The 451,032-nt window shown below is 70.2% G+C and carries 422 protein-coding genes, 1 tRNA gene, 11 pseudogenes, 1 CRISPR repeat array, 2 riboswitches and 1 other annotated feature (2 of these 438 cut by a window edge); of the genes and pseudogenes, 226 read left to right on the top strand and 208 right to left on the bottom strand.

Annotation, left to right across the window (positions count from 1 at the left end; genetic code table 11):
* A protein-coding gene (locus HNR07_RS22590; RefSeq protein ID WP_184366688.1) for an acyl-CoA dehydrogenase family protein crosses the window boundary here: on the top strand, nt 1-1,048 show its 3' portion. It extends 152 nt beyond the left edge of the window; the window shows 1,048 of its 1,200 coding nt (coding positions 153-1,200); the start codon falls outside the window, past its left edge; it ends in the stop codon at nt 1,046-1,048.
* 146 nt (nt 1,049-1,194) lie between these two features.
* Here HNR07_RS22590 and HNR07_RS22585 read toward each other — a convergent pair whose 3' ends face one another.
* Genes HNR07_RS22585 through HNR07_RS22565 form a run of 5 tightly spaced genes read right to left on the bottom strand, consistent with a single transcriptional unit; the run spans nt 1,195 to nt 4,934 of the window.
* Nucleotides 1,195-1,800 carry a GAF domain-containing protein gene (locus HNR07_RS22585; RefSeq protein ID WP_184366687.1) on the bottom strand — a complete coding sequence of 202 codons (606 nt, stop codon included), beginning with the start codon at nt 1,798-1,800 and terminating at the stop codon, nt 1,195-1,197.
* A 32-nt stretch (nt 1,801-1,832) separates the two neighbouring features.
* Nucleotides 1,833-2,417 (bottom strand): GTP-binding protein, encoded by a 585-nt coding sequence (locus tag HNR07_RS22580; RefSeq protein WP_184366686.1) that lies wholly within the window; start codon nt 2,415-2,417, stop codon nt 1,833-1,835.
* The gene (locus tag HNR07_RS22575; protein ID WP_221318903.1) at nt 2,395-2,766 is read right to left on the bottom strand and encodes a DUF742 domain-containing protein; all 372 of its coding nucleotides are present in this window, start codon (nt 2,764-2,766) and stop codon (nt 2,395-2,397) included. The genes HNR07_RS22580 and HNR07_RS22575 overlap by 23 nt, the downstream gene beginning before the upstream one ends.
* A 2-nt stretch (nt 2,767-2,768) precedes the next feature.
* A complete protein-coding gene (locus HNR07_RS22570; RefSeq protein ID WP_184366684.1) occupies nt 2,769-3,191 on the bottom strand; it encodes a roadblock/LC7 domain-containing protein in 423 nt (140 codons plus the stop codon).
* A 36-nt stretch (nt 3,192-3,227) separates the two neighbouring features.
* Nucleotides 3,228-4,934, bottom strand: a complete 1,707-nt coding sequence (locus HNR07_RS22565; protein WP_184366683.1) for a sensor histidine kinase — start codon at nt 4,932-4,934, stop codon at nt 3,228-3,230.
* A gap of 867 nt (nt 4,935-5,801) precedes the next feature.
* On the opposite strand from HNR07_RS22565, the gene HNR07_RS22560 reads away from it, so the two are divergent.
* Nucleotides 5,802-6,452, top strand: a complete 651-nt coding sequence (locus HNR07_RS22560; protein WP_184366682.1) for a class I SAM-dependent methyltransferase — start codon at nt 5,802-5,804, stop codon at nt 6,450-6,452.
* 132 nt (nt 6,453-6,584) lie between these two features.
* Here HNR07_RS22560 and HNR07_RS22555 read toward each other — a convergent pair whose 3' ends face one another.
* Entirely contained in the window at nt 6,585-6,965 is a 381-nt protein-coding gene (locus tag HNR07_RS22555; RefSeq protein ID WP_184366681.1) for a RidA family protein, read from the bottom strand.
* Nucleotides 6,966-7,168: 203 nt separating this feature from the next.
* Between HNR07_RS22555 and HNR07_RS22550 the strand changes: the two genes are divergently transcribed.
* A complete protein-coding gene (locus HNR07_RS22550) occupies nt 7,169-8,767 on the top strand; it encodes an N-acyl-D-amino-acid deacylase family protein (RefSeq protein WP_184366680.1) in 1,599 nt (532 codons plus the stop codon).
* Between the two features lie 34 nt (nt 8,768-8,801).
* Complete coding sequence (locus tag HNR07_RS22545; protein WP_184366679.1) at nt 8,802-9,737, top strand: sugar kinase; 936 nt, start codon at nt 8,802-8,804, stop codon at nt 9,735-9,737.
* On the opposite strand, the gene HNR07_RS22540 is transcribed toward HNR07_RS22545, so the two are convergent.
* On the bottom strand, nt 9,734-10,042 hold the full coding sequence (locus HNR07_RS22540; protein WP_017581450.1) for a hypothetical protein: 309 nt from the start codon (nt 10,040-10,042) through the stop codon (nt 9,734-9,736). The genes HNR07_RS22545 and HNR07_RS22540 overlap by 4 nt on opposite strands.
* A gap of 261 nt (nt 10,043-10,303) precedes the next feature.
* On the opposite strand from HNR07_RS22540, the gene HNR07_RS22535 reads away from it, so the two are divergent.
* The gene (locus tag HNR07_RS22535; RefSeq protein ID WP_184366678.1) at nt 10,304-10,603 is read left to right on the top strand and encodes a DUF6412 domain-containing protein; all 300 of its coding nucleotides are present in this window, start codon (nt 10,304-10,306) and stop codon (nt 10,601-10,603) included.
* 142 nt (nt 10,604-10,745) lie between these two features.
* Nucleotides 10,746-11,453: a YidC/Oxa1 family membrane protein insertase gene (locus HNR07_RS22530; protein WP_184366677.1), complete on the top strand. Its 708-nt coding sequence runs from the start codon at nt 10,746-10,748 to the stop codon at nt 11,451-11,453.
* A 17-nt stretch (nt 11,454-11,470) separates the two neighbouring features.
* Here HNR07_RS22530 and HNR07_RS22525 read toward each other — a convergent pair whose 3' ends face one another.
* The 3 genes from HNR07_RS22525 to HNR07_RS22515 all read right to left on the bottom strand — a co-directional run bounded on the left by HNR07_RS22525 (nt 11,471) and on the right by HNR07_RS22515 (nt 13,383).
* Nucleotides 11,471-12,088: a superoxide dismutase family protein gene (locus HNR07_RS22525; protein WP_184366676.1), complete on the bottom strand. Its 618-nt coding sequence runs from the start codon at nt 12,086-12,088 to the stop codon at nt 11,471-11,473.
* A gap of 66 nt (nt 12,089-12,154) precedes the next feature.
* On the bottom strand, nt 12,155-12,661 hold the full coding sequence (locus tag HNR07_RS22520; RefSeq protein ID WP_184366675.1) for a DUF3291 domain-containing protein: 507 nt from the start codon (nt 12,659-12,661) through the stop codon (nt 12,155-12,157).
* A 32-nt stretch (nt 12,662-12,693) separates the two neighbouring features.
* Nucleotides 12,694-13,383 (bottom strand): helix-turn-helix transcriptional regulator, encoded by a 690-nt coding sequence (locus HNR07_RS22515; protein ID WP_184366674.1) that lies wholly within the window; start codon nt 13,381-13,383, stop codon nt 12,694-12,696.
* 85 nt (nt 13,384-13,468) lie between these two features.
* Here HNR07_RS22515 and HNR07_RS22510 point away from each other — a divergent pair, with 85 nt between their 5' ends.
* From HNR07_RS22510 to HNR07_RS22500, 3 genes are all read left to right on the top strand, one after another.
* Complete coding sequence (locus HNR07_RS22510; RefSeq protein WP_184366673.1) at nt 13,469-14,101, top strand: YigZ family protein; 633 nt, start codon at nt 13,469-13,471, stop codon at nt 14,099-14,101.
* Between the two features lie 119 nt (nt 14,102-14,220).
* The gene (locus tag HNR07_RS22505) at nt 14,221-15,747 is read left to right on the top strand and encodes a PQQ-binding-like beta-propeller repeat protein (protein WP_184366672.1); all 1,527 of its coding nucleotides are present in this window, start codon (nt 14,221-14,223) and stop codon (nt 15,745-15,747) included.
* Nucleotides 15,748-15,760: 13 nt separating this feature from the next.
* A complete protein-coding gene (locus HNR07_RS22500; RefSeq protein ID WP_184366671.1) occupies nt 15,761-16,435 on the top strand; it encodes a hypothetical protein in 675 nt (224 codons plus the stop codon).
* On the opposite strand, the gene HNR07_RS22495 is transcribed toward HNR07_RS22500, so the two are convergent.
* Entirely contained in the window at nt 16,432-17,094 is a 663-nt protein-coding gene (locus HNR07_RS22495; RefSeq protein WP_184366670.1) for a hypothetical protein, read from the bottom strand. The genes HNR07_RS22500 and HNR07_RS22495 overlap by 4 nt on opposite strands.
* A 210-nt stretch (nt 17,095-17,304) precedes the next feature.
* Between HNR07_RS22495 and HNR07_RS22490 the strand changes: the two genes are divergently transcribed.
* Nucleotides 17,305-18,960 carry a serine/threonine-protein kinase gene (locus HNR07_RS22490; RefSeq protein ID WP_184366669.1) on the top strand — a complete coding sequence of 552 codons (1,656 nt, stop codon included), beginning with the start codon at nt 17,305-17,307 and terminating at the stop codon, nt 18,958-18,960.
* An 11-nt stretch (nt 18,961-18,971) separates the two neighbouring features.
* A complete protein-coding gene (locus HNR07_RS22485; RefSeq protein WP_184366668.1) occupies nt 18,972-19,373 on the top strand; it encodes a spore-associated protein A in 402 nt (133 codons plus the stop codon).
* A gap of 374 nt (nt 19,374-19,747) precedes the next feature.
* Here HNR07_RS22485 and HNR07_RS22480 read toward each other — a convergent pair whose 3' ends face one another.
* Nucleotides 19,748-20,416 carry a hypothetical protein gene (locus tag HNR07_RS22480; RefSeq protein ID WP_184366667.1) on the bottom strand — a complete coding sequence of 223 codons (669 nt, stop codon included), beginning with the start codon at nt 20,414-20,416 and terminating at the stop codon, nt 19,748-19,750.
* 212 nt (nt 20,417-20,628) lie between these two features.
* On the opposite strand from HNR07_RS22480, the gene HNR07_RS22475 reads away from it, so the two are divergent.
* The 7 genes from HNR07_RS22475 to HNR07_RS22445 all read left to right on the top strand — a co-directional run bounded on the left by HNR07_RS22475 (nt 20,629) and on the right by HNR07_RS22445 (nt 30,880).
* A complete protein-coding gene (locus HNR07_RS22475; RefSeq protein ID WP_184366666.1) occupies nt 20,629-22,599 on the top strand; it encodes a methylmalonyl-CoA mutase family protein in 1,971 nt (656 codons plus the stop codon).
* Nucleotides 22,596-24,839: a methylmalonyl-CoA mutase gene (scpA, locus tag HNR07_RS22470; RefSeq protein WP_184366665.1), complete on the top strand. Its 2,244-nt coding sequence runs from the start codon at nt 22,596-22,598 to the stop codon at nt 24,837-24,839. The genes HNR07_RS22475 and scpA overlap by 4 nt, the downstream gene beginning before the upstream one ends.
* A gap of 107 nt (nt 24,840-24,946) precedes the next feature.
* A complete protein-coding gene (gene meaB / locus HNR07_RS22465) occupies nt 24,947-26,011 on the top strand; it encodes a methylmalonyl Co-A mutase-associated GTPase MeaB (protein ID WP_184366664.1) in 1,065 nt (354 codons plus the stop codon).
* Between the two features lie 309 nt (nt 26,012-26,320).
* Nucleotides 26,321-26,692, top strand: coding sequence for an STAS domain-containing protein (locus tag HNR07_RS22460; protein ID WP_026116664.1), 372 nt, complete (start codon nt 26,321-26,323; stop codon nt 26,690-26,692).
* A gap of 78 nt (nt 26,693-26,770) precedes the next feature.
* Complete coding sequence (locus HNR07_RS22455; RefSeq protein ID WP_184366663.1) at nt 26,771-27,577, top strand: hypothetical protein; 807 nt, start codon at nt 26,771-26,773, stop codon at nt 27,575-27,577.
* A gap of 226 nt (nt 27,578-27,803) precedes the next feature.
* A complete protein-coding gene (locus tag HNR07_RS22450) occupies nt 27,804-28,787 on the top strand; it encodes a LacI family DNA-binding transcriptional regulator (protein ID WP_184372493.1) in 984 nt (327 codons plus the stop codon).
* Nucleotides 28,788-28,912: 125 nt separating this feature from the next.
* Nucleotides 28,913-30,880, top strand: coding sequence for a glycoside hydrolase family 31 protein (locus HNR07_RS22445; protein WP_184366662.1), 1,968 nt, complete (start codon nt 28,913-28,915; stop codon nt 30,878-30,880).
* On the opposite strand, the gene HNR07_RS22440 is transcribed toward HNR07_RS22445, so the two are convergent.
* Nucleotides 30,870-32,939 (bottom strand): beta-galactosidase, encoded by a 2,070-nt coding sequence (locus tag HNR07_RS22440; protein ID WP_184366661.1) that lies wholly within the window; start codon nt 32,937-32,939, stop codon nt 30,870-30,872. The two genes, HNR07_RS22445 and HNR07_RS22440, sit on opposite strands and share 11 nt — an antisense overlap.
* Here HNR07_RS22440 and HNR07_RS22435 point away from each other — a divergent pair.
* Nucleotides 32,910-33,707, top strand: a pseudogene (locus tag HNR07_RS22435) (glycoside hydrolase N-terminal domain-containing protein); the annotation flags it as partial. The gene HNR07_RS22440 and the pseudogene HNR07_RS22435 overlap by 30 nt on opposite strands.
* 133 nt (nt 33,708-33,840) lie before the next feature.
* Here the strand turns inward: HNR07_RS22435 and HNR07_RS22430 are convergent.
* The 3 genes from HNR07_RS22430 to HNR07_RS22420 form a co-directional block, all read right to left on the bottom strand.
* Complete coding sequence (locus HNR07_RS22430) at nt 33,841-35,787, bottom strand: recombinase family protein (protein WP_246420453.1); 1,947 nt, start codon at nt 35,785-35,787, stop codon at nt 33,841-33,843.
* Nucleotides 35,788-36,131: 344 nt separating this feature from the next.
* On the bottom strand, nt 36,132-37,250 hold the full coding sequence (locus tag HNR07_RS22425; protein WP_017567510.1) for a DNA cytosine methyltransferase: 1,119 nt from the start codon (nt 37,248-37,250) through the stop codon (nt 36,132-36,134).
* Nucleotides 37,247-38,128 (bottom strand): hypothetical protein, encoded by an 882-nt coding sequence (locus HNR07_RS22420; protein WP_017567511.1) that lies wholly within the window; start codon nt 38,126-38,128, stop codon nt 37,247-37,249. The genes HNR07_RS22425 and HNR07_RS22420 overlap by 4 nt, the downstream gene beginning before the upstream one ends.
* A gap of 186 nt (nt 38,129-38,314) precedes the next feature.
* On the opposite strand from HNR07_RS22420, the gene HNR07_RS22415 reads away from it, so the two are divergent.
* The 10 genes and pseudogenes from HNR07_RS22415 to ltrA all read left to right on the top strand — a co-directional run bounded on the left by HNR07_RS22415 (nt 38,315) and on the right by ltrA (nt 50,099).
* Nucleotides 38,315-39,037 (top strand): hypothetical protein, encoded by a 723-nt coding sequence (locus tag HNR07_RS22415; protein ID WP_184366659.1) that lies wholly within the window; start codon nt 38,315-38,317, stop codon nt 39,035-39,037.
* 153 nt (nt 39,038-39,190) lie between these two features.
* Nucleotides 39,191-39,550 (top strand): pilin, encoded by a 360-nt coding sequence (locus HNR07_RS22410; RefSeq protein WP_184366658.1) that lies wholly within the window; start codon nt 39,191-39,193, stop codon nt 39,548-39,550.
* Nucleotides 39,547-40,974 (top strand): hypothetical protein, encoded by a 1,428-nt coding sequence (locus HNR07_RS22405; RefSeq protein WP_026115253.1) that lies wholly within the window; start codon nt 39,547-39,549, stop codon nt 40,972-40,974. Before HNR07_RS22410 ends, HNR07_RS22405 begins: the two co-directional genes overlap by 4 nt.
* Complete coding sequence (locus HNR07_RS22400) at nt 40,974-41,903, top strand: PrgI family protein (protein ID WP_017567514.1); 930 nt, start codon at nt 40,974-40,976, stop codon at nt 41,901-41,903. Before HNR07_RS22405 ends, HNR07_RS22400 begins: the two co-directional genes overlap by 1 nt.
* Entirely contained in the window at nt 41,903-43,711 is a 1,809-nt protein-coding gene (locus HNR07_RS22395; RefSeq protein ID WP_184366657.1) for a VirB4 family type IV secretion system protein, read from the top strand. Before HNR07_RS22400 ends, HNR07_RS22395 begins: the two co-directional genes overlap by 1 nt.
* Nucleotides 43,708-46,014: a type IV secretory system conjugative DNA transfer family protein gene (locus HNR07_RS22390; protein ID WP_184366656.1), complete on the top strand. Its 2,307-nt coding sequence runs from the start codon at nt 43,708-43,710 to the stop codon at nt 46,012-46,014. Before HNR07_RS22395 ends, HNR07_RS22390 begins: the two co-directional genes overlap by 4 nt.
* 133 nt (nt 46,015-46,147) lie before the next feature.
* Nucleotides 46,148-46,462: pseudogene (locus HNR07_RS36170) on the top strand (replication-relaxation family protein); the annotation flags it as partial.
* A 79-nt stretch (nt 46,463-46,541) separates the two neighbouring features.
* A complete protein-coding gene (locus HNR07_RS36165; protein WP_376769937.1) occupies nt 46,542-46,922 on the top strand; it encodes a replication-relaxation family protein in 381 nt (126 codons plus the stop codon).
* Nucleotides 46,915-48,000: a C40 family peptidase gene (locus HNR07_RS22380; protein WP_017567518.1), complete on the top strand. Its 1,086-nt coding sequence runs from the start codon at nt 46,915-46,917 to the stop codon at nt 47,998-48,000. Before HNR07_RS36165 ends, HNR07_RS22380 begins: the two co-directional genes overlap by 8 nt.
* Before the next feature lie 851 nt (nt 48,001-48,851).
* Entirely contained in the window at nt 48,852-50,099 is a 1,248-nt protein-coding gene (ltrA, locus tag HNR07_RS22375; RefSeq protein WP_184361336.1) for a group II intron reverse transcriptase/maturase, read from the top strand.
* Between the two features lie 123 nt (nt 50,100-50,222).
* Here the strand turns inward: ltrA and HNR07_RS22370 are convergent, their stop codons facing one another.
* The 25 genes from HNR07_RS22370 to HNR07_RS22250 all read right to left on the bottom strand — a co-directional run bounded on the left by HNR07_RS22370 (nt 50,223) and on the right by HNR07_RS22250 (nt 68,380).
* Complete coding sequence (locus HNR07_RS22370; RefSeq protein WP_017567520.1) at nt 50,223-50,774, bottom strand: hypothetical protein; 552 nt, start codon at nt 50,772-50,774, stop codon at nt 50,223-50,225.
* Complete coding sequence (locus tag HNR07_RS22365; RefSeq protein WP_017567521.1) at nt 50,771-51,298, bottom strand: hypothetical protein; 528 nt, start codon at nt 51,296-51,298, stop codon at nt 50,771-50,773. Before HNR07_RS22365 ends, HNR07_RS22370 begins: the two co-directional genes overlap by 4 nt.
* The gene (locus tag HNR07_RS22360) at nt 51,298-52,161 is read right to left on the bottom strand and encodes an N-6 DNA methylase (protein ID WP_017567522.1); all 864 of its coding nucleotides are present in this window, start codon (nt 52,159-52,161) and stop codon (nt 51,298-51,300) included. The genes HNR07_RS22365 and HNR07_RS22360 overlap by 1 nt, the downstream gene beginning before the upstream one ends.
* Nucleotides 52,162-52,228: 67 nt before the next feature.
* The gene (locus HNR07_RS22355) at nt 52,229-52,786 is read right to left on the bottom strand and encodes a hypothetical protein (RefSeq protein ID WP_017567523.1); all 558 of its coding nucleotides are present in this window, start codon (nt 52,784-52,786) and stop codon (nt 52,229-52,231) included.
* A complete protein-coding gene (locus HNR07_RS22350; RefSeq protein WP_184366655.1) occupies nt 52,783-52,980 on the bottom strand; it encodes a hypothetical protein in 198 nt (65 codons plus the stop codon). Before HNR07_RS22350 ends, HNR07_RS22355 begins: the two co-directional genes overlap by 4 nt.
* 127 nt (nt 52,981-53,107) lie before the next feature.
* Complete coding sequence (locus HNR07_RS22345; protein WP_017567525.1) at nt 53,108-53,656, bottom strand: hypothetical protein; 549 nt, start codon at nt 53,654-53,656, stop codon at nt 53,108-53,110.
* Nucleotides 53,657-53,865: 209 nt separating this feature from the next.
* A complete protein-coding gene (locus tag HNR07_RS22340) occupies nt 53,866-54,405 on the bottom strand; it encodes a hypothetical protein (RefSeq protein WP_017567526.1) in 540 nt (179 codons plus the stop codon).
* A 134-nt stretch (nt 54,406-54,539) separates the two neighbouring features.
* Nucleotides 54,540-55,742: a DNA polymerase III subunit beta gene (locus HNR07_RS22335; protein ID WP_017567527.1), complete on the bottom strand. Its 1,203-nt coding sequence runs from the start codon at nt 55,740-55,742 to the stop codon at nt 54,540-54,542.
* Between the two features lie 21 nt (nt 55,743-55,763).
* A complete protein-coding gene (locus HNR07_RS35665) occupies nt 55,764-56,063 on the bottom strand; it encodes a hypothetical protein (protein ID WP_017567528.1) in 300 nt (99 codons plus the stop codon).
* A 60-nt stretch (nt 56,064-56,123) separates the two neighbouring features.
* A complete protein-coding gene (locus tag HNR07_RS22325; protein ID WP_246420452.1) occupies nt 56,124-57,017 on the bottom strand; it encodes an ArdC-like ssDNA-binding domain-containing protein in 894 nt (297 codons plus the stop codon).
* Nucleotides 57,018-57,135: 118 nt separating this feature from the next.
* Entirely contained in the window at nt 57,136-57,441 is a 306-nt protein-coding gene (locus tag HNR07_RS22320) for a hypothetical protein (RefSeq protein ID WP_312893938.1), read from the bottom strand.
* Between the two features lie 52 nt (nt 57,442-57,493).
* Nucleotides 57,494-57,850: a hypothetical protein gene (locus tag HNR07_RS22315; protein WP_017567531.1), complete on the bottom strand. Its 357-nt coding sequence runs from the start codon at nt 57,848-57,850 to the stop codon at nt 57,494-57,496.
* A gap of 71 nt (nt 57,851-57,921) precedes the next feature.
* A complete protein-coding gene (locus HNR07_RS22310; protein ID WP_017567532.1) occupies nt 57,922-58,179 on the bottom strand; it encodes a hypothetical protein in 258 nt (85 codons plus the stop codon).
* 541 nt (nt 58,180-58,720) lie between these two features.
* Nucleotides 58,721-61,195: an OmpA family protein gene (locus HNR07_RS22305; RefSeq protein ID WP_026115254.1), complete on the bottom strand. Its 2,475-nt coding sequence runs from the start codon at nt 61,193-61,195 to the stop codon at nt 58,721-58,723.
* A gap of 9 nt (nt 61,196-61,204) precedes the next feature.
* A complete protein-coding gene (locus HNR07_RS22300; RefSeq protein ID WP_017567533.1) occupies nt 61,205-61,624 on the bottom strand; it encodes a pilus assembly protein TadG-related protein in 420 nt (139 codons plus the stop codon).
* The gene (locus HNR07_RS35660) at nt 61,621-62,037 is read right to left on the bottom strand and encodes a TadE/TadG family type IV pilus assembly protein (protein WP_017567534.1); all 417 of its coding nucleotides are present in this window, start codon (nt 62,035-62,037) and stop codon (nt 61,621-61,623) included. The genes HNR07_RS22300 and HNR07_RS35660 overlap by 4 nt, the downstream gene beginning before the upstream one ends.
* On the bottom strand, nt 62,034-62,414 hold the full coding sequence (locus tag HNR07_RS22290; protein ID WP_017567535.1) for a TadE/TadG family type IV pilus assembly protein: 381 nt from the start codon (nt 62,412-62,414) through the stop codon (nt 62,034-62,036). Before HNR07_RS22290 ends, HNR07_RS35660 begins: the two co-directional genes overlap by 4 nt.
* On the bottom strand, nt 62,411-62,641 hold the full coding sequence (locus tag HNR07_RS22285) for a hypothetical protein (protein ID WP_017567536.1): 231 nt from the start codon (nt 62,639-62,641) through the stop codon (nt 62,411-62,413). The genes HNR07_RS22290 and HNR07_RS22285 overlap by 4 nt, the downstream gene beginning before the upstream one ends.
* An 18-nt stretch (nt 62,642-62,659) precedes the next feature.
* On the bottom strand, nt 62,660-63,532 hold the full coding sequence (locus HNR07_RS22280; protein WP_017567537.1) for a type II secretion system F family protein: 873 nt from the start codon (nt 63,530-63,532) through the stop codon (nt 62,660-62,662).
* Nucleotides 63,529-64,398, bottom strand: a complete 870-nt coding sequence (locus HNR07_RS22275) for a type II secretion system F family protein (protein ID WP_017567538.1) — start codon at nt 64,396-64,398, stop codon at nt 63,529-63,531. The genes HNR07_RS22280 and HNR07_RS22275 overlap by 4 nt, the downstream gene beginning before the upstream one ends.
* The gene (locus HNR07_RS22270; protein ID WP_017567539.1) at nt 64,395-65,699 is read right to left on the bottom strand and encodes a CpaF family protein; all 1,305 of its coding nucleotides are present in this window, start codon (nt 65,697-65,699) and stop codon (nt 64,395-64,397) included. Before HNR07_RS22270 ends, HNR07_RS22275 begins: the two co-directional genes overlap by 4 nt.
* Nucleotides 65,696-66,463, bottom strand: a complete 768-nt coding sequence (locus HNR07_RS22265) for a P-loop NTPase family protein (RefSeq protein WP_017567540.1) — start codon at nt 66,461-66,463, stop codon at nt 65,696-65,698. The genes HNR07_RS22270 and HNR07_RS22265 overlap by 4 nt, the downstream gene beginning before the upstream one ends.
* Nucleotides 66,460-67,092, bottom strand: coding sequence for an SAF domain-containing protein (locus HNR07_RS22260; protein WP_026115255.1), 633 nt, complete (start codon nt 67,090-67,092; stop codon nt 66,460-66,462). Before HNR07_RS22260 ends, HNR07_RS22265 begins: the two co-directional genes overlap by 4 nt.
* Nucleotides 67,089-67,610 carry a hypothetical protein gene (locus HNR07_RS22255; RefSeq protein ID WP_017567542.1) on the bottom strand — a complete coding sequence of 174 codons (522 nt, stop codon included), beginning with the start codon at nt 67,608-67,610 and terminating at the stop codon, nt 67,089-67,091. The genes HNR07_RS22260 and HNR07_RS22255 overlap by 4 nt, the downstream gene beginning before the upstream one ends.
* A gap of 248 nt (nt 67,611-67,858) precedes the next feature.
* Nucleotides 67,859-68,380: a hypothetical protein gene (locus tag HNR07_RS22250; RefSeq protein ID WP_184366654.1), complete on the bottom strand. Its 522-nt coding sequence runs from the start codon at nt 68,378-68,380 to the stop codon at nt 67,859-67,861.
* A 420-nt stretch (nt 68,381-68,800) separates the two neighbouring features.
* On the opposite strand from HNR07_RS22250, the gene HNR07_RS22245 reads away from it, so the two are divergent.
* Together HNR07_RS22245 and HNR07_RS22240 are read left to right on the top strand one after the other, a co-directional pair.
* Entirely contained in the window at nt 68,801-69,748 is a 948-nt protein-coding gene (locus HNR07_RS22245; RefSeq protein WP_184366653.1) for a hypothetical protein, read from the top strand.
* Between the two features lie 37 nt (nt 69,749-69,785).
* A pseudogene (locus tag HNR07_RS22240) lies at nt 69,786-70,174 on the top strand (transposase); the annotation flags it as partial.
* 28 nt (nt 70,175-70,202) lie between these two features.
* Here HNR07_RS22240 and cofE read toward each other — a convergent pair.
* The 8 genes from cofE to HNR07_RS22200 form a co-directional block, all read right to left on the bottom strand.
* A complete protein-coding gene (cofE, locus tag HNR07_RS22235) occupies nt 70,203-71,006 on the bottom strand; it encodes a coenzyme F420-0:L-glutamate ligase (RefSeq protein ID WP_184366652.1) in 804 nt (267 codons plus the stop codon).
* Nucleotides 71,007-71,014: 8 nt separating this feature from the next.
* Nucleotides 71,015-71,785, bottom strand: a complete 771-nt coding sequence (locus tag HNR07_RS22230) for an SDR family NAD(P)-dependent oxidoreductase (RefSeq protein WP_184366651.1) — start codon at nt 71,783-71,785, stop codon at nt 71,015-71,017.
* Nucleotides 71,782-72,507, bottom strand: a complete 726-nt coding sequence (locus tag HNR07_RS22225; RefSeq protein ID WP_221318899.1) for a class I SAM-dependent methyltransferase — start codon at nt 72,505-72,507, stop codon at nt 71,782-71,784. Before HNR07_RS22225 ends, HNR07_RS22230 begins: the two co-directional genes overlap by 4 nt.
* Nucleotides 72,504-73,865: a hypothetical protein gene (locus HNR07_RS22220; protein WP_017567549.1), complete on the bottom strand. Its 1,362-nt coding sequence runs from the start codon at nt 73,863-73,865 to the stop codon at nt 72,504-72,506. The genes HNR07_RS22225 and HNR07_RS22220 overlap by 4 nt, the downstream gene beginning before the upstream one ends.
* Nucleotides 73,865-74,998 (bottom strand): cupin domain-containing protein, encoded by a 1,134-nt coding sequence (locus HNR07_RS22215; RefSeq protein ID WP_184366650.1) that lies wholly within the window; start codon nt 74,996-74,998, stop codon nt 73,865-73,867. The genes HNR07_RS22220 and HNR07_RS22215 overlap by 1 nt, the downstream gene beginning before the upstream one ends.
* The gene (locus tag HNR07_RS22210; RefSeq protein ID WP_017567551.1) at nt 74,995-77,337 is read right to left on the bottom strand and encodes a glycosyltransferase family 4 protein; all 2,343 of its coding nucleotides are present in this window, start codon (nt 77,335-77,337) and stop codon (nt 74,995-74,997) included. Before HNR07_RS22210 ends, HNR07_RS22215 begins: the two co-directional genes overlap by 4 nt.
* A 228-nt stretch (nt 77,338-77,565) precedes the next feature.
* Nucleotides 77,566-77,931 (bottom strand): ATP-binding protein, encoded by a 366-nt coding sequence (locus HNR07_RS22205; RefSeq protein WP_184366649.1) that lies wholly within the window; start codon nt 77,929-77,931, stop codon nt 77,566-77,568.
* 47 nt (nt 77,932-77,978) lie between these two features.
* On the bottom strand, nt 77,979-78,266 hold the full coding sequence (locus tag HNR07_RS22200) for a hypothetical protein (RefSeq protein WP_017567553.1): 288 nt from the start codon (nt 78,264-78,266) through the stop codon (nt 77,979-77,981).
* A 163-nt stretch (nt 78,267-78,429) separates the two neighbouring features.
* On the opposite strand from HNR07_RS22200, the gene HNR07_RS22195 reads away from it, so the two are divergent.
* Entirely contained in the window at nt 78,430-79,305 is an 876-nt protein-coding gene (locus HNR07_RS22195; RefSeq protein ID WP_026115261.1) for a helix-turn-helix domain-containing protein, read from the top strand.
* Nucleotides 79,306-79,319: 14 nt separating this feature from the next.
* Nucleotides 79,320-79,532 (top strand): DUF397 domain-containing protein, encoded by a 213-nt coding sequence (locus HNR07_RS22190; RefSeq protein ID WP_017567555.1) that lies wholly within the window; start codon nt 79,320-79,322, stop codon nt 79,530-79,532.
* Nucleotides 79,533-79,851: 319 nt separating this feature from the next.
* Here HNR07_RS22190 and HNR07_RS22185 read toward each other — a convergent pair whose 3' ends face one another.
* Nucleotides 79,852-80,562 (bottom strand): HAD family hydrolase, encoded by a 711-nt coding sequence (locus tag HNR07_RS22185; RefSeq protein ID WP_017567556.1) that lies wholly within the window; start codon nt 80,560-80,562, stop codon nt 79,852-79,854.
* 92 nt (nt 80,563-80,654) lie between these two features.
* Here HNR07_RS22185 and HNR07_RS22180 point away from each other — a divergent pair, with 92 nt between their 5' ends.
* Complete coding sequence (locus HNR07_RS22180) at nt 80,655-81,851, top strand: helix-turn-helix domain-containing protein (RefSeq protein WP_083934852.1); 1,197 nt, start codon at nt 80,655-80,657, stop codon at nt 81,849-81,851.
* 422 nt (nt 81,852-82,273) lie between these two features.
* On the opposite strand, the gene HNR07_RS22175 is transcribed toward HNR07_RS22180, so the two are convergent.
* The 4 genes from HNR07_RS22175 to HNR07_RS22160 all read right to left on the bottom strand — a co-directional run bounded on the left by HNR07_RS22175 (nt 82,274) and on the right by HNR07_RS22160 (nt 88,734).
* A complete protein-coding gene (locus tag HNR07_RS22175; protein WP_017567559.1) occupies nt 82,274-83,719 on the bottom strand; it encodes an NADP-dependent isocitrate dehydrogenase in 1,446 nt (481 codons plus the stop codon).
* A 96-nt stretch (nt 83,720-83,815) separates the two neighbouring features.
* A complete protein-coding gene (locus tag HNR07_RS22170; protein ID WP_184366648.1) occupies nt 83,816-84,340 on the bottom strand; it encodes a hypothetical protein in 525 nt (174 codons plus the stop codon).
* Between the two features lie 49 nt (nt 84,341-84,389).
* Nucleotides 84,390-87,011 (bottom strand): DUF2309 domain-containing protein, encoded by a 2,622-nt coding sequence (locus HNR07_RS22165; protein WP_184366647.1) that lies wholly within the window; start codon nt 87,009-87,011, stop codon nt 84,390-84,392.
* 148 nt (nt 87,012-87,159) lie between these two features.
* Nucleotides 87,160-88,734: a proton-conducting transporter transmembrane domain-containing protein gene (locus HNR07_RS22160; RefSeq protein ID WP_017567562.1), complete on the bottom strand. Its 1,575-nt coding sequence runs from the start codon at nt 88,732-88,734 to the stop codon at nt 87,160-87,162.
* A gap of 449 nt (nt 88,735-89,183) precedes the next feature.
* On the opposite strand from HNR07_RS22160, the gene HNR07_RS22155 reads away from it, so the two are divergent.
* The 3 genes from HNR07_RS22155 (at nt 89,184) to HNR07_RS22145 (ending at nt 91,486) form a co-directional block, all read left to right on the top strand.
* On the top strand, nt 89,184-89,492 hold the full coding sequence (locus HNR07_RS22155) for a winged helix-turn-helix domain-containing protein (RefSeq protein ID WP_245929184.1): 309 nt from the start codon (nt 89,184-89,186) through the stop codon (nt 89,490-89,492).
* On the top strand, nt 89,489-90,361 hold the full coding sequence (locus HNR07_RS22150; protein ID WP_017568685.1) for a DUF6671 family protein: 873 nt from the start codon (nt 89,489-89,491) through the stop codon (nt 90,359-90,361). The genes HNR07_RS22155 and HNR07_RS22150 overlap by 4 nt, the downstream gene beginning before the upstream one ends.
* Nucleotides 90,362-90,550: 189 nt before the next feature.
* Nucleotides 90,551-91,486, top strand: coding sequence for a TerC/Alx family metal homeostasis membrane protein (locus HNR07_RS22145; RefSeq protein ID WP_246421150.1), 936 nt, complete (start codon nt 90,551-90,553; stop codon nt 91,484-91,486).
* A gap of 63 nt (nt 91,487-91,549) precedes the next feature.
* Here HNR07_RS22145 and HNR07_RS22140 read toward each other — a convergent pair whose 3' ends face one another.
* Nucleotides 91,550-92,434, bottom strand: coding sequence for a universal stress protein (locus HNR07_RS22140; RefSeq protein ID WP_017568683.1), 885 nt, complete (start codon nt 92,432-92,434; stop codon nt 91,550-91,552).
* 161 nt (nt 92,435-92,595) lie between these two features.
* Here HNR07_RS22140 and HNR07_RS22135 point away from each other — a divergent pair, with 161 nt between their 5' ends.
* Genes HNR07_RS22135 through HNR07_RS22125 form a run of 3 tightly spaced genes read left to right on the top strand, consistent with a single transcriptional unit; the run spans nt 92,596 to nt 94,423 of the window.
* Nucleotides 92,596-92,895: a winged helix-turn-helix domain-containing protein gene (locus HNR07_RS22135; protein ID WP_106586558.1), complete on the top strand. Its 300-nt coding sequence runs from the start codon at nt 92,596-92,598 to the stop codon at nt 92,893-92,895.
* Nucleotides 92,892-93,038 (top strand): hypothetical protein, encoded by a 147-nt coding sequence (locus HNR07_RS22130; RefSeq protein ID WP_017568420.1) that lies wholly within the window; start codon nt 92,892-92,894, stop codon nt 93,036-93,038. The genes HNR07_RS22135 and HNR07_RS22130 overlap by 4 nt, the downstream gene beginning before the upstream one ends.
* A complete protein-coding gene (locus HNR07_RS22125) occupies nt 93,035-94,423 on the top strand; it encodes a UDP-N-acetylmuramoyl-tripeptide--D-alanyl-D-alanine ligase (RefSeq protein ID WP_017568419.1) in 1,389 nt (462 codons plus the stop codon). The genes HNR07_RS22130 and HNR07_RS22125 overlap by 4 nt, the downstream gene beginning before the upstream one ends.
* Here HNR07_RS22125 and HNR07_RS22120 read toward each other — a convergent pair.
* Together HNR07_RS22120 and HNR07_RS22115 are read right to left on the bottom strand one after the other, a co-directional pair.
* The gene (locus HNR07_RS22120; RefSeq protein ID WP_106586557.1) at nt 94,410-95,435 is read right to left on the bottom strand and encodes an L-threonylcarbamoyladenylate synthase; all 1,026 of its coding nucleotides are present in this window, start codon (nt 95,433-95,435) and stop codon (nt 94,410-94,412) included. The genes HNR07_RS22125 and HNR07_RS22120 overlap by 14 nt on opposite strands.
* 221 nt (nt 95,436-95,656) lie before the next feature.
* Nucleotides 95,657-96,124: direct repeats of the CRISPR family, unit length 37 nt; unit sequence GTTGCGATCCTCGGTCGCCCCGGAGGGCGACCGCCAC.
* Nucleotides 96,125-96,545: 421 nt separating this feature from the next.
* Entirely contained in the window at nt 96,546-97,319 is a 774-nt protein-coding gene (locus tag HNR07_RS22115) for a DUF2637 domain-containing protein (RefSeq protein ID WP_083934888.1), read from the bottom strand.
* Between the two features lie 91 nt (nt 97,320-97,410).
* Here HNR07_RS22115 and HNR07_RS22110 point away from each other — a divergent pair, with 91 nt between their 5' ends.
* The 4 genes from HNR07_RS22110 (at nt 97,411) to HNR07_RS22095 (ending at nt 102,433) form a co-directional block, all read left to right on the top strand.
* Entirely contained in the window at nt 97,411-98,670 is a 1,260-nt protein-coding gene (locus HNR07_RS22110; protein WP_376769980.1) for a glycosyl hydrolase family 95 catalytic domain-containing protein, read from the top strand.
* Nucleotides 98,671-98,817: 147 nt separating this feature from the next.
* Entirely contained in the window at nt 98,818-101,580 is a 2,763-nt protein-coding gene (locus HNR07_RS22105; RefSeq protein ID WP_246420448.1) for a cellulose binding domain-containing protein, read from the top strand.
* Between the two features lie 275 nt (nt 101,581-101,855).
* Nucleotides 101,856-102,137 (top strand): type II toxin-antitoxin system Phd/YefM family antitoxin, encoded by a 282-nt coding sequence (locus HNR07_RS22100; RefSeq protein WP_246420446.1) that lies wholly within the window; start codon nt 101,856-101,858, stop codon nt 102,135-102,137.
* Complete coding sequence (locus HNR07_RS22095) at nt 102,134-102,433, top strand: type II toxin-antitoxin system RelE family toxin (protein ID WP_184366645.1); 300 nt, start codon at nt 102,134-102,136, stop codon at nt 102,431-102,433. The genes HNR07_RS22100 and HNR07_RS22095 overlap by 4 nt, the downstream gene beginning before the upstream one ends.
* Before the next feature lie 15 nt (nt 102,434-102,448).
* Here the strand turns inward: HNR07_RS22095 and HNR07_RS22090 are convergent, their stop codons facing one another.
* The 3 genes from HNR07_RS22090 to HNR07_RS22080 are packed head-to-tail and all read right to left on the bottom strand — an operon-like array spanning nt 102,449 to nt 106,033.
* The gene (locus tag HNR07_RS22090) at nt 102,449-103,360 is read right to left on the bottom strand and encodes a carbohydrate ABC transporter permease (RefSeq protein WP_184366644.1); all 912 of its coding nucleotides are present in this window, start codon (nt 103,358-103,360) and stop codon (nt 102,449-102,451) included.
* Nucleotides 103,357-104,379 (bottom strand): ABC transporter permease, encoded by a 1,023-nt coding sequence (locus HNR07_RS22085; RefSeq protein WP_184366643.1) that lies wholly within the window; start codon nt 104,377-104,379, stop codon nt 103,357-103,359. Before HNR07_RS22085 ends, HNR07_RS22090 begins: the two co-directional genes overlap by 4 nt.
* Nucleotides 104,372-106,033: an extracellular solute-binding protein gene (locus HNR07_RS22080; protein ID WP_184366642.1), complete on the bottom strand. Its 1,662-nt coding sequence runs from the start codon at nt 106,031-106,033 to the stop codon at nt 104,372-104,374. The genes HNR07_RS22085 and HNR07_RS22080 overlap by 8 nt, the downstream gene beginning before the upstream one ends.
* 200 nt (nt 106,034-106,233) lie before the next feature.
* On the opposite strand from HNR07_RS22080, the pseudogene HNR07_RS22075 reads away from it, so the two are divergent.
* Nucleotides 106,234-109,075: pseudogene (locus tag HNR07_RS22075) on the top strand (glycoside hydrolase family 3 C-terminal domain-containing protein).
* Nucleotides 109,076-109,194: 119 nt separating this feature from the next.
* A complete protein-coding gene (locus tag HNR07_RS22070; RefSeq protein ID WP_184366641.1) occupies nt 109,195-111,693 on the top strand; it encodes a PEP/pyruvate-binding domain-containing protein in 2,499 nt (832 codons plus the stop codon).
* 218 nt (nt 111,694-111,911) lie between these two features.
* Here the strand turns inward: HNR07_RS22070 and xylA are convergent, their stop codons facing one another.
* The 3 genes from xylA to HNR07_RS22055 form a co-directional block, all read right to left on the bottom strand.
* A complete protein-coding gene (xylA, locus tag HNR07_RS22065) occupies nt 111,912-113,069 on the bottom strand; it encodes a xylose isomerase (RefSeq protein WP_184366640.1) in 1,158 nt (385 codons plus the stop codon).
* Between the two features lie 157 nt (nt 113,070-113,226).
* On the bottom strand, nt 113,227-113,409 hold the full coding sequence (locus tag HNR07_RS22060; RefSeq protein ID WP_184366639.1) for a DUF397 domain-containing protein: 183 nt from the start codon (nt 113,407-113,409) through the stop codon (nt 113,227-113,229).
* A gap of 216 nt (nt 113,410-113,625) precedes the next feature.
* The gene (locus HNR07_RS22055) at nt 113,626-113,814 is read right to left on the bottom strand and encodes a DUF397 domain-containing protein (RefSeq protein WP_184366638.1); all 189 of its coding nucleotides are present in this window, start codon (nt 113,812-113,814) and stop codon (nt 113,626-113,628) included.
* A 42-nt stretch (nt 113,815-113,856) separates the two neighbouring features.
* Here HNR07_RS22055 and HNR07_RS22050 point away from each other — a divergent pair, with 42 nt between their 5' ends.
* Nucleotides 113,857-114,009: an ATP-binding protein gene (locus HNR07_RS22050; protein WP_246420444.1), complete on the top strand. Its 153-nt coding sequence runs from the start codon at nt 113,857-113,859 to the stop codon at nt 114,007-114,009.
* 189 nt (nt 114,010-114,198) lie between these two features.
* Here the strand turns inward: HNR07_RS22050 and HNR07_RS22045 are convergent, their stop codons facing one another.
* Together HNR07_RS22045 and HNR07_RS22040 are read right to left on the bottom strand one after the other, a co-directional pair.
* Entirely contained in the window at nt 114,199-114,795 is a 597-nt protein-coding gene (locus HNR07_RS22045; protein ID WP_184366637.1) for a Uma2 family endonuclease, read from the bottom strand.
* A 449-nt stretch (nt 114,796-115,244) separates the two neighbouring features.
* A complete protein-coding gene (locus HNR07_RS22040) occupies nt 115,245-116,495 on the bottom strand; it encodes an ROK family transcriptional regulator (RefSeq protein ID WP_184366636.1) in 1,251 nt (416 codons plus the stop codon).
* Nucleotides 116,496-116,571: 76 nt separating this feature from the next.
* On the opposite strand from HNR07_RS22040, the gene HNR07_RS22035 reads away from it, so the two are divergent.
* The 3 genes from HNR07_RS22035 to thrS all read left to right on the top strand — a co-directional run bounded on the left by HNR07_RS22035 (nt 116,572) and on the right by thrS (nt 119,108).
* Entirely contained in the window at nt 116,572-117,150 is a 579-nt protein-coding gene (locus tag HNR07_RS22035) for a GNAT family N-acetyltransferase (RefSeq protein WP_184366635.1), read from the top strand.
* 39 nt (nt 117,151-117,189) lie between these two features.
* Nucleotides 117,190-117,660: an NUDIX hydrolase gene (locus tag HNR07_RS22030; RefSeq protein WP_184366634.1), complete on the top strand. Its 471-nt coding sequence runs from the start codon at nt 117,190-117,192 to the stop codon at nt 117,658-117,660.
* 203 nt (nt 117,661-117,863) lie between these two features.
* Entirely contained in the window at nt 117,864-119,108 is a 1,245-nt protein-coding gene (thrS, locus tag HNR07_RS22025) for a threonine--tRNA ligase (RefSeq protein ID WP_246420441.1), read from the top strand.
* An 84-nt stretch (nt 119,109-119,192) separates the two neighbouring features.
* Here thrS and HNR07_RS22020 read toward each other — a convergent pair whose 3' ends face one another.
* Entirely contained in the window at nt 119,193-119,453 is a 261-nt protein-coding gene (locus tag HNR07_RS22020) for a DUF6504 family protein (RefSeq protein ID WP_184366633.1), read from the bottom strand.
* Nucleotides 119,454-119,486: 33 nt separating this feature from the next.
* Nucleotides 119,487-119,699: a winged helix-turn-helix transcriptional regulator gene (locus tag HNR07_RS22015; protein WP_246421144.1), complete on the bottom strand. Its 213-nt coding sequence runs from the start codon at nt 119,697-119,699 to the stop codon at nt 119,487-119,489.
* Between HNR07_RS22015 and HNR07_RS36160 the strand changes: the two genes are divergently transcribed.
* Nucleotides 119,619-119,867 (top strand): hypothetical protein, encoded by a 249-nt coding sequence (locus HNR07_RS36160; protein ID WP_376769936.1) that lies wholly within the window; start codon nt 119,619-119,621, stop codon nt 119,865-119,867. The genes HNR07_RS22015 and HNR07_RS36160 overlap by 81 nt on opposite strands.
* A 20-nt stretch (nt 119,868-119,887) precedes the next feature.
* Here HNR07_RS36160 and HNR07_RS22005 read toward each other — a convergent pair whose 3' ends face one another.
* From HNR07_RS22005 to HNR07_RS35655, 3 genes are all read right to left on the bottom strand, one after another.
* Nucleotides 119,888-120,832 carry a M48 family metallopeptidase gene (locus HNR07_RS22005; protein ID WP_246420438.1) on the bottom strand — a complete coding sequence of 315 codons (945 nt, stop codon included), beginning with the start codon at nt 120,830-120,832 and terminating at the stop codon, nt 119,888-119,890.
* A 106-nt stretch (nt 120,833-120,938) separates the two neighbouring features.
* On the bottom strand, nt 120,939-121,649 hold the full coding sequence (locus HNR07_RS22000; protein ID WP_184366632.1) for a DivIVA domain-containing protein: 711 nt from the start codon (nt 121,647-121,649) through the stop codon (nt 120,939-120,941).
* 31 nt (nt 121,650-121,680) lie between these two features.
* A complete protein-coding gene (locus HNR07_RS35655; RefSeq protein WP_281387131.1) occupies nt 121,681-121,812 on the bottom strand; it encodes a hypothetical protein in 132 nt (43 codons plus the stop codon).
* Between the two features lie 689 nt (nt 121,813-122,501).
* Here HNR07_RS35655 and HNR07_RS21995 point away from each other — a divergent pair.
* A complete protein-coding gene (locus HNR07_RS21995) occupies nt 122,502-123,797 on the top strand; it encodes an ISAs1 family transposase (protein WP_221318720.1) in 1,296 nt (431 codons plus the stop codon).
* A 143-nt stretch (nt 123,798-123,940) separates the two neighbouring features.
* Here HNR07_RS21995 and HNR07_RS35650 read toward each other — a convergent pair whose 3' ends face one another.
* Entirely contained in the window at nt 123,941-124,075 is a 135-nt protein-coding gene (locus tag HNR07_RS35650; RefSeq protein WP_281387130.1) for a hypothetical protein, read from the bottom strand.
* Between HNR07_RS35650 and HNR07_RS21990 the strand changes: the two genes are divergently transcribed.
* Entirely contained in the window at nt 124,068-125,048 is a 981-nt protein-coding gene (locus tag HNR07_RS21990; RefSeq protein ID WP_246420435.1) for an LPXTG cell wall anchor domain-containing protein, read from the top strand. The genes HNR07_RS35650 and HNR07_RS21990 overlap by 8 nt on opposite strands.
* 108 nt (nt 125,049-125,156) lie before the next feature.
* Here the strand turns inward: HNR07_RS21990 and HNR07_RS21985 are convergent, their stop codons facing one another.
* Nucleotides 125,157-126,047 carry an N-acetylmuramoyl-L-alanine amidase gene (locus HNR07_RS21985; protein WP_184366631.1) on the bottom strand — a complete coding sequence of 297 codons (891 nt, stop codon included), beginning with the start codon at nt 126,045-126,047 and terminating at the stop codon, nt 125,157-125,159.
* Nucleotides 126,048-126,614: 567 nt separating this feature from the next.
* Here HNR07_RS21985 and HNR07_RS21980 point away from each other — a divergent pair.
* The 3 genes from HNR07_RS21980 to HNR07_RS21970 all read left to right on the top strand — a co-directional run bounded on the left by HNR07_RS21980 (nt 126,615) and on the right by HNR07_RS21970 (nt 131,015).
* On the top strand, nt 126,615-127,958 hold the full coding sequence (locus HNR07_RS21980) for an LPXTG cell wall anchor domain-containing protein (RefSeq protein WP_184366630.1): 1,344 nt from the start codon (nt 126,615-126,617) through the stop codon (nt 127,956-127,958).
* 318 nt (nt 127,959-128,276) lie between these two features.
* Nucleotides 128,277-129,452 (top strand): IS30 family transposase, encoded by a 1,176-nt coding sequence (locus HNR07_RS21975; protein ID WP_184372460.1) that lies wholly within the window; start codon nt 128,277-128,279, stop codon nt 129,450-129,452.
* 333 nt (nt 129,453-129,785) lie between these two features.
* Nucleotides 129,786-131,015 (top strand): hypothetical protein, encoded by a 1,230-nt coding sequence (locus tag HNR07_RS21970; protein WP_184366629.1) that lies wholly within the window; start codon nt 129,786-129,788, stop codon nt 131,013-131,015.
* 291 nt (nt 131,016-131,306) lie between these two features.
* On the opposite strand, the gene bldC is transcribed toward HNR07_RS21970, so the two are convergent.
* Together bldC and HNR07_RS21960 are read right to left on the bottom strand one after the other, a co-directional pair.
* Entirely contained in the window at nt 131,307-131,510 is a 204-nt protein-coding gene (gene bldC, locus HNR07_RS21965) for a developmental transcriptional regulator BldC (RefSeq protein ID WP_013155387.1), read from the bottom strand.
* Between the two features lie 707 nt (nt 131,511-132,217).
* Nucleotides 132,218-133,051 (bottom strand): hypothetical protein, encoded by an 834-nt coding sequence (locus HNR07_RS21960; protein WP_184366628.1) that lies wholly within the window; start codon nt 133,049-133,051, stop codon nt 132,218-132,220.
* Between the two features lie 253 nt (nt 133,052-133,304).
* On the opposite strand from HNR07_RS21960, the gene HNR07_RS21955 reads away from it, so the two are divergent.
* Nucleotides 133,305-133,532, top strand: coding sequence for a DUF3073 domain-containing protein (locus HNR07_RS21955; protein WP_017581391.1), 228 nt, complete (start codon nt 133,305-133,307; stop codon nt 133,530-133,532).
* A gap of 174 nt (nt 133,533-133,706) precedes the next feature.
* Here the strand turns inward: HNR07_RS21955 and purM are convergent, their stop codons facing one another.
* From purM to HNR07_RS21940, 3 genes are all read right to left on the bottom strand, one after another.
* Nucleotides 133,707-134,771 carry a phosphoribosylformylglycinamidine cyclo-ligase gene (gene purM / locus HNR07_RS21950; RefSeq protein ID WP_184366627.1) on the bottom strand — a complete coding sequence of 355 codons (1,065 nt, stop codon included), beginning with the start codon at nt 134,769-134,771 and terminating at the stop codon, nt 133,707-133,709.
* 149 nt (nt 134,772-134,920) lie between these two features.
* The gene (gene purF, locus HNR07_RS21945) at nt 134,921-136,417 is read right to left on the bottom strand and encodes an amidophosphoribosyltransferase (protein ID WP_184366626.1); all 1,497 of its coding nucleotides are present in this window, start codon (nt 136,415-136,417) and stop codon (nt 134,921-134,923) included.
* A 92-nt stretch (nt 136,418-136,509) separates the two neighbouring features.
* Nucleotides 136,510-136,962, bottom strand: coding sequence for a sterol carrier family protein (locus tag HNR07_RS21940; protein WP_184366625.1), 453 nt, complete (start codon nt 136,960-136,962; stop codon nt 136,510-136,512).
* A gap of 459 nt (nt 136,963-137,421) precedes the next feature.
* On the opposite strand from HNR07_RS21940, the gene HNR07_RS21935 reads away from it, so the two are divergent.
* On the top strand, nt 137,422-138,039 hold the full coding sequence (locus HNR07_RS21935) for a DUF47 domain-containing protein (protein WP_184366624.1): 618 nt from the start codon (nt 137,422-137,424) through the stop codon (nt 138,037-138,039).
* 9 nt (nt 138,040-138,048) lie between these two features.
* Here the strand turns inward: HNR07_RS21935 and HNR07_RS21930 are convergent, their stop codons facing one another.
* Nucleotides 138,049-139,599 carry a PucR family transcriptional regulator gene (locus HNR07_RS21930; protein WP_184366623.1) on the bottom strand — a complete coding sequence of 517 codons (1,551 nt, stop codon included), beginning with the start codon at nt 139,597-139,599 and terminating at the stop codon, nt 138,049-138,051.
* Nucleotides 139,600-139,791: 192 nt separating this feature from the next.
* On the opposite strand from HNR07_RS21930, the gene HNR07_RS21925 reads away from it, so the two are divergent.
* Both HNR07_RS21925 and HNR07_RS21920 read left to right on the top strand, forming a co-directional pair.
* On the top strand, nt 139,792-141,048 hold the full coding sequence (locus HNR07_RS21925) for an NAD(P)/FAD-dependent oxidoreductase (protein WP_184366622.1): 1,257 nt from the start codon (nt 139,792-139,794) through the stop codon (nt 141,046-141,048).
* 72 nt (nt 141,049-141,120) lie between these two features.
* Entirely contained in the window at nt 141,121-141,582 is a 462-nt protein-coding gene (locus tag HNR07_RS21920; RefSeq protein ID WP_184366621.1) for a GreA/GreB family elongation factor, read from the top strand.
* 84 nt (nt 141,583-141,666) lie between these two features.
* On the opposite strand, the gene HNR07_RS21915 is transcribed toward HNR07_RS21920, so the two are convergent.
* Nucleotides 141,667-142,407 (bottom strand): hypothetical protein, encoded by a 741-nt coding sequence (locus HNR07_RS21915; protein WP_184366620.1) that lies wholly within the window; start codon nt 142,405-142,407, stop codon nt 141,667-141,669.
* On the opposite strand from HNR07_RS21915, the gene HNR07_RS21910 reads away from it, so the two are divergent.
* The gene (locus HNR07_RS21910; RefSeq protein WP_184366619.1) at nt 142,381-142,659 is read left to right on the top strand and encodes a hypothetical protein; all 279 of its coding nucleotides are present in this window, start codon (nt 142,381-142,383) and stop codon (nt 142,657-142,659) included. The two genes, HNR07_RS21915 and HNR07_RS21910, sit on opposite strands and share 27 nt — an antisense overlap.
* Nucleotides 142,660-142,940: 281 nt before the next feature.
* On the top strand, nt 142,941-143,357 hold the full coding sequence (locus HNR07_RS21905; RefSeq protein ID WP_184366618.1) for a PaaI family thioesterase: 417 nt from the start codon (nt 142,941-142,943) through the stop codon (nt 143,355-143,357).
* Nucleotides 143,358-143,372: 15 nt separating this feature from the next.
* Here the strand turns inward: HNR07_RS21905 and HNR07_RS21900 are convergent, their stop codons facing one another.
* From HNR07_RS21900 to HNR07_RS21860, 9 genes are all read right to left on the bottom strand, one after another.
* Nucleotides 143,373-144,338, bottom strand: coding sequence for a nucleoside hydrolase (locus HNR07_RS21900; protein ID WP_184366617.1), 966 nt, complete (start codon nt 144,336-144,338; stop codon nt 143,373-143,375).
* A gap of 141 nt (nt 144,339-144,479) precedes the next feature.
* Complete coding sequence (locus tag HNR07_RS21895; protein ID WP_184366616.1) at nt 144,480-144,785, bottom strand: helix-turn-helix domain-containing protein; 306 nt, start codon at nt 144,783-144,785, stop codon at nt 144,480-144,482.
* The gene (locus HNR07_RS21890) at nt 144,782-145,132 is read right to left on the bottom strand and encodes a type II toxin-antitoxin system RelE/ParE family toxin (protein ID WP_184366615.1); all 351 of its coding nucleotides are present in this window, start codon (nt 145,130-145,132) and stop codon (nt 144,782-144,784) included. Before HNR07_RS21890 ends, HNR07_RS21895 begins: the two co-directional genes overlap by 4 nt.
* Nucleotides 145,133-145,326: 194 nt before the next feature.
* Nucleotides 145,327-146,106 carry a phosphate ABC transporter ATP-binding protein PstB gene (gene pstB, locus HNR07_RS21885; RefSeq protein ID WP_017581378.1) on the bottom strand — a complete coding sequence of 260 codons (780 nt, stop codon included), beginning with the start codon at nt 146,104-146,106 and terminating at the stop codon, nt 145,327-145,329.
* Nucleotides 146,107-146,121: 15 nt separating this feature from the next.
* Entirely contained in the window at nt 146,122-147,207 is a 1,086-nt protein-coding gene (pstA, locus tag HNR07_RS21880) for a phosphate ABC transporter permease PstA (protein WP_184366614.1), read from the bottom strand.
* The gene (pstC, locus tag HNR07_RS21875; RefSeq protein ID WP_184366613.1) at nt 147,204-148,169 is read right to left on the bottom strand and encodes a phosphate ABC transporter permease subunit PstC; all 966 of its coding nucleotides are present in this window, start codon (nt 148,167-148,169) and stop codon (nt 147,204-147,206) included. The genes pstA and pstC overlap by 4 nt, the downstream gene beginning before the upstream one ends.
* 349 nt (nt 148,170-148,518) lie before the next feature.
* Complete coding sequence (mshD, locus tag HNR07_RS21870; protein ID WP_184366612.1) at nt 148,519-149,496, bottom strand: mycothiol synthase; 978 nt, start codon at nt 149,494-149,496, stop codon at nt 148,519-148,521.
* A gap of 195 nt (nt 149,497-149,691) precedes the next feature.
* Nucleotides 149,692-150,762: a hypothetical protein gene (locus HNR07_RS21865; protein ID WP_184366611.1), complete on the bottom strand. Its 1,071-nt coding sequence runs from the start codon at nt 150,760-150,762 to the stop codon at nt 149,692-149,694.
* A 270-nt stretch (nt 150,763-151,032) separates the two neighbouring features.
* Complete coding sequence (locus HNR07_RS21860; RefSeq protein WP_184366610.1) at nt 151,033-151,809, bottom strand: response regulator transcription factor; 777 nt, start codon at nt 151,807-151,809, stop codon at nt 151,033-151,035.
* Nucleotides 151,810-151,918: 109 nt separating this feature from the next.
* On the opposite strand from HNR07_RS21860, the gene HNR07_RS21855 reads away from it, so the two are divergent.
* The 8 genes from HNR07_RS21855 (at nt 151,919) to HNR07_RS21820 (ending at nt 159,912) form a co-directional block, all read left to right on the top strand.
* Nucleotides 151,919-152,176, top strand: a complete 258-nt coding sequence (locus HNR07_RS21855; RefSeq protein WP_184366609.1) for a MoaD/ThiS family protein — start codon at nt 151,919-151,921, stop codon at nt 152,174-152,176.
* A gap of 34 nt (nt 152,177-152,210) precedes the next feature.
* Nucleotides 152,211-152,474 (top strand): glutaredoxin family protein, encoded by a 264-nt coding sequence (locus HNR07_RS21850; protein WP_184366608.1) that lies wholly within the window; start codon nt 152,211-152,213, stop codon nt 152,472-152,474.
* 399 nt (nt 152,475-152,873) lie between these two features.
* Nucleotides 152,874-153,566: a redox-sensing transcriptional repressor Rex gene (locus HNR07_RS21845; protein WP_184366607.1), complete on the top strand. Its 693-nt coding sequence runs from the start codon at nt 152,874-152,876 to the stop codon at nt 153,564-153,566.
* Nucleotides 153,567-153,711: 145 nt separating this feature from the next.
* On the top strand, nt 153,712-155,304 hold the full coding sequence (locus HNR07_RS21840; RefSeq protein WP_184366606.1) for a glutamyl-tRNA reductase: 1,593 nt from the start codon (nt 153,712-153,714) through the stop codon (nt 155,302-155,304).
* Nucleotides 155,301-156,287 (top strand): hydroxymethylbilane synthase, encoded by a 987-nt coding sequence (gene hemC / locus HNR07_RS21835; protein WP_184366605.1) that lies wholly within the window; start codon nt 155,301-155,303, stop codon nt 156,285-156,287. The genes HNR07_RS21840 and hemC overlap by 4 nt, the downstream gene beginning before the upstream one ends.
* Before the next feature lie 131 nt (nt 156,288-156,418).
* Entirely contained in the window at nt 156,419-158,110 is a 1,692-nt protein-coding gene (locus HNR07_RS21830) for a bifunctional uroporphyrinogen-III C-methyltransferase/uroporphyrinogen-III synthase (RefSeq protein WP_184366604.1), read from the top strand.
* A gap of 53 nt (nt 158,111-158,163) precedes the next feature.
* Nucleotides 158,164-159,162: a porphobilinogen synthase gene (hemB, locus tag HNR07_RS21825; RefSeq protein WP_184366603.1), complete on the top strand. Its 999-nt coding sequence runs from the start codon at nt 158,164-158,166 to the stop codon at nt 159,160-159,162.
* Nucleotides 159,163-159,252: 90 nt separating this feature from the next.
* Nucleotides 159,253-159,912 (top strand): bifunctional DNA primase/polymerase, encoded by a 660-nt coding sequence (locus HNR07_RS21820; protein ID WP_246420433.1) that lies wholly within the window; start codon nt 159,253-159,255, stop codon nt 159,910-159,912.
* A gap of 202 nt (nt 159,913-160,114) precedes the next feature.
* Here HNR07_RS21820 and HNR07_RS21815 read toward each other — a convergent pair whose 3' ends face one another.
* Nucleotides 160,115-161,272 carry a calcium/sodium antiporter gene (locus HNR07_RS21815; protein WP_184366602.1) on the bottom strand — a complete coding sequence of 386 codons (1,158 nt, stop codon included), beginning with the start codon at nt 161,270-161,272 and terminating at the stop codon, nt 160,115-160,117.
* A 316-nt stretch (nt 161,273-161,588) separates the two neighbouring features.
* Between HNR07_RS21815 and HNR07_RS35100 the strand changes: the two are divergent.
* A pseudogene (locus tag HNR07_RS35100) lies at nt 161,589-161,747 on the top strand (bifunctional DNA primase/polymerase); the annotation flags it as partial.
* Nucleotides 161,748-162,055: 308 nt separating this feature from the next.
* On the opposite strand, the gene rraA reads toward HNR07_RS35100, so the two are convergent.
* The gene (rraA, locus tag HNR07_RS21810) at nt 162,056-162,538 is read right to left on the bottom strand and encodes a ribonuclease E activity regulator RraA (RefSeq protein WP_184366601.1); all 483 of its coding nucleotides are present in this window, start codon (nt 162,536-162,538) and stop codon (nt 162,056-162,058) included.
* A 270-nt stretch (nt 162,539-162,808) separates the two neighbouring features.
* Between rraA and HNR07_RS21805 the strand changes: the two genes are divergently transcribed.
* From HNR07_RS21805 to HNR07_RS21780, 6 genes are all read left to right on the top strand, one after another.
* A complete protein-coding gene (locus tag HNR07_RS21805) occupies nt 162,809-163,471 on the top strand; it encodes a phosphatase PAP2 family protein (RefSeq protein WP_184366600.1) in 663 nt (220 codons plus the stop codon).
* Between the two features lie 211 nt (nt 163,472-163,682).
* Complete coding sequence (locus HNR07_RS35095; RefSeq protein WP_312893929.1) at nt 163,683-164,177, top strand: AAA family ATPase; 495 nt, start codon at nt 163,683-163,685, stop codon at nt 164,175-164,177.
* 78 nt (nt 164,178-164,255) lie between these two features.
* Nucleotides 164,256-165,551 carry a glutamate-1-semialdehyde 2,1-aminomutase gene (gene hemL, locus HNR07_RS21795; RefSeq protein WP_184366599.1) on the top strand — a complete coding sequence of 432 codons (1,296 nt, stop codon included), beginning with the start codon at nt 164,256-164,258 and terminating at the stop codon, nt 165,549-165,551.
* Between the two features lie 54 nt (nt 165,552-165,605).
* Nucleotides 165,606-166,241 carry a histidine phosphatase family protein gene (locus HNR07_RS21790; RefSeq protein WP_184366598.1) on the top strand — a complete coding sequence of 212 codons (636 nt, stop codon included), beginning with the start codon at nt 165,606-165,608 and terminating at the stop codon, nt 166,239-166,241.
* A gap of 219 nt (nt 166,242-166,460) precedes the next feature.
* On the top strand, nt 166,461-166,559 hold the full coding sequence (locus HNR07_RS21785) for a 30S ribosomal protein bS22 (protein ID WP_013155353.1): 99 nt from the start codon (nt 166,461-166,463) through the stop codon (nt 166,557-166,559).
* Between the two features lie 228 nt (nt 166,560-166,787).
* Nucleotides 166,788-167,729 carry an NAD-dependent epimerase/dehydratase family protein gene (locus HNR07_RS21780; protein WP_184366597.1) on the top strand — a complete coding sequence of 314 codons (942 nt, stop codon included), beginning with the start codon at nt 166,788-166,790 and terminating at the stop codon, nt 167,727-167,729.
* Nucleotides 167,730-168,117: 388 nt separating this feature from the next.
* Here the strand turns inward: HNR07_RS21780 and HNR07_RS21775 are convergent, their stop codons facing one another.
* Nucleotides 168,118-168,603 (bottom strand): MarR family winged helix-turn-helix transcriptional regulator, encoded by a 486-nt coding sequence (locus HNR07_RS21775; protein WP_246420431.1) that lies wholly within the window; start codon nt 168,601-168,603, stop codon nt 168,118-168,120.
* Nucleotides 168,604-168,717: 114 nt separating this feature from the next.
* On the opposite strand from HNR07_RS21775, the gene HNR07_RS21770 reads away from it, so the two are divergent.
* A complete protein-coding gene (locus HNR07_RS21770; protein ID WP_184366595.1) occupies nt 168,718-169,413 on the top strand; it encodes a hypothetical protein in 696 nt (231 codons plus the stop codon).
* A 37-nt stretch (nt 169,414-169,450) separates the two neighbouring features.
* Here the strand turns inward: HNR07_RS21770 and HNR07_RS21765 are convergent, their stop codons facing one another.
* Nucleotides 169,451-170,257: an HAD family hydrolase gene (locus tag HNR07_RS21765; RefSeq protein ID WP_184366594.1), complete on the bottom strand. Its 807-nt coding sequence runs from the start codon at nt 170,255-170,257 to the stop codon at nt 169,451-169,453.
* 249 nt (nt 170,258-170,506) lie between these two features.
* On the opposite strand from HNR07_RS21765, the gene HNR07_RS21760 reads away from it, so the two are divergent.
* The 6 genes from HNR07_RS21760 to HNR07_RS21740 all read left to right on the top strand — a co-directional run bounded on the left by HNR07_RS21760 (nt 170,507) and on the right by HNR07_RS21740 (nt 174,618).
* On the top strand, nt 170,507-171,649 hold the full coding sequence (locus HNR07_RS21760) for a putative quinol monooxygenase (RefSeq protein WP_184366593.1): 1,143 nt from the start codon (nt 170,507-170,509) through the stop codon (nt 171,647-171,649).
* 243 nt (nt 171,650-171,892) lie between these two features.
* Nucleotides 171,893-172,591: an LmeA family phospholipid-binding protein gene (locus HNR07_RS21755; protein ID WP_184366592.1), complete on the top strand. Its 699-nt coding sequence runs from the start codon at nt 171,893-171,895 to the stop codon at nt 172,589-172,591.
* Complete coding sequence (locus tag HNR07_RS21750; protein ID WP_184366591.1) at nt 172,591-172,914, top strand: TlpA family protein disulfide reductase; 324 nt, start codon at nt 172,591-172,593, stop codon at nt 172,912-172,914. The genes HNR07_RS21755 and HNR07_RS21750 overlap by 1 nt, the downstream gene beginning before the upstream one ends.
* Before the next feature lie 100 nt (nt 172,915-173,014).
* Entirely contained in the window at nt 173,015-173,101 is an 87-nt protein-coding gene (locus HNR07_RS36155; RefSeq protein ID WP_355267795.1) for a putative leader peptide, read from the top strand.
* A 369-nt stretch (nt 173,102-173,470) separates the two neighbouring features.
* Entirely contained in the window at nt 173,471-174,316 is an 846-nt protein-coding gene (locus HNR07_RS21745) for a sulfurtransferase (protein WP_184366590.1), read from the top strand.
* Nucleotides 174,313-174,618 carry a DUF1416 domain-containing protein gene (locus HNR07_RS21740; RefSeq protein WP_184366589.1) on the top strand — a complete coding sequence of 102 codons (306 nt, stop codon included), beginning with the start codon at nt 174,313-174,315 and terminating at the stop codon, nt 174,616-174,618. Before HNR07_RS21745 ends, HNR07_RS21740 begins: the two co-directional genes overlap by 4 nt.
* An 81-nt stretch (nt 174,619-174,699) precedes the next feature.
* On the opposite strand, the gene HNR07_RS21735 is transcribed toward HNR07_RS21740, so the two are convergent.
* The 4 genes from HNR07_RS21735 to HNR07_RS21720 form a co-directional block, all read right to left on the bottom strand.
* On the bottom strand, nt 174,700-175,212 hold the full coding sequence (locus HNR07_RS21735; RefSeq protein WP_184366588.1) for a hypothetical protein: 513 nt from the start codon (nt 175,210-175,212) through the stop codon (nt 174,700-174,702).
* Entirely contained in the window at nt 175,188-175,733 is a 546-nt protein-coding gene (locus HNR07_RS21730) for an ABC transporter permease (RefSeq protein WP_184366587.1), read from the bottom strand. Before HNR07_RS21730 ends, HNR07_RS21735 begins: the two co-directional genes overlap by 25 nt.
* Nucleotides 175,730-176,272, bottom strand: coding sequence for a hypothetical protein (locus HNR07_RS21725; RefSeq protein ID WP_184366586.1), 543 nt, complete (start codon nt 176,270-176,272; stop codon nt 175,730-175,732). Before HNR07_RS21725 ends, HNR07_RS21730 begins: the two co-directional genes overlap by 4 nt.
* A gap of 78 nt (nt 176,273-176,350) precedes the next feature.
* A complete protein-coding gene (locus HNR07_RS21720; RefSeq protein WP_246420429.1) occupies nt 176,351-176,857 on the bottom strand; it encodes a hypothetical protein in 507 nt (168 codons plus the stop codon).
* 416 nt (nt 176,858-177,273) lie between these two features.
* Here HNR07_RS21720 and HNR07_RS21715 point away from each other — a divergent pair, with 416 nt between their 5' ends.
* The 4 genes from HNR07_RS21715 to HNR07_RS21700 all read left to right on the top strand — a co-directional run bounded on the left by HNR07_RS21715 (nt 177,274) and on the right by HNR07_RS21700 (nt 182,444).
* Nucleotides 177,274-179,481: a hypothetical protein gene (locus HNR07_RS21715; protein ID WP_184366585.1), complete on the top strand. Its 2,208-nt coding sequence runs from the start codon at nt 177,274-177,276 to the stop codon at nt 179,479-179,481.
* Between the two features lie 86 nt (nt 179,482-179,567).
* Nucleotides 179,568-180,824 carry a Mur ligase family protein gene (locus HNR07_RS21710; protein ID WP_184366584.1) on the top strand — a complete coding sequence of 419 codons (1,257 nt, stop codon included), beginning with the start codon at nt 179,568-179,570 and terminating at the stop codon, nt 180,822-180,824.
* A 10-nt stretch (nt 180,825-180,834) separates the two neighbouring features.
* Nucleotides 180,835-181,548: a type 1 glutamine amidotransferase gene (locus HNR07_RS21705; protein ID WP_184366583.1), complete on the top strand. Its 714-nt coding sequence runs from the start codon at nt 180,835-180,837 to the stop codon at nt 181,546-181,548.
* A gap of 104 nt (nt 181,549-181,652) precedes the next feature.
* Complete coding sequence (locus tag HNR07_RS21700) at nt 181,653-182,444, top strand: DUF4352 domain-containing protein (RefSeq protein WP_221318897.1); 792 nt, start codon at nt 181,653-181,655, stop codon at nt 182,442-182,444.
* A gap of 31 nt (nt 182,445-182,475) precedes the next feature.
* On the opposite strand, the gene ygfZ is transcribed toward HNR07_RS21700, so the two are convergent.
* Nucleotides 182,476-183,495: a CAF17-like 4Fe-4S cluster assembly/insertion protein YgfZ gene (gene ygfZ / locus HNR07_RS21695; protein ID WP_184366582.1), complete on the bottom strand. Its 1,020-nt coding sequence runs from the start codon at nt 183,493-183,495 to the stop codon at nt 182,476-182,478.
* Between the two features lie 314 nt (nt 183,496-183,809).
* A complete protein-coding gene (locus HNR07_RS21690; protein WP_184366581.1) occupies nt 183,810-184,376 on the bottom strand; it encodes a nitrobindin family protein in 567 nt (188 codons plus the stop codon).
* 216 nt (nt 184,377-184,592) lie between these two features.
* Between HNR07_RS21690 and HNR07_RS21685 the strand changes: the two genes are divergently transcribed.
* Together HNR07_RS21685 and HNR07_RS21680 are read left to right on the top strand one after the other, a co-directional pair.
* The gene (locus tag HNR07_RS21685; protein ID WP_184372451.1) at nt 184,593-185,369 is read left to right on the top strand and encodes a hypothetical protein; all 777 of its coding nucleotides are present in this window, start codon (nt 184,593-184,595) and stop codon (nt 185,367-185,369) included.
* 4 nt (nt 185,370-185,373) lie between these two features.
* Complete coding sequence (locus HNR07_RS21680) at nt 185,374-185,736, top strand: DsrE family protein (protein ID WP_184366580.1); 363 nt, start codon at nt 185,374-185,376, stop codon at nt 185,734-185,736.
* A gap of 135 nt (nt 185,737-185,871) precedes the next feature.
* On the opposite strand, the gene HNR07_RS21675 is transcribed toward HNR07_RS21680, so the two are convergent.
* From HNR07_RS21675 to HNR07_RS21655, 5 genes are all read right to left on the bottom strand, one after another.
* Entirely contained in the window at nt 185,872-186,618 is a 747-nt protein-coding gene (locus tag HNR07_RS21675; RefSeq protein ID WP_184366579.1) for a phosphoglyceromutase, read from the bottom strand.
* Between the two features lie 58 nt (nt 186,619-186,676).
* Nucleotides 186,677-187,237, bottom strand: coding sequence for a type III secretion system chaperone family protein (locus tag HNR07_RS21670; RefSeq protein WP_184366578.1), 561 nt, complete (start codon nt 187,235-187,237; stop codon nt 186,677-186,679).
* A 72-nt stretch (nt 187,238-187,309) separates the two neighbouring features.
* Entirely contained in the window at nt 187,310-188,617 is a 1,308-nt protein-coding gene (gene mshA / locus HNR07_RS21665) for a D-inositol-3-phosphate glycosyltransferase (protein ID WP_184366577.1), read from the bottom strand.
* A 120-nt stretch (nt 188,618-188,737) separates the two neighbouring features.
* Nucleotides 188,738-189,733 (bottom strand): alpha/beta hydrolase, encoded by a 996-nt coding sequence (locus HNR07_RS21660; RefSeq protein ID WP_184366576.1) that lies wholly within the window; start codon nt 189,731-189,733, stop codon nt 188,738-188,740.
* Nucleotides 189,734-189,889: 156 nt separating this feature from the next.
* Nucleotides 189,890-190,921, bottom strand: coding sequence for a YbgA family protein (locus HNR07_RS21655; protein ID WP_184366575.1), 1,032 nt, complete (start codon nt 190,919-190,921; stop codon nt 189,890-189,892).
* Nucleotides 190,922-191,005: 84 nt separating this feature from the next.
* Here HNR07_RS21655 and HNR07_RS21650 point away from each other — a divergent pair, with 84 nt between their 5' ends.
* The gene (locus HNR07_RS21650) at nt 191,006-192,319 is read left to right on the top strand and encodes a cryptochrome/photolyase family protein (protein WP_184366574.1); all 1,314 of its coding nucleotides are present in this window, start codon (nt 191,006-191,008) and stop codon (nt 192,317-192,319) included.
* 238 nt (nt 192,320-192,557) lie between these two features.
* Here the strand turns inward: HNR07_RS21650 and HNR07_RS21645 are convergent, their stop codons facing one another.
* Together HNR07_RS21645 and HNR07_RS21640 are read right to left on the bottom strand one after the other, a co-directional pair.
* Nucleotides 192,558-192,995, bottom strand: a complete 438-nt coding sequence (locus HNR07_RS21645) for a hypothetical protein (RefSeq protein WP_184366573.1) — start codon at nt 192,993-192,995, stop codon at nt 192,558-192,560.
* Nucleotides 192,996-193,071: 76 nt separating this feature from the next.
* Nucleotides 193,072-193,596, bottom strand: coding sequence for an O-acetyl-ADP-ribose deacetylase (locus tag HNR07_RS21640; protein ID WP_184366572.1), 525 nt, complete (start codon nt 193,594-193,596; stop codon nt 193,072-193,074).
* Between the two features lie 233 nt (nt 193,597-193,829).
* On the opposite strand from HNR07_RS21640, the gene HNR07_RS21635 reads away from it, so the two are divergent.
* The 3 genes from HNR07_RS21635 to HNR07_RS21625 all read left to right on the top strand — a co-directional run bounded on the left by HNR07_RS21635 (nt 193,830) and on the right by HNR07_RS21625 (nt 195,553).
* Nucleotides 193,830-194,192, top strand: a complete 363-nt coding sequence (locus HNR07_RS21635; RefSeq protein ID WP_083926756.1) for a BlaI/MecI/CopY family transcriptional regulator — start codon at nt 193,830-193,832, stop codon at nt 194,190-194,192.
* A 5-nt stretch (nt 194,193-194,197) separates the two neighbouring features.
* Nucleotides 194,198-195,142, top strand: coding sequence for a M56 family metallopeptidase (locus HNR07_RS21630; RefSeq protein WP_184366571.1), 945 nt, complete (start codon nt 194,198-194,200; stop codon nt 195,140-195,142).
* 108 nt (nt 195,143-195,250) lie between these two features.
* The gene (locus HNR07_RS21625; protein WP_017581320.1) at nt 195,251-195,553 is read left to right on the top strand and encodes a DUF2516 family protein; all 303 of its coding nucleotides are present in this window, start codon (nt 195,251-195,253) and stop codon (nt 195,551-195,553) included.
* A gap of 128 nt (nt 195,554-195,681) precedes the next feature.
* Here the strand turns inward: HNR07_RS21625 and HNR07_RS21620 are convergent, their stop codons facing one another.
* The 3 genes from HNR07_RS21620 to HNR07_RS21610 all read right to left on the bottom strand — a co-directional run bounded on the left by HNR07_RS21620 (nt 195,682) and on the right by HNR07_RS21610 (nt 200,172).
* The gene (locus HNR07_RS21620) at nt 195,682-198,168 is read right to left on the bottom strand and encodes a hypothetical protein (RefSeq protein WP_246420427.1); all 2,487 of its coding nucleotides are present in this window, start codon (nt 198,166-198,168) and stop codon (nt 195,682-195,684) included.
* A gap of 100 nt (nt 198,169-198,268) precedes the next feature.
* Nucleotides 198,269-199,288, bottom strand: a complete 1,020-nt coding sequence (locus HNR07_RS21615; protein ID WP_184366570.1) for a neutral zinc metallopeptidase — start codon at nt 199,286-199,288, stop codon at nt 198,269-198,271.
* Nucleotides 199,285-200,172: a neutral zinc metallopeptidase gene (locus HNR07_RS21610; protein ID WP_221318896.1), complete on the bottom strand. Its 888-nt coding sequence runs from the start codon at nt 200,170-200,172 to the stop codon at nt 199,285-199,287. The genes HNR07_RS21615 and HNR07_RS21610 overlap by 4 nt, the downstream gene beginning before the upstream one ends.
* Before the next feature lie 255 nt (nt 200,173-200,427).
* Here HNR07_RS21610 and HNR07_RS21605 point away from each other — a divergent pair, with 255 nt between their 5' ends.
* Together HNR07_RS21605 and dtd are read left to right on the top strand one after the other, a co-directional pair.
* On the top strand, nt 200,428-202,278 hold the full coding sequence (locus HNR07_RS21605; protein WP_184366568.1) for a DUF2207 domain-containing protein: 1,851 nt from the start codon (nt 200,428-200,430) through the stop codon (nt 202,276-202,278).
* Nucleotides 202,279-202,339: 61 nt separating this feature from the next.
* Entirely contained in the window at nt 202,340-202,765 is a 426-nt protein-coding gene (dtd, locus tag HNR07_RS21600) for a D-aminoacyl-tRNA deacylase (protein ID WP_184366567.1), read from the top strand.
* Nucleotides 202,766-202,783: 18 nt separating this feature from the next.
* Here the strand turns inward: dtd and HNR07_RS21595 are convergent, their stop codons facing one another.
* On the bottom strand, nt 202,784-203,431 hold the full coding sequence (locus tag HNR07_RS21595; RefSeq protein ID WP_184366566.1) for a pyridoxamine 5'-phosphate oxidase family protein: 648 nt from the start codon (nt 203,429-203,431) through the stop codon (nt 202,784-202,786).
* 67 nt (nt 203,432-203,498) lie between these two features.
* On the opposite strand from HNR07_RS21595, the gene pdxR reads away from it, so the two are divergent.
* The gene (gene pdxR, locus HNR07_RS21590) at nt 203,499-204,908 is read left to right on the top strand and encodes a MocR-like pyridoxine biosynthesis transcription factor PdxR (RefSeq protein WP_184366565.1); all 1,410 of its coding nucleotides are present in this window, start codon (nt 203,499-203,501) and stop codon (nt 204,906-204,908) included.
* 240 nt (nt 204,909-205,148) lie between these two features.
* Here pdxR and HNR07_RS21585 read toward each other — a convergent pair whose 3' ends face one another.
* A complete protein-coding gene (locus tag HNR07_RS21585) occupies nt 205,149-205,847 on the bottom strand; it encodes a response regulator transcription factor (RefSeq protein ID WP_017581312.1) in 699 nt (232 codons plus the stop codon).
* The gene (locus HNR07_RS21580) at nt 205,844-207,037 is read right to left on the bottom strand and encodes a sensor histidine kinase (RefSeq protein WP_184366564.1); all 1,194 of its coding nucleotides are present in this window, start codon (nt 207,035-207,037) and stop codon (nt 205,844-205,846) included. The genes HNR07_RS21585 and HNR07_RS21580 overlap by 4 nt, the downstream gene beginning before the upstream one ends.
* Before the next feature lie 124 nt (nt 207,038-207,161).
* Between HNR07_RS21580 and phoU the strand changes: the two genes are divergently transcribed.
* From phoU to ispF, 3 genes are all read left to right on the top strand, one after another.
* Nucleotides 207,162-207,824 (top strand): phosphate signaling complex protein PhoU, encoded by a 663-nt coding sequence (gene phoU / locus HNR07_RS21575; protein ID WP_184366563.1) that lies wholly within the window; start codon nt 207,162-207,164, stop codon nt 207,822-207,824.
* 382 nt (nt 207,825-208,206) lie between these two features.
* Nucleotides 208,207-208,689, top strand: a complete 483-nt coding sequence (locus HNR07_RS21570) for a CarD family transcriptional regulator (protein WP_026116638.1) — start codon at nt 208,207-208,209, stop codon at nt 208,687-208,689.
* Between the two features lie 31 nt (nt 208,690-208,720).
* Complete coding sequence (ispF, locus tag HNR07_RS21565; RefSeq protein ID WP_184372445.1) at nt 208,721-209,191, top strand: 2-C-methyl-D-erythritol 2,4-cyclodiphosphate synthase; 471 nt, start codon at nt 208,721-208,723, stop codon at nt 209,189-209,191.
* A gap of 714 nt (nt 209,192-209,905) precedes the next feature.
* Here the strand turns inward: ispF and HNR07_RS21560 are convergent.
* The gene (locus HNR07_RS21560; RefSeq protein ID WP_312893927.1) at nt 209,906-212,074 is read right to left on the bottom strand and encodes a DUF2637 domain-containing protein; all 2,169 of its coding nucleotides are present in this window, start codon (nt 212,072-212,074) and stop codon (nt 209,906-209,908) included.
* A 439-nt stretch (nt 212,075-212,513) separates the two neighbouring features.
* Between HNR07_RS21560 and cysS the strand changes: the two genes are divergently transcribed.
* The 4 genes from cysS (at nt 212,514) to HNR07_RS21540 (ending at nt 215,992) form a co-directional block, all read left to right on the top strand.
* On the top strand, nt 212,514-213,917 hold the full coding sequence (gene cysS / locus HNR07_RS21555) for a cysteine--tRNA ligase (RefSeq protein WP_184366562.1): 1,404 nt from the start codon (nt 212,514-212,516) through the stop codon (nt 213,915-213,917).
* 238 nt (nt 213,918-214,155) lie between these two features.
* Complete coding sequence (rlmB, locus tag HNR07_RS21550; protein ID WP_184366561.1) at nt 214,156-215,133, top strand: 23S rRNA (guanosine(2251)-2'-O)-methyltransferase RlmB; 978 nt, start codon at nt 214,156-214,158, stop codon at nt 215,131-215,133.
* Between the two features lie 88 nt (nt 215,134-215,221).
* Nucleotides 215,222-215,294 (top strand) — tRNA-Thr (locus HNR07_RS21545).
* Nucleotides 215,295-215,659: 365 nt separating this feature from the next.
* The gene (locus HNR07_RS21540; RefSeq protein ID WP_184366560.1) at nt 215,660-215,992 is read left to right on the top strand and encodes a hypothetical protein; all 333 of its coding nucleotides are present in this window, start codon (nt 215,660-215,662) and stop codon (nt 215,990-215,992) included.
* A gap of 112 nt (nt 215,993-216,104) precedes the next feature.
* Here the strand turns inward: HNR07_RS21540 and HNR07_RS35645 are convergent, their stop codons facing one another.
* Complete coding sequence (locus HNR07_RS35645) at nt 216,105-216,539, bottom strand: peptidoglycan-binding domain-containing protein (RefSeq protein ID WP_281387286.1); 435 nt, start codon at nt 216,537-216,539, stop codon at nt 216,105-216,107.
* A gap of 437 nt (nt 216,540-216,976) precedes the next feature.
* Here HNR07_RS35645 and HNR07_RS21525 point away from each other — a divergent pair, with 437 nt between their 5' ends.
* Nucleotides 216,977-217,507: a hypothetical protein gene (locus tag HNR07_RS21525; RefSeq protein ID WP_184366557.1), complete on the top strand. Its 531-nt coding sequence runs from the start codon at nt 216,977-216,979 to the stop codon at nt 217,505-217,507.
* A 349-nt stretch (nt 217,508-217,856) separates the two neighbouring features.
* Here HNR07_RS21525 and HNR07_RS36150 read toward each other — a convergent pair.
* A pseudogene (locus tag HNR07_RS36150) lies at nt 217,857-218,011 on the bottom strand (IS5-like element ISMra2 family transposase); the annotation flags it as partial.
* A 355-nt stretch (nt 218,012-218,366) separates the two neighbouring features.
* Entirely contained in the window at nt 218,367-219,101 is a 735-nt protein-coding gene (locus HNR07_RS21515; protein WP_184366556.1) for a MerR family transcriptional regulator, read from the bottom strand.
* 136 nt (nt 219,102-219,237) lie between these two features.
* Here HNR07_RS21515 and HNR07_RS21510 point away from each other — a divergent pair, with 136 nt between their 5' ends.
* Complete coding sequence (locus HNR07_RS21510; protein ID WP_184366555.1) at nt 219,238-219,705, top strand: MarR family winged helix-turn-helix transcriptional regulator; 468 nt, start codon at nt 219,238-219,240, stop codon at nt 219,703-219,705.
* A gap of 62 nt (nt 219,706-219,767) precedes the next feature.
* Here the strand turns inward: HNR07_RS21510 and HNR07_RS21505 are convergent, their stop codons facing one another.
* Together HNR07_RS21505 and HNR07_RS21500 are read right to left on the bottom strand one after the other, a co-directional pair.
* Nucleotides 219,768-220,493, bottom strand: coding sequence for a flavodoxin family protein (locus HNR07_RS21505; protein ID WP_184366554.1), 726 nt, complete (start codon nt 220,491-220,493; stop codon nt 219,768-219,770).
* A 33-nt stretch (nt 220,494-220,526) separates the two neighbouring features.
* The gene (locus HNR07_RS21500) at nt 220,527-221,576 is read right to left on the bottom strand and encodes a methyltransferase (protein WP_184366553.1); all 1,050 of its coding nucleotides are present in this window, start codon (nt 221,574-221,576) and stop codon (nt 220,527-220,529) included.
* Between the two features lie 122 nt (nt 221,577-221,698).
* Between HNR07_RS21500 and HNR07_RS21495 the strand changes: the two genes are divergently transcribed.
* The 8 genes from HNR07_RS21495 (at nt 221,699) to HNR07_RS21460 (ending at nt 228,488) form a co-directional block, all read left to right on the top strand.
* On the top strand, nt 221,699-222,346 hold the full coding sequence (locus HNR07_RS21495) for a TetR/AcrR family transcriptional regulator (protein ID WP_184366552.1): 648 nt from the start codon (nt 221,699-221,701) through the stop codon (nt 222,344-222,346).
* Between the two features lie 318 nt (nt 222,347-222,664).
* The gene (locus tag HNR07_RS21490) at nt 222,665-222,889 is read left to right on the top strand and encodes a (4Fe-4S)-binding protein (RefSeq protein WP_184366551.1); all 225 of its coding nucleotides are present in this window, start codon (nt 222,665-222,667) and stop codon (nt 222,887-222,889) included.
* 13 nt (nt 222,890-222,902) lie between these two features.
* A complete protein-coding gene (locus HNR07_RS21485) occupies nt 222,903-223,214 on the top strand; it encodes a MoaF-related domain-containing protein (protein WP_184366550.1) in 312 nt (103 codons plus the stop codon).
* Between the two features lie 2 nt (nt 223,215-223,216).
* Nucleotides 223,217-223,612, top strand: coding sequence for a nuclear transport factor 2 family protein (locus HNR07_RS21480; RefSeq protein ID WP_246420425.1), 396 nt, complete (start codon nt 223,217-223,219; stop codon nt 223,610-223,612).
* A gap of 218 nt (nt 223,613-223,830) precedes the next feature.
* Nucleotides 223,831-224,670, top strand: a complete 840-nt coding sequence (locus HNR07_RS21475; protein WP_184366548.1) for an alpha/beta fold hydrolase — start codon at nt 223,831-223,833, stop codon at nt 224,668-224,670.
* Between the two features lie 124 nt (nt 224,671-224,794).
* The gene (locus HNR07_RS21470) at nt 224,795-225,952 is read left to right on the top strand and encodes an MFS transporter (RefSeq protein WP_221318895.1); all 1,158 of its coding nucleotides are present in this window, start codon (nt 224,795-224,797) and stop codon (nt 225,950-225,952) included.
* A gap of 112 nt (nt 225,953-226,064) precedes the next feature.
* The gene (locus HNR07_RS21465) at nt 226,065-226,373 is read left to right on the top strand and encodes a GNAT family N-acetyltransferase (protein WP_184366546.1); all 309 of its coding nucleotides are present in this window, start codon (nt 226,065-226,067) and stop codon (nt 226,371-226,373) included.
* 330 nt (nt 226,374-226,703) lie between these two features.
* Nucleotides 226,704-228,488 carry a carboxylesterase family protein gene (locus HNR07_RS21460; RefSeq protein ID WP_184366545.1) on the top strand — a complete coding sequence of 595 codons (1,785 nt, stop codon included), beginning with the start codon at nt 226,704-226,706 and terminating at the stop codon, nt 228,486-228,488.
* Nucleotides 228,489-228,516: 28 nt separating this feature from the next.
* On the opposite strand, the gene HNR07_RS21455 is transcribed toward HNR07_RS21460, so the two are convergent.
* The 6 genes from HNR07_RS21455 to HNR07_RS21430 all read right to left on the bottom strand — a co-directional run bounded on the left by HNR07_RS21455 (nt 228,517) and on the right by HNR07_RS21430 (nt 233,841).
* Nucleotides 228,517-229,485, bottom strand: a complete 969-nt coding sequence (locus HNR07_RS21455; protein WP_184366544.1) for an MsnO8 family LLM class oxidoreductase — start codon at nt 229,483-229,485, stop codon at nt 228,517-228,519.
* Between the two features lie 117 nt (nt 229,486-229,602).
* Entirely contained in the window at nt 229,603-230,058 is a 456-nt protein-coding gene (locus HNR07_RS21450; protein ID WP_184366543.1) for a carboxymuconolactone decarboxylase family protein, read from the bottom strand.
* Nucleotides 230,055-230,450 carry an N-acetyltransferase gene (locus tag HNR07_RS21445; protein WP_184366542.1) on the bottom strand — a complete coding sequence of 132 codons (396 nt, stop codon included), beginning with the start codon at nt 230,448-230,450 and terminating at the stop codon, nt 230,055-230,057. Before HNR07_RS21445 ends, HNR07_RS21450 begins: the two co-directional genes overlap by 4 nt.
* 49 nt (nt 230,451-230,499) lie before the next feature.
* Complete coding sequence (locus HNR07_RS21440; RefSeq protein ID WP_184366541.1) at nt 230,500-231,552, bottom strand: pirin family protein; 1,053 nt, start codon at nt 231,550-231,552, stop codon at nt 230,500-230,502.
* The gene (locus HNR07_RS21435) at nt 231,549-232,700 is read right to left on the bottom strand and encodes an LLM class flavin-dependent oxidoreductase (protein ID WP_184366540.1); all 1,152 of its coding nucleotides are present in this window, start codon (nt 232,698-232,700) and stop codon (nt 231,549-231,551) included. The genes HNR07_RS21440 and HNR07_RS21435 overlap by 4 nt, the downstream gene beginning before the upstream one ends.
* Nucleotides 232,701-232,881: 181 nt before the next feature.
* Nucleotides 232,882-233,841, bottom strand: coding sequence for a DUF5996 family protein (locus HNR07_RS21430; RefSeq protein WP_184366539.1), 960 nt, complete (start codon nt 233,839-233,841; stop codon nt 232,882-232,884).
* A gap of 308 nt (nt 233,842-234,149) precedes the next feature.
* Between HNR07_RS21430 and HNR07_RS21425 the strand changes: the two genes are divergently transcribed.
* From HNR07_RS21425 to HNR07_RS21410, 4 genes and pseudogenes are all read left to right on the top strand, one after another.
* Nucleotides 234,150-234,794 (top strand): hydrolase, encoded by a 645-nt coding sequence (locus tag HNR07_RS21425; RefSeq protein WP_184366538.1) that lies wholly within the window; start codon nt 234,150-234,152, stop codon nt 234,792-234,794.
* A gap of 245 nt (nt 234,795-235,039) precedes the next feature.
* Nucleotides 235,040-236,017, top strand: a complete 978-nt coding sequence (locus tag HNR07_RS21420) for a CPBP family intramembrane glutamic endopeptidase (RefSeq protein WP_184366537.1) — start codon at nt 235,040-235,042, stop codon at nt 236,015-236,017.
* Nucleotides 236,018-236,738: 721 nt separating this feature from the next.
* Nucleotides 236,739-237,596, top strand: a pseudogene (locus HNR07_RS35090) (alpha/beta hydrolase); the annotation flags it as partial.
* Nucleotides 237,509-237,961 (top strand): tetratricopeptide repeat protein, encoded by a 453-nt coding sequence (locus HNR07_RS21410; RefSeq protein ID WP_184366536.1) that lies wholly within the window; start codon nt 237,509-237,511, stop codon nt 237,959-237,961. The pseudogene HNR07_RS35090 and the gene HNR07_RS21410, both read left to right, overlap by 88 nt.
* A gap of 9 nt (nt 237,962-237,970) precedes the next feature.
* Here the strand turns inward: HNR07_RS21410 and HNR07_RS21405 are convergent, their stop codons facing one another.
* From HNR07_RS21405 to HNR07_RS21395, 3 genes are all read right to left on the bottom strand, one after another.
* Nucleotides 237,971-238,408 carry a CoA-binding protein gene (locus HNR07_RS21405; RefSeq protein ID WP_184372440.1) on the bottom strand — a complete coding sequence of 146 codons (438 nt, stop codon included), beginning with the start codon at nt 238,406-238,408 and terminating at the stop codon, nt 237,971-237,973.
* 162 nt (nt 238,409-238,570) lie between these two features.
* Nucleotides 238,571-238,981, bottom strand: a complete 411-nt coding sequence (locus HNR07_RS21400) for an arsenate reductase ArsC (protein ID WP_184366535.1) — start codon at nt 238,979-238,981, stop codon at nt 238,571-238,573.
* A 13-nt stretch (nt 238,982-238,994) separates the two neighbouring features.
* Nucleotides 238,995-239,660: an arsenate reductase ArsC gene (locus HNR07_RS21395; RefSeq protein WP_184366534.1), complete on the bottom strand. Its 666-nt coding sequence runs from the start codon at nt 239,658-239,660 to the stop codon at nt 238,995-238,997.
* A 98-nt stretch (nt 239,661-239,758) separates the two neighbouring features.
* Here HNR07_RS21395 and HNR07_RS21390 point away from each other — a divergent pair, with 98 nt between their 5' ends.
* The 3 genes from HNR07_RS21390 (at nt 239,759) to HNR07_RS21380 (ending at nt 242,325) form a co-directional block, all read left to right on the top strand.
* Nucleotides 239,759-240,043 (top strand): ArsR/SmtB family transcription factor, encoded by a 285-nt coding sequence (locus tag HNR07_RS21390; protein ID WP_221319723.1) that lies wholly within the window; start codon nt 239,759-239,761, stop codon nt 240,041-240,043.
* Nucleotides 240,043-241,125 (top strand): ACR3 family arsenite efflux transporter, encoded by a 1,083-nt coding sequence (gene arsB / locus HNR07_RS21385; protein WP_221318894.1) that lies wholly within the window; start codon nt 240,043-240,045, stop codon nt 241,123-241,125. The genes HNR07_RS21390 and arsB overlap by 1 nt, the downstream gene beginning before the upstream one ends.
* Nucleotides 241,126-241,242: 117 nt before the next feature.
* Nucleotides 241,243-242,325: an ArsO family NAD(P)H-dependent flavin-containing monooxygenase gene (locus HNR07_RS21380; protein ID WP_184366532.1), complete on the top strand. Its 1,083-nt coding sequence runs from the start codon at nt 241,243-241,245 to the stop codon at nt 242,323-242,325.
* An 81-nt stretch (nt 242,326-242,406) separates the two neighbouring features.
* On the opposite strand, the gene HNR07_RS21375 is transcribed toward HNR07_RS21380, so the two are convergent.
* The 3 genes from HNR07_RS21375 to HNR07_RS21365 all read right to left on the bottom strand — a co-directional run bounded on the left by HNR07_RS21375 (nt 242,407) and on the right by HNR07_RS21365 (nt 246,108).
* The gene (locus tag HNR07_RS21375; protein WP_184366531.1) at nt 242,407-243,450 is read right to left on the bottom strand and encodes a flavin-containing monooxygenase; all 1,044 of its coding nucleotides are present in this window, start codon (nt 243,448-243,450) and stop codon (nt 242,407-242,409) included.
* A 61-nt stretch (nt 243,451-243,511) separates the two neighbouring features.
* A complete protein-coding gene (locus tag HNR07_RS21370) occupies nt 243,512-244,753 on the bottom strand; it encodes an MFS transporter (RefSeq protein WP_184366530.1) in 1,242 nt (413 codons plus the stop codon).
* Entirely contained in the window at nt 244,750-246,108 is a 1,359-nt protein-coding gene (locus HNR07_RS21365; protein ID WP_184366529.1) for an NAD(P)-binding domain-containing protein, read from the bottom strand. Before HNR07_RS21365 ends, HNR07_RS21370 begins: the two co-directional genes overlap by 4 nt.
* Nucleotides 246,109-246,203: 95 nt before the next feature.
* On the opposite strand from HNR07_RS21365, the gene HNR07_RS21360 reads away from it, so the two are divergent.
* Nucleotides 246,204-247,103 (top strand): helix-turn-helix domain-containing GNAT family N-acetyltransferase, encoded by a 900-nt coding sequence (locus HNR07_RS21360; protein ID WP_184366528.1) that lies wholly within the window; start codon nt 246,204-246,206, stop codon nt 247,101-247,103.
* Nucleotides 247,104-247,444: 341 nt separating this feature from the next.
* On the opposite strand, the gene HNR07_RS21355 is transcribed toward HNR07_RS21360, so the two are convergent.
* Together HNR07_RS21355 and HNR07_RS21350 are read right to left on the bottom strand one after the other, a co-directional pair.
* Entirely contained in the window at nt 247,445-247,648 is a 204-nt protein-coding gene (locus HNR07_RS21355) for a DUF397 domain-containing protein (RefSeq protein ID WP_184366527.1), read from the bottom strand.
* Nucleotides 247,649-247,861: 213 nt separating this feature from the next.
* Complete coding sequence (locus HNR07_RS21350; RefSeq protein ID WP_184366526.1) at nt 247,862-248,728, bottom strand: helix-turn-helix domain-containing protein; 867 nt, start codon at nt 248,726-248,728, stop codon at nt 247,862-247,864.
* 458 nt (nt 248,729-249,186) lie between these two features.
* Between HNR07_RS21350 and HNR07_RS21345 the strand changes: the two genes are divergently transcribed.
* Nucleotides 249,187-249,411, top strand: coding sequence for a hypothetical protein (locus tag HNR07_RS21345; protein ID WP_184366525.1), 225 nt, complete (start codon nt 249,187-249,189; stop codon nt 249,409-249,411).
* Nucleotides 249,412-250,333: 922 nt separating this feature from the next.
* Here the strand turns inward: HNR07_RS21345 and HNR07_RS21340 are convergent.
* Nucleotides 250,334-251,092 carry a cupin domain-containing protein gene (locus tag HNR07_RS21340; protein WP_184366524.1) on the bottom strand — a complete coding sequence of 253 codons (759 nt, stop codon included), beginning with the start codon at nt 251,090-251,092 and terminating at the stop codon, nt 250,334-250,336.
* Between the two features lie 125 nt (nt 251,093-251,217).
* Nucleotides 251,218-251,412 (bottom strand): DUF1918 domain-containing protein, encoded by a 195-nt coding sequence (locus HNR07_RS21335; protein WP_184366523.1) that lies wholly within the window; start codon nt 251,410-251,412, stop codon nt 251,218-251,220.
* 149 nt (nt 251,413-251,561) lie between these two features.
* Here HNR07_RS21335 and HNR07_RS21330 point away from each other — a divergent pair, with 149 nt between their 5' ends.
* Complete coding sequence (locus HNR07_RS21330) at nt 251,562-251,768, top strand: hypothetical protein (protein WP_184366522.1); 207 nt, start codon at nt 251,562-251,564, stop codon at nt 251,766-251,768.
* Nucleotides 251,769-251,872: 104 nt separating this feature from the next.
* Here the strand turns inward: HNR07_RS21330 and fdhA are convergent, their stop codons facing one another.
* Nucleotides 251,873-253,093 carry a formaldehyde dehydrogenase, glutathione-independent gene (fdhA, locus tag HNR07_RS21325; protein ID WP_184366521.1) on the bottom strand — a complete coding sequence of 407 codons (1,221 nt, stop codon included), beginning with the start codon at nt 253,091-253,093 and terminating at the stop codon, nt 251,873-251,875.
* A 220-nt stretch (nt 253,094-253,313) separates the two neighbouring features.
* Here fdhA and HNR07_RS21320 point away from each other — a divergent pair, with 220 nt between their 5' ends.
* The 6 genes from HNR07_RS21320 (at nt 253,314) to HNR07_RS21295 (ending at nt 258,289) form a co-directional block, all read left to right on the top strand.
* Nucleotides 253,314-254,141, top strand: a complete 828-nt coding sequence (locus HNR07_RS21320) for a DsbA family protein (protein ID WP_246420423.1) — start codon at nt 253,314-253,316, stop codon at nt 254,139-254,141.
* A 199-nt stretch (nt 254,142-254,340) separates the two neighbouring features.
* Nucleotides 254,341-255,072 carry a DsbA family protein gene (locus HNR07_RS21315; RefSeq protein ID WP_184366520.1) on the top strand — a complete coding sequence of 244 codons (732 nt, stop codon included), beginning with the start codon at nt 254,341-254,343 and terminating at the stop codon, nt 255,070-255,072.
* Between the two features lie 4 nt (nt 255,073-255,076).
* Nucleotides 255,077-255,952: a cytochrome c biogenesis CcdA family protein gene (locus HNR07_RS21310; protein ID WP_184366519.1), complete on the top strand. Its 876-nt coding sequence runs from the start codon at nt 255,077-255,079 to the stop codon at nt 255,950-255,952.
* Nucleotides 255,953-256,105: 153 nt separating this feature from the next.
* Nucleotides 256,106-256,483 carry a BlaI/MecI/CopY family transcriptional regulator gene (locus HNR07_RS21305; protein ID WP_184366518.1) on the top strand — a complete coding sequence of 126 codons (378 nt, stop codon included), beginning with the start codon at nt 256,106-256,108 and terminating at the stop codon, nt 256,481-256,483.
* Nucleotides 256,480-257,433, top strand: coding sequence for a M56 family metallopeptidase (locus HNR07_RS21300; protein ID WP_184366517.1), 954 nt, complete (start codon nt 256,480-256,482; stop codon nt 257,431-257,433). Before HNR07_RS21305 ends, HNR07_RS21300 begins: the two co-directional genes overlap by 4 nt.
* A gap of 73 nt (nt 257,434-257,506) precedes the next feature.
* Complete coding sequence (locus HNR07_RS21295) at nt 257,507-258,289, top strand: hypothetical protein (protein WP_184366516.1); 783 nt, start codon at nt 257,507-257,509, stop codon at nt 258,287-258,289.
* Between the two features lie 36 nt (nt 258,290-258,325).
* On the opposite strand, the pseudogene HNR07_RS21290 reads toward HNR07_RS21295, so the two are convergent.
* Nucleotides 258,326-258,618: pseudogene (locus HNR07_RS21290) on the bottom strand (GTP-binding protein); the annotation flags it as partial.
* Between the two features lie 321 nt (nt 258,619-258,939).
* On the opposite strand from HNR07_RS21290, the gene leuE reads away from it, so the two are divergent.
* Entirely contained in the window at nt 258,940-259,644 is a 705-nt protein-coding gene (gene leuE, locus HNR07_RS21285; protein WP_184366515.1) for a leucine efflux protein LeuE, read from the top strand.
* A 361-nt stretch (nt 259,645-260,005) separates the two neighbouring features.
* Here the strand turns inward: leuE and HNR07_RS21280 are convergent, their stop codons facing one another.
* Both HNR07_RS21280 and HNR07_RS21275 read right to left on the bottom strand, forming a co-directional pair.
* Entirely contained in the window at nt 260,006-261,634 is a 1,629-nt protein-coding gene (locus tag HNR07_RS21280; RefSeq protein ID WP_184366514.1) for a nucleotidyl transferase AbiEii/AbiGii toxin family protein, read from the bottom strand.
* A 56-nt stretch (nt 261,635-261,690) separates the two neighbouring features.
* Nucleotides 261,691-262,287, bottom strand: a complete 597-nt coding sequence (locus tag HNR07_RS21275; protein WP_184366513.1) for a TetR/AcrR family transcriptional regulator — start codon at nt 262,285-262,287, stop codon at nt 261,691-261,693.
* An 80-nt stretch (nt 262,288-262,367) separates the two neighbouring features.
* Here HNR07_RS21275 and HNR07_RS21270 point away from each other — a divergent pair, with 80 nt between their 5' ends.
* A complete protein-coding gene (locus tag HNR07_RS21270) occupies nt 262,368-263,240 on the top strand; it encodes an oxidoreductase (protein ID WP_184366512.1) in 873 nt (290 codons plus the stop codon).
* 172 nt (nt 263,241-263,412) lie between these two features.
* On the opposite strand, the gene HNR07_RS21265 is transcribed toward HNR07_RS21270, so the two are convergent.
* The 4 genes from HNR07_RS21265 to HNR07_RS21250 all read right to left on the bottom strand — a co-directional run bounded on the left by HNR07_RS21265 (nt 263,413) and on the right by HNR07_RS21250 (nt 270,147).
* The gene (locus HNR07_RS21265) at nt 263,413-265,941 is read right to left on the bottom strand and encodes a penicillin acylase family protein (RefSeq protein ID WP_246420422.1); all 2,529 of its coding nucleotides are present in this window, start codon (nt 265,939-265,941) and stop codon (nt 263,413-263,415) included.
* A 160-nt stretch (nt 265,942-266,101) separates the two neighbouring features.
* Nucleotides 266,102-267,127 (bottom strand): phosphoenolpyruvate carboxykinase (ATP), encoded by a 1,026-nt coding sequence (locus tag HNR07_RS21260; protein WP_184366510.1) that lies wholly within the window; start codon nt 267,125-267,127, stop codon nt 266,102-266,104.
* A 548-nt stretch (nt 267,128-267,675) separates the two neighbouring features.
* Nucleotides 267,676-268,713, bottom strand: a complete 1,038-nt coding sequence (locus HNR07_RS21255) for a nitronate monooxygenase (RefSeq protein ID WP_184366509.1) — start codon at nt 268,711-268,713, stop codon at nt 267,676-267,678.
* A 102-nt stretch (nt 268,714-268,815) separates the two neighbouring features.
* On the bottom strand, nt 268,816-270,147 hold the full coding sequence (locus HNR07_RS21250; RefSeq protein ID WP_184366508.1) for an MFS transporter: 1,332 nt from the start codon (nt 270,145-270,147) through the stop codon (nt 268,816-268,818).
* 379 nt (nt 270,148-270,526) lie between these two features.
* On the opposite strand from HNR07_RS21250, the gene HNR07_RS21245 reads away from it, so the two are divergent.
* The 3 genes from HNR07_RS21245 to HNR07_RS21235 all read left to right on the top strand — a co-directional run bounded on the left by HNR07_RS21245 (nt 270,527) and on the right by HNR07_RS21235 (nt 273,259).
* Nucleotides 270,527-271,729, top strand: coding sequence for a restriction endonuclease (locus HNR07_RS21245; RefSeq protein WP_184366507.1), 1,203 nt, complete (start codon nt 270,527-270,529; stop codon nt 271,727-271,729).
* A 94-nt stretch (nt 271,730-271,823) separates the two neighbouring features.
* A complete protein-coding gene (locus HNR07_RS21240; RefSeq protein WP_184366506.1) occupies nt 271,824-272,768 on the top strand; it encodes a NaeI family type II restriction endonuclease in 945 nt (314 codons plus the stop codon).
* 23 nt (nt 272,769-272,791) lie between these two features.
* The gene (locus HNR07_RS21235) at nt 272,792-273,259 is read left to right on the top strand and encodes a very short patch repair endonuclease (RefSeq protein ID WP_376769935.1); all 468 of its coding nucleotides are present in this window, start codon (nt 272,792-272,794) and stop codon (nt 273,257-273,259) included.
* On the opposite strand, the gene HNR07_RS21230 is transcribed toward HNR07_RS21235, so the two are convergent.
* Nucleotides 273,215-274,336, bottom strand: a complete 1,122-nt coding sequence (locus HNR07_RS21230; RefSeq protein WP_184366504.1) for a DNA cytosine methyltransferase — start codon at nt 274,334-274,336, stop codon at nt 273,215-273,217. The two genes, HNR07_RS21235 and HNR07_RS21230, sit on opposite strands and share 45 nt — an antisense overlap.
* Nucleotides 274,337-274,675: 339 nt before the next feature.
* Between HNR07_RS21230 and HNR07_RS21225 the strand changes: the two genes are divergently transcribed.
* On the top strand, nt 274,676-275,401 hold the full coding sequence (locus tag HNR07_RS21225) for an HNH endonuclease (protein WP_184366503.1): 726 nt from the start codon (nt 274,676-274,678) through the stop codon (nt 275,399-275,401).
* Nucleotides 275,402-275,768: 367 nt separating this feature from the next.
* Here HNR07_RS21225 and HNR07_RS21220 read toward each other — a convergent pair whose 3' ends face one another.
* Genes HNR07_RS21220 through HNR07_RS21210 form a run of 3 tightly spaced genes read right to left on the bottom strand, consistent with a single transcriptional unit; the run spans nt 275,769 to nt 280,496 of the window.
* Nucleotides 275,769-276,410 carry a TetR/AcrR family transcriptional regulator gene (locus tag HNR07_RS21220; protein WP_184366502.1) on the bottom strand — a complete coding sequence of 214 codons (642 nt, stop codon included), beginning with the start codon at nt 276,408-276,410 and terminating at the stop codon, nt 275,769-275,771.
* A 10-nt stretch (nt 276,411-276,420) separates the two neighbouring features.
* The gene (locus HNR07_RS21215) at nt 276,421-279,009 is read right to left on the bottom strand and encodes a PEP/pyruvate-binding domain-containing protein (protein WP_184366501.1); all 2,589 of its coding nucleotides are present in this window, start codon (nt 279,007-279,009) and stop codon (nt 276,421-276,423) included.
* Nucleotides 279,006-280,496, bottom strand: coding sequence for an MFS transporter (locus HNR07_RS21210; RefSeq protein WP_312893925.1), 1,491 nt, complete (start codon nt 280,494-280,496; stop codon nt 279,006-279,008). The genes HNR07_RS21215 and HNR07_RS21210 overlap by 4 nt, the downstream gene beginning before the upstream one ends.
* 229 nt (nt 280,497-280,725) lie before the next feature.
* Here HNR07_RS21210 and HNR07_RS21205 point away from each other — a divergent pair, with 229 nt between their 5' ends.
* On the top strand, nt 280,726-281,481 hold the full coding sequence (locus HNR07_RS21205; RefSeq protein WP_184366500.1) for an SDR family oxidoreductase: 756 nt from the start codon (nt 280,726-280,728) through the stop codon (nt 281,479-281,481).
* 208 nt (nt 281,482-281,689) lie between these two features.
* Here HNR07_RS21205 and HNR07_RS21200 read toward each other — a convergent pair whose 3' ends face one another.
* Nucleotides 281,690-282,379 carry a TetR/AcrR family transcriptional regulator gene (locus HNR07_RS21200; protein WP_184366499.1) on the bottom strand — a complete coding sequence of 230 codons (690 nt, stop codon included), beginning with the start codon at nt 282,377-282,379 and terminating at the stop codon, nt 281,690-281,692.
* A 96-nt stretch (nt 282,380-282,475) separates the two neighbouring features.
* Between HNR07_RS21200 and HNR07_RS21195 the strand changes: the two genes are divergently transcribed.
* Together HNR07_RS21195 and speB are read left to right on the top strand one after the other, a co-directional pair.
* Entirely contained in the window at nt 282,476-283,930 is a 1,455-nt protein-coding gene (locus tag HNR07_RS21195) for a purine-cytosine permease family protein (protein WP_184366498.1), read from the top strand.
* Nucleotides 283,927-284,934 carry an agmatinase gene (gene speB, locus HNR07_RS21190; protein ID WP_184366497.1) on the top strand — a complete coding sequence of 336 codons (1,008 nt, stop codon included), beginning with the start codon at nt 283,927-283,929 and terminating at the stop codon, nt 284,932-284,934. Before HNR07_RS21195 ends, speB begins: the two co-directional genes overlap by 4 nt.
* 77 nt (nt 284,935-285,011) lie before the next feature.
* Here speB and HNR07_RS21185 read toward each other — a convergent pair whose 3' ends face one another.
* Together HNR07_RS21185 and pfkB are read right to left on the bottom strand one after the other, a co-directional pair.
* Nucleotides 285,012-285,281 (bottom strand): HPr family phosphocarrier protein, encoded by a 270-nt coding sequence (locus HNR07_RS21185; RefSeq protein WP_184366496.1) that lies wholly within the window; start codon nt 285,279-285,281, stop codon nt 285,012-285,014.
* A 90-nt stretch (nt 285,282-285,371) separates the two neighbouring features.
* Entirely contained in the window at nt 285,372-286,313 is a 942-nt protein-coding gene (pfkB, locus tag HNR07_RS21180) for a 1-phosphofructokinase (protein ID WP_184366495.1), read from the bottom strand.
* 360 nt (nt 286,314-286,673) lie between these two features.
* Here pfkB and HNR07_RS21175 point away from each other — a divergent pair, with 360 nt between their 5' ends.
* The 6 genes from HNR07_RS21175 to ptsP all read left to right on the top strand — a co-directional run bounded on the left by HNR07_RS21175 (nt 286,674) and on the right by ptsP (nt 292,564).
* Complete coding sequence (locus HNR07_RS21175) at nt 286,674-287,435, top strand: DeoR/GlpR family DNA-binding transcription regulator (protein WP_184366494.1); 762 nt, start codon at nt 286,674-286,676, stop codon at nt 287,433-287,435.
* A gap of 78 nt (nt 287,436-287,513) precedes the next feature.
* Nucleotides 287,514-288,602, top strand: a complete 1,089-nt coding sequence (gene mtlA, locus HNR07_RS21170) for a PTS mannitol transporter subunit IICB (RefSeq protein WP_184366493.1) — start codon at nt 287,514-287,516, stop codon at nt 288,600-288,602.
* Nucleotides 288,603-288,730: 128 nt separating this feature from the next.
* Nucleotides 288,731-289,039, top strand: a complete 309-nt coding sequence (locus tag HNR07_RS21165; RefSeq protein WP_017581241.1) for a PTS lactose transporter subunit IIB — start codon at nt 288,731-288,733, stop codon at nt 289,037-289,039.
* On the top strand, nt 289,029-289,469 hold the full coding sequence (locus HNR07_RS21160; RefSeq protein ID WP_184366492.1) for a PTS sugar transporter subunit IIA: 441 nt from the start codon (nt 289,029-289,031) through the stop codon (nt 289,467-289,469). The genes HNR07_RS21165 and HNR07_RS21160 overlap by 11 nt, the downstream gene beginning before the upstream one ends.
* A gap of 99 nt (nt 289,470-289,568) precedes the next feature.
* On the top strand, nt 289,569-290,609 hold the full coding sequence (locus HNR07_RS21155) for a zinc-dependent dehydrogenase (protein ID WP_184366491.1): 1,041 nt from the start codon (nt 289,569-289,571) through the stop codon (nt 290,607-290,609).
* A gap of 239 nt (nt 290,610-290,848) precedes the next feature.
* On the top strand, nt 290,849-292,564 hold the full coding sequence (gene ptsP, locus HNR07_RS21150; RefSeq protein ID WP_184366490.1) for a phosphoenolpyruvate--protein phosphotransferase: 1,716 nt from the start codon (nt 290,849-290,851) through the stop codon (nt 292,562-292,564).
* Nucleotides 292,565-292,686: 122 nt separating this feature from the next.
* Here ptsP and HNR07_RS21145 read toward each other — a convergent pair whose 3' ends face one another.
* The gene (locus HNR07_RS21145) at nt 292,687-292,878 is read right to left on the bottom strand and encodes a DUF397 domain-containing protein (protein ID WP_184366489.1); all 192 of its coding nucleotides are present in this window, start codon (nt 292,876-292,878) and stop codon (nt 292,687-292,689) included.
* A 10-nt stretch (nt 292,879-292,888) separates the two neighbouring features.
* Nucleotides 292,889-293,743: a helix-turn-helix domain-containing protein gene (locus HNR07_RS21140; protein ID WP_246420417.1), complete on the bottom strand. Its 855-nt coding sequence runs from the start codon at nt 293,741-293,743 to the stop codon at nt 292,889-292,891.
* Between the two features lie 225 nt (nt 293,744-293,968).
* Here HNR07_RS21140 and HNR07_RS21135 point away from each other — a divergent pair, with 225 nt between their 5' ends.
* The 7 genes from HNR07_RS21135 to HNR07_RS21110 all read left to right on the top strand — a co-directional run bounded on the left by HNR07_RS21135 (nt 293,969) and on the right by HNR07_RS21110 (nt 299,402).
* Nucleotides 293,969-294,226: a hypothetical protein gene (locus HNR07_RS21135; RefSeq protein WP_184366487.1), complete on the top strand. Its 258-nt coding sequence runs from the start codon at nt 293,969-293,971 to the stop codon at nt 294,224-294,226.
* A complete protein-coding gene (locus HNR07_RS21130) occupies nt 294,226-294,741 on the top strand; it encodes a hypothetical protein (RefSeq protein WP_184366486.1) in 516 nt (171 codons plus the stop codon). Before HNR07_RS21135 ends, HNR07_RS21130 begins: the two co-directional genes overlap by 1 nt.
* Nucleotides 294,742-294,835: 94 nt before the next feature.
* The gene (locus tag HNR07_RS35640) at nt 294,836-294,967 is read left to right on the top strand and encodes a hypothetical protein (RefSeq protein ID WP_281387072.1); all 132 of its coding nucleotides are present in this window, start codon (nt 294,836-294,838) and stop codon (nt 294,965-294,967) included.
* A 104-nt stretch (nt 294,968-295,071) separates the two neighbouring features.
* Nucleotides 295,072-295,602, top strand: a complete 531-nt coding sequence (locus tag HNR07_RS21125) for an ATP-binding protein (protein WP_184366485.1) — start codon at nt 295,072-295,074, stop codon at nt 295,600-295,602.
* Between the two features lie 38 nt (nt 295,603-295,640).
* A complete protein-coding gene (locus tag HNR07_RS34435) occupies nt 295,641-296,084 on the top strand; it encodes a hypothetical protein (protein ID WP_246420414.1) in 444 nt (147 codons plus the stop codon).
* A gap of 422 nt (nt 296,085-296,506) precedes the next feature.
* Nucleotides 296,507-297,079: a hypothetical protein gene (locus HNR07_RS21115; RefSeq protein WP_184366483.1), complete on the top strand. Its 573-nt coding sequence runs from the start codon at nt 296,507-296,509 to the stop codon at nt 297,077-297,079.
* Nucleotides 297,080-297,734: 655 nt separating this feature from the next.
* Nucleotides 297,735-299,402: an IS4 family transposase gene (locus HNR07_RS21110; protein ID WP_184360216.1), complete on the top strand. Its 1,668-nt coding sequence runs from the start codon at nt 297,735-297,737 to the stop codon at nt 299,400-299,402.
* 259 nt (nt 299,403-299,661) lie between these two features.
* On the opposite strand, the gene HNR07_RS21105 is transcribed toward HNR07_RS21110, so the two are convergent.
* The gene (locus tag HNR07_RS21105; RefSeq protein WP_184366482.1) at nt 299,662-300,003 is read right to left on the bottom strand and encodes a glyoxalase superfamily protein; all 342 of its coding nucleotides are present in this window, start codon (nt 300,001-300,003) and stop codon (nt 299,662-299,664) included.
* A gap of 13 nt (nt 300,004-300,016) precedes the next feature.
* Nucleotides 300,017-300,670 (bottom strand): TetR/AcrR family transcriptional regulator, encoded by a 654-nt coding sequence (locus tag HNR07_RS21100; RefSeq protein ID WP_184366481.1) that lies wholly within the window; start codon nt 300,668-300,670, stop codon nt 300,017-300,019.
* 192 nt (nt 300,671-300,862) lie between these two features.
* Between HNR07_RS21100 and HNR07_RS21095 the strand changes: the two genes are divergently transcribed.
* On the top strand, nt 300,863-302,440 hold the full coding sequence (locus HNR07_RS21095) for a DHA2 family efflux MFS transporter permease subunit (protein WP_184366480.1): 1,578 nt from the start codon (nt 300,863-300,865) through the stop codon (nt 302,438-302,440).
* 70 nt (nt 302,441-302,510) lie between these two features.
* Here HNR07_RS21095 and argJ read toward each other — a convergent pair whose 3' ends face one another.
* A complete protein-coding gene (gene argJ / locus HNR07_RS21090) occupies nt 302,511-303,671 on the bottom strand; it encodes a bifunctional glutamate N-acetyltransferase/amino-acid acetyltransferase ArgJ (protein WP_184366479.1) in 1,161 nt (386 codons plus the stop codon).
* Between the two features lie 172 nt (nt 303,672-303,843).
* Between argJ and HNR07_RS21085 the strand changes: the two genes are divergently transcribed.
* Nucleotides 303,844-304,881, top strand: a complete 1,038-nt coding sequence (locus HNR07_RS21085) for a serine hydrolase domain-containing protein (protein ID WP_184366478.1) — start codon at nt 303,844-303,846, stop codon at nt 304,879-304,881.
* Here HNR07_RS21085 and otsB read toward each other — a convergent pair.
* Nucleotides 304,844-305,695 carry a trehalose-phosphatase gene (gene otsB / locus HNR07_RS21080; protein WP_184366477.1) on the bottom strand — a complete coding sequence of 284 codons (852 nt, stop codon included), beginning with the start codon at nt 305,693-305,695 and terminating at the stop codon, nt 304,844-304,846. The genes HNR07_RS21085 and otsB overlap by 38 nt on opposite strands.
* 246 nt (nt 305,696-305,941) lie before the next feature.
* Nucleotides 305,942-306,226 (bottom strand): DUF3263 domain-containing protein, encoded by a 285-nt coding sequence (locus HNR07_RS21075; RefSeq protein ID WP_184366476.1) that lies wholly within the window; start codon nt 306,224-306,226, stop codon nt 305,942-305,944.
* A gap of 273 nt (nt 306,227-306,499) precedes the next feature.
* Here HNR07_RS21075 and HNR07_RS21070 point away from each other — a divergent pair, with 273 nt between their 5' ends.
* Both HNR07_RS21070 and HNR07_RS21065 read left to right on the top strand, forming a co-directional pair.
* Nucleotides 306,500-307,624, top strand: coding sequence for a S8 family serine peptidase (locus tag HNR07_RS21070; RefSeq protein ID WP_312893922.1), 1,125 nt, complete (start codon nt 306,500-306,502; stop codon nt 307,622-307,624).
* A 185-nt stretch (nt 307,625-307,809) separates the two neighbouring features.
* On the top strand, nt 307,810-308,415 hold the full coding sequence (locus HNR07_RS21065; RefSeq protein WP_184366474.1) for a GrpB family protein: 606 nt from the start codon (nt 307,810-307,812) through the stop codon (nt 308,413-308,415).
* Nucleotides 308,416-308,542: 127 nt separating this feature from the next.
* Here HNR07_RS21065 and HNR07_RS21060 read toward each other — a convergent pair whose 3' ends face one another.
* The gene (locus HNR07_RS21060) at nt 308,543-309,979 is read right to left on the bottom strand and encodes an alpha,alpha-trehalose-phosphate synthase (UDP-forming) (RefSeq protein ID WP_184366473.1); all 1,437 of its coding nucleotides are present in this window, start codon (nt 309,977-309,979) and stop codon (nt 308,543-308,545) included.
* 283 nt (nt 309,980-310,262) lie between these two features.
* Nucleotides 310,263-310,404: riboswitch (SAM riboswitch) on the top strand.
* Nucleotides 310,405-310,417: 13 nt separating this feature from the next.
* Between HNR07_RS21060 and thrC the strand changes: the two genes are divergently transcribed.
* The 6 genes from thrC (at nt 310,418) to groL (ending at nt 316,570) form a co-directional block, all read left to right on the top strand.
* A complete protein-coding gene (gene thrC, locus HNR07_RS21055; RefSeq protein ID WP_184366472.1) occupies nt 310,418-311,677 on the top strand; it encodes a threonine synthase in 1,260 nt (419 codons plus the stop codon).
* Between the two features lie 61 nt (nt 311,678-311,738).
* Nucleotides 311,739-312,017, top strand: a complete 279-nt coding sequence (locus HNR07_RS21050; protein WP_184366471.1) for a ubiquitin-like small modifier protein 1 — start codon at nt 311,739-311,741, stop codon at nt 312,015-312,017.
* Between the two features lie 110 nt (nt 312,018-312,127).
* Nucleotides 312,128-312,712: a PadR family transcriptional regulator gene (locus HNR07_RS21045; protein WP_184366470.1), complete on the top strand. Its 585-nt coding sequence runs from the start codon at nt 312,128-312,130 to the stop codon at nt 312,710-312,712.
* Nucleotides 312,713-312,809: 97 nt separating this feature from the next.
* Nucleotides 312,810-313,781, top strand: coding sequence for an ATP-binding cassette domain-containing protein (locus HNR07_RS21040; protein WP_184366469.1), 972 nt, complete (start codon nt 312,810-312,812; stop codon nt 313,779-313,781).
* Complete coding sequence (locus HNR07_RS21035; RefSeq protein ID WP_184366468.1) at nt 313,778-314,593, top strand: ABC transporter permease; 816 nt, start codon at nt 313,778-313,780, stop codon at nt 314,591-314,593. Before HNR07_RS21040 ends, HNR07_RS21035 begins: the two co-directional genes overlap by 4 nt.
* A 345-nt stretch (nt 314,594-314,938) precedes the next feature.
* Nucleotides 314,939-316,570, top strand: a complete 1,632-nt coding sequence (gene groL / locus HNR07_RS21030) for a chaperonin GroEL (protein ID WP_184366467.1) — start codon at nt 314,939-314,941, stop codon at nt 316,568-316,570.
* A 121-nt stretch (nt 316,571-316,691) separates the two neighbouring features.
* On the opposite strand, the gene zwf is transcribed toward groL, so the two are convergent.
* From zwf to HNR07_RS21015, 3 genes are all read right to left on the bottom strand, one after another.
* Nucleotides 316,692-318,119 (bottom strand): glucose-6-phosphate dehydrogenase, encoded by a 1,428-nt coding sequence (zwf, locus tag HNR07_RS21025; protein WP_184366466.1) that lies wholly within the window; start codon nt 318,117-318,119, stop codon nt 316,692-316,694.
* 166 nt (nt 318,120-318,285) lie between these two features.
* Entirely contained in the window at nt 318,286-318,759 is a 474-nt protein-coding gene (locus HNR07_RS21020; protein WP_184366465.1) for an NUDIX hydrolase, read from the bottom strand.
* A gap of 89 nt (nt 318,760-318,848) precedes the next feature.
* Entirely contained in the window at nt 318,849-319,229 is a 381-nt protein-coding gene (locus HNR07_RS21015; RefSeq protein WP_184366464.1) for a hypothetical protein, read from the bottom strand.
* A 470-nt stretch (nt 319,230-319,699) separates the two neighbouring features.
* Here HNR07_RS21015 and HNR07_RS21010 point away from each other — a divergent pair, with 470 nt between their 5' ends.
* Nucleotides 319,700-319,987, top strand: a complete 288-nt coding sequence (locus HNR07_RS21010) for a ribbon-helix-helix domain-containing protein (protein WP_184366463.1) — start codon at nt 319,700-319,702, stop codon at nt 319,985-319,987.
* A gap of 195 nt (nt 319,988-320,182) precedes the next feature.
* Here the strand turns inward: HNR07_RS21010 and HNR07_RS21005 are convergent, their stop codons facing one another.
* The 4 genes from HNR07_RS21005 to HNR07_RS20990 form a co-directional block, all read right to left on the bottom strand.
* A complete protein-coding gene (locus tag HNR07_RS21005) occupies nt 320,183-320,938 on the bottom strand; it encodes an SAM-dependent methyltransferase (protein WP_184366462.1) in 756 nt (251 codons plus the stop codon).
* Nucleotides 320,939-321,526: 588 nt separating this feature from the next.
* On the bottom strand, nt 321,527-323,368 hold the full coding sequence (locus tag HNR07_RS21000) for an ABC transporter ATP-binding protein (protein ID WP_184366461.1): 1,842 nt from the start codon (nt 323,366-323,368) through the stop codon (nt 321,527-321,529).
* Complete coding sequence (locus HNR07_RS20995; RefSeq protein ID WP_184366460.1) at nt 323,365-325,092, bottom strand: ABC transporter transmembrane domain-containing protein; 1,728 nt, start codon at nt 325,090-325,092, stop codon at nt 323,365-323,367. Before HNR07_RS20995 ends, HNR07_RS21000 begins: the two co-directional genes overlap by 4 nt.
* A 270-nt stretch (nt 325,093-325,362) precedes the next feature.
* Nucleotides 325,363-325,800: an NUDIX hydrolase gene (locus HNR07_RS20990; RefSeq protein WP_184366459.1), complete on the bottom strand. Its 438-nt coding sequence runs from the start codon at nt 325,798-325,800 to the stop codon at nt 325,363-325,365.
* 135 nt (nt 325,801-325,935) lie between these two features.
* Here HNR07_RS20990 and HNR07_RS20985 point away from each other — a divergent pair, with 135 nt between their 5' ends.
* A complete protein-coding gene (locus HNR07_RS20985; protein ID WP_184366458.1) occupies nt 325,936-327,030 on the top strand; it encodes a zeta toxin family protein in 1,095 nt (364 codons plus the stop codon).
* 8 nt (nt 327,031-327,038) lie between these two features.
* Here HNR07_RS20985 and HNR07_RS20980 read toward each other — a convergent pair whose 3' ends face one another.
* Nucleotides 327,039-328,472 (bottom strand): NF041680 family putative transposase, encoded by a 1,434-nt coding sequence (locus HNR07_RS20980; protein WP_184360963.1) that lies wholly within the window; start codon nt 328,470-328,472, stop codon nt 327,039-327,041.
* Between the two features lie 152 nt (nt 328,473-328,624).
* Between HNR07_RS20980 and HNR07_RS20975 the strand changes: the two genes are divergently transcribed.
* Nucleotides 328,625-329,212 carry an LURP-one-related/scramblase family protein gene (locus tag HNR07_RS20975; RefSeq protein ID WP_184366457.1) on the top strand — a complete coding sequence of 196 codons (588 nt, stop codon included), beginning with the start codon at nt 328,625-328,627 and terminating at the stop codon, nt 329,210-329,212.
* A 120-nt stretch (nt 329,213-329,332) separates the two neighbouring features.
* Nucleotides 329,333-330,454: a baeRF11 domain-containing protein gene (locus HNR07_RS20970; protein ID WP_184366456.1), complete on the top strand. Its 1,122-nt coding sequence runs from the start codon at nt 329,333-329,335 to the stop codon at nt 330,452-330,454.
* A gap of 122 nt (nt 330,455-330,576) precedes the next feature.
* Here the strand turns inward: HNR07_RS20970 and HNR07_RS20965 are convergent, their stop codons facing one another.
* The gene (locus HNR07_RS20965) at nt 330,577-331,551 is read right to left on the bottom strand and encodes a R2-like ligand-binding oxidase (protein ID WP_184366455.1); all 975 of its coding nucleotides are present in this window, start codon (nt 331,549-331,551) and stop codon (nt 330,577-330,579) included.
* A gap of 224 nt (nt 331,552-331,775) precedes the next feature.
* On the opposite strand from HNR07_RS20965, the gene HNR07_RS20960 reads away from it, so the two are divergent.
* A complete protein-coding gene (locus tag HNR07_RS20960; protein ID WP_017582762.1) occupies nt 331,776-332,012 on the top strand; it encodes a hypothetical protein in 237 nt (78 codons plus the stop codon).
* A 72-nt stretch (nt 332,013-332,084) separates the two neighbouring features.
* Here the strand turns inward: HNR07_RS20960 and HNR07_RS20955 are convergent, their stop codons facing one another.
* From HNR07_RS20955 to HNR07_RS20940, 4 genes are all read right to left on the bottom strand, one after another.
* Nucleotides 332,085-333,731 (bottom strand): DNA repair helicase XPB, encoded by a 1,647-nt coding sequence (locus tag HNR07_RS20955; RefSeq protein ID WP_184366454.1) that lies wholly within the window; start codon nt 333,729-333,731, stop codon nt 332,085-332,087.
* Between the two features lie 188 nt (nt 333,732-333,919).
* Nucleotides 333,920-334,195 carry a hypothetical protein gene (locus HNR07_RS20950; RefSeq protein WP_184372428.1) on the bottom strand — a complete coding sequence of 92 codons (276 nt, stop codon included), beginning with the start codon at nt 334,193-334,195 and terminating at the stop codon, nt 333,920-333,922.
* A gap of 416 nt (nt 334,196-334,611) precedes the next feature.
* Nucleotides 334,612-335,040, bottom strand: a complete 429-nt coding sequence (locus HNR07_RS20945) for a hypothetical protein (RefSeq protein ID WP_184366453.1) — start codon at nt 335,038-335,040, stop codon at nt 334,612-334,614.
* Nucleotides 335,041-335,182: 142 nt separating this feature from the next.
* Nucleotides 335,183-337,642 (bottom strand): helicase-associated domain-containing protein, encoded by a 2,460-nt coding sequence (locus HNR07_RS20940; protein ID WP_184366452.1) that lies wholly within the window; start codon nt 337,640-337,642, stop codon nt 335,183-335,185.
* Nucleotides 337,643-337,807: 165 nt separating this feature from the next.
* Between HNR07_RS20940 and HNR07_RS20935 the strand changes: the two genes are divergently transcribed.
* The 4 genes from HNR07_RS20935 to HNR07_RS20920 all read left to right on the top strand — a co-directional run bounded on the left by HNR07_RS20935 (nt 337,808) and on the right by HNR07_RS20920 (nt 344,069).
* A complete protein-coding gene (locus tag HNR07_RS20935) occupies nt 337,808-338,569 on the top strand; it encodes a hypothetical protein (RefSeq protein ID WP_184366451.1) in 762 nt (253 codons plus the stop codon).
* 554 nt (nt 338,570-339,123) lie between these two features.
* Nucleotides 339,124-339,507: a cold-shock protein gene (locus HNR07_RS20930; RefSeq protein ID WP_184366450.1), complete on the top strand. Its 384-nt coding sequence runs from the start codon at nt 339,124-339,126 to the stop codon at nt 339,505-339,507.
* Between the two features lie 370 nt (nt 339,508-339,877).
* Nucleotides 339,878-340,633 carry a DUF3027 domain-containing protein gene (locus tag HNR07_RS20925; RefSeq protein ID WP_184372425.1) on the top strand — a complete coding sequence of 252 codons (756 nt, stop codon included), beginning with the start codon at nt 339,878-339,880 and terminating at the stop codon, nt 340,631-340,633.
* A gap of 259 nt (nt 340,634-340,892) precedes the next feature.
* The gene (locus tag HNR07_RS20920; RefSeq protein WP_184366449.1) at nt 340,893-344,069 is read left to right on the top strand and encodes a sacsin N-terminal ATP-binding-like domain-containing protein; all 3,177 of its coding nucleotides are present in this window, start codon (nt 340,893-340,895) and stop codon (nt 344,067-344,069) included.
* 117 nt (nt 344,070-344,186) lie between these two features.
* Here the strand turns inward: HNR07_RS20920 and HNR07_RS20915 are convergent, their stop codons facing one another.
* Nucleotides 344,187-345,062 (bottom strand): MOSC domain-containing protein, encoded by an 876-nt coding sequence (locus HNR07_RS20915; RefSeq protein ID WP_184366448.1) that lies wholly within the window; start codon nt 345,060-345,062, stop codon nt 344,187-344,189.
* Between the two features lie 95 nt (nt 345,063-345,157).
* Here HNR07_RS20915 and HNR07_RS20910 point away from each other — a divergent pair, with 95 nt between their 5' ends.
* The 3 genes from HNR07_RS20910 (at nt 345,158) to HNR07_RS20900 (ending at nt 347,831) form a co-directional block, all read left to right on the top strand.
* A complete protein-coding gene (locus HNR07_RS20910) occupies nt 345,158-345,658 on the top strand; it encodes a hypothetical protein (protein ID WP_184366447.1) in 501 nt (166 codons plus the stop codon).
* A gap of 86 nt (nt 345,659-345,744) precedes the next feature.
* Entirely contained in the window at nt 345,745-346,314 is a 570-nt protein-coding gene (locus HNR07_RS20905) for a TetR/AcrR family transcriptional regulator (protein WP_184366446.1), read from the top strand.
* A complete protein-coding gene (locus HNR07_RS20900; protein ID WP_184366445.1) occupies nt 346,311-347,831 on the top strand; it encodes an MFS transporter in 1,521 nt (506 codons plus the stop codon). Before HNR07_RS20905 ends, HNR07_RS20900 begins: the two co-directional genes overlap by 4 nt.
* 12 nt (nt 347,832-347,843) lie before the next feature.
* On the opposite strand, the gene HNR07_RS20895 is transcribed toward HNR07_RS20900, so the two are convergent.
* Together HNR07_RS20895 and HNR07_RS20890 are read right to left on the bottom strand one after the other, a co-directional pair.
* Complete coding sequence (locus tag HNR07_RS20895; protein WP_184366444.1) at nt 347,844-349,340, bottom strand: DUF7059 domain-containing protein; 1,497 nt, start codon at nt 349,338-349,340, stop codon at nt 347,844-347,846.
* Between the two features lie 52 nt (nt 349,341-349,392).
* Complete coding sequence (locus tag HNR07_RS20890) at nt 349,393-349,680, bottom strand: DUF2530 domain-containing protein (protein WP_184366443.1); 288 nt, start codon at nt 349,678-349,680, stop codon at nt 349,393-349,395.
* 221 nt (nt 349,681-349,901) lie between these two features.
* On the opposite strand from HNR07_RS20890, the gene HNR07_RS20885 reads away from it, so the two are divergent.
* The 3 genes from HNR07_RS20885 to thpR all read left to right on the top strand — a co-directional run bounded on the left by HNR07_RS20885 (nt 349,902) and on the right by thpR (nt 353,638).
* On the top strand, nt 349,902-351,350 hold the full coding sequence (locus HNR07_RS20885) for an NCS2 family permease (protein ID WP_376769934.1): 1,449 nt from the start codon (nt 349,902-349,904) through the stop codon (nt 351,348-351,350).
* Between the two features lie 178 nt (nt 351,351-351,528).
* Nucleotides 351,529-352,965 (top strand): MFS transporter, encoded by a 1,437-nt coding sequence (locus HNR07_RS20880; protein WP_184366442.1) that lies wholly within the window; start codon nt 351,529-351,531, stop codon nt 352,963-352,965.
* Nucleotides 352,966-353,020: 55 nt separating this feature from the next.
* The gene (gene thpR / locus HNR07_RS20875; protein WP_184366441.1) at nt 353,021-353,638 is read left to right on the top strand and encodes an RNA 2',3'-cyclic phosphodiesterase; all 618 of its coding nucleotides are present in this window, start codon (nt 353,021-353,023) and stop codon (nt 353,636-353,638) included.
* A 226-nt stretch (nt 353,639-353,864) separates the two neighbouring features.
* On the opposite strand, the gene HNR07_RS20870 is transcribed toward thpR, so the two are convergent.
* The gene (locus HNR07_RS20870) at nt 353,865-355,223 is read right to left on the bottom strand and encodes an IS4 family transposase (RefSeq protein ID WP_184361008.1); all 1,359 of its coding nucleotides are present in this window, start codon (nt 355,221-355,223) and stop codon (nt 353,865-353,867) included.
* A gap of 111 nt (nt 355,224-355,334) precedes the next feature.
* Nucleotides 355,335-355,793, bottom strand: a complete 459-nt coding sequence (locus HNR07_RS20865; protein WP_184366440.1) for a hypothetical protein — start codon at nt 355,791-355,793, stop codon at nt 355,335-355,337.
* 669 nt (nt 355,794-356,462) lie between these two features.
* Between HNR07_RS20865 and HNR07_RS20860 the strand changes: the two genes are divergently transcribed.
* The 6 genes from HNR07_RS20860 to HNR07_RS20835 all read left to right on the top strand — a co-directional run bounded on the left by HNR07_RS20860 (nt 356,463) and on the right by HNR07_RS20835 (nt 363,214).
* On the top strand, nt 356,463-356,825 hold the full coding sequence (locus HNR07_RS20860) for a hypothetical protein (RefSeq protein WP_184366439.1): 363 nt from the start codon (nt 356,463-356,465) through the stop codon (nt 356,823-356,825).
* 208 nt (nt 356,826-357,033) lie between these two features.
* Nucleotides 357,034-358,167: an ISAs1 family transposase gene (locus HNR07_RS20855; RefSeq protein WP_221318711.1), complete on the top strand. Its 1,134-nt coding sequence runs from the start codon at nt 357,034-357,036 to the stop codon at nt 358,165-358,167.
* 359 nt (nt 358,168-358,526) lie between these two features.
* Complete coding sequence (locus HNR07_RS20850; protein WP_184366438.1) at nt 358,527-358,802, top strand: hypothetical protein; 276 nt, start codon at nt 358,527-358,529, stop codon at nt 358,800-358,802.
* Between the two features lie 530 nt (nt 358,803-359,332).
* A complete protein-coding gene (locus HNR07_RS20845; protein ID WP_184366437.1) occupies nt 359,333-359,689 on the top strand; it encodes a hypothetical protein in 357 nt (118 codons plus the stop codon).
* Complete coding sequence (locus HNR07_RS20840) at nt 359,689-360,570, top strand: hypothetical protein (protein ID WP_184366436.1); 882 nt, start codon at nt 359,689-359,691, stop codon at nt 360,568-360,570. The genes HNR07_RS20845 and HNR07_RS20840 overlap by 1 nt, the downstream gene beginning before the upstream one ends.
* 1,412 nt (nt 360,571-361,982) lie before the next feature.
* Nucleotides 361,983-363,214, top strand: a protein-coding gene (locus tag HNR07_RS20835) for an IS3 family transposase (RefSeq protein ID WP_246420228.1) whose coding sequence is annotated in 2 segments (ribosomal slippage) — nt 361,983-362,268 and nt 362,268-363,214 — 1,233 coding nt in all. Because the reading frame shifts where the segments join, the coding sequence is not laid out codon by codon here.
* Nucleotides 362,261-362,374 (top strand) — a sequence feature (AL1L pseudoknot). Its footprint overlaps the gene before it by 114 nt.
* A 110-nt stretch (nt 363,215-363,324) precedes the next feature.
* On the opposite strand, the gene HNR07_RS20830 is transcribed toward HNR07_RS20835, so the two are convergent.
* From HNR07_RS20830 to HNR07_RS20820, 3 genes are all read right to left on the bottom strand, one after another.
* Nucleotides 363,325-363,495: a DUF397 domain-containing protein gene (locus HNR07_RS20830; RefSeq protein WP_184366435.1), complete on the bottom strand. Its 171-nt coding sequence runs from the start codon at nt 363,493-363,495 to the stop codon at nt 363,325-363,327.
* Nucleotides 363,492-364,247, bottom strand: a complete 756-nt coding sequence (locus HNR07_RS20825; protein ID WP_312893919.1) for a Scr1 family TA system antitoxin-like transcriptional regulator — start codon at nt 364,245-364,247, stop codon at nt 363,492-363,494. Before HNR07_RS20825 ends, HNR07_RS20830 begins: the two co-directional genes overlap by 4 nt.
* Before the next feature lie 665 nt (nt 364,248-364,912).
* Nucleotides 364,913-365,176, bottom strand: a complete 264-nt coding sequence (locus tag HNR07_RS20820) for a GntR family transcriptional regulator (RefSeq protein WP_184366434.1) — start codon at nt 365,174-365,176, stop codon at nt 364,913-364,915.
* A 541-nt stretch (nt 365,177-365,717) separates the two neighbouring features.
* On the opposite strand from HNR07_RS20820, the gene HNR07_RS20815 reads away from it, so the two are divergent.
* Nucleotides 365,718-366,020, top strand: coding sequence for a hypothetical protein (locus tag HNR07_RS20815; RefSeq protein WP_184366433.1), 303 nt, complete (start codon nt 365,718-365,720; stop codon nt 366,018-366,020).
* An 87-nt stretch (nt 366,021-366,107) separates the two neighbouring features.
* On the opposite strand, the gene HNR07_RS20810 is transcribed toward HNR07_RS20815, so the two are convergent.
* The gene (locus tag HNR07_RS20810; RefSeq protein WP_184366432.1) at nt 366,108-366,995 is read right to left on the bottom strand and encodes a tyrosine-type recombinase/integrase; all 888 of its coding nucleotides are present in this window, start codon (nt 366,993-366,995) and stop codon (nt 366,108-366,110) included.
* Nucleotides 366,996-367,351: 356 nt separating this feature from the next.
* Between HNR07_RS20810 and HNR07_RS20805 the strand changes: the two genes are divergently transcribed.
* Together HNR07_RS20805 and HNR07_RS20800 are read left to right on the top strand one after the other, a co-directional pair.
* The gene (locus tag HNR07_RS20805; RefSeq protein WP_184366431.1) at nt 367,352-368,566 is read left to right on the top strand and encodes an MFS transporter; all 1,215 of its coding nucleotides are present in this window, start codon (nt 367,352-367,354) and stop codon (nt 368,564-368,566) included.
* Nucleotides 368,567-368,619: 53 nt separating this feature from the next.
* Complete coding sequence (locus HNR07_RS20800) at nt 368,620-368,988, top strand: MerR family transcriptional regulator (RefSeq protein ID WP_184372416.1); 369 nt, start codon at nt 368,620-368,622, stop codon at nt 368,986-368,988.
* Nucleotides 368,989-369,098: 110 nt separating this feature from the next.
* Here the strand turns inward: HNR07_RS20800 and HNR07_RS20795 are convergent, their stop codons facing one another.
* Complete coding sequence (locus tag HNR07_RS20795) at nt 369,099-369,824, bottom strand: 3-keto-5-aminohexanoate cleavage protein (RefSeq protein ID WP_184366430.1); 726 nt, start codon at nt 369,822-369,824, stop codon at nt 369,099-369,101.
* 92 nt (nt 369,825-369,916) lie between these two features.
* Between HNR07_RS20795 and HNR07_RS20790 the strand changes: the two genes are divergently transcribed.
* From HNR07_RS20790 to HNR07_RS20765, 6 genes and pseudogenes are all read left to right on the top strand, one after another.
* Nucleotides 369,917-370,993, top strand: a complete 1,077-nt coding sequence (locus HNR07_RS20790) for a hypothetical protein (protein WP_184366429.1) — start codon at nt 369,917-369,919, stop codon at nt 370,991-370,993.
* Nucleotides 370,994-371,227: 234 nt separating this feature from the next.
* Nucleotides 371,228-371,722 (top strand): annotated as a pseudogene (locus HNR07_RS36145) (transposase family protein); the annotation flags it as partial.
* Entirely contained in the window at nt 371,622-372,020 is a 399-nt protein-coding gene (locus tag HNR07_RS20780; protein ID WP_184373107.1) for a hypothetical protein, read from the top strand. The pseudogene HNR07_RS36145 and the gene HNR07_RS20780, both read left to right, overlap by 101 nt.
* Nucleotides 372,021-372,523: 503 nt before the next feature.
* On the top strand, nt 372,524-373,054 hold the full coding sequence (locus HNR07_RS20775) for a hypothetical protein (protein ID WP_184366427.1): 531 nt from the start codon (nt 372,524-372,526) through the stop codon (nt 373,052-373,054).
* Between the two features lie 133 nt (nt 373,055-373,187).
* Nucleotides 373,188-373,997: a transposase family protein gene (locus tag HNR07_RS20770; RefSeq protein WP_184371353.1), complete on the top strand. Its 810-nt coding sequence runs from the start codon at nt 373,188-373,190 to the stop codon at nt 373,995-373,997.
* Nucleotides 373,998-374,360: 363 nt separating this feature from the next.
* A complete protein-coding gene (locus HNR07_RS20765; RefSeq protein ID WP_184366426.1) occupies nt 374,361-374,879 on the top strand; it encodes a hypothetical protein in 519 nt (172 codons plus the stop codon).
* A 105-nt stretch (nt 374,880-374,984) separates the two neighbouring features.
* Here the strand turns inward: HNR07_RS20765 and HNR07_RS20760 are convergent, their stop codons facing one another.
* Nucleotides 374,985-375,992, bottom strand: coding sequence for a glycerophosphodiester phosphodiesterase family protein (locus HNR07_RS20760; protein ID WP_184366425.1), 1,008 nt, complete (start codon nt 375,990-375,992; stop codon nt 374,985-374,987).
* 124 nt (nt 375,993-376,116) lie between these two features.
* Nucleotides 376,117-377,262, bottom strand: a complete 1,146-nt coding sequence (gene serC / locus HNR07_RS20755; protein WP_184366424.1) for a phosphoserine transaminase — start codon at nt 377,260-377,262, stop codon at nt 376,117-376,119.
* 199 nt (nt 377,263-377,461) lie between these two features.
* Between serC and HNR07_RS20750 the strand changes: the two genes are divergently transcribed.
* The 4 genes from HNR07_RS20750 to HNR07_RS20735 all read left to right on the top strand — a co-directional run bounded on the left by HNR07_RS20750 (nt 377,462) and on the right by HNR07_RS20735 (nt 385,382).
* Nucleotides 377,462-381,109 (top strand): ABC transporter substrate-binding protein, encoded by a 3,648-nt coding sequence (locus HNR07_RS20750; RefSeq protein ID WP_184366423.1) that lies wholly within the window; start codon nt 377,462-377,464, stop codon nt 381,107-381,109.
* A gap of 25 nt (nt 381,110-381,134) precedes the next feature.
* Nucleotides 381,135-381,791, top strand: coding sequence for a pyridoxamine 5'-phosphate oxidase (gene pdxH, locus HNR07_RS20745; protein WP_184366422.1), 657 nt, complete (start codon nt 381,135-381,137; stop codon nt 381,789-381,791).
* A 442-nt stretch (nt 381,792-382,233) separates the two neighbouring features.
* The gene (locus HNR07_RS20740) at nt 382,234-382,932 is read left to right on the top strand and encodes a metal-dependent transcriptional regulator (protein ID WP_184366421.1); all 699 of its coding nucleotides are present in this window, start codon (nt 382,234-382,236) and stop codon (nt 382,930-382,932) included.
* Nucleotides 382,933-383,084: 152 nt separating this feature from the next.
* Nucleotides 383,085-385,382 carry a SpoIIE family protein phosphatase gene (locus HNR07_RS20735; RefSeq protein ID WP_184366420.1) on the top strand — a complete coding sequence of 766 codons (2,298 nt, stop codon included), beginning with the start codon at nt 383,085-383,087 and terminating at the stop codon, nt 385,380-385,382.
* 841 nt (nt 385,383-386,223) lie between these two features.
* On the opposite strand, the gene HNR07_RS20730 is transcribed toward HNR07_RS20735, so the two are convergent.
* A complete protein-coding gene (locus HNR07_RS20730; protein ID WP_184366419.1) occupies nt 386,224-386,391 on the bottom strand; it encodes a hypothetical protein in 168 nt (55 codons plus the stop codon).
* A gap of 37 nt (nt 386,392-386,428) precedes the next feature.
* Nucleotides 386,429-387,571 carry an acyl-CoA dehydrogenase family protein gene (locus tag HNR07_RS20725; protein WP_184366418.1) on the bottom strand — a complete coding sequence of 381 codons (1,143 nt, stop codon included), beginning with the start codon at nt 387,569-387,571 and terminating at the stop codon, nt 386,429-386,431.
* 231 nt (nt 387,572-387,802) lie between these two features.
* On the opposite strand from HNR07_RS20725, the gene HNR07_RS20720 reads away from it, so the two are divergent.
* From HNR07_RS20720 to HNR07_RS20700, 5 genes are all read left to right on the top strand, one after another.
* Nucleotides 387,803-389,920 (top strand): MDR family MFS transporter, encoded by a 2,118-nt coding sequence (locus tag HNR07_RS20720; RefSeq protein ID WP_184366417.1) that lies wholly within the window; start codon nt 387,803-387,805, stop codon nt 389,918-389,920.
* Nucleotides 389,921-390,009: 89 nt separating this feature from the next.
* A complete protein-coding gene (locus tag HNR07_RS20715; RefSeq protein WP_184366416.1) occupies nt 390,010-391,152 on the top strand; it encodes an acetyl-CoA C-acetyltransferase in 1,143 nt (380 codons plus the stop codon).
* Between the two features lie 132 nt (nt 391,153-391,284).
* Nucleotides 391,285-391,437 carry a hypothetical protein gene (locus HNR07_RS20710; protein WP_184366415.1) on the top strand — a complete coding sequence of 51 codons (153 nt, stop codon included), beginning with the start codon at nt 391,285-391,287 and terminating at the stop codon, nt 391,435-391,437.
* A 76-nt stretch (nt 391,438-391,513) separates the two neighbouring features.
* Nucleotides 391,514-391,753, top strand: a complete 240-nt coding sequence (locus tag HNR07_RS20705) for an AbrB/MazE/SpoVT family DNA-binding domain-containing protein (protein ID WP_184366414.1) — start codon at nt 391,514-391,516, stop codon at nt 391,751-391,753.
* The gene (locus tag HNR07_RS20700) at nt 391,740-392,195 is read left to right on the top strand and encodes a type II toxin-antitoxin system VapC family toxin (protein ID WP_221318888.1); all 456 of its coding nucleotides are present in this window, start codon (nt 391,740-391,742) and stop codon (nt 392,193-392,195) included. The genes HNR07_RS20705 and HNR07_RS20700 overlap by 14 nt, the downstream gene beginning before the upstream one ends.
* Here HNR07_RS20700 and HNR07_RS20695 read toward each other — a convergent pair.
* Entirely contained in the window at nt 392,192-393,415 is a 1,224-nt protein-coding gene (locus HNR07_RS20695) for a winged helix-turn-helix domain-containing protein (RefSeq protein ID WP_184366413.1), read from the bottom strand. The genes HNR07_RS20700 and HNR07_RS20695 overlap by 4 nt on opposite strands.
* 59 nt (nt 393,416-393,474) lie before the next feature.
* Nucleotides 393,475-395,454 (bottom strand): acyl-CoA dehydrogenase family protein, encoded by a 1,980-nt coding sequence (locus tag HNR07_RS20690; protein ID WP_184366412.1) that lies wholly within the window; start codon nt 395,452-395,454, stop codon nt 393,475-393,477.
* Nucleotides 395,455-395,904: 450 nt separating this feature from the next.
* Here HNR07_RS20690 and HNR07_RS20685 point away from each other — a divergent pair, with 450 nt between their 5' ends.
* Nucleotides 395,905-396,735: an exodeoxyribonuclease III gene (locus HNR07_RS20685; RefSeq protein ID WP_184366411.1), complete on the top strand. Its 831-nt coding sequence runs from the start codon at nt 395,905-395,907 to the stop codon at nt 396,733-396,735.
* Nucleotides 396,736-396,856: 121 nt separating this feature from the next.
* On the top strand, nt 396,857-397,759 hold the full coding sequence (locus HNR07_RS20680; RefSeq protein ID WP_184366410.1) for a ribokinase: 903 nt from the start codon (nt 396,857-396,859) through the stop codon (nt 397,757-397,759).
* Nucleotides 397,760-397,880: 121 nt separating this feature from the next.
* Here HNR07_RS20680 and HNR07_RS20675 read toward each other — a convergent pair whose 3' ends face one another.
* Both HNR07_RS20675 and argS read right to left on the bottom strand, forming a co-directional pair.
* Nucleotides 397,881-398,486 (bottom strand): YceI family protein, encoded by a 606-nt coding sequence (locus tag HNR07_RS20675; protein ID WP_184366409.1) that lies wholly within the window; start codon nt 398,484-398,486, stop codon nt 397,881-397,883.
* Between the two features lie 333 nt (nt 398,487-398,819).
* A complete protein-coding gene (argS, locus tag HNR07_RS20670) occupies nt 398,820-400,565 on the bottom strand; it encodes an arginine--tRNA ligase (RefSeq protein WP_184366408.1) in 1,746 nt (581 codons plus the stop codon).
* Between the two features lie 98 nt (nt 400,566-400,663).
* On the opposite strand from argS, the gene HNR07_RS20665 reads away from it, so the two are divergent.
* Entirely contained in the window at nt 400,664-401,140 is a 477-nt protein-coding gene (locus HNR07_RS20665) for a protein-tyrosine phosphatase family protein (protein WP_184366407.1), read from the top strand.
* Nucleotides 401,141-401,160: 20 nt separating this feature from the next.
* On the opposite strand, the gene plsX is transcribed toward HNR07_RS20665, so the two are convergent.
* Nucleotides 401,161-402,243 carry a phosphate acyltransferase PlsX gene (plsX, locus tag HNR07_RS20660; RefSeq protein WP_184366406.1) on the bottom strand — a complete coding sequence of 361 codons (1,083 nt, stop codon included), beginning with the start codon at nt 402,241-402,243 and terminating at the stop codon, nt 401,161-401,163.
* A gap of 455 nt (nt 402,244-402,698) precedes the next feature.
* Between plsX and HNR07_RS20655 the strand changes: the two genes are divergently transcribed.
* Nucleotides 402,699-404,042, top strand: a complete 1,344-nt coding sequence (locus tag HNR07_RS20655) for a KamA family radical SAM protein (protein ID WP_184372410.1) — start codon at nt 402,699-402,701, stop codon at nt 404,040-404,042.
* A gap of 293 nt (nt 404,043-404,335) precedes the next feature.
* Here the strand turns inward: HNR07_RS20655 and HNR07_RS20650 are convergent, their stop codons facing one another.
* Both HNR07_RS20650 and HNR07_RS20645 read right to left on the bottom strand, forming a co-directional pair.
* Complete coding sequence (locus HNR07_RS20650) at nt 404,336-404,569, bottom strand: DUF397 domain-containing protein (protein ID WP_017582685.1); 234 nt, start codon at nt 404,567-404,569, stop codon at nt 404,336-404,338.
* 439 nt (nt 404,570-405,008) lie between these two features.
* Nucleotides 405,009-405,911, bottom strand: a complete 903-nt coding sequence (locus tag HNR07_RS20645) for a helix-turn-helix domain-containing protein (RefSeq protein ID WP_184372407.1) — start codon at nt 405,909-405,911, stop codon at nt 405,009-405,011.
* A gap of 315 nt (nt 405,912-406,226) precedes the next feature.
* On the opposite strand from HNR07_RS20645, the gene HNR07_RS20640 reads away from it, so the two are divergent.
* Nucleotides 406,227-406,778 carry an ATP-binding protein gene (locus HNR07_RS20640; protein ID WP_184366405.1) on the top strand — a complete coding sequence of 184 codons (552 nt, stop codon included), beginning with the start codon at nt 406,227-406,229 and terminating at the stop codon, nt 406,776-406,778.
* Between the two features lie 145 nt (nt 406,779-406,923).
* Nucleotides 406,924-407,283, top strand: coding sequence for an STAS domain-containing protein (locus HNR07_RS20635; RefSeq protein WP_184366404.1), 360 nt, complete (start codon nt 406,924-406,926; stop codon nt 407,281-407,283).
* 118 nt (nt 407,284-407,401) lie between these two features.
* Here HNR07_RS20635 and glmS read toward each other — a convergent pair whose 3' ends face one another.
* The gene (gene glmS, locus HNR07_RS20630) at nt 407,402-409,255 is read right to left on the bottom strand and encodes a glutamine--fructose-6-phosphate transaminase (isomerizing) (protein WP_184366403.1); all 1,854 of its coding nucleotides are present in this window, start codon (nt 409,253-409,255) and stop codon (nt 407,402-407,404) included.
* A gap of 332 nt (nt 409,256-409,587) precedes the next feature.
* On the opposite strand from glmS, the gene coaA reads away from it, so the two are divergent.
* On the top strand, nt 409,588-410,493 hold the full coding sequence (coaA, locus tag HNR07_RS20625) for a type I pantothenate kinase (RefSeq protein WP_312894073.1): 906 nt from the start codon (nt 409,588-409,590) through the stop codon (nt 410,491-410,493).
* Nucleotides 410,494-411,045: 552 nt separating this feature from the next.
* Here the strand turns inward: coaA and HNR07_RS20620 are convergent.
* Together HNR07_RS20620 and HNR07_RS20615 are read right to left on the bottom strand one after the other, a co-directional pair.
* Complete coding sequence (locus HNR07_RS20620; protein ID WP_184360216.1) at nt 411,046-412,713, bottom strand: IS4 family transposase; 1,668 nt, start codon at nt 412,711-412,713, stop codon at nt 411,046-411,048.
* Between the two features lie 1,117 nt (nt 412,714-413,830).
* On the bottom strand, nt 413,831-414,523 hold the full coding sequence (locus tag HNR07_RS20615) for a TetR/AcrR family transcriptional regulator (protein ID WP_312893918.1): 693 nt from the start codon (nt 414,521-414,523) through the stop codon (nt 413,831-413,833).
* An 88-nt stretch (nt 414,524-414,611) separates the two neighbouring features.
* Here HNR07_RS20615 and HNR07_RS20610 point away from each other — a divergent pair, with 88 nt between their 5' ends.
* The 4 genes from HNR07_RS20610 to HNR07_RS20595 all read left to right on the top strand — a co-directional run bounded on the left by HNR07_RS20610 (nt 414,612) and on the right by HNR07_RS20595 (nt 421,066).
* Nucleotides 414,612-415,367 carry an NAD(P)-dependent oxidoreductase gene (locus HNR07_RS20610; RefSeq protein ID WP_184366401.1) on the top strand — a complete coding sequence of 252 codons (756 nt, stop codon included), beginning with the start codon at nt 414,612-414,614 and terminating at the stop codon, nt 415,365-415,367.
* Nucleotides 415,364-416,656 (top strand): DUF418 domain-containing protein, encoded by a 1,293-nt coding sequence (locus HNR07_RS20605; protein WP_184366400.1) that lies wholly within the window; start codon nt 415,364-415,366, stop codon nt 416,654-416,656. Before HNR07_RS20610 ends, HNR07_RS20605 begins: the two co-directional genes overlap by 4 nt.
* A gap of 212 nt (nt 416,657-416,868) precedes the next feature.
* On the top strand, nt 416,869-419,022 hold the full coding sequence (locus HNR07_RS20600; RefSeq protein WP_184366399.1) for a HelD family protein: 2,154 nt from the start codon (nt 416,869-416,871) through the stop codon (nt 419,020-419,022).
* Nucleotides 419,023-419,473: 451 nt separating this feature from the next.
* A complete protein-coding gene (locus tag HNR07_RS20595) occupies nt 419,474-421,066 on the top strand; it encodes a tetratricopeptide repeat protein (protein ID WP_184366398.1) in 1,593 nt (530 codons plus the stop codon).
* A gap of 143 nt (nt 421,067-421,209) precedes the next feature.
* On the opposite strand, the gene HNR07_RS20590 is transcribed toward HNR07_RS20595, so the two are convergent.
* Nucleotides 421,210-421,938, bottom strand: coding sequence for a DUF998 domain-containing protein (locus tag HNR07_RS20590; protein WP_184366397.1), 729 nt, complete (start codon nt 421,936-421,938; stop codon nt 421,210-421,212).
* Between the two features lie 267 nt (nt 421,939-422,205).
* Between HNR07_RS20590 and HNR07_RS20585 the strand changes: the two genes are divergently transcribed.
* Nucleotides 422,206-423,108 carry a universal stress protein gene (locus HNR07_RS20585; RefSeq protein ID WP_184366396.1) on the top strand — a complete coding sequence of 301 codons (903 nt, stop codon included), beginning with the start codon at nt 422,206-422,208 and terminating at the stop codon, nt 423,106-423,108.
* 101 nt (nt 423,109-423,209) lie between these two features.
* Nucleotides 423,210-423,818: pseudogene (locus HNR07_RS20580) on the top strand (MFS transporter); the annotation flags it as partial.
* A gap of 4 nt (nt 423,819-423,822) precedes the next feature.
* Here the strand turns inward: HNR07_RS20580 and HNR07_RS20575 are convergent.
* A complete protein-coding gene (locus tag HNR07_RS20575; RefSeq protein WP_184366395.1) occupies nt 423,823-425,292 on the bottom strand; it encodes an NADH-quinone oxidoreductase subunit NuoF family protein in 1,470 nt (489 codons plus the stop codon).
* A 2-nt stretch (nt 425,293-425,294) separates the two neighbouring features.
* On the bottom strand, nt 425,295-426,149 hold the full coding sequence (locus HNR07_RS20570) for a hypothetical protein (protein ID WP_184366394.1): 855 nt from the start codon (nt 426,147-426,149) through the stop codon (nt 425,295-425,297).
* 324 nt (nt 426,150-426,473) lie between these two features.
* On the opposite strand from HNR07_RS20570, the gene HNR07_RS20565 reads away from it, so the two are divergent.
* From HNR07_RS20565 to HNR07_RS20540, 6 genes are all read left to right on the top strand, one after another.
* On the top strand, nt 426,474-427,163 hold the full coding sequence (locus HNR07_RS20565) for a COG4315 family predicted lipoprotein (protein WP_246420408.1): 690 nt from the start codon (nt 426,474-426,476) through the stop codon (nt 427,161-427,163).
* Nucleotides 427,164-427,166: 3 nt separating this feature from the next.
* Nucleotides 427,167-427,841, top strand: a complete 675-nt coding sequence (locus HNR07_RS20560) for a DUF4142 domain-containing protein (protein ID WP_184366392.1) — start codon at nt 427,167-427,169, stop codon at nt 427,839-427,841.
* 184 nt (nt 427,842-428,025) lie between these two features.
* Nucleotides 428,026-429,231, top strand: coding sequence for a DUF1996 domain-containing protein (locus HNR07_RS20555; protein ID WP_184366391.1), 1,206 nt, complete (start codon nt 428,026-428,028; stop codon nt 429,229-429,231).
* A 392-nt stretch (nt 429,232-429,623) separates the two neighbouring features.
* Entirely contained in the window at nt 429,624-431,432 is a 1,809-nt protein-coding gene (locus HNR07_RS20550) for a phosphoenolpyruvate carboxykinase (GTP) (RefSeq protein WP_184372398.1), read from the top strand.
* A gap of 276 nt (nt 431,433-431,708) precedes the next feature.
* Nucleotides 431,709-434,552 (top strand): pullulanase-type alpha-1,6-glucosidase, encoded by a 2,844-nt coding sequence (pulA, locus tag HNR07_RS20545; protein WP_184366390.1) that lies wholly within the window; start codon nt 431,709-431,711, stop codon nt 434,550-434,552.
* Between the two features lie 269 nt (nt 434,553-434,821).
* Nucleotides 434,822-435,595, top strand: coding sequence for a bestrophin-like domain (locus tag HNR07_RS20540; protein ID WP_184366389.1), 774 nt, complete (start codon nt 434,822-434,824; stop codon nt 435,593-435,595).
* A gap of 62 nt (nt 435,596-435,657) precedes the next feature.
* Here HNR07_RS20540 and HNR07_RS20535 read toward each other — a convergent pair whose 3' ends face one another.
* Nucleotides 435,658-436,365: a hypothetical protein gene (locus HNR07_RS20535; protein WP_184366388.1), complete on the bottom strand. Its 708-nt coding sequence runs from the start codon at nt 436,363-436,365 to the stop codon at nt 435,658-435,660.
* A 515-nt stretch (nt 436,366-436,880) separates the two neighbouring features.
* Between HNR07_RS20535 and HNR07_RS36140 the strand changes: the two genes are divergently transcribed.
* Entirely contained in the window at nt 436,881-437,030 is a 150-nt protein-coding gene (locus HNR07_RS36140; protein ID WP_376769932.1) for a toxin-antitoxin system HicB family antitoxin, read from the top strand.
* Between the two features lie 89 nt (nt 437,031-437,119).
* On the opposite strand, the gene HNR07_RS20525 is transcribed toward HNR07_RS36140, so the two are convergent.
* From HNR07_RS20525 to fdhD, 8 genes are all read right to left on the bottom strand, one after another.
* A complete protein-coding gene (locus HNR07_RS20525; RefSeq protein ID WP_184366387.1) occupies nt 437,120-437,665 on the bottom strand; it encodes a hypothetical protein in 546 nt (181 codons plus the stop codon).
* Between the two features lie 156 nt (nt 437,666-437,821).
* A complete protein-coding gene (locus HNR07_RS20520; protein ID WP_184366386.1) occupies nt 437,822-439,477 on the bottom strand; it encodes a sodium/solute symporter in 1,656 nt (551 codons plus the stop codon).
* The gene (locus HNR07_RS20515) at nt 439,474-439,899 is read right to left on the bottom strand and encodes a hypothetical protein (protein ID WP_184366385.1); all 426 of its coding nucleotides are present in this window, start codon (nt 439,897-439,899) and stop codon (nt 439,474-439,476) included. The genes HNR07_RS20520 and HNR07_RS20515 overlap by 4 nt, the downstream gene beginning before the upstream one ends.
* Nucleotides 439,900-439,918: 19 nt before the next feature.
* Complete coding sequence (locus HNR07_RS20510) at nt 439,919-440,707, bottom strand: LytR/AlgR family response regulator transcription factor (protein WP_184366384.1); 789 nt, start codon at nt 440,705-440,707, stop codon at nt 439,919-439,921.
* Entirely contained in the window at nt 440,704-441,720 is a 1,017-nt protein-coding gene (locus HNR07_RS20505) for a sensor histidine kinase (RefSeq protein ID WP_184366383.1), read from the bottom strand. The genes HNR07_RS20510 and HNR07_RS20505 overlap by 4 nt, the downstream gene beginning before the upstream one ends.
* 320 nt (nt 441,721-442,040) lie before the next feature.
* A complete protein-coding gene (locus tag HNR07_RS20500; RefSeq protein WP_184366382.1) occupies nt 442,041-443,735 on the bottom strand; it encodes a solute symporter family protein in 1,695 nt (564 codons plus the stop codon).
* Nucleotides 443,732-444,133: a DUF485 domain-containing protein gene (locus tag HNR07_RS20495; protein WP_184366381.1), complete on the bottom strand. Its 402-nt coding sequence runs from the start codon at nt 444,131-444,133 to the stop codon at nt 443,732-443,734. The genes HNR07_RS20500 and HNR07_RS20495 overlap by 4 nt, the downstream gene beginning before the upstream one ends.
* 356 nt (nt 444,134-444,489) lie before the next feature.
* Nucleotides 444,490-445,371, bottom strand: coding sequence for a formate dehydrogenase accessory sulfurtransferase FdhD (fdhD, locus tag HNR07_RS20490; protein WP_184366380.1), 882 nt, complete (start codon nt 445,369-445,371; stop codon nt 444,490-444,492).
* A 131-nt stretch (nt 445,372-445,502) separates the two neighbouring features.
* Nucleotides 445,503-445,569: riboswitch (guanidine-III (ykkC-III) riboswitch) on the top strand.
* A gap of 30 nt (nt 445,570-445,599) precedes the next feature.
* On the opposite strand from fdhD, the gene HNR07_RS20485 reads away from it, so the two are divergent.
* The 3 genes from HNR07_RS20485 (at nt 445,600) to HNR07_RS20475 (ending at nt 447,970) form a co-directional block, all read left to right on the top strand.
* On the top strand, nt 445,600-445,914 hold the full coding sequence (locus HNR07_RS20485) for a DMT family transporter (protein WP_184366379.1): 315 nt from the start codon (nt 445,600-445,602) through the stop codon (nt 445,912-445,914).
* Nucleotides 445,915-446,360: 446 nt separating this feature from the next.
* Nucleotides 446,361-447,512: a S1 family peptidase gene (locus HNR07_RS20480; RefSeq protein ID WP_184366378.1), complete on the top strand. Its 1,152-nt coding sequence runs from the start codon at nt 446,361-446,363 to the stop codon at nt 447,510-447,512.
* A gap of 101 nt (nt 447,513-447,613) precedes the next feature.
* Nucleotides 447,614-447,970, top strand: coding sequence for a VOC family protein (locus HNR07_RS20475; protein WP_184366377.1), 357 nt, complete (start codon nt 447,614-447,616; stop codon nt 447,968-447,970).
* Between the two features lie 10 nt (nt 447,971-447,980).
* On the opposite strand, the gene HNR07_RS20470 is transcribed toward HNR07_RS20475, so the two are convergent.
* From HNR07_RS20470 to HNR07_RS35085, 3 genes and pseudogenes are all read right to left on the bottom strand, one after another.
* Nucleotides 447,981-448,478, bottom strand: coding sequence for a DUF2087 domain-containing protein (locus HNR07_RS20470; RefSeq protein ID WP_184366376.1), 498 nt, complete (start codon nt 448,476-448,478; stop codon nt 447,981-447,983).
* An 84-nt stretch (nt 448,479-448,562) separates the two neighbouring features.
* Complete coding sequence (locus HNR07_RS20465; protein WP_184366375.1) at nt 448,563-449,375, bottom strand: HAD family hydrolase; 813 nt, start codon at nt 449,373-449,375, stop codon at nt 448,563-448,565.
* 8 nt (nt 449,376-449,383) lie between these two features.
* Nucleotides 449,384-449,554 (bottom strand): annotated as a pseudogene (locus HNR07_RS35085) (STM4011 family radical SAM protein); the annotation flags it as partial.
* A gap of 202 nt (nt 449,555-449,756) precedes the next feature.
* Here HNR07_RS35085 and HNR07_RS20460 point away from each other — a divergent pair.
* Complete coding sequence (locus tag HNR07_RS20460) at nt 449,757-450,548, top strand: class I SAM-dependent methyltransferase (protein WP_184366374.1); 792 nt, start codon at nt 449,757-449,759, stop codon at nt 450,546-450,548.
* A gap of 144 nt (nt 450,549-450,692) precedes the next feature.
* Nucleotides 450,693-451,032: the 5' end (the start) of a phospholipase D-like domain-containing protein gene (locus HNR07_RS20455; RefSeq protein ID WP_184366373.1), read on the top strand. Its footprint extends 899 nt past the window's final position; the window shows 340 of its 1,239 coding nt (coding positions 1-340); the start codon lies at nt 450,693-450,695; the stop codon falls past the right edge of the window.

Here is a 451,032-nt window from a genome sequence, read left to right as displayed (position 1 = left end):
GCTCGGTGTCACCATCGGCCCCGAGTACGGAGGCATGGGGCTGGGCCACCTCGCGAAGACCATCATCATCGAGGAGCTGTCCCTGGTCAGCGGTGCCATGGGGGCCATGGTGCAGGCCTCCCAGCTGGGCGTGGCCAAGATCCTCCACTTCGGCAACGAAACGCAGAAGAAGACGTGGCTGCCGGCCGTGGCCGCCGGAGAGTGCCTTCCGACGATCGCCGTCACCGAGCCCGAGTCCGGGGGGCACGTCCTCGGTATGCAGACCAGCGCGGTGCGCGACGGGGACGATTACGTTCTCAACGGCAGGAAGGTGTTCGTCGGCAACAGCCACGTCGGCGACGTCCACGGGGTCGTCGTCCGTACCGGTCCCGGGTCCAAGGGCTTGTCGGCCTTCTTGGTCGAGGCGGATCGGCCGGGTTTTTCGCTTGGTCCGCACCGCCCTGCCATGGGACTGCACGGATTCAGCTTCGGAGAGCTCGTCTTCGAGGACTGCCGGGTCCCCGCCGCCAACAGGCTGGGAGAGGAGGGCGAGGGACTGCCTGTCGCCTACTCCTCCAGCGTCCTTTACGGAAGAGCCAACCTGACCGCTGTCTCCCTCGGTATCCACCAGGCCCTGATGGACGAGACCGTGGACTTCGTCTCGCGGCAACACCGTTACGGGGAGCCGCTGTCGGCGCTCCCCACGATCAAGTTGAAGCTGGGGCAGATGCAATCGCGGCTGATGACGGCCCGGCTGGCCGCCTACCACGCAGTGGACCGGCTGGACCGGGGCCTGCCCTGCGACGCGGAGCTGATGAACGCCAAACTCGTGAATGTCGAAGGGGCGCTGGACTCGGCGCGGGCCGCGATGGAGATCCACGCCGCCTGCGGCCTGTTCACCGATCGGCCGATCGAGCGGCACCTGCGGGACGCGCACCACATCTTCGCTCCCGCGGGCACGTCCGACATCCAGTTGCTACGGCTCAGTGAGATGGCGCTGGGCACGAACAAGGGGCAGTGGTCGGAGAAGTTCGCGGTTTCCGAGGGGGAAATGGCAGGTACCCCCTAGTATCGCGTGGCCGGGCCTGGATGACTTGCAGGCGCAGGCGGCCGAGAACATCAGACAGCGCGGACAGAGCGGTACTGTCCCGCGGAGCACCCGCTCCCCCGGCCTCGTCTGGGACCGGGGGAGCGGTGCCGGAGCGGTCCCCCGGATCAGCTCGGCTGCCGCCCGGTCTCGGCGGAACCGAGGGCCGCCTGTGCGGCACGGTCCTCGCGTCGGTGGATGAGATCCGTCAGTTCCGCGGCCTTCGCCTTGATGAACTCCAGTCCCGGACGCCCCCAGGGGCGCTGTTCGCGATCGACGATGCAGATCGTGCCGAGGGTCGTACCCGTGCGGTCGATGATCGGAGCGCCGATGTAGGAGCGGATACCGATTTCGTCGACGACCGGGTTGCCGGCGAACCGGGGGTAATCGCAGACGTCGTCGAGCACCAGGGGCAGGCGTCGGGCCACCACGTGCGGGCAGTATCCGTGGTCGCGGTCCATGACCCGGTCGGGTTCGGGGGACTGCGCGTGCTTCGCGCCCGAACCCGGATCGCTCTCGGAGGACACGTACAGGCCGGCGAAGTACTGGCGGTCCTCGTCGATGAAGTTGACCATCGCGAACGGTGCGCCGGCCGTCTCGGCCAGATCACGGGCGAAATCGTCGAACTCCTGGTCGGGCCCGTCACCGAGTCGGAGCTCGCGTAGCCGTGCCATGCGCTCGGGCACTTCGCTGTCCACTGGAGTGAGCAGGTGGTCTTTGCTGTTGTCTGTCATTGTTGGCTCCAACTCAGGGGTCGTCGAGCAGACTAGGTGGCGGGTGAGTGGGCGGCTGCGGCGAGCAGGGACTGCACGAGGGACACGAGTACGGACGTCGCGGAGCGGCTGCTGCGCGCGTCGCAGAGAACGACCGGTGTCCGAAGATCGAGTTTGAGCGCGGCCCGAACCTCCTCGGGCTCGTAACGGAACGCCCCGTCGAACTCGTTGACCGCGACGAGAAAGTGGATTCCTCGGCGTTCGAAGAAGTCCACGGCCGCGAAGGAGGCCTCCAAACGGCGCGGATCCGCCAGCACGACAGCGCCCAGCGCGCCCTCGCAGAGTTCGTCCCACATGAACCAGAAGCGTTCCTGCCCGGGTGTTCCGAACAGGTAGAGCACGTGCTGCGAGGGGAAGGTCACCCGGCCGAAGTCGAAGGCCACCGTCGTGGTGGTCTTGCCCTCCACGCCCCCCAGGTCGTCGGTGCCGATACTGGCCGAGGTGATGATCTCCTCGGTGCTCAGCGGCTCGATCTCGCTCACCGAACCGATGAGGGTCGTCTTGCCGACGCCGAAGCCACCCGCGATCAGAACCTTGACCGCTGTGGGAAACGAATCAGAGTCGTTGTTGTAGGCCATGCAGCAGCGCTTCCAATACGGATCGGTCGGTCGGGTCAGCGGCAGGGTGGGAGACGTGGGTGGTGGCCGCCCCGCAGTCGATCAGGTCGGAAAGCAGGATCTTGGCTACCGCCGCGGGCAACCCGAGGTGGGCGGCGACCTCCACCACCGGGGTCGGATCAGGGCACAGGCACAGGACCTGAGCGTGGTCCGGGCCCAGTTGGTTCTGGGAGACCTGCCCGGTCGCCCTCACCATGGACAGCAGGTCCAGTTTGTTGGTGGGGTTGGTGCGACCGTTGATCACCGTGTACGGGCGTACGAGGCGTCCTGCCTTCTCATCGATCCAGATGTCGTCTTCGGACGAGGCCATGCTCATCGGCTCCGCTGGTCGGTTGACCGGGTCGGGGTCGTGAGGAAGGGTCGCACGCTGTTGATGAGCTGGGACATCTCGTATCCGAGAACACCGGCGTCGGCCTCGCGTCCGGCGAGGACGGCGAGGACGGAACCGGAACCGGCGGAGGCGACGAACAGGAGTGTGTTGTCCAGTTCCACGATCACCTGACGGACCGTCTCATTGCCGCCGAACTTCAGCCCGGCGCCGCGGGAGAGGGAGAACAGGCCGGAGGCGATGGCGGCCAGCTGTTCCGCGCTCTCGACGTCGAGGCCGGACACGGCCTTCATCAGGCCGTCGGAGGACAGCAGGACGACGCTTCGGGTGTGCGGAACCCTGTCGACGAGGTTGCTGAGAAGCCAGCTGAGGTCAGACTCCTGGCCCGGGTGTACAGCGCTCACCATGATGAATGGACTCTCTTTCGCAAGGGTGCTGCCTGATCAGCTGGTGCTGTCGTCGCGATCCAGCCGGTCTTGGTCATTCTCCGCTTCGGCGCGTCTGAAGCCGGATTGGAAGACGGACATGAGGTCGGGTGTGTGGTCGCCGCCTCTGTCGTGGCGCCCGTCCGAGCGGTCGCTGCGTAGTTCGGGCGCGAGATGCGTCTGCGCCTGGCGCTCCGGCAGCGGAGGGCGCTCGCCGGACGGCGGCCGCCTCTGGGAAGCGGGGCCGGCCTCGGATGCGAGCGCGGGGGCGGGCGGCGGCTCCTGAAATCCGCGGCCGCCGCTCTGTGTCTGCGCCGACCGCACGGGCAGTGGTTGGGGTGCGGGTCCGGTGCGGGGATCGGCCGTGCGTCTGGTGGGCAGCCGCGTTTCCTGCCCGTTGTTCCCGTGGTCCGAGGGAACGGAGACGGGCGCCGGTGCCGAGGGGGGACGCGGGGTCGGGTGTGCCGTCGGTGCGGCAGCGGTTTCTGCGGAGGAGCGCGCCAGGGACCTGGAGCCGCGTCCCTCGTTCTCCGAGCCGACCAGGCCGATCGGCAACAGGACGACGGCCTGCGTGCCGCCGTAGATGTTCCTCTGGAGCTGAACCCGGACGCTGTGCTTGCGTGCGAGCACGGAGACGACGTACAGGCCGATGCGGCCGTCATGGAGCAGTTCCCCGATATCGATCTGTTCGGGGTCGGCGAGCAGGCTGTTCATCCTGTGGACGTCGGTGGGCTGCATGCCTAGTCCGCGGTCTTCGATATCGATGGCCACGCCCGCGGGGACGTGCTCGGCGCGGAGCATGACCTGGGCCTGTGGCGGCGAGAACTTGGTGGCGTTCTCGATCAGCTCGGCGACCAGATGGATGACGTCGACGACCGCGCCGCCGTTCAGGGTGCCGGTCACCGGGGGGACCACCTTGACCCGCGAGTAGTGCTCGACCTCGGCCACCGCTGATCTGAGCACCTCATAGAGCGAGACCGGCTTGCTCCACTTGCGTCGTGACGCCGCTCCGCCCAGGACCGCGAGGCTCTCGGACTGACGCCGCATCCGGGTGGCCAGATGATCGATGGTGAACAGGCCTTTGAGCAGGTCCGGGTCTTCGACCTGGGCTTCCAACTCGTCGAGCAGCGTGATCTCCCGGTGGACGAGGGACTGCATGCGTCGGGCGACGTTGACGAACACCTCGACCTGCTGAGCCGACGGACGGTCCGGCCGCGAGGAGGTGGCCTCGACCACGGCCGTCTCCGAGGCGTGCTGTGCGACGGACAGCTCGTGTGCGAGGTGCTCGAACGCGTCACCGCCCTTCGGTGGACCGGCGGGAGGTTCGGGTGGCTCGGGTCGCTCACCTCGCTTCACCTCGTCGGTGAGCTCGCGCAGGCGGTCCTGGCCGCGGGTGAGCCAGGTGCGCAGACCGTTGACGCGCTCGTTCACGCGGCTGGCTGTCTGCCCCGCGCCGTAGACCGCCAGGAACAGGATGAGCAGGGCCCCCACGGCGGCCGTGGTGAGCGCGAAGGCGAGGACCGTGTTCCGGTCGGCGGTACCGGACAGGTCGATGGCGAGGACGAACAGGATCGTCACGGTGCCCAGAGCGGCCATGAGGAGCGAAGGCAGGGCCGAGGCGGCCAGGACCAGGGTGCGTGTGCTCCAGCGGCTGTGCGAGTTCGGGGTAGAGGTCTGCCGGTTGTTTTGATGCGCGGCGGCCTCGGAGGGAGGGGAGTCAGACATGGGTTCCTCGGGACGGGAAGGCCTGTTGACAACAGGAAACACGATAGCGACTTCAACGCACTGTTGAGGACAAAGTACGCCGTTTGAACGAAGGCAAATGATCACTACTGGACGGTAAGTTGGGAGGGGGAGGATGGGTTGCCGGGGTCTGCGCCCCGAGCGGGCTCGGGTTCCGCTTTAGGGTCGGACGTCCTGAGCGGGTTGGGCGCCCCCGGTCGAGCTCCCCTGAGGTCGTTGGTGAAGGGCTCCCCGTGGCAGGTGGAAGCGGTTTTTAGTTCGCTGATGTGGGTGATGGCGACGGCGAACTGAAAAGTTTGCTTCATATTTGTGAAACTCAAAGACCACTGGTGGGACTCGGGCCCTAGTGGTATTCGTGTGTCGTCAGTGCCGAAACTTTGGTGCACGGGTGCATGATCGCCGTGCGGTTCCCGGTGGGCCTGCCCGGAGACTCCTGGGGAGTATGCGGGCCGGTCACCGGCTTCGGGTGCTCTGGCGATGGCCGCAAGCGGGTTTGAGGGTACCAGTGAAGTCACTGAGGGCAACGCCGGTTCTTCGGTCTGAAATCGGGGTGCTCTCCGGGGATGGGTTGCACTGTGACCCGGAGTGATCGATCGCACACGCGGCGCTACTGAAAAGGTGCCGGGACACACATCTGCCGGAGGCCGGAAACGGCTACCGGGGGCTCGCGTCTCCCCGGGGAGGAGGAACTGGCGGCCGTGGCGATGAGGCCGCGGCGGCCACGGCCCCGCGGCAGCGGCGTTTCCTTGGGCTTTCTCCGCAAGGGCCCCCACGCCTTTGCCGTTCCGGCAAGGGAACTCGCTTCGGCCCTCGCCGCTGAGCAGAGTGGGAGTCGGAGGTGGTCGACACATGACCGATGGACACGGATCCCTGCCCGAGGAGATGGGCGAGGAGTTCTGGAACGAGCGGTACCGCTCCAGCGAGCGGATCTGGAGCGGGCGGCCCAACCGGCACCTGGTCGCGGAGACGGAGGACCTGGTGCCCGGCCGGGCGCTGGACGTCGGCAGCGGTGAGGGGGCGGACGCCCTGTGGCTGGCCGCACGGGGCTGGCAGGTGACCGCGGTCGACATCTCGTCCGTGGCGCTGGACCGCGCCGCGGCGCACGCGGCGGAGGCGGGCGAGGGGGTCGCGGGCCGGATCACCTGGCTGCGCGCGGATGTGACCCGGTGGGCCCCGCCGACACCCGGGTTCGACCTGGTCACAGCGCAGTTCATGCACCTGTACCCGAATCCCCGGGCGAGGCTGTTCGCGGGCCTCGCCGCCGCGGTGGCCCCGGGCGGTGAGTTCCTGGTGGTCGCGCACCACCCCAAGGACCTGGAGACGGGTGTGCCGCGCTCACCGGTCCCGGAGCTGTTCTACGAGGGCGACGCGGTGACCGGAGCGCTCGCCGAGGGGGAGTGGGACGTGCTCGTCGACGACGTGCGCACCGCGGAGCAGACCGTGGACGAGACCACCCACACCGTGCACGACCTGGTGGTCCGGGCCCGCCGTCGCGCCTAGCGGCTCCCCGGGTCTGTTCGCAAAAGCCAGCCGGAAAGAGAACCGGCCGCCCCCGGGGAGCCGATTTCGGGGACGGCCGGTCGATTCACCGTCAAGCTGGGAATGATGTCCAGTGAGGGCTGGTACGGGGTGTCAGTCGCGGAGCTTGGCGACGACGTCGATCTCGACGAGGATGTTCGCCAGGTCCGAGCCCACGGTGGTCCGCACCGGATAGGGGGCGGTGAAGTGCTGTTCGTAGACGGCGTTGAACTCCGGGAAGTCCGCCTTGAGGTTCTCCAGGTGGACGGTGGACTTGACGATGTCGTCCAGGGTCAGGTCGTGCTCGGCGAGCACGGCGGCGATGTTGGCGAGCACCTGGGTGGTCTGCTCGCCCACGGTCGGCGCGACTCGCCCGGTCTCGGGGTCCTGCGGACCGAACCCGGCCGTGTAGAGGAAACCGCCGGCCACGACGCCCTGGCTGTAGGCGCCGGCGGGAGCGGGGGCCTTGTCGGTCTGGACCGCCTTCTTGGACATGTGACTCCTTGGATCGGGTGTCGCGTGCACATGCGCGCGCCGGTTCTCGTGCCGAGGTACGGGCGACCGCACAGGCGGCCCACGGGCACATTTATTGGCAACAAAGTTACCAATTATCTTTGGCTCAGCGTATCTTTGGCCACACCGACACTCCGACGGCGGAGTCGCCGAACCGGGTGTCGGGGACCCCGAACGGAGGAACAGTGCAGCCCGAGACCGTACTCGCCGGAGGACGGGTGATCGACGGCAGCGGCGGACCCTCCCGCCTTGCCGACCTCGTCCTGCGCGGCGGCCGCATCAGTCACATCGTCCCACTCGGGAGCGCCAGGAACACCGGAAACGTCATCGACGTGACCGGGCTCGCCGTCTCCCCCGGGTTCATCGACATGCACGCCCACTCCGACCTCGCCCTGCTCGCCGACCCCGCCCACGAGGCCAAGGTCTGCCAGGGCGTCACCCTGGAGGTCCTCGGCCAGGACGGGCTCGGCTACGCGCCGGTCACCGACGAGACCGCCGAGCCCGTCCGCGAGCAGATCGCCGCGTGGAACGGGACCCCCGAACTCGACCACTCCTGGCGGAGCGTGGGAGAGTACCTGGACCTGATCGACCGGGGCGCGCCCGCCAACGCCGCCTATCTCGTCCCCCAGGGCAACGTCCGCATGGCGGTCGTGGGCAACGACGACCGCCCCGCCACGGAAGCCGAGATCGAACGCATGCGCGCGATGGTCGCCCGGGGCATGGCCGACGGCGCGCACGGGCTCTCCGCCGGGCTCACCTACACGCCCGGCATGTACGCCAGTGACGACGAGATCGTCGCCCTCCTCGAACCGGTCCGCGCGGCGGGCGGCTACTACTGCCCCCACCACCGCAACTACGGCTCCCGGGTCGTGGAGTCCTACCAGGAGTGCCTGGACGTGGCCCGCCGCGCCCACGTGCCCCTCCACCTGGCGCACTGCCACGTGAACTTCCCGCAGAACCGGGGCCGCGCGCCCGAGGTGCTCGACGCCATCGACGAGGCCACCGTCCGCTACGGGCTCGACGTCACCCTGGACAGCTACCCCTACCGGGCCAGCGCCACCTACCTCGGCGCCCCGCTGCCCTCCTGGGCCCAGGAGGGCGGGACCGCCGCCACCCTCGCCCGGCTGCGCGGCCCCGACACCCGCGCCCGCGTCCTGCACGAGATCGAGACCGAGGGAACCGACGGCAACCACGGCATCCCCATGGACTGGACCACCCTGGTCGTCACCGGGACCGCCGACCCCGCGCTCTCCTGGGCGGTGGGCTCCTCCATCGCCGACCTCGCCAAGAAGCGCGGCGAGGACCCCGGGCAGACCTACGCCGACCTGCTGGTCGCCGACGAGCTCCGCAGCGGCTGCCTCCTCCAGGTCGGCAACGAGGAGAACATCCGCGCCATCATGCGGCACAGCGCGCACACCGCGGGCAGCGACGGCATCCTGGTCGGCGACCGGCCGCACCCGCGCGGCTGGGGCACCTTCCCCCGCTACCTCGGCCACTACGTGCGCGAACTCGGGCTGCTCAGCCTGGAGGAGTGCGTCCGCCACCTCACCTCCCGGCCCGCCCGACGGCTCGGCCTCACCGACCGGGGCATCATCCAGATCGGAGCCGTCGCCGACCTCGTGGTGTTCGACCCCGACACCGTCGACGCCCGCGCCACCTACGAGGAGCCGCGCCGCACCCCGGTGGGGATCGAGCACGTCATGATCAACGGTGAGTTCACCGTCCGGGACGGGCAGCGCACCGACCGCCTGCCCGGCCGATCCGTCCGCAGGGACGGCCGATGACCCGGAGGAACAACCGGATCGGGAGGAACGGCCGATGAGCCGGATCGACGCGGTCTGCGTCGGCGAGACCATGGCCGTGCTGACCTCGCCCGAGGCTCTGACCGAGGGAACCCGGCTGGGCGTGGGCACCGGCGGCGCGGAATCGAACGTGGCCGTGGCGCTCGCCCGCCTGGGCCACCGGACCGCATGGGTGAGCCGGGTGGGCGACGACCCCTTCGGCCGGATCGTCACCGCCGCCGTCGCCCGCAGCGGGGTGGACGTGCGCGGGGTGGAGGTGGACCCCGAACGCCCCACCGGCCTGTACGTGAAGGACACGGCGCCCGGCGGGGCGGGGGTCCTGTACTACCGGCGGGGTTCGGCGGCCTCGGTGATGTCGGCCGCGGACGGGGAGAAGGTCTGGTCCCGCGGCCCCCGGCTGGCGCACCTGTCCGGGATCACCCCGGCGCTGTCCGCCCGGGCGGCCGCGCTGGTGGAGTGCCTGCTGGACCGGCGCTCCGGCAACGGTGCCCTGCGCTCCTTCGACGTCAACCACCGGCCCGCCCTGTGGACGGCTCGCGAGGCCGCACCGGTGCTGCTGGACCTGGCCCGCCGCGCGGACGTGGTGTTCGTCGGCCGCGACGAGGCCGAACGGCTCTGGGGTACCCCCGCCGCCGAGGACGTTCGCGCGGCCCTGCCGGAGGTGCCGACCCTGGTGGTCAAGGACGCAGGGTACGGGGCGACCTGTTTCGAGGGGGCGGACACGGTGTTCGTGCCCGCCCCGCCGGTGGACCTGGTGGAGGAGGTCGGCGCCGGAGACGCCTTCGCGGCCGGGTTCCTGTCGGGCCTGCTCGACGGCCTGCCCGCGGACCTGCGCCTGAGCCTCGGCCACGCGACCGCGGGCGAGGTCCTGCGTTCCCGCGGGGACACCCTGGACCGGGTCCCGGACGAGGTCCGCCGCATCCGTGCCGCGAGCTCCTCCGGTCGCGGCTAGCCGATGACGATGGCTCCGGCCAGGACCGGGGTGCCGAAGCGGACCGAGCCGTTGCCGGAGGCCAGGGTGCGGCTGCCCTGGCAACTGGTGCCCGCGAACAGCGCGAAGCGGGACTCGCCGTCGATCTCGACCACCCCGCCCTGGCCGGTCTCCAGGACACGGCAGCCGCCGTTCTCCACGGTCTGCTCGTGACCGGACTCGAAGGTGATGCGGACCGGCGCGGTCTCCTCCTTGCTGGACATCCCCGAGATGGCACCGGCGATGGTCGCGGACATGGTGGCAAGGTTCGCAGGGCGGATCGGCACGGGATTCCCCTCTTCACCGGGCTCACGCGAGCCCGCAAGACACAGGTACTTCAAGACGCGGCCGGGCACCGAAGGGCGCTGCCGAGTGCGGAGTTGGTTACTCTGTGTCATTTAGCTACAGGATCACGCGAATGGAGGGGAGCGGCGGCGGAGTGTCGGCGGATTTCTCAGCAGCGTGATGAGTGGGATGAACAGAGCTTTTGTCGGCCTTGTGGCGGCTGAGTAGGATAGCTGCAGGACCACGGGGGAGGGAGGACGCGCGTGCAGTACCTGCTGCCCCTCCTCGAATTCCTCGCCCTCGGTTTCCTCCCCGTCGACCTCCCGCTGCCCGGCGCGGACAGCGGCGCGCTGGCCCTCCTGGTCGTCGCGGTCGGCGTGGCCCTGGCCTGGCTGGCCCTGCGCGGCACGGCCCTGTGGCCGGCCGGCGACACCGCCACCGGCGCGGCGCACGCGATGCGCCGCAGATCGAAGAGGCTCCCGGTCCTGGCCCTGTGCGACCCCGACGCGGCGGGCAGACCGCGTCCCCGAGCGCCCGGAGCGGCCCTCCCGGCCGCTCGCTGACCCGCGCCCAGGGCACCCCTTTCGCTGGACACGCCTTCGGTGGCTCCCCTAGCCCCTGGGCACATCAGGGCACACCCTTGCCGCGCCGCGGCTCCGAGCGGCCTGCCGTCTGCATACTCCACCCGGACGAAGGGCCACATCCTTGTACACCCTCGGGCCGATCGCGGCCGCCATCAACCTGCTCTCGGCGATCCTCGCCGTCCTCACCGCAATGCTCACCCCGCTCGCCGGAGCCCTGGCCGCCGGGCTGGCGGTCGTCGGCCTGACCGTGGCTGTCCGCCTCCTGCTCCTGCCGCTGGGGGTGGCCCAGGTGCGCGCGGAGAAGCAGCGCGCCCGGATCGCGCCCCAGCTCGCTGAGATCAGCAAGCGGTACGGCAGGAATCCGGAACGGATGGTCGCCGAACAGCGCAAGGTCTACGCCGAGGCGGGCACCTCGCCGCTGGCCGGATGCCTGCCCGGCCTGGTGCAGATCCCGCTGGTCATCGCCCTGTACGGGCTCTTCATCGGGGCCGGTCCGGGCGAGGAGCCGCTGCTCGCGCACACCTTCGCCGGGGTCGAGCTGGGTGCCACCCTGGCCGCGAGCGCCGAAGGGCTCCTGGTCTCCCCGGTCTTCGCCGCGCTGCTCCTGCTCCTGGCCCTGGTGGCCTGGGCCAACCGCCGCTATGTGGTCCTGCCGATGATGAAGGACGGCCCGGGGCAGCCCCCGATGCTCGGAGCGCTCTCCTACCTGCAGTTCGTCACGGTCGTCGTCGCCGCGTTCGTACCGTTGGCCGCCGGGATCTACCTGTTCGCCTCGACGGCCTGGGCGCTCGCCGAGAAGGTGGTCCTGCGCCGGGTCGTCCCGGACTGAGGACCGGGCCGAAAAGCCTAGAACTCAACGGTCACGCAGGCCAGGCGGTCGCCCGCCGTGCCCGCGTGGCCCTCGTGGGTGGCGGTGTGCTCGTCGTGCAGCACCAGCGAGTGCGCCTCCCCCTCGCGGAACTCCCAGTCGACGGTGGACGTGATGTAGGCGTTGCCGCTGCCGTCGGTGGTCATGTCCAGCCAGACCTCGTTCTCGGGGTTGGCGTACTCGGGGTCGGTGGAGGGCTCGTCATCCGTCGCCTCGGGGTCGACCTCGTCCTGGTAGTGCGGACCCGCGTCGCCCGGGTCGTCACCGCACGGGCGCGTGTGCACGTGGGCGCCGAAGTCCCGGTCCTCCTCCAGGCCGGTCCCGGTGAACTGCACGAACGTGGAACCGTCCTGGACGCGGACCTGGACGTCCGCGGTCGCGCCCTCGGGCACCGCGGTCTCGTCGTAGGTGACCGCCCCGGCGCTCTCCCCCGGCGGGAGGAAGGTCGACGCGGTCACGCTCGGCTCGGCGGTGGGCTGGGCCGCGGGGCTGTCCGTGGCGGCCGAGCCACCGCTGGTCGAGGGGGCGCCCTGGGTGCAACCGGTGGCCAGAAGGGCGGTCAAGGCCAGACCGACGACGGGTGGCGTGGTGCGCATGTCGGGACTCCCGGGTGTTCGGTGCTGTGGATGTCCGCAACGTTACCCAAGGCGCATGCCAGATAACTAGGAGTGCGGGAATCCTGGTGTGGCCGGAGGGCCGAACTGGTCCCTGAGGGTGAACGCCTCGGCACTGGGCCCCTTGGCGCGCAGGGTTTCCAGGCGCCGCTCGCCCTCCTCCGGTGTGGGGACCGTACCAGCTGGAATCCACCACAGCGCCAGGTGGGCGCCGGAAAACCGTTCGAACCAGCTCCGCCGCCTGCGCAGGAGCTCCAGGTGCTCCGTCCGGTAGGTGAAATCCCACAGGGACTCCACGCTCTCCCACACCGACAAGTTGATCAGGAGATCGTCCCCGAACGGCCGCATCCGGGTCGCGTCCGGTTCACCCTCTCCGACCAACCGCCACACGAAACCGGGGGAGCGGTCCGCCATGGCGTTGATCGGGTCGAGGAGTTCGACGAACTCCGCCATCGAGGCGTGGTCCAGGGGTGCCTTGAGGAGTCCGACGTTGATCTGCGCGAGGTGGTGCGACGGTGAGGGCGGGGGCGCGGGGGTGCGCGGAGGCTGGCTCATGGCGTCAGAACACCATGGGCCGCGCTTCTATGTCAATGAGTGTTATTTTTAGAAATTAGCACGCAGCAGCCATCGGACTCCGGGCACAGCCGGGCCTCCGGCGCCTCCTCGCCCCGGCCCTCGGCGTGCGCGGCGAGCATGCCCTCGATCAGCGCCAGATTCAGGCCGCAGGCCAGCGGCGGGAACTCCCGGGCCAACCGGTGGAACGGGCAGTTGCGCAACCGGACGCCGGTCGCGCCCGCGTCGCTGTCGGTGCTCTCGTTCGGGCCGGGCTCGGGCTCATAGCCCCGGGAGCGCAGCAGCTCCAGTACCGACTCCGCCCCGGCGTCCGCACCGATCCGCCGCCCCTCCTCGCGGGCGGCCGCGTGCAGGCTCTCCTCCGCACCGTGCCGCTCCACCGCCTGGGCCAGGACCCGGGCGGCCAGCTCGTAGTCGCGCGGCGGTAGCTGGAGGGAGACCTCGCGCTCCGAACGCCGGTACAGCTTGGCCGGGCGTCCCGACCCCGGCCCCTGGCGACCGCTCACCTTGCGCCGGACCACGTCCAGCAGACCCGCCTCGACCAACCGGTCCAGGTGGTGCGCGGCCAGGGTGCGCTGAATGCCGAGCGCCTCGGCCGCCGCACCCCGGCCCACCTCGCCCCCCGAGTCCGCGACGTACTCGTAGAGCCTGCGCCGCAGGGGGTCGCCGAGGACCCGGGCGGCGTCGATCGAGGAGTCGTCCATGCTCCCATTGTGCTCCCGGAAAGGTCCGGCCCCTCCGGGATGGCAGACTGGTGCGGCCCACCACGACCCCTGCTGAACAGGCGACATGCGAACGATCAGACGCGGCGGCGAACACGAGACCGAGATCAGGAAGTCCCGCTTCATCTGCGCCATGGCCAGGGTGGACAGCGAGGAAGCCGCCCGAGCGTTCATCGCCGAGCGGCGCAAGGAACACTGGAGCGCCAACCACAACTGCACCGCCTACGTGCTGGGCGAGGACGGCGGGGTACAGCGCTCCAGCGACGACGGCGAACCCGCCGGGACCGCCGGGGTGCCCATGTTGGAGGTGCTGCGCCACCGGCGGATCACCGACGCCGTCGCCGTGGTCACCCGCTACTTCGGCGGGACCAAGCTCGGCGCCGGCGGCCTCATCCGCGCCTACGGCAACTCCGTGTCCGCCGCGATCGAGGAGTTCGGGCTGCTTGAACGTCGCCGATTGCTCGTGGTGGACGTGTTCGCCGACTACGTCCTGGGCGGGCGCCTGGAGAGCGACCTGCGCGACTCTGCGCTGACCGTCCGGGAGGTCGCCTACGAGGACCGGGTCCGCATCGAGGTGGCGCTGCCCGAGGCCGAGCTGCCCGACTTCGGGATCCGGCTCGCCGAACTGACCGGCGGGAAGGCGGAGTTCGAGGTGAGAGGCGCCACGGTGATCGAGGTGGAACCCGGTCCCGGGCCCTGAGGACTCCGGCGGATGCGTTCACAGGCCCGTAACGAGTGGTCGGCCCTGTGTATCCACTTGACCATCCACCGGCTTAGGATTTGCCGTAAACGTCATCGTTTCGTGGGGAGAGACCGTCAATGGGCAGCTCACGTGTGCCTCAGGCCCTGACCTGTGGCCTGGTGGTGCTGCTGGTGGCGGGGTGCACCGGCGATCCGGAACCGCCCGTTCCCGTGCCGGAACAGGAGCCCCCGCCGATCCCCACCGAGTTCGAGGGCGAGGCGCCCCCCGGCATCGAGGGCGAGGTTCTGCGCCACCTCCACGGTGATGACGCGGACGTCCACGACATCCTCGACGACCCCCTGGGTGTGCGGATCAGCCCTGTGGGCGGTGCCTTCCTGATCAGCTCCGGCGGCGAGGACCGCCACCTGCTGCACGACGCCGCCACCGGTACGGCCCTCTGGGAGGGCGAGGCGCGCTTCCGCGGCTTCGACACCGATTCCGAGGGCGCTCCGGTCCTGCTCATGACGGATGAGGACGACACCCCCTTCGTGCTCGGCGCCGACGGTGAGACCGTGTGGGAGCCGGCCCGGGAGGGCGACCTCTACCTCGACGGGACGGCGGTGCGCCGTCCGGCCGAATGGACCCCCGAGGAGCCCCACGGCGACTTCTCCGTGCTGGACACCGACGGCGACGAGCTGTGGTCCTACACCTTCGAACCGGAGCCCGAGCCCGGAGAAGAGGGCGAGGGGGACACCGAGGAGGAGCCGGCGGACGGCGACGAAGGCGACGGGACCGACGAGGACGCGGAAGTCGAAGAAGAGACCGGTGACGACCCCGAGCACTTCGGTGTTCCCGTGGCGGTCTGGGGCGAGACCGTCCTGCTGGACTCGGGCGACTCGGTCCTGCGCGCTCATTCCCTTGACCCCGAGGAGGCGGGTGAGCACCTGTGGTCGGTGGCCGCCGCCGGCGAGGAACTGGGCCTGAACGGAACCGCGCCGGTACCGGTCCCGCAGGTCCTCGGCGTCTTCACGACCCCGCTGCCCGAGGACGACGGGGCTGAGGACGAGACCGAGGACGGGGGGAACGGCGCGGACGACGCAGCGGACGAGGACGCCTCGCAGGCGGTCCTGCTGCGCTGGGCCCGGCCCGAGGCCCCCTCGGTCCTGTCCGCACACGCTGCCGCCGACGGCGAGCTGCTGTGGACCCTGCCGGAGGCGGGCACCAACCCGGTCTCCCGGCACTTCGACGAGGCCGGTGCCCCTGGTCTGCTCTACGACGGCGACACCGGAACCCTCCTGCTCCCGCAGGCCAGCGGTCAGGCCACCATGGTCGCCGTGGATCTGAGGGAGGGCGAGATCCGCTGGGGCCTGGAGGAGGACGACGGCTCGATCTCCCCGGCCTTCGCCCACGCCGGTCTGGTCTACGGCGACTCGCGCTCCAACGAGGACGGCGACCACCAGCTCGTCCTGGACGCCGAGACCATGGACGTGGTCGGTGACGACCTCTCCGCCTACGTGGAGGCGGTCACCGACACCGGTCACGCCATCCTCGTCCAGGAGCGCCAGCGCTTCGTCTACGGCCCCGCCCCCGAGGACGAGGACCCGGCGGACGGGGACACCGAGGACCCGGAGAGCACCGAGTCCCCCGAGGCCGACGAGAGCTAGAAGGTCGAATCCGTTGCTCGCAGCTTTCCCCCGTGCCGTTTTCCCCCGTGCGTCCCTGCCGATCCTGCTGCTCCTGTCCTTTCTGCTCGTGACCGCGTCCCCGGCGGCGACGGCGGTGGTGACGACCGAGGAGGGCAGGGAGAACCTACGGCTGATCGCCGAGGAGCTGAGGGAGGATCCCGTCCATGTCCAAGAGGACATGCCGGGGGCCGTGGACGAGGAGCTGATCGACCGGATCCGTGCGCACGCCTTGGCCGGGCCCCACGACGTCTACGTGGTGGTGGGGGATGTCCCGGGGGCTCCCACGGTCGTCCGGCACATGGCGGACGCCGGCGAGCTGGCGGGTGTGCACTTCCATCTGAGCTCCGACCTCACCGTCACCGGCTCTGAGGGGGAGGCTACGCGCGCGATCCTCCTTGCCTCGGAGGAGGCCCCCGGCCTGCCTGAGGAGGAGTTCCTCGCCCGGGTGGTGGAGCTCGTCCAGCAGGAGGACTTCGAGGAGACGTATGCGGCCATGCGCGATTTTCGGCCGACTCCCAGTTGGGAGGGGCCCGGCAGGCTGGAGACCCTGGGCGGGGCCGTCCAGGTCCTGTGGTTCGGCGCCGCACTCATGGTGGTTGCCTTCTTCACGGGCGCGTACAGGAAGGTGCGGGAGCGTCTGGAGCACGGCCGGGTGCGACTGCGTTAGCGCCTGAGCCACAGCTGGAATTCGTGCAGGAAGTCCGGTTCCTCCCGGCCGGTCTCACGGTTGTCGACGAAGCGGTGCACTTCCAGAGCGAGCTTCTCCGCCGCATACAGCTCCCGGGTGATGTCCCACCGGTATGAGGCTGCCTTGACCAGCCAGTTGTGGGGCCGAGGCATCTGATTGATCTTCAGGAGGCGTTCCCGGGCCCGGTCCGCGTTCTTCTCCGCTTGGGAGGCCAGTTCACGGATCTGTGCGAGCCGTCCGCGCCGGGCTTCGCTGTCCGCCCACCTCTCTGCACGGTCGGCGAGCTCCGCCACGAGTTCCAGGGTCCGGCTCAGGTGCCGGAAGTCCCGTGCACCCCGGGACAACGATCGCGGGTACTGGGTCAGTGTGACGGGAGCGGTGAACACGGTGACCAGGAGAAAGAGAGCAGCCGCACCCGCGTAGACCAGGATCGCGCTCTGGTCGCTGGTGATCGGGTACTGCCTGGGCCAGTAGTAGGCGGCGCCGGGTGCCAGCCCGATGGAGCAGAGAAACAGGGTGACGGTCCCGACCCACAGCGGCCAGAGCAGCCAGGGCTGGTCGCGGAACCACAGGTACACCCGGGCGCGCGGACTGCGCTCCTTGCGTCCGGGGAGGTCGATCGGGTTCGGGCGTGGCATGGTCGTCCGTTCTCCTGGGGACAGGCATGGCCGGTTCTGGCCAGGTAAGCGTGGTATCGGCGTAGACGTCAGAGTCTGTCATGAGGCTGTGGGGCCTGGCGGGCTAAGATGCAGTGCCCGGTTCGCTTTGGCACAAGGCTCTTCCTCTTGGCGAAAGGCGTCCCGGTTCCCCGGAGCCCCTCCGCCCTCGCCCTCGCATCTGTGAGATCCATGAGTCCTGCCCCCCACGCGCTCCTTCTGCCCGCCACGGCCACTGACCTACTGTCCGTCGATCCCGCCGAGATCGGCCCCCACCGGCTGCTCAAGCGCCTGGGCGCGGGCGGCATGGGTGTCGTGTACGCGGCCCAGGCCCAGGACGGGCCCCTGGTTGCGGTCAAGGTGATCCACCCCGAATTCGCGGCCGATCCCGAGTTCCGCGGCCGGTTCGCCCGTGAGGTCGACATGTTGGCCCGGGTCGGCGGTGCCTGCGCGGTCCCGCTGCTGGCCGCCGACACCGAGGGCGCCCAGCCCTGGCTGGCCACGCCCTTGGTCCGCGGGCTTACCCTCAACGCCTATCTGCGTGAGAACAAGGGTCCGTTGCCCTCAATGCTGCTGCACGGTCTCGCGGTGGGCATCGCCGAGGCCCTCGCACAGATCCACGCCTCCGGGGTGGTCCACCGCGACCTCAAGCCCGCCAACATCGTGGTGTCCCCGGAAGGGCCCCGGGTGCTGGATTTCGGTATCGCGCGCGCCCTCGACCAGACCGCGCTTACCCGGACCGGCTCCGTGCTCGGTTCCTCGGGCTGGATCAGCCCGGCGCACTACCGCGGTGAGCCCATCAGCACCGCCGACGACATCTTCGCGTGGGGTGCCCTGGTCACCTACGCGGCCACCGGCCGTCCTCCGTTCGGCGGTGGTGACCCCGCAGCCGTCGCGCACCGCGTGATGAGCGGCGAACCCGACATGGAGGGATTCGACGGACCCCTCGCTGACCTCGCCCGCCGGGCGCTGTCCAAGGACGCCGACCAGCGGCCCACGGCCATGGCTCTGGTGATCGGCGTGATGCAGCTGATTAACATGGGTCGCTCGATCTCCCCCATCGAGGGGCCCACTGCGGCCGGGACCGCCGTCGCCCAGACCCTCGAGGCCACCTGGCACGGGGTGCGTACTCCGGAGGAGCAGGAGGTCGCGGTGCCCGAGCGGTGCCGCGGGGGCAAGCAGGGCAAGGGCCGCCGGAAGGGGCTCGCGCTCGCCGCGGCCGCCCTGGTGCTGCTCGCCGGAATGGGCGTCGGCGGGGTGGCGGTCGCCAACAACTGGGGCTCCCTGCCGATCACCGCCTGGTTCGGCGCCGACGAGGACGGCGGCGGGGGTGTGGCGGACGGCGAAGTCGCGGCTGGCCCTGACCAGTCCGCCGTCGCGGCCTCCGAGGATCCTTCGGAGGAGCCCTCCGGCGACCCGTCCGAGGAGGACGAGGCCGACGGTGAAGGTTCCGAGGACGGCGACGACGAGGACGGTGCGGACGGCGGTGACAGCGGGCCCACCAGCACGATGGCCACGGTCGGCGCCGGGGTGAGCGCCTCCGGTTCGCGTCCCTCGGGCAACCACGTCGTGGCCTTCCAGCCCGCGAACGGCTCCGGTCGGTACGCCGTGCTCGACGGTGCCACGGTGGTGTGCGCCTGGAGCTTCTGCCAGGGGGAGGGCGGCAGCGTCGGCAACGGCGACGCCGGTTCGGTGTCCTCCAGCCCGGCGGCCCTGGCCGGTTACGTCAACAGCGGCAGCCGCACCATCTCGGCCGAGGTCACCTATACCGAGAGCGGCGGCACCATCACCATCACCCGGATCGTGGAGCACCACAAGACCAGCGGCAGCGGAACCCCGCCCTGGTAGGAGGAGGAGAAGTGTCGAAGTCCCTCACCCGTTGGGTCTCCTGCGGGCTCGCCCTCACCCTGACCGCGCTCCTGGTCAACCCCGCGCCGGCGGCGGCCGCGCCCTACAACGGAGTCTGCGGTGACGGTTACAACGTGGTCAACAGCGCCTCCATCACCGGGGGCACCGTCTACCTCACCTACAACAACTCCAACGGGAGAAACTGTGTGGTGGTCGTCCGCTCCAACGCCGGGGCCGCGATGAACATGGACGCGGTGCTCAAGCGGAGCAGCTCCACTTCCTGGACGCGGGACCCGGGCGACTGGACCATGTACGCCGGTCCGGTCCACCTGGAGGCCGCGGGTCAGTGTGTGGACTGGGGCGGGGTGATCGGCGACGAGTGGGTCGTGCGCAACGGCACCAACTGCGGCTGAGAGGCGTAGAGGCGCAGGTGGCACTCCGTGCTGGAGTGACCACCCAGGCCGGTAGTTCTTCCTGGTTTTCCCACTAATACAAGGAAATCGTCTCTCGCGACGGCAAGTACGTCACCGCGCGCACCAAGCACGCGGACGAGGTCATCCAGGCCTTCCTGGACGGGGGCACGCCCCCGACACCCGCCGGATCCCGTCTCCCATGGGGCGGTCAAGTACAGGCACCTGGACAAGATCGAGCACGAGGAACGCGCCTGACATCCGGTGCCCGAGCCGGGTTAACCGGGCTGCCCGACCTCCGGGGACCGAGACGCCCGCACCCATGGGGCTGTCCCGGGGGAACCGGTTCCCCAGTCCACCTCCCAGGGGCAGTCAGGTCAGACCTGGTAGACGCTGAGCGTGCCCACGTCGCCGATGCTCACGCTGTAGTCGCGGGTGGTGTCGTCGACCAGGGCCTCGCAGCTCGCCACGTCGTCATCGCCCGGCGCGACCAGGATGACCTCGTCCATGTCGCAGCGGACCTGCTCGGTCTCGGCGCGCACGCGCAGGGTGTCCTCCACGATGTCCCGCTGAAGCGGGGCTCCCGAGAGCTCCCAGGTGTAGTTGAGCATGAATCCGCCGCTCTGGACGTTGATCGAGTACTCGAGCTCCTCACCCAGGTAGGTGATGGTGCAGGTGGCGGACTCGCCCTCCTCGCCCTCGATCTCGGGGCAGTCGGCGGTGGCGTCGGGGTCGGCGACCTTGGCGAAGGAGGACACCCGCTCGATGCCGTCCCAACCGAGGATCTCTCCCAGCGGGGCGTCGCTCGCGGGCTCGGGCGGCAGGTCGGCCTCGTCGGCCTCCGGGGCCTGGTCCGGAACGGGCCCCTCCCTGAAGTCCCCGTTGTCGGGCTCCGCCGACTCTTCCTCCTCCTCGACATCCTCGGCCGCGGCGATTTCCTGCTCGGCGGGATTCGGGTCGTCGGTACCGCAGGCGGCGAGGGCGAGGGCTGCTCCGGTGGCGGCCACCCCGAGGGCGAGGCGGTGGCGGCGGGCGGAGATGAGCATAGGGGAACTCCTCGATATCTACTGTGAGGCGATCACCACAGGTATTCGGTTCTTGAAACGGGGATTTTGTGCAGGACCTCACATTCCGGGGCCGGAGTGGTGCGCGGGTAGGAGATGTATCGCCTCTGGTAGGAGCGGTGCCCGGGGGTGATGTGCCCGGCACCACACCCCGGCTGGCCGGGGTCGAACGCCGTTCTCTACCATCTCGGAGTATGGACGTCCCTGAGAGCGGGGCCGCCGGTACCGCGGCCCCCGACCTGGCCGAAGGCTTCCCTGCGGCCACACGTGAGCGGTGGCGCGAACTCGTCGCCGGGGTGCTGCGCAAGAGCGGTGTCGCCGAGGACCGCCTCGCCCACGCCCCCGAGTCCGTGCTGGCCACCCGCGCCTACGACGGCTTCGACATCGAACCCCTCTACACCGGCGAGCCGCCCGCCGCCGACCCCGGCTACCCGGGTCTGGCACCCTTCACCCGCGGCTACCGCCCGGGCGGGGGAGTGGCCGGGGGCTGGGACATCAGGGCCCGGCACACCGACGCCGACCCCGCCCGGCTCCGACGCCGCGTGCACAACGACCTCATGAACGGCGTGAGCTCGCTGTGGGTCGCCGTGGGGGAGACGGGGGTGGCGGTCGACCGGCTCGGTGAAGCCCTGGCCGACGTCTACCTCGACCTGGCCCCCGTGGTGCTCGCCGCACCCGGACCACAGGCCCTGGACGCCGCCACCGCACTGCTCCAGGCGCACGCCGACGCCGACGTCCCCGACGTCCGGGTCATCTCCCACCTGGGCCTGGACCCCCTCAGCACGGCCGCCCTGGCCGGTCAGCGCCCCGACGTGGACGGCACCGCCGGCTTCGCCGCCGAACACGCCGCCCGTTACCCCCGGCTGGGCCTGTTCATCGCCGACGGCACCCTCGTGCACAACGCGGGCGGCTCCGAGGCCCAGGAGATCGGCTCCGCGATCGCCGCCGGAACCGCCTACCTGCGCGCCCTGACCGACGCCGGACTGGACCTGGCCGACGCCGCCCGCCGGATCGAGTTCCGGTTGGCCGCCAACGCCGACCAGTTCTCCGTCATCGCCAAACTCCGCGCCGTCCGCGCCATGTGGAACCAGGTGCTCCAGGCCTGCGGCCTGCCCGCCGAACAGCGCGGCATGAGCCTGCACGCCACCACCTCCGACGCCATGCTCACCCGCCGCGACGCGCACGTGAACATGCTCCGCACCACCGTGGCCTGCTTCGCCGCCGGGGCGGGCGGCGCCGACGCGGTCACCGTCGCACCCTTCGACTCCGCCGTGGGCCTGCCCGACGACTTCGCCCGCCGGATCGCCCGCAACACCCAGTCGCTGCTCATCGAGGAGGCCCACCTGGCCCAGGTCATCGACCCGGCCGGGGGCTCCTTCTACGTCGAGGCCCTCACCCGCGACCTCTACACCGCCGGATGGGCCTTCTTCCAGGAACTGGAACGCGCCGGAGGCATCGCCGCCGCCATCGAGCACGGTGAACTCCGCACCGCCGTGGACCGGCTCTGGGAGCGGCGCCGCCACGACCTGGCCCGCCGCAGCGCCCCGCTCACCGGCATCAGCGAGTTCCCGGACCCGCACGAAGAACCTCTGGTCCGCGAAGCGGACCCGGCCCGCCCGGTCCGGGTACCGGGCGGTTTCCCGGTCCGCCGCTACGCCCAGGACTACGAGGTGCTGCGCGACCGCTCCGATGCCCACACCGCCGGCACCGGACGGCGTCCTACCGCCTTCCTGGCCACCCTCGGCCCGGTCGCCGCACACACCGCCCGCGCCTCCTTCGCCACGAACCTCCTCGCCGCGGGCGGGATCGCGGTCGAGGGCCCGGGCCCGCTGGAGGACGCCCGGGCCGCGGCGGCCGCCTTCACCGCCTCCGGCAGCCGCATCGCGGTGATCTGCTCCTCGGACCAGGTCTACGCCGAACACGCCGAGGCGGTGGCCCGCGCGCTCAGGGGGGTCGGCGCCCGCCGCGTCCTGCTGGCCGGGTCGCCGCGCGACGCCTACCGGGAGGCCGGGGTGGACGCCTTCGCCCACAAGGGCTGCGACGCCGTCGCCCTGCTCACCGATCTGGTCGACGTGATCCTCACCGACCCCCCGACCGCCACTCCCCCGACCGCCACGACGACCGATTCCACCGAGCCCGACTCCACCCAGGGGGAGAGAGCATGATCCCCGACTTCTCCGACGTCGCGCCCCGACCGCCCGCCTTCAGCGGGGACCAGCAGGGCGGTCAGGGCGAGACCGACTGGCAGCGAGCCCTGGAGGAGGCCACCGGCAAGGCCGCCGACGCCCTGGAGTGGGAGACCCCCGAGGGCATCGGGGTCAAGCCGCTCTACACGCCCGCCGACCGCGCGGGGCTGGACTTCGTGGACGGGCTGCCGGGCATCCCGCCCTACCTGCGCGGGCCCTACCCGACCATGTACGTCAACCAGCCCTGGACCATCCGCCAGTACGCGGGCTTCTCCACCGCCCAGGAGTCCAACGCCTTCTACCGCCGCAACCTCGCCGCGGGTCAGAAGGGCCTCTCGGTCGCCTTCGACCTGGCCACCCACCGCGGCTACGACTCCGACCACCCCCGGGTGGCGGGCGACGTGGGCATGGCGGGCGTGGCCATCGACTCCATCTACGACATGCGCCAGCTCTTCGACGGCATCCCGCTGGACAAGATGAGCGTGTCCATGACCATGAACGGCGCGGTACTGCCCGTTCTGGCGCTGTACATCGTCGCCGCCGAGGAACAGGGTGTGTCCCCCGAGAAGCTGTCGGGGACCATCCAGAACGACATCCTCAAGGAGTTCATGGTCCGCAACACCTACATCTATCCGCCGCAGCCGTCGATGCGGATCATCTCCGACATCTTCGCCTACACCTCGCAGCGGATGCCGCGGTTCAACTCCATCTCCATCTCCGGCTACCACATGCAGGAGGCCGGGGCCACGGCCGACCTGGAGCTGGCCTACACCCTGGCCGACGGTGTGGAGTACATCCGCGCAGGTCAAAAGTCCGGACTGGACGTGGACGCGTTCGCGCCCCGGCTGTCGTTCTTCTGGGCGATCGGGATGAACTTCTTCATGGAGGTCGCCAAGCTGCGCGCCGCCCGCCTGCTGTGGGCGCGCCTGGTCAAGGATCTGGGAGCGGCCAAGGACAAGTCGCTGAGCCTGCGCACCCACTCCCAGACCTCCGGCTGGTCGCTGACCGCCCAAGACGTGTTCAACAACGTCGGGCGCACCTGTGTGGAGGCCATGGCCGCGACCCAGGGGCACACCCAGTCGCTGCACACCAACGCCCTGGACGAGGCGCTGGCCCTGCCCACGGACTTCTCCGCGCGCATCGCCCGCAACACCCAGCTGCTGCTGCAGCAGGAGTCCGGCACCACCCGCGTGGTCGACCCCTGGGGCGGCAGCTACTACGTGGAGAGCCTCACCCAGCAGCTGGCCGCCAAGGCGTGGGCGCACATCCAGGAGGTGGAGAAGGCCGGGGGCATGGCCGCCGCGATCGACGCCGGACTGCCCAAGATGCGCATCGAGGAGGCGGCCGCCCGTACCCAGGCGCGCATCGACTCGGGCCGTCAGCCGGTGATCGGCGTCAACAAGTACCGGCCGGACACCCCCGACGAGATCGACGTGCTCAAGGTCGACAACTCCAGGGTCCGCGCCGAGCAGCTGGACAAGCTCCGCCGCCTGCGCGCCGAGCGCGACGGCGACGAGGTGCGCGCCGCCCTGGACGCCCTGACCGAGGCGGCCGGGCGCGAGTCGAAGGCAGACGAGGGCCTGACCGACAACCTGCTGGCCGCCGCCGTGAACGCGGCCCGGGCCAAGGCGACGGTCGGGGAGATCTCCGACGCCATGGAGAAGGTCTTCAACCGCCACTCCGGTCAGATCCGTACGATTGCGGGTGTGTACAAGGACGAGGCGGCCGGGAACGCTGACGCGGCCCACCTGATGGACCGGGTGAGTGCCCGGGTCGACGATTTCGTCGAGGCCGAGGGGCGCCGTCCCCGTGTCCTCGTGGCGAAGATGGGCCAGGACGGTCACGACCGCGGCCAGAAGGTCATCGCCACGGCCTTCGCCGACCTCGGTTTCGACGTGGACGTGGGCCCGCTGTTCCAGACCCCGGCCGAGGTCGCCGCCCAGGCGGTGGAGGCCGACGTGCACGTGGTCGGGGTGTCCTCGCTGGCCGCCGGACACCTGACCCTGGTGCCCGCGTTGCGCGAGGAGCTGGCCGAGCTCGACCGCGAGGACATCATGATCGTGGTGGGCGGGGTCATCCCGCCGGGCGACTTCGAGGAGCTGCGGGAGGCCGGGGCGGCCGCGATCTTCCCGCCCGGCACGGTGATCGCCGAGGCCGCGATCGACCTGCTCGACCAACTGGAGGACCGGCTGGACCCGTCGGCGCCGGAGCAGGGGTAGCAGGGGCGGTACGGGTAGTACGGACAACAGGAGCAGCCGACTCAGCAGGTGTGGTCGGACCAGCAGGTGCGGTCGGAACCGGCAGCCGGTTCCGGCCTGGAAGGGGAGTGACCGTGGCGGTGCGCGGGAGGCGTCCGGTGGACGTGGACGCCCTGACCGAAGGGGTCCTGTCCGGCCACCGGCCGACCCTGGCCAGGGCGATCACCCTGGTGGAGTCGCGCCGCCCGGACCATGCGCGGGCCGCCCAGGAACTCCTGGTGCGCCTGCTCCCGCACACCGGAAAGGCGCAGCGGGTCGGGATCACCGGGGTGCCCGGCGTGGGCAAGTCCACCTTCATCGACGCGCTCGGCACCCGTCTGACCTCCCGGGGGCACCGGGTCGCCGTGCTCGCGGTGGACCCGTCCTCGACCCGCACCGGCGGCAGCATCCTCGGCGACAAGACGCGGATGGCCGACCTCGCGGTGGACCCGAACGCGTTCATCCGGCCCTCGCCCACGGCGGGCACCCTGGGCGGGGTGGCCCGGGCGACCCGGGAGACCATGCTGCTCATGGAGGCGGCCGGGTTCGACGTGGTCCTGGTGGAGACGGTGGGGGTCGGCCAGTCCGAGGTCACCGTCGCCGCGATGGTCGACTGCTTCCTGTTCCTCACGCTGGCCCGCACCGGCGACCAGCTCCAGGGCATCAAGAAGGGTGTACTGGAGTTGGTGGACGTGGTCGCGGTGAACAAGGCCGACGGTCCGCACGCCGACGACGCCCGTAAAGCCGCCCGGGAGCTTTCGCGCGCCCTGCGGCTGCTCCAGCCGGTGCACCCCGAGTGGCGGCCTCCGGTACTGACGTGCAGCGGCCTGACCGGTGACGGGCTGGACGAGGTGTGGGAGACCGTGCTCGAGCACCGCCGGGTGCTGGAAGGCGACGGCGCCCTCGCCGGGCGGCGCAGTTCCCAGGGGGTGAGCTGGATGTGGGACCAGGTCCGTGACCAGCTCATGGACACGTTCCTGCGGGACCGCGGTGTGGCCGGACTCATTCCGAGGATGGAGTCGCAGGTGCGTTCGGGTGAGACCACGGCCACTCTGGCGGCGCGTACCCTGTTGGAGTCCTTCACCCAGAGTGATGGAGTTCAGAACGGGCGGACACCACGTGACCGGGCGGAAGACGACGGTGCGGACACCTGAGGCACAACGGACCGCACCGGGGTTCATGTCGTGAAATAATCTACGGTAAACGGGTGATTCCGACCTGGCCAGAGGGGGTTCTCGCCCATGAGGCGAAAATTTCTTGCCTGATGGCATTCCCGTGGGGGCGGTTCGCTTATACCGTGTGTGTCCAACGACTTACCAGACCGCTCGGGCGCGCAAGTGTCGCCCCTCACCGGACCGGCTCTGTGGGAGTGGAACCGGGCCCGGTAGTCGTTCCCGGTCGGGCTGCGTATGGTTAAGCGAGGGACCCCTCACCATCTGAACGTGGGGCCGGGAGGAGTGAACGTGCACAGGCTTGGGCTGAGCACGCGGTTCGAGAGCCGCAGCGTCATCGTCGCGATCGAGGGAGAACTCGACATCGCGACCGCCGCCGACCTCCAGGAACACATCAGGGCCGCGATCGACGACCACGGTCCGTGGCTGATCCTGGACCTGTCCGCCCTGGAGTTCATGGACTCCAGCGGGTTGAACGTCATCATCAGCGCCTATCGGACCATCCGTGAACGGAATGGTTCGCTGTCACTGGCGCACCTGAACGAGCGCGTTACCAAGATCGTCCGTATGGTCGGTCTGCACCGTCAGGTTCCGGTCCACCAGACCGTCGCCACCGCCGTCGCGGCGATGGAGGCTCTGGAGGCAAAACGCCAGGCTGGCTGACCGCCATCCGAAGCGTCCCCTCCCGGGTCCGGCGAGCCCTCTCCCGGGACCACGACAGCCACGGACGTCCCTGACCCCGTGCCCGTCCCAGGCGCGGTCCGAACTCTGCCCGGGGCGCGGCCCGCCGGGGCGGGCCGTCCGAAGGGGTCCACACCGCAGATCTTCCTGTGGACAACCGGATACGGAACGCCCGTTTCGGTAATAATCGGGGGCATCAACACACAGAGTTCCACCCCCGGGCCCTCCCACCGCCTCGCCGATGCCCTGATCCGCATCCAGATCCGCTTCCAGAACGATCCCCGTCACGCGGCCCGCGTGGCGGGGGCGGCCTTCGGCCTGCTCTTCCTTCTGGCGCTCGTCCTCGGCTTCTTCTTCTCCTTCGACGACCAGCCCCCGTACCTGCTGGTCGCCCTCGCGTTCCTCGGTGCCGCCCTGGGAGCACCGCTCTTCGCGGTCACTCTCCTCGCCTTCCTGAACCGTTCGGTGGGCGGGCGCGTGATCCCCGCCGAGACCGATCCCGCCGACGTGCGCGCCGCCAGGAGAGCACTCCGCGCGGGCGAGCCCTCCGGCAGGCCCGAGGTGGACCGGATCGCCAGAGTCCTGGCCTCCCAGGCCCGCAGACACGAGATGCCGCTGTGGATGTTCGGGGCTCTCTTCACCCTCGTCGCTCTGTCGAACCTGGTCAACGCCGGGGCCCAGTACGGGGTGCACGGCGGCTGGCACTGGACGGCTGTCTTCGGACTGGTGGCGGGGGTGTTGATGCTGGTGGGTGTGGCTGTGGGCCTCCCCCTGGAGGCCCGGCGCCGACGCCGGACCCGCGCCTTCGCGGCGGCCTTCACCGCCAGAGGCGAGGAAGGCAGAGCGAAGGGCCCCGAGAGACCCTGAGCGCCGTGCTCGCGGCCGTCCGCCGCGGGGCACGCTCGAAGGGGACGTCCGTCCCAGTACACGGGGTCCCCGTGCGGGCGGATCACGGTCCCGGGACGCCCTCCGCCGGGGGCGGTACGCTCGGCAGAGCAGTTCACCCGGGTATCCCGCCGACGGGGCATTGCGCCCGGGTAGGCGGGTGCGTAACATTCCATCGAATCGATTCGACGACGGACGGGGCAGTGCGGTGCGGATCTCCGATGTGGCCCGGCACGCCGGGGTCTCACCGAGCACGGTCTCCTACGTTCTGAGCGGGAAGCGGTCGATCTCGGAGTCGACCACGCGCCGGGTCCGGGAGAGCATCGAAGCCCTCGGGTACCAGCCCCACGCCGGAGCGCGTTCCCTCGCCAGCCGCCGGACCAACGTCATCGCCCTGGTCGTCCCCCTGCGCGACGACGTCCACGTCCCCGTCGCCATGCGCTTCGCGGTCTCCGTCGTCACCGCCGCCCGCACCCATGACCACGACGTCCTCCTGCTCACCCAGGGCGAGGGCCCCGACGGCCTGCGCAGGGTCGCGGGCAGCGCCATGGTGGACGGCGTCATCGTGATGGACGTGGAGGCCGACGACGCGCGAGTGCCGGTCCTGCGCTCCCTCGACCTGCCTTCCGTGCTCATCGGGGTTCCCGAGGACACCGCTGGCCTGACCTGTATAGACCTCGATTTCGCCGCCGCGGGCGCGCTGTGCGTGGACCACCTGGCCGACCGGGGCCACACCGACATCGCCTTCGTCGGCCAGCCGCCGTCGGTCTACCAGCGGCGCACCGGCTTCGCCGAGCGGACCCTCACCGGGTTCGAGTCGGCAGCCGCCCGCCGGGGCGTCCGCGCCACCCCGCACCCCTGCTCGCCCGACACCGCCGACGAGGTCGCCGGTGCCCTGCTGCGCGATCGGCCCGGTCTCACCGGGCTCATCGTGCACAACGAACCCTCCGTGGGTCCGCTGCTGGAGGCCTTCACCGAACACGGCCGCACCGCGCCGGACCTGTCGACCGTCGTCATCGGCCCGGCCCCGGCCGGGCTGCCGAAACTGACCTCCGTGGACCTGCCGGCCGAGGAGCTCGGCGGCCGAGCCGTCGGCCTGCTCATGGACAAGATCGACGGCCTCGGAGAACCGGGGACCACCCTGCTGGAGCCCGGGCTCACCGACCGGGGCAGTACCGCGCGCCGGGCCTGAGAGGCCCGGCGGCTCCGCCCCGCCCCCCTGCCACCCACCCCCGTCATCCGCACCTTCCCAGCCCGCACCAGGTTCATTGTCGAAGCGCTTCGACACCTCTGTAACCCCGTACAGGAAGGATCCACGTGTTCAACGAGATCGAGGACGGATTCGAGTGGCGCGGCAGCCACCAGGTACTGCGCGCCCAGGCCTGGGGGACCGACGGCATCCGTGTTCGCGCCGCCCTGTCCAACCTCCGCGAGGACCTGCCCGGGGCGCTGGGCGAACGCCCCCCGGGGTCGGCCCGGGTCAGCCTCGGCGACACCGCCGTCCTGGTCAGCGGCTCCCTCACCCTGGAGGTGAGCGCGGACGGCATGCTCCGCTTCACCCGGGCAGGCGAGGAGCTGCTGGCCGAGGAGCGCGCCCACTTCTGGTGGCCCGGTCCCCGCGTCTACACCTCCACCGGCAACGGCTACTACCGGATCGAACAGCGCTTCAGAGCCTACGAGGGCGAGCGGATCCACGGCCTGGGCCAGCACACCCACGGACTCTTCGACCAGAAGGGCGCGGTCATCGACCTCGTCCAGCGCAACGCCGAGGTCACCATCCCCTTCCTGGTCTCCTCGCGCGGCTACGGCATGCTCTGGAACAGCCCCGCCACGGGCAGGGTCGAACTGGCCGACAACGGGACACGCTGGGTGAGCGACAGCTCCCGGCAGATCGACTACTGGGTCACCACGGGTGAGGGCCCCGCCGACATCATGGCCCGTTACGCGGAGGCCACCGGGCATCCGCCGATGCTGCCGGAGTTCGCTTCCGGCTTCTGGCAGTCCAAGCTTCGCTACCGCACCCAGGACGAGCTCATGGCGGTGGCCCGCGAGTACCGGCGTCGCGGGCTTCCGCTGTCGGTGATCGTCAGCGACTTCTTCCACTGGACCCACCTGGGCGACTGGAAGTTCGACCCGCAGGAGTGGCCCGACCCCGAGGCCATGGTGGACGAGCTCCGCGAGATGGGGGTGGAACTGATGGTCTCCGTGTGGCCCTCGGTGAGCCCGCTGAGCGAGAACCACGCCGAAATGCTGGCCGGCGGCTATCTCGTGGCCACCGAACAGGGTCCGCCCGTGCACGCCGACTGGGCCGACAAGGGGGTGGACTCCCAGGTGCAGGTGTCGTTCTACGACCCCACCAACCCCGCCGCCCGGGAGTACCTGTGGGAGCGGATCCGCCGCAACTACCACTCCCTGGGGATCCGGGTCTGGTGGCTCGACGCCTGCGAACCCGAGCTGAAGCCCGGCCATCCGGAGAACCTGCGCTACCACGCGGGCCCCGGTACCGAGGTGGGCAACATCTACCCGCTCGAACACGCGCGCGCCTTCCACGAGGGCATGACGGCGGTGGGCGAGGAACAGGTGATCACCCTGTGCCGCTCGGCCTGGGCGGGCAGCCAGCGCCACGGCGCGGCCCTGTGGTCGGGCGACATCGCCCCCACCTTCGACTCCCTGCGGACCCAGGTCCGAGCCGGACTCAACGTCGCCATGTCCGGCATCCCCTGGTGGACGACGGACATCGGCGGCTTCCACGGCGGCGACCAGGAGTCGCCCGAGTACCGGGAACTGCTGGTCCGCTGGTTCCAGTACGGGGTCTTCTGCCCGCTGTTCCGTCTGCACGGGTACCGGGAGCCGTTCTCGCACGACCTCTACCCGGAGATGTCCGGCGGCCCCAACGAGGTGTGGTCCTACGGGGAGGAGGTCTACGAACTCGTGAGCGGGCTGCTCTTCCTGCGCGAGAGGCTCCGCCCCTACGTGATGGAGCAGATGCGCCTCGCCCACGAAAGGGGGCTACCGCCGATGCGCCCGGTGTTCGTCGACTTCCCCGAGGACCCGAGGGCCTGGCAGGAGGGCGACCAGTTCCTGTTCGGCCCGGACGTGCTGGTCGCCCCGGTGACCGAATACGGGGCGCGGACCAGGGACGTCTACCTTCCGGCGGGCGAGTCCTGGACCGACCCGTGGACGGGGAGCGTCCACCCGGGCGGCACGGTGGTCACGATCGACGCCCCGCTGGACCGGGTCCCCGTGCTGCTGCGGGAGGGGGCCGACCTCCCGATCACGGGCTGAGCCGACCGTGCAGGACCGCGACCCCGCCGCCGCGAACGGTCATGCCCTCGGCCGCCGTGTCCGTCAACAGGTCCACGGCGCCGGGGGCGAGCCCCAGCGAGGCGGGGTCGGCCCGGTAGGGGGTTTCGGTGTGGTTGAGCACGAAGACCCAGACGAGGTTGCCTTCGGTGCGCCGCACCACCTCGACCCCCGCGCCTGGCTCCCCCGCGTCCGGTCCCCCCGCGGGACCGGGCGCGGGCCGCAGGTCACCGGCGGTGGCCTGCGGCCCGGAGCCCTGCGGCCCGACCCCGGCGAGCAGGGCGCCCAGCGCCGCGTCGTCCAACCGGACGGACAGGTACCAGGCGGTCCCCGAGCCCCGGCGGTTGCGGGTCAGGACGGGTTCCCCCGAGAAGGGACCGGACCGGTGGACGGCCACCGCCTCCGCCCCGGTCAGCCGGACCGCCCCGGTCAGCCGGACCGCCTCGGTCCAGCCGCGGACCGGGCCGAGGCCGGTGTCGAACTGCTCCGTGTCCGGGGCGGGGCGCAGCTCCTCCACCCGGACGCCGAGCAGCTCGCGCAGCGCACCCGGGTAGCCGCCGGTCCGCACGGTGCCCCGGGGGTCGGCGATGCCGCTGAACGGGGTCACCACGAGGGTGCCGCCACCCTCCACGTATTCCGTCAGGTGCTCGCTCGCCTGGTCGGACATCAGGTAGAGCGAGGGCACGACCAGCAGCGGCACCCGGGGCAGCGGCCGGTCGGGGCGGACGAAGTCCGCGGTGCGGCCCGCCCGCCACAGCACCCGGTGGACCTGCCGTACCGCTTCCAGGTAGTCGAGGCCCGAGTCGGGCAGGGAGGCGGCCCCCATCGCCCACCAGGACTCCGGGTCCCAGGTGATCGCCGCGTCGGCCCGGACCGGGGCGTCGGCGACCCCGCGGATCCGAGGCAGCGCGGCGCCGAGTTCGCACACCTCTCGGAAGACCCGCGAGTCGGGCCCGGCGTGCGGCACCATCCCCGAGTACCACTGCTCGGACCCGCCCCGGGAGGCCCGCCACTGGAAGAACATGGCGCCCCGGGAGCCCCGCGCCACGTGGGACAGGCTGTGCCGCATGATTTCCCCGGGTGCCTTGGCGACGGTCCGCCCGGGTGTGTACACGACCCCCGCGGCCTGCTCCGCCAGCAGCCAGGGGCGGCCGCCGCCGGGCACGCGCGCGGCGTAGGAACGGGCGAGGTCGGCGGCGAAGGCGGTCTGGGCCGCTGCCCCGGCACCCGGTGCGGACGGGTAGTCGTCCACGGCCACCAGATCCACGTGTTCGGCCCACTTCCACGGGTCGACGGGGACCCAGTCGCCGAAGGCCCAGTTGGTGGTGACCGGCACGGCCGGGCTCGCCGCCTTGAGCACCGAGCGCTGCGCCAGGTAGTGGTCGAGCATCGCGTCGGACAGGAACCGCCGGAAGTCCAGGACGTGGGCCGGGTTGGCCAGGTACTGGGTCGCGCGCGGGGTCTGGACGTGTTCCCAGTCGGAGTAGTGCTGGCTCCAGAACGCGGTCGTCCAGGCCTCGTTCAGGGCCGCCAGGTCCCCGTGCCGCCTGCGGAGCCACTGCCGGAACGCACGGTCGGCGTGGGCGGAGTGCGACCAGGTGCCGTACTCGTTGTGCACGTGCCACAGCCGCAGCGCCGGATGCGCGGAGTACCTCTCGGCGAGGGCGCGGACGATCCGCTCACAGGCCGCCCGGTAGGCGGGCGCGGTCACGTCGTAGGTGTCCCGGCTGCCGTGGGTGAGGCGTACGCCTTGGTCGGTGACCGGCACGGCGTCGGGGTGGGCCGCCCCGAACCACGGCGGCGGGGACGCTGTCGGAGTGGCCAGGCAGACACCCACTCCGGCCTCGTCGAGCCGGTCCAGTTCGCGGTCCAGCCAACCGAAGTCGAACTCCCCCTCGCGGGGCTCCAGCAGCGCCCAGGAGAAGACCCCGACCGTCACCAGGTTCACCCCGGCCCGGCGCATCAGCTCGGTGTCCTGGACGCGCACGTCCTCGGGCCACTGCTCGGGGTTGTGGTCTCCGCCGAACCACAGGACGGACATGGCACACGCTCCCTCGAATCCACCGACACGACTCGCCAAGGATGCCCCTTGAAACCAGCAGGCGACAGCCCCCCGAACCGAACCGTCCGCACCCGTCATCCCGTCCAGGACTGGGAGGACGCGCTGATCAGCGGAAACGGGCGCCAAGGGGTGCTCGTGCACTCGGATCCGGAGCAGATCCGGCTCACCCTCTCCCACGAACGCCTCTTCCTGCCGGCCCGGGATCCGCTGCCCGCACCGCGCACGGCCCCGATCCTGCCCGAACTGCGGGCGCTCCTGAGCGGAGGGCGGGCCCGGGACGCGGCCGAGCGGATCACCGCGCTGGCGGAGGGAGAGGGGTATGAGGGCACCCACTGGATCGACCCCCTGGTCGGGGCCGCACGGGTCGCCTTCACCCCTTCCCGCCCGGTGGCAGGTCCGGTCACGAGGTCCTGTGACCTGAACACGGGGGTGGTTACCGAGGAGCTGCCGGACGGCACCTCCCATCGGGTGTTCGTCTCCCGCGCCGACGACGCCGTGGTCTGCGAACTCATCCGGTCGTCAGGGCTGGAGGGGACGCTCTCCCTGGGGGTGCTTCCCGGGAGCCCGCCCGTGCCGCTGCTGGTCCGGACGGGTACCGGGCCCGGCCGATTGTCGCTCACCGTGGCCTTTCCGGGCCGTCCGGAGGGCGCGACGGCCGGATACTCGGTGGCCTGCGGGGTCACCCCGGAAGGCGGGACGGTCCGCGTCGACGGGGACCGGCTCCGCCTTCGCGGGGTCCGGCGGCTCGCCCTGCTGTTCCGGACACGGGTGGCGGAGCCGGGTGCCGAACGGCCGCCCGCGCCCGGGCCCCTCCCCGAAGCGGGCACGGGTGCGCTGTGGGAACGGCACCGGCCCGTGCACACCGGACTCATGGACCGGTTCAGGATGCGCTTGGGCGGCGGCTCCGGTCCCGAGCGTGTCGCCCGCCTGGTGGACGCCGGTCGGTACGCCGTCGTCTCCGCCACCGGTGACCTCCCGCCCACCCTCCAGGGGGCACTTCGCAGATGGGAACACTCTTCGAGGGTTCCCATCTCTTCATTTCTGATCCTTCTCCGGGGTCGGCGACCCGTTGGGCCGCTCGGACCGACTCGTCCAGGCTCTCCGCCGCGAGGGTGACCCTGATGTGCACGTGGTTGGCCCACTTGTCATAGGTCAGTTCCAGGCGGAAGGCTTCGAACAGCCGTCTCAGTACCTCTTCCGGCACCTTGTCCAACTCCACTGCTTGGACGGGGATCGCGTCCAACATCTCGGGGGCCACTCGGACCGGGGGTCGCTCGCGGAGTTCCCTGAGTTGTCGGTCGATCTCCTCCTTCTCAGTGTAGAGACGCTCTGCCCGTTCTCTGATGTCCCCTGCCAACCGTGATGCCGGGTCGTCCACGAACTCCAACTGCCCGAGAAGCCTGTCCCGGCGCTCGTTCAGTTCCTCTTGCCGACGCTCCAGAGACGAGACGGCCTGTTCGTGCTCGCGGAGGGCGGCGGTATCCGCGTCCGGTATCGCCGCGAACAGGGCTCGGCTGCGTGCGGGACTGAACACGCGGTCTGTGAAGAAGCCCAGAACCGCTTCCATGAGGTAGGCCTCGCGCACCCACACACTCTTGGGGTGGGATGCTTCACACTTTCCCTTCGGGGGTTGACAAGCGAAGTATCCGACTTCCCTCCGAGTCTTGCCGAACATGCGACGCCCGCATAGAGCACATCGAACATAGGAGCGAAGTCGGTAGGAGCGCGCCGCTTGGGGGTGAGCTTGGTTGATGCCGCTCCTCTGCCGGGACCGGACACGATGGCCCGCGATCTTCTGCGCCGCAATAAAGGTGTCGACGGACACCAGGGGCTCATGGGTCGGCTGGCTGGACCACACCCACTCCTCCGGCGGCTTGAGACGGCCACCGGCCTTGGTCCCCCGGCGGTTCCAGACCATGAAGCCGCAGTACTTCGGATTGGTGAGCACACCGCGGACCGAGCCGCCCGTCCACTTCCCCACCGCACGACGGGGATCCACAGGCCTCGGGGGAGGAAAGCGATCCGGTTGGAGGTTGAGCACATCGGCGATGGCCTCATACCCCAGCCTCCTGTGCACCCGGAGCTCGAAGATCCAGGTGACGGTCGGTCCTCGGAGCGGGTCGGGGGTGAGCCGGTGCTTGGTGGCCCCTTCGGCGCGTTTGGCGGGAACCGGATGAGGAACTTTTAGAGGCATGTAGCCATACGGGGGCGAGCCGACATTGAAGCCCTGTTCTGTGTGGGTTTCGAACCCGCCCCAGGACTTCTCCAGGAGTTCGAGGACATACCACTCGGCCACCCCCTGCTTGACTCTGCGCGTCAGGATCTGGGTGGCCTTCTTCCCGTTCTCCATGATGGGCTCATCTGAAGCGAGCAGGAGGACGCCGAGTTGTTCCAAGCGGTGTTCGATCTGGCTGCTGATGTAGGAGCGCCGGGCAAGGCGCTCTATGGATTCACAGATCACCGCATCGAATCGTCGATCTTCTCGGGCCGCTTCTTCGAGCAGGTCTTGAATTCCCCCGTCTCGGGGGACCGGGATGGACATGGCCTCGTGTGCCTTGCCACGGCCCCGGTCCTTCAGGTCCATGCGGCCCGACTCGACGTCGTAGAAGTGGGCGACGATCATGCCGCGCGGGGGCAGGCTGGCGCGGGAGTTGGCCAGCTGGCGAGGGATCGACAGGGTGGCGTCCTGCTTGTCATCGGTGGAGGTGCGACCGGCGAAAGCCACCCTGAGCGCACCTCCCTTCAGCCCCGCGCGGAATCGTCTGGTGGTGCTGGTGAAGACTTCCGGGGGGATCGGGGGGACCGCCCCCTGTTGTGCAGTACCCATTCCAAGACTTCCTTGATGGACAATGCCTGCTCCCTCAGCAGCCCGCTGTCTTCGAGGGGTGAGAACTCAAAGGTCACGGACAAGCCGGGACCCCGTGAGGCGCTGAAGGGTTGGTCCGCTTCAGGATATTTCACGTTGCCTTCGCCCACACCATTCGCGACTCCGCTTTCCTTGCCAGTCGGCGTTTCGGTCTGATCATCGAATCCGCTCGAATCAGCCGACACAGCCCCACCTCCCATCGGTACCACCGGCAACCTTCTTCGTTGCCGCGGCAAAGGGGGAATATTTCCGGCATGCCGATTGATGAGGAGAAGCATCTGTCCGTTGCCGCACCAGAAGCGATTTCATCCACTTCCTCCGAAATCGGCATTGGTCTCGGCAATGAGGTGCCGCATGGCAACGGCCGCCTGCTGCGGCACCACGCCGTTACCGAGGATGTGGAGCTGGGCGGTGCGCGGCAATCCGAGGTCGGGGTCGGTGACCCACCCGGCGGGGAGGCCCATCATCCACTCGACCAGGGCGGCACTGAGCCGAGGTTGCCCGCGGGTGCCGCGTTCGGTGGGCGGCGGTGCCGTCCTGCCGAGCACTTCCTCCCACCGGTGGATCGCCGGTGCGTACTCGCCCCATGCGTACGCGAAAGGCGGAGTCAGCCCTGGGGATCGGTGCGGTGAGTGGCGAGAGCTGCGGAGGGCAGTGTGGGGTGCCCTGACGAACTCCGTTGCCGGGGGCTGCCCTTGGTGGCGTCGCTGGCCAGCGGGGTGGGCAGGAGCCTGTCGGTGAGTCTGGTGTGCGCAGTGCGGGTGCGTACGCACGCGGGGGTGTGCGGCGGGTGGCAGAGCACATCGCCCACCCGCACCTGCCGCCCCCGCCGCTTGCGGGTGTGCGGGTCGGCGGGCCCCCGGTGCCCGTCGCTGGCGCACGGGGTGGGCAGCAAGGAACAGCCGCTCACGCCGGTGGCACGCACCGAGGTCGCTGGCGCGTACGCAACACCATCGCGCGTCGTACCCCGTGCGGGCCAGGTCCGCGAGAACCCGGTCGAGCCCTCGGCCTTTCCAGCGGAGCGCGGCCACGTTCTCCAGCACGAGGAGGTTCGGTCGTAGATGGCGAACGGCGTCCATGACGAACGTCCAGACACTGGAACGGGTCCCTTTCTCGATGCCGGCTCCGCGTCCTGCGGCGCTGATGTCCTGGCAGGGGAATCCTGCGTTGAGCACGTTGGGGCGCTCCACATCGCTCCAGCGCACCGACGAGAGGTCGCCGAGGTTGCGTACGCCGGGGAACCGGTGCGTGAGCAGTCGGGTGACGTGGGGGTCGTTGTCGGCGACCCAGGCCAGGCGGGCATTGCCGCCCAGTGCCGCGGCAACGCCCATGTCGAGCTCGGCGTAGCCGGTGCACAACGAACCGATCGTGAGCGGTTCGGTGAGAGCAGCGGTGGTGGTGTGCGGCAACGATCCCGGGGTCACTGGGTTTCGCTCCCTTCTGCCGCTGCCGCTGCCGGGGCGGCATCGGCTCGGCACGACCACGGCGAGCACCCTTCGGGTTCGGGGCCCGAGGGGGCGGTCAGGTCGACCTGGTCCAAGGGTTTGCGGGAGACGTGCAGGTAGTAGGTGCCGTGCAGCGGCATGCCGCTGCGGGTGGCGGCGGGGTGGCCGTGCCGGATGGCGGCATCGAACGCCACGGCGTCCTCGAACGCCGCCGGTTCTGTTGCCGCCATCTCGGCCCAGGAGGCGGTGGAGCGGTAGGGGCATCCGATGCAGGCGGAGCGGGGGGTGTCGCCGAGGCCATGGGCGGTGAGGTGTGAGCGGCAGTCCCGGCGGGTCCACCCCAGATCCAGCAGCGGGAACTCGTTGCGGAGGTTCTTCACGTCGGCGTCTTTGGCGCGGTGGACCTCATCGAGGCTGATGCCGATGGCCTGGGTGGCGTAGACCCCCGTGGGGACGCGGGCCGGGTGCGGGTAGCCCAGCAGGCGGCGGGCCTCCTTCTTCAAGGGTTTGATCTTGTATTCGCTGGTGCACTGCCTGCGGGCCATCCCGCGCTGGCCCTGGGGGCCCAGGACGAACAGGGGCATTGATGCGAACCGGTGCCGTTCGTCCAGGGCGTCGCGACGGATGTTGCCGGTGCTCACCCGCAGCAGCGAGATGCCGGCGTCGGCGGCGATGTGTTCCAAGCGCTCCAGGTGCCGGTAGACACGCGCGGGTTCCCATCCGGTGTCGGCGAACAGGGCGTAGTCGAAGCGCGGGATGGCGCCCTGGGCGGCGAGCAGGAGCAGGGTGCTGGACTGCACCCCGGCGCCCAGGGAGAGCAGCCTCAAGGTCGGCGGCGGGTCGTGGGGGTCGCGCATCAGGGGTGTCGGCGTGTGGTCGGTGCCTCACCCTCTTTTTGCGAACCGGGGGCGGGATCGGGCGCGGGGGGTGCGTACTCACCGGGTCCGCACGACGCGCACCGCGGGCGGAGTGCTCATTTTGTGCTGATGGGGCGTGTGGTCATGGGTGGCGGTGACCGTGACGACACGAAAGGGACCCCGTCCATGCGCCCCTCTGTTTCCGCCCCCGTCTTTCCGCTGGCACGTGTCCGCCGAGCCTTCACCGCCCTGGTCGGACCGCCCGACCCGTGGCGGGTGGAGTTCGCCACCCCGGAGGGTCCTCGGGAGGTGGATCTGCTGCGGGTGGCGGCCCTGGTGCCGCACCTGCCCCGGGAGATCTCGGATGCGCTGTGGCGGGAGGTGATCGACCGCGCGCGTGGCAAGGGAGATGACTGGGCCGTGGTCGCCGTCGGGTTGGGGTTCAAACCGCTGAGGTCGGTGGTCGACCGGCTCTCGCGCAGGCGCCGGTTCGGTGCCCGCCGTGAAGAGTTGGAGGCCGAGGTGATCGCGGCGTGGATCCAGGAGGTGGACCGGGTCGATGTGGCGCAGCCGGGTGTGCTGGGTCGCCTGTGGGCGGGTGCCTACCGGGCGGGGCAGCGGTGGCGGTACGCCGCCGACCGTGATCTGGCCCAGCTCACCGGCCTGCCGTCCGATGCCGAGGCCCCGTTGGTGGGCCATCCGGAGGAAGCGCTGATCCGCGCCGTGCAGTTGGGTGTGATCACGGGGACGGATGCCTGGCTGGTTGGTGCGACCCGGTTGGAGCGGCATTCCCTGAAGACCGCGGCGGCGCACCTCGGCATGCCCTACCCCACGGCGAAGCGGAGGCGGCAACGCGCCGAGGCCGGGTTGACCGTGTGGCTGCGCGAGGAGATCCGCACCGGCGGGTGATCCCGAACGCGGGCGTAGGGCGCAACCAGTAGATGACAGCGGCCCTATGCGTTGTCCGGGCGGCGGGGTGGTCGGTTCGCCTCACCCTCACCGATCCACCTGTGGAAAGGAGAAGGCCCCGCCGCCCGCCACCCCTTTTTGGGAGGTGCTCTGGTGCCGACACGTCCTCGAACCCCCGCCCGTGCGCTGGCCCGTGCAGCGGCCACGCCCCTGCTCGCCGCCGCTCTGCTCATCGCCCTGGCGTCGGCGGGGTGGGCGCAGGAGACCGACCCCGGTGTCACCGATCTGGACACCGTCATCACCAACATCCGCAACTGGATCGTCGGCCTTCTGGTGGCGTTCGCGACCCTGCTGCTCACCGTCGGCGGGTTGCGTTACCTGCTGGCCGGCGGCGACCCCGGCGAGGTCAACAAGGCCAAGGACACCCTGAAGTACAGCGCGCTGGGCTACTTGGTCGCGGTCCTGGCCCCGATCCTGGTGGAGATCCTGCGGGGATTCGTGGGGCTGTCGTGACCCCGCTCCGGGCCGGTGTGCCCGTCCTCGTGGTCCTGGTGGTGCTGGCGAGCACTGCCGTCCCGGCGCACGCCGCCGTGGTGCCGGTGGAGGTGGCGCCCCCTTCTGATCCTCCGCCCACCGATCCCGAGGAGTGCGGGCTGGTCGACTACTCCTGCCGGATCACCGTCGGGGTGTACCTGTGGGTGGTCGGGCTGATCGCCGACCTGATCAACACCGCCCTGACCCTGGCGGTGCTGCCCGCCCTGTTCACTCCCCCGCCCACCGACGGGATCCGGCAGGCGTGGGAGACCTCCCAGACGGTGGCGAACGCGCTGTACGTGCTCGCGGTGGTCGCCGCCGGGGTGCTGGTGATGAGCTACCAGACCGTCCAGACCTCCACCGCCCTGAAAGAGATCCTTCCCCGCCTGGTGTTGGGGTTCGTCGGCGCCAACGCCTCCTACCTGCTCACCGACCTGATGCGGGAGCTGGGCAACGGCATCTCGGTGAACATGATGGACGGGGCCGCGACCGTGGAGAACCTCTCGTCCAGTGTGGGACGGATCCTGGGCGACCCCGTCGGCGAGCTGCTGACCATCGTGCTGCTGATGCTCGTCGCGTCGCTGTTGTGGTTCTTCTTCGTGCTCGCGCTGCTGCTGCGGATCCTGCTGTGGTGGCTGCTGACCGCGGTGGCCCCGCTCGCGCTGGCCTGCCACGCCCTGCCCCAGACCGACGGTCTCGCCCGCATGTGGTGGCGGTCCATGGCCGCGCTGCTGGCGATCCAGGTCGGCCAGGCGCTGGTGCTGCGGATCATGGTCACCGTGTTCCTGGGGCGCGAGAGCGCCCTGGGCGACCTGGCCCAAGCGGTCGGGAACATCCTCGATGTCCTGCTGCTCATCGTGTGCCTGTACGTCCTGGTACGCATCCCGTTCTGGGCGTTCAAGCAGGTGTTCAACCTGCAATCCTCCCCCGTGGTCCGCGCGGTCAAGACCGTGGCCGCCCTGCTGATCTTCCGCAACATCGGCAAGGCCCTCGCCACGGCACGGGCGGCGAAGGCCACCCGGGCCGCCTCGGCCTCGGGGCGTGCGGCGACCGTCCCCGCGCCCCCGGCACCAGCCCCGCGACGTGCCCGGGTGTGGGTGCAGCCGGAGCTACCGAACTTCGACGGCAACCTCCCCTACCGACAAGATCCGCTACCGGGGATTGACCGGCAGATCGACCGCCGCGCTCAGGCCCGTTTACGGGAGCGGCGCCGCTACTTCCAGCCCCCGCTGTCCCCGCCCCGACCCACGCACTGGCGGCAGGACGCGTTGCCGCAGTGGCGTGAGCCGGTGCCGCGGCAAGAGCCGCTGCCGCAGGCCCGCCGCCTGCCGCCGCCCCGCAGGCGCCCGGTCCAGCCTGCCCTGTTCGATCCCCCGTCCCCGAACCGCCCGAGGAGGTCGTAATGGCGCGTGTGCGCATGCCCGCCGACATAGAACGCGAAGACAAGATCCTGGCCGGGCTCACCGCCCGACAGCTGGTCATCATCGGCGCCCCGGGCATCCTGCTGTGGGCCCTCTACCAGGGCCTCGGCCATCTGGTGCATCCGCTGGCGATCGCCGTGGCCGCCGTCCCGGTGATGGGCGCGGCGACCGCCGCCGCTCTGGTGCAAAGGGACGGGCTGAGCCTGGACCGGCTGCTGCTCGCCGCAGTGCGCTTCGCCCGTTCCCCTAAACGCCGGGCCAGCGGCATCGCAGGGGCGTTGCCTGTGCCGTCGTGGGTTCGTGCCGACACGCCGCGGCTCCCGTCCCCGTGGGATCTGCCGGTCCACGCGATCGGTGATGACGGTGTGGTGGACCTGGGCGAACATGGCTGCGCCGCCGTGGTGGCCTGCACGACGGTGAGTTTCTCCCTGCGCACCCCCGCCGAGCAGGCCGGGCTCGTGTCCGGGTTCGCCTCCTTCCTCAACTCCCTCACCGCCCCGGTGCAGATCGTGATCCGCGCCGAGTCCATTCGCCTGGACCCTTTGGTGGACTCGCTTGATCAGGCGGCGCCGGGGTTGCCGCATCCGGCGCTGGAGGCTGCCGCGCGGGACCACGCCGACCACTTGGCCGCGCTCGCCCGTTCGCAGTCCCTGCTGCGGCGGCAGGTGCTGGTGGTGGTGCGCGATGCCGGTGACATCTCTCGGGCGGCGGCGACCGTGCGGCGGCGTGCCGAGGACGCGGTGCGGGTGCTGGCCGCCGCCGGGACCCTGGCACGTCTGCTCACCGGACCGGAGGTGCACGCGGTGTTGGTCTCGGCCGCCGACCCCGCTGGCCGCCACGGCCCGCCCGAAGCGCTGGCGCCTACGGATGCGGTGATCACCGGACCCACAGGAGGAGGTGAAGAGGGCTGATGTTCGCGTGGAAGAAGAAGGATGAGAGCACTGCCGCCACCCGCTCAAAGCGCGGCCCTGGCCCGGTGGACGCCGAAGTCGAGGTCGGAGTACGCCATATCCGTGTCGGTTCCGGGGTCAGCGCGGCATGGGCGGTGACCGGGTACCCGGCCGAAGTCGGCGAGGCATGGCTGGAGCCGCTGCTCACCTACCCGGGACGGCTGGACGTGTCGCTGCACATCGAACCGATCCCCGCCCAGACCGCCGCCGACCGGCTGCGCCGACAGATGTCCCGCCTGGAGGCCTCCTCCCGAACCATGGCGGAGAAGGGCAAGCTGGAGGATTTCGAGGCGGAGGTCGCCGCCGAGGACGCCCGGGAGATGGCCGCTTCCCTGGCCAGGGGCGAAGGAAAGCTCTTCCGGGTCGGGCTCTACCTGGTGGTGCACGCCCGTACCGAGGAGGAGCTGGCCGAGGAGACCGACCACATCAGGACTTTGTGTTCCTCGATGCTGGTGGACCTTCGCCCCGCTTCCTACCGCCAGCTCCAGGGCTGGGTGTCCTCGCTGCCGGTGGGGGTGGATCTGCTGGAGCAGCGGCGTGCCATGGACACCCCCGCCCTGGCCGCCGCCTACCCGTTCGCGTCCCCGGATCTGGCGGTGCAGACCAGCGAGCGGGCGATCCTCTACGGCCTCAACGCCTCCTCCTCAGGGGTGGTGGTGTGGGACCGGTGGAGCCAGGACAACTACAACTCGGTCGTCCTGGCCCGTAGCGGTGCGGGCAAGTCCTACTTCTGCAAGGTGGACCTGCTGCGGTCCCTGTATGCGGGGGTCACCGCCGCCGTCATCGACCCGGAGGACGAGTACACCCGCCTCACGAAGGCCGTGGGCGGTACCGTCATCCGTCTCGGCTCACCGGGTGTCCATCTCAACCCGCTCGACCTCGCCGTGGACAGCGGTGCACGGCGCGATGCCGTCAGCAGGCGGGCGCTGTTCCTGCACACCCTGCTCGGGGTGATGCTCGGCGGGGCCCTGCCCGCACGGCAGAGGGCGGCGCTGGATCGGGCGGTGGTGGCCACCTACCGGGCCGCCGGGATCACCGCCGATGAGACCACTTGGTCCCGTCCCGCGCCGCTGCTGAAGGACCTGGCAGCCACCCTGGCCGAGGTCCCCGACGAGCACGCCCAGGATCTGGCTGTTCAGCTCGCGCCGTTCGTCACCGGGTCCTATGCGGAGCTGTTCAGCGCGCCGACCACCCGCCGCCCGGAGGGACACCTGGTGTCGTGGAGCCTGCGCCGGCTTCCCGACGAGCTGAAAGCTGTGGGCACCGTGCTGGCGCTGGATTCGATCTGGCGGACCGTGGCCGAGGCCACCCCCACCCACCCGCGGCTGATCCTGGTGGACGAGGCCTGGACCCTCATGCAGGAGCCCGAAGGGGCGAGGTTCCTCTTCCGGCTGGCCAAGGCCGCTCGGAAAAGGTGGGCCGGGTTGACCGTCGCCACTCAGGACGCCGCCGATGTGCTCGGCAGCGACCTGGGGCAGGCGATCATCGCCAACGCCGGCACCCAGATTCTGATGCGGCAGGCTCCCCAGGCCATCGACCGGGTCGCCGAAGCGTTCTCCCTGTCCGACGGGGAGAAGCAGTACCTGCTCACCGCCTCCCCCGGGGATGCGCTGCTGTGCAGCGGTTCGGATCTGCGGGTGGCCTACCGGGTGGTGGCCAGCGACACCGAACACGCCCTGGTCACCACCAACCCCGCCGAACTCTCCGCCGAGCACACGCCCGCGCCCACGGGCCCGGGCTTGGAGGAGGACGAGGAGGAGTGGCTGTGAGCGTGCTCTCCGACCTGGACGGGGTGCTCGGTGTGTTCACCACCCTGGCCGGGATCGTCGGCGCCGCGGTGCTGCCCTGGTGGTGGGTGCCGGTGGTGTGGGCGGGCCTGATCGCCAGCAAGCGGTGTCTGGTGTGGGTGCGCCACCGCCACTGGGCGCACGGGGCGCAGGTGGTGGAGATCCTGCCCCCGCCGACTGCGGAGATCCACCACGCAGAAGCGTTCTGGACGCAGATGCTCGGCCTGCTGCGCCCCGCCTGGAAACGGGCGCTGTTCGGGCAGCCACAGGTGGCGTGGGAGTACGTCATCGACCAGGCCGGGCTGCGCATCCGGGTGTGGGTGCCCGGCGGTCTGCCGCCCCGGATGGTGAGCCGGGCGGTGGAGGCCACCTGGCCCGGCGCGTCGACCACCACCTCCCCCGCCGATGCCGCGTCCTTCACGGGTGTGGGGCGGGGTGGGATGCTGCGGCTGGCCCGCCCCGACCACTACCCCCTGGCCACCTCCCACGAAGAGGATCCTCTGCGGGGGCTGATCGGCGCCGCGGCCTCCCCCGCCGAGGGGGAGACGATCCTGGTGCAGGTCATCGCCCGCCCGGTCACCGGGGTGCGCCTGCATCGGGCCAATCAGGCGGCCGCAAACCTGCGGTCCTCCCACAGCGTGACCTCGCGGGTGTTCGACACCCTCACCCCCGGTGGCGGACGCGGCGCGGCCGGGTGGGCGGCGCTGCGCCCGGAGGTGTCCGGGGAGATCCGCGCCATTTTGGCCAAGAGCGTGCGCCCTCGCCTGGAAACGGTGGTCCGCCACCTGGTCACCACCCCGGGCAGCAGTCCGAGCGAACATCAGCGGCGCAGGGGCCGCATCCACGCGATCACCGGGGCGTTCAGTGCGTTCAGCGCCTACAACCACTACCGGCGCCGCCGCACCCCCCTGGTGGCCGACCGCCTCGCCGAACTCAGGTTCCTGCGCCGCGGGGACCTGCTCTCGGTCGCCGAGCTGGCCGCCGTGGCACACCTGCCGCTGGACGAGGCCGTTCCGGGGCTGGAGCGCGCACCCGCCAAACCGGTTCCCCCACCGCCCGGTTTGGCGGGCGATGACCCCGATGCGCGGGTGCTGGGCACCTCCGATGCCGGACCCGGCCGGGTGATCGGCCAGCGCGCCGCCGACGCCCGCCACCACACCCACATCATCGGCGGCACCGGTACCGGTAAGACCTCGCTGCTGCTGAACATGGCCCTGGACGACATCGCCAAGGGGCGCGGGGTGGTGTTCATCGAACCCAAGGGCGAGTCCACCCTGCTGCTGTCGCGGATGCCCGAGGAGGCGATCGAGCGGGTCGTGCTCATCGACCCCGACGACAACGCTCCCCCACCGGCGTTGAACCCGCTCGCCGTCAACGACCAGGGGCGCAGTGCGGACACCATCACGGGGATCTTCAAGCGGATCTTCGCCGACTCCTGGGGGCCAAGGACCGAGGACATCCTGCGCTCGGCCTGCCTGACCCTGGCCGGGACCCCCGACGCCGGGCTCGCCAACATCCCCCGCCTGCTGGAGAACGCCTCGTTCCGGGCACGTACCGTCGCCCAGGTCACCGACCCGGTCCTCCAGGGTTTCTGGCAGTGGTTCGATGAGCAGTCCGGTCCGGCCCGGTCGCACGCCATCGCCCCCCTGATGAACAAACTCCGCTCGGTGTTGCTGCGGGGGTTCGCGCGGGATCTGCTGGCGGCCACCGACCGCGGCTTGGACCTGCGCGCCCACCTGGACAACAGCGGGGTGGTCATCGCCCGCCTGCCCAAAGGCGTCCTGGGCGAGGACACCTCCTCGCTGCTGGGGTCGCTGCTGCTCTCGCAGGTGTGGAACGCGGTCCTGGCCAGGGCCCGGCAGGCCGAATCCGACCGCGCCGACCTGGCGATCTACCTGGACGAATGCCAGAACTTCCTGACCCTGCCCTACGGGATCGGGGACATGCTCGCCGAGGCGCGCGCTTATGGGGCCGGGATGGTGCTCGCTCACCAGGATCTGGCCCAGCTGCCCCGGGACCTGCGGGAGGCCATCTCTGCCAACGCCCGCAACAAGGTCTTCTTCGATGTCTCCCCCGAGGACGCCCGGGTGCTGGCCCGCCACGTGCGGCCCCATCTGGGCGAGCACGACCTGTCGCACCTGGCCGCGTTCCAGGCCGGGGCCCGGCTGGTCCACCACGGTGCCCTCACCCCCGCGTTCACCCTGCGCACCCGCCCCCTCCCGCCCCCGATCAAAGGGCGGGCCACCGCCGTGCGCAAAACAGCCCGCGTCCACGTCCACCAGTGAAAACCGTCCGAAGGAGCACGCTGTGCGCACCACCCGTCCCCGCCCCGACCACCGTCCGCTCCCCCGCCCCCGCTCCTCCCCCGACGTCCTGCGGCACCTCATCCGCAGGGTCACCCCGCGGGACGTGGAGATCATGCGCCTGGTCTGGGAGCACCGCACCTTCACCACCCACCAGCTCGCCGCGCTGTTCTTCGACTCCTACAGCACCGCCAAACAGCGCCTGGCGTCCCTGTACCGGCTGCGGGCACTGGACCGGTTCCGGCCCTGGACCCCCACCGGTTCCGCGCCCTGGCACTACGTGCTCGACGCCCCCGGCGCCGAACTCCTCGCCGCCCGCCAGGGGACCACGGTGCGGGAGCTGGGATACCGGCGCGACCGCGCTCTCGCGTTGGCCTACCGGGCCAGCCTCAACCACACCGTCGGCACCAATGACGTGTTCGTGGCCTTGGCCGCCCACACCCGCCGCCACACCACCCGGCTGCGGTGGCAGACCGCCGCCGAGTGCGAGGCCCGGTGGGGGGGACATCGTGCGCCCCGACGCCGCCGGAACCTGGACCGAGGACGGCCGCACCACCTCCTTCTACCTGGAGTACGACACTGGCGCCGAACCCCTGCGCCGTCTGGCCGAGAAGCTGGATGCGTACGCCGAGCTGCGGCGAGTGACCAGTCACCGCGGCGTGGTCCTTTTGTGGGTGCCCACCACCGCCAGGGAGCGGAACCTGCGCACCCGCATCCCCCGCGCGCCCGTGGCCGCCGCGACGGCGGTCCACGGGTCCCATCCCGCCGATGCCGTGTGGGCGCTGTTCAACGACCCCAGCGGGCAGCGATTCCGGCTCTCGGAGCTGACCCCCGGGGAGGCGGTGGTGCAGCCGCCCCTCCCGGGGTGGGAGGAGGACGGTGATGGGTAACCCGCTCGGCTGCGGGTGCGCGCTCATCGCTGTCCCACTCACGATCGGCCTGGCCGTGTCCCTGCTCGGCGCCCTGGTGGAGGACCCCCACCGAGGGGCCGCACCCGATCAGGTGGACGGCATCCATCCGGTACTGCTGGACGCCTATCTCGCAGGGGCCCGCGCTCTGGACGCCGAGTACCCGCAGTGCACCGGGATGCGCTGGCAGATCCTCGCCGGCATCGGCGCGGTCGAATCCGACCACGCGGCCGGGAGCACGATCTCCCCCACCGGGGACACCGACCCGCCCGTGGTCGGACCCGTCCTGGACGGCAGCGGTGTGGGCGGCAACCTCACCCCCCACTACGACACCGATGGCGGTGTGTGGGACGGGGATACCGTCTATGACGCCGCGGTCGGGGTGACCCAACACCTCCCGGCGAACTGGGACGACTACGGTGTCGACGGCAACGGCGACGGGCGAGCGGACCCGCACAACGTGTTCGACTCGGTGGCGGCGACGGCGGTGGAGCTGTGCGCCAGCCACCCCGACCAGCAGGTGGACTTCACCGACCGCGAGGACCTCGAAGACGCCCTGTTCCGCTACAACCACGCGGATTGGTATGTGGACGACGTCCTGGCCGAGATCGACGCCTACACCGCCGCCCACCCCGGCACCGGCATCGGCGGCGGTCCGGGCAGCGAGGCCGGACGCACCGCGGCTCAGTGGGCGCTGGACCAGGTCGGCAAACCGTATGTGTGGGGCGGGACGGGGCCGGACGGGTTCGACTGCTCCGGGCTGACCATGCGCGCGTGGGAGGCCGCCGGGGTGGCCATCCCGAGGGTGACCACCGACCAGTTCAACGCCGGAACCCGCGTACCCCTGGACCGGCTCCAGCCCGGGGACCTGCTGTTCTACGACACCCGCCCCTACGCCCCCGGGGACCCGCCCACCCACGTGACCATGTACGTCGGCGACGGCCAGATGGCCAACGCCCCCTCCAGCGGACAGACCGTCCGTGTGGAACCCGTGGACGGCCCGTTCTACACCCCCCGGTTCATGGGCGCCGTCCGCCCCTCATCCACGGGAGACCTGTGATGACGCTGCCCTCGAAGTTCTCCTGCTGGTTGCATGGTCCTGGAGGTGGGAGATCGACCTCCGCTCGCTGGTGTGGCTCGCCGCCCTGGTCTGGGGTTGCGTGAGCACGATCGCCCTGGCCCGGTTCCTGGGTCGCTACATCGCCTATCGGTGGGGGTGACCCGAGTACGCCATCGGGTTATTCTCGACGTAGCGGTTTTGGCTTTGCTTGGTCGCAGGTCACACCGCGAGGGCCGGGGGTCACCCCCGGCCCTTCTTCATGGTGTGCCCAGCATGGGCAGTTGCTTGGAGGTGGAAGTCCTCTAGAGGAAGCGGCAGTGCTAACTCTGAGCCGGAGGCAACGGCGTCACCGCGAGGTGGGGTCGGGAGGAAGCCCGAGGCGAAACCCTGCACTGAGGAACACGAACCGCATACAAGGCAGTCCGGTCGGGGTGAGCCAGCCATGGATGGCGAAGCCCGTCACTGCCAAGACGGCCGGGGTGTAGATGCGGCAGGCGTAGGGGGAAAGTAGCTGTTCTTACCTGGGGAGGTCTGTCCGGGTGTCGGTTGTGCTGAGTATGTCGCCGCGCCGACGGCCGCGACCGCAAGGGAGCGGCTGACCGGGCAGAAGTCAGCAGAGGTCGTAGTACCAGCCGGGATCGCTCGTGGGCTGGGAAGGGCCGAACGTCAAATGGGACAGAGGAACCGGTGCCGCTCGTGCTGGTCACACAGATCGCAGCCACCCCGCCGAAGGCGGGCCTGCGGTGGGAGGGGACGGTGCATTTCCGTTGAGTACCGCCGTAGAGCGTAGTGACCTGTCGGCGCGGCCTGGAGACGATGTCCACCACGGCCAGGGGGATCTGTGGCAGCGAATGCTGTCCAGCGCGAACCTGGCCGCGGCGCTCGAACGGGTCGAGACCAACCGGGGTGCCCCGGGTGTGGATGGAGTCACTACCGCTGATCTGCGGGGATGGCTGCGCGAGCACTGGGAGGGCGTTCGGGAAGAACTCGACGCGGGGAGATACCGGCCCTCGCCGGTCCGCCGGGTGATGATCCCCAAGCCCGGGGGCGGCGAGCGGATGCTGGGTGTTCCCACGGTGCTGGACCGTTTGATCCAGCAGGCCATCGCGCAGGTCCTCACCCCGATCTTCGACCCGGAGTTCTCCGGGTCTTCGTTCGGGTTCCGTCCCGGCCGGTCCGCCCATCAGGCGGTGCGGGTCGCGCGGCGGGCTATTGAGGACGGCCACCGATGGGTCGTGGACATCGACCTGGACCGGTTCTTCGACCGGGTCCAGCACGATGTGTTGATGGCCCGGGTGGCGCGCAGGGTTGACGACCGCAGGGTGCTGCGACTGATCCGGTCCTTTCTGGAAGCCGGGATCATGGCGGACGGGGTCAAGATGCCGAGCGCGCAGGGGACCCCGCAGGGGTCTCCGCTTTCGCCGGTCCTGTCCAACATCATGCTCGACGACCTGGATCGGGAGCTGTGGCGTCGCGGTCACCGGTTCGTGCGCTACGCCGATGACATCCGTGTCTTCACGCGTAGCAGGCGGGCCGCTCACAGGGTGCTCGACTCGATCACGGTCGTGGTCGAGCAGCGGTTGAAGCTGAAGGTGAACCGGGAGAAGTCGAAGGTGGTTCCGGCATCCGTCGCGACGTTGCTGGGGTTCGGTTTCTACTTCACCCGGGCCGGGGTGCGTATCCGGGTCGATCCCAAGGCGCTCAGGCGCTGGAAGGTGCGGATCCGGGAGCTGACCTCGCGCCGGTGGTCGGTTGCGATGGAGTATCGCATCGGCCGGTTGAACCGGTTCATCGTCGGGTGGATGGGTTACTTCCGGCTCGCGGACACCCCCAGGGTGTTCCAGGGGTTGGATGAATGGCTCCGCCGCAGGATGCGGCAGGTCCGTTGGAAGGAATGGAAGCGGGCCAGGACCCGCCGCCGGATGTTGCGCTCGCTCGGTATCTCGGATCGTGTGGCCCGGGACTGGGTGATCAGCAGCAAGGGGTACTGGCGGATCGGTGGCTCGGTCGTCCTTCAGCAGGCGCTGCCCAACTCCTACTGGGAGGGCTTTGGTCTGCGGATGCTCAAGCCGACCTGGCAGCGGTTGAGATCAGTTTGACGAACCGCCGGATGCGGGCCCGCATGTCCGGTGGTGTGGGGGGAGGGCCGGGCGACCCGGCCCTCCTACCCGATCGCACGATCCGGGCTGGGGAGGCTCCCCGGCCCCGTTCGGTCGTAGCGCTTAATGAACGCCCGGTTCGGGGCGGATCCGCACCCACCCCCGGGCCTGGCCCATCCACAGCTCGGCACGGAACACCCGAGGTGGAAGCTCCACCCGCAGGGCCGCCTCATAAGCGCTCCGGTAGTCGGGGAACACCCCGTCGGGCACGGTGAGCGGGAGCATCATCGGGCCGTCGTACATCTCGAACCCCAGCGGTGCGGCCCGGATGAGGTAGTGGCCCCTGCGGTGGGCGGCGGCAACGGCATCGGCTTGGTCGTGTTCGGTCTTGAGCAGGTCGTGGACGAACTCCGCCAACGGCTCGGTGTTCTCCTGGTCCCACGGCAGGCGGCATCCGGCGGTGAACTCGGCCATGGTCCGGCGCGCGGACGGATCCTCGGGCTCGAACACCGTGGCTCCTGAGCCGTCTTGCAGGAGGTATCCGAGCAGGGTGGGCCCGTCGTGGAGGCGGGCGCGCCAGGCGGGGCCGTCGACCAAGGTGGTGAGGTCCTCCACCTGGGTGATGCGCACACCGGCACGGGGGACGCCCATGCCGGTGTGCGGCAGGCCGATCATCCGCCCTCCCTGGTGGTGGGCCGGTCGTGGACGACCTCCCACATGGTGCCGGTCCACAGCTCCATCCGCACCGCCCCTTCGGGAAGCGGCTGCGTACGCAAAACCCGGGCCGCCGCCTCGAAGTCGGGGTAGGGAACGGCGAGGTCGACCAGCTCGGCGCTCTGCGGGAGCCGGTCACTGTTCAGGATCCGCACCAGGTAGCACCGCTTGGTGTGGGCCTCGCGCGCCGCCCGGGACCAGTCGTGTTCGGCAATGAGGTGGTCGAGCACGTCGGCGTCGCTCAACGCCGGGTCGGTGAAGATCTTCGTCTGCTCGATGAACGACCACACCATGAACGCGCCCCGGCGGTCGACGGCGACGAACCGGGTGTCCCCACCGGTGTTGACGGCGTAGCCGAGCAGGGTGCGGCCTTCGTGGACGGGGGCGATCTGGAGGGCATCGCAGCCCTGCCCGGTCTGGTGGACGGCCAGGACGTGCACGGTGGTGGTGGGGACGCGGATACCGGTGTGCGGCAAGGCGATCATCAGGTGTCCTTCTTTCGGGTGGGGTGGGTGAGGGTGTCCAGGGCGGCGAACAGGCGGCGGGCCTTACGGACCTCGCGGGCCAGGTGCAACGCCTCGTCGCGTTGGGCGTGGGCGCGGGTGATGACGTCGTCGGTGAGGGTGTCGCCGACGGTGAGCAGCACCCGCGGGCCGAGCCCCCACAACACGCTGTTGACGGCGGCGCAGGCGATCGCCAGCGGGTCGATGTCGGCGCCCACCCACAGCACGCGGGTCGGGTCGTGGCCGTGGTCGCGCAGGGCCTGTGCGGCGGCGCGCCACAGCCCGCCGGTGCCGATCGCGGGTTCGTGGACGCTCGGCACCGGACCGGGCTCGGCCAGGGTCAGGTGGGCGAGCAGGTCGGCGATGTGGGTGGGGGTGTAGAACGCCCCGTGTGCGGCCTTGGCGGTGCGGCTCTTCATGACGGTGAGCAGCACCCCGAACACGTCCACGTCGTAGCGGCGATCGGCCTCGCCGGTCAGGTCGAACAGCCCCGCGGTGAGGGCGGCCCGCACCGCCTCGTGGGCGCCCTGCTGGGCCTGTTCGGGAACGGGGGTGTCGCCGTGCCAGACGTTCATCAGCGGGAACACCGGTGTGGCGAGGTCGGGGCGGGCGTTGACGAACAACCGCCACTGCTCGGCCACGATCCCGAGCACGGTTTCCCGGTCGGCGCGGGTCAAGGCGCGGACCAGTATGAGGCGGTCGGGTGCGGGCACGGTGAGCAGGGACAGGGCGGCGACGGTTGAGAGGGGGATGTCCAGGTGGCCGGTGCCGTGGGCACGATGCCAGGCGGCATCGACAGCGTCGGCGATGCGGTGGGCCAGGACATTGGGGTCATGGGTGGCCATGGGAGGTGACCTCCGAAAAGACGGGGGCCGCCCCTGCTCGGGGGCGGCCCCCGGGGGTGTGGGTGGATCAGAGGGTGAGGTCCTCGGGGATCTCGCCGGTGATGGCGCGGACCTCCGCGGCCTGCCAGTCGGGGGCGTTATCGCGCTGCCAGGGCACGAGGGCGATGAGCCGATGCACCCCGAAGGGCCGGGAGGAGAACACCCGCAGAGCCTGCGGGGTGATCACGTAGGCCCACTCGATGAACTCCGGGCCGCAGTCGGTGTCGGGGTCCGGGCAGCGGCAGGTGAGCGTCTGCTCGGCCTCGTCGGTGGCCTCGTTGTGCTGGCCGTGGCAGTAGCACTCTGGGAAGCGGCCCCAGACGTCCGACATCACGCCCTCGTATCCGACCCGGGCGAACTCCTCCTGATCGACCGGCCAGGGAAAGTAGAGGGCGATGAGGTTGGCCCACCCGGCCGGGTGGTCATCGATCAGCACCCGGGCCATGGCCTCGTGGTCACCGTCGAACGTGCGGTGGTAGAGGTGCAACAGTTCGTGACCGAGCTGGGCGGGGCGGGAATCGAAGTGGTGGTAGCGCCCCCGCCATCCGGTGTCGGTGGGGACGGCGATGGCTCCGCGCGTGCTCACTTCTCCCCCTCCCCCCGGGACAGCCGCTCGGCGAGGTCGGCCGCGGCGTTGAGCTGGGCCGCCAACTCACGGGCGGTACCGGGCGGCAGCGGGATCAAGTGCGCGAGCTGGCCCACGGGGTACAGCCACACCATCACCTGGTGGGTGCCGGGCTGCACGGATGCGCCCGCGATGGGCGCGGGTGCGCTGGACATGCCGTGTCTCTCCTTGTCTGCGATGCGATTGTGTGGGGGTGGGGGTCGGGTGCTGACCTGCGCCTACAGGTCAGCCCCGCCCCCGCGGTGGGAGATCTCCCACCGCGGGACCCAGGGGTGCGGGCGGTCAGAGGGTCAGGTCCTCGGGGATCTCACCGGTGACGGCCCGACTTTCGGCTTCCTGCCAGTCGGGGGCGCTGTCGCGTTCCCACGGCACGACGGCGATGAGCCCGTGCGCCCCGAAGGGCCGGGCAGAGAACACCTGCAAGGCGTCCGGGGTGATCACGTAGGCCCACTCGATGGACTCCGGGCCGCATCCGGTGGTGTCATCGGGGCAGCGGCAGGTGAGCGTCCGCTCGTCCTCGTCGCGCTCGCCGTGGCAGTAGCACGCCGGGTACAGGCCCTGCTCGTCCGACATCACGCCCCGGTATCCGGCCCGGGTGAACGCCTCCCGGTCGAACGGCCAGGGGAAGTAGGTGGCGATGACGGTGGACCACCCGGCCGGGTGGTCGCCGATCAACACCGTGGTCATGGCCTCGTGGTCACCGTCGAAGGTGTCGTGGTAGAGCTGGAACAGCTCCCGGCCGAGTCGGGTGGGGTAGGAGTCGCCGTGGTGGTAGCGCCCCCGCCAGTTGCCGTTGGTGGTGGGTCGGGCGATGGCTCCGCGCGTGCTCACGACTCCTCCCCCCACGTCAGCCGGTCGGCGGTGTCGGACCGGACGGGCGCGCCCACGGTGGGCGCGGTTACGCTGGACATGCCGTATCTCTCCGTTTCTGCGATGCGATTGCATGGGTGTGGGTGGTGCGGTAGGGGGCTGACCTGCGCCTACAGGTCAGCCCCGCCCCTGTGTCGCGGGAGATCTCCCACGGTGGAGCCGCACCGGCGCTACTCGTTGGTGGTGTCGGCGGGCCTGCGGATTTCGACCCACCCCAGTTCGGGACCCATCCACAGGTCGGCGCGCACCGCCCCTTCGGGCAGCTTCAGGCGGACGGTGGCCTTCAGCGCGGGGGCGTAGTCGGGCGGCGTGATGCCGCGGGACAGCGAGAACTCGTAGTGGCCGGGCATGCCGTGCTCGTCGGCGTAGCGGACCACGTAGCGGCCCTTCTTCTCGGCCTTGGCGATGTCGCGCGCCCACTCGTACTCTTCGGTCAGGGTCTCCATGACGTTCTCGGTGTCCATGGGCGCACCGTCGCGGTCGCGGCAGGCGGCCACGAACGCGGCCGTCCGGCGCTGCGCGGCGTCGGTGGTGGCGTTGAAGTCGGTGGGCCCGCCGCGGCCGCTGTTGGAGACGGTGCCGAGCTTGGTCTTCCCGGCTCGCACCACCGCCGACCAGGCGATCCCGGTCCCGAGGTCGACTTCCTTCAGGCTGGTAACCCGGATGCGGGTGTCGGGCACCTGCATCCCGGTGTGAGGCAGCGTGAACATGTGGTTTTCCTTTCTCCTCTTCCTTTTTCTGGTGGTGGCCCTGCCGTGTCCGGCCGTGGTCACCGGGCGGCGAACGGTGAACCGTTCACGTGTTCGCCGCCCGGATCGCACAGTCGGGGATGGGGCCGGTGGGGTCAGGTCCGGGGCCGGATCGGCATGATCAGGTGCCGGTAACCGGCGGTGTCCGGGGTGGCACCGCCGTCCGTGACGACCACCGGCTTGGTCGGTGCGGTCAGGTGCACGGTGGCGGTGCGACCGGTGAAGGACGCCAACGCGTCGGACAGGTAGCGGGGGTGGAACCGCAGCCGCACCGGCTCACCGGCGAGGCCGGTGGTGGTGGCGTCCAGGTCCGGGGCTACCGCGCCGGACAGGTCCGGACCGATGGACACCGCACCGTCGGCGATGGTGACCGCGATGGGGGTGGCCGTCTCCTTCTTGGCGGTGAGGATCGCCCGAGCCCGGTCGGTGGCACGGGCCAGGGACCCCCGATCGACGGTGACGGTCACCGGGGCGCGGTCGGGCACCAGGTCCGCCATGTTCTTGGGGTATTCGCTCTCGCTGTAGCCGCGGGTGAGCACCCGCACCGGCCCGCAGGTCAGCCCGCACAGGTCGTCCCCGAGAGCGAGGGTGAGGGTGTCGCCGGTCAGGTATCGGCGGAGCCTGTCCAAGAGGCGAGCGTTGACCAACACCGCCTCGTCGCTGTAGGCGTCCACGCCGGGGGCGGGGGTGGCGGTCAGGGTCGCCCATGCGATCCGGTAGCGGTCGGTGGCGATCATGTCGATCCGCTTGCCCCGGTCGCAGGTGATGCGGACGTTCTCCAGGGTCGGGAAGCACCATTCGGGGCTGGCCGCGGCGGGGGTGACCCTGGACAGTTCGGCGACGAACCCGGTGGTGCCCAGGGTGGCGGTGTCGGGGGGCGGGGCGGGCAGCGTCGGGAAGTCGTCAGGGTCGTGGGCTTCGATGGGCAGCGTGTACCCGTCCACTTCCAACGTGGCGTCACCGGTGCTGGTGACGGTGACCGGCGACAGGCCAGCGCGCTTCTTGGGGGTGCCCTTGGCGGTGGCGGCCAGCACTCCGGACAGGTCGGCGTGGGTGAGCAGCGCCCGACCGGGGGTGGTGACCACGTCGGGCACGGTGACGGTGATCGCGGTGCTGTAGTCGAACCCGGTCGCGGTGAGGGTGCCGTCGGTGTCGCCGGTGAGCAGGACGCCGGACAGGGCGGGCACCCGCGGGCGGGCGGGCACCGCGACGGCGACCGTGGACAGGGCGTCGGCCAGCGTCGCGCGGGTGGTGGTGAACGCCAGCCCGGTACGGGTGGCGAGGGTTTCGGCGGTCATGGAAAGGGGCTCCGTTCCAGTTCAGTTGTCGGTGTGGTGGACGGTGGTGTGTCCGGCGTGCATCTGCCAGCCGGACGCGAACTCGGGCGCAAGCGCGACGACCAGCCAGCTGGCGACGGTGTCGGTCGCTCTGGCGGCGTCGGCGGTCAGGCAGGTCACGATGACCAACAGCGGGTCGGCGGCCACCACGTCGAAATCCAGCACCTGTAGCGCGTCGGAGGGTTCGGCATGGGCGAGCCGCAGGGTGAACAGGTCCGCGGCCACGTCGAGGGATGCATGCTCGGGTGGGGTGGCGAAGATTTCGAAGCTGAGTAACGCCATGGCAGGCGCCTCCCGGGGGCGAGGTGGGGCCGGACACGGATCCGGCCCCACCCGGGGCGGTCAGGCGGGGGCGGTGTCCGGGGCGGGCATCGCGACGGTGGCGGACAGGGCGTCGGCGATGGCGTCGGCGACGGTGAGCACCCTTTCCGCGGTGGTGCGGGCGGTGTCGGCGTCCTTGGCCCATCCGGCGACGTAGGGCACCGAATAGGGCAGGCTGTCCAGCCCAACCAGCGAACACACCAGGCAGGCCACCGATTCGGCTTCGATCTCGCCGACCTTCCGAGGGACGTCCCGGGTGTCGTGCTCGCACCAGATGTGCGCCAGTTCGTGAATCAGGGTCTTGACCGCGTGCGCGTCCGGGAGGGTGTCCGACACCCGCACGGTGCGGGTGTCGAACCGCACCCACCCGTTCGCGGGGGCGGTGGTGTCGCGTTCGATCGTGTAGCCGCGGCCGGTGATCTGGTCGGCGATGGCATCCCACAGCCGCGCCGGGGCCGCACCGTCCAACAGGCGGGGCCCGTGGGTGTCCTCGGGCAGCGGAGGCCCGTCGGTCTGGGAGATGTCGAACACCGACACGACCGTGAAACCGCGCACCCGGTAGCGGGGGGCGCCGCCCGGGTTCGTGAGCGGGGTGTCGTCCTCGTCGCGCTCCCGGTAGCGCAACGGGGCGAGGATCCTGATTCCCCGCTCACCCTTGCGGACGTGGCGTCCGGCCGCACGCCAGTCGTTGTAGGACCGCACGTCGGTGGCGTCCTCGCGCTGGGCAAGGATCATGAGCAGGTTCCCGAGCGAGTAGCGGCGCAGCCACGCGCGGCGGGTGATCATCTGCTGCCACCCGTCGGCGGTGGTGAGCTTTTCGACGGCGTCGGACAGGGTGTCATACGCCGCTTGCAGGCGTTCCTGTCGCTGTTCGGGGGTGAGCTGTCGGCGTCGGTTTTTCTTTCTAGGAGCCATCACGGGTCCAATCGGAGAAACAGAATCGGGAATCCGGTCGGTGGACACAACCCGCAGTGGTTACGGGCTCTGTTCACCCCCGGGGGTGGGGCGCCGCCGGTGGCGGCGCCCCGGGGTTTCAATCGGCGCGGTAGGCGGACAGGTCCGCGATTTCCTCGCCGTCCTCTCCGTACAGAACCGAAGCCAGGTATTCGGCGTTCTTCTCGCACCACAACCGCTGTTCAGGCGTGTAGTCGGCAAAGTATTCGTCGTCGGTGTCACCGGGGCGCAGGGTCAGAAATCCCATGAGGTGGCGCGCTGCCTCGTTTTCGGTCGCGTAGGCAGGTCCGCGGATGTCGTCACCGGAGAAGATCAGTGTTTCTCCGCAGTACAGCGCGTATCGCCAGCGCTGGCCGTCCCACGGGGTGTATTCCAGCTGTTCCACGGTCAGGGTGTGGGGGGTGTCGGTGAACCCCTCGAAACGGAACGCCACCATTTCAGGTCTCCGGGGTGTCGGGGGTGTCGTCTTGGTAGATTGCGAGGATGTCCACGTGGTCGACACCGTGGACAGCACGGGTGTACCGGGTGAGGGTTTCGTGCATGAGCGCGACCAACCGCACGTGCCCCTCGCGCACGTTCGCGATGTGGGTGTGGTCGAATTCCCAGACGACGCCCAAACCCACGTGGATCATCTGTTCGGTCCGGACGATTTCGAGCGGGATTCCGGTGGTGTGGCGGACGTCCCGAGTCGCGAGAACCGCGGCGCGTTCGACGTCGGACACGAACCGCGCGAATTCCATCGACGTCATCATGTGCGGGATCTCGCGCACGACGAACGAAACATAGCAGCGCATGAAAAGTCACCTATTCCGGTGGTGTGAGGCGCCGGGGCACATTGCGCGCACCCCGGCGCGAACCTTGGGGGTCAGCAGCGTTCGATGTGGACGCCACCGCGCGGACCGAAGTACACGCGCCGGTCCGGGTAGGCGCCCCCGTCGGGGGTGGCGAACAGCAGAATTTCGCTGTTCTCGCTCACCGCCGGAGTGAAGACGCTTTCCGGGGCGCGGTTCACGAAGTCGAATTCCTGGCGCCAGAACGCGCCGTCACGGAATCGCTCGCGCAACGCGTCGCGCGCGGCGTTCAGGTTCGGGAACTTCTCGACGTCTTCGAACGGGTCGGACACGGCATATCCGTATCCGCCGTACCAGAGTCCATACCACACGGGAGTCTCCTCGGGGGGATTGGCTTTGCTTGGTCAATGGATATATACCCGAATTCTCTCGCACAAACACAATCGCCCGGCATTTATCGGCGCGCCGCCGGCAGCGAATTCACGCCCATAGAGAACAACGGAACCCCGAGAAAGGCAAAGGCAAAGGCAAAGGCAAAGGCAAAGGCATTGCATCATGCAATGCCATTGAATGGCGACAATTCGTGGTGAACAATAGGTCGATGGTGGCGCCATTTGACGAACAGGGAACGCGGGGGCAGCGACTCGGGTCCGCGTTGATTTTGAGGGAGGCTGCCTGCGGCACCTGTCGGGCATCCCACCGACCACCCCAGAGAACGCCCTGAGCTGGGGTTTTGTGTGCGCATGGGGGTGCCTGTCATACAGGCGCCGCGGGTGGCGCACCGATGGGCCGGACGGGCGGCACAGGGCGGGTGCTCACGCAGACCCGAGAAATCCCCTCCGCCCCACAGGGGGCGGAGGGGCCGGAGGTTTTTCACCCGAGTCGATCGGCGGCGTTTTCCGAACCCGAAGAAATAGCGTTCCGTACGCGTTCGGCGGATTTCTGGTCGCCTTTTTCAGCGTACCGTCGCTCTAATTCCAGGGCGGCTTCTGAGGCGTTCGAGTCGATCCTGAGGGCCCGGTTGAGCATGGAGATCGCCTGCCGGGGATCGACCTCTTTGGAATGGGTGGTCAAGGACCGGACCATTTCGGACCGGATACGTGTCCGGACTCCTTCGGCCCACAGATAGTCGGTGTCCTCGGCGAAATCGCCGTCGGCCATGGCGGCGGCGCTGGTGACCAGGACCGCGGCATCGGCGGTGTCCGCGGTGGTCGCCTCGGCCAGCAGGCCCTCGACACGCCACAGGTCGCAGACCACCAGATCCGGGTTGAGCCGGTAGAGGTCGCCGCCGTCGTGCACGATGACCGAGGTCGCCGCCTCTCCCAGGTCGGGGCGCAGGGCGGTGCGCACCGCGGTGCAGGCGTCGTGCCAGCGGCGGATGGCGCGGTGCGGGGCCTCCGCAGGCCACATGGCGTCCACGGCGGCCTCCATGCGCACCCCGGCCGGGTGGGCGGCCAGGTAGGCCAGTACCTCGGAGGCGGTGCGGCGGTGGGGGCGGACCTGGCGGCCGCGGACGGCCAGGGTGATGCGGCCCAGCACGGTCACCGACACCGCCCCGGCGGGCGTGGCGTCTGCCGGTGGAGGCCCTGATACGGGGTCCTCCTGCACCGGTTCGGGTGCGGGGTCCGGGTCCGTCGTGTCGGCGGTGTAGGGCGGGGTCTCGTGTGCGGGTGCGTGGTGGGTCGCCAGAGCCTGGTGCAGGGCGGTGCTGGTGGTGGTCGGCCAGCGGTGGCCCACCACGTGGTCAAGGGGCGGGTCGGCCGCGGTGATGGTGCCCGCGCTGTTCAGGGTCAGGGTCGGGCCGTCGGGGTGGGGCCAGGGTCCGAGCAGGACCGCGCTGAGCGGGGCTCCGCCGGTGTGGGTGAGCAGAGAAGTCACCTCGGAGGCCACAGTGGGATCGGTGTCGGCGACCAGGACGAACTGCGGACCTTCGGCGAGCGCGCTCTCCTGTTCTTCGGCGGTGTCGTGTTCGTCGGCGGCCCGGTGGCGGGCCAGCACCTGGAGGTGCAGCAGCGTCAACGCGTCTTCAACGTCCTCGGTGACCATCACCGGAGTGTCCTCGCCCAACTGTGGGAGGCGCCCAGTGCCGCCGAGCAGGCTGCGCAGATCGGCCTCGGGGACGACCACAGTCAGCGCGTCCTCAGCGTGGTCCAGGGCGCGGGCCAAGAGGCTGCGGGCGGCGCCGATGGCACCGGGGCCGGTGATGCCGACGCCCGGGACCCCGGCCAGGTCGATCATGGCCAACTCGGGGCCATCGCCACCGTCCGGAGGAGTCGCATCCTCGCCGGGGACCGCGGCTTCCTCCACAGGTTCCCGTCCTGCGGGTGCGCTCTGGTGGTGGTCGTCGGCCTCCGGCTCCCCCGGCTCCTCCAGCTCTCCGGCAGGGGCGGGTGGGCGGTGTCGGTGGCGTTCGACCACCATCCCGCCCACCATGCCCGCGGTGCCGGCGGCCAGGGCCAGTACCAGCCCGCCCGGCAACGCCAGCCCCACCCCCGGGGCCACTTCCTCCGCAGTGCTCTCGTCCCCTGTTGGAGGTTCGGCGGCGGGCGGGGGTTCGGGGCGAGGCGGAGTGACGACGACGTTGTAGGTGATCTCCACCCGGCGTTGCTCGGCATCGTCGTCGGTGTCGAGCAGATGTCGGGCCCCTTCGCCGTGGACCTCGATCACCGCATCCTCGCCCAAGTGCGTACGCAGCACGTCCGCAACCGCACTCGCGCGACGCTCGGACAGGTGGAGGTTGTAGTCGGGGTCGCCTGCGGCGTCGGTGTGCCCGGTCACCACAACGGGCAACTCGGGGGCGCCGTGCTCGTCGATAAGGACCGCGGTGTCGGCGAGATCCTGTTCCATCGCCTCGGTCAGGGTCGCCGAGTCGTACCCGAACGCGTCGACCACCCGGGAGCGTTCCACCACGAACGGCTCCGCAACCGCCTGTTCTGAAGTCTCGTCCTCCTGCTCATCGACCTCCTCCTTCGGCAGCTCGGCGGCGACCGCTGCGGCAGGGGCGACGGCGTTCGCGGCGGGCGGCGAGAGCGCGAGACCGCCCAGGGTGGTGGCCGCGAGCAGTTGGAGGGGGCGCAACGGTCCCAGCTGAAGGGAGGAGCGGTGGCCAAGGCGGGTCAGGAGTTCGGCGGCCACCACCAGCAGATAGAGCGCCCACACCGTCCACAGCACGAGGATGAGTACCGCGGTGCCGACCCCGGGAGGGAGACGTGCGCTGCGCAGGTGGACCTCCCAAGTGAGCGGGGAGAGATCGATCACCGGCCAGGTGAGGGTGGTGGCGAGCCAGGGCAACCCGGCCAGCAGGACCAGGGTGGTGGCCAGGGCGGCGAACCTGCGAACGGTGTCCATGGCGGGTCCTCACGGGGAGGGGAGGTCGTCGTCGGTCAGGGGTGTGGCTGTAGCGGTGGCGCCCACCGGGTGGGTGCCGATGGGGAAGAGCACGAACGTGAAGTCGGTCGTGGTGGTGACGGTGACGGTGTCGCCGTCCACGGTGACCGCGCCCTCGGTACCGGTATCGGCGAGGTAGGCCCGGGCGGCCGCGGCCGCCGCCTCAGGATCCAGGGAGATGCTCCCGTCGGCCCGGTAGGTGGCCAGGTCGACCTCCTGAGCACCCACCCGGGCCGCCTCCTGGGCCAGATGGAACGACCTGTTCTTCTGAGCCAGGGCCAAGCCGGTGTCGATGGCCAACGCCAGGAAGAGCAGCAGCGCCAGGGCACCGATCAGGAGAAACGCGGTGGCCGTCCCGCGATCCTCTGCTGCCTTGGGGTGAAGGTTCATGGTGCGCCCCGGTAGCGGTCGACGACGGCGGTACCACTGCCGGTCACCGGCAGAGTAAGGCCGAAGATCACGGTGAGGTCGACCTGGCAGGTGACCGTGGCCTCCACCACGGCCCCGGGTCCCAAGCCGTGCAGGTCGGCGGCCATCTCGTGGGTGGAACAGGTGGTGGTGTTCTGGGTGGCCACGTCGGCGGCAGCGATAGAGGCGGCCGCCTGGGCGTCGGGCACGGTGCGCTCCAGGGTGGCGGCGCGGGCGGCAGCGTGGGCGGCCGAGTCGGCGACCATGGCGGCGGAGATGAGATGGTGGGCCGCCAACCCCGCCAGAGCCAGGAACACCAGAAGTGGGGTGGCCAGGGTGACCTCGACCGCGGCCGAACCCTCGTCGCGCCGGGAGATACGGGTGCGGGTGTTCATGGCGCGGGGCGTTCCACGGGGGCGGACACGGTGTGCTCCACCGGCCACTCCAGGCCGGGGAGGAACGTGGGCACAGCAGCGGTGATCTGCACGGTGGCGGTGGCCTCGGTGCGTTCCACGCTGATGTCCAGGTCCTGGAGCAGGTCGCCCTGGAGCTGGGCGGCGGCCTGCTCCGCACCGGCGCGCCCATCGTCCTCGGTGGCTTCCCAGGCGCGGGCGGCGGCCAGCCCGTGGTGGGCGATGGACTGGGCGACGTGGGAGGCGTAGGCGTACAGCGCGACCTGCACCACCGCCCCCAGCAGCACAAGCATGAGCGGGGTGGCCAGAGCCACCTCGGCATAGCCGTCGTCACGATCGCGCCGGGTCCGGGTGCTCATTGCGACCCCGGCAGCATGGCCACGATGGCGTTGGCGGTGTTCTCCAGGCCGTTGGCGATGATCCCCAAAACGATGATCAGGGCCGCCACGACCAAGGCGACGCCCACCGGGTACTCGGTGAGGAACGATCCCCGGTCCTCGCGCGGGTCGGCGTGGGTGGGGGTGAGGAGGCGGTGCAGGGCCTGGCGGAGACGGCGGCGGACGAGGAGTTCCTTGTGGGTGTGCATGGGCGCCTCGGTGGGGGTCTACAAGGTGGTCATGATCAACGACACGGCCGGGTAGCCGATCAGCAGCAGGAATCCGCCGAACAGCACCGCCACCGGCAGGCTCATGCGTTCGGTGGCGGCGTGGGCGTCGGCTTCCAGCTCGGCCAGGTGGTGCGTACGCAAGGACGCGGCTTTGGCGGACAGGCTGGTCCGGACCCGGGCACCGTCGGTCCCGGCCAGGCGCAGGGACGCGGCCAGCTCGGCGGCGGCGGGGACGTCGTAGCGGTCCCCGAGCTGGTCCAGGGCGGTCCACGGGGGGTCGTGGCGGATGGCGGCGGCGGTCAGTTCGGCGCGCAGACGGCGCATGGCCCAGGAGTCGCTGGCGTGGGTGGCGTCTGTGAGCGCCCCGGTGACCCCGGCCCCGCCGGCCAGACTGATGACGACCAGGTCGCAGACGGTGGTGATGGCGTGGCGCATCTGCTCGGAGCGCTGTCTCGCGTGGCGGTGCAACTCCGTGTCGGGGGCCGTCCACAACACCAGAGCGAACAGCAGCCAACCCAGCAGGGGCAGGGTGAGGGGGATGCCGATCAAAGCCAGTACCGGGCCCAGCACCACCGGCCCGGCGAGGGCCAGCATGGCCATGGTGGCTTTCTGGGCGAGGTAGTCCGGGGTGGTGCGGTCGCACATCCGCAGACGGTGGCGGGTGCGCGCCCCCGGCAGGCCGAGGGCGGCCAGCACCGGGACCCCGAGAGCACCGATCCCCGCCGGGGCGGGCACGAGTCCAGTAGGGGCGGGGGGCGGGTCGGCGAGGAGTTCGGCCAGGGAGGGACGGGCCAGACGGGGGGCGAGCACCCACCACAACGATGCGGCCACGGTGGCTCCGCCGATCCCGGCCAGCACGAAGGGGTTCATCTCGTCACCACTTCCTCGTCAGCAGCCACGTCGGGGGCCAGGAGGCGCGGCCCCAGATCCACGCGGGACATCCGCACCAGCCACACCAGCCCCGCCGCCCACAGCCCGCCGATCACGGCCAGGACGAGCTGGCCTGTGGGGGTGTCGTAGGGGGCGAAGAACTCCCGGTTCAACAGCAGGAGCACCGCGGCGAGGGCGAGGGTGGTGGCGGTGATGATGCGGGCGGAGGTGCGGGTGCGGGCCCGGGTGGCGGCCACCCGCACCAGCATTCCGGCCTGGTCGCGGGCCGCGGTGGCCAGGCTCGCCAGCAGCGGTCCCAGGTCGGCGGCCTGGCGGGTGGCGGCACTGGACAATGCGGCGACGGCCAGGTCCGCAGTGGGTACGTCCACCCGGTGGGCGAACTCGCGCAGTGCCTCCTCCGGCGGTGCCCCGTTCTGGAGTTGTTCGGCGAGGTGGGCGACGTCGGCGCGTACCGGGGCGGGGGCGGTGGGCACCGTGTGGATGATGGCCTGGTGCAGCCCGGACGCCCCTGCCATCAAATCCCGGATCTGCTCCACCCACCCGGCGACGGCGTCGATGCGCTCCACCTGCGCGGTGTGTGCCCGGTCCGGTCCCAGCGCGGCGGGCAGCCACCACACGGCCGCGGCCACCAGCACAATGGCGACCGGCCACCCGGTCACTCCCCACACCACCAGGCCCCCGGCCATCGCGCCGAGCAGCCGCAGCGCGTGTTCCCGGGTCACCACGACCCGCACTTCCCCCGGCCGGGGGCGCTCGGCCAGCCGACGGGCGGCCTCCAACACGAGCAGCCCGGCCCCGGCGCCCAGCAGGAGCCCGCCGACCGCGCCCCACACCAGCGGGTTCATCGGGCGGCCCTCCGGGAGCCGTTGACCGCACCCGCGACGACCAACCGCGCCACATCGAACCCCGCCTGCTGCAAAGCCGCAGCAGTGGTCGGACCCGGCGGCGCGCACCGGCCACCGAGGCTGTAGATCTCGTTGGAAACCACCTGGCGCCCGTCGGCGCCGACCACCTCACGGACGCTGGTGACCCTCCGTTCCCCCGCCGGGGTCGCCGACACGTGCACCACCAGATGCACCGCAGCCGCGACCAGCAACGACGTGGCCTCCAAGGGCAGGCCGTCAGCGAGCGCTGCGTACGCACCGAACTTGGTGAACGCGCCCTGGGAATCGGGAGCGTGCAACGTGGTCAGGGAGCCGTCGTTGCCCTGGGACATCGCGGTCAACAACGGTACGGTCTCACTGCCGCGGGTCTCGCCGACGATCACCCGGTCCGGGGACATCCGCAACGCCGCCCGCACCAGGTCGGCGACGGTGACCTCGCCCTGACCCTCGGTGTTGGCAGGGCGGGCGTGCAGAGCCACCGCATCCGGATGTGCGTCCACATCCCGCTCCAGTCCCAACTCGGGGACATCCTCGATGGTGACGATGCGCTCCTCGGGAGGAATCTCCGCCGCCAGCGCCCGGAGCAACGTCGTTTTGCCAGCACCGGTGCCTCCGGTAATCACGATGTTGCGCCGTGCGCGCACCGCCGCCCGCAGCAGATCCACCGACACCGGGTCCAGGGTTCCCAGGCGGCGGAGTTGGCCCAGGCCGGTGGTGCGGTACCGGTGGCGGCGAATCGACACCACCGGCAGGTGCGACACGTCCAGGATCGCGTTCAGCCGGGACCCGTCCGGCAGCACCATGTCCAGGATCGGGGCGGCCGGGTCGAAACGGCGTTCCCCTGCTGGGGAGTCGGCGGCGATCCGGCGCACCAGAGTCACCAGCTCCTCGGCGGTGTCGACGATCGGGGGGCGTTGTTCGCGGCGGCCGTCGGCGTAGCGCACCCACACATTCCGACCGGTGAGGTTGATGTTCTCGATGTCCTCCTCGGCCAGCAGCTCCTCCAGCGGGCCGAGCCCGCCCACCCGGGCCAGCACCTGCCGGGCGATCGTCTCCTCCACCACCCGGTCGGGCACCCGCTGCCCGGCGACCAGCGCCCGACTGGCCCGCTCATCGAGCACCTGCCGGATCACCCGCCGAGCCAACGCCCGGTACTCCTCCCCCGCAGCCGGTCCGCGATCGGTGTCGGAGGCCGCCGTGCTCAACCGCTTGGTGACCTCGGCAGCGACCTCGTGCACCTGCCGGGCAGTGTCCTCGGTCACGGTGTCTCCCCGAGGAACGTCGTCACCGCCGGATCCGGTGCGGATGCAGAAGCGGAGTGCACCTGTTCCGCGAGCAGGTGTCCCAGGTATCGGGCCTGGCGGATCAGCGGGCGCCGACGCAGGCGGCGACCCTGCTCACGGCGGCCGGTGAGCACCTCCGCCGCCACCACATCGCGCGGGAGCATCGCCCACACGGGCAGACCGACCGCTTCGGAAACCTCCCCGGCGGACCGGGACGGACCGACGACCACCGCACCGACCCGCGCGCACCGCTCCCTCAAGTCGTGGGAGGCGTCCTTGAGGCGTTTGAGATGCCCGACATCTCCCGAGGTCACCACAACGACGGCGTCGGCCCCTGCGAGCAGCTCCTGTGCCGAGGTCTCGGGGTACAACCGCCCCAGGTCCACCACCGTCACCCCCTCCCCTGCCAGGGCTTTGGGGTTGCGGGCCAGCAGATCCAGAGCAGCGCCCACCCGATCAGCGGTGGACGGGGCCACACACACCGGCAGCCCACCGGGCAGCACCTGGAAGAACCGGGAGAACTCCTCCGGCGGGGTGTCGTGGTCCTGGCCGCTGCGACTGGCCGCGGCCAGATCCACCACCCCCGGCCACAACGGCAGGTTCCACCAGGCGGCGATGTCACCTCCGGAGGCGTCGGCCTCCACCACCCGTACCGGGCTCTGGGTCGGCCACGTCCCGGCCAGCGCCAAGGCGAGCGTCGTTGTCCCGGGTGCGCCGGAAAGCGAGCACAGGGCGATGATCATCCCTCGCTCCCGGAGGGAGTGTGGACGAGGGCGATCTGCTCCTCAGCCGCCGCCCTGGCCAAAATCGTGGCGTGGGAGGCGTCGACCACCAGGTCGACCAGGGTCCCGTTACCGGTTTCAGCAGCGGTGAGCGTTTGCACTACGGCGGGATAGGAGATGTCCCCTTCGTCATCGCCGGTGATGACCACGACCACCTGCGACCCGGTGCGCACCGAGGACGGCACCCGCCCCGGACCGAGCTGCGCGCTGATGGCGACCTCGTTCGCCGCCAACTGCGAGCCATCGGCCCCCACGATCTCCTGCGACAGCAGCCCGCCCTCGGCTACCGGCAGGGCGAGCACGGAGCCCACCACCTGGGCCGGATCGGAGACCGTGGACAGCCCTTCGGCCCCGGCCAGCTCCACCACCCGCACGTCCTCCGGGGTGAGCACATGGCCTGCCGACAGATCCGAGGCCGCCACCAGTACCGGGGAACGCTGATCGACCTGGGCCAGCGCCACCACCCCTGTGGTGGCCCCGGCCGCCATCAACGCCAGCACCACCAGGGCGGACCGCCACCGGCGCGGGCGACCGGGAAGACGTAGAGGAGCTTCGGTATCACGGGGCCGAGTGTCGGTCGCGGTCTTCATGTGACCACCCCGGAGGACTCGACCACCCGCACCGAAACGGAGGAAGTGGTCACCAGATCCGGCAGGCTTCCGCCTTCACCGGAGGTACTGGACCACTCGATGGACCACGCCATGCTCGCGGCCACCTCACGGTCACCGCGGGAGGTGTAAGTGTGCCCGCAGTCAGGGGATTCCTCCGCAGGGTCGTGAACACGGGAGGTGTAGGCGGTTCCGGGGCCCTCGCACTCCACGGTGGTGCCGTCCCCCATATCCCAGGACAACGCACTCGGCGTGGCGGTGACCGTCACCGACCCGCCCGGGACCGACGCTGTGGCCGACTGCGCGTCCCAGTCGTCCACCCACAGCCACACCGGCACCCGCACCAGAATCGGAGCATCGGCACTGGGGGACATCGAGATTCCAGGGGTACCCAAACTCAGGGACGCCCGCGCCTCGTAGGCGAGGGCCTCGTAGTCGACCTGGGGTACGGCCTCTCCACCGACGGGACCGCCGCCCACGGTGGCACTGCACCAGGCCACGAGCCCATCAAGGCCACAGGCGGGTTCAGCCGATGCCTCACCGCCGGCCGAGGTACCGCCACCGGTACCCGACTCACCATTCGATCCGCCGCCACCTCCAGAACCGCCGCCTACACCGGACTCGGCGGACACATCGCAGCCCGGACCACCAGCACTTCCGCATTCTGCGCGGCCGATGAAGTCATCTGCCCAGGCAGGAGCAGAAGCGGCAATGAACAGGAGAAAAGCAAGAACGGGAGCGGATCGCCTCAGCATGATCCGATCTCCCATATGCGCAGGTCGACTACTTTCCAGACGAGCCCATCATGGGCGACTTGGGCATCCACTTTTCTCAATCCTCCGGAAGGCGAAGCCTCCTGCTCGCCGCCTTCATCGGACTCGATCCAGTCGGAACTGTCCATACAGTCGAGAAGGGTCACTTCATCATCCGAGGCATCGACCACTTGAGGCGAAAGCACCGGCTCCCCGGTGACCACGGCCTGGTCTTCGGCCGCACCCTCCAAGGTGCTTAGCATCAGGGCCAAAGCCTCACCTGAGGAGTACAGCTTCAGCTCCGGAGGGTCCGCGTCACCTTCATGAGAGGCTTCGATCACCACGCCCCACATGGCCTCATAAGCCTCAAGCGCGGCAGCTTCAGGCTCTTCTGAGGCAAAAGTCGGGGAAGGTGTCGGGGTCTCAGGTTCCGGCGGATCCCCACCGCCAGAGGCAGAACAGGCCGCTACCAAACAAGCGAACAGAACCCCCGCACCACCCACGACGTGCGTCTTCATGTCCACCTACAACCCCACTAGAACCTCACGTGGAGTGACGATGTTAATACCGGACTGCGCCCACTCCAAGACCCAAGGCACCCTCCAACCCCACAAGGCAAGGAAGATCTCACCACCAAGCCAGGGTCGAAAGTCCAAATTCGGTCACGGCAAAAGCGCTGGCACCAAGTACACAGGCAGATCGATGCACAGAATCGGCCTTCATCAACATGGCGAGGCCCAACTTTTCGCGAGTCCTAGAAGGTGTCTGAAAAGGGTCAGGGCGGCGCAGAATGGCAGGGGAGTCCTCCATTCCGGAGAAGCTGCGATGGCCGATCGACCCACCTATCCCACCGACCTGTCCGATGCCGATCTGAAGACGTCGTACCCCGTCTTGTCCAACCTTCGCGATCATGCCCTGCGCGACGGGAGAATGAGGCCATGGAACGACGGGTCGACTTCTCACGCGAGCGGTGGATGTTCTGTGGGCACTGCGATCATCGGTGGCGCGTCGATCCGGACTGGATCGACCGGTGGGAGCAGGCGGAGGAGACCTGCCCCGGCTGCGGCATGACCTGCGAGCACGAGGACCCGCCCCGGGTGACTGTCGACCCTGAAGACCCAGCGCTCGACGACTCCAATATCGCGCAGTTCTCCTGGTACCACACCAGCACGCAGCCGGACTGGCCGACGAGGGACTTCGACCCGGCAGCCGTTCTCACGCCCGAGACCCGCATGATGATGGGCGGCGACCAGCGGCCGAAGGCACTCCACGTCGGCACGTACGAGGCCGCGGTCCACAACATGCTGAGGCGGATGCGCGACCAAGCCGACCACGGCAGCCAGTTCCACCTCTACCGGGTGTACCTCAAGCCATCAGTTGTGGTGCGGGAGGATTGGCTCATCGACCCCAGCAACTTCGTCGGCGACGTCGTCCTCGACGAGGTCTGCCCTCCAGGCGTGGACATCGCCCGCTACCTCAATTACCACGAGGACCCCGGCGGGCTCTCCCTCGCCCTGGGGCGTGAAGCGATCGCTGGCGTCCAGCAGGTCGCGGTCCCGTTGCCCGATGCCTGGGACGGCAACTGGGTGTGTGAGGTCGTCGCGCCCCTCAAGAGTGCCTCTGACGCCCTCACCCCCGCAACCGGCAGGCTGAGGCGATCTATGCGGCCTACTTCGCCGCGAGCCGCGCTGGGCCGCAAGCTCGGCGCGGTTCTGGCTGACCGCCTGCCGGTCAACCTCCGGAACCAGTTCGCGTCGGCCGCAGCGTTCTCCGAGGGAGAGGATCCCGAGCGATGGGCGCGCCGGACGAGCGGCCTGTTCAGGCTAATCGAGAATCCGGCGCGGGTGCTTGCTGCTCTCAACCAGCAAGAGCATCGACAGGCGTAAGAGCCCATCTCATTTAGGTTCTCGGTAGCCTGCTCCTGTGTCGATGGTGGAACGGCTGGTGCCCGACGAGCTGTGGAAACTGTTCCAGCGGGTGGTGCCCCAGGCACCCACCCGACCTCAAGGTGGTGGGCGGCGCAGACACTGCGACCACCAGGTGCCAGCCGCGATCATCTTCGTGACCACGTCCGGTTGCACCTGGGCCCGGCTCCTGCCGGTGTTCGGCCTCTCCGGGCCCACCGCGCATCGGCGCTTCACCGAGTGGACCCGGACCCGGGTCTGGGCCAAGTTCCACCGGCTCGTGTTGGACGAGCTCTGTTCCCGCGGTGAGCTGGACTGGTCGCGGTGCGCGATCGACTGGGTGAAGATGCGGGCTCTCAAAGAAGGGACCTGACAGGCCCGAATCTTGTCGATCGGGGCAAGAATGGGTAACCGCCCGGCTGTCACTGCATTCCGGTCAGCCTTTCGGCGGCCGGGTGAGCTCGATGTCGGCGTCCACTTCAGGCAGCGGCACCTCCACCAAAAGGTCGTGCATGCTGGCGAACTCGTCCATGGTGTACGGGGCACCACGTATCAGCACCACGGGGATCGCTTCGTTGGTCTGGCCCATGAGGGCGTGTGCGGCTCCGGCCAGTTCGTCTACGCGGTTGAGGTCTCCCCAGCTCGGGTTGCCGTACAGGTCCATGGCATCGGGCGCCGCTTTCTCGACGGCCGCGATCCCGGCCAGGCCGATCGCCTGGCCCTCGGAGCCTTCCCGCCATCGGTTGCCGAGGCTGTCGGAGATGATGACCGCCACGGTGGTGCCGGTGAGGTCGCGGATGCGGTCGCGGATGGTCCGTGCCGAGGCGTCGGGGTCGACGGGGAGCAGGCAGGCCCACCCCTCCTCGTACACCCCGCTGTTGGACAGGTCGACTCCAGCGGCGGTGTCGTACATGCCACGGTTGTCGACGGTGACGACGTGGCGTCCGATGATCTCCACGACCGCCTTCGACTCGTCCAGGTACAGCTGGCACAACCGGGCGTCGCGCCCGGTCAGCTCCGCCAGGCGTTCGGCGCGGGGGGTCGGGGTGACGGTGTTCAGCCGCACGACCCGGTCCTCGACCTTGGAAACGATCTTCTGGGCGACGACGATGACGTCGCCCTCGTGGAGACGGTGTCCATCGGCGTTGACGGCGTCGACGATGATCTGCCCGAGGTCGTCTCCCACGGTGATGCGGGGGATGCCGGGAAGGGCGCGCAGGGTCATGTCCCAGTTGCTCATGGTGTTCACTATTCCGAGTTAGCAGCCGATGGTGCAGGAGTTTTGGCAGACCGGTCGGGTGGGCGTTCGATGGCGGCGGGGCGCAGTTGACTGCTCAGGCCGCCGTCGAGGGTGAGTGTGTGCCCGCAGGCGCCGTCGAAGGCTGGGGAGGCGAAGGCATCCAGCGCTTCCACCAGTTCGGCGAGGTGCATGTAGGTGCCGCGGGGAACCAGGGCGATGAGGTCGTCGGCTCGTTCTCCGTCGGCTGCGGTGCTCGCCGATTCGGCCAAGGGACCGACGGCGACGGCACGAGGACAGAGCCGCGCACCGTGTTCGAGAGTGAAGGAGCGGACGAGCGACTCCACTCCGGCCTTGGCGGCGTCGTAAGCCGGTTGGTAGCGGTGGGCCCGGGTCGCACCGACGGAGGACAGGACCACCGCAGAGGCCTTCAGGTCTCGCTCCTCCAGCACCATCACCAGGGCACGTAAAGCGACGTACGCGGCGGTGAGGTTGTCGTGGACCAGAGCAGAGAACGCCGCTGGTGAGGTGTGGGCGATGGGGATGCGCGGGCCCAGGTGGGCGGCGGTGTGGAACAGCTCCACCCGGCCGGTCATCGGGGTGAGGCGTTCACGGAGCAGCATGGCGAACTCCTCCGAGGCCACGTCCACCTCGACGACGCCGGGAGCTGGACGGCGGTCCACCGCCAGCACCGGACCGCGGGCGCGCAGGTGCGTGGTCAGGGAGCCGCCGATCTGCCCCGCGGCTCCGGTGACCACCCGCAGCACGGTCCGCCGATTCACCACGCCTCCCGGGTGAGCTCTGCGGCGTACCAGGCAGGACCGAAGGTCTGGGTGCGGGTAACGGTGAGCCGGGCCTCGGCGGCGAGGGTGCGCAGGGTGTCCGGGTCGATCCAGGTCCAGTCGAACCAGTCCCCCACCGTGTTCTTGTAGCGCAGGCGCAGGCGCACATCGCCGGGGTAGCGTCCCTGGGCCAGGGCGTTGTCCACCCAGGCGCGGTGGGCGTGGGCGGTGGTCTTCCAGTTCACGCTGGAGGTGATGATCGTGCCACCGGGCGCGAGCCAGGAGGCCAGCCGTTCCAGGAACAGGGGAACGTCGTCCTTGGTCTCGGCGATGCCGAGCCCGCCGCCGAGGGCGATGACGGAGTCCACCGGGTGGATCGGCGTGTAGGTGTGGGCGTCGGCGAGCTGTGCCTCGACTCCACGCTCGTAGGCCAGCTCGACGGCCGGAGGGCAGGTGTCGATGCCGCGGGCACCGATCCCGCGTTCGGTGAGGATGGCCAGGTGGCGCCCGGTGGAGCAGCCGATGTCCAGGGCGGTGCCAGGCCGGACCCAGGCCAGCGCGGCCAGGTCTCCCGGAGGGCGAGCGCCGGGCTGGTCCATCCACCACGCCAGGTCCGTGGTGCTGGTGTGCCCGTCGGTGCGTTCCACCAGCAGCGGGGCCGAGAACAGGTCCCGGTCGGTGAAGGCCAGGGCCATCGGATCTTCGGTCAGGGCCTCGGTCATGAGTGCGTTTCCCTTCGCGTGGTCGCCCAGTGGGCGGGGACCTGGAGGTAGGTGTCATCGGCGCTGGCGTGGCCGGTGACGGTGAGGGTGCGGGAGGGCGGGGACATCGGGGTCAGGGCTCGCAGGTCGGCGGCGTTGGCGGCTTTGAGTGCGAGGGTGCTCTGGGGGCGCTGGGTGCAGGCCAGGCCCATCACCGCGAGGTGCAGGGCGTCGAACGCGGTGAGGTGGCCGCGGACGCGATGGGAGCGGGGGCCGACAGCTCGGTGCAGGTCGACCAGGGTCAGGGTCTCCAAGGCGTGGTTCAGGAGTTCGGGTAGCCGGTCCAGGTCGCTGAGGAACACGGTGTCGCCGCCGTGTTCGTGTGCGGTGGCGGTGTAGAGGTCGCGGACGGCGGCAGGATCGTGTCCGGTGTAGACCAGGGGCGGGGTGAGGTCGTCGATGACCAGGGTGATGGGCCCGGCCAGGGCCGCGCAGGTGATGAGGGTGCGGGTCTGCTGCGACAGCGCGGGGGCTCCGAAGAGGGGCACCGTCACGGGGTCGCCCAGGGCGTGAGTGCGGCTGTGCAGGCGGGTCGGTTCCTGCTGGGGCGGGGCGGTGCGCTGGCCGACCAGTCCGGTCGTAAGGAGCCGGTGCCACAGTGGCCCCAACCTCGTGCCGATCGACTCGGTGTGCACGCCCCCGTCGCAGGTGTCGGTCAACTCCAGGGTGAGGGCGCTCGCCCATAGGGCGTCAGTGCCCGCCGGAGGTCGCTTGGCGCCGGGCGGTGGTGGTGCGAAGGGATTGCGGGGGTCGTGCAGACGGGCCCAAGGCGCGTGCAGACGCAGGGAACGGAGCTGTTCTCCGGCGGCCAGCCCGTCGCTCAGAACGACGTGGGTGGTGTGGGCGGTGTCGGCTGCCGCGGTGACCAGGAGGCCGGGTTGATCGATGGTGCGGCGGTTCATGGGTGATCCGCACGTTCTACCCACCAGGTCGGCGGGGTGTGTGGTAGTGGCGTCTCCGCCGGCGCGCACATCGAACCCGTGGTCGGCGAAAGCCGCAGCGATCAGCTTGACCCGCTCGGCGGCCTGCGCAGAGGGGCCTCGCCGGGCGGCCGGTACCGACACCAGCAGCACGTGGGTGCCCAAGCGTGCGGCCTCGCAAGCGGAGTCCACGAGCTGGTGGAACGCAGTCGGGTTGAGCTGGGGCTTGGCCGTGTACAGCAGGGGGAAGAGCAGGGGTTCCCGCACCGCGGCCGAGCGTTCGTCCCAGGTGGGATCCCACCTGCGGCGGGTGGTGGTGCGCAGATCGGCCAACGGTGTGTGCGCGGGTGCGGTGGGGTCGAGCCAGGCGAACACCTGCGTCAGGTGGTCGGGGAGCATCACAGGTACCCCTTCCAGCGAGGGGAGATCTGGAACTCGCCCAGCGCCTGCTCCGTGCATTCGAGTAGCGTCTGGGATTGCTCCAACAGGCGACGGCACCAGACCGGATCAGTGACCCTGTCCAGGGCATTGCGCATCCGGTGTTCGGCTTCGGCCAATCGCGACTTCTGGTCGGCCTCCCACCAGGTGCGATCCGGGTCGGCGGGGTCGGTGGAGATCGCCGAGTAGAACCCCGGTAGACCGAGCCAGCCGATGTGGATCACACCGACCGAGACCTCCGCGTCCAAGTGGCGCAGGGCCTGGACGAGCACCGGCGCGAAGAGACGCGCGGAGTCGAGTTCCTCAGCGGACTGCACCGCCACCAGCACGTCCACGTCCGAGGCCGCGCAGGGCGGCTTGACGGACAGCGGAGACTGGCTGCCTTCTACGAACACTCGCAATCCCGTTGCAGCCGAGGCGGTGTGGAGCAGGTCCGCCTCGCGGACCCCAACCACCCGGGGCGCCGGGGCGACCCGGGTCGGGTAGAGGAAGGGACCCACCTGGCGGACCCGGTAGGTGCTCGGGTCGGACAGCAGTGTGGCGTCGAAGGCCGTGAAGTCTGCCGGCACCATGCGTTCCGGGGTGGTAGTGAAGCCGGTCTCCGCCGCTCGTGCGAGCGCCACCCGCAGCTCCTCCTCCCTGCTGGAGCGGGTGGAGAGCGGTGGGAAGTGGGGGGCGACGAGATCGGCGTGCTCCACCGCCGTGTCCCCGACCCGTTCCCGGTCGGGAAGGAAGGCGTTCACGCAGACGTAGGTGACGCCGCTCAGGGAGTCGGCCGCCAGGGTGTGCTGCCACCCGGTGGGCACGAACAGGGTGTCCCCGGGGCGGCAGGTGTACCGCGCGCGGCGGGTGCCGTGGGTGAGGGTGGCGGTGCCGACACCGGACAGGAACACGAAGGTCTGTTCCATGTCGGTGTGCACGTGTTCGGGCACGGCGCCGCCGCCCGGAACGCGAACGGTGAACACCTCCGTCGCCCCCGCCTGTTCACGGCGGACGAGGAAGTCGTTGGCGTGGGTGCCGAAATCGTAGGTGGCGCCGCCGGTTGCAGGGGTGTGGATGGGGGCGGTGAAGATCATGGTGAGCCTCGCTCTCATGCGGCACCCAGGCGGGCCGGGGGGCGCGTGGTGGTCGGAGCGGTGGTGAGCAGATGCGTGTAGAAGCCGGTCAGTGCGGTCGCGGCCTGCTCCCAGGAGGGCAGGCGGAGCCGATCGGGTCCGGTGGTCACGGCGGGGGCGGTCTCCGCCCAGCGCGTCAGTGCGGTGCGGTGGTCGAAGGGGTCGGTGGTGATCCACCACGGCGGCGCGGGTTCGGCGGTGTACAAGGCGGTTCCGCCGACAGGGGTGGAACTGAGGATGCGACGCCCCGCCTGGAGTGCGGAGACGAGGACCCCCGAGGAGTACAGGTGTGTGTAGGGCAACGCGACCCAGTCCACCTCGCCCAGCAATTCCCAGAACCGTGCGTCGGTGACGAATCCCGGCCGGTAGTCCAACCGGGGGTCGTCTCCCGCCAGGTCGGCCAGGGCGCAATCCGCGGTAGCCGAGTCGGGGTGCCCGGCCACGAGCAGGCTTGCGCCCGGCGGGGCGGCGGCCAGGAACACCTTCGCGAAGTCGAGGGTGCGCTTGTAGCCACGGACTCTTCCGAAGCAGCCCATCCGCAAGCCGCCGGAACGCGTCGGGGGCACCGGGCGAGGGTCGGGAAACAGGGGGTGGGGCAGGTGCACGGTCCCGCTGGGCAACCAGGGGCGCGCGGCGCGGACGGCGCGTTCGTGGTCAGGTGAGAAGAAGTGGGCGCCGTGGGTGAGGCGGTCCACCTCGCACAGGTATCCCCAAAGTTCTGGATCGGGTTCGTGCGGCGTGGTGTTGTGCACCGTCTGCACGAGTACCGCCCCGGAGGTGACCATGCGGTGCAGGAGGTCCAGTGCGGCGCGCGTACCGTGCTGCCGGGCGAGTTTCTCAGGCCAGTGCAGGTGCACCACGTCGGCCTCTCCGGTCACCGATCCGCCGATACGGAACAGCGGTGCCGCAGGGGAATCCACGCACAGGCCCGGGTGAATGACGTGCAGTCCGGCCTCACACAGCGCCGTCTCGGCCGCTTGCACGTAGGGATTCCAGCCGCAGAGTTCGGGAACCTGGAGTACCCGCACCCCGCTTCGGGTCTCCCCGATGTCGACGACGGTTCTGCCCTGGGACAGTGCCCACGGGGCCAGTCCCTGGACCATACGGGACAGGGTCTTCCGGTAGTCGTGAGCCCTGAGGATGCCCCGTCCGGCAGTGCGCATCCGCTCGCGCTCGGGTTCGCTCAACAGCAGGGACCGGCGTAGGGCGTCGGCCAGGGAGCGGGGGTTCGAAGGGGGGCAGGTGAACCCGGAGACGCCGTTGGTCACCAGGTCCGCGAGTCCTCCAGCGGTGGTGGCGACAACCGGAGCCGCTCCTGCGGCGTAGGCCTCCAGCGGAATTCGCCCGAAGGGCTCCACACGGGAGGGCACGACCAGCGCGCGGACCCCGGGGTGGGCCATCAGGGAACGAGCCCGGGCGGAAAAGCGCGTGATCAGGCTGGCGTCGAGGGCTCGATCGCGGATGAGCGCAGCCAACTCGCGTTGGTGGGCGGTCATCGGGGCTTCGGAGACCGCGGCGAGCACCAGGTGGGGCAGGTTCGCTCCGGCGCAGGTCAGCAACGACCATGCTTCCAGCAGGTCCTCGAAGCCCTTGCGGGGGACCGCTCGCCCCAGCGCCAGGACGAACCCCTCCTCTCCCACCCCTTCGGGAAGCAGTTCCGCGCCTCGGGACGGATGGAAGAGGTGGTCGGCAGAGGTGAGACCGTTGGTCACCTCCACGACGCACGCATCCGGAACCCCGAGGTCCGTGGTCAGGTGACGGCGCATGAACGGGGCGATCGCGCCGATGCGCACTCCGGCGGCGGCCGCCGCACGGAGGCTGCTGGCCTCCCAGGCGGTGCGTCCCAGGTTCCCGGGGCAGTGCAGGGCCGCGCTGGAACGCGGCAGCACCAAGCTCTCCCACCCCGAACGTCTCGGGGCTCGGGCCGCCGTTTCGAGAAAGGGCACGTCCAGGAGCAGGAGCAATCCGCGCTGGTAGGAGCCCATCACCTGCTCAAGCGCCAACAGGGTGTCCCGAGTCAGAGCGGCGAACGCGGGCATTCCACCGAACCGGCTCCGGCCCCCGGTGCCGTTGGCCAGCGGGTGAACGCGCACGGTCCTCGACGTACCGAGGCTGTCGGTGAGAGCTCGGTGCCAGTCCCGGTCATGGTGTCGGCTTCCGGCGGACACCTCCACCGGAAGCACCACAAGGTCCACGGCCGGATCGGGGATGCCGTCGAGGATCTCGATCAGGCGCCGGTTGCTGTGCCCGGCGCCGGTGCCGCATCCGTACCAGCCGTCGTGGACGGCGACGACGACCGCACTCGTGTGTCTGCGCATCTATGACCTCCTCGCGCGCCCGGTACGGGCGGAGGGTTGTTCGTTCGTGGTCCGGGTGGGGGCATCGCGTTGCGGATGACCCCACCCGGTGCCCCGGGGGACGGTCCCGGGGAGGGGCCGCCGTCGCTCCTGTCCGCCCTCTTCGGGGAACCGGGGTTCCCACGGCAGGCGGCGGCCGTTCGGCCCGCGCATGGGGTCGGGGATCGCCCCGGATGCGCAGGGCGCTTGTTATCGGGAGATCTCCACGAACACGCCGGAGCCGGTGTTGATCGGCCCCCAGGCCAGGCTCAGGGCCTCGACCAGGAGGAGGCCGCGGCCGTGTGTGTCCTCCGGAGACGGATCGCCGCGCCGGACGCGGCGCCCGGGTCTGGGGCCAGCGTCCTTGACCACGAGCCGGATCCGATCTCCATAGATGTCGAGTCGGAGGGTGACCCGGCCATCGGGCAGACCGCTGCGGGTGTGCTTGATCGCGTTCGTCACGAGTTCCGAGACGAGCATGGGGAGTTCCTCGGGCGGCTCCACCTCCCAGCGGAGGAGGGTCCCCGTCACCCAGGAACGGGCCTTCGAGACCGACCCGAGGTCTTCTCCCGGCAAGGTGCGCCTCCCTTGGCGCAAGGGCGCCTGCGTCGCGCTCAAGGTGATCACCACTCCCGGCCTTCCTGGCTGTGAGGGGAAGCGGTGGCGACGAGGGTCTGCCTTCCCCGATCGGCGCCCGCCTTCTCCCAGGGCAGTTGCGGACGGTCGGGGAGCCGGGGCGCGGGACGACCCGTGGTCGCGCTCGGCAGCACGAGGCGGACGGGGGTGGCGTGGACCGGCGAAGGCTCGGGCACTGCGTGGTGGCGGGTCCGGTCGACCGCCCGGGTGGCCTTGAAAGCCACGGCTCGGACGAGCAGCCACACCCCCGAAACGATGAAGAGCAGGTGGCGCACAGCGACCTCCTGTACGGATACCGGGTTGAACTCCCGGCTGGGGTGAACGAGACTCCATCATGAACTCAGACAGTCTAAAAAGCAATGCCTTATTTAGACTGTCTGATTTTTGCTTCTTGGAGTTCGTCCGGACCGTAGGATGCAGATCAGGCGAGGAGGCCCCATGACGACCGGTTCCAGCGATTCCAGCCCCACGGCGCGCCGCCGCCGACTCAGCGCAGAGCTGCGGGCACTGCGAGAGGGACACGTGCAGCCGGACGGCCGCAGGACCACATCCGTCGATGTGGCCGAGACCCTCGGATGGGCGCGCTCCAAGCTGAGCCGGATCGAGAACAACCAGTGGAAACGCCCGTCGCCACGGGACGTCAAGGACCTGCTGGACTACTACGGCGTCGAAGACGAGGACCGCCGGGCGTACATCCTCACCCTGGTCACCGAGGGCCGTAGCAAGGCGTGGTGGAGCGAGACCGAGGACCTCTACGGTGGCTCCCCCAACTACATCGGTCTCGAAGCCGCCGCCCGCCGCATCCGCTCGTGGGGGTATCTGGTGCCCGGGCTGTACCAGACTCCCGGCTACGCCACGGCGGTCGTGCGCGGAGGCGGGATCCGCGACGAGGACGAGATCAAGCGGCGAGTTGAAGCCCGCATGAAGCGCCAGTCGATCCTGAGCGGCCCGGAGCCGCCCCAGGTGTGGGCCGTCGTCGACGAGGCGGCGATCCGCAAACCCGTTGGTAGTTCCGAGGTACATGCCGAGCAGATCCGACACCTGATCGAGCTGACCAAAGCGGAGCACCTCACGCTCCAGGTGATGTTGGACAGCACCGGCGCCCACCCCGGTATGGGCTCGCCGTTCGCCATCTTGAACTTCGAACCCACCGAACGCCCGGTGGTGCACCTGGAGACCCTGACCGAGAGCCTCCTGCTGGAGGAGACCTCCAAGACCGACCGATATGACTTGGTGTTCCATCACATATCGGCCAGGGCCGCCTCTCCCGACGAGACCGTGGCCCATCTGGAAGAAGTACTGAACAACCTGTGAAAAGGACGTCCGCCGTGACTCACCCTCTCCGCCGGACCGCGGACCGGGACTTCGTGTTCCGCAAGGCCAGCTACTCCACGTCCCACGGCCAGGACTGCGTGGAGGTCGGGGATCTTCCCGGAGTGTCGGCCGTGCGCGACACCCGGCATCGGGAACTGGGCGCTCTGCTGTTCCCGTCGGGTGAGTGGTCGGGCCTCGTGGCCGCCGCGAAACGGGTGCGTTCTTAGCGTCCGCTCTACCTGACCAGGAAGAAGGGTCCCACCGGTTGGTGGGACCCTTCCGTTCTTCCTTATCGAAATACAGCCGCACCGGGTCGCCCATCTTCGTCACGCGATGAACGAACGACGCTACGACTGTGGCCGGTCGATGGTTCTGGCCCCGAGCAAGGGTGAGCGCAGAGCTAGGAAAACGTCCGACATGGATCGACACCGGCCCCGCAGCAGATGAGCTGGGTGTTCGCGTGCTCCCGGCGGACGGGCCCGGTCGGTAGCATGCGGGGGGCCAGGACCCCGCACACCCGGCAAGACTGAGATGGCGAAGGAATGGTCACTTCTCGACGAGTTCGGAGAGCAGCTCCACGATGTCCGTATCGGCGAGGGACGCGAGCACCCGGTCAGCACCCGCCCGGCGGAGTTCCTCGACCGAACTCGCCCCGGAGGCCACTCCGAGGACACGAGCTCCGGACGTCAGCGCGGCCTCCACGTCCTTAGGGGTGTCGCCGATCAGGACGATCTGAGAGATGCTGATCGGTTTCCCCAGCTTCTCCGCAGTGCGTCGGTGTGCGACTTCGACCAGGGCTGGGCGGTTGTCGTCATCGTCGCCGTAGGCCCCCAGATCGAAGTCCAGCCATCGGTCCAGGCCGAAGGCAGCGAGCTTGATCTCCGCCGCCGCCCGTGTGTTCCCCGTGAGCACGCTCTGGACGATGTGCTGTCGTCGGCTCAAGGTCTGGAGTGCCTCGGTGACTCCGGGCAGGGCTCGGCCCTGCGTCCGCAGCCGGTCCTGGCGTCGCCGGTATCCGTCGGCCTGTTCCCGCAGGAACCGCTCGAACACCTCCGGTCCCGGATCAGTGATCCCGTTCAGGTGGAGGGTCTTACGCAGCAGGACCGGTTCGGTGTGCCCGGCGGCTTTGGCCATCCCCGCGGACAGGGGACGCCCGGTGGCGGCTTCGAAGGCTTCGGCGAACACTTCGCCACCCACGCCTCGGGTCTCGATCAGGGTGTGGTCCACGTCCCAGAGGACGAGCAGGGTGTCGGGCATCGTGCCTCCGATGGGGAAAAGGCGGCCGGTGGTCGAAAGCGCCGTTCTACGATGGGCTTCTGGCCCGCGCCCCTCACGTTGAAAGGCCGGACATGTCGCTGGGGAAGTCGTTCGCGCAGAGACTACGGTGGCATCGTCGGCGTCAGGGCAAGTCCCAGGCGGTCATTGCGGGGCTGGCCGGGTTGAATCCGGAGTATCTGGGGCAGATCGAGCGCGGGCAGCGCACCCCTACCCTCGACACCGTCGAGGCCATCTCCCGTGCCCTCGAAGTACCCGTCGGAGAACTGTTCGGTGAGGTGAAGGACATCCCGGCCGAGCCTACCGATGGGCATATCGCGACGCAGTTGCACAGCGCACTCCACTCGGGCACCACCGCCGGTGACGCGACCGATCTTCACCTTCCCGAACTGCGCGAGCGCGTCGACCGGGCATGGGAGATCTGGCAGGGAACGCCCGACCGCTACAGCAGGCTCTTCCCGTTGATCGTCCCGTTGACCAGGGACGTGGTCCGGTACTGCGCTGCCGAACCATCCCCCGCGGACAGGGCCCTGGCTGCGGACACCTACGGGCTTCTGCGCACGGTGGCACGCCGGATCAACCTCACGGACCTGGCTCTGCTGGCGGCCGAACGCGGACTCCGGGCGGCCGAGCGATCCGAGGATCCCGTGCGAGTGGCGACCGCGCGGTGGAACCTCGCGCACGCGCTCCTGGGTCTCGGTGAACACGCTTCGGCCCTGGAGGTCGCCCGCGAGGCGGCCTCCCGCATCGGGCCCGCCTCCGGCCGCGAGGTCGCCGCGATCACCGGGGCGCTGTGGCTGACCGCCGCGGTCGCCCGCGCCCGATCAGGTGACGCCTTCGGTGCCCTGCGGTGGATCGAGGAACACGCCGCTCCTCTGGCGGACCGTACCGGCGAGACCAACGTGGGGCGCACCTGCTTCGGCCCGGTCAACGTGGGCATGCACATGATGAACATCGAGCTGGAACAAGGTCAGGCCGCCTCGGCGCTGGCGATGGCCGACCGCGTCGACGCCTCCGCCCTGGCCTCGCGCGAACGGCACACCACCTGGGCCCTGGACCTGGCGCGCGGCCACGTCCTCCAGCACGACCCGGGCGCGGCGATGCTGTACCTGCTCCAGGCCGAGATCACCGGCGCCGAGGACCTGCGCTTCAACCCCGACGCCCACACGATCCTCAACCGCGTGGTACACCGCGCCCGACCCGCGCTGCGCACCCAGGCCATCTCGCTGACCAGGCGCCTGAACCTGGAAGGGACCATCCTGTCCAGTTGAGCTGTTCCCTAGACCCCACCACTGTCAGCACGCTGTACTCACCTCCGCATCTGCGGGGAGCACTACTGCCATGGCTCTGTGGACGCCGCCCCCGCAGACTCACCCCCGACGACCAGCCCCGCGCGTGCGGAGACGAGCGCCTGAACAGGAAGCGCAGGGCCAACTTGGGGAGACCGCCCCCGTGAATCTCCCCGGCCTTCCAATGGTTGGTGGTCCGGGTCCCCGCCCTCACGGGCCGCAGACTACCGCCATGCATCTCCGTGTCGATCCGGCCGCGGCAGCTCACACCGAGTCACGAGGATCCTCGAACAGTCCGCTGTACCGCCCACCGGCAGGTGGTACGGCACGGGAACACGCTCGGCCGGGGCCCGCGCACCGCGACCTCCCGCCGCCGGCCGGGCGACCGTCCCGGCCCGCGGCGGCTACTGGCCCTGGCCACGGGTGAAGGCGGGCTCGCCGTCGAACGCGTAGAGACCTTCGGTCTTGATGGGTTCGATGCCGTGCTCCACCATCCGGGACTGGAGGGCGACGATCTCGGCGGCGGTGGTGGAACCGTCCGGGTCGAGGAAGCGGCATCGCCAGTGATCGGTGAGCAGGGTCTCGGCCGCGCCGCCCGGCCACACCTTCTGACCCCGGTTGGAGATCATGTCAAGCCGCAACGGTCCGGCGAGCGGGACGAGCCTGTCGGCGAGCTCGGCCGGGGTGGTCCCGTTCTCGTGGACGAACACGTCGACGCCGAGCCGGGTCTTGGCGGCAGGGGGCCGGTCCTTCAGCTGCACCGTGATCGGCCCGCGCTGCGTGTAGTGAGCCGCCGGAAGCCGTTCGGGGCCCTGGCCGAGACGCTCGATGACCGCGGTCGCGAACGCCCGGGTGCCGACCTCGGCGGTGCTGGTGTCGGGGTGGTGGACGTCATAGGTGTGGACGCCGTCCTCGATGGTCCGCAGCCATGCGTTGTGCACCCTGCTCGCGACGTCGGTCTGTCCGATGTGGACGAGCATCTGCACCGCGGCCAGCAGCAGCCCCGAGGGATTCGCGACGTCCTGGCCGGCCCGCCGGGGGGCGGATCCGTGGATGGCCTCGAACATGGCGATCCGCTCACCGATGTTGGCGCTTCCGGCGAGGCCGACCGATCCGGCGATCTGGGCGGCGACATCGGAGAGGATGTCGCCGTAGAGGTTGGGCAGGACGACGACGTCGAACGCCTCGGGGGTGTCGGCGAGCTTGGCCGCACCGATGTCGACGATCCAATGCTCGGCTCGGATCTCGGGATAGTCGGTGGCGACCTCGTCGAACACCTTGTGGAACAGGCCGTCGGTCATCTTCATGATGTTGTCCTTGGTGAACGCGGTCACCTTGGTCCGCCCATGGGTGGTGGCGTACTCGAAGGCGTAACGGATCACCCGCTCGCACCCCTGCCGGGAGATGAGCTTGAGGCACTGGACGACCTCGTCGGTCTGGCGGTGTTCGATGCCCGCGTAGAGATCCTCCTCGTTCTCCCGGATGATGACGACGTCCATACCGGGATGCCTGGTGGCGACGAACGGTGCGTAGGCGACGCACGGCCGGACGTTGGCAAAGAGGCCGAACGTTTTGCGCACGGTGACGTTGAGGCTCTTGAATCCACCGCCCTGCGGGGTCGTGATGGGGGCCTTGAGGAACACGCCCGTGCGGCGGATGGATTCGAGCGCCTCGGGAGTGACGCCGGCGGGGTTACCGGCCCGGTAGACCGACTCTCCGATGGTGATCGTGTCGATATCGAGGGCCGCTCCGGCTGCGTCGAGCACGGATAGCGCGGCCTCCATGATCTCCGGACCGATTCCGTCACCGTGGGCAACGGTGATCGGTACGGGTGTCGGGTACGACGTCATGATCTCTCCTCGACTCGTGATCGACGGCCGGGACGGGTTCCCCGGTCGGTCGGCTGGTCTGATGCGATGGGTGACGTGGTGGCAGGAGAGAAGCGCTCACTCTTCCGTGGGCTTCAGCGGCCCGACGATGCCGTGTTCTCGGTCATGGACGTACCAGTGTTCGGTGATCAGGTGCGGCTGCCGGGCCCGCAGCGCCGTCATGCTCGTCTCCACGGCGTCACCCTCGGCGAAGACGGGCACGAACACCTCCGGAGAGCCCGGTTCGGGCACTGGGCCCGCCACCAGGGAGTCAAGAATCCGGTTCTGCCACTCGAACGGATCCGGTGTTTCCCGCAGGGCGGGTCCGTCCATCCAGCACAGGGTCCAGATGCCCGCCAGTGAGAACGACCTCTCGATCCACACCGCCTTCACGGTGTGTGATTGTGAGGGGGCGGCGTCGGTGTCTTCCGCATACGACACGGGCAGTCCGGCTTCGAGTTCGGGGCGGATCCACACCCCGAGCAGCCGGTTCGATCCCGATTCATCTCCGAACTGCCGTCGATAGTTGACCAGGTAGTCGCTCACGTTCTCGACCGCGGACCTGACGTCGTCCACGCTTCGGACCAACAGGAGCGTATTCATCGGATACTTCCCTTCTCTGGAGTGAAGTGGCGCTGCACGTGCCCGGTCGTCATGTGCGCAGCGGTGCGGGAGGACGGCCGTCCTCCGGAGCGGCTGCGGCCGGGCACCAGGGCCGCCAACCTGTAGGGGTGTAGCGGAGCCAGGGTTGATCGGGGTGCTCACGTGCGGCGAGACCGACCCAGTCGTGATCGAACATGTGCCGCAGCACGGTGTGGCGCCCGATGAGGGTGTCCAACCGGTGCAAGGGTGCCTGCACGATGGTGAGCAGGCGTTGCGGTTCGTGCCGGGCGCGGTGGCCGTCGGTGAGGGACTGCCAGGGCAGGCCGGACCGGAGGTCGCCGGTGGGACCGGTCATGACGCCGAGGCCGCCGCCGACGGCGTTGTGGAGGGCCTTGCTGCCGGCGCCGAAGGCCTGGGGGTCGGTGGCGGCGAAGTAGTACTGGCTGTTGATCCAGTGCGCGACGACGAGCGGTGCCGTGAGGATGGTCTCCAGGACGGTGCCGGCCGGGTCGAGGTCGGGGTCGTAGTCGTGGAGGAACAGACGGCCGTGCAGGTCGATGCCGCGGGTGAGGGCGCGGGGCGCGATGAGGAAGGCCGCGTTGTCGGCCAGACCCCATTCGGGGAAGGCCTGGGCCCAGTCGCGGGCGCGCGTGCGGGTGTGGCGCGCCGCGCGCCGTGGGCTGGGGTGGGAGGGTGCGCCCGGTAGGGTGGCGCAGCGCTCGGCGGCCAGGTGTGCGCCGGCCGTGCGGAGGTCGGCGGTGAGCCGGTCGACGTCCTGGCCGTGGGTGTCGGGCAGGAGGTGGGTGTCCAACAGGCGCACGGTGTCGGTGGTGGTGTCGTGTTCGGCCGGAACGAACCGGGTGTCGTCGGGAATGCCGATGCCGCGTTCGGAGAGGTGTCGGCGGACCTGCGGATCGTTGAGCAGTGCGGCGGCGGTGCGGGCGTTGGGGCCGCCGGGGTGCCCCCCGCATGCACCGCAGTCCAGCGCGGCCTGGTAGGGGTTGTTGTCGGTGTGGGCGCGGTGCCCGCAGAGCACGACCAGGCGTGCGAACCCCCGGGTCAAGCCCATCAGCGTGAGGATGCCCTCGGCGGTCGCGGTGCGTTCCTCGGGGGTGAGGGCGTCCTCCAGGGAGATCTCGGTCGCAGGGTCGGCGGTGATGCGGCGCGTCCACCACGCGCGGGCGGCGCCGACGGCACCGGGGGCGAAGGTCCTGGCCGCGGCCAACGGGCCCAGGAGCCAACCGGCCGATTCGGCGAGCACGAACGGTGCCACCAGGTCGTCCTTGGCGGCGTGGAGGGAGTGGTCGGCCGCGGCGAGTACCCGGCGACCGGTCAGCGACCGTTCGGCCGCGCGCTGTCGGCCCTCGCTGGGGCGTTCCGTGACGGTGTGCCGGGGCGTGATCGGGCCCGGGCACTGGGCGCGAGCGGCCCCTCCGGCGAGGTCGCGGTAGCGCATGGCGACGGCGAAGAATCCGGCGAATCCCAGGGTCTGGTAGTCGCCGAGCGCTTCCAGGTGGCGACGCAGTCCCTCGGAACGGGGATCGATGCAGCACACCACCTGTGCCCGCGGCGGGGCGTCGGTCCACTCGGGCGCCGAGCGGCTCAGGGTGCGCAGCAGTCGGCTCCGGTAGTGGTCCTCGTAGGCGTCCAGCCAGACGAGGGTCCGTTGTTCCACCGGGAGTCGGTCGAGCAACCGCGCCAACTCGGTCCGCTGTGCCGCGTCGGTGCCGGTGATCTTCAGGGCCTCCAGTAGGTGGCGGGCCCGATCTTCGGGTCCGGTGGTGGCCTGCCGGGTGTCGAGCAGGTCGGCGGAGGCCGAGTTCCACGCCGTACCGTGGGTGTGGGTCCCGGTGAGCGCGGCGGCTTCGGTGGTCAACCGCAGGGCGAGGTAGGCGACCAGGTCGATACCGCTGTCCTGTCGTTCACCCCGCCACCGGATGTGGGCGGCGAAGCCGGGAAGGCACGCCAGATGGGCCTGGAGATAGCGGGTGCGCTGGTCCTCCGGGACACCCAGGGCGGCCAGAGCCTCCGCGACGGCCTGCTCGTCCCGTTCGGGCAGGTCCCCAAGACGTGTGCGCAGACGCCGCGGCAGGGTCACGTCGTGTGCGGCCAGAGCCCGCCACGCGTGGTAAAAGCCTCGGTCGCGGCCGGGCATCCGCCAGGTGGACTGGCCCTCGTCCAAGTAGGCCGAACACCACTGGATCGTGTGGGTGTCGAGGAGGGCGGCCATGTCCGGGGCCAGCACTTCGGTCGCTGTGCGTGCCCGGCGGATCGGCGGGGGGTTCGTGATGCCCTGGTGCAGATCGGCCGACAGGAGGTCGACCGGCTCGTAGGTCCGGCCGCCGAGGGTGAGCGGTGGGCACCGCAGCGCCTCGGGGTGGCGGCGGATCAGCGCGGCACGCACGTCGTCGTCGGTGATCCGCCCGTGCCGCCACGCCGCCCGCAGCCAGGCCTCTTCCGGGGTGACCCGCGCTCCGAACAGGTCCGCGGCGGCGATGGCCGCGTCCGCGAACGGCCGGTCCACCAGGCCGGACAGCGGGTTGACAGCGATGAAGTCGGCGAGCGGCCAGGTCGGCGCCAAGAACGCTGCGGCGTCGGCGACCACGGCACGCACCTCGGCCGCCGAGGTGGCGGTGTCGGGAGCGGCCTTGGTGATGGGTCCGGTGGTCATGGGTTGCGACTCCTCCTGCTGTGATGACGGTGGCGGAACGCGCGACCGGGTGAATCCCCGGGGACCGCGCTTCCGGGAGGCTCCAGCGGCTCCCCTCAGAGCGCCGGAAGCCGTCCGGGCGTGCCGTCGAGGGCTCGGGGCCGTCCGATCACGCCCCGACTTCCTCCGGTAGGGGCACCGGCCGCGGGTGCGGTGCGGGCACCGGCCGTGGCGGGAGACCCGGGGCGGTGGTGTGCGTACGCTGCTGCCCGGCGGACAACGCCAATACGTAGAGACGGTCGCGCCAGCGGCCGAGACCGCGTGCGGGCGCCCGGTGGACCAAAAGCGCTCCGACCACCGACACCGCCACCACGATCGCCGGCAACCAGGCCGAAACTGCGGCAGGGGCGGCGGCGGGCACGCTCGGGGCCAGAAACTCCGTGACCGCCCCCACCACGGCCAGGTAGCCGATCACCGCGCCCGGCAGCACGACCACCACGGTGGCCAGCGCCCCCACGGTCGGGTGGCGCCGCAGCCATCCCCACGCCAGCCGCGCTGCGGTGGCCGCGGCGAAGACCAGCAGCGCCGCGCCTGCGGCGTGCGGAGGCAGCCACCAGACCGCCACGGCCACGGCCACGACGGCGACGACCACGGCGAGGACGGCCACCTGTGCCGAACGCGCGGGGGTCAGCCGGGGGACGGGAGGAGCCAGGACGCGCTGGGTGTGGCGCTGCACCGCCGACCCCGAGCCCAGGAACAAGGCGGCCTTGAACAGCCCGTGCGCCACCAGGTGCACCACCGCCGCCGCGTAGAGGCCGAGCGCGCAGGTCATGAGCATGAAACCCATCTGCCCGATCGTGGAGTGCACCAGCGCGCCCTTGACGTCGGGACGGGCCAGCATGACCGCCGTGGCGGCCACGGCACTGACGGCGCCAACGGCGAACGCCAGGTGTGTCGCCACCGGTGCCGCACCGAAGATCGGCGACAGCTTCACCAGCAGCACCCCGCCCGCGTTGACCACACCGGCGTGCAGCAGCGCCGAGACCGGGGTCGGAGCCGCCAGGGTCGCCGACAGCCACCGGTGCCAGGGCAACTGCGCGCACCGTGCGGCCGCGGCGATCACCAGCAAGCAGGCCACCGCCGTGCCGACCGCGCCGCCGACGGCCGCGTCGCTCTGGTCGCGCAGGTCGAGATCGCCCCAGACGGCGACCGCGAGAACCACCCCGGACCACAGCGCGACGTCTCCGATGATGACCACACGTGCGGTGCGGCGGGAGGCCTCGACGGCCGAAGGGGCCGGCCGGTACATCCCCACGAGTCGCCACAGGGCGACACCGGTCAGCGACCACGCCACCGCCAGGGTGACCAGCGTGACCGCGGCCACCATCGCCGCGGTCGCGGCGGTCAGCGCCCCGGCCGTGATGGCGAACCCGGCCGCGGCCGGGTCGCCGCGCAGGTAGCGCAGGGCGAACACCTGGACCACAGCGCTGACCGCGCACACCAGCAACAGCACGATCGCCCCGAGGTGGTCGGCTGCCAACCCGGTCCAGACACGTCCGTCCGGAGCGGCCAGCACCATCGCCACCGGCCCGCCGAGGGCCACCGAAACGGCCAGGACCCCGGCCAGTGCGGTCGCCGACAGTGCGGCGCCCGCGCCCAGCACGGGAGCCAGGGGACGCAGGTTCCGGATCGATCCGGCCGCCGCAGCGACGGCGGGAAGGGCTACCAGGGCCAGCAGCAGCATCCCCGTCACGCGGCCGCACCTTCCGTCTCAGCGCCCTTCGCGGCGCGACCCGAGGCCGGGGCCGCGGTGACGTCGGTGGCGAGGGCTTCCGGGGGATGTGCGGGCAAAGCGCACCCGTGGAAACCGCTGCTCCGCACCCGTTCGGGCTCACCGCTGGTCACGCGGCGCAGTGGCCGTCCTCGTTCCGGCCCGAGGGCGCCCGGCAAGCCGGTGCCGATCGCCGTGTCCGGTGACGGGGGCCACCGGTGCACCCGACCCCGCGAAGCCTCGTCGGCCGTCGGCTCACCCCGGGTCGGCACACACGTCATCCCGACGCCGCCCATGACACCCATGACACCCACCTCCCAAGCACGACACTGATGACGCGTGTTACGATACACGACATGGATCGTACGACACCAATAGCGCGTATTGAAAATCGTGATACGGGTTACCTGGGACGGGGTGCCATGGCGGATATGCAGGAGTGGACCTTCCTCACCAACCACGCCCACGTACTGCTGTGCGTGGTGCGGGATCCCCAGGCCCGGCTGCGGGACATCGCCGAGCAGGTGGGCATCACCGAACGGGCCGCACAGCGCATCATGGCGGACCTCGTCGAAGCCGGATACCTGGAACGAGAGCGCGAAGGGCGCCGCAACCGCTACCGGCTCCACGCCGAGTTGTCACTACGGCATCCGATGGACCGCGACACCGCCATAGGAGAACTGATGGCCATGCTCATCAGTCCCCGCAACGGCCCTGACCAGGCCCTGTGACCACCACCGCCCACCCCTACTCGGACGCACGCGTCGCACTGGCCACCCGACACGCCAAAGAGCGGGCCCTGGGCCCGGCCCTGGCCCGCATCCCGGGTCTGCGCCTGGTCCTCGCCGACGACGTCGACACCGACGAGCTGGGGACTTTCACCGGTGAGGTCCCGCGCGCGGCATCGCCGTCCGTGACCGCCGTGCGCAAGGCGCGCCTCGCCCTGCGGTCGACCGGCCTCGGTCTCGCCGTGGCCAGCGAAGGTTCCTTCGGTCCCCATCCCATGGCTCCGATGCTCAGTGCCGGCGACGAGATCCTCGCCTTCCTCGACACCGCCCGAAACCTGTGCATCGTGGAGCGCCGCCTGGGCCCCACCAACTTCGCCCACACCACCGCCCGTCACATCGATGAGACCACCGAGGCGTTTTTGGACCGGACCGGTTTCGGCGACCACGCGATGATCGTGCGCCCCCATGCCCCGATCGACCCGCAGGACCCCGGCCCCATCCGCAAGGGCATCCGGACCCGCGTCGAACTGGCCGCCGCGATCGACGAGTGCGCGGTGCGCTCCGCGGACGGCCTGGCCCGTCTGGAGACCGACATGCGCGCCCACCTCAATCCCACGCGCATGCGCGAGATCGGCCTGCTCGCCGACCGGCTCACCCACCGCCTCGCCACGTTGTGCCCCGCCTGCGGAACCCCCGGATACGGCCAGGTGGACCGAGAGCCCGGGCTTCCGTGCGACAGTTGCTCCGAACCCACGTCCCTGACCCTCGCCGTCATCCACGGATGCCCGCGGTGTCCTCACCGCAGCCGCCACCCCCGAGACGACGGGCGGGTCAGCACCGACCCCACGTTCTGCGACGGGTGCAATCCATGATCGAAACCCGCGGTCCGGCGTCGCCGACTCGACCGTCGACAGGACCCGCCGGCGGACACCGGATTCCCGGTACGGTGCCCCACCGGCCGTCGCGAGAGGACTGACATGCTCGACATCGGCATCACCACGTGGATCGTCACGATCGCCGTGATCGTGACCCTGCTCGCCGCCGACCTGACCATCGCCTGACTGAAACCGCACCACGTCGGGTTCAGGGAGGCGACCGCGTGGTCGGTCTTCTACATCGCGGTGGCCCTGATCTTCGGTGTGTGGTTCACCCTGCGCTACGGCGGCGAGTTCGGCACCGAGTACTTCGTCGGCTACCTGGTGGAGAAGAGCCTGTCCGTCGACAACCTCTTCGTCTTCGTCATCATCATCACCACCTTCGCGGTGCCGACCGAGCATCAGCACAAGGTGTTGACCTTCGGCATCGTGCTCGCCCTGGCCATGCGGGCGGTGTTCATCGCACTCGGAGCCGCACTGCTGGCGCTGTTCTCCTTCATGTTCCTCGTGTTCGGCCTGTTGTTGATCTACACGGCGATCCAGTTGTACCGACACCGCGACGAGGACCCCGAGATCGAGGACAACGCCGTGGTGCGTCTGGCCCGGCGGGTCCTGCCGGTCACCGACGGGTTCGTCGGCGGCAAGCTCTTCACCAGGGTCGACGGCCGCCGCATGGTCACGCCGATGCTCATCGTGCTGATCGCGATCGGCACCGCCGACCTGCTGTTCGCCGTGGACTCGATCCCCGCGGTCTTCGGGATCACCCAGGAGCCCTACATCGTGTTCACCGCGAACGCGTTCGCCCTGCTCGGGCTTCGCGCACTGTTCTTCCTGGTGAAGGGCTTGCTCGACCGGCTGGTGTACCTCTCGACCGGGCTGGCGCTGATCCTGATGTTCATCGGCGCGAAGTTGCTCCTGCACTGGGCCCACGTAGACCTGGACGAACGGGTCCCGGAGATCCCGACGCTGGCGAGCCTGGCGGTGATCGTCGTGATCCTGGTCGTGGTCACCGTGGCGAGCCTGGCCAAGACCCGCCGCGACCCGACGGCCAAAGCCCACGCGGGCTCACTTCGCGCGCACGACGCCGAGGCCGGGCCCGACGACACCACCGAAGAGCCGTGAGCCGGGCCGAGCGCCGCAGAACGTCGATGCACGGCCACAGTCCGCCGCCCGCCGGCGGCGTGGTCACGAGGCCGAGTCGGCTCGGACGACCGCCACCGGACGGGTGGCGCGGCGGAGCACTCCTTGACCATCCGACCTCAGCAGCAGGTTGTGGAGCGGACCGCGCCCTCGGCAACCCACCACGAGGAGCTCCGCTCCGCGCGACGCAGCGATCATCACGTCGGCGGGGCGGCCGACCGCTGCGCGCGCGACGACGGGCACGACCAGCCCCGTCACGGCCAGAGCCCGCTCGACGGCCTCCTGGGCCAGATCCTCAGCGCACCGGTGTTCCCGCTCAGCGGCCTTCCTGTAGGCGTACGGGTTGTCGATCGCTCCCGGCAACGTGACGTGGTAGGCGCGGACGGCCACCACCCCGGCCGACCGGTGAACGGCTTCGGCAAGGGCGAACCGCAACGCGGCGTCGCCGTGTGCCGACCCGTCCACTCCCACCACGATCGAGCCGTGGTCCGGCGACACCCAACCGGCAGGCACCACCACCACGGGGCAGCAGGCGCGGGCCGCCAATCTGCCACCGACCGAGCCGAAAGCACGCCCGCCCAGCACGCCGAACCGGTGCGTGCCAACCACCACGAGCTCGGCATCGTGGGACGCGAGCGCTAAAGCGTCCAATGCCGGACGCAACGCCACCGACGTCTCGACCTGCACCCTGGGTGCCTGGAAGGCGAGCCGATGACGAGCCTCCACCAGTGCGCACTCCGCACGCTCCCGAAGGGCGGCCGTAGGTTGCACGGCATCCGATTCACCGAAGGAGCGAACGGTGAGCGGCACCTGCAAGGCGTACATCAGGCGCAGATTCGAGCGACGGAAGCGGGCCTCCGCGGCAGCCCAACCGAGAGCGGCCACAGAGCCGGGCGAACCGTCGACACCGACGACGATGGTGGCGGTCATGGCGATCCGATCCTTCGTTGAGGTCGTCGCCTACACGCACACCCGATGACCTCCCTCGCCATCGGCGACGTGTGAGGCACACAACACGAATTGTACGACATGAAATACGCGTGTCAGAAAGCGCGATACTCACTACGGGGAGGTGGGGTAAGGTACTGAGCATGCAGGAGTGGACGTTTCTCACCAATCACGCCCACGTACTGCTGTGCGTGGTACGGGATCCCCAGGCCCGGCTGCGGGACATCGCCGAGCAGGTGGGCATCACCGAACGGGCCGCACAGCGCATCGTGGCGGACCTCGTCGAAGCCGGATACCTGGAACGGGAGCGCGAAGGGCGCCGCAACCGCTACCGGCTCCACGCCGAGTTGCCGCTGCGGCATCCGATGGACCGCGACACCGCCATCGGGGAACTCGTGGCCGTGCTCATCGGCACCCGCATCGACCCTGACCAGGTCGCGTGATCGCCACCGCCCAGCCCTGCTCGGACACACACGCCGCACTGGCCACCCGACACGCCGAACAGCGGGCCCCGGTCCCGGCCCTCGCCGACGACGTCGACACCGACGAGCCGAGAGCCTTCGCGCGCAGGAGCCCGACCACGTGATACCTCTGACCGCAACCGCCATCGCCGCGGCCACCGGAGGCCACCTGACCGCTGGCACCGACCCCCTGCTGCCGGTCACGGCACCCGCGAGCATCGACTCACGCCGGGTCCACCCCGGGGGCCTGTTCGCCGCGGTCCCCGGTCGGCACACCGATGGGCACGACCATGCCCCGGCCGCCATCGCCGCAGGCGCGGCGCTGGTACTCGCCTCACGGCCGGTGGCCGCCCCGGCCGTCCAGGTCGCCGATGTCACCGTCGCGCTCGGCGCGCTGGCCCGCCACGTGGCAGGCCAGCTGTCGGCGACCGTCATCGGCATCACCGGATCGAACGGAAAGACCAGCACCAAGGATCTCGCCGCCCAGGTGCTGGCGCACCACGGTCCCGTCACCGCCACCGACGGTTCGTACAACAACGAACTCGGATTCCCCCTCACGGTCCTGCGCGCCACCCCCGACACGCGCTACCTCGTCCTGGAGATGGGCGCCCGGGGCCGCGGGCACCTCGGCTACCTGTGCGACCTGGTCACGCCCCATGTAGGCGTGGTGCTCAACGTCGGCACCGCCCACATCGGCCAGTACCCCGACGGGCAGGCCGGGATCGCCGCGGCCAAGAGCGAACTGGTCGCCGGACTCCCCGATGCCGACCACGGCGGCCTCGCCGTCCTCAACGCCGACGATCCGCTCGTCTCAGCCATGGCGGACCGAACCCGTGCCCGTCCCCTGTGGTGGAGCCACCATCCCGGCCCGACACGCGTGCACGCCCGCGACGTGCGCCTCACCCCGGACGGTCGCGCGGAATTCACCCTGCGCACCCCCGAGGGCGCCGCGCCCGTCACACTCTCGCTCACCGGCCGACACCACATCGGCAACGCGCTCGCCGTCGCGGCGACCGCTCATGGCCTGGGCCTGGACACCGCGATGATCGCCCAAGCTCTGACCGACGCGCGACCCAGATCCGCCGGACGCATGCAGACCATCGTCCGCGATGACGGCGTCACCCTCATCCACGACGCGTACAACGCGAACCCGGACTCAATGGCGGCCGCACTCACCGCGCTGGCCTCGGTGACCGCGCGTCGCCGCATCGCGGTCCTGGGAGAGATGGCCGAACTCGGAGAGCACGCCGCTCACGCCCATCGCCACCTGGGCGTGCTCGCCGCACAGGCCGCTCTCGACCTCCTGGTCGTGGTCGGCGATGACCACGCAGCCCTGATCGCCGACGCCGCCCGCGCCGCACGCGACGACCTCGACATCGTCTCCGTCCGTGACGCACGGCAGGCCCACGACGCCCTCCACCGCGGCCTTCACCCCGGCGATCTCGTTTTGATCAAGGCCTCCCGGGCCGCCCGCCTCGAAGACCTCGTCGCCGCCCTCAACGACCGTTGAATCGGTCGGAGTCGCGACTCGCCTGATCACGGGGCCCGGCCGCCCGGCCGAGCCGATCCGCGATCGCCGATCCGATCCCCTCCGGGGAGGGAAGCGATGCCACGATGACCTCACATTCGTGCCGGTCGAAGTCGTGGAGGAACTCATAGAGCCGCTGCGCGTACTGTGCGGCCGAGTCCGGTACCGCGATGACGTGTCGCGCGGAACACGAAGCGGCGTCACCCGCGAACTCGGGGGGAAGAAGGACACCGACCCGGCGCCCTCGCCCCACCAGGAGTTCGGCGTTGTCGAGCACCCGGTCCGGCTCGACCAGGAGAACCCGGGCCCGCGGCGCGTAGTGCGACGGGAACTGGCCCGGAACCCGAACAGCGCTCTTGGCCCGCACCGACACGGCACGGCCCAGTACGTGTTCGAGATCCTCTCGGCTCACACCGCCGGGGCGCAGGATCGCCGGCTCACCCGTGAGATCGACGATGGTGGACTCGACGCCGACCGAGCACGGGCCACCGTCCAGCACATAGTCGACGTCCGCGCCCAACCCCTCACGGACATGACGGGCCGTCGTGGGGCTGACCTCGCCGAAGCGGTTGGCCGACGGAGCCGCCACCCCGCCGCCGAAAGCCGTCAGCGTCTCCAAGGCGACCGGATGGTTCGGCACCCGCAGCGCGACGGTGTCGAGGCCACCGGTGACTGCGCGGGGAACACGGTCCGCTCGCCGAAGCACCAGCGTCAGCGGACCCGGCCAGAAGCGTTCGGCGATGAGGTGCGCCGTGTCGGGCACGTCGGCCGCCCACTCGGCGAGCTGATGCGCGCCGCCCAGGTGCACGATCAGCGGATGCGTCGTGGGCCGCCCCTTCACCGCGAAGACACGCTCCACAGCGCCGACGTTCTCGGCATCGGCGCCGAGCCCGTACACGGTCTCGGTGGGGAACGCGACCAGACCACCCGCACCCAGGGTGCGAGCGGCGCACTCGATGCGGTCGAGCGCGAGTTCTGGTTGATCCGATATCACCGTTCACCCCTCGTAACAACAATCTGACGCACCGGCGTTCAGTGTGGTCAGGTGCCGCGCCGTATGCCGTCGGCCCTCCTGGGAGCAGCGATCCCAGCCTATCGTCGACGGGCGCTACGGCGTTCAGCCGGTCGACGCCGCCCCCACCGCTGGGACTAAGGTCTCCACCGCCATCCGCACCAGGTCCGCCTGGGCACCACAGTCATCTGGTAGGCGGTGGTGCCGAGATCCTCGGTCGCCCCGGAGGGTGACCGCCACACGTGCCCGCACTGGTGGCGCGCGTCCGGGAACTGGTTGCGATCCTCGGTCGCCCCGGAGGGCGACCGCCACGGGACCCTCCGGGCTTTCTACCGTGTACACGGTAGTTGCGATCCTCGGTCGCCCCGGAGGGCGACCGCCACCCGCCGCACCCGCCCCGGTACCGCCGACCGAGGCGGTTGCGATCCTCGGTCGCCCCGGAGGGCGACCGCCACCCGGAACCCCGCGCGCCGCGCCACCAGGCAGGAGGGTTGCGATCCTCGGTCGCCCCGGAGGGCGACCGCCACCAGCGTAGATGCCCCGCCCAGCCGTAGAGGTCCTGGTTGCGATCCTCGGTCGCCCCGGAGGGCGACCGCCACGGCGGATGCGCGTCAACGACGCGGTCACCGTGGACGTTGCGATCCTCGGTCGCCCCGGAGGGCGACCGCCACAGGGTGACCGCCACGGCCCGCGAAGTGGGAAAACGACCTCTCCATATCAACAAACACAGAGCAGCAATCCGGACATTCGGGAGGGAGACCCCCATAGTCCGTTCGGTACCGCCCCGGGTTTCTCTGACCACTTCCGGTTCCCAACCAAGCGGACAAGCTTCAATCGAGTCTGTTGCACAGGACCGTTGCCGACCCCTGCCTGCCAAGCAAAGCACTAGCAGAGGACACAGACTTTTCAGATGCAAGGCTCGCAGCGACAACTGCACTCGAGAACCTTGGTGGTTGCATCCTCCCTCAGATCCAAGACAGAGGAAAGAACTGTAAAGACGCACCATGCGCGTAGCGTACGCACCTCGCCACAGAGAAAGCTCAAACCGCTCCGCAGACCCCGCGTCGGCCCGTCTTCGCTGGTACACCTGGCCTACCTTGACACGGTGGTGCTCACAGCTTCTCGATCGTCAACGCTGAGCTCGGATTCGCCTCTTCGGTCTCCGAGGCTCAGCAGAGCGTCATCGAACCGCCCCTGGCGTCCCCACTGGCTGACCAGCCTCCCCCACCTCGGCCTTCGACCGAAAGCGGACGCGATCTGCTCGCCCGTGGGCAACGAGCCGTGCTCGCCCTGATGTTCCAGAGCCCACTGCCAGGCACGCACCTGGAGTTCAGCGGGCATAGCGCGAGTCGATGAAGTTCCGTTCGCTGCGTCCGTGTGCTGCTCGCGGACGACGTACAGCCCCGGATCGTCCGCCTGTTCGCCCTCGGGGAGAGGAGCCGGATGTTCGTGTGTACGCTCTGCGTCAGCAGTGCGTACGCTCCTGGCCGCCGTGCGGAACTCGCGCATGAGCAGTTCGTACGCACCGATCAGCGCGAAGCTCGGCCATGCGTGGATGATCCGCGACCACATCGTGGGGTCGGCCACGGCAACGTTCGCCGCCAACGACGCGGCCGACCCGATGATCAGCAGGGTCCAGGGCAGGAGACCGCCCTTGCGGCCGTGGCGGGCATCGCTCAGCAGCGTCATGGACGCGCCGACGATCATGCCGTCCACCGACAGCGGGAACAGAGCGGCACGCCACTCCGGCTCGCCGTGGCGCAAGGCGAGTTCGTACATGTGCGAGTACGACACCACCGCCGCGATACCCGCGAGCATCAGCACGGCGGCGATGGTGATCCACCGCGACCAACGGGGCTCCGTCATCACCGCTCACCGCCCTGTCCGTTGACACGGACACCCCGCCCGTACTCGGGCAGTTCAACGGTCTGCTCGATGACCAGCCGCGCGTTCCCATCTGCCGTGTGCCCCGCAGGGGGTGTGGAGCGGAACCTACGACCCGCCCTGGCGTTCGGGGTACACCTTCGACGGCAACCTGCCCTCGGCCCTGGCCGGTCTGCACCCCACCGGCACCCCGGAGCTCATGACCCCCCTGTTCGACCTGATGGACGCGTTCGCCGACGACCTGCGGGAGAACGCCAGGCGCCTGTACGGGTGCGAGGGGATCCTCGTGCCCGCGCACGCCTCCACCCGGGGCCGCCACAACCACTTCGGCCCCGAGTGGTGCCTGACCTGCTGGACCGCGGGGGGCGCCTGGATGGCGCGCCTGTACTGGGACCACTACTCCTACACCCTGGACCGCGGTTTCCTGCGCGATCGGGCCCTGCCCTTCCTCACCGAAGCGGCCGAGTTCTACGAGGGCTTCCTCTGCGAGGAGGGTTTCTCCCCGTCCTACTCGCCGGAGAACACCCCGGCGGACGGGGACGGGCAGGCCTGCGTCAACGCGACGATGGACGTCGCCGCCGTCCGCGACCTGGCGCGCAACCTCGTGCGCGCGCACCGGGAGCTGGGGGTGCCCGGCGCCCGCAGGTGGGTCCGGCTGGCCGCCCGGCTCCCCGGCTACCGGGTCAACGCGGCCGGGGAGCTGGCCGAGTGGGCCACGGCGGCGGGCCCGGTGGCCCAGACCGACCGGCACGCACACCGGCACGCCTCCCACCTGTACCCGCTCTGGTACGAGCGGGACCCCGCCTTCGCGGACCCGCGGCTGGCCGGGGCCGCCGCCCGGACGGTACGCGCCCGGTTGGCCTGGTGGCGCGGCCAGGAGGCGGACGAGATGGCCTTCGGGCTGGTGCAGCTGGGCCTGGCCGCGGCGTCGCTGGGGTTGGCCGAGGAGGCCCACGAGGCGGTATCGCTGCTGGCCGAGCGGTACTGGCGGCCGACCATGGTGCCCACGCACAACCGGGGGCGGATCCTCAACGTGGACATCGGCGGGGGCTTCCCCGCCCTGGTGGCGGCGATGCTGCTCGGATCGGCGCAGGGGAGGCTGGAGGTGCTGCCCGCGCTGCCCCGGGCGTGGCCGTCGGGCGTCGTCGAAGGACTGCGCGCACGCGGCGGCGTGGTGGTGGAGCGGCTGGAGTGGGGCCGGGGGAGGGTGGCGGTGCGGCTGCGCTCGGCGCGGGGCGGTCCGCTGCTCGTCCGTATGCCGGACGGAAACCGGCGGGTGCGGTTGGAACAGGGGGTCACCACATGTTTGCGCGGGAAATTGCCAGCGCCCTGAGGTCAGGTATCGAAGCGATTCGAAATTACTCGAATAACCCCCGTTGACGTTCTGTCACCGTGAATACACACTGGCGGCAGGATTCTCGGCGGGTCGGGTTTTCCGCACCGTCCCCCGAGATGAACCCCCTACCCGAGGAGCCCGCTCATGCCTGGATCCAGGACATCCCACGAACGACCATGGAAGCGCTCCCATGCAGCTGGGGCAGCGGTGGCGGGCACGGCGGCCGCGGCAGCCCTGGCCCTCACCGCGTCCCTCACCGCGAGCGTGACGGCCGTGCAGGCGCACACCGCCTCCACCGCTGAAGCCCCCTACAACTGGGACAACGTCCAGATCGCCGGCGGCGGCTTCGTCCCCGGCATCGTCTTCAACGAGACCGAGCCGGATCTGGCCTACGCCCGCACCGACATCGGCGGCGCCTACCGCTGGGACCCCGCCACCGAGCGCTGGCAGCCCATGCTCGACTGGATCGGCTGGGACGACTGGGGCTGGACCGGCATCGTCAGCCTGGCCACCGACCCGGTCGACCCCGACCGCGTCTACGTCGCGGCGGGCACCTACACCAACGACTGGGACCCCGGCAACGGGGCGATCCTGCGCTCGGAGGACCGGGGCCAGACCTGGGAGGCCACCGAGCTCCCCTTCAAACTCGGCGGCAACATGCCCGGCCGGGGCCTGGGCGAGCGCCTCATGGTCGACCCCAACGACAACAGCGTCGTGTACTTCGGTGCGCGCGGCGGCCACGGCCTGTGGCGCAGTACCGACCACGGCGCCACCTGGGCCGAGGTCGAGGAGTTCCCCAACCCCGGCGACTACGTCGAGGACCCCGACGACGAGTGGGGCATGCACGACGACATCACCGGGGTGACCTGGGTGGAGTTCGACCCGCGCACCGGCTCCGAGGGCTCGCTCACGCAGGACGTCTACGTGGGCGTCGCCGACCTGGAGAACACCGTCTACCGCAGCCGCGACGGCGGTCAGAGCTGGGAGCCGGTCCCGGGCGCCCCCACGGGGCACCTGCCCGCGCACGGCGTGCTCGACCACGAGGGCGGCCAGCTCTACGTGGCCACCACCTCCACGCCCGGACCCTACGACGGTGATTCCGGCGACGTGTGGCGCTACGACACCGCCGAGGAGGAGTGGAACAGGATCAGCCCGGTCCCCTCCGATTCGGAGGACAACTACTTCGGCTACGGCGGGCTGACCGTGGACCGGCAGAACCCGGACACCCTCATGGTCGCCACCCAGATCTCCTGGTGGCCGGACATCCAGATCTTCCGCAGCACCGACCGCGGACAGACCTGGACCCAGGCGTGGGAGTACGGCTCCTACCCCGAGCGGGTCAAGCGCTACGAGATGGACATCTCCACCGCGCCCTGGCTGGACTTCGGAGGCAGCGGCGAACCGCCCGAGACCCGGCCCAAGCTCGGCTGGATGACGCAGGCCATGGCGATCGACCCGTTCGACTCCGACCGGTTCATGTACGGGACCGGGGCCACCATCTACGGCAGCGACAACCTCACCAACTGGGATTCCGACACCACGTTCGACATCGACGTGAAGGTGCACGGGCTGGAGGAGACCTCCATCCACGACCTGGCGGTCCCGCCCGGCGGCCCCCTGGTGTCGGTGATGGCCGACATCGGCGGCTTCACCCACCACGACCTCGACGAGGTGCCCGACCGGATGCACCAGCAGCCCTACTGGGGCAACGGGACCAGCGTGGACTTCGCCGAACTCGCCCCCTCGCTGTTGGCGCGCACCGGCGACGCCGAGGACGACGCCACCTCACACATCGGTATCTCCGACGACGGCGGGGACAGCTGGTGGCAGGGACAGGAGCCCGGCGGGGTCACCGGCGGCGGAACGGTCGCCGTCGCCGCCGACGGCTCGGCGGTGGTCTGGAGCCCCGAGGGCACCGGTGTGCACGTCTCCACCACCCGCGGCTCCTCCTGGACCGCCTCGACGGGGGTCCCCGAGGGCGCCCGGGTGGAGGCCGACCGGGCCGACCCGGACGTGTTCTACGCGGTCGCCGACGGGGTCTTCCACACCAGCACCGACGGCGGGGCCACCTTCACCGCCTCCGCCTTCGACGGCCTGCCCGCCGAGGGCAACATCCGCTTCGGAGCGGTACCGGGACACCCCGGCGACGTGTGGGTCGCGGGCGGGGAAGCGGACGGCGCCTACGGGATGTGGCGCACCACGGACGCGGGGGACAGCTTCGAGCGGATCGACGCCGTGGACGAGGGCGACGCGGTCGGCTTCGGGGCCCCGGCGCCGGGTGAGGACTACCCGGCCGTCTACACCAGCTCCCGGATCGACGGGGTGCGCGGCATCTTCCGCTCCGACGACGCGGGCGCCACGTGGGTGCGGATCAACGACGACCAGCACCAGTGGGGCTGGACCGGGTCCGTGATCGCAGGCGACCCGGACGTCCACGGGCGGGTCTACGTCGGCACGAACGGTCGCGGCATCGTCTACGGCGACCCGGCGGAGGGGAACGGCGGTACGGACCCCGAACCCACCCCCTCGCCCTCACCCACCGCGGATCCGGACCCCTCGCCCAGCCCTTCGCAGGAGCCCACCACGGCTCCGGGCGCGTGCGAGGTCGATTACGACGTCAGCGCCACCTGGCCCGGCGGTTTCCGGGCCGACGTGGCGGTGACCAACACCGGCTCGGAGACCGTCGAGGGCTGGGAGCTGGCCTGGGACTTCACCGCCGGTGAGGAGGTGACGAGCCTGTGGAACGGCTCCCACACCCAGGCGGGATCCGCCGTAACGGTGACCGGCTCCGACTGGAACGGCCGGATCGACCCGGGCGAGGCGGTGTCGGTGGGCTTCAACGGGTCCGCCGACGGCGAGCCCGCCGCGCCCGAGGGGTTCACGCTGAACGGCCGGGCGTGCGACTGACCCGCTGACCCGGAGCGTCCAGCACACGGGGCCGGGAACCGAACACGCGGTTCCCGGCCCCACACGGCCTCGGTCCTGTTCCTCAGCCCTTGACTGCGCCGATGATGACGCCCTTGGTGAAGTGCTTCTGCACCAGCGGGTAGACGAACGTCACCGGCGATCCGGACATGTGCGATCGCGTCTGCGTCGGCACCAACGGGCGCGGCGTCGTCTACGGCGGCCCGGCCGACTGAAAACTCCACCTGCAACAGGTGTACATCCAGTACATTTGAGCTATGAATGAGCCTCTGACGGAGACCATGTCCGAAGTGCGACGCCACCTCGCGGACACCATCGAACGCGCACGCCACGATCACACCCCGACCTTCATCACCCAGAGGGGCAAGACCACGGCGGTGCTCATCGACGCCGATGAGTACCGCCGTCTCCTGGCGATTGAGCAGGCCGCCGAGGACGCATGGCTCAACCGCCTCGCCGATGAGTCGGAGCAGGAAGGGCGTGAGGACTCCGTCTCCCTGGAGGAGATGGCCCGTGAACTCACGCAGGGGCAGGAGTGAACCGGCACATCACACGGTTCACTCCTGCCGCCCAGCGCAGGATGCGCCGGATACCGCGTGGCGAAGCGGTCAGGATTCTGCGCCGGTTGTCCGAACTCCAGAGCGCTCTCGACGACGGTGACACCAGCACCTTCGACATCAAGCCCCTGACCGGCTACCACGGTCGGTGGCGTCTACGGGTCGGCGACTACCGAGCCGTTTACACACTCGACAAGGATGACGAGGGGCAACCTGTCGTGTTGGTCTGGATCATCGCTGTAGGGAACCGGGGTGACATCTACGAACAGGGTCTTTGACTTTCGGTAATGGCCTCAGCCCTTGACGGCACCGATGATGACGCCCTTGGTGAAGTGCTTCTGCACCAGCGGGTAGATGAACGTCACCGGCACCAGGGCCACCACCACGATCGCCATCTGGATGGCCAGGTTCGGCGCCGACGCGGTGCCCTGGACCGCGTCGCCCACCACTGAGCTGGAGCTGATCTGCTGCCCCTGCTGAACGTACTGGCGCAGCACCAGCTGCAGGGGCCACTTGGAGTTGTCGTTGATGTACAGGACCGCGTTGAAGAAGGCGTTCCAGTAGCCCACCGCGTAGAACAGGCCGATCACCGCGGTGACCCCCTTGGACATGGGCAGCACCAGGCGGGTGAGGATGGTCCACTCGTTGGCCCCGTCCACGCGGGCGCTGTCGCCGATCTCCTGGGGCAGGTTCATGAAGAAGGCCCGCATCACCACGAGGTTGAAGGCGTTGACCGCGGTGGGCAGGATCAGCGACCAGTAGCTGTCGATCAGGCCGAGGTCGCTGACCAGCAGGTACAGCGGGATCATCCCGGGGGCGAAGAGGAAGGTCAACAGCACCGCGAACAGCAGCGGGCGGTGCCAGAGCGAACCCGTGCGGGAGAGGCCGTAGGCGGCCAGGATGGTCGCGCCCAGGCTCACCGCGGTCCCCACGAGGGTGACCCCCAGACTCACGAGGACGGCGCGGGTGACCACGCCGCCGCCGAACAGGTCGGCGTAGGCCTGGAGCGACAGCCCGTCCGGCACCACCACCAGGCCGCCCGCCGCGTTGACCGCCGAAGCCGGTGAGAGGCTGGTCAGCACCACCACGTACAGGGGGAAGAGCACGACTACGGCGATTCCCACCAGGACGGTGTTCTTCGCCAGCCGTGACGGGAGGGCCGGTCGTTCCGCCCACACGGGGCGGTCCTGGAAGAGTGTGCTCATGAGCGCCTGTAGATCCCGTTCTCGCCCATCTTGTGGGCCACCTTGTTGGCCACCAGGATCAGCACGAGCCCGACCAGGCCCTTGACCAGGCCCGCCACCGCCCCCGCGCTGAAGTTACCGGTGACCAGGGTCTGGTGGTAGATGTAGGTGTCGAGCACCTCGGACACACGGGAGCCGAAGGCGTCCCGCTGCAGGAAGAACTGTTCGAAGCCGACGTTGAGGATGTCACCGAGCTTGAGGATGAGCAGCAGGATGATCACCGGGCGCAGGCCGGGCAGCGTGATGTGCCACATCCTGCGCCAGCGGCCCGCGCCGTCGACGGCGGCCGACTCGTAGAGGTTCGGGTTGATCGCGGCCAGGGCCGCCAGGAAGATGATCGTCCCCCATCCGGCGTCCTTCCAGATCATCTGGGAGGTGACCACGAACAGGAACGCGTCCGGGTCCGTCATGATCTCCAGGGGCGCGTACCCGTTCTGCCGCAGCCACTGGGAGAACAGTCCGGCCCCGCCCAGGATCTGCTGGAACAGCGTCACCACCAGCACCCAGGAGAAGAAGTGCGGCATGTACACGATGCTCTGCAGCAGCAGCCGCAGCCGGGGGCTGAGCACGCTGTCCAGCAGGATCGCCAGTGCGATCGGGATGGGGAAGAAGAACAGCAGCTGCACACCGGCGATCACGAGTGTGTTGCCCACAGCCCGCCAGAACCGGGGGTCGCCGAAGAGCCGTTCGAACTGCGCGAACCCCACCCACGGGCTGCCGGTGACGCCGTCCCAGGGGTTGTAGTTCTGGAAGGCGATGATGTTGCCCAGGGTCGGTGCGTAGTGGAAGACCGCCAGCAGGCCGATGGCCGGGACGGTCATCAGCAGCAGTTGCCAGTCGCGGTGCAACCGGGCCCGGAGGGAGGGGCGCCGGGCCCGGTTTCGCTGTTCGGGACGGCGCGCGGGCCGACCGCCCTCCGAGCCGCCCCGAGGGGGCGGGGCGGCGACGGTCGTGCCGGTGCCGTCCGTGCGCTCAGTCACGGCCGTGTTCCTGGAGGACCTCCATGTAGAACTCCCGGCCCTCCTCGCCGCCGTCGCGCCGCCAGTCGTCGATGGCGGTGTCCAGTTCGGAGAGGTCCTCGCGGCCGCGGATGATGTTCTCCACCCGGTCGGTCAACGGCAGCTCGGCGGCCGAGAAGCGCTCCGGTCGCTGGATGCGGATCCCGGCGAAGGGGTCCTCCTCGGCGTGGGCGATCGCGTCGTTGTACCAGGCGGTCTTCCAGTCGACGAAGTCCGGGTACTGGCTCTCGGTGATCGCCGGCGGGCGCCCGCTGATGAAGTAGTAGCCGTCGCTGACCTCGGAGTTGCCCAGGTCGGTGAGTTCGGGTGCGCCGTGCTCGTTGCGTTCGTGGTGGACCCCCTCCTCCCCGTACCGGTAGTCCATGTACTCCTGGGTGCCGAAGGGGGCCGCGCAGAAGTTGACGACGGCGAGGATCTCCTCGACCTGCTCGGGGTCCATGTCCTTGCGGACGAAGACCGACTGGCTGGAGGGGTCGTTGCGGTGCAGCACCGGGGCGCCGCCGTCGTGGCCGAAGACCGGCAGCAGGTCGAGGCGGAAGTCGGGGTTGTCCCCGAGGATCTGTGCGTAGGCTTCGTGCCATCCGCCCAGGCCGTCCTGGGCGAAGAGCAACTGCCCCGAGTTGAGCAGTTCCTTGGAGTTGTCGCCCTGGGCCACCATGTCGGGGTGGACGAGACCGGCGTCGAAGACCCGGCGCATGAACTCCACGCTGGCGCGCCACTCCTCGGTCTCGAACAGGTGGACCAGCTCGCCGTTCTCGTACCGCCACTGCCGGGGCGCGCCGAAGATCTGGCGGGCGGTCAGGGTGAAGTCGTCGAACGCCCAGCGGTTGTTGTCGGGGTCGTTGAGCTCTTGGCCGAGTTCGAACAGCTCCTCGGCGCTGGTGGGGGCGGCCAGGCCGTACTCGCCCTCCAGGAGGTCGCGCCGGTAGAGCACCCAGTTGCTGAAGGGCTCGGCGGGCCACGGGATGCCCTGGAGCCGTTCGTTGAAGACGTTCGCGCGCCAGGCGTCGCTGTCCAGGTTGGCCAGCATCGGGTAGGCCAGCCCCGCGTCCCCGGCCAGGTAGGGGGTCAGGTCCTCGAACAGTTCACCGACGGCCCGGTTGAACTGGGGGATCAGGTTGATCACCCAGTCCGGGAACATCGTGATGTCGGCGACGTCCCGACCGGCGACGACGGCGTTCATCTTGTCGATGATCGTGTTGCCGTCCTGGAAGTTGAACTCGACCGTGGTGCCGATCCGACCGTTGACGTGGTCGTAGAAGGAGTTGTTCCCCAAGCCGGGGGGAATCGGCCCCCACATGGGGGTCATCGCCGTGTAGTGGCCGCCCGAGCCCCGCACTCCCTCCGCGGCCCGGACGAAGGTGTCGGGGTAGGAGGTGAAGCCGTCGGGGGCTCCGCCGGTCCCGGGGATGTCGGGGCTGACCCCGTCGAACGGTTGGTAGGTGGGGATCAGGTCGTCCAGGTCGGTCGATGCGGAGGCCGATCCGCCGCCGCCGGTGTCCGCGCTGCCGGAGCAGCCGGAGAGCAGAGCGGGGGAGAGCGCGGCGGCGCCCGAGGCGCCCATCAGACCGAGGAAGCGACGGCGGTTCGGTGCCGGAGTCGGGGGGAGGGACATCACGGTCGTTCCTTTGGTCGGCCCGGACCGTCAATGCCCGGGGGTAGGAAACGCTAGACCATTTTGATATGAATTTAGTTGTTCTATCGGAGAGTCAAATTACTCCAACGTGATCTAGCACACAAGGCCTCTGCGGCTCAGAGTCGAAGCGATTCGATTTTGATACGGAGCGGCCCGGTCCGAGCTGGGAGAAAGCCCTGATGAGCACCCCCCGCCATACCCCTGAGAGCATCGAGGACCGGGTCGAGGACCTGCTCCGGAGCATGACCCCCCAGGAACGCCTGGGCCTGCTGCACCAGTACCAGGCACCGATCGAACGGCTGGGCCTCACCGGGTTCCGGACCGGTACCGAGGCGCTCCACGGACTGGCCTGGCTCGGCGAGGCCACGGTCTTCCCCCCAGGCCCTCGGGCTGGCCGCCAGCTGGGACCCGGCCCTGCTCCGCCGGGTCGGCGAGGCCACCGCCACCGAGCTGCTGGCCGTCCGGCGCAGGGACCCCGCGGCCGGGCCCAACGTGTGGGCCCCGGTGGTCAACCCGCTGAGGGACCCCCGGTGGGGGCGCAACGAGGAGGGCTACTCCGAGGACCCGTGGCTCACCGGGCTCCTCGCCGCCGCCTACGCCAGGGGACTGTCCGGGGACGGCCCGCGTCCGCGTACGGCGCCCACGATCAAGCACTTCCTCGGCTACAACAACGAGACCGACCGCTGCACCACCTCCAGCGACCTGCCGCCCCGCGTCCTGCGCGAGTACGAGCTGCCCGCCCACCTGCCCGCGCTCAGGGAGGGCGCCGCAGTCGCGGTCATGCCCTCCTACAACCTGGTCAACGGCAGGCCCGCGCACCTGAGCCCGCTCATCAACCGGGTGCTGCGCCCCGCGGCGCCCGGACGGATCCTCGTGGTCAGCGACGCCCACGCCCCGGCCAACCTCTTCGGGCTCCAGGGGTTCCATCCCGACGGTCCCACCGCCTACGCACACGCCCTGCGCGCCGGGCTGGACAGCTTCACCCAGGACGACGACCGGCCCGAGGCCACTCTCGCCCACCTGCGGGAGGCCCTCGACCGGGGGCTGATCGGGCAGGAGGACGTGGACGAGGCGGCGCGCAACGTGCTCTCCGTCCGGGTCCGCCTGGGCGAGTTCGACCCCGAACCTGCCCACGGCGAGGTCCCCGAGGAAGCCGTGAACTGCCCCGAGCACCGGGCCCTGGCGCGGGAGGCCGCGACCCGGTCGGTCACCCTGCTCCGCAACGACGGGCTCCTGCCGCTGCGGGCGGCGTCGCGGGTCGCCGTGATCGGCCAGCTCGGTGACACCGTCCTGGAGGACTGGTACAGCGGCACCCTCCCCTACGCGGTCACCGCGCGGGAGGGGCTGGCCGAGCACTGCGAGGTCGAGTTCGAGGAGGGGGTCGACCGCATCACCCTGGAGACCGACACGGGGCGGGTGGCGCTGGACGCCGACGGACTGCTCCGGGTGGCCGACGCCTCCGACGGAGAGGGGACCGGGAAGCCGGGGAACGGCACCGGCCCGGCCGGACTCTTCGACCTCCTCGACTGGGGCGGCGGCGCGTACGCCCTGCGCTCGGCGGCCAACGGACTCCACGTGGACGAGGCCCCGGGGGACGACCTGGCCTGCACCGCTCCCGGGCCGGGTACTTGGGAGGTCCGGCAGACCTTCCGGCTGAGCTGGTCCGCGCCCGACCGGGTCCGGCTCACCCAGGTGCACACGGGCCGCCGCGTCGAGGTCGCGGAGGACGGCGCCCTCCGGCTCGGTGCCGGGGACGCGGAGGGAACCGTCTTCCGGGTCGGCGGCCTGGGAACGGGTGTCCGCGCGGCCGCCGAGGCGGCGGCCCGGGCCGACGTCGCGGTGGTGGTCGCGGGCGACCACCCCATGGTCAACGGCCGGGAGACGGAGGACCGGGCAGACCTGGACCTGCCCTCGGGCCAGGAGCGGGTGCTGCGGGCCGTGCATGAGGCCAACCCGGACACCGTCCTGGTCCTGAGCAGCGGATACCCGTACGCCGTGACCTGGGCGGACGAGCACGTCCGGGCGATCGTGTGGTCGGCGCACGGCGGCCAGGAGTACGGGCGGGCGCTCGCCGACGTCCTCCTGGGCCGCGCGGAGCCCGGGGGACGCCTCACCCAGACCTGGTACCGGGGCACGGACGACCTCCCGGACCTGCTGGACTACGACGTCATCACCTCGGGCGGGACCTACCTTTACTTCGGCGGGAACCCGCTCTACCCCTTCGGGCACGGCCTGGGGTACGCGTCGGTCGAGTACGGGACGGCCGAAGTGGAGGTCCGCGACGGCAGGGTCACCGTCGAGGTGCCCGTCACCAACACCGGGGACCGGACGGCCGAGGAGGTCGTGCAGGTCTACACGAGGCAGACGGCGTCCAGGGTGCGCCAGCCCTCCCGGTCCCTTCGCGGTTACGCCCGCCTGCGGATCGGGCCGGGCCGGACCGAGACCGCCTCGGTCTCCTTCGACGTGGAACAGCTGGCGGTCTGGGACACCATCGGGGACCGCTTCGTGGTGGAGGAGGCGCCCAGGGAGGTCCTGGTGGGGCGATCGGCCCTGGACGTGGTCGCCACCGCTCCCCTGAACGTGCCCGGGGAGCCGATCCCGCCCCGCGACGCCTTCACCGCGTGGTCGGCGGACCGCTACGACGACGCCTCCGGTGTGCGGCTGTGCCCGGTCAGCCCCGAACCCGCGCCCGACGGCGCGGCGGACACGGTGCCCGGGGACGCGGTGCGCGCCCGGGCCTGCGGGGCGTGGGCGGCCTACCGGGACGTGGACCTCGGCGGCGGCGCGACCGAACTCCGGTTGAGGGCCAACGCGCCCCGGGCGGCCACCGTCCGGCTGCGCCTGGACGACCCGGTCAGGGGCGAGGTCGCCGCGGAGGCCGCGATCCCCGCGAGCGCCGGTGTCCACGACTTCACCGAGATCCGTACCCAGGTCCGCGGTGCCTCGGGGATGCGCGACCTGTACGTGGTCCTCGAAGACGCCGGTACCGCCGTGTCGGAGCTGGTCCTGGGAGCCTCCTGAGCTCCGTTCCGCGCACCGTTCCCGATCGCGCGCCCCCCTGTCCGTATCCGGTTCCGGGATGCAGGATGGATCCCGGACGAGGCAGCGGGACCAGGGAGACGAGTGAGGGGCGGCAAACCGTGCGCGTGCTGGCACTGGACCGGATCGATACCGGCTTGAGCGACCTGACCGGCCTGGTCGGCGGCAAGGCCGCCGGACTGGCGGAGGCGATCCGGGCGGGTGAGCGCGTCCCGGCCGGGTTCTGCGTCACCACCGAGGCCCACCGGTCGGGCGAGGTGCCCCGGGAGGAGGTGGCGGCGGCCTACGAGGCGCTGGGCGGCGGCCGGGTCGCGGTGCGCTCCAGCGCCACCGCCGAGGACCTTCCGGACGCCTCCTTCGCCGGGCAGCAGGACACCTACCTGAACGTGGAGGGCGTGGACGAACTGGTCGCGGCGGTACGCCGCTGTTGGGACTCCCTCGGGAGCGACCGTGCCCGCGCCTACCGCCGGGACCGGGGGATCGACGACGCGTCCGTGCACATGGCGGTGGTCGTGCAGCGCATGGTCGACCCCCGGGCGGCGGGCGTGCTCTTCACCGCCAACCCGGTGACCGGCACCCGCGGGGAGACCGTCCTGGACGCGGTGCCCGGCCTGGGAACCGCGGTCGTCGACGGCACGGCCGACCCCGACCACTACGTGGTGCGGCCGGACGGAGGCACCGAGGGGCCCGGCGGCGGCTGCCTGGCACCGGACGAGGTGGCGGCGCTCCGTGCCCTGGGAGAGCGGTTGCAGGCCCGCTTCGGCTCGCCCCAGGACGTCGAGTGGGCCGTCGACCGGGACGGGACCCTGTGGGTCCTGCAGTCCCGGGCGATCACCACGCTCTTCCCGCTGCCGCCGAGCCGCGCCGACGGCCCCGGTCTCTACCTGGAGGGCGGCCACATGCAGGGCATGCTCAGGCCGTTCACCCCGTTGGGCTTCGCCGCCCTCACGGAGGCGTCCCGGGACTGGTTCTCCTCGCTGTCAGGAAAGGGGGCGTCGGGGCTGGACGCCTGGTTGGTGAACGCGGGCGGGCGACTCTACCTGGACCTGACCGCCCTGGTCCGGAACCCCAGGACGCGCGCTATGGTGCCCGGGGCGCTCGGCATCTACGGTCCCGGGGCGGTCCGTGCGCTCCAGCACCTGCTGGACGATCCGCGGTTCGCGCCCAGGCCCGGGCGTTCCGTCCGGGCCGAGGTCGTGCTGCGCGGTGCGCGGGCGCTCGCGCCGGTGCTGGCGAAGGTCGCGGCGGGCGCGGCCCTCGCGCTGTGGGACCCGGCTCGGACCAGGGAAAGGATGTTCGCTCTCGGGGAGCGGGCACGGGCCGGTACGCGGCGGACCCCGGAGCGGGTGGTGGCGGCCCGGGACCGGGTGGAGCACGCCCGGCACCTGCAGGCCCCGGTGCTGTCGGAGCTGATGCTGCCCATGCTCGGCCCCCTGTACGCGGGCCTGACCGCCGCGAAGCTGCCCGAGTACCTGCTCAGCGGGGTCGCGGAGCCGTCGGAGGTCGCGGCGGTCCTCGGCGGGATGCCGCACAACGTCACGACCACCATGGACCTGGAGCTGTGGCGGGTGGCGGAGCGGGCCGGGGAGCACCGGGAACTGCTGACGCGCACGCCGCCGCGGGAGTTGGCCGAACGCTACCTGTCAGGGGACCTGCCGGACATCGGGCTCACCGGTTTCCTCACCCGGTACGGGCACCGCGGTGCCGCCGAGATCGACGCGGGTGTGCCGAGATGGGCCGAGGACCCGGCGCCGGTGTTCTCCGCTATCGCGAACTATCTCCGGGTGAGCGGTCCGGAGCAGTCACCGGAGCGCAGGTTCGCCGCCGCGGCCGAGCGGGCCGTCCGGACGCGCGACGAGCTCGTGCGCAGGCTCGCCGCGACCAGCCCGGTCCGCGCGCGGCTGACCGCCTTCCTGCTCGACCGGGCGCGCGAGCTGTCGGGGCTGCGGGAGTACCCCAAGTTCGTGTGGCTGTACGCGCTGGCCCAGGTGCGCCGCCAGATGCTGCTGGTGGGCGCGGAACTGGCCGGACAGGGGCGGATCGACCGGGCCGACGACGTGGTGTTCCTGGACTTCGACGAGGTCCACGACCTGCTGGACGGGGCCGACCTGCGCGGGCTGGTGGCGGAGCGCAGGGCCGAGTACCGGCGTGAGCTCGGCCGCCGCCGGGTGCCGCAGCTCCTGCTCTCGGACGGGACCGACCTGACGGCGGCGCTGCCTCCCCTCTCCGGGGGAGAGGGACCGGAGGGGGCACTGACAGGGGTGGCGGCCTCCCCCGGGACCGCGACCGGGGTGGCCAGGGTGGTGCGCGACCCCGCGGGAGCGGTGCTGGCCCCCGGGGAGATCCTGGTCGCGCCCACCACCGACCCCGGGTGGACGCCGCTGTTCATGACCGCCGGGGGGCTGGTCGTGGAGACCGGGTCGATTGTGGCGCACGGGCCGACCGTCGCCCGTGAGTACGGCATCCCCTGCGTGATCTGCGTTCCCGGGGTCACCGATCTGGTCCGTGACGGCCAGACCATCACCATCGACGGGTCCTCCGGCACGATTCGGGTGGAGGAGCCGGGGGAGTCGGAGGGGCCCGGCACGGCGGAGGGCTGAGCTCGGCCCGCTTCACTGTTCGCGGTGTCGCCGGGCGGGAGCGCGGCACTGCGGCAAAGCGGAGCGCTACCTCTCCGGTAGCCGGTAGACCCCGACAGCTCAGCTCGCCTGAGCCCCCAGCGCCCCGGGGCGGCGGTACACCGTCCCGGGGCGCTCCCAGCCCGCTCCGGGCGCACCGGCATGCGGCCCGGGGCGAGGGGTCGGGGAGGGCTCCGCGCTCAGCGGGTACCGAACAGGTGCTCCAGGGCGAGCTGGTCCAGCCGCTCGAAGTGGTAGCCCCGCCGGCCGACGGCCTCCAGGTCGATTTCCTCCTTGAGCAGGTCCGCGACGCTCTCACCCGCGGACAGCGTGGGCTCGGCCAGCTCGGGGACCCGGGCGGCGGCCAGGGCGGCGGCCACCTCGGGGTCGGCCCGGAAGGCCGCGGCCTTCTCCTTGAGGATGAGGTAGTTGCGCATGCAGCCCGCCGCTGACTCCCAGACCCCGGACATGTCCTCGGTGCGGGGCGGCTTGAAGTCGAAGTGGCGGGGGCCCTCGTAACCGGAGCGCTCCAGCAGGTCCACCAGGAAGAAGGCTTCCTTGACGTCGCCCGCGCCGAAGCGCAGGTCCTGGTCGTACTTGACGCCGCGCTGGCCGTTGAGGTCGATGTGGAAGAGCTTGCCCGCCCACAGGGCCTGGGCGACGCCGTGTGCGAAGTTCAGCCCGGCCATCTGCTCGTGGCCGACCTCCGGGTTCACCCCGACCATCTCGGGGTGCTGGAGCTCGTTGATGAAGGCCAGAGCGTGGCCGACCGTGGGCAGGAGGACGTCGCCGCGCGGCTCGTTGGGCTTGGGCTCGATCGCAAAACGCAGGTCGTAGCCCTGCTCCCGGACGTAGGAGCACAGCAGGTCGAAGGCCTCGCGCAGCCGGTCCAGGGCGGCGTGGTCGTCCTTGCCCGCCTCGGTCTCGGCGCCGTCCTGGCCGCCCCAGCACACGTAGGTCTTCGCGCCCATCGACGCGGCGAGGTCGATGTTGCGGATGACCTTGCGCAGGGCGTACCGGCGCACGTCCCGGCTGTTGGAGGTGAAGCCGCCGTCGCGGAAGGCCGGGTGGGTGAACAGGTTGGTGGTGACCATGGGGACGGCCAGCCCGGTCTCGTCCAGGGCGCCCCGGAACCGCTGGAGGATCGCGTCGCGCTCGGCGGGCGTGCTGCCGGGCGGGATGAGGTCGTCGTCGTGGAAGGTGACGCCGTAGGCGCCGAGTTCGGCGAGGCGGCGGACCGCCTCGACCGGGTCGAGCGGGGGCCGGACGGGGTCGCCGAAGGTGTTGACGCCCCTCCAGCCCACGGTCCACAGGCCGAAGGTGAAGCGGTCCTCGGGGGTGGGCCGGTAGTCGGTCATGCGCGCTCCCTGGGGGTCGGTCCGTGGCGGATGCCGGACGGCAACAGTTTGTCTAGAGGCACAACTAATTGTCAACGGACACGGCGCAGCGGGAGGGAATCCAGGTGGGTATACGGAAGGCCCCGATCCGCGGACCAGGGCCTTCTCGGATGCTGGGTTACCTGCGGACGGTGTCCAGGAGCGCCGACCACTCGGAGGAGGGGAACACCAGGTGCCCGAGGTTCCTGTTCCGGGTGTCGCGGACAGCGGCCCCGGCGGGCAGATCGGCGACCTCGACGCAGTCGCTCCGGTCGCTGTACGAGGACTTGCGGAAGGTGAGGTCTTCGCTGGGGGTGTGCATGTCCGAGTCCTTCGCTGGAAGTAGGGGAGTTCGGTTGCTCATGCACAGCCCTGCCCAAGGTTGCGCCCCGCTCTCAGGGGAGAACGTCCCGAATCCCTGACCGCCTACGGCCAGCAGGACCTACTTCCCGCTCCCATCGGCTCGGGGTGCAGTGTCGCCTGGAACGAGTACCCGTAGGCCCCCAGGTTTTCCCTGGGGCCTACGTTCTGCCCTGACTCAGCCCTGCGTTCGTACCCCTTCGACGAACGCACGCCACCCGGGTGACTCGAAAGCCAGGTGCCCGTGCCCACGGTTCTTCGTGTCGCGGACAGCGGACAGCCCCGGCGCGTCGGCGACCTCCACGCAGTTCTGCTGCTGGGTGTACGACGACGTGCGCCAGGAGGCCTCAGTAGGGAACGAGAACATCGGCTCTTCCTATCGGGTGATCAACTTCTTCAGGCCGGGTGGGTGCGCGCGGACCTGGCCGCCGACCTGCACCGCCTGGCCGGACTGCCCGCCGAGACGGCCGAGAACCTGGTGTTCTGCGTCAGCGAGATGTTCTCGAACGCGGTCGGGGCCTGCTGTTCATCGGCCATCTTCCAGACCGGGCTCCCGCTCTGACCACCAATACCCGCAAACCCCGCGCGCCCGCTGACACCCCGGCCCGGTGGATTCGGCGGGCGCGGGACACTACTCGCTCATCCCGCACCGCACTGCACAGCCGGTCCGGTGACTTCGGCGTCACCGCCATCGCCTCAGCACGAAAGGCCGCCGACAGTGCTCGCTGTCGGCGGCCCTCATTCTGGTGTTCTAGCGCCCGTAGCGCTTGAGCCCGTCGGTGTTCAGGGTGACCCCGACCCCGGGGATCTCTACGGTGTGGCCGTAGCCGAGCTTGGCGATGTTGCGGTACCGGCCGCCCCCGGGCTCGCTGTGGACCGTCACGCTGTCGTCGTCGCGGTCCACCAGCAGGTAGACACCGACGTCACAGGCGGCGTAGGCGCGGGCCTTGCCGACCCGGTCCCGGGCGTTGGTGTCGGAGTCCCACGAGGTGACCTCGACGACTGCCAGAACCCCGGTGGGATCGGCCCACTCCCCCTGCCCGGCGAAGTGGTCCACCGGTGCGAGGATGCCGTCCGGGCGCGCCCGGCCCTTGCGGTAGGAGTCGACCTTCAGGCCCTGGCCGGTGACGTTCAGGTCCAGATCCGGCCGCTGGGTCATGAACTGGCGCATCAACCACATGAGAATCGCATTGTGGTCGCTGTCGGGCACGGGTCGGGTCTCCATCTGACCGTTGAGGTACTCGAGGGTGACGTCCTCACGGGCGGCAGCCCGGGCGATGACCTCGAACTGTTCGACACTCAGCTTCTCTGTGGGAGGTCTGGGCGAGGCATGCTCGATCACGGTCATGGTGTGCGGCCCTTTCGTTCGGACTCCTGCGCCCAGGCTACAAGGGGGACCCCTTGAGGAACGGGAAAGGCCGCCGACCGTGCTCGCTGTCGGCGGCCTCTGGGTCAGCTACGGGGACCGGGGGCGGTCAGCAGTCGACCGGGATCTCCTCGAACTCGCCGAAGGGGCCCGCGCGCAGGGTCAGTTCCTTGACGTCCACGGGCGGGGCCGGGAACACCGCGACCAGCTCGTGCGAGTTGCCGGGCCAGCCCGCGGCTCCGGGGTCGCAGCGGATGCGGACTCCACGGGTGTCGGCCTCGGGCCTGCGGGGCTGGAGGGGAGAGGGGCATCGCGGCCCGAAACCCTCAAACCCCGGCGGGCGATATCGCCGCGGTCCGGCACGAACGCGACGAACTCAGGCAGCTGGTGCTGGCTGAGCAGGAACGATTCCGGATGGCCCGTTCGCCTTCCTACGGCAGCGGCAGCGGCGGGGGCAGCGGCAGGTCTCCCGCGTCCAAGCCGTGGATCATCACGGCGGCGCCGCCCCGGGAGGCCGCGCTCATCCCCAGGTCCGAGGGCTCCACCTGGCAGCCGCCCGCCTCCTCGGCGAAGGAGTGGGCACGGGCGGCCTCGCGGCACCGGGGGAGCAGCCACGGCGCCATCGGCACGAAGTAGCCGCCCAGCACCACGGCGCCCGGATTGACTACGTTGACCAGGGTCGCCACCCCGCGACCCAGCCAGGTTCCGGCCCGTTCCAGTGCCGCCACGGCTGTGCTCTGACCCGACAAGGCGCGCTCCACCGCGACCTCCACCAGGTCGGCGACGTCCTTTCCGGACAGCGGCCGGTCCGCGACCAGGTCCGGCAGGGCCGTGCGCAGGATCGCCCCGATCCCGGCCAGCGCCTCCAGGCAGCCCCGGCGCCCGCAGGAGCACTCCGGGCCGTTCGGGTCCAGCTCCAAGTGCCCGATCTCCCCGGCGAAACCGCCCGCCCCGCGCAGCAGTTCGCCGCTGGTCAGCACCCCCGCGCCGATGCCCACCTCACCGGTCACGTACACCAGGTCCGGCAGCCCGGCCAGGGGACCGAACCGGTACTCGGCCATGGCCCCGAGGTTGGCGTCGTTGTCCACCAGCACCGTTGCCCCGGACAGCACCGAGTCGGCCAGGCGGGCGCGCAGCAGCTCCCGGAGCGGGACGTCCCGCCAGCCCAGGTTGGGGGCGCGCGTCACCGTGCCGGAGGGGGCGTCGATCAGCCCGGGAACCGCCACGCTCACCCCCACCACCGAGCGCCCCCGCAGCTCGGACATCTCGGTGACCTCCCGCAGGGTGTCCGCGATCCGGTGCGCGCAGTCCAGAGCCCCGGCCGACCGGGCGTCCAGAGGCACGTGCCGGTGCACCAGTTCCCGGTGCAGCAGGTCCACGGCCACCACCGACAGGTAGTCGACGTTGACCTCCAGGCCGATCGCGGCCACCGACCGGTCGTCCAGGGCCAGCAGGACCCCCGGGCGGCCCACCCGGCGCTGCGAGGTCTCGCCGGTCTCCCGGACCAGACCGCGCGCCATGAGCTCGGTGACCAGGCTGGATACCGTGGTCTTGTTCAACCCGGTGGCGACGGCGACGGCGGCGCGCGAGCACGGGGCGAGTTCGCGCACGGTGCGCAGGACGGTGCGCAGGTTGGTCTCCCGGACGGTCTGGAAACTCACCGTGCCCGTACCGGTCGCCACTCGTGCCCCCTGTCACCCGCCGCCCGCCGACGAAAACCCGTTGCCCGCGTGTGGGGGCGCTGGTTGGATTCCCATCATGGTGCCTGCAGACGTCTTCCGCGACCAGCCCGTCCTCGTCGGGGAACGTGTGCGCCTGGAACCGCTCGGCCCCGCCAACGGCAAGGAACTCATCCCCGCGCTGCTGGACATGGACCCGCAGGTGCGCAGGTTCACCGGCACCCACCAGGAGTTCACCGCCGAGCAGCTGCTCCGGGTGTTCACCGACTGGGAGCAGCGGCACGACCGGGCCGACTGGCTGATCCGCGCCGAGGACGGCACCGCCGTCGGGGACTGCGCGCTCATCGACCTGGACCCGGACAACGCCGAGGCGCACTACCGGATCGCGCTCAACTCCATGGCGCAGGCCGGAAAGGGCTACGGCACCGAGGCCACCGACCTGGTCCTGGAGTACGCCTTCGGGACCGCCGGACTGCACCGGGTGGCCCTGGAGGTCTTCGACTTCAACACCGGCGCCCAGCGGTCCTACGCCAAGTCCGGTTTCGTCCGCGAGGGCGTGTGGCGCGAGCACCTGCGCTGGGACGGTGAGTGGCACGACGCGGTCCTGATGTCCGTCCTCGACCACGAGTACGCCGCACTCCGCGCACGGCGCGGCTGACCAGCGGTACCCGCCCGCTCCGGCGTTAGGGTCGGTGCCATGCCCGTTCCCGACTTCCTCACGAAGCTGCGCAAGCACGTCGGCCACGACCTCCTCCCCCTGGTGGGGGTGACCGCCGTGGTGCTCGACGACGAAGGCCGGGTGCTGCTGCACCAGCGCTCCGACGACGGCCGCTGGGCCACCCCCGGCGGCATCCTCGAACCGGGGGAGCAGCCCGCCCAGGCGGTGGTCCGCGAGGTGCGGGAGGAGACCGGGGTGGAGATCGAGGTGGAGCGCCTGGCCACCGTCATCGGCCAGGAACCGCACACCTACCCCAACGGCGACCAGGTGCAGTTCCTCGATCTGGCCTTCCGCTGCCGCCCGGTCGGCGGCCGGATCCGGATCGACGAAGACGAGAGCCTGGACGTGGCCTGGTTCGCCCCGGACGAGCTGCCCCGGATGGCCGAGCGCATCCTCGAACGCATCCGCTGGGCCCGCGAACCCGGGGGCGTGCCCTACTTCGAGCGCTGACCCCGCCGGGGCGCAAAACCCTGGATCGGCGGCCCGACCGCTGCTACCGTGGCCCCCATGCAGCGCGCCGCAGTCGCAGTCACGACGACGCCGGAGAACCCCCCGGCGCGCTGAACCGTGTTTTCGACCAGGCCCCGGGGCGAGTGCCCCGGGGCCTTCGTCTTGCGGTCACTCGCCCTTCGCCGCATCCGTGGAGGAATGAGATGACCGCGATGACCGCCAGACACGACCACCGGGCGCTCGGCCGCGAGCTGGAGCTGTTTGACACCGACCCGCTGATCGGCTCCGGGCTGCCCTACTGGCTTCCCGCTGGGGCCGCCGTACGCCACGCCCTGGAGGAGTACGTTCGCACCGTCGAGCGCCGTGCGGGGTACCGGCACGTGTACTCGCCGGTGCTGGGCAAACGGGAGCTGTACGAGCTCTCGGGGCACTGGTCCCACTACCGGGACGACATGTACCCGCCGATGGACCCGGGCGGCGAGGACGAGGGTGAGGAGCTAGTCCTGCGGCCGAGCTTGTGCCCGCACCACGCGTTGATCTTCCGCTCCCGCGCGCACAGTCACCGCGAACTCCCGCTGCGCATGGCCGAACTGGGTGGCATGTACCGCTCTGAGCGGTCCGGCTCCCTGGGCGGGCTGGGCCGGGTCCGTGCGATCCAGCTCAACGACGCCCACGTCTTCTGCACCCCCGACCAGGTCGCCGACGAGGCGGGTGCGGCCCTGGACCTGATCCGGCGGGCGCACGCCGCGATGGGCATCGTCGCAACCCGGTACCGGCTGTCCCTGCCCGGCCCCGGTGGCAAGTACGTGGACGCGCCGGAGGCCTGGCGGCGCGCCACCGCACTGCTCACCGAGGCCCTGGACCGCTCGGGGCTGCCCTACGAGCGGGCCGAGGACGAGGCGGCCTTCTACGGGCCCAAGGTCGACGTGCAGTTCACCGACGCTGGCGGACGGGAGTTCACCCTTTCCACCGTCCAGGTGGACTTCCACCAGCCCGAGCGGTTCGACCTCACCTACGTGGGGGCCGACAGCGCCAAACACCGGCCGGTGATGGTGCACCGGAGTGTGATCGGCAGCGTGGAACGGGCGATGGCCCACCTGATCGAGGTGCACGGCGGCGCGTTCCCCGCCTGGCTGGCACCTGTACAGGTCGCGGTGCTCCCGGTCTCCGCCGATCAGTTCTCCGACGCGGCTGCGCTGGTGGAGCGGTGCGAGGGACTGGGGCTGCGCGCCGAACTGAGCGATCCGGACCGGGGCAGTCTCGGCGCCCGGATCCGGTCCGCGCGCCTGGTGCCGTACCAGGCGGTCATCGGTGCGAAGGAGGCCGTCGGGGAAGCGGCGGCCGTGCGCCTGCGGGATGGCCGCCGCCTGGACCCGATTCCCGCGCGCACCTTCGCGGAGCGGGTTCTGGGTCTGGTTCGCGCGCACTCCACCGAGCTCTGGGCCTGACGAAAGGAGTGCCCGCCGGGTCCTGCCCGGCGGGCACCCACTGTGGTTCGGCTCGGTCAGCCCCGCTGCGCCGACTTCACAGCGTCAGCTCCACTGGCGCCGCATGGTCCAGCGGTCCGAGGCGGTGTCGCGCGAGATGTCGATGATGCTGGGCTGACCCGACTCGGACTCGGCCGAGACGCGGAGCAGGTGGATCTGCGTGGCCGGGACGCCCGGAGCCTCGGGGCGGGCGGGCCAGTCACCGATGATCCTGCGGACCCGGAAGGTATGGCCTCGCCAGGTGAACTGGGCGGGGTTTCCACGGTCGGTGGAACGGACCTCGATCTGTTCGTTCAGAAGACTCACTCCCACAGTTTATCGAACACGTGTTCGAATCAGTCAAGTCTTCCGGGGAGTGGCGCGGGTCGCGGTCCCAAACTCCTGGCCGGTCCGGGCGTCGTGGGCCGAGCGGTTGGCCAGGACCTGGTCCATGTGCTCTTCGGCCCAGCCTTTCAGGCCGCCCATCAACTGGTGGAGCGACAGGCCGAGATCGGTGAGTTCGTGGGAGACCGTGGCGGTCGCGGTGCGGGTGAGGAGACCGTCCCGCTCCAGGGACCGCAGATGTCGGTCGCCCTCGCGTGGCTGCTGCGCCGGTCCCCGAACATCCTGCTGATCCCCGGGGCCTCATCGGTCGCGCACCTGCGCGAGAACGCCGTGGGCGCAGGACTCCCACTGCCCGGCGGGGACCTCGACGGACTGGAGAAGATCGGGCGGGGATGAGCCGGTCCGGGGCCGGGTGATCAGAGGAACACCCGGCCCCGGCGGGTGCGGTCGCGCAGGGCGGCCATCCTCCGGGTGCTGCTCGGACGCCGCGAGAGCAGGTGGTACAGGAGCAGGGAGCCCCCCCGGTCGGTACGCGCCCGGGCGGCCATCTCGCCCATGTTCACCCGCGTGTACAGGTTCGGCCCCCCGGCGAACAGCCGGACCGCGTGGGCTCCCTCGGGCAGGTGGGCGTGGGCGTGGTTGTCGGCGGTGTACTCGGCGGCGCGCGAGAGCGCCGCGCCCAGCCCCGGGACCAGTTCGGCGCCGATGGTGGCCACCCGGCGCCAGTAGCCGGTGTGCCCGGCGGCGACGTGGCCGATCTGGTGGGCGATGAGGAAGGCCAGGGCGTTCGGGTCGCGCAGTCGGCCGCCGCCGTCGAACAGCGCGTCGGGCAGCACCAGGTAGCGCCGCAACCCGTGCGCGGCCGCGTCGGCGCGCGCCGAGACCGGGCCCAGCCGCACGTACGCCTCCGGGGCCCGGGCCAGGCCCATCTCCGCCGAGAGCGACACCACCATCCGGTAGGCCTCGGGGAACTGGGTGGGGGAGATCCGGACCGACTCCGCACGCTCGCGGGCGTACCGCAGACCGCGCACCGTCCAGCAGGTCAGAGGCGCCGTGAACAGTGCCAGCGCGGTCCACGGCACCGACCCCGACACCGACCCCGACACCGACCACACGAGCCTCAGCGCCATCGCGAGCAACCCCACTGACACCGCCACGCACAGCGCGAGCAGCGGTTTCTCCCAGGGGTGCGCGGCCGCCGGGACGACCTCCTCGTCGGTGTCCACCGAGCACAGTTCACGCGCGTGTCCGTGTAGTGAGGGCTGCGGGGTGGACCACCGCTCGGGCGCCGAGTCGCAGCCGGGAACTCCGTAGACCGCGCAGGCCGGAGAGTGCTCTCCTTGCGGCGTCACGTGTGGCATGCTGCTCCCCTCAGGCCGCCCGCGGCTCGGGATGACTACTCCCTGTGCCCAAATATTACTTTCCGCTTTCCTTGGTGCGGGGCGGCGGAGGCGGCGTGTTTCGGGGTCACCGGCGTTCGTGGTGGCGGAACTCCTCGGCGAGCTCGTCCAGGAACTGGTCGACCTGGGCCGGGTCGTACCCCGGGCGGGCCCGGGTGGTGGCGAACTGGACCCGCTCCACGTCCTCGGAGGAGAGGGTGGCCCGGTCCGGTCGGCCCTGGAGGAGCACCTCCAGCGTGTGCTCGGCGCGGTCCAGGAACTCGTCGACCTCCTGCTCGTTGTAGCCGGTGGTCAGCCTGGTGGTGGCGAAGCGCTTATCCCTGATGTCCTGCGGGGCCATCCGCGGCCCGGGCGAGGACATCGGCGCGGAGGGCGCGTTCGGCGGCAGGTCCGGTCCGCGCTGCCCTGGGCGGGCCGGACCCTGGCCGGGGTGGGCCTGCTGGGGGCCGCTCCGGCCAGGGTGCGGAGGCAGGGGAGGCGGCGGCGCGGGCTGGCCCAGGCCGCGTCCGGCGAGGTCGGCGACGACGAGGTCGAGGAAGTCGTCCACTTCGTCCTCGCGGTACCCGGGGCTCATCCGGGTGGTGCGGAACCGGGAGTTGCGGACCTCGTCCGCGGTGAGCAGCGGTCCCTTGCGCGGCCCGCCCTCCAGCGCCACCAGGGTCGCCTCGATGCGGTCGAGGAGCGCGTCGACGTCCTCCTCGTTGTAGCCCGGGCGCAGGCGCACCGTGTGGAACTTCTTGTTGCGGATGTCCGCCGGTGTCAGAGGCATAGTCCCCATTGTGCAGTTCACGAGGTTCGTAGGGGCGGGATCACGAGCCCGTGTGCGGCACGGCGGCGATTCGGGCGGTTGCGGCGCCGGTGAGAGCGGCGGTACGGCGGCGGTCGCGGCTGTGCGGGAGGGTGCCGAACCCGGGGGCAGGGAGACAGACGGGGGAACTCATGGTTCGCATTATGCCGATGCTGAGTGGCGTACGCCATGCCGGCCGGTAGTTTTGGCCGGGTGTGGACGTGGACCGGCGTAGTCCAGTGGCCCCTCCAGGCGAAGGAGTTCCTTGTAGGACGCCTCAGTCCAAGATTGGTTTACCGGAATCAAAAAGAATTACCGGAATTGTCGGGAGTCGTTACTCAGGGCATTCAAGAGTCCATCGTGATGTTTTTGATATCCGAATTTGGTGGGTATTGGTTCCGGGTTGTCTGTATTCTCCAGTCAGAGAACGGAAAGCAACTCGGCCGGTTCTTCCGGCCCTTGCCCCCTGCGGGCCGAAACCATGCAGGCTCTCTGTTTTTGCAGGTCAGTGGCTTCTGAGTGCCCTGACCCTCCCCCATTCGACCCTGGTACGCGACTCCGTGCTCCGGCACTGGAAGCCGCGGCCGGACCTGGCCCAGAGCATACGTGGGCCCGGACGATCCATACGAGGATTGAGCTTGAAGAACTCTCCCCGAATCTCGGCGCGTCGCGTGTTCCAGGGCCAGGGCCCCGGAGTTCTCGCGGTTTGTCGGGGAAGTAACGAACGCCGGATCTACACCGCCTGTGAGGACATAACCGGGTTCTGACATGCAAAAACGGGCACGGGCCTGAAGGATCATGGAGTTGTCGAGACACCACTATCCGCAAGGCTCCGCACCCGCTGTGTCATCATCTCGCTCCCAAGGCGTTCTCACAACCGATCCCGCCGAACCGCTCACCCCGGACCTGATGGACCACCTGGCCACCATCGACGACCCCCGCCACCCACGCGGCCGCCGCTACCCCCTGACCGCCTTGCTCGCCCTGAGCGTGTGCGCTCTGACCACCACCGGCCACAACACCACCACAGCCATCACCGAATGGGCTCACAACGCACCCCCACCCATCCTCCTGCGCCTGGGGCTTCCCGTCTGCCCTTTCACAGGGCGGATTCACATCCCCGACGAGCGCACCCTGCGCGAGGTGCTCGCCCGCCTGGACCCCGCCCAACTCGCCCGGGCCGGCCTGGCCACCCTGGACACCCGCACCGGCCCACCACCCACACCCCACAGTGCGGCCCGCACCCCCGGCGGGGCACCCGAACGCGAACACCGCCGGTCCCACCGCACCCGCCAATGCCAGATGCCACCCCCACGGCTACGCCACACCGCCTACGCCGTGGACGGCAAGACCCAGCGCGGCGCCCGACCGCGCAAGGGCCGCGCTTCGATCTCGATGTCCTTGCACGCCGCCCGCCACCACGACGCCGCCGTGGCCGCCTGCACCCAGCTGGGCAACAAGAAGGGTGAGACCAGCGCCTTCACCGCCCTGCTCGACCAACTCCACGACACCGAGCTCCTGGGCGCGATCATCACCGCCGATGCCCTGCACACCGTGGCCGACCACGCCACCTACCTCCTTGAGCGCGGCGCCCACTACCTGATCTATGTCAAGGGCAACCGGCCCAGGCTGCACTCCCAGCTGTCCACTCTGCCCTGGTCACAGATACCGGTGGCCCACAGTCAGGGCCCCACCCACGCCCACGGACGCGAAGAACACCGGTCGGTGAAGGTCACCGCCGTGACGGGCCTGGCCTTTCCCGGGGCCCGACAGGTGGTGCGCATCGAGCGCCACCGCCGCGAGCACGGCAAGGCCCAGGGCAGCCGCGAGGTGGTCTTCGCCGTCACCGACCTGGACGCCCACCAGGTCTCGCCCGCGGAACTGGCGGCCCACGCTCGCGGTCATTGGACGGTGGAGAACCGGGTGCACTACGTGCGGGACGTGACCTTCAACGAAGACGCCCGGCGCACCCGCACCGGGGCGGCCCCGGTCGTGTTGGGTTGCTTGACCGACATCGTCCGCCAGGCGCTGAGCGCCGCGGGGTGGAAGAACACACAGTCCGGGCGCAGAGCCCACACAGGCAAGGACAAAGTCCTCGACCTACACGGCATCAGACGAACTCGGCCTGTATGGATCTAAACCGCGAGAACTCCGGGGCCCTGGTTCCAGGGCGGTGCCGCCTTCGCCGCCTTCGGCGCCCTCACTCTGGCCGCCGCCTCGCCCGCGCACGCCGACACCTACGGCTGGGCCTACGCCAACGCTCTGGGTGGTGGTGACGGCGCCTACACCTTCATCACACAGGAGCAGTCGGAGTCCGCTCCGTTCTCCGGCAGCATCGGCAACTGGCTGACCGTCGAGGGCACCACCACCGCCACCGTGGACTCCAGCGGCGCCACCGGTACCGCCGTCGTGGACACCGCCCGCATCGTCATCACCGAGGCCGACCTCCCCGGCATCCTCAACCCCGAAGAGGAGGAGGACGAGGAGGAGATCGAGGAAGAGGACGACGACACCGCTGAGGACGGTGACGACGACACCGAGGAAGAGGGCGTCACCGAGGAAGAGGACGACGTCACCGGGGACGGTGACGACGACGGCGCGGGCAGCGACCAGGGCGTGCCCGGTAGCGACGACGCGGGCAACGGAGACTCCAGCGGCCCGTCCGACGCTCCCACGGACGCACCCACGGACGCACCGACGCAGGCCCCGGCCGAGGAGCCCACCGGGGCTCCCTCCGACTCAGCTGAGGACGCCGGGGGCGAGGTCGACGCGACCACCTCCGCCGAGGTCATCGAGCTCGACGAGGAGAACTCCGAGCTGGCCGACAACGGCAGCGACGTCCTCCTGGAGGCCACTGTCCACGGTGCCAGTGTCTCCACCAGCCAAACTTGGGGTGGTGCGGTCAGCCACAACTTCAACGGCGGAACGCGTGGACAGTCCGTCCTCAGCGCCGATGTCGACGGTGAAGAGATCGTGCTGGAGGTCGACCTTCAGCCTGCCTCGGCTGTCTACGAGTCCAAGGACTCCGGGTTCGTGTGGAACGACGCGGCCACCGACCTGTACATCACCTTCAGCGTCGCGGACGAGATCGTCGCTGGTCACCTGATCGCTGAGAGCCGCGCGGGCATCACCACCGGTGTGATCGACGACGGTGGTGACAACGGTGGTGACGGCGGCGACAGCAAGAACCCGCCGCAGAAGGAGCGCGACAAGGACCCGAGCCCCAAGACCGAGGCCAAGGACGCCGAGCCGCTCGCACAGACCGGTTCGCCGCTGGTCGGTCTGATCGCCGCGGGTGCCGCGATCACCGCTGGCGGTGGCGCCGCCGCCTACCTGGCGCGTCGCAAGAAGAACAACAGCGAAGAGGCCGCTGAGACCAACGAGAACTAGTCGTTCGGTCGCACGGGGCGCTGTGAGGCGCTGACCGCCGTGCAGGCGAGCGGGCCCGGGGCGAGTTCCCCGGGCCCGCTTCCGTGTGTTCGACGTCTGGGAGACGCCCTAGTTGCGCAGGAGGTAGGTGGCCACCCCGCGGGCGATGGAGTCCGCGGCCCGCTCACGCCACTCGGGGTCCTCCATGAGCTCGGCGTCCTCGGGGTTGCGCATGTTCCCGGCCTCCAGGAACACCTTCGGCACCGTGGACAGGTTCAACCCGCCCAGGTCCGTGCGCTCGTCCAGGCCGTCCTCGGCGAGATAGTCGGCGTAGGGGATGTCGCTGCCCTCGAGGTACTCGCGGCGGATGTCCTCGGCCAGCAGCGCGGAGGGCTCCACGATCTCCTCGGTGAGATCGGGGACCTCCCCGGGGGTGATGACGTGGAAACCGCGGCCGGACTCGGGGCCGCCGTCGGCGTGGATGGACAGGGCGGCGTCCGCCTCGTTCTCGTTGCCGATCTCGGCGCGCTCGTCGATGCAGGGCCCCACGCCTTCGTTGTCCTCCCGGGTGAGGATCACCGTTGCGCCGTCGGCCTCCAGCCGTTCCTGGACGAGCAGGGACAGCTCCCAGTTGAACTCGTGCTCGGCGTAGCCGTTGGCGCTCTCGGCGCCGACGGTGTCGCAGGCCTTCTCACCGTGTCCGGCGGGAACCAGGGAGTTGATCTCGCTCGGGGCGGCGGCGTTGCCGCCGTTGTGGCCGGGGTCGATGACCACGACCCGGTCGCCGAGCGGGCCGTCGCCGGGCGGGGCGGCCTCGTCGTCGCCGGAGGTCTCACCGTCCTCCCCTGACGTGTTGGAGCCGTCCTCGGGCCCGGGCAGCGGCGGCGCCGCCGTGGGATCGGTGCCGGGGCCGTCGCCGACCGGTGACGAACAGGCCGCTGTCCACAGGACGGCGAGTGAGAGCAGGGCCAGGGCGCGGGTGTTGCGGCTCCGGAGCCCTGCCGTTGCGGAGTCGGGCATGCCCCACAACTTAGCCGCTGACTGCGACTCGGACTTACCGCTCCGGATCCGTGTGAAGGGTGCACGGGCGATGTCCGGAAGCGGACAAGGGGTTCTGTTGTCTTCAGGAGAAGGGCTCAGAAGGTGGTGGCGCCAATCACAGGAACCTTTGCGGGGGAAAGGCATCTATCAAAGACGCATGATCATGATCGAGGTTTACTTGCAAAGAGAAAAAAGACTTCCGTTGCCCTCTTGGTGGAATGCGCAGTCATGGGGTGTGTCGTGATCTCTTTGTGATCCCGATTCGGTGATTTGATCTTTGTTGGGATGTAGTCTCCCAACTGGGAATGAGAAGCAACCCCAACGGTTTGTCGGCCCCTTGTCCCCGGCTGGTCCAGGCTGTACATCTTCCCCTTTTTGCAGGTAGAGGGCTTCTCTGTGTCCTCTATATCGCAACCCCCATCCGACCCTGGTTCGTGACTCCGTGTTCCGAGATCTCCGTCCGTCTTTGTGTTCGGCGGTGGATCGCGTGACCAGGCCCGGTGCCCACATGTGTGGAACCGGGACCATCCGAATGAGGATTTGACCTTGAAGAACACCCCCAGATTCACGGCGCGCCGGGTTTTCCAGGGCAGCGCCGCCTTCGCTGCCTTCGGCGCGCTCAGCCTGGCCGCCGCGCTGCCTGCCTACGCCGACGGTGAGACCTACGGTTGGGCGGCCGCCTCGGCCGCGGGCGGACAGGACGCCCTGGAGTCCCACATCACCCAGGAACAGTCGGAGAGCGGCACCTTCGACGCCAGCATCGGATCCTGGCTGAACGTTTCCGGTACCACCAGCATTCAGGTGGACGAGAACGGTGCGCAGGCCAGCGCGGCCATCGAGAACGGCCGGATCGTTCTCACCGAGGGCGACCTCGAGGATGTCCTCAGTGTCGAGGTCGGCGAGGGTGATGACGGCGACGACACCGACGACACCGACGACGATGATGACGAGTCCGGTGACGAGTCCGGGGACGATGAGTCCGGTGACGACGGTGAGGGTGACGGCACCGGCGGCGGGGACGATGAGTCCGGTGACGACGGTGAGGGTGACGGCACCGGCGGCGGGGACGATGAGTCCGGTGACGACGGTGAGGGTGACGGCACCGGCGGCGGGGACGATGAGTCCGGTGACGACGGTGAGGGTGACGGCACCGGCGGCGGGGACGATGAGTCCGGTGACGACGGCGAGGGTGACGGCACCGACGGCGGGGACGACGAGTCCGGTGACGACACCGACGGTGAAGGCGGTGCTGACGAAGAGGATCTCCAGGAGAGCGCTTCCAGCGTCATCGAGCTGGACGAGAGCAACACCGTTCTCACCGACGGCGGGGACACCGTCGTCTTCGACGACACCTTCACCGGCAGTGTGACCACCACCCAGTCCTGGGACGGCGATGTCACGCACGAGTCCACCCCCGAGATCGGTAACTCGGCGCACCTGGGCCGGTTCAAGACCGACGTCGACGGTGAGGACGTGACCGTCGACGTCGTCCTGGCCGCCTTCGGCGGTGAAGAGCAGAACGTCGACTCCGGTTACGAGTGGGACGACGCCTACACGTTCCTGACACTCAACTTCGCAGTCGACGGCGAGTATGTCTCCGGCTTCCCGGTCGCGGAGAGCATGGCCGGTATCACCACGGGCGTGCACGACGATGGCCAGGGCGGCGACGGTGGCGGTGGCGGGGATGACAGGACCCCGCCGAAGCGCGACGAGAACAACGTCCCGAAGCCGGACCCGAAGGAGGCCGACCTGGCGCAGACCGGTACTCCCGTGCTCGGTCTGATCGCCGCCGGTACCGCGATCGCCGCCGGCGGTGGCGCTGCTGCCTACCTGGCGCGTCGGAAGAAGAACAGCAACAACGAGGAGTTCAACGAGACCGACCAGAGCTAGTCGGTAGCCGGTAGACACCGGCCGGCGTTCAGCCGCTCGTTCGCGGGGCCCCGGGGAACTCTTGGGTTCTAGCGGTGGTCGCAACACCCTGACTTTCAGGAGGTTGCGACCACCGTGTCGTTTTCGAAGCAGGAACTGGCCCGCCTGCGGGCGAGGTTCCTGGAACTGATGGCAGAGGTCGGTAACGTCACAGAGGCCGCACGCCGTCTCGGAGTGAACAGGAACACCGCGTTCTCCTGGGCCAGGAAGGCCGGGCTGGGCTCCAAACGGCTCCCGCACCCAGGGAAGGCACAGTTCCACCGGCTGCGCTCACAGGGACTGTCCCGGCGAGAGGCCGCGCAGCAGGTAGGGGTGAACGAGCGCACCGCCCGGGACTGGGACCACGGGGTCTGCAAGTCCGGCAACTCCAGGCTCTACCCCGACGGCCGCCGTGTGGACTACTCCACCGGACAGACCACCATGGAGTCCATGGCCAGTCCCGCACCCACCGTAGCCGTGCTCGAAAAGCAGATCGATCCGCGTTTTTTGACCCTCGCGGACCGGGAGAAGATCGCTGACCTGGACCGGGCAGGGTGGAGCTTGCGGGCGATCGGCCGCGACCTGGGGCGCCCCGCCTCGACGATCAAGCGCGAGCTCGATCACCACCGGAACACGGACGGCTCCTACGGCGCTTATGCGGCCCAACGCGAGGCAACCGCCCGCAGGGCGCGTCCCAAACCCGCCAAGCTCGCCGCTCCAGGCCGGTTGCGCGACTACGTCGCCCAGGGGTTGGAGGAACAATGGTCACCGGAGCAGATCAGTCAACGGATTCGCACCGACCACCCCGACGACGAGGACATGCGCGTGAGCCACGAGACGATCTACCAGGCGCTCTACGTCCAAGCCCGCGGCGGACTCAAGCGCGAGGTCGCCGCCGCGCTGCGCACCGGCCGCATCCGACGCAAGCCCCGCCGCTCACCTGAACGACGGCAGAGCCGGTTCACCGATCCGATGGTGATGATCAGCGAGCGCCCCGCCGAGATCGAAGACCGTGCCGTCCCGGGGCACTGGGAAGGCGATTTGATCACGGGTGCGTACAACAAGTCCGCGATCATCACCCTGGTCGAGCGCTCCACCCGGTACGTGCTGCTGGGGCACCTGCCCGGGGAGCACACCGCCGAAGCCGTCGGGGGTGTGCTGAGCGAGCTGATCGGGTCGCTGCCCGAGCATCTGCGCGGATCGTTGACCTGGGACCAGGGCAGCGAGATGGCCTCGCACAAGGCGTTCAGCGTCGCTACGGGGGTGCCGGTGTTCTTCTGCGATCCGGCCTCCCCCTGGCAGCGCGGATCGAACGAGAACACGAACGGTCTGCTGCGCCAGTACTTCCCCAAGGGCACGGACTTGTCCGCTCATGGTCCGCTGGATCTGGAGCATGTCGCGCACAAACTCAACGGTCGGCCACGCAAGACGCTCGGCTGGGAAACCCCAGCCGAGCGTCTGGCTATGATCGTCTGATCAACGAGGTGTTGCGACGACCAGTTGAATCCGCCACTTCCCCGGGGCCCCGCTCGTGCTTCAGACGGGCCGCCTTACGGCTGCCACTCCGTCGTGGCAGGAACGGTTTCCGTTTTGTGACCAAGCGACTAGGCTCACCGTGTGGAACGCCCCATACACGGCACTCCACACCGAACCAGTGCCTCGCCCGGGTGGGGAGGGCCACGAGCCCCACCCGCTCCGGAACACCGCTTCCGGCCAGCCAGGTCGGCCAGAACACCCCGCTCCGCCGTGTCAGTGACGGGACGGGACCAGCCCCAGAGCCGGGCATCCCCCAGATACAACAGGAGTGTTGTGGTGACTCCCGCCGAACTGTCCGCACGCCGCATCCTGGCGGGCGGCGCCCTCTTCGTTGCGCTCGGTGCGCTCGGTGTCGCGTCCGCGCTCCCCGCCTCGGCCGACCAGCTGGTCTGGTCCAACGCCCAGGCATGGGTCAGTGACGGGGACCTCGTCACGGGTTACTCCACCGCGGTCAGCTTCGGCGGGGATACCGAGGACGAGGCCGTGGCGGACCCGGTTTTCGGCCCCCTGGCCGAGTACGCCCGGGTCAAAGGTGAGAGCCGCACCCTGGTCAACAGCAAGGGGGCGCTCTCAGAAGCGGTGGTCGAACGAGCATCGGTCCGGATCGGCGTCGACGACCTGATCGGTCTGGGCATGATCGACGCCGCCAGCGAGGCCGCCGAGGGGGCTGAGGACCCGCCCACGGAGGAGCCCGAGGAACCCGAGGAGCCCGAAGAGAGCGACGGACCGGACGAGGCGAACGAGCCGAACCGGACCGAGGGGGAACAGGAGGGACCGCCTGAGGACGATGCTGGGGAACGGGAGTCCCAGTGGGCGGAGGAGCCCACTCCTAGCCCTCCTTTCCAGGATCCCTCGGAAAGCCCCAGCGCCTCGCCCGGTGACGAGGACGTCGTCATCCTGGGGGAGGGTGACTCCGAAACCGTCTCTACCGACGGCAACGCGGTCGAGTTCACCCTCACGGACGTGCGGACCAGCGCGGCCGCAGCCTATGACGGCTCGACCGAGGCGTCCTTCGAGTACGGGGAACTGACCGCCTTCGGCGAGCCCGTGGTGGGGTTCGACGGCGACCACCTGGCCGAGGACACTCTGGAGGTCCTCGATGATCAGGGCGATACGACGGTCGAGGTGCCGGTCAGCATCCGCTTCCTGGTCAACGAACACGACTTCGACGACGAGAACGAGGACTGGGAGGGCGAGGGGATCCGTTCCTCGCTCACCGTGTGGGTCCAGGTCGGCGATCCCGAACTCGGCTACGGTTTCTCCGTGGACTTCGCGGATTCCTGGGCGCTCGGCTCCACGCACGCCGCGGCGACCGCGCCGGGCAAGGGCGAGCGCGGGGAGGGCCAGCGGGAGACCGCGGCCCCGAGTACGCGCCTGGCCACCACGGGCAGCTCTGTCGTCGCGCTGGTCACGGCCGCCGTGGTCGCGGTCGGCGGCGGCGCCGCGGCGACCTTCCTGGCTCGCAAGCGCACCACCGCCATGGACGACCAGATCGAGGATTGACCAGCCCTGAAGAGCTGACCAGTCCTGGCGATGGAAAGGAAGACTGCGTGCGGAGCGCGTCGGTTGAGGGCGGTGGAGGGCGACGGAAAGGAAGACTGCGTGCGGAGCGCGTCGGTTGAGGGCGGTGGAGGGCGACGGAAAGGAAGACTGCGTGCGGAGCGCGTCGGTTGAGGGCGGTGGAGGGCGACGGGAGGGCGGGCCGCCCCGGTCTGGGTGGCCCGCCCTGGAAATCTCGTCAGTAGCCGGAGCTTGTCCGGCCGTTCCCCCCGGAATCGGCACAGACCGGGGAGATCACTCCGTACGCTGGCTGGGGATTCCGGCCAGCAGGGCGCGGACCTCAGTCTCGCGGTAGCGGCGATGGCCGCCCAAGGTGCGGATCGAGGTCAGCTTGCCCGCCTTGGCCCAGCGTGTCACGGTCTTGGGGTCCACACGGAACATGGTGGCAACCTCGGCGGGGGTCAACAGGGGCTCCGCCTCGGGCGTGCGAGTTGACATGTGTACGGCCTCTCCTCCTGGATCTGTGTGCCGATCCTTGAGCCTTATTCCTGGCACTTGGCCCGGATGTCCAATAGTCCCACTAGGTCCATATTGGCATCACCCGAGGTGATTACGCGACCACTCCAAGCAACTTTGCACGTGGGAGGCCATTGAAAGCCGCCCGTGGCCGCGTCACGCTAAGTGATTCTAGCGACACGTTTAGTGGCATGTGGCGTATTCGGTCAAAACTTCGTTCTCGGGCCTCGTTTTTCTCGATCCGGAGGGCCCGAAGTGCTACGGCGGGACTGGCCGAAACCCGGAGTGCGGGTCTGGGGGAGGAGGGCGCAAGCCCTGGTCAGTCGCCATGTGGAGAGAGGTGGGACGTGGTGGCGCGCTGGGTGCGGGTCCGTTGCGACGGGTGGCTCGGGCCACGCGCATCCTCGGCGTGGCAGGGGTTTCCTGGTTACTCAGAGTGCAATCGGTGACCGGCTCGCTACAGTGTACGACGATCCGTATCGGGCGTTATGCCCAGTTTCACGATGCTTGATGTCGCACCCCGGATCGGTGGGGGCGTGCACCGTCGTCACGTGCGAAAAGACGGTTTCGTGTAGACGAGAAACCTGGTGTACCAGGTTCGCCCGCGGCGTGGCGCGGCCCTGTTTCGACCGTTGGATGACAACACCTGGTGGGTGTGTGTCCATGAAACCCTGGGTGTCTCGTGGCTGTCAGTTGGCGTGCTCAAGGGCGCGCACAGACCTCCACCGGCGGACGAGCCTCTTGCGGAGCTCCGTCATGCGGGTGCTGTCGCCCTCGGCGAGCGCCTCCACCGCCTCGGCCACCTCGGCCACCGAGTGGTCCTCACTCAGATGGTCGTCGCTCAGCAGGTGCGGCAGGCCCCCGTAGTCCAGTTCGAGGAGGGAGTCGGGATGCGCGGCCGTGTCCAGCCAGTCCACGAGCCGCTCGGTCGAGGCCGACACCGCGTGCTCCCCGATGCGCTCGCGCAGCACCGCCACGGTGTGTTCGAGGCGTCGCTGGGCCTGCGCGGTCCTGGTCAGGTACAGCAGGGTCCTAGTGGAGCCGGTCGACAGGACAAGGCAGCGCTCCTGGGGTTCGAACGGGATGAACCACGGGACGGGGATCGTCCAGTTGCTCGACAGGATGCCCGGCTCCGTCCGGGCTCCGGATCCGCGCCACTGCCGGTAGCCGGTCTCGGCCCGCTCGGCCTCCCTCGCGGGGACGAACGCCTCCACCAGCGACTGCGGCGTGGCGGCCGAGAACTCGTCGAAGGCGCGCCAGGAGCGCAGGCGGGTCTCCCACGGGCAGACGTACAGCTGTTCGTTCACCCGGCGCAGGTAGGCGTCCCCGCTCTCCTCTGCGGGGGCGATCACCGGCGGGGTGCTGATCGCTCTGCCCAGGCTCTGGGCGTGCTCGGCGGCCAGGGCGTTCACCCGTTTGGGGCGATCCTCGGACTCCGCGTACCCATTCCAGTACCTAAGGTCACGAGGCGAGAACGCCGTGATCGGCTGGTAGACGCGGAGATAGGCGGTGTAGGGCAGCACGATCGCATCGTGGCACAGATCGTTCCGTCAGGCACTCACCGTGAGAAGTCCCAGGCAGGAAGGGGTTCCACGGGCGCGCCGCATCCGTCACACCCGGGTGGCGTAGGCACGGTGGGGTCCGACCAGGTACGGTTGTATGTGTACGTAAGCTGGCGCCTGTCGTCAGTCGCGTTTGACGGCCGTCAGCCTGGTAGTGCGGGTTAGTAAGTGATCTGGGGTTCGTCGGAACCCAATCGTTGAGGGGGTCGAGCCAATGGGGCGCGGCCGAGCCAAGGCCAAGCAGCAGAAGGTCGCCCGGAAGCTCAAGTACAGCTCCGGTGGGACCGACCTTGAGCGGCTGCGGTCGGAGCTGGGTGTCGCTGAGGACGAGGGGTCTCCCTCCGGGCCGTCGGGTCCGGACGATTCCTACACGGAACCTCAGGATGACCTGGTCGACCGCTACGCGGATCTTGCCGACAAGTACTCGGAGTCCGACAAGTAGTCGTCGGACCCGGCCGAGTCTTTCGGGTCGCTCGGACAACAACCGCTGACCTGTAGCGGTTACGGCTCCCCACCGGGGGTCGTCGCGGACAGGTGGATATAGCCGGTGCGAACCACTCAGGTGGTTCGCACCGGCTATGTTCGCGTCCCTTCCGGACACGGATCCACCGCCGCCTCACGCGTTGCGGTACTCGCCGTCCAACACGGCCTGACCGGAACCGTCCTTCACCACGCCCAGGCACCATGCCTGGAGCCCGCGGTCGGCGAGCACGCCCAGCGCGCGCTCGGCGTCGTCCGCGGCCACGATCGCCACCATGCCCACGCCCATGTTGAACGTGGCCTCCATGTCCTCGCGGCTGATCCCGCCCTTCTCGGCCAGGTAGCCGAAGACCGGCAGCGGAGCCCAGGTGGAGCGGTCCAGCTCGGCGTCCAGCCCCTCCGGCAGCGACCGGGACAGGTTCGCGGCCAGCCCGCCTCCGGTGATGTGCGAGTAGGCGTGTACCTCGACCTCGGCGGTGAGCGCCACACAGTCCTTGGCGTACACCCGGGTGGGTGTGAGCAGCACCTCGCCCAGCACCCCGCCCAGCTCCGGGACCTCCGCGAACAGGTCCAGGTCAGCCCGGTCCACGATGTGCCGGACCAGAGAGTAGCCGTTGGAGTGCGGACCGGAGGCCTCCATCGCGATGACGACGTCACCCGCGCGTACCCGGTCCGGGCCCAGGATGGCGTCACCCTCGACCACGCCCGTGCCGGCCCCGGCCAGGTCGTACTCCTCGGGGGCCATCGCGCCCGGGTGCTCGGCGGTCTCGCCGCCGATGAGCGCGCAGCCTGCCTGGTGGCAGCCCTCGGCGATGCCGCCGACGATCTCCGCCACCCGTTCGGGCACCACGGCGCCGGTCGCGATGTAGTCGGTCATGAAGAGGGGCTCGGCACCGCTGACCACCAGGTCGTCGACGACCATTCCGACCAGGTCGATCCCGATGGTGTCGTGCTTGTCCATCTGCTGGGCGAGCATGACCTTGGTGCCCACGCCGTCCGTGGAGGTGGCCAGTACCGGGTCCTTGTACTTGGCGGTGTCCAGGCGGAACAGACCGGCGAAGCCGCTGGCGTCGGTGACCTGCTCCGGGCGGCGGGTCCGCGCGACGTGACGCTTCATCAGGTCGACGGCGCGCTCACCGGCGGCGATGTCGACGCCCGCGGCCGCGTACGCGCCCGTCGCCCCTGTGCTGTCGGCTGCCACGCGAGTTCTCCTCGTGTTAGATGTGCTGTGAGAGTCCGCGGATGCGGAAACCGGCGGCCCTGCTCCAGGGCACACCGGGGATCCGACAGGGAAGGGTCCGGGAAGGGGCCTGCCGGACGCGGCGGACGGAAGGCCGCCCGCCGCGACGGTTACTTGTGGCTGGTTGCCAGCGTGGAACCCTCAGGGGTGCCGCAGGCCTTCTCCAGCAGGTACTTGCCCTGGGAGTCGGCGTCGACCTCCAACGGATACACCCCGTCGAAGCAGGCGCGGCACAGCTCGTTCTTGGGCTGCTCGGAGGCGGCGATGAGCTCCTCCAGGTCCACGTACGCCAGCGAGTCCGCGTTGACCGACTCGGCGATCTCGTCCGTCGACAGGTTCGCGGCGATGAGCTCGGCGCGGGTCGCGAAGTCGATGCCGTAGTAGCAGGGCCACAGCACGGGCGGGCTGGAGATGCGGACGTGCACCTCGGCGGCGCCCGCGTCGCGGAGCATGCGCACCAGCGCGCGTTGGGTGTTGCCGCGCACGATCGAGTCGTCCACGACCACCAGGCGACGGCCCTCGATGACCTCGCGCAGCGGGTTCAGCTTGAGCCGGATGCCCAGCTGGCGCAGGGTCTGGCTGGGCTGGATGAAGGTGCGCCCCACGTAGGAGTTCTTCACCAGGCCCTGGGCGAACGGGATACCGCTGGCCTCGGCGTAACCCACCGCGGCGGGTGTGCCGGACTCGGGCACCGGGATCACCAGGTCGGCCTCGACCGGGTGTTCCCTGGCCAGACGGCGGCCGACCTCCACGCGGGTGGAGTTCACGTTGCGCCCGTTGATGGTGGTGTCCGGGCGCGCCAGGTAGACGTACTCGAACAGGCAGCCTTTGCGGGTGGTCGGCGCGAACCGGCGGGAGCGGACCCCGTCACCGTCGATCACCAGGAGTTCACCCGGCTCGATCTCGCGGACGCCCTTGGCCCCCACGATGTCCAGGGCGGCGGTCTCACTGGCGACCACCCAGCCCCCGGAACCGGAGGTCTCGCCCAGACGGCCGAGCACGAACGGGCGGATGCCCTGGGGGTCGCGTGCGGCGTAGAGGGTGTTCTCGTCCATGAAGACCAGGGAGAACGCACCGCGGACCTTGGGGAGGAGCTCCACTGCCGCGTCCTCGAGGGACTGGCCCTGGTGGGCCCGGTCCGCGAGGAGGTTGGTGAGGACCTCGGTGTCCGTGGTGGCACCGCGGCGCTGGTCGGGCAGCATCGCGGCCAGTTCGGGCGTGTTGATCAGGTTGCCGTTGTGGCCGAGGGCCAGACCCCCCTCACGCGCGGTGTAGAAGGTCGGCTGGGCGTTCTCCCACACCGGTGAGCCGGTGGTGGAGTAACGGCAATGACCGATCGCGAGGTGGCCTCCCAGGGAGTCGAGCGTCGCCTCGTTGAAGACCTGGGATACGAGTCCCATGTCCTTGTAGACGACGATCCGCTCCCCATCGCTTGTGGCGATGCCCGCGGATTCCTGACCGCGGTGCTGGAGCGCGTAGAGACCGAAGTAGGTGAGCTTGCTGACTTCTTCGCCGGGTGCCCAGACCCCGAAAACGCCGCAGGCGTCCTGCGGGCCGCGTTCGAGCGGATCGAGGTCCATGGAGAGCCGGCCGTCGGAGTACGACACAGTCACAGCTTAGCCGCTGGCCGATAGCGGGGTGCCACTCGGGGTCGAAGAGGCCCCTGCTCCGGTTGCCGGCCGGGCCGCTCGCCGGGCGGTCAGCCGCGCTCCACGCCCGGCCACAGGGGCAGGTGCCCGGACAGGTCGGAGCGCACCCCGCTCGCCCGCACGCTGTGCTCCCCGACCGCGCCCTCCCAGTCGCGCTGGCCTGCGGCCAACCGCAGCCAGGTGAGGGGGTCGGTCTCCACGACCCCGGGCGGGGTACCGCGGGTGTGCGTGGTCCCCTCGATCACCTGGACCGCGCCGTAGGGCGGCACCCGGACCTCCAGACTGCGCCCGGGCGCCCGGGCGGCCAGGACCGCCAGGCTGCACCGCACGGCGGCCTTCAGAGCGGGGCGCAGGGGCTCGTCCGCGCGCAGGACCGCGTGTACGGAGGCGGCCACGGCCTCCTCGTCGGTACCGGTGAAGGCGGGTTCGCCCAGGGCGGAGAGCTGTTCGTCCAGAGCGGTGCGCAGCCGCCGCACGGCGCTCGGGGTCAGAGCTGAAGGCATGCAGGAGATCCTAGGGGCGGGGTCTGCGCTGGAGGCGTCGTTTGAGGGTGGTGGAGGGTGACGGTTGGGCGTGTGGGAGGGCAGGTGAACTGCGGGGATACTTGCCATTGCAGAAAGATGGCCCGAAGGTGGACATCGGAGGATGCGGATGGAACTGTCCACCGCTCTCCGATCGATTGGGTGATTCCTGTCTCAGCGCTCCGCTGGCCAGGGAGAGCGGGAGACGGTAGCGTCCCGAACCGTCCCGGTGTCGTCCGAGATTGGGAGGATTGCGAAGGGACCCGTGCACATGGCGTTCCACGCGTCGACACAGACAGATGAACGAGGGGTGACCGCACCCGGATCCGCCTCCCCCGCACGGGGCCGGGGCGTGGACGCCCCGCACTGTCGCGCTGAAGTAGCTGATCAGCGCCCTTAACATCCACCAAGGAAGACCACCGCACCATCGGGAGATACGACGTGCGCCTGCGCTTGCGCCCGCGTGATGACAGCTACTACGAGATGTTCACCGATTCGGCGAACAACCTGGTCATCGGGGCCCGCCTGCTGGTGGAGCTGATGAGTGACGGGGCCGACCGGGAAGCCATCACCGAGAAGATGCGTGCCTGCGAGCACGCCGGTGACGACGCTACCCACGCGATCATGCGCCGACTCAACAAGAGCTCGGCTCCCCCGCTGCACCGCGAGGACATCTACCGCCTCGCCTCCAACCTCGACGACGTCATGGACTCCATGGAGGCCGCCGTCGACCTGATCAACCTGTACGGGCTGGAGCGGCTGCCCAAGGGCATCATCGACCAGATCGAGGTGCTCGAAAGAGCGGCCGAGCTGACCGCCGAAGCCATGCCGCGGCTGCGGTCCATGAAGTACCTCACCCGCTACTGGATCGAGATCAACCAACTGGAGAACCAGGCCGACCGCATTTACCGCAAGCTGCTCGCGAAGCTGTTCAGCGGCGAGTACGACGCGCTGACCGTGCTCAAGCTCAAGGACGTCATCGAGGAGCTGGAAACCGCCGCCGACGCCTTCGAGCACGTCGCCAACACGGTGGAGACCATCGTCGTCAAGAACAGCTGAGAGCTCCGCTCACTCTCCCCGGTCGTACGTTTCGAGGGCGATGGCCAGGGCCAGCCGCATACTCGGCTGGTCCAGGCCGAGCGGAGCCACCTCGGCCATCCTGCGCATCCGGTGCCGGACGGTGTTCGGGTGCACCTCCAGCTCCGCCGCTGCCGCGTTCGGGTCGCCCTGGGCCCGCAGCCACGCGCGCAGGGTCGACGTGTAGCGGGTGCCGTGTTCGGCGTCGTGCCGGGAGAGGACGGCGACCGGGCCGTCGGCGGGACGGCGGCCGGAGGCCGAGGCCATCCGCAGGCGGTGGATGAGCACGTCGTCCCAGGACTCGTCGTAGGCCACCGCGGCCGCCTCCGGGCGGGCGGCGTGCAGGGTGAGGCTCTCGTCGGCTTCCCGGCGGCTGGCCGAGAGCCCGGCCAGGTCCGCGGGCGCGCCGATCCCCGCGTTGACCACCACGTGCCCCGGCAGCGTCCGTGTGGTCTCCGCCACCCACTCCCGGGCGGGGGAGGGGTCGGCACCGCAGGGCAGGACCGTGTAGACGGTACTGCCGAACACCGTGCTCCGTCCCGGGCGCGACCAGCCGAAACCGGTGGTGGCCCGTTCGAAGGCCATGAGCGTGGCCGCGTGGCGTTCGTCGGGGGTGTGCGCCTGGAGGGCGATCACCCGGTGCGGGGTCGCGGCCAGGCCCAGGCGCCCGGCGGCCTCGGTGGGGTCCATCGCCCCTTCCAGCAGTCGGCTCACCAGGTCGGACTCCACCTGGCGTTCCAGGTCCGCGCTGACCCTGGTGCGCAGCAGGTGCAGGGCGACCGTGCGGGCGCCCTCGGCCAGCAGCGCCGAGCGTTCGGCGTCCAGGGGCCCGTCGCAGACCGCCCAGAGCGAGCCCAGGAACTCCCGGCCGACCCGTACCGCCACCGCCGTGCGCCCGCCCATGCCGAGCTCCGGCTCCGGCGGCAGGAACACCGGTTCGGCGGAGGAGGCCAGGTGCCCGATGACCCCGGTGGCCTCCAGGCGGTGCTGGAGCGCTTCGGGGACCCCGCGCCCCAGGATGGTGTCCCAGCGGGCCCGGTCGGCCTCGGTCTGACGGCCTGAGTAGGCCAGCAAGCGCAGTCGCGGATCCTCGATGGTCACCGGACCGCCGACCCGGGCGGCGATCGTGTCCGCCAGGGCGGGCAGGTCCGCCGGGCCCCGTCCCGCCTCGGTCTCGCCGCCCTCCAGCACCAGCCCGTAGACCACCCCGGCCACCTGGCCCCAGGACACCGACGGGTCCACCGCCAGCAGCGAGACACCCGCCCGCCGTGCACGCGCCGCGGCCTCCCCGCGGGGGTCCACACCGCCCTCCCGCGCGGTCCGCACCACCACGGCCAGGGCTCGGGAGCGCTCGGCCAGTTCCACCGCCGTCAGCGGGTCCTGCACGCCCACGGCGAGGAGGACGTCCGCCTCCTCCGGCCCGGGGTCGGCGGGATCGTGCACGGCCACCCCGCGCAACACCGTGTCCGGGGCGGGCCGGGGGCCCACCAGCCGGGTTCCGTACGTGCCCAGGATGGTGACCAGCCGGTCCAGCAACACCATCGGGACCACACCCCTCAGCCGCGTGGTCGGCCCGTTCACCTAGTCGGGTCGGCCTGCTCGCATTGTCACTACCGGGCAACAGCGTATGCCGAGATTGTTCGCTCGGGACAAAGGGCGGCGCACTCTTCCGGGAGAGACTCTGGTCGGGTGCGGCACCGCACCCGTCGTCGAGCACGCACGGGAGAACTCGCCATGTCCGGGAAGGGCGCGGGCGCACCGCGTACCGTCATCGTCGTGGGGGCCGGGATCGTCGGCCTCTCGACCGCCTGGTTCCTCCAGAAGTACGGGGTCGGCGTCACCGTGGTCGAACGCGACACGGTGGCCTCGGGCTCGTCCTGGGGCAACGCGGGCTGGATCTCACCCGGTCTGGCCATCCCGCTGAACGAGCCCGGGGTGCTCGGCAACGGCATCCGGGCGATGCTCGACCCGTTGGCCCCGCTGTCCGTATCGCCGACCACGGACACCGGGCTCCTGCACTTCCTGGCGTCGTTCGCCCTGAACAGCCGCCAGTCCGCCTGGGAGCGGGCGCTGCGCGGCAACGTCCCGCTCAGCTCGGCCTGCCTGGACGCCTTCCAGGAGCTCACCGAGGGCGGTGTGTCCGCCAAGGTCGAGTCCTCCCCGATCACGGCGCTCTTCACCGCGGAGAAGCACGCGGCCCGGCTGCTCATGGAGCTGGACACCGCCCGTGAGGCGGGGCTGCCGCTGACCTACGCCGCGCTGGAGGGCGACGCGGCCAGGGCCGGAGTTCCGCTCGCCTCGCAGGCGGTACGGGCGGGGGTGCGGATCGACGGCCAGAGCCACGTCAACCCAGGCCTGTTCACGCACGCCCTCGCGGACGCCGTGCGCGAGCGCGGCGGGAGCGTGGTGGAGAAGTTCCGGGTGACCGGGGTGGAGGCCCGCGACGGCGGGTTCCGGCTGCGCTCGTCCCACGGCGAGACGGAGTCCGCGGACGCGGTCGTGGCCGCCACGGGGGCCTGGCTCGGCCGCCAGGCCCGACCCTGGGGCGTCAACGTCCCGCTGCGGGCCGGCCGCGGCTACAGCTTCATGGTTCCCACCGAACGGCCCGTGCCTGGGCCGGTCTACCTGCCCGAGGTACGGGTGGCCTGCACACCGCACGGCGAGGGGGTGCGGGTCGCCGGAACCATGGAGTTCCGCGACATCGACGCTCCCCCGCGCGGTGAGCGGATCCGGGCGATCACCGACTCGGCCTCGCCCTACCTGGACGGCGTGGACCTGAACCGGCGCACCGACGAGTGGGTGGGATCCAGACCCGTCACCTCGGACGGCCTGCCCCTGGTCGGAGCCACCCGGATCCCGGGACTGTACGTGGCGGGCGGGCACGGCATGTGGGGCCTGACCCACGGCCCGATCACCGGCCGTCTGCTCGCCCGGGCGGTCGCCACCGGCTCCCTGCCTCCGGCCCTGCGCCCCATGGACCCCACCCGCTGACGCCCGTCCCCACAGGTACCGTCCGCGCCCCGCCGAATCCCGGCGGGGCGCACTTTCGTACAAGGAGAGAGCATGACCAACCGCACCTGGCTGACCCCGGGGACCCACGAGCGGCTCACCGCCGAACTGGCCGTCCTCACCGGCACGGCCGACGCCGAGACCCGGGAGGCGCACGCCTTCCCCGTCATCGAGGACAAGGACGCCCGCGAGGCCCGGGTCAACCGCATCCAGGAGATCCTCAAGGACGCGGTGATCGGCGAGGCCCCGCCGGACGACGGCGTCGCCGAGCCCGGCATGGTCGTCACGGTCCGCTACGGCGCCGACCCCGATCCCGAGACCTTCCTGCTGGGCGTGCGCGACCGCGCCGACGCCGACGAGATCCCGGTCTGCTCACCCGAGTCCCCGTTGGGGCAGGCACTGATCGGGGCGGCCCAGGGGGAGGAGCGCACCTACAAGGCACCGAGCGGACGGATCCTGACGGTCCGCCTGGTGCGCGCCGTCCCTTACGGATCGGAGGCCGCGGAAGTCCCCTGACCAAACCTGAACCCGGGGGCGGGGCCGCGCGCGTCGGGGGCGGCCCCGCCGGGTTCGGGGGCCCGTGTGTTCGGGCTGCGCGGGTCAGGGCGCCCGCCCCTCGAAGACGAGGACCGGGTAGAGGCGCTCGCCCTGCTCGTCCACGAACTCCAGAGTCCACTGGAGGGCGGGGTCGCCGTCCTCGGCGGCCCAGCAGTCAGCGTCCCAGGAGCCCTCCTCGTCGGGGGCCAGGGCCATCGGCGGGTTGAGCGCCTCGCCCAGCAACGGGGCGGAGGACAGTGTCAGGGGCGTGCCGACGGAGCACTCGGTGAAGATGGAACCGGTGTGGACCTCCGCGTCACTGCCGTTGGAGAGTTCGACGGTCCACGCGTAGTAGTCGTCGCCCTCGTCTTCGGGCTCGTCCTCCTCCTCGTCCTCGTCCTCGGGCTCCTCTTCGGCGGGCCCTTCGTCCACCGGGTCGTCCACGGGCTCGTCCTCGACCGGCTCGTCCTCGACCGGCTCGTCCTCGACCGGCTCGTCCTCGGCGGGGTCGTCACCCTCGTCCTCCACCACGGGCTCGTCCTCTTCGGGAGCGGGCTCGTCCTCCTCCGGCTCCTCGACGGGTTCCTCCTCCAGGGCCTCGTCCTCCCCGAGGTCCTCACCGTCGATGCCCTCGTCCCCGTCGTCTTCGAGCTCGTCGGCGGGGTCGGTGCCCTCCCCGGCTCCGTCCTCGGCGTCGGTGGCGGACTCGTCGGTCAGGGGCGGATCGGTGCGGCGCTCCACGGGACCCATGGTCACGGTGAAGCCGTCCTCGAACCGGTGGCTCTCGCCCAGCCCCAACAGCACGGGTTCATCCGTAGGCTCACCCTCGTCAGCACCGTCCGTGCCGTCCTGCCCGTCAGCCCCGTCCTGCCCGTCGGCGCCGTCCGCCGCCGGTGGGGCCGGGCCGTCCTGAACCGGCCCCTCCGTGCCGCCGTCCGTCCCCGAACCGCCGTCGCCGCCGGTACCTCCACCACCGCCGGACCCGCCGGACCCTCCACCGCCTCCGGAGCCACCACCGCCCCCGGAGCCACCACCGCCCCCGGAACCTCCTCCTGAACCGGAGCCGTCACCGGAGGGCCCGGGGTCCTCGGTGGTCTGTTGTCCGTCGCCGCTCGGCGAGATGAACGTCGGCCCACAGGCGCACCCGGGAACGACGAGCAGGATCGCGGCCGCTGAGGCCGCCGTGGTGCTACGCACGATCTTCCCCCTCCACTAAGAGGGACGTTAGGTGACAAAACACCACATTTGGGTCAAGTGGCCGGAGCTGGACGAACCTGGCCCGGGAAGCAACCGGAGCAGGTTTTAGGGTGGCGGTACCGACCGGAGGAGGAACCCCCGTGGCCCAAGAGATCACCCCCGAGCTCGCCAACCTCGTCCTGGACGCCCAGCCGTTCAGCAAGCTGGTTCAGGCCAGGGTCACCGTCTTCGAGCCCCGCAGAGCCGTCCTGGAGGTCGACGTGCGCGACGACCTCCTCCAGCAGAACGGATTCCTGCACGGCGGGGTGCTCTCCTACGCGGCGGACAACGCGCTCACCTTCGCGGGCGGCAGCGTCCTGGGCGCCTCAGTACTCACCAGCGGCTTCTCCATCGAGTACCTGCGCCCCGGCAAGGGCGTCCTGCTCAGCGCCCGCGCCCACGTCCTGGAGTCCACCCGCCGCCGGGCCGTCTGCCGCTGCGACCTCGTCATGATCGACTCCGAGGGCACCGAAAGACTCGTGGCCGCGGCCCAGGGCACCATCACCCTGGTCGGGTAACCGGGCTCCCGTGCTTCACAGGCCGGTGACGGCCCTCGGCGGCTCGGTCGCGCGGGACAGCAGTCCCAGGACGTACTCGAAGAAACCCTCGGCGTCGATCTCCTCGACCACGCGGGCGTTGGGCTCCAGACCGTGGACGCCCCAGGACATCGCGGAGTAGCCGCGGGTCAGCTCCCCGGCGGTCTCCACGTCCACGTGGTAGGGCGAGGCCGCACGCACCAGCTCGGGGTGGAGCAGTACCGCGGCGGTGAGCGAGTCGGGGTGGGTGGTGCCGTCGATGCCGACGCTGCGGTCGAACTCCAGCGTCGGGCCGCAGATCCTCGTGAAGAACCGGGCCAGCGGGGTGTCCAGCGCGGCGATCCGGTCCAGCTTCTCCTGGCCGAACACGGCCTGCCGCAGCGTGAGCGGGTCCCAGGGCACCACCGTGATGTCGAACCCGGCGGCGAACACCGCCTTGGCCGCCTCGGGGTCGACGTAGAAGTTGAACTCCGCCGCGGCCGTGATGTTGCCGCGCCCGTTGTTCGAGCCGCCCATGACGTACAGCGACTTCACGTTGCCCGCGAAAGCGGGGTCCTTGACCACGGCGGCCGCGATGTTGGTGAGCGGACCGATGGCCACGACCGACAGCTCGCCGGGGCTCTGGGCGGCCATCCGCACCAGGGCGTCCACCGCGTGCTCACCGCTCGGATCCAGACCGTCCTGGTCCATCCGGAGCCCGCCGGAGCCGTCCCCGTGCACGTTCTCGGCGCTCACCCACTCGCGGACGAGCGGCCGGCGGCAGCCGAGGTACACGGGCACGTCGGAGCGCCCGCCCGCGACGTTAAGCGTCATGAAGGCGTTGCGCACCTGCTGGTCGAACCCCACGTTCCCGGCGACCATCGTGATCGCCCGCAGGTCGGCCGCGGGATCCAGGAGCCCCACCAGCAGCGCCACGCAGTCGTCCTGCGCGGTGTCGGTGTCGATCACCAGGGGAACGGCCATGGGTGAGTCCTTCCACGGGTCGGGCCAAGAGCCCGGATCCCGGGCACCGTGTGTCTACCAGCCCTGGTCCCGGCTGTCTAACCTGCGCTGCACGCAGGGGCGAGGCCGAGTAGACCGCAGGCCTTCTGACCAACGGTTCGCTCAGGCCGCGTTCGGGGACTCCAGCCGCACGTTCAGCACCAGCCCCAACGCATCGGCCAGTCGTTCCAGCGTCGTCAGCGTCGGCTGCGTCCCACCGTGCTCGAACCTGGCGATGCTGGACTGCGGCATGCCGCACCGGCGCCCCAGCTCCGCCTGCGACCAGCCCAGCTCCTCGCGACGCAGCCTGACCGCCTCCCCCAACTCGAACCGCAGCCGCGTCTGCTCGTAGGCCTCCTGGACCTCAGGTCGGCTGAAGCGTTCCGAGGCTCTGAGTCCGGCAATCGTTACACGGTCTGAGGTGCTCATGGTCCCTCCTCGTCAGCAGTGTGGCCCGCTTCCACACACGTTTCCATTGCACGCTTTGCCAGCCGTACCTCGGCGGATTCGCGGCGACTGGTCTTGTAGAACACGGTCAACATGATGATGCGCCGCGCACCTGTGATGAAGTAGGAGATACGCACCTGTCGACCACCGCAGTAGAACCGTAGCTCCCGGAGCTTGCCGTCTAGTTGGCTCGTGTACGGGAAACCGAGGTTCACACTCCGGGACTCAAGGAGATCCAGGTGGAAAAGCGCCTGGGCCCACTCTTCTTCGGAGAGTCCTGCCAGCCATTCGTCTACTTCCGTCTCTAACTCGACCTTACCCCAGGGCATAGCATCGATGCTATAAGTCGAGGTGTGGCCATGTGAGCTGTTTCAGGAAACCGGAGCAAGTGTCACTACGGCCCGGTATCGGTCGACGCCCAGACCGTCGGGTGGACTCTGAGCCGACTCATGCCCTCCAACGCAGAAGGGGGCCCTCGACGGGACCCCCTCGGGGAAGCGTGGAACTGCGACGGAGGTTCGGGTTACCCGAAGCGTCCGGTGATGTAGTTCTCCGTCTCCTTCTTCTCCGGGCGGGTGAAGATCTGGTTGGTGTCGCCCATCTCGATCAGCTTGCCGGGCTTGCCCGGGGCCGAGAGGTTGAAGAAGGCGGTCCGGTCGGAGACGCGGGCGGCCTGCTGCATGTTGTGGGTGACGATCACGATCGTGTAGTCCTCCTTCAGCTTGTGAATGAGGTCCTCGATCGCCAGGGTCGAGATGGGGTCCAGCGCGGAGCAGGGCTCGTCCATCAGCAGGACGGACGGTTTGACCGCCGTGGCGCGGGCGATGCACAGGCGCTGCTGCTGGCCGCCGGACAGGCCCGAGCCGGGCTTGTTCAGGCGGTCCTTGACCTCTTCCCAGAGGTTGGCGCCGCGCAGCGACTCCTCGACCAGCTCGTCCGCCTCGGACTTGCTCATCCGCTTGTTGTTGAGCCTGGCCCCGGCGATCACGTTGTCGTAGATGGACATCGTGGGGAACGGGTTGGCCTTCTGGAAGACCATGCCGATCTCGCTGCGGACCATCACCGGGTCGACCTCGCGGCCGTAGATGTCGAGGTCGTCGAGGAGGACCTTGCCCTCGGCGCGGGCGCCGGGGGTGACCTCGTGCATCCGGTTGAGGGTGCGCAGGAAGGTCGACTTGCCGCAGCCGGAGGAGCCGATGAACGCCGTCACCGAGCGGGGTTCGATGGTCATGGACACGTCCTCGACCGCGAGGAAGTCGCTGTAGTAGACGTGCAGTCCGGAGACGTCGATTCGTTTCGCCACAGGGTGTTCCTCGTGTTAGCGGGACTTGGGTGCGAAGAGGCGGCCGATCACGCGGGCCAGGATGAACAGCAGCATGACCGTCAGGACCAGTGTCAGCGCGGCTGCCCAGGCCCTCTCGTAGTTGACGGTCCCACCCATGCGGAACTGCGAGTAGATGAACACCGGAAGGCTCATCATCTGACCGTCGAACAGGTTCCAGTTGATGGACACGGCCGACGATCCCGCGGTCAGGACCAGCGGCGCCGTCTCTCCGATAACGCGCGCGATGGCGAGCATGATTCCGGTGGTCAGCCCGGCGGCGGAGGTGGGAAGCACCACCTTGGTGATCGTGCGCCACTTGGGCACGCCAAGGGCGTAGGAGGCCTCGCGCAGATCGCGGGGGACCAGGCGCAGCATCTCCTCGCTGGAGCGGACCACGACCGGGATCATCAGTACGGCCAGGGAGATCGCGCCCGCCGCGCCGTTGGTGTTGCCCGGGCCGAACAGCATCATCCACAGCGCCACCACGAACAGACCGGCGACGATGGAGGGGATGCCCGTCATGACGTCCACGAAGAACGTGATGACCTTCTTCAGCCGCCCCTGGGCGTACTCGACCAGGTAGACGGCGGTGAGCACGCCGATCGGCACCGAGATGAGCGTGGCCATGCCGGTGATCGCCAGGGTGCCGACGATCGCGTGGTAGACGCCGCCCGCGTCCATGCTCGGCAGGACGCCGTTCATCGACACGGTCAGGAAGTACCAGTCGAAGCGGTCGATGCCGTAGCCGGCCACCGTGTACAGCAGCGACACCAGCGGGGCCATCGCCAGCAGGAACGCCGAGTAGACCAGCGCGGTGACCAGACGGTCCGTGGCCTTGCGGCGGCCCTCGACCCGCACCGAGGCGGTCACGACGATCACCGTGTAGGCGACGCCGGTCAGCAGGGCCCACAGGACCACGCCGAAGGAGGAGAAGGCGGCCAGCACACCCGCGACCACCATGCCGCTGGCGACCAGCAGGGCCAGCGGGAAGCGGTTGGGCAGGGCACCGGAGGTCAGGTTGTTCTCGGCCGAACCCGTCTCGGGGCCGGGGACGGGAGGCTGCGTGGTCGTCATGCTCATGCGGACTCCTTGTTGCCCCGTGCCACGACGTAGCGGGCGCCCATGTTGACGGCGAGGGTGATCGCGAACAGCACCAGACCGGCGGCGATCAGCGCGGAGACGCCGTAGCCGGTGGCCTCGGGGTACTGGAGCGCGATGTGCGCGGCGATGGTCTGGTTACCGCTCTGCAGCAGGTTGAAGGAGATCGCCAGGGAGGGGGAGAGGATCATGGCGACCGCCATGGTCTCGCCCAGCGCGCGGCCCATGCCGAGCATGGCGCCGCCGACGATCCCGGACTTGCCGAAGGGCAGGACGGCGAGCCGGATCATCTCCCAGCGGGTGGCGCCCATGGCGAGTGCGGCCTCGCGGTGGCCCTGCGGGACCTGGTGGAACACGTCGCGGGACATCGCGGTGATGATCGGCAGGATCATGACGGCCAGGACGATCCCCGCGGTGAGCAGGGTCCGGGCGGAGGTGGAGGCGGGGCCCGAGAAGAGCGGGATCCAGCCGAGGTAGTCCGTCATGCCCTCGTAGACCGGGACCAGCTGCGGGGCCAGGACCATCATGCCCCAGAGGCCGTAGACCACGCTGGGGATGGCGGCGAGCAGGTCGACCAGGTAGCCGAGGGTCGTGGCGAGCCGTCGGGGCGCGTAGTAGACGATGAACAGCGCGATACCGATCGCCACCGGGGTGGCGAGCAGCAGCGCGATCCCCGCGGCCAGGACCGTTCCGAAGGCCAGCGCGGCCACACCGAACGACGGGTTCTCCCGCACGTTGGCGTTCCATGACTGGTCGGTCAGGAAGTTCGCGTCGTTGGCCAGCAGTGATGGCCAGGCCTGAACCAGAAGGAACGCCGCCACGCCGGCGAGGATGATCAGGATCAGGATGCCCGAGCCTCGGGCGAGCCCGGCGAAAACGACATCGCCGATCCGGCGCTTGCCCGCGGGCGGTGGTGCCGCCTTGGGCGCGTCCGTGGTCGTCATGGATTCTCCGGTTCGGAAAAAGGTTGCGGGGCTGGTCGATCGGTCCGCGTCCGGCGCGGGACGGCGGTGGACCGCACGATGGATGACCGCCGTGTCACGGTCTACGCGCGGACAACAGCCAAACCGCGCCGAATGCGAAGGTAGGCGCAGGAGGTGACCAGTTGTCCCAGGGAAGGTGAACGGGAGGTGAACGTGATGTCGCACCACCGTGGCGCAAAGGGGTTCGGGCGGTGAATGTGACAAGCCGCACGTCAGGGGAGCGTCAGGCCAGCGCCCGGAGGGGCCCTTCGGCGAGGGTGACGACTCGCCGGGAGCGACGGGAGCGGAGCGCGGTGGCTCGCCGCGGGGGTCAGCCCCGGCCGTCGCCCGGAGCGAACATCACGTCCGTGTCCCACATGGAGAAGCCGAGGGACTCGTAGAGGCGCACCGCCGCCTCGTTGTCGCCGTCCACGTACAGGTGGACCCAGGGCAGCCCGGCGTCACGTAGATGGATCAGCCCGGCCAGGGTCAGGGCGCGGCCCAGCCCGGTGCCCTGCCAGGCGGGGTTCACACCCACCACGTAGACCTCGCCCACGGGCTCGTCGTCGCTGAGCCCCGCGCCGTCGGCGTGCGTCTTGGTCCAGTGGTAGGCGGCGATCGAACCGCTGTTGGTGGCCGCCACGAAGAAGCCCCGAGGGTCGAACCAGTCCTCGACCTCCCGCTGGAGCAGGTCGTCCAGGGTCAACGCGCCCTGCTCGGGGTGGTCGGCGAAGGCGCGCGCGTTCGCCTCCAGCCACGCCTGCTCGTCCTGGCCCACCACGAACGGGCGGATGCGGACCTTCTCGGCGACCTCGGGTCGCAGCGCGGGTTCGGGGAGCTCGGGCGCGGTCCACGGGCCACCGGGCACCTCAGGGCCCAGGTCGCGCAGGGGCAGCCGCATCTTGTGCAGCTCGCGGGCGGGGACCCACCCGTCGGCCGTCGCCACCGAGACCGCTTCGGGCGTGCGCCCGTGCGCCCAGACCCGCACCCCGTCGGGCCCGGCGTCGTCGCGGACCGAACGCAGCAGCGCGGAGCCGTGCCCGCTGCGCCGGTGCGCGGGGTCGACCACGACCTCACCCGAGTCGGGCTCGCCCGCGATCCGTTCCACGAAAGCGAAGCCCACGACCCGGCCGCCTTCGGAGACCACGTGGAAGCGGCTGCTGCCGGAGGGCGCTCCGTGCCGGATCCTCAACAGGGTGTGCTCGGACAGGGCGGCGACTCCGTCGGCGGCGCGCGCGGCTTCGGCCATCGCGAGGACGGGCTCGGCCAGTTCCGGTGCGAGGTTGTCGGTGACTAGCGGGGTACTCATGAGTCTGGATCCTAGATCCTGTCGGTCCGATCGCAGGATTCGACGCTCGTATGGGCCCGCATGGTGACCAACGACCCAGGTCGGCCGGGTGCGGTGGCGCGACGGGTCGTGGAACGGCTTCGGGGCCCAGAAGCCGCTCCGGGCCCCGGAAACGCGTGGATCGCGTGGAGCGGGTTGAGGTGGTGCGGTGACCGGTCAGCCCTTGCGGCGCCTGCCCTGGTAGCCGTTGCCGATCCGCACTCGGCGGGTGGGGGCCAGCGGAGTGGCCAGCAGCAGGGCGAGCAGGAACGCGGCGAGCAGGACGGCCGGGGCGACCGAGGGCCCCATGTCCGAGTGGTCGGCGGCGATCTCGGTCTCGTTGTCGGCGTCCTCGTCCGAGGTCGGAGTGACCAGCGGGAGTTCGGCCAGGTCCTCGGCGGCCCCCGGGGAGAGGTCGGGCAGGTCCGCCTCGTTGCGGGGAAGCGTGGGGATGTCGGCGCTGCTGGTGGGCACGCTGCTCACACTCGAACGCGGCGGTGTCCGGTCGGGCGTGCTGGACGGGGACCGGTTGTTGTTGCCGGATCCGCTGTTTCCGGATCCATTGTTGCCGGACCCGCCGCTGTTCCCCTCGGTGGCTGTGGGCCTCGGAGAAGAGGGTGGTGTGGCCCCCTCGGTGGGCGGGGGCGTACCGTCCGTCTCGGTGGGGTCCGGTTCCCTGGTGGGCCCCTCGGTCGGAGAGGGCGACGGCGAAGGTTCCCGGGTCGGCTCTTCGGTCGGTTCCTCCGTGGGCTCCTCGGTCGGAGTGGGGGAGGGCTCGGGATCGACGATCTGAATCGACCATGTGGCGCTGGCGGACTGCTCCGTCCCACCGGAGCAGCCGGTCTCGGAGTCGGCGAACGCGTAGGACAGGGTCGCCATCACGTTGACGTCTTGGCGGGCCCGGCCCGTCACCGTGCCGAGCGGAAGGCCTTCATTCGGTCCGACCTCCTGCGGCCCGGGAAAACCGTGGTGATCGAAATCGGAGGCTGGGACCTCCAGACTGATGACGCAGAGCGTCAGATCGCTGCTGTTGTTGCGTACCGAGAGCGCGTTGGGCACGAGCACCGCGCCCGGCTCGACGGAGTCGGCGGACCGGGCGAAGACGAGCGTCGCCGGGACCGGCTCGGCGTGGGCCGGGGTCATCACTGCGATCAGTGTGCAACCGACGAAGGCCGCACCGATGACACTGCTCAGGCGGGGTCTGTACTGGGCGTGGGTAGCGGGGGTCGTCGCGGCGGGGGTCGGCATCGGTGCGATCTCACTCCTCCGGGGGCGCGCCATGGCGGCTCTGGCCGCACCCGGCCGCGGGGCTCCGCCACGCCTGCCATGCCTCGCCCGTCGGGTGCCCCACCGATCTTAGGGCGTGTGCCCGCTGAGTACGAGTGCGCACGCTGTGCTTTCGGGACCGACCTTGCGAAGAGGGCCCAAAAGAGCCCAAGGGGTCCCAAAAAGGCTCCGGGGCGCCTGCGCGTGAACGCGGGCGCCCCGGGGCGGTCATGGCCGCTGGGGTCCTGGTCCCTACTTGGCCCTGGCCTCCGCGGGCCGGGCGGCGGGCAGCTGCTCGGCCGCCTCGGCGGAGGCGTGCGGCGCGGCCGCCGCCTTGCTCACGGGGTCCGGCACGAAGCGGTAGCCCACGTTGCGGACGGTGCCGATGAGGGACTCGTACTCCGAGCCCAGCTTGGCGCGCAGGCGGCGGACGTGGACGTCGATGGTCCGGGTGCCGCCGAAGTAGTCGTAACCCCAGACCTCCTGGAGCAGTTGCGCCCGGGTGAAGACCCGGCCGGGGTGCTGCGCCAGGAACTTGAGCAGTTCGAACTCCTTGAAGGTGAGGTCGAGGATCCGCCCGCGCAGGCGGGCGATGTAGGTGGCCTCGTCGATCACGAGGTCGCCGCGGCGGATCTCGTCCGGGTCGTCGGACCCGGCGTCGGCGGAACCGACGGCCAGGCGGAGGCGGGCCTCGACCTCGGCGGGTCCGGCGGTGGCCAGGAGGAAGTCGTCGACCTGCCAGTCCGGGGTCAGCGCCGCGACGCCGCCCTCGGTCAGGATGACCAGCAGCGGGCAGTCCAGCCCGGTGGTGTCGAGCAGGCGGCAGAAGTTACGGGCCGCCGCCAGGTCCGTGCGCGCGTCGACCAGAATGGCGTTGACCGGGGCTCCCGAGTTCCCGCCGGCGCCGGAGGCCAGCAGTGCTCCGGCCTCCGCGGGCGCCACCCGCACCGAGTGCAGGAGGAGTCCGAGGGCGGGAAGAACGTGGTCGGACGGTTCGTTCGAGTTCGTGAGTAGCAGCAGATGGCTCATGCGTCTCTTCTCGTCGGCCCGCTTGTGACGGGCGATCGAAGGCGCCATTGCCCCCGGTGAAGATTTGTTTAATACGTCGCCTCCGAGCAACACCAAGGATAATCAACAGATGGCGAAGTGCACTATCCGGTACTGGGCATCCGCGAAAGAAGCGGCTGGAACGGCCGAGGAGACGGTCGAGGCCGACACTCTCGCGGCAGCCCTCGAAGCGGCGTGTCACCTGCACCCCGACGACCGTTTCCGGCGCGTGCTGGGGGCTTCCTCGCTCCTGGTGGACGAGAATCCGGTCGGTCGGCGGGCGCACGGTGAGGTCGCTGTCACGGACGGGACTGTGATCGAGGTCCTACCGCCTTTCGCGGGCGGGTGAGGGGTCGGAAAACATGGCGGAATCGGAGCGAAATATGCCGGAAACCTCGGAGTGGTCGGGGAAGTCGCGGGTGGTCATGCTCGGCAAGTCCGGGTGCCATCTGTGCGAGGACGCGTGGTCGGTCATCGAGCGGGTGACGGACGAGCTCGGGGTGGGCCGTGCCGAACAGGATCTGGCGCAGGTACCGGAGGCGGACCGCGAGGAGTACTGGGACAAGATCCCGGTGACCTTCGTGGACGGCCGCCGCCACGACTTCTGGCGGGTGTCCGAGGAGCGGTTGCGTTCCGCGCTGTCCTGATGATCCGCCTTCCGGGCCTGGTCCTCTCTCCTTCTCCCCCCGGTCCCTCATCTCGCGCGTTCGCGCGCGAAACGGCGCCGCGTGTCCACGGCAGTGCGTCTGCTCATGGCACCGGCGCCTTTTTGGTGCCCGATTGTCCTGAGGTTGCGGTCTGTCGGTCTGTCCGGAATGGGGTTGCTGTGATCTTCCGTTTCGGATCCCGCCGTCAGGGCCCAAATTGTGTGAACTCGGACCGCCCGCATCACACCGGACCCCACTTTGTGCGTGCTTTCACAAGCACGTAATCTGGGGTTCCCACAACCAGCAGGGCGGGGGAGGTGCGCGGTCGCGGCGGTTGGCGCCGGATCCGCGCGTGCTCCGCACGCCGCCCGAACCGACCGCCCCCAGGAGCGCCACCCTGTGACAAGTCGCCCGCCCAGGCCCCGGGAGAGGGGAATCCCGGAGGCCACCGTCGCCCGACTTCCGGTCTACCTCCGCGCTCTGCAGGCCCTTCAGGATCGGGGCACTGCCACGGTCTCCTCCGAGGGGCTGGCCGGCGCCGCCGGTGTGAACTCGGCGAAGCTCCGCAAGGACCTGTCCCACCTGGGTTCCTACGGGACGAGAGGGGTGGGCTACGAGGTCGAGTACCTCATCTACCAGATCTCGCGTGAGCTTGGTCTCACCCAGGACTGGTCCGTGGCCATCGTCGGGATCGGCAACCTGGGACGCGCTCTGGCCAACTACGGGGGCTTCGGGACCCGTGGCTTCCGGATCGCGGCCCTGCTCGACGCCGACCCCGAGGTGGTCGGCCGGACCGTAGCGTCGCTGGACGTGAGGCATATTGACAGCCTGGAGGAGGTTGTGCGTTCCAGAGGTGTTTCCATCGGTGTGATAGCCACGTCGGCCGGATCCGCCCAGGGTGTGGCCAGCCGCTTCGTGGAGGCAGGGGTGACCAGCATTCTCAACTTCGCCCCCGTCGTGCTGAATGTGCCGGACGGGGTCGATGTGCGTAAGGTCGACTTGTCCATCGAACTCCAGATCCTCGCCTTCCACGCGCAGCGCAGGGCCGACGGCGACGGCCGGGCGAACCGGGCGGGACTGGAAGTGACATAAGACGAACCGGGTCCTGGGACAGGGGTCCCAAGGCGCGTGTGGCGGTGGCGAGGAGCGAGCGTTCGCCGCGTTTCGGGGGGGTGACGACGGGGGTCTTCGGCCGTCCCCGAACATGGAGAGACCTAGTGCCTGCATAGGAGTGCGGATGAGTGTCCTGGCCGTGGGGTTGAGTCATCGGAGTTCGCCGGTGGCGCTACTCGAACGTGTCGCGTTGAACGGACAGACGCGCACCAAGGCGGTCGGTGAGATGGTCGGCTCCGACGCCGTCAACGAGGTCATGGTGGTCTCCACCTGCAACCGCACCGAGATCTACGCCGACGTGGAGGGGTACCACGGCGGGGTCGCCGCCATCACCGAACTCCTCGCCTGGCACACGGGCGTGACCCTCGGCGAGCTCTCCGAGCACCTCTACGTGCACTACGAGGACAGCGCCGTCCAGCACCTGTTCTCCGTCACCTGCGGCCTTGACTCCATGGTCGTCGGCGAGGGCCAGATCCTCGGCCAGGTGCGCAACTCCCTCAAGGAGGGCCAGGAGACCGGTTCGGTCGGCCGGGTCCTCAACGACCTCGGCCAGCGCGCCCTGCGTGTGGGAAAGCGCGCCCACACCGAGACCCACCTGGACCACGCCGGGGCCGACATGGTGAGCTTCGGCCTCACCGTCGCCGCCCGCGACCTCGCGGTGACTCCGAACCCCTCCTTGCCCGCCGTGGACGTCACCCCGCCCGTCGGCTGCCCCATGTCCGGGATGTCTGCCGAGCAGATCTCCGCCGCGGTGTCCGGGGCCGACCGGCCCGCGGCCGACGCGCCTTCTGCCGACGTGCCCACCGCCGACAGCCCCGCCTCGGACCAGCCCGCGCCCCGCACGCTCAGCGCCGAGCTCCCCTCCGGCCCGCTCACCGGCACCCGGGTGCTGGTCCTCGGCGCCGGTTCCATGAGCGCGCTGTCCGCCAACACCGTCGCCCGCCAGGGCGCCGGAACGGTGATCGTCGCCAACCGCACCCAGGAGCGCGCCGCCCGCCTCGCCGAGTGCCTCAACGAGGCCTACGACACCGTGCGGGCCAGCTCCGTTCCCTTCGCCGACGCGGCCGAGGCCCTTGCCGACGTCGACCTGGTCATCTCCTGCACCGGAGCCCAGGGCCTGGTGCTCACCGCCGACACCGTGGCCGCCGCCACCGAGGGCCGCGTGCGCCCCCTCGTCTTCCTCGACCTCGCGCTGCCCCGCGACATCGACCCCGGGGTACGCGAGCTGCCCGGGGCCCGCCTGGTGGACATCGAGGACCTGCGCCAGGCCGTCGCCGCCGGGGCCGACCACGGCACCGGCCGCTCCAGCGCCCTGCCCCTCGTGCGCGAGATCGTCGACGAGGAGGTCAACGACTTCCGCGCGATCCGCCGCGCCAACGAGGTCGCGCCCACCGTCGTCGCCCTGCGCGCCCAGGCCCGCGACGTCGTGGAGTCCGAACTCTCCCGTCTGCACGGCCGCCTCCCCGACGACCTCGACGAGCGCACCCGCGAGGAGATCGGCCGCGCCATGCGCAGAGTCGCCGACAAGCTCCTGCACAGACCGACCGTGCGCGTGAAGGAGCTGGCCGCGGCCCCCGACGGGGAAGCCTACGAGGCCGCCCTGCGCCAGCTGTTCGATCTCGACATCCAGACCCAGCAGACCACGAAGGCCGCCGAGCCGGTGGCCGACCCCGTCCGCCCGGCCACGGCCGCGCGGACCGCACAGGAGAAGGCATGACCGCTGAAGGCACCTCGGCTGAGGGCACGACCGCCGCACCCGCCAAGCTCGGCACCCGCCGCAGCACCATGGCCACCACGCAGTCCCAGGGCGTGGCCGACACCATCACCGAGCGCACCGGCCGGGCCATCGAGCTGGAGCTGATCACCAGCTTCGGCGACGTCACCAAGGCCCACCTGACCCAGCTCGGCGGTACCGGGGTGTTCGTCAACGCCCTGCGCGACGAACTGGTCGCGGGCGCCATCGACTTCGCCGTGCACTCGCTCAAGGACCTGCCGACCACGCCCGCCGAGGGCCTGGTCCTGGCCGCGATCCCCGAGCGCGACGACCCCCGCGACGCCCTGTGCGCCCGGGACGGCCTCAAGTTCGCGGACCTGCCCGCCGGGTCCAAGGTCGGCACCGGCTCCCCGCGCCGCGTCGCCCAGCTGTCCGCCCTGCGCCCCGACCTCGTCTACGTGCCCATCCGCGGCAACGCCGAGACCCGCCTGGGCAAGGTCGCCTCCGGCGAACTCGACGCCGTCGTCCTCGCCTACGCCGGACTGGGCCGTGTGGGCCGCCGCGACGACGTCACCGACGTCTTCGAGCCCGAGCAGATGCTGCCCGCCCCCGGCCAGGGCGCCCTGGCCGTGGAGTGCCGCACCGAGCGCGCCGACGCCGACCTCGCCTACCTGTCCTCCGTGGACCACCCGGCCACCCGCGCCGAGGTCGTCGCCGAGCGCACCGTCCTGTCCGAACTCGAAGCCGGGTGCGCCGCCCCGGTCGGCGCCTACGCCGAGTGCACCGGGGGCCGCCTGCGCCTGCGCGCCGCCGTGGTCGCCACCGACGGTGCCACCGCCGTGCGCCGCGAGCGGACCGTCGACATCGCCTCGCCCGAGGACCTCGACACCGCCGTCGGGCTCGGCCGCGACCTGGCCCGGGAGATGATCGCCGAGGGCGCCGACCGCATCGTTGCCGAGGCCTTCGCCGAAAGGGACACTCCCTAGACGCCAGCAGAACAACCCGGGCAGCGCCTGGCGCCGCACGGGAGAACACCAGCGCGGGTCGCCCCCGCACCGTCACCGCCCCGGAGTCCGCGCCCCGGGGCACAGGCGACCCACACACGAGGAGCCAGTACGTGAACGCCAACGCCAGCCCCCAGCCGGAGGAACCGCGTCACCGAGCACGCGTTCCCGGTCATGTCGCCCTGGTCGGTTCCGGACCGGGCGGCGCCGACCTGCTGACCCTGCGCGGCGCCGAGCTGCTGCGCCGCGCCGACGTGGTCATCACCCTCCGCGAGCCCGCCGCCGACGAGCTCTCCGTCTTCCGCGACGAACTCCTCGCGCACTGCTCCGAGGACGTCTCCGTGATCGAGGCCGCAGAGTGCGGCGGTGACATCAACACCCTCGCCGTCACCCGCGCCCGGGAGGGCCAGCGGGTCGTGCGCCTGTACTCGGGCGACCCCTTCTTCGGCTGCCGCGGCGCTGAGCTGGTCGCCGCATGCAAGGAGGCCGGGGTCGAGGTCGAGGTCGCGCCCGGCGTCTCCTCGATCACCTCCGTCCCGACTTTCGGCGGCGTCTCCCTGCTCGCCGACGGCCAGCCCGAGCTGCGCGTCCTGCACGCGCGCCCGCACGGCGGCAAGGAGGTCGACTGGCAGGAGGCGGCCGCCAGCGACGCCCCGCTGGTCGTCCTGGGCGCGGACGCCCCCGCGGGCGAGGCGCCCGAGCACCAGGGGCCCGGATTCGACGTGGTGTGCAAGACCCTCATCGCCGGCGGCCGCTCCGCCACCACGCCCGTCGCGGTCGTGCGCGCCGGCGGGACCACCCGCCAGACCACCGTCACCTCGACGCTGGCCCGCCTGGTCGCCGATCTCAAGTCCACCGACGCCAAGAACCACCACGTCACCGCACCCGCGCTGATGATCGTCGGTGCACCGGTGGCCCGCCAGCCCGAGCTCTCCTGGTACGAGACCCGGCCGCTGTTCGGCTGGCGCGTCCTGGTGCCCCGCACCAAGGAGCAGGCCGCTGCCCTGTCCGACCAGCTGCGCGGCTACGGCGCGGTGCCCGAGGAGGTGCCCACCATCTCGGTGGAGCCTCCGCGTACCCCGCAGCAGATGGAGCGCGCCGTCCGCGGTCTGGTGACCGGCCGCTACCAGTGGGTCGCCTTCACCTCCGTGAACGCCGTGAAGGCCATCCGCGAGCGCCTGGAGTCCTACGGCCTGGACGCCCGCGCATTCGCCGGGGTCAAGGTCGCCGTGGTCGGCGATGCCACCGCGCAGGCGGTCCGGGAGTTCGGCATCCAGCCGGACCTGGAGCCGCCGGAGGACGCCCAGTCCAGCAAGGGCCTGGTGGAGGTCTGGCCGCCCTACGACGCCGAGATCGACCCCATCGAGCGGGTCCTGCTGCCGCGCGCGGACATCGCCACCGAGACGCTGGCCGCCGGTCTCACCGACCTCGGGTGGGAGATCGACGACGTCACGGCCTATCGCACCGTGCGCGCCGCGCCCCCGCCCCAGCCGGTCCGCGAGGCGATCAAGGGCGGCGGCTTCGACGCCGTGCTCTTCACGTCCTCGTCCACGGTGCGCAACCTGGTGGGGATCGCGGGCAAGCCGCACAACACCACCGCCATCGCCGTGATCGGTCCGGAGACCGAGAAGACCGCGATCGAGTTCGGGCTGCGCGTGGACGTCCTGGCACCGAAAGCCTCGGTTTCCGCCCTCGCGGAGGCACTTTCGGAGTACGGTGCGGCCAAGCGCCAGGAAGCGATCGATGCGGGCAAACCCGTCCTGAAGCCGAGCCAGAAGCGCCGCGGCCGCCGCCGCAAGCTCTGAAGCGAGCCTCGGCTCCGAAACCACCACCCAGCCGCACCACCCGGGAGCACCCCATGACCTCCGCCAGCTTCGACGCCGAGTTCCCCGTCGCCCGGCCCCGCCGTCTGCGCCGAGGCCCGGCGCTGCGTCGCCTGGTCGCGGAGACCCGGGTGCTCCCGGAGAACCTCATCCTGCCCATGTTCGTCAAGGAGGGGCTCACCTCTCCGGTGCCGATCTCCTCGATGCCCGGCCAGGTGCAGCACACCCGGGACAGCCTGCGCAAGGCCGCCCGTGACGCGGTCGAGGCGGGGGTCGGCGGGCTGATGCTGTTCGGCATCCCCGAGCACAAGGACAGCGTGGGCTCGCAGGCCGACGACCCGAACGGCGTCGTCCAGGCGGCGCTGCGCGACCTGGCCGCCGAGGTCGGCGACGACATCGTGGTGATGGCCGACCTGTGCCTGTGCGAGTACACCGACCACGGCCACTGCGGTCCGCTGGAGGAGGACGGGCACGTCAACAACGACCTCACCCTGGAACGGTACGCGTCCATCGCCGCCGCCCAGGCCGAGGCCGGTGCCGCCGTGGTCGCGCCCAGCGGCATGATGGACGGCCAGGTCGGGGCGATCCGCGCCGGGCTGGACCGGGCCGGTTTCCCGCAGGTGCCGATCCTGGCCTACGCGGCCAAGTACGCCTCCGTGTTCTACGGCCCCTTCCGCGAGGCCGCCGAGGGCGCACCCCGGTTCGGCGACCGCTCCGGCTACCAGCAGGACCCGGCCAACGTCCGCGAGTCCCTGCGCGAGGTGGCCCTGGACGTGGCCGAGGGCGCCGACATGGTCATGGTCAAACCGGGCCTGGCCTACCTCGACGTGGTCGCCAAGGTCGCGCAGTCCTCTCCGGTACCCGTGTCGGCCTATCAGGTCAGCGGTGAATACGCGATGATCGAGGCGGCGGCCGAGAAGGGCTGGCTCGACCGGGAACGGGCGATCCTGGAGACCCTGACCTCCTACCGGCGCGCGGGGGCCGAGCAGATCCTCACGTACTGGGCGACCGAGGCGGCCCGCCTGCTCCGGTAGCGCGACCAGACCCTCGCCCCGGTCGCGGCCGCCGGGCGCCGGGCTCTTCCACCCGGCCGCGCCCGCACCGATGACGACCGGGGAGCCTGGATGGCCGACGTGTTGTACCGACGGAAACGACGCCACGCTACGGACAGCATGCTGGAGTCGGCGCTGCGCTACGCCGAACTCGGCTGGCCGGTGGTCCGGGGCGCGACCCCGGGCGAGGACCGAGCGTGTACGTGCGACCGGATGGGCTGCCCGGACCCGGCGGCGCACCCGGTCACCGCGGCCTGGGGGGTGGAGGCCAGCACCGACACCGACACGATCCGCCGCTGGTGGACGGCGAGCCCGCAGGCCAACATCGTGCTCCCCACCGGCCGGGTCTTCGACGTCCTGGACGTGCCCCGCGAGGCCGGGGTGATGGCCCTGGCCCGGATGGGCCGCGCGGGCGTGCCGGCGGGCCCGGTCGCCGCCCTGGACGCGCGTTACCTGTTCTTCGTCGCCACCCGTTCTCCGATGGACGAGGACGAGTGGTGGTCCTGCCATCTGGACTGCGTCCCCGAGGCCGTCGAGGCGATGCCGGGCCTGCGCTGGCACTGCCGGGACAGCTTCGTCCTCGGCGCACCCTCCAACCTGCCCTCCGGCGGGCGCGTCACCTGGATCCGCACCCCGCGCGACGTCGAGGGTTCGGTGGTCCTTCCCGACCCCATCGCGGTCCTGGACATCCTCAACGACGCCAGCGAGGAGTTCGCGGTCCCGGGCGCCTGACCGCGAAGAGTGCCGGAACGCTCAGACCCCCGCCCGCTGACCCACAGCGCCAGGGCGGTGCGGTCGCGCGGGCCCGGCTCGCGCAGGATGTCGGTGACGTGGTTCTTGGCCGGGCAGGCGGCTCGTCGTCCTGGCGGGCGGGCCGGCTGCCGGATCCGCGTGGGCCGGGTGAGCGCCCCGGTACGCGGGGCGCCCTCAGGGGTCAGGAAGAACCGTCGCCGGAGGACACGGCGGTCTCGGGTTTGCCTTCGCGGCGGCGGGTGCTCAGTTCGTAGATCATCACCGCCACCAGCCACACCGCGGTGATCGGGATGACGAACCACAGCATCGCGGCGCTGAAGGGCTCCAGGAACGCGTGGTCGGTGGCCTGCACGACGAGGTAGGTGATGTAGGCCGCGTAGAAGCCGACGAGCAGCGCGCCCTCCCAGCGGGCCACGCCCAGCTTGGTCACGGCTATGGGCAGCAGCACGAGCGCCACCGCCACCATGATCGGCAGGTCGAAGCGCAGGGCCGCCGGGGCGACGGCGATCCCCCCGGGGGACACCATGGCGGTGATCCCCAGGACCGCGCCGATGTTGAACACGTTGCTGCCCACGATGTTGCCCACCGCCATGTCGCGTTCGCCCCGCCTGACCGCGACAACGCAGGTCACCAGTTCGGGCAGGGACGTACCGATCGCCACCACGGTCAGCCCGATCAGCAGGTCGCTCACCCCCAACGCCGTGGCGATCGCGCTGGCCCCGTAGACCAGCAGTCGTGCCCCCGCCACCAGCAGGCCCGCGCCCAGGACCACGAGCACCAGGTCGCGCAGGACCGACTTGGTCTTCGGGGTGGCCCGGAACGGCCCGCCCGTACCCGGGCCGGAGCTGTCGGTGCCCACCTGGACGGAGACCGGAGCGAGCGCTGACCGCCGTCGGGAGACGAACACCGTCACGGTGACGTAGACCAGCAGGATCGCGAACAGCAGAGCACCCTCGAAGCGGCCCAGGTTCCCGTCCAGGGCCATCAGGAGCGCCGCCACCGACAGTGCCGCCATCACCGGGATGTCGGCGCGGACGACCTGGGAGTTGACCGCCAGGGGGGCGAACACCGCCGACGCCCCGAGCACCAGCAGGATGTTGGCGATGTTGCTGCCCACGACGTTGCCCACGGCCAGCCCCGGATACCCCGAGAGCGCGGCGTCGGTGCTGACCGCCAGCTCCGGGGCCGAGGTCGTGAATGACACCACGGTCAGACCCACGACCAGCGAGGACATCCCCAGGGTCCGCGCCAGCGAACCCGCGCCGCGGACGAGTGACTCCCCTCCGGCCACCAACAGAACGAATCCCGCCACCAGAGCGAGGATCACCAGTACGTTCACGCGAACCCTTCGATCGTGTCGCTGTGCGGCTGCGCCGCGTTCGGCGTGTACGTCGGCTGCGGGGCCCGCCCCTGTCGGTTGGTTGCCGCCGGAGCGAAACCGTTCCGAAGGGCGGGGCGTTCCTGTCCGTCTCGGCCGGGGGAGCCTGGCACGGTCCCGTGGGCCCTGCGCATACGCGCGTACCGATGGCACTCGTGCCGCGGTGTTCTCCGCTGTCCGGTCCGGTGGGCGCAGGCCCGGCGGGCAGGGAGTTCTTCTCACCTCTTCGTCGGTTCCAACGTAATGGACGGGGCGCCGGGTGGTGGTGAGTACGGGCCAGGACGACGACCTCCTCGGGACACCCTCCGCCCTGCCGTCCGGCGGGCGCCTCACCTGGAACCGTACCACGCGCGACGTCGAGGGCCCGGTGGTCCTTCCCGACCCGATCGCGGTGCTGGACATCCTCGACGACGCCAGCGAGGAGTTCGCGGTCCCGGGCGCGCTGGCCGGTGGGCGTCGGCGTCATGTTGGTCGGTGTCGTCACCGGCCTGGTCGGGATTCTGGTTCCGGGGACCCTCTGGGCGACGCTCATGGGGATGCTGATGATGCCCGCGATCTTGCTCGGTTGCGCTTTCCCGTTCATGGGAGACCAGGGCTGGAGGAACGAGTCCATGCGCGGCACGTGGATACCGGAAAAACGATGGTGAACAGGAGATCCGGTGCTTCCGAAGTCCTGTTCACCACCGGATAACACAACCGTTCCGGAGCGGGGAGCCTCCGTCGCGCGCCCCCTCGGAGTCCGCGTCAGAGCTCCGTGGCGTTGACGACGATCCCGTCGTGGTCGCTGTAGAGCCACTCACCCGGGACGAACGTGACGTCGCCGAAGGTGACCGGGACGTCCTGGCGCCCGGCGGCGTCCTTGAGGGACTTGCGGGGGTTGGAGCCGAGCGCCTTCACGCCGAGCTCCAGCTGACCGAGGGCGACGGTGTCGCGGACCGCGCCGTTGACGACCACCCCGGCCCAGCCGTTGCGCACGGCGGCCCCGGCGATCAGGTCGCCCATCAGGGCGCTGCGCGGGGACCCGTTGCCGTCCACGACCAGGACGGCGCCCTCTCCGGGGGAGTTGAGGACCTGTTTGACCAGCCCGTTGTCCTCGTGGCAGCGGACGGTGCGGATCGGCCCGGAGAACACCTCGTGCCCGCCGTACTGACGGAACTGCGTGGAGCAGCTGCGCAGGGTGTCGCCGTGGTCGTCGATCAGGTCCGCCGTGGTGAAGTTCGTGGTCATGACAGCTCCGGTCTGTGAGAGAGCGGGTGGACCAGTCCAAAGTTACTTTCCGGTACAGCGAGCGGCCGCGGCCGGGGCGCGCGTCCGCTCCACCGACGGGGTCCACATCTTTCGCGGGGATCGCGCTTTCACGGCCTTAGGAGGGTCCGGCAGATGACAGGATAAGGACCTTCCCGTCATCCACTCGTGGGAGTCCCGTCACCGGGACGTCGCCCAGCCTTCCCCCTGCTGTAAGAGCGGCTCTTCTCCCCGTACGACCCCTGGAGAGAGATGGTTTCCGAGATCTTCGCCATCAGTACCGCCTGGTCGCGATCCCTGATCGAGTTCGCCGACGGACTCGCCCCCTGGGCCCAGACGGCAGCGGTGTGGGGCACCGACCTGTTCCTCGGTGTCTTCGCGATCCTTTTCCTCATGGCCTGGTGGCGATCCCGATCCGTCAACTCGCGCCTGGTCGGCCTGGCTCTCTTCGCCCCGGTCGCCACCGTCATCGCCTACGGCGCCAGCCTGACCCTCAAGTCGTTCTTCGAACAGCTGCGCCCCTGCCAGGCCATGACCGACCTGAACACCATTGCCACGTGCGATCCGATCGGTGACTGGTCCTTCCCGAGCAACCACGCCGCCATCGCCGGCGCCGCGGCCGCCGCCGTCATCGTCGCCTGGCGCCGCTTCGCCGTCGCGGCGATCCTCTTCGCGGTCCTGGAAGCCTTCTCCCGGGTCCTCGTCGGCGCGCACTTCCCGCACGACGTCACCGTCGGCCTCCTCGTCGGCGCCGCCGTCGCCACCCTGGTCTCGCTCCTGGCGGCCCGCCCGATGACCGCCCTGGTCGACAAACTCGCCGAGGTCGACCTCCTGCGGCCCCTCCTGCGAGCCGAACCCGCCGTCCGAGGCCCCGAGATCGAACAGATCCGCGAGGACTCCCACAGCAGGGTGTAGGCCCCGCTCCTGAACAGCACGTGTGCCCCGCCCCACCCCCGGGAGGCGGGGCACACGTGTATGCCACGGGTTTCAGAACGTAGGCCATGGGGCCGTGGCATCCCCTGGGGTGGGGTGGTTTTTCCGCGCGAAGAGCGGCTAGACCACCTTCGGGGAGGGGGGAAGTTCGCCATGTTGCTGAGTTTCCGCGCAGAGAACCACAAGTCCATCCGTGAGGAGCAGCAGCTCCTCCTCACCCCCCCCCGCCTACGACGACGCCCGTCCCGAATCCGCTGACTGGGAGGCCGTCACCGTCGCGGGCGTCTTCGGCACCAACGCTTCGGGGAAGTCGAACCTGCTCGACGCGCTCTCCTTCATGCGGGACACCGTCCGTTGGTCCATGAACCACGGAGAACCCGGAAGCGGTATCCACAGGGAGCCCTTCGCGCTTGACGCCGAAGCGGCCACGGACCCCTCCATCTTCGTCATCGACCTGATGCTCTCCGGGGTCCGCCACACCTACGGCTTCGCCATCGACGACGGACAGGTGACGGAGGAGTGGCTGTACACCTATCCGAAGCGTCGCAAGCGTGTCGTCTTCGAGCGCGACGGCGAGGACTTCGCGTTCGGGCTCCAGCACGCCCGCGAACGGGCCGAACGCCTTCCACCCGGATCGGACCCCAGCACGGAGGTCCACAGGCTCGTGCGGGCGATCCTGCGCGACTGAGGTGCCATCGGACACCGTGGAACGCGTTGCGGGGCGGGTCACGGTCGCGGGAGAGAGGACAGCTGACACACTGGTGAGGTGGGTACTCAACAGACTTCAGCAGAGCTCTTCCAGCGGGCGGCCGCCGTCGTCCCCGGCGGCGTGAACTCGCCCGTGCGCGCCTTCGGTGCCGTCGGCGGCACCCCGCCGTTCTTCGTCAAGGGCGAAGGCCCCTACCTCACGGACTCCGACGGTCGCCAGTACGTCGACCTCGTCTGCTCATGGGGGCCGCTCATCCTCGGGCACGCGAACCCGGCGGTCGTGGAGGCCCTCCACGGCCAGGTCGCGGCCGGGACCTCCTACGGCGCTCCGACCCCCGGCGAGGTCGAGCTCGCCGAGCTGATCGTCGAGCGCACCCCCGTGGAGAAGGTCCGCCTGGTCAACTCCGGGACCGAGGCCACCATGTCCGCGATCCGGCTCGCGCGCGGGTTCACCGGCCGCAGCAAGATCATCAAGTTCGCCGGCAACTACCACGGCCACGTCGACGCCCTGCTCGCCGCCGCCGGTTCCGGGCTGGCCACGTTCGCCCTCCCCGACTCCCCGGGCGTCACCGGGGCCAGCGCCGCCGACACCCTGGTGCTGCCCTACAACGACGTCGAGGCCGTCGAGCGCGCCTTCGCCGAGTACGGCGACGACATCGCCTGCGTCATCGCCGAGGCCTGCCCCGCCAACATGGGCGTCGTCCCGCCCAAGGCCGGGTTCAACGCCCGCCTCAAGGAGATCGCGCACGCCAACGGCGCCCTGCTGATCCTCGACGAGGTCCTCACCGGCTTCCGGGTCAGCGCCTCCGGCTGGTTCGGTCTGGAGGGAGTGGCCCCCGACCTCATGACCTTCGGCAAGGTCATGGGCGGCGGCCTGCCCGCCGCGGCCTTCGGCGGCCGCGCCGAGATCATGGACCGGCTGGCGCCCGACGGCCCCGTCTACCAGGCCGGCACCCTGTCCGGTAACCCGCTGGCGACCGCGGCCGGTCTGGCGACCCTGCGCGGCGCGACCCCCGAGGTCTACGCGCACATCGACAGCGTCTCCGCGCAGGTCGAGGCCGAGATCTCCAAGGCGCTCAGCGCCGAGGGCGTGACCCACCGGGTCCAGAGCGGCGGCAACCTGTTCACGGTGTTCTTCACCGACCAGGAGGTCACCGACTTCGACAGCGCCCGCACCACGGACACCAAGGTGTTCGCCGCGTTCTTCCACGCCATGCTCGAACAGGGCGTCTACCTGCCGCCCGCCGCCTTCGAGGCGTGGTTCTTCTCCGCCGCCCACGACGAGGCCGCCATCGACAGGGTCGTCGCGGCGCTGCCCGAGGCCGCCCGGGCCGCGGCCCGGGCCCAGGGCTGAGCCGATGCCCGCACCACGGACAGTGCCCGCACCCCGGACAGAAAGACTGCCACGATGACCACGACCACCGTCGTCCACCTGCTTCGGCACGGTGAGGTGTACAACCCCGAGAAGGTCCTCTACGGTCGGCTGCCCGACTACCACCTGAGCGACCGGGGCCAGCGGATGGCGGAGATGGCCGCCGACTGGTTCGAGGGCCACGACATCGCGGCCCTGTTCTCGTCGCCGCTGGACCGCACCCAGGAGACCGCGGAGCCGCTGCAGAAGGCGTTCGACCTTCCGGTCACCCTGGACGACCGGATGATCGAGGCGGCCAACAAGTTCGAGGGCATGTCGCTGTCCAGCAAGTCCGCGCGCGATCCCCAGGTGCTGAAGCGGCTCTACAACCCCTTCAAGCCCTCCTGGGGCGAACCGTACCAGCAGATCGTCGACCGGATGGTCGAGGTCATCAAGGTCGCCCGGCGGGCCGCCTGGGGCCGTGAGGCCGTGTGCGTCAGCCACCAGCTGCCGATCTGGATGGCCCGCCGCGCGGCCGAGGGCAAGCGCCTGTGGCGCCGACCCGACCTGCGGGAATGTAACCTCGCCAGTGTCACGTCGCTGACCTTCGCGGATCAGCGGCTGGCCAGCGTCAGCTACGCCGAACCGGCCGCCGTGCTCTACGGTGACGGTCCGTCGCTTCCCGGGGCCTGACCCGTCAGGGTTGCCCGTAGCGGTAAGCTGGGGCCACGGGTGCGGTAGACGTGCGTCTAGTGAGCGTCGTCCTCCCCGGGGCCCGCCCCGGTCGCACCGGCCACCCGCGCCGTGCGCGCGTGTGCCCGGGCGAGCCCAGCAACCGCATCCGAGCCAGCCGGTGTTCGTCACCAGTGGTTCGGCATGTCCGTACTCACTCGTCAGCGAGAAGGTGATCCCATGGGTTCCGTCATCAAGAAGCGCCGTAAGCGGATGGCGAAGAAGAAGCACCGCAAGCTGCTCAAGCGCACGCGTGTGGCTCGTCGCAACAAGAAGTAGGACCGTTCGCGGCGTACGTCGTCTCTCCGCGGGCGCGGGCGGGCCCAGGCACGCCCCGGACGCGGAGACACTTCACTTTCCCTGCCCGGCTCTTTGCCGGGCAATGGAATTTTCTGGGTGAACCACTGTTGTGTTTCACGGGTCGCGGTCGCCGGTTCACCCCAGAGCGGGTGAACGGTCCGCGGGCCATCCGGACCACTACCGTCTCCTTTCAAGGAACGTGTCGCCATGGCTCGTGTCGTACTCGTCACCGGGGTTTCCAGCCCCCTCGCCGCCGGGGTCGCACAGACCCTGAGCAAGGAGCCCGGCGTGCACCGGGTGATCGGCGCGGACTCCTCACCGCCACCGAGCGGAACCACGGGGGTCGAGTACCAGCACGTCGACCTGCACGACGGCAGCCTGGACCGCATCGTCGCCGAGTCCGGCGCGGAGCTGGTCCTGCATCTGGGCCTGGACACCGAGAAGGGCCCGAACCGGGAGGACAACCTCCTGGGCACCATGCGGGTGCTGGGCGCGGCCCAGCGCTCCGCCACCGTCCGCCGGCTCGTGGTGCGCTCCAGCGCCACCCTGGACGCCGACGACGCCGCCGAGGTCGAGCGGCACACCCGCGGCCTCCAGCGCCGCCGCCCCGACCTGTCCGTGGCCGTCCTCAGGTTCGCGAACCTCATCGGTCCGTCCGTGGACACCCCCCTCACCCGTTACATGGACTCCCGCGTCGTGCCCACCGTCATGGGCCGCGACCCGCGCGTGCAGTTCCTGCACGAGGACGACGGCGCCGAGGCGCTGGTGCGCATGGCGCTCAGCGACCGGACCGGTTTCTTCGACGTCTCCGCGGCGGACGCCGTCCCGCTCTCCCACTGCCTGCGCCGTATCGGCGGCCAGCGCTTCCCGGTCCCCGCACGCGGGCTCAGGGTGCTGCGCGGCGTGGCCAAGCACGGTCGGATCGACTACGCCAGCTCCAGCGCGGCTCGCGCGGTGGGAGCGGGCCTGACCGCCTCCCGGCTGGACCCCGCTCCGCTGAGCCGGGCCCTGGACTGGGCACCCTCCTACAGCTCCGCCGAGGCCTTCGAGTCCTACGCGCACAGCCGCGGCGGCTCCCCCCGCAACCGAGGCGCCGGTCTGCGCCCGGTCCACGTCCTCGCCCTGGCCCGCGCGACCCTGGGCCGTTAGGGGCCCGCCAGCCGAGCCAGCCCCCGGGTTCGATTTCGGCCCCTTCTTTCGCCGTGATCTTGCTACCAGAGGCAAGGTTGGCGCCGATTTCGCTTCTGGTAGCAAGATCACGGCGAAGAGACGGGTTGCGGAAGCAGCGGACACACACCCGCCCGGGTTAAGGACATCACGCCCGCTCATGCGCCCGTCCCTCCGCCGGTTTTCCCGCTGGACCCCGGAGTCGGCCTGCGGAGCCCCAGCACCCTCGCCGCCGTCTTTGCGTCACGAGGAAGGAACGGCCGCGAGGGCCAGGCGTTGAGCGCGGACGGGTGGAGGGCCCCGGGCAGTTGGTCGGCGAAACCCCGGACACCCCCTCCGAACTGCTCCGGGCCGCGCTACGCGGGGCGTCCTACCAGTCGCGCATCTCCTCGGCCCAGGCCCGCAGGCCCGCCGCGAACCCCTTCCTGTCCCGCTCCGGCAGACGCTCCATCGCGCGCTGGAGCGGTGCGGCCTGTGCCGCCACCAAGGACTCCACCGAGGGCCGGTAGTCCTCGGCCAGGCTGAGGAGGGTGCGTCGCCGGTTGTCGGGGTCTCCCTCCGCCACCACGAGCCCAGCGCGTCGCAGGTCCCCGGCCAGCTCGCTCGCGGTCGGTACCGACACCGCCATCCGCCTGGCGAGTTCGGACACCCCGATCGACGGGACCACTGCCAACTGGCCGAGCACTCCACCGTGCCGCGCGGTCAGCCCGTGTTCGGCGAACACTGAGGCGACCTTGGCGGGCATGTCCACCCGGATCCGCCGGAAGTAGACCTCCAGCTGGGGTATGACGCCCAGCTCCGCCACGAGTGCGCGGTCCGGTCCGTCAGAGGGCTCTGGGGGCCTGTCGTCTGTCATACACACGAGCATATAATTTGTATTCCCAAACTATTTGGAAATGCAAAGTGTTGGGCTAGGCTCAGGTGTCGGAGAGCGAGCCGAGGGGCCCGTGCCCCGAGTGAGGAGGAACCGATGCCCAGCAACCGCCCTGGCCAGCACCGAACCGACTTCCTCGAGCCCCGCCCCTACGGCTACGTGTATGTCGGCGCGAGCATCGCCCCGCCCGGGCGCGCGCCGCTGGTCCGGCGCAGCCGGGAGCTGGACGACGCCCTGGTGGAGTTCCGCGGGATCGCGGAGGAGCTGGAGCGGCTCCCCGCCGTCGTCGCCACTACGGTCTACGAGGCGGTGTTCATGCCTCCGCTACCGGGCGGCCCGCGCTTCGACGTGGTCCTGCTCGTCACCACCACCGCACCCGAAGCCGTGCCGGACGTGTTGGACTCCGACCCCTACCGCCGCCTGGACGGCGAACTCGTGATGACGGCCGAGAACACCAGCCGGATCGGGGAGACCGGAGACGATCCCTCCGCCACGTTTCTGCTCAACCACTTCACCGCGCCGGACCCCGAACGGGCCCAGGCGGTCTGGGAGGGGCTGACCCGCTGGTACACCGACGTGGTCGGGGTGGACAACTCGACCCTGCTCCGGCCGTTGACAGAGGCGCCCTACGCGCTCGTCAACCACGTGCGGATCCCGGGCGGGCCGGGGCGCTTCCTGTTCGCCCAGTTCCGTCGACCGAGCTTCTACCGACACGTGCGCGGCGCCCTGAAGGCCGAAGGCATGCTGGCCCGGCCCGTGTTCTACCGGCGTGCGTTCCACCGGCGCGCGTGAGGCCCGCGCTCGCCTGGGCCCGGGCCCGGCACCGACCTCAGCGGGCGGTGGGGGATCTGCGGTGTCTGACGGCGCGTACCGCCACGGCTCCGGCGACGGCGCCCGCCACGGCGGCGGGAACTGCCACCTTCAGCGCCGCCCGGTGCCTGCGGAAGTCGTGTACCGGCCACTCGTGGGTGCGCGCGTACCGGCGCAGGTCCCCGTCCGGGTTGACCGCGTGCGGGTCGCCGACCAGGGAGAGCAGCGGCAGGTCGTTGGAGGAGTCGCTGTAGGCCGAACAGGCCGACAGGTCCCACCCTTCCTTGTGGGCGAGCGCCCGCACCGCCACGGCCTTGGCCGGACCGTGCAGCAGGTCGCCGTTGAGCCGTCCCGTGTACACCCCGTCGATGCTCTCGGCCTCGGTGCCCAGCGCGCCCGTCAGCCCCAGGCGGCGGCGGATGATCTGGGCCAGTTCCACCGGGGTCGCGGTGACCAGCCACACCGGCCGCCCGGCGTCCAGGTGGCCCTGCACGAGCGCGCGGGTGCCCTCCCAGATGCGGTCGGCCATGGTGTCGTCGTAGATCTCCTCGCACAGGGAGACCAGGTCCTGTACGTCGTGCCCGGCGACGAAGGCCAGGGCGGCCTCGCGGGCGGCGTTGATGTGCTCGGGCTGCTCGCTTCCGGTCACCCGGAACACCGTCTGCCCCCACGCGAACCGCATCAGGTCCCGGGTGGTGAACAGGTCGCGGGAGGCCAGGCCGCGGGCGAAGTGGTAGATCGACGCGCCGCGCATCAGCGTGTTGTCCACGTCGAAGAAGGCGGCTCCGGTGCCGACCGGATTCGGGGAAACGGCGTCGTGTGACACGGTTCTCTCCTGGCTTGGGTGGGGGAGGCGACCCTCCGGATCTCCGGGGTGGCGCTCCCCGCGTACTGCGAGCTTATGACCACCTACGGGCCGAGTGCGGCGACTGCGCGACGCCGTCAAACCTGGTGATGAAGATCACAGTGTCGAACCCGGTTTCGGCCTCCACTCTGCGGGATCTTCCCGGAGACTGTCCCACCGAAAGTGCACGGGGTGCACATCCACCCGTTGTCGTGCAGCATCATTGTCGAGATGGTCACGGTAGGACTGACATTCATAAGCGCGTTGGTGGGCTGGAGCGCCACCGCCGCGCTGACCGCTTATGCCCAACGCCGTCCCAGTGTGGCAGCGATCGCCTGGCTGGTCGCCGCCTTCGGTGTGACGCTCGGTCTCAGCGCCGCGGTGATCGGTGTGCTCTTCGACTTCGGGGAGCTCACCTTCCGGCTGCTGCACATCGGTGTCAGCCTCATAGGTCCGCTCTTCATGGCCTGGGGCGCACTGGAATACGCGGTCCGTTCGCCGAACGCCCGCTTCACCGCGCGCCTGTTCGTCACCGCCCTGACCGTCGTTCCCCTCGTGGTGCTGAGCGTCGACCGCATCAGCGGCCGGTTCGGCACCGCTTTCCCTCCGCTGGGCGACCACTACGACCTGATCCCCCGCTCGCTGGTCAACGGTGTGCAGGGCTTCGTCGCCATCATCCTCGTCCTCGCGGTCATCGCCGTCGCCCGACGCGGATCCCGTGGTTCCGGCATGACCGACCTCTCGGTGCTGGGGCTGGTCGTCCTCGCGGTGCTCCTCTGCGTCGTGGTCGGCCGCATGGGGCTCGGCTCCCTCGGCCCGCTGCTGATGCTCGGCGCGATCTCGTCCCTCTGGGGCGCCGCGGCGCTGGTCGCCAAGCCGCGCCGTGACCTCTACGACGATGACGACTACTACGACGACGAGTACGACGACGAAGACGACGAACTCGACGACGAGCCCCAGGAGGAGCCCGTGCGCCGCAAGCGCCGCAACGCCGACACCTACGACGACCTCTACGCGGACGCCCCCGCCCCGCCGCCCAGCAAGCTGCGCGGCGTCATCACGATCTACACGCTCGCCGAAGGCCAGGGCGGCGGGTTCGACCAGCTCGCCAACGCCGTCGTCGCCGAGGTCGCCAAACGCGAGCCGGACACCCTTCTGTTCGCCGCGCACATCGTGCCCAGCGCGCCCCTGCAGCGCATCGTCTACGCGATCTACCGGGACGAACTCGCCCAGGAGGAGCACGAGCAGCAGCCGCACGTCGTGGAGTTCACCCGGCGCCTGACCGCGCACGTGGTGGCCACCAACGTGATCGAACTCTCCCTCTCCGGCGCAGCCGCCAACGACGGCCTCGCCGCCATGCTGATGCCCCGCTGAACAGGCAAGACCCGGGTTGGCGCGGCCCTCCGGCGAAGGCCGGAGCGCTGTCTGGCGCCCACGGGCGCGTCCGGTGGGCGCAACCGACCCCGGGCGCCGTGCGTCTCAACCAGGGTGAAGTACCCTTCCCTACAGGTTTTTCATGACCGGCACCCGTCGGGTGCCGATGGCGTGTGACCGAGACCGGCCGGATGACCCAGCCGAGAGCCGCGCCGGAGCCAAAGAAAGTGTGCTGGGAGTCCGATGCGTAAGTTCCTTGTCGTCTTCCTGATCCTTCTCGCCGCGCTCGTCGTGGCGGCGGATATCGGAGCGCGTTCGTTCGCGCAGAACACCCTGGCCGAGCGGCTGGCGCAGCAGATGGAGATGTCCGAGGAACCCGACGTCTCGATCGAGGGCTGGGCCTTCCTTCCCCAGGTGGTCAGCGGTACCTACACCGAGGTCAACATCGAGGCGGCCAGCGCCACCATGGGCGGGGTGACGGTCGAGAAGGTCGAGGCGACCGCCTCCGAGGTCGAGGCCCCGCTGAGCGACCTGATGAACGAGCCCACGGTGACCGCGGGCCGGGTGGACGGCTCCTTCGTGGTCCCCTACACCTACTTCAACCCGTACCTGCCCGAGGGCATGACCATCAGCACCGAGAACGGCGAGCCCCGCATCAGCGGTGAGCTGGCCTTCCCCGAGCTGGGCCTGAGCACCTCGGTCTCCACCGGCGGCGAGTTCACCGTCGAGGACGACACCCTGTACGTGACCCCGATCGACATCGAGGTGGGCGACGTGCCCTTCGACGTCGACGGCGTGGTCACGAACATGCTGACCTTCAGCGCCCAGGTGCCCGAGCTGCCCTTCGGCCTGACCGCTACGGACATGGAGGCCACCTCAAGCGGCCTCAAGATCACCGGCACCGGCGAGGACGTCCCGCTGACGGGCTCCGAGGCCGTCTGATGGCCCCGGCGACGGAGAAGCTCGGCGCCGACCTCCTCGGCGCCGAGCTGGGCGCGAGAGCCACGCTCGTGCAGTTCTCCAGCGCCTTCTGCCAGCCCTGCCGCGCCACCCGCCGCGTCCTGGAGGACGTGGCGGGCATGGTCGAGGGGGTGGCCCACGTGGAGGTCGACGCGGAGTCCCGGCTCGACCTCGTGCGTGCGTGGGAGATTCAGGAAACCCCCACGGTGTTCGTGCTCGCCGCGGACGGTCGGGTGGTCCGCCGGGCCGGGGGCCAGCCCCGCAAGGCGGACGTGATCGCCGCGCTCGGCGAGGTCGTGCTCTGAACCCGGTCGGTCCGCCTCCCTGTCTCACAGCGTGGAATGCTCATCTTGTGATCCAGGACACCAGTGACAAGAGCGCGGTCCGGCCTGTAGCGTCTAGGACGTGACTTCCTTGACGAGCGCGTATCTGACGAAGCGACGTGCGGTGGACTTCTGCCGCGTCGCTGCCGCGCTCTGTCCGTGTCCCTAGGGCGGACGGGCACCTCGAGCCCCCGCTCGCTCCCCGCGACCGGCCCTTCCCGTGCACACGACGGGGACGACCCCTCCTCCCGGAGACGGTCCTCCACAGGCCCCGGCGGACGACGACGGACGTTCACCAGCTCCGTCTCCACGCTGACGGCCTGTCTCCGTCACACCCTCCTGTGCCCCGGGACGGCTCGCCACCGCCGCGACCGCCCTACCCCACGCGTAGAGCTCCCCCTTCTCCTGTTCTGTTCCCACGGAGCAGCGATCAGGGCTGGGGAAGCCGCCTGAGACCCCTGTTCCGGGCACCGCGCCCCCGGAACGCGACGCACCGACCGCACACGCGACACCGCACTTCAAACACAGGAGGTTCCCCATGAGCCGCTCCGACGTCCTTGTGGACGCCGACTGGGTGGAGGCTCACCTGGACGACGCCAACGTCGTTCTCGTCGAGGTGGACGAGGACACGTCCGCCTACGACAAGGGCCACATCCCCGGCGCCGTCAAGATCGATTGGAAGACGGACCTCCAGGACCCCGTCCGCCGCGACTTCGTGGACCAGACCGGTTTCGAGAAGCTGCTGTCCGCCAAGGGCATCGGCAACGACGACCAGGTCATTCTGTACGGCGGCAACAACAACTGGTTCGCGGCCTACGCCTACTGGTACTTCAAGCTCTACGGCCACGACAACGTCCGTCTGCTCGACGGCGGCCGCAAGAAGTGGGAACTCGACTCCCGCGAGCTCGTCGAGGAGGTCCCGGAGCGGGCCGCCACCGAGTACAAGGCCAAGGAGCAGGACTCCTCGATCCGCGCCTTCCGCGACGAGGTCGTCGAGGCCATCGGAACCAAGGACCTGGTCGACGTCCGCTCGCCCGACGAGTTCACCGGCAAGCTGCTGGCCCCCGCGCACCTGCCGCAGGAGACCTCGCAGCGCCCGGGCCACATCCCGACCGCGCGCAACATCCCGTGGGCCAAGACGGCCAACGAGGACGGCACCTTCAAGACCGCCGAGGAACTGCGCGAGCTCTACACCGAGGCCGGGGTGGACCTCGACAAGGAGATCATCGCCTACTGCAGGATCGGTGAGCGCTCCTCGCACACCTGGTTCGCCCTGCACGAGATCGTCGGCCTGGAGAACGTCAAGAACTACGACGGCTCGTGGACCGAGTACGGCTCCCTGGTGGGCGTGCCGGTCGAGCTCGGAGAGGCGGAGGCCAAGTGAGCGACACCTGCGGAGCACCCGAGGGCGGCGTGGCACTGGCCGACGTCGACGCTGGCAACCAGGCGGTCATCCAGGGTACGGTGACCCGTGACGGTCAGCCCCTGCGCGGCGCCTACGCCCGGCTGCTGAACGAGTCCGACGACTTCGTCGGCGAGGTCGCCACCGGCGACGAGGGCACCTTCCGCTTCTTCGCCGCCGACGGCGACTGGAAGGTGCGGGTGCTGGCCTCCCAGGGCTTCACCGGCGAGTACGCGGTGAAGGCCGAGGTCGGCAAGGTCATCGACGTCCAGGTCCAGGCCTGACCTAACGGACACGGCGCGAACGGCGCCGGTGCCGACGGAGCGATCCGTCCGGTACCGGCGCCGTTCCCCGTGCCCGGGGTTTCAGCGCTCCCGGGGCGGCGGAGGCGTCTCCTCCGGCACCTCGTACCGCTCGGCCAGCCCCTGGTTGGCCGCCAGCGCCCGGTCCGCCCGGCCGAGCGTCACTCGGCGGTAGAAGGCGGTGTGGAAGACGAGGACGACCACCGCGAACCCGAACCACATCAGGCCGGGGACGCCCCAGTCCTGTGCGTTGATGATCAGGCTCAGGGCGCTGCCGAACACGAACAGGCCGATCCCCGTGTGGTACCAGGGGTTCTCCAGCCGACGGCGCAGGTCCTCGGCCACCCTGACGGTCAGATGGGCCAGCTCGGGGTCCGGCGCCGTAGCACCGTGGCGCAGGTACGGGCTGACCCGCGTGCGCTCCGCACTGGTCGGAGCCTGACGGGCCAGAGCCCGATCGCTCCACTCGCTGCGCTGGCCGCGCCGGTTCCAGAGGAATGCCAGCAGCATGCAGACGAAGGCGGCGGTGAGGAAGACCAGGGGGATCAGCTTCAGCGCGAGGATGTGTCCGGGCACGGGAACTCCTTCGCCAGGTCGCGGTTGGTCTCGACCGCCCAGGCGCTCCGCCGCAGCACGTGTATTCGGTAGACCGGCAGGGCCAACGCCACAACGAGGAGCGCCGCGGCCGTGACCAGTGCGGGAAGCGGGGCGAGTCGGTCGGTGATGGCGAGGAACCCGCCGAACAGCGGCGCCAGGAACACGGCGTTCCAGGCAGCCCAGGGGTTCTCCCAGTCATCGTAGCTCTGCGCGGCCCAGTGGCAGACGAGCAGTGCGAGCCTGGGGCTCTCCGCGCGCTCTCCCCGCCGGATGAGGCGTTCGGCTCGCCGGTGCCGCTCGGCGATGTGCGGACCGTTCCCCTCCCGCCGGCGCCCGGCGAGGTGCTGACGGTGCCCGAAACCGCGCGCCGGCCCCATGACCTGGAACGGCGTGAACCCGCGGCGCCGGTTCCAGATCGCACCCGCCACCGTGCACACGAGCACCCCCGCCACCGAGAGCACCATCAGTACGCCCAGAACCGTCTCGGACATCGAACTCATTCCGGTACCTCCTCCCGGCGGGACCGCGCCCGGTCGAACTGGGCGGCCAGAGCCCGGTTGAGTTCCAGCGCGAGTTCGGCGTTCGCGCGCCGCCTGCGCGCGTGCCGCTCCGCCAGGACACCGAAGACGACCGTCAGGCCCAGGACGGCGGTCAAGAACCCCAGGGAGAACACGGCACTGTCAGCCGTGGTGAGGCTTTGGTGGATGACCATCGGCGTCTGGGCCATCGGCAGGAGCACGTAGCCACGGGACCGCCAGGGGTTCTCGCGCAGCGGTAGTTCCCGCTCGGCGAGCCGGTGTGCCACGTAGGCCGTGGCCGGATCGTCCGCTGCCCGCCCGTCCCGGACGAGCTGGGCCGCCCTGGTCCGGATCCCGGAGAAAGGGGTGCCGAAGCGGGTCAGCTCGGGGTCGACGAGCGGGGGTTCCTCCGGTTCACCGTGCTCCCTGACCCATCTGCGTGACAGCACGACCGTCACCAGGAAGGCCGCGAAGAAGCCGAGAGCGAGGACGATGACCAGTACCTGCGCCAGCAGATCCACCGTGTCGGGTCACCTCTCTCCGTTCGGATCGGTTTCGACCACGGGCGTGAGGAGGATCTGCGGGAGTGACATGTGCGCTCACCTGCCAGTGGTGTCTGTGGTCAGTGGGGCTTGCGGAGCTGTTCCCAGACGTCCCTGCCGTCGTCGGGTGGGCCCGGCGCCCGCGCGGCGAGTTCCTCGTTGGCCTCCATCGCCCGGCGGGCGCGCGGCACGGCGCCGCGTCAGGGGGTGGTACACGGCCAGTGCCGCGATCACGGGCAGGAACACGTACAGGACACCCGCGGAGGCGTTCCCGGCCACGGTCATTTTGGTGATGTTGAACAGCAGCGCCGCGATGAACAGGAAGTAACCGAACCGCTGCCAGGGGTTCTCCCACGGGCGGAGGTCCTCCCGGGCGGTGGCGACCGTCAGGCGGGCCAGTTCGGGGTCTGGGGCGGTCTCGCCGGAGCGCAGGTACGGCCTGGCTCTGCGGCGGTCCGCGCGCGGGGGAGCCCGGGCGGCCAGTTCCCGCTGCTTTCGCTTCGAGCGGCCGCGCAGGCGGTCCCAGCGGGCCTCCAGACCCATACAGATGACCGCTGCGGTCAACAGCAGGACCGCGGTTACCAGGGCCGGGCTGGTCAGGGTCGGTTCCTGGATGGGGGTTCACTTCCTCGGAGTGAAGGGTTCGGGGGTTTCTCCTTCCCCCGTTCCCATGCCCGGGCCGCGCCGGATCAACACCGGACGCGCCGGGCGTGTCCGACGTGCGAGGTGGGGGCGGGTTTTCCACAGGTGGGGGCTCGGGGCTGGAAAGCGGTGGTCCGCCCTGATTCACTGATCATCAAGGTCACGTCGTCCGACAGCGGCCGGACACCCCCCGTGTCCGTTCCGGCGGGCGGACGCGGCCCGTGGCAAGCACGCCGGGCGCTGGCTTCCCAGCCCCGTCTCCGACCCCCCGGCCGGAGCCCCGCGTGAAGGAATCCCCGGCGGCCCCTCTCCGCCGCCGGTCAGGAGGTGTTCGGACGGTGCCCACACCACGGTCCTCGGCGGCCGCGGCCAGCACGCCACGAGGTGAGACGGGACGCACCTACCTCGGCTGGCGGCACAAGGTCGTGCTGCCGCCGCCGGGACCCGCCCCGCGCCGCCCCGCGCCAGCGGACGCGGAGACACTCAGCGAGGAGTGGATCGCCGGGCAGCTCGACAGCGAGAAGCAGACCAACCGGCCGCTCTACTTCGCCTTGGGCGGGCTCGGGCTGTTCGCCCTGCTCTGCCCGCTGCTGTGGACGCTGCGCATCCTCCCGGGCAGCCTGGCCCTGGGCGGGGTGTTCGCCTGCATGGCGATCGCCGCGCCGGTGGTCTTCGCGCTCGTGCAGAGCAGACAGGTCGTGGCGACCAGACTCGAACGCGCCAAGGAGCGGCTGGAGCAGGAGCGGGCCGAACGGGAGCGGGCCCTGCACGACCAGCAGCGCGAACACGCACGCCGGTACACCGAGTGGCGGGCCGCCGCGCGCGCCTACGAGGCCCAGCCACGTTGGTACGGGATGACCGTGCCGCCCGGGACCTCGGCGGTGATCGTGGTCGGCGGCACCGACGCGGGATGGTCGGCGCTGCTCACCACCATCGGGGTCTCACGGCTCCGTGAGGGCGGCGACCTCACCGTCGTGGACCTCACCGGCCACGCGGTCGCCCGCGAACTCGTCCGCCTGGCCCGGCGCTGCGCCGTGCAGCCCAGACAGTGGGTGCTCCCCGCCGACCTGCCCCGAATGACCCTGGGCACCAACCTGGACGCCGGGCAGCGCGCCAGAATCCTGTCCGCGGTCGCCGCCGCCTCCGGTCAGCTGGAGGAGGTGGACGCGGACGAAACCCTGCTGCTGCGGCTGCTGGAGGTGCTCGGGGCGGACGTGGGCATCGCCCGGCTCATCGGCGGCCTGCGCGCCCTGGTGACCCCGGAGGAGGACGCCGCCGAGGACGACCCGGCCCTGGCCCTGCTCACCCAGCGCGAGCGCGCCCGGGTGCGGGAGCGCTGCGCCGACGACCCCGGGGTGCGTGAACGCGCCTGGGCGCTGGAGAACCGGCTCAGCCCTTTCGAGGCGGTCGGCACCAGAGCCGACGACGGCGCCTACGCGCAGGTCAAGATCATTTCCACGGACCGCGCCTCGGGGGCGACCGCGGCCCGGGTCTACGGGACCTACGCCGTGGCCGCGCTCAGCGAACTGCTGGAGGCCCGGGCTCCCGAACCGGTCTCCGTCGGCGGTCGGACACCCCGGGTGCGGCCCGACCGCACCCGAAGCGTGGTGGTCTGCGGGGCCGAGACGCTCCCGGCCGAGGAGGTGGACCAGGTGTTGGCCGCCGCGGCGGAGGGCGGGGTCGAGGTGGTCCTGATGTTCCGCACGGCCGTCCCCGCGGCCCTGGAACGCTTCTCCGACCCCGGGTGCCTGCCGGTCGTGATGGCCCAGCACAGCGGTGCGGCGGAGGTCGCCGACGCGGTCGCGGCGGTGCCCCGGCCCGCCGAGGGCGACCCGCAGCGACTGGAGGTGCACCGGCTCACCGAGGTCATCGGTGCCGCGGTGGGCGGGGCGGTCGCCGAACCGGACGGAGCCGAAGCCGGGGAGGGCGCCGACGAAGACCTCCTCTTCCCCTCCCCGCACACCGAGTCCGGTGCGGTGATCCGCAACGCCGCCGCCGCGATCGCCCCGCTCGACCTGGTCCGCCATGTGAGATCCGCCACGGCCTGGGGGCGGGCGACAGTCCAGGCCGCGGAGCTCGACACCCCCGTCAGCGCCGACGCGGAGGCGGGGCCGAGTGTCCGCGGTACCGGCCTGGACGCCGAGGCGCTGCGCGAGCTGCCGTCCACGGCCGCCCTCGTCCTTGCCCCGGACGGGCCGGTCGTCACGGACACCAATCCGGGTATCCTCGCCCTGTCCACGGCCACGTTGGCCACGGTGGAGGACTCCCGGAACACCGGTACCGGCGGGGACGCCGGGCACAGTGGTGCCTCCGGCCCGGACGCTGAGGGCCCGGGCCGCCGGGGGAGCCCCGAGCCGGGCTCCGAGGCCGGCAGACCCCGGATCACCGCTCCGGACGGCAGACCCCTGACCGACGCACCGGGGGGCTCCGGCAAGGCCGACGGCTCCGCGGCCCCGAAGCCGGTCGGGGCGGCCGACCGGGTCGACCCGGAGCGGGTCCCGCCCAACCTCGGGCCGCCACCCCAGCGTTTGGACTGGCGGGTCTGAGGGCCGGTGGACAATAGGCTTGGCCCGACACATCGCCCGCCGCCGAAGCGCGTCCGTGCGGGTGATCTAGCGATCGTGGAGAAATGATGAGCGAGCTTCCCTTGCGCGCCCAACTGGCCTCGGTACTGGGCAGGAGCGCAGCGAGCCTGTCCAGGGCCACCGGACGCGGAGACGGCTCCGTCATCGGGGGGCGCGTCGCCCTCAAGGTGGAACCGGACCTGCTCGCCAAGCTCGCCCAGGGCCGACGCCTGGCCCTGGTCAGCGCCACCAACGGCAAGACGACCACGACCCGGCTCATCGCGCAGGCCCTGCGCGAGTTCGGTGACGTGGCCACCAACGAGTACGGCGCGAACATGCCCACCGGGCACATCACGGCGCTGTCCGACAACAAGTCGGCGGTCAACGGCGTGCTGGAGGTGGACGAGAAGTACCTCCCGCAGGTCCTCAAGGCCACCAACCCCTCCTTCGTGGTCCTGATGAACCTGAGCCGCGACCAGATGGACCGCGCCTCGGAGATCAACCTGCTCGCGAAGAAGTGGCGCACCGCTCTGGCGCAGACCGACACCCACGTCATCGCCAACGCCGACGACCCGCTCGTGGCCTGGGCGGGGCTGGGTGCCCCGAACGCCACCTGGGTGTCGGCCGGGCAGCGCTGGAAGGAGGACTCCTGGTGCTGCCCCGAGTGCGGGGGTCACCTCAAGCGCGACGTCGACCCGCACTGGGAGTGCCCCGAGTGCGGTCTGGCCCGGCCCCGGGCCACGTGGGCGGTGGACAACGCCAACGACACCCTGGTCGCCCCCGACGGCCAGGAGCTCAAGCTCCGGATGAACCTGCCCGGGGACGCGAACCGCGCCAACGCCGCGATCGCGGCGGCCACCGCCGCCGGGTACGGCATGCACCCCGAGCGCACCCTCGAACGGTTGCGCGAGGTCACCTCGGTGGCCGGTCGCTACACCTCGGTGGTCACCATGGGCGTCGAGGTCCGACTGCTGCTCGCCAAGAACCCGGCCGGGTGGCTGGAGTCCTTCGCCGTCCTGGATCCGCCCCGCGTCCCCGTGATCCTCGGCGTCAACGCGCAGATCCCCGACGGCAAGGACACCTCCTGGCTCTGGGACGTGGACTACACGGTGCTGCGCGACCGCAGGGTGTTCGTCATGGGCGAGCGCCGCACGGACCTCGCGCTGCGCCTGGAGACCGACGGGGTCCCCTTCGAGGTCGCCGACCGCGTGGACGAGGTGCTCGGCAAGCTCAAGGCCGAGCGCCCCGACATCACCAAGGTCGACGTCATCGCCAACTACACAGCCTTCCAGCAGATCCGCACGGCGTACGGCCGCGTCCAGTAGGAGGACTCCCATGTCGAACACCAGCAGCGCCCTGCGGATCGTGTGGATCTACCCCGACCTGCTCAGCACCTACGGGGACCAGGGCAACGTCCTGATCCTCAAGCGCCGCGCCGAACTGCGCGGCATCCCCACCGAGATCGTGCACGTCCACTCCAGCGACCCGGTGCCCGAGCAGGGCGACGTCTACCTGCTCGGCGGCGGCGAGGACCGGCCGCAGATCCTGGCCGCCGAGCGGCTGCGCGCCGACGGCGGGCTGGCCCGGGCCGCCGCGCGCGGCGCGTGCGTCTTCGCGGTCTGCGCGGGCTACCAGATCATCGGTGAGAGCTACGGCGACGACGAGGCCAACCCGCTCCCGGGAGTGGGCATCCTCGACATCCGCAGCAACCGCGGTCAGACCCGTGCCGTGGGCGAGATCGTCGCCGATGTCGACCCCTCCTTGGGGGTCGGGCGGATCACCGGTTTCGAGAACCACCAGGGCCGCACCGAGATCGGCCCGCAGGCCCGCCCGCTGTCCACCACGGTGAAGGGCATCGGCAACGACGACCGCACCGAGGGCGCCTATCAGGGCCAGGTCCTGGGCACCTACCTGCACGGCCCGGCCCTGCCGCGCAACCCGCAGCTGGCCGACCTGCTGCTGCGCTGGCGCGTGGGTCAGCTGAACCCGCTGCCCCCGTCCTGGGGTGAGCGTCTGCACGAGGAGCGCCTGGCCGCCGCCCTGCGGTAGGTCTCGAACACCTCGGAGCCCGGTGGAGCCCTCCACCGGGCTCCGTCGTGTGTAAAGAGGGTACAGGTCCGGAATGTCATGCCGGTGATCCGTGTCACACGGGTATGGGTTTCAACGATCCCCGAACCCCGCAGCGGGGGCGGGCCGCCGCGGCGGTGCGCACCCTCGCCATCCCTGTCGCGGTCCTGCTCGCCGGGGCGGTGTGCGCGGTCACCCTGGTCGCGCTGAGCGTGGTGACCGTGCCGGACGCGCGGGTGGTGCTCGGCGAGGACGAACCGGCCGCGGCGCCCGCGCCGGACGAGGGACCCGAACCCGCGGAGGAATTCACCGAGGAGCCCGCGCCCCCGCCTGCGGAGGAGCCCGCTCCCGAGCCCTCAGATGAGCCTGGGGCGGCTGAGGGCGCCGAGGGGGCGGAGGAGCCCGCGCCGGAGCCCGCGCCCGAGCCGAGCCCCGCTCCGGAGCCCGAGGAGCCCGGGGGGCCGGCGGCGGCCGAGCCGGAGTCCGTACCGCCCTCCGCCTACGACGGGTCCACCACGTCGGTGGGCGTCTTCCGGGTGGTGGTCGAGACGGCCTACACCGACGCGACCATCACCAACGGCACGGGATCCTACGCCGAGGCGCCCGCGGGCTGGGAGTACCACATCTACCGGCTCAACGTCACCAACGAGGGTTCGTCCCCGGTGATCTTCGACAGCTCCGGCACCGTGGGCACCACCACCGACGGCCGACGGTTCGTCAACGACATCGACGCCGAGCACACCGTGGCCTACGACTACTTCTGGTTCGAGATCGACCCGGGCGAGACGGTCACCACGCACATCATGTTCCTGGCGCCGGTCGGCACCGAGTTCGCGCACGTCCTGGTGGCGGGCCAGAGCGACCTGCGCCCCGGCTGACGCCTGGGGCGCTGCTCCGGCCCGGCCCCGGCTACCGGGGCTTGCGGCGGAAGTCGTCGAGGTCGGCGTTGGCGCCGGTGTCCGGGTCCACCACGACCTCCTGGCCCGCGGCGATGCCGTCGACCACCAGGTCCGCGTCCACCGGGGCGGTGCGCTTGACCAGGCCGAGGGCGATCGGGCCCAGCTCGTGGTGCCGGGCGGAGGTGCCCACCCGGCCGACCTTGCGCCCGCCCAGCTCGATGTCGCCGCCCAGCACGGGCAGCCGCTCGACGGTCCCGTCCAGGTGCAGCATCACCAGGCGGCGCGGCGGGCGGCCCAGGTTGTGCACCCGCGCCACCGTCTCCTGACCCGGGTAACAGCCCTTCTCCAGGTGCACCGCGGAGCCGATCCAGTTCATCTCGTGCGGGATGGAGCGCTCGTCCGAGTCCAGTCCGGGCCTGGCGCGGTGCGCGGCGATCCGGTGGGCCTCGTAGGGCCACATGCCCGCCGGACGGGCTCCGGCCGCGGTGAGCTTCTCCGCCGCCGCCACCAGGCCCTCGGAGGGCACGAACAGGTCGATCTCCTCTCCGGCCGGCCGGCTCGGCACGTCCTCGACCGCACCCGCCACCCGTGAGCGCTCCGGGCCCAGCACCGTGAGCACGGAGTAGGAGTCGGAGAGGTCCTCGACCTCCACCCGCAGCATGAACACCATGGAGTCCAGGAACTCGGCCAGCCCGGGGCCGCCGCCGGGCTCGGTGTGCACCCACGTCGCCTCGCCGTCGTCCACCAGGGACAGGTGGTGGCGCAGGTGCCCGCGGGCGTCCAGGACCAGCGCCTCGGTGGCCGTACCGGGGGCCAGGTCCCGGGTCAGCTGGCTGGTGATGTCGTCGAGCCAGCCCAGGCGGTCGGGCCCGCTCACCCGGACCACGCCCCGGTTGCTCCGGTCGACCCAGGCGCTGGAGCGCTCCATGGCGCGGGCTTCGTGCGAGGGGTCGCCGTAGTGCGCGGCGACGTCGGAGTCGGGGCTGTCGGCGCTCACGGCACCGGGTGTGGTCAGCAGCGGCGAAGTCATACCAGCGAGGTTATCCGGCCCGCGGAAGGTTCGGAGAGCACCCCTTTGACCTGGGGATACAGATCACGAAAAAACATTTGCCCCACCCCCGCCACGGGACGTACCTTCGGAAGCACGCAGGAAAGGAGGTGGTCCGAGAAATGATTGACTCTAGGACTGGCGAGGTGGCCGTCCGCTAGGGCGACGCTGAGCATTCGCTCGACGTCGCTCGTGCGAATCCCTGACGGACACCCGAACCCCGGGCTGCCGGACCTTGTCCGACCGGCTCCGCACGATGCGGAAGACAGCCCGGGGTTCGTCTCTGCCCTGGACGACTACTCGCCGTCAGGTCCTGACTTCTTGCCGTTGGCCTTCTTCAGCTGCGCCGACATGTACGAGCGCAGGTCGTGGCCGCGCGCGGCCAGGTCCCAGGCGTAGCCCAGGGTGTCGCGGTTGTCACCGAACAGCCCGTAGAGGCGGTGCGAGGCCTGGACCTCCAGGCCGGTGATGGTGTGCATCACCGCGTTGGTGGCCATCTCCACCCGGTTCGCGAACACGTTGCCCAGGTAGGACTCGATGAAGCCCTCGTTGTGGGCGATCAGGACTTCCAGGTGGATGATGTTCTTGTCGTCGTCCTTGGCGTAGGTGGCGCTGTCCTCCGCGGACAGGGCGCGCCAGTAGCCGGACTCCTCCGTGATGAGCTCACCGAGCGTTCCGTCGGCCTTCATCCGCCAGGCCCTGCTCCGGTAGTCCAGATAGGGCGCACCGTCCCTGACGGTGAACTCGACCTCCTGTCCGAACTGGAGCTCTTCCTCGTCGGCGTAACCGGCGACGCCGACGCCCTCCCAGCGCCCGAACAGGAACGACAGTTTCTCCAGATCGGGGTGTACCTCAGCGTCCATAACCTCTGAGCCTAGCGGCGCCGCGGACATGACGGCGACGGCCTGCCTGAGAGCGCCTTCCGTGCTACCGGGGAGCCTTGGACTGGACATGCCCAATTGGCCCCACTTTCCCGGAGAACTGGTAAAGATTGTCAGCAGACGCGGCGCGGCCACGGGGCTCACCGCCCGCCGTCGTCCTCGACCTCCGACGCGCTTACAAAGGGGCTGCCTGTGCTAATGGTGATCGGTGTGGCGCTGCTCGTCGTCGCGGTGGTCCTCCTGCCGCTGACCGTGGTCGGAACGCGCCGCTGGCTGCGTCAGCGCGGGCTCGCCCAACTCCTCCCCAGCGCCCTGGCCGCCCGGCAGGGCCAGCGTGTGACGCTCACCGGTGTGGCCGCCCCCGGCCCAGCCGGGCCCATCGAGTCCGGTCTGGCCGGATCGGAGTGCGTTTGGCACGGCCACGAGGTGCTCCGCCACTACCGCCCGCTCGCCCGTGACCAGGCCGAGGGCTCGGTCAGTGAACGCGCCTGCGACTCCATCGCCGACTACGGTTCCGGCGACCTGTTCGGCCTGGTCGCCGAGGGTCGCCCCGGTGACGCCCAGCGCATCTACGTGGACCCCGAGGGCGCCGAACCCCGCGATCCCGAGCTCTGCCTCAAGCGCCTGGTCGGCCGCCCCCAGCCGGGTGTGGCCGCGGCCGCCGACGACCTCCTGCCGCGCGTGCGCGGCCGGATATCGGGCGTCTTCCGGGGCGAGACCATCGAGTTCGAGTACCGCGAGTGGATCATCCGCCCGGGCGCGCGCCTGCGCGTGTCCGGTGAGCTCAGCGTCCGGGACGGCCGGGTGGTGCTGGTCGCTCCGGAGGGCGGCTCGCTCGGCGTCGAGCACGGTGTGGCGGAACGCCCGGCCCGGGTATCGCCCCGCCGCCGGGAGGCTCTGCTGCTCCTGGCCGCCTTCGCCGTCTGCGCGATCGCGGGGGCGGTCCTGACCGCCGTCGCGCTCTCAGTAGGCTGACCCCATGACTCGTTCCCTGGTGATCAAGGTCACCGCCGGTGAGGACTCCCCGGAGCGGTGCAACCAGGCCTTCACCGTCGCGGCGGCCGCGGTCGCCAGCGGTGTGGCCGTGTCCCTCTGGCTGACCGGGGAGTCCGCGTGGTTCGCGGTACCCGGCCGGGCCGAGGAGTTCGAACTCCCGCACGCGGCCCCGCTCCAGGACCTGCTGGCCGCCGTGCTCGCCGCGGGTCGGGTGACGGTCTGCACCCAGTGCGCCGCCCGCCGGGACCTCGCCCAGGGGGACCTGATCGGGGGCGTGCGCATCGCGGGCGCGGCCACCTTCGTGGAGGAGACCCTCCAGGACGGCGCCCAGGCCCTGGTCTACTGACCCGCCCCGCGCTTTCCGGCCCTTCGCCGACCCGGGCTGCCTTCGCCGCCTCCGGACATGGCCGTTCCGCCCCCGGATACGACTGTGCCCGCGCCGACCAGGGCACGGGCACAGGGTTGCGGATGCGGGTCCGGGCTACTTCTTGCCCTGGTTGGCGACGGCCTCGATGGCGGCCTCGGCGGCCTCCGGGTCGAGGTAGGCGCCGCCCGGCTTGGTTGGCTTGAACTCGTCGTCCAGCTCGTACAACAGCGGGATGCCGGTGGGGATGTTCAGTCCGGCGATGTCGGCGTCGCTGATCCCGTCCAGGTGCTTGACCAGGGCGCGCAGCGAGTTGCCGTGCGCGGCGACCAGGACGGTCTTGCCCGCGGCCAGGTCCGGCACGATGTTGTCGTACCAGTACGGCAGGGCGCGGTCGAGGACGTCCTTGAGGCACTCGGTGCGCGGCAGCAGCTCCGGCGGGAGCAGGTCGTAGCGCGCCTCCCCGGACTGGGAGTAGGGGTCGTCGTCGGCGATGGGCGGCGGAGGCGTGTCGTAGGAGCGGCGCCAGGTCATGAACTGGTCGTCGCCGTACTCCTCCCGGGTCTGAGCCTTGTCCTTGCCCTGGAGGGCGCCGTAGTGGCGCTCGTTGAGGCGCCAGGAGCGCTCGACCGGCAGCCAGTGCAGGTCGGCGGCGTCCAGCGCGAGGTTGGCGGTGCGGATCGCGCGCTTGAGCAGCGAGGTGTGCAGGATGTCCGGGCTCACCCCGGCGGCCTTCAGAAGCTCGCCGCCGCGGCGCGCCTCCTCCTCGCCCCGCGCGGACAGGTCCACGTCCACCCAGCCGGTGAAGAGGCCCTTCGCGTTCCAGACACTCTCACCGTGTCGAAGCAGTACCAGAGTTCCCATGGGGACCAGCCTAGCCAGCCCGCCCCGGTGGTCGTTCCCCGGCGGGCCCCTACTCGCCCTACTGCTCGGTAGCGGGGTCGATCATGTCCTCGGTCACGTTCTCCCTGGCGCGCTCGGCCGGTGGGTCGGCCAGGTGGGCGAAGGCGCGCAGGTTGCGGGTGTCGTGGCCGCGGGAGGTCCGCCACTCCCACTCCTTGCGGATCGCCGTGGCGAACCCCAGTTCCAGCGCGGTGTTGAAGCCCTCGTCGGTGTAGGTGAGCACACAGCCCAGCAGCCGGTCCACCTCCGCCGGGGTCACCCCGCCCAGCGGCAGCCGGCCGCGGATGTACACGTCGCCGACGTCGTCGGAGACGAACGCCATCCCGTACATGTCCGAGCTGCGCCGGGTCAGCCACTGGTAGAAACCGGCGTGGTTCTCGTCCGGCTGTCGGCAGAAGAACGAGGTCAGCGTGAGGCTGTGCGGGCCTGCCTCCAGCCACACCATGGTCTTGAGCTTGGCGGTGCCGGGGAGCGTCACCAGGAACGACCCCTCACGCGGGCACTCGACCTCCAGTCCGGCCTCCGCCACGGCCTCGGTGATCGCCCTGACGGCGCTCTCGCGCTCGGTTTCCGTTCCCAAGTCCTCGCCTCTCGTCGCTTCGGTTCGGTCGGCTGCTTCGGCTCCGCTCACCGTGTTCGCTCCTGTTCGAGGTCACCTGCAGGCTGCGAGGCCGAGCTCGCGCGGGGTGAGAGCGTCCCGGTACAGGTCCAGCAGTTCGTCCACGGTCCGCGACCACCCCAGGGTGGCGGCGTGCCGGGGCGCCGCCTCGGCCAGCCTGGCACGCCAGGCCGGTTCGGCGATCATCCGGTGCAGTTCGGCGGCGTAGTGCCGGGGGTCGTGCCCGTCCACCAGGACCCCGGAGACCCCTGCCGAGACCGCCGTGCTCAGCCCGCCCACCCGGGCGGCCAGCACCGGGGTGCCACAGGCCTGCGACTCCACGGCCACCAGTCCGAAGGACTCGGAGTAGGAGGGGACCACGGTCGCGGTCGCGGCCCGGTAGTAGTCGGCCAGGCGCTGGCGGTTCTGCGGCGGCTCCATCCGCACCACGTCGGCCACGCCCAGCGAACGCGCCAGGTCGGTGAGCAGCTGGGGTTCGCGCTTGCCGCCCCCGGACAGCCCGCCGACGATCCCGACCACCAGGCGCGAGCGCAGTGAGGGGTCGCGTTCGAGGAGTTCGGCCGCGGCGCGGATGAGCACGTCCGGGGCCTTGAGCCGCTGGACCCGGCCCACGAACAGCAGGAGTTCGGCGTCGCGGGGCAGCCCGATCCGGTCCAGGGCCGCGGCGCGCGGACCCGGGGTGAAGGTCTCCAGGTCCACGCCGGGCGGGATCGTGCTGATCTGCTCGTTGCGGGCGCCGTAGAAACCGGTGAGCTGGCGCGCCTCGTCGTCGGTGTTGGCGATGAGCCGGTCGGCCTGGCGGACCAGCTGGTCCTCACCGCGCACCCGCGCCTCGGGTTCGGGGGCGTCGCCCGCGGCCAGGGCGGCGTTCTTGACCCGCGCCATCGTGTGCATGGACTGCACCATGGGCACCCCCCAGCGGCGGGCGGCCACGACGCCCGCCTTGCCGGACAGCCAGTAGTGGCCGTGCACGAGGTCGTAGTGGCCCGGCTCTCCCTGGGCCTCGGCGCGCAGCATCCCGAAGATGAACGGGCACAGGTGGTCGGCGAGGGTGTTCTTGTCCAGGTGGCCGTAGGGCCCGGCGGGCACGTGCCGCACGTTCACCCCCGGCGCGAGCTCGACCACCGGGGGGAGGTCGGGGCTGGTCGCCCGGGTGAACACGTCCACGGCCACGTTGCGCTCGGCCATCCGGCGCGCCACCTCGACCACGTACACGTTGAGCCCGCCGGCGTCACCGGTGCCGGGCTGGTCCAGCGGGGAGGTGTGCAGACTGACGGTCGCGACCCTCGAGGGGATCGAGGGGGCCGTCGTCTGTTCTCCCATCGGTACGGGTCCGGCCACCGGTGGATCCTCCAGGTCGTGTGCGCAACATGTGTGCGAGCCGTAGTCGTCAACAGCGACGAAGGTACACACTGTTCCCCACCGGACCGTCCGAGGGGGCCGGGGTTGACCCGGCCGGGATCACGGTGTAGACGCCCAACCGGCGACCAGGAAGTCCACGGTCTCGGGGAAGGTGCGCTTCCAGGTGGCCAGGTCGTGCCCGCCGCGCGGCCGGATCGTGGCGACCGTCATACCGTGCTCGGTGAGCAGCCCGGAGAAGCGCTCGGCCTCGCCGTGGATGCTCCCGTCCTGGAGCGGGGTGTGGTCCTCGCGCCCCTCCACCAGCATGAACCGCAGGTCACGCACGTCCTCCGAGTCCAGGAGGCGGTCGGGGGAGTGCGGGTCGGCGTCCTCACCGAAGGTTCCGTGGGGGTCGTCCACCCGGAAGTACCCGCCCCAGCTGGCCACCTGGGAGTAGAGGTCGGGGTTGCGCAGGGCCAGGGCGGCGGCGCCGTAGCCGCCCATGGAGAAACCGCCGATCGCGCGCAGCGACCGCGGCCGCGGGTACTCGCCTTCGACCGCGGCCACGGTGGCGCCGGTGACGAAGCTCTCCAGTGCGAACCGGCCGTCGTGGGCGTCGCCCCATTCCGTGGTGGCCCCGCCGCTCTCCTGCCCGTACGGGGCGGCGATGACGAACTCGACCCCCGTACGGCACATCTGCTGGTCCAGGCGGGCACCCACGTCGGCGTCCATGAGGGTGCGGTGGCTGGAGGCGGAACCGTGCAGCAGATAGAGGACGGGCAGGTCGGCGCTGTCCGGGCCGGGCGGGCGGCGGATCCACAGGGCGCGCCCCTCCTCCTCGGGCGCACCGGGGTCCGGCAGCGTGACGACCTCGTCGCGGCCGGGCTCCGCGCAGACCGCGACCTGCCCGGGGTGGGGGATGGGCGCTGGGGTGGAGCCCGCTTCGGGCGGAAGGGCCAGGTGGCCGTGGGCCAGCTCCGGCGCGGGCGCGGTCAGGTGGTGCCCGAACCGCTCCGCCAGACCCTCCTGCGGCGCGCTGGCCAGGGTCGCTGCGACCAGGGCGACGGCACAGGAGGAGACGAGCACGGCGGCGCGTCGGGGGAACGAGACGAACACGTCGAAGACCTCGGTGTCGGGGGCAACCGGGAACCGCGCACCACGCGGCCACGTACAGTGACCCACTGTAGTCGAGTGTGCTCTTTGCGTGTGGAATTTACGACATACCCTCGACGGCCCCCGACCTTCGGGGGTCTCTTCTCCCCGGCCCCTCCGTCAGACCGCCACCGGGTGCCGCAGCCGCAGCGGGTCCGGGTAGGGGCGCAGGTAGGTCTGGTTGCTGGCCCAGGCCACGTCCTCCGCTGAGCAGTGGTGCCGCAGCAGGGCCACCGGCAGGCTGAGCGGGGCCTGGCCCTCCCGGTACTCCTCGATCCCGGCCAGCAGGTCGTGCCTGCGTGTGTCGTCCAGCATCGGACTGATCATGCCGAAGACGTGCTGGAGCACGTTGGCGTGCTTGCCCCGGCTGGTCTTGACCGCCAGCGCCCGGTGGAAGGCCTCCGCGTACACGGAAGCGATCTCCTCGGGGGCGTCGCTGCCAGCCCGCGCCACGATCCGCCCGGTCTCCCGGTAACCGTCCGGGGAGTGGGCCATCAGCTGGAGCTTGTGCCGGGCGTGGAACTCCACCAGGTCGCGCGGGCGCCACTCCGACTCCAGCAGGGCACGCAGCCGGGAGTGCGCGAACACCCGCTCCACGAAGTGCTCGCGCAGCACCGCGTCGGACAGGCGCCCCTGCTCTTCCACCGGAAGGTGTGGCAGCAGGGCGGTGAGCCGGGCGGCGAAGGCGCCCCGGCCCGTCCCGCGCAACCGGTCGCCGTTGTCGTTGAACACCGGCAGCGCGTAGAGCCCGCAGCTCGGCGACTTGTTCTTGAGCACGTAGCCGTCCAGACGGCGCAGCTCCCGCAGGTGCCGGTCGGCGACCGCGGCCAGGTCGTCCGTATGGTCGGTGCCGTCCTTGCTGGAGATCACCCGGTCCGCGCGCCCGGTCTCCGCGCCTCCTGCCTCCGAACCCTCGGCCTCCGCGCCTCCTGCCTCCGCTCGGTCCTGGAGGCGCAGGGTCGGGCGAGGCGCGCCCAGCCCGATCTCCGCCTCCGGGCAGACCGGTAGCCAGTCCACGTGCCGGTCCAGCTCGTCGGTGAGGAACTTGTACCGTGAGTGCCCGCCGTTGTAGCGCACGGGCGCGCCGATCAGGCAGCTGGAGACCCCGACGACGGGGCGCGGGGGCGGGGGCGGGTTCTGAGCCGGGTTCATGCTGGGCCCTTACCCGGTCTGGCATCGGGCAATCGTCAGCGCACAGGCAGTAGTGTGATGGTCCCGCAAAGTGAAGGAGTTCTGTTGGGCACCCCCGTTCTCGTCCTCCTCACCCAGGACCTGCGCCTGCACGACCACCCCGCGCTGACGGCGGCCCTCCGCGGACCCGGGCCGGTGGTCCCGCTCTTCGTCCTCGAGCCCGCACTCCTGCGCCGCGCCGCGCGCAACCGCCGCGCCTACCTGGGCGAGGCCCTGGCCGACCTGCGCTCGGCCCTGCGCGCACGCGGCGGCGACCTCGTCCTGCGCCGGGGCGACACGGCCGCCGAGGTCCTCGCCCTGGCTCGGGAGACCGGGGCCCGCACCGTCCACCTGAGTTCGGGCGTGAGCTGGTTCGCCGCCCGTCGGGAGGAGGCACTGCGCGCCACCGGCCTGGAGGTGCGCGCCCACCCCGGGCTGACCGTGGTCCCGCCGGGCGGGGCCACCCCGGCCAGCGGCGACCACTACAAGGTGTTCACCCCCTACTGGCGGGCCTGGGAGTCGGCCGCCTGGCGCGCGGTACTGCCCGCGCCCGAACGCCTGGACCTGCCCGACGGCCTCGACCCGGGGGAGCTCCCCGACCTGGAAGACAGCGGGGAAGGAGTGGGTGTCCTCGCTCCGGACCGCGTCCGCGGCGGCCAGGCCCTGGCCCGCGAACGCCTGCGCTCCTGGCTCGACCTCGGCCTGGCCGACTACGGGGACCGGCACGACGACCTCCCCGGAGCCGCCACCTCCGGGCTCTCCGCGGACCTGCGTTTCGGCTGCCTGTCCCCGCTGGAGGTCGCCACCGCCGCCCGTGACCTGCCCGGCGGTTCCGAGTACGTGCGCCAGCTCGCCTGGCGCGACTTCCACCACCAGGTCACCGCCGCCTTCCCGGCCATCAACATCCGCGACTACCGGCCCCGGGACCGCGAGTGGCGCACCGATCCCGAGGCCCTGGCCGCCTGGAAGGAGGGCCGCACCGGGGTGCCGATCGTGGACGCCGGCATGCGGCAGCTGCTCCGGGAGGGCTTCATGCACAACCGCACCCGCATGATCACCGCCGCCTTCCTCACCAAGACACTGCTCGTGCACTGGCGGGAGGGGGCCGCGCACTTCGACGCGCACCTGACCGACGGCGACGTCGCCAACGAGTACGGAAACTGGCAGTGGACCGCCGGGACCGGCAACGACACCCGGCCCAACCGCGCGTTCAACCCCTCCCGGCAGGCCAAGCGCTTCGATCCCGACGGTGTGTACGTGCGGCGCCACGTCCCCGAACTCGCGGGGCTGTCCGGTGCGCTCGCCCACACTCCGTGGCTGGAGGGCTTCGGAGAGGGGGTGGAGGGCTACCCGAAGCCGATCGCCGACCCCGGCAAATAGCGCGGGGCCGGTCGGAGCGGCTCGGACCCCTGGCCGTGCGGCCGTGCGGTGCGGGAGCCCCGGGCGGGTCAGCCGTTGTAGTGACCGCAGTTCGGGCAGGTGCGCACCCCGGCGTTGAGGTACTCGCCGCATCTCTCGCACTGGCCCACGATGGGCTTGTCGTGCTTGGGGGACATGGCGGGAATCGGCGCGGGAAACGGGGAACGGAACCGGGTGAGGTGGGTAACGGGCGTCAAGGTCAACCTTCCGTTTCGGCGAGCCCGTCGATGATGTCGTCCAGGACCAGGGTGCGGTCCTCGGTCGACATCAGACGCAGTTCCCGGAGTGCGGGGACGGTGTCCACCCCGTTGCCCCCGGAGCCCGTCACCGTGCACACACGCATGCAGTGCTGGGTCGGGGGCCGCCAGAAATCCCGTTCGTGGATGGGGGCGATGCGGTACACCGTGGCCGGGTACTGGGAGGGCCGACTCGGCGAGTGCCACTGCTGGACGCGGGACAGGACGAAACCCGTGATCAGGGAGTCGAAGACACCGCCCGACGCGAGGTCGGACAGGGCGTCCTGATCGCCCTCGGCGCGGCAGGCGTCGCACCCGGCGAGCTCCGCGCGCAGCAGCCAGCGGGCGCGCGCGTGACTCACCTCGGGGTTCTTGAGCTTGCTCGGATGCCGGTGTCCCATGGGACGGAGCGTACGACGGACCGCGGCGCCGCGGTAGGCGGGGCGGCCAACCGCGCGCCTTCGGCGGGCCGGCGGATCAGGTGGTGCCGAAAGCCCGCCGGAACGCGGCCAGCGCGGCCTCGTCGAACAGCACCAGGTCCACCCGGGCCACCCTGGCCTCGGCGGTGCGCAGCGCCCGCGCGGCGATCCGCGCCGCGTCCTCCAGCGGCCACCGGTAGACCCCGGTGGAGATCGCCGGGAAGGCGACCGACTCCGCGCCCAACCCGTCCGCGACCCGCAGCGACTCGGTGAAGCACGAGGCCAGCACCGCCGACCGGTCCTCGGCCTCGCTGTACACCGGGCCGACGGTGTGGATCACCCAACGGGCGGGCAGTTTCCCCGCGGTGGTCGCCACCGCCTGCCCGGCGGGCAGGCCGCCCCCGTAGTGGGAGGCGCGCAGCTCGCGGCACTCCTCCAGAATCGCCTCGCCGCCCTTGCGGTGAATGGCGCCGTCGACCCCGCCGCCGCCCAGCAGGGAGCTGTTGGCGGCGTTGACGATCGCGTCCGCGCGGTGCCCGGTGATGTCCCCCCGGAACAGCTGGATCCGCATCCGGTCGGCCATGCCCACCCCTTCGGTCTGCTCGTGCTGCTCGTGTGTCTCCCCGCGAACGCGGCGCCCCACCCCCAACCGCGGCGGGGAGCGGGGAGAAGGGTCACTCCGGGTCGACGCGCCCGCCCGGAACCGCGGCCCTTCGGCACCTGTCCGAAGGGTCTCAAACCCCTTCCCCGTAAGTCATCCCGAATTAACGCGGGGGTGCCACGGCCAGTAGTACTACCCGTCGTAGACTTGAGTTCATGAATCGGCTTGGCGAACTTGAACGAGCGGTGATGGATGTACTGTGGGCACGCAACGAACCAATGACGGTTCGCGAGGTCGGCAAAGCACTCGCCGAGCGCGACCTGGCACACACGACCGTCATGACCGTGCTCGACCGACTGGCCAAGAAGAAGGTCGTCGACCGGGCACGCGAGGGTCGTGCGTGGCGGTACCGTCCAGCAGCCAGCCGTGAGAACTACGTGTCGGAGCTGATGTTCGACGCACTGGGTCAGACGGTGGACCGTGACGCGGCCCTGGCCGCCTTCGTCCAATCCATGGACGGCCAGGAGGCTGAAGCGCTCCGGCGCGCACTCGCGGAAATCGAGCAGCCAAGGAACTAGTCCGTATGGTCAGTGCCGCCCTCCTCACCATCGTCGCGATCAGCTGCCTCGTCGCCATGGAAGCACTCCATCGGGCGAAGTGGCCCTCCCGCGGCCCCTACACGGCGGTCATCGCCTGGCAGGCGCTTGGCCTGGCCTGGGGCGTGTCCACCATCGGAGCGCTGCTGGCCTACGGCCTGTCCTCCTACGAACTCGGCGCCGCCGGCGGCCTGATGGCCGCGGCGTCGGACCTGATCACCGGTGAGTTCATCCTCGCCGAGTTCTCCCAGGGGATCGAGGGGATCAGCCACCTCGCCGCCGTCGCGCTGGCGATCATCCTGACCCTCGTGCTCTTCTCCGGGCTCGTCGCCTCCTTCGTGCAGGTGGTCCGGGTCCGCAGGCGCCACCACGACCTGCTCGAACTGGTGGCCAGCGAACACCCCGACGTCCCTGGTGCCCGCGTCGTCGACCACCCGGCCGCCGCGGCCTACTGCCTGCCCGGCGTACTGCGCTCGCAGGTGGTGATCAGCTCCGGTGCGCTCGAAGTGCTGGACCACCGCGAACTCGCCGCGGTGCTCGCCCACGAGCACGCCCACCTGCGTCAGCGCCACGACCTCGTGCTGCTGCCCTTCTCCTCGCTCAAGCGGGCCTTCCCCCGCGTGCGGCTGGTGCGGACCTACTACGAGAGCGTCGCCCTGCTCATCGAGATGTGCGCCGACGACCAGGCCCGCCGCAAGAGCTCCTCGCGCGAGCTGGCCATGGCCCTGCTCCGCTTCGGCGCCGCCGGTCCCGCCCCGGTGCCCGCCGGCGCGATGGCCGCGGTGCCCACCGCCGAGCCCGGCGTCATGCGCAGGGTCAACCGGCTCCTGCGCCCGGACGACGAACTCCCCTACCACGCGGGCGCCGTCATCATGGGTGCCTCGGCCTTCCTGCTGGCCACCGTGACGTGTCTGTGGCACATTCCCATCTGAGCCCGTTGTGATCTCACCCTCCACGGGGCACGATCTTCACGTGTCGTCCGTTTAACGTGGAGAGCGGGCGGAACCCCGTTCGGACGCGTGTGGCGACTGGAGTGAGTCTTGTTCTACTGGATCTGGCAGCTGATCTACCTCGTGACCTTCGTGGCCAGCCTGTACGCGTTCATCGAGGCGCTGAGGACACCGGAGCAGGCCTTCGTGGTCATGGACAAGCAGACCAAGAAGCTGTGGGTGATCCTCACAGGTGTGGCGACGGGCCTCTCGCTGCTCGCGGTGCTGAGCGGCACCGGCATGTTCGTCATCCTGGGCCTGGTCGCCACCCTCATCTTCCTGCTGGACGTGCGCCCCGCCGTGAAGGGTGTGGGCGGTAGCAACCAGAACAACGGCCCCTACGGCCCCTGGTAGAACCGGGCCCGGCCTGATCCCCGGTCCCGTCTGATCGGTTCCGCCTGACCGGCCCCGCCTGACCCCGGGCCGACGCCGCCCCGGTCCCTCGGGGCTGCGCCGACCGCCGTACACGGCCCGGCCCGCGCTCAGTTGCTCTGGGGGTGGGGCTGCGGCGGCAGGGAGGAATGCCCGGCCGGTCCGGGCCCCGTCGGCCCCGCGTCCTCCGGCGGTTCCGGAGGCAGCACCTCCGACAGCGCCTGCGCGTAGGCCGGGTCGCTCGTGTAGTAGGAGTGCCCGAGGATCTCCGGGCGCCTGGCCTCCCCGGGCGGGGCGTCGTACGAACGCGGATCGGGCAGCGGCCCGGCCTCCGCTACGGCCTCCTCGCCCCGATCCCGTCCCTCGTCCGCACCGCCCGCACCGGAACCCCGTCTGCGGACCGGGCCAGCGATGGCGTCGGTGACCCGCCACAGGTTGCGCCAGGCCGACACCCGCCCGTTCAGGTCACCGAACGCGGCCGGACCGAAGTAGGCCGGGAAGTACCGCGCGTACAGCCGGTCCAGCGGCGAACCGTGCGTGATCAGTGAGATCCGGCCCCGGCAGTCCCGGGGTAGCTGCCACACGGTCGCGGCGGCCAGCACCGACCCCTGCGAGTGGCCGGACAGCACCACGTCGGTGCCCTCGCGGGCCATCCGCGCCACTCGCGCGGTCAGCTGTGGCACCGCGCGCTCCGCGTACGACGGCGGGGCCAGCGGGTGCGCGACCCGCGGCCAGAAGGTGCCCACGTCCCAGACAGCGCCCACCGCCTGCCGGGTCGGCCGGTCCCGGTAGGCGCTCCGGCCGATCCACACCAGGGCCACCAGGCCCGCCCCGCTGATGATCGATCCCACGCCCACCAGTGCGTCCAGCGCACCCTGCGCCACGCCCTGGAACTCCCCGGCCATGAGCGCCGGGGCGTCCACCGGACCGGCGACCAGGTTGCCGGTGAGGATCGAGTACAGCGCCAGCCCCACCAGGGGGATCACCGGCAGCAGCAGCGCCGCCAGCACCTTGGGCAGGACCTCGGTCAGCTGCCCCACGGCCCTGGCCCTGGCGATGTCCCAGGTCCTGCGGTCCCGCACGCTCCGCGAGTACAGCGAGGTCACCTGGGGCAGCTGCGCCCGCACCGCCCCGCGCAGCCGCAGGGCCAGCACCGCCACCACGCCCAGCACGATCACCGCCTCGAAGGCGAACGCCAGCTGCAGCCACGAGTAGGCGGTGGGCGGCGACAGGGCCAGGCAGTCCGCCTCGGGCGCGTTCACCGAACCGCAGCCGCTCAGCCACAGCGCCCCCTGGTAGACCAGCGCCGCCGAGAACCCGCCGCCCAGCAGTGTGCCCAGCGCGGCCGTGGCCGGTCCGGCCAGTCCGCGCATCGCGGTGCGCTCGTGCGGCCGGTCCACCGCGAACAGCACCAGCGCCGCCAGCAGCAGCATCAGCACCAGCGCGCCCTGCACGGCGAAGAGCGTGTTCAGCAGGGTCCCGCTGCCGGGCAGCCGCCCCTGGGCCACCCATCCGGGCCGCGGCCACACCGTGTACGCGGCCACGACCACCACCACGAAGAGCATGGTGTCCCGCAGGATGCGGCAGAACCGGTCGGCCCGCGCGTTCCATCGGGGATCCCTCCCCGGTACCAGCACGCTCGCGGTGCTCGCCGCCGCCACGGTCGCCAACACGGCCGCCAGCCCCGCCCCGAACCACCAGGCCGCGGGCCCGGTCGGCGTCGCCCCGCCTCGCACCGACAGGTCGTGCAGGAACGCGGGGAGCAGCAGCAGCGCCGCGACGGTGCCCACCGCCATCGCGATGTGCGCCGACCTCAGCCGCGCCATGATCTCGCTGTTGCGCCAGAAGTCCGGATGGCTCAACGGGGCGTCCTCGGTGTACTCCGGCGGCACCGGACCGGTCACCACCTCGTAGTCGGCCGCCGTTCTCCGGGACAGCCGCCACAGCACCAGGACCACGGCCGCGGGCAGCACCGCCCCGATCAGCAGCCCCCACCCCGGAACGGACAGCGGCGAGGACGCCGAGGCCAGGAAGGCCAGCCACGGGCGCGCCTGGACGCACTCCTGGCCCATCCCGCCGCACTGCCAGCCCACCAGGTCCATCCCCACCCCGGCTGCGGCCAGGGTGATGAGCACGGTCAGGGACAGCGCCAGCAGCCGCACCCCGGCCCCGTAAGCGATGCTGGCCCCCCGGCGCAGGCCGGTCTGCCCCCGGTCCATCCGCCCCGGCCGCATCCAGTACGCCACGTTGATCAGCATGAACGGCAGCAACAGGAGCCAGAACGCCCGTGAGGCGCTGCCCGAGGTCAGGTTGCCCCAGGCGAAGATCTCCCGCCGCACCCCGGGCACGCTCTGGGTGTCAGGCTCGCGCCGCCACCGGAAGAAACCGGCGAGCCGGTCGCCGCCCACGCGCATGGCGGGCTCGACGTCCAGGAGCTCCTCGGCCTGACCGCCGCTGACCCCGTGCACGCGCAGCTCCACGCAGTTGCGGGCAGGGGCGGCGGAGGGCTTCTCAGCGGGGCCGAGGGAGGGGGCCCCAGGGGCGGGGGGCTGGTGCTCCGGCTCGCGAGAGCCGGGGGAATCGGGGGTATCCGGCATGTCAGCATCCTGCCACGCGCAGTGGCGATGAAACACGGCTCAGCCGCCCCCGTGGACAACTCGGTGAACCCGAACGCTTCCCGACCGCGGCCCGGACCCGTTACTTCACCAGGTCCCCGTCGTCCACGTCCCACGTGTTGCAGGCGCCCGCCGACTGCTCCTCCCAGCCGGCCCGCGTCCACCACACGCTGTTGTCCGCGGAACCGTGCGTGCGCTCCTCGTCGGGGCCGTCGGCGCGGTCCGCGGTGGCCGAGGCGTCCTCCAGCAGCGCCTCCAGGTCCCCCGAATCCAAGGGGTAGCTCACCCGGACCGACCCCAGGAAAGCGCCCGCCAGGCAGTTGGCCTGGAGCTCGCTGCGGCGCGTCCACGCGTTGCGGCCCGCGTCGTCCTCCTCCAGCTGGCGCTGCTCGTGGTAGTACTCCAGGAGCCCGGACTCGCCCTGCACGTGGTGGCCGTACTCGTGGGCGAGCAGGGACGCGTAGACCACGCTGTCCTCGGAGCCGTTCCACTTCTCCACCACGTCCGAGGTGCCGATGTAGATGGCGCTGCTCGCCCGGCAGTAGAACGCCCCGGCGGGGGAGGGGTAAGCACGGCAGGGGCTCACGCCGGGCTCGCTCCAGAACACCCGGTTCGGTGGCGCGAAGGGAATGCCCGCCCGGTCGAACTGGGTCGTCCAGGCGTCGTCCAGGCAGTCCGCGACCAGGTGCAGGAACCGCTCCATGGAGTCGGGGTCCTCGACGTCCAGCTCCGGTACCGGGCACGGCAGCGGACTCAGCCGACCGGTGTCGTACAGCGGGTTGGAGACCAGCGCGGTGTGCCCGGTGGGCCGCTCGGGCAGGGCACGGCCGGGGAGCCCCAGCTGTCCGGAGGGCGTGTCCTCGACGGGGTGCTCCTGACCGGGTTTCTCGTCCCCCGTGCCGTCGGCCCGTCCGGACACCGTGTCCGTGTCCGGGCCGCCCTCTTGGACGGTGGTGGTCCAGGAGAGCAGGGACAGCGCCAGCAGGACCACCAGGAGGCCGCACACCACGCCGAAGACCCGTCGGTTGGTCCGGTGCGCCCTGCGGGAGTGGGCCAGCCGTGAGGCCGCGTCCGCCCCGCCGAAGCCGAGGTCACCGCTCACCGCACCAGCTCCTCGCGGGCTTCCCAGGTGTTGCAGGCGGCCGGGTCCGCACGGTCCATGCCGTGCGCGGTCCACAGACGACCGTTCTCCACCGACCCGTGCGTGCTCGTGCCCGCGTGGTCGGAGCGGCGCCCGACGGAGTCGAGGATATTGGCCCGCTCGGACCCCCCGTAACCGAGGGACTCCTCAGCGGCGCCGATGAACACTCCACCCAGGCAGTCGGCCTGGAGCTCGTTGCGCCGGGTCAGCTCGTCCGCGGTCTCCTCGTCGGCGTTGGCCCGCAGCGCGTGGAACTCGGCCAGGATCCGGGACTGCCCCTGCACGTGGTGCCCGTACTCGTGGCTGAGCAGGAACGTGTACGCCTCGGCCTCCTGGCTTCCCGCCGACGCCGCGACGATGTCCTCCACGCCCAGGTAGAGGCCCTGGTTGGCCTGGCAGTAGAAGGCCGCCGTGCCATGGGTGGGGAAGGGCCCGCAGGGGCTGTGCCCCTCCGCGTACCAGTAGACGCGGTTGGGTGAGGTGAAGGGAATGCCCGCCTCCGCGAAGTAGGCCGCCCAGGCCTCGTCCAGGCAGTCGGCGATCGCGTGTACGAACACCTCCACCGACTTCGGGTCCCCGGTGTCCATCTTCGGCGGCTTGCACGTGACCTCGCCCAGCTCGCCGTTGGCGTAGAGCGGGTTCTGCCCGAACGGGTCCTGGATCGGCACCGGGTCGGCGGCCGGTGCCTCGGCGACGTCAGCGATCAGCACCTGGTCGGGGCCTGGCCCGAGCGGCTCACCCAGGGCCGCTTCGGCCGACGGCAGCATCGCCGAGATCGACAGGAACCCGGTGAACCCGACGGCGGCCAACCCCGTGCCCAGCGACAGGGAGACGCCCAGCCCCATGCGTTGGAGGAGACCGGGCCGGTCCGCCCACGGGTCCGCACCCGGACCCGACCGCCAACCCCTCACCACGGAACCCGGCCCCGGCGCGCGCGGTGGCCGCTCAGGCCGGTGGGAACAGTGTCGGGCAGGCCGGCGGGCAGGCCGACGGGCCGACCGGTGGACCGGCCGTCCGGCCGGACGGCCGACCGGCGCACGACGCCGCTGGGGGCGCCCGATGGACACGGTCCGCGCACGGACCGGATAGGCTCTCGCGTCATGTGGTGGGTCGGCTCCTGGCGCCCGGCCGTCGCGTTGGCGACGGCCCTGCTCGTGTTCTCCTCGCTGGTCGCGGTGTCCGCCGTGGCGTGGCCGAGGGGAGAGGCGCACGCGGCGACGGCGGCCGCACCGGCAACCACAGTACCGGGGCAGGAACCGGCGGTCATCGCCCACCGTTCCGCCACGGACACGGTCATCACCAACGACATCCGCCTCGAACTGGACCAACTGGGCATCCTCCACGGCGAGGAGACCATCCGCTTCGAGGGAGCCGCCCCGGAGAGCTTCACACGGGCCCTCACGGCCACGATGCTCTATGACACCGACCACGACCGCCGCTTCGAGATCAACGGGGTCTCCGCGGCCAGCTCCGACGGCGCCACCCTTCCGCTCGAGACCGAGGAGACCGACGGCGCCCTCCTGGTGCGCATCCCCACCGAGGGCACCCGCGGAGTGAGGCTCAGCTACCGGGTCAGCGGCACCGTCAGCGAGGTGGCCCAGGGCGTCCAGCTCGAGTGGCGGGCCGTGGGCGCCTACAGCCACACCGTCCGCAGCACCGACGTCACCGTCACCGCCCCGCTGCCGCCCGAGGCGCTGTCCTGCCTGGCTGGAGAGCCCCGCAGCGCCATGTACTGCACCGCCTCGGACATGGGCGGGGACGCGGTCGTCGCGCACTTCCTCCAGGCCGACATGACCCCCAGCGACCGGCTGGACATCGTCGTCAACTACCCGCCCGGCACCGCCGAGGGCGAACCCATCCTCACCCGCCGCTGGTCACTGGCCTCGGCCTTCCAGGTCACCCCGGCCACCGCCAGCGTGTTCGGCCTCCTGCTGCTGGTCCTGGTGGGCGGGCTGATCTCGCTGATCCGCCTCCGCGGCCGCGACGAGCGCGCGCTGCGCGAGGAGGCGTCCCAGGGCGACCACGCCCCGGTGGAGCCCGGGGAGCACGGCCGGGTGCGCTTCGCCCCGCCCGACGACGTCCACCCCGGCCAGATCGGCACACTCGTCAACGAGACGGTCGACATCACCGATCTGACCGGCGCGGTCCTGGACCTGGCCGTGCGCGGCCACATCCGGGTCGAGGAGCTCCCGCACGAACACTTCACCTCGGTGGACTGGCGGCTGGTCCGACTGGACGGCCCCCCGGGGGAGACCCTGCTCGGTTACGAATGGCTCCTGCTGGACGCCCTCTTCGGAGAGAAGCGCACCGTGCGCCTGTCCGAGATCGGCTCCCCGCGCCACTGCGCGGACTTCCCGGCCCGCATCGACCGCGTGCGCGAGGAGCTGTACCGGGACATGGTCCGGCTCAAGTGGTTCTCCCGCTCGCCCAACCGGGAGCGCGGTACCTGGACCGTCGTCGGCATGGGGCTCACCGTCTCCGGGGTGGTCCTGACCGGTGCGCTCGCGGTGTTCACCACCGCGGCCTTCACCGGCCTGGCCGTGATCATCGCCGGGGCGGCCGTCACCGCCGGGGCCCAGTACATGCCCGCCAAGACCAAGCTCGGCAGCTCCGTCTACGCGCACACCATGGGCTTCCGCGACTACCTGCTCAGCCAGCGCGCCCAGAGCGCCCCGCCCGGTCAGCGGGTGGAGCTGTACTCGCGCTACCTGCCCTACGCGGTGATCTTCGACGACGTCGACCGCTGGGCCGACATCCTGGCCGCCGCCGCGATCGCCGACCTCAGCCCCGAGGAGCTCACCGGTGACGGACTCGCCTGGTACACGGGGCCGAGCGAATGGCGGATCGAGGACTTCTCGGACTCCATCAGCACGTTCGTGGTCACCCTGACCGGCCTGATCACCAACACCCGCCGGGTGCGCCTGCTCAACCAGCTGCAACGATCGAGGTAGCGCCGTCCCCGGCCCAGTGCGGAAAGCGGGGGTGGAAGAGTTCGATGATCAAGGGGGAACCATGCGCGCTGTCGTGCAGCGGGTGTCGCACGCTTCGGTGACGGTGGACGGCGAGGTGGTCGGAGAGATCACCCGGCCCGGCCTGATGGCCCTGGTGGGGGCGACCCACACCGACACCGTTGCGGAGGCCCGCAAGGTCGCCCGGAAGCTGTGGACGCTGCGCATCCTGGAGGACGAGAAGTCCTGCTCGGACATCAACGCCCCGCTCCTGGTGGTCAGCCAGTTCACCCTCTACGGCGACGCCCGCAAGGGCCGCCGCCCCACCTGGCAGGCGGCCGCCCCCGGCCCGGTCGCCGAACCACTGGTCGACGCGGTCGTCAAGGAACTGCGCGACCAGGGCGCGGAGGTGGCCACGGGGGTGTTCGGCGCCCAGATGTCCGTCGGCCTGACCAACGAGGGCCCCTTCACCGTCATCGTCGAGGTCTGAGCCGGGCGGGGAGGGCCTTCAGGCCTCATCCCGGGTCACCCGGGCCAGGACGTGGTCGGGGGCGGGGAGGTCGTGGACCAGCGCCGGGTCGGTGACCGGGGGGTCGAACACCATCCGGACCGGCTGCACACCAGCCCAGATCGGGGTGGCGTGGTCCGACTCCTCGTCACTGGGCGGGCCGGTGCGTACCTTCACCGACGCCTCCGCCAAGGACAGCGCCAGCACCCGGGTGGCCGCCATCTCCTTGGCGCTCGGCGGGCGGACCACGTCCCACTGGCCCGGGGCGAGCTGCTCGGTGATCGCGCGCAGCCCCTCCCAGCGCTCCTGCTCGTCGGTGACCACGCGCGGGGTCCCGAACACCATCGCGGAGCGGTGGTTCATCGAGTGGTGGAAGCCCGATCGGGCCATGACGATCCCGTCCAGCAGGGTCACCGTCACGCACACCTCGTCCGCCGCCAGCAGCGAGCGCGCCCCGGTCGAACCGTGCAGGTAGAGGGTGTCGCCGATCCGCCCGTAACCGGTGGGCAGCACCCGGGGGGAACCGTCCACGACCACGCCGAGGTGGCAGACCAGCCCTTCGTCGAGGAGGTCGTACAGCTCGCCGCGGTCGGTCCTGGCCTTGGCCTTGCCACGGTTGAGCCGTGTGCGTTCTGTGGTGGAGAGCATGCGTCTACCGTAGGAAGAAGTGGACATTGAAACCATGGCCATTTCTGGCAGGAAGTGAAAGACCACTTTGCCCCGACGCCCCGCCCGCCTCGCCGAACCGCCCGTACGCATCGACCGCTCCGCCTCCACCCCGCTCTCCGCCCAGCTGTCGGACGCGCTGCGCGGGGCCATGTCCACCGGAACCCTGCGCGCCGGTGAACGGCTGCCCTCCAGCCGCAGCCTGGCCACCCAGCTCGGGGTGAGCCGCACCGTGGTCACCGACGCCTACCAGCAGCTCTACGCCGAGGGCTGGCTCGACGGCCGCCACGGCTCGGGCACCTTCGTCACCGAACACGAACCCCTGCCGGGGTCGGGGCAGGGGACGCCACGGGATCCGGTGGCGCCACGAGGCGCAGGGGCCGGGGTCGTGCGGCAACGCCCCTCGCGCGCGCAGCTCCGCCGCTCCGGGACGGTCGACCTCCGCCCCGGAGCCCCCTGGGTCCACGACCACGATCGCGCCGCTCTGCGCCGGGCCTGGCGGCACGCCGCCGAACACCCGCCCTCGGACGACCCCGACCCCCGGGGCCTGCCCCGGCTGCGCGCCCTGCTCGCCGAACACCTGCGCCGCACCCGGGGCGTGCGGGTGGGACCCGAGAACATCGTGGTCACCCGGGGCACCGGCAACGGCCTCGACCTGGTCGGCGCCATGGTTCGCAACACGGCCGGCCCGGGCGTCCGGGCGGGGGTGGAGGACCCCGGCTACGGCAAGGCCCGCACCATCCTGGCCGCGCGCGGAGCCGAGATCGTCCCCTGCCCCGTGGACGGCGACGGCATCCGCCCCGAGGACCTGCCCGACGACCTCTCCCTCGTCTACACCACGCCCGCCCACCAGTACCCGCTGGGCGGACGCCTGCCACTGCCCCGCCGCGAACGCCTGCTGGCCTGGGCCCGCCGAACCGGTGCCGTGGTGGTGGAGGACGACTACGACGCCGAGTTCCGCTACGACGTCGCGCCCCTGCCCGCCCTGTACGGGCTCGACCCCGGCCGGGTCGTCCTGCTCGGCACCCTCTCCAAGACCCTCGACCCCGACCTCGGCGTCGGCTGGATCGTCGCCGAACCCGATCTGACGCACCGCATCGTCGACGTCCAGGCCGCCACGGCCCTGCTGCTCGAACGCGGGGACCTGGACCGGCACCTGCGCCGGATGCGACTGGAGTACGCGCGCCGCCGCGCCCTGCTCGTGGAACACCTCGGCCCCCGGCTCAGCGGGGACACGGCCGGACTGCACGTGCTGCTGTCCCTGCCCGAGGCGGCGGTGGCCCCGGTGATCGCGGCGGCGGCCGAGGAGGGGGTTCTGGTGGAGGACACCAGCCGCACCAGCCACGGGGCGCCGAGGGTGCACGGGCTGGTCATCGGCTACGGGTCGGCGGACCGCACGGAGCTCCGGCGCGCCTGCGGGGTCCTGGCCCGGGCGGTGCGCCAGCACACCGGAGAGTGAGCCGGGCGGCGGTCGGGGCGGCGCGTGGGACGGCCGGAAGGGGGAAGCGGCCGGAGGAGGGGACGGCCGGAAAAGGGAGACACCCGGAAAACACGGCGTCCCGGGCGCGGCGCGGCCGCCACCCGGGACACGGGAGGTGTCGACTCGTCGGACCCCCGAGGGGAGCCGGGAACAGAAGGAGAAGAGAGGGAAAAGAAGAGGGGAATCCGAAGGGGGATCTCCCGTGCCCTGCCCCTGCCCCTACTCCACCTCGACGGTGACGGGTTCGAACTTGTAGCCCAGACCGCGCACCGTGACGATGTAGCGCGGGTTGCCCGGGTCCTCCTCGATCTTCGCGCGCAGCCGCTTGACGTGCACGTCGAGGGTCTTGGTGTCACCGACGTAGTCGGCGCCCCACACCCGGTCGATGAGCTGCATCCGGGTGAGCACCCGCCCGGCGTTGCGCAGGAGCACCTCCAGCAGCTCGAACTCCTTCAGCGGGAGCTGGACGTTGTCGCCGCGCACCGTCACCACGTGCCGCTCCACGTCCATCCGGACGGGACCGGCCTCCAGCGCGGCGGGCAGCACGACCTCGTCCTCGCCCCGGCGGCGCAGCACCGCGCGGATGCGCGCCACCAGCTCACGGGAGGAGAACGGCTTGGTCACGTAGTCGTCGGCGCCCAGCTCCAGACCGACGACCTTGTCGATCTCGGAGTCCTTGGCGGTCAGCATGATGACGGGGACGTTGGACTTCTGCCGCAGAGTCCGGCACACCTCGGTGCCCGACAGCCCCGGCAGCATCAGGTCCAGCAGCACGAGGTCGGCGCCGGTCCGGTCGAAGGTCTCCAGGGCGACGGTCCCGGTGGGGGCCACCGCGACCTCGAAGCCCTCCTTGCGCAGCATGTAAGACAGGGCGTCGCTGTAGGACTCTTCGTCCTCTACTACGAGTACGCGCGTCACTGTGCCGTCTCCTGGTGGTTGTCGTTCCGGGTCGCGTCGAGCTCCCGGCTCTCGGGTCTGGGCAGACGAAGAGTGAACGTCGACCCCGACCCCTCCTTGCTCCACACGGTCACTTCTCCACGGTGGTGGGTCATGATGTGTTTGACGATGGCCAGGCCGAGACCGGTACCACCGGTGGCCCGGCTCCGAGCGGCGTCCACACGGTAGAACCGCTCGAAGATCCTTTCCAGGTCCTGCTGGGGAATGCCGATCCCCTGGTCCGCGACACTGATGTCCACGCTGGTCCGGGAGATTCCGACGGACACCGCGACCCTCGTGTTCTTCGGACTGTAGGCGACGGCGTTGGCGATGAGGTTGCGCAGGGCGGTCCCCAGCATCGCCTCGTCGCCCAGGACCGTCAGCCCCTCGGCACCGCTGCCCACCAGTTCGATCCCCTTGGCGTCCGCGGGCATGCGCACCGTGTCGATCGCCTCCTCGACGACCGAGCCGAGGTCCACCGGGGCGGGTTCGGCGATGGGTTCGGCGCCCTGGATACGGGAGAGCGTGATGAGGTCCTGGATGACCGCCGTGAGCCGGGCGGCCTCGGTCTGCATGCGCCCGGTGAACCGGCGCACGGCTTCGGGGTCGTCGCTGGCGTCCTGTACGGTCTCCGCCAACAGGGACAGCGCACCCACCGGCGTCTTGAGCTCGTGCGAGATGTTGGCCACGAAGTCGCGGCGGACCGCCTCCACCCGCCGGTGCTCGGTCTGGTCCTCGGCCAGCACCAGCACCAGGCCGGTACCGCCCAGCGGGGCCACCCGCACCGCGAAGGACGTGGCGTCGGGGCCGAACTTGCGAACGGCCACCTCGATGTCGGTCTCACGGATCACTCCGTCACGCCGGACCTTGCGGGCCAGAGTGAGGAGTTCGCCTATGACCAGTTCCTCTCCCCGGACGATCCCGAAGGCCCGGGCGGCGGAGGAGGCGCGCAGCACCCTGTCACCGGAGTCCAGGACCACGGCGGAGGAGGGGAGCGCGGACAGCACCTCGGCGATCCCGGGCGGGAGGGTGTTGCCGTCGTGCCGAGGCGACTGCGGCTCCTCGCCCGGGGTTCGAGAACGGAAGAGAGGGCTGGCGACGAGTACGCCGATGACGACGCCCGCGACGAGCCCGATGATGCCGACAACGGCGGCGAGAAGTTCCCCTTGCACGATTCGATCGTAAACGTGCGGACTGGGGCTTTACCCGGTCAGGGCACGCGACACAACCGAGGTTCTTCCATCGTTCACCAACTCTTGGCCGATTCTTCAAACGCAGACTGGGAGCATTGACGCCATGCGCGATACCTACCATGACGACCTTGACAGCCTGAGCGAGCGCCTCGTCGAGATGACCAGGCTCGCCAGGCACGCCGTCGCGCGTGCCACCACCGCCCTGCTGGACAGCGACCTGAACGCGGCCCAGGAGGTGATCTCGGGTGACGAGGAGCTCAACCGGCTCGACCAGGAGATCGAGGACACCGCGTTCAGCCTGATGGCCCGGCAGCAGCCGGTCGCCTCGGACCTGCGGACCATCATCACGTCCCTGGCGATGCGCGGGGACCTCGAACGCATGGGTGACCACGCCGTTCACCTGGCCAAGATCGCCCGGCGCCGCCACCCGGACTCGGCGATCCCCAAGCCGGTGCGCTCCATCGTCCTGGAGATGGGTCACCAGGCGGAGCTGCTGGTCACCAAGGCGGGCGAGGTGATCGTCGAGCGGGACCCCGACACCGCCCTGGAACTGGACGAGGACGACGACAAGATGGACCGGCTGCGGCGCAAGCTGCTGCAGCGCATCCTCGCCCCGGGGTGGGAGTACGGGGTGGAGGCGACCATGGACGTGACCCTGGTCGGACGTTTCTACGAACGCTTCGGTGACCACGCGGTGCACGTCGCGGACAACCTGGTCTACATGGTGACCGGTGAGAAGCGTGAGGACTACGAGCCCGAGGCCTGAATGACGGGCGGGTGACGTCCGAGGCCGATGTGCCCGGGGAGCCGCCTGGAGATCCACTCGCGGAACCGCCGGAGATCCGGACGGATCATGGGCGGGTCAACCAGAGCCGAAATCGTGACCTATATCGCTATGGGCCCTCGCGGAGGGTGTCCGGGCGAGGGCGAACCCTATCCCGATCCGGACCCGGGTGAGGCCGCGCTTCGGCTGGCCAGCGGGGGTGAAGGGCTTGTCGAAGCCGCTCCGGCCAGGCGCCGGGTACTCCTCGGGTACACTTTGTCAAGCCCTAAAAAGTGTGGTCTGACCTGCGTGTTCGCAAACCTAATAGGTACGTTAAGTCACAGATTCATGGTATCCTTGTGGTAGCGGAAGGGGTACCTGTCACATGACTTTCAAGGTCGGCGACACTGTTGTCTACCCCCATCATGGGGCTGCTCGTATTGAAGCGATCGAGACTCGCACCATTAAGGGCGAGGACAGAACCTATCTCGTTCTGAGGGTTGACAAGGGCGATCTGACGGTACGCGTGCCGGCTGCGAACGCCGAGGATGTCGGCGTTCGTGACGTGGTGGGGCAGGAGGGCCTGGACAAGGTCTTCGAGGTGCTGCGCGCACCTCACACCGAAGAGCCCACCAACTGGTCCAGGCGCTACAAGGCGAACCTGGAGAAGTTGGCGTCCGGCGACGTCAACAAGGTCGCCGAGGTGGTTCGGGACCTGTGGCGCCGGGACAAGGAGCGCGGTCTGTCGGCGGGCGAGAAGAGGATGCTGGCCAAGGCCCGGCAGATTCTCGTCAGCGAACTCGCACTCGCGGAAAAGACCAACGAGGACAAGGCTGAAGCCCTCCTCGACGAGGTTCTGACGAGCTGATAGTCGCGGAATCACGTAATTTATGACGAAAATGCCTCGGGTGGGCGTCGGTACCGACGTCCACCCGTTTTCTCCTGGACGAACACTTTTTCTCGCCGGTTTGGAATGGCCGGGAGAAGACGGTGTCAGCGGCCATTCCGATGGTGATGTCGCCGCCCACGCGGCGTGCGACGCCCTGCTGTCCGCCTGCGGGCTGGGCGACCTCGGATCCAACTTCGGCACCTCCGATCCCCGGTGGAAGGGCGCTTCCGGCGCCGAACTCCTCACCGAGACCGTCGCGCGCGTGCACGCGGCCGGTTTCGAGATCGGCAACGTGGCCGTCCAGATCATCAGCAACCGACCCAAGTTCGCTCCCAGGCGCGACGAGGCGGAGAAGACGCTCTCCGAGGTCGTGGGCGCTCCGGTGAGCCTCTCCGCGACCACCACGGACGGGCTGGGCCTCACCGGCCGGGGCGAGGGCATCGCGGCCGTCGCCACGGCCCTGTGCGCCCCCAGGGACTGACGCACGCACAGCGGAGCGGCTCCGCCCTCGGCGGGGCCGCTCCGCTGCTTCCCGGGCGCCTTGGGCGCCCGGCCGCGAGCGGTGTGCGCGGGGCCGGAGCCGCCCTGTTCCCGCCCAGGTCAAGCGCATCGCCGAAGCCGGTATCCGGCCCCTGCCGCGGCCCTCGCCCAGGGGACCGAAACCCACACCTGTGAGTGCCTCGGACAGAGCAGCCCGTAACGAGGGGCGAGGCTAGCTCGCCCAGGGCGAAGAAGCGCGTTGCCGGTCCCGGGCCGCTGGCCGAAGAGGCCGCCTGATGGCGGGCGGGCGGAATCGGGCCGGGGCCATCGCGGGCAACAGGCGAAAGTCCGTCCCGGCCTTCGTCGGGCGGGCGGGTGCGGGCCGGGCGGGTTGTCCACAGGCTGTGCGTATCTCCCTGTCGGAGCGGGGTGACGAGTTACCCGCAGGCTCAGGAGCGGGCCCGGCGGCACCCCTCCTCGCGCACGTAACGTCGATCTCGGCGGATCCTCGGTTCCCGCCCGCCTCGTGCTGCCTCCGACCGCCCCGCCACCGCCCCGAAGCACTCCGAGACCGTCCCACGCCCGCCCTCCGTAACCTGCCGGGCACGCCAGTGCCCGGCTACGCTCCGGACACACGTCGGCCCCGGAACCCGAAGATCGGGGTTCCGGGGCCGACATCGTGCGGACGGCGTTGCGAATCAGCGTTCGTCTTGAATCAGCGTTCGTCCGGGGGCAGGGGCTCGCTGCGGACCCGTCGGGAGGGCGGGCCGGAGGCGAAGTCCGGCATGGGCGGGCGCTTGGGCTTCAGGACCATCGGACGCTTCTCCAACGGCTTCCCCGGCCTGGGCCCGGGCGCAGGCGCCTGGGCCGCCTTCACCGGCTCCGACGGGGCCTTCGGCTCGGGCTCCCGCCCTGGTTCGGGCGCCCGCCCGTGCTGAACCTCGGGCTCCGGCGCGGCCTCGGACTCCGGCTCCTCCTGCGCGGGCAGCTGTTCGGGCTCGGGCAGCTGCTCCGGCTCCGATTCCGCCTCGGCGCCTGTCGCACCGCGCCGCTTCGCTGGAAAGCGGAAGGCGGCGCGCACCTCGGGGCCGGTGTCGTGGTCCAGCGCCGGAGTCGTGTCCTCAGCGGCCCCGGTCCCCATCCCCAACAGGGGGGCGGTGTCGGCGGCGGCCGGGGGGTCCTCCTCGGGCGGGGTCCACACCGGTGGCACGTAGTCGGCCAGCGGCGAGGCGCTCTCGACCTCGGACGGAGGCTCCCACAGGGGTTCGGCTTCCGGCCCGGCCCCGTCGGCGTCGGCGGACTCAGCCGCCCCGGGCGCCCCAGGACCCTCGGACACCGCGGAGTCCGTGGGCCCCTCCGCCCAGGGAAGGTCCTCGATCTCGGGCAACGGGCCGGTCTCGGCCTCCCCCGCGGGCCAGAGCTCGACGGTGTCATCGGTGTCACCGGTGCCCACGGCTTCGGCGGCGGCGGGTTCGGCGGCGATTTCCACGGCGACCGGCACGGGGATCGGCGCCTCGGCCTCGTCCGTGGCGGGGTCGGCGACCGGGGGCTCGTGATCGAAGCCCTCGTCGGCCAGATGGTCCGGGACCACCACGACCGGCCCGTCCCCGGCGCCGTTGTCGGTCTCGCCCTCGTCCCAGGCGCGGTCTCCGGAACCGATTCCGGAAGCGGCCCGGGGCTCAGGCTCCGGTTCGGTCTCGGGCCCGGTCGTGGGAGCGGCGGCGCCGGGCACCACCGGCGGCTCGGCGGCCGCACGCTTGATCGGGTTGCCGCCGTCACGGGAGCGGCGGGGGAGCGGCAGAGTGGGCACGGAGGCCTCGGCCGCATCGTCCTCCGGCTCCTCGGGCCGTCCCCTCCCCGAACCCTCCTCGGTCCCAGCCGCGGCCCCCCGGGCGGCGGGGATCACCTCGGTCGGGTCGTCGGGGCCGGCCTCGGCACGGAACCGCGCCTCTCCCTCGGGTTCCTCCCGCTCCCGCTCGGCCCGCTCGCGCTGCTCACGCTCCTCGAGCTCGCGCCTTTCGAGAACGGCCCGCTCCTCGCGCTCACGCTGCTCGAGCTCATCACGTTCGCGTGCGGCCCGTTCGCGCTCCTCGCGTTCGAGGCGCTCCTTCTCCCGCTGCTCGGCGCGGTCGCGGCGCAGGGTGGAGGTGCGGGCGGGCAACGGTGTCGCTTCGGGGAGGGTGTCCTCCTCGTCCGCCGGGCGGCCGTCCGCCTTCACACGGCCGCCGGCCTCCGCGCGTGCCTCGACCTCGTCGGCCCTGTCGGCCCTGTCGGCCCCGGCGGACGCGCGGCGCTCGTCAGGCTGCTGGCCGTCGTAGTCCTCGTCGGCGCCCAGCCGCAGCAGACGGGTCTTGAGCGCCTCCGGCTCGCGCGAGTCCCGGGCCGGTGCCCCGTCCGTCCACTCCGCGTCCACCTCGGACTCGACCGTCTCGGGACGGCTCCGCAGTACGGTGGGGCGATCATCGGAGGGCTTGGGGCGCGGACGCACCTGGATGTTGCGCTTGCGGATGTGCGCGCGCACGGTGATCCACAGCAGGAACGCCACCAGCAGGGCGGCCAGCGGGGCGACGGCCACCACCACCTGGACGATCCGCTCGTTCTCGGCGCCCAGCCGCTCGATGAGCCCCATGCTGTTCAGCACCATCGGCACGGCCGCGGCGAGGATCAGCAGGGGGATGAGGACGACGTCCACCCACAGGCGCTCCCGCGGTGGCGCCGCGCGGAGCACGTAGCTCACCCAGAAGGCCATGAGGACCAGAAGGGTGAAGGTCACCGGGAAGACGTGTGCGAGGAAGCCGCCCTCGTCGTGCACGAGCAGGGCGAATCTGTAGATGCCGTTGTAGGCGATGACAAGGGCGCACAGGGCGATGACACTGACGAACACGGCGCCACCGACGAGAGCGCCGGCTCCCGCGCCGCGACCCGCGGTCCGACCGTTCCGTGTCCCTGTCTCGGGGGCGTTGTTGAAAGGGGCCATCGTCATCGAAGAGTAGTCGAGGCGGTACCGCTAACACGAGATTCCGGCCGATTCCGGTTGCTTCCAGCCCCTTCCCGACGCAGGGGCGCAGGGGGCTCTGTGGTGTTCTGCCGCAATTGACGGAGCGTGGCGGCCGATCGTTCGCCGAGGTCGGCCCCGGACGCCGGGCCATCTCACATGCGGATGCGCCCAATACGGCTCGCCCCATATGCGTCCTCTGTACTGTCCGGAGCAGGCCAGACAGCCATCGGTCGACATCCGGGCCGCGATCAGACGGCCCCCGCACCTGAGAGCGCTGGCTGGTTTGTGACGCCCGGGCGAAGGGAAAGCGGATAGTCTTGACAACGTGAGTCTGCGCTTCTATGACACCAGTGCCCGACAGGTCCGAGACTTCACCCCGCTTCGTGAGGGGTGTGCCTCCCTGTACCTGTGTGGTGCCACGGTGCAGGCACCTCCCCACATCGGCCACATCCGGTCGGGCGTCAACTTCGACATCCTGCGCCGCTGGCTGACCCACCTCGGCTACGAGGTCACGTTCTGCCGCAACGTCACGGACATCGACGACAAGATCATCAGGGTCGCCGCCGACGAGGGCGTCCCGTGGTGGCAGGTGAGCGAGCGCAACCAGCGCGCCTTCACCTGGGCCTACGAGACCCTGGGCTGCCTGCCGCCCACCGTCGAGCCGCGCGCCACCGGCCACGTGCCGGAGATGATCGAGCTCATGCGGCGCCTGATCGACGCCGGGCACGCCTACGCCGCCGACGACGGTTCGGGCGACGTCTACTTCGACGTGCGCTCGCACCCCGCCTACGGCGAGCTCTCCAACCAGCGCCTGGACCAGGTGGTGGAGTCCTGCGACTCCGACCCCGACCGGGACAAGCGCGACCCGCGCGACTTCGCCCTGTGGAAGGGCGCCAAGCCGGGCGAGCCCAGCTGGGACACCCCGTGGGGACGAGGCCGCCCTGGCTGGCACCTGGAGTGCTCCGCCATGGCCACCAAGTACCTGGGCCCCAGCTTCGACATCCACGGCGGCGGGCTCGACCTGATCTTCCCGCACCACGAGAACGAGCAGGCGCAGTCGCGCGCCGCCGGGGACGGCTTCGCCCAGTACTGGCTGCACAACGGAATGCTGGCCATCGGCGGCGAGAAGATGAGCAAGTCCATCGGCAACTCGCTGCTCATCCCGCAGGTGGTCCAGAAGGTCCGCCCGGTGGAACTGCGCTACTACCTCGGCCAGGCCCACTACCGGTCCACCATCGACTACTCGGACGCCGCGCTCCAGGAGGCGGCCTCCGCCTACCAGCGCATCGAGGGCTTCCTCACCCGCGCCGTCGAGGTCCTGGGCACGATCGCCCCGGCAGCTGACGTCCCCGCGGAGTTCGCCGAGGCGCTCAACGACGACCTCGGCGTGTCCCAGGGGCTGGCAGTCATCCACGGGCACGTGCGCGAGGGCAACACGGCGCTGGGTTCCGGGGCCAAGGAGAAGGCCCAGGAGATCGCCGCCGAACTCCGCACCATGCTGGCCGTCCTGGGTCTGGACCCGCTCAGCGAGCAGTGGTCCGGCGGCGGCGACCAGGGGCTGACCGAGGTCGTGGACGCCCTGGTGGCGGTCGCCCTCGAACAGCGCCAGGCCGCTCGGGGACGCAAGGACTACGCCGCGGCCGACGCCATCCGCGACCAGTTGGCCGCGGCCGGCGTGGTGGTGGAGGACACCCCGCAGGGCCCGCGCTGGGACCTGCGCCAAAGCTGAGGTTTCGGCAAGCGGGGCTTCAGCAGGCCCGGGTTCCATGAGTACGGGCCGCACAACAAGTACTGACCAGGGCCGGACCCGGGGTTTTCCCGGCCCGGCCCGCACTGGTGGCCGACGCGTGCGGTAGCGCGTCGGCGTTAGGCTGGGAGTTTGCCGCCGCCCATCGGCGTCGCGGCTACCCCATCGGCCGGAAGAGTCCTTCCGGCATGCTCGCAACACGTAACGGGAGGCGGCGACCATGCCGGCGAAGAAGAGTAAGAAGGGCCCCACGAAGGGCAGCGGCGGCAAGAACCGCCGTTCCCTGGAGCCCAAGAGCGGCACCCTGCCCGCCTCGGAGCGGCACTGGTACGACGGCAAGCAGCGGCACAAGGCCAACAAGCGCGCCGCCCAGACCGGCGGCCCGTCCGGTGCCTCGGACAGCCCCCGCAAGGACCGCTCGCCCGACCGCCCGGACAACTCCGACCTGCTGATCGGCCGCAACCCGGTGGTCGAGGCGCTGCGCGCGGGCATGCCCGCCACCCGCCTGTTCCTGGCCAACAGCCTGGACCCGGACGACCGCGTCAACGAGGCCGCCAAGCTCGCGGGCGCCCAGGGCGTGGACGTGGTCGAGGTCAACCGCACCGACCTGGACCGCCGCTGCGAGAGCAACGGCCTGCCCGGCGCCACCCACCAGGGCATCGTGCTCCAGGTCCGCCCGTACCAGTACTGGGCGGCCGAGGGCCTGCTCGACAAGGCGCTGGCCTCGGACACTCCGCCGCTGATCGTCGCCCTGGACGGGGTCACCGACCCGCACAACCTGGGCGCCATCGCGCGTTCGGCCGCCGCCTTCGGCGCGCACGGCCTGCTCATCCCGGAGCGGCGCACCGCCAGCGTGACCATGTCCGCGTGGAAGACCTCCGCCGGAACCCTGGCCAAGCTGCCCGTCGCCCAAGCCACCAACCTGACCCGCACCCTGGAGGCCTACAAGAAGGCCGGGCTGTTCGTCGCCGGTCTGGACGCTGGCGGCGACACCCAGCTGCCCGAGCTCGAGCTGGCCACCGGCCCGCTGGTGATCGTGGTGGGTTCCGAGGGCAAGGGCCTGTCCCGCCTGGTCCGCGAGGCCTGCGACGTGGTCGCGAGCATCCCGATCAGCGGCGCCGAGTCCCTGAACGCCTCCGTGGCCGCCGGCGTCTCCCTCTACGAGGTCGCCCGCCGCCGCGGCGCCGAGTCCAAGTAACCGGTCCCACCGGTGCCGAGTAGGCCCCTCGGCACCGGACCCGGTACCATTCTGGTTGGACGTACCGAGGCTCCGGCCTCGGTGGTCGGCCGACGTAGCTCAATTGGCAGAGCAATCGCCTTGTAAGCGATAGGTTAGGGGTTCAAGTCCCCTCGTCGGCTCTCTCTTTGCCTGACCTGGGATAACTCCCTCGGCGAGATCGCTACCACGTAGCTTCGTCGCCTGGAGAGCTATCGCCTATGGGTACCCAGCGTGTTCGTCGGGGGCCGCGCAACATGGCCGCTGGACCCCTGAACCTCCACATCAAGTCCTTCTGCCTGCACCTGCGTGCGGAGAAGAAGAGCGACCGTACCGTCTCGATGTACCGCGAGTCGGTCGCCTGGTTCGCCGCCGAGCACCTGCTGTCCGGCGGTCAGCCCACTGACATCGACCACCGCTACGAGACGTCAGCTGACACGTGCGCTGACATGGTCACCTTCGGGCCCGTCCGTGACTGGGAACTGGTCAACCGGGTGCACATCCGCTCGTGGCTGGCACGGCTGCACCGCCGCGAGTACTCGTCGAGTTACGGAACAACCAGTACCGCTGCCTGCAGCAGTTCTTCAAGTGGCTTGCCGACGAGGAGGAGATCGGCGACCCGATGCGCAAGGTCAAGGCGCCCAAGGTGGTGGCCAAGCCGGTGCCGGTGTTCGAGGACGGCGAGATCGACCGCATCCTGAAGATGCCCAGGAGCAGGAGTGACCGGGGAGCGGCCAAGCGGGGCGATGCCTGCAGGCTGCGCGACGCCGCCATCAGCGCGCCCAGCACCCGGACGCGCACCTGCCGTACCTGTGGCTGTCCCAGAAGGGGAAGGCGCTGACCCCGTCGGGGATCTACCAGATGCTGTACCGCCGCGCCCGACAGTCCGGGGCCGGGCAGGGCAACACCCAAAGGTCAGGTATGCGGCCGGGTCTCAAGACCCGGCCGCGCCTTCATGGAAAATCCATCAGGTGATGGGGGCTTCCCAAGTGGCGGCCCAGGTCTGGGGGGCCGACGATGCCGTCGACAGCCAGTCCCTTTTCGGCCTGGAACTGTTCGCAGACCTGTTGGGAGTGATCGCCGTAGATGCCGTCGACGGTGATGTTCCAACCTCGCTCGAGCATACGTCCCTGCCAGAGGATTACCCCGTCGTGCTCGGTCGGAGGTGGGTTGGTGAACAGTACTCCAGGCCATGTCGGGGCGCCCCCGCCAGGAGGAGGCCCAGGGGGGTCGACCGGCGGAACAACCGGAAGTGGATCAGTCGGGGGCAGGGTATCCGGGGGATTAAGAGTGCCGTCTTGAACATAGGACTGAAGGCTTCCTGGGCAAGCAGTGTCTATACCTTCGACACTCTGGTGGCCGATAATTCCGTACCCCGCCAAATCCATTGATCGCAAGTCACGAACCACTTGGCGGATTCCAGTGATCATGGTTGCGCTCGGATTGTCGGGAACCCCAAGCAGGCCACAGACGGAAAATTATGCGTCATTCGCTATATTTGTCCCGTTGGCGCCGGATCGGTATTCAAAGCCTCGGCCAATGAAAATGTATCCGTGGGTGCAGACCAGAAAGCTATATGCAATGTCCTGGTAGTCGCCCTGGAGGTGGCCAGCCTGGATTCCGCGGACGATAGTGTTGCATTCATTGTGGTTGCTGACGCCCTGGGAGATACGGCTGCCGACGTAATGGATGCAGACGCCGCCGGTCTGAGCATGGATGGGGCCGTTGTGGTCCGGCCTTCCACTGGGGTCTGCGCCCCACTCACTGCGCTGAACATAGCGTGTCACATACTATTCAATCCAATATCTTTTGATTGAAGGGAAAAATGAAGAAGGCTTCTTTTTCTTTGGGTGCCGTGCTCGGTTTTTTCACTGCTTCTGCAGTGGTAGTTGGCCTCTTGTTTGCGGGGGTGGTCGAATTTGATGTTCGGTCACACAAAAATTTTGGTGAACTTGAGCGCGAGTCCGACGGCCTCCTGTTCGGTGGAGGTCTCGTTTATACTGTCACTTCAGTCCGTGAGGGGAATGACGATTCCAGATCTGTTTACTTTGACGCGGTAGTGGCAAACAAATCGAATCGCTACCAGGAAAATACAATACCGGATGTATACTGCCTCCTTCCTGGTGGAGAGCAGCGCGCCGAGTCAGTTCGCTCGCTTAACCATGCGGGCATTTACCCGTCGGATGGCTCGCTGGGAGAAGCGGCGGTGTTCGAGTATCGATGCGAGATCCCAGAGGGTATGGAGCTCCACCATGTTTCAGTGGTTCTGGAGACACCGCAGGGGAGTAGGTTCTCTTTTGTGGATCCAATCGGCTCTGCTCAGAAGGTTCGGCGCTCCGAAGAAGGCTCGAACTGAGCGGGCTGTATCGAATTGGGAATAGAAAAAGCTCGCTCCTGGGAGGGGCGAGCTTATTTGGATACACTACTACCGCTGCGAATAAGCGTGCCACAGAACCTTCAGGGGATGCAAGGGTTGAAGGGCTAACACGATCAGTTTCGAGCTCGCCTCACTCGTTTGCGCACTTCAGAGCCCACCACACCTGAAGCTGAGGCAAGCCGCCAAGTACGGGTGCCTCACACCGGGCTTCACCGTGCCAGCGAGCTACTGGGGAGTGAGCACGCCTCAGTTCGGCTGGTCTGCGACGCACCCCTGAGTGCCAGGGTGGTTGACCAGGGGTTTTCGTTGCCCTCGCAGACGGCGGGGCCTTGGTGCTCAGGCCTCCTCTGGAGCGTCCGATGCTCTGGGCGCGTCGGGAGTCCTCAGGAGTGCTCCTCTCCTTCGTGCTCCGGCCGCGTGCTGGTGAGCCCGCACGACGGTGGAGTCGATCTGGGCGTGCGGATCGGTGTCGTCTTCGGCGATGAGGTGTCGTGCCCCGAGCCCTCGACGTCGTCGGGGCAGTTCAGTCCGAGTCCAGGTCGCGGACGAACACGTTGAGCCGCTCCCGCCAGGGAGGACGGGGTAGGCGACCTTGGTGCGGTCCGGGGACAGCACGGCCCGGCTACGGGCGGGCTGGTTGAAGAACTCCCCGACGGCGACCAGCTTGGCCGGGGCGGTCATGGTGGTTCCTTCTGGTGGATGGACGCGGACACGGCCCAGTACAGACTCCGACGTCGCGGCGGACTCAAGGCCGCGTCGCATGGCCTGGGCCACAGGGTTCGGTGGAGTCGGAGCACGGCGGATCCGGGGTCCGGCGGCGTCAGCGCTCGGCTGGCCGCTACCCGTGCTCCAACCGGTGCAGGATCCGGCGCAGCACCCGGTGCTGGACGGGTTTGAGGGCCTGCTCGTTCAGCTCGTCCAGCAGGGCCGAGACCCTCGCGTCGGGCGCGGGCGCACCGGCCAGCTGCTCTGACAGCGGTTCCAGTCCGGCGATCCAGTCGTCGATCAGGGACGTGACCTCGTCGTCCGGGGTGTCGGGCCCGAGGGCGTAGAACCGCGCCGTCAGCGGTTCGAGTCCCGTGAGCGTCTCCCTGTCCACCCCGCTGAGCAGGGCGGCGAGTTCCGCTGGGCCGTCATCACCGAGCAGGTGTCCGAGCAGGACCAGCTGTTCGTGTTCGAGCCGCGCCATGTCCTCCGGCACCCCGGCCCCCGGGGCTGAGCGCAGCACCGACAGCTCCGGGGGCAGGTCGGGCGGGGATCCGCTGCTGCGCAGGGCGGCGATGTCGGCCCGTCGGGCCTTCAGCCGTTCGATCTCAGCGGCCGCCTGGTGGTCGAGCTCGTCCAGCAGCTCCTCCGCGGCCCTCGGGTCGTCCAGCACCGCCGGCAGCGCGGACAGGGGTACGCCCAGCGCCGTGAGTCTCGTGATCCGCAGGAGCCGCACGAGGTCGCCCACCTGGTAGCGCCGGTAGCCCCCGGTCGAGCGCGGGGGTTCGGGCAGCAGGCCGATCTGGTGGTAGTGGCGCAGTGTGCGTACGGTGACACCGGCCAGTCGGGCGAGTTCACTACTGAGCATGGGGCGACTCCTCACTCTTCCCGACCTACCCTGACCGAACGAAACCCGAGCTGGGAAGGGTGGCCGCCGGGATTCGCCGCCGTCTTCAGATCAGCTCATTTCGATGAAGTGTCAACGAACTCTGTAGACTACTCCCATGAATGGGGAACCACGCTGGCTCAACCCGGACGAACAGAGAGCCTGGGAGAACTTCATCCGGATGCAGGAGGCGCTCATCGGAAGGCTGTCCCGCCTCGTCCGCTCCGACTCCGGATTGTCCGCCGCAGACTACATGGTGCTCGTCCGGCTCACCGAGGCCAAGGACGGCCAGATGCGCTTCCAGGAACTGGCCAGACTCGCCGAATGGGAGAAGAGCCGCATGTCACACCAGGTCACGCGGATGGTGAAGCGCGGTCTCGTGACCAAGAGGGAGTGCCCCGACGACGCTCGCGGAGCGTTCGTCGTGGCTACTCCGCTCGGCTATCAGGCGATCCAGGAGGCCGCGCCCATACACGTCGAGCACGTCCGCCGACTGTTCATCGACGCCATGACGCCGAACCAGCTCAACACGTTCGCCCGGCTCTCCCAGCGCGTCCTGGAACACATGGAGAAGCAACCGGACTGAACCGGCGGCACGCTGTCCCCGCGGTTCGGCGAAGCCCACCCCCTCCCGCGCGAACCGGCTGATCAGCGGTGTTCGGGGTTGGCGTTGTCGGGACTGCAGCCAGCGTCCCAGGCCGCGCGCTGGTTGCCGTAGGCCGGGAAGCCCCCGGCGCGGCGGAGCATCGACGCGGTGTGCATCAGGTTGTGGGTCATGAAGCTGATGTTGCGGTTGGCGAAGTCGTTCTCCGGGCCGCCGGAGCCCTCGTCCAGGTAGGACGGGCCGGGGCCGACCTCACCGATCCAGCCCGCGTCGGCCTGGGGCGGGATCGTGAAACCGATGTGCTGCAGGCTGAAGAGGATGCTCATCGCGCAGTGCTTGAGGCCGTCCTCGTTACCGGTGAGCAGGGTGCCGCCGACGCGCCCGTAGTAGGCGTACTGGCCCTGCTCGTTCAGCACACCGGAGTAGCCGTAGAGCCGCTCGATCACCCGGCGGGTCACCGAGCTGTTGTCGCCCAGCCAGATCGGGCCGCCGATGACCAGGATGTCGGCGGCCAGGACCCGCTCCAGCAGTGCGGGCCATTCGTCGCTCTCCCACCCGTGCTCGGTCATGTCCGGGCGCACCCCGGTGGCGATCTCGTGGTCGACTGCGCGGAACTGGTCCACGCTGACCCCGTTCGCCTCCATGATCGCCGCGCTGCGGTCGATCACCCCCTGGGTGTGGCTGCGCTGCGGAGAGCGGTTGAGGGTGCAGTTGATGTAGAGCGCGCGCAGCCCGGTGAAGTCGGGCTTCTCGCTCGTGGGCGCGGTCATCGAAAGTCCTTCCGGAGGTTCGGTCGGTGGTCCTCAAACGGCCTTGAGAGTCGCCTCGATGGCGGAGTAACCGCCGGCCGGGGCCATGATGATCCTGTCGACGACGAATCCGGAGGCGCCCAGAAGAGTCGTGTACTCCGACTCGGTGCGTTCCCGCCCGCCCGCCATCGTCAACATGATCAGATCGCTCAGCTTGCTCGGGTGCTGCTCGTCGCCAGGGGGCAGCAGCGACTCGATCACGACGAGCCGGGCGCCCGGCCGGGCCGCCTCCCCGACCCGCGCGAGCAGCCGCGCGCAGTCCTCGTCGGGCCAGTCGTGCAGTACCGCGGACAGCAGGTAGACGTCGGCCGAGGGCACACCGGCGAAGAAGTCGCCGCCGACCACGCTCACCCGGTCGGCCAGTCCGGCCGCGCTCATCCGGGCGGTGGCGGCGGGGACGACCCCGGGCAGGTCCATGACGACGCCGCGCCGCTCGGGCTCGTCGGCCAGAAGGGCGGCGAGCACCGAGCCGTCGGCCCCGCCGACGTCCGCGACCACCTCGCCCTCCGGCAGCCGGTAGCCGGACAGCAGGGCCTGCCGCGGCCCGCCGTTCAGTTCGGCCATCGCGGAGGTCAGGCTGGGTAGGTGTTCGGGGTGTTCGCGCAGGTAGGGGACGAATTCCTGGTCGTGGCGGAGCGCGAACCCGGTGTGTCCGGTCCGCAGTGCGCCGAGGAGCTCCCCGAACGCCTCGTAGTGGGTCTCCATCCACAGCAGCGCGGTTCCGCGCAGGGAGCCGGGGGTGCCGTCGGCCAGTGTGGCGCCCAGGTCGGTGACGGCGAAGCGGTCGCCCTCCCGGTGGGTCACCACGCCGACGCCGCTGAGGGTGTGCAGGACCCTGCGCAGCGGGTCCGCCAGCACGCCGGTCTCCTCCGCCAGCTCGGTCACCGTGCGCGGTCCGGCGAGCAGCTTCGCCGAGAGATCGAGCTTGGCGACCGCGTACAGGGCCTGGGAGAGGGCGAACCCCGACAGCATCCCCGCCATCTGGGCGGAGAGCGCGCCGGAGGGCTGCTCGTTCGAGGGGGCCGACGCCGCTTCTGGGGCCATGGGGAATCTCGTTTCACTGGGTTCGGGCCGCACGTTGAGCAGTGCGCCCCCGCTGTCGGCCAAAATTGAGGTTAGGCAGTGTGCATTGAATGCGTCAAGTGTGTAGCAGATAGAATCCTCGGGTGCCCTCCGAGTCCAGGACCTACCGATCCCCCCGCCGCGAACGCGACGCCGCCCGCACCCGTGAGGAGATCCTCGGTGCGGCCCGGAGGCTGTTCGTCAGCCGCGGGTACCTGCGCGTGACCATGTCCGACATCGCTCGCGAAGCCGGTACGGCGGTCAAGACCGTGTACGCCAGCGCCGGAACCAAGGCCGAACTCCTGCGCGAACTGCTCAGGTTGGACGTGGCCGAGTCCACGGCGCCCGCGACCATCGAGGAGCTCCGTACCGTTCCCGACCTGGCGGCGGCCACCGCCTGCCTCGCCCGGGGGACCCGCTCCGACCACGAGCGCTTCAGCGACTCGATCGACCTGCTGTACGCCTCGCTGGGGGACGAGGACGCCGACCGGATCTGGCAGCAGGTCGTGGAGAGCTACCGCGGCGCGCTTCGCCAGGCCGCGACCGTCCTCGTCGCGCGAGGACTCGTGTCCGGGCGCCTGGACGTCGAGGAGGTCTCGGACCGCCTCTGGTTCTGCTTCGGGATCGCCGCCTGGCGCACCCTGCTCAAGGACTGCGGCTGGGACTTCGGGCGGGCCGAGTCCTGGCTCGGCGCCCAGGCGGTCGCTGCCCTCGGGGGTCTGGTGGAGCCGGGCGAGTCGGAGTCCGGCTGACCTGGTCTGTCGGATCGCCACTCCCTCCAACGGTCTTCCGTCCCCGACGGTCTTCTGGCGGCCGGGTGGCCGGTGGCCCGGCCCTGATGCTCAGGATTAAACCTCATTAGTTGAGCAATCAACAAGCTCTGATTCTGCTTCGGTGCCTCGAAAAGCAGGTCTGAAGTGGGTTTTCGTTGCATCGGAAGTCGTGTGCGGGTCGGTCTTTTTTTGGAATGTGGGTTGATGTATCAACTACATGTTGCTAGCGTGACGGCCAGATCAGACCTGACCAGCCCGGGCCGGCCGAAGACGGGCACCGCAGCGACGGGGGTAGCCATGAGCGGCGGATCCGGAAAGAAGACGTACGAGGGGCAGTCGATCGCGGTCACCTTCGAGGCGGGGCGCTGTCAGCACGCCGCCGAGTGCGTCCGCGGCCTGCCCGAGGTGTTCGACATCGAGCGGCGTCCGTGGATCCAGCCGGACAACGCCGCCGCCGACCGCACGGCCGAGGTGGTCCGGCGCTGCCCTTCGGGAGCCCTGCGGTACCACCGCGTCGGCTGAGACAGGGGAATCCATGACCGCGCAACCAGTCGGCAGAAGCTACAGATTCGACCTGGGGCCGCTGAAGGTGAGGTTCACCTTCGAATCGGAGTCGCAGGGCAGCTTCGTGGTCGAGGAGGGCGGCGGGCTCGCCCCGGACGGCCACGCCGAGACCGTCCGGCTCAACCTCAGGAAGATCCGCGAGGGCGTCTACCTCAACTCGTGGACCGAGGCCAGTGGCGCCACCGTGACCCACGTGGAGGACTTCGCCAACGCGACGCTCTACTCCAACGTCACCGTCGACGGCGCGCTGTACAACCTCGTCGGAACCATCACGGAGGCATGACCATGACCCACAGCACCGTCACCGAAACCGACCTGGCCAGGCGCAACACCGAGATCGTGCTCACCGCGATGCGGGAGCTCTTCATCGACAAGGACCTCAGCGCGCTTGACCGCTACTGGGCCGAGCCCTACGTGCAGCACAGCCCCCAGATGCCCGACGGCCTCGACACGCTGCGCGCCGTGGTGCCCGGCCTTGAAGGGTTCTCCTGGGAGCCGCAGCGCACCGCGGCCCAGGGCGACCTCGTCTTCACGCACAGCCTCGTCCACGGCTGGGGTCCGGGCCCAGTGGTGATCGTCGACGTCTTCCGGCTGGAGGGCGGCCGCATCGTCGAGCACTGGGACGTCGTCCAGGAGTACACCCGCCCCGAATCCACCGCCAGCGCGAACCCCATGGTGTGAACCCGTGCCCGGGTGAACGGCGCACCAAGCCGTGTCGACCCGCAGCGCAGTTCCGCTTGACCCGGTCCCGGGAACGGGGGTTGCCACGGGTCGCGGTGCCCCGGTGCCCCGGTGCCCCAACGTCCCAGTGTCCCAACGTCCCAGTGAGAACACGGCTTCGGTGCGAACACGCCCTGTCGCCGCGCAGTCCGAACACTGAAAGAGAAGGCAGGCAGATCATGGGTTACGTCACCGTCGGAAACGAGAACAGCACCCCGGTCGAGATCTACTACGAGGACCAGGGCGCGGGCCAGCCCGTCGTGCTCATCCACGGGTACCCGTTGAACGGCCACAGCTGGGAGCGCCAGACGCGGGAGCTGCTCGCGGCCGGATACCGCGTCATCACCTACGACCGGCGCGGGTTCGGCAGGTCGTCCAAGGTCGGCTCCGGCTACGACTACGACACCTTCGCCGCCGACCTGGACACCGTGCTCAACACCCTCGACCTGCGCGACGTCGTCCTCGTCGGCTTCTCGATGGGCACCGGCGAACTCGCCCGCTACGTGTCCCGGTACGGCCACGAGCGGGTCGCCAAGCTCGCCTTCCTCGCCTCGCTGGAACCCTTCCTGGTCGCCCGCGACGACAACCCCGAAGGGGTGCCGCAGGACGTCTTCGACGGGATCGAGGCCGCGGCCAGGGGGGACCGCTACGCCTGGTACACGCAGTTCTTCGCCGACTTCTACAACCTCGACCAGACCCTCGGAGAACGGATCAGCCAGGAGGCGGTCACCAACAGCTGGAACGTCGCGGTCTCCAGCGCCCCGGTGGCGGCCTACGCGGTCGTCTCCGCCTGGATCGAGGACTTCCGAGCCGACGTCGAGGCGGTCCGGGCCAGCGGCAAGCCGGCTCTGATCCTGCACGGCACCGCGGACAACATCCTGCCCATCGACGCCACCGCCCGCCGCTTCCGCGAGCTCCTGCCGCAGGCGCGGTACGTGGAGGTCGAGAACGCCCCGCACGGGCTGCTCTGGACGCACGCCGACGAGGTCAACACCGCGCTCCTCGACTTCCTCGGCTAGTGGTTCCCCGGCTATCCGCGGTTCCGCGTCGGTCGGAAGGGACCCCATGACCGACACGGTCAGCCCCCGCCAACAAGTATCCGGTTCCCGCCGACAACCATCCCGCCCCCACCGCCCATCCCGGATGAGTGGAGCCCTGACCCTGCTCTTCGCTCTCTCCGGCGGTGTCGTCGTCGGCAACCTCTACTGGGCCCAACCGCTCCTGGACGACATCGGTGCGGGGCTGAGCGTTCCGGCGGGACTCGCGGGCCTGATCATCACCGGGGTCCAGGTCGGCTACGCGCTCGGAGCCCTCCTGATCGTTCCGCTCGGGGACACGCTCGCACGCCACCGGCTGATCCCCGCGATCATGGCCGTTTCGGTCCTGGCACTGGTCGTGACCGCCGTGGCCCCCTCCTACGCCGTCGTGGTCCTTGCGATGTTCGTCGTCGGGCTGAGCAGTGTGACCGGTCAGCTCCTGACCCCGTTGGCGGGCGACCTGGCCCGTCCGGAACACCGCGGACGCACCATCGGGACGGTCGCCTCCGGCCTGCTGTTCGGCATCCTCATCGCCCGGGTCGTGAGCGGGTTCGTCGCCGACCTGGCCGGATGGCGTTCGGTCTTCGTGTTCGCGGCGGTGCTGAACCTGGTCTTCGCGCTGCTGCTCGCGCGGTCGATCCCCCGGATGCCGGCCTCCGCGCGCGTCGGCTACGGGACCCTGCTCCGCTCCGTGTTCGTCGCCGTCCGGGAGTCCGCGAGGCTGCGCGTCCTCATACTCCTCGGGGCGTGCGTCATGGCCGTGTTCACGATGTTCTGGACCGGCCTGACGTTCCTGCTCTCCTCGGCGCCCTACGGCTTCTCCGTCACCCGGATCGGGCTGGTCAGCCTGCTCGGAGTGGCCGGAGCCGTCGCCGCGCAGAACGTCGGCCGGCTCTTCGACCGCGGCTGGGCGCTTCCGGCGATCGGTGCCGGGTTCGCGCTGACGCTGCTGTCGATGGTCGCCGCCGCCTTCGCCGGTGGCGGCCTCGCCGTCGTCTTCCTGGCGGCGGCCGTCTCGTCGGTGGGGATCCAGTCGGTGCTCGTCCTCGTGCAGACCAGTGTGATGGCCATCGACCCCAAGGCCCGCAGCAGGCTCAACACCGCGCTCATCGTCGGCAACTTCATCGGCGGAGCGATCGGCTCCACCCTCACCGCGGTCCTCTGGGACACCGTGGGATGGCCGCTGACCAGTGGTGCGGCCGGAGTCGTCGCGCTCGTCGGCCTGGTCGTCTGGGCCGCACAGCGCCGACGCGCGCTCGCCTAGGAGCGCTGGCGCCACCGTCCCGGGGCAGCGCCCCTCCGCGTCCCAACTAGTTGACTTATCATCCACAATTGCTGAATGTGCGCCTGATCGACAGGCGTCAGAAGGAGGACACATGGCTGTCGAAGTGAGTGACGTGCCCGAGGCGAAGCGCTACGAGGCCCGCGTCGACGGGGCGTCCGGGGTCGCGGGCCTGGCGCAGTACATCCGTACGGCTGAGCTCGTCGCGTTCGTGCACACCGAGGTTTCGCCGGACTACGAGGGCAGGGGGGTCGGGTCGGCGCTGGTGCGCACGGCCCTGGACGAGGCCCGTGCCGCTGGCCTGGGAGTACTCCCGACCTGCCCCTTCTTCGCGGGCTGGATCGCCCGTCACCCGGAGTACCGGGACCTGGTCTACCGGTCCCGGAGCAAGGTCAGCGACTGATCGGACCCCGCCCGGAGGAGGACCGGGGCGGCACGGGGGCCTTCGCGCCGACGCGGAAGCGAGGACTGGATCCCAGGGCACTTCCGAGCTCCGCGCCGTCGAGGCCCCCTTCGGCTCCGCGCGGCGCACCAACGCGTCGACCCCCGACGGAACCCGGACGGCCTCCCCGGCGCCCTGGAGGAACCGGCGCGGCGTCTGGACCGTGGGCCCGGACCCGGCTCCGGGCAGGAGGGCCGGGGCAGGGGAAGCGGAGCCCGACCCCTCCGCCGTCCAAGCGTGCCGTGCGGGTGATCGAGCCGGAGCCGGGTCCGGGAAGCGGAGAGTTGAGAGATGGGAATCGACGAGCGCGGGCCGCGACCGGCCGGTGACCCGCGCGGGCGCGGCCCGCTGCGGTACCGGCTGCCGTTCCTGCCGATCGCGGTGGTCGCCGGGGTGATCCTGTGGCTCAACCAGAGCCCCTGGTGGGGCTGGGTACTGATCGCGGTGCTGCTGGTGTTCCTGGGGGCGACGGCCCGCTGGTGGCTGCGGGGCCACGCCATCCTCCAGACCGGGGCGTGGCTGATCGCGGGCGTGCTCGTGAGCGTCACGGCGGTGGCCGCCTATCCGGCGCCGCAGAACCGTCTCGCGGGAGGTCAGGAACGTACCCCGACCGAGATCGTCGAGACGCGGGAGGGGCCGGTCCGAGGGGTCCTCGACGACCCGGGCACGGTCGAGGTCTTCGCGGGGATTCCCTACGCGCGACCGCCGGAGGGCGAGCTGCGCTGGAGGGCGCCCCAGCCGCCCCTGCCGCGCACGGAGGTGTTCAACGCCGACCGCTTCTCCGACGTCCCCGTCCAGAGCGAGTCCTCCTTCACCACCCGGGCGCTCTCACAGGTCATCGACGTCCCGCTGGCGGGCACCCTCCTCAACCCCTATCCGGCCGGCGAGGACAGCCTCACCCTCAACATCTGGCGGGGGGCCGAGCGCGGCCCGGAGCGGCTGCCCGTCCTCGTCTACGTCCCCGGCGGCGGCTTCATGACCGGCTCCGGCGCACTGCCGCTCTACGACGGCGCGGCCCTCGCCTCCCGGGGCGAGGTCATCACCGTGACCCTCAACTACCGGCTGGGCGTTCTCGGCTTCCTCGCCCACCCCGACCTAGCCGAAGAATCCGGGGGCGAGGCCTCGGGCAACTACGGCCTCCAGGACCAGATCGCCGCCCTGGAGTGGATCCGCGACAACATCGCGGCCTTCGGCGGCGACCCCGACCGGGTGACCGTCGCGGGCCAGTCAGCCGGCGGCGAGAGCGTGTGCCTCCTGGGCGCGACCCCGTTGGCCGAGGACCTCGTGGACGGTGTCATCGCGGGCGGCGGAGCCTGCATGGGCACCACCGGCGACACCGAGGACGGCGACCAGTTCGACACGAGGGAGGCCGCCGAGGACGCCGGGCTCCGGCTGAGCGAGGCGCTGGGCGGAGCCACTCTGGCGCAGATGCGGGAGATGCCCCTGGACCGCGTCCTGGCCGCCGCGGAGACCCTGGACAGCCACTGGCGGCCCTTCATCGACGGCCACGTGCTCCCCGCGACGCCCGCGGACGTCTACGCGGCGGGGGACCAGTTGGACGTACCGGTCCTGGTCGGCAGCAACGCCGACGAGGCCTCCCTGATCCTGGCCCTGCCACCCGACACCGACGCCGACGAGTACCGCGCCTCGGTTCGGGAGGAGTACGGCGAGGACGCCGAACGGTTCCTGGAGCTCTACCCCGGAGAGACCCAGGAGCAGGTCCTCGACTCGCTCCCGCAGGCCCAGACCGACAAGGTCATGACCCGGGCGGTGCACCGCTGGGCCCGGCTGCAGACCCGGACCGGCGCGTCGGACGCCTACCTCTACCACTTCGCGCACGTCCCCCCGGAAGCCGGACTGGAGAAGTACGGCGCCTACCACGGCGCGGAGGTGGCCTACGCCTACGACAACCTCGGCGCGGACGGCGACCCCAACGGGCCCGGCCTGCCCGCCTGGCCGACGGTGGAGGAGGACCCCGAGCGGGTCATGGAGTTCGACGGCGGCAGCTCGGTGGCGCCCCGCCCGCGCCCGGAGGCCGTCGACTTCTGGATGGAGTACGACGGACCGATCCCGTAGCGGGGAGGTCCCAGCGGGAGGGGGTTCGCTACCCGGTCCGCAGCGAGGCGAGGAACTCGTCGGTCTTGCGGACCTCGTCGCGGTCGTAGGTGCTGACGTTCACGAGCACCTCGCGGGCACCGGTGCGCTCCAGGAGGCCGGTGAGCGAGCTCTCCACCTGCTCAGGGGTGCCGAAGACCGCACCGTCCAGCCAGTCGTCCACCGCCTTGAGCTTCCGCTCCCTGCTCGTGTCGAGCAGCCGACGCGCTTCCCCGACGGGGCGCAGCGCACGGAACTCGCCGACGTCCCGCGAGTCCGCGTACGCCCAGGCCTCGGGCAGCAGCAGGTCGCGGGCGCGCTCCGGGGTGTGTGCGACGGAGACGTCCGTGTTCACGATCAGGTAGGGCTCGGCCGCGGCCGGACCCGGGCGGAAGTCCCGGAAGTAGGCGGCCAGCCGCCGCTCATCGCGCAGGGCCGGTCCGCCGACCACCACGGGCAGTCCGAGTTCCGCTGCCAGGGCCAACCCGCCCCGGACGGCGAGCAGGAACACGGGCGGAGGCGCGACGCCGGGTTTGGCGGTGACCTCGGCCCGCCCGCTCAGATACTGCCGGACCCGCTCGACCTCGAGCGGATAGTCGTCCTCGTGCAGGGCGGTCCGCCCGAGCGCGCGCCGGATCGGGGCGGTGAAGCCCAGCGACCCGCCCAGCCCCAGGTCGACCCGGCCCGGGTTCAGCGCCTCCAGCAGCAACGCCTGCTCGGCGATCACCAGCGGGTTGTGGTTGGGCACCATGACCCCGCCGGTGCCCAGGCGGATGCGGTGGGTGCGGGCGCCGATGGCCGCGAGCAGCACGGTGGGGGCGGCGCTGGCGATGCCCGGGACCGCGTGGTGCTCGGCGGTCCAGAACCGGTGGAAGCCCAGTTCGTCCGCGCGCACCGCCCGCTCGACGGTGGTCGCGATCGCCTCCGCGTCGGACTCCCCGTCGCGCGTCCGTGAGCGGTCGAGCAGGGAGATGCGCATCAGTTCCAGACCCCGTCCGTTCGCTGCGGCCGTCCTACCGCCGTGGCGGGCCGTCCGTGCCGCGGACCGCCACGACAGTAGGAACCACCGAACCCTCCCGCCTACTCCCGACCACCCCTACCGGATCACCGGATGCCCGCTGGCGATGGAGATGCGGTTGAACGCGTTGATCAGGGTGGTCGTCCACTCCACCGCCGAGATCTGGGCGGTGGTCAGGTGGGCGGCCGCCCGGGCGTTCACGGCCTGCCGGTCGAGGGCCGGGTCGATCACGGTCAGGGACTCCGCCAGTTCGAGCGCGGCCCGCTGCTGATCCGTGAACAGCTTCGTCTCGCGCCACGCGGGCAGCACGTCCAGGGTGCGCTGCTCCACCCCGGCCTTACGGGCCTTGGGGAAGTGGATGCTCAGGCAGGTCGAGCACCCGTTGATCTGGGAGACCCGGATGTTGACCATCTCGATGAGGTCGTCGCCCAGACCGGCCTCGTGCGAGGCGGTCCGGGAGGCCTTGGCGGCCTTGAACATGGCCCCGTAGACCTTGGGGTGTTCCTTGTCGATGAAGGGGCGGTCGGCGTTCACGCGTCACCCGCGTTCTCGACCGTCTCCTTGACCAGGGCGAGGTCGGCCGGCCTGGGGCGGCGGAACTTCCCGCCCTCGGCCTCGTACTCCTCGCCGTGCTCCTTCAGGTGCCTGGCGAACAGCGGGCACACGGGCACGACGGTGAGGTTCCGGCGGATGCTGTCGGCCAGTGCCTCGCGGACGAGCAGCCCGGCCAGGCCCCGGCCGCCGAACTCCGCGTCGACCTCGGTGTGGAAGAAGACGCGCTCGCCGGGCGCCTGCGGCGGGTCGACGAAGTCCGCGCGTCCGGCGAGGGCTTCGTCCACGCTCACGGTGTAGGCGCTGATGGCGCGGTTCTGGTCAAGGGTGATGGAGACGGGAGCACCCGTCTTGTCGGTTCGCTGCTCGGTCATCTCGGACACCTCTTCTGGTTCTGTCGGTCAGCCGTCGGCGCTTCTCGGGTCAGTCGTCGATCTGTGCGTGCGGCGGCGGGTTCTTCCTGGGGCGCATCTGCACCGGCGGCAGTTCGGGGGCCGGAATCCTCGACATCCCCTCGCGGTTGCGGCCCGGGCCGCCGTGCCCCACGTAGCCCTCCACCCGCCCGAACCGCTCGCCGTGGTGCTGCCATTCCTCCCGGTAGCGCGTGATCTCCTCCGTCGTGCGGCCCAGGAAGTTCCACCACATGAGGACCTCCTCGCCGAAGGGCGCACCGCCCAGGAGTACGAGCCTGGCCGACTGGTCGCCCCCGTTGGCCACCCGCAGGGTTTGGGCGCCCACCCCGGTGTAGCCCACGGCGTCCTTGGGCACGTGCACGCCTTCGAGCCTGACGTCCTCACCGGTGTCCACCAGCAGGCCGTGCTCGAACTCGGGATCGACCGGCAGGTCGAGCACCCCGCCGGGGTCCAGCCTGAGCTCGGCCCCCACCAGCGGCGTGTACGTGCTCACCGGCGACCGCGAACCGAGCAGCGAGCCGAGGAACACGAGGGCCGTGCCCGCGTCGAACTCGACCGGCTCGGGGACGTAGTGCTCGAAATCGCGCTCCGGGCGGTGCCGGACCTCGTCGGGCAGGGCGACCCAGAGCTGCACCCCGTGGATGCGGACCGCCTCCGGGGTGGAGGTCTCGGAGTGGCAGATACCCGCTCCCGCCGTCATCAGGTTCATCTGCCCTGGACGGATGGTGGCGGCGTTCCCGCCCGAGTCGTTGTGCGCGATGACGCCGTCGAACAGCCAGCTGACGGTCTGCAGCCCCGTGTGCGGGTGCGGGGCCACGTCCATGCCGCCGGTGTCGGCCACCTCGTGCGGGCCGAAGTGGTCGACGAAGCACCACGCGCCGATCAGCGAGCGCTGCCGCTGGGGCAGGGTGCGGCGGACGTTGATCGCGCGCGGTCCGCCCAGGGGGACGGTCCGGGCGGTGATGATCTCGACCGGAGCGCCGCCCTCACACGCGGCCAGGGGCCCGGGAAGGCCGCCCTCGCTGCACACGAAGGTGCCCGGACGTGTCTCTGTGTTGGTCATCGCGGTGCTCTTTCTGATTCCGTTTCCATCGCGCCTGAACCCGCCACCGCCGCGGAGGCGTCCCCGGAGCTCTCGGCCCTACGAGCGGCGAGCAGTGAGGCATGGGTGGGGGCGTCGGGCACCCCGGCCGGTCGGTTCCTGGCGAATTCCTTCCGCAGCTCCGGCAGGACCTCCTCGCCGAGGATGTCGAGCTGCTCCAGCACGGTCTTCAGGGGGACCCCGGTGCCGTCGACGTTGAACAGCTGACGCTGGTAGTCGCCGAAGTTCTCGCGGAAGGTGAGGGTCTTGTCGATGACCTGCTGGGGGCTGCCGACGGTCAGCGGGGTCTCCTCCATGTACTGCTCCAGTGACGGCCCGCCGCCCATCAGGGGTGAGCTGTCGAAGTAGGGGCGGAACTCCCGGACGGCGTCCTGGGAGTTGGCCCGCATGAAGATGTGGCCGCCCACGCCGACGAGGGCCCGCTCCTCGGTGCCGTGGCCGTAGTGGGCGAAGCGCCTGCGGTAGAGGTTGATCAACTTCTGGAAGTGCCGCTTGGGCCAGAAGATGTTGTTGGCGAAGAATCCGTCCCCGTAGTAGGCCGCCTGCTCGGCGATCTCCGGGGAGCGGATGGATCCGTGCCAGACGAACGGGGGAACGCCGTCGAGCGGGCGGGGCGTGGAGGTGAAGCCCTGCAGCGGGGTGCGGAACCTGCCCTCCCAGTCGATGACGTCCTCGCGCCAGAGGCGGTGCAGGAGGTTGTAGTTCTCCAGTGCCAGCGGGATGCCGTCGCGGATGTCCTTGCCGAACCAGGGGTAGACCGGGCCGGTGTTGCCGCGCCCCATCATCAGGTCCACGCGCCCGTCGGCCAGGTGCTGGAGCATCGCGTAGTCCTCCGCGATCTTCACCGGGTCGTTGGTGGTGATCAGGGTGGTGGACGTGGACAGGATGATGCGATCGGTGCGCGCCGCGATCCAGCCGAGCATGGTGGTCGGGGACGAGGGCACGAAGGGCCGGTTGTGGTGCTCGCCGGTGGCGAACACGTCCAGCCCGACCTCCTCGGCCTTCAGGGCGATCCGCACCATCGCCTTGATCCGTTCGCCTTCGGTCGGCGTACGTCCTGTCGTGGGGTCGGTGGTCACGTCACCGACGGTGAAGATCCCGAACTGCATCGCACCCACCTCCGTGTGGTTGCTGGGTAACTGGCGTGGTGAGCGAGATGCGGGGCCTGTCACTCCTACTTCCCGCATCGTCACCCTTCAGTTGACAAGTCAACTGTAAACTTCGGATTTTTATTGCTGGATCAACATCATCCGTGCTCGTGCGCTGTTCGTGGTGCTTGCGGGCGCCCGGTCAGTTCTCGTCGCCCTCCGGGGTGGCGGGGCTCGTGTGCCAGCGGCGGGGGTCGTCCTCCAGCGCGGGGCGGTCCCAGTGCCCGAGGTTCGCGGCCGCCTCGTAGGTGCTGCGCAGGAACTCGGCCACGGCGCGGTCGGGGTCGGGCGTGCTGCGGGCGGCCTCGTAGGGGAACAGGAACTGCTGGAACTCGGTGCTGTAGTACGCGCCCTCGGGGCCGGGCGACTGCTCGGCGAAGCCCTCGGGTGCGGGGTAGGCGTAGGAGTAGAAGGCGCCCTCCTCGCCGCCGCCGGGCCAGAAGCCGCAGCTGGACAGCTCCCGGGAGTAGCCCTCGACCATGACCCAGTCCCCGCAGTTGGGGACGCCGCCCGGGTGCTCGGGGGCCGATCGCCCGGAGAAGCGGGTGCAGGCCAGGTCCATCCCGCCCCAGAAGAAGTGCACCGGGCTGACCTTGCCGACGAAGTGCGAGCGGAACTCGCCGATCACCCGGTTGGCCTGCAGGAGCTGGCGCCAGAACAGGGTGGCCGCTTCGGCGTCGTAGGAGGCGTGCTCGTGGTCCTCGGCGAAGGGGATCGCCGGGTCGACCTCGTTGGGGACCGGTCGGATCGGGGCCTGGATCGCGAGCTCGTCGAGCAGGTCCAGTACCCGGGAGTAGAAGGCCGCGACGGTCATGGGCCGCAGCGGGAAGGCGCGCGTGCCGCCGTCGCTGCTGCGGATCTCGAGCCGGTGGCCGAGAAGGTCGAACTCGATCTCGAAGGCGCCCGAACGGTAGGGGACGGTCGAGGTGGTCAGTCCGCGCGGGCTGACGTAGAGGGGGACCTGCCACCAGTGGTTGACCAGCGGGGCGTGGGCCATGCGGATCTTGCCCACGATCTGGGTCCACATGTGCAGGGTGTCGCGGGTGTGGGTCCAGTCCGAGACCCGCAGGCTCGGCCAGTTCGTGGTCGACGAGTCGTTCATCTGGTTCTCGCTTCCTTCGCGGTGCCGCCCCGGGGCGGGGTTCGTGTCCTGCGGGTGGTGCCTCGCGGAGCCTTGCGCCCGTGGCCCTCCCGGTTCGGCTCGGGCTCCGAAGATGATTGATACGTCATCCAGATACTAGATGATGAGTCAACTTCATGGCGAGCATGGTCGCTGGCCTGGGGGTTGGGTATTCGTTCGTGGATTTCGTTGACACATCATCCAAAAATGCTAATTTTGATGACGCGTCATCTACTTGGGCGGTGATCCCCGCCCGAGCCCCCAGAACACGAGACCCCGGAGGTACCCCCATGAGCACCAAGGCCAGGAACGGACTCGACGCCCTGCTCACCCCGCAGGAGAGCGTCCTCCTCCTGATCGACCACCAGCCCTTCCAGGTCGCCAACCTGAACAGCCACGAGCCGTCCACCGTCATCAACAACGCCGTCGGCCTCGCCAAGGCCGCCAAGCTGTTCGACGTCCCGACCATCCTGACCACCGTGCTCGCGGAGCGCGGCGGCCACCTCATCCAGTCGATCCAGGACGTCTTCCCGGAGCAGAAGCCGATCGACCGCACGCTCATCAACACCTGGGAGGACGAGCGGGTCGTCGAGGCCGTCCGGGCGACCGGTCGCAAGAAGGTGATCATGGCCGGTCTTTGGACGGAGATCTGTGTGGCCATGCCCGCGATCCAGGCGGCTGGCGAGGACTTCGAGGTCTACGCCGTCACCGACGCGTCGGGCGGGGTCTCGGTGGAGGCGCACGAGATGGCCGTGCGGCGGATGATCGAGGCCGGCGTGACGCCGCTCAACTGGCTGGCCGCGGTCGCCGAGTGGCAGCGCGACTGGGCCCGTGAGGAGACCGCCGCGGGGCAGGCCGAGATCCTGGTGCAGCACGGCGGCGCCAGCGGCATCGCCTTCGCCTGGGAGATGCAGCTGTTGGCCACCCAGCTCTGACACCGGGGCCGACGCGGACGCGGGCCTGGTCCCGCTCCGCGAGCGGCGCGATCGGCGGGGACGAGGCCGAACTCGTCCCCGCCGATCGCGTTCGCGCCACCTGAGCGGATCGATCCGGATCCAGCCCCGTCATCTTCTATGCGGCAGATCACGCCACGCGGCCTTGACTCCGACGCGACGTCGGGGATTTGACTGAGCGCTGCCCGGTCTGATCCGACAATGACGAACTGAGGAGAAGTGGTCCCGTGACCGCGACAACACGACGACTCCGAGGCCCGAAGCCCGTTCCGCCGGGGGTCGAGTACCACCGGGTGCTGGCGGGAGGGGAACGCCGCGTCGGCCGCGGCGTTCTCGCCATCGCCCTGCTCATCGGGGGCATGTTCGGCGCCATCATCGCCTTCCACTTCGTGGGCGGATGGATCGACGGCATCCTCTGGCCGGGTGTTCCGGGTGACGAACGCCTGGTGCTCACCCCGCTGGCCCACGCCGGCAGTCTGGTCGCCGTCGGGCTGGTCGTCCCGTGGAGCATGTTCCTCCAGCGCTGGCTCTACGGGGTGCGGGGCGCCACCCTGAGCTCGGTCGCGTCCGGCTTCCGCCTCGACCTCTTCGGGCGGGCGGTGCTGGCGCTGACCCCGGCCCTCCTGATCGCGCTCGCCGTCTTCGAGGCCACCTCACCCGGTGAGACCGCCGTGTGGCAGAACAGCGACGTCATCTGGCTGCTCGTCGTGACCGTCCTTCTCGTGCCACTGCAGTCGGCGGGCGAGGAGTACGGCCTGCGCGGGCTCGTCTTCCGTGTCGCGGCCAGCTGGGGGCGCGGTCGGTGGACGTCCCTGATCCTGGGTATCGGTGTGTCCTCCGCCCTGTTCAGCGTCATCCACACAGCGAGCGACCCGTGGTGGAACCTGTTCTACCTCCTGTTCTCCTTCGTCACGGGATACGTCACCTGGCGAACCGGCGGGGTCGAGGTCGCGGTCGTCATCCACGCGGCCCTCAACACCCTCACCTTCATCTTCTGGATCGCCCTGAACGCCGACATCTCGGCCAGGTTCGACCGTTCGGCGGGCGGTCTGGACACCGTCCTGCTGATCACCGGGAGCCTCGTCTTCATCGGCACGGCAGCGGTCGTGTGGTTCCGGACCCGAAAGACCGGCCCGGCCACGACGCCGATCGAGCCGGACGGGGTCCGGGGCGACCGGACCGACCCCGTCTCAGAAACGGCTTGACCCTGTTCCAGGAACACGGTGTCCGCTGTCCCCGCGTCACTGGCCGTACCGAAGGGGGCAGACATGGGGGAACGACGACCACGCGCGGCAACACGCGGGGACCGGGCCGGGAAGCCACCGGGGTCCGGTCCCCGAGGGGATCGGCCTGCTCGCGCTGGCCGGGGTCCTGACGGCGTGTTTTCCGGCGGAGCCGGAGGAACGGCCGCCGGGTACCGGATCGCCCAGCGCCGCGCTGGACGTCTTCTACGAACAGGAACTGGCCTGGGAGGACTGCGCTGACTACCCGACCACGGCCGGAGAGGCCGGGCTGCTCGCTCTGGCGCCCACCGCCGAGTGCGCGCGCATGGAAGTGCCCTTGGACTACGAGGAGCCCGAGGGCGAACCGGCGTCGGTGGCAGTGATGCGGGTGCCCGCTCGCGGTGACTCAACCGGGCACCTGGTCTACAACCCGGGCGGCCCGGGCGGATCCGGGGTCGTGGGCGCGGCGCTGGCGTTCGCGGGGCTCGCGCAGAGCGAGATCGATGCAGCTGATCTACGACTTCGGTCTGCGCGGCCCCGACGGTGCGTGGCCGAACCCGCTGGAGGCCAACCACGCGATCAACTGCATGGACGAGGAGCGCCTGCCCCCGGAACAGGGCGGTGAGCTGCGCGTGGCCAGCTACGGGCAGGCGCCCTTCATGGACCCCGGGGTCGACGTGACCGAAGGGCCCGGGACGGCTGCGAGCACTGGCCCGCCGAGCCCGAGCTCGGCTTCCCCTGCGCCCATGACGTCGAGGGACTGCCCGACACGCTCGTGGTCTCGATCACCGGCGACCCGACCACCCCGCACGGTGGCGAGATCGAGCTCGCGGAGACGCTCGGCGGCGCGCTGCTGACGGTCGAGGGCGAGGGGCGCGGGATCGTCTCCCTCGGCACCAACGCGTGCGTCGACGAGATCGCCGCCGCCATCCTGAGCGCCCGCGCGCCCATGGACGTTCCGACCGGTTTCAGCTCGGTGGCCGGGTGCCTGAGCGAGGCGGACCGGGCGGTCCTGTCGATCTCCGCCATGTTCGACGACGACCAGGCGATGAAGGACCTCAAGAGCATGATCGAGGCCGAACCCGCCGACCTCGACCACGAGATCAACACCCTGCCGCCCGACGCGAGCGAGAGCACCCGCCAGCGCCTGGCCGAACGCGTGGCGGTGATCCTCGCGGAGCACCAGCGGAACCACCCCTGGATGAAGGACCCGGAACCGCACCCGACGAAGTCCCCGGCCATGGTCGCCGAGATCGCCATGCGGTCCATCGCCGACCTCTGCAACGAGGCCCAACGCGACGTGCTGCACCGCGCCCACATCCTCCTGCGGGCCCCCGACTCCTGCGGACCTCCGACCCCGAGGGGTAGCAGGGTTCGCACGCGGTGGATAGTCTGCCGCTTATGTTCTCCTCTCCCCCAGACCCGGCGGCCGGAACGGACGAGACACGGATACCGGGAGGTCCGGGCTGGTACATGGACGCCCGGACCCTCCTCCCGGTCATCGAGGACCTGGAGGAGTTCCGAACCGCGCACGCCCAAGACCGGGCGCTGCCGGTCCTGACGGAGCTCTGGAGAGGCAGACCCGAGAAGGCGGAGCCGCTCGCGCTGGCCCTGGTACGGGACGAGCCGACCTTCCGGCACCGCGCCCTGCTGGCCGACGTCCGCCGCGACCTGGGCCGCGTCGCCCGGGCCGTGGCGGACTACGGCGAGCTGATCGAGGAGTGCCGCGGCACCGCGCGCGAGGCCCTCATGTGGCAGCACCTCGGCAAGGCCCACTTCGTCGGGCAGGACTATCCGAAGGCCGCCCAGGCCTTCGAAACAGCGCTCGACCTCCGCCTCCGCGACGCCGCACCGGAGGATCTGGTCGCCTCGTCCCGCATGGCGCTGCGACGGGCGCGGACCCTGGTCGCCGACCCGAACCGCTAGCGCGCTGGCTCAGGCGCCGCGCCTGCCCCACTCGATGGCGGGGCAGGTGTCCATCACCATCGGCACTCCGGCTTCCGTCGTACGCCCGAACGCCTCCTCGTCGACGACGCCGAGTTGGAACCACACACCGCCGGCTCCGACCGCGACGGCCTGGTCGGCGAACTCGCCAGCCGCCTCGGAGCGGCGGAAGACGTCGACGACGTCGATGGTGCCGATCGCGGCGGCCGCGTCGGCGAGCGTCGCGTAGGCCCTCTCCCCGAGGACCTCACCGCCATCGGCGGCGGTGCCGGGGTGGATCGGGATGATTCGCTTGCCCCTGGCCTGCAACAACCGGGCGATCGGGTAGGCGGTACGCGCCGTGTCGTTCGACAGGCCGACGACGGCCCAGGTCTTGGTGTCGTCCAGGAGGTGGTCGATGGTCTTCGGGTCCAGCCACGGCTCGGTCATGTCGGTGGAGAACAGCCCCGGCACACCGCTGATTCCCGGGGTCGTGCCGACAAGGTGCGCGGGGGCGGATCACGCTTCGCGCACTCCGCCCCCACTGCTGCCACAGCACTCCTCGGCCCTCGGCGCGCGTATCGCGCCTGCGCGGGCAGGCCTCCCGGCAGATCAGTCGGGGAGCAGCTCGCCGATGAGTTCCTCGACGCGTTTGCGGATGTCGTCGCGGATGGGGCGGACGGCCGCCACGCCCTGTCCGGCGGGGTCGGGGAGTTCCCAGTCGAGGTAGCGCTTGCCTGGGAAGAACGGGCAGGTGTCGCCGCAGCCCATCGTCACGCACACGTCTGAGGCCTCGACCGCGTCGGTCGTCAGGACCTTCGGGCTCTGGTCGGTGATGTCGATGCCGACCTCGGCCATGGCCTCGACCACGGCGGGGTTGAGCGTGTCGGCCGGGGCCGACCCCGCCGAGCGGACCTCGACCCGCCCCTCGGACAGGTGGCGCAGCCAGGCGGCGGCCATCTGGGACCGTCCGGCGTTGTGCACGCAGACGAACAGGACGGACGGCTGGTCGGTTCCGGTCATGGTGGGTGTCCCTCTACTTCGGGTCGGTGGTGGTGGACGTGGGCGCAGGTGCTGCGATCAGGGCCAACAGGTCGCTGACGTGGGCGTCGATCGCGTCACGGATGCGTCGCAGCTCGGGAAGCGAGGCCCCGTGGGGGTCGGGTGTGGGCCAGTCCAGGTAGCGGCGCCCGGGGACCACGGGGCAGGCGTCGCCGCAGCCCAGGGTGATGACGAAGTCGGCGGCCCCGACGACCTCCTCGGTCAGCGGTTTGGGGTAGGCCCGGCCCAGATCCACACCGACCTCGGCCAGGACCTCGGCCAGGTGGGGTTCGAGTTCGGCCGCGGGGTCGGTACCGGCTGAGGAGACGGTGATCGGTTCGTCGGCCCGGTGGGTGAGCAGGGCGGCGGCGATCTGGGAGCGTCCGGAGTTGTGGCCGCACACGAACAGCACACGCACCGGCCGGGCGGCGGGCGTTTGCCGCGCGGCGGCCAGGGCGTCCAGGCGTTCGGCTGCCAGGTGCTCGGCGAGCACGTTCAGGTGGGTGGTCACCGTGGCGGTGAGCGCCAGGCGCCGGTAGGAGTCGGCGATCAGCGCTCGCACGGTCTCCTCGGAGAAGTGTCCCCGGTGGCGCGCCGCCAGCCGGGCGGCACCGAGTCCGGTGCGTTCGTGCAGGAGGGGCTCTGGAACGGGTGAGGTCATGGTCTGGGCTCCCGGAGGGAAGAGGCCGACGGGCGATACATCAGGATCGGGTGATGAGATAGTATCAGCGCATGCTGATGTCAGTCGATACTGATCTAATGAAGGTCCTGGCCGACCCGCTCCGGATGCGGATCGTGTCCCTGCTCGCCCACGAGACCCTGTGCACCACCCACCTGATGGAGGAGACCGGGGCCCGACAGACCAACCTGTCCAACCACCTGCGCCTGCTGCGCGAGGCCGGGGTGGTGGAGACCGAGCCGTGCGGCCGGTTCACCTACTACCGGCTGCGCCCGCAAGCTCTGGAGTCCCTCTCCGAAGCGCTGTCCGAGTTGGCGGCAACGGCCCGCTCCACGGACGCCGCGCAGAACAGGCGGGCCTGTTGATGGGCCGCCCCGAGAACACCACGCGTGAGATCAGCGCCTCCGCGGTGGCGAAGCTGTCCACCCTGGACCGGTTCCTCGCGGTGTGGATCCTGCTCGCCATGGCGGTCGGCCTGGGACTGGGCCGTGTGGTCCCCGGCCTGAACGAACTCCTGGCCGCGATGGAGGTCGGCGGGGTCTCCCTGCCCATCGCCCTGGGCCTGCTGGTCATGATGTACCCGGTGCTGGCCAAGGTCCGCTACGACCGCCTGGACACCGTCACCCGCGACCGGCGACTGCTCATCTCCTCGCTGGTCGTCAACTGGGTGGTCGGCCCGGCGGTGATGTTCGCCCTCGCCTGGATCTTCCTGGCCGACCTGCCCGAGTACCGCACCGGACTGATCATCGTCGGCCTGGCCCGCTGCATCGCCATGGTCATCATCTGGAACGACCTGGCCTGCGGGCACCGCGAGGCCGCGGCCGTGCTCGTGGCCCTGAACTCGGTCTTCCAGGTCCTGCTCTTCGGTGTCCTGGGCTGGTTCTACCTGGACCTGCTGCCCGGCTGGCTGGGCCTGGACACTGGCGGACTGGAGGTCTCCCCCTGGCTGATCGCCCTGAACGTGGTGATCTTCCTCGGCATCCCGCTGGCCGCCGGGTTCCTCACCCGCCGGTTCGGCGAGCAGAAGATGGGCCGGGAGCGCTACGAGGCCGACTTCCTGCCCAAGATCGGGCCGTGGGCTCTCTACGGCCTGCTGTTCACGATCGTGCTGCTCTTCGCCCTGCAGGGGGACCGGATCACGAGTCAGCCGCTGGACGTGGCCCGGATCGCCGTGCCGCTGCTGGTCTACTTCGTGCTGATGTGGTTCGGTACCTTCGCCTTCGCCAAGGCGATCGGCATGGACTACGACCGCACCACCACGCTGGCCTTCACCGCCGCGGGCAACAACTTCGAGCTGGCCATCGCGGTGGCGATCGCGACCTTCGGGGTCACCTCCGGCCAGGCGCTGGCCGGGGTGGTCGGCCCGCTCATCGAGGTACCCGTCCTCATCGCCCTGGTCTACGTGTCCTTGGCCTGGCGCAAGCGCTTCGCGCCGGAACGCCGGTAGGAGACGGGACAGCGGTGTCGGGACCGCGCCCCGGGGCGCGGTCCCGACGGAGGGACCGGCCGCACGGACGGTCAGCGGATCCGGTGCGGCCGCACGGAACCTGAGGAGAGGACGGGAATGGGCAGCTCCCCGAAAAGGGTCGATGTCGCGGTGGTCGGAGGCGGCCAGGCCGGGCTCGCGGCGGGATACTTCCTGCGCCGCGCCAGGCGGCGTCTGGAGTTCGACTTCGCCATTCTCGACGACGGTGCGGCGCCGGGCGGCGCCTGGAGCGAGTACTGGGACTCGCTGCTGCTGTTCTCCCCGGCGGGGCACAGCATGCTGCCGGGCTGGTGGATGCCCGAGGAAACCGGGCAGGAGTACCCCTCGGCGCGGCACGCGGCCCGCTACCTGTCCGAGTACGAGCGCCGCTACGACCTGCCCGTCCACCGGCCTGTGCACGTGCACAGCGTCGAACGGGAGGCTGACGACCTGCTGCTGCACTCCGGTCAGGGCGATTGGCGGGCACGGTACGCCATCAGCGCCACCGGCACCTGGCGGGCCCCCTACGTGCCCGACCTGCCCGGACGAGGGGTCTTCGAAGGAAGACAGGCGCACACCGCCGACTACCGAGGCCCGCAGGAGTTCGCCGGTCAGCGCGTGGTGGTGGTCGGCGGCGGGAACTCCGCCGCCCAGATCCTCGCGGAACTCTCCTCGGTCGCCCGGACCCGCTGGGTCACGCTGCGCCCGCCCCGGTTCCTGCCCGACGACGTCGACGGCCGCGCGCTGTTCTCCATCGCCACACGCCGCCAGGAGGCCGCCGAACGGGGGGAGGACGCCGAGGGAATCTCCGACCTGGGCGACATCGTCGCGGTACCCAGTGTGCGCCGGGCCCGGGACCGGGGTGCGCTCAGGGCCGAGCCCGTGTTCGACCGGCTGACGCCGACCGGGGTGGCCTGGGCCGACGGCACCGTCTGGGAATGCGACGCGGTGTTGTGGTGCACCGGGTTCCGGCCCGCCCTGAACCACTTGGAACCGCTGGGCCTGGTGGGCCCGGACGGCCGGGTCAAGGTCGAGGGGACCCGTTCGGTGGACGAGCCCCGGCTGCACCTGCTCGGCTACGGGGACTGGACGGGCGCCGCCTCGGCCACCATCATCGGCGCGGGGCGCACGGCCAAGGGCGCTGTCGCCGAGGTCGTGCGGGGCCTGGAGCAGGCGAAGTAGCCCCGGCCCCGCAGGGTCCCGTCCTGCTATCGCCCTGACGTAGTGGAACCCGAAAGCCCCGCCGGTCACGGCGGGGCTCGGTCACCTCCCCGGCAGGAGCCGCCGCAGGACGTGCCGGGCGTCGCGGCCGACCCCGCGCAGGGTGGCCGAGGAGAAGCTGCGCTGGAACTCCAGCCCCACGTATCCCAACCCGGGGACCGTGCTGGAGATCCCGCCCCGATGGATCGGACCCCCTTGGGCGTCGAGCGCTCCGGTCGGTGCGAGGTAGTCCAGGGCGGGGCGGTAGCCGGTGGCCAGGACCAGGGAGTCGACCTGCTCCACGGTTCCGTCGCTCCAGGTCACCTTGGTGCCCTCCAAGCGGGTGAACATCTCCCGCCGGTCGGGGTTGCCCGTGCCGAAGGCCGCACGGTAGCGGCCGTCGTCGATGACCAGGGTCGGGCCCTTCTCCCAGACGCGGCGCAACGGGGCGGTGTCCAGGCCGGTGCGGGTGAACCACCAGTGGATGTCCCGGCCCAGGGACCGCTGGTTCGTCCAGGCCACCGGGGCTCGGGAGGCCAGACTGACCCGGGCCGCCCCGGCGAGCTCCGCGGCGACCTGCACCCCGGAGTTGCCGCCGCCGACCACCACCACGCGCTGACCGGCGAAGGGTTCGGGGGAACGGTAGTGGGCGGTGTGCAGCACGGTCCCGGTGAAGCCCTCCAGCCCGGGTAGCGCGGGGCGGTGCGGTCGGCTGAAGCCGCCGGTGGCCGCGACCACCGCCGAAGAACGTACCCGGGAGCCGTCGCCGGTGGTGAGGACGAACCCCTTCCCGTCGCGTTCGACGCTCTCCACGGGCTGGCCGCAGCGCAGGTCCGCGTCCAGCCGGGAGGCGTAGTCGCGCAGGTACGCGACCACCTCGTCCCTGAGGGGATAGCGCCCGGGGTCGCCCGGCATCGCCCGCCCGGGAAGGCCGGAGAAGCGCGCGGGGGAGAACAGGGTCAGGCTGTCGTAGTGGTGCGGCCAGGAACCGCCCGGCAGGTCGGCTGTTTCCAGCACCAGGGGGCGGACCCCTCGGCGGTTGGCGGCCCAAGCGGTGGCCAGGCCTGCCTGACCGGCGCCGATGACGGTGAGGGGGACCTCTTCCATCGCGGGGACTCCTTCGTTCTCGTGAGCGCGGAACCGTTGCGGCGGGTACACGCGGGGGTGATCAGGAGGAAGCGCGGACCTGGGATCGTCGGTTTTCGACCCGTGTGGCCAGACCGGTCACCGCGCCCAGAGCCGCCAGCACCGCCAGCGCGGTGAACGCCGCCGGGTAACCGCCCAGCGGTCCGGCCAGCGCCGCCCCGGCCCACGGGGCGACCGCGATGGCCAGCATGAGCGGGGTGTGCGTCACGGCGTTGAGAGTGGCGTAGTGCGTCGTGCCCCACCGGTCCGAGACGGCGGTGGCCTGGAGGAGGGTGAGGATGCCCCGTGCCATGCCCGCCAGGACCGCGATGGCCAGGACCAGCCCCAGCGGGCCCGGCACCAGTGCCAGGAGGAGGGTGGTCACCGCGCAGGCGCCCAGCACGGCCACGGCGCGCGCCACCGGACCGGTCCGCCTTTCCAGGGGCGTGTACACCAGACGGCCCAGGACCTGTCCGAGGCCGCCCACTCCCAGCGCCCAGGCCGCCTCCGCCGTACCCCAACCCCGTTCCGCCAGGAGGGGAACGAGGTTGACCACGACCGCGTAGACGGTGAAGGACCCCAGAGTCAGGGCCGTCGTCAGAGCCCAGAACGCCCGGCTGCGCAGTACGGCACGCGCTCCGGCTCCTCGCCCGCCGCGCTGCCTGAAACCGTCGGGAGACCAGTCTCGGGGCAGGGCGAGGGCGTGCAGGGGAATCACGACGACCAGCAGTACGACGGCGAGCCCCAGGTAGGCGCCCCGCCACCCCCACACCCCCTCCAGGGCCGCCGCCAGAGGAGCGAAAACGGTGCTGGCCAGCCCGGCGACCAGGGTCAGCGCGGTCAGGGCCCGCACCTTGGCCGTCCCGAACCAGTGGGTCAGGGCGGCGAAGGCCGGAGGGTAGAACAGCCCGGCCATCGCGGCCCCCGCCGCCAGCCAGGCGGCGGCGAAGACCCACAGGTTGGGGGCGAGGGCGATGGCGGCCACGGCGGGGACCGAGAGCAGGGCCGCCGTCGTCATCGCCGGGCGCGGACCCCTGGCCTGGACCCAGCGCCCCACCGGGATGCCCGCCAGCCCCGCGACGACCTGCGAGGCGGAGAACAGCGCGGTCACCGTGGTCAGGGGCCATCCGGTGTCGGCGGTGACGCCCGGTGCCAGGACCGGGAAGGCGTAGAACAGCACCCCGTAGCCGGTGGTGACGGTGACGCACAGGGCCACCAGGCCCCGGCGCGCCCCGACCACCGCGGTGGCGGGCGCGCCGGAGGTCCGACCGGGAACCGGAGTCACGAAGCCCGGACCGGTTCACCCGGCTCGGCCTGCGGCACCGGGCCGCAGCAGCCGCTGGCGTCGGCCTCGGTGCTGGCCCCGGTGTCAGCCTTGGCGGCGGCGGGGTCGTCGAACAGCCCGGCACCGCCGCAGACCCCCGTCTCGGGCAGAACCAGCTCCACCCGGGACGCGCTCTCGTGGTCCCCGGCCAGATGCGCGGCGATGCTGCGCACCTGCTCGTAGCCGGTCAGGGCCAGGAAGGTGGGGGCGCGCCCGTAGGACTTCATCCCCGCCAGGAAGAACCCCTCCTCGGGGTGGGAGAGCTCGGCCGCGCCGTGCGGGTAGACGGTGCCGCACGAGTGCTGGTTGGGGTCGATGAGCGGGGCCAGCTCCACCGGAGCCTGGAGCGCGGGGTCCAGGCCGAGGCGGACCTCGGACAGCGCGGACAGGTCGGGCCGGAACCCGGTCAGGGCCACGACCTCGTCCACCCGCTCCAACTCACGGCCGTCCTCGCCCACCAGGGCCAGGCGGTCGCCCGCAGGCCGCACCCGGGCGGTGCGGAATCCGGTGACCACTTCGACGTGTCCCGCCTCCACGGCGGCACGGGCCCGCTGGCCGAGGGCTCCCCGCTCGGCGAGCTGGTCGTCCGCGCCCCCGCCGAAGGCGTCCCCGACCCCGCCGCGGCGGAGCACCCACAGCGCCTTCGTCCCCGGGTTCTCCTGGGCCAGCGCGGCCAGCCAGACGAGGGCGGTCAGGGCTGAATGGCCGCTCCCGACCACCGCGGTGGTCCGTCCCGCGTACCGCTCCCGGGTCTCCTCCTCGCTCAGGTCGGGGATCCGGTAGGAGATCCGTCCGGCCGCCGCGTCCTCACCCAGAGCGGGCAGACCGTCAGCGCCCACCGGGTTGGGTGAGCCCCAGGTGCCCGAGGCGTCCACGACCGCTCGGGCCAGCAGGCGCTCCTCGCCCTCGCGGGTGCGCACCAGGACGGTGAAGGGCTGCTCGGCGCGCTCGGCGTCCACGATCCGGTCCCGGCCCAGGCGGCTCACCCCTCTCACCCGGGCGCCGAAGCGCACCCGGTCGCCGAGGGCCTCGGCCAGGGGAGTGAGGTAGTCCTCGACCCACTCTCGGCCGGTCGGGTATCCGCCGTCGTCCGGACGCCGCCAACCGGTGGCGGCGAGGAGCTTGTCCGCGGCCGGGTCGACCAGGTCGCGCCACATGGAGAACAGTCGCACGTGCCCCCACTCGGACACCGCCGCACCCGCCCGTTCGCCCTGCTCCAGGACCAGGACCGGAAGGTCGCGGGCCACCAGTTCCGCTGCCGCCGCCAGTCCCGCCGGTCCGGCTCCGATCACCACGACGGGTCGCTCGTCGGTCATCACATACCTCTTTCATCGATGGGCGTCTATGGATTGGAACTCTATCGACGCCTGTCGATGGACGCAACCATTGATCGTGGTCGATAATGTGAGGCATGACCGTGACACGGCTCGAACCCAACGCACCCGCACTGACCCAGGCCGACGCCGAGACCTACGCCGCCTGGTTCGCCTGCCTGGCCGAACCCATGCGCGTACGGCTCCTGCACGCCATCGCCACCACTCCGGGGTCGGTCAGCGTGGGGCAGCTCGCCGAGATGGTGGACGTCCGTCAGCCCACGGTCTCCCACCACCTGCGCAAGCTCGCCGACGTCGGGTTCGTGACCCTCACCAAGGCGGGCACCTCCACCCGCGTCGCCGTCAACCCCGCCTGCTGCACCGGTCTGCCGCACGCCGCCGACATCGTCATGGGCGTCCTCAACGCCCGGCCGTGCTGCCCCACCGACCTGCCCGCCGACATCACCACCCGGCCCATGGCCGACGCCGACCTGGAGAAGGTTCGCGACATCTACGAGCAGGGCATCGCCACCGGCCACGCCACCTTCGAGACCCAGGCGCCGACCGTCGAGGAGCTGAGGACCAAGTGGACCGAGGGTCATCGGTGGGTCGCCGAGGCAGACGGGGTCGTGGTGGGCTGGGCCGCCGCCGCACCCGTCTCCGGCCGGGCGGTCTACTCCGGGGTGGCCGAGACGTCGGTGTACGTCGCCGAAGGGGCACGTGGGCGCGGAGTGGGCAAGGCCCTGCTCTACCGCCAGGTCACCGAGGCCGACACCGGCGGGCTTTGGACGCTCCAGACCTCGGTCTTCCCCGAGAACCGCGCCAGCCTGTCGCTGCACCACCAGGCGGGTTTCCGCACCGTGGGAGTACGTGAGCGCATCGCCCGACACCACGGCCGCTGGCGCGACACCGTCCTGCTGGAACGACGCCGGGGCGTCGGCCTGGCCACGGGTGAGACGGCCTGCTGCGAAGACGGTGCGGACTGCAGCACCGGGTGAACACTCTGCCCACGCCGGATGCACGAGGTGACTGCGAAGCTGGTGTCCATATGCCGGGTCGAAGCCGAACCGGAAGTACCCGAAAATCACGGAAGTAGGCCCGGCTTCTCCTGATCGGGGTTTATGGGAGTCCTGTGCTTATTTCGCTTGCTCGCCGAACGGTTTTCCTGCTTCCGTAGACATAGCAGTGGGTGACGGTGGCTTCGGTGTGTGTTTGGGAATATGCTGAGGTCAGCCGCTCCGGTGTGAGAACACCCATGTCAAGGCGCACATCATCGCCTGGGCCGAGTTCCCGTTCGTGCCAACCACGCAGTTCCGCCCAAATATCGGAGATCCTGGATTTAATCGCTCTGGGTTCGGGTGCTGCGGGTGGCCGATGCCAGGCGCATCCACTCTCCCCCGGAAACACTGATGAGGCCGATGTTCTTATTCTGGGAGTCGCGTACTAGAGCGACCCCGTTTAAGCAAGCGAATTCCACGCAGTGTTCGGGGTACGAGTGGCTGCTCTTGCGCCAGGAGATGTCTTCACCACTGGCCTCGGGCATTCGCGCTCCTTGGGGGGATTTTAGGGGACGGCCTTCCAGCCCACCCCTACCCATACCCAACCATCGAGATCGCCCATGCATCCGTTGGGCAAGAAAATGGCCTTGAGCGATCGTGTTTCTGTGGTCTGCGCTGCCTGGTGTGATGTTGGGTGCTGGTGTTGCCCCAGCGGTTTGGTCACGTTCGAGTCAGTGGTCAGCGCTAGTTCGGCGCGTTCAGCTGGACAGGGACAAGTGAATGCCTTCCAGCAGTTTGAGTGATTCCATTTTTCCGAGCGTGTAGCGGCTCAGGAGGTTTTCGAATTCACTTTTACTTGCTTCCACGTCGCTCGTGTCGCCGGTGGTTGAGCTGGATTCGATGGATTCTTTGAAAAGAATATCCTCAAGCTCATCAGCAAAGGCGAGTATGGTGAACGAGCTGTACATCCCAAAGGTCCAGTCGGAGTTTTGTGGGATGATGTGGAGGCGGATATTCTTATTCTGAGTCAGTGCCTTGATGTACTCAATCTGTCTTGGCATGATTTTGGGATCTTTTCCCTTTCCGACATGGCGTCGGAGTACGGATTCGTCAATAATGTATACCTCGTTGGGTGGCTGGGCTCGGTTTCGGATTTTCTCCTGCCGTTCTTTTCGGAGCTCAACGATCTTGTCGACGACTTCTTTGGGCCTGCATGTGGCGGTGAGGGTGCGTGCGTACTCGGGGGTTTGCAGTAGGCCGGGCACCACGGACATCTGAACCTGGTGGATGGAACTGGCCCCGGCTTCAAGGCCGACGAACCTCAGGTAGTCGCGGCTTACGTAGGTCCGGTAGCTCTTCCACCACGCGGGCTGGCGTGCGCCTTGGCCGAGCTCGACGAGTGCGTCGCCGATCGGGGTGTCCAGAACTCCGTATCGGCGCAGGAGCGCTTCCAGCTCTGTCTGGGGCAGCACCTGCTTGCCCGTCTCGTAGCGCATCATCTTGTGGTAGGACCAGCCCAGGTCGTCTGCCACCTGGGCCTGGCTCAAGTCCTGTGCCCTGCGCAACTTGGTGAGGCGACGGGTCAGTTGCGCCTGTTGAACTGCGGGGCCGCTGTCCGAGGTCATGGTCGTCCTTCCGGCTGGGTACCTTGGATGCCACCCTGTGAAGTGACACGTGGCAGGATGGCTGTCGTTAGGTTCGTGATGCTCTGGTATCTACGTCCACAGAAGGGGGCAATGCGCGAAGATCACACTTTGGGGGAGAGTGGTAGCGTTTTGCCATGTAGCACCAAGCGTACATCTGGCGCCTGAGGTGAGCTTGACGGGGGTGGGAGACCCCCGGGAACCGTCGAGTCCGAGCAGGCGGCCGCGGGGGTGAACCCCTTGCCCGTGGCCATCCCCCGTTCCCCTCGCGCGCCTGAGCTCGCCACGCCCGCTTTCTCCCACCGGGGTCGGGCAGTGTCGCGGCCCTGCCGAGGCCGGGTTCGCACTCTCGGTTCGAAGTCGTCGAGGCCAGCGACGTCGTTTCCTCATTACGGAACGACTTCGCCGGCGTAGTCGTCTACTAACTGAGGGGAATCCGGATGAAGGAACACCGTGCCTGGTACGTGGGGCGACATCGCAAGAGGTTGGGTGCCGGGGAGGTGCTCGGGGTGATCGCCCTCTTCGCGGCGAAGGCCCTCGTGATCGGAGCCGTTTCGGGTCTGGTCCAAGGGGTGCTCGGCCAGGACTTCGATCCCCGGGAGGTGATCACGTCGATTGAACTGTTGCTGCGGAGCGACAGTGGAGGACCTCAGGCGGACCACTGAGATGTGGCCTCTACCTGAGGTCCCGGGAGGCGAAGCCGCGCTTAAGTTGTGGAAGACCTGACGCGGAATCGCCCGTCCAATGCCCCGTGAGGCCTGGTGGCGCTTTGCCGGAGAGCGGCGAGCAGGCCCGGTCTCGCGGGGCTCACCTACCATAACTCTCTGCTGAGTGCTGTCGATTCCCCGTTTTTCGCAGAAGGAATTGACGACGGCTCCGGCGCTACTGGCGACGCTGGGGCAGTGAGATTGGGCCGGGGCGCCGCGCTGCGCCCCTGAGTGCGATGTTACTGGCAGGTACAGTATCGCTCTGTTGGATTTAAGACAACAGTACTACCGAATTTTTGATGTCCAAAACCTGGGAATACGGTCTCGTGGTCACGATTCGTGCTGGTGTCGATGCACTTGGCGGTTTTGGCGGAGCCGTGGTCGGTGAGGTGGATGATCAGACCTAACTCTCGGATGTCCCTCAGGCCTTGTCAGCCAGAGCTTCCGGTGCCGGTCAGGCAGGTTTGCCTCCGAATGACCGAAACTCGGGTTCGGTCGGGTCTGCCTCCTCGAGGTGCAGTCCACGAGTGAGCAGTGCACTGGCTGCTTGCTGTGGTGCATCACACGTACAAGACATGACAACACAGCTCTTAATCTCACACAGGTTTTCGGAGATTTTTTTGCGAAATCAATCGGTCCTGCTGGTGGTCGCCGGGAGCTGGGAGGGCGTTCACGGGGCTGGCCTGAGTAGAGCAGGTGACCTGTGTGGCGCGCGGTGCGGTGGTGACTCGGCGAGTGCGCCAGGCGCTGCGCGGGCGGTCAGGGGTGCCGACGGCTGATTCATTCCTGAGAGAGGGTTTCGGCCTGGTCGGCCTCCGTGAATGGGAGATGCCCTTCACCCCTTCAAACCTGAGGAGCCGGGGATGCTGGTTTCCCCGGGCTACTCGGGCTTGGCGGTCGGCCCGGTGGTCTCGAACTTCTCGAGGCGTCCGCACATGCCCCAGGCCGGGGCTGGGTCGCTTCGGTAGACCGCCGCGGACGCCAGGTGGGAGGTGTCGCCTGCCTGGAGCGCGTCGAGGCGGGCGGTGGTGCGGGCGACGTCGGCCGCCGGGCCCTGTTCGAAGCGGGTCCGCCAGTCGGGCAGACCGGCGTGGACCAGCCGCAGGGCGGCGGCGTGGAAGTCGGTCATCGCGCTCACGTCACCCGAGTCCAGGCGCTCGCGCAGCCCGGTGAAGCCCGCGACGGCGAGTTCGCGTCGCCTGCGGGCCGAACCCTCGGGGTCGGCGGGGTCGAGGGTGACGGCCCGCGCGTAGGCGGCCGGGTCGGCCAGGACGTCGGGCGGGAAGGTGAGGACGGCGTCACCGGCCTCGGGCAGGCCCGCGTTCTGCATGATGACGACCAACCGCAGGTCGCCGTCGTTGACCAGGCGGTGCACGGTTCCGGGGGTGAACCACAGGAGGTCGCCCGCGCCGAGCGGGTGGGTGGCGAAGCCGTCCGTGGTGAGGGTCTGTACCGAGCCGGAACCGCCGGTCACCGCGTACGCCTCGGCGCAGGCCAGGTGCATGTGCGGGGAGCCGCCGCACAAACCGTCGGAGCCGGGCGCGGCGGGCCAGTCGTAGACGCGCAGCCGGGACAGTCCGACCCCGCCCGGCAGGGGAGGGGGTTCGCCTGGGCGGGTGGTCTCGGCCTCTGGGCTCACCGCGGCTCCCGGGTCGCTTGCTGGAAAGCGCTTTCTCACAGAGAAGGTACGTTTGTCCCCGCCACACTGTCAAGAGCGCACGGAGGAGCCCCGGCGGCCTGCCGGGGCTCCGTCCGCCTTTTCGGTCAGTCGCTCGGAGTCCTGGGGTGCACCACGGTCTTGGGGCCCGGGTAGATGACCCTCTCCTCACCGTCGGCGAAGCGGACCATGTAGGGCGGGCCGTCGTCGGCCCCGAGGACGTCGATGATCTCGGCTTCGTGCTCGCCCTTGGAGCTGGTGACCCCGTGCGTGTGCAGGCGGTCTCCGATGATCGCTCGCATCTGCTCTCCCCCCGCGGTTCGACGACCGGCCTCCCCCAGGCCGGTCTCAGCCGGGTGATACCCGCCCCCAAGCCGGGATGAACCGGGCGACCTGGGGAAACAACGGACCATCGGCCGGACCGGTTCGGGCCGGTGCCTAGGATGTTCGGGTGAACAAGCTTTCCCCGATCATCGCCTTCGTCGTCTTCATGGGCGTGTTCGTGCTCTCGCGGACCGCCACCCGGGACTTCCTGGAGTCCTGGGTCGCCTTGCAGGGCGTGGTCCTGGGCCTGGCCTCCCTGGTGGCGTCGATGGCCATCGCCGCCCTGGCCGCCGGGGCGGTGCTCTACGTGTCCCGGATGATCACCGGCGAGTGACCGGTTGACCCGCCGGGCGGTCCGGCGGCCGACTCCGCAACCGTGCCTGCAACGGATCCCCGCAACCACCCCGCGGCCATTCCCGAGCTGGTCCCGCTGAACCCTCAGCCGGTGCCCAGGTAGCCGTTCGGGTCGAGAACGTACTTGCTGGCCGCCCCCTTGTCGAAGGACTGGTAGCCCTCGGGCGCGTCCTCCAGCGGGATGGCGACGGCGTTCACCGCCTCGGCGATGTGGACGCGGTCGTTGAGGATCGCTTCCATCAGCTGGCGGTGGTACTTCATCACCGGGCACTGTCCGGTGAAGAAGGCGTGCGACTTCGACCAGCCCAGACCGAACCGGATCGACAGCGAACCCTCCTTGGCCGCGTCGTCCGCGGCCCCCGGGTCGCCCGTCACGTACAGGCCGGGGATACCGATGGAACCGCCCGCTTTGGTGACGTCCATCGCGGTGTTCAGGACACTGGCGGGGGCCTCCTCCGAGGCCTTGTCACCGGTCCCGTGCGCCTCGAAGCCGACCGCGTCCACCGCGCAGTCCACGGCGGGCGTGCCGAGCAGCTCCTCGATCTGGTCGCCGGGGTCGCCCGCGGAGACGTTGACCGTCTCGCAGCCGAACCCGCGCGCCTGAGCGAGGCGCTCGTCGTTGAGGTCGCCGACGACCACCACCGCCGCGCCCAGCAGTTGGGCCGAGGCCGCGGCCGCCAGCCCCACGGGCCCGGCGCCCGCCACGTAGACGCTCGAACCCACGCCCACACCGGCGGTGACGCAGCCGTGGTAGCCGGTCGGGAAGATGTCCGAGAGCATCGTCAGGTCGAGGATCTTCTCCAGCGCCTGCTCGCGGTCGGGGAACCTCAACAGGTTCCAGTCCGCGTAGGGCACCAGGGCGAACTGGGCCTGTCCGCCGACCCAGCCGCCCATGTCCACGTAGCCGTAGGCTGACCCGGGCCGGTCGGGGTTGACGTTGAGACAGATCTCCGTCCGCCTGGCCTTGCAGTTCACACAGCGCCCGCAGGCGATGTTGAACGGGACCGAGACCAGGTCGCCGACCTCGATGAACTCGACGTCGGGGCCCGTCTCGACCACCTCTCCGGTGATCTCGTGCCCCAGGACCAGGCCCTTGGGCGCCGTGGTGCGGCCCCGGACCATGTGCTGGTCACTGCCGCAGATGTTGGTGGCGACGACCTTCAGGATCGCGCCGTGCGGGACCTCGCGCCCCACGTTCGCCGGGTTGACCCCGGGCCCGTCCCGCAGCACGAACTCCGGATAGCCGATGTCCTGGACCCCGACCTCGCCCGGGCCCTGGTAGAGCACACCTCTGTTGCCGCTCATGGTCCTTCCTGCCTCTCCGCGGCGGCGGCCCCCCCCGGTCCCGCCGCGTGTGGATGTCCTCTCCCTCTTTCCGCTGGAGGCGGTCGCTAATCGGGGACGCACTCCGGGACCTCCGCACACGTGACCGTTTACCGTGGGTGGCGCGACGGCACGCCGCAGCTGATTTCTATGGTGCGTAGAGTACTCTCTATCTGCCATAGAAAACGGGGGTGGGAGAGGTATGCCGAAGGACGCCAGGAGCGACGGGGGCGCCAGGGGCGCCAAGGACGCGAAGGGTGGAAGGAGCGGGAAGGGCGAGGGCTCCGAGGGTTCGACCAAGCCGAAGGGCGCCAGGCGAGGGGGCGTGTCGCCGCTGCTGATCGGCGGGGCGGTCCTCGTGGCCCTGGTCGTCGCGGTGGTCGTGGGACTGCGCCTGGAGGGCGGTGGCCCAGACGGGGAGTCCCCGGACGAGGCATCGGCGGTCGACCACATCGACGCGGAGCAGCGCGAGTGGGGGCAGGCCCTGGCCCGGCGCGCCGCGGACGATCCGATGGCCCTGGGTAGCGCCGACGCGCCCGTGGTGCTGGTCGCCTACTCCGACTTCGCCTGCCCCTACTGCGCCACCTGGGCCCAGGAGACCCAGCCCGAGCTGGTCGAGCGCTACGTGGACTCGGGCGACCTGCGGATCGAGTGGCGGGAGTTCCCCTACCTGGGTGAGTTGTCCCAGACGCTGTCGGTCGGGGCGGTCGCCGCCGGTGAGCAGGGCGCGTTCTGGGAGTACCAGGAGGCCGTCTTCGACCGGCAGGGCGAGCTCAAGTCCGCTTCGGACCCGGATGGGGTCCTCGACGAGATCGTCGAGGAGCTCGGGCTCGACGGTGAGCGGTTCCAGGAGGACCTGGGGTCAGATCAGAGCGGGATCTCGGTCGGCCACGACTTCGTCGAGGGCCAGCGGATCGGGGTGAGCGCCACCCCCGCCTTCGTCATCAACGGCGACCCCGTCATGGGCGCGCAGCCCCTGGACGTGTTCGTCCGAAGCGTCGACACCGCCCTCGCCGCGGCCGGGGAGTGACGGTCGCGGGCACCGTCCCTGTCGCGGCGGTGTCCGGCCTCTTTTCGGCGCTGGTCCGCCGGGCTCCGGTCCCCGCCGCGCCGCCGTCCGGCTCCGTGGCGGGCGGAGCCGGATTCGCGAAGCCGACGCGGGACCATGGGGACTCCACTTTCTACCTTGCATAGTTTACTCTCTATCGAAGATAGAAATGAGGAGTCGAATGCCTGAGAACCCCCGACGCCGGGGCCTTCCGCCCCTGCTGCTGGGCGCGGCGGTCCTGGTCTCCCTGATCGTGGCCGTCCTCGTCGGCCTCAACCTCGAAGGCGACACCACCGCGCGGGACGAGGGAGCATCCACCGCCAGCCCCTCCGAGCGGGAACGGGACGCCCAAGGAGACGAGGCACCGACCCAGCGGCCCCAGTCCGAGGACCCCAAGAGCCTGGGCGCGGCCGACGCGCCCGTGGTCATGGTCGTCTACGCCGACCACATGTGCCCGTTCTGCGCCTCCTGGGAACAGGAGACCCTGCCCGACCTGATCGAGCGCTACGTCGACTCCGGTGATCTGCGCATCGAGGCCAGGGCCTTCCCCTACCTCGGCGACCGCTCCCACACCCTGGCGGTCGGCGCTGAGGCAGCGGCCGCGCAGGACCTGTTCTGGGAATACCAGGAGGAGGTCTTCCGGCGCCAGGACGAACTCAGGTCCGCGAGCGACCCCGAACCGGTCATGACGGATATCGCCGAGCAGGTCGGCCTCGACCCCGAGCGCTTCCAACACGACCTCAACGAGGCGAGCCTGAGCGAGGCCGTCGACCGGGACTTCGGTGAAGGACAGGGCCTCGGCCTGAGCGGCACCCCCTCCTTCCTCATCAACGACGAACCCCTCATGGGAGCCCAGCCCCTCGACGTGTTCACCGCCCGCGTCGACGAGGCCCTCGCGGCCCAGGAGGGGTGAGCGCATGGACATCGGTTTCGTCGCCGCCGTCGTCGGAGGGGTCCTGGCACTGCTCAGCCCCTGCAGCGCCCTGCTCCTGCCCTCCTTCTTCGCCTACGCCTTCCGCGACGCTGGCCGCCTCCTGATCCGGACCGCGGTCTTCTACCTCGGTCTCTGCCTCACCCTGGTTCCCCTGGGGGCGGGATCGGCTCTGGTGAGCGTGGTGTTCCACGGGCACCGCGAAATCCTCATCACCGTGGCCGGAAGCCTCATCATCGTCCTGGGCATCGCGCAGATCCTGGGGATCGGCTTCTCCTTCGGGGTGTTCTCCCGGGCCCAGGGCAGATTCGCCGGAGGCCGGGGAAACCTCTCCGTACTGGGCCTGGGGTCGGTCTACGGGCTCGCCGGGTTCTGCTCGGGCCCCATCCTCGGAGCGGTGCTCACGGTGGCCGCCACCGGCACCCCGGTCCGCGGCATGCTGCTCATGGCCGCCTACGCCCTGGGTATGTCACTGCCCATGTTCCTCCTGGCGCTGCTGTGGGACCGGTTCGACCTCGGACGCAAGGGCTGGCTCAGGGGGCGGAGCCTGGAGTTCGGGCCCGTGCGCACGCACACGACGGCCCTGGTGTCGGGAACCCTGTTCGTCCTCATCGGTGTCTTCTTCCTGGTCTTCGACGGCACCGCCTCCATCTCCGGTCTGCCGGGCATGAGGTGGATGGAGGACCTCGCGCTCAGTGCCCAGGCGCCCCTGTCCCGGCTGGGAAGCGCCACCGACGCGGTAGCCGTGGTCGCTCTGGTGCTCACGGTCTCCCTCGCGGTCGGCGGCACGCTCCTGGCCCGGTCCAGGGCCCGTGGCCGGGGGACCGCGACGGAAGAGGAGGAGCATGACCGCGCCGCTTAGACCGAAGGGCGGGTCCGCGTGGTTCGCCGCGTGGTTCGGTCCCCGCCCCTGGCGGGGGACCGGCCGCCCGGGGAGGGGCGGTGACGCGATACTGGTGGCCGCGGGGGTTCCCGCCTATCCTGCCGGAAGGAAACGTATGACGAGCGGTGATCGATGAGCGGAGAGGCCCCGGGGCTCGGGCCCCTGGAAACCGAGGTGGTCGAGGCCCTGTGGGCCGGGGGCTCGCCCATGAGCGTGCGCGAGGTGGTCGAGGCGCTGGCTGCCCGGGACCCCGCCTACACGACCGTCTCCACCGTTCTGGAGAACCTGCGCCGCAAGGAGTGGGTCGAGCGGGAGCGGATCGGGCGCCTGTGGTTCTACCGTCCGCTCCGGGACCGCGCCTCACACGCCGCGGACCGGATGCACGGCGCCCTGGACGACAGCGGTGACTCACACACCGCCCTGCTGCGCTTCGTCGACCGGATGGACCCCCAGGACCTGGACGTCCTGCGCGACCTGCTCTCCGACATCCCCCGGCGGGAGAACCCATGATCTGGTCCCTGGCCGCCCTGGCCGCCCTCCTGCTCTGGAGCGTTGTCGGGCCCCGCGTCCTGCGGGGCTTCCAGAGGCGGGCGCGGCCCACGGCACGGGTCATGGTGCACTTATGGACCCTCGCCACGGCACTGTGGCTCCTGGCCTGCTTCCTCCTGCTGGCCATCCTCGTCACCCGGGTGATGGGGCCGGGGGTGAAGTCGTTCGTCTTCGCCTGCGTGGACCTCCTCCAGGCGATCCACGACAACGGCGCCGAGAACGGTGTCCTCGCCGCGCTGCTCCTGGGCGCGGTCGGACTGGCGCGGCTGACCTGGACGGCGCTGCGCCGCCGTTCCGCGGGCAACGCCTGGACCAGGGAACACGTACGCAGACTGAAGTCGGGTGGGAGACTGCGCACCCTCCACACGGACCGCGTCTGGGTACTGCCCACCAGTGAGACGGCCGCCTACTGCCTGCCCGGCCGCCAGTTCGGCATCGTCGTGACCCAAGGGGCCCTGGACAGTCTCACCCCTGCCGAGCTGAGCGCTGTCCTGGCGCACGAACGCGCACACCTGTCCGGCCGCCACCACATCCTCGTGGGCTGGGCCAGGCTGCTCGACAACGCCTTTCCGGCGGTCCCCCTGCTCCGGGCCGCCGCGTCCGAGCTCCCGGAACTGGTCGAGTGGGCCGCGGACGACCAGGCGGCGCGGGAGACCGGACCCCACGTCCTGGCCCACGCCCTGGGGGTCATGGCCCGCGCCCAGTCCCGCACTCAGGGCGCGGAACCGGCCCTGGCCGCGGCCGGGGCGTGCCCGGTGCGGCGGGTCCGCCGCCAACTCCAGCCCGCCGCACCCCCAGCAGGGTGGGCCGCCAACGCCGCCGCGGCGCTGGTGGTGGTGCTGCCGTTGGCCCTGACCGCGCTGGCGACCCTGCTCAACGTCGTGCTGCCGTACTGCGACTGCGTGGGCTGAGCAGGCGGACGTGAGGGCCCCTGACCGGGGCGCCCCCTAGCGGAATCCGGTGAGGTTGGGCCATCCTGAGGTCGTGCGGAGCGAGATCGAGAACGTCTACCGGGTGTTCGCGCGCTACCCCCGACCCGTGAGGGTGGAGGGCTGTCGGCACTGCGTCACCGAGAACGACCACCGTGACCTGCTCGGGGCACCGCTGCGGGAACTGGGCGCCGAACGGCTGCGCCGGTTCTCCCACAAGGCCCTCAACACCTGGGGCGACGTGGACGACCTGCGCCACTTCCTGCCCCGGCTGCTCGAACTCGCCCTGCGCGGCGAGGGCGACCTCCACGGGCTGTTCGCCAAACTCCACCAGGCCGGGTGGACGGGCTGGCCCGAGGACGAACGCGAGGCGCTCCGCGCCTGCCTGTCCGTCTGGTGGGAGGACGGGCTCACCGGAACCGAACGCCCCGACACCGCGCTGGACACCCTGGCCGAGACCGGTGACGACCTCGCCCCCTACCTGGATGCCTGGTGGGGCCGGAACACCCCGCAGGCCCTGTGGGCCCTGGCCGACCTGGTCGCCCAGGTCGCGCACACCGTGCCCCGGGCCCGCGACCACCGGCTGGTCACCTGGCTGGCGACCACCCGGGGCTGGATCGAGAACGCGTTCTTCGAGATGTCGGAGGCCGGACAGACCGAACTGGCCGAAGCCCTCTCGGAGTCCCGTCAGCTCCTCGACCTGGTCACCCTGGACGAGCCGGTGCCCTCGGGGCCCGAGACCAGCCCGGGGGCCGGCGCCGGCGAGCCCCCCGCCCCCGGGAGCGCCGACTCGCAAGCAACGGGATCCGAGGCCACCGGTCCACCGGAACCCCGCTGAGGCCACCGGAGGAGGCGGAGCCCCCGTCTCCAGGGGCCCGGCCGCGCCGTCGAGCACCGCGACCGCGCCGTCGAGCACCCGCAGCGCTCCACCTCGGCGGTGCAGTCGATGCGTCCGGGGGCGCCGATGAGGTTCACGGTGCGCGCGACCCCGTCCACCGTCCATACACAGGTGGTGGCGGCCGAGGTGATGGTGATGCCGTGTTCGCGCTCCTCGGGCAGGAAGTCCATGGCGGTGGTGCCGTCGTGGACCTCGCCGACCTTGTGGGAGACGCCGGTGTAGTACGGGGTGCGCTCGGTGGTGGTCTTGCCCGCGTCGATGTGGGCCATGATCCCGACGTCGCGGACCGCGGCCAGGTTCAGCTGGGTGATGGCCGTTGTCGTTCCTCTCTGCGGTAGTCGGGGCGACCATTCGGGGCGGTGCGCGCATGCCTGTCGGGCCGTGGGTACGACCTGCCGCCAGATCCGGGAGACAGGGGTTCCGCCGCCGGGCCTGGCGTGAGCGCAGGGCGTCGGGTACGGGCGAATCCACGGGTTCCACGGGGTTGGGGGGCCTGCGCGGGACAGGGGCCGGGCCTCGCTGACCGGGGGTCGGTCACAAAGAGGCGGTCGGTGTACCGGTGTCCCGTGGTCGGATGAAACACTCCGCTCATGCTCGGTATCACCGACCTGCCGACCTATTTGGTAGGGCTCATCCTGATCGTGCTCCTGCCGGGGCCCAACTCGCTGTACGTGCTCTCCGTCGCGGCGCGCAGCGGGACCCGTGCCGGGTACAAGGCCGCCGCGGGCGTGTTCACCGGCGACACGGTGCTGATGCTGCTCGCCGCGGCGGGCGCGGCCTCGCTGCTCCAGACCAACCCGCTGCTCTTCGCGGTGGTGAAGTACGTCGGTGCCGCGTACCTGATCTGGATGGCGATCGGGATGCTGCGTTCCGCGTACGCCATGTGGACCTCCCGCCACCAGCGGGCCGAGGACCAGCGGGCCGCGGATGCCGCTTCCGGGGTCTGTGGAGCTACCGGGAACTCGGGGGCTTCGCGGGCGGGGGCGCTCAGCCGGGAACGGCCCTTCCGCAGGGCGCTCGTGGTGTCCTTGTTCAACCCGAAGGTGATCCTCTTCCTGATCTCCTTCTTCGTGCAGTTCGTCGATCCGTCCTACGCCTACCCGGCGCTGTCCTTCCTGGTGCTGGGCTTCCTGCTCCAGTTCGTCAGCTTCCTGTACCTGTCCGTGCTCATCTTCAGCGGTACCCGGCTGGCCGCCGCCTTCGGACGGCGCAGGCGGCTCTCCGCCGGAGCCACCTCGGCGGCCGGCGCGCTGTTCCTGGGGTTCGCGGTGAAGCTGTCCGTCAGCAGCGCCTGACCGAGCCGCCCCTCCGGGCTCTTGAGCACCAGCCGGGATCGGGCGAGAACCAGCTGGGGACAGGCGGGTGACCGCGCCCACGCAAGGGCGGTACCAGGGCATCCCGGGCATCCTGGCGCGGGGATCCAAGATTTCCAGAAAACTCTCCGGGGTCTCGGAATAGCTCCAGGGGTGCTGCCGTTACACGAGGCGGGTCGGTGCGGTTTAAGTGTCCCCCGGGCTCTAAACAACGCCTTCAGGGAATACCGCACCCCAGCGGTGGCAGGAGCCCTGTTGTGCCACCCGCCGTGAGGCGACCGCCGCACCGGCCCCTCGGCATCACGAAGGCCCACCGGGAACACCCGGTGGGCCTTCGTCGTGATCACCCCTTCGGGACCTCACGGAAGGTGGGTGCCAGGGCGGCCTCGAAGCGGTCGATCCACTCGTCCGGTCCGCCCTCCACCCAGGGGCAGTCACGAACGAAGTGCGCCCACTCCTGGTCGCCGACCTGCCGGATGGCATCCCGCGGGCGCAGCGCGGTCTCGTCGATCCGCTCGGCCTCCTCACCCAGCTCGGGGCGGAGCAGCGTGACCAGCAGCTCCCGGGAGAGCGCAGTGCGCTCGGCCAGCAGGACCGCGTCGTAGAGGTCCTTGCCCTGCGGGTACATGTCCGTGAGCAGCCACTGCACCTTCCAGGCCAGGGACAGCTCCGGTCCGACCGCCAGCACGGGGACGTCCCCGACGACGGTGACCTGGGGGGCTTGGGGCAGAGGTTCCTGGAAGACCACGTCCACCTGGACCGCGCCCGGCGGCAGGACCTCGTGCGGACCCTCCGCGTGCTGCCAGGGGATGACCAGACGTCGGCCCGAGGCGCGCTCGTAGGTCCAGATGCCCTCCCGCCGGGTCCCGGCGACGTCGAACACCAGCTCGGCGGGCGGATCCAGGGCACCGACCGCGGTCACCAGGTCGTCGAGCATCCGCACCGAGTCGTGGTGCTCGGCCGACCTCGTCTCCGGGAGCACGACGAAGTCCAGATCACGCGGGCGGCGGGCCTGTTCCCCCACCCACAGGGGCATGGTCATGCTGCCGCGCAGCACCAGGCTGTCCGCCCACCGCGTGCTGGCGACCGCGCGCAGGACGTGTTCCATGGCGCTGTGGTTGGCCGCCCACCAGCGGTCGGCGAGTCCGGGGTCGGCGAAAGCGGGTTCGGCGGACCGGAAGGCGTGGTCGAACTGCTTCAGGGCCGGGTCGAACACCTTCTCCTGGGTCGCGTGCGGCCCGGCGGTGTTCGGCAGGAAGGTGGCCGGGTGGCCCGGACCGTACCAGCTGCGGCGGGACACGACCGGATCCGTGACCGGAGCGTCGTCCATCCACCCCGCGTCCAGGTCGAGAGCGCTGTCGTACACGACGAACTCCAGCTCGGTGTCGATGATCCCGGCCTCCTCCTCGTCGCGAGCGTCGTCCAGCCCGTGGGCGCGCAGCGAGTCCGCCAGGGTGCGGTACAGCTCGAAGGCGGTGCTCCGGCCCACACCCGAACAGCGCTGAGTGACGAACCTTTCCTGGCGGCCGTCATCCCTGGTTCTGCGGGCGTTGCGGGAGAGCCGGGCGCCGTGCGGTTCGACCAGCCGGGAGAGTTCGGCGAGGTCGGCGTCGGCGGGCAGCAGGAGCTTCAGGTGTGTTTCGAAGTAGTGGCCCGGGCCGAGTGCGAGCGCCTCCTCGCGGGTGTCCGGCACGTCGGCGTTGACGCAGGAGACCTCGTGTTTCTCCCGGACCACCGTGAACCCTGCCCCGGCCAGCCGCGCGCGCCAGCGGTCCGCCCTCGCCCGCTGTCCGGTCAGGGTGCCGTGCCCGTGGTAGGTGACCATCGGCTGCGAGGGGGCGTCCCCCCGGTCGAGCCGGATGTGAGTGAACTTCAGCCCCTGCCCGGCGGCCCAGGCGGCGGCGGAGGCGACCTCCGCGTCACTCTCCGCCCGCAGGGTCAGGTGGGTCTCGAAGTCACCGGCGAATTCCATGCGTTCTTCTTCAGTGAGAGGGGTGCGGGGATGTAGCGGAGGGGCGGGGCCTGCGCTCAGCGGGGGCTGAGGCCGGTCATCAGGAAGTGCACGACGTCCTTCAGGCTCTCGTCGACGTCCTCCACGGTGTTGTTGGCGCTGAAGGACGCGAAGCCGTGCAGGGTCGAGGCCACGGTGAAGGCGATGGCCCCGGGGTCGCCCTCGACGATCTCCCCGGCGCGCTGGCCCTCGGCGATGACGTTCAGGACGATGGCGAGCAGGTCGCCGACGGCGGTGGCGAGCTGCTCGGAGATGTCGCTGTCGTGCTTGCGCGCGTACATCAGGTCCAGCAGGGCGGCGTTGGGCAGTGCGAAGCCCATGTAGGCGCGGGCCAGGGACAGGAGGTAGCCCTCGGTGTCTGTCCCGGCGGCCTCGTGATCCGTGCCGGCCTGTTCCAGGGCGGCCCGGAGCCGCTGGAACCCGCTGAGCGCCAGGGCGTCGAGCAGGGCCTGCTTGTCCTTGAAGTGGCGGCCGGGAGCCGCGTGGCTGACGCCCGCCTCCCGGGCGAGTTCGCGCAGGGAGAGCGCCGCGGGGCCGCGCTCGGCGAGTGTGCGCTCGGCGCTGGTCAGCAGGGCGGAGCGCAGGTCTCCGTGATGGTAGGGACGTTCAGCCATGCCTCCAGCATAGTGCGATGTTTACATCGGCATCATTGTTGTCATTGACAACTTCCGGGGTGGGCGCCTACGTTGGCGGTATGAGTGAAACCAACGTGAGCCTGCCCGATCTGACCGGAAGCGCCGCCGTCATCACCGGTGCCAACAGCGGCCTGGGGCTGGAGACCGCCAAGGTCCTGGCCCGGCGCGGCGCTCGCGTGGTGCTGGCCGTCCGCGACACCGCCAAGGGCGAGAAGGCCGCCCGCGAGGTCGCGGGTGAGACCGAGGTCCGCCGCCTTGACCTGGCCGACCTGGCCTCGGTCCGCGAGTTCGCGGACGGGTGGAAGGGCGACCTCGCGCTCCTGATCAACAACGCCGGTCTCATGGCCGTCCCGGAGGGCCGCACCAGGGACGGTTTCGAGACCCAGTTCGGCGTCAACCACCTGGGCCACTTCGCCCTCACCAACCTCCTCCTTCCGCACGTCACCGGGCGGGTCGTCACCGTCTCCTCCGGGATGCACCGAGCGGTCAACCGCATCGACTTCGACAACCCGAACCTGGAGGGGCGCTACACCCCCTACCGGGCCTACGGGCAGTCCAAGCTGGCCAACCTGCTGTTCACCCTGGAACTCCAGCGCAGGCTGGACGGGGCCGGATCGCCGGTACTGGCCACCGCCGCGCACCCGGGCTACGCCGCCACCAACCTCCAGGGCCGCACCGGCAAGCCCCTGGAGGACCGGTTCATGGGGATCCTCAACCGGATCGTCGCGCAGAGCGCCGCCGCCGGCGCCCTGCCCACCGTCTACGCCGCCACCCAGGACGTTCCCGGCGCCGCCTTCGCCGGGCCCACCGGCCTGTTCATGAACGGCGCCCCCGGACCGGCCAGCCGGAGCGCGGCCGCCCAGGACCCCGAAGCGGCGCTGCGGCTGTGGGAGCTGTCCGAGAAGCTGACCGGAACCTCGTTCCCGCTTTAGGACCCGGTTTCCCGCTGTAGGAATCTTCCCGCTGTAGGAATCGGTTTTCCGCCGGAGAGCTCGGGCGTGCGCTGGAGAGCGAACGGCCCCGGAGGCGGTCGGGACGTCTCCGGGGCCGGTTCGTCGGCGGGTGTCCCGGTTACGCGGTCGGGCCGAGGAACACGGGCTCAGGTCACGGAACGAGGGTGAGCTCGTCCGTACTGGCCTCCCGGACCGCCTCCTCGGTCACCGCCCAGGGCAGGGTCTCGCCCCGCGCCCACGGCTCCAGCTGGTCGTCGTAGTTGGGGTGGAAGGCGTGCCCGGAGTTGCCGGTCAGGTGGATCCACGTGGAGGCGTCCCGGTCGGCCAGGTCCACCACCATGCGCATGGACGGCACCGCGGTGATCCCGTAGCCCTTGGCCGCGTCCCAGCCGGTCGCGTTCACGATGCTGGAACCGCCCGAGCTCTCCACCGGGCCGCGGTTGAACAGCCACTCCACCGGGCCGATCCCCGAGGTGCCGAAGGAGTCGTGGGTCGCGGTGAGGGTGTGCAGGTCGCCCCAGCGCCAGTCGGCGGGGGTGTCGCCGAGCAGCTCGGTGAGCTCTTCCACGGCGGCGTCCATGGCGGCGGCGAGCACCGCCTCGCGGCCGCTGACCCCGCTGCCGTCCCACCAGGCGTTGTCGGGGTCCTCCAGGAGCCGGGTCACCACGTACATACCGCGCGAGTTGCTGTTCATGTCCAGCTCACCGAGCTCGTCGAAGAGCAGCGGCAGGAGCTGGCGCCAGGTGGCGTTGTAGAACGCGGCCCCGGCGGAGTCGGGCTCGTTGAAGTGGTCCCAGTCCGCCAGCAGGGCCTGCGCCTCGGCGGTGGTCCCGGCCACGTCCGCGTCCAGCAGGTACGGGGTGATCGCGACGGCGGCCCCGTGGTGGGAGTCCATCAGGATCCGCTCCATGTCGGCCACGCCCACCGGGCCGTCGGCGATCGCCTCGCCGATCAGGTCGTTGATGCGCTGGCCTCGGTAGCCGTAGTCCCAGTCGGCGGTCAGGAAGTGCTGGTAGTCCTCGTCCACCACCGACTGGTTGGCGGTGACGATCACCCCCGACTCGGGGTTGTAGACGCTGGGGAGCTCCTCGAAGGGCAGGAACTCCTCCTCCCAGTCGTAGTCCGAGACCCAGCCGGGGGCGGGCCAGCGGCCGTCGCCCTCGCCTCGGACCGGGACCAGGCCGGGCGCCTGGTAGCCGATGTTGCCCTCGTTGTCCGCGTAGACGAGGTTCTGCGAGGGCACGTCGAACTTGCTCGCCGCACCGCGGAACCCGTCCCAGTCGCGGGCCTGGTTCATGTCGAAGATGGCGTCGGCGGCGGTGCCGGGCTGGAGCGCGGTCCAGCGCAGGGACACCTGGTAGGGGGCGTCGTCGCCCTCGCCCGGGTTCTGGCCGATCTCGCTCAGGTTGGACCCGGTGGCGGTGGTCGACAGGATCGGGCCCCGGTGGGTGGAACGGATGGTGAGGTCGCGGTCGGCGCCGCCGGAGACCACGATGGTCTCCTCGATGACGTCCAGCGGTCGCTGCTCGCCGTCCACCACGTACTCGTCGCCGTCGACCTGCTCCAGGTACAGGTCCATGACGTCGGGGTTGAGGTTGGTGAAGCCCCAGGCGATGGACTCGTTCTGGCCGATGATCACCCCGGGTAGGCCGGAGAAGCTGAAGCCGCTCACGTCGAAGGGGCAGGCCTCGGTGAGCTCCGTGCAGTGCAGGCCCATCTGGTACCAGGTGGAGGGCATGGAGGCGCCCAGGTGGGGGTCGTTGGTCAGCAGCGGCGAGCCGGTCTCTGTGTGCTCTCCGGAGACCACCCAGGAGTTGGAGCCCAGGTCGGGGCTGGTGGAGGGCCCCAGGAGGTCGGGGATGGCCGCGTGGATGTCGGAGAGCCCGTCCAGCGCGGCGAGGGCTTCCTCCGGAAGCTCGGGGGCGCGGCCCAGGTCGGCCTCGGCTCCGGCCTCGGCCCCGTTGTGCTCCTCGGTGTCGGTGATGGGTGCGTGCAGTTCGGTCGGGTAGGCCGGGAAGAGCTCCTCGATCATGTCCCGGTCGAGTCCCTTGGCGAGCAGCTGGGCGCGCTCGGTCTCCGCCTGGAGGTTGCCGCCCAGGTCCCAGGCCATGGCCTTGAGCCAGGCGAGGCTGTCCGCGGGCGTCCAGGGCTCCACGGTGTAGTCGTCCGCGGTGATCCCGAGCAGCCCGTACTCCAGGCTGGCCGAAAGCCCCTGGTTGTCGTCGATCCAGGCGTTCACCCCGGCCGCGTAGGCGTCCAGGTAGCGCCGGGTGTCCTCCTCGAGGAGGTCGTACTCCTGCTCGGCGACCCGTCTCCAGCCCATGGTGCGCAGGTAGACGTCGGTCTCCACCTGTCCCTCACCGAAGAGCTCGGCGGTGCGCCCGGCCGTGACGTGGCGGCGGAAGTCCATCTCCCAGAAGCGGTCCTGGGCGTGCGTGAACCCCTGGGCGGTGAACAGGTCCTCGGCGTTGTCCGAGTACACGTGCGCCACGCCGTACTCGTCCCGCAGCACCGTCACCGGCGCGCTGAGCTCGGAGAGGGTTAGCTCCCCGGAGGTCGTCGGGAACGACTTCCGCACCGCCCAAACACCCAGAAGCGATGCGATCAACGCAAGAGACGCAACAGTGGCGACAAGGCCCAGAAGAACACGAAGCAGGACACGCTTCCGCAATACACCCATGACGGAACCATAGGGTGTCCTGGCTCACGTGCTCTAGATCTCAGTGTCCCCCGTTCCTAATTGTTACCAACTGGTAGGTCCGGTTTGGGGAGGCGCAGGGGCAGGGGATCGCGCAGGGCGCCGCCACCCTGACCTCCGCCTCTGGCAAATCCGGGAGCGCTCAGGGAAGGTTCAACCCGGCGAGGTCGCCCTCACCGGTCAGGGCCAGGGACGGGAGCGCGGCGAGTTCGGTCAGGACCCCCGCCCGGGAGTCCGCCCACCGGTCGCGCAGGTCCGGGAGGAAGGTGTGCCAGCGCGGGCCGTCGAAGGCCGACTCGGTGTTGGCGGCCAGGGTCTCGGCGTCTCCGGCGACAGGGGTGAGGCGGGTGGGGCCGGGGCCGATCCCGGGATAGAGGACCGTGCGGGCCGGGACGCGCAGGCCCGGGGCGGCCGACGGGAAGCGTTCGCGGAAGGGGAGCGGGTCGACGGCGTACTTGCCGTACGGCGAGAAGGCGTGGCCCTCGGGTTCGGCGGTGGCCCCGGCGATCTCGGCCAGCCCCGGGTACTTGGCGATGGTCCCGTAGCCCAGGTGCGGGTAGTCCGGCCAGCCCGAGACCAGCAGGGAACCGTCCGGCTGACGGCGCGCGACCGTCTTGTCACCGCTCATGACCTCGTGGCCGTGGTGCTCGACCAGTTCGAGCAGCACCGTGCTCTTGCCCGACCCCTTGGCCCCGACCACCAGGACCGCGGTGCCGCCGCGGTGCGCGGCGGTGGCGTGCAGGACCACCGCGCCCCGGTTCTCCTGGTCCTTCAGGAACAGCTCCCGGAGCAGCTCGACCGGTTCCAGGGCGGTCCGGTCGGTGACGGTCACGTCGATACGGCGCTCGGCGGCGTCGAACACGAACCGGGTACCGCTCCGGTGGCACTCCACGTACTCCAGCCCCCTGGCGGAAGCCAGCCGGGCCGGGACGGTGAAGAAGTCGCTCGCGCTGCGCCGGACGAAACCCTCGGTCCAGGCGGCGTCCGGCGGCGGCGTGCGGGCGGGTTCGGCCGCCACGTACAGGGTGGCCAGCGGTGCCGGGCCGTCCGGTGGGATCGGGCCCGAGGTGACGTGGCTGCCCAGGAAGCGCAGGGTTTCGGTGAGGTCCGAGCCTGCGGCGAAGCGGACGTCCACGCGGGTGTCGAGGTAGGTCAGGCGAAGACTCACGCGCCCGAAGCTATCCGGGCCGCCTCCCCGGACGGGAAGGCACCCCGGACTCACGACTCGGAGCTCAGGGCTCGGGGCTCAGGGCTCGGGGCTCAGGGCTCGGGGCTCAGGGCTCGGGGCTCAGGAATCAGGACTCAGCCGAGGATCTCCACGAGACGTTCAGCCATCAGCGGGCCCCCGACCCCCGGTGATCTTGCTACCAGGAGCAAGTTCGGCGCCCTCGACTTTCGCGCTTTCTGGAACTATGGGAACTTATGTCCTTTATCTGCCGCTCTGCCTAGTTCGCCGGTATTGATGTATCCGAAGGCGACATGAGCGTTCGACCACTGGCAAACGTGGGCATAGCAGCCCAACTGGCCTGGACGGATGCCGTGTCTAGAGCCTGCGCGCCCCCTGGTCCGTGAGCCCCACGGAGCCAGGGCACTTCATCGAGAGCCGCCAGACATAACGGTCATTAGGCAACACAACCTGACAAAACTTCGAAAACCACGAAAGTCGAGGGCGCCGAAATCGCCTCTGGTAGCAAGATCACCGGGGAGGGAGGGCTGTCAGAAGCGGGCGCCCGCCTCGGCGGTCTCGGCCTGGAGCTTGGCGACCAGGTCGGCGGCGGACAGCTCCACGGCCTGCCGGAAACCCGTGCCCGCCCACAGGGCCATGCCCTCGGGGTGGGCGGCCTTGGCCGCCGCGGCCCGCAGCGGCCTGGTCATGTGGTGCACCTCGGGGTAGGCCGTAGGAGCGCCACCGTGCTCACGCATGAAACGGTTGCTCAGGCCCCGGGCCGGGCGCCCGGTGAACGCCCGGGTCAGCGCGGTCCCGGTGAAGGCGGGGTCGGCCAGCGCGGCCTTGTGCGCGGGCTGGGCGCCGCTCTCCGGGCAGCGCAGGAAGGCCGTGCCCAGCTGGACGGCGGCCGCCCCGGCGGCCCGGGCGGCGGCGATGTCAGCGCCGGTCATGAGGCCCCCGGCCGCGATCACCGGCACCTCCACCGCACGCACGACCTCGGGCAGCAGTTCCAACAGCGGCTGGTCGTCGCCGTGCGCGGGATCGAAGGTGGCGCGGTGCCCGCCGGCCTCCACCCCCTGGACACACACCCCGTCCGCGCCCCGGGCCACCGCGGTCCGCGCCTCATCGACGGTGGTGGCGGTGACGACAGCCGCGGTCCCCGCCTCCCGCAGTCGTTCCAGGACCGCGGCGGACGGACAGCCGAACGTGAAGCTGACGACCGGGACGGGGGCGGACACCAGCAGGTCGACTTTGGCCTCCCACGCGTCGTCGTCGTAGGTGGCCGGGCCGACCTCCACCCCGAGGCGGCGGGCGTCCTCGGCCAATTCGGCCCGGTAGGACTCGACCAGGGGCGCGGGTGCGGGGGAGCCGGAGGGCACGAACACGTTCACGCCGAACACCTCGGTGCCCAGCTCCCGGACCGCGTCGATCTGTTCGGCCAGCGCCTGGGCGGACAGGTACCCGGCGGCGAGCCAACCCAGCCCGCCCGCCCCGGACACGGCGTGCACCAGGGCGGGGGTGGAGGTGCCCCCGGCCATCGGGGCCTGCAGGATCGGACGGGCCCTGAGGAGCTCGGGCAGGTTCATGGTGTCTCGCCTTCTCACTCGCGAACGGGGCCGCGCACCGGATCGGGACGTGTCATCCGCGGCCGGACGTTCATCACGGCCGCACGCTAACAGGAGGTGCGCTCAGCCCCGGGCGGCGGTCCGGTTCTGCCGAACCGCCCAGGTGAAGTCCGCGGACTCCGGGAAGGCCCGGGCCAGGAACAGCGCGACCAGCGCGCACACGAAGGCGAACACCGCCAGCACGGACACCGCGGCGGGGATGCCCCACAGGTCCCACATCCAGCCGAACGAACTGGTCGTGAGCGCACTTCCGAGCAGGGTCACCACCGTCACCGCCGAGAACATGGTGTTCCGGTTGGCGTCGGTGAACATCAACTGCGCCCACACCCCGGACAGCACACCGCCCAACCCGATCAGGAACTCCGCCACCACCAGCCCCGCGACCAGCGGGACCACATCCCAAGCGGCCAGGACCAGCGGCAGCCCGATCCCCATCGAGGCCACGGGTCCCCACACGTGCGGGCGGTCCCGGTTCACCCAGCGCGCGCAGACCGCCCCGGCGGTCAGGGACACCGTCATCAGCAGCATCACCAGACCGTTCAGCCGCACGTCCTCGCCGCCGTACTCGGCCAGCAGCATCGGCTGCCAGGACACCACGAGCAGCATGGTGGCGGACATCAGGGACAGCGCCAGCACCACCAGGGGAACGAACCGCCGGGTGGCCACCAGCAGCACCGACTCCAGCACGATCGTCCCGATCCGCCGGTCCGGCTGGGCCGGGGTCGGCGGGAAGCACACCGGGGCCAGCACCGCCAGCAGCAGCACCAGAACACCGCCCACGGCGATCATCGTGTCCGCGGTGACCCACGTCCCCGCCACCATCACCGAGGCCGCGCCCAGCACCGAACCCACCCGGGTGGAGATCGCCCCGACCCGGACGATCCGCGTGATGCGGTCGTTCCGGTCGTGCTCGCCGACCCGGTTGATCAGGATCGCGTTGAGGGTGCCGGACTTGAGCGACATCCCGGTGTTGCCCAGGCACACGCCCACCACTGTGAGCGCGAGCCCGTCGGCCAGCCCGAGGGCCACGAATCCCGTACCCCACACCAGCAGGCCGAGCGTCAGCAGCCGCCGGTGGCCGTACCGGTCGCCCAGGGCGCCGCTGGGCGCCTCCATGACCAGGCCGATCAGGTGTCCCCCGGCGAGGATCGCGCCGACCATCCAGGGATCGGCGCCGCGCGCGAGGATCACGGTGACGAAGACCGCGCCGAACGCGAAGTCGGCCGCGATGCCGACCAGCGTGTAGACGCTGAGCCGGGCCAGGAGCGGGAACCGGCCGCCTGCGGTGCCGGGCGGGGGCGTCGGGGGAGCGGGCGGGGGGTCTTCCGGCGGCGCTGGGGCGGCGGCCGCGGGTTCGGTCGGGGAGGGTTCACCGGCAGGGGGTGTGGAGGCCATGGGCGGTCCGCTTCCGTCAGGGCCCTGGGGCCGCTGGGATTTTGCCGACGCTAACAGTGATCCGGAACGTTACTCCACGTGTTTTGCCGGGAGCGCCTCGTTCGCAAGGGGGTGGGAGAGCGTGGCCGGGACCGAGACTGCGCCCCGTGCCACGGCGGACAACGTCCCCTCGCCCGCGCTCCCCATGGTGGACGGGTCGCTGTTGCGTACTCCTAGGTCGGAATGTGGGCCGGGGGTGCCCCGTGCCCGGGCTGTACACCGGGCCTGAGGGCTGACCGGGTACACGAGGAACCCGCTCTCAGGATAAGAACCTGTCCAAAGGGGGAAATCAGCACAGAAGATTATGAATCATCCTGTGTCCGCCGATAAGGTACGCGTCATGCCAGCAAGCGGTGAGCGCACATTCCCCTTCTCCGGGCTTGCGGAGAGCGACCTCCACCTAGATGCCGTTTACCAGGGCGGAGCATCAGGCAACAGCGGTGATGACCCGATCGCCCGTATCGCCAAGGTCGGCAACCAAGGCGGTTTCCGGATGATGGGTTCCCCCCGGAAGGGGACCGTCAAGCTTGCTGTGCTCTATAGCTCGACTCAGGAGCCTGACTGGCCGGACGACCTTGATGTCCAGACAGGACGATTCACCTACTACGGGGACAACCGGCGTCCTGGACTCGACCTCCATCAAACCCCGCGAGGCGGGAACCTCTTGCTTCGCGACGTATTCGCAGCAGCTTCGGGGAGTGCCGATGAAAGGGATCGGATTCCACCGTTCCTGCTCTTTCAGAAGGCGGGGAGGGGGCGAGACGTACGCTTCCGGGGCCTTCTCGCGCCAGGTGCAGCGGGCCTGTCCTCCGACGATGAACTTGTCGCCCTGTGGCGGAGCACACGAGGCCAGCGCTTCCAGAACTACCGGGCAATCTTCACCGTCCTGGACACTGCCCGCGTCACCCGGTCATGGATCAATGAGCTGGCTGAGGGGAAGACGACAGGGCCGCATGCCCCAGATGTCTGGCTGTCCTGGGTCAAAGCCCGTCATTATCAGGCACTGACAGCTCCCGCCACCGTGAACACGCGCAGCCGGGTCGAACAGACCCCGGCGCAGGCCGACCGGGTGCTCCTCTCGGAGGTCACCGAGTACTTCAGGGGTCGCTGGCACGCCTTCGAAGAGTGTGCTGTAGCCCTCTGGAGGATGCAGGCCCCTGCGACAGGCCAGTGCGAGGTCACACCGCCGACCAGGGATGGAGGACGCGACGCCATCGGCCAGTACATGCTCGGACCCGGCGCTGACCCAGTCCCGGTCGAATTCGCTCTGGAAGCCAAGTGCTACGGACCTGAAACCTCCGTAGGTGTGCGGGATGTATCCAGACTGATCTCGCGTATCCGCAACCGCCAGTTCGGTGTCTTCGTCACGACTTCCTACTTCAATTCCCAGGCATACCAAGAGGTGCGCGACGACCGTCACCCTGTGGTCCTCATCTGCGGCAAGGACATTGTCGATCTTCTGAAGTCACGCGGTTTCAGCTCGCCCGAGGGCGTTCGGGAGTGGCTGCAGACCTCATTCCCTAACCGTTCGTCCGAACTTTGAGAGTCCACCCTGCCTGGGCATAACAGGTATGACCGGGCTCGTCTGCCCCTGAGCAGTAGGGGAGTGTGGACCGGATACCGCTAATCTCCCATAGGTGTACTCCTTCGATACCCCCTCCCCGCAGCCGGGTGGAGATGCGGACCCGGAACTCGGCCGTGTCGCCCGGTATCTGCTTGCGCTCGATCCGCATGGCCGCCGTTTCGCCGATGCCCTGCGCCGTACCTTCGACATGCTCCTTGACGGGCAGCACACAGGGCGCTATCGGTGGGACCAGCTTCTCAAGACCGAGAAGACGCACTTCGGAACCCTTGTCGAGATCAACCTCCAGCGTGAGTTCGACTTCCCGGGAGGCGAGGAACTGGACTACCGCATCTGCGGCATCGATGTCGACTGCAAGTACTCCCAGAAGCGCGGTGCGTGGATGATCCCGCCTGAGGCAGTGGGCAAGCTTTGTCTCGTACTGTGGGCCAGCGATACCGATTCGCGCTGGTGGGCGGGTCTCGTCCGGGCGAATGAGGGGTTGTTGAACAGTAGTAGCAACCGTGATGCCAAGCGGACCCTGAACAAGCAGGGGCGGGCGTCCGTACGGTGGCTCTTCTCTGATGCACAGCTGCCGGTGAATGCCCTGCTGCATCTGCCCGCAGGGGATGTCGAGGCGATCTTCGCCCCCAAGCACGGGACCAAGAGGGTCGATGAACTGTTCCGGCGGGCTCAGGGAATCCCTATCCGTCGGGCGGTCGTGGCCACGGTCGCCCAGCAGGAGGACTACATGAAGCGGGTCAGGGGCAACGGCGGCTCCCGCTCCAGCCTCCGTCCGGAGGGGATCATCATTCTCGGGCAGTACAAAGAGCACGGCACCATCGCCGAACAGCTGGGTCTGCCTGTGCCCGGTCCGGGCGAGTTCGTTTCGGTGCAGGTGGCACGCAGCGCCGAGGGCCGACCCGGGGTAAAACCGAAGGCGTTCATCGACGGTGACTGGTGGGTAATGGCTTCAGATACCGATCCAGTTGAACCAGCTCCCCGACTCCCGAAGGTATGACCGATCAGGCGAAGAAAGCAGACGTGAGTGGCCCCTGGGAAGCCCCGGAGGGTTCCTGGGCGTCTTCGGCTGCTAACCGGCGCAGTATGCGCGGTAACCGCAGCCGCGACACCAAACCGGAGATCGCCCTGCGCCGCTTGGTGCACGCGGCGGGGCTGCGGTACAGGGTTGCGGCCAAGCCGCTGCCCGGGATGCGACGCACCGCTGACCTGCTCTTCGGACCCACCCGGGTAGCGGTATTCGTGGACGGTTGCTTCTGGCACGGATGTCCTGACCACTTTGTGCCTCCGAAGACCAATCCCGACTACTGGGAGTCGAAGATCGGCGGCAACACCCAGCGTGACCGTGATACCGACGCGCGGTTGGCCGAGGCCGGGTGGCTGGTGTTGAGGTTCTGGGAGCATCAGGACCCGGCAGAGTGCGCGAAGACTGTCGCGAAAGCGGTCTCAGCCCGTAAGAGTGAGCTGGCGCGGGGCTGTGGTTTCGAGTAGGCCGTCCGCCTGTTCTTTCGGCTGTCCGGCGCCGGCATCCGAAGCCCTGAGCGCGCGGATGATGGCTTCGCCGACTGCTTGGGCGACCGGCGGAGGGAAAGCGTTCCCGACCTGGCGGTAGGCGGCGGTCTTACGGCCCTGGAACTCCCAGTCGGTGGGGAAGCCCTGGATGATCGCGGCCTGCTCCACTGTCAGCTTGGGCCCCCTCTCCCCGTACAGGTCCCGTTCCCTGTCCTTGGTCTGGCCGTGCGGATCGGCGACGCCGTGACCGTCCACGCCGAGTGCGGCCCAGGCGCGTTTGGCGCGGGTAGGCCCCAGATCCGCACCTCCGTGCTTCTTCGACCCGCCGACGAGGGTCGGAGCTACGGCGCCTTCTTTTTGCGTGGCCGCTTTCCACCACTTGTCGTAGTATTCCCGGCCTTTGAGGGAGTCGCCGAACCGGACACGCATGGTCTCTTCCAGGGCTTCGGCTACGGTGACGACCTCTCCGCTGGCCCGGGGAGGCAGGAAGTAGGAGGCATCCGGTTCGCGCATCGCCACCAGGATGGCCCTCGGGCGCAGTTGGGGGACACCGTAGTCACGTGCTTCGAGGACGTCCCACCCCAGGATCCGGTAACCCAGGAGTTCCAGCCGGGCGATGATCCTGGCCCGGTAGGGGGCGAACTTGTGTGCGGGCTCCAGTAGACCGCGCACGTTCTCGATCATGACTGCACGCGGTTCCAGCGCCTCGACCATGTCGAGCATGACGGGGAACAGGTCGCGTTCGTCGTCTTCGCCCAATTGTTTTCCGGCGACGGAGAAGGGAGGGCAGGGGACACCGCCGGCGAGGAGGCCCAGGCGTTCGTCCCCCAGGATCTCCTTGAGGTCGTCCATCTCGAAGGAGGTCAGGTCCCAGGGGAGGACGGCGCAGTCCTGCCAGCCGTGTTTGCGGGTGTTGTGCTCCAGGGTCTGGACGGCGTGCGGGTCGACCTCGATCAGCGCTCGGTGCCGGAAGCCCGCGCGGTGCAGGCCGACGGCTTGGCCGCCGGCCCCCGCGCAGATTTCAACGGACGAGTACGTGCGTCCTTCGCCGGACATACAGTTTCCTCCCTGCCTGCGCCCTCACACACCTCATGTGCTGGGCGGAAGGCTGACAATCGTGCCCCCGCTGATCTTCCCAAGGAGTGGGCAGCGGATCTACCAGCAGTGCGGACTTGTGGACAACTGCCCTGGCGAATCCCGGACCGGCTGATTCTATCGGCGGGGTCCGACCAGCCACGCTGTCTGGTTCGATGCCTATGATTATGCCGATAGCTGCCGACAGCTTGCCGAATCTTGCCGCGAAGATGCCGACAAGTTACGATACTCTCACCCGCAGGTAAGCCCGCAGCAGCAACAGGCAGAAGCTGCACCGGACAGAAACGGACTCAAACGAGCGTGACCACAGATGAAGGACGCCCCGACTGGAACGACCAGTCGCTCGGAGGGCGTGTCCGTGTCGCCCTCTGGCTGTACGAGCAGGTGGGGGAAGGAAAGCGTTTCCGTAAACAGGCGATGCGGGAAGCTATCCCCGGGGTTGAGCAGATTGACCGGCGTATGCGTGACCTTCGCCCAGCCGGATGGGTTATCAGGACATACCGCGACATGGCTTCACTCAGCCCTGACGAGCTGTTTTTGGAGACCATCGGTGCCCACGTGTGGGAACCAGGGAAACGCTCAACCGGTTTGAGAACAGTCAGCGGGAAACTCCGGCGTGAGGTCATGGACCGTGACCATCACCGCTGTGTGAGGTGCGGCATCTCATCCGGTGAGGAGTATCCGGATGAACCCGGCAGCCGTGCCCGGCTGACCCTCGGCCACATCAACGCGCACGCCTACGGCTCTAATGCAGGCCTGGAGAACCTCGTGACCGAGTGTGCCCGGTGCAATGAGACAGCGAAGCAGTTCACTCCTGTGCAGTTCACCGCGGATCACGTCCGGGACCAGATTCGTGAGCTCTCGAAGCGTGAGAAGACCAGCCTCCTCTCATGGATGGCTCTGGAGCGGCGCCCCATGTCGAAAACGGAGCAAGTGTGGGCGCGCTACCGGCAGCTCCCCGGGGGCGAGCGGGATGAACTCCAGCGGGAGCTTGCCCGGATGCTCGGTTCGGAAGGGGAGGCTTAGAACCCATGGAAACCGGGTTTCGGAGTGATCGGCATGGTTGACCAGCGTGCCGCAACCATCCTCTTCGGCTGCTGCGGGGTCAGTGTTGTCGCTGGCGCGCTCACGCTCCTGGCCGCAGAGTCATGGCCCGTTGCGATTCTTGCGGCAGGAGCGGCATTCGGTGGTGCCCTTCCTCTGCTCAACTCGGTCGTCGAAGACGACGCTCGTGAGAAGCAGACCGGTAAGGACGGGTGACAGCTAATCCATCGACCGCTTACTCGAGCGCGGCACTGCGCAGGACGTTGAGCCACGGCCTCGGTGGAGTGCGCACGACGCGGCGGTCGTCGGCCGTGCGGTGCTCAACCCTGAGGATCACGAGTTCCCAGGGTCAGCTCCGGGGTTCGGTCGGGACGTTGGAATCCAAGGGGGTGGTGTGGAAGAGCGGCAGCAGCACCGTGTCGACGATCTCCATGACCAGCTCGTCGCTGACGGACTCGTGGTGGAAGAGGAAGTGGTTGCGCAGCAGCGCCTGGCCGACGTCCAGGCGGCGCGGCGTGACGGCCTCCGCGTCGATCTCGCCGCGTTCCACGGCTCGCCGGGTGACCTCCTCCATCATCTGGCGGCCCATGCCCTGGGAACGGGCCCGGATCTCATCCGCGCGTCGGCGGTCGGGCAGGACCTCCGCCAGCAGCCCGCGCAGCGCCTGGCCCGCCGGGCCGTCGAGCAGCCGGGCGCTCTGGCGCAGGACGTGCAGCAGGTCGCCGCGCAGCTCGCCGGTGTCGGGCAGCGACTCCGGCCTGGGCAGCACGCTGTACACCGCGTCCATCACCAGCTCGGCGCGGGTGGGCCAGCGGCGGTAGAGGGAGGCCTTGCTCGCCCGGGCGCGTTCGGCGACCCCCTCCATGGTCAGCGCGGCGTAGCCCCGTTCGGTCAGCTCCTCGACGGCCGCGCGCAGGATCGCCGCCACCAGGGCGTCGCCCCGGCGCCGGGGGCGCTTGCGGTGGTCGGAGGTGCGTGGTTCGACGGCCATGCTCCGCATCCTACGAAGCCCGGGTGACCCGGCCGGTCCCGCCGTCGACGGTGACGCGCTCCCCGTCGGTGAGTACGCTCGTCCCCGTGCCGGTCCCCATGACCGCCGGGACGCCGTACTCGCGGGCGACGATCGCCGCGTGCGAGGCCGCCGCCCCCGTGTCCACCACCACGGCCGCGGCCCGCTGGAACAGCGGCGTCCACGACGGGTTGGTGTACGGGCACACCAGGACGTCGCCGCTGTTCAGCCGATGGAAGTCGGCCGCCTCGCGGATGATCCGCGCCGTTCCGGTGGCGGTGCCCGCTCCCGCCGGGGTGCCGGTGACCAGGGCGTCACCCCTCTCCCCGCTCGGGAACACCCGGGCCGGGTCGAGCATGGGCACCCCCGTCAGCTCGGCGCGTTTGGCCGCCCGGGCGCGCACCAGCGAGCGCAGTCGCTCGACCTGGGCGGCGGGCACGTCCCCGGCGTCGAGGATCTCGCCCACCTCCTCCATGCGCAGGTGGAACACGTCGAAGGCCTCGTCCACCACCCCGGCCCCGCGCAGGCGGGAGCCGATCTCCAGCAGCGACCTGCGCAGGGGAGTGAGGCTCGCGGTGAAGTAGAAGTGCGTGTCCTCCCTGAACGCCAGCCCGCTCTGGGCGGCGCGCACCCACCGGGTCATCCGGGCGCGGGCCCGTCCGCCGTGGAGGAGGGGGTGCTCCAGGAGCCTGGCCAGCGCCCGCTCCGAACGCGACCCCCGGTCCGCGTCGTCGCGAGGCTGGTCCACCAGGACCTTGACCAGGCCGACCACGATCTCCGGTGACTCCGCCAGGGTGGGCGGGCTGACCATGAGCGGGGTCGCCGTCTCCCGCCGCCCGAACTCCCGTTGGAACGCGGCCAGCGCCTCGGCGAACTCCGCCATGGGGCCCTCGCCCTCGCGCACCGCCGCGACGACGGCGGCCGGGTCGGGGGAGGCGAAGAGCTCGCGCAGCTCCGGGGCGGCGCGTACCCGGTCGGCCAGCTCCCGCAGCGCCCGGTTGGCGTCCTCGGTCCGGGTGTGGGCGCCGCCGATCAGGTCGCCGAGCAGCGCCCTCCTGCCCAGGAGCGCCGTGGCCGCGGTCAGCCGGAGCAGCGAGACCCCCGCCCCCGGCAGGTAGTTCCGCCGTAGCTCGCGGCACGGATCCAGGAGGGCGAGCGCCCGCTCGGGCACCCGCAACAGCTCAGCCCAGGGCAGCGAGGGCAGGTCGAGCTCGTTCAGCTCGTCCGCCTCGCGCAGGAACCGCGTGAAGCCGGGGTCGCGCCGCCAGGCGTTGATGTCGAACGCCCAGGCCCGGCGCGCCAGCTTGAAGGGTGTGAGCAGGGCCCGCGGCGTGGGGCGGGGGCTGGGCGGTGTGAGCTGGACGACCACGCCGTCCTCCTCCACCAGGAAGTTCTCGAACGCCGCCCTGACGCCCAGGTCGCTCACCAGGTCCTGCATCATCTTCGCGGGCCCGTGTCCGAGCCAGGTGCTCACGTCCATGGGGTAGGGCCGCACCGGGACGTACTCGGTCAGGATCGACCCCAGGAGGCGCTGGCGCCGGTTGAGCGGCCCCGTCTCCGGCGGCAGGGCGGTCATCGGCCGGGCCTGGAGGATGAGGGTCCGGCCGTCGGCGACGCTCCACTCGATGTCCTGCGGGCGGCCGAAGTGCGCGGCGATGGTGCGGGCGTGCGCCACGAGCACGGACAGCCGGTCCGCGGAGAGCAGCGGTTCGCGCCGACCGCCCTCCCCGGACGGCCCGGCCGACGTCTCGTGGACCACCCCGCCGCCGGGGTCGGAGCGGACCAGCACCTCGTCGCGCCCCGCCTTCCATTCGACCAGCCGTCCCCGCCCGTCGAGCACGTAGTGGTCGGGGGTGACCAGCCCGGACACCACCGCCTCGCCGAGCCCCGCCCCCGCGTCCACGACGATTCGGTCGCGGGCGCCGCTGACCGGGTCGGCGGTGAACATGACGCCGGCGACCTCGGAGTCCACCATGGTCTGCACGACCACGGCGATGCGCACCTGGGCGGGGTCGATCGCGCGCTCGTGCCGGTAGGCCACCGCCCGGTCGGTCCACAGCGAGGCCCAGCACCGGCGGACCGCGTCCACCACCGCGTCGGCGCCGACCACGTTGAGGTAGGTGTCCTGCTGCCCCGCGAAGGCGGCGCCGGGCAGGTCCTCGGCCGTGGCGCTGGAGCGCACCGCGACGGGGACCTCGGCGCCGAGCGCCGTGTAGGCGGCCGTGACCGACTTCCGCAGTTCCTCGGGCACGGCGGCCTGTTCCAGGGCGGCGCGCAGTCGGGCGGCGCCGGAGGTCTCGGAGTCGGACGGCCCAGCGCCGGACGTCTCGGAGTCGGGGGCCTCGGAGCCGGGAAGCTCGCTGTCGGGGGCGCCGTCGGGGTCTGGAAGGGAGGCCAGTAGCTCGTCGAGCCCGACCGCGCGGGCCGCGGCGGCGTAGGCGTCGGTGGTGACGACGAAGCCGGAGGGGACCGGCAGCCCCGCCCGCAGGAGTTCGCCCAGGTTCGCGGCCTTGCCGCCGACGGCGGCGAGGTCACCCGAGCCGAAGTCCTCCAACGGTGCGACGAGCCGTGCGTGTGTCATCGTGACTCCTTGTCGAGATCGGTGTGAGCGGTGGTGCGCAGGGGGAGCGCGGGGAGGGCGAGGGTCAGCAGGAACGCCAGTCCGAGCAGGGGCGCCATGGCCAGCAGCGCCGACGGGACGGCCGCTCCGAAGGCCGACTCCACCAGCCCCCGGGTCGGCTCGGGTAGGGCGGCGATCGACTCGGGGGAGAGCGAGCTCGGGTCGGTGACCCCGGCGGGAACGCGCTCGCCGAAGGAGCGGGTGATCAGCGCGCCCACGACGGCGACGCCCACGCTGGCGCCGACCTGGCGCAGGAAGAGCACCGACGAGGTGGCGGCGCCGAGGTCGGCGCGGCCGACCGCGTTCTGCGCCGCGAGCATGACCACCTGCATGACCAGGCCGATACCCAGCCCGATCAGGACCAGCAGCGCGGCCAGGGTCCCGGTGTCCAGGCGCTCGCCGGTCAGCCCCAGCAGGGTGAGGCCGATCGCCGCGAGGGCCGTGCCCGCGATCGGGTAGCCGCGGTAGTGGCCGGTCCGGGTGATCAGCAGCCCGGAGACGACGGTGGTGACCAGCGCACCGGCCATCATCGCGGTGACAAGCAGACCGGCCCGCGTCGCGGTCGTCCCCAGGGCGACCTGCGCGAACGCGGGCACGTAGGTGAGCGTGCCGAACAGGCCGAACCCGATCAGGAAGCTGACCGCCACCGGCAGGGCGAACGCGCGCTCGCGCAGCAGCCGGGGCGGCAGGACGGGGTCGCGGGCGAGCCGGGCGGTCACCGCCCACACCCCGAGGGCGAGGGTCGTCCAGGCCGCGAGGGCGGGGAGCGCCCAGGAGGGGTAGGCGTCGGGGCGGGCGAGGGCGTCGGCCGCCCCGACCACGCCGACGACGGTCGAGGCCAGCGCGGCGGCCCCGGCGTAGTCCACCGGCGGACGGTCCTCGGGGCGCGGCAGTCGCAGGGTCAGGCTGAGCGCGACGAGTGCCGCAACGCCCAGGGGCGGGTGGACGGCGAAGATCCACCGCCAGGACAGGTGGTCCACGACCAGGCCGCCGAGCAGGGGGCCGCCCACCGCCGCGAGCACGTACACCGCGCCGAACAGGCCCAGGTAGCGCCCGCGTTCCCGGGGGCTGACGATCTCGCCGACGATCGCCTGCGCACCGATCATCAGGCCTCCGCCGCCGAGTCCCTGGACGACGCGGGCGGTGACGAACCCGGGCAGCGTGGTGGCCGTGGCGGCCAGCAGCGCGCCGACGACGAACAGCAGGACGGCGGCCTGGATCAGGGGTTTGCGTCCGTAGCGGTCGCCGAGCCGGCCGTAGACCGGCATCACCGCGGTGGCGGCGACCAGGTAGGCGGTGATGACGGTGGGCATCTGCTCCAGCCCGCCCAGGTCGCCGGCGACGTCGGGGAGGGCGGGGGCCATGGCCGTCTGGTCCAGGGCGGCGAGCAGCATGGCCAGGAGCAGTCCCGGCAGGGCGAGGGCCACGGCGGTGGGTCTGGGTGCCACTGTCCCACTCCCCTTTTAGAGAACGGTTGGTTCTCTAAAAGGCTAACTCCAGGCCTTAGTGAACGCAACGTTTTCTATGGGTGGATCCGGGTCGAACACCGACGGAATCGCGCGGGGCCAGCCGTTACGGGCACCGCGGGACTGCTGGTTCGGCGCCCGATCCCCGGCAGCGGGAGGCTGACCGGGACCGGATACGCTCGGCGCGACACCTGACCCTGGGAGGAACCACATGACAGCGACCGCGGTCGTCACCGGAGCCAGCAGCGGGATCGGTGCCGCCACCGCGCGCGGGCTCGCCGCCGAGGGCTACGACGTGGTCCTGGTCGCCCGCCGCGCCGACCGGATCGAGGCGCTGGCCGAGGAGATCGCCGAGAGCGGCCACTCGGCCCGGGCCCAGGTCCTCGACGTCACCGACCGCGCCGCGGTCGACGCCTTCGCCGAGGCCCTGGAATCCTGCGCCGTGCTGGTGAACAACGCGGGCGGCGCGATCGGAACCGAGACGGTCGCCGCTGGCGACCCCGCCGACTGGCGGAAGATGTACGAGGTCAACGTCCTGGGCGTGCTCAACATGACCCAGGCGCTGCTGCCCAAGCTCATCGCCAGCGGCGACGGCACCGTCCTGGTCGTCTCCTCGGTGGCCGGGCACGTGGTCTACGAGGGCGGCGGCGGTTACGTGGCCGCCAAGCACGGCGCGCACACGCTCGCCGCGACCCTGCGCCTGGAGCTGTGCGGGGAGCCGGTGCGGGTGCTGGAGGTGGCACCCGGCATGGTCAAGACCGAGGAGTTCTCGCTCAACCGCCTGCGCGGGGACGCCGAGCGCGCCGAGGCCGTCTACGACGGGGTGCCCGACCCGCTGAGCGCCGAGGACGTCGCCGACACCATCGTGTGGGCCCTCACCCGGCCCCCGCACGTCAACATCGACCTGCTCGTGGTCCGCCCGCGCGCCCAGGCCGCGCAGCACAAGATCCACCGGGTCAAGGAGTAGGGCCCCCGACCCAGGTGCGTCCCGCGCTCGCCCCGCGCACCCTGCCCACAGCACCGGACGGCCGCCCCTCGGGGCGGCCGTCCGCCGTCATACGGTCCCCGAACCACCGGCCGGCGCGTGCCCGCCCGCCCCGCCGGGCCGCGCGGGTGCCTTGGGCGGGGCCGCGGCGGGGTGAACCAGGCCAGCCCCTCAAAACCCGGCCGGTCCCTCACCCGCGCGTGCGCGCGGCGCGGCGGCGGGGCGGGGCCGGTGCGATCCCGGTGCCGGGCACGTGGAGCGGCACGTCGCGTTCGGCGAAGGGGAGCGGCCCCGGGTAGCCCAGGGCGAGGGCGACGTGCCGACCCGCGAGTTCGCGCGCCGTCGGCAGGGTGAACCCGGGGTCGCGGGCCAGGAGGCGTACCGTCATGCCTCCGAGCAGGGCGTGCGCGACGGCGGCGGTCTCCTCCGGGTCGCAGGGGGCGAAGTCCCCGGTGGAGATCCCCGTGGCGACGGCGTCGACCAGCGGCGCGCGCAGGCGTGTGTAGAGGTCGGTGAGCGCGCGGGCGAGGTCGTCGTCGCGGACCGCGCGCCCCTCCAGCTCGCCCCACAGCAGCCACTCGCGTACGTCTTCGGGGGTGATCGGCAACCAGAAGTCGATCTGGTCGGCGACGCGCTCGGCGGGCGAGGAGCGGTGCCGATCGCTGGACCAGCGCTCGGCGCGGGCCCGTTCGCGGTCCAGTGAGTGCGTGATGGCGGCGGCCAGCAGCTGGGCCCGGTTGGCGAAGTGGTAGTGCAGCAGGGCCGTGGAGGCGCCCGCGTGCTTGGCGATCTCGGCCAGGCGTACACCGTCGTACCCGTCGCGGGCGATGAGCTCGACGGCGGAGTCCAGGATGCGCGTGCGGGTGTCGGGACTGGTCATGAACCCATTCTTTACCACTCGGCCCCTTGTGCCGGCATCGATCCTGACTTTAACATCAGGGCACTGATTTTAAAGTCAGCAACCGGAGGAGCCCGCATGTCCGACCCCCACGGCATCCGTCCACCGACCACCGGTGTCGCCACCGACGAGGTCTTCCGCGTCGAAGCGCACGGGATGGACCAGATCCCCGACACCGACCGGCACGGCGGGCCGCGCGACCTGTTCTGGGTGTGGTTCGGCGCCAACCTGACCTTCACCTTCGTCATCAACGGGGCCCTGGTGATCGGCCTCGGCCTCGGCTTCTGGGAGGCCGTCGCGATCTTCGCCGTCGGCAACCTGGCGTTCTTCCTCGTGGGCGCCGCCTCGGTCACCGGCGCCCGGGCCGGAGCACCGACCCTGATCGTGGCCCGGGCCTCCTTCGGGCGGTGGGGGAACTACCCGGCGGCGGTCCTCAACTGGCTGGTCAGCGTCGGCTACATCATCCTCAACACGGTCGTGGGCGTCCTGGCGCTCGCCGTCCTGGGCGCCGCCGCGGGGCTGGGGACCGGGGCGCCCGTGCTGGTGGCCGGGCTGGTCGTGATGATCGCCTGCACGGCCAGCGTCGCCGTGCTCGGCCACGCCACCGTCCAGGTCATGCAGCGCTGGCTCGCCGTCGGCCTGGTCGTGTGCACGGTCGCGCTGGGCGTCCTGGTCCTGCCGCAGGCCGACCCGTCCTACGGCGGAACCGACGGACCCCGGTTGTGGGCGTGGTCCGTCGGCCTGCTCGTCGCCGTCGCGGGCGGTCCGCTGTCCTACATCGCGATCTGCGCCGACTTCACCCGCTACCTGCCGCGCGCCTCCCGGGCACGCGGGATCACCCTGGCCACAGGGTTCGGCGCGATGGTCCCGGCCACGGTCCTGGGGGTCATCGGGATCGCCGCCGCCACCCGGGTCGAGGTCGTCGAGGCCACCGACCCGGTCGCCGCCGTCGCCACCCTGTTGCCCGTGTGGTTCCAGGTCCCGTTCCTGGCGGTGGTGGTCGGCGGCTGCGTCACCAACACGATCATGACGCTGTACTCGTCCGGCCTGAACCTGCAGGTCCTCGGCGTGCCCCTCAACCGGGCCAGGACGGTCCTGATCCAGGTCGTCCTGGTCACCGCCGGTTCGGCCGTCGCACTGTTCGTCGTCGACTTCACCGACGCGCTCCTGGCCTTCCTGTCGGTGATGGTCGTCGTGTTCACCCCCTGGGCCGGAGTCTTCCTCTGCGACACGTGGCTGCGCCGCGCCCGCTTCGACGTCACGGGGCTCTACGACCGCGAGGGCGGAACCTACCGCTACACGCGGGGCTTCCACCGGGCCGGCCTGACCGCCCTCGTGGTCGGAACCGCCCTGTCGGCGCTGGCCGCCGACTCGGTGCTGTGGGTCGGGCCGCTGGCCGCCGCCCTCGGCGCGGACCTGTCCCTGCTCGGCGGCCCCGCCGCCGCGCTCGTCTACTACCTGCTCGTACGGGGCCGACCGGCGTTCGCCCAGGCCCCGGACCAGCCCGTCACAACGACAACGGAGATGGAATGACCCGCTACGGATCGATGTTCGGCCCCGACTACACCTTCCTGGGGGTCGATGAGTGCGACCTGGACCTGCCCGAGACCTGGGCCGACGCCGAGGCCGTCATCATGGGGGTGCCCTTCGACGGGGGCACCTCCTACCGGGCGGGCACCCGGTTCGGCCCCCGGGCGCTGCGCGGCACCGACTACCTGCCCCACGACGGACACCGACCGCACCTGGCCCTGCGCACCGACGGCCTGCGTGAGCTCAACACCAAGGACGCGGGTGACATCGAGTGCTTCAACGGCGACATCGAGGGGATGGTCGAGAAGGTCGGCGACGCGGTGACCAGGGTCGCCGCCGCCGGCAAGATCCCGGTGATGCTGGGCGGGGACCACACCATCGCCCTGCCCGACGTGCAGGGGGTCGCCCGCCACCACGGCTGGGGCCGGGTGTCGGTGATCCACTTCGACGCGCACGCCGACACCGGAAACATCGACTTCGGGTCCCTGCTCGGACACGGTCTGCCCATGCGGAGGCTGATCGAGTCCGGCGCCGTGCGCGGCGACCGGTTCATCCAGATGGGCCTGCGCGGGTACTGGCCCGAGCCGGAGACCCTGTCCTGGATGGCTCGGCAGGGGATGCGCTGTTACGAGATGAGCGAGATGGACGCCCGGGGCCTCAACACCTGTCTGGACGAGGCCTTCGCCCTGGCCACCGACGAGTGCGAGGGGGTGTTCCTGTCGGTGGACGTCGATGTCGTCGACCCGGGCATGGCCCCCGGAACCGGCACTCCCGAACCCGGCGGGCTCACGTCTCGTCAGCTGCTCGACGCGGTGCGCAGGATCTGCGTGGAGCTGCCGGTCGTCGGCCTGGACATCGTGGAGGTCTCCCCGGACCACGACCACGCCGACATCACCGCGATGCTGGGCAACCGGGTCGTGCTGGAGGCGTTGTCGGGGATCGCCGCGCGTCGCCGGGGACAGGGCTGGGACCCGACCCGCCCCATGCTCGACGGCTACGCGGACTGACGGCCGGAGGAAGAGTCGAAAGACGGTCGCGGGCACCGCTGGGAACCTCCGGCGGTGCCCGCGACCGGTTTCGGTGCCTACCTCGGATCGAGCTCTTTGCCGAGCATCTCCACGAGGCCGTCCAGAGCCTCCTCTGAACCCTCCTCCTCGCAGGTCAGCGTGACGGTCTCGCCGTGGGCGGCGCCCATCGACATCACCGCCAGCACACTGCTGGCGTCCACCGGCTTGTGGTCGGCGCGGGAGACCTTCACGGGCAGTCCGGTCTCGTTGACGGCCTGGACGAACAGGGCGGCGGGTCGGGCGTGCAGGCCGAGTAGGGAGCCGATGACTACGGTGCGCTCGGGCATGTCAGTCCTTGGAGAGTGTCGGACGGGGCCGGGCGGTCCGACCCCGGGCGCGGCGGGTGTTGGCTGTGGTGCTGGTGAAGGCTGCGGCAGTCACAGTTTGTCGATCCGCCACAGGGGGTCGGGCTCGGTCACCGGGCTGACGCCGTCGGTGGCCACGTCATGGGGCTGGGGGACGGTGGTTCCGGGTAGGGCTACGGCGGCGGTGCCCCAGGCCACGGCCTGCCGGAGGCGCTCTGGCGGGGTGTCCTCCCGGTAGAGGAAGCCCGCGAGCGCGCTGTCGCCCGCGCCCACGGTACTCCGGGTGCGTACCCGGGGGCCGCGTGTCCAGAGCACGTCCTGCGCGGTGACGAGCAGCGCTCCGTGGCTGCCGAGGGTGACCAGCACGGCCTCGTTGCCCCAGGAGAGCACCTCGCGGGCGGCCTCGGTGACGGCGCCGACGGTGGGCAGCGCACGGTCGACCAGTGCGGCCAGCTCCTCGTGGTTGGGTTTGAGCAGCGAGATCGAACCCGCCGCGGCGGCGGCCGCCAGCGGTGCGCCCGACGTGTCCAGGGCGAGGGGGACCCCGTAGGCGGCGGCCAGGCGGGCCACGCGCACGTACAGGTCGTCGGGGACCCCGGCGGGCAGGCTGCCGCTGGCCACCACCCAGTCGGGGGACTGTGCGAGCTCGTCCTCCAGGGCCGCGAGCAGGGCCTCGACCTCGGCGGGGGAGAGGGCGGGTCCGGCGGCGTTCAACTTGGTGGTGGTGCCGTCGGCCTCGGTGACGGTCACGTTCCCGCGGGTCTCGCCGTCGATGGGAACGGTGACCCGGGGCAGGTCGCCGAGGAGGCTGGCGAGTTCGGCGCCGCCGCCCCCGCCGATCGGGAGGACGGCCCGGGTGGGGACCCCCGCGGCGAGCAGCGCGCGGGCGACGTTGACACCCTTGCCGCCCGCCTGGGACCGCGTGGCGCGCACCCGCAGCACCTCGCCTCGGACGAGGCCGTCGACCTCCAGCGTGTGGTCGACGCTCGGGTTCGGGGTGAGGGTCAGGATCATGGGTGCTCTTTTCGAGGGGTGTGACGCGCCCGGTCCGGAAGACGGCTCTGCCGTGGTGCCGCGATGCGCGGAGTTCATGCTGTGTTGTTTCCACGCTGCGACGGTGTGTTTCTATCTTTGATTATGTGTGTTTGTCTGTGTGTGTCAATGGTGTTGCCCGTGTCGGGAGAGGCGTGTCCGGGTGTTCGGGGGTGTGCTCCGCCCCTGGCCCGCCCGGGTCGCAGCAGCTGAATGTCGGATGATCCCCCTGTTCGCGGCTGTGGTGGGGCTGCTGGGATATTGGGTGGAGATACCCCTTGTGTGTCCCAGGCAACACGATTAAACTCACCGAAAACCACACCGAAACACAGGTGATCCAACATGTACGCGGAAGAACGCCAGAAGGTGATCCTCGAACGCGCCCGCCAGGACGGCCGGGTCGACGTCACGGGGCTCGCCTCGGAGTTCGACGTCACCTACGAGACCATCCGCCGCGACCTCACCGCCCTCGAGCGGCACGGGGTCCTGCGCAGGGTCCACGGCGGCGCGATCCCCGTCGAGCGGCTGGGCTTCGAGCCCGCGCTCAACGTGCGTGACTCCGTCATGACCCAGGAGAAGGAGCGGATCGCCAAGGCCGCCCTCGCCGAGCTTCCCGACGAGGGCGCCATCCTCCTGGACGCGGGTTCCACCACCGGCCGGCTGGCCGAACAGCTGCCCACGGACCGCGAGCTCACCGTCGTCACCAACTCGCTCTCGATAGCTCTCACGCTCACCTCCCGAACCAACATCAACCTCATGCTGCTCGGCGGCCGTCTGCGCACCAGGACCCAGGCCAGCGTCGACGCCTGGGCCCTGCGCGCCCTCGCCGAGTGCTACGTCGACGTGGCCTTCATGGCCACCAACGGCGTGTCCGTCGAGCGCGGTCTGACCACCCCGGACCCGGCCGAGGCCGAGGTCAAGCGGGCCATGATCGCCTCCTCCCGGCGCGCCGTGCTGCTCGCCGACCACACCAAGGTCGGCAACGACCACTTCGCCCGTTTCGCCGCTGTCGAGGACCTCGACCTGGTCATCACCGACAACGGTCTCGCCGACGGGCTCGCGGACGAACTGGAGGCGACCGGACTCTCCGTCCGGGCCGTCTAGCCAGTGCGTCCGCGCTCCACAGCCATCCCATCCCGGCCGAGGCTGACCGCCCGCCGGACCTCCCAGGAGGTTCCCCCCATGTCCACCCAGCAAGGCAGACTCGTCTCCGTGCGATCCGGAGTCCAGCGCTTCGGCGGTTTCCTGGCGAGCATGGTGATGCCCAACATCGGCGCGTTCATCGCCTGGGGCCTCATCACCGCCCTGTTCATCCCCGACGGCTGGTGGCCCAACGAGCAGATGGCCGAGCTGGTGGGCCCGATGATCACCTTCCTGCTGCCGCTGCTGATCGGCTACACCGGCGGTTACCTCATCTACGACAAGCGCGGGGGTGTGGTCGGCGCGATCGCCACGGTCGGTGTGATCGTCTCCGCGGACATCCCGATGTTCCTCGGCGCGATGGTCGTCGGCCCGCTCGCCGCGTACCTGATCAAGAAGTTCGACAAGCTCGTCCAGCCCCGGACCCCCAGCGGTTTCGAGATGCTGGTCAACAACTTCAGCGCCGGGATCCTCGGCGGTGCCATGGCGATCATCGGGCTGTTCGCCATCGGTCCGGTGGTGACCACCGTCGCGGGCTGGCTCGGCCGGGGCGTGCAGTTCCTCATCGACATGTCACTGCTGCCGGTGGTGTCGATCCTGGTCGAACCGGCCAAGGTCCTGTTCCTCAACAACGCCATCAACCACGGCGTCCTCGGACCGCTGGGCGTCGCCCGGGTGGCCGACCAGGGCAAGGCCATCGAGTTCCTCATCGAGACCAGCCCCGGCCCGGGCCTGGGCATCCTGCTGGCCTGCATGCTCTTCGGCCCCAAGCTCAGCCGGGCCACCGCCCCCGGCGCGATCATCATCCACTTCTTCGGCGGCATCCACGAGATCTACTTCCCGTACATCCTCGCCCAGCCCAAGCTCATCCTCGCGGCGATCGCCGGCGGCATGTCCGGCATCACCACGTTCCTCATCTTCGACGTCGGGCTGCTGGCCACTCCGGCGCCCGGCAGCATCTTCGCCCTGATGGCCGTCGCCCCGCGCGGTGACCACCTCGGTGTGCTGGCCGGTGTCGCGGTGGGAACCATCGTCTCGTTCGTGGTCGCCTCGTTCCTCCTCGGCTTCGGCCGGGCCGAGCGCAAGGCCGAACGGGAAGCGGCCCAGGCCGGGGCTAACAAGGGCGAGTAGTTTCCCGATACCCGCCGCCCGGACGGAGAGGGACCCGTCCGGGCGGCGACCCGGGAAACGAACCCGAGAACACAGCGCAGCACCGAACACCACCACTGGGCAGCACCACAGAACCGGGAGAAGCACCCATGGCCACCATCGAAGGCTCCGACATCAAGAAGGTCGTCGTCGCCTGTGACGCCGGGATGGGCAGCAGTGTCCTGCTCACCACGCAGCTCAAGAAGAGCCTGTCCCCGTACGGGGTCACCGTCGAGCACTCGCCGGTCGACCGTATCCCCGACGACGCCGACCTCGTCCTGTGCCACAGCGGCCTGGTCGACCGGGCCCGCCACCGGGTCGACGACACGGTGGTCGTGGCCTTCCAGATGTTCCTCGGCGACCCCGCCTTCACCCGCGTGGAGGCGGCGATCCGGGACGGTGGCACCCTTGCCGACTGACCTCACCCTCACCGCCGAGTCCGTGCGGATCGGCGGCACCGCCCGCGACCGGGCCGACGCCATCGACCAGTGCGGCGCCCTGCTCGTGGAGCTCGGTGCCGTGGAACCGGGCTACGTACCCGCCATGCACGAACGGGAGGCCTCCATCCCCACCTTCGTGGGGGAGGGCGTGGCCATCCCGCACGGCACCGACGCCTCCCGGGCGCTGGTCAAACGGACCGCCCTGGCGGTGATCCAGTTCCCGGACGGGGTCGACTGGGGCGGGCCGACCGTGCACGTCGCCATCGGCATCGCCGCCTCCGGTGAGGAGCACCTCCAGGTGCTCTCCTCGCTGGCCGGAGTGCTCACCGACCCCGAACGCGCGGCCCGCCTGCGCTCCGCCACGGAGGTCGAGGACGTCCTCGACCTCCTCGCCCCGGCAACAGGCTGAGCCACCGCACCGCGAGACCCGTCACCGACCGACCCCGTCGCACCACCGGCCAGGGCGGAGAACCCCGCCCCGGCCCAGCCCCACCAGAAAGGCCCGAACATGCTCGTCGCCCGCTTCTACGCCCCAGGTGACATCCGCTTGGAGCAGGCACCCGAGCCCACCCCCGGACCGGGGCAGCTCAAGATCGCCGTCGCCAACTGCTCCACCTGCGGCACCGACGTGAAGATCTCCCGGCACGGCCACCACCACATCCGACCGCCCCGGGTGATCGGCCACGAGATCGCGGGCCGGATCGTCGAGGCGGGCGAGGGCGTGACCGGCTGGGCCGAGGGCGACCGCGTCCAGGTCATCGCGGCCATCCCGTGCGGCAAGTGCGTCGAGTGCGCGGACGGCCGGTTCACGGTCTGCTCCAACCAGGAGTCCATGGGCTACCACTACGACGGCGGGTTCGCCGAGTACATGATCATCCCCGAGGCGGTCCTGGCCGTGGACGGGGTCAACCGGGTGCCCGACAACGTCGACCTCGCCGAGGCCTCGGTGGCCGAGCCGCTGGCCTGCGTGCTCAACGGCCAGGAGATCGCCGGGGTCGGCGAGGGGGACACCGTGGTGGTCATGGGCGCCGGTCCCATCGGCTGCCTGCACGTGCGCCTGGCCCGCGCCAAGGGCGCGGCCAAGGTGTACCTGGTGGACCTGAACCGGGGCCGCCTGGACATGTCCGCCGCCCTCGTGGAGCCGGACGCCGCGATCTGCGGCGAGGAGACCGACGCGGTCGCCGAGGTCCTGCGCCTGACCGGTGGCAGGGGAGCGGACCTGATCATCACGGCCGCCGCCTCGGGCCGCGCCCAGGAGGACGCGCTGAGGATGGTGGCGCGCAGCGGCCGGATCAGCTTCTTCGGCGGACTGCCCAAGGACGCGCCGATCATCCAGCTGGACGCCAACGCCGTGCACTACAAGGAGATCTCCATCTTCGGGGCCAACGGCTCCAGCCCGGCGCACAACAAGCGCGCCCTCGAACTCATCTCCTCGGGCGAGGTCCCGGTCGCCGACCTCATCACCGAGCGGATGTCCCTGTCCGACGTACACAAGGCGATCGAGACCGTCGCCGCGGGCACCGCCGTCAAGGTGACCATCCAGCCCTGACCGAACGGCCCGCGGGCGCCACCCGGACCGGTTGTCCACAGATTCGGATTCCGGTCTGGCGCCCCGGGCCGTTTCCGGGTTGGGTTGACCTATCGGGGGCCCGAGGTCCCGCCAGCACCGCCATGCCCACCGCCAACGCGTCCCCACCCACCTCACTGACCTCACCCAACCCACCAAACCCATCCGCCCCACCCACCCCGGCCGACCGCAGCACCCCCGGCCGTCACAGGAGAGCACCCATGGAGCAGACGGAATCCGCCCCGAACCCCATCGCGCCTGTGCTGAAGGGCATCGCGGCCGGTCCAGGCGGGGCCGTCGCCCCGGTCGCCCGGATGGCGGCCCCGCCCTCGCTCCCCGAACGCGAGCCCGAGGTCACCGACACCGCCGAGGAACAGTCCGCCGCTCGTGAGGCCCTGGTCAGCGTCGCCGCCGACCTGGAGTGCAGGGCCGCCGACCTGGACGGCGAAGCGGCCGCGGTGCTCAACGCGCAGGCGCTCATGGCCCGCGACCCCGAACTGCGGCGTCAGGTGGAGGAGGAGGTCCAGAACGGCCGCGCAGCCGCCTGGGCGGTGCGGGACGCCTGCGGCCGGTACCAGGACCTGCTCCTGGCCGCCGGCGGCTACCTGGCCGAGCGCGCGGCCGACCTCGGCGACATCCGTGACCGCGCCGTCGCGGTGCTCCTGGGACTGCCCATGCCGGGACTGCCCGACCCCGGCCACCCGCACGTGCTGGTCGCCGAGGACCTGGCGCCCGCCGACACCGTCCGGCTCGACACCTCCCAGGTCCTGGCCATCGTCACCCGCCTGGGCGGCCCCACCAGCCACACCGTGATCCTGGCCCGCTCACTCGGACTGCCCGCCGTGGTGGGCTGCGCGGGTGCTGACACTCTGGCCGACGGCACCACCGTCGCGGTGGACGGAGACGCGGGCACCGTCGAGGTCGACCCCGACCCCGAGGCCGCCGAGCGGGTCCGCCGACGCGCCGAACACCGCCGGGCCGTGCTCTCCGCCGCCTCCGGACCGGGCCGCACCTCCGACGGGGCGCCCGTGTCCCTGCTGCTCAACGCCGGTGAAGGCGACCCCGACGAGGCCGCCGCCCACGACAGCGAGGGAATCGGCCTGCTGCGTACCGAGTTCCTCTTCCTGGACCGCGCGGAGCCGCTCACCATCGCCGAACAGACCGAGTTCTACACCCGCCTGTTCCGGGCCTTCACCGGACGGACCGTCACCGTACGGACCCTCGACGCCGGGTCGGACAAGCCCCTGGCCTTCGTTGAGACCGGCCCGGAGGACAACCCGGCCCTCGGCGTTCGGGGCTTCCGAACCGCGCGTGTGCATCCGACCCTGCTCTCCGACCAGCTCACCGCCATCGCGGCGGCCGCTCGCGAGCCCGACCACCAGGCCAAGGTCCGCGTGATGGCGCCGATGGTCTCGACGCCCGCCGAGGCCGAGGAGTTCGCTTCCCTGGCCCGGACCGCCGGACTGGGCACCACCGCCGAGATCGGCGTCATGGTGGAGGTCCCGGCCGCCGCCCTGCTCGCCGACCGGCTACTGAACCACGTGGACTTCGTGTCCATCGGCACCAACGACCTCGCCCAGTACACGATGGCCGCGGACCGCACCCTCGGCGCGCTGCCGGACCTGCTCGACCCCTGGCAGCCCGCCCTGCTCAGCCTGATCGACAACGTCGGCGACGCGGGTAAGCGAGCGGACCGGTCCGTGGGCGTCTGCGGCGAGGCCGCCGCTGATCCCCTGCTCGCCCTGGTCCTCGTCGGCCTGGGCGTCACCAGCCTCTCGACGGCTCCACCGGCACTTCCCGCCGTGCGCTTCGCCCTCGCCCACCACTCCAAGGCCGAGTGCCGGGGCCTGGCCGAGCTCGCCCTGGCCGCCGACAGCCCAGAGCGATCACGCGAGGTAGTCCGCCGAGCCGCACACCCCGAGGTCACCAACCTCTGACCGGCTACGGCCAGCGGAGTCTACTTCCCGCCTGCTCAGCACCCGAGTACAGTGTTTGCGGGATGCTTCTGGTAAGCACGACGAATGCCCCCGGTCCACGCCGGGGGCATTCGTCGTTGACGCTACGGTCGGACCGCTGTGGACAGGAGCGCGGCCCATTCCGCGGAGGGGAACAAGAGGTGCCCGTCCTCACGACGCTTGGTGTCACGCACAGCCGACAGACCAGGGGCGTCGGCGACCTCGACGCAGTCCTGAGTCTGGCCCCCGCTGTAGGAGGACTTGCGGAAGTTCAGGGTGTGGGATGTTTCTGGCATGGGTGCTCTCTCACAGGGATGACAAGCGGTTCCGAATCAGCGCGCGTGACTCGTCCACGGACAGGGCAGATGCCTGCACGAAGTCGAACCGGCGCGTGTACTGGCGGACCTGCGGTTCGGACTCCAGGTAGAGCTCTTCCGTAGCGACCTCCAGATACACCACCGGCGGTTCTGGCATCGGAAACTCCATGATCACGAAGTGCGCGGTCATGGCAGCGTGCAGCCCACCCGCCACGGGCAGGACCTGGATGCCGATGTTCGGCCGTTGACTGACTTCAACAAGGTACTCCAGCTGATCACTCAGCTCTGGCGTGATGTGAAGAAGCGCGGCCTCGTCAATGACAGCCCAGAATGCTGGCGGGTTCGCGCGACTGAACACTGCCTTGCGCAGCATCCGAACCTCGACCCGTTGGTCGACGTCGTCAGCGTCGCCCATGGAACTCGCGATGGCCATGGCGCGTGCGTAGGACTCGGTCTGAAGTAGCCCTGGGATAGTCATGGACTGGTAGGAGCGAATCGAGGAAGCCTCCGCCTCCAGCCCGATCAGCTGCCCCGTGCCGAGGACATTCTCATAGGTCGCCCACCAGCCCTTTCGGCTCGCCTCTTTGACTAGCTCGGCGTACCCATCCCGCTCGTCAGGGTCAGTGACGTTGTAGATGTTCAGCAGCAGGAAGACGTCGTCGATCGACAGCCTCTTCCAGTCGCCGGTCTCCAGCCTGTTCACCTTGGATTCGGACCAGCCGCGAGTTTTGCCGCTGCGCTTCTTGGCTTCGGCTGCGACAGCCTTCGCCGTCAGACCAGACCTCTCACGTTGCTGGAAGAGGAGTCGGCTCAGACGCCGTCGACGCAGGGTCGGGCTGACCATGTCGCTTTCCTTCCGTGCGGGCACCGTCTGGTGGCCTGATCCTATGGCGGACCAGCGAGATTCCGACATTTTGCGCACCTCTCACGAATATTCGCTGCCTGCTTCAAGATTACCCGCTCGCGTTTAAATTTGGGGCTTGCAAATATTTGAGCGGGGCGCAACCATGGTGTCACCAGAACATCCCGTCGGACCTCCCATCCGGCATTCGAGTCCCAGGAGTCCGCCATGGCGCGATACCTGAACCTGTCCGAGCTGGCGCATGTGCGCTGGTTGGCTTCCGAAGCGATGCGTTGCCGCCGCCCCCGTCGGGCCCGGCGTGTGCGTGCCTACGCCCCTGTTCCCCGAATCCTGATCCTGGGGCAGCCGTTGTGCTCGCCCCGCACGCCATGGGTCCCGGCGCCCCGGCGGCCGCTGGACTCCGCGCCCCTGGATGTTCTCCGGGCCGTGCTCGCCGGTCTTCAGCGGCTGGGGGTGGCGCTCTGATGCATGACATCTACTCCAGGGACCTGCTCACCGTCATCGACGAAGCCCTCCAGCCGCCCGCACACCTGACGCCCACGCAGCTGTCCGAGTGGCACTCCCACACCCTGCGCAACCGGCTTCCCCTCATCAGGGAAGCTCTGCGCATCGCCCACGAGGAGGCTGACGCCGAGTTGGCCACCGAGCTCGTCGATCAGGCCATGTTCAAGCACCCCAACCCGCCCGGCGCGATCAGGGTGGTCGGCGGTGACGGGGCGAGTCTGCCCACGCCCGCACAGCAGCCTCCGCCCGGTGAAGGGGAGTTGCCCATTCCCGAGCACATCCTGTGCCCGCTGCTCTACCTGAACTGGAACCTGACCATCGAGGGCCGACCACCACACGAGACGTTCGTGGCCCGGCGCCCCTTCGGCTGGACGGGCGAGGGCGACCGCTGGGAGCGCGTCACCGCGACCAGCCGCCACGAACTCCTGCGTCTGCTCGGCTACCGGCTCCTGGGAACCAACCCGCCCGCCGCCTAAAACCCGGCACCCACAAACCCCGCGCGCCCGCTGTGGCCTCTTGAACCCCGGTCAACCCGGCGGGCGCACGGTCCACCCCCACGATCCGGGTGCGATGGACAACCAAACGTCCTGTTCAGACCGGAACGGCCACGACTACATCCCGGACCAGCCACCCGTGAAGCGCGGCAGCACGGCCACCGCCACCTGCCGCTACTGCGGGCACACCATCACCGCCACACGCTGAACCCCTTGAGGGGTCTTCAGCGCTCACAAGAAAGCTCTGGCGGGTGCGCCAACACCCCCAGAGCAGGCCGACAACCAGTCATATCTCAGAGAAGAGTTGCCGACATGGCCATTGTGTCAAACATCCACGCCCCCACACCCCCGTTCGCGGGACGCCGCTGGCCCTCCCGCACCTACCCCGGCCAGCTGGCCCAGACCGGTCAGGTGCGGGCGGACCTGGCCGCCGACCTGTACCGCCTGGCCGGACTCCCTGACGAGACCAGCGAGAACCTGGTGCTGTGCGCCAGCGAGATGTTCGCCAACGCGTGCGACCACAGCCGCTCGGGCCAGGACACCGAGGGCCGGGTGGTGCGTACCCTGCACATGCCCACCGCCCACACTCTCCAGGTCGCGATCGTCGACGACGGCCAGCGCACCGACACCGCTGAGTTCCAGGCCCCGCATACCCCGCAGCACACCATCGAGGAGTGGGAACAGGCCGAGCGCGGTCGGGGCCTGCTGCTCATCGGCCGCCTGGCCGACCGGTGGGGCACCCGCTCGGTGGTGGACTTCCCGTTCTGCCAGGGGTTGGGCACCGTGACCTGGGCCGAGTTCACCCTCCCCGAGCGCACCACCACGGGCGAGGCCAACCGGTGACCGGCTCCCGTCAGGTGAGTTCCGGGGTGCGGCAGAGGTTGTCCGCACCCCGGGGCCACCGCTTCTCCCGCCCCGGCGCCAACCGCCCGCTGGCCGCCCCGCCCCCACCCCGTGAGCACCGCCACTCCTCGGGCCCGTACTTCAGCACACCGGAAACCCACTCCGAACGCCAGGCACGCCTGCTGCGGCAGATGGAAGGCAACCCCCGGGTGGCCCACATGCTCCAGCACGGACCCACCCCGCACTGGTTCGAGGTCGACCGCCAACGCCGCGAACAGGAAGAACGCGAAGCCCGACGGCTCGAAGAGGCCTTCGCGGCCCTGACCGACGACACCCCGCCCCCGACCCGGGGCCGCCACCGTGCCCCACGCCGCTGGCGGGGCTGGCCCGCCGCAGCCGTCAGCACCACCTTGCTCCTGGCCCAGACCACCGTGCAGGCGCTGGGCCAGGCACTCTTCCAGACCGGGCCACCGCCGCTCTGACCACCAACGCTGACTGTCGGGTACCGGCCCGGCTCGTCCTCGCCGCCGACAGCAGCGCGCAGTCTCCAGAGACCGTCCTCCCCTTCGCCCGCTCCGAGGCCGCCAACCTCTGATGGGAGACAGCCCGGGTCCGGCGGACGTCGACCGGAGCAAGTCGCGCGGAGTGGCCGGTCCGGGGCGATCGCGCGGATGAGTGCCTTCCCTGGGGCCGGAGCGCGTGCGGTCGCCTCTTTCGGAACCACGGCCCGACCTGCGCAGCAGCACACGGTCGTCAGCTCGTCACCGTCGGACACCCGGAACTGAATCCGGATCCTTCGCGTCACAGCAAACGACCGATTCCCCCGACACGACATCCCCCGAAGCAACGCCTCCCCCTGCCCCGGGGAAGCGGGCTCCCCGCACTTCTCCCGGAAGACATCACCATGAACCTTGACCTCAACCCCGGCTCCCCGCGCTGCACCCTCCTGGCACGGGCGGCCGCCGGTACCGCCTCCCTGACCCTCGCAGTGGCCCTGACCTCCTGCTCCTTCCAGATCGGCGATCTACAGCCCGTCGGCGAGGACACGTCCGCGCCGGTCGACTCCGCAGAGGAGCCGGTGACCGACGCCGACGAGCAGCCCGAGGAGGACGGCGCCGCCGGGGACGAAGCCGAGGAGGCTGCGGTCGACGGCACCCAGGACGAGCTCCCCATGGACCCCGCCGAGGCCGTGACCTGGGCCGGTGACAACTACTGGCTCAGCGGCTCCGGTGATGCGTTCTACCGGTTGGACTGGACGCTGGCGGACAGTACGACTCTGCAGCTCACCCACTCCGGCAGCAGCAACTTCATCATCGTGACCTACGGCGCGGACGGAACGCGCTACGCGAGCATGGTCAACGAGATCGGCGACTACGAGGGCAGCACCACGATGAGCGACCTGCCGCTGCTCGACGGGCCCGAAGCGGTCGAGTTCATCCACATCCAGGCCGACGGGGCCTGGACCATCGGCCGCTGATTCGGCACGGTCCCGTTCGTTCCGGTGTCGGCCCGTGCCGACGGACCGACACCGGAGCTTCACCCCACGGCCGCCGGTGCGCCCGTAACCCGCGCCTGGGGGTGTCCGCTGCTTCCGAAACCCCCTCACCCCGGATGATCTTGCTACCAGGGGCAAGTTCGGCGCCGAACTTGCCCCTGGTAGCAAGATCATCTTTGAAACAGGGGCCGAAACCGGGCCCGGGGGTCTGGCGGGCCACTGGTGGTGTTCGCTGGCACGCATGACCGGCCACGACACGCGGCCCGATCCGCGCAGGGCTGGGGAGACTGCTTCCCTCGCTGCCGCTGTTCGTTGCCGACCTTGATCGGCCGCGACACGTCCAGGCGTTGGGCTCTGGGGTGAGGAGAGGACCGGCCGAAGGCCGAGGTAGTTGCTGTTGGGCCCTTTGGGGCCCGCCTGCCGCCCGACCACTCCTCCCCCGTTTCCCGACAGCCGCCAAACGCCGTCGTAGCGAAGCGGGTCAAGGTGGAGCGCCCGCAGCGAACAATGCCGTTTAGTTAGCGCTTCAGGCCAGATGTCAAGCCTGTAACACCACCCGCAACCACCCAGCACAAAGAACGGGACCTCCGATAGAAGCAGGAAATCGACCAAGATCCACCTGCGCCCGGAGGCCCCGTTGCCCGACCAGTATGCCACCACCACAACCTCTGCCACCCGCACGATCACCGTGGCCGCTGGAATCTACGCCCCCGGCCACCTGGGCGAGCTCACCCGCTACCTCCCCTTCGACCTCATCGACGCCGCCCTGGAACACACCCGCACCCAGCAACAACGACTACGCCGCCTGCCCTCACGGGTCGGCGTCTACTTCGTGCTCGCCCTCACCCTGTTCCCCCACCTGGGATACGCCCGCGTCTGGGACACCCTCGTCGCAGGCCTGCACGGCCTACCCGTGCCCCGCCCCAGCCAATCCGCCCTCAGCCACCTACGCCGACGTTTGGGAGCCGGCCCGTTCAAAACCCTCTTCGAGACCCTCGCGGTTCCTTTGGCCCAACCCGCGACCCCCGGCACCCGCTACCGGCACTGGCGCACCGTGGCCTTTGACGCCTGCCACTCGATCAAAGCCCCTGACAGCGAACGCAACCTCACCTGGCTCCGCAAAATCCACTACCAGCAAGGCGTGGAAGGCTACCCCCGCCTGCAGATCACCACCCTGTGCGAGACCGGCACCCGCTCCCTGCTGGGAGCCACCCTGACCCGAGCCCCCAGCGGCGAACCCGACCAGGCCCGCCCCCTGCTGGGCCTGCTCACCCCCCAGATGCTGGTCCTGGCCGACCAGGCCTACCAAGGCAACACCTTCCTGGGCGAGCTCGCCACCACCGGAGCCCAACTCCTGATCCGTTTGCACCCACGCCGCCGCCCCCGGGTGGAAACCCTGCTACCGGACGGCTCCTACCTCACCCACCTGGACGGGCTCAAACTCCGCGTCATCGAAGCCCGCATCACCGCCACCACCCAGGACGGGCAGCAGGCCAGGGGCGTGTACCGGCTGGCCACCACCCTGCTCGACCACCGCACCGACCCCGCCCCACAGCTGCTGGCCCTCTACCACGAACGCTGGGAGATCGAATCGGCCTTCTACTCCCTGCGCCATACCCTGCTGCACCGTCGCGTGTTGCGCTCCCAGGACCCGGTCGGCCTGGAGCAGGAGGTGTGGGCCCTGTTGGCGCTCTACCAAGCGCTGCGCATGGCCATGGTCGAGGCGGTGGAGTCCCGGCCGGGCACCCACGCCGATCGGGCTGGGTTCACCACTGCCCTGAACACCGCCCGATGTCAGGTCATCACTGCCCAGCAGGTGCTGCCCGACGATGACGATCCCGGCCGGGGCGGAAGCATCGTTCAGGCGGTGTTGGACAACCTGCTCCCGGCCCGCCGTGCTCGGATCAGCGCGCGCAAGGTCAAGTGTCCTCAGTTGCGTTACGGCTACGCCGATCCCGAGCGGCCGCTCGCCACCCACCAGGTGCAGAAAGTGGAGTTGGAGATCTTGGCCCCTGCGCCTGGGGCCGTGGTGGGCCCCAAACAGTCCGCAGCTCAACCGCTGGCACCTGGAATCCGCCCTGGTGGGTCCAAGGAGCGCACGATGCGCCTGTTGGGTTCTGGTCCAGACCGAGGTTGGAGCCCGATCGAGGTGGCTCGGGCTTTGGGTTATCCCCATTACCGGAGTCTGGCCACGCAGATGGGCGTGTGGGTCCAGGAAGGGTTCCTGCAACGGATCGCTCGAGGCCGTTACACCCTGGCGCCACGGTGGGCGAGTTCGGGGTTGACAGCTCAGCCTGTCCCTTAACTAAACGGCATTGCCCGCAGCGAAGCGAGGACGTACGACCTTGACGCGCGCAGCGGAGACGGCAACCATCAAGCGGCGGGAAACGGGGGAACCCGCACACAGAACAGAGAACTCAGCAGCAACACAGTCAGAGGCATCCATGGTGAGGCATCCATGGTGAGGCATCCATGGTGAGGCATCCATGGTGAGGCATCCATGGTGAGGCCTCTCTGGTGAGTCCTACGTTGGTCAGGAACCCAGGGGAGCGGGCCCCGGCCGTTCAGGGAATCGGGGCGCCGACGCGGAGGCGGTTTCCGTCAGGGTCTCGGAGTTCGATCTCGCGGGCCCAGGGGGCCTCTCCGACGGTGGCGCCGAACTCGGCGGCGATGCTGTCGACGTCTTCAACCCGTTTAACCCGCAGGTAGACCAGGGTGTCCGGGCGGGCGTCGCCGGTGTGCTCGGACAGGAAGAGGGACACCGGGCCCCGGGCGATCTCGACGAAGGCGGGGAGGCCGGGCTCGAAGCGATGCTCCCAGACCTGGGTGAACCCGAGCCGTCGGTACCAGCGGACGGCGGTCCGGGCATCGGTCACGCGCAGGATCGGGATCGCTTGTTCGCTCATGGGGCCCTGAACATCACGTCTGGTCCCCGGAGCCGTCCGCGGACCAGGTCTCGCAGACTGCTTCGGGGACCAGATCGAGCTGTTCCAGGAACGCGCGCAGCAGGCCGTCGGTGTCGTCGGTGCAGCCCGAGGCAGCCCAGGCCTGGAAGCCGTTGTTGAGGGCGGCGAAGAAGACCGTCGCCACGAGGGCGGGCCGGGGGTCGACGGCCGGGTCCACGCCGGTGCGCTCACCGATGACCTCGGCCAGCTTCGCCTGGCGGCGGTGGCAGTAGCGCATGTTGGCCTCGAAGAGCTCGGGGCTGCGCGCTATGAAGTTCCCGGCGCTGCCGTGCAGGTGCAGGTTCTCGCGCTCCAGGATCGCCCAGTGGTCGCGCATCGCGTTGCGCAGGGCACGGAATGGGTGCTCGTCGCAGGGGCGGTCCCGCAGGGCCGCGCAGAGGACCTCGTCGACCCCCTCGACCGCGTCCAGGACCACGTCCTCCTTGGAGGCGAAGTACCGGAAGAACGTCCGCTGGGAGACCCCGGCGCAGGCCGCGATCTCCTCGGTGGTGGTCGCCTCGTAGCCCTTCTCGTGGAACAGGCGCAGCCCGGACTCGATGAGGGTCCTGCGCAGCTCGGTCTTCTTCCGCTCGCGCAGGCCGACGCGCTCGGGGCTCGTCGTGCTCATGGACGTGCCTCCCCGTTCCCGCGTGCCGTTCGTCGGCACGCTCTTCCCCTGGCTTTCCCTGGTTTCCCCTGGCTTCTCCTGGAGGATACATGCGGGCCACAGTGATGTCAGTCACTGACAAAAAGCATAGATTGCAAAGTGTCAGTCACTGCCATAATCTCACGGGATAGGTAACGAGCACCCGGGGGCACCATGACCACGCAGACCACAGCGGCACCACCCGATCAGGGGCGTACGCGCTTCACCGAGAGCCCCTGGGCCACCCTCGTCGCCATCGCCTTCGGCGTCATGATGGTGGCCCTCGACGGCACCATCGTCGCCGTGGCCAACCCCTCGATCGGTGCCAGCCTCGGCGCCTCGCTGGCCGAACTCCAGTGGGTCACCCACGGCTACCTGCTCGGACTCGCGGTCTTCCTGATCACGGCGGGCAAGCTCGGCGACCGCTTCGGCTACCGGAACACCTACCTGGTGGGCGTTGCCGGATTCGTGCTCTCCTCGGTGGCGATCGCGCTGTCGTCCGGTGTCATCATGCTCATCGCCTTCCGGATCGTCCAGGGGGTTTTCGGAGCACTGCTGCTCCCCTCCGCCATGGGCCTGCTGCGCGCCAGCTTCCCTCCCAGCAAGCTGGGCCGGGCCTTCGGCGTCTTCGGCAGCCTGATCGGCGCGGCCACGGCGGGCGGCCCGATCCTTGGCGGGCTCCTCGTGGGCGCGTTCAGCTGGGAGGCCGTGTTCTACATCAACGTCCCGGTCGGCGCCGTCGCGCTGGGCCTGGCACTGTGGCTGATCGCCGCGAACCGGCCCACCGACGCCGGGAGCCGCATGGACCTGCCCGGCATCGTGCTGATCAGCGTCGCGATCTTCGCGCTGGTGTGGGCGCTGGTCGAAGCGCCGAGCATCGGCTGGGCCCACCCCGTCACCCTGGTCTCCCTCGGCGTCGCGGTGCTCTTCGGTGTCGCCTTCGTGCTGTGGGAGCGCAAGCCCGAACAGCCGCTCATCCCGCTCGGCCTGTTCGCGCACCCCTCGGTGTCCATCGGTGTGGTGCTGACCGTGGCGATGGCCCTGGGCCTGATGGGCTCGCTGTTCTTCATCACCTTCTACCTCCAGGGCGTGCGCGGGATGAGCCCCGCCCAGACCGGGCTCCAGCTCATCTCCATGACCGCGATGATGGCGGTCACCTCACCGATCGCCGGGCGCGTCCTGGACCGGGTCGGCGCGAGGCTCCCCACCACCCTCGGACTGCTGTCCGCGTCGGTCGGGATGTTCCTGCTCTCCCGCCTGGCGGCGGACACCGGCGTCGTGTACATCTCGGCGGCGTTCGTGCTGCTGGGCGTGGGCCTGAGCCTGGTGATGACCGGCGCCACCGCCGCGATCATCGGCAACGCCCCGGTGCGCTTCGCCGGGGTCGCTTCGGCGGTCCAGCAGGCCGCCATGCAGCTCGGCGGTTCGCTGGGCACGGCGGTGCTGGGCGCGGTCATGTCCGCGACCATCGTCTCCACCCTGCCCGGCCACTACGCGGCGGCCGGTCTGGCCGAGCCCTCCACCGGAGAGCTCTCCTCCATGCAGAGCACCGTCGCCCAGGGCGGGGCGGTTCTGCCCGAGGGAGCTGACACGGGGATGGCCGCCGCGGTCACCCAGGCGAGCAACCTCGCCTTCCTCGATGGCCTGCAGCTGGCCTTCGGGATCGCCGCCGCGGTGATGCTGGTGGCGGCCGGACTGTCCCTGTTCATGAAGTCGGGCCGGATGACCGACGGCCCCGCCGTGCACGTCTGACCCCGGAACGGACCAACGAAGGGCGCCCCGGCGGAACGATCCGCGGGGGCGCCCTTCCGGCATGGCCGGCTCAGGTCGTGTAGTCGGCGTTGATCCTGATGTAGCCCTCGGTCAGGTCGCAGCCGTAGACCGTGAACGCACCGTCCGCGATGCCCAGGTCCACGCTGATCACCACCTCGTCGCCCTTCATGTGCTGGGCGGCGCGCTCCAGGGTCTCGTCGGTCGCCTCGGTCGGGAAGGTCTCCACGTCACCGAAGACGATCCGCACGTTCTCCGGGAACACGTCCGTCTCGTCCGAGCACTTGCCCACCGCCATCGCCACCCGGCCCCAGTTCGGGTCGGCTCCGTGCACGGCGGTCTTGACCAGCGGCGAGTTCACCACGGCCTTGCCGATCCGCTTGGCCTGGGCGTCGTCGCGCGCCCCGGTCACCCGCACCTCGATGAGCTTGCCCGCGCCCTCGCCGTCGGAGGCGATCATCCGGACCAGCTTGAGCGCCACCTCATGCAGCGCCGCCTCGAACTCGCCGACGTCGACCGGCCCGGCCAGGCCGTTGGCGAGGATCGCCGCGGAGTCGCTGGTGGAGGTGTCGGTGTCGATGCTCAGGGCGTTGAAGGTCTTGTCCACCACCCGGCGGAACACCTCGTCCAGAACCGGCTGCTCCAGTTCGGCGTCGGTGAAGAACCAGGTGAGCATGGTCGCCATGTTCGGCTCGATCATGCCCACGCCCTTGGCGATGCCGGTGAGGGTCGCTCCGCCGACCTTCGCGGTGGCGATCTTGGGGTGGGTGTCCGTGGTCATCATGGCCGCGGCGGAGCGGTCCAGGTCGGCCGGGGGGAACTCGGCAGGGAGGCCCGCCAGGTAGGAGCGGACCCTGTCCATCGGGTAGGGGCGGCCGATGACCCCGGTGGAGGCGATCAGGATGTCGTCGGGTTCGACCCCGGCGGCACGGGCCACGCCCTCCTGGACCTCGCGGGCGTCGGCGGTGCCGATCTGGCCGGTCGCCACGTTGGCGTTACGGGCGATCACCGTGACGCCGCGTGCGCGGCCGTCGGCGGCGGCCTCCCGGCTGAGGCGGACGCTGGGCCCGGCGAACCGGGACAGGGTGAACACGGCGGAGACCACCGCGGGGGCCTGGGAGACCACCGCGAAGAAGTCGTCCTGGGGGTCCTTGATCCCGATGTTGCCGGCCACGCCGACGAAACCGGCGGGAACGGGGGTCTTGTCGCTCATCGTCCTCCTCGGAACTTCGTGGTCGCCAGCCTACTTCGCCACGCCCGAAGCCCCTGTTTACGGCCACGGCCTACGGGGGTTTCGTACTGTTCGGAGACGGCGCGGGTGTGACAAGCCCGAGCGAACGGGGTATCCGCCGAGAAGGGGGAGACCGCTCGGGGGGAGGCGTGTTGTGCGTGATGGTGACTGGCTCACGGAGACGGGAGCGCGGATCCGCGGAGTCCTGAAGGTGCTGGTGGACGCGGACTGGCTGCCGGGCGGGGCCGCTGTGGTCGGTACCGGCGGCATGTGGGAGTTCGTCGCGGTGGGCAGCGTCGACGGCGAGCACGACACGGCCCCGGACGTGTCCTACGACGTGGCGAGCCTGACCAAGGTGATGGCGACCTGGCCGCTGGTCGGCCGCGCGGTCGCCGAGGGGGTTCTGGACCTGAACGCCCCGATGTCCGAATACTTTCCGGGTGAGGACCTTCCAGGGGCCTGGGTGACGGCCCGGCAGATCCTCACGCACACGAGCCGCCTCAACCAGGTGACCTGGATGGAGCGGTACGTGGGCACGGACCAGGACCTGGCCGAGGCGATCCTGGCCGACCCGCTGGAGGAGCCCGGCTACCACTACATCGACCGCGGGTTCATCCTGCTGGGCCTGCTCCTGGAGCGACTGTACGGCAGCACCCTGGACCGGCTGGCCGACGACCTCTGGGCCGAACTGGGCATGCGTTCCACCACCTACGGCCCGCTGGCGAGGTCGCCCGGCGTGGCGCCGACCGAGCGGCGGCTGGTCGGCGCCGGACCCTCCTGGGGCGTGGTGCACGACGAGGCGGCCGCGCTGATGGGCGGGGTGGCCGGGCACGCCGGGGTGTTCAGCACCGCCATCGACCTCGGCGCCTACGCCCGGGAGATGCTGCGCCTGCACGAGGGCGGTACCGGGATCATCCCGGGGTCGTTCGTGCGGGAGAGCTGGTCACCGCAGGTGGACGCGGGCGCGCGGCTGTCGAGGGGGCTGGCCTGGCTGGTCACTCCGGAGGGCGTGGTCTACCACAACGGGTTCACCGGGACGAGCTTGTTCATGCACCCGGAGAGCGGCCGGTACGTGGGCGTGCTCACCAACGCCGTGCACTACGGGCGCGACCGCACCGGGCTGGTGGACCTGCGCTCGGCCGCGCGGTCGGCGCTCACGCCCCAGGCCCACGAACACGAATCCTCTCCGTGAGTCGGCCGAGCAGTTCGGCCAGCCCGGCGGGGCCGGGGACGACCAGGTCCGCGGCTTCGGCGACCTCGGTCACCTCGTCGGAGGACGAGCACACCGTCAGACCGGGGACGCCCCGCCCGCGCAGCGCGGCCACCGCCGCGAAGGCGGGCAGGTCGCCCAGGTCGTCACCGGCGTAGAGGACGCGCTGGGCCGCCCTCTCCTCCACCAGGGAGGTGAGGGCGGCACCCTTGTCCACACCCTGTGGACGGAGTTCGATCACCATGCGACCGGGCTCCAGCTTCAGGTCGGCGCGCCGGGCCAGCTCCGCCAGGGGAGCGGCCAGCAGTTCCAGCGCGCGGTCGGGGTCGTCCGCACGGCGCGTGTGCACGGCCAGCGAACGCCCCTTGTCCTCGATCCAGGTGCCCTCCGGCGCGCCCGAGGCGTCCACCAGAGCGGGGAGTTCGGCCCGGACCAGGGCCACGCCGGGCGGTGGGTCGGCGGCGACCACCCGGCCCCCGGCCCAGCGCTCGGCACCGTAGTGGCCGAGCACGACGATGCCGGGTACCCGGTCCAGCCCGCCCAGGCGCACCGCGGTGGCCGCGGCCCGACCGGTGATCACCGCGACGGTGCCCACCAGGGTCGAGAGCTCGGCCAGCGCGGCCACGATCCCCGGATGGGGGGCGGAGGTGAGCGGATCGGCGACGATGGGCGCCAGGGTGCCGTCGAAGTCGAAGGCGGTCAGCGCCTCGGCGGGGTCGGCGAGCAGCGCTTCGAGCGCGGCGCGGCCGGCCCGGGTGGTCGGTTCGGGCAGGCCGTGGGCTTGGGGCGAGGGCATGCGAGGACCTTGTCGCAGTCGGTGGGAAAGCTGCTGTCGGTAGGAGGGCCGCGCGTGCGGGGCCGGCCGGAGGACGCACGCGCGGCGCCGGGAAGGCGCGGGGCGGTGCGGGGCGGGTGCGTCCGGGGATCTTCCCTGCTGTCACACCTGCCGTCACACCGGCTGTCGCGCCGGATGCCGGAACTGGTCCAGGGGCTGGGAACGCGGTTCGGGAAACTTCGGGAAATACGGTTCGCAGAACGCGGGTCAGAGGTGAATGCCCAGCTGACGCGCGTTGCGTTGGCGTCGGCGGTCGGCGCGCAGGCGGCGCAGACGTTTGACGGTCATGGGATCGAAGGCGAGCGCCTCGGGACGCTCCACCAGGCCGTTGAGCAGTTGGTAGTAACGGGTCGCGGAGAACCCGAACTCGTCACGGATCGCCTGTTCCTTGGAGCCCTCGAACTTCCACCACTGGCGTTCGAAGGCGAGGATGCGCTGTTCGCGTTCGGCGAGGGCCGACTGACCGTCCGCGGACGGACCGATATTCGGCATGGGACACCCCCTGGACGGGTAATTGGTTTGTCCGGATCGGCGCGACTCATGCTAGCGACTCGACATGCCGGATGAGGAGCGGAAAACCCAGGACTGGCACCGGGGATACAGTTACCTTTCCTACCCCTCAGGCTACTTGTCCAAGCCTGGATCCTGTGCTCGTGAAAGAATCGCGAGAGTCCGGGGAGGGCCCGGTGCAGCGCTGACCGCAACGTTTCGAGGGAGCCTGACGTGCTCGGGGGCAACAGCCGTAACAGGAGACACAAACGCCACGTGCTAGGCGTCGCGGCGGGGGCCTGCGCGGCGCTCACCGTACTGGTGACGGCGGTTCCAGCCGTCGCTGACCAGGAGGACATCCCCGACTTCCGGCCGGAGCAGTGGTCCCTGGAGTCCATCGGTGCGCAGGAGGCCTGGGAATCGACCCGGGGCCGGGGCGTCACCGTGGCCCTGCTCGGGGTCGACATCGACGAGAACCACCCCGACCTGCGCGACAACGTCGAGGTCGACACCGAGTTCGGCGGGAACGGCAACGACACCGAGCAGGGCACCGCCGCCGGCGCGCTGGTCGCCGGACACGGCCACGGCATGGACGCGGACGGCGGGGTCCTGGGCGTCGTTCCGCTCGCCAACCTGCTGGTCCTGCCGGGTGAGGACGACCTCGCCGGGGCCATCGGATACGCGGTGGACGCGGGCGCCCAGGTCGTCCTGCTGCCGGACGAGGTCGCCGACGACGAGGAACAGCTGGAAGCCACCGCCTCGGCCGCGCGCAGCGGGACCGTGGTCGTCGCCCCGGCCGGCGGGGAGGAGGACCTGAACGTCCTCGCGGTGGGCGGCACGGACGAGGACGGGGAACTCATCCCGGACTCGCCGGAGGCTTCGTCGATCGACCTCCTCGCGCCCGGCGCCGACCTGTACACGGCGGGCGAGGACCAGGGCCAGATCCAGGTGACCGGGACCCCCTACGCGGCCGCGGTGGCCGCTGGGGCGGCCGCGATCCTGGGTGCCGAGTACCCGCAGCTCAACCCGGAACAGATCCGGTCGGCCCTGCTCGAAGGCTCCCAGCGGGGGGCCGAGGGGCTGCCGTCCCTGCACCTGCCCTCCGCGGTCTCCCAGGCCTCGGGCGAGGCGCAGGACACGCCGTTGATCGACGAGGACCTGGTGCAGGAGGACTCCCCGGCCGTCCCGGTGTGGCTCTGGTTCGCGCTGGTGGGCGTGGTGCTGGTGATCATCGTGCTCGTGCTGGTGCTGTGGGTGCGCCGGACCACCAAGGACCCCTACGGCGTGGCGGCCGAGCGCCGGGAGGAAGAGGAGCAGCTGGCGGCCGAGCGCGCCGAACAGGCCAAGGCCGAGGAACGTCCTTCGCGGCGCAGGAAGGGCGGCCGCCGACGCAGGAAGTAATCGCCCGGACACCGAACCGAACCCGTGGCGCGCCCGGCTCCGTCGGACCGGGCGCGTCGCCGCGTCCGGGTTTCTCACACAGCGTCATCGCTGGTCAGCTAGGGGTCATAGCCGAGGTGCGCGTGCATATGTAAGGCACGCCCAGGGTCTTGACGAGGGCACTCCGGGCGACAAGGCTTTGTGGAATGTCGTCCCTCGAAACGCCCTCTCTGCCCTCGCGAGGAGAAAAGCGGGTCGGACCCGGCCCCCAGTCACGCAACCTGGTCAACGGGCGCGTGCGCATCTCCGAGCCCGATCCCAAGTGGCCCTACCTGTTCCGGCAGGAGGACGGCCGGATCCGCGGTGCCCTCGGCGACCGGGTCCTGGCCCTGGACCACGTCGGCTCCACCTCGGTGCCCGGCCTGCCCGCCAAGCCCTGCGTCGACCTGCTCCTGGTGGTCGCCGACTCCGCGGACGAAGCCGCCTACCTGCCCGACCTGGAGGCGGTCGGGTACTCCCTGGTCATCAGGGAGCCCGACTGGTACGAGCACCGGGTCCTCAAGGGGCCCAGCATCAACCTCAACCTGCACGTGTTCGGTCAGGGGTGCGAGGAGATCGACCGCATGCGGTTGTTCCGCGACTACCTCACGGCGAACGCGGGGGCCCGGGAGCGGTACACCGCGGTCAAACGCGAGCTGTCCGAACGCACCTGGGAGAAGATCCAGGACTACGCCGACGCCAAGACCGGCATCGTCAGGGACCTGCTCGCCGAAGCGGAGGCCTGGCGCGCGGAGGGCCCCCAGGACGGCTGACCCGGGACCTTCCGATCAGGGACGCGGCGAGAGGGCGTGTCCGCCATCGGACACGCCCCGCGTCACCCCCTGGGCCCAGCCATCACTGACCCGAGCCCCTGCCTTCCCTGAACCGCCTTCCCGAGCGCTAGCCCAACGAACGCAGCTGGTCCTGGAACCAGCGGCGCGGCGGCAGCGCCACCGCCGCCTCCGCCAACCGCTCCCGCCGCTTGCGGCGCTCCGGCTCGGGCATCGACAGCGCCTGGTGCAGCGCCTCCGCGGTCTCCACGGTGTCGTAGGGGTTGACCAGCAGCGCGTCCTCACCCAGCTCGTCGGCGGCGCCCGCCTCGCGGGAGAGCACCAGCACGGAGTCGTGCTCGGAGAGCACCGGGCCCTCCTTGGCGACCAGGTTCATCCCGTCCCGGATGGGGTTGACCAGCAGCACGTCCGCCATCTGGAACGAGGCCAGTGAGCGCGGGTAGTCGTCGTTGACCTCCAGGACCAGCGGTGTCCACTCGGGGGTCGAGAACTCCTCGTTGATCTCCTTGGCGGTCCGCAGCACCGACTCCGTGTACTCCCGGTACTCGGGCACGTCGCCCCGGCTCGGGTAGGCGAACGCCAGGTGGGTGACCCGCCCCCGCCACTCCGGATGCGCCCGCAGCAGTTCCCGGTACGCCTCCAGGCCGCGCACGATGTTCTTGGACAGCTCGGTGCGGTCCACCCGGACGATCAGCTTGGTGTCGCCCACCGCCTCGCGCAGCGTGCTCCCGCGCTCGGCCACGGCGGGATCCGAGGCGCTCTCCCGCAGGTCGTCCTCGTCCGCGCCCAGGGCGTGGACGCCCACCTCGACGATCCGGCCCCCGTGTTCCACGGTGCGGCGTTCGAGGTCGACGTCGGCGCGCAGGATCTCCGCGCAGCAGCGCAGGAAGGCGTCGGCCCAGCGCGGGCTCAGGAAGCCCAGCCGGTCCGCGCCGAGCATGCCCTCCAGCAGCTCCCGGGCCACCTGGGCGGGCAGCATCCGGAAGTACTCCGGCGGCGCCCACGGGGTGTGCGAGAAGTGCGCGATCCGCAGGTCGGGGCGGCGGGCCCGCAGGATGCGCGGCACCAGAGCCAGGTGGTAGTCCTGCACGGCCACCCGGGCGTTGTCGGCGGCCCCGCCCACGATGGCCTCGGCGAAGGCGTTGTTGTAGGCGGTGTAGTCCTCCCAGAGCCCGCGGAACTCCGAGCCGAAGGAGGGCTTGTTCGGGGTGTCGTACATCATGTGCTGCACGAACCACAGGGTCGAGTTGGCCACCCCGGTGTAGGCACCCGCGAAAGTCGTCTCAGGGATGTCCAGCATGTGGACGCGCATGCCGCCGAGGTCGTGGGCACGGTCCAGCCGGGCTCCGGGCGCCTCGGCGGCCGCCCGCCGGTCGGCGTCGGACAGGGCGGCGCACACCCAGAGGCTGTCGATCTCGGTGGCGACGGAGATCATCCCCGACACCAGGCCGCCACCGCCGCGGCGGTGCGCCAGGGAGCCGTCGTCGGCGGTGGAGAAGGAGACCGGGCCCCTGTTGGAGGCGATGAGGATCTGGGCCTTGTCCACGTGGTCGTCCTCTCGGGAAGAGCAAGGATGGGAGGGGTTACGCACTTCTCCTAGGTCTCGCCTTCGGGGTGCGGTCCCAAACCCTCGCGAGGTCAGTCGTGGAGACCGTCACACGAGCGAGACACCGCACGCGCGCCGGGGTCCGCTTCGACCTGCGCCGTCTCATCGTGTCTCATTATTTGAGCGGTTTTGTGTAATCCAGGTCACCCAGCGTGGAAAACCGGTCAACACGTCCGTTACAGTGACGGTGCGGGCCCCGAGCGGGCCTGTGACAACTTCATATTGCTCATCCAGAGGGGTGGAGGGACCGGCCCTGCGAAGCCCCGGCAACCATCTCGACACGTGGAATCGCGAGAACCGCGAACCCGTCGAGGCAGGTGCCAACTCCGGCCTGGGGTCAAGGTGGCCACCAGGGAAGATGAGGGGAGACGCCTCGCTATGGCGATTACCGCCACTGAACCCACCGCTGTCCGCGCCTTCGGTCCCGGAACCGCCCTCTCCTGTCGCGAGTGCGGCGAGCGCTACGAACTCTCACCGATCTTCGCCTGCCAGTTCTGTTTCGGCCCCCTCGAGGTCGCCTACGACTTCGGCGACGTGACCCGCGAGGAGATCGAGAGCGGCCCCAAGAACATCTGGCGCTACCGCTCCCTCCTGCCGGTGCCCACCAACGTGGCCGACCTGCCGAACATGAACCCGGGCCTGACCCCGCTGGTCAGGGCCGACCGCCTGGCCGCCGAACTCGGCCTGAGGTCCCTGCACGTCAAGGACGACTCGGCCAACCCCACGCACTCCTTCAAGGACCGCGTGGTCGCGATCGCCGTCGAGGCCGCCCGCACCTTCGGCTTCACGACCCTGTCCTGCTCCTCCACCGGGAACCTCGCCGGTGCCGTGGGCGCGGCCGCCGCGCGGGCCGGGTTCGACTCGTGCGTGTTCATCCCGGCCGGGCTGGAGGAGGGCAAGGTCGTCATGGCCGCCGTCTACGGCGGCAAGGTCGTCGCCATCGACGGCAACTACGACGACGTCAACCGCTTCTGCTCCGAGCTCATCGGGGACGAGGCCGGCGAGAGCTGGGGCTTCACCAACGTCAACCTGCGGCCCTACTACGCCGAGGGCTCCAAGACGCTGGCCTACGAGATCGCCGAGCAGCTCGGCTGGCGCCTGCCCGAGCAGATCGTCATCCCGATCGCCTCCGGCTCCCAGCTCACCAAGATCGACAAGGGCTTCCAGGAGCTCGTCAAGGTCGGCCTGGTCGAGGACCGCCCCTACAAGGTCTTCGGCGCGCAGGCCACCGGCTGCTCCCCGGTCGCCAAGGCCTGGGAGAACGGCCACGACGTGATCCAGCCGGTCAAGCCGGACACCATCGCCAAGTCCCTGGCGATCGGCAACCCGGCGGACGGCCCGTACGTGCTGGACATCGCCACCCGCACCGGCGGTTCCGTCGAGCACGTCGGGGACGACGAGATCGTCGACGCCATCAAGCTGCTGGCCCGCACCGAGGGCATCTTCGCCGAGACCGCGGGCGGGGTGACCACCGGCGTCCTGCGCAAGCTGGTCCGCGAGGGCAAGCTCGACCCCGAGGCCGAGACGGTCATCGTCAACACCGGTGACGGGCTCAAGACCCTCAACGCCGTCGACTCGGGCGTGACCGCCACGATCAAGCCGTCCCTGGCCGCCTTCAAGGCCGAGGGCCTGGCCTGATCCCGCCCGCGTCCTTCCCGCGGCCACCCGCCGCGGCCACATCCCAGGAGACACGAACACCATGAGCGCCAGCGTCCGCGTGCCCACCATCCTGCGCACCTACACCAACGACGCCTCCGAGGTCACCGCCGAGGGGGCCACCCTCGCCGAGGTCCTCGACGACCTCGAGGCCAACCACCCGGGTATCCGGGCTCGCATCCTCGATGAAAGCGGCAAGGTCCGCCGTTTCGTGAACGTCTACGTCGGCGACGAGGACGTCCGCTTCGAGAAGGGCCTGCAGACCGAGGTCAAGGACGGCCAGCAGGTCTCGATCATCCCCGCGGTGGCCGGGGGCTGCTGATCGGGCCGCTGATGTGAACCCTGCGGGGCGGGTGCCGTCGGTGCCCGCCCCTCGCGCTGTCCGCGGGCCTCGTAACCTGGGAGGGAGATTCTTCCGGGACGAGGGTGGCGATGTCGGCGACGCGGTTGTTGGTACTCGGGGTGGTGCGCGTCCACGGGCAGGCGCACGGGTACCGGGTAGGTCGTGAGCTCATGGACTGGGGCGCCGAGGAGTGGGCCAACGTGAAGTGGGGCTCGATCTACCACGCGCTGCGCAAGCTCTCCGAACAGGGGAAACTCCGTGAGTTCGTGGCCGAGGGGGAGGTCACCGAACGTACCTCCTACGAGATCACCGATGAGGGGGAGGCCGACTTCCTCCGTCTGTTGCGCGGCGCTCTGAGCCACGGCGGTGACGACCACGCGCTGTTGTGCGCGGGGGTCACCCTCATGCCCTGCCTGCCGCGCGCCGAGGTGATCGAACTCCTGAAGGAGCGGCTCGCCGTCCTGGAGAAGAGCGACACCGAGGTCGTGTCGGCGATCGACGCCACCGAAGCGGAGTGGGGCAAACCCGCCCACGTGCGCGAGCTCTTCCGGCTGTGGCACTACACGGTCGACGCCGGTGCTGACTGGACCCGGCAGCTGATCGCCTCCCTGGAGGCGGGGGAGTACGTCATGGCCGATGACAGCCCTCAAGCCTTCGGTCTGCCTCCGGTCTGACTCCCGGTCTGGCCCTCAGTCATGTATTAAAACTTGAATATCTCCGTGCGGTGGTGCACGCTGATCCCTGTATTCAAGTTTTAATACGGAGGGATCGATGATCCACACACGAGAGCTGACCCGGCACTTCCGGGTCGGCAAGGAGACCGTCGAGGCCGTGCGCGGTGTCGACATCGACGTGTCCGAGGGAGAACAGGTCGCGCTGCTCGGACCCAACGGCGCTGGAAAATCCACCACCCTGCGCATGCTCACCACCCTCCTCGATCCCACATCCGGGACGGCCGCCGTCGCCGGGCGCGACGTTCGCACCGAACCCGCCGAGGTACGGCGCCGGATCGGGTTCGTCGGGCAGGGACACGGAGCCGGGGAGGAACAGCGGGTCCGCGACGAGCTCTACACCCAGGGCCTCCTCTACGGGCTGGACAGGCGCACCGCGCGTCGCCGCGGTGACGACCTGCTGGAGATGCTCGACCTCGCGCCCGCCTCCGGACGCGAGGTCAGCACGCTCTCCGGGGGGCAGCGGCGCAGGCTCGACATCGCCATGGGACTGGTCCACCGACCCGGACTGCTCTTCCTCGACGAGCCCTCCGCGGGCCTGGACCCGCACAGCCGGGCCAACCTGTGGGAGCACGTCGTACGGCTGCGGGCGGAGTTCGGGACGACGGTCGTACTCACCACCCACTACCTGGACGAGGCCGACTCCGCCGCCGAGCGGGTCCTGGTCATCGACCACGGCCTGGTGATCGCCGACGGCACCCCCGACGAACTCAAGGGCCGGGTCTTCGGAGACCTGGTCAGCCTCACCTTCGCCGATCAGGTCCAGGCCAGGGGCGCCGCCGAGGTGGCCGAACGGCTCGCACCCGACGGCGGGGTCGAGGCCCTCGACGGCGGCGGGGCCCACCACGAGGTGCGTTTGCGGGTGCAGCGCGGCGACGCCGTCCTGCCGGAGCTGCTCCGCGCGCTCGACGCGGCCGACCTCGACCTGAGCGCCGTCCAGGTGCAGCGGCCCACCCTGGACGACGTGTTCCTGACTCTGACCGGCCGCAGCCTGCGCGAGGAGGACCAGTGACCGCCGTCGACCGCCGCGAAACCGACCCCGCCGCCTCCGTGCGGACCGCCGGAGGGCTCTCCGGGATGTTGCGCGACACCGGAACCGTGTTCGCCCGGCAGATGCGCCCGGTCCCGCACCGGCCGTTCATGATCGTCTTCGGAATGCTCCAGCCGCTGCTGTACCTGGTGCTGTTCGCGCCGCTGCTCACCGGGCTGGCCGGGGCCGAGGGCGAGAATCCGTGGCAGTGGTTCGTGCCCGGCCTGTTCGTGATGCTGTCCCTGTTCACCGCCGGGTTCGCCGGGTTCGGGCTGTTGCCGGAGATGGCCTCGGGGGCGTACGAGCGGATGCTGGCCACCCCCGCCAGCCGGGTGGCGCTGCTGCTCGGCTGGGTTCTGCGCGACCTGGTGATCGTTCTGGCGCAGATGCTGCTGATCCTCGTGCTGGTGCTGCCGTTCGGTTTCCGGACCACCGCGCCGGGGGCCCTCGCGGGGTTCGCGCTGCTGGCCGTGCTCGGGGTCGGGCTGGCCACGCTGTCGTACCTGGCCGCGATGATCGCCAAGCACACCTACGTGTTCGCGCCGATCATCCAGACCGTGATGATGCCGCTGATGCTGCTCTCGGGTGTGCTGCTGCCGATGGAGTTGGCCCCGGGCTGGCTGTACGCGCTGTCGCGGTTCAATCCGGTCGCGCACGTGGTGGACGCCGCGCGCGTGCTGTTCGGCGGCGGGGTCTGGGACGGGACGGTCCTGCTCGGCTGGGTGATGGCGGTCGGGATGACCCTCGTGGCCCTGGTGGTGGGCGCGCGTTCCATGCGGCGCCTGAACACCTGACGCTTCCGAGTGCCCGAAGGGGGTTCTGAGGAGCGTCCGAGCACGTCACCCCGGGGTTCGCCTACTGTTCGCCGAACGCTCAAATCATGACTTGGCGGGATGTTCGCGCAGGTGGAAGGCGTTCCCCGGGGTGTGTAAATCGTGACCACATCGTTTGCACTCTCCATGGGCGAGTGCTAAAAAAGGGAGTGGTTAGCACTCACCTTTGCCGAGTGCTAACCGGATCGAGGCTGCGAGACCACGGGCCTCCGGCAGCAGGGTTGCCGGGGAGAACGCGGTCGTCCGTCGCGGGCGCACGCCTCGTCCCGTCGCGTATCACCCCGGTCACGGGAGGACTAGAACTCAATGGCAGCAAAACTGATCGCGTTCGACGAGGAGGCCCGCCGCGGCCTCGAGCGTGGTATGAACCAGCTCGCTGACGCCGTCAAGGTCACGCTCGGCCCCAAGGGCCGCAACGTCGTCCTGGAGAAGAAGTGGGGCGCCCCCACGATCACCAACGACGGTGTCTCCATCGCCAAGGAGATCGAGCTCGAGGACCCGTGGGAGAAGATCGGGGCCGAGCTGGTCAAGGAGGTCGCCAAGAAGACGGACGACGTCGCCGGTGACGGTACGACCACCGCCACCGTCCTGGCCCAGGCCCTCGTCCGCGAGGGGCTGCGCAACGTCGCCGCCGGCGCCAACCCGATCGGCCTCAAGCGCGGCATCGAGGCCGCCGTGGCCCGCATCAACGAGGAGCTCGGCAACCTCTCGAAGGACGTCGAGACCAAGGAGCAGATCGCCTCCACCGCCTCCATCTCCGCCGGTGACACCCAGATCGGTGAGACCATCGCCGAGGCGATGGACAAGGTCGGCAAGGAAGGCGTCATCACCGTCGAGGAGGGGCAGACCTTCGGGCTCGAGCTGGAGCTCGCCGAGGGCATGCGCTTCGACAAGGGCTACATCTCGCCCTACTTCGCCACCGACCTCGAGCGCATGGAGACGGTCCTCGAGGACCCCTACATCCTCATCGTCAACTCCAAGATCTCCAACAACAACGAGTTCCTGCCCGTTGTCGAGAAGGTCCTGCAGTCCGGCCGTCCGCTGATGGTCATCGCCGAGGACGTCGCCGACGGCGCCCTGCAGACCCTCGTGGTCAACAAGATCCGCGGCACCTTCAAGTCCGTCGCCGTCAAGGCTCCGGGCTTCGGTGACCGCCGCAAGGCCCAGCTCGGCGACATCGCCGTGCTGACCGGCGGCCAGGTCATCACCGAGGAGGTCGGCCTCAAGCTCGAGAACACCGAGCTCGACCTGCTGGGCCGCGCCCGCAAGGTCGTCGTCACCAAGGACGAGACCACCATCGTCGACGGTGCCGGTGACGCCACCGCCATCGCCGGTCGCGTGAACGAGATCCGCAACGAGATCGAGCGCACCGACTCCGACTACGACCGCGAGAAGCTCCAGGAGCGCCTCGCGCGTCTGGCCGGCGGCGTGGCCGTCATCAAGGCCGGTGCCGCCACCGAGGTGGAGCTCAAGGAGCGCAAGCACCGCATCGAGGACGCCGTCCGCAACGCCAAGGCCGCGGTCGAGGAGGGCATCCTGCCCGGCGGTGGCGTCGCGCTGCTGCAGGCCAGCGTCCCCGCGTTCGCGAAGCTGGAGCTCGAGGGCGACGAGGCCATCGGTGCCGACATCGTTCGTCGCGCCATCGGCGAGCCGCTCAAGCAGATCGCTGCCAACGCCGGCCTCGAGGGCGGCGTCGTGGCGGACCGGGTCAAGAACCTGGAGCCCGGTTTCGGCCTCAACGCCGCCACCGGCGAGTACACCGACCTGTTCAAGGACGGCGTCATCGACCCGACCAAGGTCACCCGTTCCGCTCTGCTGAACGCGTCGTCCATCGCTGGTCTGTTCCTGACCACCGAGGCCGTCATCGCCGACAAGCCGGAGAAGGCGGCGGCCCCGGCCGGCGACCCGACCGGTGGCATGGGCGGCATGGACTTCTAGTCCAAGGCGTCCGAGGTCCGGATACGCGACCTCGCCCGCGACAGCCGGGCGGTCCCCTCACGGGGCCGCCCGGTTTCGCTTGTGTCACGGAGGCCCTGTGCCGTGGAGGCACGGCCAGGAGTCAGGGTTCGGGAAAGCCGTCCGGCCGGACCGCGTCGGCCAGCGGATGCCAGCCCTGGGCGCCCGGGAGCTCTTGCGCCGACACCGGCCCGTAGGAGCCGCGCGCATAGGGTTCGGGTTCGGTCTCCGAGTCGATCACCGAATCGACGATCCGCCAGGACTCCTCCACCACGTCGAAGCGTACGAACTGCTCCGGGCTGCCGGTCACCGCCCCGTGGAGCACGTGCTCGTAGGCCTCGTGGCCCTGGCCGAGCTGACGGGCGACGTCCGCGCCGAGCACGAGCCCGGCCGCGGAGTCGCCCTCCGCCCCCGGCTTGTTCAGCAGCATCTCGAAGGTGAGCCCCACCCGCGGCTCCAGCTGGAACCGGATGAGGTTGGCCGGGCCCGGATAGAGGTCGACCGCGGGGCGCTTGAGCTCCGCGACCACCTCCCACGACGTGAGCGGCATGTTCTTGCCCGAGCGCACGTAGAACGGCACCCCGGCCCAGCGCCGGTTGTCCACCCACATGCGCAGCGCGAAGAAGGTCTCCGTGGTGGAGTCGGGCGCCACCCCCTCCGTGTCGAGGTAGCCGTGGTAGCGGCCCCGCACGGTGTCGTCCGGCTCGATGGTGCGCACGGCGCGCAGCAGGCGCAGCTTCTCGTCCTTGACCACCGAGGGCTCGGTGGAGACCGGGGCGTCCATGGTGAGCAGGGCGAACAGTTGGAGCAGATGGTTCTGGAACACGTCCCGCAGGGCCCCGGCGGCGTCGTAGAAGGAACCCCGGTCGTCCACCCCGAAGTCCTCGGCCATGGTGATCTGCACGTTGTCCACGAACGCCCGGTTCCACACGGGCTCCACCAGGGTGTTGCCGAAGCGCGTCACCGGCAGACCGCGGACGGGCTCCTCGCCCAGGAAGTGGTCGACCAGGTAGAGGCTCTCCGAGGGGAAACAGCCCAGGAGCTCCCGGTGGAGTTCGCGGGCCGAGGCGAGGTCGTGGCCGAAGGGCTTCTCCAGGATCAGCCGCGAGTCCCGGTTGAGCCCGGCCTTGGCCAGGGCCTGGGCGACCGTGGTGAACAGGGCGGGCGGAACCGCCAGGTAGTGGGCGGTGAAGGAGTCCTGGGGCAGCGCGTCGGCGATGGCGGCGTAGGTCCGGGGATCGTTGAGGTCGCCCGTCACCATGGTCATCCGCTCGGTCAGCCCGCGCAGAACCGACTCGTCGACCTCGGCCCCGTGCTCTGAAGGGGTCTGGGCCAGGTGCTCGGCGATCGCCTCCCGGGTCCGCTGTCGCAGCGTCCCGGTGTCCCAGTCGGACCTGGCCACCCCCATGATCATGGTGCGCAGCTCGTCCCTCGCCGCCAGGCGGTAGAGCGCGGGCATGAGGTACTTCTTCGCGAGGTCGCCGGTGATCCCGAAGATCACCAGGGTGTCGGCATCGGGCCCTGTGGTCATGGTGTCCCCTCGTCGCTGGCTGCCGCGCGGACGCCCGGAGGTTCCGCGCACGTTGGCGGGCCTACCCGGCCCGGGCCGCTGCCGCGCCCAAGGGCGGACCAAGAAAGGGTGTACGGGGGGAGGGGCTCAGGGGCGGATGACTCAGGGGCGGGGACGGAGAACGGGGTCAGCTGACGAGGTCGACCCACTCCCGGACGGCGGCCTTCACCTGCGGGGTGAGGTCGCTCTCGCCTAACCGGTGGGCGGGGAGCCAGCGGAAGCCCGTGTGCTCCTCGGAGAGCACCACCGGCGTCCCGTCATGGGGGACCGCGAAGGTGAACTGCCGCTTGCGGATCCCGCTACGGGACACGTAGTCGAACCAGGTCGCGAAGGCATCCAGGGGAAGCGTCCCGGGTGCTCGGCCGATCTCCTCGCGCAGCTCCCGGGCGAGTCCTTCGAGCAGCCCCTCCCCGGGATCCACCCCTCCGGAGGGGAGGGACTCCGCACCGGGGAAGGAGGTGTCGTCGTCCCTGCGGCGCAGCAGCAGGACCTCGCCCCCGCCGTTCCGGTGGACGATCGCCCCGGCCGAGAACCGTTCGATCCCCTCGGCGCGGGCCAGGGCGATCAGTTCCTTTTCGTCCTCGGGTTCCAGGAAGCGCATATGGCGAGCATCCGATCGGAGAGTAGGGACCGCAGGGTGCGGGAGGGAGGTGCCCGGCCCCGGTGGGGCCTGGGCCGGGCACCGTGGGATCAGCTGCCGCGGGTCACGTAGACGGCTGCCACCGCTGCGAGGATCCATGCGCCTGCGGCTACGGTCAGTGTGACCGCTGCGGAAGCTCCGGCGACGTGGGCCAGGCCGCCGAAGGCCAGAAGGGGAACGGCGGTGCCGGTCAGGGCGAGGAGCGAGGCCGACGCCCTCTCGACCATGGACCCGGCTCGGGCCCTCCCCCTCAAACTGGCCCAGGCCCCGTCCGAGTTGATGCCTCCCTCCACCTGGTAGGAGACGGGCGTTCTGTCGATGTCGACGTCCGCCCGTTCTCTGGGGTACTCGTCGTCGAGACGAATCTCCCTGGTGTGGGTCTCTACCCGAGTCTCCCGCTGCTGCGGGAACTGTCCCCGGGGATCTCCCATATACCGACCTCCAGCCATAGGCGTACAGGGGAAGTGCCGATCCGGTTCGGTGGGGGCCTCGCCGTTCGGTACCGATGACGCCTCAGCGTCGAGTGTCCACGGCGAAGAGTTTATCAGGCGGGCTATCTCGATGCATCTTGTGTGATGATGGAAGATGCATTGACCACGCGTCATATCAGGATGATATATTCCTACCAGTCTGATCATCGATGTGGAACGGAGTAGGAGGGGGCTTGGCGATGGCTGAGATCAGTGCGCGGACGGGAACTCGCCCGTGTGATGGCCGGCGCGGTTCTCGCGACGGTGCTCTGCTCGGCTGTCCGCGTGCCGCGGTGTTCTGCTTTCCTGCCGCACCCCGCCGTTGCCTCATGCCGCCCGCGCGGTGTTTCCGGCTTTCGTCGCGGCCGTGTATCCCGCGGCTCCCCGCTGATCGAGCCCGCTGCCGTCGAGCCAGAGAACGAGGTTGTGTCATGTCGCCCAAGAGCACAGGAAGTGAACTCACCGATGCCTCCCAGGGCCGGGGCCGTCCGACCGGTCGCAGGGCCGCCGGCTCCTCGGCGCGTGTCACCGTCAACCTGACCGCGCGATCCACCAAGGCATTGGAAGAGGCCGTCGCCGCCACGGGTGACACCCAGACCGATGTCATCAACCGTGCCCTCCAGGTGTACGCCTACCTGGAATCGGCCATGGCCGAGGGTGACCGCGTCTACCTGGAGAACGCCGAACGCCAGGAGCGCGAGCGCCTGCGGTTCTTCTGAGCGCCGGACCTTTCGTGTGCCCGCAATCCTGTGCCTGGCCCTCCCGGCATGACCACCTCCGCTGAGGCCGATCTCCTGCCGTGAGCGTCGGGTGTCCACAACGCCGACTCTTGGCTGATCCCCCCTCAGCCCGAACGGGCTCCGGGAAACATGTCCCGGAGCCCGCGTGGGTGGCCGCTCAGACCCGGACCAGGTTCAGACCCGGATCAGGGTCAGGTAGGCGAATCCCATGATCTCCCTGGCGCCGTGCAGGCGGAAGCGCCGGTGCCCGTCCGCTCGGGCGCGGATCTCGTCGGCTCCGGGGGCGTCCGGGTTCTCCAGGAGCCAGTCCTCCCAGCCCTTGGCGTTCCCGTTCTCCATGACGTCCCACTCGTCCACGGTCGCCTCCTCCACCGCGTACAGCCGGAAGCCGTGCGAGAGCGCGAAGTCCACGAGCTCGGGCAACGGGCGGTACTGCTCGCGGGGGACGTCCTCCACCGCCGCCATCTCCGCGTCCGTGGGCGGCCGCTTCCAGAAGCACTCCCCGAACAACGCCCTGCCGCCGGGCTTGGTCAGGTCCGCCAGGGCTTCCAGCGCGTTCGCGGTGTGCACCACCGGATCACCGCCCCACACGTGCGTGGAGCCGACGTTGAACACCACGTCCGCGGGCTCGCCCTTCCACGCCCCGGCGTCTGCGACCACCAACTCGACCCGGTCGGCCAGCCCGCGTTCCTTCGCGTTGTCCCGGCCGTGCCGGATGTTGTCCTCACCGAGGTCGATCCCGAACCCGGTCGCGCCGGGTTCGGTGGCGAGCGTGCGCAGCAGCAGCTCGGCCCAGCCGCAGCCGACGTCCACGACGTGGCGGCCTTCCAACGGGCCGAGCGAGCGGATCAGCCGAACGGCCCGCTCATCGGAGAGCGGGCCGTTGAAGTCGAGGTCGCGGTACATGGGGGGAATCTCGGGGGTCGTCATCCGAGCAGGGTCACCCGAACGACCCTCACCTGTCCACCGGTTTTCCCACCCTCCGAGGGCCTTCGATCACCAGCCCCGCGTGTAGGTGAACGCCCCGAAGGGGCCCCACCCCCACCCCCCCACCTCGGCCTTCGGCCGGTGCCCTCCCCAGGTCGGCGAACAGCACCAGCGGCCCGCCAGCCCCCCGGGCCCGCCAGACCCCCGGGCACAGTTCCGGCCCCCTTTTCGAAGATGATCTTGCTACCAGGAGCAAGTTCGGCGCCGAACTTGCTCCTGGTAGCAAGATCACCGGGAATGAAGGGGTTTCGGAAGCAGCGGACTACCCTCAGGCGCGGGTTACGGACACCCCGGCTCGCCCGGGGCCGACACCACAGCGCTGAACCCCACCCTCACCACCGGCTGGCCCGATGGCACGCATGACCGGCCACGACACGCGACCCGATCCGCGCAGGGCTGGGGAGCTCCCGCCGTGGCCGCCGCCTCTCGTTGCCGACCGTGACCGGCCGCGACACGCGGCCCGATCCGCGCGGGGCGGGGAGACCGCTTCCCCCGCCGCTGTCGGTCCGGCCCCGATGCGGGAGTGGGGGATCAGTTGTCGCCGTGCCAGGTCTGCCAGAGGCGGGCGTAGGAACCTCCCCGGGTGAGGAGTTCCTCGTGGGTGCCCAGGTCGGTGATGCCGCCGCCGTCGACCACCGCGACGCGGTCGGCGTCGTGGGCGGTGTAGAGGCGGTGCGCGATCGCCACCACGGTGCGGCCTTCGAGGACACCGGCGAGCGAGCTCTCCAGGCTGCGGGCGGAACGGGGATCGATCATCGAGGTGGCCTCGTCCAGTACCAGGACCTGGGGGTCGGCCAGCACCACCCGGGCCAGGGCCAGCTGTTGTACGTGGGCCGGGTCAAGCGGCTCCTGGCCGGAACCGACCCTGGTGTCCAGGCCGTCCGGCAGGGAGCGTACCCAGGTGTCGGCGCCCACCGCTTCCAGGGCCCGCCACAGGCGTTCGCGGTCCGTGTCGCTCTCGTCCAGGGCCAGCGCCAGGTTCTCGGCGAGGGTGCCCCGGAAGACGTGGCTCTCCTGGCTGAGCAGGATCACCCGCTCCCGGCGTTCCTCGGGGGAGAGGGCGCGCAGGTCCGCGCCGCCGACCCGGATGGTGCCCGCGCCGGGCGGGTACACCCCGGCCAGGAGCTTGCCGAGGGTGGACTTGCCGGCGCCGCTCGGGCCCACCACCGCGAGTCGTTCGCCGGGCTTCAGGTCCAGGTCCACCCCGTGCAGTACCTCGGTGCCGGGGGTGTAGCCGAACCGCACCCCGTGGATCTCCACGGTGCCCGGCTCACGGGGTTCGGGTCCGGCTCCGGGGCGGGTGCCCTCGGCGGTCAACTGGATCCCCAGGAGCCGCCGCAGGGCGGTGAAGCCCACCATCACGTTGTCGACCTGGTCGATCATGTGGTCCAGCGGCTTGGACATCTGCACGGTCAGGAAGACCGCCGTGGCGATCTGCCCCAGGGACAGCTCGCCCTGGTGGTACAGGACCCCCGCGACCAGGAACGTCGTCGCCGAGGCGAACAGGTACGAGAACTCCAGCGGCGGGTACCACACGCTCCGCAACCAGAGCGTGTACCGCTCGGCCAGGTAGGAGCGGTGCACGTCGGCGTCGGTACGCAGGTCCTGCCACTCCTGGCGGCCCAGTGCCTCCAGGGTGTGCGCGCCCTCCACGGTGTCGGACACGCCCTGGGTGAGCCGCGAGTACGTGCCCATCTCTGCGAGGTATCCGTCGGGCGCGCGCCGCGCGTACCAGCGCGTGGTGAACCAGATGATCAGGGCCGACGGCGCCCACGCGAGCAGGAGCGCGGGGTGCAGGAAGGCCTGCGCCACCAGGATGACCAGCACGGTCGCCAGGCCGGTGGCGATCACCGGCAGGGACTGGCGCACCATCATGCTGAGCGAGTTGATGTCGCGCCCGGTCCGGGACACCAGGTCGCCGGTGCCCGCGCGCTCCACCGTGCCCAGGGGCAGCCGCAGGACGGAGCGCACGAACTCCTCGCGCAGCTCCGCCAGCAGCCCCTCTCCGAACCGGATCGACTGGGCCACCGCCCCCAGCAGGAGGGCGGCGTTGACGAGCAGAGCCGCCACGATGACCAGGGCCATGACGTCCACGCGCCCGGGTGACGCCCCCTCACGGACGGCGTCGACGATCATCCCGAGCATCCATGGGGCGACCAGCGCCGCGGCCGTGGCCAGCGCGAACAGCGCCACCACCCCGAACAGCAGCGGACCGTGGTCCCGGCTCGCGCGGCGCAGCCGTCGCCACACCACGGGGGCCGGGGCCACCGGGAGCGCGGTCGACTCGATCGGGGCGGTGGGCGGTCCGTCCGGCACGGGGGCGGCAGCTCCGCCGGTTCCCGCCCAGGGGTGGCGTCTGGCGGTCTGGGTCATACCTTCTCCTCCTCCACCGGCGTGCGCAGGACGGTGGCGGCGTAGGCGTCCGTGCGGAGCAGGTCCCGGTGGGTGCCCTCGGCCACCACCCGGCCCCGCACGACGAACTGGACGTGGTCGGTGCGGTCCAACAGCAGCGGGCTGGTGGTCACCACACCGGTGGCGCGGTCGGGGCGCGCTCCGGCGAGGCGCTCGGCGACGGCCGCCTCCGAGTGGGCGTCCACCGCGGAGGTGGGTTCGACGAGGATCAGCACATCGGGATCCCTGAGCAGGGCGCGGGCGAGACGGAGCCGCTGCTGTTGGCCGCCTGAGTACTCGCGGCCGCGTTCGGTGAGTTCCGCGTCGAGACCCTCGGGTGACTGGGCGAGCACGTCCTCGGCCGCGGCGGTGCGGACCATCGCGGTGAGGTGTTCGTCGGTGGCGGAGCCGTCGGGGTCGAGCTCCTCGCGCAGCCGCCCCGAGAACAGGTGGGCGTCGTTGCCCGCGACCAGGACGCGGCGGCGGACCTCCGCCAGGGGCAGGTCGCGCAGGGCGACGCGCCGGGAGTCGGCACCGGTCAGCTCGGCGCCGCCGTCCCGGTACCGGCCCAACCGTTGGACGAGTGGGGCCACGTCGGCCTGGTCGGCGCAGACCACACCGGTGAGCCTTCCGCGGGTCAGGCTGACCCCGCTGGTGGGATCGTGCAGGTCGTACGTGCCCGCCGGGGGCTGGGCCGGGACCGCGGGCTCGGGCAGGTCGTGCTCCAGGGCCAGCACCCGCACCACACGGGCGGCCGCGACCCGGGCGGTCACCAGGTCGGAGGCGAAGCGCATGAAGAAGCGCACCGCCGCGGCCAGGGAACCGGTGTAGCCGTAGAAGGCGACCAACTGGCCCACGGTGATCTCGCCGACCAGCGCCAGCCGGGCGCCGTACCAGACGATCCCCACCAGGAGCAGCCCCGGGTAGAGGGTGCGGACCGCCTCCAGCGCGGCGTCCATCCAGCCGACCCTGACCCCGGCGGCGCGTACGCGCTGGGACTCGGCCTGGTAGCGGTCACCCACCGAACGCTCGCCGCCCACACCCCGCAGCACTCGTAGCCCGGCGACCAGGTCGGTGGCCCTGGTGGTGAGGTCGGCCTGCCGGTCCCGGTGCGTGCGCGTGCGGCGGTTGAGCGGTCGTAGCAGCGGCACCATGCCGACGACGATCAGGGGCACCGCCACCAGCACGATCAGCCCGAAGGTGAGGTGCGAGGCCAGCATGAGGAAGCCGACCGCCAGGACCGAGACCACCGAGGAGATCATCAGGTCGGAGCGTTCGTAGAAGGTGCCGACGCGGTCGATGTCGTCGGTGCCGACCGCCACGACCTCACCGGTGGGCAGGCGCCTGGTGAGGGTCGGTCCCAGCCTGGAGGAGCGCCGGGTGACCAGCTGGATCGTGCGGTAGGCGGCGGAGTACCAGTTGAAGGCGCTCGACCGCTCGTACAGGGGCACCATGGCCGCGGCCAGCAGGGCGCACAGCGTGATCAGCCCGGACCAGTACAGCAGGGTGCCGAGTCCGCCGTCGGCCAGTCCGGAGTCCAGCGCGGCGCCGAGTAGGTAGGACACCAGGATCGTGCACAGGAAGTAGACCGAGGTGATCAGCGACGCCCACAGCAGGGAGCGCCACTCCTTGCGGGCGAGCCAGAGCAGGTAGCGGTTGGCCGAACGGTGGTCGGGGGTGCCCGGAGGCTCGGGAAGTACACGCACAGTTCCGGGACTCTAACCAGGGAACCCGGTGGAGACCACTGCTTTTCCCAGGGCCTGCGCGGCAGGGGTTCCCGGTTCGGGGGAGGGCCGCCGCAAGCGCCGTCACGGGAGTCTGAGGGGGCGCTGGAGAGCCCCGGGAACAGTGCGGGAGCACTCCGTGGAAGGCGTCTGGAAGGTCCGAGAAAAGAGTGGCCCGCAGATGTTGGAAAGTCGTGCCCGGCCGGGTGCCGGGCAGGACTCAGGGTTTTCTCGGGCACTGACGGGGGGCTTTCAGGTCAGCTGCCCCCGGACGTGCAGGAGCTCGACCAGGTCCTGGATCGCCGGGGCGCACCGCTCTCGTTCGGCGTAGGAGATCCACGCGGTCTCCAGGATCTCGTTGTCGGGCACGATCTCCCCGTCGTGCTCGGCGCCGTAGCAGAGCAGCCGCACCCGGGTGCCCGGGGCCTGCCCGTGCGCTTCCTGGTCGATCACCGCGACCTGGTGGAAGGTCCCCGGGCGCAGTACCACGCTGACCTCCTCCAGGGTCTCGCGGGCCACCGCCTGTTCGTCGCTCTCGCCCGGCTCGCGCTTGCCGCCGGGGATGTACAGCCGGTCCTTGCCCTCGGGGAGCACACACAGCAGGCGGCCCTCGCGCACGTGGACCCAGGCGAGGGCCTCGATCACGGCGGGGGAGGAGGGGGAAGGCGCAGGCGGAGGGTTCGGTGACATGTGGCCACTTTAGGCCGCCCCGTACCGACGCGTACCGCTGACCGTCAGTGATCCGAGCTACTAGCCTTCTGTCGACCGGTTGCGTACACCTACGGCCCAGCGTCCCTGGCCGGGCCACGGCGAGAGCGGACGAACATGACATCCTCCGGAACCGAACCGGGCCTGGGCCCCGACCCCTCCGCCGAGAGCACCGACGCGGGGGTCCGGCCCCTTCTCGCGGAGAGCTCCAGCGGTGGCATCCCGCCGCAGACCGCCGAACAGCGTGAGGCCCGCGAACGCGCCTACAACCTCTACAGTGCCGCGATCGGTGCCTGCCTGGCCCGCCGGGACAAGGATCCGTCGCTGCTGGAGCGCGCCGCCCTCCTGCTGGTCGAGGAGGCGCGACTGCCCTACCTCACCCCCGACGACATCGCCCGGGCCAACGGCGCGCTGCCCGGGATCATCGACGAGCTCCGTGCCGACCCGGTGCGCCCTCCCGCCGGGGCCAGCCCGCAGGACCTGGGGCGCGAGCTCTCCGAGGCCGACCTGAACGCGCTGTTCGGCCTGGCCCTGCGCGACCGGCTCACCGGCATCCCGCGCGAACGGCCCCGGCTGCTGCTCTTCGGCGGCCAGCCCGGTTCCGGCAAGTCCACCCTCCAGCGGCTGGTCCTGCCGGTCCTGCCCGAGGGGACGGTCAGCTACGACGGCGACGACCTGCTGCGTCTGTCCCCCGACTACGAGTGGTCCATGAGCGCGGACGACCGGGTCGCCTCCACCGAGGTGTCCAAGCAGGTCGGCGGCTTGCACGGGCTGGCCATGGAGCACGTGCGGCGGGGCCGCTACGACGCGGTGTGCAGCCACCCGCTGGGCCGCGCGGACTGGGCGGCCTCCTGGGTCCTGGGCTTCAAGGAGGCCGGGTACCGGGTGGAGGTGGCCTTCGTGGCCACGCACACCTCGAACAGCCGTTTCTCGGTCTTCGACCGCCACGAGCGCGCCACCCGCGACCAGGGGTTCGGCCGCTGGCTGCCGGAGATCCACCACGACCGCTTCTACCTGGGCGTGCCGAACACGGTCGAGTTCCTGGAGACCCACCACCTGGCGGACTCGGTGTACGTGCTCTCGCGGGAGGGGGAGGTGCTCTACGCCAACCACCAGCGCGGCGGCGAGTGGCGGACCGAACCGTTCGGCCGGATCGCGCTGGAGGCCGAGAGGGGCCGACGCGAGCTCTGGCGCTCGGAGGACACTCTCTAGCTTGGCGTTTAACCTGCTTGCTTGGCTCCGGGGTGCCCCGTAGTGCCCGTTTTGTTCTTCTTGGGAACCCCGTATCGGGGAGCTGGACGCTTGTTCTGGCTCCCCACCGGACGCCCCGGACCAGGCCCGCAGGATTTCGGTGCACCCACACACACCGGCAGGTCAGCGCGAATGTACCGAAACCCCCGACGCACCCGCGCCGGACTCATCCGGTCCGCTTCCACCAGCCGATGCCAGGGCAATCTGACCTGACGCGCCAACAACCGGGCCAGACGTAGCTGGGTATAGGCCACCACGACCAGCCAGGACCACCGGTCCGCCGATCGCGGGTCCCGTAGCCGGGGTGCGTTCCACCCCAACGACTGTTTGAGGAAGCGGAAGGTGTGCTCGATGTCGAACCGGCGCAAATAAGCCCACCACATCTGACTGACCTGCTCTGAGCGCATGCCGGTGGCTGAGGACCACAACCACAACGGTTTGGGATCGCGCCGCGAGGGCAAAGCCTGCACCTGCAACAACACCAGGGTGCCCTCGATCACCGGTAGCTCACCGGGGTGCTCGGCCCAGGCTGAGCGGTGGGTCAGCCGGGGATGCATCCGATCCCAGGAGCGCGCGGTGGCACTGCCGTAGCGGCGGGTGGCAGCGGTGGTCACCGTCTCCGGCTCGGGCCAGGTATCGGGGGCGGCCATCCGTAGGGCAGCCCCGTGTTTGGGCGGGCGCCCGTTGGCTGAGATCGGTCGGTGCTCGGCTGGGCCGTAGAGCACCCGGTTGGAGGGCAACCGGCCCACCACCTGAACGGGCAGATCAGCGAGCAGATAGGCCAGACGAGGACTGTCATAGCCCGCGTCAACCACCACCACAATGTCGGGATCGCCCTGCTGGTGGTGTTCAGCCCTGATCAATCGGGCGATCAGCTGGCGGACTTGGTGGGCGGTGACGGTGGTGGGGTCCTCGTCACTGTGCAGGCGGCGCAGGTCCAGGGGCGCGGTCCAGGAGGTGGAGCCCTCTTCCAGTGCGACGATCATGGAGTAGGGCCAGCCCGGGACCATCTCGGCCTGGCCGGTGCCGCGCCCGTAGGTGTGGCACCAGGCCCGGTCAGGGCTGGTCCAGGCGTCCGGGCGCAGCCAGGGGGAGACATCGCAGGCCAACACGATGCGCCCGTGGAAGCGGGGCAGGGGCAGCGAGGCCAGGATCGATCGCAGTTGGGTGGTGTCGATGCTTCCGTGGGCCAGGGCGGCGTAGGCCGAGCCGTGGCCGCGGTGGTGTTCGGGCTCCAGGGAGAGTTGTGCCAGGTGGCGCACGGGGGTCGGGGTGCTGACCAGGGCTTCGCAGACCTCGAAGAGGGCGTCAGCACGTGTGGTCAGGCAGGCGTGGAACTGGGAGCGGAATCGGGCCAATGTCGACAGTGGCTCGACAGGGGTGTGCTGGTGCAGCAGACTCATGGTGACGGCCTTCGTTGTGATCAGGTGTGTTCGTGGTTGAAGCACATGATCACGCGAAGGCCGTTGTGCTGTCCGGGAAACAACGAAGCCCGTGACCGGGACGGTATCCGGTCACGGGCTCGAGGTTAAACGCCAAGCTAGGATCGCTCCCCATGGATATCTTCGCCGCCAACCCCCTCCTGATACGTCAGCCCAAGCGCTTCATGCGCGACGTCTCCGACTACGAGGTCTTCGATCCGCACGGCCGGCAGATCGCCTGGGCGCGGGAGCAGGGTGCGGACGGGGGCATGCAGGTGCTGCGGCACCTGGCCAAGAGCACGGGTGGTTTCGAGCGCCGTGTGCACGTCACGGACCTGTACGGGCACCAGCGGCTCGCCGTCCAGAAGCACTGGTCCTGGATGACCGCGACCACCAGCGTGAACCTGCCCAGCGGTCAGCCGGTGGGCACGATCGAGCAGGACCTGAAGTTCTTCGGGTCGAAGTTCACGCTGCTGGACGCGTGGAAGCGTCAGGTCGGCACGATCGAGGGCGACTTCATCGGCCTGGACTTCCGGATCTGCGACCACAACGCGCACGAGGTCGCCCGGGTCGACCGTCGGCTGCCCGACCTGGGCGAGCTGTTCACCTCGGCGGACAGCTACGCGCTGCACCACCGTTACCCGGCCCTGCCCGAACCGCTGCGCACCCTGGTGGTGGCCTCCGCGATCACGATCGACCTGGTGCTGCGCGAGGGCAGGTGAACGGTGCCGTGGTCCGCGTCCCCGCGGACCGGGTCGGCCGCTGACCGGTGTGAGGCGGTTTCGAGGAGAGTTCACGGACGATCGCTCATGGAACGACCGCCCTTTGGGTAGGGCGGTCTTATGCTGCACAACGACATTCCCACGGCCGAGGAGATCGAGAGGATCGCCTCCGCCCGGCATCCGGCCAGTGTTTCCCTGTACTTTCCCACGGTCCCCCTGACGCAGGACTCGGAGGCTGTCCGGATCGAGTTCAGGAACGCCCTGTCCCAGGCGGTGGGCGAGCTCGAGGAAGCGGGCCATGGCAAGGAGGACGTCCAGGCCCTGAGGGAACTCGGCGAGGAGCTCGCCGACGACGAGGCGTTCTGGCCCTACCTCTCCAACAGCCTGGTGGTCTTCCTGACCCCCGAGGAGATCCGCACCTTCCGGTTGCCGAACAGGCTGACCGCCTCGGTGCAGGTGTCCGACCGCTTCTTCGTCAAACCGCTGTTGCGCTCCGTGACCTTCCCCCAGGCGGCCTTCGTGCTGGCCCTGGCCCAGAACTCGGTGCGCCTGGTCGAGGTGAGTCCCGACGCCGATCCCTTCGAGGTGAGCGTTTCCGACCTGCCGGAGGACGCCGCGAGCGCCGTCGGCCTGTCCTCGATCAGCGGCCGTTCGCCCTCGGGAAGGATTCAGGGGTCGGAGGGGCGCAAGGTGCGCCTGCACCAGTACGCGCGGGCGGTGGACCGCGCGGTGAGGCCCGTCCTGTCCGGCAGCGGTGTCCCGCTGATCCTGGCTGCGACGGAGCCGCTGGCCGGTATCTACCGTTCGGTGAACAGTTACGTCCACCTCGCGGCTCCCGGGATCGACGGGAACCCGGAGAACGTCTCCGACGCGGAACTGGCCGGGGAGGCCCGTACCGTCCTCGACGAGCTCTACCGGGTCGAACTGGCCAGGCAGCGCGAACGCTTGGAGGAGCACGAGTCGCGCGGCCTCACCGCGACCGACCTGAGCGATGTGGCCAGGGCCGCCACCTTCGGCGCGATCGACACCCTGTTGGTCGACATCGACGAGGTCGTACCCGGCCTGGTCGACGAGGAGACGGGTGCCGTCTCCTTCCACGACCGAGGCGACGCCCACGGTTACGGTGTCGTCGACGAGATCGCTCGCCGGGCCCTGCGGACGGGGGCCCGGGTGCTGGCGGTGCGTGCGCCGGAGATCCCCGGCGAAACGGCGGCTGCGGCGATCCTGCGCTTCGCCGTGTGAGCCCGTGAGCCCGTGAGCCCGGATGCCCGTGCGTCCGGGCGCTGGCCGGGTTGGGCTTCCTTCCGTCGTACGCGGTCTTCCCGGCCCCTCCCCGCGCTCCGGCGCGTGGGGAAGGGGCCGGTTCAGTGTCGTTCCAGCTCGGCCATGGCCGCGCGGTCCTCAGCGCCGAACCGCTCCTCCAGTTCCTCCGGTGAGGCGTCCAGGTCGATCTGGCGGAGCGGTACCCCGCGGGCGGACTCGATGGCGCCCAGCCGCCGTAGGGCGCGGTCGCTCGCGTAGTCCAGAAGCGCCCCCGGCGGGAGTTCGTAGCGCTGCGCGGCCGGGTCGTCCGAGGGGGTGTCGCTGCGCTCGACGGTGCCCATCACGTGGGGGAGCAGTTCGTTGAGGCGCTCGCTCACCACGTCCCAGTTGCGGTCGTCGGCGGCCACGTGGCGGCGGCAGGTGAAGGTGCCCCAGGCCATGTGGCGGCGCTCGTCGTCCCCGATCCGCCGGATGATCTGGCGCATGCCGGGGAAGATGTCGCGCACGGTGCACACGTGGTTCCAGGCGTAGTAGCCGGTCAGCGCCAGGGAACCCTCGATGATGTGGTTGTAGGTGACCGAGGCGCGCACTTGGTTGCGGGGACTGGGGTCCTCCAGCAGGGCCTGTAGCGAACCGGGGAGCTCCTCGTAGAACAGGGCGCGGTAGGCGGGGTTGTTGGTCACGAACCCGTGGAGGTCGTCCCGGACCCCGATGGCGTCGAGCCACAGCCGGAAGGCCTGGACGTGCTTGGCCTCCTCGAAGGCGAACTGGGTCAGGTACATCTCGTCTCCCAGGCGGCCCTCGGCGGCCATGGCGCGCAGGAAGGGCTGGAGGTCCTCGGTGACCGCCTCCTCGCCCGCCACGAACAACGCGCACAGCCGCAGGATGCGGGTCCGTGCGGCCTCGTCGAGCCCCTTCCAGTCCTCGGCGTCCTGACTGAGGTCGATGTCGGCGGGGTTCCAGAACTTCGCGTTGCCCTTGCCGAACAGCTTGAGCGGGAGCGAGTCCCAGTTCAGTCCGCCGCCTCGGAGTGAGTGGAAGCCGGTGCGGTACTCGGTGGCCGGGGCCTCGGTCATGGGGGTACCTCCGTAGGGTGGGCCGATCCCCATGATTGGACACGGAATGGCTTGGTGTAAACCCCTGGGAGTGTCCTGGGTCACTGAAAATCAGAATTCGGCTCGGTCCGGCCCGGAAGTGGGAGCCCGTACGGGATCTGGTCGGAGCCGACGACGATCCGGCCCCGCCGAAACGGTACGGTCAGAGGAGTACGACCGCATGAACGATCCGATCGGGGGACGACGTGTTCTGTGGTGATCCCGGCAGTCCCGGTTACGCCGCTTGCGCCGCCCAGTCCCAGCTGTTCGCGCTGGCCTCGGTGATCCCCGCGCTGCTCGGCCTCGCCCTGATGGTGGCCGCCTTCGCCGCGCCCTCGGTCCGCGGGGACCGGGTGCTGCGCACCCGGACCCTCAGCTACTCCCTCATCGCCTGGGGCATCGCCGCCGGAACCTACTCGATCGGCGTCCTGCCCTCGTTCTGAGCCAGGCTCACCCTCGCGCCGAATCGCGCTGGACTCCGCGCGGGCCCCTCCGGGTGAGCCCTTCCGCCGGGCTCAGATCTCCTCGCCCGCGAGCAGATCGCCCGCGTCGGCGATCCTGTACGCGTAGCCCTGCTCGGCCAGGAACCGCTGACGGTGGGCGGCGTAGTCCTGGTCCAGGGTGTCCCGGGCGACCACCGCGTAGAAGCGGGCTGTGCGGCCGTCGGACTTCGGGCGCAGTACCCGGCCCAGGCGCTGGGCCTCCTCCTGGCGCGAACCGAAGGAGCCGGACACCTGGACCGCCACTCCGGCCTCGGGGAGGTCGATCGAGAAGTTGGCGACCTTGGAGACCACCAGAGTGCGCAGCTCTCCGGCGCGGAAGGCGTCGAAGAGGCGTTCGCGCTCCTTGTTCCGGGTCTCGCCCTTGACGACCGGGGCGCCCAGCCGCTCACCGAGTTCGTCGAGCTGGTCGATGTAGGACCCGATCACCAGGACCTGCTCCTGCGGGTGGCGCTCCACGATCTGCTGGACCACGGTCGTCTTGGTCTCCGAGGAGGCGCAGAACCGGTACTTGTCCTCGGGTTCTGCGGTCGCGTACGCCATTCGCTCGGACTCGGTCAGGTCCACCCGGACCTCCACGCAGTCCGCCGGGGCGATCCACCCCTGGTTCTCCATGTCCTTCCACGGGGCGTCGTAGCGCTTGGGCCCGATCAGCGAGAACACGTCGCCCTCCCGGCCGTCCTCGCGGACCAGGGTGGCGGTCAGTCCCAGGCGGCGGCGGGCCTGGAGGTCGGCGGTCATCCGGAAGATGGGCGCGGGCAGCAGGTGCACCTCGTCGTAGACCACCAGGCCCCAGTCCTTGGCGTCGAACAGCTCCAGGTGCGTGTACACGCCTTTCCGGCGGGCCGCCATCACCTGGTAGGTGGCGATGGTGACCGGTCGGATCTCCTTCTTGGTCCCCGAGTACTCACCGATCTCGTCCTCGGTCAGCGAGGTCCGCTTGAGCAGCTCGGACTTCCACTGGTGCACCGACACCGTGTTGGTCACCAGGATCAGCGTGGTCGCCCCGGTCATCGCCATGGCGGCCGCGCCGACGATCGTCTTCCCGGCGCCGCAGGGCAGCACCACCACGCCGGAACCGCCCGCGTGGAAGCTCTCCGCGGCCTCCCGCTGGTACCCGCGCAGCTCCCAGTCGCCGTCGGCCAGGCCGATCTCGTGGGCCTCGCCGTCGACGTACCCGGCCAGGTCCTCGGCGGGCCAACCGATCTTCAGCAGGGCCTGCTTGAGGTTGCCGCGCTCGCTGGGGTGGACCGCGACCGAGTCCTCCCCCAGGCGTTCGCCGAGCATCCCCTTGAGCTTCTTGGCCCGCACGACCTCCTCCAGGACCGCGCGGTCCGAGGATTCCAGCACCAGGCCGTGCACCGGGTCGCCCACCAGCTTGAGCCGCCCGTAGCGGTCCATCGTCTCGGCGATGTCCACGAGCAGCGAGTGCGGCACGGGGAACTTGGAGAAGCGGATGAGGGCGTCCACGACCTGCTCGGCGTCATGCCCGGCGGCGCGCGCGTTCCACAGCGCCAGCGGGGTGACGCGGTAGGTGTGCACGTGTTCGGGGGCGCGTTCGAGCTCGGCGAACGGCGCGATGGAACGGCGGCACTCCGGAGCGAGCTCGTGGTCGATCTCGAGCAGGAGCGTCTTGTCGGACTGGACGATCAGGCAGGACACACGGGACCTTCCGTCAGGCTACGAGGACGAGGGCGGCCCGTCTGGCACGGGACGGGGGGCGGCCCCAGGTGCAACACCGGAACCCCTCCGATCATGCCCGCGCACCGCTGAGCGTCCACGGGAGGTCGCTCATGGCGGAGCCGGATACAGGGGGCCCGGTCCAGAAGACACGGTTCAGAGGGAACGGTTCAGACGCCGACGAGCAGGAAGAGCAGCGCGAGAACGATCACCGGGACCAGGAACACCACCGACAGGGCGGTGTAGGCGAAGGTGCAGGCCCAGGTGTAGCGGATGTACCGCTCCACATCGACGGCGTTGGGGATCTTGACCAGGGCGATGATCCCCAGCACGATGCCGGGGACGTTGGCGACCAGGATGAAGAACCACAGGCCGAGGGCGATACCGAGAACCGGGACCGCCAGGGTGCAGAGCGCCACGACCAGCGCCGCGACGGCCCCGCCCACGCGCGGCGGCGGTCCGGAGGGAAGCGGGGCTCCCACCGGGTACACGGCGCCGGGTGGCGCCGGTCCCGGGACCGGCGGTGGTACCGGGGCGGCGGTCGGGTACCCGGGTCCGGGCGGGAAGGACGGCCGCGGCGGCTGTGGCGGCGGTGCGGGCGCCGCCGGTACGTGTGCGCGGGGAGGGCTCGCGGGCGGACCGGCACCGGGCACGGAACTCCGCTCCCGTTTCCAGAAGTCCCTGGGGTCGCTCCGGTCGCCGTTCACCGCTGGCCGTGTCTCCTCACGCTGAGCCCCTGTGCCTGAGCCCTTGCTTCCGGGCCCTGTGTCTGTGGTCCGCATACCCGCCCTACCCGGTTCGAAAGCGGGCGATGACGTCCTTATTCCCCCAACCAGGGGTCAAGCCGGTCGTGGCCAGGGGGTCAGAAGTTGGTCACGGGGACGATCTGCTGGATCCAGTTCCCCGCCTGCGTGAACATCACGAAGGTCAGCACCAGCATCACGAAGAACATCACCCCGGCCGCGCCCAGGCAGTACCAGGAGTACCGGGTGAGCACTTCGGCCTGGTCCGGTCGGCCCCGGTCCCGCGCGTGCGCGGCCCGCACCGCGAAGGTGATCCCGGCGATGCCGAAGATCCAGTTCATGCAGCACAGGGCGGTCACCGCGTGCAGGATCAGCGCCATGGTGGAGCTGTTGGCGCCGCCGGTCGAGCCCACCGGGGCCGAGCCGTGCCGGTCATCGTCACGATCGCGCTCCCGCTCGGGTGCCCGGTCCCGGCTCTCGGGCGCGCGTTCCTCCCGCCCCCGGTCACGGGGAGAGGAGGCTCCAGGGGGCAGCGGTGCGTTGCTCATGGGGGCTTCTCCCGCCATCGGTGGTCGACCACCGCCACTCTAGCCCTCCGACCCCGTCGGCGTTCCGCGTCACCCCGGGTCCTCCTCGATCCCCCTGAACCGCACGGTGCCGGAACGGTGCCCGGGGCTCGTGGAGACCAGCTCAGTCCGGGGCGGCCTCCAGTTCCGCCACTCCCGTGATGCGGTGGACGGCGAAGCGGTGGACCGCGTCCCGGGTGGTGTCGTAGGCGGTGAGGAAGCCTCCGTCCACGCTGGCGGGCTCCACGACGCGGCTGACCTGGCGGCCGTCGGTGTCGGTGTAGCCGATCCACACGCGGCGTTCGGCCGCGGCGGCTTCGGAGAGGACTTCCATGACCGCGCTGGCCCTGGAACCCGCCGTTCCGCCCTGGGGGAGGGACACCGGGATCCGGGCGATGTTGGCGGCCTCGTCACCGGCGCGCAGCGCGCGCACGGCGGCCCGGGTCAGTTCGGTGGTCGGCGCGTTCTCGGCGGGGGAGGAGGCGTCGGGTTCGGCTCGGCGGACCTCGGGGCGGCTGAGCCGCATCGTGCCGTCGCCGCTCTCTGGCACCGGGTGGTAGCCCAGTTGGCGCAGGCGTTCGGTGAGCGCGGCCCGGTTCAGGCCGCTGACCACCACGGTCGGGGCCAGGAGCCGCAGCTCCAGGTCGGTGGCGCGGCGGTCGGCGACCAGCTCGGTCAGCAGCGCGGGTTCGTCGCAGCGCAGGTAGCTGGCGGCCGAACCGGTGCGCAGCCTGCCGTGCTTGCGGCCCACGTCCGAGACGAGGTAGCGCAGGGCCTGCGGCAGCGGGGTGCGGGAGTGGCGTTCCAGCAGGTTGGTGATGTCGGCGACGCCGCGACCGGCGTCCAGTGCTCGGCGGATCGAGTCCTCGGTGAAGCGGTACACGGTCGCCCCGCCGGTGGACTCCACGTCGGCGGTCAGGGCGAGTTCGCGGGCCAGCTCGGTGACGAGCGGCCCCGGGGCCACGGCGGTCAGGTCGCCCTGGACGAGCACGTAGTCCAGCGGTTGCGGCAGCTCGGCGGACAGGATCCGCGCGGCCTCCTCATCGGCGTTCTCATCGTGGGTGAGCAGCGGGCGGGTGTGCTCGGCGAGCGCTCCCACGCCGGTCAGGCCGAGCGCCGCGGCCTCGGTCGCGGCGGCCTCTACGAGTTCGGTGTAGACGGGGGACTGGCGGCGGGGACGGTGCCAGGCCAGCCGGGCGGCCAGTGAAACCCTGTCCGGTGCCAGGCCGGGCCCGGCCGAACCCAGCTCGGTGAGCAGGTCGCGGCGGGCCTGCGGCGCGGCGGGCCGGACCAGACCGGGGCCGAGCACGTTGCGTACCCGGCCGCCCGCGTCGCGTGAACCCGTCAGCGAGGCAACCCGGTCCGAGCCCAGCCAGGCTCGGGCCAGGAGCAGCCACCGGTGCTCGGGAGAGCGCTCCCGCCACAGGTCGTACTCGCGGGTGGGCAGCCACTCCCCGGAGACCCGGTCGTCAGTGCCGATCAGCCCGGCTGCCCGCACGACCTCCAGGTACAGGGCGGCGGTGTCCTCGTCGCAGTCCATGGCGTGGGCGGCCCGGCGCAGGTCGCGCACGCCCAGACCGCCGTTGCGCAGGACCGCGGCGGGTTCCTGGGACCAGCGCTCCAGCAGCTCCTCCACGGCGCGCAGCACGGTGAAGGCCTGCCCCGCCGCGGCACGGGCGACGGTGCCGGGGGAGACCTGTCCGCCCTCGAAGGCGGGTGGGGCGGTGCTGACGTCGCGGAACAGCACGCCGGAGCGCAGGTGCAGGCCGACCTCGCGGGGCAGCGTCAGGGTGTCGTCCCCGGTGGCCACCAGCAGGCCGCGGGCGATGAGGGTCTCCACCGGCGAGGAGGCCGTGGCCAGGGTGATCTCCCGGCGTGCGTCGGAGACCGTGCCGTTGGGCGGACCCCAGGCGAGGTTGTCCAGCAGGCGGCGCGCGGAAGCCCCGACCTGGTCCACGAGCGCCGCGATCCGGGCGGGGGCGGCCAGCGCGGTGGCCACCGTCTCCACCGGGGAGTTGGCGGTGCTGTGCGGCACGAGGTCGTCCGCCAGCCGCTTGGCGGCGCCGTGCGGGAGCGCCGCCAGGAGGGCGCGCGTGGGCGGCCCCAGCCGCGCCGGATGGGGTAGGAGTTCGCGCAGGACCTGGAGCGGCCGCAGCCGGCCGTGGTCCGGCCAGATCAGGGCGAGGGAGAGCAGGGTGTCCAGGGCCTCGTCGAGCGGGTCCCGGCCACGGCCATCCGAGGGGGTCAGGCCGAGCCCCCGGGCGACGTCCGCGGGCGGTGCGCCGACCGGCTCGGACAGGCGGTCGTCCCCGAGCGCGACCACGGCCTCCAACACCTGGAGGGTGAACCGGTCGAGCCGCTCCAGGGCGCGCAGGGCCGCGTTGCGCGAGGTCGCGCGGTGGGCCAGGGCGCCGATGTCGGCCGGGACCGGCTGCGCCAGGTCCGGACGGGCGTTCAGCAGCGCGGTGAGCTCCGCGTCGGAACGGGACCGCAGCCAGGCGGTGAACGTGGGGGGCCGCCCCGGCGACTCGCTGTCGGGGCCGTCCGTGCCCCGGCCGGAACCGGGTCGTGCGTTGTCGGTCATCACGTCAACGCTAGGTGATGGCGCCGGGCGGGTCGCACCCGCTCCCCTCCCGACCCCGCGTGCGCCACCCGGCACGGAGCCCTGAACCGTATCGGAGGAGAATTCTCCGACCGAAATTAGGCAGGAGGGGTTAAACGGCAGGTCATTGTGGGCCAATATGGGGCCATGACCCAGCGCTCGGAACAATTGGTACTCGACTATCTCTCCGATGTCGGACTTGCGCTGCACGGTCGTGTGACGGCTAAGGAGCGGACCGCCTACCTGACCAGCCTGCGTGCGCGCATTGACGAGCGCCGCGAGGCGGCCGACAACGACGACGTCGACACCGTGCGGCGGATCCTTCGCGGCTTCGGTTCCCCCGAGCACATCGTGCAGGAGGAGCTCACCGGCCGGGAGGTCGATCTCGAGGACGACGAGATGATCCCGCCCAAACCCCGACACGCCGACCGTCCGCCCCCGCCCTGGCGCGGCGGCCCGCACCAGGGGCTCATGTCCCTGCTGGAGGGGCCCAGCCAGACCGACCTGCGCATGGACGGCCGGGTCGCCCGCAAGCCCGGGGTGACCCGCAACAGCCTCGTGCTCGCGCGCCACCACCCGCCCGAGGCCGTGGCACTGGCCGTACTCGTGCTCTCCGGGGTGTGGTGGGACGTCGCCTTCCTGTGGGTGCTCGGCGCCGCCCTCATCATCCTCAGCCAGGTGTGGAACGCCCTCGACAAGTGGATCGGCGTGGGGTTCCCCCTCGCGGCCTGCGTGGTCGGGATGACCCTGTGGACGGGCGAGGCGAAGTTCATCGACCAGTACATCCAGCAGGCCCTGCCGGCCACCGGCGTCCCCGCGCTCGGACTCGCCTCCCTGGCGTGCGTGCTGTACCTCTTCCCGAAGGCCGCCCGCTCGGCCCGGGCCGCGGACCGATCCGCCGGGAGCTGACCCGCCCCGGACCGACCCGCTCCGTGTCCGCTGACCTGACCCGTTCGGCCTGCTCCTCAGCGTCATCGGTTGGCAAACCCTGGGGAATAACCTTTTCCGGTCGGCCCGTTACCGGGCATCCGAGCGGGTTGCTTCGGGTAGTCATGTCGGTACACCGCCGCTTTCGCTTCAGGGCGGTCACGTCAGGTGCTCCGGCCTCCAGTCCGGACACCAGCTTGTCGACGGCGCCCCTGGCTCCGCCGAGTCCCGTCCCATACTCCGCACCCAGCGGCGACGGGGCGACGTCGACCCAACGGGGCCCGGGTGAGCCGTATCCGGGCCTCGTTTCACGCGCCCGTCCCCGTGCTCGGATACCGCCCCGAGAAGTGCCGGGCGGAGTTCCCGGGAAGGGCCCGGAAAACGGTCACACCACAATCCCCTCGCATTGGTGAGGTGTCGGGCACTAACCTGGGCGCACCCATGGAAACCAGGGGCCGCCCGGGGCGGGAGGAAAGGTGGACGGCACCGTTTCCGAAGTCCTCGTGCGCCCGTCAGTGAAAGCATGAGGTCTCTACGTGCCCACCGGCAAGGTCAAGTGGTACGACGGCGACAAGGGTTTCGGCTTTCTCACCCGGGACGACGGAGGTGAGGTCTTCGTGCACTCCACCTCCCTGCCGTCCGGAACCACCTCTCTCAATCCCGGCCAGCGGGTCGAGTTCGGCGTGGCCGAAGGGCGCAAGGGCGCCCAGGCGCTCCAGGTCAAGATCCTGGACACACAGCACTCGGTGGCCAAGGCGCGGCGCAAGAAGCCCGACGAGATGGTGCTCATCACCGAGGACCTCATCAAACTCCTGGAGAACGTCTCCAACGGCTACCGGCGCGGCCGCCACCCGGACAAGCGCGAATCGTCCAGGGTCGCCGCCGTGCTGCGCGCGGTGGCTGACGACCTGGAGGCCTGACCCCCGGCCAGACGGGCTCCCCGAGGCCGTGGCGGACGTGCCGACGCCCGCCACGGCCTTTCTCCGTCCCCGGACCCCGTTCTCCCTCGTCCTGCCTGTTCTCATCCCTTTGACACGCCAGAGCGGACGGTGGTGACAGGCGGGCCGAAAAAACGTGTGTGCGCACTGACCGACCCCCCGAAAACGCGGCTGGCGGGCCCTCGTGTCGCGGGCATCCGTCCCCCGCGCGAGCACAAGACTCCGTCTAGAGGGTGTATCGGGCGAACCTTGACCCGCGTTATGGTCAAATCGGTGCCCGCGATCAGTGAGAATGGGTGACGTGAGCCCTTCTCGACGTTCTCCTGTACCGGACAAGGCATGTATCGACGCGGTGGATCTGGCCCGCTCGGTGGCGGCGGAGGTCGGGCGACCCGATTGGGTCGGTGAGCACCTCACCGCCCAGGTCGAGGACACACGCCTGGTCACCCACTACTTCGAGTGCCTGGACCCCTCCTACCCGGGATGGACCTACGCGGTCACCGTCGTCCGCGCCTCGCGCGCCAAGGACGTCACCGTCAACGAGGTCGTCCTGCTTCCCGGCGAGGGCGCCCTGACCGCTCCCGAGTGGGTGCCCTGGAAGGAACGACTCCGCCCGGGCGACGTCGGTGTGGGGGACCTGCTGCCCACCGAGGAGGACGACGAACGTCTCGTCCCCGGCTACGCGCAGGTGCCCGACAGCGAACTCGACGCCGAGGGCATGGACAAGCAGATGGTGTGGGAGCTGGGACTCGGCCGCCGCCAGGTCCTCTCCGAGGTCGGCCGCGAGCAGGCCGCGGAGCGTTGGTACAACGGCGAGGCCGGGCCGAGGAGCCCGATTGCCGCGGCGGCCCCGGCACGCTGCACCACCTGCGGTTTCCTGACCCCTCTCGCCGGTGAACTGCGCCAGATGTTCGGCGTGTGCACCAACGAGTTCGCCCCCGACGACGGCAAGGTCGTGTCACTCGACCACGGCTGCGGAGCCCACTCCGAGGTCCGCCGCCCCGCCCCGCAGAACGAGCCGGTCGCACCGGTCGTCGACGAGGTGGGGTACGACCACATCGTCTTCGACGACACCGCGGAACTGGAGCTGGTCTCCAGCGACTCCTGACCACCACAGGTCACACGGGCCGATCCACCCGAAGCACGGACCCCGCCGCGATCGCGGCGGGGTCCCTTCCATCCGTACGCCTGCCGTTCACCCGCGGGCCCGCGCGTGCGCGCCACGCGAGGCCACCCGAGCTTGAACAGCCCCGGCCGTCGGCTAGGGTCGACCTACACATCACGCTCGCCCTTGCCGGGCCCGCGCGTGTTCCGAGAACACGTGCAGGGCTGATCGGACCGCGCTCCCAGCGCAGGAGGAGACCACCATGGCCGAGCCGGTGACCGCTTCGGTGGCCGACCCTTTCAACACCGCCGAACTGCGCCGACGCGTGCTTTCGGCGTGGGCCGACGCGCCCGCTCGGTTCCGGGAGGACGCCAACGCCGAAGAGGACTTCGCGCTGGGCGGCTACCGCGACCGGGTGGTGGTCGAACTCGCGCAGAACGCGGCCGACGCCGCGCGCCGCGCGGGTGTCCCCGGACGCCTGCTCCTGGCACTGGACGGCGACCGCCTCACCGCCGCCAACACCGGTGCCCCGCTGACCCCGCAGGGAGTGGAGTCCCTCGCCACCCTGCGGGCCTCCACCAAGCGCGACGACCACGGTTCGGCGGGCCGGTTCGGGGTCGGGTTCTCCGCCGTGGTGGCGCTCAGCGACGACGTCACCGTGGATTCGGGCGGTGCCGTGGTGCACTTCTGCGCTGAACGCGCCCGGGCCGTGGTCACCGACCTGCTCGACGCCAACGGCACCCACGCCGACCTCGCCGACGAGGTGGGCCGCCGCGCCGGGCAGGTGCCGATGCTGCGCCTGCCCTTCCCGGCCGACGTCGTGCCGGAGCCTGTCCGGATCGAGGGCGGCACCGGCGACGACACGGGTGAGACCAGTCACTACGACACCGTGGTCACTCTGGCCCTGCGCGACGACCAGGCCCGCGAGCGGGTTCGGGAGCTGCTGGACCGCACCGGGGAGGCCCTCCTCCTCGCCCTGGACGGCCTCGTCGAGGTGCGCGTGGTGGTCGACGGCCGGGAACGAACCCTCATCCGCGAACCCGGGGACGAGGCCGCCGGGATCGACCTGGTCACCGCCCAGCACGACGCCGACGGCACCCGGGTCACGCCCTGGCGCCTCCTGAGCCGCTCCGGCGAGTTCGACCCGAACCTGCTCGCGGACCGCCCCACCGAGGAGCGCGACCGCGCCGCGTGGTCACTGACCTGGGCCGCGCCGGTCGACCCCGACGGTGGTGTGGCCGCGCTGCCCGCCGACGTCGAGAACGTCGTGCACGCGCCCACCCCCACCGACACCGAACTCGACCTGCCCGCGGTTCTCATCGGCACGTTCCCGCTGGGCTCGGACCGGCGCGCCGTCCAGCCGGGCGGTGCCACCGACCTCCTGCTCATGGAGGCCGCCAGCGCCTACTGCGCGCTCCTGCGCCGCTTCGAGCCCAGGGCCGCCCTCGACCTGGTGCCCGCCACCCGGGTGGGCGGCGGCGCCGTGGACGCGGTCTTCCGGGCACGGGTCGCCGAACCCCTGTCGGACACCCCGTTCCTGGTCACCGCTGCCGGGCACCCGGTCGCCCCGCGTGAGGCCGTCCTGCTGGACACCGGCGGGGCGAGCGGCGCCGCCGACCTCGTCGACCTGCTCGCCGAACTCGTCCCGCCGCTGCTGCCCGGCTCCTGGAGCCCTCGGCACCCGGCGCTGGCCTCGCTGCGCGTGCGCCGCCTGGGCCTGGCCGACCTCGCCGACCTGCTCGCCGACACCCAGCGCCCGCCGGAGTGGTGGGAGGCCCTCTACGCCGCCCTGGGCAGTGCCGGAAACGGTGGCGCCGACCTCGACGAACTCGGCTCGCTGCCGGTCCCGCTGGCCGACGGCCGCCTGGTCCGGGGCCCGCGCTCACTGCTGCTGCCCACCGAGGACTGGGCGAAGGTCACCGACGCCGAGGGCAACCGGCTCGACCCGGCCGTCCTGGCCACTCTGGGCGTGCGCCTGGTGCACCCCGACGCCGCCCACCCGTTGCTGCTGCGACTGGGCGCCGTGGAGGCCGGGGCCGCCACGGTCCTGGCCGACCCCAACACCGAGGCCGCCGTCCGGGAGTCCCTGGACGCCGAGGACCCCGAACCCGTCGCCGAGGCCGTCCTGGACCTGGTCGCCGCCTCCGGCACCACGGTCGAGGACGCGCCCTGGCTGTCCGAGCTGGCCCTGCGCGACGACGAGGACGGCTACTCGATCGCCGCCGAACTCCTCGTTCCCGGTGCGCCCCTGGCCGACCTGCTGGTGGACGACGCTCCGTTCGGCACCGTCCATGACGACCTCGTTCACCGCCACGGCACCGACGCCCTGCGCGCCGTGGGCGCCCTGTGGGGGCTGACCGTGGTCCGTGCGGAGGAGACCGCGCTCGGTGAGGACCTCGCCGACGTCTTCGACGGCGCCGCGGGCGAGGACGGTCTCGACGGCCTGGAGGACTGGGCCGACGAGGTCCTCGAACGCGTCGGCGACCCCGAACTCCCGCCCGTGGTCCCCGAGCTGGTGTGCGTCGCCGACCTCGACTACATCGCCGACGAGGCCTGGCCGCAGGCCCTGGCGATGCTCTCTCGGGGGACGCCGCGCGAGGCCGTCACCGAACCCGCCCGGCTGCTGATGCCGGATGGCCGGGTCGTCGACGCGCCCTCCTACACCGCCTGGTGGCTGCGCACCCGGGCGCTCCTGGACGGGCGCGCCCCGGTCGAGCTGCGCACCGCCGACGCCGAACCCGCCCTCCTCGGCCTCTACGACGAGGTGCCCGCCGACGTCGACCCCGAGTTCGCCCGCGCCCTGGGCGTGCGCACCGGCCTGGCCGACCTGATCGCCGACCCCGACGGCCCGGACGACCTGCTGAACCGGCTCGCCGACCCGGCCCGGCAGGTGGGGCGCACCGCCCTGCGCCGCCTGTGGACGGCCCTGGCCGGGGTGGACGCCGACCTCGTCACCCCGCCCTCCCTGGTGCGCGCGGTCCAGGGCGGGTCGATCGTGGTGGCCGACGCCGAGGACGCCGTGGTGGTGGACTCCCCGGACCTGCTGCCCCTGGTCGCCGACCGGCCGCTGATCCTGGCCGACGCCGCCTCCGCCGAGCGGCTCGCCGACGTGCTGGACCTGGAGCTGGCCTCGGAGAGCGTCACCGGCAAGGTGGGCTCAGCCGGCCAGATCCGCGCGGTGCCCGACGAGGCGGCGCTGTTCCTCTCCGGTGACCGGGAGCCGGACCGCACCTACCTGCACCACCAGAAGCTCACCGTGGACGGTGTGGAGGTGGAGTGGTACACCGGCGACGGCACGGTGCACGCCTCGGGGACGGAAGGGCTGGCCCGGGCGCTGTGCTGGCGAGCTGGTCAGTGGTCCCGCCGCCACCTGCTCGCCGCGGTGCTCAGGGACCCGTCCGCCGCCGCGCACCTGCTCGCCGAGGCCGACCTGGAGTAGCCCACGCCTCCGATGTTCCTGCTGCCAGAAGCGCCGTACCACCGAGACCCAAGACCACCGGGACCCAGGGCGCCGAACCTGTTCCTGGTAGCGAGGAGCGTCACCGGGTCCTGGGGGTCAGCGGGTGGCCGCGGCCAGGCGGGGGCCCAGGCCCTGTTCCGGTTCGGCCCACTCGGTGACCTCCAGCGGGTCGCCCACGGACACGGTGCCGGGGACGGTCACCGCGAACTTCGAGCAGAACGCCACCCCGCCGTCGTCCGCGCGGCGGTACCCGGCCAGGGAGCGCAGCGGTTCGGGGCCGCGCTTGACTCCGCTGGCCTGGTCGACGGTGGTGACCGCGCACCGGATGCACACCTTCGCGTAACCCAGCTCCGCGGTGCCCAGACGGACCCTGCGCACCCGGTCCTCGGTGTGTGCCTCGGGCCAGCCGGAGACCACGACGTTGGGCCGGAACCGGTCCATCGGAACGGCCTCACCGCCGCTGGCGAGGATACGCTCGTTGAGCAGGTCGAGGGAGGACAGGGAACCCACCACCGCGGCGTGCCCGTCGGCGAAACCGGCGGTACCGGGGGTCAGCCCACCGGTCTCGCGCCGGTGGTCCTCGGGGACCCGAACGAGTCGGCTGGCCTGCCCGAACACCTCGGTGAGCCATCCGGCGGCCTCGTCGCCCTGGTCCACTCCCACCAGCGGCTGCTTGTGCACGGCCACGTCCAGACGGCGGCCCTGGGGGTCCACGTCCACCTTGACCGGAGCGAGGCCCTCGGTGCTCAGTACCAGCCGGGTGCCGTCGGCGTCGAGTTCGGGCACGATCCGTGCCATTCGCGGGTCCTTGCGCTGGCTGCGGAAGTCACCGGAGTCGTCGACCACCATGAACGAGCGGTCGTGGGTGATCCCGGCGGGGGTGAGTTCGGCGGTGCGCAGGGGGATCCCGGCGCACCCCTTGACGGGGTGGACGACGAGCGCGGCCACACGGGCGGTCGGAGTAGGGCTCATACCGAAAACGCTACCGGTACCGCCCGGGAGGAAACCGAACCGGCTGCCCGGACGTCTGTCAAGTGAGTCCGTCCCCCGACCGAACAGGACCCCGCATGCGTACCGCCCACGCTGTTGTCCCCGCTGCCCTCCTCGCCCTGCTGCTCACGGGCTGCTCCGGAACGTCCGACGAACCCGCGGAGGAGGCCGCCGACAGCCCCGCGGGGGCCGCTGAAGCAGTGCAGGCCGAGGAGCCCGAGGAGGGTCTGGCGGAGACCGGGGCCGAGGGCGCCGAGGAGGAGGTCACCGAGTGGGTCTTCGCCGCTGGCGATCAGATCACCGTCGAACTCACCCTGTACAGCGAGGCCGACGGTGGACGTTCCACTCCGGTGTACTCGGGTTACCGGCCCTCCGTTGAGTTCGACCACCTGGGCCAGTCCGTTGCCTGCTCCGTCCAGCTTCCCGCCGACGTCAGCCCCTTCGAGCCCGGCGAGACGCACCTGGTGGGCCTGGAGTGCGCCGAGGAGGTCACCGTGCATGTCGACGATCCGGGCTTCGTCCTGATCGAGGGCGGCAAGGAGAACGGCGAGGGCGAGGCCGTCTTCACCGACATGTAGTCGCGGCGTCACCCTTGGGATCCATGGGGTGGAAGTGGCGGGCCGCACACTCGTAACTGTACCTTCCGAAAGGTATAGTTACTCCTATGCGACCTAGTTCGAGAACCCTCATCCTCGACGCCGCGGTCCGGGTGACCGAGCGCGCGGGCATCACCGCGCTGACCATGGACTCCGCCGCCGAGGAGGCCGGGCTGACCAAGGGCGGCCTGCTCTACCACTTCCGCACCCGCGAGGACATGATCCTGGCGATCCAGCGGCACCTCGTCGACGGATGGGAGGCCCGCCTGGTCGCCGAGCTCGGCAAACCCTGGGCGGAGGCCACTCCCATGGAGCGGGGCGCCGCCTACGTGCACGTGATGATGCGCGAGGAGACCAGGCAGGCCGACCTCGCCTTCATGGTCGAGGCGGAGTCCAACCCCGAGCTGGCCCGGATCTGGGACGAGCTGATGGAGCGCTGGGTGCCCACCCCGCACTCGCTCGACCCCCGGCGGCTGGACCTGTTCCTCGCGCGGCTGGCCGCCGACGGGCTCTGGATGTTCCGGGCCACCCCCGGCAACGCGCTCTCCGAAGAGGTCGAAGAGGGCCTGCGGGCGCGCGTGGCCGAACTGCTCGCCGCCGACCCCGAAGCACCCGCCCCCGAGGAGAAGCGCGCGTGAGCGACACGACCGAAACCGGGGTCCAGCCGGTCTCTGGAACCAGACGCTGGCTCGTCCTGGCCGCCGTCTCGGCCGGGCTGCTGCTGATCTCGGTGGACATGACCATCCTGTACACCGCGCTGCCCACCCTGAGCGCCGAACTCCAGGCCAGCGCCTCCGAACGACTCTGGATCATCAACGCCTACCCCCTGGTGATGGCGGGCCTGCTGCTGGGCGCCGGAACGCTCGGCGACCGGGTCGGGCACAAGCGCATGTACCTGATCGGGCTCGTGCTGTTCGGCACCGCCTCGCTGGTGGCCGCCTACTCCCTGACCCCCGCCATGCTGATCGCCGGACGCGCCTTCCTGGCGGTGGGCGCCGCCGCGATGATGCCCGCCACGCTGTCGCTGATCCGCGTCACCTTCGTGGACGAGCGCGAACGCGGGATCGCCATCGGGGTCTGGGGCACCATGGCGATGGCCGGTGCCGCGATCGGACCGATCGTCGGTGGAGCACTGTTGGAGTTCTTCTGGTGGGGCTCGGTCTTCCTGGTGAACGTGCCGATCGTGCTGGTGGCACTGGCGCTGGCCGCCGTGGTCGCTCCCGGAGGCTCGGGCAGCTCCGAGCGCCCCTGGGACTTCCTGGCCTCGGTACAGGTCATGGCCGGTCTGGTGGGTGTGGTCTACGCGATCAAGGAGGTCACCGGTCCGGAGCCGTCCGTGCTCGCCGTGGCGGTGTCCGTGGGGGTGGCGGTCGCGGGTTCGTGGAGTTTCGTCCGGCGCCAGCGCGGTCAGGCCTACCCGCTGATCGACTTCGCGCTCTTCCGCGACCCGCGCATCCTCGTCGGTGTGCTCGCGGCGGGGATGGCCATGTTCGCGCTCGCGGGCGTGCAGTTGGTGCTGACCCAGCGCCTGCAGCTGGTGCTGGGCTTCACCCCGTTCCAGTCCGGCCTGACCGTCGCCGCGATGGCCCTGGGCGCCCTGCCCGTGGGCGTGACCGTCGGAGCGCTGCTGTACCGCCTGGGCACCCGGCCGGTGATCGTGACCGGGCTGCTCGCGACGGCCGTGGGCACCGTGGGCGTCCTGCTGTCCACCTCGGCCCCGCTGGTCTGGACGGTCGCGGGCCTGCTGGTGGTCGGTGCGGGCACCGGCGCGTCGATGACGGCCGCCTCCGCGGCGATCGTGGGCAACGCCCCCGCGTACCGGGCGGGCATGGCAGCCTCCGTGGAGGAGGTGTCCTACGAGCTGGGCAGCCTGACCGGCGTCGCGGTCCTGGGCAGCCTGATGGCCGCCGTCTACGCCCGAACCGTCTCCCTGCCAGCGCAGGCGCCTCCGGCGGCCGCCGAGGGGATGGACGAGGCCCTCCGGGCGTCGCAGGGCCTGGATCCCGCCGACGCGGACGCGCTGCTGGGGGCAGCCGTCCAGGCCTTCGACAACGGCTACCGGGTCACCCTGGTCATCGCCGCCGCGGTTCTGTTCGCGTCAGCCGCGTTCGGCTTCCTCCACAAGCGGGGCCGGTACCCCGGGCCCGCGGTCTAGCTCCGGGCCCGGTCAGCGCGCCACGCGGAAGAAGCCCTCAGAGATCAGGGTGCGCAGCGCCTCCGGGGTGCGTTCGCGGATCATGGCCGGGTCCTCGCCCATGAGCTCGGCGATGGCGTCCAGCAGCGGACCCACCGGCATGGTGCCGTCGCAGACGCTGGCCAGGGCCGACTCCACGGTGCCGATACGGGCCACGCGGCGCAGGCCCTCGCGCTGGCGCAGCACGATCTTCTCCGGGTCGGGCGCGCCGGGTACGGCCACGCGCTCCTCGACCACGTTCGGCGCCAGGGCCACGTGCGCGGAGAGCAGCGCGGCGTCGGTGAGCCGGTGCGCGGTCATCGCCCCGTCCACCACCTCCGGCAGGTACGGGCCGACCGGCTGCTGGACGTCGTGCCGCAGCTCCTCCACCTTCACGGTGGCGTCCTGGGCGACGTCGTTGCGCAGGCTGATCCAGCCGAAGCCGATGCCCTTGATGCCCTCGCGGTCGAAGTAGTCCAGCCAGGCGTCGTAGCGCCGGGTGTACTCGGGGGTGCCCTGCTCGCAGGAGTCGCGCAGCCACAGTTCCACGTACTCGGCGGGGTCCTGGACGTCGCGCTGCACGACCCAGCCGGAGCAGCCGGTTCCGGTGATCCAGCCGCCGACCCGGTCCTGCCAGTCGTCGCCGTCGGTGTGCGTCCAGTTGGCGAGGAACTGCCCCCAACCGCCCTCGGTGAGGTAGCTGGGCGCCTGCCGTACCAGTTCGGCGCAGACGGTGTCGCCGGGCAGGTCGGACTCGCGGTAGGTGAAGCGGGCCGCCTCGGGGGTGATCACGAACGGCGGGTTCGACACGATCAGGTCGAAGCGCTCGCCCTTGACCGGTTCGAACAACGAGCCCTGGGCCAGGCGCGCGCCCGTGATCCCGGACAGCGCCAGGCTGACCCCGGCCAGGTGCACCGCGCGCGGATTGAGGTCGGTGGCGACCACCTCGCGGGCCCGGGAGGCCAGGTGCAGGGCCTGCACCCCGCAGCCCGTACCGAGGTCCAGGGCGCGCTCGAAGGGGCCGTCGACGATCAGCCGGGAGAGGTTGGCGGAGGCGCCGCCCGCGCCCACCACGTGGTCGTGGCGCGGGACGTCCCCGCGGCCGGGGTGCACCTTGGGGTCGGAGACGACGAAGCCGGGGCGGTCCTCCTCCAGTTCCCAGGGGCCCAGGTGGACGAGGGCGCGCACGAGGGGACCGTCGGGCTCCTCCTCGACGGTGACCAGTCCGGCCTCGGCGAGGTCGTCGACGGGAAGGATGGAACGGGCCGCCCGCGCCGGGATGGGGGTCTGGAGCCACCACAGGCGTAGGAGCAGTCCGAGGCGTTCCTCCCCGCCCGTGGCGCGGAGTGCGGGCACGAGCTGCTCGCGGGCCAGGGCTTTGGCGGCGGCGTCGCCGAGGCGGTCGCGGACACCGGACACCGTGTAGTCGGCGTCGATCAGGATGCCGCGGAGGCGGTCGGCGAGTCCGCGCGGGAATTCTGTCTCAGACACCCGCCCATTATCGGTCAGGTGACGAGGTGCCCCGGTGGGCCGGTGCCCCAGCTCAGGGGGTTCCGGGCTCGCGGGGGTGGGAGTCGGCGGCCCGTTCGGCCGCGCGATCGGCCGCCTCGTCGCGTTTGCGGAACAGGTAGGGGATGTAGAGGAAGCCGAAGACGCCTAGGGCGATCCCGGTCACACACACGCCGATCCACCAGCGTTCCGAGTCGGGCAGGCCGTCCCCCATGACGAGGAGCACGACGAGCGCGATCGCCCACGCGACCGTGCCGATGGCGGCCGGGACTCGGTAGTCGCTCTCGTGGACTTCGGGGTCTGGCTGGCGAGGTTTGCGCACGGTTCCAGGCTATCCGCTGCTCTGACAGGAGAGAGGGGGACGCCTTCGGGCCCGTGGCCTGGGGAAAGACGAGTTGGTCACATCGAGCAGGTCGATCATCCGACCATATGGTGTTTTCTATGAAACAGATGTGAAACACGTGGCTCGTGTTGTATGAAGATGCAACTAATCTGGCGCAGAATCCTTGTTGTCCGGTAACACGACCAGGTCAGGCTGACGACGTGAACGCATCAACCCCATCCCCCACCGAGTCCAGAGAGCCCAAGGGCTCCATGGACCGCTTCTTCAAGATCTCCGAGCGCGGCTCGACCCTCGGCACCGAGGTCCGCGGCGGCATGGCGACCTTCTTCGCCATGGCGTACATCGTCGTCCTCAACCCGCTGATCATCGGCACCGCCGAGGACGTCAACGGTGAGACGCTGGGCATCCCCGGCGTCGCCGCGATGACGGCCCTGGTCGCCGCCATCTCCTGCGTGATCATGGGCATGGTCAGCCGCTATCCGTTCGCCATCGCGGCGGGCATGGGCCTGAACGCCGTCATCGCCTACGGCATCGCCCCCTTCATGCCCTGGGCTGACGTCTTCCTGCTGGTCATCATCGAGGGCCTCCTGCTCCTCATCCTCGTGCTGACCGGTTTCCGTACCGCGGTCTTCTCCGCGATCCCGCCCGGCCTCAAGATCGCGATCGCGGTCGGTGTGGGTCTCTTCCTCGCCTTCATCGGTCTGGTCAACGCCGGTTTCGTGCAGGCCGGCGAAGGTACCCCGGTCCAGCTCGGCGACGGCGGCCTCAACGGCTGGCCCATCCTGATCTTCGTCATCGGCCTGCTCCTGAGCATCGCCCTGTACGTGCGCAACGTCCGTGGCGCGCTGCTCATCGGCATCGTGGTCACCACGGTCATCGCCATCGTCGTCGAAGCGCTCCTCGGCGACGGTGAAGGCGGCCTCGGCTGGGGCCTGACCGTCCCCACCCTGCCCACCAGCGTGGGCGACCTCGTCGCGGTGCCGGACGTCTCCCTCCTGGGGCTCTTCGCCGAGGGCGGCCTCTCGGGACGCTTCTCCGACATCGGCGCGGCCACCCTCGTGATGCTGATCTTCACCCTGCTGCTGGCCGACTTCTTCGACACCATGGGCACCATGGTGGGTGTCGCCCAGCAGGCCGGCCTGGCGGACGAGGACGGCAACATCGAGGGCAGCCGCGAGGTCCTGACCGCCGACGCCATCGGCACCCTGCTCGGCGGTGCGGGTTCGGCCTCGGTGGCCACCGTCTACGCCGAGTCCGCCGCGGGTGTCGGTGAGGGCGCCCGGACGGGTATCGCCCCGATCGTCACCGGCGCGATGTTCCTGATCGCGACGCTCTTCACGCCGCTGGTCACCCTGGTGCCCTTCGAGGCCGCCACTCCGGTGCTGGTCATCGTCGGCTTCATGATGATGACCCAGGTCACCAACATCAACTTCAAGGACCCGGCGATCGGCATCGGTTCCTTCCTGGCGATCATCATGATGCCCTTCACCTACTCGATCGCCAACGGCATCGGGTTCGGTCTGCTCGCCTTCGCCTTCGTCATGCTGGTCACCGGCCGGGGCCGTCAGGTGCACCCGCTCCTGTGGCTCATCTCGGTGGTCTTCCTGATCCACTTCGCCGAGGCGCCGATCTACGCGCTGATCGGCTGATTCCTCCCTGATACGGGAACGTGCTCCGGCACGGACCGCGTCGCGGGGAATGCGCGGCACGGTGAACGGCGTTGACCCAGATGATGAGTCAACGCCGTTTACTTATGTGCCCCCGAAACCACGTCCCGGTGGCCGCTTCCGTCCTTGCCCGGCCCACCGCCGCCACGGGGAGGGACTGATGCGTCGTGCCGCGATGTTCCGTTCCCTGTCCGTGCGCAACTACCGGATCTACGCGCTCGGTCAGCTGATCTCCAACCCCGGCACCTGGATGCAGCGCATCGCCCAGGACTGGCTGGTCCTCCAGCTCAGCGGTGGCAGCGGCATCGCACTGGGGATGACCACCGCGCTGCAGTTCCTGCCCATGCTCTTCTTCGGGCTCTGGGGCGGCGCCATGGTGGACCGCTTCGACAAGCGCAAACTGCTGATGCTCACCCAGGCCAGCATGGGCGTGCTCGCCGTCGGCCTGGGCGTCCTGGCCGTGCTCGGCGCCGCCGAGGTCTGGCACGTGTACGTGTTCGCCTTCGGCCTGGGCATGATCACCGTGCTGGACAACCCGGGGCGCCAGGCCTTCGTCCCGGAGATGGTCGACCGGGACCTGCTGCCCAACGCCATCGCCCTGAACAGCGCCAGCTTCCAGCTCGGCCGGGTCACCGGGCCCGCCGTCGCCGGTGTGCTCATCGGTCTGATCGGCAGCGGTCCGGTGTTCATGATCAACGGGCTCTCGTTCGCCTTCACGATCGTCGCGCTGCTGATGATCCGCACCGCCGACCTCAACCCCACCGAACGCCTGCCGCGCGGCAAGGGACAGATCCGCGAGGGCCTGCGTTACATCGGGGGTAGACGCGACCTCGTCCTGCTGCTGGTGCTGGCCGGCTCGGTGCAGTTCTTCGGCGCCAACGGGCAGACCCAGATCGCACTCATGGTCAACAACGTGTTCGAGACCGGTGCCGAGGCCTTCGGGGTGGCCGCCGCGGCCCTCGCGGTGGGCGCGCTGGCCGGCGCCCTGCTGGCCGCACGGCGCGAACGCCCGCGGCTGAAGCTGGTGCTCATCGGCTCGATGGGCTTCGGCGTCGCCCAGCTCGTGGCGGGGCTGATGCCGGGCTACGTGGCCTTCGTACTGGTCCTGGTCCCGATGGGCGTGCTCTTCATGACCTTCGTGACCACGCTCAACGCCACCTTCCAGATGAGCGTCGACCCGCAGATGCGCGGTCGGGTGATGAGCATGTTCCTGCTGGTCTTCATGGGCGTGGCCCCGATCGGCGCACCCGTGGTGGGTCTGATCGCGGACGTCTTCGGCCCGCAGGCCAGCCTGTTCACCGGTGGTGCGGTGACCATGGTGGTGGTCAGCGTGCTCTCCGTGCTGCTGATGCGCACCAAGGGGGTCGCGGTGCGCGACCTGCTGCCCCGGAGGCGGCGCGGACCCGAGGCCGAGCAGCGGGTTCCAGGCGGTGGCCGCCCGGGTGACCATGGAGACGGAGCCGACCGCGAGCAGCACCAGCACGGCGCGGCGCAACAGCTCGGCGCCCGGCCCGCGGAAGAGGCGCTCACCGGTGAGGGGCCCGATCACCAGCACCGGGGCGCCGAGCAGCAGCAGGGCGCCGAACTGCGGGGTTAGCCGCCCCCCAAGCCGAACCCCGCCAGCTCCCGGATACCGCAGGAAGGATGGTCCTATGAGTCTGTTCCTCGCGCTGTGGCCCTCCGACGAGGCCCGCGACCAACTCGCCCGGGCCGTGCGCGCGGCCCGCACCTCGGCCCCGGAGCTGCGCTGGACCCCTGCGCAGGAGTGGCATCTGACCCTGGCTTTCCTGGGAGCGGCGGGAGAGAAGCCCTCCGCACTCTCCGCCGCACTGGAGCGGGCCCTGGTGGGACGGCCCGCCCTGGAGCTGGCCCTCGACGACTGGGACACCTTTCCACAGCGGCCACCGGAACTCCGGTGGCCCGAAGGCAACGGCCCCGAGCACCGGGCCTCGGTGGTGTGGGCCGGGGTGCGCGGGGAGGGGCTCCGCGAGCTCGCCGACTCCCTGGCCGAGGCCGCACGCGCCGCGGGGGTGCCCGTCCCGTCACGCCCCTTCGTGCCGCACATCACCCTCGCCCGGGCCAGGCCGCCCCGGGACGTGACCGACACCCTGCGCCTACTCGGCCCGGCGCCCACCGCGGGCTGGTTGGCCGACCGGATCCACCTGGTGCAGAGCCGCCCGGCGGGGCCGGACCGCTACCGGACCGTTCGGACCTGGGGACTACCCTGGGGGAGCGAATCCCAACGAGACCCGGAGCGGGGCACGTCATGAGCATGCTCACCAACAACAGGAAACAGCGCTGGCTGTTGCCAGTGGTGCTCTGACCTGCTATAACAGCTCTCTGTCCGCGTCCGGGATCTTGTCGGAAGATCCCAAGTCGCGATTATTTGAGACAGAGTCTAGCCCCTTAAGACGCCGCGAGTGTTGCAAACCGTGAGCAACCACCGCGCTCCGGGACTAGTCCCAATGCCGTGTAGTTAAGGTTCTGGGTGCTGTGTCAAGGGCCTGGCCCAGCCAGGATGTCGATGCTGATGGTGGCCTTGTAACTGGTCCGGTCAACCACGCCCTTCGCGTTGTACTTGGAGATCGCGCGTTTGACCACGCGGGGTCGGGTCCGGATACGCCGATCGGGCAACAGATCAGCCAACACCCGGCGACCGATGACACCGACCAGATCGATCACCGCTGAAGCGATCACCCCCGCGGCCTGGATGACCAGGTCGCGGGCGGTGTTGAGCGCAACAGTGAAACTGGCCCGGTCAGGATCGACACCGCCGCGGGCCGCAGTGGCATCGGCCATCGCCAAACGCAGTACCTGATAGGTGACCAGCAGCGCGTAGACCTCCTGGTCGATCCCGCCCGGGGTACGGGCCCGCAGCACACGCCCGCCCAGCAGGGTGGACTTGATCTCAAGGTAGGCGGTCTCGATCTCCCAACGCTGGTGGTAGAGCCGCACCAGCCCGGCAGCGGGATGGGCCCGGTGACCGGTCAAGGTGGTGGCCAGCCGGTAATCGACCGTGCGGCGGCCCTGGGTGGTGGCGACGGTGATCTGGCATTCGATGACGCGAACCCGAAGCGCGCCCATCCGCGACAGGTAGGAGCCATCGCTCAGCCGGGCCAGGACCGGCAGCCTACGGCTCATCTTCACCCTGACCAAGACGTGAGCGCCGGTAGCAGCGATGTATTTGAGCAGGTCCTGGGCGGCGAAGTTGCGGTCCAAGAGCACGAGCATCCCCTCACCCAGGCTGCGCAACAGTGCCGGGGCGTAGGTGGTCTCGCCGCGGGTGGTGGGCCCGAAACAGGTGTCGATGAGCGTGCGGGTGCCGCAGGAGACCAGTGCGAGCAGCCGCAGGGAGGGGTAGCTGGAGCCGCCGTTGTGCGAGCCGTGCTTGGTGTAGCGCCTCAGGTTGGCTGGACTGTCAGGGACCGACATGGTGGTGCCGTCGATCGCACAGACCAGCAGGCCCCGCCACCGCGTTCCGGGGGTGGCGATGCCCGCTGCCGGGCCGCGTAGCAGGTCGAGTAGCCAACGTAGCGGCGCGGCCCCGACCCGGGTGCGGGCCTGGGCCAGCGCGCTGGCGGTGGGTGCGGACACGCTCAGGCCCTTCAGGCCCGATGTGAGGCGCTGCCATACCTGTGACCAGCCCATATCGGGGAACAGAGCTGCTGCCAGCAGGAGGTAGACCACGACTCGGGAGGGCAGGTCCCGGATCCGTTTTTGTGTCCTGTGGGTCTGGTCCAGTGCGTGGTCGACCATCTCGAAGGGGATGATGCGGGTGAGTTCGCCGAGGTGGCCCGGGGCGAAGGCCCCGGACGCGACTGTGAACGGTTGGGAGATGGCACACTGGGTGTCCAACGGAGCTCCTGCTGAACGGTGATCGTGGTTGACACGGTTCTAGCAGGAGCTCCGTCCTGGTTTCAGGTGATTTGACACACCCGCGCTTCGCCTAACTACACGGCATTGGGACTAGTCCGACTCCAGGAAGTCAGAGATGGGAAGTGGCCCATCAGGGCGAGTCTCACGCTCGTCCCACCACGGTGTTCCACCAAACGTCTGATCGCATACCTGGTTGGCGGCATCCTTACGGGCAACATCCGTCGGCACTCCCACGTCACGGAGTTCTTCGCCGCGCCGGTCTACCTCCTGAACGTAATGCAGTCCGAACCTCGCTAGGCCGGCCTCTTCGTCCGGTCGGTCGATCGTGCCGCATAGCCGGTACTTCTCACCGAGTTCGTAGCTGTTCCACACGTCGGACAAGATTTGGGCGTGCTCAGGGGTTAGCGAGTTAGCGACGGCACGACGGTAGTCAAGGTAGGACCACAGCAACCCGAGAGCGGCCACGCCGACTATGCCTAGGACGATAAGTTTCCAGGCGGACCTTTTCTTACGAGGCGGCACGGGGGGTCCTGGGGGATTCTCGCTCATGGGGCCATGATTCCAGGGTTACCCGTGGCCCACGTCCAGGACGTGAACGTCAATCCGTTGGCAAGTCTGTGACCAGTGAGTTTGCAGGGGCGTGCCGCGCTTCGTGCCGCTCGTGCCGTGTTTGTCGCCGGAGCTGCTCCGGCGTCCCTACGCGCTCCGCGCGCGGCGGAGCCGTACCGGCCACGGGCAACGGCACGAGGACAGCGGAGCGTCCGGCAGAGCAACGGCAACGGCAACGGCACACAAGCCTTGCCGCGTGCCGTGCCGCTCCGGCAAGCGTGCCGTCTGCCGTGCCGCTTGCCGCTCCGCTCCGTGCCGTTTGCCGTCCGCGAACGGCAAGCCCCGCGCGAGGTTTGCGGCAAGGGAGGCGAGGAAGCGGCCGCGCGGAGCGCGTGCCGCACGCCCAGGACGTGAACGGCACACGAGCTGCAAAGCTGTGACCAGTGATTTTGTCGGATTTGCCGCGCAAGTTCCCCGGAGCGTGCCGCGCTTCTTGCCGCTTGCCGGGGCTTGCCGTGCCGCTCGTACCGTGCCGCTTCGGCAGCGGCAAACGTGCTGTTTCGAGTTGAGCCGCGCTGCTCAATTCAAGGGCCCAAAAATTCACGCGAACACTTAGCCGGTTCCGGAGACATAACTAGGGGGAAGCGTCCCGACCTTCGGAGGCACGCCATGGAACAGACACCACTTCCCTCTTCTCTGCAAGCCAGTATCGCGCGGATCTACCGGTGGGCCCTTCGCGAGGTCACCGAAGCCCGCGCGGTCCCGGAGAACTACATTCGCGAGTCGGTCGCGCTGTCTCGCGAGGTGTTCGGCAACGCGGTAGCGGAGCTACTCGCCCAAGACGCGGCGGAGACCTTCGCTCGGATGTTCGCGGCCGTGGGGTGCGCGCGTCGCGGGTGCGCCAACGATGCGACATTCACGGATGCCACTTTCTACGAAGAGTCGTGGTGTTCGCGAGGTTGCCGACAGTGGGAGCGGCGGAACCGCGTCCGCGAACAGTGCGCGGCGGAGCGGGAGCCCGTCGCGGCCTAGCGGGTCGCGGCCGGAGCGGCTGCCGTCGGATCGCGGAAAAGCGGCCTGATCAGGGATTTTGGTCTCTGGTTGGGCAGGGCTCCGGCAAAGTCGGGTTGTAGGGATGTGACCTGCGTCTTCGTAGGGCGAACAAGCAGAAGCGGGCGTGTCCGACCCGGTTGGATGGAAGTTCTTCACGCTTTCGCCCAACCGAGGAACACGCCCGCGAATGTCATCGTCTCACCCCGGCGAGCTCATCGTCGAGCCCGTCTCCCGCCAGGATCACCTGATCCAGGTCCTTCAAGGTGTGCCCGACCCACGCAAACCCCGCGGACGACGCCACACCCTGGCCGCGCTGATCGCCGTGGCCGTCTGCGCGACCCTGGCCGGAGCCAAAGGGTTCACCGCGATCGGCCAGTGGGCCGCCGAGACCACCACCCACACCCTCACCGCCCTGGGCATGCTCCGGGGAGCCGCCGACGAGGCGACCTTTCGCCGCACCTTCGCCCGCTTGGACGCCGACCTGCTCGATCAGGTGCTGGGCGCTTGGGCCGCCACCCGCCTGATGGTGGTCAACGGGCTGCGGGTCATCTCCTTGGACGGCAAGACCCTGCGCGGTGCCCGTACCGGAACCGAACGGGCACCGCACCTGGTCGCCGCCTTGTGCGGCACCACCACCCTGGGCCAGGTCGCGGTGGACGCCAAAAGCAACGAGATTCCCGCCGTGCGGGACCTGCTCGGCCTCCTGGACATCGACGGAGCGGTCGTCACCCTTGACGCGATGCACACCCAGACCGACACCGCTACCACCATCCGGACCGGGGGCGCCCACTACGTCTTCACAGTCAAGGCCAACAACAAAAACCTGTACGCCCAGCTCAAGAAGGTGCCGTGGAAGCACGTGCCCGTACACACCACACGCGATACCGGGCACGGCCGCAAAGAGACCCGCACCATCAAGACCGCCCAGGTCCCGGCATGGGTCACCTTCGAAGGCGCCGCTCAGATCGCCCAGCTACGCCGCACCACCTGGCGCAAGAAGTCCAAGGGCTCACCCAAACGCAAGAGCGTGGAGGTCGTCTACCTGATCACCTCGGCCGACCACCGCGTTGCTCCTGCGTTGGTGCTGTCCGGGTGGGTGCGCCAGCACTGGGGGATCGAGAACAAGCTCCATCACGTGCGGGATGTGACCTACGACGAGGACCGCTCCCAAGTGCGCACGGGCAGCGCTCCCCAGGTCATGGCGACCCTGCGCAACACCGCGATCGGACTGCTGCGAGCAGCCGGGTTCGACAACATCGCCCAGGCCAACCGTCACATGATCCGCGACGAGGCTCGCCCACTCAGACTCCTACAGACCTGACTTTGCCGGAGCCCTGTCTGGTTGGGTCGCTTCTTTGTTGGTTACGTTTTATTAGATGACTAACCAGGGAGCCATGTAAACACATAAAAGATATAAGGCTTAAGGCAACCGCCCGGTCAGCAACATCCCTATTTCGTTACACCCCTAGGAGACTCCACATGTTCATGTATACGGGCGAACTTCCCCGCTGTTTGGCCTGCTCTTCCGAGCTAATCGGGAAACAAGAATCTTGGTGCTCGGAGCGCTGCCGCTCCGCGTTCCGTACCGGGGCACACCTCCGCGTCCGCACGTGCCGCTTCTGTAACGAGAAGCTTCACGACGGCAACCCCGGGAAGGAGTGCCGCACAGGCTCCCCACGAATGCCCGATGATCCGGGTTACAGCAAGAGGGACGAACGTCGCGACGACAACGCGGATGTGTTCCCGGGTGACGAATGTTGGACTTTGCAGAAAGCGGACATGCGCCGTGCACTGGAAGCACAACAGACGATTGACTCGCCGCTGTGCTCCCACTGCGGCGAGGAAGGCGAATACGCGGGTATTGGCCGTCATCGCAAGTACTGTTCTGACCGCTGCCGCGTGGCCGCGTACCGTGCTCGTAAGCGCAAGGTACACGCGGTGCCCAAGGTGGCCTAGAAAGCCACAGAATCAATTCTGGCGGCCGTGCCCTGCTCGGACGACTTCGGGTAAGGGTGTGGCCTTTCTGTGCGCCCGCGGGGCAAATGAGATCTTTGGGCGGGTGGCGTTGGCTAACTTCGCTAGTTCGGTAGTTCCAAACCGGTTTTCGCCTGCAATTCGCTGACCAGCGCGAACACCCGGAGACATAACTAGAGAAGAGGCCATTTTTCGGCTTCCTTGGTCGTTGCCCCGGCCGCCTGTGATCTTCCCTGTTCATCAGGGTTCCGGGGCTGTACCCGCGCGTAGGGGCAACTGCGCAGCGGGTGCAGCCCCTTTTTTTCGTTTCTGGGGGATTTGCCCATGCCCAACACTGCCGACAACAAGGTTTGTGTCCGCGAAGGCTGTACGAACACCGTCTACCGCAACGAGCGCGGCAGACCCCGGGCCTACTGCTCAAGGTCGTGTCGCCAAGCGGCTTACATGCGTCGCCGCGAAAACCTCGCGCGCTGACCGGCATGAATCGCAACATCAACCATGGAGAGCTAACCATGACCACGAACACCACCACCGCCCCGGAGCCGCCGGAGCGCGGCAGCGAAGAGGCGGCCGCGAAGCCGGAGCCTTTCAAGCTGTCAGACGCCGAAATCCAGGGAATCGTCAACGCTACCGGCGTCCGATCGGACCTTGTTTCAATGGTGCGCGGCGATTCCTACGATGAAGTGAAGACCAATGCCGCGAAGCTGGCCGACATGCACCCGGATAGCACGGTGGATCCGACAAAGCCGTTCCCACATAAGCACGAGACGTCCAAAATCGGAATCGAGTCCGACGAAGTGAGTCCGAAGGCCATTGCGGCCGCGATTTGGCGACGTCTCGGGTATGGGTCCGCGAAGAGGGGAAAGTAATGGTGAAGTCCACGTTCCATCCGGACCCTATCCATCCTAGCGGCGGTGGGATTGTCACGGACAGCACCCCGGTCATTTCCGGGGAAGACCCGCTCACCGCTGGAATGACGGACGCGGAAAAGCGGGACCTTGACCTTGCCGAGGCCCGAAAGATGCTCGCCGCTCTCAAGGGCGGGGCCTTCGAGATTCCGACTCTCGGGAGTCTGGTTAAGCCCTTCGAAGACAGGCTTGAGCGTGCGGACCGATTCCACCTGGACGCGGAGGATGCCGACCGCGCTGTCACGGACGCTAAGCGCACCCGTGACGCTCACGAGGCGGCCGCTCTGAGGGTTCCGAACGGCGACCCGGTAGCTACAGCGGCCGGAGCGCAAAAGACACTAGATGAGGCACTCAAGCGCGCGCAGAACCTTAATCGGCTTGCTAACACAACCGTGCTGCTTGCACGGAACGACGCCTTGGCCGCACGGACACGTATCCGCCGCGATTATCGGGCCAATGCGGACCGGCTTACCCGTGAGCGTCTCCGTACCTTCGAGGCGGAGCGTACGGCCGCTATCGAGGCGGTAGCTGAAGCACAGCGACGTATTCGCCGTGCTACTTCGGCGTTCGGGAATGTTCGCGGAATGGCGTCCCAGCTCCCGGAAGACGATCGTCTTCGAGCTCTGGTTTCCAAGTCGAGTTTCAGCCCGAACGACCGGCGGGCCGGTACCAACCAGCCGACGCTAGCAGCCGTTCTACAGCACCTGGACACGATCCCGTTCCGTCTCGGTTATGGCGACGATAGGGCCCCGAGGGCTTATCCGGTCATTGGCGCATCCTTTGGTGAAGCGGTGAAGATCGCTGCCGAGGAAGACGCGGCCGCGAACAGCGACAGCGCGTAGTCAATTCTTCCCGCGTGTCGTTTCCTCCGCGCGGGATTGGGGGCAGGGTTCGTATCACTCCGGGACCCTGCCCCTACCTGTACCTAGGGGCCATTGTCGAAGGTCCCCCTATTGTCGAAGGGCCCCCATCATGCCCCGCCTTGTTGCCCCGGTCGGTGCCACGTGTGAGCGCGTCGGCTGTGATGCGCCTTTGTAGTCTTTGAATCATGGCGGCAAGTCTTACTGTGGTGCAGTCTGCCGAATCTTCGAGCAGATCGCGACAGCGCTCGTAAACTGTAAGCGTGTTCCGCGCGACCGCTCACATGAGAGTGATGTGCTGTTCTTGACGCGATTATTCCAACGGGGAATGTCGCGCCGGTTGTGCTTTCTGGCCAGGACTTTCGTTCGCTTATGTCGATTCGGGACGCTTATGTTGGCAAGCGTCCCTCGCGCGGCCGACGACGGAGCCGGAACACCTTACACCCCGGCAAGGCTGTGACCTGGGGGGTACTCCCCTCCGGCGGGGGCAGCGCGCCGGAGGGGGTTAGCGTTTTGGCCGGTCTGCGCATGCCTAGCCACCCTGGTTTTCCGAAACATGGAAGGAGAATGAGTAATGCCAGAAAATGTAACGGCTTCCGCGAAACTGCTTTCCTCGTTTCGTGAAGAGTTCGATCTAGACGAGGCGCACATTCGCGCGCTTGAACTCGCCGGGGAGCACTTGGACACAGCGGATCGGCTTGACGCGGCTGTCGCGGAGCACGGCGTCATGGTTCCCGGCTCCGCTGGACAGCTTGTGGTGAATCCGGCCGTGTCGGAAGCGCGCCAGCAACGCGCGGCTGCATGGGCAATCCTCCGTGGCCTTGTGCCGACAGAGGGCAGCGCGGACGCGGCGAGCATGGGACAAGCCGAATCCGGTCATGCCGTGCGCTCTCCGGCATCACAGAGGGCGGCACACGCGGCTCGGACACGTTGGGAGCGGGCACGAGCGGCCCGTGAAGCTTCGTGAAGCCCCCGCGTCGCCGTGCGCGTCCTGTATCCGCCCCGCCGGTTCCGATTGCGAACGTGCTTCCGCTTTATCGCACCATGTTCCCGGAGCTGGGAGAGCCTGCCGACTCGCCAACGGTGACGGTGCACGTGTCCGCGTGTGAGACGGCCGTCGGTGAGTGGTTGCCGCGAGAGTGCACGTGTCCGCCTCACTCCGGCTACCCGCACATTGTGGCCACTGCCGTTGACGGCGACCACCCGGTCAACGAGGTGGCTGTTACGAACTTCCGCGACCGCGATTAGCGGCCGCGTACAAGCTGGGTCGGCTGCTCTCCGCCCCAAGCCCGGTCACCGGTCCCTGTCCCCGGTGGCTGGGTTGTTTTCTGTGTCCACTACTTGTTTCGTGCCGGGTGTGATGGAGGCTCTCAAACCTGGGAAGGATGAGAGACATGCCAGCACCGAGGAAATACCCCGATGAGCTGAGGCAACGTGCCACCCGCATGGCCGTGGACGCTCGCCGGGACCCGGCCAGCCGCAGCGGTGCCATCGCCCGTATCGCCGACCAGCTGGGCATCAACCGCGAGACCCTGCGCAACTGGGTCACCCAGGCCGAGGTCGACGCCGGAGACCGCCCCGGCACCACCACCGACCAGGCCCAACGCCTGGCCGAACTTGAACGCGAAGTGCACGAGTTGCGGCGAGCCAACGCCATCCTCAAGTCCGCGTCGGCTTTTTTCGCGGCGGAGCTCGACCGCCCACACATCAGATAGTCGCGTTCATCGACATCCACCAGCAGGAGTTCGGGGTCGAGCCGATCTGCCGCGTCTTGCAGGTCGCCCCGTCCACCTACTACGCCGCCAAGAACCGGGCCCCGTCACTGCGCTCACGCACCGATGAGGTCACCACCGCCAAGATCCACCAGGTACACGCCGACAACTACGCCGTGTACGGGGCCCGCAAGGTCCACGCAGAGCTGAACCGCCAAGGCCACCGGGTAGCCCGCTGCACGGTCCAACGCCTGATGAAACGGGCCGGGCTACGCGGCATCTCCCGCACCAAGGGACCCCGCACCACGGTCGGGACTACAGCCTCGGACACCCGCCCTGACCTGGTGGAACGCGCGTTCACCGCTGATGCTCCCAACCAGCTGTGGGTTGCCGACATCACCTACATCCGCACCTTCGCGGGCTGGGTCTACGCCGCGTTCGTCATCGACGTGCACTCGCGCCGGGTGGTGGGCTGGCAGGTGGCGAGGTCGCTGCACACCAGCCTGGCCCTGGACGCGTTGGAAATGGCCGTGTGGAACCGGTCCCATGTCGGTCGGCGCATCGACGGTCTGGTCCACCACTCCGACCGCGGCGTGCAATATCTCGCGGTGCGCTACACCCAACGCCTGGCCGAGGCGGGGGCGGTGGCCTCGGTCGGTACCACCGGCGATTCCTACGACAACGCTCTGGCCGAGGCGTTCCACTCGCTGTTCAAGGCCGAGTTGATCCGTAACCGCGGGCCCTGGAAGGGGTTGGACGAGGTCGAGATCGCGGTGGCCGAGTACATCGACTGGTTCAACCACCGCCGTCTGCACGGCGAGATCGGGCTGGTGCCGCCAGCGGAGTTCGAGGACCACTTCTACCGGCAGGAATCGGTGTCAGCACACGACGAAGCGTTGGTTCCGAGCCTCTAAAGAACCCGGCACGAAACAACTTGTGCAGCGCTGCTCAACCGGGAGGGGTGCGGCACGCGAAGACCCCGGCCCCTTCAAAGCAGGGCATCCGGGGTCTTCCTTCGTTGGACCTACCCCTTCGTGGTCACGCGCAAGGCGGCGAGCCACTCGGCGCGGTCAAAGCTGAGGTGTCCGGCGTCGCGGTGCTTTGTGTCTCGGACGTCTGCCCCGTTCTCGTGCTCTCTCGCTTCAACACAGTCAGAGCCGTTCGGGGAGTGGGTGGATTTGTGCCAGCGGTTCATGCGAGGGCTTCCAGTTCGGTTGCTGAGACGGACGAAGGGAGGGACTCCGCGAGGGCGACGTTAAAGAGAGCTGCTGCGCGGCTGTGGTCTTCTAACGTCACGGACCCTTGTACATGGTCACTGACTGCCACGGTATCCCCCGTACCTAGGGTGAACAGCATCAAGGGTGCGACAGGTGCGGGCAACAGGATTCCCCGGGGAACCAGGTGCACCGCGACGCGGCCCGTCTGTATCCATGCTGAGAGGTGTTGCGCTTGTTCGTGGCGGAGGGGTTCGGGTAGGTCCGCGACCGCTGAGAGAGGGAACACGGCTGTCACACGAAGCTTGTCGAGTTGGTGCAAGCGCTCCGTACGGTGCTTCACCAGACGTTGAACCTCTTCGTCTGTCAGAGCCGGGCGTCCCGCGCGGAAGACCCAAGAGGCATACCCGGGGCTCTGTAGGTACCCGGGGACTAGGGACGGCGTCGCTAGAGACAGCTGAACGGCAGACGTCTCTACCGCGAACATGTCCCGGGCCCACTCCGGCAGACCGGAGCCCGTGGCGGTGATGCGCCATGCCCTGAACAGCTCGCCCCCCGCGTCAAGGATTTTGTCTAAGTGTTCTGCTCTATCCCTGCTTGGGTTTGTTTGTCCGGAAATCCACCTATTTATGGACGAAGCCGCGTATCCGGTCTTCTGGCTGAGCTGTAGCTGAGTCATTCCAGAGGCGGCAAGGAATCGGTTGAGAGCTTCAGAGAATGGTGTGAGGGGCACGTTCCACAGGCTACCGGTGTCTTGCGGAATCTACGCGGCTTCTGTGGAATCTCTAAGGGTTTCGGCAGGCTGTGGCCATGGCTACTTACGGACGATTCCAGGCGCAGACCGAAACCGCCGACCCGCTAACCGCGCTTCACTCCGCTATCCGTCGGCGGGGTGTGGCAGCGATGGACGGAGACCAGCCCGGCGAGGTTCGGGCAGAGCACGCGGGGCGGTGCATCGTTGTGCGGCTCTCCGAAGGTAAGTGGATTTCTCCGGTTGACGGGGGCGGCCGTACTGCTCCGATCGGTCGTGAGGGTGAGGAGGAAGCCCTTGCCCGCTGGCTCGCCGGTGAACTTCTGGGGCGGGTATGAGTGCCCCGGCCCGCACGTTTGATGATCTCGCGCGGTTGACGCGTCCTCGCCGTCCGCAGGTTCCTGCCCCGCGTTCGGGGGAGCGTCCGCCGCTTCCTCGTAGGATCCGCCCCGCGTCTGCGTCGGCGTGTCCGCCCCACGATTGGAATCGCGCCCCCGGTTCCCGAGTACAGCAGTGCCGCGCGTGCGGCATCACTCAGCGCGTTCCGTAACCCTGACTGGAAAGCCCCACATGTGCACTGGCTGCGGAAAGCTGCTCAATACGTCCGGCGAGTGCCCCGACGGACATTTCTGAAGGCCGGAGTGCGCCTAAGGGTCCACCGGGTAGACCCCTTTACCGGCCGATACCTGTACGCGCCCGTGCTCCGCGAGGATGGTGATTGCTCGTTGCGCTGTGCCTCGTGAGACCTCGTAACCCTTTTGCAGTGCGGCCACGGATGGCAGTTTGCCCCCGGAGAAGTCGCCCCGGTCAATCCTCGCCGCGAGGATTGCGGCGAGCTGAGCAGGTAGAGGTGTCGGGCCGTCGATGACCTGACTGTCCGGGCCGTATCCGGCAGGGAGTGACGTGGGCATGGTTCTCATTTTGCCACGGTCGTACTGTTGGTACTCTTGGAACTGCTGGTACTGTTTGTCGGTAACAACAAAGCCCCGCGACGGCTGCAACCGCCCGGGGCCACGGTTTCCACCTAGGTAGAGGTGTCAACGTTGCATATCGTACTCGCCGTATTCGCGGCCATAGTCCGCATTCTTCGTCCCTCGCGCGGCTTGCACGCCGCTCCGCGCGCCATCCGCCGCGAGATCCGCGAGGAAGCCCGCGCGGCCCGCGTGCGTCGATACGCCAACCCGCTTCCCGCGCGCCCTACGGGACCTGGATACGCCTTCGCGCTTCCGTCCCCGCGACAGCCGCTTGACGACGCTCCGCGCGGGACTCTCGTGCCTGTGCCAGCGGACTATGTGCCGTTCGTTGACACGGACGCTGTGGCCGAACCGGCGGACATAGTCCGAGGCTTCTACCGGGCCACGAAGTCCGCACGAAGCGGCTCCGCGCGGACCGTACTCGGTTGGGTGTGGCCGTGTTGCAAGAGATCGCCGCTCCGCGTGCGGAGGTGTCCGCATGAGCGCGACCGTGTGCGGCTGGTGGACATTCACTGTCGCGGGGTTCCACGCGGAAGCGCTGTGCGCTCTCCCGTACGGGCACGAGGAAGACCACCAGGCCCCGAACGGGGACGTGTTGGCCTTCCCCGCGAACGCGGAGCGGATCGGCAGTATGTGTGCGGACCACGACGCGGAGGACAGTGGCACGCTGTGCACCCGCGCTCCGATCCACGCGGGTACTCACCACAACGCGGTTGGGTACGTGTGGGGTGACGAGGCGGAAGAAGTCCGCACGGCCGAAGAGGCGGCTAAAGCCGCGTAGCTCTCCGCGCACGACGCGGTAGAAGGCACAAAGCAGGGCCCGGAACCTATGGTGGTAGGTTCCGGGCCCTTGCGCTGTCCGTAGGGGTTACAGCAGTTGGTCCCCGGGGGAGTACTTCGCGTGTGCTTGCGCGGCCCGTACAGCGGCCCCGGACGCGCCGTAGCGGCGGAGCATCGCGGTAGAGGTCCACCCCGCGAGGTACATCAAGTCTCCGTCATTGCCGCCCGCAAAGCGGAACTCGTGCGCGAACTGGTGGCGCAACTGGTGGGGGAACACGTGAGGAACTCCAACGCGCTTGCATCCTTCGGAGAGCATCAAGCGGACCGCTTGCGCGGACAGGCGGCCGTTGGAGCCGAGCCACAGCGCGGGGTTGTCCGCCTGCGGGAACCGGGCTCGTGCGCGCAGGTACCGGCGTAGGGCCGCGCTTGCGTGCTTGCCCAGCGACACCACACGTTCCCCGGAGCGCTTCGCTCCGCGAACCGTGATGCGGTTGTGCGCGGGGGAGAAGTCCGCGAGGTTCATGCCGAGAAGCTCGGAGACGCGAACCCCGGTGTCCAGAAGAACCGTGATGATCGCGCGGTTCCGCATAGTCAGGAACCGTGTGGACCACTCGTGCCGTAGAAGGGCGTGAATGGTCGCGGGATCGACCAGCGGGACCGGGACCTCTTCGGTACGGGGCCGGTCCACCTTGTCCATGGGGTTGCGCGTGATCTCTTCTTCCGCGAGTAGCCACTTACAGAACGATCCGAGATCGACGTAACGCCGCTGCACGCTGGACAACGCGGCTCCGGCAGCGCGCTCCGCCGCGAGGAAGCGCGACATGTGCCGATGGGTGAGTTCGGAGGGGTCCACGTCCCCGACGAAGCGGGAGAGCTTGCGGAGCGTTTGCCGGTACGCGCGCACCGTGTGTTCGCTCACGTCGCGTAGGGACAGACTGTCGAGATAATCGGCAATCAGCGATTCCAGAGACGTCATGAAGTGCCGCCCTCTTGCGGTTGTTGGCGACTTCACGGACGCGGGACGAGAGCCGCCCGGGCCGACCGGACCCCTACCGGACCGTTCGGACCTGGGGACTACCCTGGGGGAGCGAATCCCAACGAGACCCGGAGCGGGGCACGTCATGAGCATGCTCACCAACAACCGCAAGCAGCGCTGGCTGCTGCCAGTGGTGCTCGGTTCGATCATGCTCATCGTGGTCCTGGGCGCCGTCTTCGGCTGAGTCCGGGCCGCTCGCCCGACCGCTCGCGGGCCGTCCGTTCCGCCGCCTTCGTACTGAGTCCCGCCGCGCCCGCTTGACCTTGACGCCGGTGTCAGGGTCCTAGTTTGCGGCCATGCCCACTCACACGCTCCGTCCCGGCTGGCTGGTCTGCCTGGTCCTGATCGCCTTCGCGGTCGGCACCGACGACCTCGTCATCGCCGGGCTCCTGCCGGTCATCGCCCACGACCTCGACGTCAGCGTCGCCGCGGCCGGGCAGCTCGTCACCGTCTTCTCCCTCACCTACGCGATGGCCGCCCCGCCGCTGGCCGTGGCCACCGCCCGGACGCCCCGCCGAACCCTCCTCCTCGGCGGGCTCGCGCTGTTCGCCCTCGCCAACCTGGTCACCGCCCTCGCGCCCACTTACACCGTCCTGATGGCGATGCGCGTGGTCGCCGCGCTGATCGCCGCCGTGCTCACCCCGGCCGCCTTCGCCACGGCGGCCCGGCTCGCTCCGCCCGACCGCACCGGGCGGGCCGTGGGCGCCGTCGCGGCCGGACTGACCGTCGCCCTGTTCCTCGGGGTGCCGATCGGCGCGCTCCTGGGCTCCGCCCTCGGCTGGCGCTCGGCCTTCGTGGCGGTGGCCCTGCTGACCTGCGCCGTCCTGGTCGCCTCGGCCCTGCGCCTGCCCCAGCTGCCCGGGGCGCCGGAGGCCGGGGTCCGCCAGCAGCTGCGCCAGCTGGGCCGACCGGCCGTCCTGATCTGCGTCACCGGTACCGTCGCGGGCGCCACCTGCGGTTTCATGACCTACACCTACATCGCCCCCATCGCCGGGGACCTCACCGGCGCGGGCGTGTCCGCCCTGGCCCCGCTGATCGCGGTGGTGGGGGTCGCCGGGGCCGCGGGCACCCTGCTGTGCGGACGCGCCACCGACCGCTGGGGCGCGGACCGGGTCCTGCTCGCCACCTTCGCCGGGATGGTCGCGACCAGCCTGGCCATGGCCTCCCTCGGTTCCCTGGGCGGCGCGGCACCGGTGTGGGCCCTGGGCGGTGTGCTCGCGCTGTGGGGGTTCGCGGCCTGGGGGTTCGCCGCCCCGATGAGCGCCCGCCTGCTCCACCTGGCCGGTGAGGCGGGCACCGAGGCCCTCGCGCTGAACACCGGCGGGCTGTACGTGGGCACGGCGGTGGCGGGCGCCGCGGGAGGTGCGGTCGTCGCCGGGTACGGGGGCGCGGGCGTTCCGGTCGCCGCCACCCTGGTCGGCCTGGCCGCCCTCGCGTTCATGGCGCTCTCCGTCCGCTTGTTCCCCGCCCCAGCCACGGAAACCGGCAGGGTTCAGGCCGGCGCCGCCTGAGCGGGGATCCGTAGGGTGGGACACGGATGTCCACGGCCGGGACGGAGACGCACATGCGCATCGGGGAACTCGCCGAACGCACGGGGGCCAGCACGCGCTCCCTGAGGTACTACGAACAGCGCGGTCTGCTCACCTCCGAACGCGCCGCCAACGGGTACCGTGAGTACGGTCCCGAGGCGGTGGAGAGGGTGCGCAACATCCGCCTCCTCCTGGAATCCGGCCTGACCTCGGAGGACATCCAGGAACTGCGGGCCTGCCTGGAGCTCGACCTGGTCCGCGAACCCGAGTGCGCCGAGGCCGTCGCCCTCTACGAGCAGCGGCTCCAAGCGGTCCGGGAACGCATCGACGCGCTCACCGCCACCGAGCGGCGCCTCGAACGCCGCCTGGCGGACCACCCCCTCCGAGACGGCGCCGAGGCGTAGCGGCCCTGGAGGGCGATGGTCGCCCTTTCGGCTCACCCGTGCCGCGAAGCGCCCGCGAGCCGAGTTGTTTCGGACGAGTGGTTCCGGAGCGCCCGGACGCCGGTTCCGGCTCAGGCGGAGGCGGAGGCCAGGGCGACCGCGTGCTCCACGAGCGCCGCGTTGTCGTGCGCCTCCGCGCCGTCGGGCAGACGCATGGTGTCCGCCAGCCCGATCCGGATGTCCAGCCCCTCCTCCAGCGCCTGGGACAGCATCGGCCAGGCCGTCGCGTCCGCGCCGTGCAACATACGGGGAACAGCGACCTTGCCCCGGTCCAGCACGCTCATGATCGCCGCCGTGTTGCGCTGGGCGTCATCCACCGCGACCTGGGTCGGCTCCACCAGCACCGCCGCCACCCGTACCTTGGTGGCGACCAGGATGCGGGCGGCGTCCACCGTCCACACCCCCGCCTCGACCGCGACCCGGCGGTCACCCAGTAGGTGGATCAGGTCCACCGAACCCGCCTCGTGCAGGTTCACCGACACCGAGTCGGGTAAGGACGGTGACGCCCATCTCTGCACCAGGTCGTAGCGCCGCCAGGGGTCGGACTGCGCCGACAGCGACGTGGTCAGCGACACCGGCACGTCCGGGCCGTCCGCGCGCATCCGTTCCATCAGCGCCGCCACCGCCTGCGGTTCCAGGGACTCCGCGCCCCCGGCGTCGCGCGGATGGATGTGGACGGCGGTGGCGCCCGCGGCCACCACGGCATGGGCGTCGGTGACGAGCTGGTCGACGGACACGGGCAGGGCGGGGTGCGCACCCGGACGGCGATCACCGTTGAGACAGGCGACGATCCTCATGGGGTCTCTCCTTACGGCGCTCTGTAAGCCGAATGTGCCCGCTCGCACCCGGGTGCAAGCCCTTGGGAGCTACCCCTGGCAGGATGGCGGACATGAGAAGACCTCTGGCCCTCGCCGCGGCCGTCCTGTTCGCCCTCCTTCCGGCGGTACCCGCCACGGCCGCTCCCATGGACCCCGAGGACGGTACGGGGGGACGCAACTACCCGCGCGGGGGCGAGGGGCCCGAGGGGTCGGAGATCGTCTTCAACTTCCAGGACGAGCGGATCGCGGAATCCAGCGGCCTGGCCCCCTCGCTGCGGCACGAGGGCGTGTGGTGGACGCACAACGACAGCGGCGACTTCGCCGCCGAGGTGTACGCGGTGAACGAGGAGGGCGAGACGGTCGCGACGGTCGCCCTGAACGTGGAACTGAGGGATTGGGAGGCGATCAGCGTCGCCCAGGGGCCCGAAGGCGAACCGGCCGTGTTCGTGGGTGACATCGGCGACAACTTCGGCGGCAGCTGGCCCAACATCCGGGTCTACCACTTCACCGAACCCGAGGTCCTCAGCGACATGGTCCTGGACCCGTCGGTGCTCACCTTCACCTACGAGGACGGCGGACGTGACGCCGAGGGTCTGATGATCGACCCCCGTGACGGGCGCCTGTACGTGGTGTCCAAGGAGTTCGCGGGCAGTGTGTACGCCGCCCCGGAGAACCTTGATCCGGTCGGCGAGAACGTCCTGAGCCGGGTCGACTCCGCGCCGCTGTTCGCCACGGACGCCGCGTTCAGCCCGGACGGCACCCGCTACGCCATCCGCACCTACTGGGGCGTGACCCTCTACGACTCCACCGACGGCGTTCCGGGCCGCTCGGTGGGCTCCTTCGACCTGCCGGAGATGGAACAGGGCGAGTCGGTGGCCTTCACCCCGGACGGCACGGCGCTGATGGCCGGGACCGAGGGTATGAACTCCCCGGTCTGGCGGGTCCCGCTGGAAGGCGAGCAGCTCCCCGACATCGCCGCTGACGCGGAGGCCGACGCGGGCGGGGACGCGTCCGAGGCCTCCCCGGTCTCGGACGCGGAGGACACCGACGAGGGCGGCTCCACGGGTGCCACCCCGCTCATCCTCGGTGGCGTCGCGGTCGCCGCCGTCCTGATCGGCGGCATCATCCTCCTGGTCCGCCGCCTCTGACCCAGGGCCCCGGAGTTCTCGCGCTCTGCCGGGGAAGGCACGAAGGCCAGATTCGAGTAGCTCAGGCGGGCATGGGCGAGTCCAGACACGCGAAAACGGGCATGGAGCCCGTGGATCATGGAGTTGTCGAGACAACACGATCCGCAAGGTGCCATGCCCGCTGTGTCATCGTCTCTCACCCTTAGCGTTCTCTCCACCGGTCCGGCCGATGACCTGACGGACCACCTGTCCACCATCGATGACCCCCGAGATCCACGAGGCCGCCGCTACAGCCTGCCCAGCCTGCTCGCCCTGGCCGTGTGCGCCCTGACCAGCGCCGGGCACCACAGCACCTGCGCCCCCATCGAATGGGCCCACAACACACCCCGCCACGTCCTGCTCAGCCTGGGCCCGCCCCTAGGCCCCTTCACCGGGCGCATCCACATCCCCGACGAACGCACCTTGCGTGAAGTCCTCGCCCGCCTGGACCCCGCTCAGTTGGCCCGAGCCGGCCTGGTCACACTGAACACCCACACCACACCCCGACTCCTACGCCCGAAGGCGCCTTTCCGGGCGAATGGTAGCCGAAGGGTCCGCTTTGGCAGGACACGGGGCTGGGTTCCCTTCGGTGGGGGAAAGGGTAGGGACGTTGGAGTTTCTCGCCTCGCTGGACAGCTTAACTTTTCGAATCGTTGCAATGTCGATAACGGCGGCCCTCGGAGCTTTTGGCGTCGTGATGAAGATCGCTGAGTCCGATCTGAACAAGGAGAAGGCTAGGCTGGAGTATGATCACGAAAATTCCCAGGTATCGCATGATGCCCGGCGGATCGGTCATGAAAAGGATGTGCTGGAGGCGCGGAAGAAGGAAGCCGATATTGCTTTGAATGAGAGGGCTGAGGTCGCGAAGGATGCTCTGGGTGTCAAGAATGCGACCCTTGTTTCACTTGGCCCCGTGGAGAACGCTCTCAAGTTGATGCAAAAGATCAGCCCGAAGATTGAGAAATCCATAAATGAGAAATCAAAGGAAAGGAAAGAGGGGGGGAGGTGAGGGGGGCGGCGCGGAGCTCGGATCGATCCTTTCCGGTTGATCTGGGCAAAGTGTTCAAGCGTGGTTTCGGTCCTTTGCTGTGTGGATGTGGATTGACTTATGTTCCTTGCTTTCTACTCTGTCTCTTTGATCTTGCTCGGTTGTTTGCTTTTTTTGGTTTGGATGTATCTAAGAAAAACAGCTGTTCGCTTGGATCCAGATGGATGGGGGGATGAGGGTTTAAAAGATGTGACTGAAGATATTCGGCGCTTGGAAGTTTTGCAGAGCGATATTTCTCGGGTCAGGGGTTCGATCCAGGGCCAGCTTCAGGTTCTTGATTTGGCAGTACGCGAAACCGAGGATTCCGATGGCTCTCTGTTCCCTTACCACCCTGGATCCCTGGGGCGCTCCGCTGGGCGCTCTGGGGAAGCGATGGAATGGATTCGCCGCAGATACGACCAGGTCGCGGTCGCGTCTGCCCGGAGTGCCGCCGACCGTGCTGCATCGGATAGTGGGTAGTGCCCATGGGATCTGCTCTGGTGGTCGGATTTGTTGTAGCTATCGGTGCAACAGCCGTGGCGACTTTCATCAACGGTGCGTACAAGTGGGCTCAGGCATATCTTGCCCTGAGTCAGGCTAAAGCACACATCGAAGTGGATGATAGGGAGAAGGCGCAGAAGAACATTTATGAACGAAGGGACCATCATAGTCAGATGTGGGAAGTTGGGAGAGGTGGAATGATCAAAGATCGCGCTGTTGGGGAGGAGATTGAAGGCGCGAAGATTGAAGTCCTTGAAGGTTTTGAAAAAATTGATACGAATAGGGATTTGATTGCCTCTGGGTTTATTGGCCTGATGAATTTTGGTGTTCTCTCCAGGGGGGAGGGCGGGAAATTTCATCTGGTAGATGAGAGTCTGGTTGAGCCTGAGTATGCGTCTGTAATAGAAAAATCTTTGAAGGTTTACAACTGGGGCCTTGATAAAAGCTATCGAAGCGAGGCGATGCGGGCCTTTGCTGAGCTCCCCGTGCTGACTGAGGTTTTCTCAGCGAAATGATCTCTGCGGAGCAGGGTGATTTTCGGATCCCCGCCGGGCCGGACGAGTGGCACCTGGATGCGAGCAGACGTAAAGCCCCTGGTAGGACAGGTCTCACCACAAGATCATGTCCGTAACCACCAGAGGCTTCACGTTGGTCACCTATTCTGCCACCCTCGACGTCCCACGCCACATCGTCGAGTTCCTCGCCCGACACCTGGCCGCCCACCGCCGAAGCATCGCCACTCCGAAGGGCTCACGGGCACTCGGGCCGTTCCGCCAAGCGGTGCTGGTGCTGCGCTGGTTCCGTGAGCGCGGCTGTGTGCACTGCCTGGCCCGTGACGCCGGAATCTCCCAGGCCACCAGCTACCGCTACCTACACGAAGGCATCGACGTCCTCGCCGGCCAGGCCCCCGACCTGCACGAAGTCTTGGCCAATTGCCACAACGAAGGGATAGCGCGCGTAGTCTTGGACGGCACGCTGATCGCCTCCGACCGCCTCGCGGGCGTCCGCGAGAACGGCAACGACCTGTGGTTCAGCCAAAAACACAAGGCCTTCGGCGGCAACATCCAGTTCCTATCCGCACCGGACGGCACCCCGCTGTGGGTCTCCGCAGTCGAGCCCGGATCCACCCCCGACATCACCGCCGCCCGCCTCCACGCCCTGCCCGCCCTGTACAAGGCAGCGGCCGAGGGCCTGCCCACCCTGGCTGACAAGGGCTACCAAGGCGCCGGTATCGGCGTGCACACCCCCATCAAGCGCCCTACGGGCCAGGGCGAAGGGGCTCTGCACGTGGACACACGGATGTATAACGCGCTGTTGCGGCACGTGCGTGCGCTCGGTGAGCGCACCGCCGCCGAACTCAAGGAGCGCTGGCGGACGCTGAAGTACGTCACGCTTAGCCCGAGCCGGATCGGAGACATCGCCCGTGCGGCTCTTGTCCTCAACAGGCAGTGGAAATGATCTTCGCTGAGAAAACCTCACTGAGGGCAATTTTATCGAAAGCGTTCTGCAGCAGCATGAGGAGGCTGAAGAATTTGCCAACCGGAGTTCTGCCAAGAAGGACTCCACGGTGGAGGGGGAGGAGGCTTCCGAGGCGAAGGAGGGCGTGAACGGGACACAGGACCAACCCAGGAGCGTGGAAAACCAGGGGGGCCCAGGTGTTGAGGGCGCGCAAGTCGTACCCGCACGGGGTCTGGGACACCAGCCCCGGCTGGGGGACGTCCCCCAGAGGTCTGCTGGAAAGAGCTTGGCTGAGCAGGAGCGCACGTCCGCGGCCAGGGGGAAGTTCTTCAGATTCGGCAGCCGGAAGGGACGGTCCTCCTGATGCCCGGACTGCAGGCGGCAGAAGCGTTCATGATGCTCACCTCCGCCCTGAGCACGGCTTTCCTCGCCTGGCTTCTGTGGCAGATGGAGAAGTACTCATCCAAGCACCAGGGGTACCGGATCCGGCAAGCTCGTCGTCCCGAGGTCCTGATGCGGGAGGCAGAGGTCTACATGCGGGCGTTGGAAGAGGAGTACAGGAACGTCAGCGGCTTCCACGAGCGGAATGTCCGGCCCCTGGGAGAGAACGGTCGCTTCGACCCCCGTGAGGGCACCTTCCTCGATCCGGAGAGGGCCAGCCGTGACTTGAAGCGGGTACAGGCCAGGCAGCAGGAGATCCAACGGAACTTCGAAGCGGAGCTGGCCAGGGTCGACGAAGAACAGAAGCTGCTGGATGATCACGCTGTCGCATACTGGGAGAAGGAGCTGAGGAAGAACCGGATCTTCGGCTATGTGGTACTGGCCGCCTTCTTCTGGTCGAGCCTGAGCTTCCTCTACGCGGTGCTCTTCCTCTGGCTCTGATCACGGGTGGAGGGCCAGGGGGCTCGCACGCTGTCATACGAGCCCCTGGAAACGGCAGTGCACCGGGCACGCTGGCCCCGGCTCGACCGCGCCGACGAGCGGCCCCTACTTCTCGGGCTGCGGGTCCAGGTAGTGCTCGCGGCACAGGAAGGCGTGCCGGGAGAAGTCGGAGAACACGCCGTCCACGCCCGCGTCGAAGAAGGCCTCGTACTCGGCGGCGAAGCCCCCGTAGTCCTTGGGGTCGCCGTCCGAGCGCAGGTCGGTGGGCAGGAAGTGGTTCTCGCTGCGGAACGTGTAGGGGTGCACGACCAGACCGGCCTCGTGGGCGTCCTTGACCAGGTCGGTGGGCTCGCCCAGGGAGCCGTCCTCGTTGGTGGGGATGACCAGGCTCTTGTGCGGGCCGATGGCGTGCGCGAACGCCGCCACCTCGGCCAGGCCGTCCGGGGTCGTGTAGTGCAGCCACTCGTCCTCGGTGCCCATCAGGTACACCAGCGGAAGACCGGTCTCGGCGAGCTTGCGCAGGCTCTCGGACTCGAAGGACTGGAGGAAGACGGGGACCTTGGGCTCCTCACCCACCAGCCCGGCCTCGCGCAGCGCGGCGATCAGCGGGGGTTCGAGGTCCAGGCCCTGCGCCACGTGGTGGGCCGGGTGCTTGGTCTCGGGGTAGATCCCGATCGGGCGGCCCAGCTCCTCGGTGAGGGAGAGGGCGAGCTCGATGACCTCCCGCAGGGTCGGGATCTCGTAGGTCCCGTCCATCACCGCGTTCTCCGGGCGGACCTCGGCCATCCGCTCACGGGCGCGCAGGGTCTTGATCTCGGCGAGGGTGAAGTCCTGGGCGTAGAACCCCTCGACCTCGCGGCCGTCGATGGTCCGCGTGGTGCGCCGGTCCGCGAACTCGGGGCGGTCGGCCACGTCCGTGGTCTCGCCGATCTCCTGTTCGTGGCGGCAGATCAGCTGGCCGTCCTTGGTGGCGACCAGGTCCATCTCGATGAAGTCGCCGCCGTGGCGGGCGCCCAGCTCGTACGAGGCCAGGGTGTGCTCGGGCCGGTGACCGGAAGCCCCCCGGTGGGAAATGATCTTGATGGGGAGTTCGGTCTTCTTGTTCCTGCGCACAGTGGAACCGTCCTGGGAAACGATGATCGGAAGAAGGAGAAGGAGGCCGACCCACGCGCGGCGGGTCGGCCTCCATTCTCCAACGTCCGCGGACCGATTCAGGACGGCCTTGCGCTGGGCCCGCCTACGAGAGCTTGCCGAGCACGTAGTCGATGCACTCGGTGAGCGCGTTGACGTCGCTGGGCTCCACGGCCGGGAACATCGCCACGCGCAGCTGGTTGCGGCCCAGCTTGCGGTAGGGCTCGGTGTCCACGATGCCGTTGGCGCGCAGCACCTTGGCGATCTGGGCGGCGTCGACGTCGTCGGTGAAGTCGATGGTGCCGACCACCTGGGAGCGCTGGGCCGGGTCGGTGACGAACGGAGTCGCGACCGGGGAGCGGTCCGCCCAGTTGTAGAGGATCGAGGAGGACTCGTGGGTGCGCGCCACGGTCCACTTGAGCCCGCCCTGGCTGTTCATCCACTCCAGCTGCTCGGCGAGGAGCAGCAGGGTGGCCACGGCCGGGGTGTTGTAGGTCTGGTCCTTGGCGGAGTTGGCCACCGCCGTGGTCAGCGAGAAGAACTCGGGGATGTAGCGGCCGCTCGCCGCGATCTCCTCGACCCGGGCCAGGGCCCTGGGCGACATGACAGCGAGCCACAGGCCGCCGTCCGCGGCGAAGCTCTTCTGCGGGGCGAAGTAGTAGACGTCGGTCTCGGCGATGTCGACTGGCAGGCCGCCCGCTCCGCTGGTGGCGTCCACGAGCACGAGCGCGTCCTCGTCGGCGCCCGCGACCCGCTTGATGGGCGCGGCCACACCGGTGGAGGTCTCGTTGTGGGTGAGCGCGTACACGTCCACCCCGGCCTCGGCGACGGCCTCGCCGTGGGTGCCGGGATCGGTGGTGATGACCGTGGGCTCGTCCAGCCAGGGGGCGCCCTTGGCGACCTTGGCGAACTTGCTGGAGAACTCACCGAAGGCCAGGTGCTGCGACTTGGAGCGCAGCAGGCCGTGGGCGGCGATGTCCCAGAAGGCGGTGGTTCCGCCGTTGCCCAGGACCACCTCGTAGCCCTCGGGCAGGGAGAAGAGCTCGCTCACCCCGGAGCGGACCCGGCCCACCAGGGACTTGACCGGCTTCTGCCGGTGGGAGGTCCCCAGGTAGTGGGAACCGGACGCGGCGAGGGCGTCGAGCTGGGCCGCGCGGACTTTGGAGGGGCCGCTCCCGAAACGGCCGTCGGCGGGCAGCAGGTTCGCGGGAATCTGAATCTCGGTCACGTCGACCAGCGTAGTGGTGGGCATCGCGACGCCGCCGGTCAGGGCGGCAATTGGCGTCGTGAAATCACGTGACCGTGTCAAAAATTTGTCACATTAGCGGTGTTATGGCCGGTATGGGCCAGTCTTAATTCCGGCGAAAGGGATGTAACCCGGGTGTCTTTTGCTGTCTAATGGGCCAGCTGTCGGGGGGCGAGCACAACACGAGTGTGGAGGGATGTTCCGAGTGTCCGACCAGACACCCGAGGCCCAGGACGAGCGGACGGCCAAACCCGCGTTCCTCCGGGTCTTCGAGGACCTGCGCCGACGCCGCTCGCGCTCCAGCTACGCCAGGCTCCGCAGGATGGAGCGCAGGGTGGCCCGGCGCCGCCCCGCCGGGAAGGGCAAGCTCCAGCGGGGCGACATCGCCGAGCCCCCGCCGGTCCTGGACCTGGTCACCGAACGCCGCGCCGACCGGGCCGCGGTCCAGCGCATGCTGGTGCGCGCGAGCGCGGTGGGCCCGGTGTGGCTGCTCCCGGAGGGCGTGTCCGCAGAGGAGTCCCCGGAAGCCTCCGAACCCCGCGACGCACCTGGCGCCCCCGATGCCGGAGAACGCCGGTTCGCCGAAGTGCCCCGAGGACGCCGTGGCGCTCCCGCCAAAGGCCGGGGGACGCGCCGGTCCTTGTGGACCCGCACAGCGGACACCACGGTCCCGCCACCGCCGCGACCGCCCCGCGCGGAGACGGACCAGGACACAGCACGGGCCGCCGAGGACGCGGACACCGACGTCACCACCAAGGAGCTGTACGAACTCCTGGAAAGACTGGTCGACGGCGGGTTCGCGTGGATGGACGACCCGCCTGAGCCGCCGCGCGGACGCAAGCCCCCGCCCCCGCCCCGCTTCTCCCGGGTCCGCTCCCTGCTGTGGCTGCGGCGCTGCAATCCCAAGAGCATCCGGGAGTGGCTCTCGGAGGGGGAGACCGCCCCCGAGCACGGCACCCTCCCGAACACCAGTGAGGCGCAGGCAGCGGTCATCAACGCACTGCGTCGGGTCAGGCTGGAGAGCGCGCGCAGGCGTCGGGACGACCTCGTGGAACGCGCGAGCCGGGCCGCCGACGAGCCGGGGTCCGCGGTGGCGCCCGGCCGGTGGGAACTGGCCCGCAGCCGCTTCGTGGTCTACTGGCGCAACCTCGCCAGCAGCGCGGCCAGAACCTCCCGCCTGGTCACCCTGGCCTCGGGGAAAGCCACCTTCGGCTTCCTCGACGAGAAGGTCCTCACCCCGCTGGCCTTCGTCGTCTCCCTGGTGGTCGCGGCCGCCCCCTTCACCTTCGCCTTCGTGGGACTGGCCGCCCAGCAGGTCAACGAGCTGGTCTCCGTCCTGGTCGGCGCGCTGCTGGTCACCGTCTACCTGCTTACCGTGTTCTTCTTCTTCCTCCCCTGGCGCCCCTACCTTTGGCTGCACCACCACCGTTACCTCCTGGACCAGCAGGGCCGGGACGGCTTCGAGAGCAGCGCCGACCAGGGCTTCATGGGCCGCCACCGCGCGCGCGGTGTCCACCTCCTCAACCAGCTCAACAACCCCGAGCAGGACCAAGCTCGGATCAACGGACCGGGAGGTCCGCCCGGTACCCACAAGATCGCGGTCAACGCTCTGTTGGACGACCTCCACCGGGCCTACGGGGCAGGACGTCGAGGCCTGCGCCGTCGGACGGGGGCCAGGCCGGTGCTCGTCTACGACCAGCGGCGCCTGGACCGGGTCGGCCGCTACCTGGTCTGGCTGATCGAGTCGGAGCGCCTGCGCCGGGCCTTCCCCGACCCCCTGCTCCTGGTCCAGGTACGCGACTCCGAACTCCCGCCGCTGGTGGACGGCTCCATCGACGCCGCGCGTAACGGGAAGCTGCCCGAGCTCACCGGTACCGCGAGCGTTGAAGGCGGGGAGGAGACGTCCTCACCGGTCCGGGAGTGGACCCTGAGGCGGTACCTGTCCGGAGTGCTCGGCGCTGAGCGCGTCATCACCCAGTACGTCGGACCGCTGCCCGGGGACGGCCGGGGGCACACGCGGCGCGGGACCCCCGAGTGGGTGCTGAACGGGCCGACCCTCGCCGGGGCGTGGGCCGCCGGTGCGGCGGGAACGACCGCGGTGCTGGTCCTGTTCGGGATGGTCTTCCTGCCCACGGTGGCGCAGGCGCGCAACCCCTGTGTCCAGGAGGGGGTCTGGCAGCCCGCGGGCATCACCAGGGTCGGCGACCAGTGCGTCGGCGTCACCTTCGGCGACTTCGTGTTCCACGAACGCCTGGCCGAGGCCACCGAGCTCATCCACGAACAGAACCGGGCAGTCGACGCGAGCGGAGACCCCTACGTCACCATCGCCCACCTCGCCGAGATGGACGTCGCCGACCCCGAGGACCCCTCCCTCGCCGGTGCCCAGGGCGAACTCCTGGGGCTCGCCTACCAGCAGCGTGAGCACAACCGGATCAAGGACGCCAGGCACCCCAGGATCAAGCTGCTCATCGGTAACGCGGGCCAGGGCTGGGAACACTCCCTGGTGGCCGCGCAGGAGATCGTGGACCGCGCGGGTGACGAGAGGCTCGGGATGGACCGGCCGATCGCCGCGGTCGGGTTCGGCCACAGCGTCGTGCCCAACAGCCGCGCCATCCAGAGGGTCGGTGAGGCCTCGCTCGCCATGGTGGGCACCACCGCCACCTTCGACGACGTCGCCCAGTACGGCGCCCGCGAACACAGCGAGTTCTACTTCCCGATCTCCCCGGCCAACAGCCGGATCGCCGTGCAGGCCGCCCACTGGGCCCGGCACGGGGTGGCCTGGAGCGGAGCCGACGGGGTGGAGCACGGGCTGGAGCCGCACGAGACCGCCGTGGCGATCGCCAGCGGCCAGACCGACGCCGAGGGCGGGGAGCACGAGCAGTACGGCCCGCACCTGGCCCGGGAGTTCATCGCGGCCTTCCAGGCGCGCGGCGGACAGGTGTGGGAGGGAGCCGGGGAGCTCGACCGCGGGGAGTACGACGGCCAGGGGGTGCTGCTCTACCAGAGCGGCGACCTGGAGACCGACACCACCTACGCCGAGCAGCTGGAACGCCTGTGCACCCACGAGAACCCGCCGGACCTGCTCTACTACGCGGGCCGTTCCGCCGACTTCACCGAGTTCTACCGCCGGTTCATCCGGACCGGCGGCGAGGACTGCGTCGGCGGGCACATGACCATCCTCGGCGGTGACGACATCTCCAAGTTCGTCTCCGACGAGGAGGGGCTCATCGGCAGCAACGCCGCGCACCACTCGGTGTTCTACACGCCGCTGGCGCCCAGCGGCCCCTGGGGCGCACAGGGCGGGACCGGTGACGACGCGGGCGGCAGCGACCAGGGGTTCTATGACGACGTCAACTCCCTGCTGCGGGACCTGTACGCGGAGGAGGACGAGGACGGTGACGTGAGCCTGGCGCCCAAGAAGGACCTGCCCTCCATCGCGCACGCCGCCGTGGCCAGCGACGCCCTCCTAGTGGTCTCCGAGGCGCTGCCCGTCACCGGGCTGAGCAGGGAGGAGCTCTCGGCCAGGAACCCGCTGCGCTGGATCGGCCTGGACCGGCACCCCTACCTTCGCACCCAGGAGCAGTACGAGGAGCAGCGCGACCTGCTGCACGGCAGGGTCAAGGGCACCCGCAACCTCACCGGGGTCTCCGGCTACATCGCCTTCGACGCCGAGAACGACGGCAACTGGTTCGACGGCCGCATGGTGCAGCTGGTGCTGGTGGGCCCGGAAGTGGTCAACCCCGAGACCGACGGCCGACAGCGCCAGCACGTCATCCAAAGGTGCGGAATGCGCAACGCCAACACCGTGGAACCCGGGGAGCAGTGTCTGCCCGTGGTCTCCGGAGACCGGTGAGCGCCCGCGTGAGAGTATGCGTCGTGTGGACCACCAGAACCCTGCCGAACTGCGGAAACCGTACACGGGCGAACCTCTGCGCCGCTCGGCCCTGGCCGAGCACCCGATGACGCAGTTCCATCTGTGGTTCGGCGAGGCCTACGACTCCGGTCTCGCCGAACCCAACGCCATGGTGCTGTCGTCGGTGGAGCCCTCCGGTATGCCCCGTTCGCGCACGGTGCTGATGAAGGGCTACGACCGCTCCGGCTTGCGCTTCTTCACCAACTACACCTCGCGCAAGGGGCAGGCCCTGGACGCCGACCCGCGTGCCTGCCTGGTCTTCCCCTGGCACGCGATCCGGCGGCAGGTCCTGATCGCCGGCCGGGTGGAGCGGCTCAGCGACGAGGAGAACGACCTCTACTTCGCCTCCCGCCCGCGCGGCTCCCAGCTGGGCGCCTGGGCCAGTGAGCGGCAGTCCCAGCCGGTGGCCGACCGGACCGAGCTGGACCGCCTCTTCCACGAGTTCGACTCGGTGTGGCGCGCGGACGAGGCCGTTCCCAGGCCCGCCTACTGGGGCGGTTTCCGGCTGGTCCCGCAGGAGGTGGAGTTCTGGCAGGGCGGCGAGGACCGCATGCACGACCGCTTCCGCTACCTGTGGCTCGACACCGAGGGCGAGTGGGAGATCGAACGCCTCGCACCTTGAGAGGCCCCGCTCCCCGAGGACGCTGCCGAGCGCCGCTCGGGAGGGCCGTCAACGGACGATCCGATGAATCCGCGCCCCGACCCCGGGTGATGTTGGTCGCGTCGTACGTGAGTTCGGGAGGTCATGGGGTCTCTGGGGGGCTCCCGCAAGGGTCTTTCGGATACTTCACGTTTCAACCAGCTAGCCTGTAGGCCTGTGACCTCGGACCCTTGACGGCTCCGGGGCGCGCGGACCGCTTGTGTCCGTATAGTGAGACAGCGCCGAAATCCATGCCCGGCGCGTCACGATATGCTTGACGAATCGGTGGTCGCTCCCGCGGTCCTGCGGACGCCCCGGTCCCCACTCGGCCCCAGGGAATCACGTGGTCCCGGCCTGTGTTGTGAGAGACCTGCCGTGCCCGCACGTGACCGCGCGTCGGGCGCAGAGCCTTGGGAGGGGAGTCTTGACCGCACACGGGCTGATCGACACCACGGAGATGTACCTCCGTACGGTCTTCGAGCTCGAAGAGGAGGGCATCGTCCCGCTTCGGGCCAGGATCGCCGAGCGCCTGCACCAGAGCGGGCCCACGGTGAGCCAGACCGTCGCCCGCATGGAGCGTGACGGCCTGCTGAAGGTCGAGAACGACCGCCACCTGGTGATGACCGCCGAGGGTCGCAGGCTGGCCACCCACGTCATGCGCAAGCACCGGCTCGCCGAGCGCCTGCTCGTCGACGTCATCGGGCTGCCCTGGGAGGACGTCCACATCGAGGCCTGCCGCTGGGAGCACGTCATCTCCGAGGCCGTGGAGGAGCGTCTGGTGACGCTGCTCAACGCCCCCTCGGTGTGCCCGCACGGCAACCCGATCCCCGGCCTGGAGGAGCTCGGCCTGGAGGGTTACGCCCCTGAGCCGTTCACCGACGACTCCATCGTCCCGATGATCGACGCGGCCTCCAGCACGGAGACCACAGTCACCGTGCGTCGCATCAGTGAACAACTCCAGCCGGATGCCGACGTCATGCTCACCTTGCGCAAATCCGGGGTACAACCGGGGCAGGAAGTAGTACTCCGGGCTTCGGACGACGGAGTGCGCGTCATCGGCGAGGGCGAGGACACCGAGCTCCCCGCTGGCGTGGCCGGGCACATCTTCGTCGCCAAGCCGTGAAACGTCCATACACGTTGATTGGTTGCTCATCGGGATTGTCTCATTGCGCTGCGGGAACGTTGACGGTGTTGCTACGCTCGCCCCAAGGTGCGGTCGTTCGGGGGACCCGGAGCGGGCATGTGTGCAGCTCATGACGGCGAGGTGGCGGCTAGATGACACGGTGGGGTGAGCCCTTCCGGGAGAGCGACGCGCTCGCCACGGCCGAGGTCGTAGACCAGGCCCAGATCGCCATCGTCGTCATCGACCGGTTCAGTCTCCTTCGCTACTGGAACCCGTACGCCCGCGAGCTGTTCGGGTTCGTCGGCGGGCGTGACTACGTCGGCCTGTCCTTGCTGGACATCGGCATCCACGAGTCCGACCGCGAACACGCCTCCCAACTGGCCCGCCGCGTCCTGCGCGGCGAGCCGTGGGAGGGCACGTTCGCCGTGCTCAAGGGCGACTCCACCTGGATCCACGTGCGGGCCCAGGCGGTGCCCATGCGCGACGACTCCGGTGAGATCGACGGCATCACCCTGATCGCCCGCGAGGCCCTGCGCAGCGGGCGGGTCGAGGAACAGTACGGCCTGCTCGAACGCATCGGCAGCCGCCTGGCCAGCTCGCTGGAGTTCGACTCCACGGTCAAGGGCGTGGCCGGGATCCTGGTGCCGCAGTTCGCCGACCACTGTTTCATCGACCTCTACGACCACGACCGCCTGGTCAGACAGGTCTCCGTGCACGCCGAGGGCTGGAGCCCGCCCGCGGACAGCTGGTTCGACGTCGGCGACGAGGTCCGCTACCCCGAACGCCACTTCGTCACCCAGGCGATGCGCCGACTGGAGACCGTGGTCAGTAGCGACTACCTCTTCGAGAACTCACCCAACGACCGCTCCGACCGGGTCTCCCGCCAGGTCGGCGTCACCTCCGCCATCGCCGCCCCGCTGCGGGCCCGCGGCGAGGTCCTCGGGGTGCTCACCCTCGCCCTCTCCGGGCTCTCCCCGCGCCAGAAGAGCAGCTACGGCGGCTTCGACCGGGACCTGGTCGGCGCCATCGCCTCCCGGGTCGCGCTGGCCATCGACAACGCCCGGCTGTTCGAGGAGGAGCGCAGCACCGCGCTCGCTTTCCAGAACAGCCTGCTGCCCAGCCACTTCCCGCCGCTGGACGGACTCACCCTCGCCCACCGCTACCTGCCCGCCGGGCCGCTCCAGGCGCACGGGCACGGCGTCCAGACCCAGGTCGGCGGCGACTTCTACGACGCCATCCCGCTCTCGGCCGGGCGCGTCGGTCTGGTCATCGGCGACGTCGAGGGCCGGGGCCCGCACGCCGCCGCTGTCATGGGCCAGCTGCGCGCCGCGCTGCGCGCCTTCGCCCAGGCCGACAGGGAACCCGCGGACATCCTGCGCGAACTCGACGAGTGGGTGCGCCAGCTCGGCACCCCCGACGGCAACGGCGGTGTCTGGATCCCCAGCGTGAGCTGCCTGTACATGGTCTACGACGCCTGGTCGCGCGAGCTCTCCTACGCCAACGCCGGGCACGCCTCCCCGCTGCTGATCACCTCCGACTCGGTCGAGGCCCTCGACCTGGAGGTCACCGACCGCATGCTGGGCGTGCGCGCCAAGGGCGGCTCGGGCGAGGGCATCGTCTACCACCAGGCCAACCTGCGCCTGCCGCTGGGCGCCACCCTGGTCATGTACACCGACGGCCTGGTGGACCGGCGTCCGGTCGGCGGCAAGGCCGATCCGGAGCGCGCCCTGGAGCGGATGACCGAGCGCGTCGCCGAGGTCGCCGACAAGGACGTGGAGCAGATCGCCGAGGTCGCCGTGCACAGCGTGCCCGGCGAGCTGGACGACGACACCGCTCTGCTGGTCGTGCGCACCCACTCCGAGGAACTGGCGCTGCGCGAGGGCTGGTTCCCCTCGGAGGCCTCCACCGTGGGCGCCGCCCGACACCTGGCGGCCGACACCTTCAAGGAGTGGGGGGTCGACCGAGACCAGGCCGAACTCGCCTGCCTGCTGGTCTCGGAGATCGTCACCAACGTGGTCATCCACGCCACCCCGCACCCGGTGCACCGCGAGTTCACCGGCGGCGGCGTCCTGGACTCGGAGACCCCGCTCGACTCGGGCGGGATGGTCGACGAGTTCGACGAGGACTGGAGCGATCTGCTGGAGGCGGTCGCCGAGGAGGACGAGTCCACCGACAACCCCGGTGAGAAGGAGTTCCTGCTCCGACTGCGGCGCGGTGCCAACGCCGTGTGGGTGGAGGTCTTCGACCACGACCTGCGCCTGCCGCGGATCCGTAGCGCCGCCGCGGACGACGAGGGCGGCCGCGGGCTGTACCTGGTCGAGCAGCTGGCCAGCCGCTGGGGATCGCGGCCCACCCCGGACGGCAAGGCCGTCTGGTTCGAGATGCCGATGCACGCCGACGAAGAGGCCGAGATCGAGGTCGAGGAGGCGGAGAAGGACGACGAGGAGTAGCCCGGCACGGTAGGGGGTCTTCGTACCGCGGTCCGTGCCGCCTCGTACACGTGCGGGCCTCGGGGCCCGCCGCGCGCCCGGCAGCTCCTCCAGCGGATCATCGAAGCCGGACGGCTCCGATCCGCACGCCCCCGAGCACAGGTCAGATTCACACCTGCCTGATCTGCGGTAGGGGTCCTTCTGCGCTGGTCGGGGACCGTATCGCCTCAAACCTGTTCCGGGCTGTGAAAAAAATGCCCCCTGCCCTCCTTGTTTGTCTGTAGTCGTCTGGTTACTTTATCTGTTGGTAAAGGGTCTGTCTGGCGCAAGGAATGGTGGTGTGCGCATTGTCCGTCAGGGGAGTGAAAGCTGTTCCGGGCTTCCCGGGGCGCATCATGGAACAAAGTCCCAAGAGGTTCCCGGCGACGATTGTGCTCCGTTGAGGGGCATGTAGTGTACCGCCAGAGCGTCCGCAGGGGTGGAGATCCGCCCGTCCGGGCCGCGGGGTTCGATTTCCCGGGTCCGCACCGAACCCGTTGGTTAATGGCTTCCGGGGAGTGCCGAAAAGGTGCCCGGATTTCGGTTTGGCCACGGACGGTGACAATTTCACGCACGGCGGCGGTTCGGATAGCGAACAATTCCTTTGCCGATAGTCGAACGTGTCCTTTGGCAACACCCACCTGACCGCTGTCGAACCACCGCGGTCGGGCTCGCTCGTACGGTCCTCACCCGCCTTTGGATCGTCCGGCGGACCCGGCTTCCCCCCGGACGCCGCAGGGCCCGCCACTCCAGTCGAGGTGCTGGAGCGGCGGGCCCTCGGTGTGGCTTCGCGGGCGGGTTCGGGCGCGGCCGCGGCGCGGGCTCAGCGGTAGGAGTTGGCCCACAGCAGCAGGCACACGAAGACGAAGAACACCACGATGCCGCTGGTCGCCCAGGGGATGTGGATCCTGGGTCGGAGCTTGCGCACGGCGATGACGAGCAGCACCACCAGCAGCCCCATCACGATGAGGCCGTCCCACGATCCGCTCACGACCGGTCCCTTCGGGGTTCGGGGGTCCAACGGGGACTTACAGGCCCAGGCCCCGGCCCACGATCTCCTTCATGATCTCGGTGGTGCCACCGTAGATCGTCTGGACTCGGGTGTCCTGCCAGGCCCGCGCCACCGGGTATTCCATCATGTACCCGTACCCGCCGTGAAGCTGCAGGCACCGGTCCATCACCCGGTTGCACATCTCGGTGGTCCACCACTTGGCCATGGCGGCGTCCTCGACGGTCAGTTCACCCTTGTTGAGCAGCTCAACCGCCCGATCCACGTAGGTGCGGCCCATGTCCACCTCGGTGGCCAACTCGGCCAGGACGAAACGGGTGTTCTGGAATCGCCCAATCGAGCGGCCGAAGGCGGTGCGCTCCCGGCAGTACTCGATGGTGTGCTGGAGCATGTAGTCGGCCGAGGCAACCGCGCAGGTGGCGATGGACAGCCGCTCCTGGGGCAGGTTCTGCAGCAGGTGGATGAAGCCCTGGCCCTCGGTGCCGATCAGGTTGGCGACCGGCACGCGTACGTTGTCGAAGAACAGCTCCGCGGTGTCCTGGGCCTTCATGCCGATCTTGTCGAGGTTGCGGCCCCGCTCGAAGCCGGCGGCGCCGCGCTCCACGGCGACCAGGGAGAAGCCCTGCGCTCCGGCCTCGGGGTCGGTCTGGCAGACCACGATGACCAGGTCGGCGTTGATGCCGTTGGTGATGAAGGTCTTGCTGCCGCTGATGACGAACTCGTCGCCGTCGCGCACGGCCGAGGTCTTGATCCCCTGGAGGTCGCTGCCGGTGCCGGGCTCGGTCATGGCGATCGCGGTGATGAGCTCGCCGCTGGCGAAGCCGGGCAGCCAGCGCTTCCTCTGCTCGTCGCTGGTCAGCCCCACCATGTAGGGCGCCATGACGTCGTTCTGCAGGGTGATGCCCAGGCCGCTGGCGTGGGCCCGGCAGATCTCCTCGTTGACGATCTGGTTGTACCGGTAGTCGTACAGCCCGGTGCCCCCGTACTCCTCGGGGACGCCGTGGCCGAGGAGGCCGACCTCACCGGCCTTCACCCACACCTCGCGGGGCACGATCCCGTCCTTCTCCCACTGGTCGTGGAAGGGGACGACGTCCCTCTTGAGGAACTCGGCCACCGATTCGCGGAAGAGGTCGTGGTCGGCGTCGAAGAGTTCCCGCTTCATGCTCTGCTCCGGAGGTGTCGGGGATCACTGTTGTTCCCACACGGTAACCGAATCACGTTCGGTTTTGAAGAGTGGGGGGCAAGCCGGGGCAAAGTTCCTGGCCGCTCGGGCGGTTCCTGCTGGTTTGGCGGAGTCCGGTTCCTAGGCTGGCCGGAGCAGGGTCGTGGAAGCAGCCGTGGAAGCAGGAGGGCTGCGCAGAGTCGGGCGGCCCGCACCCCGGGAGGCGATTCGATGTCCCAGAGCACCGCCCAACAGCGTGAACGGAGTGAACAGGGCGGCGGTCGGATCGCGCTGATCATGACCGCCCTGATGCTCGCCGTGCTGCTCTCGGCGCTGGACCAGACCATCGTCTCCACCGCCCTGCCGACGATCGTCTCCGACCTCGGCGGTCTGAACCACCTGTCCTGGGTGATCACCGCCTACCTGCTGGCCGTCACCGCCAGCACTCCGCTCTGGGGCAAGCTCGGCGACCAGTTCGGCCGCAAGCGGCTGTTCCTGTGGTGCATCGCGATCTTCCTGCTGGGGTCGGTGCTGTGCGGGATGGCGCAGGACATGCTTCAGCTGGTCCTGGCCAGAGGGCTCCAGGGGATCGGCGGCGGTGGTCTCATGGTGCTGGCCTCGGCGATCATCGGCGACGTCGTCTCACCCCGGGAGCGCGGAAAGTACCAGGGGCTGTTCGGCGCGGTCTTCGGCGTATCCAGCGTGGCCGGGCCGCTGCTGGGCGGGCTGTTCGTGGACCACCTGTCCTGGCGGTGGGTGTTCTACGTGAATATTCCGCTGGGGCTGCTCGCCTTCGCCACCGTCCTGGCCGTGCTGCCTCGCAACGCCCCGGTCGGCCGCCAGAACATCGACTACGCGGGCATCGTCCTGCTCGCCGCCACCGCCGTCTGCCTCACCCTGGTGGCCTCCTGGGGCGGCGGCGTCTACGCCTGGCTGTCCTGGCAGATCATCCTCCTGGCGGCGGCCGGTGTGGGCCTGGGCGTGAGTTGGTGGCTCACCGCCCGCCGGGCGAGCGATCCGGTGATGCCGCTCAGCCTCTTCCGCAACCCGACCATCGTGGTGGGCATGTCCATCGGCTTCTGCGTCGGGTTCGCGATGATGGGGTCGCTGGCGTTCCTGCCGCTGTTCCTGCAGGTCGTCCACGGGCTCTCGCCGACCGCCTCGGGCCTGCACCTGCTGCCGATGGTGCTGGGCATGCTCATCACCTCCATCAGCAGCGGCCGCCTGGTCACCCGGACCGGTCACTACAAGATCTATCCGGTGGCGGGGATGGCGCTCACCGCGATCGGCCTCTTCCTGATGTCGGGCATGGGCCCGGACAGCTCGCTGGTGGAGATGGGGATCTACTTCTTCGTGCTGGGCGCCGGTCTGGGCCTGGTGATGCAGGTGGTGGTCCTGGTGGTGCAGAACGCCGCCTCCTACGACGACCTGGGTGTGGCGACCTCCTCGGCGACCTTCTTCCGCTCCATCGGCGGATCCTTCGGCACGGCGGTGTTCGGCGCGGTCTTCGCCGGGCAGCTCGCCTCGAACCTGGCCGCCCGGGCCGGGCAGACCGACCTGCCCACGGGGGTGGACGCGAGCTCGCTGGAGAGCGACCCGAGCGCCATCGACCGGCTGCCCCCGCAGGTGCAGGCGAGCTTCCTGGAGGCCTACGCCGACGCCATCGACATGGTGTTCCTGTGGGCGGTCCCGATCGCCGTCGTCGGGTTCGTGCTGGCGCTGTTCCTGCGCCAGGAGCGACTGCGCACCACGATCCGGACCCCGGACCTGGACGAGACGGTGGCCCCGGTGGCAGCGCCCGGCCGCAGCGCCATGGCGCAGGTGGAGCTCGAGGTCTACCAGGCCTGCGGGGCCGAGGGCGCCGAGACGATGTACGAGCGGCTGCGCGAGGCGGCCGGGCTGGAGGTCTCCACCGAGGCCTGCTGGGCGCTCAGCCACATCGGGGTCCGGGGGCCGATGAGGGTGGCCGAGCTGTCCGCGATGTCCGGGCTGGACGCCTCCCGCTGGGCGGACGTCCACCGGGAGCTGCTGGACGCGGGTTACCTGACCGGCGAGGACGAGCCGTGGGAGCTCAACTGGCGGGGCGAGGACGCCGTGCGCGGTCTGTACGAGTCGCAGCGGACGGCACTGCGTTCACTGCTCTCCAACTTCGGGCCAGACGAGCACCCGGACGTGGTCGAGGTCCTGGAGCGGGTCACCGGCACCACTCTGGGCGACGACAGCGACGCCGGGTGGCTGCACGACAACGGACACGACCACGTGCGCGACCACGTGCGCGACCGCGTGCGCGACCGCGAGCGTGACCACGAGCGTGGTTCTGAAGGGCGCTGGCCTGCGGGGGAGATGTGAGAACGGGGGGCGGGGTCTTGCCAGGAAACCAAAACCGAATACAGTTCGGTTCATCAGGACGTCACCATTCACGCCCCTTGGAGGACCCAGTGGCTGAGGCCTACATCGTCGGTGCGGTACGCACCCCCGTCGGCACGAAGAAGGGTGCCCTGGCCGCCGTGCACCCGGCGGACCTGGGCGCGCACGTCCTCAGGGAGCTGGTCGAGCGCACCGGTGTCGACCCCGCCGCGGTCGAGGACGTCATCATGGGCGTGGTCAGCCAGGCCGGTCCGCAGGCCCTGGACCTGGCCCGCACCGCGTGGCTGTCCGCCGGTCTGCCCGAGACCGTCCCCGGCGTCACCATCGACCGCCAGTGCGGTTCCTCGCAGCAGTCCATCCACTTCGCCGCCCAGGGCGTCATGTCCGGCACCCAGGACCTGGTCGTGGCGACCGGGGTGGAGAACATGGGCATGGTCCCCATGGGCGCCAACGTCCAGTTCGCCATCGACAACGACCTTCCGCTGTACGGCGAGGGCTGGATCGAGCGCTACGGCTTCCAGGAGATCTCCCAGTTCCGCGGCGCCCAGCTCATGTGTGAGAAGTGGGGCTACAAGCGCGAACGGCTGGAGGAGTTCGCGCTGGAGAGCCACAGGCGCGCCGCCGCCGCGCAGGAGGCCGGTTACTTCGACTCCCAGATCGCCCCGATCGCCGGGGTGAGCAGGGACGAGGGCGTCCGCCCGGACACCACCATGGAGAAGATGGCCGGGCTCAAGCCGCTGCGCGAGGGCTGGGAGCTCACCGCCGCGATCGCCAGCCAGATCTCCGTCGGCGCCGGTGCGCTGCTCATCGCCTCCGAGAAGGCCGTGGAGCGGCACAACCTGACCCCGCTCGCCCGCGTCGTCCAGCTGTCGCTGGTCGGCGACGACCCGGTCTACATGCTCACCGCCCCCATCCCGGCGACCAAGATCGCCCTGGAGAAGGCGGGCCTGAGCATCGACGACATCGACGTCACCGAGATCAACGAGGCCTTCGCCCCGGTCCCGATGTCATGGATCGACGAGCTCGGCGCCGACCCGGCCAAGGTCAACCCGAACGGCGGCGCCATCGCCCTGGGCCACCCGCTGGGCGCGACCGGCTCCGTGCTGATGACCAAGCTGGTCAACGAGCTGCACCGCACCGGCGGCCGCTACGGCCTCCAGACCATGTGCGAGGGCGGCGGCCAGGCCAACGTCACCATCATCGAACGCGTCTGATCCCAGTCGCCGAACGACGGGCCGCGCACCGACCAGGTGCGCGGCCCATTCGTCGTTTCACGCCCCCGGACCAGCGGGTTTACCTAGGAGGGCTCCACGGAAGAGCTCACGCTGGAGCTCGACGACCAGCTGATGTCACGCATGCGGTGCTCAGCCGACCGTCGTGGCCTCAGCCTCAACGGGTACGTGACCTGGGTAGTGCGGGTGGCCGTCGGAGCCGAGCCGAGCGCTGACGAAGACCAGGAGCTCCGCGCCCGCCTCGCCGAGGCCGGGCTGTTGGGTTGACCTGACGTGCCGCCGATGTTCTCGGCGTCGTTGGAGTCTTCCCGAAGTAATACCTCGAAAGTATTACTCTGGACCCATGAGAATCACTGAGAAGGGTCAGGTCACCATCCCCGTTGAGGTGCGTAGAAAGCTTGGCCTCAACCCGGGAGACGAAGTCGAGTTCGTCCTTGAAGGCAATGGGGCCCGTGTGGTCCGAGCGGCAACTGTTCCCTCACGGGGTAAGCGCCTGGTCGAGCGCCTGCGTGGGAAAGCCACGACCACTATGACCACGGACGAGATCATGGCGTTGACCAGGGGAGACGATGACGACTGTTGAGGTCGGTAGGTCCTGCCTGGAAAGTGCCAAGTCGATGTCCCCTTCGACACTGGTTGACACCAACGTGCTTCTCGACGTCTTCACGCGTGACCCCACCTGGGCGGGTTGGTCCGAACAAGCCCTTGCCGAAGCAGCTGACCAGGGGCCCCTGGTGATCAATCCGATCATCTACGCCGAGGTTTCCGTTGGATTCGATCGGATCGAGGAGCTGGACCTGGAGTTGGCGGGCGACTTCGTTCGGTCGGACCTCCCCTGGGAGGCTGCCTTCCTGGCGGGGAAGTGCCATCTGCGTTACCGAAAGCAGGGCGGGACGAAGCATGCTCCGCTCCCAGACTTCTATATCGGTGCACATGCGGCGATCGAGGGCCACCAGCTCCTCACCAGGGATGCTCGACGGTTCCGAACCTACTTCCCTTCGGTCAAGCTCATCTCTCCGAATTAACGGCGCAGGCCCTCGCCGCCGATGCCGTTCTCCAGGCCGAGCCAGGCGGCCATCTCCTTCAGTTGCTCGACGAGCTCGGGCATGGTGTCGGCCGGAGCGTCCTCCTCCAGGGTGACCTGGCGGGCGAGCAGGGTGCCCGAGGCGCGGTCCGCCTTGAGGTCGACCCGGGCGACCAGGTCCTCGCCGAGCAGGAACGGCAGCACGTAGTAGCCGTGCACGCGCTTGGCGGCGGGCACGTAGATCTCCAGGCGGTACCGGAAGCCGAACAGCTCCTCGGCGCGCTCGCGCGTCCACACCAGGGAGTCGAAGGGGCTCAGCAGGGCGCGGGCGTCCACCTTGCGGGGCACGCGGGCGTCCTTGTGCAGGTAGGCCGGGCGGTGCCAGCCGCGCACGGTGACCGGGACGAGTTCGCCGGAGTCCACGAGGTCACTGACCGCTGCGCGGGACTCGGTGCCCTTGAGTCGGAAGTAGTCGCGCAGGTCGGGTTCGGTGGCGATCCCGTGGGCGCGGGCGGCGATGGCCACCAGCTCCCGGTGGGCCTCTTCCGGTGCGGGGTGGGGCAGTGCGTGGACGTCGGCGGGCAGGACGCGTTCGGGAAGGTCGTAGCGGCGCTCGAACTGGGTGTTGCGGCCGTTGGAGGTGAGGTCGCCGATCCAGAACAGGTACTCCAGGCACTTCTTGACCTCGGACCAGTTCCAGCCCCAGTGGTCCTTGGCCCTGGGCAGGTCGTGGGCCAGGGCGGCCTCGACCTCGCGGGCGGTGGCCGGGCCGATCCGGGCCACCTCCTCGTGCGCCGCCTTGACCAGCTCGGGGCTGTTCTCGCGGACGCTGTTCATCCACCCCACGCGTTCCTGGGCTCGGTTGCGCTCCATCCGGTGCCGCATGAGGCGGTGTGTGGCGGGCGGAACCAGGCTCGCCTCGTGCGCCCAGCACTCGACCAGCCGGGCCGGGCTGGCGCCCGCGGCGGTGGTGGTGGCCCGGTCCAGCAGGGCGGGGGAGTAGCCGCCCAGGCGGGCGAACACCGGGAGGTACTGGCTGCGGGCCAGCACGTTCACGCTGTCGATCTGGAGCAGACCCACCCGGCGCACGACCCGGGCCAGATGGGTGAGGGTGGGTTCGCCGGTGGGCCTGGGGTCCTGGAAACCCTGGGCGGCCAGGGCGATCCGCCTGGCCTGGGACAGGGAGAACTCCGCGTCGTGGCGGGGGTGCGGTGCAGCCATTCGGCCACCGTAACCCCCGCCGACGACATTTTTCGGCGGGAGGAGTCAAAGAGGCGGACTCAGCCCATGCGGCGGTGCTGGTTCTCCTCCTTGGACGGGCCGGGCGCGGCCGGGGCGATCAGCGGCCCCGGCAGGGAGGGGTCGAGCACGCCCTCCTCGAGCCAGGTGTAGGAGTCGTTCATCAGGCGGCGGGCGAGCTTGCCGTCCAGGTCGTCGGTGTTGGACCACAGCCCTTCGAAGAGGGTGTGGATCCGCAGCCGGGCCTGGTGGCAGAATACGTCGGCCAGCTCCTGCGGGGTGGTGCCGCGCTCGGGGTGGGCGTCCGCGTCGGCCTGGGCGCGCACGATGACGGCGGTCATCGCGAACAGCTCGGCGCCGATGTCCACCACGCGGCCCAGGAAGCCCTGCTTGACCTCCATCCTTCCCTGCCAGAGCGACATCGCGTAGAACGTGGACCGGGCCAGCTTGCGCGAGGTGCGCTCCACGAAACGCAGGTGGGCGGCGAGCGGACCGAACTCCACGAAGGCCGACGGCACCTGGCCCTGGCCGACCACCAGGCTCGGCAGCCACTTGGCGTAGAACCCGCTCGCCCTGGCCAGCGCCCGCGCCTTGTCGGAGCGGTCGGCCTCGGGGTCGATGATGTCCCCGGCCACGGACAGGTGCGCGTCCACCGCCTCACGGGCGATCAGGAGATGCATGATCTCCGTGCTTCCCTCGAAGATCCTGTTGATTCGCAGGTCACGGAGCATCTGTTCGGCGGGTACCCCGCGCTCGCCGCGCGCGGCCAGGGAGTCGGCGGTCTCGAAACCGCGACCGCCGCGGACCTGGACGAGTTCGTCGGCGATCTTGTACGCCATCTCCGAGGCCCACAGCTTGGCGATGGCTGCCTCGATGCGGATGTCGTGGCGCTTGTCGTCGGCCATCTGGCTGGACAGGTCCAGCATGGCCTCCATGGCGTAGGCGGTGGCGGTGATGAAGGACAGCTTCTTGGCCACCTCCTCGTGCTTGCCGACCGGGCGGCCCCACTGGACGCGTTCGCGCGCCCACTCACGGGCGACCCTGGTGGCCCACTTGCCCGCGCTCGCGCACAGAGCGGGCAGGGACAGGCGGCCGGTGTTGAGGGTGGCCAGGGCGATGCGCAGTCCGTGCCCCTCCCCGCCGATCCGGTTGGTGGCGGGCACGCGCACCCGGTGCAGGCGGGTGACGCCGTTCTCCAGCCCCTTGAGCCCCATGAAGCGGTTGCGGTGCTCCACGGTGATCCCGGGGGAACCGCCCTCGACGACGAACGCCGTGATGCCGCCGCGGTGGCCGGGGCTCTCGGGCACGCGCGCCATCACGACGAGGAGTTCGGCGACCACGCCGTTGGTGGTCCACAGCTTGACCCCGTCCAGCACGTACTCCGAGCCGTCCTCGGTGGGTGTGGCCGTGGCGTGCAGCCGCGCCGGGTCGCTGCCGACGTCGGGTTCGGTGAGCAGGAAGGCGCTGATAGCGCCCGCGGCGCAGCGGGGTAGGAACTCCCGCTTCTGCTCGTCGGTGCCGAACATGGAGACCGGCTGCGGGACACCGATGGACTGGTGGGCGGAGAGCAGGGCGCCGATCGCGGGCGAGACGGAGCCGACCAGCATCAGGGCGCGGTTGTAGTAGACCTGTGTGAGGCCGAGTCCGCCGTACTCGCTGGAGATCTTCATCCCGAACGCGCCGACGTCGCGCAGGGCTGCGACGGTCTCGTCTGGGATGCGTTCCTCGCGCTCGATCCGCTGGGGGTCGATGCCCTCGCACACCTTCCTGAGCTTGGCGAGGAAGGCCTCGCCGCGTCGGCGCGCGGAGGTCTCGGGTCGCGGGAAGGGGTGGACCAGGTCCAGACGCAGGCGGCCCAGGTACAGCTCCTTGGCGAAGCTGGGCTGACTCCAACCGCTCTCTCGGGCCTGTTCGGCCACCTGACGAGCCCGGCGCTCGTCGACCTCGGGCCGCTTGGACCCGGGGACCTCGGGTTGGTTGACCTCGGGTCGGGCGCCGGGTTGGGGTTCGACCGTCGACATGGGCGTACTCACCTCACTGAGGGAAGGGTCGATGTGGTCTGAGTCACAGCCCTACCCCGGGGTGGTGGATCTGACTCGTGGTGGATCTGACTCTTGGGCGCGCCGAGGAACTGGTGGGCTCTTCGCGCCTGGCGCCTCCTGCCTGCCTGAGCGGTGTGCTCTCCCAGCGCGGCAAAGCCCCAGTTCATAGGTCTGGAGGTAACTTTCTGCCCGCTTTGCGACAAAAACCTTGCGCGCAATGCGAACCGTTTGCACGGGTTGGCCGTCCAACGGGGCGCGACGGAAACCAACCGAGCATGTGCCGGGAGTCGCCCAAGCCCCGGTGCGGAGGACGGCCGCACCGGGGCTACTTCACGCGTCCGCACCTGTTCACCCCGTGTGTTCGGTGGTCCACCGGTGTGTTGCTCCAGCTCCGGCCAGGTCGTCGGCGCGATCCTCTAGCCTTTGGCTGTGCGTATCGCGACATGGAATGTGAACAGCAGCCGCGCCAGGGCCGAGCGGATCGGCGACTGGTTGGACCGAAGCGACGTCGACGTCCTCGCCATGCAGGAGACCAAGGCCCGCGACGACCAGTTCCCCGAGTCGGTCTTCACCGACCGCGGGTACGAGGTCGCCCACCACGGCCTCTCCCAGTGGAACGGGGTCGCGATCGCCTCGCGGGTGGGGCTGGAGGACGTCCGGATCGGCTTCCCCGGGCAGCCCGGCTTCGGTGACCCCGAGGAGCGCGAGGCCCGCGCCATCGCGGCCACCTGCGGCGGCGTCCAGGTGTGGAGCCTGTACGTGCCCAACGGCCGTGAGGTCGACCACCCCCACTACGCCTACAAGCTCCGCTGGCTGGAGGCCCTGCGCGAGGGGGGCGCCGCACGCCTGGCCGAGGACCCCGAAGCGCAGATCGCCTACGTCGGCGACTTCAACATCGCGCCGCAGGACGACGACGTCTGGGACATGGCCGCCTTCGAGGGGCTGACCCACGTCACCGAACCCGAGCGGGCCGCCTTCGCCAAGCTGGTGGACGCGGGCTTCGCCGAGGTGGTGCGCGAGTACACCCCCGGACCCGGCGTGTACACGTACTGGGACTACAAGGGGCTGGCCTTCCCCAAGCGCAAGGGCATGCGCATCGACTTCGTGCTCGCCTCGCCCGCGCTGCGGGCCAGGGTGACCGGAGCGAGCATCGACCGCGAGGAGCGCAAGGGCAAGGGCGCCTCCGACCACGCCCCGGTGATCGTCGCCCTCGACGGTGCCGACAGCCAGCCGGTCGACCGGCCCCAATCCAAGAAGTGATCCGGTCCAAGTAGTGGCCCGGCCCGAGAAGTGACCCGGCCGTAGAGCCAGAGAACCCGACTCGTGACCCGGTCGAAGACCCGGGAAACCCCGAGCAGTGAACAGCGAAGTGAGTAACGAAGTGAGCTCCGCAGCACCGCGTCTCGCCGTATTCGGCAGCGTCAACATGGACCTGGTGGCCTACGTGGACGAGGTGCCCGGCGGCGGCGAGACCGTCACCGGCACCGACTTCCGGCAGGTCCCCGGCGGCAAGGGCGCCAACCAGGCGGTGGCGGCCGCGCGGGCCGGGGCCGACGTGACCTTCCTCGGGGCGGTCGGCGACGACGCCTTCGGCACCGAACTGCGCGCCAACCTGGTGGCCGACGGGATCGACGCCTCCGGGCTGCGCACGGTCCCCGGGGTGTCCGGGGTCGCCCACATCGTCGTGGACGGTCGCGGCGGCAACCGCATCATCGTCGTCCCCGGGGCCAACGGCGAGGCCGGGGTCGCCGAGGGCGACGAGGCGCTGGTGGCCGGGTCCGCGGCGCTGCTGCTCCAGCTGGAGCTGCCCATGCACGCGGTGGTCGCCGGGGCCCGCCTGGGTCGCGGGTTGGGCGTCCCGGTCTACCTGACGCCCGCCCCCGCGCGCGATCTCCCGGAGGAGCTGCTGGAGAACGTGGACGTCCTGGTGCCCAACCAGCACGAGGCAGCGGCGATCACCGGGCACACCGAGCCGTACGCCGCGCTGGCGTCGCTGCTGGAGAGGGTGCCCGAGGTACTGCTGACGCTGGGCGAGGACGGCTCGCTGTACGGGCGCCGCGGTGAGGAGCCGGTGCGTGTTCCGGCGCTTCGCGTGGAAGCGGTGGACACCACCGCGGCCGGGGACACCTTCTGCGGTTCGTTCGCGGTGGCCCGGGCGGAGGGCCGGTCGGCGCGGGAGGCGATGGAGTTCGCCGCGGCGGCGGCCGCGATCTCCGTGGGACGGCACGGAGCCAGCTCCTCGATGGCCTCGCGGGACGAGGTCGAGGCCCTGCTCAAGGGCTGATGCGGTTGTCCCCAGCGGCTGAGGTACCTGTGCTCCGCGGCTGAGGTGGCCGTGCGGGTGGTTCCCGCCGGTGGCCCTGCCGACGGACCGGAGGATCGGGCACATGCCCCGACCCGTGTGATCAGGGGGTGTGCCCGATCTGTTTGAGGAAGGGCGCGGGGTCCTGGTTCTGTAGGCGCACCTCCAGCACGATGTCCACGGTGTCGCCCACGACCCGCCCGCCCCAGGGCGTCGATCCGCCGTCGCCGACCCCGAAGTCGGACAGGCTGATCCGGGTGGTGGCGGAGAAGTAGTGGCCGTGGGTGTCGTCGGGGGAGCCGAGGTCGGGGGCGTCGCCCACCCACTCCGAACTCAGGCTGACCGGGACCTGCCTGCCGCGGATCTCGAGGTCGCCGCGCAGGCGGAAGGAGTCGTGCCGTCTGGTCTGCTCTAAACCGGTGGAGGTGAAGCGGATCTGCGGGTGCTGGCGCACGTCCAGGAAGTCGGGGGAGCGCAGGTGCGCGTCGCGCGCGTTGACCCCGGTGTTGACGCTGGTGGCGTCGATCGCGACGGATACCGAGGACCGGGCGGGGTCCTCGGCCACCCGGACCTGCCCCTCGGCCTGGCCGAAGGTGCCCTGAACCCGGCCGAAACGCAGGTAGTGGGCGACGAAGATCAGGCTGGAGTGCAACGGGTCGAGGTGCCAGGTACCGGGGCCCGGGCTGAACTCCGCGGGGGTGGATGTCATAGGTGAAAACTCCCTTTATGTCCTGTATGCGGCAAACGTCCACACACTTTAGGTCTGATGCGCCACCGGAACCCCGAGTTCCGGCCTGACCTGCGCAGAGACATTCGACTCGGGCTTTTCGGGAAGGTGCTCGAACCGCCTCCGACAAGGCAGATCGGCCTATTCATGTGTGCTGTCCGAGCTGCTTCGGCGACCCCGCCCGCGGCCGGTTCCGGCCATCGGGGGAGCGGGGTTCCGGCCGCCCTCCGCGCACACGAGCCGCGCATACGACAGGAGGGCCGGGGCGCTGGGCCCCGACCCTCCTTCGTCTGCTCCGGATACCGCTGCCTACGGCTACATGTACTCGGGCGACTCCACGCCGAGCAGCTCCAGCCCCTGGACCAGCACGCGCAGTGCCACGGAGACCAGCGCCAGCCGCGACTCGCGCTCGGCCTCGGTCCCGGCGGTCAGCACCGGGCAGTGCTCGTAGAACGCCGTGAGGTTCTGCGCCAGCTCGAACAGGTACGTGGACAGGCGGTGCGGCTGGAGGTGGTCGCCGACCTGCTCCACCACCGCGCCGAAGCCCAGCAGCTTGAGCGCGAGGTCGCGCTCGGCGCCCTCGGCCACGCTGATCCGCCCGTCGATCGCCTGCGGGTCCACCCCGCCCTTGCGGAAGATGGAGCGGATCCGGGCCTGCGCGTACTGCAGGTACGGGCCCGTGTTGCCGGTCAGCGCCAGCATGCGGTCGAAGTCGAACACGTACTCGGTGTCGTGCGAGACCGACAGGTCCGCGTACTTCACCGCGCCGATGCCGACCTTGTAGGCGATCTCCGCCTGCTGCTCGGCGTCGAGGTCGGGGCGGTTCTGCGCGACCACGGCCGCGGCCCGCTCGATCGCCTCGTCCAGCAGCTGCATGAGCCGGACCGGCTGGCCGCTGCGGGTACGCAGGATCTTGCCGTCCGGGCCCAACACGTTGCCGATCTGCACGTGCGTGGTCTCGACGCTGTCCGGCAGCCAGCCGGCCTTGCCGGCGGTGGCCCACACCATCTTGAAGTGCATGGCCTGCGGGGCGCCGACCACGTACAGGATGCGGTCGGCCTTGAGGTCGTCCACCCGGTAGCGCACGGTCGCCAGGTCCGTGGTGGCGTAGCCGTAGCCGCCGTCGCTCTTGCGGATGATCAGCGGCACCGGCTTGTCCTCGCGGCCGGTGAAGCCCTCCAGGAACACGCACAGCGCGCCGTCGCTGACCTCGGCGATGCCCTTGGCCTCGAGCTCGTCGCAGACGTCGGCGAGCACCGCGTTGTAGCTGCTCTCCCCGGCGAGGTCGTCGTCGGTGAGGGTGACGCCGAGCTTGGTGTAGACCTTGTTGAAGTAGACCTTGGAAAGACCCACCAGCTTGCGCCACAGGCGCAGTGTCTCCCCGTCGCCGCCCTGGAGGGCGACCACCCGGCGGCGCGCGCGGGCGGCGAACTCGTCCTCGCCCTCGCCGGAGGAGTCGAACTTGGTCCGGGCCGCCTGGTAGAAGGCGTTGGGGTCGGTGGTGAGCAGGTCGGCGTCGGCGGACTCCTCACCGACCTCCAGCAGGTGCTCGATGAGCATGCCGAAGGGGGTGCCCCAGTCACCGATGTGGTTCTGTCGGATGACGTTGTGGCCCAGGAACTCCAGGGTCCGCGCCAGGGAGTCGCCGACCACGGTGGTGCGCAGGTGCCCGACGTGCATCTCCTTGGCCACGTTGGGCGCGGAGTAGTCGAGCGGGATGTTCAGGCGCTCCTGGAGCGGCACACCCACGCGGGGGTCGTCGAGGAGCTGACGGGTCTGCTCGGCGATCCAGTCCTCGCGGAGCGTGAGGTTGATGAAGCCCGGCCCGCTGACCTCGACGTCGCGGCAGACGTCGGACACGTCGAGGTGCTCCATGATCGCCGCGGAGACCTCGCGGGGCTTTCGGCCCAGGCGCTTGGCGAGCGCGAGTGCGGCGTTCGCCTGGTAGTCAGCGAACTGGGACGGGCGGATGACGGGGTCGGTGTCGGCGTACTCGGGGCCGAAGGCGGCGCCGAGAGCGGACTGGACCCGTCGCGAGAGTACTTCCTGCGGGTCGGCCATACCCCTAAGCCTACCGACCGGGCATGCCCTTCCCGACAGCTGGCAAACAGGTCACACGGTCCCTGTGGAGCGCGGGGGACGCCGGATACGCTCCCCGCATGAACCACCGGACGAGTGAACCCAATGACCCGAAGAACGAGCCGCGGGGCGGGCTGTGGGACCCGGCGGCCCCGGGCGTGCTGCGCCTGCCCTCGGGGCGGCTGGTCCGCGGCCGGGGCCTGGGCTACCCGCTCCCGGCGGGGCCGCACCCGGAGTTCGGGCTGTACCTGCTGGACCACGCGCCGCCGACCCTCAGCTGGACCAACCACTGGGTGCCCTGGGAGGACTTCGGGCTGCCCACCGATGACGCGCAGGCTCTGGCGCGCTTCCGGGAGGCACTGGAACGGGCGGGCCGGGAACGGGTGGAGCTGGCCTGCCTGGGCGGGCGGGGCAGGACCGGGACCGCCCTGTCCTGCCTGGCGGTGCTCGACGGGGTCCCGCCGGAGGAGGCGGTGGCCTACGTGCGCGAACACTACTCCCCGCACGCGGTGGAGACCCCGGAACAGGAGGCCTACGTGCGGCGCTTCGAGCCCTGACAGATGACTCGGCGCACGGGTCAGCGGTCCTCGGTGCGCCGGTGCAGCCAGTGGGGGGAGCGGTGCGGCACCCGGCGGCGGATCTGTTCTCCTATCCGACCGCCCGACAGGTCGTGGGCGAGCTGGCAGGCGTGCGCGACGCCCTCGGGATGGCTGTCGCCGTGGGCGATGACCACCGTGCCGTTGAGGCCCAGCAGGGCCGCACCACCGTAGGTCTCACTGTCGAAGCGCTCCCGGAGCTTGCGCAGGGCGCCGCGCTGGAGCATCGCCCCCGCCTTGGCCATGGTGGAGGAGGTGAGCGCCTCCTTCACGGCGTTCAGGGTGAAGGCCGCGGTCCCCTCGATGGTCTTGAGCGCCACGTTGCCGCTGTGGCCGTCGGTGACCACCACGTCGACCTTCCCCCGGAAAAGGTCGTGGCCCTCGATGTTGCCGCGGAAGTCCATGGTCTCCGAGCCCTCCGCCAGGGCGGCCAGCATCTCGCTGGCCCTGCGGACGAGCTTGTTGCCCTTGCCCGGCTCCGAACCGATGTTGAGCACGCCCACGCGGGGCCGTTCGACCCCGAAGGCGGTCTGCGAGTAGGCGCAGCCCAGGTGCGCGAACTGGACCAGCATCTCCGGCTTGGCGTCGGCGTTGGCCCCCGCGTCCACCATGATCGTCGGCACCGGTTCGGTGGGAAGGGTCACCGCCAGAGCCGGGCGCAGTACACCCGGCTGGGTGCGCAGCCGCACCGTGGAGGTGGCCACGATCCCGCCGGTGGAGCCCGCGGACACCAGGGCGTGCGCGTCGCCCCGGCGGATCAGCCGGCAGGCCACCGCGGCGCTGGAGCGGGGCCGCCGCCAGCTGGCCAGCGCCCCCTCGTGCATCGCTATGTCGTCCTCGGCGTGCACCACCGGGATGTCGCGCAGGGCGCCCTCCTCGGCGAGCATGGCGGCGATCTCGGTCCGCCGCCCCACGAGCAGGACCCGCAGGCCCAGGTCGCGCACGGCCATGACGGCGCCGCGCACGATCTCGCGGGGCGCGTTGTCTCCGCCCATGGCGTCCACCGCGATGATCGGCGGTGGCGTACGCGGGACCGGGGAGTCCGCGTCGGTTGTGCCAGTCACAGCTTCCTCACACGGTCGGTTGGTGTTCGGCGGGCGGGTAGTGTGTGCCGTTCGCGCAGCTCGGTACGGGTCGGTCTCACGGGTGCCAGCACGGTTTCGCGGCAGGGGTGAGCACGCCCTCAGGGGCTGTGCGGGTGGTGTGGTGACACGCTATCGGGTCGTCCTCGCTCCGCCTGCGGACGGCACCTTCGCGCACCCATGCGAGGATACTTCCAGTATGTCCAGGTCAGGGCTGGATATTGCGCAGAGTGGGTACAAATCCCCTAGTCGGGGTATATCCGCTCGCTGGCTCGGTCACTGGCAACACTCCGAGCACAGCTGATAACCGAATTTCATCCCACGGTGGTCTCCCCGGTACCCGTATGCCGGAACCACCGGTTCAGGGCTGCCCTCCTTCACCATGGAGGGCCCCTGTTCAACCGCAGGAGAGGAGAGGCGTGAGCGTTACGCCAGACGTGGCACAGTCCCCGTCCGCCGGACGTCGGTTTCGTGCCTACACGACGAAACACCTTGACGAGCTCACGGCGCGAGCCGGTCTCGCCGCCGACGAGCAGCTCGCGGTCAAGGCGGTCGCCAATGTGCTTCCGTTCCGCGTCAACAGCTACGTCATCGACGAGCTGATCGACTGGGATGCCGCTCCGGACGATCCGATCTACCGCCTCGTCTTCCCGCAGGCCGACATGCTGCCGCAGGACGACGTCGCCAGGATCGCCGACCTGATCAGCTCGGGCGCCGGTCGCAAGGAGCTCAACGAGGCCGCCAACCAGGTCCGGGCCAAGCTCAACCCGCACCCGGCCGGCCAGATGGACCTCAACGTGCCCACCACGGGCAACGAGGAGCCCATCCCGGGGATCCAGCACAAGTACAAGGAGACGGTGCTCTTCTTCCCGAAGCAGGGGCAGACGTGTCACGCGTACTGCACCTACTGCTTCCGCTGGGCGCAGTTCGTCGGCGACGCCGACCTGAAGTTCGCGTCCGGTGAGATCGACCAGATGGTCGAGTACGTGCGCTCGCACCCCGAGGTCACCAGTGTCCTGTTCACCGGTGGCGACCCGATGATCATGGGTGAGGGGGTCATCTCCCGCTACATCGAGCCGCTGCTGGAGATCGAGCACCTCGAGGCGATCCGGATCGGGACCAAGGCGCTGGCCTACTGGCCGCAGCGCTTCACCACCGACCCGGACGCGGACGACACGCTCCGCCTGTTCGAGAAGGTCGTGGCTTCGGGCAAGAACCTCGCGTTCATGGCCCACTTCTCGCACCCGAACGAGATGAAGCCCGAGCTCGTGCAGGAGGCCGTGCGCCGGATCCGCGCCACGGGGGCGGTCATCCGCACCCAGGCCCCGCTGATCCGCACGATCAACGACGACTCGGCCACGTGGGAGGACATGTGGCGGACGCACCTGCGCCACGGCATGGTGCCCTACTACATGTTCGTCGAGCGTGACACCGGCCCGCAGGACTACTTCGCGGTGCCGCTGGCCGAGGCGTACGACATCTTCCGCGGTGCCTACACGAAGGTCTCGGGCCTGGCCCGGACCGTGCGCGGCCCGTCGATGTCGGCGACCCCGGGCAAGGTGTGCGTGGACGGTGTGACGGAGGTCTTGGGAGAGAAGGTCTTCGTCCTGCACTTCATCCAGGCGCGCGACCCGGAGCTGGTCGGCAAGCCCTTCTTCGCCAAGTACGACGAGAAGGCCGCCTGGTTGTTCGACCTCAAGCCCGCCCTCGGCGCCACTCACTTCCCGTGGGAGCAGGCCCCGGTCGGCACCAACGGCCTGGTCGACCCCACCCGCCTCTAGCGCGCTGGCGGGGTAGCCGAACAGTCAGGCCGCGAAGGCGGTAGTGAGGCTGTGCGGCGGTAGCACACGGAGCCCGGCACCTGGTAGGTGCCGGGCTCCGTTCGTGTCCGCGCCGTGGACGGAAACACAGCCGCCACGGGACGGGGTCGACCGCGCGGCTGACGGCGCGGACACGTTTCCTGGGCTGGTCTGCCGGTGGGGGAAGAGGTGCCCAGGGCGGGGGATTCCGGGGAGGGTCTGGGGTGTGGGATCCGTGGTCCGGATCCCGGGGTGTCGGATCCGGGGGAGCCGGGTCAGTCGATGAGTGCGTCGAACTCGCCGGTCTTGGCGCCGCGGACGAACGCCCTGATCTCCGCGGGCGTGTAGACCAGTGCGGGGCCCTCGGGGTCCCGGGAGTTGCGGACGGCGATGTCGCCGCCGGGGAGCTCCGCCACCTCCACGCAGTTCCCGTCCGGGTTACTCCAACTGCTCTTGGTCCATACGACCTTCAACCGGTCCGCGGGGACGCCGTTGTAGATCGGGTGCATCCTCAACCTCCTGGAACATCGGGGACTCGTGAGCGGGGTGTCCACAGCGGCTCCGGCACGCCGTGCTCGTAGGGTCGGGCCACCCTGACCGCCGTCCGCCCTGGCCCAGGACGGACGGGTTTTCGGGGGCAGTCCGTTCGTCCCCGTGCGAGCCCAAAGCGTAGTGCATGCACGTGCATACGTGATTGCATCGGTAAGTGCCTGTACGTCACCTGGGGCCGGGGCGAAGGTGGAACCGCATGTCACGCCTAACGTGCCGGATCCCTCGATGGTTCGGCGTTCCAGGATTGTTGCCCACTCGTGGCCGAAGGCGGACATGAGAATGGCCCCGCGGGTACGCAGGGCGTTCGCGGGGCGGCTCAGGGTGTGCGGTGGGGAGCGGTCCGGACCTGACCGAACCGGGTGGAACGGGTGGGGCGGGGCTGGCCGGAGGGTGTGCTCAGCCGCCGTAGTGCTTGCGGAAGCGCTCGAGGATCTCCGTGGTGGCGCTCGGCAGCGGGGCCTGGGTGGCGAGGTGGTCCATCGTCTGCGCGTAGCGGCTCGTGTCGTCGTACTTGTCGAAGTACAGCGCGCTGTTCAGCTGCTCCAGGTAGACCACGTCGGGCAGCTGGGGCGTGGGGAACCGCAGGATGCTGAAGGGGCCGCCCGCGGCCGGGTGGCCGCCCATGGCGAACGTCGCGATCTGGATCGTGATGTGGGGCCGGCGCGACATCTCCAGGAGGTGCTCGATCTGCTCCCGCATCACTTCGGCGTCCCCGTAGGGGCGGTGCAGGACCGCCTCGTCGATGACCGCCCACAGGCGCGGTGGCTCGCCCTCGGCCTGGGTGAAACGCCGTTGCCGATGCATGCGCATGTTCACACGACTGGTCACGTCCTCCTCGGAGGTCGCCGTGCGGGAGAGCTGGATGACCGAGCGGGCGTACCCCTCGGTCTGGAGCAGGCCGGGTACGAACTGCACCTCGAAGGTCCGGATCACCGCCGCGGCCTCCTCCAGGCCCACGTAGACGCCGAACCACTGCGGCAGCACGTCACCGTACTTGTGCCACCACCCCTGGGCGTTGGCGCTGGAGATCATCCCGACCAGCGCCTCGCGCTGCTCAGGCTCCTCCACGCCGTACAGTTTCAGCAGGTCGTCCACGTCGCGGTGTTTGAAACTGACCTGGCCGAGCTCCATTCGGCTGATCTTGGCGTGGGAGGCGCGGATCGCGTATCCGGCGTCCTCCCGGGAAATACCCTTCTCCTGGCGCAGGCGCCGCAGCTGGGTGCCGAGCAGAATGCGCAGCACGGTGGGACCACCACTGGAATTGGCCAGAAAATCCTGTGTGACCTGGTGGTTCGGCATTGGGTCGGCTGCCACTTCGCCTCCCTGGGAGTGGTATTGGCGCGAGCGACCGCTCAGTATACCGATGTCGCTGTTCCGTGGCAGAGGGCGGATCGCGGATTTTCGGTCCCTCGCGAGTGACATGTCGGGAAACTCCGGAGATCGGGTCCGAATTCTTCGTCAGGGGGCCTACCGAAAGGTACACAGCGTCCTATAGTCTTGCGCGAAAGTCGATCTGCACGTGCATCTGTGGCTTGCGTATGTAAGGAACACGTGCGTGGGGCAGGGCGCGGCGGACGCCGGACGCGCGAACCGACATCACTCGTGAGGACCGTGATGAACGCAGAGCTGATGCCCTCGGAGCTGGACGCCGGGGCATCCTGGGACCACCCTTCCCGTGTGCGGTCCCCGGAGAGGACACGGTGCGGGTGGTGGGACCCGTCGCTCGGTCGGCTCGGGATCGGCGAGAGCGCGCGTACACCCGGCGCCGCTGCCGCCGCCTACGGGGCTGTGCCGGACTCGGTCCGGTCGGCGCGTGAGTTCGGTGTCGCGAGCCTGTCCGCCTGGGGGATGCCGGAAGTGGCGGAGAACCTGCGGCTGATCATCTCCGAACTGGTCGGGAACGCCTGCAGGCACGCGGTCGCCGACGACCTCCCCGCGCTGACCCGGGTCGCCCTCCAGCTCAGGTCGTTGCCCGAGCACGACGCCGTGGTGTGCATGGTCGCCGACCCCAGCCCGCACGGCCCGGTACAGGTCGAAGCACACCATTTCGCTGAGTCCGGACGCGGGCTCGGACTGATCTCGGCCTTCAGCCGTGAATGGGGCTGGAATCCCCTGGAGGGGAACGGAAAGGTCGTCTGGGCGATGTGCGGTTCTGATCTGCTCTGACGGTGACCCGTGCCCCGCAGGGAACGGACAGCACCCGTGCTTCGGGGGAGTGGTGCCGCCTGGCAGTCCGAGTAGGCTGTCAATGCATGTCGGTATTTGACCGACGGCGGTAAGAAACCACCGGCCCCGAACACGGGAGTAAGGCGTGGCCGTACTGGATCCGGACCAGGAGCGCTTCCGGTGCGACGGCATGTCCGTCGTGTACCTGAAGGGCGAGATCGACATCGCCACCGCCGAGGGCGTGTACGCCAGCCTGGCTTCGGCCGTGGTCGAGAACTGTACGGTCGTCGACCTGACCGCGGTGGACTTCATCGACGCTTCTGGGGTCAACGCCCTGGTGGGCGCGCTCCGGGTCGCCGCCGGAGCCCAGCACCACCTCCTGGTCGCGAGCCCGCCTCGGCAGCTGCGCCGGATCCTGGACGTCCTCGACCTGCACGGGTTACTACCCACCCACGCCGACGCCGAGACGGCCCGCGCCAGCCACACCGCCCACGCGATGCACTGAGCCGCCTGGGACCGCACACCACCGAGGGCCGTGCGCTCCGCGAACGCGAACGGGGCGCGCCGTCCGGGGTTCGACTCCCGCACAGCACGCCCCGCTCACCGAGGGAACGTGTCCCGACCTACTCCACGGTCACGCTCTTGGCGAGGTTGCGGGGCTGGTCGACGTCATTGCCCTTGGCCAGGGCCAGCTCGCACGCGAACACCTGCATGGGGATCGTCGAGACGATCGGCTGCAGCAGGGTCGGCACCGCCGGGATCTCGATGAGCACGTCCGAGTACGGGCGCACCGACTCGTCGCCCTCCTCGGCGATCACGATGGTGCGGGCGCCGCGGGCGCGCACCTCCTGGATGTTCGACACGATCTTGTCGTGCAGCACGCTGCGCCCCTTGGGCGAGGGCACCACGACGACCACCGGCAGACCGTCCTCGATCAGCGCGATCGGGCCGTGCTTGAGCTCACCGGCGGCGAACGCCTCGGCGTGCATGTACGCCAGCTCCTTGAGCTTGAGCGCGCCCTCCATCGCCACCGGGTAACCCACGTGGCGGCCGAGGAACAGCACGGTGTCGGCGTCGGCCAGCGAGTGGGCCAGCTCCCGGACCGGCTCCACCGTGTCCAGGACCTTCTCGATCTGCTCGGGCATGGTGGCCAGCTGCGCGATCACGGCGTTGATCTCGTCGCCGAACTTCATCCCGCGCACCTGGGCCAGGTACAGGCCGATCAGGTAGCAGGCGGCCAGCTGGGTGAGGAAGGTCTTGGTGGCGGCCACCCCGACCTCCGGGCCGGCGTGCGTGTACAGCACGCCGTCGGACTCACGCGGGATGGTGGACCCGTTGACGTTGCAGATCGCCAGCACACGGGCGCGCTGCTCGCGGGCGTAGCGGACCGCCATCAGGGTGTCCATGCTCTCGCCGGACTGGGAGATGGCGATCACCAGGGTCTGCTGGTCCAGGATCGGGTCGCGGTAGCGGAACTCGCTGGCGACCTCCACCTCGCAGGGGATCCGGCACCAGTGCTCGATCGCGTACTTGGCGATCAGGCCCGCGTGGTAGGACGTGCCGCACGCGATGATCGCGATCTTCTCGACCGACCGCAGCTCGGCGGGGGTCAACCGCATCTCGTCCAGGGTGAGCTGGCCGTCGGCGGAGACCCGGCCCAGGAGGGTGTCGGCGACAGCCTTGGGCTGCTCGACGATCTCCTTGAGCATGAAGTAGTCGAAGCCGTCCTTCTCCGCGGCGGAGGCGTCCCAGTCGACGTGGTACTCGTGCACGTCCACGGGGTTGCCGTCGTAGTCGGTGACGACCACGGAGTCGGCGCGCAGCTCCACGACCTGGTCCTGGCCCAGCTCGACCGCTTCGCGGGTGTGGGCGATGAACGCCGCCACGTCGCTGGCCAGGAAGTTCTCGCCCTCGCCGCGGCCGACGACCAGCGGGGAGTTGCGGCGGGCCGCGACGACCAGCTCGGGGTCGTCGTTGGAGATGGCGACCAGCGTGAAGGCGCCCTCCAGGCGCTTGCACACGGAGCGCATGGCCCCGGGGAGGTCACCGTCGCCACGCCGCTCCAGCTCCTTGTTGAGCAGGTGGGAGGCGACCTCGGTGTCGGTCTCGGACAGGAACTTGCAGCCCTGCTCCTCCAGCTCCAGGCGGAGTGAGGCGAAGTTCTCGATGATGCCGTTGTGGACGATCGCCACCCTGTTGTCGTTGTCGACGTGGGGGTGGGCGTTCACGTCGTTGGGCGCACCGTGCGTGGCCCAACGGGTGTGGCCGATTCCCGCACCCTCACCCTCGATAGGGCGCTCTTCCAGGGCCTGGCGCAGGTTGGCGAGCTTGCCCGCTCTCTTCTCGGAGCGCAGGGATCCCTCACCCAGCACAGCGACACCCGCGGAGTCATATCCGCGGTACTCCAACCTTGCGAGGCCGTCCACGACAACCTCAAGCGCCGGTTGCGGCCCGACGTAGCCAACGATTCCGCACATGGCCGCCAGCGTAAGCGAAAAGATGTCCGGAATCGACCAACCAGTGGTGCATACCACTGGTCGTTTTCGCAGGTAACGGTATAGACCATTTGGTGTATTGAAGGTAGACCACGCAGGTGGGAGGGGTGGACCGGTCTCTGAGTGGAACCGGTTCCGGCCGTCCGAACCCGGCCAAAAAACCTTTCGCGTCGGCGGGGTGAACGTGTGGTTTCGGGCACGTTCCAGTCCCAGGTCGGACAAGGGGGGGACCGGCTGCCCGGAGTGGGGGAGCGGCTCGTCTAGTGTGGTCAACCGTGTCTCACGCGACGAAGAACGGCTTCTCCTCGCCGTACGTGGAACTGGACCGCGCGGCCTGGGCCGCCCTCCGGTCCTCCACGCCCCTGTCCTTGACCGAGGCCGACCTCAGCGACCTGCGGGGCACCAACGACCCCACCTCCCTCGACGAGGTGCGCGACATCTACCTGCCCCTGTCCCGGCTGCTCAACCTGCACGTGGGCGCCACCCAGCAGCGGCACGCCGCGGTGCGCGCCTTCCTCGGCGAGTCCGACCGGCCCTCGCCGTTCATCATCGGTGTGGCGGGCAGCGTCGCCGTGGGCAAGTCCACCACGGCCCGTCTACTGCGCTCCCTGCTCGCCCAGTGGCCCAACCACCCGGACGTCGAGCTGGTCAGTACGGACAACTTCCTCTACCCGAACGCTGTGCTCCAGTCCCGCGGCCTCATGCGCCGCAAGGGATTCCCGGAGAGCTACGACCGTCGCGCGCTCGTCCGCTTCGTCTCCGAGATGAAGGCCGGGGCGGACCGCCTGGACATCCCCGTCTACTCCCACCTGCACTACGACGTCGTCCCCGGCGAACGCCAGACCGTGCACCGCCCGGACATCCTCATCGTCGAGGGCATCAACGTCCTCCAGCCCGCCACAGCCGGCCGCCTGGCCGTCGCCGACTTCTTCGACTACTCCATCTACGTGGACGCCAAGGTCGAGAACATCCGCAGCTGGTACCTCGAACGCTTCCGCGAACTCCGCCGCACCGCCTTCTCCGACCCCCGCTCCTACTTCCACCACATGGCGACCACCATCGAGGAGAACGAAGCCCTGGAGTTCGCCGCCAACACCTGGCGCACCATCAACGAGGTCAACCTGGTGGAGAACATCCGCCCCACTCGCGGCCGCGCCACCCTGGTCCTCTTCAAGGGCGACGACCACCGAGTCAGCCGTGTCCGCCTCCGCAAGACCTGAGCGGGCCCGCTTCCGCGAGCGGGCCCGAGACCGGGACCGGGACCGGGGCCGGGGCCGGGGCCGGAGCCGGGGTTGGGTTTCAGGCCGCGGGCGGGTTTCAGGCCGGGGCCGGGGTGGAGAGTGGGTACGTTGCGGTTGGTCGGTCGCCTCAGGGTGAGGGCGTGAGGAGTTATCCACAGGCAGCCGCCTCCAAGGTCGCGCTGCCCCTGCCCGGTGTGTTCCTGTCGAGTAGGGGGATGCTTCGTTTCCGCCCGCTTCGGCATGCCCAAGAACAAGCCACAGCAGCCAACATCAGCGGGGCTCTCGCTCTCCCTGTCGGCGCGGGCTGGCGGCCCGGTGAACCGTTGGACTGGCGGACCGGCGGAGTGGTGGACTGGTGGACTGGTGGATCGGTGAACCGGCGTACTGGCGTGATCCGATCCTCGTGTCCCGGCTGGGCTGTTCTCTGTGCTGTGTGCGGGTTCCCCCGTTTCCCGCCGCTTGATGGTGGCCGTCTACGCTGCGCGCGTCAAGGTCGTACGTCCTCGCTTCGCTGCGGGCAATGCCGTTTAGTTAAGGGACAGGCTGAGCTGTCAACCCCGAACTCGCCCACCGTGGCGCCAGGGTGTAACGGCCTCGAGCGATCCGTTGCAGGAACCCTTCCTGGACCCACACGCCCATCTGCGTGGCCAGACTCCGGTAATGGGGATAACCCAAAGCCCGAGCCACCTCGATCGGGCTCCAACCTCGGTCTGGACCAGAACCCAACAGGCGCATCGTGCGCTCCTTGGACCCACCAGGGCGGATTCCAGGTGCCAGCGGTTGAGCTGCGGACTGTTTGGGGCCCACCACGGCCCCAGGCGCAGGGGCCAAGATCTCCAACTCCACTTTCTGCACCTGGTGGGTGGCGAGCGGCCGCTCGGGATCGGCGTAGCCGTAACGCAACTGAGGACACTTGACCTTGCGCGCGCTGATCCGAGCACGGCGGGCCGGGAGCAGGTTGTCCAACACCGCCTGAACGATGCTTCCGCCCCGGCCGGGATCGTCATCGTCGGGCAGCACCTGCTGGGCAGTGATGACCTGACATCGGGCGGTGTTCAGGGCAGTGGTGAACCCAGCCCGATCGGCGTGGGTGCCCGGCCGGGACTCCACCGCCTCGACCATGGCCATGCGCAGCGCTTGGTAGAGCGCCAACAGGGCCCACACCTCCTGCTCCAGGCCGACCGGGTCCTGGGAGCGCAACACGCGACGGTGCAGCAGGGTATGGCGCAGGGAGTAGAAGGCCGATTCGATCTCCCAGCGTTCGTGGTAGAGGGCCAGCAGCTGTGGGGCGGGGTCGGTGCGGTGGTCGAGCAGGGTGGTGGCCAGCCGGTACACGCCCCTGGCCTGCTGCCCGTCCTGGGTGGTGGCGGTGATGCGGGCTTCGATGACGCGGAGTTTGAGCCCGTCCAGGTGGGTGAGGTAGGAGCCGTCCGGTAGCAGGGTTTCCACCCGGGGGCGGCGGCGTGGGTGCAAACGGATCAGGAGTTGGGCTCCGGTGGTGGCGAGCTCGCCCAGGAAGGTGTTGCCTTGGTAGGCCTGGTCGGCCAGGACCAGCATCTGGGGGGTGAGCAGGCCCAGCAGGGGGCGGGCCTGGTCGGGTTCGCCGCTGGGGGCTCGGGTCAGGGTGGCTCCCAGCAGGGAGCGGGTGCCGGTCTCGCACAGGGTGGTGATCTGCAGGCGGGGGTAGCCTTCCACGCCTTGCTGGTAGTGGATTTTGCGGAGCCAGGTGAGGTTGCGTTCGCTGTCAGGGGCTTTGATCGAGTGGCAGGCGTCAAAGGCCACGGTGCGCCAGTGCCGGTAGCGGGTGCCGGGGGTCGCGGGTTGGGCCAAAGGAACCGCGAGGGTCTCGAAGAGGGTTTTGAACGGGCCGGCTCCCAAACGTCGGCGTAGGTGGCTGAGGGCGGATTGGCTGGGGCGGGGCACGGGTAGGCCGTGCAGGCCTGCGACGAGGGTGTCCCAGACGCGGGCGTATCCCAGGTGGGGGAACAGGGTGAGGGCGAGCACGAAGTAGACGCCGACCCGTGAGGGCAGGCGGCGTAGTCGTTGTTGCTGGGTGCGGGTGTGTTCCAGGGCGGCGTCGATGAGGTCGAAGGGGAGGTAGCGGGTGAGCTCGCCCAGGTGGCCGGGGGCGTAGATTCCAGCGGCCACGGTGATCGTGCGGGTGGCAGAGGTTGTGGTGGTGGCATACTGGTCGGGCAACGGGGCCTCCGGGCGCAGGTGGATCTTGGTCGATTTCCTGCTTCTATCGGAGGTCCCGTTCTTTGTGCTGGGTGGTTGCGGGTGGTGTTACAGGCTTGACATCTGGCCTGAAGCGCTAACTAAACGGCATTGTCGCTGCGGGCGCTCCACCTTGACTCGCTTCGCTACGACGGCGGTGGGCGGCTATCGGGAAACGGGGGAGGAGTGGTCGGGCGGCAGGCGGGCCCCTAAAGGGGCCCAACGGCAACCACAAACGGCAACCGCGACTGCGCGGCCTTCGGCCGGTGCTTTCCCCAGGCCGGAGCGCAACGCCTGGCCGTGTCGCGGCCGGTCATTCGCCCGAACGGACAAGCGGCAGCGAAGGCAGCGGTCTCCCGCCCCGCGCGAATCGGGCCGCGTGTCGCGGCCGGTCATGCGTGCCATCGGGCCAGCCGGTGGTGAGGGTGGGGTTCAGCGCTGTGGTGTCGGCCCCGGGCGAGCCGGGTGTCCGTAACCCGCGTCTGGGGGTGGTCCGTTGCTTCCGAAACCCCTTCATTCCCGGTGATCTTGCTACCAGGAGCAAGTTCGGCGCCGAAGTTGCCCCTGGTAGCAAGATCATCTTCGAAAAGGGGGCCGGAACTGTGCCCGGGGGTCTGGCGGGCCCGGGGGGGGGGGGGGGGCTGGTGGGCTGCTGGTGGTGTTCGCTGGTACGGGTGACCGGCCGGGACACGCGATCCGATGCGCGCGGGCCTTGGGAGCCTGGCGCCTGCGCAGCCGCTTTTCCGTCCGGGGCAGTGACCGGCCGTGACACGGCCAGGCGTTGGGCTCCGGCCCGGGGCGAGGACCGGCCGAGGGCCGCGCAGTTGCTGTTGGGCCCCTGGGCCCCTGGGCCCCTGGGCCCCTGGGCCCCTGGGCCCCTGGGGGAGCGTCCACCACCCCGACCGTACCTCCCCACTTTCCCGACAGCCGCCCACCGCCGTCGTAGCGAAGCGGGTCAAGGTGGAGCGCCCTGCGGGCGAAGCCCTCGACGCGACGACCTTGACGCGGAGCCCTCGACGCGCGCAGCGCAGACGGCAATCATCAAGCGGCGGGAAAGGGGATGCCTTGCCCCTGGTCCGGTGACCTGCGGGGAGCTGCCTCAGTCCCCGTTCTCAAGGGCTGACCCACCCTGTCGGGCTCGATCGGCGTGAATGGCGTCGAGCAGCAGGGTCAGCCCGTACTCGAACTCGCGGTCGAAGTCGTATCCGGTCTCCTGGGACCGCGCGCGGACGAGTTCGGCGAGGTTCGGCAGGCCCTCCGCGAGTGAGTTCTCCAATACTCCGTTCGCGACCTGATTCATTTCCTCCGGCCCGTCGAAGGGCAGGCTCGACTCCTGGAGCACGAACCCGTAGAGGTAGCTGTCGATCACCGAGACGACTCGTGCCGCGGTCGTGACGGAGAAACCGCCCTCTCGGAGTGCTCCCAGCGTGGCGTCGTGGTGGCGCAGGAGGGTGGGGCCCGGCTTCTTGCGGGAATCGAGGAGGCCGATCGCCCATGGATGGCGGAGCAGGGCGGACCGTAGTGAGGAGGTCCTCTCGCGCATGGCCTCTCGCCAGTCCGCCCGGGGGGTCGGCGGTGGTGCTTCCGCGAAGACCGCGTCGATCATCCCGTCCATGAGCGCATCCCTGTCGGCCACGTGGTTGTAGAGGGACATGGCCTTCACGTCCAGCCGGGCGGCGACCGCCCGCATGGTCACGCCGGACGCCCCCTTCTCGTCTGCCAGTCCCACCGCGGCGCGGACCACGCGCTGCGGGGACAGGGGTTCGCGTTCGCCTGCTTCGTTCCGTCCCACCGCGTCCCCTCGAAAAAGTCGCCCTTGCGATTGCTTACGCAGTAAGTCTATGGTTACTTACAATGTAAGCCAGACGGGAGGCAAGGCCATGAGTACATCGGCGACACGCAGGGTCTGTGTCATCGGAGCCTCGGGCAAGCTCGGCCGGTACATGGTGCGGCACGCGCTCGACAGGGGGTGGGAGGTCGTGGGGGTCTGCCGGGAGCGCAGTGTGCCCAAACTCGCCGATCTCGCCGACCGGATGACGATCGTTCCCGGACCCACCAACGACCCAGAGGTCATCCGGAAAGCGGCCGCGGGTTGCGACGCCGTACTGACGGTGCTGGTGCCGTGGGGAGTCCAGCGGTACTCCTCCGGGACGGCCCAGGCGGTACTCGACCACGCCGAGCCCGGTGCCCGCCTGGTCTTCTCCTGCGGCTGGCACATCTCCCGGGACGGCGGGGACCGGTACCCCTGGAAGTTCAGGATGATGGTCCGCGTCATCACGCCCCTGGCCCGGCTCGCGCGCGTGGTCGACGTCAACGATCAGGTGGAGGCGTGCAGGCGCGTCTTCGCCAGTGACCGACGGTGGACCGTCGTACGGGGGAGCGACCTCGAAGAGGGCGACAGCCAGGGGCTGCCGGTGTGGAGCCGCCACGTGGGGGACCCGGTCCTGGCGAGCAATCTCACGCGCCGCGTGGACTTCGCGCTGTTCATGGTCGAAGCCCTCGACGACGAGTCACTGGTCCGAGAGGCGCCCGCGATCGTCGGTCGTCTCACGCCCAGCGCGCTGTCGCACTCCGCGGCCGGAACGGGCACAGAGGTCTCCGCTCACGAGACCGAACAGCCCGGCGAAGCGTCATGACCGGGCACCGGGGGTACACGGGACCCGCCAGCGAACCGGTTCCGTCCCTCACAACGAGCACGGAACGCACCGCTGCCGCCCCGGAGCGGCCCCCTCAGCAGGTCCGGCGCGCCCTCGTGCCCGACCTCGCCCGCGGGTTCATGCTCCTGTCCATCGCCCTGGCGAACGTGACCTGGTACCTCTACGGAGCGCCCACGGCCTCGGTCACCGCACACCGCACCGACGCGGAGGGGCTCGACGCCCTGTGGCAGACCGCCGCGATGGTCGCCGTGGACGGACGCAGCTATCCGCTGTTCGCCTTCCTCTTCGGCTACGGCATCTGGCAGGCGTACTCGAGGCGCTGCGCACTCGGCCACGAGGCCGGCGCCGTGCGAAGGACCCTCCAGACGAGGCATCTGTGGATGATCCTCTTCGGGGGCGTCCACGCGGCGCTCCTGTGGCACGGGGACGTCCTGGGCGCCTACGGGCTCATCGGTCTGCTCACGGTGTGGCTGTTCGTCGAACGGTCGGACCGGACCCTGGCGGTCTGGGCCGCCGTACTGGGTGCCCTTCTCGGAGTGCTGGCCGTGACGTCCCTGCTGTGGGGGGCCGTGTCCGCGGAGCGATCGGGCGATGCCGGCGAGGCGCTGGTGCCGGAGTTCGCCGCGATCACTCCCTACGCCGAGTCGATCCTGCCGCGGCTGCAGACCTGGCTGCTGCTCACCGTCGGACAGGGGGTCCTCGGGCTCGTGGTCCCCGTCGCCGTCCTCGCGGCGGTCCTGTGCGCGCGGCACCGGGTCCTGGAGGTGCCGGAGCGGCACCGCCCGCTGCTGAGGGCGGTCGCGGTCGGCGGTATCGGTGCGGGGTGGCTGGGTGCCCTCCCCTCCGTGCTCGTCCATCACGGGGTGTGGGACGCCCCCGAGTGGTCGACGGCCGCCTTCAACGGGTTCACTGGCCTTTTCGCCGGGTTCGGGTACGTGTCCCTGATCGCCCTCCTCGTGAGCCGGAGGAAGACCGCCGAACCAGTCGGACGCATGCTGGCGGGGCTCAGCGCGATGGGTCGCCGGTCCCTGTCGTGCTACCTCTTCCAGTCGGCGGTCTTCGCGCCGCTCCTGTGCGCCTGGGGGCTGGGCCTCGGCGGCGTCCTCACGCAGTGGCAGGCCGCGCTCTTGGCCGTGGCGGTATGGGCGGTCTCGTTGGCCCTGGCGGTCCTGCTCGAGCGTTCGGGCAGACCCGGCCCGGCCGAGTCGCTGCTGCGCGCGGTCTCCGGGAGGGGCGGTACCAGTACGCGGGCGCCGCGTGCCACCTGACGTTCCCGGACGCTTGCCGACGCTGATCCACCGGTCCCGGTGGATCAGCGTCGTACCGTCCTTCGGGTAGGCTCGCAGATTCGGCACCACCGCCCTCCGGGGGCGTGGTGCGCGCTCATGGATCGGAACGAACCGGGCCTTCCAGGCGACCGGGGCGGGACCGCGCGCACGAGTGGAGCCGCTTCCTGTCCCGCCGACCCCGAGGTCCTCCCATGACCACGATCGATCCCACGACCCCGCCCGCCGACCCCGAACTCCTCGCCGAACGCGAAGCCCTGCGCGCGGCTCGAACCGCACTGCGCCGTATGCGGGAAGAGGTCGAAGCCACCGAACTGCTCTTCGGTGACGCCGCTCAGGACAAGGTCAGCAACGCGGCTTTGCACCGCGGTCGTGAACGCCGCCTGGCCGCCCTGGTCGACATCCCCGGCGCGCCCCTGTACTTCGGGCGCCTGGACTTCGACAACGGCACCGTCTTCCTGGAGGACGACGCGGGGGGTGGGGAACACAGCCGGGCGGACGAGGGGCCGGACCGCGTCAGTATCGGCCGCCGCCACGTGCACGACGGCCGGGGAAAACCCATGGTCCTGGACTGGCGCGCGCCGATCAGCGTCGCCTACTACCAGGCCTCACCGAGTGACCGGATGAAGGTTCAGGTCCGCCGCCGGTACGGCTTCGGGACGGTCGCCGGGCCCGACGGGGAGCCCGAGTCCGTCCTCACCGCGTTCGAGGACGAGGACCTGATGATCGGCGAGGGCTCCCCGGAGGCCTCCCAGGGCAGCGAACTCCTCAACGCGGAGATCGAACGCCCGCGTACGGGACCCATGCGCGACATCGTCGCCACCATCCAGCCCGAACAGGACGCCCTGGTCCGAGCCCCGTTGGAGACCACCCTGTGTGTCCAGGGCGCTCCGGGGACGGGAAAGACCGCGGTCGGCCTGCACCGCATCGCCTTCCTGCTCTACAGCGAACGCGAACGCCTCTCGCGTTCGGGTGTGGCGATCGTCGGACCCAACCGGTCCTTCCTCTCCTACATCCAGGACGTGCTGCCTGCGCTGGGTGAGGTCGACGTCCACCAGACCACCGTCCACGAGCTCCTCACCCGGGACCTGCCCGAGCGCATGCGCCCGGCACAGGGGTGGGTGCGGCGGGTGGAGAGCCCCGAGGCCGCGCGGACCAAGGGTTCGGCGGTATTGGCCGAGGTGCTCCGCCGTGACCTGTGGGCGCACCTGCGTACCCCGGAGGAGACCGTGATGGTCCGCCGCGGTTCGCGCCGCTGGCGCCTGTATCCGGAGGACGTGCGGCCCCTCCTGGAAGAGCTCGCCGAGCGCGGTGTCGCCTACGGCGCCGGCCGGGAACTGCTCTCGCACCGGATGGCGCACGCGATCCTCAGCCTGATGGAGGCCGAGGGCGAGGTCTGTGACGACCGTACCCACACCCAGGTCCGCCGGGACCCGGCGGTGCGCGCCGCGGTCACCGCCCTGTGGCCCAAGGTCGAACCGCTCAAGCTGGTGCTCGGGCTGCTCACCGATCCCGAACGCCTGGCCCGCGCCGCGGAGGGGCTGCTCACCCCCGAGGAGCAGACGTCTCTGCTGCTGCCGGGCAGACCGCGCGGTCCCAAGTCGGCGAAGTGGTCCGAGGAGGATCTGGCCCTGGTGGACGAGGCGGCGGCGCTGATCGAACGTCCCTCCGGGCTGGGCCACGTGGTTCTGGACGAGGCCCAGGACCTGAGCCCGATGCAGTGCCGGGCGGTCGGGCGGCGCGCGGGATCGGGCTCGCTCACCGTGCTCGGCGACATTGCCCAGGGCACCAGCCCGTCGGCGGCCCGCAACTGGTCGACGCTGCTGGAACACCTGGGCAAGCCCACCGGCCACCTGCACGTCCTGGACCGGGGCTACCGGGTCCCGGCGCAGATCATCGACTTCGCCGCCCGCCTACTGCCCACCATCGCCCCGGGGCTGGGCGCCCCCGTCGCGGTCCGCCGCTCCCCGGGCGCGCTCCAGCTGGTTTCGGCCGCCGAGGAAATAGCCCCGGCCCTGGCCGAGGCCTGCCGGGCCGCACTCAAGGGCGAGGGCTCGGTGGGTCTGATCGCCGCCGACCACCAGCTGCCCGGCCTGCGCACGGCCCTGGCCGCCGAGGGCGTGGACGCCCCGCTGCTCGGTGAGACCGGCATGGACAGCGCTCGCCTGGTGGCGGTTCCGGCCAGCCTCGCCAAGGGCCTGGAGTTCGACGCCGTGGTGGTCGCTGAACCCGCCGCCATCGTCGAGGCCGAGGAACGCGGCAGCAACCGCCTCTACGTGGTCCTCACCCGAGCGGTGAGTTCGCTGCACGTCGTCCACACCCGCCCGCTGCCGCAAGAACTCACCTGAACCCGGATCCCGGATCCTGCACACGGAGCGAGACGGTGACGTTTCCGACCGGCACGCCGAGCACCCCGGAGACGGCGTCCCGCGCCATCTCCTCGGCCTCATGCAGCGTGTGCCCGAAGGTGTGAACGCGCAGTTCGGGTGCGTCGACGGACCATGCGCGGCCGTCCTGCTCACACCAGGCTTCGTAGTGGTGGGTTTCTCCGGCTGCGGGTTCTCGTGCCGTCGCAGATGGTGATTTTACGTGCCGACCAGCCAGGTCACAGTGAGCGTGCCGCTCGATCCTGAGCCCGAGGACCTGGTGGCGCCGGCATACGTCTCCGTATGAGGAGTGGCGGCGATGCCTCCTCGGTCTTGGGAGTTCGGGCCGTTTGCGGACAGGACTGGTGAAACCCCGGGGCGGCCTCCCACGTCGGACTTGGTGCGGACGGACAGGCGAAGGGGGAGGAACAGTATGAGGGGAGTGGTCCTCGACGAACTGAGGAGCCCGGTGGGGACCGGGGACGCCGGGTTCGATCAGCGGGTGCGAGGGATCCTCGAACGCGGTGCGGCCGAGGAACTGGGCGCCCTGCACGAGGAGGCCGTGGCGCGGTTCGGGGCCGGTCATCCCGACGCTCTGATGATCCGGGTTCACCTGGCCCTGCAACAGGAGAGTCAGGACGACCCGGCCGGGGCCGCCATTGCTCTGAGCGGCACCGCCGGGCAGCTCTCGGACAGCGTCGGCCCGCTGCACCCGCACATGCTGGCGCTGCAGGCCGAGATCGCGCGCCTGTGGGGCGAGTCCGACCTCACCGACCTGGCCGCCGACAGCTACGGGCGGCTGGCGGAGATGGTCGAGCAGGCCAGGGGCGCCGACGATCCGGGGGCGTTGGCCGCCTACGAGCGGTTCGCCTGGTGGACCGGCAAGACCGGTCGGACCGCGCAGGCCGTCCAGGCCTACACCGAACTGCTCTCCCGGCAGCGCCGGGCGCTGGGCCCCAACCACGGGGACGTCCTGGAGACCCGCACCGAACTGATCCGCTGGCACGCCGAGGCGGGCGATGTCACCGGGGCGGCGCGGGCCTGCGCGGACCAGGTCGCCGCCCGGGTCCGGGTGCACGGGCCCGAACACCCCGACACCCTGGCCGCCCGGGTCCAGCTGGTGCGCTGGCGGGCGGAGGCGGGGGACGAGGCCGGGGCGGCTCGGGCCTGCGCCGAACTGCTCGAGGCCCGGGAACTGGTCCAGCCCCCGCACCACCGCGAGGTGCTCAACACCCGGCGCCTGCTCGCCCACCACCGGACCGAGGCCGGGGACCTGCTCGCCGCCGAACGCGACTACGAGGCGCTCCTGCCCGACCTGGAGCGCTACCTGTCCGCCGACCACCGCCTCACCCTGCGGGCCCGGGTCGGCCGCGCGCACCTGCTGTTCCTGCTGGGCGAGACCGACACCGCCAGGGTGGAGACGGAAGGCGCGATCGAGGACCTGGAGCGGGTACTGGGCGCCGACCACGAGACCACCGTGGCCGCGCGTTTCCTGATCGCCGCGACCCGGGTCACCGTCGGCGACCTGGACGGGGCGGTCGCCGAGGCCGAGGACCTGCTGCCCGAGCTGCGCCGCCGCCACGGGGACGACCACCACACGACCCTGTTCGCCCGCGCGCACGTCCTGGAGGCGCGGGGCGACAGCGAAGCGATCGCGCTCTATCGGCGGCTGTGCGAACTCTGGACCGGGGTGCTCGGCCCCACCCACCCCAACGTGCTGCTGGTGCGGCTGCGCCTGGCCACCGAGGGCGACCTCGAGGGGGAGGAGGGCCGGCGGCACCTGGCGGAGCTCTTCGAGGAGTTCCGCTGGGCGCTGGGGCCGACCCACGGGCTGACCGTCATGTTCCGGGCCCTGCTCATCACCCTGCGCTCGGACGAGGCCACCGCCCTGGCCGAACTCGGCGAGCTGTACCGCACGTGCGTGTCGACCCTGGGAACCGAAGCCCTGGGCACCCGTGCCGCCTTGGAGGCCTACACCGAGTGGCGCGGGTTCGTGCTGGGCGATGAGGAGCGCCGGTCCGCTTGAGCGCCGACGAACCCGCCCTCCGAACCCCGGGGTCCCGGGTCCCGAACCCCAGAACGCCGGGCCCCCGAACGCCGGGCCCCCGGGTTCCGGAACCCCGGAGGCCCAAGTGTCGTGCCCGGCTTCCCCGCCCCAGCGGACGCGGCTCAGTCGGCCGAGTGCGGGGCGTGGAGGGACCGGTGGCGGCGCTTCCACTGGCCGGGTACCAGACCCACGGCCAGCAGCCACAGCGCCACGGTGACCAGGTGGAAGCGTTCGGCCAGACCGAGCACGACCCCGGGCGAGCCGTCACCGGAGGCGGCGTACACCATGCCGGCCAGCACCAGGACGATCACCGTGGCCACCGCCTGGGCCGCGGTGATCAGGGCCAGTACCGGCCAGGCACGCTCCCCGGCCTCGTACCGGTCCCAGGTCAGCGCGGCGCAGGCCAGCAGCGCGGACAGGGCGGCCACCACCGCGAGGACCGGCTGCGCGACCGTAGCGCCCTGGACCCCCTCCATCAGCGACTCCACCGTGCACGCGGCGTCCGTGGAGACCACGCAGCGGCCGGGCAGTAGAGAGGCGGTGAGTGCGGCGGCACCGAACACCGCCATGGACCACCAGGAGAAGGCCAGCCAGCGGCGGGGGCGCTTGGCGCCCAGGGTCAGACCCAGCCCGGCGGCCAGCACCACCAGGATCGCCGCGGTCCGGTGGGCGCTCTCCAGGAACTGCCCGAAGGGGGACTGGGCGTCGGCGAGGGCTCCGGTGGGCGCGCCGGGGCCCACGGGCAGGATGACCTCCAGGGCCCACATGCTGTAGACGAGGGCGGCCGCAACGGCGGCCACCCGGCCGTCCCGGTAGTCCCAGCGCGGTTTCGCGGTGTTTGAGTTAGGCATCGCGCCCCCAGTCTCCGCTGATGACTCGGCTATGTCTCTCGGACGCACCGACGCGCCCGCACGTTCCGTCCGCACCGGAACACCGGAGGTTCGGAGCACTGGTCGTTTCCGGGAAACCACTCGTTCTGGGACCCTACGTCAGCCAACTCGCGGCGGCACTGTTATCCACGGTTGTGTGTTCGCGCGGCATCATCGTGGAACACCACGGGAGACCGGCCTACAGGTCCGGCTACCGCGCGGAAATCGACGACCGGAAGGGCGCACGTGATGAACGGCGCAGCCACGACACGATGGGTGGTCGTGGGGGTGGACGGCACCGACTCCAGCAGGCACGCCCTGGAGTGGTCCGCGCACCAGGCCACGCTGCGCGGCCTCGGGGTGCGGATCGTCGCCGCGGCCAGCCCGCTGGCCACGGAGAGCTTCGGGGCCTGGGGCGGGGTGGAGGAACGCTCGGACGACAGCCCCGGGGCGGGGGCCCGGAGGCTCCTGGACCACGCCCTCGACTGGACGGTCCGCCTGTTCCCCGAGCTCGCCGTCCAGACCCGGCTGTCCTTCGACCGCCCGGCTGAGGCGCTCATCGCCGAGGCGGGCTCGTCCGGCACCGTCGCCGTGGTGGTGGGCTCGCGCGGACTGAGCGGGATCGCCGCCGCCTTCGTGGGGTCGGTCGGCATCGAACTGGCCGCTCGTGCCCCGGTGCCGGTGATCGTGCTGCCCAGGGACCACGCCTCGGCGCACGGGGTCCGCAGCCGGGTGATCGTGGGGGTGGACGGTTCCGAACCCAGCCGCCGCGCCCTGGAGTTCGCCTTCTCCCAGGCCGAGTTCGCCGACACCGACCTGGTCGCGGTGAGCGCCTGGCAGCCCCTGGTCGCCTTCGCGGCGGCCACCGGCCCGATCCCGCCGGAGCTGTTCGACGACGCCACGGCCGCCGAGGCCGCCCGCCACGCCCTGGACGAGGAGCTCGCCGACCTGCGCCTGCTCCGCCCCAACGTCCGCGTGCACACGAGGGTGGTGCGCGCGCACCCGGTGGTCGCGCTCCTGGAGGAGGCCACCTCCGCCGACCTGATCGTGGTGGGCTCACGCGGCCGCGGCGGCTTCCGCGGCCTGCTGCTGGGCTCGGTGAGCCACTCGGTCCTGCACGGCGCCCGCGGCCCGGTCGCCATACTCCGCTGATCCCGGACGGACCGGGCTACGGGGTGGCGGCCGCTTTCCCCGGTTCGGAGGCACCGCCGGCGCGGACGGCGTCCAGGTAGCCGGCGACCGCCGTTTTCGTCACGAGCCCCACCGAGACCCTGCCCGCCGGGCTGCTCCCCGTGATGAGCGCGGACCTGCGGGTCAGCGAGTCCGCGGCCGGGCAGACGGTGACGGTCTACGCGATCGGCGCCGCCCTCACCGCGATCCCGCTGGCCGCCGCCACCGCCGGATGGCGGCGCAAACGCCTGCTGCTCGCCGCGATGGGCACGTTCGCGGAGGCCAACACGGTCACGGCGCTCTCCTCCGCCCCGTCCCTCACCATGACCGCCCGCTTCGTCGCCGGGGTGGCCGCCGCCCTGCTGGGCGCCTTCTCCGGCACACCCGGGCCGGTCTACGCGGCCGCCGCCCTGTGGGGGCTCGGATGGGGCGGGGCGCCCACCCCGCTGCAGACCGCGGTGGCCGACGCCGGGGGAGAGGCGGCCGAGACCGCCCGGGCCGTCCTGGTGACCCCGTGGAACGTGGCCATGGCCGGCGGCGGGGCGGTCGGCGAGCTCCTGCTCGCCGGGCTCGGCTTCCTCGCCCTGCCCTGGAGCGTGGCGCTGCTGTTGGTCCCGGTACTGGTAGCGGTGCTCGTGGCCAGGGCACACGGCTTCCCGAGCACGTCGCAGCGGGCCGAACCCGCCTGCTGAACCCTCAGCGGGCCGAGCCGGGTTCCGGGGCGCGGATTCGCAGGGCCAGGGCCGGGCACATCCGCACCGACAGCTCGGCGTCCCCTTCCAGAGGTCCGGGCACCGGGATGTCGGGCTCCTCGGGGAAGCCGTTGCGGTCCAGCTGGACCAGTCCGGGCAACAGCTCGGCGCACAGGCCGTGCCCGTCGCAGCGGGACCAGTCCACGAGCAGGCGGGGGTGGGCGGGGGTGTCGTATCCGTCCGGCAGCGGCAGCTCCCCCTTGACCGGCCGCGAACACCCTCCGGTCAGGGAGTGCGTGGACAGGTCCTCGGAGAACACCCGCAGGGCGCTGCGGGCGAACACGGCGCTGCCGTCCGGGTGCGCGCACGCGCCCTTGCCCTCGCCGATCCCGGCCGCGACCAGCACGTCCTCCGGACTGCCCTCCCCGCTGAGCAGCCGCACGAAGGAGTCGGCCAGGGCGGGCATCCCGCGCACGCACGGGCCGCACTGGCCCGAGCTCTCCCTGGCCAGGTAGCGCAGCACCCGCGCGGTCTCGCCCAACGGACAGGTGTCGCCGGTGACCGGCAGGACGATCCCGGCTCCCAGGGTGCCGCCGACCTCGCTCATCCCGTCCCGGGACAGGCGGGCGCGGGACATCTCCTCCCCGGACAGCCACGCTCCGTGGTAACCGCCGACCAGGACCGCGCGGGCCGAGGACAGTCCGCAGGCCGACAGCAGCCGGGACAGGCGGGTCCCGGCCGCTGTCTCCACGACGGTGTCCCCGCTCACCGAGAGCAGGACCGTCCCCGGCTGGCTCGCGCATCCCTCCTGCGCGTAGCGGTCGGCCCCGCCGATGGCCAGCACCGCCAGTTGGGCGTAGGTCTCGGCGTTCGACAGCAGGGTCGGTAGCCCGGCCACCCCGGACTCGCTGGTCCGGCGCGGCGTGCCCGGGGGCAGCGGTACCCGGCCGTTGATGCCTTGCACGAGCGCGCCCGCCTGCCCGGAGACGAACCGGTCCGGCATCCGCACCACACGAAAGACGGTCCCGGAACCGCGCTCGTCCACGGCGGAGCGCAGCGAGTCCAGTACCGGGTCGGCGGCCCGGGCGCCCTCGTCGGCCACGCCGATCACCACTTCGGGGGAGCCGAGGGCGCGGGCGGCCAGTTCGGCCCCGTCCAGGACCAGGTGCGGCGCCCGGGTGAGCAGCATCCGGTCCTTGACACTGCCGGGTTCGCCCTCGGTGCCGTTGACCACCACCCGGGCCGTGGAGTCGCGTCGCAGGACGGAGGTCTGTACGGCGCGGACCTTGCGCGCGAACGGGAAGCCCGCGCCGCCCCGCCCCCGCAGACTGCCCAGACCGGCCAGGGTGATGAGGTCGTCGGCGCCCAGTTGGGGGAGGGGCCCGTGCAGCTCGCGGTGGGCGGTGTGGTCGACCCGGTGGTGCTGGTCGAGCCCGGCGGTGAGCCGCGGGGTTCCGAGGGTCAGGGTGCGCACGGTCAGCTCCGGGTACGGATCGAGGACCAGAAGGCCAGTTCGTCGTCGGTTTCGCCGCTGACGGCCACTGGTGAGAGGAGTTCGGTGCCGGCCCGGGCCTCGTCGGGTTCGGGGACCGGGCGGACCGTCACGACCAGGCGCACGACCAGCGCGGCGGCGACCGCGAACAGGCAGAGCAGGTAGCAGACGAGCACCCAGCCCGGGGCGGCTCGCCCGGCGGTGAGGCCGTGCACGATCGCCAGCGGCCAGCACAGGTAGGCGCCGAGGTGGACCGTCCGCCAGACCCAGGCGTAGCGGGTCCCGGCGAACCGGCCCCGGTACAGGCTGGTCACGACGACCACCAGGAGCAGGTCGGTGGCGATGATCCCGGTGGCCACGGCGGCGTCCACACCCAGGGGGAGCAGGAGTTGCGCGGGGTTGATCCGGGTGAAGGCCACCTGGAGCACCACGTGGGCGATGAGGAAACCGCAGGAGAGCAGGGCGAGGGAGCGGTGGGCGGCCTGGAACAGCACGCGGTGGCGCGGGGAGAGGACCAGCCGGTCGGCGCAGACCAGGCCCATGACCGCGGTGGCGGTCAGACCGATCAGGGCCAGTACCCCGGAGTAGGTCCAGAGCAGGTTCTGCAGGTGGCGGACGGCCCCCATGTGGTCCGGGGCGGTCAGCGCCAGGAGGGTGTTGGCCAGGAGCAGCCCGGCCAGGAACGACGCCCACAGCCAGGGGCGGTGTCGGCGGGCCGCGCGGTCCCCCAGCGGTCTGCGGGGTGTGGCGCGTTCGGGGCCCCACCGCCGGAGTGGTCCGGGGACCGGCGCCGGGCGGGAGCTGCGGGGGCTACGTGTGCTGCGAGGGCTTCGGAGCATGGGTGGTCCGCCCTTCGGACATGCGGGGGCACGGCGAGGGAGTGGGGAAGGTGCACGAGGGGTGAAACGGCACTTGGCGGATGAACCTAGCATCGCCGACAAGGGGTGGGGAGTCCCTTTGCAGATTTCTTTACTTTCGGTAGCCACAGGGGCATCCGAAGAAAAATTTTTTCACGCTGGTTATCGCAGATCACTCCCTTAGTACCAACGAGTAATGTCGAGGTTTTCCTGCAGGGCGGGTTTTTCGTGTGCATACTCTCCCCTATCTCCGAGTGGTCACGCTCGGGGAAAGGTCGGATAACTGAGCATTGATTGGGTGTGGTCATGAACCATTACTCGAAGAGTGCCGTCGGGGCTGGACTGGCTGTGTTATTGCTGTTCACAGCGTGCTCCAATGGCATCGAAGGTGAATCGGAAAGCGCCGCGGAAGCCGGGGGTGGTTCCGGGCCGAATGGTTACGGTGACGTAGGTTCCGAGGAATCTCACGGCGATCACGAAGTCGGAGCCAAAGGTCAGGCCTCCCTGGAAACCGCAGATGACGCCACTCTTGGAGAGGTGCTCACCGACGGCGACGGTAACGTTCTGTACCTGTTCACCGACGATGCGCCCGCGGAATCCACCTGCCTCGGCGGCTGCGCCGACAACTGGCCTCCGCTGCGCACGAGCGCGGACGCCGCCACCCCCGCGGAGCTCGCCGAAGGGCTGTTCGCCGAACTCCTCGGCTCCATCCCCCGCGAGGACGGGGCTCCCCAGGTCACCTACAACGACTGGCCCCTGTACACCTACACGGGCGACGCCGCCCCGGGCGACACCAACGGCCAGGGCGTGGGCGGCGCCTGGTACGTCCTCGGCCCCCAGGGGCAGATGATCACCGACGCAGCCTCGTACTCGGCCCCCGCGGGCAGCGGAGGCGCCGAGGGAGCCGGAAGCACCGGGGCCGCCGACGACCCCTACGGCGGCGACGGGGGCGGCTACGGAGGCGGCGACTACCGGCAGCACCCCCTCGGGAGCTGACCCGTGGACGCCCCGGACCGGACCCGCCCCCCGCTCGGCCAGCGACTGCGCTGGCGGTCTCCCCGCTCGATCGAACTCTTGGGCGTGGTCGGTTTCGTCCTGGTCAGCACGCTGACCCTGGTCATGGTCGTGCCCAACGGCGCCACGAGCGCCTCCGGGATCTTCTGGAACGACTGGGTCCAGACCGACTACGGGCCGCTCGGCCCCGCCGACGTCAACGCGCTGGTCGCGGTCCGCCAGGCCGGCCTCTGGGAGATCCCCGTCGGCCAACAGGCCGTGGACCACGCCCAGAGCGAGGTGGTCCGTGACGTGGGCGCGACCCTGGCCGAGGACCACCTGCTCATGGACGAGCAGGTACGGGAGATCGCCGCGATGCTGGACGTTCGCCTGCCCAGCACCCCCAACCGGGAACAGCAGCGCTGGATGGACGAGCTGTCCGGGCTCTCCGGCGCCGAGTGGGACCGGGCCTTCGCCAACCGCCTGCGCTACGCCCACGGCAACGTCCTCGAAGTGCTCGCCGAGGTCCGCGCGGGCACCCGGAACGAACTCGTCCGGACCTTCGTGCAGCACTGCGTGCTCATGGTCATGCGCCACATCAGTCTGCTGGAGAGCACCGGACTGGTCGAGTACGAGTCCCTTCCCGAGCCCCGGCCGCCCGAGCGGCGCCCGCGGCCCTGACTCGACGACGCTCCGACCGAACAGGGCCCCGGCCCGTCGAGGCCGGGGTCGCCCCCGAGTGCGGGGTACCCGTGCCACCCGTCCGCCCGCATCCCCCGAAAAGAGCGCACCAGCAGTGTCCCGCGACCCGCGGTGCCCCCGCCGGTGCCGCGCGTCGCCATCGCACAGAAAGCCGTACGCAACCATGCGCGAACACCCCACACGACCGTCCCGAGGACGGTCGAGTCCCCGCTCCCGAAAGATCACCGCCGTTCTGGCCGCACTGGCCCTCGTTCTCGGCGGCGGCGCCATCGCCACCGCCGCCAACGGGGAACTGGTCACCGGCAGCCTGGTCGGCGCCTGGGAGGGTGACCACCGCAAGGACAAGGGCAAGCACAAGGACCGGGGCAACCCGGAGGAAGGAGCCGAGGACGGCACGGAGGAGAGCCCCGAGGAGGCGCCGGACGACGGCGACGAACACGGCGGTCACGGAGACGGCGAGCACGAGGACGAGCTGGTCATCGGGCCCTTCCCCGAGGACTTCGCCGACATCGGGGAGGCGCCCCCGCGCGACACCGGGCCCGGGTTCGGGGAGGCGGCCTCCACCGGCACCTTCACCGTCGACTGCGGGCGCAACGAGAACGGCTTGTTCAACTCCGAGAACGTGATCGTCGCCCCCGGGGTCGAGCACGGCGCCCAGCACACCCACGACTACGTCGGCAACCAGGACGTCCAGCGCTTCACCGGGGACGTCGGCGCCAACAACCAGATCCTGCTCCAGGGCGAGACCACCTGCCCGGACGGCGACCGCTCCATGCACTTTTGGCCGGTGCTGCGCGACACCACCCGCGAGGGCGAGGACGCCGACCAGTCCGGTGGCGGGCTCGACGGCAACCTCGGCGCGATCCTGACCCCCTCCCAGGTCCGGATCGAGTTCGTCGGCAACCCCCGGGGGCCGGTGGCGGCGATGCCGGAGTTCCTCCAACTCTTCACCGGCAACGCGCGCGCCGCCACGGCGGAGGGAGTCAACGCCAACGCCCAGTGGACCTGTACCGGGTTCGAGGACCGGGCCTTCGGCGACCGGTACCCGCTCTGCCCCCAGGGCCGTGACGTCGTGCGGATCCTGGAGTTCCCCAGCTGTTGGAACGGCCGTGACTTCGAGAGCGAGGACAACCGCTCGCACATCGTCTTCCCCGAGGACGACGGCTCCTGCGCGGAGGGCTTCACCGCCGTCCCCAAGCTGAGCCACACCCTCGTCTACGAGGTGCCCGACGGTCCCAACTTCGCCCTCGACGGCTTCCCGGAGCAGCGCCGGGCCCCCATCACGGACCACTCCGACCACATCAACGTGATGCCGGCCGACCTCATGGACCGGATGGTCGAGTGCATCAACAGCGGACAGGACTGCTGACGGCCTGAATCCTTGGCCTGACCACTCCTGAAGCACGGTCCGAACCGCTGGCGAACCCGCAGGGCGTTGACCCGTGCCCCGGCAGAGGTCTAATCCGCCGGCCCCGGCACGCTGTGACTGTTGTGTGACGAACAGCACCGCGTGTTGGGGCTGGTGGGGCACTTGCCTGCGGTGCAGGGGAAAGCGGCTCCGAACAGTAGTGGAACACTCCCTCTCCAGGTGTGTTTCGGCACGTTGGTGAACCACCTGAATCCCCCGCTGTGCAGCGGAATCAGGCTCTTCGGCGGCACGCGTATAGACCACTGGCCTAGACCAATTGGTCAGTTTCGGCACTCGTCGTTCATGATTCGAGGGATCTCGTCGTTCGAAGAGGAGCCGTTGTGACTGCTGACGTGGGTACTGACGTGGGCGCCGCCCCGACCAACAACGAGGAGCTCGTCTCCTGGGTTCGTGAGGTCGCGGAGCTCACCCAGCCGGACCAGGTCGTCTGGTGTGACGGTTCCGAGGAGGAGTGGACCCGCCTGACCGACGAGCTCGTCGCGCAGGGCACCTTCACCCGCCTCAACCCCGAGAAGCGCCCGAACAGCTTCTACTGCACATCGGACCCGACGGACGTCGCCCGGGTCGAGGACCGCACCTTCATCTGCTCCGAGCGGAAGGAGGACGCCGGTCCCACCAACAACTGGATCGCCCCCGACGAGATGCGCGCCACCTTCGGCGAGGTCTTCAAGGGCTCCATGCGCGGTCGCACCATGTACGTCGTGCCCTTCTGCATGGGCCCGCTGGGCGGCGACATCTCCCAGCTCGGCGTCGAGATCACCGACTCCGCCTACGTCGTCGTCTCCATGCGCATCATGGCCCGCATGGGCTCGGCCGCCCTGCGCCTGATCGAGGAGCGCGGCGAGTTCGTCAAGGCCGTCCACTCCGTCGGTGCCCCCCTGGAGCCCGGCCAGCAGGACGTCGCCTGGCCCTGCAACTCCACCAAGTACATCTCGCACTTCCCCGAGACCCGCGAGATCTGGTCCTACGGCTCCGGCTACGGCGGCAACGCACTGCTCGGCAAGAAGTGCTACGCGCTGCGCATCGCCTCGGTGATGGCCCGCGACGAGGGCTGGCTGGCCGAGCACATGCTCATCCTCAAGGTGACCTCGCCCGCGGGCAAGGCCCACTACGTCGCCGCCGCCTTCCCGAGCGCCTGCGGCAAGACCAACCTGGCCATGCTCCAGCCGACCATCCCCGGCTGGAAGGTCGAGACCGTCGGCGACGACATCGCCTGGATGCGCTTCGACGCCGACGGCCAGCTGCGCGCCATCAACCCCGAGGCCGGTTTCTTCGGCGTCGCCCCCGGCACCGGCGCCAAGACCAACGCCAACGCGGTGGAGACCCTCTGGGGCAACAGCATCTTCACCAACGTCGCGCTCACCGAGGACGGCGACGTCTGGTGGGAGGGCCTCACCGAGGAGGCGCCCGCCAACCTCACCGACTGGAAGGGCCGCCCCTGGACCCCCGAGTCCGGTGAGCCCGCCGCGCACCCGAACTCCCGCTTCACCACCCCGGCCGGCCAGGCGCCGACCATCGCCGACGAGTGGGAGGACCCCGCGGGCGTCCCGATCTCCGCGATCCTCTTCGGCGGCCGCCGCGCCACCGCGGTGCCGCTGGTATCGGAGTCCTTCAGCTGGCAGCACGGCGTCTACCTGGGCGCCAACGTGTCCTCCGAGAAGACCGCGGCCCAGGAGGGCTCGGTCGGCGAGCTGCGTCGGGACCCGTTCGCGATGCTGCCCTTCTGCGGCTACAACATGGGCGACTACTTCGCCCACTGGGTCAAGCTCGGCAAGCAGGCCGACGAGACCAAGCTGCCGAAGATCTTCTACGTCAACTGGTTCAAGAAGAACGCCGACGGCCAGATCGTGTGGCCCGGCTTCGGTGAGAACAGCCGCGTCATCAAGTGGATCGTCGACCGCCTGGAGGGCGAGGCCACCGCGGTCGAGACCCCCATCGGCTACCTGCCGACCGCGGACGGCATCGACACCGAGGGCCTGGACATCTCCGCCGAGGACATGGAGTTCGTCCTCGACGTGGACACCGACGTCTGGAAGCAGGAGGCCGCCCTGGTCCCCGAGTTCTTCAAGACCTTCGGTGACGACCTGCCCAGCGAGCTCTGGGACGAGTACCACGCGCTGCTGAACCGCCTGGAGAAGTAACCTCCGGCGGAGTAGCCGTTCGGGTCGTCCCCACCTTTTCCGCGCAAGGGGACGGCTGACACCCGAGGGGGTGCGAGCACCACGGTGCCGCACCCCCTTCGCCGTGTCCGGGCCCCGGGCCGTCGGTATCTCCAGGGCCGATCCGGGATTGCCCTCCACCATGCTGCCTCCAGCGCGCAAGTTTTCAGAAAAATGACGGAAACTCTTGCAGGAGTGAGTCAGGTCTCATTAGCTTGCCGGGGACACCTCCTTCTCCGAGAGGACCGGGCACCCCCTATGAGACCCCCGTACCACCGGTCCGAGCGCCCCCGCGCCGGACGCAGCCCCGACAGCGCCCCTCCCGCCGCACACGCGGTACGTGCCGCCGTCCCCGTCCTCGCCGCCACGGCCCTCGCGCTCCCCGTGCTGTTCGGCGCCACGGCGAGCGCCTCCGCCGTCCCGGCCCCCACCGAATCCGCGGGGCAGACTGTGGGCGTGGACCTCACCGCGCAGCGCGCCCACTGGATCGACCGGACCACCGTGCTCTGGCCCGCCGAGGCCGACACGGAGCACACCTACGCCCTGGTCTCCTCCGCCGAGGGGGACCTCGACCTCTCCGAGGGCGTGCTCGGCGGAACCCACCAGGCCCTGGACCTGGCCCCCGCCCCCGACGGCCCCACCGACGAGCAGCGAGAAGCCTGGCCCCACCTGGCCGACCTGTCCGCCCTGACCATCGAAGGGGCCAACCTTCCACTGCTGCGCTCGGCCCTCACCGGGCAGCTCGCCGTCGTGGAGCGTGACGGGGAGGGCGCCGTCACCGCCGCGACCGGCGTCCAGATCCCCGGCGTGCTCGACGACGTCTACGCGGCCGCGGCAGAGACGGAACTCGGTGCGGTCTGGGACTCCCGGGGGCGTCCCACGGTGTCCCTGTGGGCGCCGACCGCACAGTCCGTGAGCCTGGAGCTCTACGACGACCCCACCACGGGCACGTCGCGCACCGTACGCATGCGGCAGGACCACCGGACCGGTGTGTGGTCGGTCAAGGGCCCGGTGAGCTGGTCTGGGCGCTACTACACGTTCGACGTGCGGGTGTTCTCCCCCTCCGCGGACGAGGGCCGCGGGGCCGTGGTGGACAACCGGGTCACCGACCCCTACAGCGTCTCGCTGGCCACCGGATCCACCCGTTCCCACCTGGTCGACCTCAGTGACCCGGACCTGGCCCCGCAGGGCTGGTCCGAGCTGGCCAAACCCGAGGCCGTGCCCTCGCACGCGGCCGCGGTGTACGAACTGCACGTGCGCGACCACTCCGTCTCCGACCCGACGGTGCCAGCCGAACTGCGCGGCACCTTCGCGGCCTTCACCGAGTCCGGCTCCACCGGGATGCGCGAGCTCGCAGACCTGGCCGATGACGGAGTCGACTACGTTCACCTGCTGCCCGTCTTCGACATCGGCTCGGTCCCCGAGGACCCGGCCGACCGTGCCGAACCCCCTTGCGACCTGGACTCCTTCGCCCCCGACTCCGAGGAGCAGCAAGCCTGTATCGCCGAGGTCCGCGGCGAGGACGCCTTCAACTGGGGCTACGACCCGTACCACTACACGGTGCCCGAGGGCTCCTACGCCACCGAACCCGACGGCGCGGCGCGCCTCACCGAGTTCCGCCGGATGGTGGCGGCCCTCAATGACGCCGGGCTGCGCGTGGTGATGGACGTGGTCTACAACCACACCCACCAGGCCGGGCAGGACGAGCAGTCGGTCCTGGACCGGATCGTGCCCGGCTACTACCACCGCCTGGAGGCCGACGGCGGCGTGGCCACGTCCACCTGCTGCCCCAACACCGCACCCGAGCACCTCATGATGGGCAAGCTCGTCGTGGACTCCGTGACCACCTGGGCGCGCGACCACAAGGTCGACGGCTTCCGCTTCGACCTCATGGGCCACCATCCCAAGCAGAACATCCTGGACGTGCGTGCCGCACTCGACGAGCTCACGCTTGAGGAGGACGGGGTCGACGGAGCGTCGATCCTGCTCTACGGCGAGGGGTGGAACTTCGGCGAGGTCGCTGACGACGCCCGCTTCGAACAGGCCACGCAGACCAACATGGCCGGTACCGGAGTCGGCACCTTCAACGACCGGCTCCGTGACGGGGTGCGCGGCGGCGGGCCCTTCGACGAGGACCCCCGCGCGCAGGGCTTCGGCTCCGGTCTGTACACCGACCCCAACGGCTCGCCCGCCAACGGCACCGAGGAGGAGCAGCTCGCGCGGCTGCTCGGTTACCAGGACCTCGTCAAGGTGGGGCTGACCGGCAATCTGCGCGACTACCGGTTCACGGACTCCTCCGGTCGGCGGGTGACCGGCGGCGAGGTGGACTACAACGGAACCCCCGCCGGGTACAACCTCGCACCGGGGGAAGCCGTCACCTACGTGGACGCGCACGACAACGAGACCCTCTACGACGCGCTCGCCTACAAGCTGCCCCAGGACACCCCGATGGACGACCGGGTGCGGATGCAGGCGCTCTCCCTGGGCACGGCGGTGTTCGGTCAGGGCACGGTGTTCGTGCACGCGGGCAGCGAACGGTTGCGCTCGAAGTCGCTGGACCGCAACTCCTACGACTCGGGAGACTGGTTCAACCGGCTGAACTGGGACTGCGGCCAGGGCAACAACTTCGGCGTCGGCCTGCCGCCGGCCTGGGACAACGAGGACAAGTGGGACTACGCCCGGCCCCTGCTCGCCGATCCGGCGCTGGTCGCGGACTGCGCGGCGATCGAGGAGAGCCGTGAGCGCTTCGGCGAGATGATGCGCGTGCGGGCGTCCACCCCGGCGTTCTCCCTGGGTACGGCCGAGGAGATCCAGGCCCGGGTGTCCTTCCCGACCAGCGGAGCCGACGAGCTGCCCGGCGTCCTCACGATGCACGTGGACACCCGGGGCCTGGACGGCGACTGGTCGTCGGTAACGGTCGTGTTCAACGCGACCCCGGACACCGTCGACCAGGGAGTGGACGCTCTGGCCGGCGGTGCCGTCGCCCTGCACCCGGTCCAGGCGGAGTCCGGTGACGAAGTCGTGCGGGGTTCGTCCTTCGATCCGGACACCGGCACCCTGACGGTTCCGCCGCGCACGGTCGCGGTGTTCGTGCAGGACTGACGAACCGGCCCGGGAGGGGAAACGCGTCCTGCCCCGGCCCTGTGCGGACGGCCGCTGACCCCGAACCTCCCGGGGGCGGCGGCCGTCATCCGTTCGACTTCCCGCGGCGGCTCGGCCGAGAGGTGTGTCCCGGCAGTTCAAGACATCTACCGAAAGATGCAGACCGGACGTGGGAACGGCCCGGTGAAGCTTTTCTGTTTCCCCGGAACAGCGCTGTGTCCCGTGCTTAGGATGATCCGTCCTCCTGCCGAGACCACCTGGGAAAACTCATGTTCACGCTGTTCGTCGTCCTCGCCGTCCTGGCCGCCATGGTCGGCGGGGCGGTGCTGGCCGCCCGGCGCTTCCGGATCACCGACGACTTCTCCGGCGGAGCTGTGGGCGTCATCATCGCCCCCTGCGTGCTGTCGCTGTACCTCGTGGCCGCGGCCATGTCCGTGGTCATCGGCTGGGAGGAGTACAAGACCGCCGAGGACGAGATGATCGCCGAGGCCGGTGCCGCCCAGGCCCTGTACTGGAGCAGTACCGCGTTTCCGGGCGAGGAGGGCGAGGCCGTGCGCGGCCACCTGCGCACCTACCTGGCGACGGTCCTCGAGGAGGACTGGCCGCTGATGGAGACCCAGGGGGAGCTCAGCCGCGTCGGTGACGACGACCTCGCGGCCCTCGCGGCGTCGGTGCGGGGCCTGTCGGTGTCCGACACCGGAGACGGCCTGGACCGGCTGACCGCCCGCCAGGAGGTCACCAAGCTCAGCGACGCGCGGAACCAACGCGCCGACGCCGCCGAGAACCAGATCCCCCCGGCCCTGCTGGCGGTTTCGGCGCTGTCGGCCCTGGTCGTCGCGGTGCTTCCGTTCGCCATGATCAAGTCGGGAGCCGGAACCGCCTACTTCTGGGCCGGGGTGAACCTGGTGTTCGTCTTCGGCACCATCGTGATGCTGTTCTTCATGGGGAACCCGTACAGCGGTGTCCTGGCCAACGACTCGGAGGTGATGGAGGAGACGGTGGCAGGCTTCGACCGGGCGGACCTGACCCTGGAACGCCCCTGACCCCGGCCGGAGGCCCCGGCCCCGGAAAACGGAAGGGTCGGGCGCCGCGGGCGGGGGCAGCGCTATTCGGAAGTGCGCGCTGCCATCGCGCGGCTCGCTCCGGTGGCGGTACCGGCGGCGACGATCGCGACGACCGCCATCGTGCGCATCGGGGTGAACGCCGAAGCGGCCTCGGCCGGAGCAGGCACAGCTGCGTCCACCAGGAGTTCCTGCTGCACGGCGGCCAAGGGGGCGGCGGCCGGCTCGGGGGCCGGGGTCTCGGACGGCGCCGGTGAGGTCTCCGGGGCGGACTCGGGCAGCTCCCGGGCGGCCTCTGGTTCCGGTTCGGCCGGAGCGCGTTCGGGCACGGGGCCGGCTTCGGGCCCGACGGGTGCCGACTCGACCGGCGCGGGCTCGAACGGGGCCGCCGGGGGCGCCTCCCGGCTCTGTGGCGGCGCAGGGTCCACCCGGGCCGGTGGCTCCGGAACGGGCGGTGCTGGAGCGGGCGGCTCGGGAGCGGGGGGTGCCGGTGGCGGCTGGGGGCAGTTCGGCGCCTGCCCCGCGTGCACGACCACCCTAACCCCGTTGGCGCACACCAGGACGTGCGACCTGGGTCGGACGTCGACGTGCGCGCCGGGGGTGTCCACCCGGGTCCCTCCGGGGTTGACGTCCACCCGGTTGACCCCGTCATCGACGTACACCCCCGACGGCCCCACCTCCACCCTGGGTTCCGTCTGCCGGGCGAACGCCGGAGCGGATCCGCAGGCGAGCACGAGCGCACTCGCCGCCACCGCCGCGAAGAGGACGGAGGCCCCTTGCGCGCACGCCGGTTCCGGAACGGCGGTGGGCGCCGATCCGAAAGGCAGGGCGGTGACTCCTCGTGGCGTGGAATGTTCACATGGTGATCGTAGGGGGTGTGTGCGGTCCCCAGGCGCGGAATCAACCCGCTCCCAGGCCTGTCGGTTCGGTTCGCGGACTCGGCGAAGGTGTGCGCGCACTACCTCGGTCCGCGGCGACAGGGCGGTACCTCGCACCAGGTTTGCAGGATGCCCTGGTCAGGGGATCCGCGGGTGAATACTCACAGTGATCGTGGAAGGGCGAGGGGCTGCCAGGTGAGACAGGTCCTCGCTGCGATCGAGAAACGGTGAACGGTGCGGAACACTGTGCCTACGGTGTCCAGTGGTCGGCGGAGGGCGAGGCCCATGCCGGGACCGTGGCCGAGTTTCCGCCCCTGTCCTGGGTCGCTTCCGGGAGCTAGGAGGCATTCGAGGGTATTCGTCAGCTCGCGGCCGACACGGTGGAGGCCATGGTCGCCACCGGTGAGGAGCCACCACTGCCGATCGTGGAGCGCGCCCAATCGGGGGAGTCCCAGGTCCGTGTTCCCCCGGAACCGCACCGGCACCTCGTGACCGAGGCGGCGGAGCAGAGCGTCCCCCCAACCGGTCGGCGGCCATGAGACTGGCGACACGGAGCGGAACAGGAACAGACGGGGAGGCACGGACGGCGAGCGGTTCGCGCCTCCCCCTGTGTTGCGGGCCGGGGGGGCTAGCGGCAGCTGATGTAGTTGTTCGTGAAGGTGGTGCCCTGCTGGGTGACGTACATGCGGCCCTGAACGTTGCCGACGGGGCGGAGGCTGACCGAGTAGCTACGGGACTGGCCCGCGACGATGCTCATGATGCCGCCGGTCTGGGTGAGTCGGCCGACCTGGGCGACGGAGAACCGGATGGTGAGCCGTGAACCGCTGGTCTTGCTGTAACGGACCGTGGCACTGTCGCAGTTGGTGGTGCTCGTGGTCAGCGTGCCGTGGGTGAGGGGCAGCGAGGTGGTCGCCAGGGTGCTGAAGCCGTCGGGGTCCTCCACCGAGGGTGCGTACTCGGGGTTCTCCTCCAGGAAGGCCTCCAGGCTCTCCACGTCCTCGCCGACCTCGTAGACACCCTCCTCGGTGATGATGATTTCCCGGGTCTCGGTGCGGACCTGGCCCATCTCGGCGAAGGCGGTGCCGGGAAGGAAGAGTGCGAAGCAGGCGGCCAAAGCGGTCGTGGCGGTGAGCCGGGACGTGAATCGCGCGCGACGGGAGATGGGGGGCGGCACTTTGTCCTTCCGGTGGCGGGTTCGGCCTGGGGCGCTGTGAACCTACCAACCGGTTGGCCGGCGCGCCAAGGCCTTTGGTCCCGCGTGGGCGGCGCCCCGAGCGCTCGGGCACGGGTGGCCCGGTCCTACGCGGAGAGCGGTCGGTCCTCGGTCGGATCAGGGGGAGTGCAGGCGCAGTACCGCGTGCTCCGCCCACTCCGGGGGGCGGGTGAGGCGGGAGACCGCCGCCATCGTCAGGAAGGCCAGCGGGATGGTCCAGGCGGCGGGTTGGGCCAGCAGCACGGTCAGCCATCCCTGGGGGGTGGCGAACAGGATCGACCAGCCGACCGCGCCGGTGGCGGTCACCCCGCCCACGATCAGCCCCGCAGCCGCCCCGGGCAGGGTGAGGCGCCGCCACCAGATGCCCAGCACCAGCAGCGGGCAGAAGGTCGAGGCCGCCACCGTGAACGCCCACACCACCAACACGTTGATGTCGATCCTCTGCGCGGGCAGCGCCAGCAGCACCGCCACGCAGGCGCCGACCGCCACGGCCAGCCGCAGCCGGGGCACGCTGCCCTGGAACAGGTCGTGGGACAGGCCGCCGGCCAGGGCCAGCAGCAGCCCGGAGGACGTGGACAGGAACGCGCCGAAGGCCCCCGCCGCGACCAGCGCGGTCAGGATCGTACCCGCCGAACCCGGTACGGCCTGCGCTGGCAGGACCACCGCGACGGTGTCGGTGCCCTGGAGCATCACCAGCTGCGGGGTGAGCACCCGGCCCAGCAGCCCGTAGACCGTGGGGAAGAGGTAGAACAACCCCAGCAGGGCGATCACGCCCACCGCCACCCGGCGGGCGATCCGCGCGCTCGGACTGGTGTGGAAGCGCATGATGACGTGCGGCAGGCCCATACAGCCGAGCGTGATGGCCAGCAGCGTCGACCAGGTCTCGAACAGCGGGTAGCCGCCCACGTCCAGCAGCGGGGTGCTCCACCGCTCGCTGCCCAGCTCCGGCAGGCCCGCCGGGTGCGGGATGGTGGCGCCCTCCGGGAACACGTACTCCGTGCCCCGAGCCGCCGAGTGGTCCCCGGCGGCCAGTTCCAGTTCCTCGCCCTCGGCGGTGACCACGGTCACCGGCTCGTTCAGGCTGAAGTCCGTGGCCACGGTGAACTCCACCGCCGTGGTCTCGGGGAAGGAGGTGCCCCACTCCGGGTGCAGCGCCTCGGCGCGGGTGTCGGCGCCCGCGTGCACGACGAGGTAGATCGCGGGCACGGCCAGGAAGGCCAGCTTGATGAGGTAGTGGAAGGCCTGCACGTAGGTGGCCGAGCGCATCCCGCCCGCCGCGATGGAGCCGCTCACCACCAGCCCCGCCAGCAGCACGCCCACCCAGTAGGGGGTTCCGCTGACCAGGCTCAGCACCACCCCGGCGCCCTTGAACTGCGGCACCAGGTACAGCAGCATGATCACCAGGACCACGCAGCCGCAGAGCTTGCGCAGCCGGGGCGCGCCCAGCCGGTACTCGGCGAAGTCGGGCACGGTGAACGCCCCCGACCGCCGCATGGGCCCCGCCACCAGGGCGACCACGGCGACGTAGCCCGCGGTGAAGCCCACCGCGTACCACATGGTGCCCAGGCCGTTCTTGAGCAGTAGCCCGGCCAGGCCCAGGACCGAGGCGGCCGACAGGTACTCACCGGCGATCGCCAGCGCGTTCCAGTTGGGCGAGACCTGGTGCGAGGCCACCAGGAAGTCGGAGGTGGAGCGGGCCGCCCGCACCCCGTAGACGCCGATGAACAGGCTGGTGACCAGGACCAGGCCGATCGCCAGTACGGCCGCGGTCATGGTGGCCCGTGGGGTTCGTCGGTGGTGCCGCCTCGGCCGTCGTCGCGGTCGCCGCCGCGATGAGGGGCCCGGTCCTCGGCCTCGTCCTCCAGGCGTTCGGCCGCGCGCACGTGCCACAGCGCCAGCCCGAACAGCACCGGGTAGATCCCCACGGTCAGCAGCAGCCACGAGACCGGCACCTCGGCCAGCCGGATCTCGCCCAGGGCCGGGAAGAGCGCGAAGGACCCGCTCAGCCCGAAGAGCAGTACCGCCAGCAGCACCACCGTGCGCACGGCGGTGCGCCGCTGGGACTGGAAGAGCCGCCGCGCCGCCTCGGTGTCCACCGGTTCGGGGACCGGCAGCAGGTGGTGCGCGGGCCGGTTGCCCCGGGCCAGGGCGATCCGGGTCTGCGGGCTGGTCAGCTTCTCCCGGCGCGGGCTCAAGGCCGCCCCCGTTCCCCGGTCACGGCTGCTCCTTGGCCGTTCCGGGCGGGCGGGCCGAGCGGCCCAGCTGGTCCCGTTTGGCCGCTTCCAGGAGCTGTTCGCGCAGATGGCGGCCGTGCCTGCGGCTCACCGGTACGTCACCGGCGGGCGTTCCGGCCACCAGCCCCGAGGACGAGGTCACCCGCAGGTCCCGCACCCACGGGATGGCGATCAGGAAACCGCGGTGCACCCGGATGAACCCGGCCGAGGCCCAGACCTCCTCCAGGTACGACAGCGACAGCCGGATCAGGTGGGTGCCGTCGGCGGTGTGCAGGCGCACGTAGTCGCCCTGGGCCTCCACGAACTGCACGTCGTCGCGCTTGACGAACACCGTGCGCCGCCCGGTGTCGATCTGCACCACGTGCAGGTCCTCGGCCGGGGAGGCCGAACCGCTGGGCCTGCGCAGCTGGGCGATCCGCCCCACCGCCTCGGCCAGCCGCTCCGGGCGGATCGGTTTGAGCAGGTAGTCGACGGCCCCGATCCCGAAGGCCTCCACGGCGTGCGCCTCGGAGGCGGTCACGAACACGATCGACGGCGGCTCGGACATCACGCTCAGCACCCGGGCCACGTCCATGCCGTCCAGCCCGGGCATGAGGATGTCGAGGAAGGCGGCGTCGATGCTGGTGGTGCCCAGCAGCCGCACGGCGGTGGCGCCGTTGTCCGCGACCAGGACCTCCGCAACCTCGGGCATGTCTCCCAGCAGGGAGGCCATCTCCTGGCGGGTGGAGGCCTCGTCCTCCACCACCAGCACACGGAGTTCGGGCCTCATCGAACCACCACCCCCGGAGCGAACCTCGGTACGCGCACGGTCACCTTCGTCCCTTCTCCCAGCGCGGTCTCGATCACCAGACCGTACTCCGGTCCGTAGACCGCCCGCAGCCGCTGGTCGACGTTGGCCAGGCCGACGCTGCGCGACTCCGGCCCGGTGCCCGCCAGCAGGGCGCGGGCCAGGTCCGGGGGCATACCCACCCCGTCGTCCTCGATCTCGATCACGCACAGCGGACCCTCGCCGAAGCCGGACACACTGATGTGCCCGGTCCCCTCCTTGCGCTCCAGCCCGTGCCGGATGGCGTTCTCCACGATCGGCTGTACCACCAGGAAGGGGATGGCCACCGGCAGCACCTCGGGAGCCATGCGCACGGTGATGTCCAGGCGGTCGTGGAAGCGGGCCCGCTGGAGTTCGAGGTAGGTCTGGGTGGCCTCCAGTTCGTCGGAGACCGTCGCGTAGTCGCCCTTGTCCGAGAATCCGTACCGCAGGTAGTCGGCGAAGTCCGACAGCAGTTGGCGGGCCCGGTCCGGGTCGGTGCGCACTAGGGCGGCGATCACCGCGAGCGCGTTGTGCACGAAGTGCGGGGAGATCTGCGCGCGCAGGGTGCGCAGGTCCGCGGCGGCTATCCGGGCGCGTGCCCGCCGCAGCGCCGCGTGGTCCAGGGAGTCCGAGACCAGGGCCGCGGCCGCCTCCACGTCCGCCTCCACCGGGTCGCCCGAGGCCACCAGGGCACCGGAGAGCTCGTCGGCGACGGTCAGCGGCACGGCGCACACCGAGGAGCCGTCGGGCAGGCGGGAGCGGGCGCCGCCGCCGTACTCGAAGACCTGGGAGAGCAGCTCTTCGACCTCGGCGGACTCCGGGCACCTCCCGTGGGAGGTGACCGGTCCGTCGAGGTCGGCGAGGAGCACCCCGTCCACGGCCAGGACCTTGCGCAGCCGCCGGGCGGCGGAGTGCACCCCGCGCCCGTGCAGACCGTCCCGGAGGTCGGCACCCAGGGCGTGGACCTGGCGCATTAACTCGACACTCGCTCGGCGCTCCGAAGACGTGGGGCGCCGGGAGGGGGAAAGCCACGACAGCCACCGATAAGACACGGAACGATCTTATCCCCGCAAAATGTGTCGGCGCTCACGTCGCGGCGGTCTCCTTTGCGAAAGGGGCCTGGTCGGGGCAGGGGCCGGTGCGGAAGGGCAAGGGCGGGCCCGCCACCCCGGGAGAAGTGGCGGGCCCTGTGGACGGGAGACGGGTCGGCGGTCGCGCCGGGCCGGGGAGGCGGCCCGGGGGGAGTGACCGCCCGAGGCGGGTGACCTGTCTCCCTACTGGTCGGAGCGCGGTGCTAGTGGTCGGCCGCCTTCTCCGCGCCCGCGCCGGTGAGGGCGCGGACCTGGAGCATCGCGAACTTGTCGAAGTCGCGTTCCTTGGACATGTACGTACCGACGACGGCGCAGAGCAGGCTGATCGGCACCGACACCAGGGCCGGGTTGGGCAGCGGGAACCAGGCGAAGTCGACGTTGGGCATGAGCGCGTTCTCCGAGCCGGACACGACCGGCGAGAAGAACACCAGACCGACGGCGCTGATCAGACCGCCGTAGATACCCGCGAGGGCGCCGGCCGTGTTGAAGCGCTTCCAGAACAGGCTGAGCAGCAGGGTCGGCAGGTTGGCCGAGGCAGCGATCGCGAAGGCCAGCGCGACCAGGAAGGCCACGTTGAGGTTCTGCGCGAAGATCGCCAGCCCGATCGCGACCGCACCGACGCCGATGGCCGCGGTACGGGCGAACTTGACCTCTTCGGACCCGGTGGCTCGGCCCTTGCGGATCACCGAGTTGTAGAAGTCGTGAGCCAACGAGGAGGACGAGGCGATGACCAGGCCCGCCACCGTCGACAGGATCGCGGCGAAGGCGGCGGAGGCGATGAGTGCCAGCAGGACCGCGCCGGCCATCTCGCCGCCGATCCGCTCACCCACCACCGAGGCCAGCTGCGGTGCGGCCGTGTTGCCCGCGGCGTCCTGGGCCGTGATGGCCTCGTGCCCGACCAGGGCGGCGGCACCGAAGCCCAGGACCAGCGTCATCAGGTAGAAGGTACCGATGAGCCCGATGCCCCAGTTCACGGACTTCCGGGCGCTCTGCGAGTTGGGCACCGTGTAGAAGCGGATGAGGATGTGCGGCAGACCGGCGGTTCCCAGTACCAGCGCCATACCGAGACTGATCAGGTCCAGCTTGTTCCACATGGTCTGGAGCGGGTCGCCCGCCACCTCGACGCCATAGCGCAGTCCCGGCTCGAGGAACCCGGCCGCGTTGCCGTCGGCGGCCGCCTGGCTGGCGTTGGCCGCGTCGGACATCAGCGCGCCCAGGTTGAACCCGTACAGGGACAGGGTCAGCAGGGTGAGCAGAGCGGCACCGGACATCAGGATGACGGCCTTGGTGATCTGGACCCAGGTGGTGCCCTTCATGCCGCCGAACGCCACGTAGATGGTCATCAGCAGACCGACGACGACGATACCGGCGATCTTCGCGGTCGGTGCGTCCATCCCGAGGAAGGTCTGCCCCTCCTGGATACCGAGCAGCAGGGCGATGAGCGCGCCCGCGCCGACCATCTGGGCCAGCAGGTAGAAGATCGACACGACGACGGTCGAGACCGCGGCGGCGGTGCGCACCGGGCGCTGCTGCATCCGGTAGGAGAGCACGTCGCCCATGGTGTAGCGGCCGGAGTTGCGCAGCAGCTCGGCGACGAGCAGCAGTGCCACCAGCCAGGCGACGAGGAAGCCGATGGAGTAGAGGAAGCCGTCGTAGCCGAAGAGGGCGATCATGCCCGCGATACCGAGGAAGGACGCGGCGGACATGTAGTCACTGCCGATGGCCAGACCGTTCTGGAGCGGGGAGAACCCGCGGCCGCCGGAGTGGAAGTCGGTGGCCGAACGGGTGTTGCGGCTGGCCCAGACCGTGATGCCCAGGGTCGCCGCGATCATCAGGCCGAACAGGACGAGGGTGACGATGCGGCTGCTGTCGCTGACCGCTTCTTGTGCGAGGATCATCGGTTCGCCTCCTCGGCCGTGGCGTTCGCGCCGTTCTGGAGCTCCTCACGCAGCTCTGCGGCGGTCTGGTCGAAGTTGCGGTTGGCGTACCTGGTGTAGAGCACCGCGATACCGAAGGTGGACACGAACTGCAGGATGCCGAACACCAGAGCCACGTTGACATTGCCGACGAGGTCGACGCCCATGATGTCGCGGCCGAAGGCCGACATCAGGACGTAGAGCAGGTACCAGGCCATGAACGCCAGGCTCATCGGGAAGATGAAGCGGTACAGGCGTCGCTTGAGTTCGATGAACCTGGGGTCGCTGTGCATGGCGACGTAGGCCGCATCCTTGATGGGCTCGTCGCCGCCGTTCCCATCCGGTGGTGTCGGATCTTTCGTCCGCTTGTCAGTTGCCATGGGTTCGGTTCCTCCGGGGGATGAAGCGGGGACGGTGCTGCCGGTGGATGCAGGTTTCCGCGATATGTCCAATTCGTGTGACCTGCATTACTCGGAACTGTAAGGAGCGACACTCGATGTGAGCAGGGGGCGCGGTGGAGCACGCGCCGAACGCGGGTGCGGAGCGTCGAGCGGTCGCCCACCGTGCGACGAACGGTCTCCTCATACGACGAGCGGTCGGCGGGCGGTGGTGCGGATTCTGATCCGGGATCGCTCCCACGGCTTCGTCCCAGGCAGCGGACGGCCCCGGCGGGGGCCGCCGGGGCCGTCGAGGGGACGCGGGAAGTTCGCTGGTCGGGAAGTAGTGGGCCGAGGGCTCAGGGAGCAGGGGGAACCGTCAGCGACCCCTCCGGCGGGGCAGCCTTCTCCGGAGCGTCCAGGAGGATGCGGTCCCGACCCGCGTAGACGTTCATGGAGCGGCCGCGCAGGAAGCCGACCAGCGTCATGCCCGCCTCCGCGGCGAGGTCCACGGCGAGCGAGGAGGGCGCCGAGACGGCGGCCATCATGGGGATACCCGCCATCCACGCCTTCTGGACCAGTTCGAAGGAGGCCCGTCCGGACACCATCAGCACGGTCTCGCGCAGCGGTAGCCGGTCGGAGAGCAGCGCCCACCCGATCAGTTTGTCCACCGCGTTGTGCCTGCCCACGTCCTCGCGCAGGGCCAGCAGCTCGCCCCCCGCGGTGAACAGCCCGGCGGCGTGCAGGCCGCCGGTGCGGTCGAAGACCCGCTGGGATTCGCGCAGCCGCTCCGGGAGTTCGGTCAGTGCGGACACGTCGATCCGCAGGCCGTCCTCGCCTACCGGCCAGCGCGCCTTGGTCCGGACGGCGTCCAGACTCGCCTTGCCGCACAGGCCGCACGAGGACGAGGTGTAGAAACTGCGTTCCAGTGAGGTGTCCGGGAGCGGCACCCCGGGCGCCAGCGAGACGTCGAGCACGTTGTAGGTGTTGGACCCGTCCTCGGTGGCCCCGGCGCAGTAACGGATGGCGGCGACCTCCCGTCCCTCGGCCACCACGCCCTCACTGACCAGGAACCCGGCGGCGAGGTCGAAGTCGTTCCCCGGGGTGCGCATGGTGATGCTCAGCGGAGTGCCGTCCAGCCTGATCTCCAGCGGCTCCTCCACCACGAGCGTGTCCACCCGTTCGCTCTCGACGCCCTCCCTGATCCGGAGGATCCTCTCCCGAGCGGTCACCCGTCCCATCCCGCTCACCACCTTCCGATGTCCCGATGCTGGTACCGGTCTACTGTCCCCAACGCCCGGTGTCGAGCGGCGAGCCGAGGAGTGACCGGTCTGACCACCCGCCCCGGAAGCCACGGATCCCCGGCGGCGTTGTAGGTTTCGAGTACCTGAGAACCCGGACGAGGTGCGTCGTACCCGGTCAAGACAAGACGACGCGAACAGTGTTCGCACGTCTTGGAGGTACAGGTCATGGCCTGGATCGTTCTGGTGGTCTCCGGTCTTCTCGAAACCGCGTGGGCGGCCGCGCTCAACGCCTCGCAGGGATTCACCCGCTTCTGGCCGTCGGTGACCTTCGTCGGCACCCTCGTACTGAGCATGGCCGGTCTGGCCTACGCCCTGCGCACCATTCCCCTCGGCACCGGATACGCCGTCTGGGTGTCCATCGGTGTGGTCGGCACGGCGCTGATCGGCGTGTTCTTCCTGGGCGAGGGCTTCAGCCTGCCCAAGGCACTGTGCCTGATCGCCATCGTCGCCGGAGTCGTGGGCCTCAAGGTCCTCAGCTAGCCGCCGTGGTCCGCATGTGCTCCGTCCGGCCCGGTTCGCGGGACGTTGACGCCCTGGCGGTACGGAGTACCGGAACCAAGCGCCGATAGACACACAAAGTAGGGAGAAGTGGCCTGAAGTGGCCACTTCTCCCTACTTCCGTTGTGGTACTTCCCTCCGGTAAGGCGATTTCCTTGCGCTGGTGATTTCGTCCATTTTTGCGAAGTTTGGTGCAGGTGTGTTTCGCGGCCTCCCCGCTTGGGCCCACGTGCTCGGGGCTTGGGTCGAGTGCGCGATCCATTACTGACAGTGGCGTGGCTTTGCCCTCGTTTGCCGCCTCCTTTAGCTTTGCGACACGTTCATTCGCATATGGGCGTTAATGGTCCTCCGTTCCTTTTTGTCCGGAGAGCCACGCATAAGTGCATCAGTGCTGTCTGCCTCGCACCCCCGCTCAGAAAGGGCAGAAGTTGTCACGTTCCCCCCTCGGACGTATCGCCGGAACCACCGCGATCTTCCTCGGCCTCATCCTGGCCCCCACCACGGCGGCTACCGCCGACACCACCCCCGCCGGGCTCTCCCCTGAACAGGCGACCGCAATGCAGAGCGCCTTCGGGCTCAGCGAAGCGGGCGTCACCGACCTCCTCCGAGCCCAGGAGGAAGCCGCAGTCCTGGAGAGCGGACTGCGTGAAGAACTCGGCGCCGACTTCGGCGGCGCGGTCTTCGACATCGAAAGCCAGGAACTGACCGTCCAGGTCCTGGACGCCTCCGCCCTCGACTCCGTGCACGGGGCCGGTGCCCGAGCCGAACTGGTCCAACACGGCCAGACCGGGTTGGACGAGGCCGTCGAGGCGCTCAACTCCACCGAGGACAGCGCCTCTGACAGCGTGCGCGGCTGGTACGCCGACCCCGAGAGTGACGCCGTCGTCGTCGAGGTCTCCCCGGGACGGGCGGCCGACGCCGAACAGCTCGTCGAATCGGCCGGGGTCGACCCCGCCGCCGTCGTCATCGAGGAGACCACGGACCAACCGCGGACCTACGCCGACATCGTCGGCGGCAACCCCTACTACTTCCAGCAGGCGGACGGCCGCTGGTACGTCTGCTCCGTCGGCTTCGGCGTGGTGGGCGGCTACGTCACCGCGGGCCACTGCGGTGAGCAGGGCTCGTCCACCTGGCTCAACGCCCCCGGCACGGTCCAGACCGGAACCGTCGCCGCATCGGTCTTCCCCGGGCAGGACAGCGCCTGGGTCCGAACGGGCGCGGGCTACACCCCCAGGCCCCTGGTCGACGACTACTCCGGCGGCACCGTGGCGGTCACCGGATCCGCGGAGGCTCCCGTGGGCGCCGCGGTGTGCCGCTCCGGCCAGACCACCGGCTGGCACTGCGGCGTGATCCAGGCCAAGAACCAGACCGTCAACTACTCCGGTGACATCGTCAACGGCCTGACCCGCACCAGCGCCTGCGCCGAGGGCGGCGACTCCGGTGGTTCCTGGCTGGCCGGTACTCAGGCCCAGGGGGTCACCTCCGGCGGCTCCGGCAACTGCACCAGCGGCGGAGTCACCTACTACCAGCCGCTCAACCCGATCCTGAGCCAGTGGGGCCTGACCCTGCTGACCAGCTGACCGTAGTTCCGGCGGCATCTCCGGAGGTACCCAGGACGGGCCCCTGCCACGACAGTGGTTTCCAGGGGCCCGTTCCCGAACCGCTCTGTTAAAGTCCCCGCATGAGTCTGGGAAGCGTCGACCAGTGGGTCGTCAACGCCGTCGAACCGCCCGCCCTCGCTCGGTTCTGGGCCTTCGTCCTCGGCGGGGACGTCCAAGACCGCGAGGACGGCTGGGCCGTCCTGCAGGGGGCATCCGGACTGCCCCGACTCTCGTTCCAGCCCACCCCGGAAGCCAAGAGCGCGCCCAACCGCCTCCACCTGGACGTGCTGGTCGAGGACATCGCCGAAACCACCCGCGCGGCGGTCGAGCGCGGCGGGCTTCCGGTGGGGGACGCGGTCACCGACGAGCAGGGTTCGTTCCAGGTGCTTCAGGACCCCGAAGGCAACGAGTTCTGCCTCGTCAAGCCGGTGCGTTGATATTCGGGGACTACCGTTGGGCCAGGCGGTAGCGGCTGCCGTCGTCCTCACGGTCGAGGAAGCCTTCCTCGACCAGGTAGCGGCGCAGGGCGGAGGGGTCGTCGAAGCAGGTGCGGATGGCCGTGTTGACCTGCCTTTCCGTGTACTCCAGCTCCGGGGCGAACAGCCGCTCGGTGATACGGCCGAGGACGGCCAGGCGCAGCTCCTGCCTGGCGGGCATCGAGGTGAGGCGCCCCTCGTGGAACAGCGCGTCGACCGGGTCGGTCGACCGGGTCTCGTCCTTGTGCGCGCGCATGGCCTCGGCGAACACCTCGGTCACCGCGACGATCCTCGAACCCTCCTCGCGGACCAGGCCGTCACGCACTAGGCGGGCCAGACGCTTGGCGGGCCTGGCGCCGCGGAACTCCGCGCGTTCCACACCCTCCTCTCCGGCGGAGGCGATCCGGGCGTAGAGGGACAGCCGTTCAGGCGCGGCGAGCGACGACACGAGCTGGGTGGGGTGTGGCACGGCGGGTCCTCGGAGTTCGGGAACAACGGGTTCTTGCCACCGTAGAAGCCGCACAGCCACCTCAGCCAGTCAATATCGGCGCGGTCAGGCACCCTCCAGCAGCCCCTCCACCACACGGCCGACGCCGTCCTCGAAGCTGGAGGGCGCGACCTTGAGGCCGAGCGCGGGGTCGAGCAGTTCCGGGTGCCCGCTGCTCATCGCGTAACCGGAACCGGCCCAGGTCAGCGCGGAACGGTCGTTGGGCATGTCCCCGAAGGCGACCACCTCCTCGCGGGCCACGCCCCAGCTCTCACAGAGCATCGCGAGCGTACTGCCCTTGTTCACCCCGGCCGCGCTGATCTCCACGAGTCCCGCGCCGCCCGAGTAGGTCGCCTCGGCCAGGGAACCCACGGAGCTCACCGCCGCCTCGTACATCAGGTGCACCGGGTACGCGTTGGACCGGGCGGTGAGCTTGGTGACCGGGGTCGCCGCCGTCAGCAGGGCGTCGGTGTCGTCCAGCACCCCGCTCACCCACTCCCGCGGCACCCACGGTTCCAGGTGGTAGTCGGCGTCGTGGTAGAACTCCGTGCCCGTCTCCACCCCGAAACCCACCTCCGGCAGCGCGCCCCGCAGTTTCTCGACGATCGTGCCGGAGGTGTCCCGGTCGATCGCCCGCACCAGTGGGTCGGCCACCCCGGGCAGCTGGGTGTGGGCTCCGTTCCCGCAGACCACGGCGGCCCAGTCCAACATCGCGGCGAAGGCCTCGGTGGCGCGCGGTGGACGGGCGGTCACGATGACCACCTTGATCCCCGCCTCCACGGCCGCGGTCAGTGCCCGGTGGTTGCGTGCGGAGACCTGGCCGCTCTGGTTGAGGAGGGTTCCGTCGAGGTCGGTGGCGATGACGCGAGGAAGGACCATAGGGCGAATTATGGCGTTTCGCAGTGACGGTTTTGAAGGGGTTTTCCCGCTACCTTGACCTCACCTGTCCGGTGCGTGACGGCCGGAACGCGTCCGACCACGCCGCCGCGGAAGACGTCGTACGGGTCCAGGCCCTCCAGGCGCACGTAGCCGATACGGCGGCCACAGCTGGCCAGCGGGCCCCGGTACGGCAGGGTGAGGTGTTCGGGCAGGGGCGCGGGAAGGAGCTCTCGGGAAAGGGAGGGGACTGCCTTCGGGGGAGAGGGGCCCTTTCGTTCCAGCACCTCGCAAGGGCGGTTCCGGGGTTGTCCGCATGCGGGGAAACCGGGTGGTTCGGCGGTGCGGCAGGACATCGGGGTGGCGCGATGTGAAAGTGGTCGCATGGCTACGCACAGTGAACTCCGTGACTTCTGGGAGCACCGGCTCGAAGGCGACTGGACCGAGAGCGGTGTCGGCTACCGGGCCCTCGGGCGGCCCTTCAACAGCTGGATGTACCGGGTGCGGGAGGAGGTCTTCCTCCGCGAGGTCGGCCAGCTGGACCTCCGGGGCGCCAGCGTGCTCGACGCGGGCAGCGGCACCGGCTTCTACGTGCGCCTGTGGGAACGCCTCGGCGCCGGGGACGTCACCGGCTGCGACATGACCGACGCCGCCGTCGAACGCCTGCGCGGACGCTTCCCGAACCACCGCTTCGTCCGCCAGGACGTGTCCGAGCTGGACGCCTTCGAGGACGCCGGTTTCGACGCGGCCTCCTGCATGGACGTGCTCTTCCACATCACCGACGACGACAGGTACGCGGCGGCCTTCCGCAGCCTCGGCCGGGTGGTGCGCCCCGGCGGCACCCTGGTGATCTCCGAGAACTGCCTCCAGCGGCCCGAACAGCGCGGCGAACACCAGGTCAACCGGACCCTGGAGACGATCTCCACGCTCGCCGACAAGGCCGGGTTCGACATCGTCCGCCGAGTCCCCATGCTCATGTTGATGAACGCCCAGGTCGACGCCTCCCTGCCCTGGCGCAAGGCTTGGGGCGGATTCCTGCGGGCCGCCACGGTCACCGCGCCGACCGGGTGGCTCGCCGGGGCGCTCCTGTACCGGGTGGACCGCAAGCTGGTGCGCGGCCGCAGGGAGAGCCCCACGACCGAGCTGCTGGTACTGCGGCGGCGCGAGGAGGACTGAGTCCGGGGGCGGACCGGGTTCGGATCGGTGCGCGGTTCGCGCCGAGGGCCGGGAGGAGCCCCGGGATACGGTGGACTTCCACCTTGTGCCGGGGTGGCCGCCGCTCCCGGAGCGCGGCGGACGGCCTGTTCGGGAGGCGACCGCATGCTGAGACGCTCGACGATCACCACCTGGGTCAAGCGAGGACTGCTGGGACTGCTGGCCACCCAGGTCGCGGTGGTGGCTACCCTCATCGGGATCGACCACTGGCGCAAGCGGGTGCGGCCGCACCGGGCCAACTTCCCCCGCACCGAACCGGCCTCGATCCCGGTCGGGGAGACCACAGCCACGGTCTACACCTACGGGGAGGACCTCTTCGAGGACATGCTCGACGCGATCCGGGGCGCCCGCCACCGCATCCTGTTCGAGTCGTACATCGTCAAGTCCGACGCGGTGGGCCAGGAGTTCAAGTCGGCGCTGATCGAGGCCGCCGAACGCGGCGTCG

This window comes from Nocardiopsis metallicus (assembly GCF_014201115.1).
GTDB classification, from domain to species: domain Bacteria; phylum Actinomycetota; class Actinomycetes; order Streptosporangiales; family Streptosporangiaceae; genus Nocardiopsis; species Nocardiopsis metallicus.
The sequence above is the reverse complement of the archived record's forward strand: the minus strand, read 5'-3'. Positions and strand labels throughout refer to the sequence as shown.

Coding starts and splice junctions, on each gene's coding strand:
- HNR07_RS22585 (WP_184366687.1), bottom strand. CDS start 1,800: ATGACAGACAACAGCAAAGACCACCTGCTCACTCCAGTGGACAGCGAA.
- HNR07_RS22580 (WP_184366686.1), bottom strand. CDS start 2,417: ATGGCCTACAACAACGACTCTGATTCGTTTCCCACAGCGGTCAAGGTT.
- HNR07_RS22575 (WP_221318903.1), bottom strand. CDS start 2,766: ATGGCCTCGTCCGAAGACGACATCTGGATCGATGAGAAGGCAGGACGC.
- HNR07_RS22570 (WP_184366684.1), bottom strand. CDS start 3,191: ATGGTGAGCGCTGTACACCCGGGCCAGGAGTCTGACCTCAGCTGGCTT.
- HNR07_RS22565 (WP_184366683.1), bottom strand. CDS start 4,934: ATGTCTGACTCCCCTCCCTCCGAGGCCGCCGCGCATCAAAACAACCGG.
- HNR07_RS22560 (WP_184366682.1), top strand. CDS start 5,802: ATGACCGATGGACACGGATCCCTGCCCGAGGAGATGGGCGAGGAGTTC.
- HNR07_RS22555 (WP_184366681.1), bottom strand. CDS start 6,965: ATGTCCAAGAAGGCGGTCCAGACCGACAAGGCCCCCGCTCCCGCCGGC.
- HNR07_RS22545 (WP_184366679.1), top strand. CDS start 8,802: ATGAGCCGGATCGACGCGGTCTGCGTCGGCGAGACCATGGCCGTGCTG.
- HNR07_RS22525 (WP_184366676.1), bottom strand. CDS start 12,088: ATGCGCACCACGCCACCCGTCGTCGGTCTGGCCTTGACCGCCCTTCTG.
- HNR07_RS22520 (WP_184366675.1), bottom strand. CDS start 12,661: ATGAGCCAGCCTCCGCGCACCCCCGCGCCCCCGCCCTCACCGTCGCAC.
- HNR07_RS22515 (WP_184366674.1), bottom strand. CDS start 13,383: ATGGACGACTCCTCGATCGACGCCGCCCGGGTCCTCGGCGACCCCCTG.
- HNR07_RS22510 (WP_184366673.1), top strand. CDS start 13,469: ATGCGAACGATCAGACGCGGCGGCGAACACGAGACCGAGATCAGGAAG.
- HNR07_RS22505 (WP_184366672.1), top strand. CDS start 14,221: ATGGGCAGCTCACGTGTGCCTCAGGCCCTGACCTGTGGCCTGGTGGTG.
- HNR07_RS22495 (WP_184366670.1), bottom strand. CDS start 17,094: ATGCCACGCCCGAACCCGATCGACCTCCCCGGACGCAAGGAGCGCAGT.
- HNR07_RS22490 (WP_184366669.1), top strand. CDS start 17,305: ATGAGTCCTGCCCCCCACGCGCTCCTTCTGCCCGCCACGGCCACTGAC.
- HNR07_RS22480 (WP_184366667.1), bottom strand. CDS start 20,416: ATGCTCATCTCCGCCCGCCGCCACCGCCTCGCCCTCGGGGTGGCCGCC.
- HNR07_RS22475 (WP_184366666.1), top strand. CDS start 20,629: ATGGACGTCCCTGAGAGCGGGGCCGCCGGTACCGCGGCCCCCGACCTG.
- scpA (WP_184366665.1), top strand. CDS start 22,596: ATGATCCCCGACTTCTCCGACGTCGCGCCCCGACCGCCCGCCTTCAGC.
- HNR07_RS22440 (WP_184366661.1), bottom strand. CDS start 32,939: ATGTCCGTCCTGTGGTTCGGCGGAGACCACAACCCCGAGCAGTGGCCC.
- HNR07_RS22430 (WP_246420453.1), bottom strand. CDS start 35,787: ATGGGTACTGCACAACAGGGGGCGGTCCCCCCGATCCCCCCGGAAGTC.
- HNR07_RS22420 (WP_017567511.1), bottom strand. CDS start 38,128: ATGCGCGACCCCCACGACCCGCCGCCGACCTTGAGGCTGCTCTCCCTG.
- HNR07_RS22415 (WP_184366659.1), top strand. CDS start 38,315: ATGCGCCCCTCTGTTTCCGCCCCCGTCTTTCCGCTGGCACGTGTCCGC.
- HNR07_RS22400 (WP_017567514.1), top strand. CDS start 40,974: ATGGCGCGTGTGCGCATGCCCGCCGACATAGAACGCGAAGACAAGATC.
- HNR07_RS22395 (WP_184366657.1), top strand. CDS start 41,903: ATGTTCGCGTGGAAGAAGAAGGATGAGAGCACTGCCGCCACCCGCTCA.
- HNR07_RS22380 (WP_017567518.1), top strand. CDS start 46,915: ATGGGTAACCCGCTCGGCTGCGGGTGCGCGCTCATCGCTGTCCCACTC.
- ltrA (WP_184361336.1), top strand. CDS start 48,852: ATGCTGTCCAGCGCGAACCTGGCCGCGGCGCTCGAACGGGTCGAGACC.
- HNR07_RS22370 (WP_017567520.1), bottom strand. CDS start 50,774: ATGATCGGCCTGCCGCACACCGGCATGGGCGTCCCCCGTGCCGGTGTG.
- HNR07_RS22365 (WP_017567521.1), bottom strand. CDS start 51,298: ATGATCGCCTTGCCGCACACCGGTATCCGCGTCCCCACCACCACCGTG.
- HNR07_RS22360 (WP_017567522.1), bottom strand. CDS start 52,161: ATGGCCACCCATGACCCCAATGTCCTGGCCCACCGCATCGCCGACGCT.
- HNR07_RS22350 (WP_184366655.1), bottom strand. CDS start 52,980: ATGTCCAGCGCACCCGCGCCCATCGCGGGCGCATCCGTGCAGCCCGGC.
- HNR07_RS22340 (WP_017567526.1), bottom strand. CDS start 54,405: ATGTTCACGCTGCCTCACACCGGGATGCAGGTGCCCGACACCCGCATC.
- HNR07_RS22335 (WP_017567527.1), bottom strand. CDS start 55,742: ATGACCGCCGAAACCCTCGCCACCCGTACCGGGCTGGCGTTCACCACC.
- HNR07_RS35665 (WP_017567528.1), bottom strand. CDS start 56,063: ATGGCGTTACTCAGCTTCGAAATCTTCGCCACCCCACCCGAGCATGCA.
- HNR07_RS22325 (WP_246420452.1), bottom strand. CDS start 57,017: ATGGCTCCTAGAAAGAAAAACCGACGCCGACAGCTCACCCCCGAACAG.
- HNR07_RS22315 (WP_017567531.1), bottom strand. CDS start 57,850: ATGCGCTGCTATGTTTCGTTCGTCGTGCGCGAGATCCCGCACATGATG.
- HNR07_RS22305 (WP_026115254.1), bottom strand. CDS start 61,195: ATGGACACCGTTCGCAGGTTCGCCGCCCTGGCCACCACCCTGGTCCTG.
- HNR07_RS22300 (WP_017567533.1), bottom strand. CDS start 61,624: ATGAACCTTCACCCCAAGGCAGCAGAGGATCGCGGGACGGCCACCGCG.
- HNR07_RS35660 (WP_017567534.1), bottom strand. CDS start 62,037: ATGAACACCCGCACCCGTATCTCCCGGCGCGACGAGGGTTCGGCCGCG.
- HNR07_RS22290 (WP_017567535.1), bottom strand. CDS start 62,414: ATGAGCACCCGGACCCGGCGCGATCGTGACGACGGCTATGCCGAGGTG.
- HNR07_RS22285 (WP_017567536.1), bottom strand. CDS start 62,641: ATGCACACCCACAAGGAACTCCTCGTCCGCCGCCGTCTCCGCCAGGCC.
- HNR07_RS22280 (WP_017567537.1), bottom strand. CDS start 63,532: ATGAACCCCTTCGTGCTGGCCGGGATCGGCGGAGCCACCGTGGCCGCA.
- HNR07_RS22275 (WP_017567538.1), bottom strand. CDS start 64,398: ATGAACCCGCTGGTGTGGGGCGCGGTCGGCGGGCTCCTGCTGGGCGCC.
- HNR07_RS22265 (WP_017567540.1), bottom strand. CDS start 66,463: ATGATCATCGCCCTGTGCTCGCTTTCCGGCGCACCCGGGACAACGACG.
- HNR07_RS22260 (WP_026115255.1), bottom strand. CDS start 67,092: ATGAAGACCGCGACCGACACTCGGCCCCGTGATACCGAAGCTCCTCTA.
- HNR07_RS22250 (WP_184366654.1), bottom strand. CDS start 68,380: ATGAAGACGCACGTCGTGGGTGGTGCGGGGGTTCTGTTCGCTTGTTTG.
- HNR07_RS22245 (WP_184366653.1), top strand. CDS start 68,801: ATGGAACGACGGGTCGACTTCTCACGCGAGCGGTGGATGTTCTGTGGG.
- cofE (WP_184366652.1), bottom strand. CDS start 71,006: ATGAGCAACTGGGACATGACCCTGCGCGCCCTTCCCGGCATCCCCCGC.
- HNR07_RS22225 (WP_221318899.1), bottom strand. CDS start 72,507: ATGACCGAGGCCCTGACCGAAGATCCGATGGCCCTGGCCTTCACCGAC.
- HNR07_RS22220 (WP_017567549.1), bottom strand. CDS start 73,865: ATGCTCCCCGACCACCTGACGCAGGTGTTCGCCTGGCTCGACCCCACC.
- HNR07_RS22215 (WP_184366650.1), bottom strand. CDS start 74,998: ATGAGAGCGAGGCTCACCATGATCTTCACCGCCCCCATCCACACCCCT.
- HNR07_RS22210 (WP_017567551.1), bottom strand. CDS start 77,337: ATGCGCAGACACACGAGTGCGGTCGTCGTCGCCGTCCACGACGGCTGG.
- HNR07_RS22195 (WP_026115261.1), top strand. CDS start 78,430: ATGACGACCGGTTCCAGCGATTCCAGCCCCACGGCGCGCCGCCGCCGA.
- HNR07_RS22185 (WP_017567556.1), bottom strand. CDS start 80,562: ATGCCCGACACCCTGCTCGTCCTCTGGGACGTGGACCACACCCTGATC.
- HNR07_RS22180 (WP_083934852.1), top strand. CDS start 80,655: ATGTCGCTGGGGAAGTCGTTCGCGCAGAGACTACGGTGGCATCGTCGG.
- HNR07_RS22175 (WP_017567559.1), bottom strand. CDS start 83,719: ATGACGTCGTACCCGACACCCGTACCGATCACCGTTGCCCACGGTGAC.
- HNR07_RS22170 (WP_184366648.1), bottom strand. CDS start 84,340: ATGAATACGCTCCTGTTGGTCCGAAGCGTGGACGACGTCAGGTCCGCG.
- HNR07_RS22165 (WP_184366647.1), bottom strand. CDS start 87,011: ATGACCACCGGACCCATCACCAAGGCCGCTCCCGACACCGCCACCTCG.
- HNR07_RS22160 (WP_017567562.1), bottom strand. CDS start 88,734: ATGCTGCTGCTGGCCCTGGTAGCCCTTCCCGCCGTCGCTGCGGCGGCC.
- HNR07_RS22155 (WP_245929184.1), top strand. CDS start 89,184: ATGGCGGATATGCAGGAGTGGACCTTCCTCACCAACCACGCCCACGTA.
- HNR07_RS22140 (WP_017568683.1), bottom strand. CDS start 92,434: ATGACCGCCACCATCGTCGTCGGTGTCGACGGTTCGCCCGGCTCTGTG.
- HNR07_RS22135 (WP_106586558.1), top strand. CDS start 92,596: ATGCAGGAGTGGACGTTTCTCACCAATCACGCCCACGTACTGCTGTGC.
- HNR07_RS22115 (WP_083934888.1), bottom strand. CDS start 97,319: ATGACGGAGCCCCGTTGGTCGCGGTGGATCACCATCGCCGCCGTGCTG.
- HNR07_RS22105 (WP_246420448.1), top strand. CDS start 98,818: ATGCCTGGATCCAGGACATCCCACGAACGACCATGGAAGCGCTCCCAT.
- HNR07_RS22100 (WP_246420446.1), top strand. CDS start 101,856: ATGAATGAGCCTCTGACGGAGACCATGTCCGAAGTGCGACGCCACCTC.
- HNR07_RS22090 (WP_184366644.1), bottom strand. CDS start 103,360: ATGAGCACACTCTTCCAGGACCGCCCCGTGTGGGCGGAACGACCGGCC.
- HNR07_RS22080 (WP_184366642.1), bottom strand. CDS start 106,033: ATGTCCCTCCCCCCGACTCCGGCACCGAACCGCCGTCGCTTCCTCGGT.
- xylA (WP_184366640.1), bottom strand. CDS start 113,069: ATGACCGACTACCGGCCCACCCCCGAGGACCGCTTCACCTTCGGCCTG.
- HNR07_RS22060 (WP_184366639.1), bottom strand. CDS start 113,409: ATGCACACCCCCAGCGAAGACCTCACCTTCCGCAAGTCCTCGTACAGC.
- HNR07_RS22055 (WP_184366638.1), bottom strand. CDS start 113,814: ATGTTCTCGTTCCCTACTGAGGCCTCCTGGCGCACGTCGTCGTACACC.
- HNR07_RS22045 (WP_184366637.1), bottom strand. CDS start 114,795: ATGACCGTGATCGAGCATGCCTCGCCCAGACCTCCCACAGAGAAGCTG.
- HNR07_RS22035 (WP_184366635.1), top strand. CDS start 116,572: ATGGTGCCTGCAGACGTCTTCCGCGACCAGCCCGTCCTCGTCGGGGAA.
- HNR07_RS22030 (WP_184366634.1), top strand. CDS start 117,190: ATGCCCGTTCCCGACTTCCTCACGAAGCTGCGCAAGCACGTCGGCCAC.
- thrS (WP_246420441.1), top strand. CDS start 117,864: ATGACCGCGATGACCGCCAGACACGACCACCGGGCGCTCGGCCGCGAG.
- HNR07_RS22005 (WP_246420438.1), bottom strand. CDS start 120,832: ATGCCACACGTGACGCCGCAAGGAGAGCACTCTCCGGCCTGCGCGGTC.
- HNR07_RS22000 (WP_184366632.1), bottom strand. CDS start 121,649: ATGGGGACTATGCCTCTGACACCGGCGGACATCCGCAACAAGAAGTTC.
- HNR07_RS35655 (WP_281387131.1), bottom strand. CDS start 121,812: ATGAGTTCCCCCGTCTGTCTCCCTGCCCCCGGGTTCGGCACCCTCCCG.
- HNR07_RS21985 (WP_184366631.1), bottom strand. CDS start 126,047: ATGCCCGACTCCGCAACGGCAGGGCTCCGGAGCCGCAACACCCGCGCC.
- bldC (WP_013155387.1), bottom strand. CDS start 131,510: ATGTCAACTCGCACGCCCGAGGCGGAGCCCCTGTTGACCCCCGCCGAG.
- HNR07_RS21955 (WP_017581391.1), top strand. CDS start 133,305: ATGGGGCGCGGCCGAGCCAAGGCCAAGCAGCAGAAGGTCGCCCGGAAG.
- HNR07_RS21940 (WP_184366625.1), bottom strand. CDS start 136,962: ATGCCTTCAGCTCTGACCCCGAGCGCCGTGCGGCGGCTGCGCACCGCT.
- HNR07_RS21930 (WP_184366623.1), bottom strand. CDS start 139,599: ATGGTGTTGCTGGACCGGCTGGTCACCATCCTGGGCACGTACGGAACC.
- HNR07_RS21925 (WP_184366622.1), top strand. CDS start 139,792: ATGTCCGGGAAGGGCGCGGGCGCACCGCGTACCGTCATCGTCGTGGGG.
- HNR07_RS21920 (WP_184366621.1), top strand. CDS start 141,121: ATGACCAACCGCACCTGGCTGACCCCGGGGACCCACGAGCGGCTCACC.
- HNR07_RS21900 (WP_184366617.1), bottom strand. CDS start 144,338: ATGGCCGTTCCCCTGGTGATCGACACCGACACCGCGCAGGACGACTGC.
- HNR07_RS21895 (WP_184366616.1), bottom strand. CDS start 144,785: ATGAGCACCTCAGACCGTGTAACGATTGCCGGACTCAGAGCCTCGGAA.
- HNR07_RS21890 (WP_184366615.1), bottom strand. CDS start 145,132: ATGCCCTGGGGTAAGGTCGAGTTAGAGACGGAAGTAGACGAATGGCTG.
- pstA (WP_184366614.1), bottom strand. CDS start 147,207: ATGAGCATGACGACCACGCAGCCTCCCGTCCCCGGCCCCGAGACGGGT.
- pstC (WP_184366613.1), bottom strand. CDS start 148,169: ATGACGACCACGGACGCGCCCAAGGCGGCACCACCGCCCGCGGGCAAG.
- mshD (WP_184366612.1), bottom strand. CDS start 149,496: ATGAGTACCCCGCTAGTCACCGACAACCTCGCACCGGAACTGGCCGAG.
- HNR07_RS21865 (WP_184366611.1), bottom strand. CDS start 150,762: ATGCCGACCCCCGCCGCGACGACCCCCGCTACCCACGCCCAGTACAGA.
- HNR07_RS21860 (WP_184366610.1), bottom strand. CDS start 151,809: ATGAGCCATCTGCTGCTACTCACGAACTCGAACGAACCGTCCGACCAC.
- HNR07_RS21855 (WP_184366609.1), top strand. CDS start 151,919: ATGGCGAAGTGCACTATCCGGTACTGGGCATCCGCGAAAGAAGCGGCT.
- HNR07_RS21850 (WP_184366608.1), top strand. CDS start 152,211: ATGCCGGAAACCTCGGAGTGGTCGGGGAAGTCGCGGGTGGTCATGCTC.
- HNR07_RS21840 (WP_184366606.1), top strand. CDS start 153,712: ATGAGTGTCCTGGCCGTGGGGTTGAGTCATCGGAGTTCGCCGGTGGCG.
- hemC (WP_184366605.1), top strand. CDS start 155,301: ATGACCGCTGAAGGCACCTCGGCTGAGGGCACGACCGCCGCACCCGCC.
- hemB (WP_184366603.1), top strand. CDS start 158,164: ATGACCTCCGCCAGCTTCGACGCCGAGTTCCCCGTCGCCCGGCCCCGC.
- HNR07_RS21820 (WP_246420433.1), top strand. CDS start 159,253: ATGGCCGACGTGTTGTACCGACGGAAACGACGCCACGCTACGGACAGC.
- rraA (WP_184366601.1), bottom strand. CDS start 162,538: ATGACCACGAACTTCACCACGGCGGACCTGATCGACGACCACGGCGAC.
- HNR07_RS21805 (WP_184366600.1), top strand. CDS start 162,809: ATGGTTTCCGAGATCTTCGCCATCAGTACCGCCTGGTCGCGATCCCTG.
- HNR07_RS21790 (WP_184366598.1), top strand. CDS start 165,606: ATGACCACGACCACCGTCGTCCACCTGCTTCGGCACGGTGAGGTGTAC.
- HNR07_RS21785 (WP_013155353.1), top strand. CDS start 166,461: ATGGGTTCCGTCATCAAGAAGCGCCGTAAGCGGATGGCGAAGAAGAAG.
- HNR07_RS21780 (WP_184366597.1), top strand. CDS start 166,788: ATGGCTCGTGTCGTACTCGTCACCGGGGTTTCCAGCCCCCTCGCCGCC.
- HNR07_RS21775 (WP_246420431.1), bottom strand. CDS start 168,603: ATGACAGACGACAGGCCCCCAGAGCCCTCTGACGGACCGGACCGCGCA.
- HNR07_RS21770 (WP_184366595.1), top strand. CDS start 168,718: ATGCCCAGCAACCGCCCTGGCCAGCACCGAACCGACTTCCTCGAGCCC.
- HNR07_RS21760 (WP_184366593.1), top strand. CDS start 170,507: ATGGTCACGGTAGGACTGACATTCATAAGCGCGTTGGTGGGCTGGAGC.
- HNR07_RS21755 (WP_184366592.1), top strand. CDS start 171,893: ATGCGTAAGTTCCTTGTCGTCTTCCTGATCCTTCTCGCCGCGCTCGTC.
- HNR07_RS21750 (WP_184366591.1), top strand. CDS start 172,591: ATGGCCCCGGCGACGGAGAAGCTCGGCGCCGACCTCCTCGGCGCCGAG.
- HNR07_RS21745 (WP_184366590.1), top strand. CDS start 173,471: ATGAGCCGCTCCGACGTCCTTGTGGACGCCGACTGGGTGGAGGCTCAC.
- HNR07_RS21730 (WP_184366587.1), bottom strand. CDS start 175,733: ATGAGTTCGATGTCCGAGACGGTTCTGGGCGTACTGATGGTGCTCTCG.
- HNR07_RS21710 (WP_184366584.1), top strand. CDS start 179,568: ATGAGCGAGCTTCCCTTGCGCGCCCAACTGGCCTCGGTACTGGGCAGG.
- HNR07_RS21705 (WP_184366583.1), top strand. CDS start 180,835: ATGTCGAACACCAGCAGCGCCCTGCGGATCGTGTGGATCTACCCCGAC.
- HNR07_RS21700 (WP_221318897.1), top strand. CDS start 181,653: ATGGGTTTCAACGATCCCCGAACCCCGCAGCGGGGGCGGGCCGCCGCG.
- ygfZ (WP_184366582.1), bottom strand. CDS start 183,495: ATGACTTCGCCGCTGCTGACCACACCCGGTGCCGTGAGCGCCGACAGC.
- HNR07_RS21690 (WP_184366581.1), bottom strand. CDS start 184,376: ATGGACGCTGAGGTACACCCCGATCTGGAGAAACTGTCGTTCCTGTTC.
- HNR07_RS21685 (WP_184372451.1), top strand. CDS start 184,593: ATGGTGATCGGTGTGGCGCTGCTCGTCGTCGCGGTGGTCCTCCTGCCG.
- HNR07_RS21680 (WP_184366580.1), top strand. CDS start 185,374: ATGACTCGTTCCCTGGTGATCAAGGTCACCGCCGGTGAGGACTCCCCG.
- HNR07_RS21675 (WP_184366579.1), bottom strand. CDS start 186,618: ATGGGAACTCTGGTACTGCTTCGACACGGTGAGAGTGTCTGGAACGCG.
- HNR07_RS21655 (WP_184366575.1), bottom strand. CDS start 190,921: ATGAACCCGGCTCAGAACCCGCCCCCGCCCCCGCGCCCCGTCGTCGGG.
- HNR07_RS21645 (WP_184366573.1), bottom strand. CDS start 192,995: ATGGGACACCGGCATCCGAGCAAGCTCAAGAACCCCGAGGTGAGTCAC.
- HNR07_RS21640 (WP_184366572.1), bottom strand. CDS start 193,596: ATGGCCGACCGGATGCGGATCCAGCTGTTCCGGGGGGACATCACCGGG.
- HNR07_RS21635 (WP_083926756.1), top strand. CDS start 193,830: ATGAATCGGCTTGGCGAACTTGAACGAGCGGTGATGGATGTACTGTGG.
- HNR07_RS21630 (WP_184366571.1), top strand. CDS start 194,198: ATGGTCAGTGCCGCCCTCCTCACCATCGTCGCGATCAGCTGCCTCGTC.
- HNR07_RS21620 (WP_246420427.1), bottom strand. CDS start 198,168: ATGCCGGATACCCCCGATTCCCCCGGCTCTCGCGAGCCGGAGCACCAG.
- HNR07_RS21610 (WP_221318896.1), bottom strand. CDS start 200,172: ATGGGGCTGGGCGTCTCCCTGTCGCTGGGCACGGGGTTGGCCGCCGTC.
- HNR07_RS21605 (WP_184366568.1), top strand. CDS start 200,428: ATGTGGTGGGTCGGCTCCTGGCGCCCGGCCGTCGCGTTGGCGACGGCC.
- dtd (WP_184366567.1), top strand. CDS start 202,340: ATGCGCGCTGTCGTGCAGCGGGTGTCGCACGCTTCGGTGACGGTGGAC.
- HNR07_RS21595 (WP_184366566.1), bottom strand. CDS start 203,431: ATGCTCTCCACCACAGAACGCACACGGCTCAACCGTGGCAAGGCCAAG.
- phoU (WP_184366563.1), top strand. CDS start 207,162: ATGCGCGATACCTACCATGACGACCTTGACAGCCTGAGCGAGCGCCTC.
- HNR07_RS21570 (WP_026116638.1), top strand. CDS start 208,207: ATGACTTTCAAGGTCGGCGACACTGTTGTCTACCCCCATCATGGGGCT.
- ispF (WP_184372445.1), top strand. CDS start 208,721: ATGCCTCGGGTGGGCGTCGGTACCGACGTCCACCCGTTTTCTCCTGGA.
- rlmB (WP_184366561.1), top strand. CDS start 214,156: ATGCCGGCGAAGAAGAGTAAGAAGGGCCCCACGAAGGGCAGCGGCGGC.
- HNR07_RS35645 (WP_281387286.1), bottom strand. CDS start 216,539: ATGGATTTGGCGGGGTACGGAATTATCGGCCACCAGAGTGTCGAAGGT.
- HNR07_RS21525 (WP_184366557.1), top strand. CDS start 216,977: ATGAAGAAGGCTTCTTTTTCTTTGGGTGCCGTGCTCGGTTTTTTCACT.
- HNR07_RS21515 (WP_184366556.1), bottom strand. CDS start 219,101: ATGCTCAGTAGTGAACTCGCCCGACTGGCCGGTGTCACCGTACGCACA.
- HNR07_RS21510 (WP_184366555.1), top strand. CDS start 219,238: ATGAATGGGGAACCACGCTGGCTCAACCCGGACGAACAGAGAGCCTGG.
- HNR07_RS21505 (WP_184366554.1), bottom strand. CDS start 220,493: ATGACCGCGCCCACGAGCGAGAAGCCCGACTTCACCGGGCTGCGCGCG.
- HNR07_RS21500 (WP_184366553.1), bottom strand. CDS start 221,576: ATGGCCCCAGAAGCGGCGTCGGCCCCCTCGAACGAGCAGCCCTCCGGC.
- HNR07_RS21490 (WP_184366551.1), top strand. CDS start 222,665: ATGAGCGGCGGATCCGGAAAGAAGACGTACGAGGGGCAGTCGATCGCG.
- HNR07_RS21485 (WP_184366550.1), top strand. CDS start 222,903: ATGACCGCGCAACCAGTCGGCAGAAGCTACAGATTCGACCTGGGGCCG.
- HNR07_RS21480 (WP_246420425.1), top strand. CDS start 223,217: ATGACCCACAGCACCGTCACCGAAACCGACCTGGCCAGGCGCAACACC.
- HNR07_RS21475 (WP_184366548.1), top strand. CDS start 223,831: ATGGGTTACGTCACCGTCGGAAACGAGAACAGCACCCCGGTCGAGATC.
- HNR07_RS21470 (WP_221318895.1), top strand. CDS start 224,795: ATGAGTGGAGCCCTGACCCTGCTCTTCGCTCTCTCCGGCGGTGTCGTC.
- HNR07_RS21465 (WP_184366546.1), top strand. CDS start 226,065: ATGGCTGTCGAAGTGAGTGACGTGCCCGAGGCGAAGCGCTACGAGGCC.
- HNR07_RS21460 (WP_184366545.1), top strand. CDS start 226,704: ATGGGAATCGACGAGCGCGGGCCGCGACCGGCCGGTGACCCGCGCGGG.
- HNR07_RS21455 (WP_184366544.1), bottom strand. CDS start 229,485: ATGCGCATCTCCCTGCTCGACCGCTCACGGACGCGCGACGGGGAGTCC.
- HNR07_RS21445 (WP_184366542.1), bottom strand. CDS start 230,450: ATGACCGAGCAGCGAACCGACAAGACGGGTGCTCCCGTCTCCATCACC.
- HNR07_RS21440 (WP_184366541.1), bottom strand. CDS start 231,552: ATGACCAACACAGAGACACGTCCGGGCACCTTCGTGTGCAGCGAGGGC.
- HNR07_RS21435 (WP_184366540.1), bottom strand. CDS start 232,700: ATGCAGTTCGGGATCTTCACCGTCGGTGACGTGACCACCGACCCCACG.
- HNR07_RS21430 (WP_184366539.1), bottom strand. CDS start 233,841: ATGAACGACTCGTCGACCACGAACTGGCCGAGCCTGCGGGTCTCGGAC.
- HNR07_RS21425 (WP_184366538.1), top strand. CDS start 234,150: ATGAGCACCAAGGCCAGGAACGGACTCGACGCCCTGCTCACCCCGCAG.
- HNR07_RS21410 (WP_184366536.1), top strand. CDS start 237,509: ATGGACGCCCGGACCCTCCTCCCGGTCATCGAGGACCTGGAGGAGTTC.
- HNR07_RS21405 (WP_184372440.1), bottom strand. CDS start 238,408: ATGACCGAGCCGTGGCTGGACCCGAAGACCATCGACCACCTCCTGGAC.
- HNR07_RS21400 (WP_184366535.1), bottom strand. CDS start 238,981: ATGACCGGAACCGACCAGCCGTCCGTCCTGTTCGTCTGCGTGCACAAC.
- HNR07_RS21395 (WP_184366534.1), bottom strand. CDS start 239,660: ATGACCTCACCCGTTCCAGAGCCCCTCCTGCACGAACGCACCGGACTC.
- HNR07_RS21390 (WP_221319723.1), top strand. CDS start 239,759: ATGAAGGTCCTGGCCGACCCGCTCCGGATGCGGATCGTGTCCCTGCTC.
- arsB (WP_221318894.1), top strand. CDS start 240,043: ATGGGCCGCCCCGAGAACACCACGCGTGAGATCAGCGCCTCCGCGGTG.
- HNR07_RS21380 (WP_184366532.1), top strand. CDS start 241,243: ATGGGCAGCTCCCCGAAAAGGGTCGATGTCGCGGTGGTCGGAGGCGGC.
- HNR07_RS21375 (WP_184366531.1), bottom strand. CDS start 243,450: ATGGAAGAGGTCCCCCTCACCGTCATCGGCGCCGGTCAGGCAGGCCTG.
- HNR07_RS21365 (WP_184366529.1), bottom strand. CDS start 246,108: ATGACCGACGAGCGACCCGTCGTGGTGATCGGAGCCGGACCGGCGGGA.
- HNR07_RS21360 (WP_184366528.1), top strand. CDS start 246,204: ATGACCGTGACACGGCTCGAACCCAACGCACCCGCACTGACCCAGGCC.
- HNR07_RS21355 (WP_184366527.1), bottom strand. CDS start 247,648: ATGCCCGAGGCCAGTGGTGAAGACATCTCCTGGCGCAAGAGCAGCCAC.
- HNR07_RS21350 (WP_184366526.1), bottom strand. CDS start 248,728: ATGACCTCGGACAGCGGCCCCGCAGTTCAACAGGCGCAACTGACCCGT.
- HNR07_RS21345 (WP_184366525.1), top strand. CDS start 249,187: ATGAAGGAACACCGTGCCTGGTACGTGGGGCGACATCGCAAGAGGTTG.
- HNR07_RS21335 (WP_184366523.1), bottom strand. CDS start 251,412: ATGCGAGCGATCATCGGAGACCGCCTGCACACGCACGGGGTCACCAGC.
- fdhA (WP_184366521.1), bottom strand. CDS start 253,093: ATGAGCGGCAACAGAGGTGTGCTCTACCAGGGCCCGGGCGAGGTCGGG.
- HNR07_RS21320 (WP_246420423.1), top strand. CDS start 253,314: ATGCCGAAGGACGCCAGGAGCGACGGGGGCGCCAGGGGCGCCAAGGAC.
- HNR07_RS21315 (WP_184366520.1), top strand. CDS start 254,341: ATGCCTGAGAACCCCCGACGCCGGGGCCTTCCGCCCCTGCTGCTGGGC.
- HNR07_RS21310 (WP_184366519.1), top strand. CDS start 255,077: ATGGACATCGGTTTCGTCGCCGCCGTCGTCGGAGGGGTCCTGGCACTG.
- HNR07_RS21305 (WP_184366518.1), top strand. CDS start 256,106: ATGAGCGGAGAGGCCCCGGGGCTCGGGCCCCTGGAAACCGAGGTGGTC.
- HNR07_RS21300 (WP_184366517.1), top strand. CDS start 256,480: ATGATCTGGTCCCTGGCCGCCCTGGCCGCCCTCCTGCTCTGGAGCGTT.
- leuE (WP_184366515.1), top strand. CDS start 258,940: ATGCTCGGTATCACCGACCTGCCGACCTATTTGGTAGGGCTCATCCTG.
- HNR07_RS21280 (WP_184366514.1), bottom strand. CDS start 261,634: ATGGAATTCGCCGGTGACTTCGAGACCCACCTGACCCTGCGGGCGGAG.
- HNR07_RS21275 (WP_184366513.1), bottom strand. CDS start 262,287: ATGGCTGAACGTCCCTACCATCACGGAGACCTGCGCTCCGCCCTGCTG.
- HNR07_RS21270 (WP_184366512.1), top strand. CDS start 262,368: ATGAGTGAAACCAACGTGAGCCTGCCCGATCTGACCGGAAGCGCCGCC.
- HNR07_RS21265 (WP_246420422.1), bottom strand. CDS start 265,941: ATGGGTGTATTGCGGAAGCGTGTCCTGCTTCGTGTTCTTCTGGGCCTT.
- HNR07_RS21255 (WP_184366509.1), bottom strand. CDS start 268,713: ATGAACCTGCCCGAGCTCCTCAGGGCCCGTCCGATCCTGCAGGCCCCG.
- HNR07_RS21250 (WP_184366508.1), bottom strand. CDS start 270,147: ATGGCCTCCACACCCCCTGCCGGTGAACCCTCCCCGACCGAACCCGCG.
- HNR07_RS21245 (WP_184366507.1), top strand. CDS start 270,527: ATGCCAGCAAGCGGTGAGCGCACATTCCCCTTCTCCGGGCTTGCGGAG.
- HNR07_RS21230 (WP_184366504.1), bottom strand. CDS start 274,336: ATGTCCGGCGAAGGACGCACGTACTCGTCCGTTGAAATCTGCGCGGGG.
- HNR07_RS21220 (WP_184366502.1), bottom strand. CDS start 276,410: ATGGCCGTCGAACCACGCACCTCCGACCACCGCAAGCGCCCCCGGCGC.
- HNR07_RS21215 (WP_184366501.1), bottom strand. CDS start 279,009: ATGACACACGCACGGCTCGTCGCACCGTTGGAGGACTTCGGCTCGGGT.
- HNR07_RS21205 (WP_184366500.1), top strand. CDS start 280,726: ATGACAGCGACCGCGGTCGTCACCGGAGCCAGCAGCGGGATCGGTGCC.
- HNR07_RS21200 (WP_184366499.1), bottom strand. CDS start 282,379: ATGACCAGTCCCGACACCCGCACGCGCATCCTGGACTCCGCCGTCGAG.
- HNR07_RS21195 (WP_184366498.1), top strand. CDS start 282,476: ATGTCCGACCCCCACGGCATCCGTCCACCGACCACCGGTGTCGCCACC.
- speB (WP_184366497.1), top strand. CDS start 283,927: ATGACCCGCTACGGATCGATGTTCGGCCCCGACTACACCTTCCTGGGG.
- HNR07_RS21185 (WP_184366496.1), bottom strand. CDS start 285,281: ATGCCCGAGCGCACCGTAGTCATCGGCTCCCTACTCGGCCTGCACGCC.
- pfkB (WP_184366495.1), bottom strand. CDS start 286,313: ATGATCCTGACCCTCACCCCGAACCCGAGCGTCGACCACACGCTGGAG.
- HNR07_RS21175 (WP_184366494.1), top strand. CDS start 286,674: ATGTACGCGGAAGAACGCCAGAAGGTGATCCTCGAACGCGCCCGCCAG.
- mtlA (WP_184366493.1), top strand. CDS start 287,514: ATGTCCACCCAGCAAGGCAGACTCGTCTCCGTGCGATCCGGAGTCCAG.
- HNR07_RS21165 (WP_017581241.1), top strand. CDS start 288,731: ATGGCCACCATCGAAGGCTCCGACATCAAGAAGGTCGTCGTCGCCTGT.
- HNR07_RS21155 (WP_184366491.1), top strand. CDS start 289,569: ATGCTCGTCGCCCGCTTCTACGCCCCAGGTGACATCCGCTTGGAGCAG.
- ptsP (WP_184366490.1), top strand. CDS start 290,849: ATGGAGCAGACGGAATCCGCCCCGAACCCCATCGCGCCTGTGCTGAAG.
- HNR07_RS21145 (WP_184366489.1), bottom strand. CDS start 292,878: ATGCCAGAAACATCCCACACCCTGAACTTCCGCAAGTCCTCCTACAGC.
- HNR07_RS21140 (WP_246420417.1), bottom strand. CDS start 293,743: ATGGTCAGCCCGACCCTGCGTCGACGGCGTCTGAGCCGACTCCTCTTC.
- HNR07_RS21135 (WP_184366487.1), top strand. CDS start 293,969: ATGGCGCGATACCTGAACCTGTCCGAGCTGGCGCATGTGCGCTGGTTG.
- HNR07_RS21130 (WP_184366486.1), top strand. CDS start 294,226: ATGCATGACATCTACTCCAGGGACCTGCTCACCGTCATCGACGAAGCC.
- HNR07_RS35640 (WP_281387072.1), top strand. CDS start 294,836: ATGGACAACCAAACGTCCTGTTCAGACCGGAACGGCCACGACTACATC.
- HNR07_RS21125 (WP_184366485.1), top strand. CDS start 295,072: ATGGCCATTGTGTCAAACATCCACGCCCCCACACCCCCGTTCGCGGGA.
- HNR07_RS21115 (WP_184366483.1), top strand. CDS start 296,507: ATGAACCTTGACCTCAACCCCGGCTCCCCGCGCTGCACCCTCCTGGCA.
- HNR07_RS21105 (WP_184366482.1), bottom strand. CDS start 300,003: ATGAGCGAACAAGCGATCCCGATCCTGCGCGTGACCGATGCCCGGACC.
- HNR07_RS21100 (WP_184366481.1), bottom strand. CDS start 300,670: ATGAGCACGACGAGCCCCGAGCGCGTCGGCCTGCGCGAGCGGAAGAAG.
- HNR07_RS21095 (WP_184366480.1), top strand. CDS start 300,863: ATGACCACGCAGACCACAGCGGCACCACCCGATCAGGGGCGTACGCGC.
- argJ (WP_184366479.1), bottom strand. CDS start 303,671: ATGAGCGACAAGACCCCCGTTCCCGCCGGTTTCGTCGGCGTGGCCGGC.
- otsB (WP_184366477.1), bottom strand. CDS start 305,695: ATGCCCTCGCCCCAAGCCCACGGCCTGCCCGAACCGACCACCCGGGCC.
- HNR07_RS21075 (WP_184366476.1), bottom strand. CDS start 306,226: ATGCCGAATATCGGTCCGTCCGCGGACGGTCAGTCGGCCCTCGCCGAA.
- HNR07_RS21065 (WP_184366474.1), top strand. CDS start 307,810: ATGTCGTCCCTCGAAACGCCCTCTCTGCCCTCGCGAGGAGAAAAGCGG.
- thrC (WP_184366472.1), top strand. CDS start 310,418: ATGGCGATTACCGCCACTGAACCCACCGCTGTCCGCGCCTTCGGTCCC.
- HNR07_RS21050 (WP_184366471.1), top strand. CDS start 311,739: ATGAGCGCCAGCGTCCGCGTGCCCACCATCCTGCGCACCTACACCAAC.
- HNR07_RS21045 (WP_184366470.1), top strand. CDS start 312,128: ATGTCGGCGACGCGGTTGTTGGTACTCGGGGTGGTGCGCGTCCACGGG.
- HNR07_RS21040 (WP_184366469.1), top strand. CDS start 312,810: ATGATCCACACACGAGAGCTGACCCGGCACTTCCGGGTCGGCAAGGAG.
- groL (WP_184366467.1), top strand. CDS start 314,939: ATGGCAGCAAAACTGATCGCGTTCGACGAGGAGGCCCGCCGCGGCCTC.
- zwf (WP_184366466.1), bottom strand. CDS start 318,119: ATGACCACAGGGCCCGATGCCGACACCCTGGTGATCTTCGGGATCACC.
- HNR07_RS21020 (WP_184366465.1), bottom strand. CDS start 318,759: ATGCGCTTCCTGGAACCCGAGGACGAAAAGGAACTGATCGCCCTGGCC.
- HNR07_RS21015 (WP_184366464.1), bottom strand. CDS start 319,229: ATGGGAGATCCCCGGGGACAGTTCCCGCAGCAGCGGGAGACTCGGGTA.
- HNR07_RS21010 (WP_184366463.1), top strand. CDS start 319,700: ATGTCGCCCAAGAGCACAGGAAGTGAACTCACCGATGCCTCCCAGGGC.
- HNR07_RS21005 (WP_184366462.1), bottom strand. CDS start 320,938: ATGACGACCCCCGAGATTCCCCCCATGTACCGCGACCTCGACTTCAAC.
- HNR07_RS21000 (WP_184366461.1), bottom strand. CDS start 323,368: ATGACCCAGACCGCCAGACGCCACCCCTGGGCGGGAACCGGCGGAGCT.
- HNR07_RS20990 (WP_184366459.1), bottom strand. CDS start 325,800: ATGTCACCGAACCCTCCGCCTGCGCCTTCCCCCTCCTCCCCCGCCGTG.
- HNR07_RS20985 (WP_184366458.1), top strand. CDS start 325,936: ATGACATCCTCCGGAACCGAACCGGGCCTGGGCCCCGACCCCTCCGCC.
- HNR07_RS20980 (WP_184360963.1), bottom strand. CDS start 328,472: ATGAGTCTGCTGCACCAGCACACCCCTGTCGAGCCACTGTCGACATTG.
- HNR07_RS20975 (WP_184366457.1), top strand. CDS start 328,625: ATGGATATCTTCGCCGCCAACCCCCTCCTGATACGTCAGCCCAAGCGC.
- HNR07_RS20970 (WP_184366456.1), top strand. CDS start 329,333: ATGCTGCACAACGACATTCCCACGGCCGAGGAGATCGAGAGGATCGCC.
- HNR07_RS20965 (WP_184366455.1), bottom strand. CDS start 331,551: ATGACCGAGGCCCCGGCCACCGAGTACCGCACCGGCTTCCACTCACTC.
- HNR07_RS20945 (WP_184366453.1), bottom strand. CDS start 335,040: ATGAGCAACGCACCGCTGCCCCCTGGAGCCTCCTCTCCCCGTGACCGG.
- HNR07_RS20940 (WP_184366452.1), bottom strand. CDS start 337,642: ATGACCGACAACGCACGACCCGGTTCCGGCCGGGGCACGGACGGCCCC.
- HNR07_RS20935 (WP_184366451.1), top strand. CDS start 337,808: ATGACCCAGCGCTCGGAACAATTGGTACTCGACTATCTCTCCGATGTC.
- HNR07_RS20920 (WP_184366449.1), top strand. CDS start 340,893: ATGGCCGAGCCGGTGACCGCTTCGGTGGCCGACCCTTTCAACACCGCC.
- HNR07_RS20915 (WP_184366448.1), bottom strand. CDS start 345,062: ATGAGCCCTACTCCGACCGCCCGTGTGGCCGCGCTCGTCGTCCACCCC.
- HNR07_RS20910 (WP_184366447.1), top strand. CDS start 345,158: ATGCGTACCGCCCACGCTGTTGTCCCCGCTGCCCTCCTCGCCCTGCTG.
- HNR07_RS20905 (WP_184366446.1), top strand. CDS start 345,745: ATGCGACCTAGTTCGAGAACCCTCATCCTCGACGCCGCGGTCCGGGTG.
- HNR07_RS20880 (WP_184366442.1), top strand. CDS start 351,529: ATGCGTCGTGCCGCGATGTTCCGTTCCCTGTCCGTGCGCAACTACCGG.
- thpR (WP_184366441.1), top strand. CDS start 353,021: ATGAGTCTGTTCCTCGCGCTGTGGCCCTCCGACGAGGCCCGCGACCAA.
- HNR07_RS20865 (WP_184366440.1), bottom strand. CDS start 355,793: ATGAGCGAGAATCCCCCAGGACCCCCCGTGCCGCCTCGTAAGAAAAGG.
- HNR07_RS20860 (WP_184366439.1), top strand. CDS start 356,463: ATGGAACAGACACCACTTCCCTCTTCTCTGCAAGCCAGTATCGCGCGG.
- HNR07_RS20855 (WP_221318711.1), top strand. CDS start 357,034: ATGTCATCGTCTCACCCCGGCGAGCTCATCGTCGAGCCCGTCTCCCGC.
- HNR07_RS20850 (WP_184366438.1), top strand. CDS start 358,527: ATGCCCGATGATCCGGGTTACAGCAAGAGGGACGAACGTCGCGACGAC.
- HNR07_RS20845 (WP_184366437.1), top strand. CDS start 359,333: ATGACCACGAACACCACCACCGCCCCGGAGCCGCCGGAGCGCGGCAGC.
- HNR07_RS20840 (WP_184366436.1), top strand. CDS start 359,689: ATGGTGAAGTCCACGTTCCATCCGGACCCTATCCATCCTAGCGGCGGT.
- HNR07_RS20830 (WP_184366435.1), bottom strand. CDS start 363,495: ATGAACCGCTGGCACAAATCCACCCACTCCCCGAACGGCTCTGACTGT.
- HNR07_RS20820 (WP_184366434.1), bottom strand. CDS start 365,176: ATGCCCACGTCACTCCCTGCCGGATACGGCCCGGACAGTCAGGTCATC.
- HNR07_RS20815 (WP_184366433.1), top strand. CDS start 365,718: ATGAGCGCGACCGTGTGCGGCTGGTGGACATTCACTGTCGCGGGGTTC.
- HNR07_RS20810 (WP_184366432.1), bottom strand. CDS start 366,995: ATGACGTCTCTGGAATCGCTGATTGCCGATTATCTCGACAGTCTGTCC.
- HNR07_RS20805 (WP_184366431.1), top strand. CDS start 367,352: ATGCCCACTCACACGCTCCGTCCCGGCTGGCTGGTCTGCCTGGTCCTG.
- HNR07_RS20800 (WP_184372416.1), top strand. CDS start 368,620: ATGCGCATCGGGGAACTCGCCGAACGCACGGGGGCCAGCACGCGCTCC.
- HNR07_RS20795 (WP_184366430.1), bottom strand. CDS start 369,824: ATGAGGATCGTCGCCTGTCTCAACGGTGATCGCCGTCCGGGTGCGCAC.
- HNR07_RS20790 (WP_184366429.1), top strand. CDS start 369,917: ATGAGAAGACCTCTGGCCCTCGCCGCGGCCGTCCTGTTCGCCCTCCTT.
- HNR07_RS20775 (WP_184366427.1), top strand. CDS start 372,524: ATGGGATCTGCTCTGGTGGTCGGATTTGTTGTAGCTATCGGTGCAACA.
- HNR07_RS20765 (WP_184366426.1), top strand. CDS start 374,361: ATGCCCGGACTGCAGGCGGCAGAAGCGTTCATGATGCTCACCTCCGCC.
- serC (WP_184366424.1), bottom strand. CDS start 377,262: ATGCCCACCACTACGCTGGTCGACGTGACCGAGATTCAGATTCCCGCG.
- HNR07_RS20735 (WP_184366420.1), top strand. CDS start 383,085: ATGACACGGTGGGGTGAGCCCTTCCGGGAGAGCGACGCGCTCGCCACG.
- HNR07_RS20725 (WP_184366418.1), bottom strand. CDS start 387,571: ATGAAGCGGGAACTCTTCGACGCCGACCACGACCTCTTCCGCGAATCG.
- HNR07_RS20720 (WP_184366417.1), top strand. CDS start 387,803: ATGTCCCAGAGCACCGCCCAACAGCGTGAACGGAGTGAACAGGGCGGC.
- HNR07_RS20710 (WP_184366415.1), top strand. CDS start 391,285: ATGTCACGCATGCGGTGCTCAGCCGACCGTCGTGGCCTCAGCCTCAAC.
- HNR07_RS20705 (WP_184366414.1), top strand. CDS start 391,514: ATGAGAATCACTGAGAAGGGTCAGGTCACCATCCCCGTTGAGGTGCGT.
- HNR07_RS20700 (WP_221318888.1), top strand. CDS start 391,740: ATGACGACTGTTGAGGTCGGTAGGTCCTGCCTGGAAAGTGCCAAGTCG.
- HNR07_RS20695 (WP_184366413.1), bottom strand. CDS start 393,415: ATGGCTGCACCGCACCCCCGCCACGACGCGGAGTTCTCCCTGTCCCAG.
- HNR07_RS20690 (WP_184366412.1), bottom strand. CDS start 395,454: ATGTCGACGGTCGAACCCCAACCCGGCGCCCGACCCGAGGTCAACCAA.
- HNR07_RS20675 (WP_184366409.1), bottom strand. CDS start 398,486: ATGACATCCACCCCCGCGGAGTTCAGCCCGGGCCCCGGTACCTGGCAC.
- argS (WP_184366408.1), bottom strand. CDS start 400,565: ATGGCCGACCCGCAGGAAGTACTCTCGCGACGGGTCCAGTCCGCTCTC.
- HNR07_RS20665 (WP_184366407.1), top strand. CDS start 400,664: ATGAACCACCGGACGAGTGAACCCAATGACCCGAAGAACGAGCCGCGG.
- HNR07_RS20650 (WP_017582685.1), bottom strand. CDS start 404,569: ATGCACCCGATCTACAACGGCGTCCCCGCGGACCGGTTGAAGGTCGTA.
- HNR07_RS20645 (WP_184372407.1), bottom strand. CDS start 405,911: ATGCCGAACCACCAGGTCACACAGGATTTTCTGGCCAATTCCAGTGGT.
- HNR07_RS20640 (WP_184366405.1), top strand. CDS start 406,227: ATGAACGCAGAGCTGATGCCCTCGGAGCTGGACGCCGGGGCATCCTGG.
- glmS (WP_184366403.1), bottom strand. CDS start 409,255: ATGTGCGGAATCGTTGGCTACGTCGGGCCGCAACCGGCGCTTGAGGTT.
- HNR07_RS20610 (WP_184366401.1), top strand. CDS start 414,612: ATGAGTACATCGGCGACACGCAGGGTCTGTGTCATCGGAGCCTCGGGC.
- HNR07_RS20605 (WP_184366400.1), top strand. CDS start 415,364: ATGACCGGGCACCGGGGGTACACGGGACCCGCCAGCGAACCGGTTCCG.
- HNR07_RS20600 (WP_184366399.1), top strand. CDS start 416,869: ATGACCACGATCGATCCCACGACCCCGCCCGCCGACCCCGAACTCCTC.
- HNR07_RS20595 (WP_184366398.1), top strand. CDS start 419,474: ATGAGGGGAGTGGTCCTCGACGAACTGAGGAGCCCGGTGGGGACCGGG.
- HNR07_RS20590 (WP_184366397.1), bottom strand. CDS start 421,938: ATGCCTAACTCAAACACCGCGAAACCGCGCTGGGACTACCGGGACGGC.
- HNR07_RS20585 (WP_184366396.1), top strand. CDS start 422,206: ATGAACGGCGCAGCCACGACACGATGGGTGGTCGTGGGGGTGGACGGC.
- HNR07_RS20570 (WP_184366394.1), bottom strand. CDS start 426,149: ATGCTCCGAAGCCCTCGCAGCACACGTAGCCCCCGCAGCTCCCGCCCG.
- HNR07_RS20565 (WP_246420408.1), top strand. CDS start 426,474: ATGAACCATTACTCGAAGAGTGCCGTCGGGGCTGGACTGGCTGTGTTA.
- HNR07_RS20555 (WP_184366391.1), top strand. CDS start 428,026: ATGCGCGAACACCCCACACGACCGTCCCGAGGACGGTCGAGTCCCCGC.
- pulA (WP_184366390.1), top strand. CDS start 431,709: ATGAGACCCCCGTACCACCGGTCCGAGCGCCCCCGCGCCGGACGCAGC.
- HNR07_RS20540 (WP_184366389.1), top strand. CDS start 434,822: ATGTTCACGCTGTTCGTCGTCCTCGCCGTCCTGGCCGCCATGGTCGGC.
- HNR07_RS36140 (WP_376769932.1), top strand. CDS start 436,881: ATGGTCGCCACCGGTGAGGAGCCACCACTGCCGATCGTGGAGCGCGCC.
- HNR07_RS20520 (WP_184366386.1), bottom strand. CDS start 439,477: ATGACCGCGGCCGTACTGGCGATCGGCCTGGTCCTGGTCACCAGCCTG.
- HNR07_RS20510 (WP_184366384.1), bottom strand. CDS start 440,707: ATGAGGCCCGAACTCCGTGTGCTGGTGGTGGAGGACGAGGCCTCCACC.
- HNR07_RS20505 (WP_184366383.1), bottom strand. CDS start 441,720: ATGCGCCAGGTCCACGCCCTGGGTGCCGACCTCCGGGACGGTCTGCAC.
- HNR07_RS20500 (WP_184366382.1), bottom strand. CDS start 443,735: ATGATCCTCGCACAAGAAGCGGTCAGCGACAGCAGCCGCATCGTCACC.
- HNR07_RS20495 (WP_184366381.1), bottom strand. CDS start 444,133: ATGGCAACTGACAAGCGGACGAAAGATCCGACACCACCGGATGGGAAC.
- fdhD (WP_184366380.1), bottom strand. CDS start 445,371: ATGGGACGGGTGACCGCTCGGGAGAGGATCCTCCGGATCAGGGAGGGC.
- HNR07_RS20485 (WP_184366379.1), top strand. CDS start 445,600: ATGGCCTGGATCGTTCTGGTGGTCTCCGGTCTTCTCGAAACCGCGTGG.
- HNR07_RS20475 (WP_184366377.1), top strand. CDS start 447,614: ATGAGTCTGGGAAGCGTCGACCAGTGGGTCGTCAACGCCGTCGAACCG.
- HNR07_RS20465 (WP_184366375.1), bottom strand. CDS start 449,375: ATGGTCCTTCCTCGCGTCATCGCCACCGACCTCGACGGAACCCTCCTC.
- HNR07_RS20460 (WP_184366374.1), top strand. CDS start 449,757: ATGGCTACGCACAGTGAACTCCGTGACTTCTGGGAGCACCGGCTCGAA.